Raw genomic sequence first — 461,373 nt, 5'->3', positions numbered from 1 at the left:
ACGCGAGCGACGCTACATGGCACGAGCGATTCAAGTTGTTGCACAGAAATGGGGCTCGTAATCGATACGATACAATGATGATCGGTCAAATGCGGGCGAAGTTGCTTTAGAACATCGGGCATATGCAACGGTTTCGTGCAAATAAAAACAATCGTTGCGTGTTTTACGACTTCTTCATTCGTCGGCATCACATGGATGTTTGGGTAGCGTTTTTGTATATTGTACGCTTTTTCAAGCGTGCGATTCGTAATGAATAGTTGTTCTTGTTTTACGGCTTTTCCGTTAATAAGCGATTCAATTAAAATTGTTCCCATATTTCCTGTTCCAATGAATCCTATATTCAACGGTATCCCCCCCTTATCCGTCACCACTATACGTCATATGTATGCACGAGTAATGCTTTTTATGAAAGGGTGAAAGCATGAAGTGGATAAAAACATATGAACGTTGGATATATGTAGGCTTAATTGTCATTGGAGCGGCCATTTGGATCATTCAACAACAAGAGGACACCCCCGTACAACCGCTCCCTTTAGAGCAGGTAGAACAAGAAGAACAGCAAGAACAACAAATGGAGGAACAAGCTCCCGTTATTGTCGATGTGAAAGGAGCCGTCAAACGAGCGGGAGTATATGAAGTGGCACCGGAAAGCCGCATTCACGATGTCATTCAACTGGCAGGAGGATTAACAGACGAAGCAGATGAAACGAAAGTAAATTTGGCGATGAAAGTGCATGATGAAATGGTCATTTACGTGCCGAAAAAAGGCGAAGACATCATCGTGGAAACAACGAGTCAAACGGGCAGTTCAAGTGGAAAAATCAACATTAACACAGCAACGATTGAACAGCTACAAACGTTACAAGGGATTGGACCTGCGAAAGCAGCCGCCATCATTGCATATCGTGAGGAACATGGACCGTTTCAAAAAGTCGAAGATTTGTTGAATGTGAGTGGAATCGGTTCGAAATCGCTTGAAAAAATAAAAGAACAAATTGTCGTTCGCTAAAATTGACGATAAACTAAAGGCATAATGGACAAGGGGGAGAAGTAGATGGAGCGAATTACATGGGATCAATATTTTATGGCTCAAAGCCATTTGTTAGCGTTACGTAGCACGTGCACAAGGCTAGCCGTCGGGGCAACCATTGTGCGCGATAAGCGCATCATTGCTGGGGGATATAACGGTTCGATCGCAGGTGGGGCGCATTGTATTGATGAAGGATGTTATGTCATCGACAATCATTGTGTGCGCACGATTCATGCAGAAATGAACGCTATCTTACAATGTGCAAAGTTTGGTGTGCCAACAGAAGGGGCGGAAATATACGTCACTCATTTTCCGTGTTTACAATGTTGTAAGGCGATCATTCAAAGCGGGATAAAAGCTGTTTATTATGCGAACGATTATAAAAACCACCCGTTCGCTTTGCAGTTGTTCGAACAAGCTGGCGTAACGGTCAAGCACGTCCCGTTTGATGTAAACTCGATCCCAACCTTTTTACATGCAAAGGGGAGATGACGTATCGTTTATGTGGCGATGGCGGCCGTTTTGGCCGTCTTGTCTATGCTAACAAAATCGGTTGTTTGTTTTACATTGTCATGTGTGTATAGTTTCTTTTTACTCTGGCGAAAGCGAGCGTTATTTTTCGCTTGCATGTGCTGTTATTTATTTTTCTCGTTGTGGAGCAGATGGGTAGCTGTGCATCATGTGACAACGCTTTCTGGGAATGAAACGACATTTTTTGTCCGATTCATTGCTCCGATTTATATTGACGGCGATCGAGTGAAAACGACTGTCCAATGGCAAAAAGAACGATTACAGCTCGTTTATCGTCTTCGAACAGAAGAGGAAAAACGAAAATGGGAAGAGATTCAAATAGGGACAGCATGTTTACTAAAAGGAACGCTTGAGCGCCCTTCTTTGCCGACAAATCCATATGCTTTTAATTATCGTCGCTATTTGTTTTACGAGCGCATTCATTGGATCGTTCGTCCAAATTCTCTTGAAAGTTGTACACGGACAAATGTAACATGGATAGAACGATTACAAATCATTCGCCAACAAGGCATTCGCTACATTCAACATCACTTTCCAAATGACGTAAGTGCGTTTATGCAAGCGCTCATTTATGGTGAACGAAGCGATATAGAGCCAACGGTACTCGCTAGTTATCAAAAGTTAGGGCTTATTCATCTGCTTGCGATTTCGGGCTTGCATATGACATTGCTCGTTGGTGGTTGTTTTTATTTGTTTATTCGCTTCGGTATTTCAAGAGAACGAGCGACGGTCATATTGCTTGGGTGTATCCCGCTGTATGCTGTTTTAGCCGGTGCCGCTCCGTCAGTAATGCGCGCAGCCATTATGACAAGTTGTTTTCTCCTTTTTTCTTCTCGTTTCCGCACAATTGATGCGTTAAGTATCGCTTGCCTCCTTTTATTAGGAAAAGATCCGTATACTGTATTTCATCTCGGTTTTCAACTATCTTTTCTCGTTTGTTTTGCGTTAATTATTTGCTCTTCGTTCATTCAAAACGAACGCTCTATTGTTCGCCAATTGTTCATGACATCTTTCATTGCACAAATAAGTACATTACCACTTTTGCTTTATCATTTTTACGAAGTGTCTCTTTTATCCATTCCGTTAAATATCATCTTTGTTCCACTTTATTCGTTTATCATTTTGCCGCTTTGCTTTGTAGCCCTTCTCAGCCACTTGTTTATGCCATTTGTTAGTTCTCTGATCATATATGTATTGACGGTTGTGCTTGAACATACGAACGCACTTGTTCTCTCGTTATCCGACATGTTCGTGCTCACGCTCGGTCGTCCGCCACTATTGCTGCTTGTTGCTTATATCGTCTCCGTTTTTCTCTTTTTTCTTTCTTTCGAATCGAAAAAGCGCGCGGTTATGTTTCGTTTTTCGTTTCTTTTTGTTATGATCGCGCATGTCATTTGGCCATTTTTTCGTCCGACCGGTGAAGTCGTCATGTTAGAGGTTGGACAAGGGGATAGTATATATATTGAACTGCCTTATCGAAAAGCTGTTTATATGATTGATACGGGTGGAACGATGTCATTTACTGATGAACATTGGAAAAAACGAAAGCAATCGTTTCGTGTTGGGGAAGATGTAATCGTTCCGTTTTTAAAAGCAAAAGGAGTTCGTACGCTTGATGCACTTATCGCAACACACGGTGATTTCGATCATATTGGTGATACCAACGATATATTCGATGCTGTTCGTGTACGAAAACTTATCGTTGGTATGCAACGAAATGATTTAATCGAATCGGTGATGGAGCAAGCAGTAAATAAAGGGACACGTGTGCAAATAGTGAAAAGTGGCGATCGTTGGACGGTTGGGAAAGCGCAATTTTACATTCTCTCTCCATTTGGAAATGAAGAGACAACAAACGACGGTTCGATTGTGTTGTATGCATTGATGGGAGGAGCATATTGGCTATTTACAGGTGACTTAGAAGAAAAAGGGGAACAACAAATTATGAGAACGTACCCGTCATTGCCAGTCGACATATTAAAAGTAGGGCATCATGGCAGTAAAACGTCGACGTCTGAATCGTTTTTACGACATATACGTCCAAAGTTGGCGCTTATTTCAGTTGGGCGCGGCAACCGATATGGTCATCCGCATCGGGAAGTCATCGAACGTTTACGTCACGATCACGTGCGCATATTTCGCACCGATGAACATGGTGCGGTCGTCATTCGTTTTCATAAGCGAATAAGCACCATTCAGACGTTCTTGCCATAATATACAAGAAAAAAGAGACTGCAATACGCAATCTCTTTCAGGTGTCCATTATGCACCGAAAAATTTTACAAGTGTGGCGATAATGAACATCGTGGCGAAAAAGCCGAATGATACGATGAAGCCAACAGCCGAGTCAACGGCGTCGTTGCGCGTACATTGAACGTTTTTTTCAAATTCGTTCATGACCATCCCTCCTATTTTCTCACCCATTAGTATAAGGGAAAAAAGAAAGAAAATCTACATCGTTGACAACAGTTGTCACAAATAGTTCGCGTCAGATCGGAAAAGATAAAGATACCCGTTGGATAAACGAGTTCCTAGGGCTTGTTTTCCAACGTTTAAATAAATGGGAGTTGGCGATTCTCATCTGCTAACTCCCTTGTAAAATGCTCCGAAACGTTGTATGTTCTTTAGAGAAGATGGATGAAGAATGGGGAAGAGAACATGGAACAACTATATGTCATATATGGCACGGAGCATTTTTTAATGAGACAAGCGTATGAACAAATTATTCGTCGGGCGTTGTCAGACGAAGAACGTGAATGGAATGTTAGTACATATGATTGCGAAGAAACGCCTATCGAGGTGGCACTTGAAGATGCGGAAACGCTTCCGTTTTTTGGAGAGAGGAAAATCGTCATCGTCAAGCAGCCGTATTTTTTAACAGCGGAAAAAGGAAAAGAAAAAGTAGAGCACGATGTGAAACGGTTAGAAGCCTATATTGACAAACCTGCTCCGTTCTCAAGCGTCATGTTTGTCGGTTCGTATGAAAAACTTGATGAACGAAAAAAAGTGACGAAAGCGTTATTAAAAAAAGCACATGTCATCGTTGCTAAGCCGTTGAACGAAAAAGAGTTAAAACAATGGGTGAAAGGGCAATGTCAAATTGATGATGACGCGATTGACGTGTTGCTTGCATTGGCAGGCACCGATTTAGCGACATTAGCAAACGAAATCGAGAAGTTGATGCTTTTTGCTGAGGGGCGTTCCATTACAGCTGACGATGTTCGGTTGCTTGTATCGCGTACACTTGAACAAAACGTCTTCGTTCTCGTCGAACAGATTGCCAAGCGGAACATCACAGATGCGTTGCAAACGCTTCAAGATTTATTACGTCAAAATGAAGAGCCGATTAAGCTTGTCGCATTGTTGGCTAGCCAATTTCGGCTCATTTATGAAGTGAAAGAATTGATGAAAACAGGATACGGTCAACAACAAATGGCCTCGATGTTAGGTGTCCATCCGTTTCGTGTAAAAATGGCGGCAAGTTATGCGGGCGGATTTTCGGAACAGCAGTTAATGCACATTTTATATGATTTAGCGGAAACAGATTATGCGCTAAAAAGTAGTGCAACAGACAAACAGTTGTTGTTGCAGTTGTTTTTCTTAAAGTTACAGCGGTAGAGAAACAATCTACCGCTTTTGTTGTAGCGCCTCGACATCAATGATATAGTAGCCGTCGTCATCCGTTGTTACGACGCCTTGCTGTTTCATTTGGCTGAGTACACGACTGACTGTTTCACGTGCGGTGCCGATCATATTAGCCAATTCGCGAGTTGTAAGCGTCGCTTTTAAACGATAACGGCCGTTGACATACACGCCGCTTGTTTTCGCTAATCGGATGAAAAGTCGGGCTAATTGTTCAGCTGTATTGTGAAAAACAAGTTCTTCTAACCGTGTTTGTAATTCAATAATTTTTTCTCCCATGATGCGAAACAGCTTTATGCATAGTTGTGGATGACAAATGAGTGTTTGTTCAAATTGTTCAATAGGAATGACAATAAGCGTCGTTTCATTCATCATTTCAGCGTGCGCTGGGTATGTACCACGTCGAAAAAAGCCGGTGTGCGGAAACATCTCTCCTTCGTGCAAAATAGATACAATTTGTTCTTTTCCGCTAACATCTGTTTTGTAAATTTTTACTGTACCACGGACGATGAAAAAAACACGATCGAGCGGATCTCCTTGCATAAAGACGATCGTTTTCGGTTTGCATGTGCGGACAGTTGCAATATGTACAATCGCATCTAATTCTTCATCGGATAGTTGAGAAAATAACGAAATGGTTTTTAACTGTTCTTTCACCCAATGCATATGTTCCCCTCCCAAAACGGAAAAACAGCTTGCCGGGTATGACAAGCTGTTTTTTCATTATGCTGTAATGCTGTTTAATTTTTTCGCTAAACGTGATTTATAGCGATTTGCAGCGTTTTTGTGGATTAAGCCTTTGCTAGCTGCTTTGTCGATTTTTTTCGTTGCAAATGCGAAAGCTTCTTTTGCTTTTTCCACGTCTTTTAACTCAACAAGCGCCTCAAATTTTTTGATTGCTGTGCGCATTGCTGATTTCATAGATGCGTTATGAGCGCGGCGCTTTTCGCTTGTTTTTGCACGTTTAATTGCAGATTTAATGTTTGCCATTTTTTTCACCTCCATTAACCGATCGCAAATATATACGTTCAATACGCGACAGTTCGATGAACAATAAGAACAAGTGATATTCTACCAAACTGCTCTTAATTATGCAATAGGGCAAAGACGAAAAGTACGATTGTATGAAAAAGGAGGAAAATGGATAAAACAAATGATAAAAAATACATGGAGGAAGCGGTATGATCGATTTACGACCGTATAGTGTACGAACGGATTTAGCGATTGAAGCGCATGAAATAGCGATTGAAGAACGACTACAAAACAAGCAGGAAACTTCGCTTGAGGGGGTATTGATTCGTGACTGGGAAGAAGATGGTGTTCATTTTTCATTTGTAGAAGTGACGGAAGAAGGGGCAAAAACGTTAGGAAAAAAAGCAGGAAAGTATTTAACAATTGAAGCCCAAGGCATTCGTACACAGGATACCGACTTACAGCAAAAAGTAGAAAAGCTTTTTGCTAAACATTTTTATGCTTTTTTACAGCAGCTTGGCATCCCACGAGAAGCAAGTTGTCTTGTTGTCGGATTAGGGAATGCGGAAGTAACTCCCGATGCGCTCGGTCCACTAGCTGTATCGAACTTATTAGTGACGCGGCATTTATTTCAGTTGCAACCGGAAAGTGTTCAAGACGGATTTCGCTCGGTGAGCGCGCTCGCTCCAGGAGTAATGGGGATGACCGGAATTGAAACGAGCGACGTGATTGCAGGGATTGTCGAAAAAACTCAACCAGATTTTATTATTGCGATTGATGCGTTAGCGGCGCGTTCGATCGAACGAGTCAACGCGACGATTCAAATTTCTGATACAGGCATTCATCCAGGAGCGGGTGTTGGGAATAAAAGAAAAGAGTTAAGTAAACAAACGCTAGGTATTCCCGTGATTGCGATTGGTGTACCGACGGTTGTTGATGCTGTATCGATTGCAAGCGATACGATTGATTTGTTGCTAAAGCATCTCGGTCGTGAGATGAAGGAAGGCAATCGAGCAGCTCGTGCGCTTGCGCCAGCAAGTCTCGTATTCGGAAAGAAAAAAAAGTTAACGGAAGAAGATTTACCGAGCGAGGCAGATCGTTCAGCTTTTTTAGGGATGGTCGGTCTATTGGATGACGAAGAAAAGCGACGGTTAATTTATGAAGTGCTTGCCCCGATCGGTCATAATTTAATGGTTACACCAAAAGAAGTCGACGTATTTATCGAGGAAATGGCGAACATATTGGCGAGCGGGCTGAACGCTGCTTTGCATCATCGGATTGATCAAGAAAACGTTGGGGCATATACGCATTAGTTTTTTCGTTCTATCTTTCAAAGCGTTGTCATATTGATAGAGTAGACAAGCTTTGAAAGGGTGAAGTGATGAACATGATGGTGACCGTTCACGGAACGAGTATAAAAAAGTGGCTTGTATTTATTTTGTTTACATTTATGGGAACGTTGACAGTTGTCGCCACGATGACAGCGACATCGACATATCGTCTCTCTTCTTCGTCTGTTCATGAAGTGGCGAATCAATTTTCAACGGAATCGCTCGTGCATTTGCTTTCTTTTGAAAATGTGTACTTTCGTCAAACGTTGCCGAAAGATAAACAACAATTCCCGTATTCCCAGTATTTTTTTCAAATGACGACAAGCGTTAATTTGAACGATCCACGCAGCTTGCTCGGACGAGAGCTTCCCGGTTTTTCGTTATATGATAGCGAAATTATTTTAGCTGGGGAAGGAACGGACTTTACAAACATTCCATACGAATCTCCTCCTCCTTTAGAAGTGTTGCTTGCGGAGCGTGAAGCTGCGCAAGAACAACTTCACGAGGAGGAAGCACCACCTGCTCCTGCGCCGTCGCAAACGACAGGAGGAAAGAAAGTCGTTTACATTTATCATACGCATACACAAGAATCGTATTTACCAGCATTAAAAGGGGTGACGAATCCAAACTTTGCGCATCATCCGACTGTGAATGTTACAAAAGTTGGAAAAAAATTAGGAGAAGAGCTAGAAAAGCGCGGCATTGGAACGGTTGTTGATACGACCGACTTTATAGGGAAGTTGTTGAAAAATAACATGGAATATTATCAAGCGTATGATATGTCGCGTAAAACGGTCGTTGAAGCGATGGCAAACAATCGTGACGTGCAATATTTGATTGACATTCACCGCGATTCTCGACGCCGTAACGATACGACGGTGACGATTAACGGAGTGGATTATGCGCGAGTATCGTTTATTATCGGTGGAGAGAATGCGAAGTATGAAAAAAATTTACAGTTGGTAACAAAATTGCATGAAATGCTAGAAAAAAAATATCCGGGCTTGAGTCGTGGCACGTTTGAGAAAAAAGGGGTCGGCACAAACGGAAAATTCAATCAAGATTTATCGGAAAACGCCATTTTAATTGAGTTCGGCGGTGTGGATAATACATTTCAAGAATTGTATCGAACAGCAGCAGCTGTAGCGGATGTATTTAGTGAATATTATTGGCAAGCGGAGAAGGTGAATGCGACACAACCAGCGGAGAAAAAGTAGGTGGGTAAGATGGTGAAATTTATGATGCAAAGTTTACTCATCGCCGTCATTTTTTTAGTCGGGGTATTGCTCGGCATGCAGCAAGCGAACGAAGGAATGCGAAAAATGAAAGGGTATAACGATCCTTCTCTCGAGCAAGTTGTACATGTATCAAAAGATGAAACGATCGTGCTCGGTCAATCCATCGAAGAGAAAAAAGAAAAACTGCAACAAATTGAGGCATTTAACATGTTTTCAAAAGCGGGACAAAAACTTGCGACATTCGTTCATTCGCTCGTTGAACAAATGTTCTCATTGATGCAAAAGGCGGGATAGCACTCCGCCTTTTCTTTTTTTGCGTTGAATATTGCGAACGTTGTTGCTATAATCAAAGCTAGCGTATTTCGGAAATTATAGGAGTGGAACATAGATGAATCGTGAAGAAAGACTAAAAAGACGAGATCGTATTCGCAACTTTTCCATTATTGCGCATATCGATCACGGCAAATCGACACTTGCTGACCGCATTCTCGAGAAGACAGGTGCACTATCTGAGCGCGAGATGAAAGAGCAAGCGCTCGATTCGATGGAGTTAGAGCGCGAGCGCGGCATTACGATTAAATTAAATGCCGTCCAGCTTCATTACAAAGCGAAAGATGGACAAGACTACATTTTACATCTCATTGATACGCCTGGGCACGTCGACTTTACGTACGAAGTGTCACGCAGTTTAGCGGCGTGTGAAGGGGCAATTTTAGTCGTTGACGCAGCGCAAGGCATTGAGGCGCAAACGCTTGCGAACGTATATTTGGCGATCGATAACAACTTGGAAATTTTACCTGTTATTAATAAAATTGATTTACCAAGTGCCGATCCTGAACGTGTTCGTCAAGAAATTGAAGATGTCATCGGTCTTGACGCATCCGAAGCTGTGTTGGCATCAGCCAAAGTCGGCATCGGGATCGACGAAATTTTAGAACAAATCGTTCAAAAAATTCCTGCTCCATCCGGAGATCCAGATGCACCGCTTAAAGCACTTATTTTCGACTCGCTTTACGATCCATATCGAGGGGTTGTCGCATACATTCGCGTGGTCGAAGGAACAGTAAAAGCAGGTCAAAAAATTAAAATGATGGCGACAGGAAAAGAGTTTGAAGTCGTTGAAGTGGGCGTATTTACGCCGAAAGCGAAAGTCGTTGACGAGTTGACCGTCGGTGATGTTGGATATTTAACCGCATCGATTAAAAACGTAAGCGATACGCGCGTCGGGGATACGATTACGCATGCCGACAACCCAGCAAACGAACCGCTTCCGGGGTATCGCCGTTTAAATCCGATGGTGTTTTGCGGATTATATCCAATTGATACAGCGCGTTACAACGATTTGCGTGAGGCGTTAGAAAAGCTACAATTAAACGATGCGGCGTTGCAGTTTGAGCCGGAAACGTCACAAGCGCTTGGCTTCGGTTTCCGTTGCGGTTTCTTAGGACTTTTGCATATGGAAATTATTCAAGAGCGTTTAGAACGTGAATTTAACATTGACATTATTGCAACAGCGCCAAGCGTTGTATATAAAGTATATTTGACAGATGGAACAGAGCTCGCCGTCGATAATCCATCCAACATGCCAGATCCACAAAAAATTGAACGTGTGGAAGAACCGTATGTACGTGCGACAATTATGGTGCCAAACGATTACGTCGGTCCTGTTATGGAACTATGTCAAAAGAAACGCGGTATTTTCGGTGATATGCAATATTTAGACGAGCGTCGCGTTACGTTGACGTACGAATTACCACTTGCTGAAATCGTATACGATTTCTTCGATATTTTAAAATCGAGCACAAAAGGATACGCATCGTTTGACTATGAATTGATCGGTTATAAGCCGTCTAAGCTAGTGAAGATGGATATTTTATTAAACGGTGAAAAAGTTGACGCCTTGTCGTTTATCGTTCATCGCGATTCAGCATACGACCGTGGAAAAGTGATTGTTGAAAAATTAAAAGACTTAATTCCACGCCAACAGTTTGAAGTTCCTGTTCAGGCAGCGATCGGCAATAAAATTATTGCGCGTTCAACGATTAAGGCGTTGCGTAAAAACGTATTAGCGAAATGTTACGGCGGGGACATTTCTCGTAAGCGTAAGTTGCTTGAAAAGCAAAAAGAAGGGAAAAAGCGCATGAAGCAAGTCGGCTCTGTTGAAGTGCCGCAAGAAGCATTTATGGCTGTACTAAAGATGGACGATCAAAAATAAACCGCAGAACCATTCTGCGGTTTTTTATATAGAAAAGGGTGAAACGAGTGATTCAAGCAGCATATATTCATATTCCGTTTTGTACGCACATTTGTCATTATTGTGATTTCAATAAAGTGTTTTTACATCAACAACCGGTCGATGCTTATCTTGATGCGTTGATTATCGAGATGGAGCGAACGTTTGAACGTTTTCCGACCTCGCAATTACAAACGGTGTTTATTGGTGGTGGTACACCGACGTCGCTTACTGCTAAACAACTTGATCGATTATTGAGCGCCATTCATCGCACAGTTCCGCTCGCTTCGAATGTTGAGTTTACCGTAGAGGCGAATCCGGATGGAGTAAGCGATGAACAGTTGTATGTGCTCAAGCAATGGGGAGTCAATCGCCTTAGCTTCGGGGTACAAACGTTTGATAATGAACTGCTACGACACATTGGACGTACACATACGAAGGAAACGGCAATCGAAACAATTGAACGGGCGAACGAACTCGGTTTTCATAATATAAATATCGATTTAATGTACGGATTACCGACACAAACAATCGATCAACTGAAAGAAACGTTGCACATAACGTTTTCATTACCCATTCAACACGTTTCTGCCTACTCGTTAATTATTGAGCCGAAAACGGTTTTTTATAACTTAATGAAAAAGCAGGCGTTACGATTGCCGAGTCAAGAAGAAGAAGCACAGATGTATGAAATCATTATGGAACAAATGGAACAACGCGGATATAAACAGTACGAACTAAGCAATTATGCCCAAAACGGATTTAATAGCCGCCATAATATGACATATTGGAATAACGAGTACTACTACGGATTTGGTGCGGGAGCGCATAGTTATATGAACGGCGTAAGGTACGTAAACGCCGGACCGATTAAAAAATATATCCAACTCATTGAACAAGGTCAATTTCCTTATATCAATACACATGTTGTGTCAAAAGAGGAACAAATGGAAGAGCATATGTTTCTCGGTTTACGAAAAAGCGAAGGAGTAAATAAAGATGAATTTTTTCGACGATATGGAAAAACGGTGCATGACGTCTTTGATGAAGCGATTGCTTTACAAAAACGAAACGGATTGCTTGAAGAGACAGAAGAAGCGATTGTTTTGACGCATCGTGGCAAATTGCTTGGAAACGAAGTATTTCAGTCGTTTCTCGGCGTTTCATCTTGACACGACAAGCTCAATTTGATACCTTAATAGTAGATTTAGCACTCGCTTTATTAGAGTGCTAACAGAGGTGATGAGCATTGCTATCCGATCGCCAATTGTTAATTTTAAAAATTATTGTCGATGATTTTATTCGTTCAGGGCAACCGGTTGGTTCGCGAACGTTATCGAAAAAAGAGCAAATTACGTTCAGCTCGGCGACGATTCGCAATGAAATGGCGGATTTAGAGGAGCTCGGTTTTATTGAAAAAACGCATATTTCCTCTGGTCGCGTCCCGTCTCAAAAAGGGTATCGTTATTACGTCGACCATTTGTTGCCGCCTGTTCGGTTAACACAAAAGGATGTGCAAACGATTCAGTCGATTTTTCATGAACAAATATACGAATTAGAAAAGCTTATTCAAAAGTCGGCGCAAATTTTATCAGACTTAACGAACTATACGACGGTTGTGCTCGGTCCCTCAGTAAAAGAACATAAGTTAAAAACGATTCAAATTATTCCGCTCAATGCGGAAACGGCTGTCGCGATTATTGTGACCGATACAGGTTATGTTGAAAAACATGTTGTGACGCTCCCGCCATCTATTCCGCCATCAGATGTTGAAAAGATGGTAAACATTTTAAATGAACGGTTGACGGGTGTCCCTTTAGAAGATTTGACAGATAAAATTCAAACGGAAGTTGCGCACGTTCTTCGTGAACACATCCAAAGCTACGACCACATGTTGCGCATGATTTCGTCTTCTTTGGATTTAAATGCGCCTGCACAAATGTTTTTAAGCGGAAAGATGAACATGCTTCGTCAGCCGGAATTTAGCGACATCGATAAACTTCGTGCTTTATTTAACATCATTGAACAAGAAAAAGAGTTTTATCGTTTACTAAGAAAGCATAATCAACAAGGTATCCAGGTGAAAATCGGTACCGAAAACGATGTCGAAGGGATGGAAAACTGCAGTTTAATTACAGCGACATATTCCGTCGGTGGAGAGAAACTTGGCACAATCGCTGTGCTTGGCCCAACCCGTATGGAATATTCGCGCGTCATTTCGCTGCTAAACCTTGTTGCAACGGATTTGTCGAAGGCGTTAACGATGTGGTATCAAAAAGATTAGCAATGTCAATATTATGGATGGGGAATTTCCCCATCCGCTTTTCGAGTGTTTAAGGGAGGTGAGAAGATGGAGAAAGAACAGCGTACATATGATGAAACGATTGAACAACATGAGGATGCACAAAGCGAGCAAGCATCAGAAGAGCAAGTGGAAAATGAAGCAACGCAACAAGAAGAAAAAGATGAGTTAACGCTTGCTTATGAAAAAATTGCTCAATTGGAAGCGAAGTTGGCAGAAACAGAAAATCGTTTCCTTCGTTTACATGCTGATTTTGACAATTATCGTCGCCGTGTGCGTTTAGATATGGAAGCGGCTGAAAAATATCGCGCGCAAAGCTTAGTTTCTGATTTGTTGCCGATTTTAGACAACTTTGAACGCGCATTACAAGTGCAAGTCGAAGATGAAAAAGCAAAATCGTTACTGCAAGGCATGGAAATGGTTTATCGTTCGTTAATCGAAGCGCTGAAAAAAGAAGGCGTTGAAGCGATTGAATCGGTTGGAAAACCGTTCGATCCGCATGTGCACCAAGCGGTGATGCAAGTCGACGATCAAAACTATGAACCAAACACAGTTGTGGAAGAGTTTCAAAAAGGTTACAAACTAAAAGATCGTGTCATTCGTCCGGCAATGGTCAAAGTAAATCAATAGGGAGGGATTATGGATGAGCAAAATTATCGGTATTGACTTAGGTACAACAAACTCTTGCGTCGCTGTATTAGAAGGCGGTGAACCAAAAGTTATTCCAAACCCAGAGGGAGGTCGCACGACACCATCTGTCGTTGCGTTTAAAAACGGTGAGCGTTTAGTTGGTGAAGTCGCAAAACGTCAAGCGATCACAAACCCAAATACAATCATTTCAATTAAACGCCACATGGGTACAGACTATAAAGTGCAAATCGAAGGAAAAGAATATACACCGCAACAAATTTCTGCGATGATTTTACAATACTTAAAATCATACGCAGAAGCGTATTTAGGTGAGCCTGTAACACGTGCTGTTATTACTGTTCCTGCATATTTTAACGATGCACAACGTCAAGCGACAAAGGATGCTGGCCGTATCGCTGGTTTAGAAGTTGAGCGCATCATTAACGAGCCGACAGCGGCGGCGTTAGCATACGGATTAGATAAAATGGATGAAGATCAAACGATTCTCGTATACGACCTTGGTGGCGGTACGTTTGACGTTTCCATTCTTGAGCTAGGTGACGGTGTATTCGAAGTAAAAGCTACTGCTGGTGACAACCATCTTGGTGGTGACGACTTTGACCAAGTTATCATCGATTACTTAGTCGAAGAGTTCAAAAAAGAACACGGCATTGATTTATCGAAAGACAAAATGGCATTGCAGCGCTTAAAAGATGCAGCGGAAAAAGCGAAAAAAGAACTTTCTGGCGTGATGCAAACGCAAATTTCATTGCCGTTTATTAGCGCAAACGAAAACGGTCCACTTCACTTAGAAATGACGTTAACGCGCGCAAAATTTGAAGAATTATCCGCACACTTAGTTGAACGTACGATGGGTCCTGTTCGTCAAGCGTTAAAAGATGCGGGATTAACGCCTGCGGACATCGATAAAGTTATTCTTGTCGGTGGTTCAACGCGCATTCCAGCTGTTCAAGAAGCAATTAAAAAAGAAATTGGAAAAGAACCGCATAAAGGCGTAAACCCAGATGAAGTTGTCGCAATTGGTGCAGCGATTCAAGGTGGGGTCATCGCTGGGGACGTCAAAGACGTTGTATTGTTAGACGTGACACCACTTTCACTCGGTATCGAAACGATGGGTGGCGTCTTTACAAAATTAATTGAACGTAACACGACAATTCCAACAAGCAAATCACAAATTTTCACGACGGCAGCAGACAACCAAACAGCGGTAGACATTCACGTTTTACAAGGTGAACGCCCAATGGCTGCCGACAACAAAACGCTCGGTCGCTTCCAATTGACAGACATTCCACCAGCTCCGCGCGGTGTGCCGCAAATTGAAGTAACGTTTGACATTGACGCAAACGGTATTGTGCACGTACGTGCGAAAGATTTAGGTACAAATAAAGAGCAATCGATTACAATTAAATCTTCTTCTGGTTTGTCTGAAGAAGAAATTCAACGCATGATTAAAGAAGCAGAAGAAAATGCAGAAGCAGACCGGAAGCGAAAAGAAGAAGTGGAACTTCGCAACGAAGCAGACCATCTCATTTTCACAACAGAAAAAACGTTAAAAGAATTAGAAGGAAAAGTAGACGAAGCGGATGTGAAAAAAGCGCAAGAAGCAAAAGATGCGTTAAAAGCAGCGCTTGAAGGAAAAGATATTGAAGACATTCGCACGAAGAAAAATGCGCTACAAGAAGTTGTGCAACAGCTTTCTGTTAAGCTATATGAACAAGCAGCTAAACAAGCGCAAGCACAACAAAGCGAAGGCAAAAAAGACGACAATGTCGTCGATGCGGAATTTGAAGAAGTGAAAGAAGATAAGTAAACAAACAAAAAGTCAAAGTCAGGCCTGCCTTGGCTTTGACTTTTTTGCTATGGAAACATCAAATGTATTGCGCAACAAGTTGAGACAATGATAAAATTACGTTCATGTGAACGAGTCGGGAGTGGGTGATCATGAGTAAACGAGACTATTATGAAGTGCTCGGTGTGAGTAAAAACGCGACAAAAGAAGAAATTAAAAAGGCGTATCGAAAATTATCAAAGCAGTATCATCCAGATATTAATAAAGCGCCCGATGCAGCTGAAAAGTTTAAAGAAATTAAAGAAGCATACGAAGTGTTAAGCGATGACCAAAAGCGCGCGCACTACGATCAGTTCGGTCATACCGATCCGAATCAACAGTTTGGTGGATTTGGCGGCGCTGATTTTGATTTTGGTGGATTCGGTGGATTCGGTGGATTCGAAGATATTTTTAGTAGTTTTTTTGGCGGTGGGCGTCGACGTGATCCGAACGCACCGCGTGCAGGGGCAGATTTGCAATATACGATGCGTTTAACATTTGAAGAAGCGGTTTTTGGAAAGGAAACAAATATTGAAATTCCACGTGAAGAAACGTGCGATACGTGCCACGGTTCTGGGGCGAAACCAGGAACGAAAAAAGAAACGTGCGCGTACTGTCACGGTACAGGGCAATTAACGATTGAACAAGCGACGCCGTTTGGCCGCATCGTAAATCGTCGCCCCTGTCATCATTGCGGCGGCACAGGACACTTTATTAAAGAAAAATGTTCGACATGTCATGGAACAGGTCGCGTGAAAAAACGAAAAAAAATTCACGTCAAAATTCCTGCTGGTGTCGATGACGGTCAACAATTGCGCTTAGCAGGTCAAGGTGAGCCAGGAATAAACGGTGGACCATCAGGAGACTTGTACATCGTTTTCCACGTTGAACCACATGAATTTTTCGAACGAGATGGCGATGACATTTATTGTGAAATGCCAATTACATTTACGCAAGCCGCGCTCGGTGCAGAGATTGAAGTGCCGACGCTGTATGGAAAAGTGAAGTTGAAAATTCCAGCTGGTACGCAAACAGGTACAAAATTCCGTTTGAAAGGAAAAGGAGTACCGAATGTGCATGGGTACGGAAAAGGAGATCAACATATTCGCGTTCGTGTTGTCACACCAACGAAATTAACGGAACGTCAAAAACAATTGTTGCGTGAATTTGAACAACTCAGTCAAGGGAATGGACAAGAAGACAGCTTTTTTGCAAAAGTGAAGCGAGCATTTAAAGGGGAGTAACGTGAAGGAGGAGTTGGTAGATTTATGAAATGGTCAGAAATAAGCATTCATACAACACACGAAGCGGTCGAGGCAATTTCAAATATTTTACACGAAGCAGGTGCTGGTGGTGTCGTCATTGAAGATCCGTTTGAACTAACGAAAGAACGAGAAACGACTTACGGGGAAATCTACCAACTCAATCCTGACGATTACCCCGAAGAAGGCGTCATTATTAAAGCATATTTACCGGTGAATAGTTTTTTAGGTGAAACGGTCGAAGAAATTAAACAAGCGATTAATAACTTAATGTTATATAACATCGACATTGGACGAAATAAAATTACAATTAGCGAAGTGAATGAAGAGGAATGGGCAACAGCGTGGAAAAAGTATTACAATCCGGTCAAAATTTCTGAGCGATTTACGATCGTTCCGACATGGGAAACGTATGAACCGGTTTCAAGCGATGAATTAATTATTGAATTAGATCCGGGCATGGCGTTTGGTACAGGCACGCATCCGACAACAGTCATGTGTATTCAAGCGCTCGAAAAAACAGTGAAAAAAGGGGATGTAGTGGTTGATGTCGGTACGGGATCAGGCATTTTAAGCATTGCGGCTGCGATGTTAGGGGCAAAGCGTGTCCATGCGCTCGATTTAGATCCTGTGGCAGTAGAAAGTGCAAAATTGAACGTGAAGTTGAATAAAGTGCACGATGTTGTCACCGTTTCGCAAAACAATTTACTTGATCGAATGGATGAACAAGCAGATGTCATCGTCGCAAATATTTTAGCTGAAATTATTCTTCGTTTTGTCGACGATGCGTATCGTCTGTTGCGTTCAGATGGTGTGTTTATTACATCAGGTATCATTCAAACGAAAAAACAAGAAGTGAAGGAAGGGCTTCTTCGTGCTGGTTTTACCATTGAAGAAACGTTAACGATGGAAGACTGGGTTGCGTTTATTGCGAAAAAACAATAAAAAGGGTGTTCGTGTTGCAACGATATTTTGTACGTAACGAGCAAATCGTTGGCGATCACGTCATGATTTCTGGCGATGACGTCCATCATATCGGACGGGTGATGCGCATGAATGAAGGGGATCGCCTTCTTTGTTGTAATGAACGTAGTGAAACGATGCTTTGTGAGATCGAACAAATTTCCAATGATTTTGTTCGCTGCCGTATTATACAATGGATAGAGGCAAACGTTGAACTTCCTGTACACGTATATGTCGCAAGCGGATTGCTAAAAGGAGATAAATACGAACTCGTTTTACAAAAAGGAACAGAGCTTGGAGCAAAAGGGTTTCTTCCGCTTATCACCTCTCGTTCGATCGTGAAATGGGACGAGAAGAAAGGGGATAAAAAAGTGGAACGTTGGCAAAAAATCGTGAAAGAAGCGGCTGAACAGTCGCACAGAGCTTACATGCCACCTGTTTATGCTCCGATGACGATTCGTGAACTTATTGCATGGGCGCGCGACATCAATTATAAATATATTGCGTATGAAGAAGAGGCGAAAGAAGGACGTCACCGTTCGTTTGCTCATCTTCTTCAAACGATGAACAAAGAGGACTCTCTCCTCATCGTTTTTGGACCAGAAGGAGGCCTCTCTGAACAAGAAGTGGCGTTATTAAAAGAACATGGATTCGTCGCATGCAGTCTTGGACCACGTATTTTACGGGCAGAGACAGCGCCATTATATGCATTATCCGCTGTATCTTATGAATGGGAACTTAAGTGAGGTGATCTACATGCCAACGGTTGCATTTCATACGTTAGGATGCAAAGTGAATCATTACGAAACAGAAGCGATTTGGCAGTTATTTAAACAAGCAGGATACGAGCGAAAAGAATTTGAAAGCCACGCAGATGTATACGTTATTAATACGTGTACAGTAACGAATACAGGCGATAAAAAAAGCCGTCAAGTCATTCGTCGCGCGGTGCGCCGCAATCCTGATGCAGTCGTATGCGTAACGGGCTGTTATGCGCAAACGTCTCCAGCGGAAGTTATGGCGATTCCCGGTGTCGATATTGTCATCGGGACACAAGATCGCGGCAAAATTTTAGAGTACATTGAGCAGTTTAAACAACAACGCCAGCCAATTAACGGTGTGCGCAATATTATGAAAACGCGTGTATATGAAGAGCTTGATGTGCCTGCATTTACCGATCGAACGCGGGCGTCGCTAAAAATTCAAGAAGGGTGCAATAACTTTTGTACGTTTTGCATTATTCCATGGGCGCGCGGTTTAATGCGCTCGCGCGATCCGAAAGAAGTTATTCGTCAGGCGCAACAACTCGTTGACGCGGGCTATAAAGAAATTGTATTGACGGGCATTCATACAGGTGGATATGGAGAAGATATGAAAGATTACAATTTCGCCATGTTGTTGCGCGATATTGATGAGCAAGTAAAAGGATTAAAACGTTTGCGCATTTCATCGATTGAAGCGAGCCAAATTACAGATGAAGTGATCGACGTATTGAGACAATCGGATAAAATCGTCCGTCATTTACACATTCCGTTGCAATCTGGTTCAAACGCGGTGTTAAAGCGAATGCGCCGCAAATATACAACTGAATTTTTTGCGGAGAGACTAGCTCGTTTACGTGAAGTATTTCCAGACTTAGCTGTAACATCAGATGTCATCGTCGGTTTCCCTGGGGAGACGGAAGAAGAATTTATGGAAACATATGAATTTATTCGCGAGCAACGCTTCTCCGAACTGCATGTCTTTCCATACTCAAAACGGACAGGCACACCAGCCGCAAGAATGCCAGATCAAGTCGATGAAGAAGTGAAAAACGAGCGCGTGCATCGTTTAATTGCACTTTCCGATCAGCTAGCGAAAGAGTACGCATCAAAGTTTGAAGGACAAGTGCTTGAAGTCATTCCAGAAGAGCTTTACAAAGAAGATCCAGCGAGTGGGTTATACGTCGGTTATACGGATAACTATTTAAAAGTGAAATTCCCAGCAACAGAAGAAATGGTCGGTCAACTCGTGAAAGTGAAAATTACAAAAGCAGGCTATCCATATAACGAAGGGGAATTTGTTCGTGTCATTGACGATGCTCATGAAGCCATTCGGCTAAGCTCATAAAAAGAAGTTGACTTATGAGCTTGGTTATATTATACTTTGAAAGTACATGTTTTAACATGTACCAAGGATTAGCGGTTTTGTTCGGAGGGAGGGAAGTAGGATGTCAAAAACGATCGTTCGTAAAAACGAGTCGCTTGAAGATGCTCTTCGTCGCTTCAAACGTGCGGTTTCAAAAACAGGTACGTTGCAAGAAGCAAGAAAGCGCGAATTCTATGAAAAGCCAAGCGTAAGACGTAAGAAAAAGTCTGAAGCGGCTAGAAAGCGCAAATATTAAAAGAGGGTGTATTTATGAGTCTTCTCGAACGTTTGAACAATGATATGAAGCAAGCGATGAAAAACAAAGAGAAGGACAAATTATCGGTCATTCGCATGGTGAAATCCGCTTTACAAAATGAAGCGATTAAACTTGGCAAAACGTTGACCGAGGATGAAGAATTAACCGTACTTTCTCGCGAATTAAAACAGCGTAAAGACTCCCTCCAAGAATTTGAAAAAGCTGGTCGCACAGACCTTGTTGATAAAGTCAAGGAAGAAATTACGGTTCTTGAACTTTACATGCCGAAGCAGTTGAGCGAAGAAGAGCTTGTGCAAATCGTAAAAGAAACGATTGCCGAAGTCGGTGCTTCCTCAAAAGCAGATATGGGTAAAGTGATGGGAGCGATCATGCCGAAAGTGAAAGGAAAAGCTGACGGCTCGCTCGTAAACAAACTTGTTCAACAACATTTAAGCTAAAACACCTTACGAGTTCGTAAGGTGTTTTTTCATTTTTGAAACTTTTTTTCTTTTCATCCGTACTAAAAATGAAGGGAGGAAAAAGGATGGCTAGTCTAATTGTTGCTTTCACGCATCCGTTTCTTGCTGCGCTTCTGCTCATCGCTGGTAGCGTGTTGTTTGTTTGGCAACTGTACGATGCGCGCTGGGGATGGAAAGGAACGGGAAGCCTCATTTGCTTTTTGCTTTTTTTCTCATCGCATTTAGCAGCTGGTTTAACCGGCGTTGGGGCGATGATGTTGTTTGCTATTGGTCTTATTTTGTTAGTCATTGAGTTGTTTGTGCCAGGTGGCGTCATTGGTTTTCTCGGGCTCGGTACGCTCGTGTGGAGTTTATTTTTGGCAGCAAAACATTCCCCATTTGTTACGATGTCGTTAGCAGTAGCCATTGTGGGTGCGCTTATGATGGGATTATGGCTTAGCCGAGTAAGCAAAAAGAAGATGGCGCTTTTTGAAAAAATAGTGCTGACCGACGAACAGCGGAATGAAGAAGGATATGTGTCCCATGAAGCACGTATGGATTTAGTCGGGAAACGCGGAGTGGCCATCACTGTATTGCGGCCAGCAGGAACAGCGCTCATTGATGGCGAACGTGTAGATGTTGTCACAGAAGGAGAATATATTGAACGACATCGACCAATTGAAGTTATTCATGTAGATGGGTTAAAAGTCGTCGTTCGAGAATGTAAAAAAGAGGAGGAATTTGTATGACACCTGATCAACTTTTATTTATTATTGCAATTGCGTTAGGGCTTGTGTTATTAGCTGTATTCTTTTCGTTCGTTCCAGTTATGCTTTGGATTTCCGCGCTTGCTTCTGGTGTGCCTATTAGTATTTTTACGCTTATTGGGATGCGTTTACGCCGCGTCATTCCATCACGTGTCATTAATCCACTAATTAAGGCAAAAAAAGCAGGGCTTGATGTCACGACTAACCAGTTAGAAAGCCACTATTTAGCCGGAGGAAATGTTGACCGTGTCGTTAACGCTTTAATCGCTGCACAGCGAGCGAATATTAATTTAACGTTTGAACGTTGTGCGGCAATCGATTTAGCAGGACGAAATGTATTAGAAGCGGTACAAATGAGCGTCAATCCAAAAGTCATTGAAACGCCGTTTATTTCTGGCGTGGCGATGGACGGCATTGAAGTGAAGGCGAAAGCGCGCATTACTGTAAGAGCAAATATTGATCGATTAGTTGGTGGTGCGGGAGAAGAAACGATTATTGCACGCGTAGGAGAAGGTATTGTTTCTACCATCGGCTCTCAAGACGATCATAAAAAAGTGCTTGAAAACCCAGATATGATTTCACAAACTGTTTTAGCAAAAGGGTTAGACTCAGGAACGGCGTTTGAGATTTTATCGATCGATATTGCAGATATTGATATTGGGAAAAATATTGGTGCAGAATTGCAAACAGACCAAGCGGAAGCGGACAAAAAGATTGCACAAGCGAAAGCGGAAGAGCGTCGGGCGATGGCAGTTGCACTTGAACAAGAAATGAAAGCACGCGTGCAAGAAATGCAAGCGAAAGTCGTAGAAGCCGAAGCGCAAGTGCCGCTTGCGATGGCAGAAGCACTCCGTTCGGGTAAGCTTGGTGTCATGGATTACATGAACTTAAAAAACATTATGGCGGACACGAATATGCGTGATTCGATTGGGAAACTTACACAAAACCCAGATGAAGAAAAAAGGTGAGGAATAAATGATGACGCTCATCGATTGGCTTCTTAATAACATATTTGTCGTCTTTATTTTAGGAGCGTTTATTTCTTGGATCGGAAAACGCATCAAAACTGTGGAGGAAACAGTTGAGCGAACACAACAGCAAGAACAAAAAACAACGGTCATTGCAACAGAGATGGAGCCGAAAATGACACGTCCTGTTAGGAAGGCGCAAGAACGAATGACTGTATCACGACCGGCAGAAGAGCAACATAAAAAGACGAAACAATTGCCGACACATCCGCTCGTGCAAGGTGTGATCTTTTCAGAGGTACTCGGTCCGCCGCGCGCAAAGCGTCCGTACGGTAGAAAATAAGTGCTATAACCCCCATTTCGCTCATACATATGAGATGAAAGGGGGTTTTGTTTATGATCGGAAAATGGAAAAACAAAATGCGACAATGGTTAACAAATCAAATGGAACTGCCTGCGGACGTTGTCGCTGACCTCCCCCGCATTACGATGATTGGGCATATTCATATTTACATAGAAAACCATCGCGGTTTACTTCTGTTTACAGATCGCGAATTACGCTTGTTGTTAAAAAATGGTCAGCTACTTGTTAAAGGGGAATCGTTTAGCATTAAAACGATTTTGCCAGAAGAAATTTTGCTCGAAGGGAAAATTAGTCAAGTATTATATTTAGAAGAATAGGGGGGGACGGGTGTGAAAAACGAGTGGATGTATCGAATGTCAGGCAACTTGCGCATACGTATTGTTGGAAAAGGATTAGAACGGTTATTAAATGAATTTACACGCCGAGGGATATACGTATGGAACGTGAGGCGAGAGGGAGAACATTCGCTCACGTGTTATATACTTCTTCGCGATATTCGCCACGTGCGAATAGCGATGCGTAAAAGTGGGTGTAAGCTATATGTTCTCAAACGGCGAGGGGCACCGTTTTGGTTGAAAGCGTCATGGAAAAATAGCGGTATCGTTGTCGGACTAGTTGCTTTTATATGCATCGTTTTTTTATTGTCTAATATGATTTGGCGCATTGAAATCACAGGAGCAAATCCAGAAGTAGAACATACGGTGAGGCAACAATTAAAAAAGATGGGGGTTGAACGTGGTGCGCTACAGTTTGTGATTCCGAGTCCCGAAACGATCCAGCGTACGTTAATGAATCATATGGACACGGTAACATGGATTGGTGTTGAATGGCGTGGAACAACGCTATATTGCCGAGTCGTTGAAAAAAAGCAACCGACAGAAACGAAATCGAATACCCCCCAACATCTTGTTGCAAAGAAAAAAGCGGTTATTACGTATATGTTTGTTGAGCAAGGGCAAGCAGTTGTAGAAATAAATGATCATGTCGTTCCGGGACAACTACTCGTTTCTGGATTTATTGGGAAAGAAGGACAAACAAAGATCGTGCCAGCGCGCGGTCAAATTTTAGGTGAGACGTGGTACAAGTCTACAGTCGTCGTTCCGTTAAAAACGACGTTTTATATGTTGACAGGAAAAAAACGCGAAACACATTACGTTCGTTTTTGGTCGTGGAAAATCCCGTTTTTTTGGAATCATAAAGAGAAATTTTCAACATTTGAAAAACAAGTCGATGAAAAAACGTTTCGTTTCTTGACATGGACGTTACCGATTCGCTATGAAAAAGTAGTGTGGCACGAAAAAGAAATCGCTGTTCGTGAATATTCATACGATCAAGCAAGGAAAGTGGCGAAACAAATCGCGCGTGAACAGTTAAAGCGACAGCTGCCTTCGGATGCGACCATCCAAGGTGAAAAAGTTTTGCATGAGACGAAGGAGAATGGTAAAGTAAAAGTAGAAATGCATTACCAAGTCATTGAAAACATTGCGACACCACAACCAATTATTCAAGGAGATTGAGGAATGTCGGAACAGTTTGTCACGATTTATCCTAACGTACAAAATGCAGATGAAGCGCTCGCTTTATTTGGTACGCACGATGTTCATTTAAAGCGCATTGAGCAAGAGCTCGGTGTTTCAATTGTGACGCGCGGAGAAGCGATAAGCGTGTCAGGAAGCAAGCAACATGTTGAGCTTGTTGATGAGTTGCTTCGCCATTTGTTGCTTGTTATTCGTAAAGGCATTGTGATTAGCGAACGAGATGTGCTTTATGCGCTACAAATGGCGAAAAACGGAACGATTTCTTATTTCGTTGAACTGTACAACGAAGAAATTGGAAAAAATGCGAAAGGAAAAGCGATTCGCGTCAAAACGCTCGGTCAGCGTCAATATGTATCGGCTATCCAGCGCCACGACTTAATTTTTGGTATCGGGCCAGCAGGAACAGGAAAGACGTATTTAGCGGTTGTGATGGCTGTACAGGCATTGAAAAACGGACAAGTCAAGCGGATTATTTTAACGCGTCCTGCTGTGGAAGCGGGTGAAAATTTAGGTTTTTTGCCGGGAGATTTAAAGGAGAAAGTTGATCCGTATTTACGTCCGCTTTACGATGCGCTTCATGACGTGCTCGGTCACGAACATACACAACGATTAATTGAACGCGGTGCAATTGAAATTGCCCCGCTTGCCTATATGCGCGGTAGAACGTTAGATGATGCGTTTGTCATTTTAGACGAGGCACAAAATACGACCCCTTCGCAAATGAAAATGTTTTTAACGCGCCTTGGTTTTGGCTCGAAAATGGTCATTACCGGCGATATTTCGCAAGTGGATTTACCAAAAGGTGTTCGTTCTGGACTTGCGGTTGCAAAAGATATCTTAACGAATGTAAACGGAATTTCATTCGTCTTTTTGGAGCAAGCTGATGTTGTACGCCATCCGCTTGTCGGCAAAATTATCGCCGCATATGAAGATGCAGGAATGTAAATGCGACCCGCACTCATGTGGGTCCTTTTTGCACTTTAACGGAGAGAGGGAAGAATATGTTAATTATTGACTTTATGGATGAAACGAATGAAATAACAGAACAACAAATCGAGCTTATTGAACAGTTATTACAACATGCTGCAAAGGAAGAACATGTGCCAGATGGGGCAGAAGTAAGCGTCACATTTGTGGATAATGAAAAAATTCGCGAAATTAATCGCGATTATCGTGGAAAAGATCAGCCGACCGATGTTATTTCGTTCGCCCTTGAAGAGATGGGTGAAGAAGAAATTGAAATTGTCGGTATAGATGTACCACCTGTGCTTGGAGATATTATTATTTCCGTTCCAAAAGCGCGTGAGCAGGCAGAACAATACGGTCATTCGTTTATGCGCGAACTCGGTTTTCTAGCTGTACACGGTTTTTTACATTTACTCGGTTATGATCATGAAACGGAAGAAGAAGAAAAAGTGATGTTTGCGAAACAAGAACAATTATTACAACAGTTCGGCTTAACGAGATGATCGATTGTGCGTTGGAAACGATTTGTCGCTAGCGTATGGTATGCTTTAAATGGGATTCGTCTTGCGGTTTGTTATGAGCGAAATATGCGTGTTCATCTCGTAGCCGCGATTATCGTGGTCGTCGCTGCAGCGGTATTTCGCGTTTCAAAAATGGAATGGCTTGTGTTGCTGATAACGATCGGTATCGTTATCAGCTTGGAAATTGTCAATAGCGCAATTGAACGGACGGTTGATTTAGTGACGGATGAGTATCGACCATTAGCAAAAGAAGCAAAAGACTTAGCAGCTGGTGCCGTACTTGTTTTTGCTTTTCTTTCTATCATCATTGGCATTTCCATTTTCTTGCCTTATTTGCATGTATTTTTTAAAAATTCTTTACATTTTCATAAATAGTAGTGAAATCGCGTTCATATTTTGGTAAAATAAAAATCAAGCATAACTTTATGCGATGGAGGTTTTTATGATTCAGGAAGGATATAAATCAGGATTCGTAGCAATTATCGGACGACCAAATGTAGGGAAATCTACATTTTTAAATCGCGTCATCGGGCAAAAAATTGCGATTATGAGCGATAAACCGCAAACGACGCGCAATAAAATTCAAGGTGTGTACACAACAGATGACGCACAAATCATTTTCATTGATACGCCAGGCATTCATAAGCCGAAACATAAGCTTGGCGACTTTATGGTGAAAGTAGCGCAAAGCGCGTTGCAAGAAGTTGATTTAATTTTATTTATGGTGAATGCTGTAGAAGGGCTCGGTCGCGGTGACGAGTTTATTATTGAACGTTTAAAACAAGTACAAACGCCAGTGTTTTTAGTCATTAATAAAATTGATGAAGTGCATCCTGATGATCTATTACCGCTGATTGAGCAATATCGCTCACTCCATTCGTTTGCCGAAGTCATTCCTATTTCAGCGTTGCAAGGAAATAACGTAGAAACGTTGTTGCAGCAAATTAAAAACTACTTACCTGAAGGACCGCAGTATTATCCTGCGCATCAAGTGACAGATCACCCGGAGCGATTTATTATCGCCGAATTTATTCGTGAAAAAGCGCTCCATTTAACGCGCGAAGAAGTACCACATTCCATTGCAGTTGTCATCGATTCGATTGAACGTCGGGAAAATAGCGATACTGTATATGTGGCGGCGACAATTATCGTTGAACGTGATTCGCAAAAAGGAATTATTATTGGCAAACGCGGTCAAATGTTAAAGGAAATCGGTCAACGTGCACGTGCTGATATCGAAGCGCTACTCGGTTCGAAAGTGTTTTTAGAGTTATGGGTGAAGGTACAAAAAGATTGGCGTAATAAAATGGCACAGTTGCGAGACCTTGGCTATCGTGAAGATGAATATTAATGCTGTAAAATTTTAAATAACATCATGACAGCGACAAACGGGCAAACTACAAGTGAGCTGCTCAATCACCGTCAACTAACGAGAGAAAGGTGTGGTTCGATGCTCGATTTTACCTGGAAGCTATTTAGTCAAACAGGAAATATTGACACGTATCTTTTGTTTAAGGAGCTAGAACGCGAAACGAAAGAGCAGGCGAGTGATTCCACGTATCATTTAAGTGAACGAGATTACCACGTCCTGTAACTTTGGAAGGTTATGTTATATGTTTGAAAAATGCGAAGGAATTGTCATTCGAACAATTGACTATGGAGAGACGAATAAAATCGTTACAATATTTACGCGCGAATGGGGGAAGGTTGCTGCGATGGCACGTGGAGCAAAAAAGCCGAGCAGCCGCCTTTCTTCTGTCACGCAAATATTTACATACGGTATATTTTTAATTCAAAAAAGTCGCGGGGTTGGAAGCTTGCATCAAGGAGAATTGCTTTCAACGATGCGCCATATACGTGAAGATATTTTTTTAACAGCATACGCTTCATACATTGTCGAATTGACGGATAAAGCAACGGAAGAAAGACGTCCGAATCCATATTTATTTGAACTTCTTTTACAAACGCTCACATATATGAACGAAGGACTCGATGCGGAAGTGTTGACGTATATATACGAGATGAAGCTGCTTCCGGCATTCGGGCTATATCCGAAGTTAGATGGTTGTGCTATTTGTGGGGAAAAAGAAGGGACGTTTGCTTTTTCGATTGCACAAGGAGGATTTTTGTGTCACCGCTGTTTTGAGCACGATCCACACCGCATTCCGATGACCCCATCGGTTTTAAAATTACTTCGTCTTTTTTACTACGTCGATTTGTCTCGCATCGGTCAAATCGCTGTCAAATCGGAAACGAAACAACAAATAAAAACGATTATTTCATCTTATTACGACGAATATTCGGGCCTTTCGCTGAAGACGAAACGTTTTTTACAGCAACTACATACGTTGGACGGTAAAAGCGGACAAATATAGCGTTGTCCGCTTCCCACTTTTGTTTGCAAAATACGAAGATGAATTATAATATGATGTTATAATGTAGCCTATTGTAAGGTGGTGAGCGACAATCGAACTCAATAAACGTCAAGAACAAATCTTGCAAATCGTCAAAGATCACGGCCCGATTACAGGGGAGCATATCGCTGAAAAGCTCAACTTAACACGTGCGACGTTACGTCCGGATTTAGCGATTTTAACGATGGCAGGGTATTTAGAAGCGCGACCTCGTGTTGGCTATTTTTATACAGGAAAAACAGGGACACAGTTGCTTGCTGATAAAATTAAGAAAATGAAGGTGAGCGACTATCAGTCCATTCCGGTTGTCATTCATGAAAACATGAGCGTTTATGATGCGATTGTTACGATGTTTTTAGAAGATGTCGGCACGTTGTTTGTTGTGGATGAAGAGTCGCTGCTTGTCGGTGTGCTATCCCGAAAAGATTTGCTGCGCGCCAGCATCGGAAAACAAGAGTTGACGTCTATTCCTGTCAATATCATTATGACGCGAATGCCGAATATTACATTTTGTGAAAAAGATGATTTACTGATTGATGTCGCCCAAAAACTAATTGAAAAACAAATTGATGCGATGCCAGTCGTTAAAAAAGTGGACAAAGGGTATGAAGTCATTGGACGTATTACAAAAACAAACATGACAAAGGTGCTTGTCGCGTTAGCAAAAGAAGACGTGCTTTAAAGGGGGAAGAACATGAGTCAAATCGTATACGTCGTATCCGATTCAGCGGGGGAGACGGCCGAACTCGTTGTGAAAGCAGCAGCGAGCCAGTTTCAAGGAGCGCTCGTTCAATTTCGTCGTGTTCCGTACGTAGAAGATGTTGGAACGCTATCAGAGGTTGTCGCTTTAGCAAAAATGAACCGAGGAATTATCGTCTTTACATTAGTTATACCCGAGATGCGTCAATTTTTATTAGCCGAAGCAGCGAGGGAAGGAGTTCCTGTATACGATATTATTGGACCGCTCATTGAACAAATGGAACAACTATTTCAAATGGCACCACGTTGTGAACCAGGTCCTGTTCGTGTATTAGATGAAGACTATTTCCGAAAAATTGAAGCGATCGAATTTGCGGTAAAATATGATGATGGACGTGATCCTCGTGGCATTTTGCGAGCTGATATCGTTTTAATTGGGGTATCGCGCACCTCGAAAACACCACTATCGCAATATTTAGCCCATAAACGTTTTAAAGTCGCGAACGTGCCGATCGTTCCAGAAGTCGATCCTCCTGAAGAACTATTTCAAGTTTCGCCTAAAAAATGTTTCGGTTTAAAAATTAGTCCAGAAAAGTTAAATGAAATTCGCCGAGAGCGTTTGAAATCGCTTGGATTAGATGATCGTGCCATTTACGCAAACATTGACCGAATTAAAGAAGAATTACAATATTTTGATGAAATTGTAAAGAAAATTGGTTGTGAAGTTATCGATGTAACAAACAAAGCCGTTGAAGAAACAGCGAATGTCATTATGAATATTATGCGCAAAAGAGAAAAATAAACAGGCGAAGCACAGTCACAACGTGTGATATGTGCTTTTCCTTTTTATAAAAACATTTGTATAGCCAACTAACGTTTTTTATATTATAATAAAAAATTGTGATAAAACAGGTTTAGACTGAACATAGGACGAATAAACTATTTATAGCTAATTGTCAAGTGACAATGCATCGGGATTTTCGACAATATTTTTTTCTTAAAAAGAAGGATTGTTTCGCGCGATGGAGAATAAAAACATACAAAACCGTTGGGGCAAAGCCACACGTTTTGTCGAAATATGTTTGGAGTTGTTGGAATATGGGACAACGCATTCCTGAAGAAACGGTTGAGCACATCCGTCGCTCAGTCGATATTGTAGACATCGTTCAACAGTATGTCTCACTAAAAAAGCAAGGGCGCAACTACTTTGGGTTATGTCCTTTCCACGGAGAGAAAACACCTTCTTTTTCCGTTTCACCTGAAAAGCAAATTTACCATTGTTTCGGTTGTGGGGCAGGCGGAAATGTGTTTTCATTTTTGATGGAAATTGAAGGGATTTCTTTTATCGAAGCTGTCAAACGGCTAGCACCACGAGCAAATGTTGATTTGTCGCACGTCGTTGATGATCATTTGCCAACTGAGCGAACAGAAACAGCTACGATGATTGCTGCGCACGAGTTGCTAAAAAAGTTTTATCATCATTTGCTTATGCATACAAATGAAGGAGAAGAAGCATTAAATTATTTGCTTCAAAGAGGCTTTACCCGCGAAATCATTGAACAGTTTGAGATTGGCTACGCTTTGCCAGCTTGGAATGCGGCTGTCACATTTTTAACAAATAAAGGTTTTTCGCTTCCCCTTATGGAAAGGGCAGGGTTAATTGTAAAAAAGTCAGGCGAGGACTCATACTTTGATCGTTTTCGACACCGCATTATGTTTCCGATTCACAATCATCACGGAGAGACGGTTGCTTTCTCAGGAAGGGCGATCGGAAACGAAGAACCGAAATACTTAAATAGTCCTGAAACACTTATTTTCAACAAACGCAACATCTTATATCACTTCCATGAGGCACGGTTACCGATGCGCCAAAAGCAGCAAGTGGTGTTATTTGAAGGATTTGCGGATGTCATTGCTGCTGTGCAAGCTGGCATTTCCCATGCGGTAGCAACGATGGGAACAGCCTTATCAGAAGAACAGGCACGCATGCTTCGGCGCAATGCTTCATCTGTCATTGTGTGCTACGATGGTGATCGAGCTGGAATAGATGCTGCGCTTCGGGCTTCCGAGACGCTTACGGAAGCTGGTTGTTATGTTAAGGTAGCGATGATACCAGACGGGCTCGATCCTGATGAGTACGTGCGCAAATATGGTGCTGACCGCTTTCGTCATCATGTGCTTGACGCGAGCTTATCGCTTACCGCATTTAAGCTAGAATATTTGAAGCGCGGACGTCATTTGCAAAATGAAAGCGAACGGCTTCGTTATATTGAAGAAGCAGTCAGAGAAATTAGTCGCTTATCTAATGCTATCGAAGCCGATTATTATTTGCGACAACTGGCGGATGAGTTTTCGATCTCTCTCGATGCGTTACGGGAACAAATGATGATTCACGGAAAGAAACAGCAAATAGAACGTAAACAAGAGCGCCGTGAAACAGTCATCTTACCTGCGAAGGCGAAATTGCTACCAGCTTTTCAAAAAGCGGAGCGAATGTTAATTGCCCATATGTTGCGCGACAAATCGATCGCATTTACGGTACAAGAGGCGATCGAAGGCGCGTTCAACATCGAGGAGCATCGCGCTATTGCTGCTTATGTATATGCGTTTTACGAAGAAGGACACGAACCCGATGTGAGCTCGTTGCTTGAACGCATTCATGATTCGCAGCTAAAACGCATTGTTACGGAATTGTCGATGATGCCAATTAACGAAAATATTTCATCGGCTGAGTTACAAGATTACCTCCAATGCGTGCTCAATTATCCGAAAGAGCAGTTGCTTAAACAAAAAGAAGCAGAACTGCGTGAAGCTGAACGTCAAAAAGATTATGAGCGCGCGAAACGTATTGCTAGCGAAATGATTGCGATGCGAAAGTCTTTGTATTTTGGAAGGAGGGGAATAAATGGCTGAAAAGTCAACACATTCCGATTTAACGTTAGAACAAGTAAAAGAACAATTAGTTGAACTAGGTAAAAAACGTGGTGTTCTTACCTATGAAGAAATTGCCGAGCGATTATCCCCGTTTGATCTCGATTCCGATCAAATGGATGAATATTATGAGTATTTAAATGAGCAAGGGATCGAAGTTGTCGGTGAATCTGATCTAGATGATACGGATTTAGATGACCCGGACTTCGATGATTTAAAAGACGAAGAGTTCGATTTAAACGATTTAAGCGTTCCGCCTGGTGTAAAAATTAATGACCCTGTTCGTATGTATTTAAAAGAAATTGGTCGCGTTCCGTTATTGTCGGCAGAGGAAGAAATTGAGTTAGCAAAACGCATTGAGCAAGGTGACGAAGAAGCCAAACGTCGCCTAGCTGAAGCAAACCTTCGCCTTGTTGTGAGCATTGCAAAACGTTATGTCGGTCGCGGTATGCTCTTTCTTGACTTAATTCAAGAAGGGAATATGGGCTTAATTAAAGCGGTCGAAAAATTTGATTACCGCAAAGGATATAAATTCAGCACATATGCAACATGGTGGATTCGCCAAGCAATTACGCGGGCGATTGCTGACCAAGCACGCACGATCCGTATTCCTGTTCATATGGTTGAGACAATTAATAAGCTTATTCGCGTTCAGCGCCAGCTTTTACAAGACTTAGGACGCGAGCCATCTCCAGAAGAAATTGCAGAAGAGATGGATTTAACGCCAGAAAAGGTGCGCGAGATTTTAAAAATTGCTCAAGAACCTGTGTCGCTTGAAACGCCAATTGGTGAAGAAGATGATTCACATTTAGGCGATTTTATTGAAGATCAAGATGCGACATCTCCAGCCGAACACGCCGCGTATGAACTATTGAAAGAACAGCTTGAAGACGTATTAGATACGCTAACAGATCGGGAAGAGAATGTGCTTCGTCTTCGCTTTGGCCTTGATGACGGACGTACGCGAACGCTCGAAGAAGTCGGAAAAGTGTTTGGCGTCACGCGCGAACGCATTCGTCAAATTGAAGCAAAAGCGTTGCGGAAACTGCGTCATCCAAGCCGAAGCAAACGTTTAAAAGACTTTTTAGAATAACCGTTTACAAGAAATAGTTTACTTCTTACAATGGAAGTAAGCTATTTCTTTATTTAGGAAGGAATGCGTATTCAATGGAACAAAAACGAAAAGAAATCATTATTAATGAAATTAAATATTGGAAACAAACGCGATTGCTACCGGAACAATATTGCGACTTTTTGCTTGCGTTGTATACGGAAGGGAATCGCGACGATGTTGAACAGCCAACGAAGCAAGTTCCGGCATGGGCTATTCGAGTGACGATGATAATGATCGGTGTCTTTTTGCCGTTTGCCCTTCTTGTCATTTATTTTACTGAATTGTCGTTCGTTTTGCAAACGCTCATTTTGTCACTTTTTGTCATAATTTGTTTTATGACCGTTCGTTTTTTTGTACAACATAAAATGCTCACCCATATCGCTCTCATTGTGGGTGCTTTGTCGCTTCTTCTTCTTTCGATTCGCGTATCAGATATTTTCTTTTCTGAAAGCACGAGTGCGTTAGCGATCACAGTCATATGTAATTGTTTTGTTTGGTTGTTGATCGGTTGGCGTTTTTCGCTCGTGTATTTTGTCATTTCGGGCGTTGTTGGCATCATTCTTCTTTTTTCTTCATTTTTCGTTTAAAAAAATTACATACAGGGCTTTTCCTTTATGGGAATTTAAAGTACAATAAAATTGTTTGTAACGTTTTCATTTTGAAAAACATGCTTTATTACATAAGGGAGGGTAAAGTATGAATCGTAATCCATTAATCCCATTTGTACTTATTATGGTGATGGGAATTGGACTCATTTTCTTTCTGTCTGTGAAAGGCCTCGGAGATATGAAAGAAGTTGCGAAAGAGAAAGAGGGCGGCGCAAAGACAGAAGAGACAGCTGCTGCGGGTCCAGAAGATATTTACAAAAAAAGCTGTGTAACATGTCACGGTGCTAACTATGAAGGTGGCGTTGGTCCAGCATTAAAAGGTGTCGGGGATCGTTTATCTGTTGACCAAATTAAAGAAGTCATCACAAACGGTCTCGGAAGCATGCCAGGTGGATTAGTTCCTGCAGACCAAGCGGACGCAATGGCAAAATGGCTTTCTGAATTAAAATAAACGAAGCGAAAAAGTCCCTTTACTTCGGTGAAGGGATTTTTCGTTTTTTGCAAAACATGATAAACTGAAGAAAAAAGTGTGGGTGATGTTTGTGAACGAATTACAGCTATCTAAACGGTTACAAACGGTCGCGTCATTTATTCCAAAAGGAAGCGTACTAGCAGATATTGGCTCAGACCATGCATATTTGCCGTGTTATGCGTATTTGCACGGATACATAACAAAAGCAATTGCGGGTGAAGTGGCAGATGGACCGTTTCGTTCTGCAAAGCAACAAGTCGAAAAGAGCGGGCTTTCTCACGTCATTTCCGTTCGCAAAGGAGACGGCCTACAAGTTGTAGCGCTTAATGAAGTAGATTGTATAACAATAGCCGGAATGGGAGGAACGCTCATCTCGAACATTTTAGAAAATGGAAAAGAGAAGTTAGAAGCTGTAAAACGTCTTATTTTACAGCCAAATGTCGGTGCACATATCGTAAGACAATGGCTACTAAATAACGAATGGGAATTAATTGATGAGCGCATCTTGGAAGAGGATGGGCAAATATACGAAGTGCTTGTTGCAGAACGTGGTGATCCTTATCGTCCGTACACCCAACTTCATGTGGAGCTGTTGCTCGGTCCGTTTTTATTGAAAGAGCGAAATGAAGTGTTTAGGAAAAAATGGGATATGGAAATGAAACATTGGCAGAATGTCATCGAGCAATTGAAGTATGCGAAAACGGACGAGGCGATCAAAAAGAAGCAACAATTTCTCGAAACATTGCAGATGGTAGAGGAGGCTTTAAAACGATGAAAACGCCAAACGGATATGAAATCATCCAGTTGTTTGAGCAGTTTGCTCCAAAACATTTAGCGATGGAAGGCGATAAAATCGGATTACAAATCGGTACGTTAAACAAGCCGATTCATCGTGTTATGATTACGTTAGATGTATTAGAACATGTTGTCGATGAAGCGATTGAACATGAGATCGATTTAATTATTGCGCATCATCCACCGATTTTTCGGCCGCTCAAACATATTGTGACCGATCAGCCGTATGGACGTATGATTGAAAAGTGCATTAAACATAATATTGCTATTTATGCTGCGCATACAAATTTAGATATTGCCAAAGGTGGTGTGAACGATTGGCTCGCTGAAGCATTGCAATTACAAAACGTAGATGTGCTCGTTCCAACATATGAAGAGCCGCTAAAAAAGCTCGTTGTATATGTGCCACGCACACACGCAGATGCGGTGCGCAAAGCCATTGGTGATGCCGGTGCGGGACATATCGGAAACTATAGCCATTGTACATTCAATAGCGAAGGAATGGGAACGTTTTTACCAGAAGAAGGAGCAAATCCGTTTATTGGTCAACAAGGGAAGTTAGAAACGGTAGAAGAAGTACGCATCGAAACGATTGTTCCTGCACGTTTGCAACGAAAAGTCATTCAAGCGATGTTACAAGTTCATCCGTATGAAGAAGTGGCGTACGACGTATATCCGCTTGACAATAAAGGAACGACATATGGACTTGGTCGAATTGGGACATTAAGTGAAGAGATGACGTTACAGCAATTTGCACAACATGTGAAAACATCGTTGCGCGTGCCGACAGTTCGTGTCGTTGGGGAGTTAACAAATCGCGTTCGGAAAGTAGCTGTTATCGGTGGAGACGGAAATAAATATATTCATCAAGCAAAAATGAGCGGTGCTGATGTGTATGTAACAGGTGACTTATATTATCATGTCGCACATGATGCGTTAATGCTCGGTTTAAACGTCGTTGATCCTGGGCATCACGTCGAAAAGGTGATGAAAGAAGGAGTTGCAAACGTATTAAAAACGATGTGTGCACAACAAAAGTTTGATATCGATATATACGTATCGCAAGCCAATACAGAGCCGTTTACGTTCATATAAAAAAGAGGCTTATTCGCCTCTTTTTTTCACTTTCGGTAAAATTTTTGTTAGCGGTACTTTTCGCTCGCGTTTCCATGTTTCAGGATTGTTTGGATCGAATTGCTCCAAAAAGTCGATAACTTCTTTTGTAATTGGTGTTGGTGTAGATGCTCCGGCAGTAACCGCTACTTTTTTTGCATCTTTAATCCATTCAATGTCGATTTCGGTTACATCTGCAACACGATACGCTTTCGTTCCGGCAATCTGTTCCGATACTTGTGCGAGTCGATTCGAGTTATTGCTTCTTGGGTCACCGACAACGATCGTCACATCCGCTTCTTTCGCTTGTTCAGCGACCGCCTCTTGCCGTACTTGCGTCGCTAAACAAATTTCACGATGCATCTCGACATGAGGATATTTTTCTTTTACTTTTTCCATAATATGTGCCACGTCCCATTGGCTCATTGTCGTTTGGTTTGTCACAATAATGCGTTTCGATTGAATATCCAGTTGTTCTACATCTTCAGGCGTTTCAATTAAATGGACAGCATGTGGAGCAACGCCAATTGCCCCTTCAGGCTCAGGGTGTCCCTTTTTACCGATATAAATGACTTCATACCCGTTAGCGACCTTTTCGCGAATCAAATTATGCGTCTTTGTGACATCTGGGCATGTAGCATCAATGGTGACAAGTCCTTTTTCTCTCGCTCGTTGTTTTACTTCAGGTGAAACGCCGTGGGCAGTGAAAATGACTGTGCCATGATCGATGTTTTCTAAAATTTCAAGTCGATTTGGCCCGTCAAGTGTAATAATTCCTTCTTCTTCAAACGCGTCCGTTACATGTTTATTATGAACGATCATACCTAAAATGTAGATCGGTCTTGGCAACGTCGGATCGAGCGCAGCGTTGCGGGCGATGACCATCGCATCAACGACTCCGTAACAATATCCGCGTGGCGTAATTTTAATCACTTCCATATGGATCGCTCCTTCTTGGCGTGTTTGTCGTCTTCATTATATAAAAGAAGAAGCGAACATACAAAAGTTAAATATATAGTTTTGGAACAGATTTCCCTTTTTCATCCGTTTGTTGTTGTTTTCGTTCTTTTACTGTTGGAACGGGGCGTTGTTTTCTCGTTATTTTTTGCTCCATTTGCTTCTCTGTTGTTGCTGCACTTGTTGCATTGGCTGTTTCAGTTGTTTCGTTTATGTTGTCAGATTGTTTCAATTCGCGAAAAATTCGCATCATCGATGGTACGCTTTTAATGAGTGGACCGTATTGTTGCACCATCGGGGTAATCGTTTGGACCATGTTTAACATTTTTTGTACATTTGTTAACATCGAATCAATGCTCGGTAATGCTCCTTGAGCACCGAAAGCTTGTGTAGGCAGTTGGCTGCCGAACAATCGTGAAAACATGCCTCCTTGTGCTTGCCGCATCATTGGTTGTTGCCACATAGATGGCATCGGTGGATGGGAAGGTGGAAACATAAATGGACGTCGCAATGAAGTTCCTCCTCTCTTTATGTGTTGTGCTTATTTCATCTATATTACGATATGCAAGAAAGCTCATATAGTTGAATGAACGATTGATGTTCGTATATAATATATAACTGGTCTATTTTTTTATTGAACTGAGAAAGGGGATGAGAAACGATGTTCGAGCGTTTTCCGTTTCATCCGTTTATTATAGAGGCGATTCAACATTTAAAATTCCATAAACCGACACCGATTCAAGAGCGTGTCATTCCTGCTGTGTTGCGTGGTGAAAGCGTCATCGGCCAGTCGCAGACGGGAACAGGAAAGACGCACGCTTATTTATTGCCGATCATTCAGCGCATCGATCCGCGTGTAGCAGAAGTACAGGCGGTCATTACTGCACCGACGCGTGAATTGGCAACGCAAATTTATCATGAAGTGTTAAAAATCACAAAGTTTTGTCCGAATGATCACCGCATTACAGCCCGTTGTTTTGTTGGCGGAACAGATAAGTTGCGTTCGATTGAAAAGCTGAAAACACAACCTCATCTTGTCATTGGTACACCGGGGCGCATTGATGATCTTGTTCGCGAACAAGCGTTATTTGTTCATACTGCCCGCATGCTCGTCGTTGACGAAGCAGATGTGATGCTTGATATGGGGTTTATTGTAGATGTCGATCGCATCGCGGGTCGTATGCCTGAAAATTTACAAATGCTCGTCTTTTCTGCTACTGTTCCAGAGAAGTTGAAGCCGTTTTTGAAAAAGTATATGGAGAATCCGACTCATATTCATATCACCCCAAAACAGATCGCAGCACAAACGATTGAACATATTTTAATTCCGTTGCGTCATCGCGACCGTTTACAACTTTTACATGACGTGTTAGTGAGCTACAACCCATATTTAGCGCTTGTGTTTGTCAATACAAGAAAAACAGCTGACGAGGTGGCGAACGGCTTAATTGATAAAGGATTAAAAGTAGGTGTGTTACACGGAGATTTATCACCACGTGAACGGAAAAAAATGATGAAAGCGATTCGTGATTTACAATTTCAATATATTGTTGCAACTGATTTAGCGGCGCGCGGAATTGACATTGAAGGCGTCAGTCACGTCATTAACTATGAATTGCCGTCAGACCTAGATTTTTACGTTCATCGCGCTGGGCGAACAGGACGTGCCGGTTATGAGGGGATTGCTGCAACGATTTATGAAGCATCCGATCAACATGCGTTAGTTAAGTTAGAAAAGAAAGGGATTCATTTTCTCCATCGTGATTTGCGTCAAGGTGAATGGATCGAGCTTGATGCATGGAACGGACGGAAAAAAGAGAAAAAAGTCGATGAAGTGGAACAACTCGTTGAAAAAATAGCGAAAAAACAAAAGAAAGTAAAACCAGGATATAAGAAAAAATTGCGAGAGCAGTTAAAAAAACAAAGAGCGAAAAAGAAATAAGGGAGAGAAGAACGTGTTAAAAATTGGTTCGCACGTATCAATGAGCGGAAAAGAGATGTTGCTAGCCGCGAGTAAAGAGGCGGTATCGTATGGGGCAAATACGTTTATGATTTATACCGGAGCGCCACAAAACACGAGACGGAAACCAATCGAACAGCTAAACATTGAAAAAGGACTTGCCCATATGAAAGAACATGGGATTGATGAAATTGTTGTACATGCCCCGTACATTATTAATATCGGTAATACGACTAATGCCAATACATTTTCTTTAGGTGTTTCTTTTTTACGTTCAGAAATTGAACGAACGGAAGCAATTGGCGCCAAGCAGCTTGTTCTTCATCCGGGAGCGCACGTTGGCGCAGGTATTGAAGCAGGAATTGAAAAAATTATTGAAGGATTAAACGAAGTAATTACAACTGACCAACAAGTACAAATTGCTTTAGAAACGATGGCGGGAAAAGGGTCAGAATGTGGAAGTCGTTTTGAAGAGTTAGCGAAAATCATTGACGGTGTGACACATAACGACAAATTGTCTGTCTGCTTTGACACGTGCCACACGCACGATGCCGGGTACGATATTGTTCATGATTTTGATGGAGTATTAGATGAATTCGATCGCATTATTGGGCTTGACCGTCTCAAAGTATTGCACATTAATGATAGTAAAAATGCTTGTGGAAGCCGTAAAGACCGTCATGAAAATATCGGCTTTGGTTATATCGGTTTCGATGCGCTCAATTATATAGTGCATCACCCACAGCTTACGCACGTGCCAAAAATTTTAGAAACGCCATATGTCGGTGAGAAAACGTCTGCGAAGCCGCCATATAAATTCGAAATTGCTATGTTGCGTGCACAACAATTCGATCCAAATGTTCGTGAAAAAATTGTTGAGTAGAAGGCTGTCATCGGCAGCCTTCTTACTGTATAAATTGACGAATGAACTCATTGGCTTGCTTGGCGAGTTGTGGTGATGTGCGATGGGCGAGTTCGCGAATCCAATTTTTTCTCGCTTGTTCGTTAAACACATCAATCGTTTTCTCGCGCATCATTTGAACAATCGTTTCCGCATCTTTCGGTGAAAGCGAAACGTTATATTCTTTTGCATACATCATCAACTCATTTGCGGTAATGGATTTCATTTTATGTTGGACGATTTTATGATATACATTCACGTAACATCCCTCCTTGTTTACGATATGAGCGGGAAAAGGAAGGTGTGCAATGATATAATAAAATAGATGAATGGGGAGATTTGGATGAAAAGACAACATAAAAAAGAGACGATTAGCCATTTGTTGTATCGTCTTGTGATGATGACGATTGGTGCCACGCTTGCAGCGGTATCCATCGAGCTGTTTTTAGTGCCAAATGAAGTTATTGACGGTGGGGTAATCGGTATTTCCCTTATTCTTGATCGCATTCTTCCAAATTACGCATGGTTGAACTTTGCGACACTTGTCGTTTTGTTGAATACACCATTTATGTATTTTGGTTATAAACAGATCGGAAAAACGTTCATGCTTTCCTCACTCTATTCTATCGTTGTGTTAGCTGTGATGGAACGATTGTTTCACCATGTATCTCCATTTACAATAGATTCCATTTTAGCGACAGTATTTGGCGAGCGATTCTTGGTGCGGGTGTGGGATTTGTTATTCGTCATGGAGGTTCGTTAGATGGAACAGAAATTTTAGGTATTTTAATGACGAAAAAATTGCCGTTTTCTGTCGGTGAGTTTGTTATGTTTACAAACATTTTTATTTTTACATGGGCTGCGTTTGTATTCGGACCGAAGCAAGCGATGTACTCTGTTTTAACTTATTATATCGCTTTTAAGACGATTGATACGGTTATTCAAGGGTTAGATGAAACAAAGGCAGTTTTGATCGTATCAGACCGTTATGAAGAAGTGTCGGATGCCATTTTAAATCGACTCGGACGCGGGACGACAAAGTTGATGGGAAAAGGCGGATATACGGACGAGCAAAAAGAAGTCATTTATGCGGTCGTGACACGTTTAGAAGTGACGAAGCTGAAGTCGATTGTATACGAAGTTGACGAAAATGCTTTTATTACCATTATGAACACACAAGAAGTACGTGGGGCGAAATTTAAGTCTGCTATTCATTAATGAAAATAAATGCGCTATACTATGAATCGGAATCATTTTGAATTAAGGTGGTCAAACGATGGACGATATTTTGCGTGTTGAAGATGTTTCGTTTCGGTATGATGATGAAGATGTATTGCAACATATTAATTTTCGCATTCCAAAAGGCGCGTTCGTCGGTTTAGTTGGTCCGAATGGGTCAGGGAAATCGACATTGTTAAAATGTGTTTTACGATTGTTAAAACCACAAACGGGGAGAATTTTTTTGTTCGGCACGCCGATTGAGCAGTTTAAAGATTGGCATAAAATCGGTTTTGTATCTCAAAAAGCAAACAGTTTTAATACTGGATTTCCTGCAACCGTATATGAAGTTGTTGCAAGCGGTTTAACAGGAAAGCTCGGTTTATTTCGTCGGTTAAGTAAAAACGACGAAAAAGCGATATACGAAGCGATTGATGCAGTTGGCATGAGCCCATTTATCCAGCGTAATATCGGTGAACTGTCGGGCGGTCAACAACAACGTGTATTTATCGCTCGGGCTATCGTATCGCAACCAGAGTTTTTAATTTTAGATGAACCGACTGTCGGGGTTGATGTACATCATGTGCAAAGTTTTTACGATATGCTTGCCCGATTAAATAAACAACATCATATGACGTTGCTTCTTGTTACTCACGATATCGGAACAATTACGGAAAAGGTGACGCATGTCGCATGTTTAAACAAACATTTACATTTTCATGGTAGTGTGCAACAGTTTGCACAGTTAAAAACAGAAGATGTCGCATCCTTTTATGGGCATCATCTTCATTTACTTGCTCATGACCATGCGTAGAAAGGGGGGTGTGTATGTTAGAAGCTTTATTTCAATATGAGTTTTTACAAAACGCGTTTGTTGTCGGTATATTGATCGGATTTATCGCCCCACTTTTAGGTGTGTTCATTGTCGTCAGAAGGTTATCGCTTATTGCTGATGCGTTAAGCCATGTCACACTAGCAGGAATTGCAGCAAGCTTACTTGTGCAAAAAAATTTTTTTACGTTTGCAACATTAAACCCGATTTATATTGGCATGGCATTTTCCGTTGTTGGTTCGTTATTTATTGAAAAACTGCGTACGGTATATAAACATTATCAAGAATTAGCGATTCCGATCATTTTATCAGGAGGGATCGGTTTAAGCGTTATTTTCATTTCGCTTGCGGATGGTTTTAATACTGATTTGTTTTCATATTTATTCGGAAGTGTAAGCGCAGTAAGCCGAGCGGACGTATGGACGATTAGCATCATTTTTTTCATTGTGCTTACTGTCATTTTTCTGTTTTATAAAGAATGGTTTATTTTGTCATTTGACGAAGAATATGCACAAGCATCGGGAGTAAAAGTAAAGTCGCTCCATTTTGTTTTCATTGTGCTAGTCGCTCTTGTCATTGCTGCGTCGATGCGAATTGTCGGCATTTTGCTTGTTTCGTCACTCATGACGCTTCCTGTTGCCGCAAGTATTCGAATAGCGAAAGGATTTAAACAGGCGTTATGGTTTTCCGTTTTGTTCGGTGAATTTGCGGTCATTGTTGGACTATTTCTTTCCTATTACTTAAACTTAGCTCCCGGTGGAACAATTGTTTTGCTAGCGGTTTGCATATTAATTGGATCAATCATGTGGAAAAAATGGAAGAGAGGATGAAGAAGCGTGAACGTTTCTGAAGCGCTACGATTAATGAAAGAAAAGGGATTTAAGTATACAGGGAAGCGCGAGGAAATGCTTGAATTGTTTGCGAAAACAGATAAATATTTAACTGCAAAAGATGTGCTTGATGTAATGAAAGATCGGTATCCTGGACTTAGTTTTGATACCGTTTATCGCAACCTGGCACTATTCGTTGAGCTCGGTATTTTAGAAATGACTGAGCTATCTGGAGAAAAGCATTTTCGGTTTACATGCAACATGAGCCATCACCACCACCATTTTATTTGCATGACGTGTGGCAAAACGAAAGAACTTGTCACGTGTCCGATGAATGAATTAGCGGAAGACTTGCAAGGATACGCCATTTCAGGACATAAATTTGAAGTGTACGGCACGTGTCCGATGTGTCAACAACAAGCTGACGTGTAATGTCAGCTTGTTGTTGTAAGCAATTTTTCTACTTGTTGTTTTGCTTCGTGCCAGTTGTATACACGAATGACTCCTTTTGGTAGCGGACCACGATTGTAAGGAGTATCAAATAAAATGACAGGGATCATACATTGTTCCGCAATGTCGCATGCGTTATCGTATTTATCTTCAAAAAAAATGTCGATGTTGTATTTTTTCACAGCCTCAATTTTATTGTGCGAACCGATAAGCTCAATATGATGATAATGAACGCCTTGTTGTTGAAACCATTTTTCTGTTATTTCATATAAGTGACGACCTCGTGCACTAATGTAATATAGCTCATATTCATCTTTCCAGCTATTAATGACCTCTAGTGCTCCGTTCGCAAGAGGAGCTTCGCTATAAATGATCGGCTCATATCGTTCCATCCATTCGTTCAGTTCTTCTTCTGTCGTATCTAAAAAAGGAACTAAATCGTAGTCAGTAATATCATCGAGCGTTAAATTTTTTCGGAATGATTTGTTTAAATATGGAATAAACGTACTTGGACATGTGACTGTTCCATCAATATCGATTCCAAATCGTCGCTTGATCATTGTTTGCTCATCCTTTCATGTCGGGTGCTTCTTGCCCATTATAACATTGACATAAAGTAACATCTATAATGACGTATCGCTTATTGCATAATAATAGTGCTCCTCATTTTACGAAAGCGAGGGAATTGTTATGGACAATGAGCGTCAAGCGTATGACAACGCACGAATAGATACGGTTCCAAACATTGAGCAAGATTTTATGGAAGAAACAGCAGGTGAAATTGCTGAGCCGATTCGATTTTCTGACCGAGAAGTAGAGCGTGGAGAAAACGGTCGGGGGATAGGTTGGCTTGCACTTGCTTTATCGATTGTTTCTCTTTTCCTTATGCCAGTCATTATGGGGGCGGCCGGCATTATTTTCGGATTTATCGCTCGCCGTCGAGGAGCGGAAACGTTAGGAGCGTGGGCGATTGGAATTGGTGCTGTCTCCATCATTTTAAGCTTTTTCGTCCGATTTTGGTAAATAAGAGGGGAATGTCCCCTCTTATTTTTGTTTCCCTTTCGAGGCATATTCTTCCGCCAATTTATCGATTTCTTTTTTCAGCTCTTCCACCATCGTCTCTTCAGGTACTTTACGAACGATTTTTCCGTGGCGGAACAATAATCCTTCTCCACGTGCCCCTGCGATGCCGATGTCAGCTTCGCGTGCTTCTCCGGGCCCGTTTACTGCGCAGCCGAGAACTGCTACTTTAATCGGTGCTTTAATTTGGGCAATATACTCTTCAATTTCATTTGCAATGCTAATTAAATCAATTTCGATTCGCCCGCATGTCGGACAAGAAATTAACGTTGCAGCGTTCGCCGCAAGACCGAATGCTTTCAACAACTCGCGAGCCACTTTTACTTCTTCGACAGGATCGGCGCTAAGGGATACCCGTACGGTGTTACCAATTCCTTTACTTAAAATCGCACCAAGTCCCGCAGCACTTTTTACCGTTCCTGCGAATAACGTACCCGATTCCGTAATCCCAAGGTGTAACGGATAGTCAAATGCACGAGCGGCTTTTTCGTATGCTTCAATCGCTAAACGAACGTCGGAAGCTTTTAATGACACGATAATGTCTTGAAAATCGAGGTCTTCTAAAATGCGAATATGATGCAGAGCGCTTTCGACCATCCCATCTGCAGTAGGATAGCCGTATTTTTCTAAAATGCGCTTTTCAAGTGAACCAGCGTTGACCCCGATGCGAATCGGTACGCCACGTTCTTTCGCTGCTTTAACGACCGCTTCAACTTTTTCGCGTTTCCCGATATTTCCTGGATTAATGCGAATTTTATCCGCCCCGTTTTCAATCGCTTTTAAAGCAAGGCGATAATCAAAATGAATATCGACAACGAGTGGAATATTAATGCGCTTTTTTATTTCAGCAATCGCATCTGCTGCTCTTTCATCTGGGCAAGCGACGCGAACAATTTGGCATCCAGCTTCTTCAAGTCGATGAATTTGGGCAACAGTCGCATCGACGTCATGCGTTTTTGTTGTCGTCATGCTTTGAATGACAACCTCATTATTCCCGCCAATTGTAATGTTTCCAACACGAACAGGGCGGGTTTTCGAACGATGAATGATTTCACTCACGCGTCAATCGCTCCTTTAACGTATTAATCAAATCATTTTTTATTGTAGCAATGTTTCTTATTTGTTGACAACGTTTTTGCTATTTCTGTTTATAGAGTGGAATACGATACGTTTTGCCAGCTTGAAGGGAATGCGCATTTACATGTGGATTGAGCGCTTGAAAATCAGTAATGAGTTGATCGATGGGTACGGGCAATTTACCATTCATTTCACGTTCGATAATGGAGAGGAGCGTATCGCCACGTTGGACGGTTATTTCGCGATAAGGTAATTCGTTCGTCCGCTTGTTCGTTTTTTCCGCACGAATCGTATGAATCGTTCCGTCTGTTACATCATGGTAAGCAATCGCACATATAGCAATGAAGATAAGAAGGGTAACTACTTTTTTCATCCTATTTCCCCACCTGTCGTTCTTCTTTCTTCATGCATATGGCTTGTCCTTATCATATATGCACAAAAATTACACTTCTTTTACATCACTTCACATTTGTTTAACATCCCATTCATATTTTTTTAGTATTCTTTGTCTGTATTTGTCGAAGGGGGGATGTGCCGTGCCATTGAAAAATATAAAACCGCATATAAGAATATTTCGTATTCAACCATCACCGAAAGTAAAACAATGGTTATTAAAAATGAGTTTACAAAACCGTCTATTCATTTTATTTTTTAGTGTTCTAATTACTTCGCTTAGCATTGTGGGGATGATTGCTTATCATCAGGCGAAAGAAACGACTGTAAAAGCGATCGAAAACCGCCTTGAGAGAGAAGCGACGATGATGTTTGAAGTATTACGTAATTTGCTGTATATTCATGCCGGAAATGAAAAACTGTTTGACAAAAGTTTACGTTCTGCAATTAAGCAGCAAAGAGCAGAACTGATGCAAGATGGGTTAAGTGTAGATGTTTTTTTAATAAGTGATGGAAAAGTAAAAACATTTGAGCGAAATGAACAGCTGAACGTAACAAAATCGATCAAAGAAACGATTGTGAAACGAAAAAATGGCGTTTCGCATTTGGAGTGGAACGGACGTACATATACATTTGCATATAAGACGATTCAAGAATTAAAAGGAACATATGTCGTTGCTGTGCCGGATGAACAATTTATGAAGCCGATTCAACAGCTTGCCAAGTTAACAATTGTAACGATTATGATCAGCGTTATCATTTCAACGATCATGATTAAATGGTTAGTTAGTGGATTAACGAAGCCGATTGCTCACCTTCGTCATGCAATGAGTCGATTGTCGCGTGGAGATTTAACAATCAATGAGCAGATTTATTCAACTGCGCCGGAGATTGATTCACTTGCACGTAGCTTCCAACGGATGTTGACGAGCATGAAACATGTCATTTGCGAAATGAATGAAACGACGAGGCAGTTGGCCATGACAGGAGGAGACTCAAAGCATGTGTCTGAACACGCGATTGAGTCGAACGATCAGCTCATATCAGCCATTGCAACCGTAAAGCAAGGGGCAGAAGAAACAGCAAACGCTTCAGATGAAAGCATTCATCGGGTAGCTGAGATGAAAAAACGAATGCAACATGTGCTAACAAGCGTACAAAACATTTCAACAAGTGCGTTTGATATGAATAAATCTTCGGAAAGTGGCGAAAAGCGTCTGACGCATTTAATTGCTGATATTCACTTATTTGCTCAACAATTCAAAGAAGTAAACGATACGATTCAAAGTGTGAAACATCATTCCACGTCGATTACAAAAGTTGTCGATGTCATTCGCCAAATCGCTGAGCAAACGAAGTTATTAGCACTCAATGCCACAATTGAAGCTGCCCGTGCTGGTGAAGCAGGAAAAGGGTTCGCGGTTGTCGCTACAGAAGTGAGAAAGTTAGCGGAACATGCTTCGAAAGCAACGGAAGAAATTACATCATCCATTTTTGCGATGGAAGAAGTATCGATTCATGCGACGAATCAATTTGAAGGAATGGTCGAACATTTACAACATCAACTCATGTCTGCAAACGAAGCGAAACATTCATTTGACCATTTGTTGAAAGAAATTCAACGCGTCAATCGTAACGTAGCACAAATGGAAAATGAACTAGAGCAGTTTCAACAATTATTGCCGATGATCGAGACTGTAACGATGGCGTTTGCCTCCGTTGCCCAACAAACGCTTGCAAGTGCGGAAGAAATGATGTCGTTTTCGTATGACCAAACGAAGCAGATGAATGATATGTATCGTGTTGGTGAACGATTAAATGAATTATCGCAATCGTTATCTACAATCACTTCATCATTTAAACTATAAGAAGCAGGCGGATCAGCCTGCTTCTTTCATAGAAGGGAGTTCTTTAATGGAAGCGAACAAAATCGTGACAGAAACGAACCAGTCTAAAGCAACGGCATAAGGAACAACAATTTGCAACGATTCCATTATTGTAAAAAAGATAGTTGATAATGTAATCGAATAAGCGGAGATGCTCCACATATGACGGTACGTTCCACGCTTATTTAATGTGCCGCGAAAAATGAGACCGATGAATGCAAGAACGGTCACGTAAAGAAATTTACTTGTACATGTGAAAAAGTATAAAACAAAAAACGATAGTGAAATGACGATAGGAAGTAATGATTGCAACGTGCGTGTAAATTCATATACGTCTTTGTTTGTAAAGCGATCTACTTGCATGACGGCATACGGATACGATTGAACGTGGCCATTTACAACGAGCGAAAAGTCTTCTTTTAAAAACGCTACTGCATTTGTGTAGCGCGCTACGTCATCGGTAGTTAATGTACCTGTGCTATCTAATAAAATAGTCACGTCAGGATGTATGAGCTCAATTGGTTTTTTTTCGTCCGATGTCAATATGCCATCGACGACTTCAAATGGGGGAAGCTCCTCGCTCAATAGTTCGCGCGTTGAGTCGATCGTTTTGTTTATACTTATTATAAAATAAATAGCAATCGGCAACGTCGCAATAAGCGATAAAAAGAACACGTAACTAATCGCTTTTCCGATCGGATGAAAGCGAAAGCGGGCAATATGTACAGGCGAATAAAGACTTTGTAACAACCGTTTCCACATGATCATTCACATCCTTTAGGCATCATCATTTTTCATTCTACTTCTTTTTCTATTCGCTACACAACCATTTTGTCTCGTATTGACGCCTTTCATCATTTTTGCTAAAATTACCATCGGATATGATGGACCCTTAGCTCAGCTGGTTAGAGCGGACGGCTCATAACCGTCTGGTCGCAGGTTCGAGTCCTGCAGGGTCCATTTTCCTCGCTAAGTGAATTAGCGAGTTTTTTTGCAAATAATTTGAAACATTCGTTTTATTTTGGTACTCTTAAAGTAGGTTCACTTATGAAACTTTTCTGTTTCTAAATGTGATTGAACGGTTTCATTTGTGACCAATTACATAATAAATGAGGAGGAATGAAGTATGGCATTTGAATTACCACAATTGCCTTATGCTTACGATGCGTTAGAGCCACATATTGATAAGGAAACGATGAACATTCATCACACAAAACATCATAACGCATATGTAACAAACTTAAACGCAGCGCTTGAAGGTCATCCAGAATTACAAAGCAAAACAATCGAAGAGCTAATGGCTCATTTAAACGAGGTGCCGGAAAACATCCGTACAGCTGTTCGTAACAACGGAGGAGGGCATGCAAATCATTCGCTCTTTTGGACAATTCTTTCACCAAATGGTGGCGGTGAGCCTACAGGTGAATTAGCTGAAGCAATTAACAATACATTCGGCAGCTTTGAAAAGTTTAAAGAAGAATTTTCAAAGGCGGCTGCAACACGTTTTGGGTCTGGTTGGGCATGGCTTGTTGTGCACAACGGTCAGCTTGAGGTAACAAGTACACCAAACCAAGATACGCCATTAATGGAAGGTAAAACACCAATTTTAGGATTAGATGTATGGGAGCATGCATACTACTTAAAATACCAAAACCGTCGTCCAGATTATATTTCAGCGTTTTGGAATGTTGTCAACTGGGACGAAGTTGCCAAACGTTACGCAGCAGCAAAATAATGATGAAGAGCTCGGCAAATTTTGTCGAGCTCTTTTTGCATATCGCTACAAAAGAGTAGGCAAACTACTTGTCAAGAAAGGGAGTTTGCCTATGAACAGATGGAAACGAATCATCGCGCACATTCACACACATCGCCAATTGTTTCTTTTACTAGCAATCGGCGGATTGTATTCTCTTAGCATCGCTTTGTCCAATACGTTTGTAAACGTATATGTTTGGAAAAAAGTGAACAGTTTTCATGCCCTAGGTGTGTACAATTTAGCGATTGTCACATGGCAGCCGCTTGCATTTATCGTTGCTGGGAAAATCGCCAAAAAAATTGATCGCGTCATCGTTTTACGAATGGGCGTGACGTTTTTGGCACTCTTTTTTTTAGTCGTATTATTCAGTGGAAATCAAGCGATGAATCATTTGTTTTTCCTTGGTGGTTTGCTTGGTGTTGGTTATGGCTTTTATTGGCTTGCATTTAACGTATTAACATTTGAAATTACTGAGCCAAATACGCGCGATTTATTTAACGGGTTGCTTGGAGCGATGACATCTGTGGCAGGAATGATTGGGCCACCGCTAGCAGGATGGGTTATCGCTTCGAGTGAAAAGTTTACGGGGTACATGGCGATTTTTTTAGCTTCTTTATGTTTGTTTATTGCCGCGGTGATCCTCAGCTTCTTCCTACATCGACGAGGCTCATCAGGGCGATTCGCACTTCGTTCAGCATACGATGAACGAAAGAAAAACAAAAATTGGAAAATGATTACAAACGCCCACTTTTTTCAAGGATTTCGGGAAGGAACATTTGTGTTTATCGTTTCTATTTTTTTATTTATAACAACAGGAACAGAAAAAGCGCTTGGCGTATTTGGTTTTATTAACGCAGTTGTTTCCTTCATGACGTACTCGTTTGCATCCAAATATATAAAGCAACGCTGGCGATTGCGCGCGATTTTATTTGGTGGCGTGTTATTGTATGCTTCTGTTTTTTTACTCGTTTTTGATTTGTCGTACACAAAGCTGATGATATACGGTGCGCTTATTGCTGTTGGTTATCCGATTTTGCTTGTCCCGTATTTGTCGCTTACATTTGACGTCATTGGACAAAGCAATCACGCAAAGGAGTGGCGCATTGAATATATTGTGATGCGGGAATTGTTTTTGAATGGTGGGCGTGCTACATCTGTTCTGTTGTTTTTATTAGCCATTACGCTATTTGACGCAAAAGAAGCAATTCCATCACTAATGTTAATTGTTGGAGCCGGTCATTTAATTATTTATTTTTTTGTAAGACGCATTCGACTTTCAATGTAGAAATTTGCGAGCGTTTCTTTTACAATGAGAAGGAGCAAGTAAAGGAGGTGCTCGCACGTTTTGAAACAAATACAACATGCTCAAAAAGCGAAGAAAAAGAAAAAACGAATGCAGGTGCCATTTCGGTTAAACGTGCTATTTTTTATTGTATTTTTACTCTTTTCTGCGCTTATTTTACGATTAGGTGTCATCCAAATCGTTTATGGTGAGCAATATCGAAAAGAGGTTGAGCGAACGGAAAACGTCACTGTCAATACACCGGCGCCGCGTGGCAAAATTTATGACCGTAACTACCAAGTCGTTGTCGATAACGAACCGCTTCATGCGATTACGTATACGCGCACCCAAACAACAAAACCTTCGGAAATGATTGAAGTAGCAAAAAAGTTAGCAATGTATATTGAAAAGCCGACGGATCGTGTGACAGAGCGAGATATAAAAGACTATTGGATTTTAACAAATGAGGAGAAGGCGAAAGAAAAAATTACAGAAAAAGAATGGAAACAGTTTCGCGCTAAAAAGTTGAAAGATAAAGATATTTATCGACTGCAACTTGAGCGCATTACAGAAGAAGATGTAAAAGCAATTAAAGAAAAGGAGCTTGAAGTTGTCGCTATTTTTCGGGAAATGAATAGTGGATACGCGTTGACGCCACAAATGATTAAAAATGAAGGGGTAACGAATGAAGAATATGCGGTTGTTAGCGAGCATTTAGAAGAATTGCCAGGGGTAGATGTAACGACAGATTGGAATCGTCATTATGCATTTGGTGATACGTTTCGTACAGTGCTGGGAAATATTACATCATCGGAAGAAGGGTTACCGCGTGAAAAGCTTGACTACTATTTAGCACGCGATTATAGCCGTAATGACCGTGTAGGGAAAAGTTACATTGAAGCGCAATATGAAGATGTGTTACGTGGGCAAAAGGCAAAAATTAAAAATGTGACAGATAAAGCAGGCAACATTATTGAAACGATTGAAATATCGCAAGGACAGCGCGGCAAAGATATTGTGCTAACGATCGATATGGAATTACAAAAACGTGTCGAGCAAATTATTGAAGAAGAATTGACGACAATGAAACGGCGCGGTGGAACAGAGTTGCTCGATCGTGCTTTCGTTGTCATGATGGATCCGAATACGGGAGAGATTTTATCGCTGGCTGGGAAACTGTATACACGTGATGAGAATGGGAAAGTAGTGTTCAAAGATTATGCCCTTGGAACAATCACATCAGCGTATGCGATGGGTTCAACAGTCAAGGGAGCAACCGTATTAACAGGATTTCAAACGGGTGCTATTCAACCAGGCACGGTGCTAGTTGACGAACCGCTGTATATTAAAGGAACACCGACGAAAAAATCGCATAGCGGTATTCGTCCGGGACCGATGAACGATTTAAAAGCGCTTGAAATGTCGTCAAACGTTTACATGTTTAAGACAGCAATAGCGATTGCTGGCTCTACGTACCGCCCCCATCAAGCGTTACCAATTAAAAAAGAAGCGTTTTCGATTATGAGACGATACTTTAATCAGTTCGGTTTAGGTGTGAGAACAGGGATTGATTTGCCTGGGGAAATTATCGGATGGCCTGGACAAAGTACGCTTCCAGGGCATTTACTTGACTTAGCTATTGGGCAGTTTGATGTATACACGCCAATTCAAATGGCGCAATACGTTTCAACGATCGCTAACGGTGGATATCGCATTCAACCGCACGTTGTAAAAGAAATTCGCGAACCGATTAGCGAAAAAAATGAAATGGGAAATGTCATTTATTCGTTTGAGCCGAAAGTGTTAAATCGAGTTGATATGAAAACGGAGTATATTGAGCGCGTGCGTGAAGGATTTTATCGCGTTATGCACGGTTCAAACGGAACAGCGCGTGCCTTTTTCGCAAACGCCCCTTATGATCCAGCAGGAAAAACAGGAACCGCACAGGCGTTTTATGATGGACCGATCAAGTCGAGACGGATGACGCCAACATACAATTTGACGTTAGTTGGCTTCGCTCCGTACAACAATCCGGAAGTGGCGTTTGCTGTCGTTGTGCCTTGGGTATATCAAAATCCGAGAAACCATTATCCGATCAATAACTACATTGGAAGAAAAATTTTAGATGCGTATTTTGAATTGAAAACAAAGCGCCAATTCGGAGAGCAACCCCCTACTGAACCGTTGAATAATGAGGAACAAACAATGGAAAGATAAAAGAAAGCGAATTTACAAAAGCTTAACATTTGTTTAAAACGAATTTAATACCTTTCCATTATTCTATAACTCGTGGGACAAAAACTAATGAAAAAGTAGGGGGAAATCAAAAGATGAAGAAAAACAAATGGTTTGCACTCGCAAGTGTAACAAGCGCTGTATTAGCATTTACAACAGCATGTGGTGGCGGCGCTGAGCAAGGCGGCGAAAATGGCGGAGAGCAATTAAGCGGCAACGTTGTTGTAGATGGATCGTCTACTGTTTATCCGATTGTTGAAGCTGCCGCTGAAGCGTATGCGGGTGAACAACCAGATGTCAAAGTATCTGTTGGTTTGTCCGGAACAGGTGGCGGATTTGAAAAGTTTACAAAAGGGGAAACAGACTTTTCAAACGCTTCTCGTCCAATTAAAGAAGAGGAAAAGAAAGCTGCTGAGCAAAACGGCATTCAATTTGAAGAGCTCCAAGTTGCATTCGACGGTCTTTCTGTTTTAGTAAATAAAGATAACGACTGGGTTGATTATTTAACAGTTGATGAACTAAAGAAAATTTTTACATCCGGTGCGGTAAACGGTAATGACAAAGTGAAATGGTCAGACATTCGTCCAGAATGGCCAAATGAAGAAATTAAATTGTTCTCACCAGGACACGACTCTGGTACGTTCGATTACTTCGATGAAGTCATTTTAGATGGACAACCGTTAAACAAAACAGCGCAATTATCTGAAGATGATAACGTACTTGTTCAAGGAATTGCAGGCGATAAAAATGCGCTCGGCTATTTCGGGTTCGCATACTACATTGAAAATAAAGATAAGTTGAAAGCTGTGCCAATCGATAATGGAAACGGTCCAGTAGAACCGACGCATGAAACGATCCAAAGCGGTGAATACGCACCACTTTCTCGCCCATTATTTACGTATGTAAGCGTAAAGGCGTTAAAAGAAAAGCCACAAGTATATGATTTCGCGAAATTTTTATTAGAGAACGGTGCGGAGTTTGCTGAAGAAGTTGGATATGTAGCGCTTCCACAAGAAAAATGTGATGAGCAATTGAAAAAGCTTGAAGGATTGAAATAACGAAACGTGAAGATGAGAAGCGACACCACAGTCGCTTCTCATCTCGCCATGAATTTGGAAAGGGGTTTTCACATTATGGCGATGACAGATGGGAATCGTTCATATTCCGTCCGTGAGATGATTAAAGAAAATAAGAAAAAGCAAAGCGGACAACAGTTTATGGAATGGTTCATGCCAAAATTGTTATTATTAACAGCTACCATTTCGGTTTTAACGACAATCGGCATTTTATTTACATTGTTATTTGAAACATTTATTTTCTTTGAACGAGTATCAATCGTTGAATTTTTAACGAGTAAAGAATGGCTTCCATGGGATGAAAAAACAGGTTCGTTCGGCATTGCTCCTCTTGTAACGGGAACGCTTTTAACGACAGCGATTGCGATGGTTGTAGCCATCCCAATCGGTTTAGCTTCAGCAATTTACTTGAGTGAGTATGCGTCTGAAAAGGCACGAAAAGTATTAAAACCGATATTAGAAGTGTTGGCGGGAATTCCGACAATTGTATACGGATTTTTCGCATTAACATTTGTAACACCTCTTTTGCAAAAAATCATCCCAGATTTAGGGATTTTTAACGCGTTAAGCCCGGGCATCGTCATGGGTATTATGATTATTCCGATGGTTGCTTCCTTATCTGAAGATGCGATGAGTTCTGTGCCAAACTCCATTCGTGAAGGAGCGCTTGGCCTCGGTTCAACGAAGTTAGAAGTTGCTTTAAAAGTCGTCCTTCCTGCAGCGACGTCAGGTATTGCGGCATCGTTTATGCTTGCAATTTCTCGTGCTGTTGGTGAGACGATGATTGTAGCTGTAGCAGGTGGTTCATCTCCTGTTTTCACATTTGATGTAACGAAATCGATTCAGACGCTAACTGCCTACATTGTCCAAGTAACAACAGGCGATGCCGGATACGGTACAACGGTTTATTACAGCATTTATGCGGTCGGTATGACACTGTTTGTATTTACGTTAGCCATGAACTTACTCGCGCAATACATTTCTCGTCGCTTTAGGGAGGAGTATTAATCATGGAAAAGTTAATTGATAAACAACGTGTCGTTCAACATATGAACGGTCGTCTGTTACGCAATAATGTGTTAAAATTTTTGTTTTTCTTGGCGACATTATTCGGATTGATTGTTCTCGTCGTCCTTCTATATCGGATACTCACTCAAGCACTTGGCTGGCTAAACATGGACTTTTTAAATAACTTCCCGTCTCGTCGTCCGGAAAAAGCAGGAATTAAAGCGGGATTAGTTGGTTCATTATGGTTAATGGTCATCGTTGCCCCTGTTTCGCTTATTCTTGGCGTAGGAACTGCCATTTATTTAGAGGAATATGCGAAAAAAAATCGTTTTACAGATTTTATTCAAACGAATATTTCCAACTTAGCAGGTGTTCCGTCGATCGTATTCGGTTTGCTCGGTTTAACGCTTTTCGTTCGTGAATTGAATTTAGGTCGTAGCATTCTAGCGGCTGGTTTAACGATGAGTTTGCTTGTGCTTCCTGTCATCGTCGTTGCGGCACAAGAGGCGCTTCGTGCCGTGCCGAATCAATTGCGCGAAGCATCATATGGTATGGGAGCGACGAAATGGCAAACGATTTATCGTATCGTTCTTCCAGCAGCGATCCCCGGTATTTTAACAGGTAGCATTCTAGCTTTATCACGTGCGATCGGTGAAACGGCACCGCTTGTCGTTTTAGGAATTCCGACGTTTTTAGCCTATTTACCACACGGTATTTTGGATACATTTACGGTTATGCCGATGCAAATTTACAACTGGACGTCACGTCCGCAAGCTGATTTCCAACATGTCGCGGCAGCGGGAATCGTCGTCTTGCTCGTTGTGTTAATCTTGATGAACTCAATTGCCATTTTTATTCGCAACAAGTTTCAAAAACGTTATTAATCGTGCGTTGAAAGGGGAACTTATTAATGGAATTAACAGTTGTGAAAGAACGTAATAAACAAGCTGAAGAACGAAGCGAAAAAAATGTTGTGTATCGGACGAAAAACTTAAATTTATGGTATGGAGAACATCATGCGTTAAAAAATATTGACTTAGATATTTACGAAAATGAAGTCACAGCGATTATCGGTCCGTCGGGATGTGGAAAGTCGACATACATTAAAACGTTAAACCGAATGATTGAGCTTGTGCCAAGCGTTCGCACATCCGGAGAAATTACGTATCGCGGGCGCAACATTTTTGATAAATCGTATCGTGTCGAAGAATTGCGTACGCAAGTCGGCATGGTATTCCAAAAGCCTAACCCGTTCCCGAAATCAATTTATGATAACGTGGCATACGGTCCGCGTATTCACGGTATTCGTGACAAGAAAATTTTAGATGAGATCGTTGAAAGAAGTTTACGCGGTGCGGCGATTTGGGATGAGGTAAAAGACCGTTTGCATACGAATGCATATGGACTGTCTGGTGGACAACAACAACGTCTATGTATTGCTCGCTGTTTAGCGATTGAGCCAGATGTTATTTTAATGGATGAACCGACATCTGCACTTGACCCAATTTCAACATTGAAAGTAGAAGAGCTTGTGCAAGAGCTAAAGAAAAACTACAGCATTATTATCGTTACACATAATATGCAACAGGCGGCTCGTATTTCTGATAAAACGGCGTTTTTCTTGAACGGTGAAGTGATCGAATATAGCGACACAGATAAATTATTCTCGAATCCAGACGATAAACGAACAGAAGATTACATTACAGGTCGATTTGGATAAAAAATCGTGCGGGTACGCTCGCACGATTTTTTCAAAATAAAGGGGGAGTAAGCATGTCTGTACGTGAGAAATTTGATTACGATTTGCAAACGTTGCGCGATCAATTACTACAGCTCGGAAGTCTCGCTGAAATCGCATTAACGCAGTCGTTTGAAGCGTTAAAAACAAAAAATAGCGATTTAGCATTGCAAGTGCTCGAGAACGATACAAAAATTGATCTACTTGATGAGGAAATTAACGATTTTGCGATTTTACTAATTGCAAAACAACAACCTGTTGCAATCGATTTGCGCCGCATTATTGTTGCGATTAAAATTGCAACGGACGTTGAGAGAATGGCGGATTTTGCTGTCAACATTGCGAAATCGGCTATTCGAATCGGTGAACAGCCATTTGTTATTTCATTAAATAAATTAGAAAAAATGCATGAAATCGCAGTAAATATGCTTTCGTTAACGTTAAAAGCGTATTACGAAGAAGATGTCGTTACAGCGAAAAAAGTGGCTGACATGGACGATGAAGTTGATCGTTTGTACGGCGAAACGATTCGGGAATTGCTCGAGCGCACAAAAGCACATCCAGATGCGATGTCGCAAATTACTCAGCTTTCGTTTACTGCACGTTACATTGAACGTATTGCAGATCACGCGACAAACATCGCTGAAAATGTCTTTTATTTAGTCAAGGGAAGACATTACGACTTAAACGATTAAAGCAAAAGGATGTCCAACAGCGGACATCCTTATTTTGTGATTTTTTTGGTGATTTGTTCATATGACATGTCACTTGTAACAACATACGTTCCAGGGCGTAGCGCACGCGTTAATTGGTGGGTATCGAGGTATGTTAAAAATGATTGAGCATCATCAATAATGTGCGCTTGTTCAAGTCGGTTAGCAACGTCGCGACTTGCCTCTCCTTTGGCAATCGTTAACGTATAAATGTACACTTTTTCTTTTTGAGATGGTGTTGTTTTTTCAGTTTCTTTTTTTTGTTTTTCGAGTTTTTCAGCGAGTTCATTTCGTTCAGCAACGATTTGTTCATACTGCTGTTCGCTGATGATAGTATACTGTTTGTCATTCGTGTAATGAACGATAGCAAGTATCGTTGTGGCAAACAACATTCCAACCGCAAATGCACGTGTTGTCTTTCTCATCGTTCATTCCTCGCGATCATAATATTTACTTCATCTATCGGCATGTTGAGTTTGCGGGCAATTTGTTCTTTTGTCCAACCTTGCTTATGTAGATGACATATTTGTTCTTCAGTTGAAAACAACTCCATTCCGACAAGCAGCTCTTCTTCAAGCGCTTTAACTCGCTTTTTTATTTCGTACAATTGTTGCATCGTCGATAATGTGAGTTGCTCTACTTGTTCTTCTACCTCTTTTACACGATCTTTTTGAAAGAAAGAAATAAGCAATAGTATGATTGCAAAAGAAATGAGTCCAATCAATGTATATTCGATCATGTTTGTCACCCCACTTTATTATACATAGGAATGTAGCGATCATGCATCATTTTCATGTAAAATCGACAATTTTCGTATATTGTCCGCATAGTATTGTCATGATATGATGGAAAAAAGTGTGCTTTCACTTGGGGGGGATATGTTGTGAAAGCGGTCATTATGGCAGGGGGAAGAGGAACACGGTTACGTCCGTTAACTTGTCATGTTCCGAAACCGATCGTACCAATTATGAATAAACCTGTGATGGCGTATAGTATTGAATGGTTAAAACATCACGGAATTACGGATATTGCTGTAACCGTTCAATATTTAAGTGATGAAATTATTGAATATTTTGGTGATGGACGTCGATTCGGTGTACATCTTCATTACTTTGAAGAGACGACGCCCCTTGGAACGGCAGGGAGCGTAAAACATGCTCAGTCTTTTTTAGACGATACGTTTGTTGTTATTAGTGCAGATACGTTGACGACAATTCATTTACAGCAAGCAATCAATTTCCATTTTTCCAAACAAGCATTAGTTACCGTTCTTATGCACCACGAAGCGACTCCTCTTTCATACGGTGGAATTGTGACAGATCGAAACGGAAAAGTGATTCATTTTGTAGAAAAACCAAAATGGAATGAAGTGTGCAGCGATTTAGTCAATACAGGCATTTACATTTGCGATCCAGCGATTTTTAATTATATGCCTGAACATCCACCTTACGATTTTAGTCAACATATTTTTCCACATCTCATTCAACAAGAGTACCCAATATACGGATATGAGGCGGATGGATATTGGTCTGATATTGGTGTCATCGAACAATATCATCAAACACATGTTGATTTACTAAATCAACGTCTCGTTTCTTCTCATTACAAAGAAATAGCTCCTGATGTATGGATCGGTGAGCGAGTGAACATTGCACAAGAGGTAAAATTAGAAGGACCGATTCTTATTGGGGACGATGTGCGCATTGATGCCTATGCAACACTCGGACCATATACGGTGGTTGGCTCACGTTCAGTTATTAGTAAATACGCATCGTTAAAGCGCTCGATTGTTTGGTCCAATGTTTATATTGATGAACATAGTGAATTACGGGGAGCAGTTGTAGCAAATGATGTGTATATCGGTAAAAAAAATGAAATATTTGATTATGCGGTCATTGGGGCAAAGTGCAAATTAAAAAATAAAGTGAAAGTGCAACATGCGGCTAAAATTTGGCCGAATAAAACAATTGCAGAAAAAACGAAAGTGAAAGGTTCAATTGTATGGGGTGAACAACGCCCAAACGTATTGTTTCGCCAAAATGGGATCAGCATGCGCGCTCATGTTGATGCTCATCCGATGTTTATCACACAGTTGGCTTCAGCATATAGCAGTCTACATGAAAAAGGAAGTCACATATTAATGGGCTATGACAATCACCCGTTGTCTCAGGCGCTCGGATCGTTGTTTGCTCAATGTTTGCATATGTACGGTATGTACACAAATGTATATGAGGGGGGATATTTGCCTGCTTTTCGTTATATTCTTTCTCATAAACAATATCGTGGTGGCGTATTTGTGACGGTGAACGAACATGATGAAGTAGTTATTGACATACACGATGAACAAGGATTTCCCATTGATTGCACGATGGAACGCGCGATTGAACAACGAATGAAACATGAACATCACATGTCAGTGGCTCAAATTGGCGAAGCAATGAAACAAAAAGAGAACGATGAAATGTATATTCGCGCATTGCGTCAAGCGATTTCTTTTTCTTCATCGGAGCGATGGAAAGTTGTCGTCGCTAGTTCTCCTTTATTGAAGCATACCATTGAACGCACACTTCTGTTGTTCGCGATAGAAGTTGTTTGGACAAAAGAGCGTGATGATGAACACATTCGGAAACTAATCGAGCAAGAACAAGCCCAATTTGCTATCGTGTTTGACTATTCAGGGGAACGTTTTCGAATGTTTGACGGGCAAGGAATCACATTGACGAAAGAAGAAATGATTTCGTTGCATGTGCTCACATCTCTTTTATTTAGCGAAACGAAAAAAGTAGCCGTTCCTGCTTGGGCACCGTCTGCGTTACACACATTAGCAGAACGGTTATATGGAGATATTGTTTATGTAAAAGATACGAGACGAGATTTTTTGCTTGCACATCATCATGAGCCGTTTCATTTTTATTTCGATGGATTGTATGCATGTGTACAACTATTGCACTTGTTAGCGATTGAACGTTGTTCGCTTCGTACCATTGTGTCGTCTATTCCAACTATTCATTTATCATGCCGTGATGTTCATTGCCCATGGGATGAACGGGCGGCTGTTATGCGTAAATTGTTAGAAGAATCGTATGACAAGCATGTAGATTTTACAGATGGCATGAAAGTATATCATGAAGATGGAGCATGGACACTCATTTTACCGAAAGTAGATGAACCAACGTTAACGATTTATTCACAAGCAGCAAATGCTCAAAAAGCAAAAGAATATACGAAATACTATATAAAGAAAATTCGGCAATATCAAAACGTATAAAATTCATATGGAAATTGTTTAAGAAAAATGATATGATGGAAAGGTGTGATTATAATACTTTTGTTTGGAGGGAAAGAACGATGCGTGTAAATATTACGTTAGCATGCACAGAATGCGGCGAACGCAACTATATTTCAACAAAAAATAAGCGCAATAACCCAGAGCGCCTCGAATTGAAAAAATATTGCCCACGAGACAAAAAAGCAACAGTTCATCGTGAAACGAAGTAAGCAGTAGGATTTTTTTCCTGCTGCTTATTTTTTTATGAAAGAGGGGGAAGGTTAATGAATAAGAAACAATTGCGGCAACAAATAAAACAACGTCTCTTACATATGACAAAAGAAGAACGCAAGAAAAAGGAGAACATCATTCACGATATATTATTTCACCAACATCTTTGGCAAACGGCACAAGTGATCGGTATTACGATCTCACAACAAATCGAAATCGATACAAAATGTATCATTGAACGAGCATGGCAAGAAGGGAAAAAAGTTGCCATTCCAAAATGCGATGTAACAACAAAACAAATGACGTTTCGCGAAATTCGTTCGTTTCAAGAAACGGAACGCTCTTTTTTCGATTTATATGAACCGATTGTGGAAGAAACGAGAGAAGTGCAAAAACATGAAATCGAGCTCCTATTTGTTCCAGGTCTTGCTTTTGTTCGTAAAGGATATCGCCTTGGCTATGGTGGGGGATATTATGATCGATATTTAGTTGATTTTCCAAACGATACAATTTCCCTTGCATATGATTGTCAAATCGTCTCTACGTTGCCGGTTGAACAGCATGACATCCCTGTCCAAATGATTATTACAAACGAAGGAATTGTTGTTTGTGAAAACGAATAATAAAACAGCATAAGCGCTTTCATATTGTACAGGAGAAAAAATTAACAAAATGTTAATAATTCATGCCTTATAAACTTTGTGAAACAGTGTACAATGTAAGTGTGAAACAGATAAACAACGCACAGATTGTAAAATGATATAAACGAAAGGTGGAAGAAATATGTCAAATAAAGTGAATCGTGTTGTTTTAGTTGGAACAGGTTTTGTCGGTTCAAGTTATGCGTTTGCGCTTTTAAACCAAGGAGTGACAGAAGAGCTCGTTTTGATTGATATTAATAAAGAAAAATCGGAAGGGGATGCGATGGACTTAAATCACGGCATGCCGTTTGCGCCATCCCCAACGAAAATTTGGTTTGGCAATTACGAAGATTGCAAAGATGCTGATCTCGTTGTGTTAACTGCGGGAGCCAATCAAAAACCAGGAGAAACACGATTAGATTTGGTTGAGAAAAACACGAAAATTTTCAAAAATATTATCGATCAAGTGATGGCAAGCGGATTTAACGGTATTTTTCTCGTCGCCACAAATCCGGTTGACATTTTAACATACGCTACATGGAAGTTTTCAGGATTGCCAAAAGAGCGCGTGATCGGTTCAGGAACGATTTTAGACACAGCTCGCTTCCGCTATTTGTTAGGTGAATATTTCGATGTGGATACGCGCAACGTACATGCTTATATTATTGGGGAACATGGTGATACGGAGTTGCCTGTTTGGAGCCATGCATTCATCGGTTGCCGTCCAATTGCCGATATAATGAAAGAAAAGCCACAATATAAACAAGAAGATTTAGATAACATTTTTGTGAATGTACGCGATGCAGCGTATCAAATTATTGAGCGAAAAGGTGCAACATATTACGGCATTGCCATGGGACTTGTTCGTTTAACAAAAGCGATTTTACAAAATGAAAACAGCGTTCTTACTGTTTCAGCTTACTTAGAAGGCCAATATGGCCAAAATGATATGTACATTGGCGTACCAGCGATCGTAAATCGCAACGGTATTCGTGAAGTTGTTGAACTGCAATTGAACGAAGAGGAAAAAGAAAAATTTACTCATTCTGCAACTGTATTAAAAGATGTGATGAAGCGCGTTGGATTGCAATAGGTTGTCTCATGATGAGGCAACCTTTTTATAATTTCAACACGAAAAGGGAACGGTAAATATGAGGGAGGGTGATGATATTGAATGGAAAAACGTTGATCGTTGCCGTTATGGCAGGGCTCGTTCTTTATCAGTTTCGTTATCGGTTATTGAACGAAATATTGAAACGAGAAGCGGTTCAAAAACGAGTGGTACAATGGGGAATGTCCGTTCCGTTTATTCGCCAGCGCATTGTTCCTACATTATTTTTACAAAAGTACAAATAGTTGCGCTTTGTAAGAGAGTGTGATAAAAGAAGGGTATGATAGCGAAGGGAGAGGGAAGGTTGGGCATTCGCTTTGATTTTGTATATTGGCAAATGATGTTTCAATTGTTACAGATGAACTATGAAATCGTTTATTTGTCACCTGATGAGCGGGAGGTTTGGTTGCAATCTACGAGGGAACGAAAAGCGCCGCTTGTACGCCTTGTTCGCACTGATATGGATTGGGGTGTGTCATTAAAAAATGATATGAATCGCGCGCTAGTCGCTGTTGATGAATGGCGCAAGCGACAATTTCGCCGCCAACTGCAAGTCATCAACGTTTATGTCATGATGTATCCCCCTGTTGACGATTGGGAACTGTATGTTGAGCGACCATTCACGACTGAGCGAGTGCATATGCAAACATATGTGATGCATCTTTACAATATGTATGACGTCTTGCATAAGCTAAGCACGCAGTTCCATCAATCATTAAAAGTGTACGTACCTGATGATTCTCCAATGTTGCAACAAGAATTACAAACGTTTAAACAACACGTGTTATCATTTGCAGAGCGCATGTATGAAAATGAACGGCGCATATTTGAACGTGGAAAAGCGAGATTTACATATGTGTTTATTGCTTTACAAATAGTGATGTTTTTTATTTTAGAATGGAACGGTGGAAGTACAAATACGTTGACGCTCATTCAATACGGCGCAAAGTTTAATCCGCTTATTTTGCAAGGAGAATGGTGGCGCTTTTTCACCCCTATTGTTTTGCATATCGGCTTTTTACACTTGTTCATGAATACGTTTGCGCTATATTATTTAGGCCCACTTGTTGAAAAATTGTACGGCTCGTTTCGTTTTTTATTTATTTATCTTTTCGCTGGTTTTGCAGGTTCGCTTGCTAGTTTTTTATTTTCATCATCCGTATCTGCCGGGGCGTCTGGTGCCATTTTCGGATGTTTTGGGGCTTTGTTATACTTCGGAAAAGCAAAACCGCACATATTTTTTCGAACAATTGGAATGAACGTCATCACTGTCATCGGCATCAATTTAGCGTTCGGTCTCGTCGTTCCTAATATTGATAATGCAGGTCATATTGGCGGTTTAATTGGTGGGTTTTTAGCGGCAAATATCGTTCATTTCCCAAAGGAACGTGTTCGCTTTGGACAATGGTTTGCTGCTTTGTTCACAGCGGTCGTTACGCTCATTTGCTTATATATTGGTTTTCAACGACCGCCAGCAGATCAAGCACAACTTATTCTTGCGTTGTCCAAGCAATATATTGATGAACGAGAATACGGCCAAGCAGAGCAAATGTTAACACTCATTCATGAACAAGATGCTGAAGCATATAAGGCAGATTTTTTGCGTGCCTATATTCACATACAACAAAAAGATTACGATGATGCAAAACAATATTTATATGATGCCATCGAAAAAAACAACCGTTTTCATGAAGCGTATTATTATTTAGCGTTATTATATGCGGAAGAAAAAAACTATGAAAAAGCAAAACAAGCTGCAGAGCGTGCGTTGCAGCTTGAACCAAATAATGAGCAATATCAACGATTATTGCTTGAACTCGAGCAGTTGCTTTAATATGACGAGTTCTCCGTCTGCTGTTTCTGTTACGACAAACAGTTTACTGTAATCCTTTTTGATTAAAATAAGCGGAACGGTGCTACCGATTGGAGATTCAATCGAACCGTTCTGTTTTTTTATGCCTAAAAAATAATTTTTGTACAACCCTTCCCATAAGTTTCCGATCATCGTTTCCGTTTCATTTGTTGTTAAGTCCATAAATGGTTGCTCATTATATTGAACGAGCTCCGGTAAATACAAATGGTAATAATCGTCTGCTGGCAATATATTCCCCATTTGATTAGCGGTTTTATTTACGATCGTTTGCGTTTGTTTATTTAATGTGTTTGCCCATGTTTTTTGTTCGGCTGTCGTTGGTTTACGAAACGATTGAAGTGGTGCGAAGGATGAGTCGACGACGTATAATACATCCCCACTCATTTTTTGACTGCTCCGAATATCATTGTCGCTATGCAATTCTCCTTGGTGATACGAAATGGCTTGAAACAATCGACTTCCTTTTTGTTCGATCTGTTTTTGCTGAATGAGACTTTTTCCATTTTCCTTCCATTTTGTTTGTGTAGCAACAAGCCTTCCGTTAGCAAATAACAACGAAACATCTTGCCGAAGATAAGCAGTTCGATCAAGCGATGAAGTGACGATCCAATCGACGACATAGCGTGTCTCCTTCTTTTTGGGCTGTAGTGATAATTTTGTTTCGGCAGTTGTAAAGTGAACGGTCGGATCGATCGGGAAAAACATAATCGCTTCATGCGCTGGCCGTTCAAACGCTTGTATGATGATGACAAATGACAAAAGAAATATGCATATCGATAATAAACGTTTCATCTTATTCCTCCGGTCAAGCTTACATTTATAAAAAATGTATGTGCATATGACAGGAAATATGTATGAATACATTTACATGTGTCAAAGATGAATGGTAATGAATGTAAGGTAGGTGATTGGAGTGGAACGAGTATCTTCACGTCTTTCAGAAAACGTTTCATATATGAAGGAAAAGCTTGGAGTAGGGAAAAGTTTTGACGTCATTTACTTAGACGTGCATTATGCTGGAAAAGACATGGCGTTATTTATGATTGACGGATTTGTGAAAGATGACATTCTTCATTATTTAATGAAATTATTATCTGAGCTACCAAATGGCACATTAGATGAACAACCGTTAGATAAATTATTAAAAACGCATCTTCCGTATGTAGAGTTGGATCAAACAGATGATTTCGAACGGGTAATTGATGGTGTGTTGGCAGGGCCGACCGCTTTGTTCGTTGATGGAATGGCAAAAGCGATTTTAATTGATGCACGCACATATCCTGTGCGCGGACCTCAAGAGCCAGATATGGAGCGTGTTGTTCGAGGTGCACGCGATGGATATGTGGAAACGATTGTATTTAACACAGCGCTCACAAGACGGCGCGTGCGAGATCGTTCATTACGAATGGAATATATGCAAATTGGTCGCCGTTCAAAAACGGATGTCTGTGTTTGTTATATTGAAGATATTGCGAATTCACACATTGTGGAAGAAGTGAAACAGTCATTAGCCAAAATTGATACAGACGGCTTGCCAATGGGGGAAAAAACGGTAGAAGAATTTATTTCAGGCAGGCACTTCAACCCATATCCTGTCGTTCGTTATACAGAAAGGCCAGATACGGCTGCAGCTCATTTATATGAAGGACATGTTCTCATTTTTGTCGATGGGTCTCCGAGCGTGTTAATTACACCTGCAACATTTTGGCATCATCTGCAGCATGCAGAAGAATATAGAAATAAACCAATTGTTGGTGCATATTTGCGCTTTGTTCGGTTTCTTGCGGTATGGCTATCGATTTTTTTATTACCGCTTTGGTATATGTGGATGAAAACACCAGAGCTCGTGCCACATGCATTATCGTTTGTCGCAAAATCAACGGAAGGGAATATTCCGTTGTTTGGACAAATTTTACTGATCGAATTTGGATTAGATATGTTGCGGATGGCAGCTATTCACACCCCATCTGCCTTAGCGACAGCGCTTGGACTTGTTGCAGCATTGATGATTGGTGGAATTGCGGTTGAGGTTGGCTTATTTTCTAACGAAGTCATTTTATATTTTGCGATGGCGACGATCGGGACGTTTGCGACACCGAGTTATGAGCTAGGACTAGCCAATCGGCTCGTTCGCCTTGTTTTGCTGATCGTTACAGCGTTGTTTGGTGTTATGGGCTACGTTGTTGGTATTACTGCATGGTTAGTTATGCTTGCTCGCATGCAATCGTTTGGCGTCCCATATTTATGGCCGTTTATTCCGTTTTCATATCGCGGGATGCGCGATGTGCTCATCCGTTCCCCAATTCCGTTAAAAAATCGACGACCGACTGTCTTGCATCCGAAAGATCCGGATCGATAAAATGTGAAAAATGTCGCAAAGTCATTGTTCAGTTCTTGACGCCCTTTTGTTTTCTTTATACATTTAGAATATGAAGATTGAAAACGCTTATACACGATAGGTGAAGAAAATGAAATCTGTATATGATGTACAACAATTGCTAAAAAAGTATGGAACGATTATTTACGTCGGTGACCGTCTCGCTGATTTGGAATTGATGGAAGACGAACTGAAAGAATTATTTCAAGCGCAGCTCATTGACGTAAAAGATTATCAAATGGCGCTTCTTATTTTGCGTCATGAAGCACAAATCGAACGAGAAAAAAGAGAAAAAGGGATGAAAGAACAATGGAACAATGGTTAGTTGGCGTAGATTTAGGCGGAACGACAGTCAAATTAGCATTTGTGAACATGTATGGGGAAATCATTTGTAAATGGGAGATTCCAACGGATAAATCCGAACAAGGGAAACATATTACAACACACATTGCAAAAGCGATTGATGAAAAGTTACGTGAATTAGATGAATCAAAAGAACGGTTGATCGGCATTGGCATCGGTGCACCAGGACCTGTTAATATGGCGACAGGAGATATTTATGAAGCAGTAAATTTAGGATGGAAAAACTTCCCTTTGAAAGATCGGTTGGAAATGGAAACAGGTCTTCCTGTCGTTGTTGATAACGATGCGAACATTGCCGCCATCGGAGAAATGTGGAAAGGGGCGGGCGATGGCGCGAAAAATTTAATTCTCGTCACGCTTGGCACAGGTGTTGGTGGCGGTGTGATCGTAAACGGTCAAATCGTGCATGGGACAAACGGTGCTGGTGGGGAAATTGGCCATATCACGTCCATTCCAGAAGGAGGGGCATCTTGTAATTGCGGTAAAACAGGATGTTTAGAGACGATCGCTTCAGCGACAGGTATTGCACGTATCGCGACAGAGCGTTTGCAACGAACCGATGAACCGAGCTCTTTGCGAGACGTATGGAAACAAGTAGGGGCTGTTACGGCGAAAGATGTATTTGATGCCGCGAAAGAGAATGATACGTTAGCGCTACAAATTGTTGATGAAGTGACGTTTCATCTTGGTTTAGCGCTTGCTCATTTAGCCAACGGTTTAAATCCAGAGAAAATTGTCATCGGTGGCGGTGTATCGAAAGCAGGGAGTATGTTAGCGCAAGCGGTTGCTCGTCATTTTAAACGTTTTGCGTTCCCGCGCGTCGCTGAAGCTGCTGACATTGTTATCGCTACCCTTGGAAATGATGCTGGCGTGATCGGCGGAGCATGGTTAGTGAAAACAAATATGATGTAAAAAACAGACGAAACACTCGTCTGTTTTTTTGTCGAAAATTTGTCGGTAAAAAACGTCTTGCATTTTTGTAAGAAAAGGTGTAAAACAGTCATATGTGGACGTGCGACTTGTCTATTATATCGTTTGTAGTTTAAGATAACAGTTGCTTTTTTATTAAGAAAGTATTAATATTGTCTTTGGTTAAGATAAAAAAATGTAAAAAAACGGATGTTCCTCATACAACATAGATATAGACAGATGTGGATGGGTTAAAGGAGGGAAAGCATATGAAAAATTACCGTTTCGTTTTGTTAACGGTATTGCTTTTATGGTTGAAGACGTATTTAGTCTATAAAAATAGTTTTGATATAAAAATTGAGTCATGGAAGCAGGAGTTTATTTTGTTTATTAGCCCGTTAAGCTTCCTGTTATTTATTTTTGGGCTTGCTTTATTTATGAGTGAGAAGCGACGCAATCGCTATGTTGTCATTACAAGCTTCATTATTTCATTTGTTTTGTATGCGAACGTCATGTTTTATCGCTTTTTTAGCGATTTCATTACGATTCCTGTGCTGTTCCAAACGAATAACATGGGTGATTTAGGAAATAGTGTGTTTGAATTGATGAACGTTTCGGATATTTTCTTTTTCCTTGATGTCGCATTGCTGGCTTGGATGGCGTATAAAAAAGTGTCTATTGCGCAATACGTACCAGCGACAAAACGCTTTCGCTGCACTTATTTCCTTGCAACAGTAGCCATTGCTTTATTTAACTTAGGATTAGCGGAGACGGAACGTCCAGAGCTGTTAACGCGCACGTTTGACCGCGAAATGTTAATTAAAAACTTAGGTATATACAACTACCATGTATATGATATTATTTTACAGTCGCGCTCAAAAGCGCAACGTGCATTAGCGGATAGCAGCGAATTGGCGGATATTCAAAACTACGTTAATGCAAATGAAAAAGCGCCGAATAAAGAGTTATTTGGTATTGCCAAAGGCCGTAATGTGATCATTGTTTCGATGGAGTCATTACAAAGCTTCGTTATTAACAATACGGTGAACGGACAAGAAATTACGCCGTTTTTGAATGACTTTATTAAACAAAGTTATTACTTTGATAACTTTTACCATCAAACAGGGCAAGGAAAAACATCAGATGCGGAGTTTATTATTGAAAACTCGTTATATCCTCTTGGACGCGGTGCGGTCTTTTTCACACATGCGACAAACGAGTATAACGCAACGCCAGAAATATTGAAAAACTACGGTTACTATTCAGCTGTATTCCATGCAAATAATAAAAGTTTCTGGAACCGTGATGTGATGTACCAATCGATGAAGTACGATCGTTTCTTCTCGATGACGGACTATAACATTACGGAGGAAAATTCAGTTGGTTGGGGTTTAAAAGACATTCCGTTTTTTGAGCAATCTGTGCAACATTTAAAAACGTTGCCGCAGCCATTTTATACAAAGTTTATTACATTAACGAACCACTTCCCGTTTGAATTAGGGGAAGAGGATAAAATGGTTCCAGAGTACACATCAAATAGCCGGACGTTAAACCGTTATTTCCCGACGGTTCGATATATGGATGAAGCGCTGAAAGTGTTTATTGAGCAGCTGAAAAAAGAAGGATTGTATGAAAATTCTATTATCATCCTTTACGGAGACCATTACGGTATTTCTGAAAATCATAACAAAGCGATGGCTCAATATTTAGGTAAGGATGAAATTACGCCATTTGATCACGTTCAATTGCAACGCGTTCCGTTGATCATCCATATTCCAGGCGTAACAGATAAGCATCCAAAAGTCATTTCAAAAGTATCAGGGCAAATTGATGTGAAACCGACATTGCTTCATTTGCTCGGAATTGATACACGCAACCAAATTCATTTTGGTGAAGATTTATTCTCAAAAGATAAGCTGGACTTCGTCGTTCTTCGTGATGGTAGCTTCGTGACAAAAGATTATGTATATACGAAAAACGCATGCTACGATAAGAAAACAGGGATAGAAGTCGACGCGTCTCATTGCGAACCGTATATGGAAAAAGCACGTCAGGAGCTTGATTACTCCGACAAAATTGTATATGGTGACTTATTGCGTTTCTACAATAAACAACAAGAAAACAAACGATAAGCTAGCTCTTGTGACAGAGCTAGCTTTTTTACATACATATGTACAAATGTACTGTTCATACGATGAAACAAGGGGGGAGAGCGATGTACGATTTTTCAACTTTAATGCATGATCTCGATCAATTGCGGTGTCATTCGTTCGTCCGCACGCAAGAAATTGGGCAAAGTGTGTTAAAAAAACCGATTGTTGAGTTACAAATTGGAGAAGGTGAAACATATGTGCATATGAATGCCTCGTTTCATGCGAACGAGTGGATTACTTCAGCAGTTGTGATGGCGTTTGTTCGTGAATATGTGGAAGCGCTACAGAACAAACAGCATCTTTGTGGCTATGATGTACAACAATTGTATAAAAGAACGACTTTATCCGTTGTTCCGATGGTAAATCCCGATGGAGTGGATCTTGTATTACACGGAAAAAAAGCGGCACAACATTATGAAGATGAAGTAGTACGCATAAATGGGGGAAGTGAAGATTTCTCACAATGGAAAGCAAATATTCGTGGGGTTGATTTAAACAATCAATTTCCTGCGAAATGGGAAGTAGAGAAAGAAAGAAAAATTCCAAAAGCACCTGCACCGCGTGATTTTCCTGGATTTTCTCCGTTAACCGAACCAGAAGCACAAGCGATAGCAACGTTGACAAAAGAACGTGATTTTTTTAAGGTGCTCGCATTTCATACACAAGGAAAAGAAATTTATTGGGGATATGAACGATGTGAGCCACCCGAAGCAGAAGAAGAAGTGAATGAATTTGCGAAATGGAGCGGTTATGTACCTGTTCGGTATATTGATAGCCATGCTGGATATCGCGATTGGTTTATTTTCAATTGGAAGCGATGTGGGTATACGATTGAACTTGGTGAAGGGGTAAATCCGCTCCCGTTTTCCCAGTTTCATTCTATTTACAATGAAAGCATCGGTATTTTTATGACCGCCCTTGCTCGCACGTAAAAAGACGCCACTATATTGGCGTCTTTTTAATGGGCAACTGGATATCCGTGATGAATGACAGTCATAATTGTAAACCAACCGAACACGGCAACTGTTCCTAACCCGAACAATACGCCGAGGAAATTTTTCTCGCGCAACGAACGGATTACGCCGTAAGCGGCAAGCAACGTAACTAATGTAAAGATCACAACCAAAATAACTCCTGTTGGCATAACTTCCCCTCCTTATGTACACCGATTATTCCTTTTTCATTGTAATCGTTTTTGTTACGTTTGTCGAGGTGCAAAACGTATGTTATTCATGTACAATGAGGATAGAATATATACAAAAAGTGAGGGAATGAAATGAAGTGGGAACGAATTCCTTTAGGACCGTTACAAACAAATGCGTATGTGCTTGTTCATGAAAATGGGACATGTTTAATTTTTGATCCCGGCAGCGAAGGAGAAAAACTCATTCATTATATTGAAACGAACGGCTGGACGCCGCTTGCGGTGTTGCTTACACATGCTCATTTTGATCATATTGGAGCGGTTGAAGACGTAAAAAACAAGTGGTCCATTCCTGTGTATGTACATAAAAAAGAACAACATTGGCTAACTGATCCAATGAAAAATGGTTCTTTATTATTTATGGGAGAAGCAATTACTACAAACGATGCTGACGTGTTGCTTGAGGGAGAGAAAACGTTGACGATTGGCGATTTCTCACTTCAAGTGTTCGAAACACCAGGGCATTCGCCGGGTAGTGTGTCATACTATATCGAAGATGCTCAAGCAATCGTATCAGGTGATGTGTTGTTTTCAGGGAGTATTGGTCGGACAGATTTGCCTGAAGGGAGTTACGAACAATTGTTACAAAGTATACATCGTAAGTTGCTTGTTCTTCCTGAAGAAACGATTGTGCTATGTGGACATGGACCAGAAACAACGATTGGAGCGGAAATGGATACAAACCCTTTTTTAAATGGATTTTAGACAAAAAAATTCCCTTCTCTATACAGAGAAGGGGGTTTGGGGGATGTTTTATTTCCTATAATGGGAGGGGATATAGTTAAGCTACTACATTAACAATATAACAAATTTAACACTATGTCAATAGTGAAAAAGGGTGCGAATGAAAAAATGTTAGAAAAAATGAGAAATAAACGTTTATCGTATGCACAATATATGGAATTAACATTGTATGATGAACAGTATGGATATTATATGAGAAGAAAAGAAAAAATTGGGCGCGAAGGGGATTTTATTACGACGAGTAACGTTGGGCATATCATTGGACGTGTATTTGCAGATATGTTTGTTCGCTTGATAGAAACACATCATGTTCCACCACTCATCTGTGAAATCGGTGGGGGGACAGGACGATTTGCTTATGCTGTTTTAGAACAATGGAAACGTCAATCACCTAAAACGTTTTCACAAGGACAATATATAATGATCGAAGCAAGTCCGTACCATCGGGAAAAACAAGCGGAAACGCTCGCTCCGTTTATTGATTACGTTCGTATCATCTCCAGTTTTGCTGAGCTTTCTGATTCTTTTTCTGGTATTGTATTTAGCAATGAGCTATTTGATGCGTTTCCTGTTCATGTCATTGAGAAACGAGAAGGTCACATATACGAGTGCTTTATTGAAGTAGAAAACGATCAGCTTGTTGAGAAATGTGTTCCGCTTGAAAATGAGCAAATTGCTCAATATATCGTTGAACGGAATATTCAGCTCGTTGACGGACAGCGATTTGAAATTCCGTTAGCGATGAAAAAGTTTATTTTTCAGCTCGATCAAGTAATCGATAAAGCAATCATTTTTACAGTAGATTATGGATATACGGATGAGGAATGGAAACACCCAGCGCGAAAACGTGGGAGCTTGCGCGGTTATTATCGTCATCAGCTCATCGACAATGTGCTTCGTTATCCAGGTGAGATGGATCTCACCACACACATTCAATGGGACGCGTTACGATTTTATGGAGAACAAGCAGGGTGGACATTTATTCATTTATGGCGCCAAGATGAATTTTTATTGCAGGCAGGCATTTTAAATCATTTGATTGCCCACCATGATCCAAATCCGTTTTCTGAGCAACAACGTCATAATCGTGCTATTCGCTCGCTAGTCATGAGCGATATCGGCAGGGCGTTTCATGTGATGGTGCAACAAAAAAACGTGAATATTCCTATTTTTACATAAAAAAGCGATGAGGTACACTCATCGCTTTTTATTCGCCCATACCAGGAACCATCATAAAGGTTGTCCAGTACGTAAATCCGGCAAAAAAGACCGTTAAGTACGCACCGAAAATGTAAATGTACATTCTTTCTGTTAATTTTAAGTAGCTTAACAAAAGAAAGAATCCTGTTTGGCCGAGGAACAATAATGATGTTGTATGCATATGGCCAAGATAGAACATGACAGCAAAAATTCCTGTCCAAAATGACAAGACGCGGAACATACGATCCATATGTATCCCTCCTTTTCTGACCGTTTCCCTTACTTATTATAATGTACTCGAAATGGTTGTGTAAACGTTCTATTTTTTTAGAATGGCTTGATACGTACACGAATTACAGCCTGATGGCATAATTTCTTCAGTCACAAGTTCAGCGTTTGTAAATAATACTTCTAACATTCCTTTTAAAAAGGCGTTATGCATATAACATACAGAATCTGGATGTGCAAATGCGAGTTCTTTAAACGGGCAGTTGAAAATTTCAAAGTAAATTTTCCCTTGATTTTCACTGTAATGGAATGTCGGATAAAATCCAGCGGCTTCCGCTGCTTTTTGTAAAATGTCCATTTTTTCTTCCACACTTAACTGTTCAAGTGCTTGCATCGATTGGACGTGTTGTTGTACAAGTTCTTGACCAAATAACTTTCCTGTTTCATACAACGCTTGTTTTCCTGCTTCTCCAAGTTTCATCATCGCATGGATTGCAATTTTTGATAACAGCTGGTAGTCACGAAACGGAAAATGGAGCTGAATCACATCGTCAGATAGACGGTATAATCGACTCGGTCTGCCACCTTTTCCTGTTTTTTTTGTTTCCGATACAAGCATATTTACATCTTCTAGCTTTGTTAAATGAAGACGCGCGACGTTTGGGTGAATATGAAAAGCGTCAGCAATTTCTTGAACGGTTACTTCTTGATGTTTTCTAGCGATATACTGATAAATTTCATAACGAGTCGGATCAGCAAGGACGCTTGTAATTTTCAGTACTTGGTCCATTATGTCTCACTCCTATATGTTCATTCATTTACATTATAATACATGTATTTCCACAATGGAAATGCATATATAGGTCTTTTTCCCTATCTTTTTGTAACGTTCACAAAGTTTTAAAACAAATTTATATACAAATATTAAACAAATGTTATACAATATGTATAACTAAGTGGAGAGAGGAGTGTGTTGCTATGCTGACTGTATATATGCATCCGAGTTGTACATCGTGTCGAAAAACAAAAAAGTGGTTATGTGCAAACAATATTGCCTTTCATGAGCGCCATTTATTTCGTGAAACACCGACACGTGAGGAGCTATTGCACTTGTTATCATTAACGACGGAAGGGATCGATGAAATTTTAGCTACGCGTAGTCAGTCATTTAAACAACTTGGCGAAAACGTGGAGGATTGGCCTTTATCAAAAGTTGTTGAGTTGCTTGTAAAAGAACCTCGTCTTCTTCGTCGTCCGATCGTCACAGGTGGTAAACGGCTTGTTGTCGGCTATAACCCGTCAGCATTAAAAAACATTGCGAAAAAATATCGTCGTGTTTGTGTCTCATAACGTTCACCCTATGGGTGAATATTTTTTTTGAATTTTTTGCGAATGAAGCAGGAATTTGACGAAAGATGTTGAATAATCAAGGCGAAAAATAAAGAAAGGGGGATGGCATTGCAAACAATCGAGCAATTGGCGGATCGACTTATTGAGGATGCGTATATTCTTCAAGCTTCTGACATTCATATCGTTCCGCGTAAGCAAGATGCACTTGTTCAGTTTCGATTAGGGGGTATGCTCGTTACAAAAAGTGTGTTATCAAAACAGACGTGTGAACGTTTGCTTGCTCATTTCAAGTTTCTCGCTGATATGGATATTGGTGAACGTCGCCGCCCGCAAAGCGGAGCAATGGAAATGAACGTTGCCCACACAACTGTCCATCTTCGTTTATCGACATTGCCTACGATTTATGATGAAAGCTTAGTTATCCGTCTGCTTCCGCTACACTCATTTCTTCCGCTCAAACAACTCGCGCTATTTCCTTCGACCGCAAAAAAGTTGCTCGCGCTATTAAACTATTCCCATGGGCTGATGATTTTCACAGGACCAACAGGATCCGGAAAGACAACAACGTTATACAGTTTGTTAAACGTATGTCGCCATCATTTTCAACGAAATGTCATTACGTTAGAAGATCCGGTTGAAAAGCGGGCGGAAGATGTGTTGCAAGTACAAGTAAACGAAAAAGCTGGCATTACGTATGCTGCAGGGTTAAAAGCGATTTTGCGACACGATCCAGATGTGATTATGGTAGGAGAAATTCGTGATGCCGAAACGGCACGAATAGCTGTACGCGCAGCGCTTACGGGACATCTTGTGCTAACAACGATGCATACGAAGGATGCGGTTGGAGCGATTTATCGTCTTCTTGAGTTTGGTGTACCATTTCAAGAAATGGCGCAAACGTTAGTCGCTGTGACAGCCCAACGTCTTGTGCAATTGAAATGTCCGTTTTGTGAAGCGGAGTGCTCACCTTTTTGCCGACAGTATCGACCTGTTCGTCGAGTCGGTGTTTATGAATTATTATACGGAAGTGAACTGGCACAAGCGATGCGGGCAGCGAAAGGGGAGCAAGCGACATACGTGTATACTCGGTTAAAAGATGTGATTAAAAAAGGCATTGCGCTCGGTTTTTTACACGAGCATGTCATTGAAAGTTGGTTGTTAGATGAAGCGACGTCGTAATTGGTCGTTACAAGAGCAAAGTTCGTTTTTCATCCAACTTGGAAAATTGCTCAGTAAAGGGTATTCGCTTGCTCAGGCGATTGAGTTTTTACAAATTCAGCAACCTGTAGTAAAACAAAAAGATTTAGATGATTGCATGCAAGCATTGCGAGCCGGTGTACCGATTCATGAAACTTTTTCACGCATGCAATTTCATTCTCATCTTTTAGGATATATATTTTTCGCTGAACAACACGGCCAACTTGCTCACGGGTTTATTGAAGCGGGGGAAATCGGACAAATGCGGGCACATTACGTTGAGCAAGTGAAGCGTATGTTACGCTACCCATTGTTTCTTTTTAGTTTTTGTATCGCCATGTTTTTCATATTTCAACAAGTGTTAGCTCCGCAGTTTTCTCATCTTCTTTCTTCATTTCATGCTCGTTCTGCTTTTTCTACGTTCATTTTTTCTGTTGCGGTATGGCTTCCTCGCATTTTTTCTATTGCGCTCATCGTGTTCATTTTCTTCGTATTGTTTTACTTTTTTGTCGTTCGTTCATGGCCTATTTATAGACAAATGAATCTATTTATGAACATCCCAATTGTTCGCTCGTGGATCGTTTCTTTTCATACGCAAGTATTTTCATTGCAATTAAGCCATTTGTTGAAAGGGGGACTATCGATTTATGAGGCGATCCAAATTTTTGAGCATCAATCTCACCTTCCATTGCTGAGAGAGGAAGCGAAATTGATGAAACAACAGCTATGCGCAGGTGAAAAATTAGATGAAATCATCGAACAGCGGAAATATTACGAGAAGGAACTACCTTTCGTCATTCGTCACGGTCAGTCGAATGGAGAATTAGTTCAAGAATTATTGCATTATAGTCAGTTTTCATTGCAAAAACTTGAAACCCGGTTGAAAAAATCTGTATATCTCATCCAACCCTTGTTGCTTAGTTTTATTGGTATTTTCGTTATTCTCATGTATATGGCGATGCTATGGCCCGTTTTTCAATTGTTAAATCACATATAATGGGGGATGTATATGCGAAATGAGAAAGGGTTTACATTAATTGAAATGTTAATTGTGCTTATGGTTATCACAATTTTAATTTTAATTACGATCCCAAATGTGACAAAACATAACAGCATGATTAACAACAAAGGGTGTTCGGCTTTTATAAAAATGGTTCAATCCCAAGTGAAAGCATACGAAATGGAGCACGGTACAATCCCGACTGTGCAACAATTAGTAGATGGAAAATATATTGAGAGCAACCGTTGCCCAAATGGAAAAGAGATTGTTATTACAAATGAAGGAGACGTTTTAGAAGGTGAATGAACGAGGGTTTACGCTCGTCGAAATGTTGATCGTTCTTTTTATTGTCACAACGATCATGGTTTTTACCGTTCCACCGCTTCAACAAACGTTAGCTGAGCGGCAGTTACAATATTTTTTAGAACAGTTTAGTAACGATATGTTATACGCTCAACAATATGCCATCAGCCGAAAAAAGACGGTAGCGATTATGTTTTATTTCGATACATGTCGCTATCAAGTGAAAGAAGGTGGGACGTTTGGGAAGGAATTAATCGCTCGTTCCTTCCCTTCCCCTTTTCAATTTCAAATGGCTACACTATCTCCACCGTTGTTTTATTATCCAAATGGCAATATCAATAAGGCGGGAACATTGCTTGTTGCGTATGGAAGCAAAAAATATAAAATCGTTTTTCAATTAGGGAAAGGGCGATTGTATGTACAAAAATTGTAACGGTTTTACATTTTTTGAACTGCTTATTTCGCTTAGTGTGTGGAGCGGGGTAATCGTTATGATCATCGCTCATTGGACAATCATTATGATAGAGCGAGAAAACAAAAAAGCGGAAACGATCGCCAATCAAATTTTATATGAGGTGATGATGAACGAGCAGATTGGAAACGAAACGGTCGTGGTGCGAGGTACACATACATTTTCACTGTTTATGCGTTCAAATGAGCAATGTGTGCGCTGGGAAGATAGGTTGAAACGAACAAAAGAAAGATGTGAGTCGTTAGGACAATGATTCAAAAAGAGAAAGGATTCACATTAATCGAAATACTCATGTCTCTTACCGTTTTGTTCATCATTTTATCTTTATTGACACCCGCATTTCATCTAGCAGTAAACTATACAGCGAAACGCGGAAACTTTCACTATTTTGAATGGCTTGTTTTTATTCAACAAGCAAAAATGGAACTAAGGGAATCGAAAGATGTTCGTATATACGGAACGACGATTCAATTCGATAAATGGACAGGGGAGCGCGTAACGTATGAAAAGTACGGAACGATCATTCGTCGACGTGTGAATGATACCGGTCATGAAATTATGCTTCAGTTTATTCAACAAATATCATATGAAAAAGAGGGAGCAGGCATCCGTATTCGTGTATTGACAGACAAGGGGGATGCATATGAAGCGTTCATTCCATCTTTTCGTTCGCTTGAAACATGAACGGGGAGTTGTTTTTCCCTTTACCGTCATGTGTGCGTTATTCATGAGCGCTCTTTTTTTGCATGCTGTTGCATTGTATCATACAGAAATACAATTTTTTGAAGAAGAAAAGAAATGGTACGAAGCAGATTACTTAATGAAACAAGCGCTTATTTATGTGAAACAAACGCTTGCCAGTACACCAGAAAACGTGTCATTATTAACCCAAACGGTTTCATTTGTTCATGGGCAAGCAACATATCGTGCAACACGTATTGAGCCTGATGTATGGTCTGTAACTGTATCGTGCATAACGAATGTACAATTTCGTTACGACGCCCAATTTCAATTCAATGCTTCAACAAACAACATATCAGTGTGGCGAGAAGTATACTAGAAGGGAGAGGGAACATGAAAGCGATTTATTTAACAGGATTTATGGGAGCAGGAAAGACGACAGTTGGTAGACGTTTAGGAGAAGTATTGCAATTGCCTGTGATCGACACAGATGCATATATTGAACAGCAAGTCGGAAAAACGATTACAAAGATTTTCGCAGAAGAGGGGGAAGAGACGTTTCGAGCGTATGAACGAGACGCATTAAAGAAGCTTCCAAAGGAACATGTGATTATTACAACAGGTGGCGGGATTGTCATTCAAGAAGAAAATCGTCAATTTATGCGCGAGCATGGAATCGTCATTTATTTGCATTGTGAGCTACATGAATTGTTTCGGCGTTTAGCTGATGATGAGACCCGACCGTTACTGATGGGAAATAAACAAAAGCAAATGAAACAGCTATTTGAACATCGTCTTCCGTTTTATCAAGAAGCGCATATGACCATTGATACAACAAATCGCACAATAGATGACATCGTAGAAAACATCGTCTCCTTGCTTAAAACACCTCGTTTTTGACGATACTAGCATCGAGGTGATGAACGATGGCAGGAAACGATTATGTGAAATTTATGACCGAACAAGTCGTAAAATATTTAGACCAACCGAGAGACGAACGAAAAAAACAAAGACAACAAAAAAAGGAGTTTAAAAAACAACAAAAGCAACCGTTTTTATATCGCTGGTTCGGCGTCATTCCGTATGCTGTTATCCTTTTATTCAAGCGAAAATAAGGCTTATGTCAGCCTTATTTCGCTTGCAAATAAAATAATCCGCCATTGATAATGGATATGTGAATTCTCGGTTCGTACCTTTGTCGCAATGCTTCTTTTTCTTTTTCATATTCTTCTCGTTTTTCCTCTACGCCTTCGTAAAAATGTTGCAATAATGCTAGTTCTTCTTTCCAGCGTGCTCGCGCTTCATCCGCCCAATGATGTGTTTCAGAGGAGATGAGACGCTCCACAAAAGCTTCAAGCCGGGCAAGTCCGCTCAGCGGTTTAATAAGTGGAGAAATGGTAAAACAGTAATCAGGGACTGTTGCCGCCCACTGTTTTTCTTTTAACACGTCGTAAAATGATTCAATAATCGTTCCACTAATGAGATGAATACCTAACGATAATAAACGATCTTGTTTTCGATCACACTCATAAGAGAGCAATATGTTTGTATGAAGCCACGGATGAAGCGCAACAGAACGTTCACATACTTGTTCATAAAGGCGAACGAATCGACCGTTCATTTTGGCGATTGAAAAAATTTGGTGAAGCCGCGGTGAACCGAAATGAATATATTCCCCTTCTTTTGTAGCTGATTGTCTCGTCATAAGCGATAATTGCAGTGGTTCACCTATGGCTCCGATGCGTTCAACATAATGCCAATAAAAAGGACGATTCATTAATTGTTTATCCATATCGACGGTAAGTTGAACGCGTATGTGGTCATCACTACGTTCTAAAATTGGGCAATGGGTAGCGGTAAAAAAACGTTCGAGAAAAGATTGAATGTCATGTTGCTGCATGGACACTATCCCCCATGTTCGTAAAAATTTCTACAAAATTTTGCATTTTAATTTTTAGTTCCCCTTCACTTTTGGACTGGGCGATTATACGTTCTAAATGATTTGAAAATGTAGGAGATTGTAATTTCATTAAAATATCATCTAACTCACCAACGACTCGTTCAAATAGTTGAATTTTTTCGTACAATAACGTAAACATATGTTCTTCGACCGTATTGCGCACGACAAAATTATAAATGTGGACATCTTTCGTTTGTCCGAGACGGTGGACGCGCCCGATTCGTTGTTCAAGACGCATTGGGTTCCATGGTAAGTCGTAGTTGATGACATGATTACAAAATTGTAAGTTAATTCCTTCTCCTCCTGCTTCAGTCGCGATTAACACTTGCGCGCGATGTTGAAACAACTCTTTCATCCAATCTTTTTTACTTCGTTTAAATCCACCGCGAAACGGCACAGAAGAGATGCCATGTTGTTTAAAAAACCATTGCAAGTACAACTGTGTGGCGCGGTATTCTGTAAATACAATAACTTTATCGTTTATTGTTTGAATGAGTTCTAACGCTTTTTTCGCTTTTGCGTGGTCGGTGATGTCGTTCATTGTTTGCAACAATGCCCCGATTGTCGTTTCAAGATGCGGTTTTTGTTCAAGCATGTTCTTTAGCGTGCAAAAAAGCGCTTCTTTGCTGCTACATATTTCACGCAACAATGTCATATGTGACAGCGATGTATCTGAAAAATGAGTCTTCAACTGTTGAATCGTTTCATATACATTTCGCTCCGCTTCCGAGAAATCAATAAAAAACGTTTCAACGTGCCGTTTTGTCCACTCAATACCTGTATCATGGCGACGATGACGAATCATTACTTTGCGAATGAGCTCTTTTAAATGGGCATCATCGTGTAATGTCCGCAATTTTCCATACTTTTTTTGAAATTGTTCGGCATTTCCTAAATGTCCTGGTTTCAGTAGAGAGACAAGATGAAAAATTTCCTCTACACGATTTTGAATCGGTGTTGCTGTCAATAGCAAACAAAACTTTTTTTTCAGTCCTTGAACAAATTCATAGTTTTTTGTTTTATTGTTTTTTAACTTATGTGCTTCGTCAATAATGACCATATCGTACGTTTGTCCATAAATGATGTCTCGGTGTGGTTGTTTTTTTGCCGTATCAATGGATGAAACAACAATGTCACATTGTTCCCATACGTAACTTTTCCTTTGGGCAACAGCAGGAATAAAAAATTTCTCGTTCAATTCTTGCACCCATTGTGACACGAGAGAGGCTGGAACGAGAATAAGTGCCTTCTGCACAAGTCCACGAATCATATACTCTTTTAAAATCAATCCTGCTTCAATCGTTTTCCCGAGTCCAACTTCATCAGCTAAGATGGCTTTTCCGTTCATTTGTTCAACGACTTGACGGGCAACGTCGTATTGATGGGGTAAAATGGTGACATGTGGTAAATGATTTGGCGCTTGTAGCCCATCAAATTGAGGGATAGCTAACGATTTCGTTGCTTCAAGCGCCAACTCATATAATTCCCAATTTGACCACGGGCCGTCACGTTCAATACGTTTGGCAAATTCATCTTTCCAGCTTCTCTCCCAATGCATGGTGATGTTCATCAAGCATCCCTCATTTTCCGAACATTTTTGTTTAAAACTAAATAAACTTACGTATTTTATTTATAAAAAGGTATTGCGACAAATGAGAAGTTATAAGATAATAAAAAACGTAAGAAAGTTTGTAAAATTGTTTCATTGGTGTGTTTACACGTAGTGTGGCACAAAAACGACAATTGTATACGGGCGGATGAGAACAAGGGGAGAGACTACAGCACGTAGCGCCGAAGGAGCAAGTGGCAACACGAATCTCTCAGGCAAAAGAACTCTTGTTTGACGCAGCTCTGGAGAGCGTTCACAAACGTGAACCACCCACGAGGACACCTAATTACTCTTAGGGAAACTTTCAGGTGAAAGGACAGAGACTACCATATGACAATATGGGGGTCGTCTGTCTTTTTTTATGAACAAGGAGGGAGCATATGTTACAAAGAACACCGCTATTTCCTCTGTATGCAGAGTATGGCGCAAAAACGATTGATTTTGGTGGCTGGGAGTTGCCTGTGCAATTTTCTAGCATTAAAGAAGAACATGAAGCTGTACGAACGCGTGCAGGGTTATTTGATGTGTCCCATATGGGCGAGTTTGAAGTGAAAGGAAAAGATAGTCTTGCTTTTTTACAAAAAATGATGACAAACGACGTTGCGAAGTTAACGGACGGTCGCGCCCAATACACGTTGATGTGTTATGAAGATGGGGGAACCGTTGATGATTTACTTGTTTATAAAAAAGCGGACGATCATTATCTTCTTGTCGTAAACGCTGCCAATATTGAGAAAGATTTTGCTTGGCTTTCTGAGCATGTTGTTGGGGATGTCGAACTTGTCAATATTTCAAACGATATTGCACAACTTGCGCTACAAGGCCCACTTGCAGAAAAAGTATTACAGCAATTGACGACGGTCGATTTATCTACGATGAAGTTTTTCGCTTTTGCAGATCATGTTGATGTTGCAGGAGTTCAAACGCTTGTGTCCCGAACAGGATATACAGGAGAAGACGGATTTGAGCTATATTGTCGAGCAGAAGATGCCCCAACGCTTTGGCGCACCATTTTAGAAGCAGGAAAAGAAGAAGGGGTACTTCCATGCGGGCTCGGTGCACGCGACACGCTTCGTTTTGAAGCATGCTTGCCGCTATATGGACAAGAACTGGCCAAAGATATTACCCCAATCGAAGCAGGGCTTGGATTTGCAGTAAAAACGAATAAAGATGTCGACTTTTTCGGAAAAGAAATATTGAAGAAGCAAAAAGAAGAAGGAGCGCCACGGAGACTTGTCGGAATCGAAATGATTGACAAAGGCATTGCGCGTCACGGATATGCGGTGTATGTCAACAATGAGCAAATTGGCTTCGTCACGACCGGAACACAATCGCCAACGCTTAAAAAAAATATCGGACTAGCGCTTATTTCTACTGCGTTTTCGTCACTTGGTACGGAAGTGGAAGTAGACGTTCGTGGGAAGCGGTTAAAAGCAAGAGTGGTGGCAACACCGTTTTACAAGCGTACAAAATAATGTGAGGAGAGAGAGTTATGCTTCATCGTTATTTGCCGATGACAGAAGAAGATAAGCAGCAAATGTTACAAACGATCGGGGTACAGTCCATTGATGAATTGTTTTCTGACATCCCGGAAAGCGTCCGTTTTCAAGGAGAGTACAACATTAAGCCGGCAAAATCAGAACCGGAGTTAATGAAAGAATTAATGGCATTAGCGGCAAAAAATGCGGATATGAAGACACACACGTCGTTTTTAGGGGCAGGGGTGTACGATCATTACATTCCGACGATTGTGGATCACGTCATTTCACGTTCCGAGTTTTATACGGCATATACACCGTATCAACCAGAAATTTCGCAAGGGGAATTGCAAGCCATTTTCGAGTTTCAAACGATGATTTGCGAGCTAACAGGCATGGATGTGGCAAATTCATCGATGTACGACGGTGGAACAGCGCTAGCAGAAGCAGCGTTATTAAGCGCGGCGCATACGAAAAAGAAAAAAGTGTTGTTATCAAGCGCGGTGCATCCAGAATACCGCGACGTCGTGAAAACGTATGCGAAAGGTCCTGGGCTAGAGGTAGTAGAAATACCGTACAAAAACGGTGTAACGGATATTGACGCCCTTCAAACAGAAATGAACGAAGATGTGGCATGTGTCATTGTACAATATCCGAACTTTTTCGGACAAATCGAACCGCTAAAAGAGATCGAGCCAATCGCTCATGCGCATAAAGGAATGTTCGTTGTCGCCAGCAATCCGCTTGCATTAGGGGTATTAACGCCGCCAGGCCAATTCGGGGCGGACATCGTCGTTGGCGATGCGCAGCCGTTTGGTATTCCAACGCAATTTGGTGGCCCGCATTGCGGCTATTTTGCGGTGAAATCAGCGCTCATGCGCAAAATTCCGGGACGTCTTGTCGGACAAACGACAGACGAAGAAGGTCGCCGAGGTTTCGTCTTGACATTACAAGCGCGCGAGCAACACATTCGCCGCGACAAAGCAACATCGAATATTTGCTCGAACCAAGCGTTAAACGCGCTTGCAGCGTCGGTGGCGATGACTGCGCTTGGTAAAAACGGGGTAAAAGAAATGGCAACGATGAATATTCAAAAAGCACACTATGCAAAAGAGGCGTTTGTTAATCATGGATTTGATGTCGTATTTACAGGACCGTTTTTCAACGAGTTTGTCATCCGCATGAACAAACCGATAGCAGAAGTAAATAAAAAGCTATTGGAAAAAGGAATCATTGGTGGCTATGATCTCGGGCGTGATTATCCAGAACTACAAAATTGTATGTTAATTGCAGTGACGGAACTACGCACGAAAGAAGAAATCGACACGCTTGTAAAAGAATTGGGGGATTGTCATGCATAAAGACCAACCGCTTATTTTTGAATTAAGTAAGCCAGGGCGAATTGGGTATAGCTTACCGAAGCTAGACGTGCCAGCCATCGATGTTGCGCAAGTCATTCCAACCGATTACATTCGTCAAGAAGCACCCGAGCTTCCAGAAGTGTCGGAGCTTGATATTATGCGTCATTATACAGCGTTGTCCAAGCGCAATCATGGGGTCGATTCCGGCTTTTATCCGCTTGGATCTTGTACGATGAAATACAATCCGAAAATAAACGAAAATGTTGCTCGCTTCGCTGGATTTGCTCACATCCATCCGCTTCAGCCGGAAGAAACGGTGCAAGGAGCGCTTGAATTAATGTATGACTTACAAGAGCATTTAAAAGAAATTACTGGAATGGACGCGGTAACGCTACAGCCAGCTGCAGGTGCGCATGGGGAATGGACAGGACTCATGATGATTCGCGCTTATCACGAAGCAAACGGCGACTATCACCGAACGAAAGTCATCGTTCCCGATACGGCGCACGGAACAAATCCTGCATCGGCGACGGTTGCCGGCTTTGAAACGGTGACGGTGAAATCGACCGAAGAAGGGCTTGTTGACTTAGACGATTTACGCCGCGTTGTCGGTCCAGATACCGCAGCGTTAATGCTCACCAATCCGAATACGCTCGGTCTTTTTGAAGAAAATATTTTAGAAATGGCAGAAATTGTGCATGCTGCAGGCGGAAAGCTGTATTATGACGGGGCTAACTTGAATGCGGTGTTAAGCAAAGCACGCCCTGGCGATATGGGCTTTGACGTTGTGCATTTAAACCTTCATAAAACGTTTACCGGTCCACACGGTGGCGGTGGCCCTGGCTCAGGTCCTGTCGGCGTGAAGGCGGATCTCATTCCGTTTTTACCGAAGCCAACGGTGGAAAAGGGAGAAAACGGCTACTATTTCGACTACGATAGACCACAAGCGATCGGGCGTGTGAAGCCGTTTTATGGCAACTTTGGCATTAACGTTCGTGCGTATACGTATATTCGTTCGATGGGGCCAGATGGCTTAAAAGCAGTGACAGAATATGCGGTATTAAACGCCAACTATATGATGCGCCGATTGGCTGAGTATTACGACTTGCCATACAACCGTCATTGCAAACACGAATTTGTTTTGTCAGGAAAGCGACAAAAGAAATTAGGGGTACGTACGCTTGATATTGCGAAACGTCTCCTTGATTTCGGCTACCATCCACCGACAATTTATTTCCCGCTCATCGTCGAAGAGTGCATGATGATCGAGCCGACCGAAACTGAGTCAAAAGAGACGCTTGATGCATTTATTGATGCGATGATTCAAATCGCAAAAGAAGCGGAAGAAACGCCAGAAATCGTCCAAGAAGCGCCACATACAACGGTCGTCAAACGTTTAGATGAAACGACGGCTGCTCGCAAACCAATTTTGCGTTACCAGAAGTAAAACAAAAGGTGCCAGGCGTGTAGGCTTGGCACCTTATTTTTTCTTTACTTTTCCTGTCCACATTTTAAATCCGCCTTTTAAATGGTATAAATCCCGATAGCCGTTGCGATACAACATTTGTGCCGCGCGACTGCTACGTATTCCGCTTTGGCAATATAAGTAAATTGGTTGATCTTTACGCAATTCTTTCATGCGTAAACGTAATTGAGAAAGCGGAATGTTACGAGCTCCTAAAATATGACCTGCCGCGTATTCATCGGGTTCGCGAACATCGATGAGTTGTGCTTTTCGATAGCCTGCGCGAAACTCTTCTTCCGTCAACGTTTGAACGATTCGCTTTTGGTAAAAGTATGTAATGACCGCGTACACAATAATTGCTCCGAGAATAATAAGAGCGATTGTCATGATGCCCCTCCTTTTTTTCATCGTTGCCATGTCTATTATATAAATGTTTTAGGCAAGAAGCAAAGCATTTTCCATTGACTTATTATGTTTGTTACACTATAAAATGATAGAGGAAAGGGTGGAGTAGATGGAAAAAGAAGTATGGCGTTTTATTGACTCAGGCAATTGTTCTCCAGCGTTTAATATGGCGCTTGATGAAGCGTTGTTAGAATGGCATAGCGAAGGAAAAATTCCGCCGACGATTCGGTTTTACGGTTGGAATCCACCGACGCTTTCGATTGGCTATTTTCAAAAAGTGGAAAAAGAAATTGATATGGAAGCGGTCAAAAAGTATGGTCTTGGTTTTGTTAGACGTCCAACCGGGGGACGCGGTGTGCTTCATGACCAAGAGTTGACGTATAGCGTTATCGTGTCTGAATCGCATCCAGCTATGCCACAAACGGTGACGGAAGCGTATCGTGTCATTTCACAAGGCATTTTAGAAGGATTTCGCTTTCTAGGGCTTGATGCGTATTTTGCGGTGCCAAAAACAGAAGAAGAAAAAGCAGATTTAAAAAATCCGCGCTCGGCTGTTTGTTTTGATGCACCGTCTTGGTATGAGCTCGTTGTCGAAGGAAGAAAAGTGGCAGGAAGCGCTCAAACGAGGCAAAAAGGAGTCATTTTACAACACGGATCGATTTTATTAGATTTAGACGAAGACATGCTCTTTAGTCTATTTAAGTATCCGAATGAAAGAGTGAAAGAACGATTAAGGCAAAACTTTAAAAACAAAGCAGTCGCCATTAATGAATTAACGGATCGAAACATTACGATCAATGAGGCAAAAGAAGCGTTTTTCAAAGGATTTGAAAAAGGGTTAAATGTTCAGCTTGAACGATATGAATTAACAGATGATGAGCTTTTCTACGTTCAGCAACTAGCGAAAAACAAATACGAAACAGATGAATGGAATTTTAAACGGTAAATTTTTCTCTTGACAAATAAAAAATGCTTGACTTAATTATCAATATGTAGTATGTGATTTTTAAAAAATCATACTATATATTGATTTTTTTATTGATTATTGTTGTCGATATATGGTAGTTTAATATAGTAAGATTATGTTGGTAGAGGAGAGGTAAAAAAATGACGGTTGCGTTTTCTGAAAAAATGACGGTGAATGTGGACAAGTTGAACGAAGATATTCGTCTCTTTCCACAAGTGCACCCGATTACCCCTGAGATGCACATTACATATAAGGGTGTGTCGCGTTTAGTGATGCTTGATCGCTATTCGTTTAAAGATACGGAAATGTTGACGTTAAGCGTTGGGGACTTTGTCGTTTTAACGGTAAAGGAAGATCCGAAGTTTCCAGCGCGTGGCCTTGGATTTATCGTTGAGTTGGACTGGGAAAATAAAAAAGCACACGTGCTCGTTGAAGAAGAGTATCGTCATGTGTTGGAAGGAGACGAAGCGAAAACAGGCGTTGTTGTTCGCTCGCTCGATGTCATTGAAAAGCCACTTGAAATTTTTTATGAGCAAATTGCAAAGCGGAACGCAACCGGGCTAGCCGCTGTTGAAAAAACAGAAGAAAAAAGAAAAGAGTGGTTTGAAAAGTTTTATGAACAGCTCGTCAGCCTGAATTTTGTTCCAGCTGGACGCGTACTGTACGGAGCAGGTTCTGGGACAGAAGTGACGTACTTTAACTGTTACGTCATGCCGTTTGTGAAAGACTCTCGCGAAGGCATTTCTGAACATCGAAAACAAGTGATGGAAATTATGAGCCGCGGTGGCGGTGTCGGAACGAACGGTTCGACCCTTCGTCCACGCAATACACTCGCGCGCGGAGTGAACGGAAAATCGTCCGGATCGGTGTCATGGCTAGACGACATTGCAAAACTAACCCATCTTGTCGAACAAGGTGGCTCGCGCCGTGGCGCTCAAATGATTATGCTAGCCGATTGGCACCCGGACATTATTGAATTTATTATTTCAAAAATGCAAAATCCGCGCATTTTGCGCTACTTGCTTGAAAATACAGAGGATGAAGGCATTCAAAAAGCAGCGAGAGAAAAATTAAAGTTTACGCCACTTACTGAACAAGAGCGCGCGATGTATCAAGGAATCGTCAACTATAAAAACATCCCAGGATACGGGGGTTTTAGCGAAAAAATTATTAAAGACGCGGAAGAAAAGTTGCGGACAGGCGGTACGTATAGCGTGCACAATCCGGACTTTTTAACAGGAGCGAACATTTCTGTTTGCTTAACGAAAGAGTTTATGCAGGCAGTAGAAAACGATGAAGAATACGAATTGCGCTTCCCAGATGTTGAAACGTATTCAGAAGAAGAAATGCGCATCTACAACGAAAAATGGCACGAAGTCGGCGATGTGCGCGAATGGGAGAAAATGGGCTATCGCGTTCGCGTCTATCGAAAAATTCGCGCGCGAGAGCTATGGAAGCTCATTAACATTTGCGCAACGTATTCTGCAGAACCAGGCATTTTCTTTATCGACAACGCCAACGACATGACGAATGCAAGAGCGTACGGACAAAAAGTAGTCGCAACAAATCCGTGTGGTGAACAACCACTCGCACCTTATTCTGTGTGCAATTTAGCTGCAATTAATTTGGCGAATATGGTGGATAAGGAGAAGAAAGTTGTCGATTATGAAAAATTAAAGCGGACGGTTGAAGTCGGTGTCCGTATGCAAGATAACGTTATTGATGCAACCCCATACTTCCTTGAGGAAAATAAAAAGCAAGCGCTTGGGGAGCGCCGCGTCGGTCTTGGCGTGATGGGCTTAGCTGATTTGCTCATTTATTGCGAGAAAGAGTACGGTTCGAAAGAAGGAAATCAGTTAGTTGACGAACTGTTTAAAACAATTGCGACAACGGCATACCGTGCGTCGATTGAGCTTGCGAAAGAAAAAGGAAGCTTTCCGTTTTTAGTTGGCGAAACGGAAGAAGAAACGATGAAATTGCGCGAAGCGTTTATTCACACCGGTTATATGAAAAAAATGCCGGACGATATTCGCCAAGATATTTTAAAATACGGCATTCGCAACTCGCATTTATTAACGGTTGCTCCGACTGGATCCACAGGGACAATGATCGGCGTGTCCACAGGACTTGAACCATATTTTTCCTTTTCTTATTATCGAAGCGGCCGTCTAGGCAAGTTTATTGAAGTGAAGGCGGATATCGTTCAAGAATATTTAGATAAACATCCAGAAGCGGATCCGAACAACTTGCCGCATTGGTTTGTAACCGCCATGGACTTATCGCCAGAAGCGCATGCCGATGTCCAGTGCATTATTCAACGTTGGGTGGATTCAAGTCTCTCGAAAACGGTAAATGCCCCGCGCGGCTATACGGTTGAGCAAGTACAAAAAGTGTACGAGCGGTTATGGCGAGGCGGCGCAAAAGGTGGAACAGTCTATGTCGACGGTAGCCGCGATGCGCAAGTATTAACATTAAAAGCGGAAGAACATGCGGTTGAAGAACAACTGGAGCTCCTTCCAGAAGAACCGAAAAAACGAGCTGTTGCGCTTGTTGAAACGATTCCAGATTTACGCGCAACGGACGTCACGATCGGTTCAGAAGTCGGCAACATTTGCCCGGTATGCCGTGAAGGAACGGTCGAAGAAATCGGTGGCTGCAACACGTGCACAAGTTGCGGAGCGCAATTAAAATGTGGTTTATAATGTAAAAAGGGACGGGAAAAACCCGTTCCTTATTTTATTATGAATAATAACAAAAATTGTATTTCATCACCTCATGACAATCAAACATACTAACATTGAGGTGATCGAATGAAATCATTTATTCCTCAGCTTGTTTATTTTGAGCCCGAAGCGCTTCATTATCCGCTCGGCAAAGAGTTATATGAAAAATTTAAACGTATGCATATTGACATACGCGAAACGACATCGCATAACCAAGTGCGTGGAATCCCAGGTGATACGGAACTCCAACAGTACCGAAACGCAAAATCTACGCTCGTTGTTGGTGTCAGACGTACATTAAAGTTTGATACATCTAAACCATCGGCAGAATATGCGATTCCGCTTGCGACAGGATGCATGGGGCATTGCCATTATTGTTATTTACAGACGACGCTTGGAAGCAAACCTTACATTCGTGTGTACGTCAATCTTGATGATATTTTTACCCAAGCGAAAAAATATATTGATGAACGCGCTCCAGAAATTACGCGTTTTGAGGCTGCTTGTACGTCTGATATTGTCGGCATCGACCATTTAACGCATGCGTTAAAAAAAGCGATTGAATTTATTGGTGAAACGGAATACGGACGGCTTCGCTTTGTTACAAAATATGAACATGTCGACCATTTGCTTGATGCAAAACATAACGGAAAAACACGCTTTCGTTTTAGCGTCAATTCACGGTATGTTATTGGGGACATCTTCGTTTGATGCACGGTTAGAGGCGGCACGAAAAGTGGCGCACGCCGGCTATCCGCTCGGCTTTATCGTCGCGCCAATTTACATGCATGACGGCTGGGAAGAAGGGTATTTTGAGCTATTTGAACGATTACATGCTAATTTGCGAGATGTTGACTTAACGAATTTAACGTTTGAATTAATACAACATCGCTTCACGAAACCAGCAAAAACAGTCATTCAAAAACGGTATCCGAAAACGAAGCTCGATCTAGATGAAACGAAGCGAAAATGTAAATGGGGACGATACGGAATTGGAAAATATGTGTATCAAGATGAAGAGGCGAACCAGCTGAATGCCACAATTCGCTCCTACATTGCACAATTTTTTCCCGAAGCAACGATTGAATATTTTACGTAAATAGTTGTCATGCTTGGTAAACATGTTATAATCATAATGATTACGGATGTTTGTTTAGGAGGGAAACGTATGCCAACACCAAGCATGGAAGATTATATTGAGCAAATTTATATATTGATTGAAGAAAAAGGATATGCCCGTGTATCAGATATTGCCGAGGCATTGTCCGTTCATCCCTCCTCTGTGACGAAAATGGTGCAAAAACTCGATAAAGACGAATATTTAGTATACGAAAAGTACCGTGGACTTGTCCTTACACCAAAGGGCAAAAAAATCGGCAAGCGGCTTGTGTATCGCCATGAGCTACTGGAACAATTTATGCGTCTCATTGGTGTAGATGAAGAAAATATTTATCGCGATGTTGAGGGAATTGAACATCATTTAAGTTGGAATGCGATTGATCGCATCGGTGACTTAGTACAATATTTTGAAGAAGATCGGTCACGTCTTGAAGCGCTTCGCAACATTCAAAAACAGAATGAGCAAGAACAGGCATAAACGCTTGTTCTTTTTTGTTTTTTTATGCTCAACTCTTCTCGTTGTTCATACATATATGGCGAGGAGGGAAGAGGATGGAGATTGACGGTGTATTTTCAGGCGGAGGGGTCAAAGGTTTTGCGCTCATTGGGGCATATGAGGCAATTGAAGAAAAAGGTTTTCGCTTTAAACGGCTTGCTGGTACGAGTGCAGGGGCACTCATCGCTTCATTTATTGCAGCGGGGTTTACAAGTAAAGAAATATTGAACATCATGGATGATCTCAATTTAATGGATTTTCTCGATGAGCGACGTACGATCATTCCGTATGCATGGTTAAAATGGCTCGTCCTTTATTGGAGAATGGGGCTATATAAAGGGGAAAAGCTCGAACAATGGATAGCTGAACAGCTTAACAAAAAAGGGGTGCGCACATTTGCAGATTTGCCGCACGAACGATTGCGCGTTGTTGCTTCCGATTTAACGAATGGAACGATGCTTATTTTGCCAGATGATTTACCGAAATACGGCATTGATCCGCTTCGGTTTTCAGTCGCAAAGGCAGTAAGAATGAGCGTTGGTATTCCTTATTTTTTTGAGCCTGTGAGGCTAAAGACGGATGAGGGAAGACATATCGTCGTTGATGGTGGCTTACTAAGCAATTTTCCGATTTTTTTATTTGATGAAGAACGGAAAAAGAGACCTGTTCTTGGTATCAAATTGAGTGCAAAACAGGCACAAAAAGCAAAAAAGCAAATTAATAACGCGATTGAGTTGTATGAAGCGTTGTTTCAAACGATGCGCGAGGCACACGATGAACGGTACATTTCACGCCGCCATGAAAAAAACATTGTTTTTCTTCCTGTCAAACATGTCGTTGCGACCGATTTCTCAGTGACGGACGAAGAAAAAAAGAAGCTTATTTCGTTTGGAAAGGAACGGACAGAACAATTTTTAAAAACATGGACGTATTAAAAGAAAAAAATCGGGTCAAAAAGAGGCCCGATTTTTTTTCTTTCCTTTTTTACCTTCAATGACTGTTAAATGAGTGACGTGCTTTTTCTTTAAAGCGGTTGGGCGCGTTTGTTTTTTCGACGTCGGCTTTGTTTTTTGATGGTGGAGCTTTTTCGATTGTTTTACCGCTTTTTGATATGAGTGATTAGAGCGCTGTCTTTGCATCCATTTATATATGCCGTAAAAGATAGCTACAACAAACACGATAAAAAATATTTGTTTCAACAACTGAATTGGATCGTTCCATAGTCGATAAGAAAACCCGAAAATAGCAAATACAATAAGCAACGTGATAAGCGGGAATGGGCGCCGACGCAATCGATCCACCTCCTTTATCATTACACCACTTCTTCTTGCTGTTTCGTCGCTTCTCCCTCTAACTCAAGCAACCGTTGAAATGATGCGATCGCTACTTCTACTTGATCATTAGTCGGTTCTTTCGTTGTTAATCGTTGTAACCATAAGCCAGGGTAGCCAAACCAGCGTAACATTGGAACATGTCGCACCGCGTTTGTAATTTGTAATACTTCAAACGATAGTCCTAATACAACAGGAATGAGCGCTAAGCGATTTAATACGCGCACCCAAAGCGGTTCGGTCGGGACGAACATGTAAACGAATACGCCGATGATGACAGTAAATAAAATGAAGCTGCTCCCGCAACGATAATGAAGACGAGACTGTTGTTGTACATGTTCAACCGTCAACGGCAATCCATTTTCGTAGGCATTAATTACTTTATGTTCAGCTCCATGATATTGAAACAGTCGTTTGACAAGAGGTGTGAGTGAAATAAAGTAAATATAGCCCAAAAGCAAAAGAAGTTTAAAAAAGCCTTCAACAAGTATTTGTGCCGTTTTCGAAGGGAAAATCGGTCTCGTTAATTCAGCTAAAAATACAGGAATAAGTGTGAAAATAAATTTTCCGAATAAAAACGATAATACCCCAATAAGCGCAACGCCTAAAATCATCGTCCATTTGGACGGAGCTTCAGCGTGCAATGCTTCATCCTCATTTGGATCAAGATCGTATCGTTCGCTCGAAAATTGCAAATGTTTCGAGCCGTTTGCGCTTGCCTGAATAATCGCAAAAATGCCGCGAAGAAACGGGATTTTCTTTAATGAAGCGAGCGTTTTATTTGTTTCGCGTGGAACGTGGAAATACTCAATCGTACCGTCTTTGCGACGAATGGCTGTGACAGAATGATGACGTCCAGCAAACATCACACCTTCAATGACCGCCTGCCCACCATATACGTTTTTGCTCATAAGAAGACACCAACCTATTTTCTTTTTTCTTATATTCTACAAGAAAACGATAAAAACCTCTAGGTCGATGTATCGTTTGTATTCGTATTGTTGCCAAAAATGAGAAACGATACACATGAGATGCAACATTTTGGACAAGATAAAAACGGAGGTGATTGCTGTGCAAACAAAAACGAAACAAGACGCACAACTAGAACAAAACAAAAGAGAAAAGCCAATGCCTGTTTTAGCAAAAGTTGCATTAATTGGTTTTATTGGAGGTGTGTTTTGGAGTTTCCTCGCATACTGTGCTTATTTTTTCCATTTTACAGAGGTAGCGCCAAATTTCATTTTGCAACCATGGGCAATCGGTGATTGGAAAAACGGAGCGCTCGGTCAGACGATTGCGATTTTGTTCATTGGGATTGCTTCTGTCGTTGCTGCGTTTGTATACTATGCTTTTTTAAAAAATCGCCAAGGTATTTGGCCAGGCGTCGCTTTCGGCATCGGGTTATGGGTGCTTGTTTTTTACGTATTAAATCCGATTTTTCCTCAATTAAAAGCTGTTCCACAACTTGAGCGAAATACGGTTGTTACGATGGTATGCTTTTACATTTTATATGGAATGTTTATCGGTTATTCCATTTCATTCGAAGTAGCAGAGATGAGGCGACAAAAACAGGCCGATGTGGTAAAATAACCATATGTATTTTCATCAGCAAAGGGGGGAGAGGGGGAATGGTTCGATTCCTCCTTTTAAACGGTCCGAACTTAAATCGTCTTGGTATGAGGGAGCCACACATTTATGGGCATACGACACTTGCACAACTAGAAAAACAGCTAACGGAATTTGCTAGTGAATATGAAGTAGAGTTAACGTGCTATCAAAGCAATTATGAAGGTGCGTTAATTGATCAAATTCATCGGGCGGAGTCGTTATATGACGGGATCATTTTCAATCCCGGAGCGTTTACGCATTACAGTTATGCCTTGCGTGATGCAATTGCAAGCATACAAACGCCAGTCATTGAAGTACATATTTCAAATATTCACGCAAGGGAGCCGTTTCGTCATCAATCTGTTCTTGCTCCTGTGACGGCCGGGCAAATTGTCGGTCTTGGCGTAAACGGATATCGATTGGCGATTTTAGCGTTGCTTGATATAGTTGAAGGGAAGGGGAAATAACGTTGGATAAATTACAAAAGCTTCGCGCACAATTTAATGAACATGGCATTGACGGATTTCTTATTACAAATGAATATAACCGTCGCTATATGACGAATTTTACAGGAACGGCAGGTGTTGTTTTAATTAGTGAAACAGACGCCGTATTTATTACAGATTTTCGCTACGTTGAACAAGCGACAAGACAAATTGAAGGATATGAAATTGTGCAACATACGCAGACGCTCATTGAAGAAGTGGCGAAACAAGTGGAGCGATTAGGTATTAAAAAACTCGGTTTTGAACAAGATGACATGTCGTATGCTACGTTTTCATCATATGCAAAAACAGTAAAAGCAACGCTTGTTCCTGTTTCCGGCGCGGTTGAAAAGTTACGCTTGATTAAGTCGGAAGCAGAGATTAAGATATTAAAGGAAGCAGCCGAGATTGCCGATGCCGCATTTCGCCATATTCTCGATTTTATTCGCCCAGGTGTGCGTGAAATAGATGTGGCAAATGAATTAGAGTTTTTTATGCGTAAACAAGGTGCGACAAGCTCGTCTTTTGACATGATTGTTGCTTCTGGTGTGCGTTCAGCATTGCCACATGGGGTGGCGACAGAGAAAGTCATCGAAAAAGGTGAGCTCGTCACGCTTGATTTTGGCGCATATTATAAAGGATATTGCTCTGATATTACGAGAACGGTTGCAGTTGGAGATGTAAGCGACGAGTTAAAGCGCATATATGATGTCGTGTTGCAAGCTCAGCTTCGTGGTGTTGAACATATTCGTCCAGGGATGACAGGACGAGAGGCAGATGCGCTCACACGTGATTACATTTCTGCTTGTGGATTTGGCGAATACTTTGGGCATTCTACTGGTCATGGTCTTGGCATGGAAGTGCATGAAATGCCGGCGCTTTCAATGCGTTCGGATACAGTACTACAGCCGGGAATGGTTGTGACGGTCGAACCAGGCATTTACATAGCGGGATTAGGCGGTGTTCGCATTGAAGATGACATCGTCATTACAGAAAACGGCAATGAGCGGCTCACTCTTTCACCAAAAGATCTCATTACTTTATAGACATAGGAGGAAATGAACATGATTTCAGTAAACGATTTTCGTACAGGCTTAACGATTGAAGTCGATGGTGACATTTGGCGCGTCATCGAATTCCAACATGTGAAACCAGGAAAAGGGGCGGCGTTCGTTCGCTCAAAACTTCGTAACTTGCGCACAGGTGCAATTCAAGAAAAAACGTTCCGCGCAGGTGAAAAAGTAAGCAAAGCACAAATCGACAACCGCAAAATGCAATATTTATACGCAAACGGCGATCAACATGTGTTCATGGATATGGAATCATATGAGCAAATTGAACTACCTGCGAAACAAATTGAACATGAATTAAAGTTTTTAAAAGAAAACATGGAAGTATTTATTATGATGTACCAAGGTGAAACGATCGGTGTTGAATTGCCAAACACCGTTGAGTTAAAAGTTGTTGAAACAGAGCCAGGTATTAAAGGTGATACAGCATCAGGTGGCTCTAAACCAGCAACGTTAGAGACAGGTCTTGTCGTTCAAGTACCGTTCTTCGTCAACGAAGGCGATGTATTAATTATTAACACAACAGACGGCACATACGTATCACGTGCGTAATGGAAAATTGTAAAAATTGAGAAATTCAGCTTGTTGGCTTTGTCAACAAGCTGAATTTTGTATATGGGATTTTTTAAGTTTTAGCACCATTTGAATTGTTTTTAACGTATGACCATTAAATTCCTCAACAAACTCTTTCACAACTTCAAAACCTTTAGCTTCATAAAAGGTCTTTCCGATTTGATTATCTTTTTCTACATTTACATAAATTTTATTTATACCGTCTATGTCTTGTATTCCTTTTTGCAACAAAGCTGAACCGATTCCTTTGCCTTGGTGTTCTGGATGAACATAAATAGCCCATAACTCCACATTTCCATCTTCTCTTACTGAAGAAAAGTTAGCAAACCCCACAATGTTGTTTTCTACTTCAGCTACAAAAAGAGTAGAGTATTGTAATCGTTGTTTCATGCGCTCGTCACTGTAAGCTGATTTTAAAAAATTTTCTTGCACATCCGAAGGGATAACACCCTCATATGTAGCATTCCAAGTTATTTTCGCTATATATTGAACTTGTTTTATATCTTCTCGTTTCATTTTGCGAATGACGTATGCCATCTTGATTATTCCCTTCATTTGTTATTTAGCATATCGCTTGATGCTTCACCATGAATCTTTCCAAATGGTTATGAGCAATCCCCTCTTTTTGTATAAAAATTGTATACATATCCTTCTCATCTGTAAACATCTTTCTCTATAAATTTTCCTCTCTATACTTCTGAATTGTCTCATTTCTGCATACGTTGTACTAGCACTGTTGTACAAGGAGGATGCGATGAAAACTGATGCAACGGTTTGGACGATGGCAGGGTTACGTTTTTTATCTGCAGCGATTGAGTTAAGCGCAGCGATCGTTATGTTGTCGTTCAACGACGTAAAAAAGGCGCTTGCGGTCAACACATTGCTTGCGGTTGTCGGTCCGACGATTTTTTTCGTTGTCATGATGATTGGGCTTGTGGCAGTAGCGAATGAGCTATCATTATTTAAGCTCGCATGGATCGGCGCTGGAGTTGTATGTATATTGATCGGTATTTATGTCGTGAAATGAGGGGGGAAGAGAATGCAAGCAGTGTTGAATATATTGCCTAAAACGCTTGTTGATGCCATTCAATCGTTTTCTATTTTTCCCCAGTCTACGATTGAAGAAATTCGCATTCGTATTCATCGGCCGCTGGAAGTCATTGCTGGTGGGAGGTCGTACATATGTCCGCATGTTGTACAAACGGAAGAAGGTGTCGAACTATTAAATAAACTAAGTCAATATTCTCTTTACACAATCGAGGAAGAGTTAAAAAAAGGCTACATCACCATTCAAGGTGGGCATCGCGTTGGTTTAGCCGGAAAAGTGATTGTAGAAGACGGAAAAGTAAAAGCGATTCGACATATTACGTCATTTAACATCCGAATGGCCCGTCAACAAATCGGCATAGCTGAGCCACTTCTTCCTTACTTATACGACGGACGATGGATGAATACGATCATCATTGGCGCACCGCAAACAGGAAAAACAACACTCCTTCGCGATATTGCACGCATCGTCAGTAGCGGAGTGACAGAGCAGCATATTGCTCCTCGAAAAGTTGGCATTGTCGATGAACGATCAGAAATTGCTGGGTGTGTCAAAGGCATTCCGCAATTTACATTCGGATGCCGCGTCGATGTGCTCGATGCATGCCCGAAGGCCGAAGGAATGATGATGATGATCCGTTCCATGAGCCCAGATGTTTTAATTGTTGACGAAATTGGAAGCGAAGCGGATTGTACGGCTATTTTAGAAGCGGTTCATGCAGGAGTTGGCTTATTTATGACAGCGCACGGTCGCCATCTGGACGATTTAATGAAGCGTCCATCGCTGCGTCCGATTATAGAACAAGCTGTATTTGAGCGCTTTGTTGAATTGACGAATATCGGACGTCCTGGGACGATTCAAGCCATTCGCGATTCAAGCGGTCGCGACGTATATCGAAAGATGAGTGTGATGTAAATGAAATGGATCGGAGCGGTATGCATTATATTAGCAACGACATGGTCCGGTTTTGAAGCATCGCGACTTTTACGAGAGCGTACAAAACAGTTGCGTCAGTTAAAAATGGCGTTACAGGCGCTTGAAGCAGAAATTATGTACGGGCATACACCGTTAATAGACGCCTCCCTTCGCTTATCCCAGCAACTATCGCGACCGTTATCATGGTTGTTTGAATCGTTTGCGCAAAAGTTGCAAAAAGGAACGATGAACGCTCGGCAAGCTTGGGAAGAAAGTTTGCACGAAGTATGGAAAATGACAGCTTTAAAAGAAGGAGAATTGGAAATTATGAAACAGTTTGGCGAGACGCTCGGACAATACGATCATGAAATCCAACAAAATTATATTCGTTTAACGATGGTTCATTTAGAGAGAGAAGAAGGAGATGCGATTGAACAACAACAACGCTACGAAAAAATGATGAAAAGTTTAGGCGTATTAACGGGCATTCTCATCGTGCTTTTACTCATATAGAGGAGGACATTCAAAATGGGTGTTGACGTCGATTTAATTTTCCGCATCGCTGGAGTAGGCATAGTCGTTGCGCTGTTGCATACGATTTTAGAAGGATTCGGAAAAAAGGAATATGCTCAATGGGTGACATTATTAGGTTTTATTTACATTTTGTTTTTAGTCATTTCGATCGTTCAAGATTTATTTCAAAAAATTAAATCGGTTTTTTTGTTTCAAAGTTAGGAGGGAATACCCATTGATATTTTACAAATTGTCGGGCTTGGATTAATTGCGACGTTTTTAGTAACGATTTTAAACGAACATAAATCGAACATTTCTCTTTTGTTGACCGTATTTGTCGGGACTGTTATTTTTTTATTTTTACTTGATCGCATTCAAGATATTTTTCGTATGGTTCAGACGTTAGCAAACGAAGCGCGCGTTCAAACCGTATACGTCGAGACGATTTTAAAAATTATCGGTATCGCTTACATTGCTGAATTTGGCGCACAAATTTCAAAAGATGCCGGACAAGGGGCGATTGCTGGGAAAATTGAACTTGGTGGAAAAATTTTAATTTTAGCGATGGCCATTCCGATTTTGACTGCTCTCATTGAAACGATTTTAAGTTTTCTTCCGATGAAGGGGTGATGACATGAGGCGCGCTCCAATTTTATTTTTCTTTCTCTTTTTTTTCTTGCCTTGTATTGTACAAGCATCACCAACGACGAATGAGCTAGTGAAACAACAAGCGGAACAAGCGGGCGTAGAGTCGATTAAACAATATTGGGACCATATTGTCCAACAGTATGGAGGATTGTTGCCAGAAAGTCAAAAAGGTTCTTTTTGGCAGTTTATAAATGGGGAGAAAGAGCTGTCGCTCAGCGAATGGTTGCGAGCGTTTATAAAGTTTTTATTGTATGAGCTTATGGCGAATGGAAAATTGCTAAGTATGCTTATTTTACTAACGATATTTAGCTTATTTTTACAATCGTTACAAAACGCATTTTCACATCACGCTGTGAGCAAAGTGGCGCATGCGGTTGTGTATATGGTGCTTATGATTATCGCATTAAATAGTTTTCATGTTGCGGTGACGTATGCAAAAGAAGCTATTCAGACGATGACAAGCTTTATGATTGCGCTTTTACCCATTTTACTGGCGCTTATGGCGTCATCGGGGGGAGTTGTATCTGTTGCCTTTTTCCATCCGATTGTGCTGTTTTTTATGAATATAACAGGGACGGTCGTTGAGCGTTTTTCATTGCCGCTTTTGTTTTTAGCGACAATTTTAAGCATTGTTAGCTTGTTGAGCGAACATTATAAAGTAACAAAACTAGCAAATTTGTTGCGCAACATTAGCGTCGGTTCACTCGGGATCATGTTGACGATTTTCTTCGGCGTGTTGTCTGTCAAAGGAGCGACAACCGCCATTGCCGATGGAATTGCGATACGGGCGGCTAAATTTGTCGCAGGAAACTTCATTCCCATTATTGGACGAATGTTCACTGATGCTGCTGACACCGTCGTCACTGCCTCCGTCTTATTAAAAAATACAGTTGGGTTGTTCGGAGTCGCTTTATTACTCTTAATTGCAGCGTTTCCAGCGCTCAAAATTTTAGTCATCGCGCTTATTTATCAACTAGCAGCTGCTATATTACAACCGATGGGAGGCGGCATCGTCATTTCCTGTTTAAGCATCATGGGCAAAAGCATTATGTATGTACTCGTTGCTTTGATGATTGTATCGCTTATGTTTTTTTTAAGCATGACCGTCATCATTGCAGCAGGAAATTTAACGATGATGGTTCGCTGAAAGGGGAATGGACGCTGTGGGACTCTTGACAGAATGGATTTCTCATCTCATTACATTTATTTTGCTAGCCGTTGTCATTGAACTGATTTTACCAAACGGTTCGTTTCAAAAGTATGTAAAAATGGTCGTCGGTCTATTGTTTATTTTCATTTTATTTTCTCCGCTTCTTCGTTTGTTTCACGGGAACGTAGATACGTGGTTTGCTTCAGTTCAGCGACAACAAAACGAAACGATTGAAAATGACATTGAAAGAAAGAAAAAAGAAATACAAGCCTCGCAACGTGCATATATTTTAGAACAAATGGCTGTCCAGCTAAAGAACACAGCGGCTGAGGAGTTGATGCGCACATATGGGTTAACGGTGACGGACGTTTCATTAACGATTGGGGAATCAGACCAAATCCCACCTCCGATTGAAGCAATTACGGTAGAGTTGGCAGAAGAAGCGACTTCTGTTGTCAAGCCCATTCGCATTCAATCATCACCATCAACAACGGAACAACATGACGACATTGCCCGCTTTTTAGCGCATATGTGGGAAGTGGATCCAGAGATGATTACGATTCATCTAGAAAGGAGGGAGTAGGGAGGGGTGAAACAATGGGTTGAAAAAAACGGATTGATCGTCATCCTTTTCGTTTTCGGCTTATCGTTTATGATTTTTGGCAACGTGTTCAACTTTTCTTCTTCCAAACAAGTTCAGCAAGAAGCAACTCAAGCTGTATTTCGCCAATCAGATGAAGAAAAAAAATTAAAGCAAATTGCCGACTATGAAGAACGATACGAACAACAACTAAAAGAAGCGCTTGAAGCGATTGTTGGCGTTGGTGAAGTAAAAGTGATCGTAAATGTCGATGCTACAGAACAAAATGTACTTGAAAAAAATGCAACCGTCCAAAAAAAACGAACGACGGAAGAAGATAAAGAAGGAGGAAAGCGTGAAATTCAAGATGAATCAACAGACGAAAAAATTGTGATCGTGCGCAAAGGAGACGAAGAAACACCTCTCGTTTTGCAAACGAAAAAACCGGAAATTCGTGGTGTGCTTGTTGTTGCGAAAGGAGCCGATCAAGTGCAAGTGAAAAAATGGATTGTCGAAGCAGTGACGCGAACGTTGAACGTTCCAAGCCATCGCGTTGCTGTTTTACCAAAAAAGTAAGGGGGAGAACATATGTTGAAAAAACAAACGGTTTGGTTGTTAACCATGTTTAGTTTAGTTGTCGTCTTATCGGTGTATTATGTAACAAGTCCTCAGCTTACAGAGCAAGTAGCGTTTGAACAAAAGGAAGAGGCAAACAATGAAAAAGGTTTAACACCGACGGATGAAGCGATGAAAGAAGAAGTCGCAAATGAGGAAGACGTGACTGTTGAACAAACGAATACAGGAAGCGACGATTTATTTACAGCGCTTCGACTCGAAATTGAGGATGAGCGAAGCAAGTTACGTCAAGAACTCAATGCCATTGTCGCTTCCAATAATGTATCTGCCGAAGAAAAAAGCAAGGCGATTGATCAGTTGCAACAACTATCGAACATTGCAGAAAAAGAAGCAGTGTTAGAAACGTTAATTAAATCGAAAGGATACGACGATGCCCTTGTTCGCGTTCACGAAAATCAAGTGCATATTACAGTAAAAGCAAAAGAACATTCAAAAAAAGCCGCGAATGAAATTATCCAACTCGTGCAAAGTGAACTTGGCCGCGTCCAAGACGTAGCTGTTCGTTTCCAAAAATAACCGGAAATCCGGTTATTTTTTTTCGGTTGAAAACGAAATTTATAATACTATATAATAATAATTGTTTTTATGACCAGATATAAATTTACTAACATTTTCTTATCATTTTATTGAATAATGGAAAAGGTGTGTCGTATCATGGTATTGTATAATCTTTTTCTACAAATGATGGGGTGAGGGGTGTAAGTCAATGTTGAAAATCCAAGAAATTCGCGAATTAATCCGATTAGTAAACGAGTCAAACATTGTCGAGTTTGTATATGAACACGACGGCTCAAAAATTAAAATGAAAAAAGCTGGAGCAACAGAACAAGTTGTTGTTGCCGCACCGAAAGTGGACGTGCCACAAACAGCTGTCGTTCAACAACAAACGCCGGTGACACCAGTTGTTGAAAAGGTGGAAGTGAAAGAAGAAGTGAAGCCTGAAAAACAAGTTGTTGCAACAGAAAACTTACATACGATTACGTCGCCGATGGTCGGTACGTTTTATGCAGCACCGTCACCAGATGCTGCGCCGTACGTAAAAGTTGGCGATAAAGTGAAAAAAGATACGATTGTATGTATTGTTGAAGCAATGAAATTGTTTAACGAAATCGAAGCAGAAGTCGATGGAGAAATTGTAGAAGTGCTTGTGAAAAACGGCCAGCTTGTTGAATATGGACAACCTTTATTCCTTGTGAAGCCTGAATAAAGGAGCGATCGAGATGATAAAAAAATTGTTAATCGCCAATCGTGGGGAAATTGCTGTTCGAATTATTCGGGCGTGCAAAGAACTTGGCATCGAGACGGTTGCTGTATTTTCTGAGGCGGATCGTGAAGCACTTCATGTTCAATTAGCAGACGAAGCATATTGTATCGGTCCAAAAACGTCTAAAGACAGCTATTTAAATTTCACAAACATCATGAGTGTGGCAACGTTAACCCAATGTGATGCCATTCACCCAGGATATGGTTTTTTAGCTGAAAATGCTGATTTTGCTGAGCTATGCCGTGAGTGTAACGTAACGTTTGTCGGACCAAGTCCGGAAGCGATTACAAAAATGGGAACGAAAGATGTTGCACGTGAGACGATGAGACAAGCTGGGGTTCCGATCGTTCCTGGTTCACAAGGAATTATTGAAAGCATTGACGAGGCAATTGCGCTAGCGAACGAAATCGGGTATCCTGTTATTATTAAGGCAACTGCAGGTGGCGGTGGAAAAGGCATTCGAGTCGCTCGAAATGAGCAAGAGCTCATTAAAGGAATTACGATCACACAACAAGAAGCAGCAACAGCGTTTGGAAATCCAGGGGTATATATTGAAAAATACATTGAAGATTTTCGTCATGTGGAAATTCAAGTGTTAGCCGATTCATATGGAAATGTGATTCATCTTGGTGAGCGCGATTGTACAATTCAACGTCGTTTACAAAAATTACTAGAAGAAACACCATCCCCTGTACTTGATGAAGAAATGCGTCAAAAAATGGGAGAAGCAGCTGTCAAAGCAGCGCAAGCCGTTCAATACACAGGAGCAGGAACAGTTGAATTTATTTACGACTATCGTAATCGCCAGTTTTATTTTATGGAGATGAACACGCGCATTCAAGTAGAACATCCTGTAACGGAAATGGTAACAGGTGTCGATTTAATTAAAGAGCAAATTCGCGTTGCCTCTGGTGAAAAATTAACGTTGAAACAAGAAGATGTGACGTTTAACGGTTGGTCCATCGAATGCCGTATTAACGCGGAAAACCCTGCGAAAAACTTTATGCCATCGGCTGGGAAAATTCAAATGTACTTGCCTCCAGGGGGATTTGGCGTGCGAGTGGATTCTGCTGCTTATCCAGGTTATACGATTCCGCCGTATTACGATTCGATGATTGCCAAACTGATCGTTCATGCACCGACGCGCGAAGAAGCGATCGCACGTATGAAACGCGCATTGAGTGAGTTTGTTATTGAAGGAGTTCATACAACGATTCCGTTTCATTTGAAATTGCTCGAGCATGAAAAGTTTGTCGAAGGAAACTTTAATACAAAGTTTTTAGAAACATACGATGTAATGAACTCTTAATGATAAAGGAGGGCATTTGTTATGTCTGAACACGTATTAGAAATGGAAAATGGCCATAACGGTCTAGGAAAAGTAGAAATTGCACCGGAAGTGATTGAAGTCATCGCCGGCATTGCGGCATCTGAAATTGAGGGTGTAGCACAAATGCGCGGCAACTTTGCTGCCGGTGTTGTAGAGCGATTAGGGAAAAAAAATCACGGTAAAGGTGTAAGAGTCGACTTAACAGACCGCGGCATTATCATTGATATTTATTGTGTCATGAACTTTGGTGTGTCCATTCCAACCGTCTCACAAAAAATTCAAGAAAACGTTCGTCAAGCATTGTTGACGATGACAGGGCTAGAGACAGCTGAAGTGAACGTTCATATTGTCGGCGTTCAATTCGAGTCATCGAAACCAGAATCGGAAGTCGAATAAAGAAGAGGGGGCAATCTCGTTTACGGGATCGCCCTTTTTCCATAGGTGAGTGTTTTCTTTCGTCGAAATATGTTATGATCATGATATAATTTTCGACAATATGATAGAAAGGGTTTTGGTCATGAAGCGGCATACAGCAAGAGAAAAAGCGTTACAAGCATTGTTTCAAATTGACGTAGGAGGCATTGAGCCACACGAAGCGGTTGCGAACGTCATTGAAGAAGAAACAGATCCGTTTATGGAGATGCTTGTTTTTGGCGTAGTTAAATACCAAAAAGAAATTGATGATTTATTGCGCCAACATTTAGAAAAATGGACGTTAGAGCGTGTCGCAAACGTCGATCGCTCGATTTTACGTATGGCTGTATTCGAAATGAAATATATGGATGATATCCCATTGAGTGTAAGTATGGATGAAGCTATTGAGTTAGCCAAAGTATTTGGCGATGAAAAATCAAGTCGCTTTATTAACGGCGTGCTTGCAAAAATAAAAGAAACATTGTCTTAAAAGAATAAGGGGGAGAAGGATTTATGGCAGCACAAATCATTAACGGTTTTGAATTAGCAAAAGAAAAGCGAGCGCAGTTAGCAAAAGAAGTCGAACAGTTAAAACGAGAAGGTATTGGGCCAGCGTTAGCTGTTATTCTTGTTGGAGATCATCCTGCTTCACAATCGTACGTAAAAGCGAAACAAAAGGCATGTGAAGAAATTGGAATTCGTTCTGTTTTGCTGACTTTTCCAAATGACATATCCGAATCGTTTTTGCTAGAGCAAATTGCTCGTCTAAACAAAGACCGCTCAATACACGGCATTTTAGTGCAATTGCCGTTGCCACCGCAAATTAATGAGCTACATGTGATTGAAGCGATTGCGCCCGAAAAAGATGTCGATGGTTTCCATCCGTTAAACGTCGGGCGAATGATGACGGGGCAACAAACGTTTTTGCCTTGTACACCGTATGGTATTTTGTATATGGTTCAATCTTTGCAAGTTGATATTGTAGGAAAACATGTCGTCGTCGTTGGGAGAAGTAATATCGTCGGCAAGCCGGTCGGTCAACTATTTTTGCGCGAACATGCGACAGTCACGTATTGCCATTCCCGAACAAACGATTTAGAAGCGATCACACGCCAAGCAGATATTTTAATTGTTGCGGTCGGCAAACCGAAGCTTATTACGTCTTCATATGTGAAAGAAGGAGCAATTGTAATCGACGTCGGTGTGAATCGACTAGAAAACGGAAAGTTATGTGGGGATGTCGATTTTGATGATGTAAAACAAATAGCAAGCTACATTACTCCTGTGCCAAAAGGTGTCGGACCGATGACGATTACGATGCTGTTGCACAACACGGTGCAAGCAGCGCGTGAACAACATAAATAAGCGAGGTTGTTTTTGTGACAGAGATGAGGTACGTAACGGTTGCAGCGTTAACGAAGTATATTAAGCGGAAATTTGAAGTCGATCCCCATTTGCAAGATTTATGGATTAAAGGTGAAATTTCCAACTTTACATATCATTCTCGTGGACATATGTACTTTACGTTAAAAGATGAACAAGCGCGCATTCAAGCCGTTATGTTCGCAGGGTATAATCGCCAGCTAACATTTAAACCAGAAAACGGAATGACTGTGCTTGTGCGCGGTGAAATTTCCGTATACGAGCCAAGCGGAACGTATCAAGTATACGTAAAAGAGATGCAACCGGATGGTGTCGGTGCGCTTTATTTAGCGTATGAGCAGTTAAAAAAGAAACTAGAGCAGGAAGGGCTATTTGCTAAAGAGCATAAAAAGCCGATTCCGAAATTCCCGCAACATATCGGTGTTGTAACATCGCCAACGGGGGCAGCGATTCGCGATATTTTAACGACGATTCGCCGCCGCTATCCGCTCGCAAAAGTGATCTTATTTCCGACGCTCGTTCAAGGGGAGCAAGCTCCGTTATCGATCATTCAATCGATTCAAAAAGCAAATGATATTGGATATATTGACGTGCTCATCGTCGGACGCGGTGGAGGTTCGATTGAAGAACTTTGGGCGTTTAACGAAGAAATCGTGGCGCGAGCGATTTTTGCCTCGCGCGTTCCGATTATTTCTGCCGTCGGACATGAAACAGACTATACAATCGCTGATTTTGTTGCGGATTTGCGTGCGCCGACGCCGACAGGGGCAGCGGAACTTGCTGTGCCGCATGTCGCAGATTTGCTTTCGCGTGTATCCGACCAACAAGCTCGTCTCATTCGAGCGACGAAAGAACGGTTAAATGCGGAACAAAAACGGCTTCAATCGTTGCGTTCATCGTATGCGTTTCGCTATCCGAAACGACTTTACGAACAAAAAGAGCAGCAGTTAGATATGCTTGTTGACCGATTGCAACGACAAATGAACGATATGTTAAAACAAAAAGAACATAAACTCCAACAGTTGCAACTGACATTGTTTGCACATCATCCACAATCGCGAATCGAAAAAGCGACTGATTGCATTCGTACGTTACAACAAACAATTGTTCGTAATATGAACGATGTGATCAAACAAAAAAAATGGTCGCTTGTAACAACGATGACGAAGCTCGATGCGCTCAGCCCATTAAAAATTATGGAGCGTGGCTACAGCCTTGCGTATGATGAGCAAGAAACGCTCATTAAGACAGTAAAACAATTGCAAACAGGGGATCGTGTTCATATCCGCTTTCAAGACGGGCGCGCACATTGTATTGTTTCAAATATTGAGGAGGAGAACGTATGACGTTTGAAGAAGCGATGAACAAACTTGAAGAAATTGTGCAAAAGTTAGAAGAAGGGGACGTTCCGCTTGAAGAAGCGATTCATTTTTTTCAAGAGGGCATGAAATTATCGAAGTTTTGTCACGACAAGCTACAACAAGTGGAAAAACAAATGGAATTTATTTTACGGGAAGATGGACAGCTTGAACCGTTTACAGTGCAGGAGGAATAAATGTGGAACGGTTATTGCGACAATATAAAGAGCAAATCGAACAGCAGCTACCGACGTATATTGAATCGTTGCAAGCACCTGAAACAATTAAAGAAGCGATGCTCTACTCGTTGCGAGCAGGAGGAAAACGGATTCGCCCTCTTTTGTTGCTCTCAACGTTACATGCGTTTCGTAAACCAATTGGCATCGGTATGTCTGTTGCCTGTGCGCTTGAAATGATTCATACGTATTCACTCATTCATGACGATTTGCCGAGCATGGATAACGATGATTTACGGCGGGGTAAACCGACAAATCATAAAGTGTTTGGTGAAGCGAATGCGATTTTAGCAGGCGACGCGTTACTGACATACGCTTTTCAAGTAGTTGCAGATGACAAAACCATTTCATCGGATGTAAAAGTTCGTCTTATTTCTGAATTAGCAAAAGCAGCTGGACCCGAAGGAATGGTTGGCGGACAAGTAGCCGACCTTGAAGGAGAAGGAAAAACAATTAGTTTGCAACAATTAGAATACATTCACCGCCATAAAACTGGAAAGTTGTTGCAATATAGCGTTCGAGCAGGTGCGATATTAGGTGAAGCAACAGAACAACAATTAACGTTGTTAACATTATTTGCCGATCATCTCGGTTTAGCGTTTCAAATTCGCGACGACATTTTAGACATTGAAGGAGACGAACAAAAGATCGGAAAAAAAGTAGGAAGCGATATTGAAAATGATAAATCGACATATCCTTCTCTTTTGACGCTTGATGGAGCAAAGAAAAAACTTTCCGATCATATGAAAGAAGCGCGCAAACTTCTTGATGAAGCAAAAATTGATGCATCGCTATTACATTATATTTGTGATATTGTCGAAACACGCGATCATTAATAGCGTTGAGGAAAGAAGCAACATGTGGTATAGTGGAAAAGAAATGTTAGCCGTTCACACGTTCGTGTAAGCGGCTCTTTTTTGCGTACAAACATGTTTATCTGTATAATTAAAATACATAAAATTGTATGATATCAGGTTTTAGCTTACATGAAAGAGAGTGATCGCGTTGGATGTTACAGCGATTCAAAACCCAAAATTTTTAAAGCAAATGTCAAATGAACAACTCGTTCAATTGAGCGAGCAAATTCGACAATTTTTAATTGAGAAATTATCGAAAACAGGTGGGCATATTGGTCCGAATCTCGGAGTCGTTGAATTGACGATTGCGCTTCATAAAGTGTTTGATAGCCCGAAAGATAAACTCATTTGGGATGTTGGCCATCAGTCGTATGTGCATAAAATTTTAACTGGGCGTGCTAGTCAATTTGATACGTTGCGACAATATAAAGGATTGTGCGGCTTTCCAAAACGTAGCGAAAGCGAACATGACGTATGGGAAACGGGGCATAGCTCGACATCGTTATCTGCTGCAATGGGTATGGCGATTGCGCGCGACTTAAAAGGAACGGATGAATATATCGTTCCGATCATTGGGGACGGCGCGCTCACCGGCGGAATGGCGCTAGAAGCGTTAAACCATATCGGACATGAGAAAAAAGATATGATTGTCATTTTAAACGATAACGAAATGTCGATTGCTCCAAACGTCGGGGCGCTTCATAATGTACTTGGTCGCCTGCGAACAGCAGGAAAGTATCATTGGGTAAAAGATGAATTAGAAATGTTGTTAAAGAAAATTCCAGCTGTCGGTGGAAAGCTTGCTACAACAGCCGAACGTGTCAAAGATAGCATTAAATATTTGCTCGTTTCAGGCGTATTTTTTGAAGAACTCGGCTTTACGTACTTTGGACCGGTAGATGGCCATAACTTTGAAGACTTATTTGAAAACTTACATTATGCAAAAAAGACGAAAGGGCCTGTTCTTGTTCACGTCATCACGAAAAAGGGAAAAGGATATCACCCAGCGGAAAGCGACAAAGTCGGAACGTGGCACGGAACAGGACCGTATAAAATTGAAACGGGTGATTTCATCCAATCAAAGCAATCTGCTCCATCTTGGAGTGCGCTTGTGAGTGAAACGGTGCGCAAATTAGCGCGCGAAGATCATCGCATTGTTGCCATTACGCCTGCGATGCCTGTTGGCTCAAAATTAGAAGGGTTCGCAAGCGAATTCCCTGAGCGTATGTACGACGTCGGTATTGCTGAGCAACATGCTGCCACGATGGCTGCTGGTTTAGCGACGCAAGGAATGAAACCGTTTTTAGCAATTTATTCAACATTTTTACAACGGGCGTACGACCAAGTTGTTCACGATATTTGCCGTCAAAACTTAAATGTGTTTCTTGGTATTGACCGTGCAGGTCTCGTCGGTGCGGACGGCGAAACGCATCAAGGCGTGTTTGATATCGCCTTTTTACGCCACATTCCAAACATCGTGTTAATGATGCCAAAAGATGAAAATGAGGGGCAACATATGGTATATACAGCCATTCAATACGATGACGGTCCGATTGCGATGCGTTTTCCACGTGGTAATGGTCTTGGTGTACCGATGGATAAGCAATTGAAAAAAATTCCGATCGGTACGTGGGAAGTGTTGCGTGAAGGAACAGACGCCGCCATTCTAACGTTCGGTACGACGATTCTGATGGCGCTTCAAGCAGCTGAACGTCTTGCAAATGAAGGCATTTCTGTACAAGTTGTCAACGCCCGTTTTATTAAGCCGCTTGATGAAGCGATGTTGCATACGCTACTACAACAAAACATGCCGTTACTTACGATTGAAGAAGCGGTACTTCAAGGTGGATTTGGTAGTGCTGTAATTGAATTTGCTCATGATCACGGGTATCATGGGGCGATTATTGATCGAATGGGCATTCCGGACCGTTTTATTGAACATGGCGGTGTGTCGCAACTTCTTGAAGAAATTGGACTAACGACAGAACATGTAATGGAACGAATTTGTTTATTAACTCCGAAAAAAAGAAAAAGGGCATGAGAGATGAAAGGGAAGAAAGAACGTTTAGATGTATTGCTTGTCGAACGCGGATTGGCTGAAACGCGCGAAAAGGCGAAGCGAACAATTATGGCTGGCCTTGTGTATTCAAACGAAATGCGGCTTGACAAACCAGGGGAAAAAGTTCCCGTGGACATTCCGCTAACGGTGAAAGGAAATGCGCTACCGTATGTAAGTCGCGGTGGGCTAAAACTTGAAAAAGCGTTACAAATGTTCGCGCTTGAAGTAAAAGATAAGATTATGGTTGACATTGGTGCATCGACAGGCGGATTTACGGACTGTGCGTTGCAAAATGGAGTGAAGTTGTCGTACGCTCTTGATGTGGGATACAATCAGCTCGCATGGAAACTGCGCCAAGATGAACGTGTTGTAGTCATGGAGCGGACGAACTTTCGTTATGTGACGCCGAGTGATTTTCAACACGGCTTACCAAACTTTGCAACGATCGATGTGTCGTTTATTTCATTAAAATTAATTTTACCCGTCTTAAAAACGATTTTAGTGCCGCATAGCGATATCGTTGCTTTAGTCAAACCGCAATTTGAAGCGGGAAAAGAGTTTGTCGGAAAAAAGGGGATTGTCCGCGATGCACGTGTTCATGTGCACGTACTTGAAACAATTACTGCATTTGCGCAACAAGAAGGGTACGACATTATTGGGCTAACCCACTCGCCGATTACAGGCGGTGACGGAAATATTGAATTTTTGCTTCATTTACGTTGGGAAGGCAAAGAAGAAGTAGGAGAAAATCGCTTGACTGTTTCTCCAGAAGAAGTAGTTGCCAGGGCACACGGCGAGTTGAAAGAAAATAAAGAACATGCGGGGGAATAACGATCGGTTATTCCCTCTTGTTTGCTCGTCTGTCGTTCGGTAACATAGAAGTATAAATATGCATATGTTATACACACGAAAGAGGTGTTTTCGTTGAATAAAGGACAACGTCATATTAAAATTCGTGAAATTATTTCAAATCATGATATTGAAACACAAGATGAGCTTGTTGATATGTTGCGCAAAGAAGGTTTTAACGTCACGCAAGCAACGGTGTCTCGTGACATTAAAGAACTTCATTTAGTAAAAGTGCCGATGATGGATGGGCGATATAAATATAGCTTACCTGCCGATCAACGATTTAATCCGCTCCAAAAGTTAAAACGAGCGCTCATGGATGCATTTGTAAAAATTGATGGAGCAGGTCACCTGCTCGTTATGAAAACGCTGCCGGGAAATGCGCATGCTATCGGTGTACTGCTCGATCATTTAGAATGGGATGAAATTGTTGGCACGATTTGTGGTGATGATACTTGCTTAATTATTTGCCGCACGCCAGAAGATACAGAAGTTATTTCAAAACGATTGTTGGACATGCTGTAATAAAGGTGTGAGCGTAAGATGTTAGCGGAGTTATCTATCAAAAATTTTGCCATTATTGAATCCCTTTCGCTTTCGTTTGAAAAAGGATTAACCGTTTTAACTGGAGAAACGGGAGCGGGAAAATCCATTATTATTGATGCCATTCATTTGTTAATTGGCGGACGCGGCTCAGCAGAATTTGTTCGATACGGTGAAACAAAAGCAGAAATCGAAGGTCTTTTTTTGCTTGAACAAGATGATCACCCGTGTTACAGCAAATGTGCCGAGCTTGGCATCGATATAAGCGATGGGATGATTGTGCTTCGTCGGGAGCTAACGATAAACGGAAAAAGCGTCTGTCGCGTAAACGGAAAATTAGTCACGATCGCGACATTGCGTGAAATTGGCTCCACACTTGTAGATATTCACGGACAACATGAGCATCAAGAATTGCTTGATGAAAATAAGCATTTATATTTATTAGATGAATATGGAGGCGAGCGTATTCGTGACGCATTAGAGGAATATAAAGCTTTATATGCGGCATACGAGCGAGTCAAGCGTCAACTGCAAAAGTTAAATGAAAATGAGCAACAAATGGCGCATCGTTTAGATTTATTAACTTTTCAGTTAGATGAAATTCAAAAAGCAGAGCTACAGTTAGATGAAGATGAACAGCTAATGGAAGAGCGGCGAAAAATCGTTAACTTCCAGAAAATATACGAGGCGTTACAAAGTAGCTATGAAGCGCTTTACGGGGAGCAACGCGGACTTGATTGGATTGGATTAGCGATGAATCATTTAGATCATGTGAGCGAAATCGATTCATCGTTGAAACAAGCCCAAGAAGTTGTATCGAACTGTTATTATTTGTTAGAAGAAGTGGCTCATCAACTGCGTGAGCAATTAGATCAATTAGAATACGATCCGCTTCGACTTGATGAAATTGAAAGTCGCTTAAATGAAATTAACCATTTGAAACGCAAATACGGCCAAACAGTACGTGACATCTTAGAATATGCGGCGAAAGTGGAAGAAGAAATTGAAACGATTCAACACCGCGATGATCATATTCATAAATTGCAGACCGAACTTCAATCCATTACGGCTGATTTATTAGTTGAAGCGAAACATATAAGCGAATTGCGTATGCAATATGCGAAACAACTGATCGACGACATTCATCAAGAACTAAAAGATTTATACATGGAAAAAACGACGTTTGATGTTGTTTTTCGAAAAAGGCAAGGAACGTACGATGATCCATTGCTTGACGGAACGCCTGTAAAGTTGCAAGCAGACGGAATGGACGAAGTGGAGTTTTACATTTCAACGAATCCAGGGGAACCGTTAAAACCGCTTGCCAAAGTTGCATCAGGTGGAGAATTATCGCGCATGATGCTTGCCTTAAAGAGCATTTTCTCTAAACATCAAGGTGTCACATCTATTATTTTTGATGAAGTCGATACCGGTGTAAGCGGTCGCGTCGCTCAAGCCATTGCGGAAAAAATTTATCGCGTGGCACGCCATTCGCAAGTATTATGCATTTCGCACTTACCACAAGTGGCAGCGATGGCGGATACGCATTTATTTATTGCAAAAGAAACGAAGGATGGACGGACAACAACAACGGTGGAAGCGTTAAACGAACAAGAAAAAATTAACGAAATTAGCCGTATGATTTCTGGAGTGGAGATTACAGACTTAACGAAACAGCATGCACGTGAGTTATTGCAATTAGCTAAAAAGATCAAAAACGAAACAACATAAATACCAACATTGACATTGTTTTTTTCATTTTATCCGGTTATATTTCATTCGTTTCAGGCAACATTAAATAGTGTAGGATTCGGTGTGTACGTAGGAACGAGGAGAGTGAAGACATTTGAATTTTGACAAGTTAAGAAAAGGAATAGGTGCATTTCTCCTTGTTTCTTTTATCGTTCTAAGTATGGCAACACCATTTCAAAAGTATGTAAATATTCCAAAACAAATTGTATTATTTCAAGGACAAACGGCTCATGTGCCTGTGTTCGGTTCTGCTCATGCGATAACGACAAACGCTGTTTCTGTTCGACAAAAAGAAAAATTAGCGATTAGTGGAGAACATGTTGGAGAAAGCGATGTCATTTTACAAATGGCAGGATTTCCAATTAAACAAGTAAATGTAAAAGTATTGCCAGATTTCAAAGTTGTTCCCGGTGGTCAATCGATCGGCGTGAAGTTAAATACGATTGGCGTTCTTGTCGTCGGTCACCATTTAGTGGAGACGGAACAAGGAAAACAATCTCCCGGGGAGAAGGCTGGCATTCAAATAGGGGACGCGATTACCCACATTAACGGACAAAAAATCGAAAAAATGACGGATGTTTCTCCATTCATTGAAGAGGCGGGAAGAACGGGTAAACCTTTACGATTAACCGTTGCTCGTGATCACCATACGTTTGAAACAACACTGACTCCGTTGAAAGATAAGCACGATCAGGCGTATCGTATCGGATTATACATTCGCGACTCAGCAGCAGGAATTGGAACAATGACGTTTTTCGATCCGAAATCAAACATATATGGAGCACTCGGGCATGTCATCTCCGACATGGATACGAAAAAGCCGATTGTCGTTCGGGATGGAACGATTGTTAAGTCGACAGTGACGGCGATCGATAAAGGAAGAAACGGAAGTCCTGGTGAAAAACTGGCGAGATTTTCGGCCGATAAACAAGTGATTGGTGACATTAAAACGAACAGCCCGTTCGGTATTTTTGGTAAACTCTCAAAACCGATTCAAAATGGTATTTTTGACAAACCGATGCCCATTGCTCTGTCGACAGACGTAAAAAAAGGTCCAGCAAAAATATTAACCGTCGTCGAGCAAGATCGGGTGGAAGCGTTTGATGTTGAAATCGTTAGTGTGACACCGCAAAAATTCCCAGCTACAAAAGGAATGGTCATCAAAGTAACCGATCCACGACTGTTAGAAAAAACGGGTGGAATCGTTCAAGGGATGAGTGGAAGCCCGATTATTCAAGATGGAAAACTTGTTGGGGCTGTGACACACGTGTTTGTTAACGATCCGACATCCGGCTACGGCGTGCACATTGAATGGATGTTGCATGAAGCTGGAATTAACATTTATGATCGAAACGAACAAAAAGCGAGCTGATATTAGCTTGCTTTTTGTTTTTCCACGCAATTTGTCATATTTTATCATGACACGATGTAAACATATAGTGTAAAATGAAAGAAACAGCGTGTACGAATACTTTATGAAAAATATAAATTATTTGACTAATTTTGTGAAGGAAAAAGGATTTTTGTCTATTACGTCGAATTAAGCACGTATGTGACAAAAGATCATTGCTTTAGGGAGGAAGGATTTCGTGAGTACAATCAAAGTGTGCATTGTAGATGATAATCGTGAGTTAGTGCATTTGCTTGAAGAATACATTACAAGCCAAGGGGATATGGAAGTTATTGGCGTTGCATATAACGGACAAGATTGCTTGCAGTTGCTGCGCGATCGCGATCCTGATGTCCTCGTTCTTGACATTATTATGCCGCATTTAGACGGTTTGGCTGTATTAGAAAAGCTGCGCATGATTAAACAGCCATTACCGAACGTAATCATGCTCACGGCATTTGGGCAAGAAGATGTAACGAAAAAAGCAGTTGAACTTGGCGCTTCTTACTTCATTTTAAAACCGTTTGACATTGAGCATTTAGTCAATCAAATTCGCCACGTATGTGGCAAAAAACCAGCCGTATTCAAACGACCGCTTCTTGCGCCAATTCGTGACGGAAAACCGAAAAATTTAGACGCAAGCATTACGAGCATTATTCACGAAATTGGCGTTCCTGCGCACATTAAAGGATATTTATATTTGCGTGAAGCGATTGCGATGGTATACAACGATGTTGAATTGCTTGGATCAATTACAAAAGTGCTTTACCCAGACATTGCGAAAAAATACAATACGACAGCTAGTCGCGTTGAGCGAGCGATTCGTCATGCGATCGAAGTCGCGTGGAGTCGCGGTAATTTAGAATCCATTTCCTCTTTGTTTGGTCATACTGTCAGCATGTCGAAAGCGAAACCGACAAATTCCGAATTTATTGCGATGGTCGCTGATCGGCTAAGACTTGAACATAAAGCGAGCTAATAAAAATAAGGTAGTCGAACGGCTACCTTTTTTGTTGTTCCTTTTTTTCGATTTCAAGTAACTTTTGGATTAATATGTGCTGAGGCATGTGCATAATTTGTTCTAGTGGGACATTTAATGCTTTTGCTAGCTTTTGGGCGGTTTCTAACGAAATTTGTAACGGTCGCATACATTTCACTCCTTTCATACGTTAAGTATAAAACATTTTTTAAGGTGGGAAAAGGATGACACATATTTTTGCTCATCGTGGATCAGCAGGAACGCATCCAGAAAATACGATGATTTCGTTTATGGAAGCGGCACGTGTGGAAGCGGACGGAATTGAACTTGATGTACAACTCTCGAGAGACGGTGTGGTTGTCGTCATTCATGATGAAACAGTGAATCGAACGACAGACGGAACAGGATGGGTAGGACAGATGACGTATCGGCAATTACGGAAATTAAATGCTAATTATAAATTTAAAAAATACGGCTTTTGTCCCATTCCATCGTTACAAGAAGTGCTTGAGTGGGCGAAAAACACGTCGTTACTCATCAATATTGAACTAAAAAACAACCTGATCCCTTATGAACGGTTAGAAGAAAAAGTGATTGAACTCGTTGAACGATACGATTTAGCATCGCGTGTCATTTTTTCCTCGTTCAACCACGAAAGTATGGCAACATGTCACCAATTGGCTCCCCATATTGAAACAGCGCTACTATATATGGAAAAGTTGCATCGGCCGTGGAGCTACGCTCATACGTTACAGGCGCTAGCGCTTCATCCGTATCACCCAACTGTAAATCGATCGTTTGTTGAAGCGGCTCACGCTCATCATTTGCTCGTCCGTCCTTTTACGATCAATAAAGAAGAGTTGATGAAAACGATGTTTCAATATGAAGTAGATGGTATATTTACCGATTTTCCAGAAAAAGCGCAAAACGTACGCGAAAAAACGCTTCGATCACTCTGAATCGAAGCGTTTCTTTTTTTGGAAGCGTGGTTGCACTTTATTTCGTTTTCGATCGCGATGCAAAATAAATCCTGCAATAAAGCCAAGACCGACAAGAAAACAAAATAAGCCAAGCAAAAACTGGACAATAAGTGAAGGAATAGGTGCGTGTAAAATACCGAATATTGTATCACGCATCCATTTAATTCCCAATGCTGCTATAAATCCGGGAACAAGTAAAATAAGTAGGGCGATCATTCGTTGCATAAAACAAAACCCTTTCCGTTTGTTCTGTTTTCATCATAAATGTTTTTGATGGTTTGTCAAGAAGAGAAAAACAATGTATGATGAAAGCGTCTGCAAAAAATTGCAAACGAATAGGTGATGGGAATGAAAAAAGTATTAATTGTCGGGGCAGGCAAAGGTGGAAGTGCGCTATTAAAAATGTTTCATGAAACAAAACTGATGGATGTTGTGGCGATTGTCGATCGAAACGACGATGCGCCAGGGATAAAGGCTGCGCGTGACATGGGTATTCAAACGAGCAACCATTGGCGTGATGTGTTAACGGACGACATCGACATCATTGTTGAAGTCACAGGAGACGACGAAGTGTTTACTACGTTGCGTAAAGCAAGCGCTGCGCATACGGTCGTCATTCCGGGTGATATTGCCTATATTATTGCACAACTTGTCGAAGAAAAAGAACAACTTATTGCTACGTTAAAAACAGCGACAACAAAGCACGATTTGATTTTTAACTCCACACATGATGGAATGGTTGTTATTGATGAACGTGGTTTTGTAACGCATATGAATCCAAGTGCAGAGAAGATGATTGGAAAAAGGAAAAAGGAAGTTATAGGATCACATATTTTGCATGTCATTCCAGCTAGCGGATTGCCACGCGTATTACAGACAAGAGAAGTCGAGTTGAATCAAGAATTGTTATTAGAAAACGGGAAAAAAATGATTACGACACGTATTCCGTTAATCGATGAAAACGGCAAATTGTTTGGCGCTTTTGCGGTATTTAAAGATATTACAGAAGTTGTCCATTTGGCAGAAGAAGTAACAAATTTAAAAGAAATTCGCACGATGTTAGAAGCCATTATTCATTCTTCTGAAGAAGCGATCTCCGTTGTTGATGAATATGGCAATGGTATTTTAATTAACCCAGCGTATACAAAGCTAACAGGCTTATCAGAAGAAGAAGTGATCGGAAAACCGGCGACAGCGGATATTTCAGAAGGGGAAAGCATGCATATGAAAGTGTTAAAAACGCGACGACCAGTAAGAGGTGCGCGCATGAAAGTCGGACCGAAAAAGCGAGATGTCGTCGTGAATGTAGCCCCCATTATCGTTGATGGGGTATTAAAAGGGAGCGTCGGTGTCATTCATGATGTATCTGAAATTGAACAGTTGACCTCTGAGTTACAGCGCGCTCGTCAAATTATTCGTACGCTAGAGGCGAAATATTCATTTGATGACATCGTTGGCACGTCTGAGGAAATGATGTTAGCGATTGAACAAGCGAAGTTGGCAGCGAAAACACCAGCAACCATTTTGCTTCGTGGCGAATCCGGGACAGGAAAAGAATTGTTTGCACATGCTATTCATAATGCGAGTGATCGAAAATATCACAAATTCGTTCGCGTCAATTGCGCTGCCATTTCTGAGTCACTACTTGAAAGCGAATTGTTTGGTTATGAGGAAGGGGCGTTTTCTGGTGCAAGACGCGGAGGAAAAAAGGGACTATTTGAAGAGGCAAACAACGGAAGCATTTTTTTAGATGAGATTGGCGAGTTATCCGCTAATATGCAAGCCAAACTATTACGGGTGCTGCAAGAAAAAGAAATTGTGCGCGTCGGTGGCACAAAGCCGATTCCGATTAATGTACGTGTCATTGCAGCAACAAATGTTCACCTCGAAAAAGCGATTGCCGATGGGACTTTTCGTGAAGACTTATACTATCGGTTAAATCGCATGCCGATTTACATCCCACCGCTACGTGCTCGAAAGCAAGATATTCCAGCTTTATGTGAACGACTCATACAAAAACTAAATCAAGACTATGGACGTAATGTGGAAGGGATTACAGATGATGCGCTCGCATATTTACTCTCTTACGATTGGCCAGGCAATGTGCGTGAGTTAGAAAACGTATTAGGGCGCGCCATGATTTTTATGAAATATAACGAAGTCATCATTGAGCGTAAACATATTTCATTGTTGCATAAGCCGAAGGAGCAAGAACATGTTTCATCACACGAATCATCGGCTGTGCACAAACCGTTAGCGGTGCTTGTGGAACAATATGAAGCCAAAGTGATTGAACGTGTTTTGCAATCATGTCAAGGGAATAAAACGGCAGCTGCCAAACAGCTTGGCATTTCTATTCGAAATTTATATTACAAACTTGAAAAGTATGGACTTGATAAAAAAAGCATGCAATAATGTTCATAGTATGCAAAAATCTGCAATAAAAAACAAATAAAAGTAAAGCGTTTTCAATCAAAAAGAAGTTGGCACACTTTTTGCAAGAATAAAAGGTGACGAAAAAACAAAGGGGTTGAGCAGATGAGATGAAGCTACAATCGTTGGTCACCAAAGCAACCCAATTTCCTGAAGCAACGGTAGCTGTTGCGGCAGCAGAAGACGAAGAAGTGTTAAAAGCGGTCGCACAAGCGCTACAAGCAGGATTCGGGCGATTTATCTTATATGGCGATGAATCCGTTTTATCACGCCTCGTTGCTGAACACGTCCAAGATGTCGGTCACGACGCTATCCGCATCGTTCACGCTTCGACAAACGAAGAAGCAGCCCATATGGCTGTGAAAGCGGTGCATGAAAAGGAAGCAAGTGTCTTGATGAAAGGGAACGTACCGACAGCAACGATTTTAAAGGCGGTGCTAAATAAAGAATATGGACTTCGTACAGGCCGTGTTTTATCGCATGTTGCTGTATTTGATGTGCCGCATTATGAACGTCCTATTCTTGTTACTGACGCAGCGATGAATATCGCACCTGATTTACAACAAAAAACAGAAATTATTATGAACGCAGTACAAGTGGCAAAAGCAATTGGCATCCATATGCCGAAAGTTGCACCACTCGCCGCCGTTGAAGTCGTTAATCCAGCGATGCCGGCAACGATTGATGCAGCCGCATTGTCTCTTATGAATCAACGCGGACAGTTGAAAGATTGCATCGTCGATGGACCGCTCGCTTTAGATAACGCCATTTCCGTTGAATCAGCGCAACATAAAGGCATTCAAAGTTCGGTAGCAGGACATGCGGATATTTTAGTTGTGCCGAACATTGAAACGGGAAATGTGCTATATAAATCACTCGTGTACTTTGCCCGCGCGCAAGTAGGGGCGATGATTGCTGGTGCAAAAGCACCTATTGTATTAACATCTCGCGCAGATTCAGCAGAAAGTAAATTATACTCGCTAGCACTAGCCATTTGCGCAACGAACAAATAACAAGGGGGAACGAAAGATGGAGATTTTTAAATATATGGAACAATACGACTATGAGCAATTAGTATTTTGCCAAGATAAAGAATCAGGATTAAAAGCGATCATTGCGATTCACGATACAACGCTTGGACCAGCGTTAGGCGGTACGCGCATGTGGATGTATGAATCAGAAGATGCAGCCATTGAAGATGCGCTTCGTTTAGCGCGTGGGATGACATACAAAAACGCAGCAGCTGGATTAAATCTTGGCGGTGGAAAAGCGGTTATCATTGGGGATCCGCGTAAAGATAAAAACGAAGCGATGTTCCGTGCGTTCGGTCGCTTCATTCAAGGGTTAAATGGCCGTTATATTACAGCGGAAGACGTTGGTACAACGGTTGCTGATATGGACATTATTTACGAAGAAACGGATTATGTGACAGGTATTTCACCAGCGTTTGGTTCATCTGGAAATCCTTCTCCGGTTACTGCATACGGCGTGTATCGCGGTATGAAAGCAGCGGCAAAAGAAGCATTTGGTAGCGATTCGCTTGAAGGAAAAGTGATCGCGGTACAAGGTGTTGGTAATGTTGCTTACAATTTATGCCGTCATCTTCATGAAGAAGGAGCGAAGCTGATCGTTACAGACATTAATAAAGAGGCAGTGCAACGCGTTGTTGAAGAATTTGGGGCGCAAGCGGTAGACCCGAACGATATTTATAGTGTGCAATGCGACATTTTTGCTCCATGTGCGCTTGGAGGAATTATTAACGACCAAACAATTCCGCAATTGAAAGCAAAAGTTATTGCTGGTGCTGCGAACAATCAATTGCGTGAAGCAAGACATGGAGACATCATTCATGAAATGGGTATCGTTTATGCGCCAGACTACGTCATTAACGCGGGTGGCGTCATTAACGTAGCGGATGAGTTATATGGATACAACCGCGAACGTGCGATGAAAAAAGTTGAACAAATTTATAACAATATTGAAAAAGTCATCGAAATTGCGAAACGTGACGGCATTCCAACATACCAAGCAGCCGACCGTTTAGCTGAAGAACGCATTGCGAAAATGCGTCAATCACGTAGCCAATTTTTACAAAACGGTCAACACATTTTAAGCCGTCGCCGTACGCGCTAAAAATATGCAATGAAGCGAGGACGTATGTTCTCGCTTCGTCGATGATAAAAATGGAGGGTTACACATTGCAGGAACATTCATTTCGCATCTTAGTCATTAATCCGGGATCGACGTCAACGAAAATTGGCGTCTTTGATAACGAGCGCTCCATTTTAGAAAAAACGATTCGTCATGATACAGAAGCGTTACGAGCGTACAAAAAAATTATTGACCAATACGAATTTCGCAAACAAACGATTTTAGAAACGCTTGACCATGAAGGAATTAATATTTCTAAGCTCGACGCAGTATGCGGACGCGGTGGCTTACTTCGTCCGATTGAAGGTGGCACATATGCTGTCAATGAGGCGATGCTACAAGATTTAAAGCGTGGCTATTCCGGTCAGCACGCTTCGAATCTCGGTGGAATTTTAGCGCATGAAATTGCTTCAGCATTAAACATTCCAGCGTTTATCGTCGATCCAGTCGTTGTAGATGAACTTGACCCGATTGCTCGCGTTTCTGGATTTTCATTAATTGAGCGTCGAAGCATTTTCCACGCGTTAAATCAAAAAGCAGTAGCGCGTCGTGTTGCTAAACAAATGGGAAAAACATATGAGGAGGTCAATTTCATCGTCGCGCATATGGGCGGGGGTATTACAGTTGGTGCACATCAACGCGGACGCGTTATTGATGTCAACAACGGATTGGACGGAGAAGGTCCGTTTAGCCCTGAACGTGCCGGTACTGTGCCAGCGGGTGATCTCGTTTCTCTCTGTTTCTCTGGTGAATATTATCGTGAGGAAATTATGCGCATGCTCGTTGGTGGCGGGGGGCTCGTTGGCTATTTAGGGACGAACGATGCGGTGAAAGTCGAAAAAATGATTGAAAATGGCGACGAAAAGGCGAAGCTCATTTACAGTGCGATGGCATATCAAGTAGCGAAAGAAATTGGAGCTGCAAGCGCAGTATTATCAGGAAAAGTTGATGCCATTATTTTAACGGGCGGTTTAGCATACGGAAAACAGTTTGTGAAAGAAATTGCGGATCGCGTACAATGGATTGCCGATGTTATCGTGCAACCAGGAGAGAATGAACTGCAGGCGCTTGCTGAAGGGGCGCTTCGCGTATTGCGCGGAGAAGAAGAAGCGAAACAATATCCACAAGCGGTCAAAACAACGGTTTAAGGGGATGAAACGATGGCAAAAGAATACGATGTAGTCATACTTGGGGGCGGAACGGGCGGATATGTCGCTGCGATTCGCGCTGCTCAGCTCGGTTTAAAAACAGCAGTTGTAGAAAAAGGAAAGCTTGGTGGAACGTGTTTGCATGCGGGATGTATTCCAAGCAAAGCATTATTACGGAGCGCGGAAGTGTATGCACAAACGAAAGAAAGTGAAACGTTTGGTGTACTTGCTAGCGAGGTGCGTTTAGATTTTGCTAAAGTGCAATCGCGCAAACAAGCCATTATTGATCAACTGCATAAAGGCATCCACATGTTAATGAAAAAAGGGAAAATCGATGTATATGAAGGAACGGGACGCATTCTAGGCCCATCCATTTTTTCACCAATGCCGGGAACGATTTCAGTTGAGATGAATGATGGAACGGAAAATGAAATGCTTGTGCCGAAGTATGTTGTTATTGCAACAGGTTCCCGTCCACGTACGTTGCCTGGCTTAACCATTGACGGTCAATTCGTTATGACGTCAGATGAAGCATTGCGTATGGAGACGTTGCCATCTTCGATCATTATTGTCGGTGGTGGCGTCATTGGCATCGAATGGGCATCGATGTTGAATGACTTTGGCGTGGATGTTACGGTCATTGAATATGCAGATCGTATTTTGCCAACAGAAGATCGCGATGTCTCCAAAGAAATTGAAAAAATATTAAAACAACGTGGTGTACGCATCGTTACAAAAGCAAAAGTATTGCCTGACACACTCGTTGTTGAAAATGGTGTCCGCATTCAAGCAGAAATCAACGGACAAAATGAAACGTTTACAGCAGACAAAATGCTCGTTTCCGTTGGACGTCAAGCAAATATTGAAGGTATCGGATTAGAAAATACTGACATTGTCATTGAAAAAGGCTTTATTCAAACGAATGAATACTATCAAACAAAAGAAAAACATATTTACGCCATTGGCGATGTGATCGGTGGCTTACAGCTTGCTCATGTCGCTTCACATGAAGGGATTATTGCGATTGAGCATCTTGCTGGAAAAGAAGTTCATCCGCTTGATTATGCGATGGTGCCAAAATGTATTTATAGTCGTCCGGAGGCAGCAAGTGTAGGTTTGACAGAAGAAGAGGCGAAGGCAAAAGGATATGACGTGAAAGTCGGCAAATTCCCTTTCAAAGCGATTGGAAAAGCGCTTGTATACGGAGAAGCTGAAGGGTTTGTAAAAATTGTTGCTGATGCAAAAACAGACGATTTGCTCGGCGTGCATATGGTTGGTCCGCACGTCACAGATATGATTTCCGAAGCTGGATTAGCACGTGTGCTTGATGCGACACCGTGGGAAATTGCTCACACAATTCATCCGCATCCGACGCTGTCAGAGGCGATGATGGAAGCAGCGCTTGCTGTTGATGGAAAAGCGATTCATTTTTAAAGGAGGAATGAATGATGCGTCATAAACAACTCGGTTTGAGTGATGAAACCGTTTTACAAATGTATGAAACGATGGTGTTAGCACGTAAAATTGACGAACGGATGTGGTTATTAAACCGCGCAGGTAAAATTCCATTCGTCATCTCTTGTCAAGGACAAGAAGCGGCGCAAGTAGGAGCGGCATTCGCTTTGGATCGTACGAAAGATTATGTGTTGCCATATTATCGCGATATGGGTGTCGTATTAACGTTTGGGATGACGCCGACAGAATTGATGCTTTCCGCATTTGCAAAAGCGGAAGATCCAAACTCTGGCGGTCGCCAAATGCCAGGGCATTTCGGGAAAAAGAAAAACCGCATCGTCACAGGTTCTTCTCCAGTTACAACACAAGTACCACATGCTGTTGGGATCGCTTTAGCAGCGAAAATGGAGAAAAAAGATTTCGTATCGTTCGTTACATTTGGGGAAGGGTCTTCGAACCAAGGTGACTTCCATGAAGGGGCTAACTTTGCAGGCGTTCATAAGCTGCCGGTCATTTTTATGTGCGAAAACAATAAATATGCGATCTCTGTTCCAATTGAAAAACAATTAGCATGCGAAAAAGTGTCAGATCGTGCCATCGGCTATGGCATGCCAGGGTATACAGTGGATGGTACAGATCCGCTTGAAGTATATCGCGTTGTCAAAGAAGCAGCCGATCGTGCGCGCCGTGGTGAAGGACCAACATTAATTGAAACGGTTGCTTATCGCTTAACAGCGCATTCGTCGGATGATGACGATCGTGCATATCGTACGCCAGAAGAAATTGCAGAGGCAAAGTCAAAAGATCCAATTTATTTATTTGCAAACTACTTAAAAGAAGTAGGCGTATTAACAGATGAGTTGGAAAAAGAAATTCTCGATCGCGTCATGAAACAAGTGAACGAAGCAACAGACTACGCAGAAAAAGCACCATATGCACAACCAGAACATGCGTTGAAATACGTATACGCAGAGGAGGAATAAATATGCCTGTCATTTCATATATCGATGCCGTTACGATGGCGATTCGCGAAGAAATGGAACGTGACCCACGCGTATTCGTACTCGGGGAAGACGTTGGGAAAAAGGGGGGCGTATTTAAAGCAACGCAAGGGCTTTACGATCAATTTGGTGAAGAACGCGTCATTGATACGCCGCTAGCGGAATCTGCAATTGTTGGCGTCGGCATTGGCGCCGCGATGTACGGATTGCGTCCAATTGCAGAAATTCAATTTGCGGACTTTATTATGCCTGCTGTAAACCAAATTATTTCTGAAGCAGCGCGCATTCGTTATCGCTCTAATAACGATTGGAACTGTCCGATTGTCATTCGTGCCCCATATGGCGGTGGGGTTCATGGAGCATTATACCATTCACAATCGGTCGAAGCGATTTTTGCAAATCAGCCGGGGTTAAAAATTGTTATGCCATCTACACCATACGACGTAAAAGGATTATTAAAAGCGGCCATTCGTGACGAAGACCCTGTGCTGTTCTTTGAACATAAACGAGCGTATCGTCTCATTAAAGGGGAAGTACCAACGGATGATTATGTATTACCGATTGGTAAAGCGGATGTAAAACGCGAAGGAGAAGATATTACAGTTATTACGTACGGTTTATGTGTTCATTTCGCATTACAAGCTGCTGAAAAATTAGCGCAAGAAGGCATTTCTGCTCACATTTTAGATTTACGTACTGTATATCCGCTTGATAAAGAAGCGATCATTGAAGCAGCAAGCAAAACAGGAAAAGTATTGCTTGTGACAGAAGACAATAAAGAGGGAAGCGTCATGAGCGAAGTCGCTGCCATTATTGCAGAACATTGTTTATTTGATTTAGATGCTCCAATTATGCGACTTGCTGGTCCAGACGTTCCAGCGATGCCATATGCGCCAACGATGGAAAAATTCTTTATGGTCAACCCAGATAAAGTCGAAAAGGCAATGCGCGAATTGGCGCAGTTTTAAGGAGGAGTTACGATGGCGATTGAGAAAATTACGATGCCACAGCTTGGTGAAAGCGTAACGGAAGGAACGATTAGCCAATGGCTCGTATCTGTTGGCGATCGCGTCAATAAATACGATCCGCTCGCTGAAGTGATGACAGATAAGGTGAATGCGGAAATTCCTTCTTCATTTGCAGGAGTCATTAAGGAAATTATCGCAAAAGAAGGAGAAACATTGCCTGTTGGCGCTGTCATTTGTACGATTGAAACTGAAGGAGAAGGACAAGTAGAAGAAAAACCAACGAATAACCAGAAAGAATTGACGGTAACGAACGAACAAACGAATAAACAAACGGTGAAAAAACAAACTAGTGAGCGAGGACGTTATTCTCCAGCTGTTCTTCGTCTCGCGCAAGAACATAACATTGATTTAACGCAAGTGACAGGAACGGGCATGGGCGGACGCATTACGCGCAAAGATTTACTCAAATTAATTGAGTCTGGTAACGTACCGAAAGCGGATGCGCCAAAACAAGCCGTCGAGCCGATCCAACAAGTAGAAGTATCGAAACAGGAAGTCGCACCAAAAGTGGAATTACCAAAACAGCAAGCACCGAGCGTTTCTGTGCAAGCGGGCGACATCGAAATTCCTGTCACACCAGTGCGTAAAGCCATTGCGACAAACATGCTTCGCAGTAAACATGAAGCACCGCACGCATGGACGATGGTTGAAGTCGATGTGACGAACTTAGTTGCTTATCGCGATTCGATTAAAGACGAATTTAAAAAGCGCGAAGGGTTTAACTTAACGTATTTTGCGTTTTTTGTAAAAGCGGTGGCTCAAGCGTTAAAAGAATTCCCACAAATGAACTCGATGTGGGCAGGAGACAAAATTGTTCAAAAGAAAGATATTAACATTTCAATTGCCGTAGCGACAGATGACGCGCTTTTTGTCCCAGTTATTAAACATGCGGATGAAAAATCGATTAAAGGGATTGCACGTGAGATTGCGGAATTAGCCGCAAAAGTGCGCGCAGGCAAGCTCCGTCCGGAAGATATGCAAGGTGGTACGTTTACGGTTAACAATACAGGTTCGTTTGGCTCCGTTCAATCCATGGGAATCATCAACTATCCACAAGCGGCGATTTTACAAGTGGAATCGATCGTGAAACGACCTGTTGTAAAAGACGGCATGATTGCTGTTCGCGATATGGTTAACCTTTGCTTATCGCTAGATCATCGCGTGCTCGATGGCTTAATTTGCGGCCGCTTTTTAGCGCGTGTGAAAGACATTTTAGAACATGTGACAAAAGAAAACACACCAATTTATTAATGATGATGAGGAGGGTAACGAGCTGTTATCCTCTTCTTCTTATTATGATTTCTCTTTTCTTCCTTTCATCTATGTACTACAATAAAAAATGTAACGAATATTTTCAAAAATATGAAAAGAAAGCGTTTTAACAACAAAGGGGATGAGGTGTCACGATGAAACAAATATCGTTTCCGATTCCAAGCTATGACGAATGGAAACAAGAAGTGGAGAAATCGTTAAAAGGAAAACCGTTTGATCGATTATATGCCACAACATACGAGCAAATTCAATTAAAACCGATTTATACACGCGCTGATTTAGAGGGGTTGCCTATCGAACAATATCCAGGTTTTCCTTCATATGTGCGCGGAACAGAAGTAGAAGGGTATATAAAAAAATCGTGGGAAGTCAGTCAACAGTGCGAGGCTTCGACACCTGAACGATGGAACGAGCTCATTCAAAAACAGTTAGAACGTGGACAGACGGAAATTCACGTTGTGCTACCCAAGTTGGGCTTTTTTATCGAAACGATCGAACAAATCAAAACGATGTTTTCTAACGTTTCTTTAGCCAATTACTCACTTCGTATCGATACGGGCGTAAGTTCTTTACCCTTTTTTCCTCTTTTTGTGACATACCTTGAGGAAAATGGACAGTCACTTCATGAGGTGCATGGAACGATCGGAATGGATCCGCTTGGCACTCTTACGGTAGCAGGAGAGCTCCCGCTTCCGCTTGCTACTTTATATGACGTGATGGCCGATGTGACAAAATGGGCGAAAACACATATGCCACACGTGAAAACAATAACGATACATGCCGATCCATATCATAACGGTGGAGGGCATGTCATTCAACAGCTAGCGTTTGCTTTTGCGACAGCGGTAGAGTATATAAATGAATGTCTCGAACGAGGGTTGACGATTGATGACATAGCAAAACGTATTGATTTTTCTTTTCCAGTCGGTTCACATTTCTTCATGGAAATTGCGAAGCTGCGTGCTGCGAGGCTCATTTGGACAAACATTGTGCAAGCGTACGGTGGAAGCGAACAGGCGCAAAAACTATCCATTCATGCGCGCACATCGTATTTTACGAAAACGATATATGACCCATATGTGAATATGCTTCGCGCAACGACAGAAGCGTTCGCAGCGATCGTCGGTGGGGCAAATAGCCTTCACGTTTCCCCGTTTAACGAACCGTTTGCAACTGAAGATGAATTTGCAGCGCGCATCGCTAGAAACACACAACTTATTTTGTTAGAAGAAGCCCATATCGGAAAAGTGATCGATCCAGCTGGCGGATCGTATTATGTAGAAACGTTGACAGCACAAATAGCAGAAGAAGCTTGGAAATTATTTCAACAGATCGAAGCGCAAGGCGGGATGACAAAAGCACTTCAATGTGGATTTGTGCAAAAGGAAATTGAAAACATAGCAAAACAACGCGAACAATATGTGAAAGCAAGAAAAGAAAAAATTGTTGGAACGAACGTGTATGCTAACATAGCTGAAGCGCCGGCGCCAAAGCATGTACACGCCTCTCATGGAAATCATAATATATATGTAAACGTAAAAACAATGGAAGAAGCCCTTTCGCTTGCTAAACGTCGAGCGTTCGCTCAACATGTTATACGTGAAGAAGAACGCTCGGCGATTACCGTGACACCGATCCGCCAATGGCGTCTTTCCGAGCCGTTTGAGCGGCTTCGCCAAGCTTCTGAACGTCATATGGAAACAAACGGACAACGTCCAACGGTGCATCTTGTCAATCTCGGTTCGATTTCAAAACATAAAACACGCGCTGATTTTATCACAGGCTTTTTTGAAGCGGGTGGGTTTACGGTTGTAAAAAACGATGGGTATATGACGACAGAGGAAGCTGTGAACGGCATACTTGAAACAAACGGTATACATTATATTATTTGCGGAACGGATGATGATTATATACATGCAGTCCCAGCCATTACCCATCAAGTGAAAAAAGAAAAAAGCGATATTCGCATATATGTGGCAGGTAAGCCAGCACCAGACGTGGAGGCAACGTTTATACATGCGGGCGTGGACGGATTTATTCATCTCGGTTCCAACTGTTACGATACGCTGTTGGCGTTTATGAAAGACATGGGGGTGAACGTGAATGGGGAAAATTAATTTTGCCAATCGACCGTTGCAATATGGAAAACAAGTCGATGAACGAGCATGGAAACAAGCCGTTGAACAAAAAGTGCAAGCAACATTAGATGAGCTTGTCTTCCAAACAAACGAACAAATTACGCTTAAACCACTATATACAAAAAAAGATATTGAAGGCTTTGACTTTCTTGACTATATGCCGGGTATTCCACCATATTTACGCGGACCGTACCCATCCATGTACGTCAATCGTCCATGGACGATCCGTCAATACGCTGGTTTTTCTACTGCAGAGGAAAGCAATGCGTTTTATCGCCGCAATTTAGCGATGGGACAAAAGGGCTTGTCTGTTGCGTTTGACCTTGCTACCCACCGTGGTTACGATTCAGACCATCCGCGCGTTGTTGGCGATGTTGGCAAAGCAGGGGTCGCTATCGATTCCGTCCTCGATATGAAGACGTTATTTGATGGCATTCCGCTTGATCAAATGTCGGTATCGATGACGATGAACGGAGCGGTATTGCCAATTATGGCGTTTTACATCGTAACAGCTGAAGAACAAGGGGTAAAGCAAGAGCAGTTATCTGGCACGATCCAAAACGACATTTTAAAAGAATATATGGTGCGTAATACGTACATTTATCCCCCAGATATGTCTATGCGCATCATCGCCGACATTTTTGCGTATACGTCAAAACATATGCCGAAATTCAACAGCATCAGCATTTCAGGTTATCATATGCAAGAAGCAGGAGCACCAGCGGATATTGAACTCGCTTATACACTTGCTGACGGATTAGAGTACGTGCGCACAGGTTTAAAAGCAGGCATTGACATTGATTCATTTGCTCCACGCCTATCGTTTTTCTGGGCAATCGGCATGAACTATTTTATGGAAGTAGCGAAAATGCGGGCAGCGCGCATCATTTGGGCAAAAATGATGAAGACGTTTCATCCGAAAAATCCAAAATCGCTTGCTCTTCGTACACATTCGCAAACATCAGGATGGAGCTTAACGGAACAAGATCCGTTTAACAACGTCGTACGGACATGTTTAGAAGCGCATGCTGCAGCGATGGGACATACGCAGTCGCTTCATACGAATGCACTTGATGAGGCGATTGCATTGCCGACTGACTTTTCCGCCCGCATCGCGCGCAATACACAGCTTTATTTACAAGAAGAAACAGGCATTTGCCAAGTCATTGACCCATGGGCAGGCTCGTATTATGTGGAAACGTTAACGAACGAATTAATGAAGCGTGCGTGGGCACACATCGAAGAAATCGAAAATCTTGGAGGGATGGCGAAAGCGATTGAAACAGGGTTACCAAAAATGCGCATCGAGGAAGCAGCAGCAAGACGGCAAGCCAAAATTGATTCTGGTGCGGAGACGATTATCGGTGTGAATAAATATCGTCCAGAAAAAGAAGAGCCGATCGATATTTTAGAAGTCGATAATACGGCTGTGCGCATGCGACAAATCGAAAAATTAAAACAGTTGCGTGCGTCTCGGGATGAAGCGCGTGTGCAACAAACGTTGCAAGCGATTACGAAAGCGGCAGAAACAGGCGAAGGGAACTTGCTCGAGTTAGCGGTTGAAGCCGCGCGCGCTCGTGCGACGTTAGGTGAAATTTCAGACGCCATTGAAAAAGTGGCAGGTAGACATAAAGCGGTCATTCGTTCCGTTAGCGGTGTATATAGCGCAGAGTTTACGAACGAAGAAGAAATTGTACGTGTGAAAAAAATGACGGACGAATTTTACGAGTTAGAAGGAAGGAGACCGCGCATTTTGATTGCAAAAATGGGACAAGATGGACACGACCGCGGAGCAAAAGTGATCGCCACCGCATTTGCGGATTTAGGTTTTGACGTTGATATCGGTCCGCTCTTTCAAACACCAGAAGAGACAGCGCGGCAAGCGGTTGAAAACGATGTTCACGTCGTTGGGATGAGCTCGCTCGCTGCTGGACATAAAACGTTACTGCCACAGCTTGTGGAAGAGTTACGCAAACTAGGGCGAGAAGATATTATTGTTGTCGTTGGTGGCGTCATCCCACCACAAGATTACGAATTTTTATATGAACATGGTGCAGCGGCTATTTTTGGACCAGGTACGATCATCCCGGTCGCAGCTCAAAAAGTGTTGCACGAAATTTATCGACGACTCGGTTACGAGGAAGTGAGCGAATGAGTGAGGAGCGAACATCTCGACCAGAATGGGTGGATGACCACAATATGTTTGCAACGTCGTACGTGAAAGGAAACGATCGTGTTCAGCCGACAAAAGAAAGACGATGGGTAAAAAGAAAAGAGCTTTCGATTGAAGAATATGTCGCAGGTGTATTAAATAATAATCGCACCATTTTAGCACAAGCGATTACACTTATTGAAAGCAATGCAGCAAAACATACAGAAAAGGCACAGCGCATATTGCATGAGCTCCTTCCTTATGTAGGGCGTTCGGTTCGCATTGGCATTACTGGTGTTCCAGGTGCAGGCAAAAGTACATTCATTGAAGCATTCGGACAATTTTTATGCGATAAAGGTCATCGGGTTGCGGTATTAGCGATCGATCCGAGCAGCTCGCTCACAGGTGGAAGCATTCTTGGCGATAAAACGCGCATGGAATATTTAGCTCGTCATCCGCGTGCGTTTATTCGTCCTTCTCCATCGGGTGGCACGCTCGGGGGAGTGCATCGGAAAACACGTGAGACGATGTTGCTTTGTGAAGCAGCGGGATATGATATTATTCTCGTGGAAACGGTCGGTGTTGGTCAAAGTGAAGTGGCAGTACGCGGCATGGTTGATTTTTTTCTATTGCTTGCGCTAACAGGCGCTGGTGATGAACTGCAAGGAATGAAAAAGGGGATGATGGAACTCGTCGATGCGATCGTTATTAATAAAGCAGACGGGGATAATAAACAGAAAGCAGAGTTGGCGAAAGAAGAATATAATCAAATTTTACATTATTTACGCCATGCCACGAAAGGATGGGAGACGAAAGCATATACTTGTTCTTCTCTCTATAAAGAAGGAATTGAACAAATTTGGGACGTGATCGAGCGCTTCGTCCGAACGACAAAACAATCGGGTGTATTTGAGGAGAGAAGAAGAGAACAGATGAAAGATTGGTTGCATGCGATGATTAAAGATTATTTACACATCCGCTTTTTTCATCATCCGGCTGTACAGCAACAATTGCCGAACATTGAACAACAGGTGATGGAAGGAAAACAGCCGGTCACAATGGCCGCACAGCAATTGATTCGCTTATACGAACAAACGTAAAGGTGTCCGTTATGGGCACCTTTTATTGTTGAATATGTTATAATGAGGGCGGAGTGTGATGTTTGTGTTAAAAATTGGTTATCGAACAGTGAAGACAGCCATTGGAACGGCGGGTGCCATTGCACTTGCTCAATCGTTACGTCTTGAAAATTTTGCTTCTGCTGGTATTATTACGTTACTTTGCATTCAAGTGACGAAAAAAAAGTCATTGCAAACAGCGCGCGCTCGCTTTGTTGCTGGTTTAGTTGGCTTATTGTTTTCATTTTTCTTTTTTGAAGGACTTCGCTATCATCCGCTTTCGATCGGTTTATTGCTGCTGTTTTTCATTCCAACGACTGTTGCCTTGAAAGTGACCGAAGGGATTGCGACAAGCGCAGTCATTATTTTACACGTATACATGGCGAAAGCGATGACGTGGTCTCTCGTATATAACGAAGTGATGTTAATGATCATCGGGATCGGTATCGCTTTACTTGTCAATATGTACATGCCAAGCGTGGAAAAAGATTTAAAAGAATATCAACGGATTGTAGAAGATTTATTTCGCATCATTTTTAAAGAAATTGTTCATTATTTACGGACGAACGAAAGCTTGTGGGATGGGAAAGAAATTGCGCTAGCGAGCGATACGTTAAAGCGAGCAAAAGCGCTTGCGTTACAAAACATTGAAAACCATTTTTTACGCAATGAAGATTATTATTATCGATATTTTCGTATGCGTGAACGACAATTTGAAATTATTGAACGCATGCTGCCGCTCATCAGCTCGATGACATACACAGTTGAGCAACGAAATATGATTGCCGATTTTATTGATGAATTAAGCGATGCGATTCACCCGGGAAATACAGCAGACCGTTTTATTCGACAACTTGAGGAGATGAAAAAGCAGTTCCAACAAATGCCTTTGCCAAAAACGCGCGAGGAATTTGAAGAGCGAGCTGCTCTTTTGCATTTTGTAAAAGAGATGGAGCAATATTTAATCATTAAAAGTCAGTTATAACGGTATGATCGCTCTTTTTTGATGCACAATAATGAAAAAAAGGGTGAGATCATGCCGCTTTTGTTTGCTTTCTTTCTTTTTCTTTCACCGCTTTGGCCGCTTGGAGATAATCCGCGCGTGGGCGATCCGATGATTATTGTCAATAAACAAACGAACCAACTTGCTTTTATTCGCCATGGGAAAATTGAACGCATATATCGAGTGGCGACAGGAAAGATGAATGCGCTCACACCAGAAGGATTATTTACGGTTACGGTAAAGGCGGTAAATCCGTACTATCGAAAAAAAAACATTCCAGGAGGGGCACCGAATAACCCGCTTGGTACGAGATGGATCGGATTTGATGCACGTGGAACGGACGGTCGAACGTACGGCATTCATGGAACGAATCGACCCGAATCGATTGGACGTTATATAACAGAAGGATGCGTACGCATGCATAATCGCGATGTCGAAGCGCTATATCCGAACGTGCCATTAGGAACGAAAGTAGCGATCGTAAAAACGAACGAATCATTTCATCAGCTCGGGAAAAAGTACGGGGCGCTTAAATAGAACAAGCTGGCCGAATACGGTCAGCTTGTTCTATATCCACATGCTTAATCCAGCAAGCAAAGATGTTAACAGCATCGAACCGAGCATTAAATAAACAACAATTTTTTGCACTTTTTTTGAATGCATCATCTTCACCTCTTCTTCCTATTGTACAAACATGCTGTTCGGCAAACAAGCAGGAAAAATGCAAAAAAAGAAGGAAAAAAGAAAAAAGGTGTCGAAATACATACACGGTTTGCAGCCGAGAACAACAAAGGGGTTGGGGTAATGGAAGTAAAAAAAGTCGATCATATTGGTATTGCTGTGAAATCATTAGATGAGGCGCTTCCGTTTTATACGGATACGCTCGGCTTATCGTGCGTTGGCATTGAAACGGTCGAATCAGAGCAGGTGAGGGTAGCATTTTTAAAAGTCGGCGATGTAAAAATTGAACTGCTTGAGCCGCTTTCTGAACATAGCCCAATTGCTTCTTTTATTGAAAAAAGAGGCGAAGGGATTCATCATGTCGCGCTTGGCGTAGATGATATTGAACTGCGCATTCAGGAGTTAAAAAATAATGGTGTTCGTATGATTCATGAGCAACCGAAACGCGGTGCAGGCGGTGCACGGATCGCTTTTATGCATCCGAAATCAGCGCACGGCGTGTTGTATGAGCTTTGTGAACGGGGCGGTGGGCAATGATGGATATGTACGATAAAATTAACGAGTTATATGACCGCCGACGCGAAACTGAATTAGGTGGCGGTGACGATAAAATTGCTAAACAACATGAAAAAGGGAAATTAACAGCGAGGGAGCGTATTGATCTTTTATTGGATGAAGGGACGTTCGTCGAGTTAAACCCGTTTATTGAACATCGTTGCACCGATTTTGGATTAGCAGGGAAAAAAGGTCCGGGTGACGGAGTTGTCACAGGATACGGGAAAATCGACGGTCGAACAGTGTTCGTATTTTCACAAGATTTTACTGTATTCGGTGGCGCGCTTGGGGAAATGCACGCGAAAAAAATTGCGAATATTATGGACTTAGCAGCAAAAACAGGTGTACCAATCGTTGGTTTAAATGATTCCGGTGGTGCCCGCATTCAAGAAGGAGTATTGTCCCTCGATGGCTACGGCCATATTTTTTACCGTAATTCCATCTATTCTGGCGTCATTCCGCAAATTTCAGTCATTATGGGCCCATGTGCGGGTGGTGCTGTCTATTCACCTGCCATTACCGATTTTGTTTTTATGGTCGAAAAAACGAGCCAAATGTTTATTACTGGACCGAAAGTGATTGAAACGGTGACAGGAGAAAAAATTAGTGCGGAAGATTTAGGTGGTGCCCGCGTTCATAACACAATTAGCGGAAACGCTCATTTTTCAGGAGCGACAGAAGAAGACGTGCTTGCCCAAGTACGACGGCTGTTAAGCTATTTGCCAGCAAACTGCCAAGAAAAGCCACCGATCAAGCCTGTTGCCAATGAAGATGACTACCGTCCTGATTTAGCGGATGCGATTCCAATTGACGCGGTCAGACCGTACGATGTGCGCAACGTTGTGCTACAAGTCGTTGACGAAGGATCGTTTATGGAAGTGCAAAAGGATTTTGCGAAAAACATTGTCATTGGCTTTGCTCGCATCAAAGGAGAAGTTGTCGGACTTGTATGCAACCAGCCGAAGTTTATGGCGGGAGGACTAGATATTGACTCATCGGATAAAGCAGCCCGCTTTATTCGTTTTTGCGACTCGTTTAACATTCCGATTATTACGTTTGAAGACGTGACAGGCTTTTTCCCGGGAGTCAAACAAGAGCATGGGGGTATCATTCGCCATGGGGCGAAAATTTTATATGCGTATTCGGAAGCGACCGTGCCGAAAATAACGGTCATTTTACGGAAAGCATACGGTGGGGCATATGTTGCATTAAACAGTAAATCGATCGGAGCGGATGTCGTATACGCATGGCCAAATGCAGAAATTGCTGTTATGGGACCACAAGGGGCAGCGAACATTATTTTTGCAGGCGAAATCGAAAATAGCCCGAATCCAGAAGAAACAAGAGCGCAAAAAATTGAAGAATATCGCGATAAATTCGCCAACCCTTATGTTGCAGCGAAATACGGCATGGTTGATGATGTTATCGACCCACGTGACACGAGAATCAAGCTTATTCAAGCACTCGACATGCTTCGTCATAAGCAGGAAGAACGCCCGAAAAAGAAACATGGGAATATTCCGTTGTAAGTATATACCGCCAGTTGTTTGGCGGTATATGTTTTTCGAAAAATAATCGTACGATTTCGCAAACGATGTAAAAATCCGTTATACTTAAAGATGAGTACATACATAGGAGGAAGTATGATGGTCAATAAGCAGCGTCTAGTTGAAGAATTTTTAGAACTTGTACAAATTGATTCGGAAACGAAATATGAGCGCAACATTGCAAATGTGTTGAAAGCGAAATTTGAAGCGCTCGGTTTACACGTCATTGAGGATGATACGACAGCACAAACAGGGCATGGAGCAGGAAATTTAATTTGCACATTGCCTGCGACAAAGGAAGGGGTCGATCCGATTTACTTTACATCACACATGGATACGGTTGTGCCAGGCAAAGGGGTCAAGCCGTCGATTCAAGATGGATATATTGTGACAGATGGGACAACGATTTTAGGAGCGGACGATAAAGCAGGGCTTGCCGCCATGTTTGAAGCGATCCGAGTGTTAAAAGAAAAACAAATCGCGCATGGGACGATTCAATTTATTATTACTGTCGGTGAAGAATCGGGGCTCGTTGGAGCGAAGGCGCTCGATCCATCGCTCATTCAAGCGAAATTTGGATATGCGTTAGATAGTGATGGAAAAGTTGGACAAATTATCGTTGCTGCTCCGACGCAAGCAAAGTTGAAAGTGACTGTTCACGGAAAGACGGCTCATGCGGGTGTCGCTCCAGAGCGTGGTGTATCAGCCATTACGATCGCCGCAAAAGCAATTGCGCAAATGCCGCTTGGGCGCATTGACGAAGAAACAACCGCAAACATCGGCCGTTTTGAAGGGGGAACGCAGACGAATATCGTTTGCGATCGCGTCGATATTTTAGCGGAGGCACGTTCCCTTGTGCCAGAAAAAATGGAAGCACAAGTCGCAAAAATGAAAGAAGCGTTTGAGCGTGTGGCAGAACAAATGGGTGGTCGTGCAGATGTTCATGTGGAAGTGATGTATCCAGGATTTAAATTTGGTGACGGAGATCATGTTGTTGAAGTGGCAAAACGAGCGGCTGAAAAAATTGGGCGTCCACATGAGTTGTTGCGCAGCGGCGGCGGTAGCGATGCGAACGTCATTGCAGGATTCGGCATTCCAACGGTCAATTTAGCGATCGGTTATGAAGATATTCATACAACAAATGAACGGATGCCAATTGAAGAACTTGTTAAAACAACGGAAATGGTCATTGCGATTATTGAGGAAGTGGCTGCAAGGGGGTGAAACGATGCATAAAGTCGTCGTTTTTCAACTATGTAATGAGCAATACGCCATTCCGGTTGAACATGTTGTTTCCATCGAAAAAATGAGCCATCCGACGCTCATCCCGAGCATGCCTTCGTATATGCTTGGCGTTGTGCGCATTCGCGGTGAACTTGTTCCCGTGCTTGATACGTCGCAAATTTTATATCGCCGTCCGTATGCAGAAACAGAAAAAACGCGGCTTGTCGTCGTACATACGGGCGATTTACATGTCGCGTTCATCGTAGACGATGCAAAAGAGATTATTGATATTCCACCACATATGATGAAGCAAGTGAATATGCTTGCTTATCAACAGACGCCATATTTCATCGGGATTGCCAACTTGCCTGATCGGCTCATTACTGTTATCGATCCGACGATATTGTTTGACAATTTAGAAGGAGCAAGCTCAATTAAAGAACATATGAGGAATGAGAAACAGAACACTTGAACGAGAAAAGAAGATTATGGTATGTTCTTTGTTGAACAAACAAAAATAGAAAGGAACGTTTACTATGGCGAAACAACAAATTGGTGTGATCGGTTTAGCGGTCATGGGAAAAAACTTGGCGCTTAATATTGAGAGCCGCGGATATTCGGTAGCCGTATATAACCGTTCGCGTGAAAAAACAGACGAGTTTTTACAAGAAGCGGAAGGAAAAAACATCGTCGGTACATATAGCATCGAACAGTTTGTTAACGCACTTGAAAAACCGCGCAAAATTTTATTAATGGTAAAAGCAGGAGCGGCAACAGACGCAACGATTGAACAATTAAAGCCGTATTTAGAAAAAGGCGATATCGTCATCGATGGCGGCAATACGTATTTTAAAGATACACAACGTCGCAATAAAGAACTTGCGGAACTCGGCATTCATTTTATCGGGACAGGCGTTTCCGGCGGAGAAGAAGGGGCGCTGAAAGGTCCTTCCATCATGCCGGGCGGACAAAAAGAAGCGCACGAACTCGTTCGTCCGATTTTTGAAGCGATCGCGGCAAAAGTCGATGGAGAGCCGTGCACGACGTACATCGGTCCAGACGGTGCGGGCCATTACGTAAAAATGGTGCATAACGGCATCGAATACGGCGATATGCAATTAATTGCCGAAGCGTACTTTTTATTAAAACATGTGCTCGGCTTAAACGCACAAGAGCTTCATGAAGTGTTTGCCGAGTGGAATAAAGGGGAATTAGACAGCTATTTAATCGAAATTACGGCAGATATTTTCACGAAAATTGATGAAGAAACAGGCAAGCCGCTTGTCGATGTCATTTTAGACAAAGCAGGGCAAAAAGGAACAGGGAAATGGACGAGCCAAAACGCGCTCGATTTAGGCGTTCCGCTTCCGATTATTACGGAATCGGTATTTGCTCGCTTCATTTCGGCAATGAAAGAAGAGCGCGTCAAAGCAAGCAAGCTATTAGCTGGTCCTGCCGTGAAACCGTATGAAGGAGATCGTGCGCACTTTATTGAAGCGGTACGACGCGCGCTTTACATGAGCAAAATTTGCTCGTACGCCCAAGGCTTTGCGCAAATGAAAGCCGCATCTGAAGAGTACAACTGGAATTTGCAATACGGTAATATCGCGATGATTTTCCGCGGCGGCTGCATTATTCGTGCACAATTTTTACAAAAAATTAAAGAAGCGTACGACCGTGATCCAGCGTTGCCAAACTTATTGCTTGACCCATACTTTAAAGACATCGTCGAAAACTATCAACAATCGCTCCGTGAAATCGTCGCAACAGCAGCGATGCGCGGCATCCCGGTTCCGGCATTTGCCAGCGCTTTAGCATACTACGACAGCTACCGGATGGAAACATTGCCAGCGAACCTTATCCAAGCACAGCGCGACTACTTCGGTGCGCACACATACGAACGCATCGACAAAGAAGGCATTTTCCATACGGAATGGTTGAAATAAACGAACCCCCTAGGGCAAATGGCTCTAGGGGGATTGTTTATTGTTCAAACAACAATACACGCGCTGGAGCAGCGTCGGTGCCGACGAGTTTAAGCGGAGCGGCAACCATCCAATATTCGCCTGCTGGAACGTCTTTTAGCCGAAGTCCTTCGATCACGATAATACCGTGACCGAACAACGTTTTATGCGTTGGGTGTCCCGCTTGGTTGCGTTCGACACCGAGGGCATCAATGCCGACGCCGCGAATGCGTTTTTCTGCTAAATATGCCGCTGCATCTTCAGCAACGTAAATAAATTCAAAGTTAAAAGCGTCGTCGAACGAGTTTTTCGTTTTGAATAAGATAAAATCGTTCTCTTGAATGTCAAAATGAATGAGATCTTCTTTTGTAATTCGATCATCGACGTTTGTGACGTCTAATACTTTGCAGTAGCCGACAAGTTTTTCAAGCGGGATCGTTTCGAACGTTTCACCGTCTTTTACCATATGAAGCGGTGCGTCAATATGCGTACCTGTATGCACATCCATATCAATACGCGATTCGGTGACGTAATCGTTCGTGACGGTTGTTAGTTTCGGTTGTTTTTCCGGTTTATTTTTATACACAGGCATCCCTTCAAAAATTGGAGCGGTGACATCGTACATTTTCATGTTTCGTTCCTCCTTATATTGTTCCATTTAATGGCCACCAGTGGAAGCCGTCTTTTTGCAATAGTTCATCCGCTTTTTTCGGCCCCATCGATCCAGCTTCATAGTTCGGGAAGTCCACCGCTTTCGTATTTGCCCATACTTCAGAAATTGGGTCGACAAAGCTCCAAGAAGCAGCGACTTCGTCCCAGTGTGTAAAGTTTGTCGCATCGCCGCGCATGCAGTCGTATAACAATTTCTCATACGCTTCCGGCGTGTTAATGCCGTCGATGCAGTTGTTGCAGTAATCGAGCTTAATTGGTGTCGTTTTCATGCTTTCGCCGCTTTTTTTCGCGTTCAAGTGAAGGGTGATGCCTTCATCAGGTTGAATATGAATAACAAGTAAATTTGGATGAACGTGCTCGCTTGTGCGATAATATAAATTCATCGGCACATCTTTAAATTGCACAACAATTTTTGTTGATTTTTCTGTCATTCGTTTTCCTGTTCGTATGTAAAACGGCACACCTGCCCAGCGGAAGTTGTCGATCATTAGTTTCCCTGCAACAAATGTTTCCGTATTGGAGTTTGGATCGACACTATGTTCTTCACGATACCCGACGACCTGTTGTCCGCGCACGATACCACGCCCGTATTGTCCACGCACGAAATATGTTTCTACGTCATCGTGCGTCATCGGACGAAGCGCACGAAGCACTTTTACTTTTTCGCTACGAATATCGTCTGTCGTTAGCTTAATTGGCGGTTCCATCGCCAAAAGGGCAACCATTTGCAACATATGGTTTTGTACCATATCGCGAAGCGCGCCGGAATGGTCGTAGTAACGACCGCGATCTTCCACTCCAAGCGTTTCGCTTGATGTAATTTGAATATTAGCAATAAAGCGGTTGTTCCAAAGCGGCTCGAAAATGGCGTTCGCAAAGCGAATGACTTCGATGTTTTGCACCATTTCTTTGCCGAGATAATGGTCAATTCGGAAAATTTGCTCCTCCGAAAACGATTGGCGAATTTCTTCATTTAATCTTTGTGCACTTTGTAAATCGTGACCGAACGGTTTTTCAATGACTAATCGCGTCCATCCGTTTGTGGCCGTCAGCCCCTCGGATTTCAAGTGCGATGTAATCGTTCCGAAAAACTCAGGCGCCATCGCCAAGTAAAAAATGCGGTTGCCTGGAATATGAAATTGTTCTTCCACACGAGTTAATAATTCATTTAATTGTTCATATGATTGCGTATTTGTTGCATCTAATGAATGATAGTAAAAATGAGAAATAAATTTGTCATCGATCAGTTCTTGTTTCGTTGCTTCCTCAATCGTTTCTCTTACATAGGAACGAAATGACTCGTCAGTATGTGGACGGCGGGCAACACCAACAACCGCAAACTGTTCAGCAAGCTTTCCTTTTTGATAAAGTTTATAAATAGATGGGAATAGTTTACGTTTTGCTAAGTCGCCAGTCGCACCAAAGATGACGATTGTCGCTTTTGGTTGTACGTCGTTCACGGACCATATACCTCACTTTTATTCATTTTTTGAAAGGTTCATGATAATGTAATTTTAGAGGTTTATTGTGGTAAACGCAAATGTTTTATCTAAATGAAAAAAAGAGAGGAGATTGTTGTGTGGAATTATTGTTTTTAGGGACGGGTTCTGGTGTCCCATCAAAAGGTAGAAACGTATCAGCCATTGCCCTTCAGTTGTTAGAAGAAAGAGGAGCGACGTGGCTATTTGATTGTGGAGAAGCAACACAGCATCAAATTTTACATACGTCTATCCGTCCAAGGCGCATTGAGCGCATTTTTATTACGCACTTACACGGCGATCATATTTTTGGTTTGCCGGGGTTGCTTGGAAGTCGCTCATTTCAAGGTGGAGAGACTCCTCTTTTTGTTTACGGTCCGGCTGGTATTCGTTCGTTTATCGAAACATCACTAACGGTAAGCGGTACGCGACTGAAATATGAGTTGTATATTGAAGAGTTTACAGAAGGAGTCATATTTGAAGATGAGCAGTTTATTGTTACAGCGAAATTGCTTGATCATGGTTTACCTTCATACGGTTTCCGAATTGTTGAAAAAGATTTACCGGGTACGTTGCTCGTTGACGAGTTGCGTGCCCTCGGGGTGAAGCCAGGTCCCATTTATCAACAAATTAAACGCGGAGAGCTTGTTACGTTAGACGATGGAACGGTGATTGATGGACGCAAATTTGTTGCCCCGCCAAAAAAAGGACGTATGATTGCGATTATGGGAGATACGCGTTATTGTGAGGCAAGTGTGGAACTTGCCGAAGGAGTGGACGTGCTCGTACATGAAGCAACGTTTAGTGCAAACGAAGCCCATTTAGCGCGAGATTACTATCATTCCACAACGGTGCAGGCGGCTGAGGTGGCGAAGCGGGCTGGGGCGAAGCAGCTTATTTTGACACATATTAGCTCGCGTTATCAAGGAAATATGTGTGATCAGCTCGTTGAAGAAGCGAAAACGATTTTTCCGAATGTCGCGCTTGCCTCTGATTTTTCATCATTTCCGATTATAAGAAAAGGGAATGATGAGAGATGATCGAAGTAAAAGGAAGCGTCATCGACAAACAGACGAGATGCGTACATTACCATAGTGAACGTGATGTCATTGCGATTAAGTTTTATTGTTGTCAAACGTATTTCCCGTGCGTGTACTGTCATGAAGAACATGGTTGTGGCAAGCATGCGGTATGGCCGAAAGAGCGTTTTTATGAAAAAGCGGTTTTATGTGGTGTTTGTCAAACGGAGCTGACGATTGAACAATATATGACAAGCAATTACCATTGCCCACATTGCAACGCGGCGTTTAATCCGGGATGTCAACTCCACGCACATTATTATTTTGAAGTATAAAAAGGATGTCCACGATGTGACATCCTTTTTCGTGTTTTACCATCCTCTTACATATGGTTTCGGTGCTTCAAGCTGAATGCCAAGTTCGTTTGCGGCTGTTTTTGGCCAATATGGGTTGCGAAGAAGTTCGCGCCCGATGAAAATCAAATCGGCGCGGCCGTTGCGCAAAATTTCTTCCGCTTGCCGTCCGGAAGTAATAAGTCCAACAGCACCAGTTGCGACATTTGCTTCACGGCGAATCGTTTCGGCAAACGGCACTTGATAACCTGGATATACGTCAATTTTCGCTGGAACGACGGCGCCAGAGCTGACGTCAATGAGGTCAACGCCTTGTGCTTTCATACGTTTGGCATATTCGACGTAGTCGTTCACCGTTAAACCGTCTGGGTGATAGTCAGAAGCAGAAATACGAACAAACAACGGTCCGCTCCATACTTCTTTTACCGCTTCAATCACTTCACTTAAAAAGCGGTAGCGATTTTCCCCGTATTCATCTGTTCGTTTGTTTGTAAGAGGCGATAAAAACTCGTTAATGAGATAGCCGTGAGCAGCATGAATTTCAATGACATCAAATCCTGCTTCCTTGGCGCGACGTGCACCTTGTTGAAACGCATGAATCGTTTCTTCAATGTCCGCTTTTGTCATCTCTTTTGGCGTGCGCATCGTTTCATCAAATGGAAGTGGTGATGGCGCGATGATTTCTCCGGCAACCATCGCTTTTCGTCCGGCATGGGCAAGTTGGATGCCGATTTTGGCGCCTTGTTCGCGAACAAGTGAGGTAAGTGTACGTAATCCGTCAATATGGTCATCATTCCAAATGCCTAAATCGCGAGCTGAAATTCTTCCTTGTGGTGTCACGGCTGTCGCTTCGACAATAATAAGCCCGACTTGCCCGACAGCACGAGATGCATAATGAATAAGATGCCAATTGTGCACCGTTCCGTCTTCGCGATCGCACGCATACATACACATCGGCGACATAACAATGCGGTTTTTAAAGGTAACATCTCGAATCGTATATGGTGAAAATAACATGGCTAATCCCTCCCACAGTATGTTTCATAACAAATGATACCATGGGTATTTGGAAAAGAAAAACAACTTGCACTATTGAACGGAGGAAAGCAGTGCCTCACCGAGTTCTTTTGAACGTTCAGTTGCTCGTTTAATGCAGGCAATCATCGCTTCTTGATAGCGATAACGTTCAAGTACGCCAATGCCTGCTTCTGTCGTTCCGCCTGGACTTGTCACTTCTTTGCGTAGGATGGAAGGATGCTTATTTGTTGCTTTTAACATATGGGCCGCGCCGATAATCGTTTGTAAAATAAGCTCTTTGGCAATATCACGCTCAAGCCCAATTTCATCCGCTGCTTTTTCCATCGCTTCAACTAAATAGTAAACGTACGCTGGTCCGCTGCCGGATAATCCTGTCACTGCGTGTAAATGCTGCTCATCAACAATCGTAACGATCCCGACTGTTTCAAATAGCTCTTTTGCCATGTGTAAATGTTCAGCTGTTGCATAGGTACCTTTTGCTAGCGCTGTGGCGGATTGCCCGATCGCCGCTGATGTGTTTGGCATGGCGCGAATGACAGGCATTTGTTTTCCAATGAGCGATGCAATTGTATCGGTCGTTACTCCCGCAAGCAATGAAATAATAAGTTGCTGTTCGTTAAATGCATGTTTGATCGACGTCAAGCTATCCGCAACGTCTTTTGGCTTCATCGCTAAAATCACGATATGAGCTTCTTTCACTGCTTTTGCTTTATCTGTGTCGATTCGTACCCCGTATGTTTGTTGCATATATGTCAGTCGTTCCATTCGAGAGCGATTCGTTACGATCATTTGCTCTGGCTTATATAACGTTTGTGTCACCCCAGAAATAAGTGCTTCTGCCATCGATCCTGCACCGAGAAACGTGATTGTCATACTTTCTCCTCCTCGTCTCCAAAATAAAAAAGACCTTTCGTCCGATAAAGGACGGAAAGGTCTTTATTTCCGCGGTACCACCTTTGTTGGCACAATGTGCCCACCTCTTATGCCGGTATCGTCGGCAAGACGGTTAGGTTTGCCTAACAGCTCATAGGGTAGGTTCCATGATAAAGAGGGTAATGAAACCTTTCAGCCAATGGGTTTCACTCTCTTTTACCGTTTATCATGTACTGGCCCTAGTCATCGCTTCGTACATATATGATTTGTTTGCAATTATGCATGAAAAACAAGCGTGTTGTCAATAGGTTTCACGGTTTTATTTTCTGAATTTTTTTAATAAATAAATAAAAATAAATGACAAACAGAGAAAATAAGTGTAAACTGATAAACAGACGAAACGGAAAATTATGATGATATAATGAAGGAGTCAGAAAAATGGAACAGTTACATCGCATTGTCGTTCCCACGCCATTTGCTGTTGGGGATGTGAACATGTATATTATCGAAGGGGATCGTTTAACGCTCATCGATGCGGGTGTAAAAACGGAAGAAGCATGGCATGTGTTCGTTCGTGAATTGCGCGAACTCGGCTATAAACCGGAACATATTGAACAAGTGATCATTACACATCACCATCCGGATCATGTTGGATTACTTGATTATTTACCTTCGACCATTCCCGTCATCGGTCATCGGAAAGCCGCCCCTTGGATTGCAAAAGATGCTGCCTTTTTTGCATGGCATCAACAATATTTTGAGCAGTTTTTAATGGAATGTGGAATTGGTGAAGAAGGAATAGCGAAACTTGGAAACTTCCGACGCTCCCTTCGTTTTTCGTGCGAGCGCTCGCTCACACAAGAAGTGAAAGAAGGGGATGTGATCGAAGGATGGATGGTTATCGAAACGCCAGGTCATGCGCAAAGTCATATTGTATTATATCGTGAATCGGACGGTCTGATGATCGGAGGAGATCATTTGTTAGCGACCATTTCATCGAATCCGTTGTTAGAGCCGCCTGCGATCGGTGAACAAGAGCGCCCAAAACCACTTTTGCAATATAACGATTCATTGAAAAAGTTGTTGAATTATGACATTACAACAATTGTTACAGGACACGGGGAAAATGTGACAGATGTTGCACCACTTGTCGAAAAGAGGTTAGAAAAACAAAAAGAGCGTGCCGAACACGTATGGAAATTGTTGAGTGAAAAACCGATGACAGCATTTGACGTATGCCGTGCGCTCTTCCCAACCGTATATGAACGGGAATTTTTATTGACGATGTCTGAAGCGATTGGTCAACTTGATTATTTAGAAGCGATCGGAGCGGTGAAAAAACAAAAAGATGGTCAAATATATATGTACGAAGTGGTGAGATCATGAAGTTAGCAGGGAAATACGTCGTCATTACAGGAGCATCGAGCGGTATTGGCGAACAAATCGCATACGAAGTAGCGAAGCGCGGGGGAATACCGATATTGCTCGCTCGTTCAAAAGAAAAGTTGGCGCAAATTGCGCAACATATTGAACAAACGTACAACATCCCCTGCGTATATGAATCGCTAGATGTTAGTAATCAAGAAGAAGTAGATGCTGTATTTGATCGATTACTTGCGTCCGTCGATATCGATATTCTCGTCAATAATGCGGGGTTCGGTGTGTTTCGGTATGTCGAGCATATCGATCTCTCAGAAGCGAAGCAAATGTTTGATGTCAATGTGCTCGGATTGATCGCGTGTACAAAAAAAGTGTACACACATATGATGAAGAAGCGGTCCGGCCACATTATTAATGTCGCATCTCAAGCAGGAAAAATCGCAACGCCAAAATCGAGCGTATATGCCGCAACAAAACATGCTGTCCTTGGATTTACAAATAGCTTGCGAATGGAAGCGTCCATGTATGGCATTTTTGTCACTGCTGTGAACCCAGGACCGATCAAAACAAACTTTTTTACTGTCGCTGATACGTCCGGAGAATATGTGAAAAACGTGAAACGATGGATGCTTCGTCCGGAATTTGTCGCCAAGCGCGTCGTTGATGCGATGCTTACTCCAACGCGTGAAGTGAATTTTCCGTTTTGGATGCATATAGGAAGTCGCGTGTATCAATTATTTCCATCGGTCGTCGAAAAAATGGGAAAACGGGCATTTTTAAAAAAGTAAGCGAGGTGTAAATGGTGAAAATTACGATCACGGAACGAGCGATCGAACAACTTCGTCGTGTTCGTGGAAACAAGCACGTCAAGCTTACATATGATACAGATGATTGTGGTTGTGCTGTCAATGGAGTGCCTATGTTACTGCTTGTCGAGCAATTAGACGAACATGATGTAGCGATTGAAACAAACGATATGCCGATTTGGATGGAAAAACATCGGCTCATTTTCTTTGATGAACAAATGACGATTGATGTTGTCGATGGGGCAGGATGTTTTCAATTAAAAAGCCCCAATCAAATATTGAATCCGCGCATGTCGCTGATGGAGCGCTAACAAAGTAAAAAGCCCGGAATAAAAGCCGGGCTTATTCGTTTTTTGGTGCGCGAACGACGGATTGAAATTTTCCTTTATGAGATGCATCACAAAATGGCATATTTTGTGAGAGCCCGCAACGACAGAGAGAAAACGTTTCTTTTGTTTCAAACTTGTTTCCTTCCATATCAATTAATTCAACATCTCCGGTCACACGAAATGAACCGTTATCCATCACTTTAATTTGCACTTTCGCCATATATTCCACCTCCTTGTATACCTTATATCGTATATACTATCTATTTTATATTAGAAATGCAAGGACGTGCATATTTGTCAGAACAGTGACAAGATAAATGGATGTGATTTTTTGTGATCAATGTCACATGATATAAATATTCCTTCTTGTACAATGAGAAGTAGTGAGCGAATCGGAGGGATGAAATATGCGTGATTTTCAACAAAATCCGTTTATTGTTATATGGGAGTTAACACGGGCATGTCAGCTCAATTGTCTTCATTGTCGGGCCGAAGCACAGTATCACCGTGATCCGCGTGAATTAACGTTTGAAGAAGGGAAGCGATTAATTGATGATATTTATGAAATGGATCAGCCTCTTCTCGTGTTTACAGGTGGAGATCCGCTTATGCGTCCAGATGTGTACGATATTGCTAAATATGCGATTGATAAAGGACTTCGTGTATCGATGACCCCAAGTGCAACACCAAACGTGACAAAAGAAGCGATCCGAAAAGCAAAAGAAGTAGGCCTTGCTCGTTGGGCGTTTAGTTTAGATGGACCAAACGCTCAAATTCACGATCACTTTCGTGGAACATCTGGCTCGTTCGACTTAACAATGAAAGCGATTCAATATTTACACGAACTCGACATTCCCATTCAAATAAATACAGTCATCTCTCGTTATAACGTTCATGTGCTTGACGAGATGGTGCAACTTGTTGAAAAGCTCGGCTGCGTGCTTTGGAGTGTATTTTTTCTCGTACCGACGGGCAGGGGAAAAAAGACAGATATGATTTCGCCTGTTGAGCATGAAAAAGTGTTTCGTTGGCTTTACGAAACGAGCAAACGTGTACCGTTTGATATAAAAACAACAGCAGGACAACATTATCGTCGCGTTGTTTTACAACAAAAAATGCGAGAACGTCAAATTCACGGTGACATTCGTTATGAAGATGTGCTAATGAAAGGATTAACTGGACAAGTAGACGGACTAGGGCGTGCCCCAAAAGGAGTAAACGATGGAAACGGTTTTGTATTTATTTCGCATATTGGTGACGTATATCCAAGTGGACTATTGCCTGTAAAAGCAGGGAATGTACGTGAACAACCGTTATCCCATATTTATCGCCATTCTCCAATTTTCAAACAGTTAAGAAATCCAGACGGATATAAAGGAAAATGTGGCGTATGTGAATTTCGTTACGTTTGTGGTGGATCGCGTTCAAGAGCATATGCGGTTACAGGCGACTACTTAGCAAGCGAACCGTACTGCATCTACATCCCAAAAGCATGGCGTCAAAAAGAAAAGGTCGGCGAATAGCCGGCTTTTTTCTATTCATCCATACAGGCGATAAGTTCCTTATTTGTGTAAATTGGGAACTTGTCTTTTTTCTACAAACATTTTATTCATATGAAAGAACGTATGAAAGTTTTGTGAACATAACAAAAATTGTGAACAATATAACAGTACTGATCGATAAATTTTTTTACGATAAAATTGTCAAACGATAAAGCGAGGGGGGGAATAAAGATGGAACGATTAAAACAATTTCTTCGAGTTGGTCATTTACCGACACTTCTTTCGTCTTTTTTGTACTTTGATATTAGTTTTATGATCTGGGTGATTCTTGGGGCAACAGGAACGTTTATTGTGGAAGATTTAAGATTGACCCCTGCACAAAAAGGAATGATGGTAGGAATCCCTGTATTAGGAGGAGCGTTGCTTCGTATTCCAATGGGACTATTAGCAGACCGATTCGGTGGTAAGAAAATGGGAATGATCGGAATGGTTTTGACATCCGTGCCTCTTTTATGGGGTTGGTTGTTTGCTGATACATTGACACAAATTTATGCGCTTGGATTGTTATTAGGAGTAGCAGGAGCTAGTTTTGCCGTCGCTCTTCCTTTAGCAAGCCGTTGGTATCCGAAAGAACATCAAGGTTTGGCGATGGGAATTGCAGGTGCGGGAAATAGCGGAACGGTTTTAGCAATGTTGTTTGGTCCTCGTATCGCAGAAGAGTATGGTTGGAATAGTGTATTTGGATTAGCGCTCGTTCCTCTCTTTGTTGCTTTTATTGTATTTATCATCTTCGCAAAAGAATGCCCGACTGCGGTAAAACCAGCAAAAATATCGGAATATATGCGCGTGATGAAAATGAAGGAAACGTGGTTGTTTAGCTTTTTTTATAGCTTATCTTTTGGTGGATTTGTCGGAATGACGAGCTATTTAACACTATTCTTTTTCGATCAATACGGAGTAGATAAAGTGACGGCAGGAGATTTTGTGACGCTTGTCGTATTTGCGGGAAGCTTTGTTCGGCCAATTGGTGGCTATTTAGCTGATAAATATGGTGGAATGAAATTGCTCGTTTGGCTGTTTACAGGCGCTACTGTTACATTGGTGATTGTCGGTATGCTTCCGTCTGTTTATGTTGCATTAGCTCTTTTGTTTACCACACTTATTTTTTTCGGTACAGCGAATGGGGCACTATTTCAAGTCATTCCAAATGTATTCCCGAAAGAAGTCGGATTATTGACAGGTTTTGTCGGTGCAGCAGGTGGATTAGGAGGGTTCTTTTTACCTAATATTTTAGGTTTATTTAAACAATGGACGAATTCATATTCGTATGGCTTTTGGTGGGTAGCAGCAACTATGTTTGTTGCAATGCTTATTATGAGACGATTGCGAAAAACGATCGCTTAAATATCATTTTTTAACATTGTATGAACGTTTCTGAATATGTGATGCACATCACATTCTTATTTATGTGGTTTCTTTATGATGAAAGTACAACAATCATTTTTATAAATCATACTTCAAAATTTTTATAAATCATACTTCAAAAAGGAGAGATAACGTTATGAGTCAACCATTGAAAACGGCTTCAGAAAACGGTGAACGGACAAGTCGAATTGGTTCTTATTGGAACCCAGAAGATCCATTATTTTGGGAAAAAGAAGGAAAAAAACATGCTCGTCGAAATCTGTGGATCTCTGTTCCAACGTTAATGTTGGCATTTATCGTTTGGCAAATTTGGTCTATTACTGCAGCACGTTTGAATGACATTGGATTCCAGTTGACGCAAAGTCAATTATTTACGTTAGCCGCTGTTCCGGGGTTAGTAGGTGCAACATTTCGTTTTGTTTACACGTTTGCTGTTGGGAAATTTGGCGGAAGAAACTGGACTGTTTTTTCGACAGGAATACTACTTGTTCCCGCAATCGGTGTAGGATTAGCCGTACAAAATCCCAATACACCGTATTGGCTCATGTTGCTGTTAGCGGCATTCTGTGGACTTGGTGGTGCAAATTTTTCCTCAGCATTAGCGAATATTAGCTTTTTCTTCCCGAAAAAAGAAAAAGGGACAGCACTTGGTATCAACGGCGGTCTTGGAAACATGGGAGTGTCTGTCGTTCAATTTGTGACACCCCTAATCGTAACTATTGGTGTATTTGGAGCGATCGGTGGTGAACCACAAGTACTCGCAGACGGCTCAAAAGTTTGGTTACAAAACGCTGCATTTATTTGGGTCATTCCGATTGTGTTTTTTACGATTTTAGCATATTTCGGTATGGATAACTTACCAAACGCAAAGCAATCTGTATCGGAGCAGTTTGTCATCGTCAAACGAAAACATACGTGGGTAATGACATGGCTATATACAGCGACATTCGGTTCGTTTATCGGGTATGCAGCGGCCTTTCCACTTTTATTAAAATCACAATTCCCAGAACACGTATCACTTGCCTTTTTAGGAGCATTTTTAGCGGCGGCATTCCGTCCGGTTGGGGGATGGTTATCTGATAAATTGGGTGGAGCACGTGTAACAAACTATGTCTTAATTATCATGGGTCTTGGTGCTGCAGCAGTCATGTATTTTACAACGGAAAAACACTTTATCGGATTTATCGTATCTTTCTTGATCTTATTTATTGCTGCAGGGATGGGATCTGGATCGACATTCCAAATGATTCCAATCATCTTCCCGCCAAAAGAAGCGGCACCTGTTCTCGGTTTTACAGCCGCATTTGCAGCGTATGGTTCATTCTTTATTCCGAAATTATTCGGTTGGGCAGCTCAAAATACTGGCACACCAATTACAGCATTTTACTTCTTTATCGCATTTTATGTTGTATCAATTGCATTAAACTGGTATTATTATGCTAGAAAAAATGCGGAAGTGAAATGTTAGAAGAATAAAAGGGGATATCTGTAATAGATATTCCCTTTTGATATATGGAGGGACTAAAGTGAGAAAAATGTGTTTTTTTATTATGATTTTGTTATTAGTGGCATGTAATCCTCACGCCGCTCAACCAAATGCGACACCATCCATTAAAGTTGCGGCAGCTGCAGATTTAACCCATGCATTTAAAGAAGTTGGGGAGCAGTTTAAAAAAGAAACGGGAATAGACGTTACATTTATTTTCGGTTCGAGTGGTCAGCTAGCAGAACAAATTAAGCAAGGGGCTCCATTTGACATGTTTGCTTCAGCGAATGTAGCGTATGTCGATGAACTTATTCGTGACCGTGTTGCTCTTGAACAAACAAAAAACATATACGCCTTTGGGCGCATTGGGCTTGCCGTAAAAGAAGGAGTAGCTGTAACGTCATTACAAGATTTACTGAAACAAGAGGTAAAAAAAGTGGCAATCGCTAATCCAGATCATGCACCATATGGATTAGCAGCAAAACAAGCGTTAATAAAATCTGATATTTGGGAGCAAGTAAAACCGAAGCTTGTTTATGGCAAAAATATTGCTGATACACTTGCTTATGTGGAATCGGGCAACGTTGAAGTGGCGATCGTGGCACTTGCACTAATGAAGGATCATCATCTTCCATTCTACCTTATTGATGAACATATGCACGAACCGATTCGCCAAGCTGTCGTCGTCGTAAAAACGACGAAACATGAAAAAGAAGCGCGCGAATTTCTCACATTTTTAAAAGGACCAATCGGTACAAGCATCATGAAAAAGTATGGTTTTATCATTCCTGAGGAGGAATAATTGTGGAGGCGGTCAATCTTTTTCCGCTCTTTCTGTCATTAAAAGTAGCAACAATAGCAACGGTTTGTGCGCTTGTTGTCGGATTGCCCATTTCTTACTATTTAAGTCGTTCTAACGATAAAATAAGTGATATACTTGATTCTTTATTTACGTTGCCAATCGTATTGCCCCCAACCGTTCTCGGTTACTATTTACTTGTACTACTTGGTCGCTCAAGTCCAATTGGTCGTTGGTTGGAAGAAGCATTTGGGATTTTGATTGTATTTACACCGACAGGAGCGGTTGTTGCCGCTTTTGTTGTCGCTTTGCCGTTTTTTGTAAAAACGGCACGGGCAGCATTTGCAAGTATTGACGAGCAATTGTTGAATGCGGCGCGCGTACTTGGACGATCGGAGTGGGATATTTTTTTTACTGTCGTCATTCCGCTTTCTTGGCGAAATATCGCATCAGCGACTACGCTTGTTTTTGCGCGTGCGCTTGGGGATTTTGGTACGACGCTTATGGTTGCAGGAAGCATTCCGAATGAAACGATGACGATGTCGATCGCTATTTACGATGCATTGCTTGCAGGAAATAAAAAAATGGCAAATATACTTGTCATCATCATGACGAGTGTATCTGTTGTTTTATTGTATACGATGAAACGATTAGAGAAGCGAATGATGCGAGGGGAAAACGATGCTTTACGTCGCCATTAAAAAAACATTTTCGCATTTTCAGTTAGATGTAAATTTTACAATACACAAAGGGGTCATTGGTATTTTAGGACCATCAGGATGTGGAAAAAGTTTAACGTTACAAAGTATTGCGGGGCTGCAACGGCCAGATGAAGGCGTTATTCAATTGAATAATCATTTGTTTTTTCATTCGGACAACCGAATTCACGTCCCCACCCGTCATCGAAATGTCGGGTATATGTTTCAACATTATGCCCTTTTTCCCCATTTGACCGTTTACGAGAATATTGCGTTTGGCTTAAAAAAATGGCCAAGAAAGCAAGTGCAACATACGGTTATGAACATGATTGAAAATATCGGATTAAAAGGGTATGAGAATCATTACCCCCACCAATTATCCGGAGGACAGCAACAACGAGTGGCACTTGCACGAACGCTTGTTACAAAACCGAGTATATTATTGCTTGATGAGCCGTTCTCAGCGTTAGATCACCATACAAAACGAGCGATGGAACAACAATTTTTTTCTTATTTACAACAACATTTTTCAGGAATCGTTCTTTTTGTGACACACCATTTAGAAGAAGCCTATCGGTTATGCGACGAGCTTATGTTGTATGATCGTGGTCGCATCATACAACAAGGAAAAAAAGAACGTGTATTTCATGAACCAGAAAATGTACAAGCAGCAAAAATTGTTGGATGTAAAAATATATTTCCTTGTACGTTTGTTGAAAAGGGAGACGAGGTGATTGGTTATGTCAACGGTGCACAATTAATCGTCCCTGCACATAAAAAAAAGAGCGGGGCGACATATGTTGGTGTTCATTCGCACCATATTCGCTTTGTTGATGATGCGATATGCAACGCATTTCCTTTTCGTATCATTCGTGTTGCTTCACATGTATATACGTATGATGTGACGATACAAACAGATCATTTTATATTGCAAGCTAGTGTGAGTGAAGAAGAGTGGCGACATATGCATAATAAAAAAGTATATTTACCGCCTGAGCATTTGTTTTTTTTGAGAGAAGGAGGTTGACTCCAAAAGTCCGTTTTTTAGCGTACTTTTGGAGTTAGCCTCTTTTCTTTCCCTCGGCTCTTCTCAACAAGTTGAAGCTATAGGTATGCATAGGGAAAATAGATGGTACGAAAATAGGAATGTTCTTGTATGTTGAGGGTGCTAAACCATCGGAGGAAAATTCCCATGTATGCTTAGTTTATCGAAGAACTCATTGGTATGCAGATATTTTGATCTAAAAAGTACAAAAAGAAGAATGTTTGATTTTTGAAATTTCTCTGCTCGAATAATACCTGTTGCACAATCAAATTGACCCTCGGAGCGCAGACATCACACGACATGGCACTTATCCAGCAATATCCCCTCGAAGTGTGGCAACGGATGATTTTCAACAATGGATCGTGCAATATTGCATCGGAACATCCATTCAGTCAGTAGCTTGAATCTCAAGCTTCCTTACAGAACAAACTACATGGGAAATTTTTCTCATTTTGATGAAGTGTTAGGGATACGGAAATATCCAACGTTTTGCATTGTGGCTTCGGCTAAAAACAGCTAACATACCTTGATGACCAGATACAAGTACATCTTTTTTGATGAACATATTTTATAAAAAACGGGACTGTTACAAAACACATTAACGTCCTGAGACAGTTTTTTAGGCGAATTTTATGTCATGTTTTATTACATTATCGATGTTTATTTTTTATTTATGTAATAAAATGTGATGTGATGATATATGGAAAGGGGAAGGTGTATGGGGAAAGTATATCTGGTTGGTGCTGGACCGGGTGATCCGGGGTTAATTACGTTAAAAGGGATTCGTTGTATTCGTGAAGCAGATGTGATTTTGTATGATCGGCTCGTCAGTCCACAACTTTTGGTGGAAGCAAAAAGAGAGGCTGAGATTATCTATTGCGGAAAAGGTCCCGATTGTCATTTCATGAATCAGAATGAGATAAACAGTTTGCTTACTCGATATGCCCGTGAAGGAAAAATTGTTACGAGATTGAAAGGTGGGGATCCGTTTGTCTATGGAAGAGGAGGTGAGGAAGCAGAAGTGTTAGCCAAGAACCATATAGCATTCGAGATTGTTCCTGGTGTTACGTCAGGGGTGGGGGCTTGTGCTTACGCTGGCATTCCTTTAACGCATCGTTATATTAGTTCTACAGTAGTTTTTGTAACAGGACATTATTGCGATGAGAAAAAGATAAGGTGGGACAATATTGCTAGTATAGAGACGGTTGTTATTTATATGGGTATTAATCAGGCTGTGTATATTGAACAACAAATGATATCAAATGGTCGCTCGCCAAATACACCAATTTGCATTATACAAGAAGGGACAACGAGTCGACAACGAGTGCTTACAGGGGAATTGAAAGATTTATCTCTAATTATTGAAAAACATCGTGTTAAAAGTCCAGGGTTGATCGTCATCGGAGAAGTCGTTCGTATGAGATCTATCATTTCCTGGTTTATGTAAAAAATATGTTATTTTTTATTACAAAACATGTGACATTATATAACCAACTAGTATAATGTTAAATAAAAAAGGAGAAGGATAGAATGAATAAAAAAAACAGAAAAATCGGAACATTAACATTGATTGTTTTAATATGTAAATTTTGGTTTAGGTAAAAACTTATTTGTACTTCATTGATAAACAAAATATGAATTCAAAACTTATACTGAATGGAGGTTGAAGATAAATGAGAAAAAGAAAGCTTGTATTGATCGGCAACGGGATGGCTGGAGTGCGTTGTGTTGAGGAAATTTTAAAGATTGATGGTGATGCATTTGATATTACGATCTTTGGAAGTGAGCCTTATCCAAACTACAATCGTATTTTATTATCAACTGTGTTGCAAGGAGACATGTCAATCGATAGCATTACGATGAACGATTGGGAATGGTATCGAAAAAATAACATCCGACTTTTCGTTGGTGAAACGGTTATAAACATCGACACAGAGAAGCGGTTTGTACGGACAGACAAAGGGCGAACTGTTCAATATGACAAATTAATCATCGCCACAGGCTCTAAGCCTTTCATTCTTCCGATACCAGGAGCGAATAAAAAAGGGGTCACCGCGTTTCGCGATATTAAAGACTGCGAAATGATGATGGAATATGCAAAAACGTATAAAAAAGCCGCAGTGATTGGCGGTGGATTGTTAGGTTTAGAGGCTGCGAGGGGTCTTTTAAATTTAGGGATGGAAGTTGATGTCATTCATATTTTTGACTATTTAATGGAACGCCAATTAGACCCAATTGCGTCGAAACTGTTGCAGTGTGAATTAGAAAAACAAGGAATGAATTTCCTGCTTAAAAAGGAAACAGCAGAGATTTTTGGAGATGGCCGAGTCGAAGGCGTTCGCTTTAAAGACGGAACAGAAATTGCAGCAGATTTAGTCGTCATGGCTGTAGGGATTCGTCCGAATGTTGATTTAGCGCGGGAAAGCGGAATCGCGGTAAACAGAGGGATTGTCGTGAATGATTACTTAGAAACGAGCGTTCCTCATATTTATGCGGTCGGTGAATGTGCGGAACATCGGGGAATTGTGTATGGTCTTGTAGCGCCGCTTTACGAACAAGGAAAAGTATTAGCCGAAGCGGTTTGCGGCATCAAGGGGCGTCCATACGAAGGATCGGTTGTTTCTACGCAATTAAAAGTTTCTGGCGTCGATTTGTTTTCTGCCGGAGAATTTATGGATGGGGAAGGAACGGCATCGATTAAAGTATATGACGAATTCCGTGGAATTTATAAAAAAGTTGTCATTCTCGACGGAAAAGTCGTTGGTGCGGTTTTGTTTGGCGACACAAGCGAAGGACGGAAACTACTGGATATGATTAATAAAAATGAAAATATTTCTAACTCGTTCCAATTATCGTTTTTCCAATCAACTGCGAATTCATCCAATAAAAGCATGGTGGCTGCAATGGGAGATACGGATGTCGTTTGTGGTTGTAATGGGGTAACGAAAGGAACGATTTGTAAGGCAATTGCGGAGCATGGGTTAAAAACTGTTGAAGAAGTGCGTGATTGTACGAACGCTTCACGTTCCTGCGGAGGATGCAAAGGGTTAGTAGCGGAGTTATTAGAGTATACACTTGGTGGGGAATTTGATAAATATGCGATGAAAGAAACGATTTGTGGATGTACAACATTAAGTCGTGAAGAAGTGATTGATGAAATTAAAGCGAAAAATTTGAAGTATGTGAAAGAAGTGATGAACGTCCTTGGTTGGAAAAATGAAGAAGGTTGTTCGAAATGCCGCCCGGCGTTGAACTATTATTTAAGCATGTTGTATCCAAGTGAATACGTCGATGAAGCGGAGTCGCGTTTCGTGAATGAACGGCTTCACGCGAATATTCAAGCAGATGGAACGTATTCGGTTGTTCCGAGAATGTATGGAGGGATCACAACGGCAGAGCAATTGCGGAAAATTGCTGATGTCGCTGAAAAGTACAACGTGCCAATGATTAAGTTAACAGGTGGACAACGCATTGATTTATTAGGAGTGAAAAAAGAAGATTTGCCACGCATTTGGGCCGAATTAGACATGCCATCTGGATATGCATACGCAAAAGCGCTGCGCACAGTCAAAACGTGTGTTGGTAAGCAATTTTGCCGTTTCGGTACACAAGACTCTACAAAACTGGGGATTGATATGGAAAAGAAATTTGAACGGTTGAATACGCCGCATAAAGTAAAAATGGCTGTTTCTGCTTGTCCGCGCAACTGTGCAGAATCAGGAATTAAAGACGTCGGCATCGTCGGTGTCGATGGCGGCTGGGAAATTTACGTCGGCGGAAATGGTGGTACGCATTTGCGCGCGGGAGATTTGCTATGCACTGTAAGGACAGAAGAAGAAGTGATTGAAATGACAGGGGCGTTTCTCCAATATTACCGTGAGTCTGCTAACTATTTAGAACGCACATCCAAATGGGTCGAGAGAGTCGGGCTTGAGCATATTCGCGAAGTGATTTTTGATCAGGAAACTCGCCGGCAATTGCTGGATCGTTTGGAGGAAGCGCTAGCAGCCACGAAAGATCCATGGAAAGAGATAGTTGAAAATAAAGAGATGCAAGAAAAGTTGTTCACAAGTCTACAAGTCAAAGTGCCAGTGAATAGGTAGGAGGAGAGTTAGATGACACGAATGGAGATCGGAACAGTACAACGCCTTTCTGAAAGATTAGGAAAATGCGTAAAAGTGGGACAAATGGAGCTGGCGTTATTTCGGTTGTCAGACGGCCGTATTTATGCGCTTGAAAACCGCTGTCCGCACAAAGGAGGAGATTTGTCTCAAGGAATTGTCAGCGGGGAGTTTGTGTTTTGTCCTCTTCATGATTGGAAAATTTCCATAAAAGATGGGAAAGTGCAAGCACCTGATCACGGTTGTGTGAAAACATATAAGGTAGAAATTGAAAATGGAAAAATATATATACAACTGTAAATAAGGTGAATGAATATGACAAAAGAATTGTTGCGTTATTTTCGGCACAAGCAAAAAGATCATGCGTCGGAAACGTTATTTGATACACAATGCCCGTTTTGTAGCGTTCAATGTGCGATGCAGTTCGTTGAAGAACGCGTGGTTGGAAGAAATTGTTATAAAGTGATTCCGAAAGACAATTCTACTTCAAACGGACGGCTTTGCATCAAAGGGCTTCATGCGCATCAGCACGCATTGCATACCGAGCGATTGCAATTTCCGCTGCTGAAAAGAAATGGTCGGTTTGTCCGAGTGAGCTGGGAGGAGGCGCTCTCTTTTATACAAATAAATTTCAAGAATATTCAAAAAGAATTCGGAAATGATGCTATTGGAGTATATGGAGGCGGCTCGCTAACGAACGAAGAGGCGTATTTATTAGGAAAATTTGCTCGCGTTGCTTTGAAAACGAAATATATCGATTATAACGGTCGCTACTGCATGTCCGCTGCAGCGGCGGCGATGAATGCTACATTTGGCCTTGATCGCGGGTTGACGAATAAACTTTCAGAAATCCCTCATGCTCGCTGCATCATATTAGCAGGTACGAATGTTGCGGAATGTCAGCCGACGATTATGCCATATTTTCATCAAGCAAAGAAAAATGGGACGTTTTTCATTGTCATTGATCCGCGGGAAACGGCTACATGCGGGCTAGCTGATTTGCATATTAAAATCAAACCGGGGACAGATGTGGCATTTGTGAACGGCATGCTGAAAGTCATTTTTGCTGAAGGGTATGTTGATGAACAATTTGTTAAAGAAAGAACAGAAGGATACGACGAGTTAAAGAAACATATTGAGCAAATTCAGCTAGATGAAATGGCGGAGATGACAGGAATTGCTCCGGAAGTGATTCAGTTTGCGGCAAGGCAGTATGCCACGGCACCAACCGGTATGATCTTTACCGCAAGAGGCGTTGAGCAGCAAACAAACGGATATATGACTGTCCGTAATTTTCTAAATTTGGCGCTTGTAACAGGAAAAATTGGGAAAATTGGCTGCGGCTATGGGGCGATTACTGGGCAAGGCAACGGACAGGGGGGACGGGAACACGGGCAAAAGGCTGACCAGCTTCCTGGCTACCGTTCGATCGAAAATCCGGAGCACAGGAAATATATTGCAAGCGTTTGGGGAGTTCCTGAAGAAGAACTGCCGAGAAAGGGGGTTTCCGCCTATGAAATGATACAAAAAATAGATGAAGGGGAAATTAAGGGCTTGTTTGTGATGGGTTCCAACCCCGTTGTATCCAGTCCGAACGCTCGCTTTGTAAAAAGAGCGTTAAAAAAATTGCAATGTTTAGTCGTCGTCGATCTATTTTTATCGGAAACAGCGGAACTCGCTGATTTAGTATTGCCAACCTCGTCTTATTTAGAAGATGAAGGAACGATGACGAACCTAGAGGGCCGCGTGACGTGGCGTCCGGCTTCGCGGAAACGTCCGGGGGAGGTGAAGCATGACTGGGAGATTCTTTGTGAGATTGCCCGAGTGCTAGGAAAAGGCGACTATTTCCGTTTTTCGTCAGCGGAAGAGATTTTTCATGAACTGCGAGTTGCCAGCCGCGGCGGTTTGGCAGATTATTATGGCATTACGTACGAACGTTTGCGAAACGAGCGTGTGTATTGGCCTTGTCCTTCGCCCGACCATCCCGGCACCGCAAGACTGTTTGAACAATCGTTTGCTCACCCAGACGGCAAAGCACGTTTAGCGGTTGTAGACAATGAATATCAAAAAAAACAAACGACGGAACAATATCCGATTTATGTGACGACAGGACGAGTGTTGTCTCACTATTTAAGCGGAACGCAGACGAGAAGAAGCCCAGCGCTTGCGTCTCGACAAATTGAAGCATTTATGGAAATTCACCCAAATACAGCAAAAAAATATAAAATCGAAAACAACGCATTAGTAAAACTTGAAACAAAACGAGGATATGCCATTGTAAGAAGCAAGTACTCCTATAAAATTCGGGAAGATACTGTATTTGTTCCATTTCATTGGAGTGGGTTTCAAAATATTAATCAGATTACAGATGATGAATTGGATCCATACTGCAAGATGCCTGGATTTAAGCGATGTGCTGCAAGAATTATTCCTGTTGTTGATCTAGAAAGAAACTAAAACATTCTATGATAAAAGGAGAGAGATGTTGATGGGAATAAAAGGATTTTTAAAGAGTGGTCATACTCCGACTCTGTTTAGTGCATTTTTGTATTTTGATGTTAGTTTTATGATATGGGTGTTACTTGGACCACTATCGGTCGTGATTATGAATGATTTTCAAATGAATGAGGCACAAAAAGCTAGTTTGGTTTCACTACCTATTTTAGGTGGAGCTATTTTACGTCTTATTCTCGGTTGGTTGGCCGATTATATTGGACCAAAAAAAACCGCTCAATTAGGTATGCTCGTTACCGTAATCCCACTCGTCTGGGGATGGTTATTTGCTAATCATTTGTCAGAGCTTTATATTGTGGCACTATTGCTTGGAGTATCTGGAGCTAGTTTTGCCGCAGCACTCCCTCTCGCAAGCCGTTGGTATCCACCACAATATCAAGGATTAGCTATGGGGATTGCTGGCGCTGGAAATAGTGGAACAGTCTTTACTACTTTATTTGCTAATCGTATTGCCCAGTACTATGGTGATTGGAGTATTGTTTTTGGATTTGCCCTTATTCCGCTTGTAATTACATTCATTGTGTTTACATTGTTTGCAAAAGATAGTCCGAATCAACCAGATCCAAAAACATTTATTGATTACAAAAATGTACTTAAACAGAGAGATACATGGTTGTTTTGTGTTTTCTATAGTGTAACTTTCGGAGGATTTGTAGGTATGTCAAGTTATCTGACTATTTTTTTCTTTACTCAATACGGACTTGATCCGGTAAGGGCCGCAGATTTTACAACTATTTGTGTCATTGCTGGGAGTTTTTTTAGACCCATTGGTGGATGGTTAGCGGATCGATTCGGTGGTGTGCGTATGCTACTCTGTTTATATACGATCATAGGGTTCATGTTTGCTGCGATTTCCTTCCTCCCGAGTTTAGATAAAGTGATTATATTATTATTCATTGTAATGATGAGTCTTGGAATGGGAAACGGTTCTGTATTTCAATTAGTTCCACAAAGGTTTAAAGAAGAAATAGGAATGATTACAGGAATTGTTGGAGCGGCAGGAGGAATTGGTGGGTATTTTCTTCCTAAGGTGTTGGGGAACTTAAAGTTAGTAACTGGTTCTTTCTCATCAGGATTTCTTGCATTAAGTACAGTTTCATTTCTATGTATGTTGTTATTAGTCGTTGCGCAAAAACAGTGGAAAAAATCGTGGATGATTAGTGAAAGAAGGGAACAAACATTATATAATCCAAATCATATGTCTAAAACTAGACGATTTGTAGAGTGAAAGTTCATACGTACAACGTACCTTTTTCTATACAAGAATGTGAGAAGATCAAATAGAGTTTGTTACAAAAAACATCCATGAGCGAGTTTTGCTCACCATCCACGCATGAAAATAACCGCTCATGGATACGTTATTTTCACAGAAAATTAAGTGCAAACCTACAGTGAAGAAGTAGAGTAACGTAGAAGTCGGACTTTATGGATTGCAACTGAAGTGTCTTTAAGAGGATTAAGGTCCTATGGAAGCATATAAAAATTTACGAATTTTATATGAACATATATGTTTGTGTGACGTACGTCACATTTGTTTACTAGTAAATTTAGTAACATGGACATAGAACCTCGGTAAATGAAATGAGGGATTGAAGATGGTGTATGACGTATATGAACGTCCATTATTAGACTTACGTATGTCGGTAACGGATCGATGTAATTTTCGCTGTACGTATTGTATGCCTAATATAGAGGGACAAACTTATTGTTTCATGAATCGGGAACAACTGATGACATTTGAAGAAATGGAACGTTTTGCTCGATTATTTGTAAAACTTGGCGTAAGAAAAATCCGTTTAACGGGCGGAGAGCCGTTACTAAGAAAAAATATCGATGTGCTTGTGGCGATGTTGACGAACATTGACGGTGTTCACGACGTATCGTTAACGACAAATGGATTTTTTTTAAAAAAGTATGCGCAAAAATTGAAAGATGCAGGGATGAAGCGAGTGAATGTGAGTTTAGATGCACTCGATAATACCATTTTTACAAAAATGAATGGAGTTGGCGTACGTTCTGAGCACATTTTAGAAGGAATTGATGCAGCGCTTGCAGAAGGGCTCCATGTGAAAGTAAATATGGTTGTCAAAAAAGGGCTAAACGATCATGAAATTTTACCGATGGCTTACTTTTTCAAAAAGAAAGGTGTAACGCTTCGTTTTATTGAATTTATGGATGTCGGTTCTTTAAATGGATGGAAATTAGACGACGTTGTGACGAGTAAACAAATTTATAACATCATTTCTGAACATATGCCGCTTGAGCCGATTGCTCCTAGCCATGTTGGTGAGGTAGCCAAACGTTATCGTTACGTAGGAACGAATGTGGAAGTTGGCTTTATTTCTTCTGTATCAGCCGCCTTTTGCTCAGACTGTACACGTAGCCGATTATCTGCTGATGGAAAGTTATATACATGTTTATTCGCGACAAACGGAACAGATTTATTAAGTATGATGCGAGCAGGAGCGAGCGATGAACAGCTCATTTCATGCATTGAATGTGTTTGGCGAAAGCGAGTCGATCGTTATTCAGAAGAGCGCGGAAAACAAACAACGTGGAATGGGAAACGAATTGAAATGTCATATATTGGAGGGTGACGATATGGGCGTTCATGATCATAAAAAGCAAGCGACACTCCCTGTCCGATGTAAAATTGTGACCGTTTCTGATACGCGCACATATGAAACAGATACGAGTGGACAATGGATACGTGATCAATTAGAGCAATCAAACATAGTTGTTGTTGCATATGAAATTGTGAAAGATGATGTATTTGCCATTCGACAAGCCGTTCAAACAGCTGAACAAATAGACGTTATTTTAATCAATGGGGGAACGGGATTTACAAAACGTGATGTGACGATTGAAGCCATTCAGCCGTTACTTGAAAAAGAAATGGTTGGCTTTGGTGAGCTGTTCCGCTTTTTGAGTTATGAGCAAATTGGGAGTGCAGCCATGTTAAGTCGTGCGCTTGCTGGTTCGATGAACGGTACAATCATTTTTTGTATGCCCGGATCGACAAACGCTGTTCGCTTAGCAATGGAAAAGTTAATTTTGCCGGAAATTCGTCATCTCGTCTGGGAGCTTCGTCGCCAATGAAAACGATTGGTATCGTTTTAGCAGGAGGGCAGTCGAAACGTTTTGGAGAACCAAAAGCGCTTGCATTGCGACGTGGAAAACCTTTTCTTTTGTATAGTGTAGAAGCGTTGCATCCGATTGTTGATGAGATCGTTATTGTTGCACAGCGATGCATTCAAAAAAAATTACCGCTTCAAGATGTATTATGGATAGAGGATGAGCCACAGTACAAAGGAAAAGGACCATTAGCGGGAATTTATTCCGCTATCGTACATCATGAAGCGACATGGTATATTGTATTGCCGTGTGATACCCCATTTATTCATAAGAAGATCATAAACAAGCTTAAGGAGCAAGCAGATGACTCATTTGACGTCATTGTGCCACGTGTGAACGGAAGGTTGCAACCGCTCATTGCCATGTATCACTATCGAGTAAAATCACTTATATACAATTGCCTTCAACGAGAAGAGTATCGCATGCATACACTTCTTTCTGCTTGTCGAGCAAAGCATATAGAAATGACAGAAGAGCTACCGTTTATGAATATTAATACAAAAGAACAATTCCATAAGTGGATTGGCTAGAGGCAATACGCCTCTTTTTTTATCAATATTTATGAAAAAAATGTGAACCTCGTCACAACATATCGCATTTTTGTGACATACATCACACGATTTTATAATTAAAAAGCGATATAGTAAAAGTAGGGATAGATTGTTTAAGAAAGGATGAACATATATGCGCAAGCCCATTCCTGTTGATGAAGCAATCGAACGAGTCATGGCTTGGTGTCGTGAGGGGGAAAAAGAATATATTTCGTTAGAACAATGTGATGGGCGCATTTTAGCGGAACATATCGAGGCAACGATGCCAATTCCTTGGTTCGACCGTTCACCATATGACGGTTATGCTCTCTCAGCTGAAGCGACAACAGAAGCATCATCCGATCACCCTATATTATTAGAAGTCGTTGCCACAGTTGGCGCTGGAACTGTTTGGGATGGTTTATTGACGCCAAAGCAAGCGGTAAAAATTATGACCGGTGCAGCCATTCCAGATGGTGCAAATGCTGTCATCATGGTTGAATTGACGAAGGAAATTGAAAAAGAAGGGAAACGTTTTGTACAAATAAGAAGAAAAGTGGATGAAGGTGAAAATATTTCGCGTGTTGGCGAGGATATGAAACAAGGTGAAATTGTTGTTGAAAAAGGAACGATGATTCATCCGGGTATCGTCGCTGTTTTAGCGACATTTGGATATGATCGCGTACCTGTGATGAAAAAACCGAAAGTCGCCATTATTTCAACTGGAAGTGAACTTCTTCATGTTTATGAGCCGCTTGAAAAAGGGAAAATCCGAAACAGCAACGCTTACATGCTTCAAGCACAAATTCGACGCGCCGGTGGGGAGCCGATTTTGTTCGGAAAAGTAGCAGATACATTTGAACATACGTTACAAGTCATACAAAAGGCATTGCGAGAAGCGGATGTTGTCATCACAACAGGTGGGGTATCTGTTGGGGATTTCGATTATATGCCTCACGTATATGAACACCTTGGTGCTCAATTGTTATTCAATAAAGTAGCGATGCGACCAGGAAGTGTAACGTCCGCGGCAGTATTTGAAAAGAAAATGTTGTTTGGGTTATCGGGAAATCCATCGGCTTGCTATGTTGGTTTTGAGCTATTTGCACGCCCGTTTATAAAGGCGATGTTAGGGCAGTCGAAACGCTATTTAACAAGAGCGCAAGCGGTTTTACAAAAAGACTTTTTGAAACCAAATCCGTTTACCCGTTTTGTTCGTGCAAGCGTATCTCATCAAGATGGGATGTTACACGTGGAACCTGTTGGAAAAGATAAATCAAATATTGTTTCATCTCTTGCGCAGGCGAACGCTCTTCTCGTTTTACCGGGAGGAACGCGTGGATTTCAAGCAGGTAGTCGCGTCGATGTTCTTTTACTTCATGATGAGGGAGATTGTGTTTGGTCATGATCATTTTGCAAGTCGTGGGTTATCAAAATAGCGGAAAAACAACGCTTATTGAAAAAATAATTAAACGGTTATGTATAAATGGGTATCGTGTCGGAACGTTAAAGCACCATGGACATGGCGGAAAAGTGGCGTTACCGGAAGAAAAAGATACGACACGTCATGCGGAAGCTGGTGCTGTTGTATGTGCAGTTGAGGGGGATGGCACGTTTCTTCTTCATGCGAAAGGACATTGGGAACTTGATGAGCTACTATCCGTATATGAACGATTTCCGCTTGATGTGCTGCTTATTGAAGGCTTTAAACACGCACCTTATCCGAAAATTGTTTGTTTGCGCAGTCGAGAAGATGAGCATTTATTACACTTAAAAAATGTGCTTATTTCAATCAGTTGGCAACGTACGGACGGATCTTTTTTTATTGAAGATGAACAAGCGTATATGGAGCGCATTATTGCTTATGTAAAGGGGGAACAACATGTTTGCGATCGTTCGTGAGCCCATTCATGTAGGAAGTGTTATTGAGGCGGTCGTTGATCGTAACGCTGGTGCAATTGTGACGTTTTTGGGGACAGTGAGAGAATTGACGAACGGAAAAAAGACTGTATATTTGCAATATGAAGCGTATGAGTCGATGGCGCAAAAAAAGTTACAACAAATTGGTCGCGAAATTGTTGCGCGCTTTCCACACGCAAAAGTAGCGATTGTACATCGCGTTGGACGGCTCGACATTACTGATATTGCAGTCGCCATTGCTGTTTCAACCCCTCATCGCGCAGATGCATATGAAGCGAATCGCTATGCCATTGAACGAATAAAAGAGATCGTTCCAATTTGGAAAAAAGAATATTGGGAAGATGGAGAAATGTGGGTTGGTGATCAGAAAGAAACCGTTCGCTACGATGGGGGCGCGCCGAGGGAGGAAGAGGTATGATTCGTGTATTATTGTTTGCATATATAAAGGAGCGGCTCGGTACAGAGGAAGTGGTGCTTCATGAGCAACAAATGACTGTTCGACAGCTTCGCGAACGGCTACAACATGAATATGATTTACAAACAGCTTCGTCGCTCATGATTGCGATTAACGAAGAATTCGCAACAAATGATGATATCATACATGCCGGTGACGTTGTTGCGCTCATTCCACCGGTAAGTGGAGGGTGATCACATGGGAACGTTTACACATTTCAATGAACAAGGTCGTGCGAAAATGGTTGATATTTCTGAAAAAGGAGAAACGGTTCGAACCGCCTGTGCTCTGTCTCACGTGATCGTATCAAAAGAGGTGTACGAAAAAATTGTGCGCTCGGAAGTGAAAAAAGGAGACGTATTAGCCGTCGCTCAAGTGGCTGGCATTATGGCAGCGAAACGCACAGCCGATTTGATTCCGATGTGTCATCCTCTTTCGTTAACGGGAGTAGACATTTCGTTTACGTGGCAAACGAAAGAAACAAATTATGAGTTGAAAATTGAAGCGTTTGTCAAAACAAAAGGAAGTACAGGAGTAGAAATGGAGGCGCTAACAGCTGCTTCAGTTTGTGCTTTAACCGTTTATGATATGTGTAAAGCAATGGATAAAGGGATTGTCATTGGTCCAACGTATTTAGTAGAGAAAACGGGTGGAAAAAGTGGAAATTTCAAAAGACAAGAGGGATAATCATGGAGCGATATTCACGGCAAATATTATTTTCACCGATTGGCGAAAAAGGACAACGAACTCTTCAATATAAACATGCTCTCATCGTAGGTGCAGGAGCGCTCGGTTCAGCGAATGCAGATATGTTGACGCGAGCAGGCGTCGGTCGACTGACAATCGTGGATCGCGATTATGTTGATTGGACGAATTTACAGCGTCAAACGTTATATAGTGAAGAGGATGCTGAAAAAGGGTGGCCAAAAGCTGTTGCTGCCAAACGCCGTCTTACTGCTGTGAATCGTGACGTTCATGTTGAAGCGCTTGTCATGGATGTGCAAGATGAATCGTTCACTTCGCTTTTTGAGCAACAAATTGACATCATGATTGATGGAACAGATAATTTCGAAACGCGTTTTCTACTAAATGATTTATCACAAAAATATCGAATTCCATGGATATACGGTGCTTGTGTAGGAAGTTATGGTCTTTCTTTTACGATCATTCCCGAAGAAACGCCATGTTTTCGCTGTTTCGTCAATCATTTGCCTTCTTATCATTTGACTTGCGATAACGTTGGTATTATTTCTTCTGTTGTACAAATGGTTGCTGCGTATCAAACAACGGAAGCGTTAAAAATATTAGTGGGAGATGTTGCAAAGATCCGACGTTCGCTCGTTATGTTTGATGTTTGGCAAAACGAACATCGGTTTTTACGAGTTGATAAACTAAAAAACGAACATTGTCCGTCTTGCGGGAGAGATCGCACATATCCAGCTTTGCACAGGGAAAAAGCGAAGATGTCCGTCTTATGTGGACGAGATACAGTACAAATTCGTCATGGTCATCCATTTCGTATAACTGAAATGATGGAACACATGAAAACAAGCGGTCAACAAGTACACGGGAACGAATATTTGTTGATGACCCAACTCGAAGGACATCGTGTCGTTTTATTTGCTGACGGTCGCATGCTTGTGCACGGTACAAAAGATGTTACATTTGCTCGTTCGTTATATCAGAAATATTTTTCATGAAAAGGAGGCATACGTATGTCTCAGTTTATTAGCAAAAAAAATTTTGAACAATTAAAAAAGTTAGCGTATAAAACGCTGAAAGTGAAAAAAGGAATGTTTTTATTTCAGGAAGGGCAAATGGGCCAAAACTTTTTTGTCGTCTTATCTGGCAAATTTCAAATTAGTAAATTTTCTGGTGATGGAAAAGAGTTATGTTTGCGGTTATGTGGGCCGAGTGCTGTCATCGGTGAGTTGATGATTTTTTCAGATAATGGGAGATATTTATTTAACGGTCGTGCGCTCGAGGATAGTGAAGTACTTGTAATTAAAAATGAAGATATTGAAAAAGAGTTGCTTGCCAACTCAGAGTTTGCTGTTGAGTTTTTGAAAATGATGACCGATCATTTCCGCAAACAACATACGAAATTTCGTGATCTCGTCTTATACGGCAAAAAGGGAGCTTTATATTCTACACTCATTCGTATGGCTAATAGTTATGGTATTCAGACGAAAGATGGCATTTTATTAGATGTTCCTGTTACACATCAAGATTTAGCGAATTTTAGTTCTACATCGCGTGAAAGTGTAAATCGTGAATTAAATACATTAAAAAGTAAAGGTATCATTTCTTTCAAGGGAAGAAAAATTATCATTCATAGCTTAGACTATTTAAAAAAGCAAATTAATTGTGAAGGTTGTCCATCGTCATATTGCAACATTGAATAGTCAATAAACGTTCATTTTTTAGACAAAAGGTGTGACGTGCATCACACGAAAAATCGTTTTCCTTCTATACAATAAATGTGTAAGCACATGAAGAAAAGAGGGATGACGATGGATTTTTCACCTTGCAGTCTCATTGGGCATGAACCCGTTTCATTATGTCCGCCATTGCAACGATTAAAAGACGAACACGGTCCATTAAATGAAGAAAAATATGCTCTTTTTGTTGCAGCGAAAGGCATTTACGATGGTAAAGAGGAAGATGTTGTTCAAGCACTTATTCGTTTACGTGAAAAAGTACAGCAATTTTTGCAACATTTAGATCCTCACTCTCGTCGCGAAGAAGATGTATTATTTCCGATGATGGAACGCTATATCGGCAAACAGTTCGGTCCCATTGCAGTTATGGAATACGAACATCAAGAAGCGAAACAAAATATTGCAACATTTTTACAAAAGACAGAAACGATTCGTTCAGAAGAAGCGAAACAATTAGCTTCATATGTAATGAACGCGTATATGATTTTAACTGATCACTTTGCGAAAGAAGAGCAAGTGCTTTTCCCGATGGCTGAAAAGTTACTATCAGCCGAAGAAAAAGAACAATTAGCAAAAAGAATAGATGAGATTAAAGGCTAATCCGTTAAGGGTTAGTCTTTTTTTATATAATATTTCGACATATTTGTGACAATTAAAAAACATGTGAGGTACCTCACATTTATTTATCACGTCCCGTTTTATAGTGAAGATAGAAGGATTTCATACAAAGAGGAGTGAGCGATATGAAAAAAAAATCACCGCTGTTCAAGCGGTTGAACTACGTGAAGCCGATTGAACGGCAAGCGGATGGGCATAGTGAAGTCACATATCAAGATCGCGATTGGGAACAAATATATCGCAGAAGATGGCAACATGACAAAGTTGTCCGTTCAACACATGGTGTCAACTGTACGGGTTCATGTAGTTGGAATATTTACGTGAAAGACGGCATCGTCACATGGGAAGGTCAAAAACTTGACTACCCAACAACAGGACCGGATATGCCTGATTTTGAACCGCGAGGCTGTCCGCGTGGGGCAAGCTTTTCATGGTATATTTATAGTCCGCTTCGTGTCAAATACCCATACGTTCGTGGCGTGTTGTTAAATATGTGGCGCGAAGCGTTGCAACAACATGCAAATCCGCTTGATGCTTGGAAAAGCATTGTTGAAAATCCAGAAAAGGCAAAGCGTTATAAACAAGCACGTGGCAAAGGTGGATTTGTTCGTGCAGAGTGGGACGAAGTATTAAAGCTTGTTGCCACTTCCTTACTTTACACAGTAATCAAGTATGGACCGGATCGGAATGTCGGCTTCTCACCAATTCCAGCGATGTCAATGGTAAGTCATGCGGCTGGGGCACGCTTTATGTCGCTTATGGGTGGACCGATTTTAAGCTTTTATGATTGGTATGCCGATTTACCTCCGGCTTCGCCGCAAATTTGGGGAGATCAAACGGACGTTCCGGAAAGTAGTGACTGGTACAATGCCGGTTACATTATGACGTGGGGATCAAATGTTCCGATGACGCGTACACCAGACGCGCACTTTTTGGCAGAAGTGCGATATAAAGGAACGAAAGTCGTTTCCATTAGCCCAGATTTTGCTGAATCGACAAAGCTAGCAGATGAATGGCTAAGCGTGAAACAAGGAACAGACGGTGCTTTAGCGATGGCGATGGGGCACGTCATTTTAAAAGAGTTTTATGTCGACCGTCAAGTTCCATACTTTACGAATTATGCGAAACAATACACCGATTTTCCGTTTTTAATTACGCTCAAAGAGAGAGAAAACGGACAATTTGTTGCTGATCGTTTTTTACACGCATCTGATATTGGTCGAAATACGACAAACGGGGAATGGAAGCCAGCGCTTTGGAATGAACGAACAAACGATTTTGCGATTCCAAATGGAACGATTGGTTCGCGTTGGGAAAATAAAGGGAAATGGAATTTGAACATGGTGGATGAAGAAACGGAAGAAGCAATTGAACCACGTTTGACGATGTTAGGGATAGAAGACGAAATTGCAACGGTTCAAATTCCATACTTTTCAAATGATGGAAATCGTATTTTAAAACGTGCTGTGCCTGTGAAGCGAATACAAACAAAACATGAGGAGTTGTATGTTACAACCGTATATGATTTAGTTCTTGCTAACTATGGAGTGGATCGTGGCATTGGTGGGGAAGTGGCGAAAACGTACGATGATCTCGTACCGTTTACACCAGCATGGCAAGAAAACATCACAGGTGTAAAGCGGGATCTTGTCATTCAAATTGCGCGTGAGTTTGCGCAAAATGCGATCGATACAAAAGGTCGTTCCATGATTATTGTCGGTGCAGGAATTAATCATTGGTTTAACTCTGATACAATTTATCGAGCTGTTTTAAACCTTGTTTTATTCGTTGGAGCGCAAGGGGTGAACGGTGGAGGATGGGCGCATTATGTTGGTCAAGAAAAATTGCGTCCGGTAGAAGGATGGCAAACGATTGCCATGGCGCGTGACTGGCAGGCGCCACCGAAATTACAAAACGGAACATCATTTTACTATTTTGTGACAGACCAATGGCGTTATGAAGATACACCAGTTGGACAGCTCGTATCACCGCTTGCCAAAGAAGCACGTTATCAACATTATGCTGATTACAATGTTCTTGCGGTACGTTTAGGTTGGTTGCCTTCCTATCCAACTTTCGAAAAAAACGGAATCGATCTTTACAACGAAGCGGTCGCATCAGGGGCAAAAACAGTCGAAGACATTGGAGCATATATAGCGAAGCAGTTAAAAGAGAAAACGCTACGCTTTGCGATTGAAGATCCAGATAACGAGAAAAACTTTCCTCGCAATTTAATCGTGTGGCGTGCGAACTTAATTTCAAGTTCAGGAAAAGGACATGAATACTTTTTAAAACATTTGCTTGGTACATCGCACGGATTAATGAACGATGACAAAGATAGCCTTCGTCCGCAAGAAATAACGTGGCGTGAGGAAGCACCAGAAGGAAAATTAGATTTGCTCATTAACCTCGATTTTCGGATGGCTGGAACAGCTTTATATTCTGATGTGGTATTACCTGCAGCAACATGGTATGAGAAACATGATTTAAGTAGCACAGATATGCATCCATTTATTCATCCATTTAATCCTGCGATTGCGGTACCTTGGGAAGCGCGATCGGATTGGGAAATTTTCAAATCACTTGCGAAAGCCGTGTCACAAGTAGCGGAAGAAGTAGGAATGGCGCCGGTGAAAGAAGTTGTAGCGACACCGATTCTTCACGATACGCCACAAGAGTTAGCGCAACCGTTTGGAAAAATTAAAGATTGGAGTAAAGGGGAATGTGAACCGATTCCAGGAAAAACGATGCCGCAAATTCATGTTGTTGAGCGTGACTATACAAAAATATTTGAAAAAATGACAGCGCTCGGTCCAAACGTTGTCAAAGCACCTTTTGGCGTAAAAGGCATGACGTGGTCGGTAGAAGAAGAATATGAAAAATTAAAACATGTGTTAGGAACGGTTCGAGGCGCCACTGTTGCGAACGGCTGTCCAGATATAAGCGATGCGAAAAAAGTAGCTGAAGCCATTTTAACGCTTTCATCAACAACAAATGGGCATGTGGCGGTAAAAGCATGGGAATCTCTTGAGAAGAAAACGAACTTACAACTAAAAGATTTAGCAGAAGAACGGGAAGAAGAATGTTTCACATTTGAACAAATTACAGCGCAACCAAAAACAGTTATTACATCGCCGGCATTTAGCGGGTCCGAAAAAGGAGGACGTCGTTACTCGCCATTTACGACAAATGTTGAGCGACTCATTCCTTGGCGGACGTTAACAGGGCGTCAATCGTTTTATGTTGATCATGAGTTAATGCAAGAGTTTGGTGAAACGATGGCAACGTTTAAGCCAATTTTGCAACATAAACCGTTCCAAAAAAATCGTCCGGATGTAGAAGGAAAAGAGATTACGCTCAATTATTTAACGCCGCACAATAAATGGTCTGTCCATAGTATGTATTTCGATTCACAACCGATGTTAACACTATTCCGAGGCGGTCCAACGATTTGGTTAAGTAAAGAAGATGCAGAAGAAGCAGGAATCAAAGACAATGACTGGATCGAATGTTTTAACCGAAATGGTGTTGTTGTTGCGCGTGCAGTCGTTTCGCACCGTCTTCCAAGAGGAATTGCATTTATGCATCATGCACAAGATCGCCACATTAACGTGCCAGGGTCGAAGTTAACGAACAACCGGGGCGGTACGCACAACAGCCCGACGCGTATTCACGTCAAACCGACACATATGATCGGTGGTTATGCGCAATTAAGCTATGGATTTAACTATTACGGACCGACAGGAAATCAACGCGACTTGAACGTCATTATTCGCAAGTTGAAGGAGGTTGATTGGCTTGAAGATTAAAGCGCAAATTGGCATGGTAATGAATTTAGACAAATGTATTGGCTGCCATACGTGCAGCGTCACATGCAAAAACACCTGGACGAATCGTCCAGGTGCCGAATATATGTATTTTAACAACGTAGAAACAAAACCTGGCATCGGTTATCCGAAAAAATGGGAAGATCAAGAGAAATACAAAGGCGGTTGGGAGTTGAAAAACGGGGAGCTTCAACTAAAGTCCGGCTCGAAAGTAAACCGATTACTCAACTTATTTTACAATCCGAACTTGCCAACGATTGATGATTATTATGAACCGTGGAATTACGATTATGAAACGCTAACAAATAGCCCTGAAAAGAAACATCAGCCAGTCGCTCGACCAAAATCCGCATTAACCGGCGAGTTTATGGAGTTAAAATGGGGTCCAAACTGGGAAGATGATTTAGCTGGAGCGCACATTACAGCGCTCGAAGATCCAAACGTAGTAAAAATGGAACAATCGATTCAAGCAGAATTTGAACAAGTGTTTATGATGTATTTGCCGCGTATTTGTGAGCATTGTGTGAATCCCCCTTGCGTATCAAGCTGTCCATCTGGGGCGATGTATAAACGCGAAGAGGATGGTGTCGTTCTCGTTGACCAAAACGCTTGCCGTGCTTGGCGATATTGTGTATCAAGCTGCCCGTACAAAAAAGTATATTTTAACTGGCAAACAAGTAAAGCAGAAAAATGTACATTATGTTTCCCACGATTAGAAGCTGGATTGCCAACAATTTGTTCTGAAACGTGCGTAGGACGGGTGCGTTACCTTGGCGTTATGTTATATGACGCAGATCGAGTAAAGGAAGCGGCGAGCGTCACGAATGAAAAAGATTTATATGAAGCACAGCTATCGATTTTCTTAAATCCGCATGATCCAGAAGTAATTGCGAAAGCGAAAGAAGAAGGCATTCCGCAAGCGTGGATTGAGGCGGCACAACAATCACCAATTTATAAAATGATCGTTGATTGGAAAATCGCATTACCGTTACATCCGGAATATCGAACATTGCCAATGGTATGGTATATTCCGCCATTAAGCCCAATTACAAATATGATTGAAGGAAAAGGAAGCAGAGCAAGTGAATACGACATTTTCCCAGCGATTGATGAGATGCGCATTCCGATCGAATATTTAGCTCATTTATTAATGGCTGGTGATCAAGCACATATTCGTATAGTGCTGAAAAAAATGGCAGCGATGCGTTTATATATGCGTGCGCTACAAACAAATAAACAACCGAATGAACAAATGGTTCAGTCGTTAGGATTAACCGGAGAAGATATTGAAGAAATGTACCGTTTATTAGCGATTGCTAAATACAACGACCGTTTCGTCATTCCAGCATCGCATCGCGAACAAGTCGCTGAACTATATGCAGAACAAGGCACGTGTGGATTATCGTTTATGGGGGGGCCAGGTTCATGCGGCACTATTTCATCATAAAGGGGGAGAATTTGAATGGATTATGCTCATGTACAAACGGTGTTTGAAATCGTTTCGTATTTGTTATCGTACCCAGATCGACAATGGCGTGACCAACTTGATGATTGTGCAATGTTTAGTCAACAAATTCCGCATCGCCCTATTGTGCAAAACATACAAAAATTTATTGATTATGTAAAACAAACGGATGAAACGTCATGGATTGAAACATATGTGTATACGTTTGATTTTGGCAAAAAAACAAATTTATACGTCACATATATGAGCACGGGCGAACAAAGAGAACGTGGAATCGAATTGTTACAATTGAAGCAACTGTACAAATCCGCGGGTTTTGACATAACAGAGAGGGAATTGCCGGACTACTTGCCACTTATGCTTGAATTTGCGTCTCAAGCTGAACGTGTTCATGTTCAGTCGCTCATGCAAAAATATTTCAATCATATATCTCACATTCGTGAACAGCTCATTGCAGCTGAAAGTTATTACGCCATTTTATTCGATGTGTTACTTATGGCACTTGAAGAAATCGGTGTGCGTAAACTTGCGGAAGGGAGCGTGTCGTAATTGCTCGAACAATTCCTTTGGGGATACTTCCCTTACATCGTTTTGACGATTTTTATTGGCGGACATATTTATCGCTATCAGCACGATCAGTTTGGTTGGACGACAAAATCGAGCGAGTTTCTTGAAAAAAAATCGTTGCGACTCGGAAGTATTTTATTTCATTGGGGAATCGTCTTCGTTTTTATCGGTCATGTGATGGGTATTCTTATTCCAAAATCGGTCTATGATGCAATTGGCATTTCTGAACATACGTATCATACGATGGCGATTGCGTTCGGGCTTCCGGCAGGGATTGTTTCTATTGTTGGTTTAGCGATTCTTATTCAACGTCGTTTAACCGTTAAACGCATTCGCCTAACAAGCAGTAAAGCAGATTGGCTCGTTCTCATTTTGTTAGCGATCGTCATGTTAACGGGTTTTGCTTCTACATCGCTGAACGTCAATGCTAATGAATTTGATTATCGCACAACGATCAGCCCTTGGTTTCGCACCGTTTTAACGTTTCGTGCTGATCCAACGTATATGGAAAGCGTACCGATTTGGTTTAAAATTCATATCGTCTCCGCTTTATGTATTTTCGTTGTTTGGCCATTTACGCGATTAGTTCATATATTTAGTATGCCGTTTCGTTATTTAAGCCGAAGTTACGTTGTTTATCGTCGTCGAATGCCGAAACAACAATGAAAGAAGCGATAATGAAAAGAGGTCTCTTTTGCGAGAGCTCTTTTCTTATTTTCCGACATTGAGTTAAAATAAGGATGTATATGTAAATGACATAGAAAGAGTGATAGTTGTGAACGATCAAGTAAATCGTCTCCGAAAAATCGTAAAAGAAAAAACATGGGTGTCGTTTTTGTACAACAACCATCCGTATAGTTTACTTCATTGGTCCGTTGCAGGATTTTCAAACGACGAACGCGACGTTTGGCTTTTGCAAGATGAAATGACGTTCGAAACACAGTCGTTCGTTCAACTAGATGAAGCGCTTGCATGGATTGAGCAACATATGCCACATATTACAGATATTTTATAGGGGGACGAATCCCCCTTCTTATTGTGGAGAGTTTTGCCGTTTCGTCGGATGAATTGCTTTTTCTAATTCTTCCTTTGCGATCACAGGACGAACGGTATCGGCTGTTGGTTTTCCTTTTTGGCTTTTATTTGTTGCCATGAGAGCTCACTCCTTTATAGTTGTTCACAGTTAGTTTGAAAAAAGAAGGGGATGTTTATGCTAAAAGATCGATTAAATGAGCAATTGATCGAACAGCTAAAACAAAAACAAAAGCAACTACAAGAAAAAGAACAAAAGCGAAAAGAAGAAGAGGAAGCAAAGCGTAAAGAAGAAGCTCGTAAACGTGAAAAAAATAAAACGTTTGCCGAATGGTTAGAAGAAAGTGACTTAGATTGGCGAAAATTCAAATAACCGAGGGCGCCCCCCTCGGTTACCGATGATCGGTGAATATCGTTTGTTTTGTTAGCTGTTTTAATAAAGCCACTTGTTCATCGCTCAATGTGACTGATTGAGCAGCGACGTTTTCGATGAGCTGTGTCAATCGGCTTGCGCCTGGAACAACTGTTGCGACGACTTCGTGCGCTAAACAAAAACGAAGAGCAATCGCCGTTAGGGTTTCATTTGGAGCAACGGCTTTTAGTTTTGGAATAAGTGTGACTAATTCATCGAATAAATAATCGACATAGCCGTTTTGTTTTATTTCTTCGCTTGCTTGGTCAAGTGGACGTTCAGTCAATAATCCTTTCGCTAGCGGCCCGCGTGCAATGACGCTAATGTGATGTTGTTTCAAAAGCGGAAACCATTCTTCAGCACGGCGATCGAGCAAACTATATGGCATCATAACAGAAACGATGCGCGAGCGTTTGACGTATTCGCGAATGACGTTTGGGCGCATGGAGGAAATGCCGTAATAACGAATCACGCCTTCTTGTTGCAATTCCTCAAACGCCTCAATTGTTTCATCAATCGGATCATCAATTGTCCCACCATGTAATTGATATACATCAATATAATCGGTTTGTAATCGTCGCAAGCTATGTTTCACAGCTTCTTTTATGTATGCTTTTGACGGGTCCCACGTCCAACGGCTTCCTTGTTCTGTCCAACGATTTCCTACTTTTGTTGCAATGATGACATCGTGGCGCTTTCCTTTTAACGCTTTTCCAACGATTTCTTCATTCACTCCACGATCATATAAATCGGCTGTATCGAAGTAGTTGACCCCTTTGTCGATCGCTTCATGAATGATGCGAATCGCTTCGCCCTCCGAAGTTCCAAGCGACATGCAACCGAAGCCAATTTCACTTACATATAAGTTCGAATGTCCGAGTTTCCGTTTTTTCATGTGCTCCCTCCTTTTTTAACATTATAACGAATAAGTTTTCCATTTGTCTTCGTAGATGTAGTACAATCGATATGAAACGATGACATGGTGGTGAAATAATGGATCATTTATATGAAAAAACGATGAATCAACAGCGTATTTTTTCCGGAAAAGTGATTGATGTGTATGTTGAAGATGTATTATTGCCAAATGGAGAAACGAGCAAGCGTGAAATTGTCAAGCATCCTGGAGCAGTTGCGGTACTTGCGATAACGGAAGAAAATAAAATCGTGCTCGTTCGTCAATATCGAAAAGCGCTAGAGCGGGTGCTGGTGGAAATTCCAGCAGGGAAGCTCGAGAAAGGGGAGGCACCGCTTGAAACGGCCAAGCGTGAGCTAGAAGAAGAAACAGGATATGTATGTGAAAAAATGGAGCCGCTTCACTCTTTTTACACATCGCCTGGGTTTGCAGATGAGTTAGTACATATATTCCTTGCGAAAGGACTGACGAAAAAAAGCGAAAAGCAAATGCTCGATGACGACGAGTTTGTGGATGTACTCGAAGTCACGTTAGAAGAAGCGTTGAAAATGGTTGAAGACAAACAAATTTACGATGCAAAAACGATTTACGCTCTTTTATATTGGCAATTGCATATGTAAAGCGGTCATCGCGACCGCTTTTTGTCATATCACGCCCCTTTTCCCATACAATGTAGTAACAGAGCGTGTAGGGGGATGGGGCGATGAGAAAACGATCATGGACGACAACATGGGGGCAACACGTACAAGAACATTATACGACATATGTATTCACCGTCGTTCTTTTTGTGATGGGCATTATTTTTGGTGCTATTGTCGTCAATAGCTTAAGCTTTAGCCAAAAAGAAGATTTATATTATTATTTAACGAATTTTTTTGGACAAGTTTCTGCAGGAAACATGGCGAGTGCACATGATGTATGGAAAGAAAGTTTTTTGCAAAATTTGAAATATATCGGCTTGATGTGGATTTTAGCTATGTCGCTTGTGGGGCTACCACTTATTTTAATTTTATTATTTTTAAAAGGCCTCGTTGTTGGATTTACAGTTGGGTTTTTAGTCAGCCAAATGGGTTGGAACGGATTTTTGCTAGCTTTCGTATCTGTCGTTCCGCAAAATATCATTCTCGTTCCGATCTTTATTGTGATGGCGGCTGTATCCATTTCATTTTCTTTAAAAATGATTCGTCACCAATTTGTGAAGCGAACACATGAACCAATTTTTCGTGCGATGCTTCGCTATACGTTTGTTATGTTATCGTTTAGTATCGCTTTAGCGTTAGCCTCTTCTCTTGAGGCATATGTATCCCCGTTGCTCATGAAAGAAGTTGTGCAATGGATAGAAAAATAATTATTATTTAATAATCATTTTATTTATCAATTTGTAATCATTTTATTTTGACACGTTCCTTTCTTTTGTTATAATGAGAATGAGTAACGAGGGAGGGAAAGGAAATGGAAAGTCGGCTTGACCGAATAAAAAAACAACTGCATGCAGCAAGCTATAAATTAACGCCGCAACGTGAAGCGACAGTACGGGTGTTGCTCGAACATGAAGAAGATCATTTAAGCGCGGAAGATGTTTACCTCCTCGTGAAAGAAAAAGCGCCTGAGATTGGGTTAGCTACTGTATATCGCACGTTGGAGTTATTAACAGAGTTGAAAATTGTCGATAAAATTAACTTCGGGGATGGCGTTTCCCGCTACGATCTTCGTAAAGAAGGTGCGGCGCACTTTCACCATCATTTAGTGTGCATTGAATGTGGCGCGGTCGATGAAATTCAAGAAGATTTATTAGAAGATGTCGAGGCGATTGTGGAACGAGATTGGAATTTTAAAATTAAAGATCACCGCTTGACGTTTCACGGCATCTGTCATCGTTGTCAAGATAAGCATGAGGAGCAGTAAAACCTTTTCGGCTATGAAAAGGTTTTTTCACTTATGTATAAAATGCAATGAAACAGGCATATCCTCTTACTATATGACAGTTAACGGAGGTATGCCATGAGAACAATCGTGGATGTATTAAAGGTTTTTCTTTTATTTACGGGATGTACGATTTTATTTTATTATAGTATTGTATGGATGAGTGAAGAATATAACTATTATCGTCGCTACGATGAGCCGATGGGATCAGCAGTGAAAGTATCGACAATGGAGCAGCAAGAAACACATTGGCTCGATCGGCTATTGCTTTTCTATCAAAACGGGGAGTAGGGTGCGCGTGGAAGATCAAGTAAAAGATTTTATTCACTATTTAATTGTTGAGCGCAATTTAGCACATAACACGATCGTATCATATGAGCGTGACTTAAAAAAATACGTTCAATATTTACAAAAAGTCGAACAACTATGTCATTGGAACGATGTAACCCGTTTTCATATTATGCAATTTTTAAAGTTTTTAAAAGAAAAAGGAAGCTCGCCGAAAACGATTGCCCGTCATCTAGCATCTGTTCGATCGTTTCATCAATTTTTATTGCGTGAAAAAGCGGTTGATCAAGATCCGACCGTTCATATCGAGACGCCGCAACTGCCACGAAAATTGCCTAACGTGTTATCGATGGCGGAAGTTGAGGCTTTACTCGAGGCACCGAAACAAAACACACCGTTTAGCATTCGCGATAAGGCGATGTTAGAACTTTTATATGCGACAGGTATTCGTGTAAGCGAGCTCATTCAATTGAACATATCTGACGTTCATTTGACGATGGGATTCATTCGTTGTTACGGAAAAGGTCGAAAAGAGCGCATCGTTCCAATCGGGAAAATGGCGACAGAAGCATTAAAGCGGTATATAGAGCAAGGTCGACCAGAACTGTTACAAAGAAAAAAGGGCACGACAGACGCGTTGTTTTTAAATCATCATGGTGAGCGTTTAACACGACAAGGATGCTGGAAAATTTTAAAGCGACTCGCTCAAGAAGCGAACATTCAAAAACAATTAACTCCTCATACGTTGCGCCATTCGTTTGCGACTCATTTATTAGAAAATGGGGCCGATTTGCGCGCCGTACAAGAAATGCTCGGACATGCGGATATTTCTACAACGCAAATTTATACGCACGTAACGAAAACGCGTTTAAAAGATGTATACAAACAGTTTCATCCACGAGCGTAACTGTGACGATAATTTGTCACAGTTTTTTTATTGCAATTCATTATGAAAACGTTTTATAATTTAGTTGTCAGACTTCTGACAAATAGGAACAATGCGTGATTTTGTTTCATAGTGAGCATGCTATGAAATGAGTGAAGCGATTGAGGAGGTAAAACGGTGAAACCTACATATAAACGTGTATTTTTAATTGTGATGGATTCAGTTGGAATTGGCGAAGCGCCAGATGCTGAAAAATATAACGATAAAGGCGCGGATACGCTTGGGCATATTGCACAACATCGCGGAGGTTTGCATATGCCGAACATGGCGAAGTTAGGCTTAAGCAACATTCGCGAAATCGAAGGGATTCCAAAAGCAGAGAAGCCGCTCGCGTATTTTACGAAAATGCAAGAAGCGTCCGCGGGAAAAGATACGATGACAGGTCATTGGGAGTTAATGGGTCTTCGTATCGATACACCGTTTCAAGTATTTCCTGACGGATTTCCAAACGAGTTAATTGAGGAATTAGAAAAACGAACAGGAAGAAAAGTGATCGGCAATAAACCAGCAAGTGGCACAGCGATTATTGATGAGCTCGGCCCTGAACATATGGAAACAGGTGCGCTTATTGTATATACGTCAGCTGATTCAGTGTTACAAATTGCAGCGCATGAAGAAGTCATTCCATTAGAAGAACTATATCGCATTTGTAAAATTGCGCGTGAATTGACGCTTGATGAAAAATATATGGTCGGTCGCGTCATTGCTCGTCCATTTATCGGGAAGCCAGGAAGCTTCCAACGGACAGCGAATCGTCACGATTATGCGTTAAAACCGTTCGGACGGACAGTGATGAACGAACTGCAAGATGCTGGGTACGATGTCATTGCGATCGGAAAAATTGCTGACATTTACGATAACGAAGGTGTGACACAAACGTTGCGCACAAAATCAAACATGGACGGAATGGACAAATTAGTTGATACGTTACAAATGAACTTTACAGGACTCAGCTTTTTGAATCTTGTTGATTTTGATGCACTATACGGTCACCGTCGCGACCCGAAGGGATATGGTGATGCGTTAGAAGAGTTCGATGCACGTTTGCCGGAAGTGTTTGAACGTTTAAAAGAAGACGATTTATTAATCATTACAGCAGACCATGGAAACGACCCTGTTCATCACGGCACAGATCATACGCGCGAATACGTACCGCTTCTTGTGTATAGCCCAAGCATGAACGGAGGTAAACAACTTCCATTGCGTGAAACGTTTGCAGATGTAGGTGCAACGATTGCAGAAAACTTCGGTGTGAAGATGCCAAAATACGGAACAAGTTTTTTACAAGAGTTGAAATAAGGAGCGTGAACAAATGAATCGAGCAGCTATTGAACAAGCGGCACAATTTTTAAAAGAAAAGTTTCCAACTTCACCGCAAATCGGCTTAATTCTTGGCTCTGGCTTAGGTGTGTTGGCCGATGAGATTGAACAAGCCATTAAAATTCCGTACAGCGACATTCCGAATTTCCCTGTATCGACGGTTGAAGGGCATGCCGGTCAGCTCGTATACGGTCAGTTAGAAGGGGCAACAGTTGTCGTTATGCAAGGGCGCTTCCATTATTACGAAGGATACAGCTTTGATAAAGTCACGTTTCCGGTCCGTGTCATGAAGGCACTCGGCGTCGAACAGCTCGTTGTTACGAACGCGGCAGGTGGTGTAAATGAATCGTTTGAACCGGGCGATTTAATGATTATTTCAGATCATATTAATAACATGGGCGGCAATCCGCTTATCGGTCCGAATGATTCTGCACTTGGGGTGCGCTTCCCAGACATGTCGGAAGCATATAGTAAACGACTTCGTCAACTTGCCAAAGATGTAGCAAACGACATCGGTTTACGTGTGCGCGAAGGTGTGTATGTCGCCAATACGGGTCCAGCGTATGAAACGCCGGCAGAAATTCGTATGATTCGTGTCATGGGTGGCGATGCTGTTGGTATGTCAACGGTGCCTGAAGTGATCGTTGCTCGCCATGCTGGAATGGAAGTGCTCGGTATTTCGTGTATTTCGAATATGGCTGCAGGTATTTTAGATCAGCCACTCACACATGATGAAGTAATCGAAACGACGGAAAAAGTAAAAGCCGACTTTTTACGATTTGTGAAGGCGATCGTACGCAACATGGCGAAAAATTAAACGAGAAGGTGAACGACGATGAGAATGGTCGATTTAATTGAGAAAAAACGTGATGGTCATGCGTTAACGAAAGAAGAAATTCAGTTTATTATTGAAGGTTACACAAAAGGCGATATTCCTGATTATCAAATGAGCGCATTAGCGATGGCGATTTTTTTCCGCGGCATGAATGAAGAAGAGACAGCGGAATTGACGATGGCGATGGTGCATTCGGGCGATACGATTGATCTTTCGAAAATCGAAGGGATTAAAGTTGATAAACATTCAACAGGTGGGGTAGGCGATACGACGACTCTCGTTTTAGGTCCGCTTGTTGCTTCTGTCGGTGTTCCGGTTGCGAAAATGTCGGGGCGCGGCCTTGGACATACGGGTGGAACGATCGATAAACTAGAATCGGTGCCAGGTTTTCACGTTGAAATTACGAACGATGAATTTATCGATCTTGTGAATAAAAATAAAATTGCCGTTGTCGGTCAGTCTGGTAATTTGACGCCAGCGGACAAAAAGTTGTATGCGCTTCGTGATGTGACGGCAACGGTCAATAGCATTCCGTTAATTGCCTCATCGATTATGAGCAAAAAAATTGCCGCAGGGGCAGATGCGATCGTACTTGACGTAAAAACAGGTGCGGGCGCGTTTATGAAAGATTTAAACGATGCAAAAGCATTAGCGAAAGCGATGGTCGATATCGGAAATCGGGTTGGGCGTAAAACGATGGCAATTATTTCTGATATGAGCCAGCCGCTCGGTTATGCGATCGGAAATGCGCTTGAAGTGAAAGAAGCGATTGATACGTTAAAAGGAGAAGGTCCAGAAGATTTACAAGAGCTGTGCTTAGTGCTTGGTAGCCACATGGTATATTTAGCGGAAAAAGCATCTTCGCTTGAAGAAGCTCGTCATATGTTAGAAAAAGCGATGAAAGACGGTTCAGCCCTTCAAACATTTAAAACGTTCTTAGCTGCACAAGGTGGCGATGCATCTGTTGTCGATGACCCAAGCAAATTGCCGCAAGCAAAATATATTATTGAACTAGAAGCGAAAGAAGATGGATACGTATCCGAAATTGTCGCGGATGCGGTCGGAACGGCGGCGATGTGGCTTGGTGCAGGGCGAGCGACGAAAGAATCAACGATCGATTTAGCTGTCGGTCTCGTGCTTCGCAAAAAAGTCGGCGATGCGGTGAAAAAAGGTGAGTCGCTCGTTACAATTTACAGCAACCGTGAACAAGTGGATGATGTAAAACAAAAACTATATGAAAACATTCGCATTTCAGCAACTCCTGTGCAAGCACCAACATTAATTTACGATAAAATTTCGTAACCTGAAGGATTCATTCCTTCAGGTTTTTTTATGTATAAAAAAATAAAAAATGGAAAGGATGGCAAGTATAAAGAAATGGAGGGTTGGAGATGAAGCGATTTTTTTGCATGTTTGCTATCGCGTTTCTTTTTCTTCCAAGCGTCGTTGTGCGCGCGGAACAGCCGAAAATTGAATTAGCACCTGAGGCGCGATCAGCAATTTTAATTGAGAGAGACACAGGGGCTGTTTTGTATGAAAAAAATGCCCATGAGCCGCTTCCACCAGCGAGCATGACGAAAATTATGACAATGCTTCTCATTATGGAAGCGATTGATCAAGGAAAGTTGAAGATAGACGAGCGAGTGCGGGCAAGTGAATACGCTGCATCGATGGGTGGTTCGCAAATTTTTCTTGAACCAGGAGAAGAAATGACGGTTGACGATTTGTTAAAAGGTATTGCGATCGGATCGGGCAATGATGCGTCCGTTGCGTTAGCGGAACGAATTGCAGGATCAGAAGAAGCGTTCGTCCATATGATGAACGAAAAAGCAAGGCAACTTGGTTTAAAACATACGGCATTTGAAAATACGACAGGTTTACCAGCGAAAAATCATTATAGCACTGCGTACGATATGGCGGTGATGGCAAAGGAACTATTGAAATATGATTTAATTACAAAATACACAGGTACGTATGAAGATTATTTACGAGAAAATACGGACAAAAAGTTTTGGCTTGTCAATACAAATCGCCTTGTGAAATTTTATCCGGGTGTTGACGGATTAAAAACAGGTTATACGAGCGAAGCGAAATATTGTTTAACTGCAACAGCGAAAAGAGGGAATATGCGCGTTATTGCTGTTGTGTTTGGAGCGCCAACACCAAAGGCAAGAAACGCACAAATTACGAAAATGTTAGATTATGCGTTTAGTCATTACGAAACGAAACCGCTTTATAAAAAAGGCGAAACGATCACCATGCTTCCTGTCAGTAAAGGAAAGAAAAAGTCGGTCGCCGTTGTGACGTCTGAGCCCATTTCTGTTTTGTTGAAAAAAGGGGAAAAATCTGAAGCAGTAAAAACGACATGGAAGTTGAATAAAAAAGCGAAAGCTCCCGTAAAAAAAGGAGATGTGCTCGGTACGCTCGTTGTGAAAAAAGATGGAGCGGTGATTGCCAAAAGTCCTTTAGTAGCAAAAGAGCAAGTGGAAGAAGCAAATATGTGGGAGTTGTTTAAACGAATGTTTAACTCATTCTCGCGCACATCTTGACGAAACAGGGCGAATGGCGACTAGTTTTGTCGGGAAGAAGGATTGACGCATAAACAAATCGAATTCTTCCTTAACCCAAGAGGATAAGGAGGAAATGATCGTGAGTTTATCGATTCAATTAGAAGTGAAACAACATGTATTGCTCGTACGATTAGCTGGAGAGCTCGATCATCATACAGCAGAACAGTTGCGTGCAGAAATTACGGATGTATTAGAACGAGAACGAATAAAAGCAATCGTTTTAAACTTAAATGAGTTAACGTTTATGGATAGTTCAGGATTAGGTGTTATTTTAGGAAGATATAAACAAATACAACGCATGGGTGGGGAGATGGTTGTTTGTTCCGTTTCTCCTTCCATTAAGCGTTTATTTGATATGTCAGGGCTGTTTAAAATTATTCGTTTAGAAGTGAATGAACAGTACGCATTACAAACGTTGGGGGTGGCGTAAATGAGAAATGAAATGCACCTTCAGTTTTCCGCCCTCAGCCAAAATGAATCGTTTGCTCGTGTGACGGTTGCAGCGTTTGTTGCGCAACTCGATCCGACGCTCGATGAGTTAACCGAAATTAAAACAGTCGTATCCGAAGCTGTAACAAATGCGATTATTCACGGCTACGAAAATGATCCAAGCGGCGTTGTCTACATTTCTGTCATCATTGAAGGACATACGGTTCATTTAACGATTCGCGACCACGGAAAAGGGATTGAAAATGTGGAAGAAGCGCGACAGCCGTTATTTACGGCAAAGCCAGAGCTCGAGCGTTCTGGCATGGGGTTTACGATTATGGAAAATTTCATGGATGAAGTAAACATTTACTCAAAAGTGAATGAAGGAACAACGGTGGAGCTGATTAAGCATTTAACGAAAAGCAAAGCGCTATGTAATTAAGGGAGACGTGCCTATGGATGTCGAGGTACAAGCTGTCAAAGACCATGAGATCAAAGAATTGATTCGGAGGAGCCAGCAAGGTGACCAGCAAGCGCGCGATGAGATTATTGAAAAAAATATGCGGCTTGTTTGGTCGGTTGTGCAGCGGTTTTTAAACCGCGGATACGAGCCTGAAGATTTGTTTCAAATCGGTTGCATCGGTTTAATGAAATCGGTCGATAAATTTGATTTATCTTACGACGTCAAATTTTCAACGTATGCGGTACCGATGATTCTTGGGGAAATTCAACGATTCATTCGCGATGATGGGTCCGTCAAAGTGAGCCGTTCATTAAAAGAAATTGGCAATAAAATTAGAAAGGCAAAAGACGAATTGTCGAAACAAAACGGTCGCGTCCCAACGGTGAATGAAATTGCACAGTTTTTGCAAATTTCACCCGAGGATGTTGTGCTAGCTCAAGAAGCTGTTCGTTCACCGACGTCCATTCATGAAACGGTGTACGAAAACGACGGTGATCCGATTACGTTGCTTGATCAAATTGCGGACGAGCAAGACGTTTGGTTTGACAAAATCGCATTAAAAAAGGCAATGGAAGAGCTAGATGAACGAGAGCGACTCATCGTCTACTTGCGCTATTATAAAGACCAAACCCAATCAGAAGTGGCAGCTAGATTAGGCATCTCTCAAGTACAAGTGTCTCGTTTAGAGAAGAAAATATTGCAACAAATGAAAGCCCGAATGGATGAATAAGTCCGTTCGGGCTTTCATGCATATACATAACGATCATATCTCATACTACTAGTACAACGATGGAGGCAAGGTGTCAGTATGAAAGAAACGATTTTTTTGAAAATGCGTCATCGTATTCAAGTGAAGCCGAATGCAACGATTCGGGTAGGGGATGTGGCACAAGTTGTCGCAACAAAACGAATCGATGATATTGTACAAACTCCTATTTATACGGTGCAGAAAAAAGATCGCAACATTGTCATTATCGATGTGATGCATGTGATGAAAGCGTTAATGAACGTTGTTCCTCAAGACGATATTCAATCACTTGGACCGTCGCAAACGATCGTTGAAGTCGTTTGTGAGAAAAAGCGATGGGGGTATTTGTACGTCCCGATCGTATGGCTTCTTCTATTCATTGGCTCCGGTCTTGCGATTATGAACTTTCACGAAGATGTGAGCATGCAGCAAGTACAACAACGGCTGTATCGGGTAATTACAGGGAAAGAAGTAGAAAAACCGTTATGGTTTCAAATTCCGTATTCGCTCGGGCTTGGACTTGGCATGATTTTATTTTTTAATCACTTTTTTAAAAAGCGAATTAACGAAGAACCGAGCCCGCTTGAAGTTGAGATGTTTCAATACCAACAATCGCTCGATCAATATGTCATTATGCATGAAAATAAAGAGGCGATGAGGCGAATGGATGATGATTCGTGAGTTTGTTGTAGCTTTTGTTGGATTGGCAGGAGGGCTAGCTGTCGGTTCTGGTTTTGTTGCATTTTTAACTGTTCTCGGTGTTATTCCACGCTTGACCCAACTCACAAAAACGATGAAATGGATTGCGACGTATGAATGGGGTGTTGTACTTGGTGCGGTTGTAAGTAGCTGGGTTAGCTTGCGCGATCCGTTGCTTTCTTTTCCGCCAATTGTGACAAGTGTCATTGGTTTATTGAGCGGTGTGTTCGTCGGTATGCTTGCTGCGGCATTAACGGAAGTGTTAAATGTGTTTCCGATTTTAGCAAAACGGCTTGGTATCGATGAACAAATTGTCATGTTACTCATGGCGATGGTGTTTGGTAAAGTCGCAGGATCTCTTTTCCATTGGATATATTTCGTTGATCGCTAGGAGGAGGCGTATGTTGAAAGCTTTTTTAGTCGGTGGATTCATTGCGGTCGTTGCCCAAGCGCTTCGCGATATGTACATCATATTGTTTCATATGGGTGAAGCGGAAGCCGTTCGCTGGATGAACGGGACGTTGATGGTATGTGCTGCGATATTTACGCCAATCCGATTTTATCGCCGATTGACACAATTTGCAGGGGCGGGAATGATTGTACCGATGATGAGTCTAGCAAACATATGGAGTGCTAGCGCTCTTGAGTATCGCAATGAGGGAGTAGCAGAACATATGCTTTCTGTTGGCGGGAGTGTCCTTGTCACATTAGTTGTCGCATCATACGTTGCAGCGTTGTTTTTGTAAGGGGGGGGTTCGATGAAAAAAATAGGAGAGCAAACGATTGTATTTGAGAAAAACATTTACATCGAATCGAGCGGTACCGTCGTTGGACCGAAAGAGCGCGAAGGTCCGCTCGGCTCATCATTTGATCGTGCTTACGACGATTTATATTGCGGTGAACAAAGTTGGGAGCTCGCGGAACGGCGACTTATGAAAGAAGCGATTATGATTTGTTTAACGAAAGGAAAAGTACAAGCGCACGATGTCGATTTATTTATCGCAGGGGATTTACTGAATCAAACGGTCACCGCGAATTATGTTGCAAGTGAATTACATATTCCATTTTTAGGAGTATTTAGCGCTTGTTCAACGATGACGGAAGCCATGCTTGTGGCTAGTACGTTCATTGATGGTGCATTTGCCCATCGTGTGCTAGTTGCAACAAGCAGTCACTATGGTGCAGCGGAACGTCAATTTCGTTTCCCGACGACAATTGGCGTTCAAAAGGGGGAAAGCGCATCGTGGACTGTAACAGGAGGAGCAGCAGCGCTATTAAGTACGACACGTTCGCCATTTCGGATTCGCACGGCAACGATCGGACGCGTGATCGATAGCGGTGTGACGGATCCGCTCGATATGGGACGAGCGATGGCACCAGCAGCATTTGCAACGATTAGGCAACATTTGATAGACTGTGGGCTTTCGATCGAAGCGTATGATGTGATTATCACAGGGGATTTAGGAAAAGTTGGGAGTAGTGAATTAAAGTCGTTATGCTATGATGCAGGCATGAACTTAAGTGAGAGATACGATGACTGTGGTGTGCTTATTTACGATACGGAACAACAAGCATTTGCAGGTGGAAGCGGATGTGCATGTTGTGCTGTTGTAACGTACAGTTATTTTCTTGAGAAAATGAGAGAGAGAAAAATAAAGACGATGCTCGTTGTTGCGACAGGAGCATTATTTAATAGTACGATGATGAAGCAAAATCAAACGATTCCGGCGATCGCTCATGCGATTGCGATTGAAGCGGTGACGTGAAGATGGAGTACGTATACGCATTTATCATTGGCGGTATGTTATCGCTTATCGGGCAATTATTGCTTATAAAATGGTCACTCACTCGCCTAGTGACAATATTTTTGCTTATTGGCGTGGCGCTCGAAGCAACAAGTTTATACGACCCTATGCAATCACTGGCGCATGCGGGGATCGAGATGACGCTTGTTCACGTTGGTGCTTCTTGTATACAAGCGGTGAAAACAGGGGACTTTACAAATATCGTTTTTTTTCTTTCTTTTCCGATCGCTATAGCTTGGGTGACCGCTGTTGTTTGTAAGCCGAGAGGACGGATGAAATGAAAAAAAGGAAAGTTATTTTAGTGACAGACGGAGATCAACATGTGCAACGTGCCCTTGAATGGTTAGCGAAAAAACTTGGTGCTCGTTGCATTAGCCAATCGCAAGGCAACCCATCGCGGTTGACAGGAAAACAGCTTGTTGAACTTATTTTGCAGACGCCGTATGACCCTGTTTTTGTTATGTTTGATGATAGTGGCATTATCGGTGAAGGGGCGGGAGAACAAGCGCTTCGCTATGTTGCAACACATGAACAAATTGATGTGCTCGGAGCGATAGCGGTGGCGTCTGATACGAACAATCAAGAGTGGACGAAAGTAAATATTTGCATCGATTATGATGGGAACTTCACAACATACGGTGTCGATAAAGAAGGAATTGCTGAGTGGGAATTCGGTCGAGTGAATGGTGATACAGTATATTGTTTAGATGAATTATCTATCCCGATTGTTGTCGGAATTGGAGATATTGGAAAAATGAGACGTCGTGATGATATTCGCCACGGTTGCCCGATTACACGCAAAGCGATTGAATATATTCTTGAAAGGAGTAAACGTGATGAAACCAGAAAGTTACACACCGATTTCCCCGAAGTTGAATGAAAACGAGCAATTTTTCAAAGATGCGATCGGGGTTGGCACGAGCTTCGATTTAGGTGTCCGTAAACTAAACATTTTAAAAACAGATGTTCATTTATATTATTGTAACGGTCTTTGTGATACACAATATATTATCGAGTTACTTGAAATGCTTGTTCAAGTGAACGATCACGAGAGACAATCAGTAAAGTTGCCTGAAATTATTGAAAACCGTCTCGTTCATCAACAAGTGAATCCAGTAAAAAGTTTAGATGAGGCGGTCGACTTTTTGTTGACGGGTTTAATTTTATTGTTTATTGATGGAGAGACGAAAGCGTTTGCTGTTGATGTCCGCAGTTATCCAGGACGTTCGCCTGAGGAACCAGATACAGAAAAAGTGGTGCGCGGGGCGCGCGATGGGTATGTAGAAAATATTGTCGTCAATACAGCACTCACTCGCCGACGCATTCGTGATGAACGGCTTCGCTTTGAGATGATGCAAGTGGGTGAGCGTTCAAAAACGGACATTTGTATCGCCTATATTCAAGATGTCGCCGATCCGGGGCTTGTTGAACTCATTAAGAAGGAATTAAACGAAATTAAAATTGATGGGTTAACGATGGCAGATAAAACAATTGAAGAATTTTTAGTGAAACAAGGATACAACCCGTATCCGCTCGTTCGTTATACAGAAAGACCTGACGTCGCAGCGACTCATTTGTTAGAAGGGCATGTGATTATTATGGTTGATACGTCGCCAAGCGTTATTATTACACCAACGACGTATTTCCATCACGTTCAACATGCGGAAGAATATCGGCAATCGCCAGCTGTAGGAACGTTTGTACGATGGGTGCGGTTTTTAGGCATCTTTGCTTCACTTTTCTTACTCCCGCTTTGGTTTGTATTTGTCCTTGACCCTTCGTTATTGCCAGAAAAATTATCATATATCGGTCCGAATGAAAAAACAAATATCTCGATTTTTGTGCAACTTCTCATTGCTGATATTGGTATTGAGTTTTTGCGTATGGCTGCAATCCATACGCCAACACCACTATCGACAGCGATGGGCTTAATTGCGGCGGCGTTAATTGGACAAATCGCTATTGACGTCGGGCTGTTTGTGCCGGAAGTGATTTTATATGTGTCTATTGCTGCGATCGGTTCTTTTGCGACACCGAGCTATGAACTAAGCATTGCAAATAAAATTTTCCGTCTTTTATTTTTAGTGGTCATTGCGTTGTTTGGCGTCCCAGGATTTATGATTGGCGTTACGGGGTTTTTACTTTTCCTTGCGAACATTCGCTCGTTGAATACTCCATATTTATGGCCGTTTATTCCCTTTGATCCCGGGGCATTTATGCAAATTATTGTACGACGATCTGTGGCTGGTTCATCGATTCGCCCAAGCATCGTACATCCGCAAAATAAACAAAAACAATCGACATAAAAAGGTTGAAACGTACCAAAATTTATGGTACGTTTTCTTTAATTATTTCGGAATCATCAGGAGGATGTATAATTATGCACGGAACGATGGGAATAAACGAACGGGGTCATTTAGAAATTGGCGGCGTAGATACGATTGACTTAGCTCATCTATACGGAACCCCACTCTACATTTATGATGTTGCCCTTATTCGCGAGCGTGCTCGGGCGTTTAAGCGTATGTTTGATAAACATCGTGTACGTGCGCAAGTCGCGTATGCAAGCAAAGCGTTTTCGACAATAGCGATCGTGCAATTAATGGAACAAGAAGGATTATCTCTCGATGTCGTCTCGGGCGGTGAGCTGTACACCGCGTTAGCTGCTGGATTTCCGGTCGAACGCATTCATTTTCACGGCAACAATAAAAGCGAAGAAGAGTTACAAATGGCGATTGAAGCAAAAATCGGTTGTGTTGTCGTCGATAATTTTTATGAGTTAGAGATGTTGCAACAACTTTGTCGCACTCATAAATATACGATGCCGATTTTATTACGTGTCACACCAGGCATTGAGGCCCATACGCACGACTATATTTTAACAGGGCAAGAAGATTCAAAATTTGGATTTGATTTGCATAACGGACAAGCAGATGAAGCGTTACAGCGTGCGCTCGCTTCTTCCTATATTCATGTGCTTGGCATTCATTGTCATATCGGTTCGCAAATTTTTGATGCGACAGGTTTTGTTCTTGCGACGAAAAAATTATTTGAAAAGCTTGCTATATGGCGTGATACGCATCATTTCACTGCGCAAGTTGTCAATCTTGGCGGCGGTTTTGGCATTCGGTACACGAAAGAAGATGATCCGCTCGCACCGGAACAGTACGTCGAACAAATTATTGAAGAAGTGAAACGGAACGTAGCCTCATTTCATTTACCATTCCCAGAAATTTGGATTGAGCCGGGGCGTTCGCTTGTCGGTGATGCTGGAACAACGATTTATACGATTGGCTCGCGTAAAGAGGTGCCAAACGTTCGTCAATATGTTGCGGTAGATGGGGGAATGAGCGACAACATTCGACCTGCGCTATATGAAGCGAAATATGAAGCAGTGCTAGCGAATCGGATGCATGACCATTGTGAAGAAGTCGTGGCGATTGCAGGGAAATGTTGTGAGTCAGGCGATATGCTCATTTGGGATTTACCGCTTCCGAAAGCGCAACCGGGCGATTATTTAGCTGTTTTTTGTACGGGAGCTTACGGCTATGCGATGGCAAATAACTACAATCGCATTCCGCGTCCGGCGGTCGTATTTGTTGAAGACGGTGAAGCACAGCTTGTTGTGAAGCGTGAAACGTATGAAGATTTAATTAGACTCGATTTGCCACTTAAGACGAAAGTAAAAAAATAACCGAGGTCTTCACCTCGGTTATTGCTCGTTTATGCATAGGTAGGCGTTATGCTCCAAATGCTCCGCGAAGGGCATTCCATATTTCTCGTAAAATATCAACAATGCGCTGAATAAACGTTCGACCTTCTTCTGTTTGTAAAAAAGCAGATAGCTTGTCTTTCGCTTGAGCAAGCTGTTCGTTCACTTGATTCCAGTCGATGTTCACATTTTTCATTTTGTTAAATAAAGAAAGTAAACTGTTTATCTCGTCTTCTGTTAACGTAATGCCAAGCTCTTGGGCGATCCGCTCAATGAGCGTACGCATATCTGCATCTGTTTGCGGTGGATTTTTCGCTATTTCTTCTTTAATTTTCGCCAGCAACGCGACCGCTTTATCGTTTCCGATTGATTCGCCAAGCTGTGCTGTTTTCACCATTTCCTCGTTCGCTACTTTTTTCACTTCATCCGGGATCGCCTCATTTGATGAAAGTTCGTACGCTTTCATTAACCCTGTTAACGCAGCTGTCCCTGATACAGGAAACGGTGCAGTAATGTAAATGACTGCATCTTTTACTCCAGCAGTAATGAGCGCATTCATATACATTTCTTTGGTTACCCAGTTAATGTTATTCGTTTCGACTTGCAACCCCGAACCAGGTGCCCCAATCGTAATTTTTGAGGATGAAATAGCCTTCGTCCCAATTTGTCCTTTTGGAATAATGCCGCCGAGATATTTATGCTCTTCTGCATTTGTAACCGTAATGATTTCAGCGTTGTCTGGCGCATTCATTTCTTTTAATATTTGTTGTTTTTGCTGTTCTGTTAAATTTTCCCCGAGCGTAATAATGACGTCCCCTTCAATCGCATCAGCGAAACTAACCGATGGGATCATAAACAACAATAAAATAAATATCGTAAACCACTTCTTCATTTCATAACCTCCTTCAACATCTTCCATACTATTGTACAAACATTTGCGTGAACATAGAAGTGAAATATAGTAAAATGAAGTTACGTTTGTTTTTACGATAGAAAGGTGGAAAAGTTTCATGAAGAAAAAAGGATATATCTTAACGGAAAACGGCGGAAAAGTGGAGTTTGAACTATTCCCAAATGAAGCGCCAATAACGGTTGCGAATTTTGAAAAACTAGCGAATGAAGGATTTTATAACGGGCTGACGTTTCATCGCGTCATTAAGCGATTTGTAAGTCAAGGTGGCTGCCCGATTGGAAACGGAACAGGCGATGCAGGTTATACGATTCCGTGTGAAACAGATAACAATCCGCATAAACATATCGAAGGTGCGATATCGATGGCGCATCGCGGACGTGATACAGGAAGTTGCCAGTTTTTCATTTGCCATGAGCCGCAGCCGCATTTAGATGGTGTGCATACCGTATTCGGTCAAGTCACCGCTGGAATGGATGTTGTAAAGGCGATGAAAAATGGTGATGTCATGAAAGAAGTAAAGGTGTGGGACGAACAATAAAAGGGACGATGAAGCGATGAAAAAAAACTGGGTATTATTTTTCATCCTTTTACTCGTTAGTTTCGTTTGGGGAGCAATGTATTGGCTGTTTATTGCAAAGTAATAGACATTTCGTTTTATTGTGCTATAATGAATAAAAATGGAATAAACGCATCCTTCGGGGCAGGGTGAAATTCCCGACCGGCGGTAATGAAACAGATGTTTCTCAGCCCGCGAGCCGTTAAGGCATGATCCGGTGCGATTCCGGAGCCGACAGTATAGTCTGGATGGGAGAAGGATTGCCAAAACTCACGTCACTTATTGAAAAAATAAGCTTGGCGATGGGTTATTTTTGCTATGCAAAAAAGGCGATCTTTACATACATCTTGCCCTAGGACGTCGTTCCTAGGGTTTTTATCTTTTATAAAGAAAGGTGGTGCGAGATGGACGAACAATATATGCGTTTCGCATTACAATTAGCGCAATCAGCTCGCGGACAAACGTCACCGAACCCGCTTGTTGGGGCTGTTGTTGTAAAACATGGTGAAATTGTCGGCTTTGGTGCACACTTAAAAGCAGGAGAGCCACATGCAGAAGTACACGCTTTGCGCATGGCGGGCGAGAAAGCGGAAGGAGCAACCGTTTATGTGACGCTTGAACCATGCAGCCATTACGGAAAAACGCCCCCTTGTGCTGATTTGTTAATTGAAAAAAAGGTGAAGCGCGTCGTTGTGGCGACGACGGACCCAAATCCGCTCGTGGCAGGAAAAGGCATTGAAAAATTAAAGCGAGCAGGAATTGACGTCACCGTCGGAGTGTTGAAAGAAGAGGCGGATGCGTTAAACGAAATGTTTTTTCATTATATTTCAACAAAAACGCCGTATGTGACGTTAAAGTATGCGATGAGCTTAGATGGGAAAATTGCAACAAAAACGGGCGAAAGCAAGTGGATTACGTCGGAAGATGCGCGGCGTGACGTGCATCGAGAGCGACGTATGCACGATGCGATCGTTGTTGGTGTCGGCACAATTTTAGCAGATGATCCAAGTTTAACCGTTCGTTTTGGGTATGAAGGAAAGCAACCAATTCGAATCGTTCTCGATACACATTTACGTACACCGCTTCACGCGAATGTCGTCACAGATCAAAAGGCGCCAACATGGATCGTCGTCGGCCAACATGTGACAGAGGAGCAAATGAAGCCATACGAACATGCCGGCGTACACATCATTCGTATGAATGAAAATAAAATTGATATTCCATCACTTTTACATGAACTTGGCAAACGGAACGTCATGTCCATATTTGTTGAAGGTGGAGCGCATGTGCATGGTAGTTTTCTACATTCTCATTCCGTTCAACAAGTGATTGCGTATATCGCACCGATGTTGATTGGGGGGAATGAAGCTCCTTCTGCCATTGGTGGAGAAGGGTTTGGACGAATGATGGATGCGCTTCGTTTACAAGTGAAACATGTCGAAAGGATCGGACCAGATATAAAAATCGTTGCTAAAGGATGATCGCGATGTTTACAGGAATTATTGAAGAAATCGGCACGATTCAACAAATGAAACAAACAGGGGAAGCGATCGTCTTCACGATCGGGGCACAAAAAGTGTTACAAGACGTGCAGCTCGGTGACAGCATTGCTGTCAATGGCGTTTGTTTAACTGTGACGTCATTTACAGATCGCTTGTTTACTGTCGATGTCATGCCTGAAACGGTGCGAGCAACATCGCTTCGAACGCTTACAGTAGGAGCGAAAGTCAATTTAGAGCGCGCAATGGCAGCAAACGGTCGTTTTGGTGGGCACTTCGTTTCGGGGCATGTTGATGGCATTGGACGCATCGTTCGTAAACAGCCTGTCGCAAACGCTGTTTATTATGATATTGAGGTGCCAAGCCATTTACGTAAATATATGATTTTAAAAGGATCAGTTGCTGTCGATGGCACAAGCTTAACGATTTTCGGTTTAACGGACCGAACGTTTACAATTTCGCTCATTCCCCATACGCGTGAAGCGACGATTTTAGGAGCAAAAAAAGTTGGCGATATTGTCAATATTGAATGTGACATCATTGGAAAATATGTTGAACAGTTCGTTGGTGGAAAGCGTGAAGGATTGACGATGCAATTTTTACAAGAGCACGGATATAAGGAGTGAGCGCCATGTTTCATACGATTGAAGAAGCGATTTACGATTTAATGCAAGGAAAAATTATTATCGTTTGCGATGATGAAGATCGTGAAAATGAAGGGGATTTTGTAGCGCTTGCGGAAAAAGCAACGCCGGAAGTCATTAACTTTATGATTACACACGGGCGCGGTCTTGTGTGCGTGCCCATCACGGAAGAGTTGGCTGATCGGCTCGATTTAGCGCCGATGGTTAATCATAATACAGATGCGCATGGCACAGCGTTTACCGTCAGCATTGACCATAAAGCGACAACAACAGGCATTAGCGCATTTGAACGCTCGTTGACTATTCAAGAAATGCTCAACCCTGAAGCGAAAGCAAGCGATTTTAAACGACCAGGTCATATTTTCCCGCTTGTTGCGAAAAAAGGTGGGGTATTGCGTCGCGCCGGACATACGGAAGCTGCGGTCGATTTAGCCCGTCTTTGCGGGGCAAAGCCAGCAGGCGTTATTTGCGAAATTATAAAAGATGACGGAACAATGGCGCGCGTGCCTGATTTAAAGAAAATCGCGGAACAATTCGATATGAAAATGATTACGATTAAAGATTTAATCGCTTATCGCAATCGAAAAGAAAAGCTCGTCAAACGCGAAGTGGAAATTACGTTGCCAACGGACTTTGGTGAATTTAAAGTGATCGGATATTCAAATACGTTAGATGGGAAAGAACATATTGCCATCGTGAAAGGGGAAATCATCCCAGATGAACCTGTGCTCGTACGTGTCCACTCCGAATGTTTAACAGGTGACGTGTTCGGCTCTCATCGTTGCGATTGCGGTCCGCAACTTCATGCAGCGCTCGCACAAATTGAAGAAGAAGGTCGAGGGGTATTGTTATATATGCGTCAAGAAGGACGCGGCATCGGCTTGTTAAATAAATTGCGTGCCTATAAACTGCAAGAACAAGGATACGATACGGTGGAAGCGAACGAAAAATTAGGTTTTGCGCCAGACTTGCGCGACTATGGCATTGGGGCGCAAATTTTAAAAGATTTAGGTGTGACAAAAATGCGTTTGTTGACGAACAATCCGCGGAAAATTACCGGATTGAAAGGATACGGCTTAGAAGTGGTAGAGCGTGTGCCGCTACAAATGCCAGCCAAACGCCATAATGAGCGCTATTTGCGCACAAAATACGAAAAACTAGGACATATGTTGCATTTTTAAGGAGGAGAAAAAATGAACGTATATGAAGGAAATTTAGTCGGAACAGGATTAAAAATAGGCATTGTTGTTGCGCGATTTAACGAATTTATTACAAGCAAATTGCTTAGTGGAGCGCTTGATGGATTAAAACGGCACGGAGTAGAGGAGCAACATATTGATGTCGCGTGGGTGCCAGGTGCATTTGAAATTCCGCTTGTCGCAAAAAAAATGGCGGAGTCGAAAAAATACGATGCGGTCATTACCCTCGGTGCCGTGATTCGTGGAGCAACGAGCCATTACGATTACGTATGCAATGAAGTAGCGAAAGGAACATCGCACGCCGCTCTTTCTTCAGGTGTTCCGGTTATTTTTGGCGTGTTGACGACAGATACGATTGAGCAAGCGATTGAACGCGCTGGGACAAAAGCAGGAAATAAAGGATGGGAAGCAGCGCTCAGCGCCATTGAAATGGCGAATGTCATGCGCACATTTTCTTAAAAAATGTTTAAAAAAGCGACAAGACCGTTTATAATAGCAATAGCGAGTAAACAATAAGTCTTGTCGATAATGAGGGATTCATATGCTAGTTCGCTATCGAAAAAACTATGAGAAAATTGCGATGGGTCTTTTGTCGTTTATGCCAAATGAAAAAGACTTAAAGCAGTTGCAACAAACGATGAAAAACTATGAAACGAACGACGATTGGCAACTGTTTTTATGGAAGGAAGAAGAAGATTTTATTGGCATTATCGGCGCCATTGTGCGTGAACATGCGGTTGAAGTGCAACATATTAGCGTCAATCCGTCCCATCGTCATCAAGGGATTGGAAAGCAAATGGTGAAAGCGTTAAAAGAATTGTATCCAAACAAGTCGTTATGTGCCAATGACATGACCGCTCCATTTTTGGATAAATGCGAACAATGACAGGGATCAACGTCCCTGTCTTTTTTGCTTTTGTCGCTCACGTTCAGCAACGACATCACTTCGATCACGCAACTTATGTTTATGAATCGTATATTCGTTTGTCATATCGCTTTTTTCCCCCCATACAAGCCCTTTTTGATCGCACTGTTGTTGACATATATGCAACAAGGAAGCATCAATGATCGGCAAGCAAGTGCTTTCATACGGTTGTCCATGATTGATTCGCTCTACATATGTATGAATAAGCGCAATGAGTTGTTCTACATGTATGCCTAGCGCTTCATATGCTTGCTTTTCTCTTTCGCATGCGTTTAATGCTTTTGTAAACATTCGTTTTGCTCCGATCATATTTCCTCGGCGATAATGATACATCCCGACAGCGAGCTGAATGAAGCCGAGCCATACATGTTCGCCTGTTTGTTTCCAATGTTCTTCTAGCACTTCATGGCATTCAAAATAGTCGCGCGTGGCGTGAAAGTGAAGTAAATATTCGATATATGCCCTTGGATACAAGCGAAAGCCCCCTTTTTTCATATGCTTACCTGTATTATACTATTACTTATGAATAAAGGTGGGATCAATGTGCATTATCATGTGAAATTAGATCAATTTGAAGGGCCGCTTGATTTATTGCTACATTTAATTCATCGCTATGAAATTGATATTTATGATATTCCTGTGGCACAAATTACAGAGCAATATATGGCTTACATTCACGCGATGAAACAATTGCAACTTGATGTCGCAAGCGAATATTTAGTAATGGCGGCAACGCTTATTGAAATGAAAAGTAAAATGTTGTTGCCTAAGCATGAAGAAACATTGGAGGACGATGAATTATTTATTGAAGAAGATCCGCGTGAGCAACTCATGCAGCAGTTAATCGAGTATAAAAAGTTTAAAGAAGCTGCCAAACAGTTGCGCGAGCGTGAAGAAGAACGAGCGCTTTTATTTACGAAGCCGCCGAGCGATTTAACGGCTTATGCGTCAAACGGTGCACCGCTTGCGCTCGATGTTGATTTGTATGATATGCTTGGGGCGCTCGCGAAATTGTTAAGGCGGAAAAAACTACAAAAACCGCTTCATACGAAAGTAGCGCGTCAAGAAATTCCGATCGGACGACGGATGGAAGAAATTTTACACATATTAAAACATGGAGAGCGAATGAACTTTTACGATTTATTTCCGTATGACGATCGCGAGCAAATTGTCGTGACGTTTTTAGCTTTGCTTGAATTAATTAAGCGAGATGAAATTATTGTTGAGCAAGAAAATAATTTTGCTGATTTATATATTCGACGAAAAGGTGATCGATATGAATGAACTAGCGATAATGGAAGCGCTATTGTTTGCTGCCGGAGAAGAAGGATTAACATACAAGCAACTGGCTGATGTGCTTGATATTCAAGAAGAACGTGTATATGAACTTGTGCAGCAATTAAAGCATATGTATGACGTAGCGGAGCGTGGCATTATGGTCGTCGAGATGGCAGGAACGCTTCAACTTGTGACGAAAAAACAATGTGCTCCATATTTGCAAAAACTTGTTGAGTCACCAACGACGTCATCGTTGTCACAAGCCGCGCTTGAAACGTTAGCGATCATCGCCTATCGCCAACCGATTACCCGCGCAGAAATTGAACAAATTCGCGGTGTTAAAAGCGATAAACCGCTTCAAACCCTATTAGGAAAAGCGTTAATTAAAGAAGTCGGTCGTGCAGAAGGAACAGGTCGTCCTATCTTATACGGGACAACAAAAGAGTTTTTAGACTACTTTGGTTTAAAAACGTTAGACGAGCTTCCTCCTCTTCCAGAATGGGACGAACAAGAAGAAGAGCGCGAAGCCGACTTATTTTTCGAACGCCTTAACGAACAACTGCAAGAAGCGAGCGAACAACGATGAGTTTTCGTTTTTTCTTTGGGCTTCTTTTTATTTTTGTTTTTGGGAGAATGGTTGAATACTATGTAGAGACGTATATTTTACATCCAATTTTGCAAAGTGCCATTCTCGCTGTTTTTGTTGCTGTTGTGTTTATATTAAGTGGGAAGGTGAGCAAGTGTTACGATTTTTTGGATAAAAAAGTGAAGATGCACATCTGGCTCCCAAGCTTGATCGGTGCGTTATGTTTAGCAATCTTTTTATACGAAATCGGCATATACAGGTGCTTTTATGCGCCTGTTTTTTCTTTTTATAGTAATGATAAAATTTTTCGCACGATTCGTAATTTATGGTAAAATAAATGTAGCTTCGTTGTTGAAAAAGGGGTGTATCGTTTGTGAAAATTATTTCTTGTCATGGCTATGAACTGCAAAAAGCACAGCCGAATACGTCGGAAGATTTTTTTAACCGTTCGGAAGTGACGTTTGTTGACGACGATGGAACAGAGCGAACGTTGCATGTGTTATATGTTCGATATTTCGATGAGCGTTTTTCACAATGGACGCCGTATGAACAAGATCCTGTATTTCAAGCAGGTGGGAAAGACGTATATTTTAAAGACATTGTCGCGCTCGTTTGTTTGCTCGCCGATCCATCACTTCGGACGCGAAAACGTGTATATATAAGTGAGGAAGAAGAGCTTCGTCGCTATTTTTCATCGATCGACTTTGCGAAATTGCCCGAAGTATTTGAGTCGCTTGCGAAACAACAAGCGTACGATGTGAAATCACCGCTTTTATTTATTGCGCAACCGTAAAGGAGGATGGAGATGGGGAATACTGTTGTTTTTAACCAAACGAAGCAAGTCGAGCAGTTGCTAAGCGGCATTGTAGAACAAATTACTCGTTATTTAAACGAAACGACGATTGAGCAAATGCAAGAAGAATGCGCAGGAGACCGCCATTATTATGAAGGGGTGCTTGCGGACTTACGCCGTTTAGCTGTATATGGTGAAGAAGGGATTGATGCATGTCGCATCGTCCTTCAAGAAGAACCGTTTCGGAAAGCCGCAGCAGAACAGGCGTTATATAAAATTTATCATTCATGTGTGGCGGAATTTTTTACACCAAAGCGCGATTTATGGTATGAAGATAGCCGTTCAGCGTATACAGGAAGACATTCAATTAAATTGAGACAACCTGCTCCTCCATCGTTACAACAATTGCTCCATGCGATTGAGGCTGATTTTCAAACGATGCGGGAAGAACTCGAATTTTATGAAACAGACTACCGAACAAAAATGATTCAATCGCAATAAGAAGCTGCGTGTGTCAGCTTCTTTTTTTGTTGCATATGATGCCGAAGGAGGTGGGAGTATGCAACAATATATTCATAACGTGCAAGCGTGGCTTGAGCGTGTAAAGTCATTTGTAGATGAAGAGGCGCTTGAGCGATTAAACATGGAGCTTGAACGTGGAGATGTCGCGCGCATTCATAAACAAGTGACAAATATATATGAACAAATACAACGTAAGCGCGTACCGATTGGAGGACATACGCTACCGAAGATACCGTATGCGTACAATGCATTAGAGCCGTATATCGCTGAAGAGATTATGCGTTTGCATCATGAAAAACATCATCAAAGCTACGTCGACGGATTGAACCGCGCGGAGAAAATGATGCAACAAGCGCGTGATAAAAATGATTATGCGTTATTAAAACATTGGGAGCGCGAAGCTGCGTTTCATGGATCGGGGCATTATTTACACACAATGTTTTGGAACAATATGAAACCGCGTGGCGGTGGGCGTCCGGCTGGGGAGTTACTTCGACAAATCGAGCGCGATTTTGGCAGCTTCGAAGCGTTTCAACGACATTTTACTGAAGCGGCGAAGCAAGTGGAAGGAAGCGGATGGGCGCTTCTCGTTTGGTCACCGTTTGCAGGGAGGTTAGAAATTTTACAGACGGAAAAACATCAAAACGGCACACAATGGACGACTGTTCCGATCCTTGTGTTAGATGTGTGGGAGCATGCATATTATTTGCAATATAAAAACGATCGCGCAACGTACGTTCAACAATGGTGGAACGTTGTCAATTGGGATGACGTTCAACAGCGATTTATAAACGCAAAAGGCCGCGTCATGTAGCGGTCTTTTTGTCATACATCATGTACTTATGCATACACTTGTACAAAACGGACAAAGGGATGAGGGTGTATGCGACGGCAATGGCTTGTATGGGTGATCGTGCTTTGTTTTTTTTGTTCGCTTTTTCCGAATGAAGCGAAGGCGATGTCGGTGAGTGCCAAAAGCGCGATTTTAATGGAACAGACGACAGGACGGGTACTATTTGAAAAAGATGCGCATACAAAGCGGCGTATTGCGAGCATTACAAAAATTATGACCGCCATTTTAGCGATTGAATCAGGAAAATGGGAAGAGATTGTGACAGTAAGTGAACGGGCGGTTCGGACAGAAGGATCTTCGATTTATTTAAAACCAGGCGAAAAAATTGCGCTCAAACATTTAGTATATGGATTGATGCTTCGTTCTGGAAACGATGCGGCGGTGGCGATCGCTGAGCATGTTGGCGGTAGCGTCGAAGGCTTCGTTTTTTTAATGAACAAAAAGGCTGCAGAAATCGGCATGACAAATACGGAATTTGCGAATCCTCATGGGTTAGATGATGCGGAAAATCATTATTCCACCGCATATGACATGGCGTTACTGATGCGATATGCGATGCAAAATGAACAATTTCGTGAGGTGTCGGGAACGAAATTGTATCGCGCGCCAAATCCGACAGAAGATTGGGACCGCGTTTGGCGTAATAAAAATAAACTGTTGACGCATTTGTATGAATATTGTACAGGGGGGAAAACAGGATATACGAAGCGAGCGAAGCGAACATTAGTGACAACCGCTTCAAAAGATGGGCTCGACCTCATTGCAGTGACGATTGACGCAGGCGATGATTGGAACGACCACATTGCAATGTATGAACATGGATTTGCGCACTATGAACTAGTGACCGTAAAAGCCGATGAAATCGTAGGACAGATCGAAAACCCATTTTATGATAATCATCTATTTGTTGCACGTGATTTTATATATCCAGTTACAAAAAAAGAAGAGGCGCTTATTCGTTTAGAGCGAAAATTACTTCGCCCGCAAGAACGATGGAAAGAAACAGGGGTGCCAGCGATTGTTGGAAAGGCTGAACTGTATATCGGAAACAAAAAGGTCGATGAAACGCCTATTTTTTATAAGCAACAAAAGAAAACACGTTCTTTTTTTGACTGGTTGTTAGGGGTGGGGAGCGATGGTTAATCTTATTTGGGTGGCGCTTTTGCTTATTGGACTTCTGTTTGCGGGAATAAACGGAACGATGAAAGATGTGAACGAGGCGATGTTTCAAGGGGCGAAAGAGGCGGTGACGATTAGCATTGGCTTAATTAGCGTCCTCGTTTTTTGGCTCGGTTTAATGAAAATTGCTGAACAGTCTGGGCTACTTTCGTTTTTTGCCCATTTGTTCCGCCCAATTGCAAAAAAAATTTTCCCGGAAGTGCCGCCTGACCATCCCGCGCTTGGGTATATATTATCAAATATGGTGGCAAACATGTTCGGGTTAGGGAATGCTGCGACACCACTTGGCATTAAAGCGATGGAGCAATTAAAGCAACTAAACGGTCAAAAAGATGAACCGAGCCGTTCGATGATTACGTTTGTCGCTTTAAATACCGCAAGCGTTACGCTTATTCCCGCGACGGTCATATCGATTCGCATGACATATCAATCAGCTTCACCTGGAGAAATTATTGGCACGACATTTGTCGCTTCCCTTATTGCCACGATATCAGCGATTATGATTGACCGCGCGTTTTACATACGGAGGCGGAAAAAAGGAGGACTGTGATGCACGTTATTCAATTTTTATCGCTTTGGCTTATTCCTATTTTAATCGCTTGCATTTTGTTGCATGGAACGTACAAGCGTGTGCCGACGTATGAGGCGTTTGTTGAAGGGGGAAAAGAGGGAATTCAAATCGCTTTTTCTCTCATTCCGTATTTAGTTGGTATGCTCGTTGCTGTCTCCGTTTTTCGCGCTTCCGGTGCGCTTGATTTTTTTATTTCATATATAAAACCGTTCATCGTCCCGCTCGGACTGCCGTCTGAAGTCGTTCCGCTTGCGATCATCCGTCCGATTTCAGGAACGGCATCGCTCGGCATTGTGACGGACTTAATCGCAACATACGGACCAGATTCATTTATCGGGCGGTTAGCCTCCACGATCCAAGGAAGTACAGAAACGACGTTATACGTGCTGACCGTTTATTTTGGTGCTGTCGGCATTCGCAAAATGGGCGATGCTCTAAAAGTTGGCTTACTTGCCGATCTCGTTAGCTTTATCGTATCATTTCTTATTGTGTTATGGATGTTTGGAAAATGAAGCGGTCGATATGATCGCTTTTTCTTATTTTTGAACTCCTGTACTGAATGTGGTAAAACTATATAGTGAGGTGAATGAAATGGAACGATTACAAAAAGTAATTGCTCATGCCGGTGTGGCATCACGAAGAAAGGCAGAGCAATTAATCGTCGAAGGAAAAGTGAAAGTAAATGGAAAAGTCGTAACAGAACTTGGGGTGAAAGTAAGCCCACAAGATCGCATTGAAGTAGACGGCATTCCGCTTGAGCGTGAAGAGCCGGTATATTATTTGTTGTACAAGCCACGTGGCGTCATTTCGAGCGTAAAAGATGAAAAGGGCAGAAAAGTAGTGACCGACTTTTTCAAACATGTCAACAAACGCATTTATCCGATCGGACGTCTAGATTACGATACGTCGGGGTTATTGTTGTTAACAAACGATGGTGAGTTTGCAAATTTATTAATGCATCCGCGTTATGAAATTGAAAAAGTGTATATCGCAAAAGTAAAAGGAATACCTGCACGCGAAAAAATAAAACAGCTTGAAAAAGGTGTGATGTTAGAAGATGGGATAACGGCACCAGCGAAAGCGAAAGTGTTATCGATCGATAAACGAAAACAAACAGCGATTGTTGAACTGCACATTCATGAAGGACGCAATCGTCAAGTGCGTCGCATGTTTGAAGCCATCGGTCATCCTGTATTGAAATTAAAACGAGAACGCTACGCTTTTTTAGATTTAAAAGGGCTCAATCCTGGAGACTATCGCGAGCTATCACCGCATGAAGTGAAACGATTGCGCACGTTAGCGCTAGCTGGTTCGCCTTTTCCATCATAATTTTGTCACAATTTGTTCAAATCATTTTCATTATTTGTATAGTAGTAACTTGTATAATGAGATTGATGAAAACGGTTTATAGGAGAGTTGGCGATGAAAGAAAAGCGATTTTGGCTTCGAACGATCATTTTAGCCATGATGCTTGTAGCTATTGGCTATACGATTTATTCCAATGTATTTGTTGACAAAAAGGCGATCCAAGTTGGTGATTCAGCGCCGGATTTCGTACTAACGGATTTAAACGGCAACAAAGTTCAACTATCTGATTACCGAGGAAAAGGTGTGTTTTTAAATTTTTGGGGAACTTGGTGTAAACCGTGTGAAAAAGAAATGCCATACATTAATAGACAATACGACGTATATAAAAATGAGGGAGTAGAAGTGATTGCGGTCAATGTTGGTGAGGCGAAAGTGACGGTACAAACATTCGTTGATCGCTTTCAGCTTACGTTCCCAATTGTGATTGATCAACAAGATCAAGTGATGAATGCATACGATATTAATCCATTGCCAACGACATTTTTAATCGACAAAGATGGAAAAGTTGTAGATATCATCACAGGAACGATGACGGAAGAAGATGTGAAAAAACATATGGAGCGAATTAAGCCGTAAGGGGTTTTCAACATGGAACAAGTAAAATGTGAATGCGGACATGTTAATCCGATCGGAACGGTGCTTTGTGAAGCGTGTGGCAAGCCGCTTGAAGAAGTGCCAACATTATTAGATATGCGCTATGAAGGGAGCGCACGCCGTTCGCAAACGTACAACAAAACGATCATCGATAAAATTTGGAATTTTTTTTCATCTGTCAAAGTTGGGGTTTGGCTCATTGTAATTACGCTAATTGCCTCCGCGATTGGCACGATTTATCCGCAACAAATGTATATTCCGCCAACAGTATCTCCAGCTGAATATTATGAACAACAATACGGTTGGCTCGGAAAATGGTATTATGCGCTCGGCTTCCATGACTTGTATAGTTCATGGTGGTATATGCTGCTTATTGCACTCATTGGTGTATCGCTTGTCATTTGTAGTTTAGACCGTGTCGTGCCACTGTATCGTGCGTTAAACAATCAACGGGTGACGCGCAATGAACAATTTTTGCAACGCCAACGGCTATTTAGTCGCTCACAAGTAACGAATTATGAAGAGGCATTGCCAAGCGTCATGGACAAGCTAACAAAACGAGGGTATCGTGTTCGTGAAGAAAACGGAAACATTTTAGCAGAAAAAGGGCGTTTTTCCCGTTGGGGACCGTATGTGAATCATATAGGACTTATCATTTTTCTCATCGGTGCGATGCTTCGCTTCGTTCCGGGCATGTACGTCGATGAAAATATGTGGATTCGTGAAGGAGAAATAAAAGAAATTCCGGGAACGAACGGAAAATATTTTTTAGAAAATAAAAAGTTTATTTTTGAAGTGTATGAGAAAGGAAAAGAGAAAGAAGCGTTTCAAGCGGCGATTGATCGCGTCGGTAACGGAATGATGGCGAAAAACTATCAAACGGACGTCGTATTGTACGAGCGTATCGGTCCTGTCATTTCGGGCGAAGAGCCGAAGCTTAAAAAAATAAAAAGTTTTTCGATTCGTGTCAACGAACCGTTAAAACATGATCATTACGCGTTATATCAAGTTGATTTTAAGCTAGATGAATTAAAAAGCATGTCGTTTCATTTGACAGATAAACAAACGAACAAATCGTTTGGCACGATTACGATTGATTTAATTCAACCTGAAAAAGAATATGATCTTGGTAATGGGTATAAAGTTCAACTATTAAGCTATTTTCCAGATTTTTATTTTGATGAAAACGGCAATCCAAATACGCGTTCGAAAGTACCGAACAATCCAGCGTTCGTATTTAAAATGTTTGCCCCAGACCGTCCAAAAGGGGAAGTGAGCTTTACTGCCATTCGTCAAACGATTGAACCGCTCGGCGACAACAAGTATAAAATGGCGTTTGCAGAAATTGAAACGCGAAACGTATCAGCATTAACGGTGCGACGCGATTTTACACTCTGGATTTTAGGCGTTGGTGGCGCGATTTTTATGATCGGCCTTATTCAAGGAATGTATTGGAATCATCGTCGCGTATGGATTCGCCGAATGAATGAAGAAGTGCTTATTGCTGCGCATACGAATAAAAACTGGTTTGGACTGAAAAAAGAGCTTGAAAGCATATTTCATGATACGCCGTTTGTCATGCCGATCGATCAAACGGACAAGCGGTCATAAGGGGATTTTTGACTGTTCATGATAAATGTATAAATATTTATAAAAATCTGGTGATCATTTTATGTAAAAAAGTCAAAAAGGGCTGGGAGAAGATGATTCGCACGTACAAAGTCATGCTTCTGCCCAACAATAAGCAAAAAGCGAGGACTATTGCGAAAGTACGAAAAGAATAAAGTTGAAACAGAGGGAGGTGAATACCGTTACAGAAAAACGGAAAACATCAAGAAACTTGACTTCGGGGCGCCAAAGAAACGAGAGTAGCTTTTCGCGAGATCGGGCGCGATGAACAAGGAAGGAAACAGTCTTGTAAGTTTTCTGTAACGGGAAGAATGTGGTTCAACTAAGTAGTACATTACTATATATAGCATTTGTTCTTTATTTAATTGCGACACTTTTCTTTGGTGGCGCGATTCGTGTCAAAAAGAAAGAGGGACTTGATCGTTGGGCGACGCTTGGTATTGTGGTTACGATCATCGGTTTTGTTGCCCAGCTCGGTTATTTTATTACACGCTGGATCGCCGCTGGCCATGCGCCTGTCAGCAATTTGTTTGAATTTACAACGTTTTTTGGCATGATGCTCGTTGGCGCTTTTATCGTCATTTATTTTATTTACAGAACAAGCTTACTCGGTTTATTTACTTTACCGATTGCGATTTTAGTCATTGCTTATGCGAGCATGTTTCCGCGTGAAATTTCTCCACTCATTCCAGCTTTGCAAAGCGATTGGTTGCATATTCATGTGACGACAGCAGCAGCTGGAGAAGCGATTTTAGCGATTAGTTTTGCTACGGGACTCATTTATTTAATTCGCGTTGTCGATCAATCAAAGCCGAGTAAGCGCACGTTTTGGCTTGAATTCGTATTATTTTTCTTAATTAGTACGCTTGGTTTTGTTATCGTGACAACGTCGTTTCGCGTGGCGGGCTATGAAGCAACGTTTGAATGGATCGATAAAAACGGAAAGCAAGATGAAATGGTATATCATATGCCTGCGCTTGTCGGTCCGCATGAAGGCGTGTTAAAAACGGATGGGCGCATGACACCGCTTGTTGACACGCCGGCTATCATTAATGCGCGCAAGTTAAATACGGTCATTTGGTCTTTATTTTCTGGTCTTGCGTTATATGGCTTGCTTCGTCTTGTTTTACGCAAACGTATCGCAGCCGCATTACAACCACTTGTGAAAAATGTCAATTTAGATGTAGTTGATGAAATCGGCTATCGTTCCGTAGCGATCGGTTTTCCAGTGTTTACGCTCGGTGCGCTTATTTTTGCAATGATTTGGGCGCAAATTGCATGGACGCGTTTTTGGGGATGGGATCCGAAAGAAGTATGGGCGCTCATTACATGGTTGTTTTATGCGGCGTTTTTACATTTGCGTTTATCGAAAGGATGGCATGGTGAACGTTCCGCATGGCTTGCGGTCATCGGTTTTGCGATCATTATGTTTAACTTAGTAGTCGTTAACTTAGTCATTGCTGGCTTACACTCATATGCTGGATCTTAAAAACGCCTTCATTGCGAAGGCGCTTTTCTTATGAGAAGTAGAAAAAAGTTTGGCGGTTTTGTACAATAGTGATTGAGGAGGTATGACATCATGGAGAAGGAAGTTAAAATTTTAGTTGTTGATGATGAAGAACGAATTCGCCGCTTGCTTCGCATGTATTTAGAACGTGAGCAATACGTCATTGATGAGGCGGAAAATGGCGAGGAGGCGCTAGCGTTAGCGCTTGAAAATGATTATGACTTAATTTTGCTTGACTTGATGTTACCAGGAAAAGATGGTATTGAAGTATGTAAACAATTGCGTGAGAAAAAAGCGACGCCAGTCATTATGTTGACGGCAAAAGGAGAAGAAGCGAACCGCGTGCAGGGATTTGAAGCAGGAACGGACGATTATATCGTCAAGCCGTTCAGTCCACGTGAAGTCGTGCTTCGTGTGAAAGCGTTGCTTCGTCGCACAGCCAACTCTCCATATGTACCGACGGATACGACCGCGCGGGATGTGCTTGTTTTTCCACATTTAACGATTGATCATGATGCGCATCGCGTAACAGCGGATGGACATGAAGTCAGTTTAACTCCGAAAGAGTATGAGTTGCTTCACTTTTTAGCGAAATCGCCAGATAAAGTGTTTGATCGCGAGCAGTTGTTAAAAGAAGTGTGGCATTATGAATTTTTTGGCGACTTGCGCACGGTTGATACACATGTCAAACGGTTGCGTGAAAAACTAAATAAAGTGTCGCCAGCTGCCGCGAAAATGATCGTCACCGTTTGGGGTGTCGGGTATAAATTTGAGGTCGTGAATGAATGATGGCGCTATGGCGTAGTGTCGTTGGTAAGCTATGGCTGACGATTTTGTTGCTCGTTGCTTTTGTTCTTTTTATTTTAACGGTTTTGTTACTCGGTTTTTTTGAAAAATATTATTTAGAAAAGACAGGAGATCAGCTGACCCAACAAGCAATGAAAGTGGCGCGTGTCGTGGCAGAACATGATGAACAATTTGCACGCTCGATTGCGTGGACGATGGTTGATGACGTATCGAAGCTCATGATTATTATCGACGATCGTCATTATTGGTACTCACCGAATGAGAAGCTTGCCGACTTGCCGCTTTCATTTGTACAACAAGATCAACAGTTATCGCGCGTTTTTGATGGAAAAAAGGTAGTGAAACGAACATTAATGCCAAATCAAACGATGCGAAACAATGAATATAACGAGCTGTTTATTGTCGGTGTCCCGCTTCATATATCTGATGGAAACGGTGCTGTATTCGTGTATCAATCGTTGAAAGCGGTGGAAGAAACGACAAAACAAACGACGAAATTTATTTTTCTTGCAGCATTTATCGCGATTGTACTAACGACGGTATTCGCCTTTTTCTTGTCCACACGCATTACAGCTCCGCTCCGAAAAATGAGACAAGTGGCATTTGAAATTGCCCGTGGAAAGTTTGACTCAAAAGTGCCGATTGTTACTCATGATGAAATTGGGGAGCTGGCAATGGCATTTAATCAAATGGGGCGGCAACTGCAATTTCACATTAATGCGTTAAACCAAGAAAAAGAGCAATTGGCAAGCATTTTAAGCAGCATGGCGGATGGCGTCATTACGCTCAATCGAAATGGCGAAGTGCTTATTACAAACCCACCTGCCGACCGATTTTTACAAGCATGGTACTACGAACAAGGGCAGCGCGACGATTTATTACCCCTTCCTCCGCAAGTAAATGAATTGTTCAAAAAAGCGGTAACGGAAGAAAAGGAACAAGCTGCCGAAATCGCTTTACAAGGTCGCAATTGGGTCATTGTTATGACTCCGCTATACAATGGTAAAGTTATTCGTGGAGCTGTTGCGGTGCTTCGTGACATGACAGAAGAACGACGATTAGATAAGTTACGTAAGGATTTTATCGCAAACGTCTCGCATGAGTTGCGCACGCCGATTGCGATGTTGCAAGGATATAGCGAAGCGATCGTCGATGATATTGCGGCAACAGATGAAGAGAAAAAAGAACTAGCAAAAGTCATTTATGATGAATCGTTGCGCATGGGACGCCTTGTCAATGATTTGCTTGATTTAGCGCGCATGGAAGCGGGTCATTTAACGCTTCATCACGAACAAGTACCGCTCAAACCATATATAGAGCGCATTATTCATAAGTTTCAAGCGTTAGCGAAAGAAAAAGGAGTTCATTTGCTTGTTGAAATGAACGATGAGCTCATCGTTTCATTCGACCCTGATCGCATTGAACAAGTGTTGACGAACTTAATTGATAACGCTCTTCGTCATACAGATGAAGGCGGGGAAGTGCGCGTCATTGTCGATGCGGACGAAGAAGTAGTACGCATTTCTGTACAAGATTCTGGTTCAGGCATTCCAGAAGAAGATTTGCCGTTTGTGTTTGAACGTTTTTATAAAGCGGATAAAGCACGCACGCGCGGCCGATCGGGTACGGGATTAGGTCTTGCGATTGCGAAAAACATCGTCGAAGCGCATAAAGGAACAATTACTGTTCATAGCAAACTCGGAGAAGGAACGACATTTACATTTACATTGCCATTAAAATAGAAAAAATTTGTTGCTATTAACGATATTTTTCGCTATGATAGAAACGTAAAAATTGTTCGACAATTATATATGTCTGTTGCAAAAAGGTGTCGAACGGGCAACCTAGTAGACTTAATAGGGAATCTGGTGCAAGTCCAGAACTGTCCCCGCAACTGTAAATGCTGACGAAATGAAACGTGCCACTGTACAATTTGTACGGGAAGGCTTCAAAGTAGGATGACGCATAAGTCAGTAGACCTGCCTTTTTGCTTCGTCATTCGCGTCTTCGGGGAGTGAGACGACGAAACGACAAGAGGAGTAATTATCTTTTGTTGTTTCCAGCTCATTCCGTTTGGGGTGAGCTTTTTATTTTTATACATAAAAAAGGGGGAAAAATGATGAAATGGAAACATTACGTATGGCTTCTTGCGCTTTTGTTGACGCTCGGATTAGCGGCATGCAACAATAACGCAGAGCCAGCAAAAGAGACGAAGCAAGAAGCGAAAACGGAACAAGCCGCATTTCCAGTCACCATAAAAGATGCGGTTGGTGATGTCACGATTGAAAAAGAACCGAAAAAAATTGTTTCGCTTATTCCGAGTAATACAGAAATTGCGTACGCATTAGGACTTGGTGACAAAATTGTTGGTGTCAGCGACTTTGATAACTATCCAGAAGATGTGAAAAACAAAGAAAAAATTGGTGGTATGGAGTTTAATGTAGAAAAAATTATTTCGCTTCAACCAGACGTTGTGCTTGCGCATGCATCGAGTGCTCATAACTCTGAAGAAGGATTAAAGCAATTAAAAGATGCAGGCATTACAGTTGTTGTTGTACCAAACGCAACGTCGCTCAACGACGTATATGCATCGATTGAACTCATCGGAAAAGCGACAGGAAAAGTGAAAGAAGCGACAGATGTTGTACAACAAATGAAACAAAAAATTGATGCCATCGCTGAAAAGGCGAAAGAAGTGAAAGAAGAAGCGACCGTTTGGGTAGAAGTTTCTCCTGCTCCAGAAATTTATACAGCTGGAAAAGGAACTTTTATGGATGAGATGTTAACGATCATTCATGCGAAAAACGCAGCCGGCGACCAAGAAGGATGGCCGATGTTTACTGAAGAAGATGCGGTGGCGTTAAATCCAGACGTCATTATTACGACGTACGGTTACTATACACCGAACGCTGTCGAGCAAGTGCTCGCTCGCCCAGCTTGGAAAGAAGTTCCTGCGATTAAAAATAAACGCGTATACGATGTTAATTCCGATTTAGTTTCTCGTCCAGGACCACGTTTAGCTGAAGGGGTCGAAGAAATTGCCAAAGTCGTTTATCCAGACATTTTTAAATAACTATATGACTGCATCCATCATTGCGATCGTTGCACTATTATTAGGGATATCGATTGGATCACAATCGATTCCCTTTTCTTCTATATGGGACACGTTGTCGCATCATTTGTTTCATACACCGATGGACGTTCCCGCCACCATTTCGCAAATTATTATTGCGATTCGTGTGCCGAGAGTGGTGCTCGCCTTTTTGATTGGGGCGTCCTTAGCACTTGCTGGTGTAGCGTTCCAAGGGCTTTTAAAAAACGTTTTAGCTGATCCGTATACGATTGGAGTATCATCTGGCGCTGCTGTCGGAGCGGTACTCGTCTTCTTTTTTCAACTTCATTTGTCGTTTCTCGGACGCTTTACGTTACCGATCGTGAGCATTATGTGTGCGCTCGTGACATTATTGTTTGTTTTATTATTTGCTCGACTTGCAGAACGCAATATGGGAATTGAAACGATCGTTTTAATCGGCATTATCATGAATGCGTTTTTCGGCTCGGTTATTTCACTTATGGTTGCCCTTAGTGGTGAGGAATTGCGTCAAGTCATTAGCTGGCTCATGGGAAGCGTCGCGATGCGCGGTTGGTCATATGTTTCTTTATTTGTACCGTTTTTTATCATCGGTTCTCTCGGCTTATTTACACATATTCGCGAGTTAAACGCTTTTTCATTTGGCGAGCGAACAGCAGCAAACATTGGCGTACATGTGTTGCGAAAAAAGTTATGGATTTTACTTAGCGCTTCCTTGCTTACAGGCGCAGCGGTAGCTGTATCGGGCACGATCGGCTTTGTTGGGCTTGTCATTCCGCATATGACGCGTTTGATTTGTGGGGCAAATCACCGGAAATTATTGCCACTTTCTTTTTTGTACGGTGGCACGTTTTTAGTGTTAGCAGATGTTGTGGCACGAACGATTGTTTCACCGAGGGAATTGCCGATCGGAGTCATTACATCGTTCATCGGGGCTCCGTTATTTGCCATATTGTTATTTAAAAGTTTAAAACGGAAGACGGGATCAGTATGATTGATGTCAAACACATTTCGTATCAATATGGAGAAAAACAAGTATTACAAAACGTTTCGTTTACTGTTTATGAAGGTGAGTTTTTCGGTATTTTAGGTCCGAACGGGTCAGGAAAAACAACGTTAATGAAACTGTTAAGCCGAGATCTTTCTTTACAAGAGGGGGCCATTTTTATTTGCGGGCAGCATATTGAAACGTATAAACCGAAACAATATGCCAAACTCGTTGCGACGTTGCCACAACATACAGATGTTTCATTTGGATATACAGTGAAAGAGATGGTGGAACTTGGACGATATCCTTATCAGTCATCTCTCTTTCCGCAATGGACAGAGAAAGACGAACAAGTGGTCAACGAGGCACTTCATTGTGTGACGTTAGCACATAAACAGCATGTCTTATTAGAACAATTAAGCGGGGGAGAACGTCAGCGAGCAGCGCTTGCACGCGCGCTTGCGCAACAACCGCGCGTGTTGTTGTTAGATGAACCGACGAACCATATGGATGTGGCTCAGCAGTTTAAGTTGTTGAATTTATTAAAACAGTCGAAACTGACGGTCATTGCTATTTTTCATGATATAAACATCGCATCGCTCTATTGCGATCGTCTTCTTTTTTTGCGAGATGGAAAGGTAGTGGCGTGTGGCACACCGAAAGAGTTGTTGAATGAATCGATGATTGCATCTGTGTTTGAGACGAAGATGAAGCGTTACGAGCACCCGGTATTGCCAAAACCGCTTGTGACGTTTGTTCCATTTTCAGAACAACGAATTGATGACGTGTTATGGCACGTGAGGCAGGACGAAAAGCTGCTTGTCGTTGAAACGATAAAACCTTTTAAAGTGATTTCATCGGCTCTTGTTGGCGGCGGTATGCGTTGGGCAACAACGTTTGTGAATCGGCACGTTTCGCTTGATTATTATTGTGATGATGCTGAACGAGAGATGATTCAATTTTTGCGCCAAAGAGGATTTGATGAGCAATGGACCGTAGGAATGATGACAGCGGTCGATGTAAACGATGTCGCATTTGCATCTGTTCATGAAGATGTTCGTCTTTTTGTTGCAGTAACTGCTGGGGTGGGGAATGCCGTTGATAGTGCAAATGCGTGGCGTCGTACAGATACGGTTATTTCTCCTGGAACGATTAATACGTTTGTTTTCATTGATGGCCATTTGTCAGAAGCTGCATTTGTGCAAGCGCTAATGACTGTAACAGAAGCAAAAGCAAAGGCGTTGTATGATAAACAAGTCGTCGATCCACAAACGAATACAATCGCTACAGGCACGTCAACCGATTGTACGGCCATCGCCGCGTCTCAACAAGGAACATATTATGAATACGCAGGAACAATTACAACGATTGGTAAACAGCTAGCTCGTCTCGTATATGAAGCGACGCAAACAGCCATTGATCGTTATCGAAAACGAAAGGGTGAAAGTTGATGACGCATATATGGGCGGTATGGTTGGCACTTTTGCTCGATCGTCTACTCGCCGATCCCCGCCGCTTCCATCCCGTTTGTTGGATTGGACAAATGATTGCGTATATGGATCGTCGTTTCAATAAAGGAAGATGGCGAAAAGGAAAAGGAGTGTTCACTCTTTTTGTCGTCTGTACGTTCACATTTGTAATGGGTTACGCATTGATTGCAAGCGCATATCGACTTTCTCTTATAGTGGGGGTTTTCGTTGAAGCGATTATCATTTTTACTTCGATTGCGCCAACATCATTAGCAAAAGCCGCATACGATGTACTTGATCCGCTAAAAAGAGGTAACATCGATGAAGCGAGAAAAAACGTGGCGATGATCGTTGGACGTGACACAGAGAAGTTACAAGAAGATGGAATTGTGCGTGCGTGTGTGGAAACGGTAGCGGAAAATACGAGCGATGGAGTAACGGCGCCCCTTTTTTATGCTTTTCTTGGCGGGGGAGCGTTAGCCATGTTGTATCGCGCCGTGAATACGTGCGATTCGATGCTCGGCTATAAGAACGAACGATATGCTCAATTTGGCTGGGCGTCCGCTCGTTTCGATGATGTGCTTAATTACGTTCCCGCCCGAATGACAGCGCTTGCTATGCTCTTTGTCCATCGTGCCAACAGACGAGCATGGAAACTATTATTTCGTGATGCACGCAATCATCCGAGCCCAAATAGCGGATGGTGCGAAGCGGCGATGGCGGCGTTATTAGATGTTCAGCTTGGGGGAGTGAATACATATCAAGGAGTTGTATCTGTTCGTCCGACGATTGGCGATGCGTCCGTTCCGCTCACGTCTATGCATATCAAACAAGCTGTGGCGGTGATGAAACGAACGACCATTGCATTTACGATAGGGGGGAGTTTGCTTGCGCTTACCTGCACATGGGGCTAATCCGCAACGGTTATACGAAGCGATGCAAATGGAAGCCCCGCGTTCATATATTGATTTTAGCGTCAATGTAAATCCGCTTCAGCACGAACATGTGACAATAGAACAACAGTGGTTGCGTTGGATGAGTGAATATCCAGAAGAGCGAAGTGAGACGCTTCGTACGATCATTGCTGAACGAGAACATGTCATGCCGTCAAACGTCTTTGTTGGAAATGGTGCTGCTGAGTGCATTTATTTGCTTGCTGAACAATTTGCAGGAAAACATATTGGCATCATTGAGCCAACGTTTTCAGAATATCGTCAGGCATGTGAAGCTTACGGTTGTACCGTTCACTCGTTTATGCTAGATGAACATTGGCAACCACCGCTCGACCAAATGGTTGCGAACTTGCCGTCTTTACACGCGCTATTCGTTTGTCATCCGAACAATCCGACCGGTACCGTATGGTCAGAAGAAACGATGCATACGTTGTTAAATGCAGCGCATGATGAAGGAGTATATGTTGTCGTTGACGAAGCATTTTATGACTTCTGGATTGACGGTTATTCCGTTTCTTCTTTTTTACGTACGTTTGATCGTTTAATTGTGTTGCGGTCGTTAACGAAAATGTATCGACTGGCAGGTGTACGGCTCGGCTATGTGCTCGCACACGAACACGTCGTAAAAAAGTTAATGAAAAAACAGCCACCGTGGAGCGTCAATACGATTGCTCAACAAATAGCGAAACAATTATTAAAAGACGATGCATTTGTGGAGCGAACGAAAGTGTACATTGCATCGGAGCGAAAACGAGTATTTGAACAATTGAATGAACTTGGCTACAAATATTCACCGTCTGTCGTCAATTTTTATATGTTATACGACGAAACGATCACGCTTTTTCCTTTTCTTTTACAACATGGTATTGTCGCGCGGCATACGTTTAATTTTCGAGGGCTGGACGGAAAATATGTCCGTTTTGCGGTTCGAACGAAAGAGGAAAACGATCACCTCCTCTTTTATTTAAGAAGGTGGAAGCAATGATTGTATTTATTAGCGGAGGGGTGCGTAGCGGAAAGTCTTCATTCGCAGAACGATGCGCGAAAATGATCGCCGAACCGACTGATTCCCTTCATTATATTGCCACGGCGCTGCGGACAGATGAAGAAATGGAAGCGCGCATTGCTCACCACCAAGCACAACGGAAACATGACGGATGGCAAACGTGGGAACAACCGTATGATCTCGATTGTATCATGCCGATGTTTGGTGGGTGTGATGTTGTTTTACTTGATTGTTTAACCAACTTATGGGCTAATGAGCTGTTTCGCGATTATATATGGGATGTGAAGGAAAAAGTACCACGTATCGTGCAACAAATTAAGCAATTAGGGAACAAAGCAAAAGGGCTTGTGATTGTAAGTAACGAAATATTTTATGACGGTATACCAAACGAACGAGGAACGTATACGTATATGCACGGTCTCGGTTTATTGCATCAACAGATTGTTGCGTGTAGCGATGTAGCCATTTTGATGCGTTACGGCTTGCCCATTGTGAAGAAAGGAAGATGGCCATGTGGCACGGAGTGGTCTTAGCGATACAGTTTTTAACGATCATCCCCATTCGTATGCAAGTGGATTGGAATGAACGAACAGCGCGTGTGGCTGTCCTTTCGTTTCCTTTCGTCGGTGCAATCATCGGACTTTTTCTTGTTGCCATACATGTGGTACTGTCCGATCACATTTCTTCGCTTGTTTTGTCGTTTTTATTATTATTTTCCTCTATCTTTCTTTCAGGAGGATTGCACGCGGACGGATGGATGGATTGTAGCGATGCATATTTTTCGTATCGTGATCGACAGCGACGTCTCGATATTATGAGCGACTCTCGTGTCGGAGCATTTGCGGTGTTATCCATTTTATTTTTGCTCGGTTTTCGTTTCATTTTTATGTTTGAAACGGTTTCTCATATGTCGTTGTTTTCCCTTTTTTGTATTCCGTTATTTTCTCGCTTTGGAATGACGTTGCTTTTATTGACAACACCACTTGCGAAACAAACCGGGATGGCGGCAGCCTTCCGCCAACATATCGATCATCGGTATGCGCCATTTCTCGTTGTATACGGCCTGATTGCTTTGTTATCGTTTGAAACGATCGTATTATTCTTATCATTAATGTTGTATTATGTTGTCGCGCGTGTGTTTGCGATAAAGCAGTTTGGTGGGATGACAGGAGATGTGCTAGGTGCGTTTATTGAAGGGAGTGAAACATGTTTGTGGCTTGTCATTTGGCTATTACATATATTCGCCATTTTGTAACGAAAGAAAACGAGGAGAAACAATATATCGGTTGGACGAATGTACCTATTGTAAAGCAACCGCGTGTGTCGCATCAGCTTGAAGCGGATATTGTCATGACAAGCGACTTGTTCCGTTGTCGGCAAACGGCGTATGTTTTGTTTCCAAATCACGTCATTGAATGTTCCTATCGTTGGCGTGAACTCCATTTTGGCGATTTTGAAGGAAAAACGTATGAGCAATTGCAAGCAGTTGAAGCGTATCGCCATTGGCTCGATGATCCGGTTCGTTATGCACCTCCGAACGGAGAGACGTTGACCGAGTTTGAGACACGTGTGGAACAAGCGATTGATGATGTTGTTTATCGGTCGGTATCGCATGTTGTTGTTGTCACGCACGGTGGAGTGATTCGTTATATATTATCAAAGTACGCGTCAGACGTACGCCCGTTTTGGAAATGGCATGTCCCATTTGGTGAAGGAGTGACGCTTTATAATACGAGAGAACGTTGGAGGGAGAGAAAGCGATGCATTTCGTTAGCGGCGGTGCGTTTCAAGGAAAGCGAAAATGGGTAAACGCATATTACGCATTAACGCATACACCACATGTTTGGCATTGTGCGTATGAAAAGGCACTCCCACTCCCAAACAAATATAAAACTGTACCCGTCGTCGTCCTTGAAGGAATTGAACAATGGATTCGCGAATATTTTCTTCCTTATACAACACGTGAAAAAGAAAACATCCTGTCGTATATGAATGCATGGGAGCGATGGGAAAAAGAGAAAGAACGGACGGTCGTTTGGATTGGTTGCGATATGAATCAAGGGATCGTACCAATCGATGCACATGAACGAGCGTGGCGAGACGCAGTTGGTTGGACGTATCAACAACTTGCGCACATATGTAGTCGTGTAGATTATGTATGGTGCGGCATAAATGAACAAATAAAATAGGGGTGATTCGGATGAAGTTGTACACAAAAACAGGTGACAAAGGACAAACGAGTTTAGTTGGAGGACGAGTTGATAAAAACGATGTGCGCGTAGAAGCGTACGGAACGATTGATGAAGCAAATTCGATGATCGGCTGGGCAATGACGTTATTGCAAGACGAAAAGTTTCGTGATATTTATCAAGAACTGCAACGTATTCAACATGAACTTTTTGATTGCGGTGGTGATTTAGCCATTGTCGGTGAAAAAATACCATATAAAGTAAAAGTGGAAATGGTGACGTTTTTAGAAGAACGCATTGATGCATATATTCAACAAGCGCCGCCGCTTGAACGGTTTATTTTGCCAGGGGGGTCTCCACAAGCTGCTGCGTTACATATGGCACGGACGGTGACACGAAGAGCAGAACGTTGTGTTGTAGCGTTAATGAAGCAACAACAAACGAATGAAGTCGTTTTACAATATATGAATCGTTTATCAGACTATTTATTTGCCGTTGCGCGCGTCGTCAACGCTCGCTTGCAAGTAAAAGATGTAGAATATGAACGAAGCGCGATTGTGTTTCGTGATAAAAATGAAAAAAAAGGTGAATCGGAATGAGGCGTTTCACGTTGCTTGTTATGTTTATTAGTCTATCTGTCATCGGCTCGCTTATCAAAATCCCATTTACAATCGGAAGTATTGCGCTCGATAGCGCACCTGCGGTTGTAGCAGCTGTTTTGCTCGGGCCAACAGCTGCTGCGGTTGTGTCAAGTGTTGGACATGTTGTATCTGCTTTATTTGGCGGATTTCCGCTTGGTCCATTTCATATACTTGTGGCTATTGAAATGGCCGCTCTTTTATACATTGTCGGTTTGTTGATAAGACGAGGATGGTTCATTTTTAGTTATGTATGTTTTTTTATCGGTAATGCACTACTTGCACCGTTACCTTTTGCATGGATCATGAGCCCGGCGTTTGTACTTTCTATCATTCCGTCTCTTGCATTAGCTACGGGCGTCAATTTAGCGATTGCTGTTGTCGTGTCGAAAGCGTTGCAACGCGCGTGGGGGAAGCAGCATGCGTGACGTATTATGCGTGCCATTTGATGAACAACACGAGCTCGTTTTTGCCGCTGACTGTTCAGGTGGAATTGGCTTAAAGCAATATGATGTTGTTCAAGCGCCATATGATGTTGTTAGTTACTATGGAGCTCGCGTTTCGCTTATGGAACTGATGAGCATTGGAGCAACGCCAAAAGCTTTTGTACTACAAAACTTTGTCGATGATCGTTCATGGGATGCACTTGTTACAGGCGTCCAACAAACGATGGTGGAGTTACAGTTGTCGCTTCCTATAACAGGAAGTAGCGAATCAAATATGCCGCTTATGCAATCAGCTGTTGGAGTTGTTGCTGTCGGAACGGTACGGAAAGAGGAAAAGAGAATAAATATTACACCAATGGATGCACGTTGGGCTGTCATCGGAGAACCACTCGTTGGTGAAGCGGTCATACGTAAGAAAGATCGAATCATTCCGCTTTCTTTATTTCGCATGTTGCTGCAGGTAGATGGAGTGTATGAAATAATCCCAGTTGGTTCAAAAGGGATATCGCATGAGTGGAAGCTTATGCACGGGGAACGCCCACTTCGTTGTTCCCTTCCGTCACATGCTTCTGCTGGCCCAGCGACATGTGTGCTTGTAAGTTATCATCAAAAGCAAGAGCCGTTATTGCAGTCACTTGCTGGAACGCTTTTTTATCCGATTGTAAATGAATTGTAAAATGTCATGTTTTATCGTTCTAACCGTTCGTATTTTTGCATACAACATATATGGTTATCGCGAACGGGAGGGAATAAACGATGGAAGATATGATGAAACGAGTGCTCGTTGTTGTTGGGATGGCTGCATGCATTCATTTACTGTTTCTTGTTGGATTAAACAACTAGAAAAAGAGAACGTTGTGCTATATAATGTAAAACAATACGAGAGAGGGGGAGAGAATGATGTTAACAGATTACCATAATCATTTAGAACGTGGGACGTTAACGCTTGATTATTTAAAGCAATTTACGGACGAAGCTGCGCGGAAAGGCATTGAACATTTCGGTATTTCCGAGCATGCGTATCATTTTTATCAAACAAAAAATATTTTATCGAATCCATGGATTGAAGCGCGTCGCTACTATGATATGGCCGATTACGTTCGTTTGTTTCACGAAGCGTGGGATGCCGGAATTGATGTGAAAATGTCGATCGAAATGGATTACACGCCAGGCAAACATGAAGAAATGGCGCAGTTTATTCGCGCTTACGATTTTGATTATGTCATTGGCTCGATTCATTGGGTTGATGATTTTGGTATCGATTTAGCTGAGTTTCGGAAAGAGTGGGATCGTCGCGATCTATACGATACATATCGAAAATATTTCGATCAAGTGGTGACGCTAGCTGAGTCGAACTTATTTGACATTATCGGTCATTTAGATTTAGTGAAAATTTTTAAATACGTGCCAGAAGATGAGGAATTTTTGTTAGAACAGTACGATCGTGCCACGACGGCACTAGCCAACTCGAAAACGTGCGTTGAAATTAGTACAGCAGGTTTGCGTAAACCTGTTGGGGAACTATATCCTGATCCTCGTCTATTACAAATGTGCTACGACAAAGGCATTCCAATTGTGTTATCGTCTGATGCACACGTGCCGCAAGATGTTGGGGCGGATTATGATCGAGCGATCGCTCTCGCTACAACAGTCGGTTACAAGGAAGTTATGACGTTTTGTAAAGGGGAACGAAAAGCGGTTCCACTTGGATAAAAAAAGGTTCAGCTGCGCGGCTGAACCTTTTATACTTCTAATCTTTTGACAACATCAATATCGCTAATTTGTTCGAGCGTTTCAACGAGTGCGTCATCAAGTGGTTTATCGAGTGAAAGCATCATAATCGCTTTTCCACCCGCTTCTTGGCGACCAACTTGCATCGTTGCGATGTTTACTTGATGGTCACCTAAAATGTTACCGACTTTTCCGATCATTCCCGGTTTATCATGATGTTGAATGTACAACAAATGCCCTTCTGGAGCAAAATCGATCGCAAAGCCATTAAAATGAACGATCCGGTCACCGTAGTGGGCAATATGGGTACCTTTCAACGTAAATGTTTTGTTTTCGCCATATACAGTTAACGTAATGCTGTTGTTGTAGTCGTTTCCGTTTGCTGAAAATTTTTCACTAAAGGCGATGCCGCGTTCTTTGGCGATCATTGCTGCGTTTACTTCGTTGACAGTTGAAGCAACGCGAGGTTTTAAAAATCCAGCAAGCAAACTACGCGTAATGAATGTCGTTTCTAAATCAGCAACAGATCCTGAATACGTAATCGCAATTTCTTGAACCGGCTCGCTCATATATTGCGAAGCTAAAATACCCATTTTTCGAGCCAATGTATAAAAAGCTTGAATTTTTTCGTATACATCTTTTGAAAGTGTCGGCAAGTTAATCGACGATGTGACCGGTTTTCCTTGTAAAAATGTTAATACTTCTTCAGCGACTTGTGTCGCTACGTTCACTTGCGCTTCGACTGTCGATGCCCCAAGATGTGGAGTGACAACGACGTTATCAAAAGAGAGAAGCGGATGGTCTCCCGGTGGCTCTTGTTCAAATACATCGAGCGCAACGCCTGCCACATGTCCGTTTTCTAAAAACGGAATGAGCGCTTGCTCGTCGATGATGCCACCGCGCGCGCAGTTAATTAAATATACACCTTTTTTCGTTTTTGCTAAGTTTTTTGGACCGAGAAGCCCTTTCGTTTCTTTTGTTAGCGGTGTATGTACAGTAATGATATCTGCTTGTGCAAGCAACGCATCAAGCGTGCAAACATCGACACCAATTTTTTCTGCTCGTACTTTCGTTAAAAATGGATCGTATACGTGAACGTGCATACCGAATGCGCGCGCCCGTTTCGCTACTTCAGAACCGATGCGACCAAATCCAATAATCCCTAAATGTTTTCCGAATAACTCGACACCGACGAAAGCGGAACGATTCCATTCACGTGATTTGACTGAAATGTGCGCTTGTGGAATACGGCGCACTAATGAAGCCATCATCGCAAATGTATGTTCCGCTGTCGAAATTGTATTGCCGTTTGGAGCGTTAATGACGACGACACCGTATCGTGTAGCTGCATCGACATCAATATTGTCCACCCCGACGCCAGCGCGTCCTACAATTTTTAAATTCGTCATTTTTTGCAGTAATTGTTCAGTCACTTTTGTCGCGCTACGAACGAGCAGCGCATCGAACTGATCAAGTTCGTCCTCCACCTCGCTTACCTTTTTTTGCACGACTTCGATCGTTGGATCAGCAAGGAGTGGGGCAAGTCCTTCTTCGCTCATTGCATCAGCTACTAAAATGCGAATCACAAACATTCGCTCCTTTCAATTAATAAGTTTTTAAATTTCTGATAATTTAACATACCCGTATGCACGTGTCAATAACTTTCGGAAAGGTCATACAAATGAAAGCGTTTTTATATATGAATGTTCGGAAAAAAGACAAAAAGCTGGCCAAAAGCCAGCTTAACGCATGAAGTGTATTTATTTTTGTTCGTTGTAACGAGCGATGCATTCGTCAATGAGTTTTGCAGCCGCTTCTGGGCCTTCCCATGTACCGATTTCTGTTTTCTTTCCTTCTAGATCTTTATAACGTTCAAAGAAATGAGCGATTTCTTTTAATTTATGTTGTGGAAGATCTTCAAGGCTACGCACATCAGCAAAGCGAGGATCGTCAACAGGCACACCAATTAATTTTGCATCTTCTTCGCCACCGTCTACCATGTTTAAGTAGCCAAGGACACGTGTTTCAATGACGCAACCAGGGAATGTCGGATTTGTCACGATAACTAAAATATCGAGCGGATCGCCATCTAATGCAAGTGTATTTTCTAAATAGCCGTATTCCGCAGGATAAAACATTGGTGAATATAAGACGCGATCGAGTTTAAATACGCCACGCTCTTTGTCATATTCATATTTGTTTTGGCTACCTGTTGGAATTTCAATAAACGCTTCAACAACCTTGTTTTCAAACGCCATGCCAAATTCCTCCTTTTTGTTATGTATACTTTTTTATTATAGTCGATTGGACAAGTGGTGACAATGACTGAACGAAAGAAAAGGGCAAGCTTCACGTGAAGTTTGCCCTTAGTTGTTCTTATTCAAATTTGTTTGGATCGCCATCAAATGGCTCGTCCGCGACTTTGATCGAGTCTGTTGGACAGCCTTCAAACGCATCCATCATATCGTCAATCAATACGTCTGGTATTTCGACAATACCTTGGTTGTCGTCCAATGTCACGTAAGCGATACCTTCATCATCGTAATCGTAAATATCAGGTGCAGCTGCTCCACATGCACCACAGGCAATACATGTTTCTTTGTCAACAATCGTGTACTTTGGCATACAATGACCCTCCTTAATTATATGGAACCAATCGTTTCATATGAAACGTTGGAAACGTATTCCTCACACTTTTATAATAAATGTGTTGCGGTAACTTTTCAATAAAAAACTCCAATGAAAATGCTTATCAGTATACAGTTTTCCCTCACATTGCTTCGCTTAATCTGGTAAAATGAAAGGGAAAATGGAGTGAATGTCGCATGTTACAACACATCGTTTTATTTTGTATCGACCGATTTCGGGGAGAACGGTCGCTCGCTGCGATCGATCATTTACTGAATGGCAAAAAAACAGCACAAACGTTACAAGATAGTAAATGGTATGATGTTAGTCGTCTATTTGGGACGGTACCAATTGACCGTACTCGTTTATTTGACGTCACACGAGCATTAGAGATGGATGGACTGATTTTCCAAGTGGACGAACACATATATTGCACAACCGCAAGTGGAAAAGAGAAAATCCGACATTTTATACTTCCTCCTTACATTGATGGATGGAAATATATGAATGAGGCTTCTTTGTTTTGGAAAAGGTTGTCTTTACTTATCCAAACGCTCGCAAACATCATTCATCGCACATCATTTGAGCCTGTACATCGCGATGAACACATTCAATCGTTCGTGAAGCGGTGGCTGTTTCAACATAAGCATATACAAGCGCTCGCTCGTTTATTATATGAAGAAATGTACGAGCTACTTCGTTGTGTAGAGGAAAAAGATGCTAACATTTTCGTTTGGCGGTTGACAAGCCATGAGCGTATCGGATGGACGAACGAACAAATTGCCTATGCCATAAAGGAGGAAGATGTAGCGGTTTTGTTATCGTTTCAAAATGTTCTTCATTTTATGCTTGAAATGACAGAAAAAGAAAAGGAAAAATTTCCGCTTCTTTTTTCACTGCGGGAACAAAAACGTTTCCTATTAACGAGTTCCGCTCAAAAAACATGGGAATTGCTAAAGGAAGGGTATTCACTCGAACAAATTGCCGAGTTGCGTGGATTGAAAAAAGGAACGATTGAAGATCATATTGTCGAAATCGCCACATATATTCCAACGTTTGTGACGACGCCATTTTTAGAGGAGAATAAACGCAAGCGCATTATTCAACAAGCACAAAAATTACAAACGAAAAAATTACGGGCGATAAAAGAAGTGTTACAAGACGTTTCTTATTTTGAAATTCGGCTTGCGTTGGCAAGATGGGAGAGGGAAGATGCTTAACATATTAAAGGAACGATTTGGTTACGATTCGTTTCGCATGGGGCAAAGAGAAATTATTGAAGATGTGCTGAATGGACGAAATTGTGTTGCTATGCTTCCGACCGGTGGCGGAAAGTCGCTTTGTTATCAGCTCCCGGGTTATATATTAAACGGCAGTGTGTTAATTATTTCCCCACTCGTTTCGCTTATGGAAGATCAAGTACAGCAGCTTAGAAATCGTGGTGAAAAACGTGTTGTAGCGCTCAATCGTTTTCTGTCTTATCGCGAAAAACGAGATGTGTTGCGTGAGTTAGCGTCGTATCGTTTTATTTATGCTTCGCCTGAAATTTTACAATCCCCTTTACTTATCGAAGCGTTAACACGCATAAACATTTCTTTGTTTGTTGTAGATGAAGCACATTGTATTTCACAATGGGGACATGATTTTCGCCCTGACTTTTTAAAGCTCGGTCTTCTTCGCCAAACGCTCGGCAATCCGCCATGTTTAGCGTTAACGGCTACAGCTACACGTCAAGTTATTGCTGATATTGTAACGACGCTTAAACTCGATGACGTTAAACAACATATATACCCGCTCGATCGCCCAAATATTTGTTTATACGTGCAATATGTTCAAACGGTAGAAGAAAAAATCAAGGCGTTAAAACAGCTTGTCTCCACGTTACCTAAACCGGGAATTGTGTATGTAGCTAGTCGACAATGGGCAGAAACATTAGCAGAAGTGCTTCGTGAGGATCATCGCGTAAGCTATTATCATGGAGGTATGGATGGTGAACAGCGACTTCTTATTCAACAACAGTTCGTTTATGATCAGTTAGACGTCATTTGTTGTACAAATGCGTTTGGAATGGGTGTTGATAAACCGAATGTTCGCTTTGTTATCCATTTTCACTTGCCGACACAACCAGAAGCATATTGGCAAGAAGTTGGGCGCGCTGGGCGCGATGGAAACGAAAGTATTGCCATATTATTGTATGCCTCAGGCGATGAACAAATGGGACAATTGATGATCGATATGGAATTTCCGACAAAAGAACAAATTGTCTATGCATTGGACGCTCTACGCCATGGGCGGAAGGAAATGGGGTTAACAGACGTGCAACAACGTCTTTTATTGTATTGGCTAGAACAAATGAATATGCAAGAAGATATACACACTTTAGCTAATCAACTATACGCCCATATAGAACAAAGAAAACAAGAAAAAATAAAAAAATGGGTATTTATGCAACGATGGATAAACGAACAAACTTGTCGTCGGCGTACGATGCTTTCATATTTTGAGCAACAACCACTTCCGAATGAGCGTTGCTGTGACCGGTGTGGCGCTGATATATACGTAAACGCCCCTGTAAAACATATTCAACAAATACATTTGCGCCCGTGGCAGGAAGAGCTCTGTTTCATGTTTGCAATAAAGGTGAGGACAAATGATTAAAAAACAAATGGAGATAGCTAGTCAAATGAACGATGAAGAAATCGTTTATCATCTATATGTAACACAAGCGCTTATTTTTCTTATTGCGCTCATTTTAAGTGTATTTTTATTTACGCCTGCGACCTTCTTTTCGATGTGGCAGTGGGATATACGGGAAATACTATTGTACGGTAGCGGTTGTGCGGCGCTTGTTCTTTTTGTCGATTTTTTACTTATTCAGTATGCACCTGAACAATGGTATGATGATGGTGGAATCAATGAAAAATTATTTCGTTCACGTTCGGTACCGCACATTTTTATCATGACTATGGTCATTGCATTTTGTGAAGAGCTATTGTTTCGTGGTGTCATTCAGACGCATGTCGGCCTATTTTTCGCAAGCATCATTTTCGCTTTATTGCATATTCGTTATTGGCGAAAATGGCTCCTTCTTTTGGCTGTCGTTAGTTTAAGCTTTTGGATTGGACTTATCTATGAATGGACAAGCAATTTATGGGTCACGATTTTTGCCCACTTTCTCATTGATTTTATTTTAGCGTTACACATCCGGTATCGTACAAAAGAGGTGACAAACGATGCGTAAAGACCAAGCGGAAAATTTGCGTAAAAAAATGGAGAATATTAGTAAGCAACAAGAAGACGATGAGCTTCAGTTGCCACCGCGCAGCGAAGTGCATAAAAAGAAAAAAACGAAATGGAAAGTTAAACATCCACTCGTTCGCATTCTTGCGCTCTTTTTCGTTTTATTGCCGATTTCCATTTACAGCATATATCACTTAGTTGAGAAGCGTCCCGTCCAAGTCGTGACGATTGATGATGAAAGCTATGAGACTGTTGATGTCGATCAACAAAAAGGGCATAAGCCACAACAAAAACCGCTTGAAAACGAAGCAAAAGAAGAGGAACAAGAATCGAATGAAACAGAATCATCTTTTATTTATCATACCGTACAAGAAAATGAAACGTTATATAGCATTGCGATGAAATATTACGGAAATGAAAAAGGAATGGACCTCATTAAAGAATGGAATCATTTAACGAGCATGAAACTACAAAAAGGACAAGTGTTAAAAATTCCAAATATGAATGGAAAATAAGGTATACCACTTTGTCGATGGACATACAATCGTAGTAAAACACGATCGGCAGGGGTGGCTATGATTTTCCCAATTGAATTAGATGAAGTGACAAAGGCGATTTTACAACGAATGATAACGCATAAAAGAGAATGGGAAGACATGAAAAAAAGAATGAAGTGGTCGTTCATTTTGTTTTTGTTTTCACTCGCTTTATTTGGATTGTATATATACCAAACGGTTGTTATTCCAAATCATTCGTCCACAGAACGAATGATTGTAGCAGCGATTGATAATGAACGCATTTTTTGGTTTACTGCATTCGTTGGATCGCTTGGTTGGTTTGTTTCATTTTGTAAAAAGAAAAGTGATAAAGCGGAGCAAGATTTCCATGCACTCCGCTGTGAGTTCATTCAAAAAAGTAGCGAATTACTTGAAAAACGAACGTGGGAAAAAAGGCACGTTCTTTACGAATGGATGAAAGAAACATATGATATCACGCTTTATCATGAAAATAAGTGACCACACACTCTCTCGCTTCATATGTTGAAAAAGGGAGGGAGCAACATGTGGTTTCTTTTTATTGTTGGATTGTTATGTGGCTATTTTATGATCGCTTGGACGCCAACGGTCGAGCCGTTCGTGTTTGAAGTGTTTTTGACCGACATCATTTTTGACCCAATGAAAACATTTTTTGCGCTTGTTAGTTTCTTTATCGGTTTCATTTCCAATGCGATCCTCATTCGCGCAGCGACTTGGCATACGTTACAAGCGTGGCGAAAGGAACCGACGAATCGAAAAGAGCAATTTCTTTCGTATAGCGTATTACTGACGTTTTTTATATTGGCGATGATTGATGTAAAAAAGACGACGATTTTTTTTCTCTTTTCTCTCATATATGGTATGATGTCAATGAGTGTATACAAAGAGAGGGAAAATTGAAATGGTGTATATTGTAGCAATATTTGTAGCACTTATGTTATACATGTGGATCGAAGCACATCGGAATCGCGTTATTTTTCATTCATTGCCATTTTCAACGTTTCCAGAAAGCTTTTCTCGCCTTCGTATTTTTTTTATTTCAGATATTCATCGTCGACGTGTATCGAAAACGTTAATTGGCTCATTAAAAGGAAAAGTCGATCTTGTTATTATCGGCGGCGATTTAACAGAAAAAGGGGTTCCGTTTTCGCGTGTTAAACGAAATATTGAGTTGTTGAAACAGCTCGGTCCCGTTTATTTTGTTTGGGGAAATAACGATTACGAAGTAGATTACCATGAGTTAGATGCACTATTGCTTGAAAATGGCGTGAAAATATTAGACAATACGGCAGTTACATTTGAAAGTGAGCAAGGTGATCGCATCGCTTTGCTCGGTGTCGATGATATGAACAAAAGGCGAGATCGGCTCGAGCTTGCGTTGAGCGATGCCGAACAGACAACGTTTCGCATCCTTGTTAGCCACGATCCGCGCATCATTGAAAAAATTAAGCCACAACATGAAATTGCGCTCGTTTTAAGCGGACATACGCATGGCGGACAAATTCGTCTCGGACCGTTTGGGCTATATGAAAAAGGATGTTTGCGAAATATAAATGGGACGATGCTACTTGTGAGCAACGGATACGGGACAACGACGCTTCCATTTCGTTTCGGTGCACGTGCGGAAACGCATCTGATCGAGTTAAAACATAAGAAAAGTTAAGCAAAACTTATACAAAATTTACACACCTCCGTCATGTTCGCTATAATGTTGACAGAATGATGCGAAAGATGGAGGATTTTATATGTCGACGCAAGAAGGAAAATATAATGTGAAAGCAGTGTCAAACATGTTAGGTATTCAGCCTGGGACGTTGCGGGCGTGGGAGCGCCGTTATCAAATTATCGCCCCACCGCGCAATGAAGCGGGACATCGTCTATATACAGAGGAACAAGTGCAAATATTGAAATGGCTCGTTGATAAAGTGAATCAAGGATTCACGATTAGTCAAGCTATTTCACTGTTAGAACAGCGACCGTCAGAGGTGCGTATACAAGCAGAAGATCATGTCACTACGCTTCGAGAACGATTGTTGCGAGCTCTTTTATCATTTGAAGAGTGGACAGCACATGAATTGCTAAATGAGGCGTTCAGTTTATATACAGTTGAGAAAGTTGCACTCGATATTCTAAGCCCATTACTCGTAAAAATCGGGGACTTATGGGAAAATGAAAAAATTACGAGCGCGCATGAACATTTCGCTTCTGCCTTTTTACGGTCACGACTTGGCATGGCGTTTTCTATGATTCCTGTAAATCGCTTGCTTCCAAAAACGATTTCCGTTTGCGGACCAAATGAATGGCATGAACTTGGGTTACTTATTTTTACTTTATATTTGCGCAGAAGGGGTTACGAAACGATTTATTTAGGGGCAAGCATCCAGCAACAAGATTTATCAATTGTCATTCAGGAAGTAAAGCCATCATACGTCTTTTTATCTTGCACGTTACAACAAAATGTACAAGCGACGCTAAAACTCGTCGATCAATTGAAACAAACATACCCACATATTCGTATTGGAATTGGGGGACGGGCGTTCGATAAAGTTGATGAACAAGTAAAAGACAAGTACGGTGATTATTTTCTCGGACAATCAAAAGAGCAATGGGACGAGTGGTTAAAATCGAATGAAAAATACTTGTCTAAAAGGGAGAAAAAGATGTAAACTCATTAGTAATATGACGAACATTTTTACACGTTCGTCATATGCTAACAGTAAAGTCTGTGTAGGTAAGGAGGGATGTTTATGCGGCTTGAACGCTTAAACTACAATAAAATTAAAATATTCCTCACATTTGACGATCTAGTCGAGCGCGGGTTAACGAAAGAAGATTTATGGAAAGATACGTTTAAAGTGCATGAACTATTTCGTGATATGATTGAGGAAGCAAGTGAGGAGCTCGGCTTTGAAATTAACGGGTCGGTCGCTGTTGAAGTGTACTCTTTACCGGCACAGGGCATGGTCGTGATCGTAACGAGCGAAGGTGAGATGACAGATGAGGAAGACGAGTTTAGCGACGATTATATTGAAATGCAAGTCACGCTAGATGAAAGCGATGATATATTTTTCGAATTTCAAACGTTTGAAGATGTCATTCAATTAGCGACGCGTCTTTATTCGCTCGGTTGTCATGGCGGCTCGCTTTACAGTTATGAAGGACGCTTTTATTTACATTTTGCAGAATCTGTCATTCCAACAGATGATTTTGTTGCTATTTTAGCTGAATATGGAAGCCCATCGACATTGACGATTTATCGTGTCGAAGAGTACGGCAAAAAATTGATCGCCAACGAAGCGATTGACCAACTATATAAATACTTTGTAAAAAAATAACCTTCGCTTATTGCGAAGGTTATTTTTTAAAATGGGTAAGGTGGTTCATCTTCTTTTGCCCATGCACGTATAAAGTATTCCTTATTTTGAAATTTATGAAATGAGTCATGATGGACAGCTGGAAACACACGTTCAACGGATAAATGTTGTGTACGATGGGCAAGTAAAGCTTTGCGCACTTTTTTTGCTTCTTCATCTGTGAATGTGAAGACGATATCGATGTTTTCGATTGGGTCACCGTAACGATCCGGGCGACCAACGACAGTTACATAATACAACTGCTCTACAATATGATCCATCGACGTTACTGCTTGATACGTGGATCGTTGAATCGCTTGATGGTCTCGATGTCCCGAAATACCATGCGGTGGGAACGTCACGACAACGGTCGGCTTATATTGTTCAATAATATGACGAATGGAATCGACGAGCTGTTCTTCATGTTCGGGTAGCTTTCCATCGGGATATGTATCGGTAATGACATGATCAACACCTAAAATAGCCGCTGCTTGCTCCAATTCCTTTTTACGTACGTGTGGGAGCTCTTCTTTCGTACAAACCGGAGGATTTCCACACTTTCCGGCATCGCCAAGCGTTGCGCTATATACGATCGTTTCGACATCCTCACGCTTCGCTAATGTGGCAAGCAATCCTCCGACCGTAAACGTCTCATCATCAGGATGTGCAAAACAAAATAAAATTCGCTTTTTCATCTTTTTCGCCCCTTTCTACCGTACGTTCATTATATCGCTTTCGTATTGTGATGTGAATGATCGTTTTTTTTTGAAAACGATTACAAAAAATCAATAAAAACTTCTTTGCATATGCGCATAGAAGGTGTATACTATGACATGAAAGGCGGACAATATTTTACAAAAGGTCATGGGAGGTTTACAAATGGTAGCCGAAAAGCATACCAACGAAGAAAAACATGATGTCCTACGAGCAACACAAATCGTCATACATAGAGCGCTCGAAAAGCTCGGATATCCTGAAGAGGTGTATGAGCTATTAAAAGAGCCGTTGCGCATGTTAACGGTGAAAATTCCGGTGCGCATGGATGATGGCTCAGTAAAAGTGTTTACTGGCTACCGTGCACAGCATAACGATGCGGTCGGTCCAACTAAAGGGGGTATTCGCTTTCACCCGAACGTGACAGAACGAGAAGTGAAAGCACTTTCCATTTGGATGAGTTTAAAATGTGGGATTGTTGATTTACCGTATGGCGGTGGAAAAGGTGGAATTGTATGCGATCCGCGTACCATGTCATTCCGTGAATTAGAGCGATTAAGTCGCGGTTACGTTCGCGCCATTAGCCAAATCGTCGGCCCAACGAAAGATATTCCTGCGCCTGATGTGTTTACAAATTCACAAATTATGGCGTGGATGATGGATGAATATAGCCGAATTGACGAATTTAACTCGCCGGGATTCATTACAGGAAAACCTCTTGTACTCGGTGGTTCACACGGTCGTGAAACGGCAACAGCAAAAGGGGTTACTATTTGCATTCGTGAAGCGGCGAAAAAGCGCGGCATCGACTTAAAAGGCGCGCGTGTTGTTGTGCAAGGATTCGGTAACGCAGGAAGCTATTTAGCGAAATTTATGCACGATGCCGGAGCGAAAGTGATCGGCATTTCTGATGCATACGGCGGTTTGTACGATCCGAACGGTCTTGACATTGATTACTTATTAGATCGTCGCGACAGCTTTGGTACGGTAACAAAGTTGTTTAAAAATACAATTACAAACAAAGAATTGCTTGAACTAGAGTGCGACATTTTAGTGCCAGCTGCGATCGAGAACCAAATTACAGAAGAAAATGCCCACAACATTAAAGCGAAAATCGTCGTCGAAGCGGCAAACGGTCCGACGACGTTAGAAGCGACAGAAATTTTAACGGAGCGCGGCATTTTAATCGTTCCTGATGTTTTAGCAAGCGCTGGTGGGGTAACAGTTTCTTACTTCGAGTGGGTGCAAAACAATCAAGGATATTACTGGACAGAAGAAGAAGTGGAAGAAAAGCTGGAAAAAGTGATGGTGAAAGCGTTTAATAACGTATATGAAACTTCACAAACGCGTCGCGTCGATATGCGCTTAGCGGCATATATGGTCGGTGTACGTAAGATGGCGGAAGCATGCCGTTTCCGTGGTTGGATTTAATATTTGCATGAATACAAAAAATCTCCTATCATTGTATGATAGGAGATTTTTTAATTGGGGTGAGCGTCAAGTGAAAAAAGAACAAATTATTATTGTCGGTGGAGGACCATGTGGGTTAGCAGCTGCGATTGCTTTACAAAACGCAAACTTTTCCCCGCTTGTCATTGAAAAAGGAAACATCGTCAATTCACTATATCATTATCCGACACATCAAACATTTTTTAGCTCGAGCGACCGCTTGGAAATTGGTGGTGTTCCGTTTATTACTGAAAATCGAAAGCCGAAGCGCAATCAAGCGCTCACTTATTACCGAGAAGTTGTCACTCGAAAAAACATTCGCGTTCATGCATTTGAAAAAGTCGAACGCGTAACGAAGCAAGCGAATGGCTCGTTTATTGTTGAAACGAGCAAAGGTACGTATGAAGCAACATACGTCATTATTGCGACGGGATATTACGACAACCCAAATTATATGAACGTGCCTGGCGAACATTTGCCGAAAGTGACGCATTATTTTAAAGAAGCCCATCCGTACTACAACACAGATTGCGTTGTCATCGGAGGAAAAAATTCAAGCGTTGATGCAGCATTAGAACTCGTGAAAGCGGGGGCGCGCGTCACCGTTTTATATCGCGGTTCCCAATATTCTTCAAGCATTAAACCATGGATTTTGCCTGAATTTGACTCCCTTGTGCGCCAAGGGGTCATCACGATGGAATTCAATGCACATGTGAAAGAAATTACAGAAGACGCCGTCATTTATACAGTAAATGGTGAAGAAAAGAAAATAAAAAACGATTTCGTGTTTGCGATGACAGGATATCATCCTGACCATGATTTTTTAAAGAAAATGGGCGTTTATATTGACGCTGAAACAGGCCGGCCAACGTACAATCCAGAAACGATGGAAACAAATGTGGAAGGTATTTTTATTGCAGGCGTCATTGCGGCTGGAAATAACGCAAATGAAATTTTTATTGAAAACGGTCGTTTTCACGGTGACTTGATTGCTGCATGCATTGCTAAAAGAGAGAAGAAGGTGTCCGAATAAAATTCGGGCGCTTTTTTTTATTGTTTTATATTGTTAACTGTAATAAAATATAGGTTGACAAATAAGGGGGGAGAGGAGCATAATGAAAGGTTTTTTTATTACAGGGACAGATACAGACGTAGGAAAAACATTTGTCACTGCTTGTATGTTGCGCACGCTTGTTGACAAGCGTATACGTGTGATAGCTTATAAGCCTGTGCAAAGTGGAGCGCAATGGCAAGACGGGAAGTGGATCGCGCCTGATGTCGACGTGTACCGAAAAGTGATTGATGTGACTGATGAAGATGGATGTACATACTTACTACAAACTCCTTGTTCGCCGCATCTTGCTGCAAAAATCGACGGAGTGACAATCGAGCCTGATCACATTGTGGCACACGTCCATCAACTGCAACAAACTTATGATTTCGTGCTTGTTGAAGGAGCAGGAGGAATTGCGGTTCCACTCGTTGATAAGTCGTTTCTCATTGCCCATTTAGCTCAACTGCTACATCTTCCGTTAATCATCGTCGCGCGAGCAAGCGTTGGAACGATCAATCATACGGTGCTGACAGTGGAATATGCGAAAGCATTTGGTTTACAAATAGCTGGCATTATTATGAACGGCTTTTCTACACCAAAAAATGAAATTGAACAAGAAAACATACGAATGATTGAAGCGATGACACATGTTCCGGTGATCGGCGAAATTCCGCATATGACAAACTTTTCACATCAACAAATTGTATGGAGAAAGGAATGGTGGCAATGAACGAGTGGATTGAAAAAAGTAAAACATATTTATGGTTGCCGTTTACACAAATGAAAGATTATGAACAACATCCGCTCGTTATCGAAAGCGGGGAAGGCATTTTTTTGACGGATGTAAACGGAAAAACATATTATGACGGATATTCATCTCTTTGGTTAAACGTTCATGGACATCGAAAAAAAGAAATTGATGATGCCATTCGTGCTCAGCTTGAACGTATTGCTCATTCAACGCTGTTAGGGGCAGCGAATATTCCTGCCATTGCATTAGCCGAAAAGCTAATCGAATGGACGCCAAGTCATTTAACGCGCGTATTTTATTCAGACAGTGGAGCAGAAGCTGTAGAAATTGCGCTCAAAATTGCCTTTCAATATTGGCGAAACATCGGAGAACATAAAAAACAAAAATTTGTCACATTAACAAATGGGTACCACGGAGATACAGTCGGCGCCATTAGCGTCGGAGCGATTGATCTTTTTCATACCGTATATGAACCGCTTATGTTTACGAGCTATAAAGCACCGTTTCCGCTCGTCTATCGCCATCCAAGCAACGATCCGAACGTTGTGCGTGATGAGGCGTTAGGTGCATTAGAAGCGTTATTTGCTGAACATCATGAAGAAATTGCCGCCATGATTGTTGAAGGAATGATTCAAGGGGCAGGTGGTATGCATGTCATGCCAAAAGGATATTTAAAAGGGGTAGAACAATTATGTCGGCAATATAACATTTTATTCATTGTCGATGAAGTAGCTACCGGTTTTGGCCGAACAGGAAAACGATTTGCGATCGAGCATGAAGATGTGCAACCTGACATCATGACGGTGGCAAAAGGCATTACGGGCGGTTATTTGCCGATTGCTGCTACATTGACGACCGAAGCGATTTATGAAGCATTTTATGGCGACTATACAGAGTTTAAAACGTTTTTCCATGGACATTCTTACACAGGAAACCAGCTCGGTTGTGCCGCTGCTTTAGCAAATATACAAATTTTTGAACGTGAGCGACTGATAGAACAAATAGAACAAAAAGCCACATTTGTCGCTGAACAGCTTGCATCGTTTAATGAACTTAATCATGTCGGTGATGTACGTCAGCTTGGACTCATGTGTGGCATCGAACTTGTGCGTGATCGCCGTACACACGAACCGTATCCGTGGACGGAACGGATGGGGTATAGAACGACATTAACGATGAGAGAAAAAGGGATGTTAACACGCCCGCTCGGCGATGTGATCGTTTTTATGCCACCGTTAGCTAGTACGTTTGAGCAACTAGGGGCGATGATCGCTATTATGAAAGAGGCGATTATTGAAACAACAGAAAAAAGGGGCTAATTGTCAGCCCCTTATATTTCACCGTATATCGGTTCAGGATTTTGAAGTTTTTCTACCTTTTCTTCAATTCCATTTTGCGCATTAATAAAAATGCGATATGTGTCATCTCCGAGCGTTCCTAAAAATTCATAGCAAAGCACTTCTTCATTCATATTGTTCATAATAATCGCCTTTCTTTCTTCCATAATGGTAACATTCGGATTCATTTTTTTGCGCGCTTGCTCAATTGAAATTGCTGGTTTTGGAATCGTTCGTTCACGTTTTGACGATAAGTAATCGCGAGCGGAAAAGCCGATAATGTTTCCATCATCTAGTGCGATTTTCATTTTAATCGATTCAGGATAAATACGAACGCCATCTTTTGCTGTGACGAACGTGAGCATAGCAACGTGATCGTATTGAGTGCTTTCGTACAATTCAAAGTTGTTAAATTTATGTTGCTTTAAAAACTGAAGCCCGCGCATCGTCGCTTCGTTTAAACTGATGTTTTGTTTATTAACAGGACGATTTTCAATGACCCAAATTGGATATCCTCCTCTTTCGGTAATATCCATATACGTTTCACTCTTCGTTTTCGGATTTTTAATCGTCACACTATAAAATGCATCACTTGCACCTTTTCCGCTATGAACGACTTCAATTTTTTCATTCCCTTTTAAACCGAGAAACGTTTTTGCGATTTGTTTTGCTTCTGCTTCCGTAATCTTTTTTCCAGAAATATGTTCAAATCCTTTTTCTCTTTTTTCTACGCTTGTGAACGAAGGACCGAAATCAGTTTCATTATAAGATTGAACATTTTTCTCTACCGTTTTAAATCCATCTATAATGGTGTTGTCGTTTGGACGATTGTTTGTCGCAAGTGCCAACTCGACATCCATCCAGCGCAAGTTGTTTTCTAATACAAGATGCTGGACGTTTCGTAACTCTTGTTGAATATCAGCAGATTTTTTGTATAGTTGTTGCAATGTTTTATATTCCTCTGCATTTAACGGTTGTTTATCTAAATCGCGAATGGCGGCACGATAGCTAAATGAACCAATATTCGATAAAAATTCTTCTGTTTTATTAAACGGCAAAAGAGAAAGTGGTAATTGCCCAACAGTTGCGTGCGCTTCGGAAGCGAGGCGCCATACTTCTGCAAGCGCAGGTGATAGCGATTGTCGGGAGTTCATCGCTAATGTTGTTCCGATTTGATCGTGCAGTAAGTCGATTTGATAAGTTAAATCATGAAAAGCTCGTTGATAATTGTTTTCTGCGTGAATTAAAATCGCATTTTTTTGTTGGTGTTCCCGATATCCCCAATATGCTGTTCCGGCGATGCCAATAGATAGTGCTGCAATAAGTAAAATACGTAGCAAAAAACTCCCCTCCTATTTACAGAAAATGTGTCTTCCAATTCGTTTAATTTGTGGACGGCTCCATATCCAACCGTTTGTCGCTGTATTTGGATTAAAATAATATAACGCTCCGCCCGACGGATCCCAGCCGTTTAACGCATCAAGTACCGCCTTGCGAGACGTTTCGTTTGGGGTGAGCCAAATTTGCCCGTCTGCAACAGCTGTAAACGCCCCCGGTTCAAAAATGACACCGGCGACAGTATTCGGAAACGAAGGGCTATTTATGCGGTTTAAAATAACTGCTGCAACAGCTACTTGTCCGATGTACGGTTCACCGCGAGCCTCTCCGTGTACAGCATTGGCCATCAATTGTATATCATTTTGGGAAAACCCGTTTGGCACATTTACCGCAGCTGCTTTGACACGTTTTACGGCTGTTTGTTTAGAGTTGCTACGTGTATTTGTCGTTTTTTTCGCAGTTGTTTGATTTTTGGCTTTTGTTTGCCGTACTTTTACTTGTTTGCTTAGCGGAACGCCACCGTAATGAGTAAATGTATTTCCTTTTCGCAAATTGTTATGAACAAATGATTTGTAATATTTTGAAGCTCGCACTAATTTTTTCTTTGTCGTTTCTCCGGCTAAACCATCTACGGGCAATTTAAATTTGTATTGAAAGTTTCGTAACGCCCAATACGTTCGCCAACCAAATACTCCATCAATTTTCCCTCGATAAAAGCCGAGATATTGCAATCTTGCTTGTAGTTCGATGACATCGTCACCGACAGCTCCGCGCTGGATAACTTGTTTAGAAAACGCGTGCACTTGCGATGTATAACTGAACGAAAAGATTAAAAACAAACAAATGAACCATTTGCGCATTGTGACTCCTCCCTTGATGTGTAAACAATACCTTTTGACGATATTTTTTGTCACAATGACGTTTTTATACATAACAAAACATAATAAAAAGCCAAGCGTTACGCCTGGCTTGATGATTGAGGGATCTCTATCGACATTCCTCTTGCAAGTTTTACTTTTCGTAAAGCGAGCCACCATAAAAAAATCATAAATGGAAGCATGTAATAAATCCAGTGTTCTTGTGTCAATAAAATGTAGTCGTATATGCCGTGAAATAAAAATGGGAGAAGGAAAGACAACCATATATAATTTTTTTCTTTCTTCGGCAAACTAAATTTTGCTCTTCCTAAATAAAAACCCATAATGACGCCGAATAGCGCATGGCTCGATACAGGTAAAAGCGCGCGGGTTACTGCAAATTCAACGCCGTTGGCAAATAAATATAAAATGTTTTCAAGCGTAGCAAACCCGAGCGATACACTTACTCCATACACAATGCCATCATACGGTTCATTAAATTCCCGATGATCATAAATGGCATAGTAAAACACAAACCATTTAAAAAATTCTTCCAATAAACCCGTTGATAAAAACGCTTCAACAAAATGGTTGGGCAACATATGCTCAACTTTTAAAACGTGTTGAATAAACATAAGTGGAAAAACTAAAAATGCACCGTATAAAAACATGCGTAAAACAAGTGATAACGGTTCGGTTTCGTATTCGTCCTTCAAATAAAAATAACTGAGCAACGCTAATCCGGGGGCAATCCCCGCAGAAATAATAGCCCACATAATTTCTTCCTCGTTCCCAATTCTTTTCTTTTCATTTTGATGGTATCATGTTATTGTCAAATTGAAAATGCTATGAGGTGTATTTTTCATATAACGGAAATGTTTTAGTGAGGGGGATTTACACATTGATTAAAATTGGGGTGCCGTTAACGCTTGAACTAAAATATAGCGAACATATGGAAAAGTATAAGTGTAAAGTGGCTGAAATAGAAGATGGGAAAATTTACATTGATTATCCAATTGATATGAGCACAAATCGTACAGCATTTTTGTTAGACGGAACGCAGCTAAAGGTCAGTTTTGTCGGAGAAGATGAAGCAGTATATGCGTTTGAAGCGGAAGTGCTAGGTCGCACAAAACGAAACATTCCGTTGCTCATTTTATCATATCCTGGAGACAATCAACTTCTTCGTATTCAACGTCGTCAGTTCGTGCGTGTCGATGCGATTGTTGATGTAGCGATTCATCCGTTACAAGATGAGTTTGTCCCATTTACGACCGTCACAAGCGACATAAGTGCAGGTGGGGCAGCAATTGTATTACCCCATAGAGAAACAGGAATCAAACACGGGATGACCATTGAAATTTGGCTTGTGCTACATATGCGTTCAGGGGATTATCATTATTTACATTTTCCTGCCCGTGTTGTGCGTATATTTGAGGAAAACGTCGTAAAAGCATCCTTGCAGTTTTTGGAAGTGAACGATGTTGATCGTCTCACATTAATTCGTTACAGCTTTGAAAAACAACTTGAACTAAGAAAAAAGGAGCAACTTGACGCATAAACGCGCACTCCTTCTCCCATAATAAGAATAAAATGGTGCGGAGGGAAAGAAGTGAAGCGCGTTGAACGTATGTTATGGAAATTAGCAATCATTCAATTTATTTTTTTACTCCTTGCTCAATTTATTGTTTCTCATTCATCGTTGGCTCCTTATATTGTAAAAGTCGTTCATTACGAAGGTGTCATAAAAAATTCTGAAACAAAAACGATTGAAACATTCGACCAAAGATAAGCGGTATGGTACAATGTAAAAGGCAGGAGCGTTCCTGCTTTTTATATTGAAAACAAAATGTTTTACAGGAGGCATTATGGAAAAGAAAATTTCGATCGCGATTGACGGACCGGCGGCTGCTGGAAAAAGCACGGTCGCGAAACGATTAGCAGAAGCTTTATCTTATGTCTATATTGATACAGGAGCGATGTATCGCGCCTTAACATATTGCGCGCTTCAGCGCGGTGTAGATGTTCATAACGAAAAACAATTAATGAATGTACTTCATGATACATATATTGAATTAAAGCCGTCACCGAGTGGACAACTCGTATTTGCAAATGGTGAAAATGTGACCGAAGCCATTCGAACAAATGACGTCACAAACAACGTATCGTATGTGGCAAAACACCCATCTGTCCGCGAAGAAATGGTAAAACGCCAGCGGGAGTTAGGGCAACATGGCGGTGTCGTCATGGACGGCCGCGATATCGGTACGCACGTGTTGCCACATGCTGAAGTGAAAATTTTTTTACTTGCCTCTGTTGAAGAACGCGCGAAACGTCGGCATGAAGAAAACGTCTTAAGAGGCATTCCGTCTGACTTCGAGCAGCTGAAAGAAGAAATTGCTCGGCGTGATCAAATCGATTCTGAGCGTGCAGTTGCTCCGCTAAAAAAAGCAGAAGACGCGATTGAAATTGATACGACATCGTTATCGATCGATGAAGTGGTTGATCGTATTATGCGCATTGTTCGAGAAAGGGTGGAAGGGTAGTGAGTTTTTACACGTTTGCCCGCACAATTGTGAAACAAGTGCTGACTCCGCTTTACCGAATTGAAGTAAGCGGAGTGGAACATATTCCAAAAGAAGGTGCTGTCATTATTTGCGCCAATCACATTAGCAACCTAGATCCACCGATCGTCGGTATTACATGTCCGCGCCCTGTTCATTTTATGGCAAAAGAGGAACTGTTTCGCACACCGGTTGTAAAACAACTCGTTTCACGCCTTCGTGCGTTTCCTGTTCGTCGTGGAATGGGGGATCGTGAAGCGCTTAGAACAGGCTTAGCTTTACTGAAGGAGAAAAAAGTACTTGGATTATTTCCTGAGGGAACACGAAGCAAAGACGGGAAATTAAAAAAAGGGTTAGCAGGAGCAGGTTTTTTTGCGTTGCGTAGCGAAGCGGTTGTTGTACCATGCGCTATTATCGGTCCTTATCGTGTTGGGAAAAAGTTAAAGGTCGTATACGGTGCGCCCATTGATTTTACGTCATGGCGGGAAAGAAGAGCGAGCGCCGATGAAGTAACGGCAGTTATTATGGAACATATTCAACAACTTTTAAATGAACATCAATAGTTATGACTTGACAAAACGACTGTTTTAATACAGATTAGTAAAAAAGGAAGTTTTTTCTTCGTGTCGAATGGACGAGCATACTGATGTTCGCCCATTGAACATATATTTCTGTCGTTGAGCAGGTGTGGAGTGTAAGGAGGTATTCACTATGGAAGAGATGAATCAAGTCGATGTGCGTGTCTATGAAGTAGGTGACACAGTGAAAGGTCAAGTAACAAAAGTAGAAGACAAGCAAGTGCTTGTCGATGTCGAAGGAAGCAAGCTAGTTGGTATTATCCCAATTAGTGAGCTATCAAGCCTTCATATCGAGAAAGCGAGCGATGTACTATCAATTGGGGATACGGTCATCGCAAAAGTAAAAAAAGTAGAAGATGAAGCGCTTATTTTATCGAAAAAAGCTGCAGATGCCGAAAAAGCATGGGAAGAGTTAGAGAGAAAACTTGCAAATGGCGACACGTTTGACGTAGTGGTGAAAGATATTGTAAAAGGTGGACTTGTAGCGGATGTTGGTGTCCGTGCATTTATTCCGGCATCGCTTGTTGAAAAAGATTTTGTTGAAGATTTTACAGACTACAAAGGACGTACATTAACGGTAAAAGTCGTTGAGCTTGACCGCGAAAAAAATCGCGTTGTCTTATCACATCGCGCGGTTGTAGAAGAAGAGGAGTCGTCCAAAAAGAAAGCTGCATTACAGTCGCTTCAAGTCGGTCAAGTGCTTGAAGGAACGGTAGTACGCATGGCCAACTTCGGTGTGTTCGTCAATATTGGCGACATTGATGGTCTTGTACATATTTCTCAACTTGCTCATACACGTGTAGATCATCCGTCAGATGTTGTAAAAGAAGGCGATGTTGTAAAAGTGAAAGTGCTTGCAATTGATGAAGAAAGCGGACGCGTTTCTTTATCAATGAAAGCTGCGCTTCCAGCGCCTTGGGACGGCATTGAACAAAAAATAAAAGAAGGTGACGTACTCGAAGGCACAGTCAAACGTTTAGCTCCATTTGGAGCGTTTGTCGAAGTGTTCCCAGGCGTCGAAGGTCTTGTTCATATTTCTCACATTGCAACGAAACATATTGGTACGCCGCATGAAGTGTTGAAAGAAGGCGACGTCGTAAAAGTAAAAGTGCTTGCCGTAAACGAACAAGAGAAACGTTTGTCGTTAAGCATTCGTGAGTTGCTTGAAGATGACGTACAAGAAGACTATCGTGAATATACAACTTTAACAGAAACGACAGGATTCCAAATTGGCGAAGTGATTGGAGAGCAGTTAAAAAAATTAAAATAACATGGTGATCGCAGTGGAACGTGCAAAACGAAAATTACAACATATTGAATACGCGCTCGCAACAGGACAACGTCGCTTGCACGGATTTGAAGATGTGACATTTGTGCACAATAGCTTGCCGAATATATCCACTGCTCATATCGATTTGCAAACAAAAATCGGCGAACTTTCTTTACGTTCGCCGATTTTTATTAATGCGATGACGGGCGGTGGAGGTGCGGAGACGACAAAAATTAATGAACAGCTTGCTTATGTCGCAAATGAATATGGCTTAGCCATGGCCGTTGGTTCGCAGATGGCAGCTTTAAAAGATGAGCGAGAGCAACAGTCGTTTACCATTATTCGTCAAGTCAATAAGCATGGTATTGTATTCGCCAATTTAGGTAGCGAGGCAACGGTTGACGAGGCGAAACGTGCAATCGATATGATCGAGGCGAATGCGCTTCAAATTCATTTAAATGTCGTTCAAGAGTTAGTGATGCCTGAAGGAGATCGCAATTTTTGCGGGGCGCTTTCACGCATTGAACAAATTGTCTCTGCTGTTGATGTGCCTGTGATCGTAAAAGAAGTCGGATTTGGAATGAGCAAAGAGACGGCACGGAAGTTAGAGGATATAGGTGTATGTGCTGTTGATGTCGGAGGCTTTGGGGGGACAAATTTTGCGCAAATCGAGAATAAGCGACGTGAAAACCAACTTGATTACTTTAACGAATGGGGAATAACAACGACAGCATCGATTGCGGAAGTGGCGTCCGAAGTCCAGCGTATAAGCATTATCGGAAGCGGAGGAGTACAACATGCACTCGATGTGGCCAAGTGTATTGCTCTTGGTGCTTCTGCGGTAGGCATGGCGGGCTATATGTTGCGTCTCTTGATTGAAAAAGGAGTGGACGCGCTTATGGCAGACATCAATCAGTTGCACGAAGATTTAACGGTCATTATGACCGCACTAGGTACTCGAACGATTTTTGACTTACAAAAAGTTCCTGTCGTCATTACAGGAAAAACGCATCATTGGTTGCACGAACGCGGCATCGACACGACGCGTTACAGCCAGCGCCCATGAAAAAAGGTGTCCCGAAAAAAGCGGGGCACCTTTTGTTGTGTAGATCGTTATTTTTCTGTTTTTGTGCTTCCTTTAAAATTTTTCGCTGGATCGCGATCAGATTCGACGCGACGCGACTGTTTCAACTTCTTTTCTTGACGATCTTTCCCCATCTTGATCCCTCCTTGCTTATTTTATTTTGCCCGCTCTCTTTTTTCACATACAGAGATTAAATTTTTAAAAATAAGACATAATGGAAAGTGGAGGTGTTATGGTGGAAGGAAGTTATTTTTATTGGCTTCTTTGGTTTTTATGGATTGTTTACACGTTTTTTGCTCCGAAAAACCGCACTCGTCTATTGATCTGTCTATATGTTTTATTGTTAATTACGCTATCTATTCATGAGATAACGGTGTATTCGTTCTCTGTTTCACTTGCTTACATTCTCATGCTCATCGTTAGTTATTTTTTTGTAATGAGGCAAAGGGGAAAAGCGTTCATTTATTTTGCGTTCGCTAGTGCCAGTTTGACTATGTTGTATGCCGCATTTCATTTTTTATTGTTATTTGATCCGGTTTGGGTGTTTACTGAAGCAACATGGTTGCTGGCGTTAGCACTTTTATTTGCATCGTTTGCGTTATATCGGTCATTTTATGATCGCTTACTTGTGTTAACGGTTGGTTGTTGTCAAGGTGATTTCTTATACGCATTTGTGTTAAAGCAATTTTCCTTTCCCCATTTGATCGGTTCTCTTTCTTTTTTAGATGGATGGGCGTTAGCGAGCGCTTGTTTATTTGGATGGCAATGGCTTGAACAGTTACCGATATACATTGATGCACGATTTCAAAAACGAGCAAGGGAGGTTAAGACGTGAACGAATATACGTACCCGATTTTATTTGGCGTAACCGTCGGTGTGTTAACGCGTCTATATTTATTAAAAACGGACTATCGTCAATATCCGACGTATTTGCATGGGAAAATTATTCATATTGCACTTGGTTTTATTGCTGCTGGACTTGGAACGATTGCGGTACCCGCCATTATGGAGAAAGAGTTTGCAGCTATCACATTTTTAGCATTAGCTGCTTCGCAGTTTCGTGATGTGCGCAACATGGAACGGAATACGTTAAATGAGCTTGACCAATACGAGCTTGTTCCGCGCGGCAAGACGTACATTGAAGGGATTGCGATTGTTTTTGAAGGGAGAAACTATTTGGTTATTTTTGCGTCATTTTTAAGCACGTTTGCTTATTTAGTTTGGAATATATGGCTTGGAATTGTTGCGGCTGCCATTTCATTTATTTTTGCTCGCAAATTCATGTCCGGCAGTCGGATTGGTGATATTGTCGAAGTGGAATATGTAAAACCACACTTTAAAGGGGCGGGGTTGTATGTTGATAATATTTACATCATGAATATCGGGTTAGAAGCACGTCGCGAAGAAATTTTACGGTATGGCATGGGCTTTATTTTAAAGCCGAAAAACTTTAACGCTCGCTCTACAATTGCAAATCTTGGTCAACGCCAAGCAATTTTACATGATATTTCAACAGCATTAGGCGTGTATCGCGACTCGGGCACGCCAGCGCTTGTGCCGCTTGCGAAGCGTGATTTAGATGATGGTCGAGTAGGCATTTTTATTTTACCGCAAGAAAAAGATATCGAAAAAGCAAAAGCGATCATTCGTAACGTACCGACGTTAGAAAATGCGATTCGCATGCCGACGAAGTCTGAAACGAATCAAGCAGGGAAGGTGTTAAAATGACCGTAGAAAAAATGATTTTAGCTGTCATTACGACGTCACCACATAAAGTGGCGGGCGGGGTGACGTTCGTTTGTGAAACCGATGAAGAAATGCAGCGCATCGCAGCCAATTTAGAGGCGATTTTAGACGGCATTGCCCACGCCTTAAGCGATGATTTGCTCATTATTGTGAAACATTGATTTTTTTGATAAAATGGGAAAGCTAGCCCCTTCAATGGAAGGGCTTCTTTTTTGTTCCGGTTTCGAATTTTAGTGAAGGAGTGTGAGAATATGTCGAAACCAGTTGTAGCGATCGTTGGTCGTCCGAATGTCGGAAAGTCAACGATTTTTAACCGTATTGTGGGGGAACGTATTTCCATTGTAGAAGATGTACCAGGAGTAACGCGTGATCGAATTTATAGTAGTGCGGAGTGGTTAAATACAACGTTTAACATTATTGATACAGGTGGGATTGATATTGGCGATGAGCCGTTATTAACACAAATTCGCCAACAGGCAGAAATTGCGATCGACGAAGCGGACGTCATCATTTTTATGACAAACGGTCGAGATGGCGTCACAGCAGCAGACGAAGAAGTAGCGAAAATTTTATATCGTTCTAACAAACCGGTCGTTCTAGCCGTAAACAAAATTGACAATCCAGACATGCGTGAAAACATTTATGACTTTTATACGCTCGGATTCGGAGAGCCGATTCCGATTTCTGGCACGCACGGACTAGGCATCGGAGATTTGCTCGATGCGGTCGTTGCTCATTTTCCTAAGCGTGAAACGAAAGAATACGATGCGGATGTTATAAAGTTTTGTTTAATCGGTCGTCCGAACGTTGGAAAATCATCACTTGTTAACGCTATTTTAGGGGAAGAACGGGTCATTGTGAGCGATATCGCAGGAACGACGCGCGATGCGATCGATACGACGTTTAAGAGAGATGGACAAGAATATGTCATTATTGATACAGCAGGGATGCGCAAAAGAGGAAAAGTGTATGAAAGCACCGAAAAATATAGTGTATTGCGAGCGCTAAAAGCGATCGAGCGTTCCGATGTGGTGCTTGTCGTCATTAACGCTGAAGAAGGGATTATTGAGCAAGATAAAAAAATCGCTGGGTATGCGCATGAAGCTGGCCGTGGTGTCGTGATCGTTGTGAACAAGTGGGATGCGATCGAAAAAGACGAAAAGACGATGAATGAGTTTGAGAAAAATATTCGTGACCATTTTCAATTTCTTGATTATGCCCCGATTGTATTCGTTTCTGCAAAAACGAAACAACGGTTGCATAAGTTGCTTCCTGTTATTCAAATGGTAAGCGAAAATCATGCGATGCGTGTCCAAACAAATGTATTAAATGAAGTGCTTATGGATGCGATTGCGATGAATCCGACACCGACACATAATGGCCAACGATTAAAAATTTACTATATGACGCAAGTTGCAGTAAAACCACCGACGTTCGTTGTATTTGTCAACGATCCTGAACTCATGCATTTTTCGTATGAGCGCTTTTTAGAAAACCGTATTCGTGATACGTTCGGATTTGAAGGAACACCGATCAAAATCATTGCACGCCCACGAAATTAAGGGGGGATAACATGGTTACTGTATTAGGTGCAGGTAGTTGGGGCACAGCTTTAGCGATCGTTCTTGCTGATAATGGACATGACGTTCGGCTTTGGGGTCAGCGCCAAGAACAAATCGACGAAATTAACGAAAAACATACGAATGAAAAATATTTACCAAACATTCATCTTCCTGAGGCGATTGTTGGTTATACCGATCTTGCCCAAGCGCTTGAAGGGATTGAAACGGTTATATTAGCTGTTCCGACAAAAGCGATTCGTGAAGTGTTGCAGCGCGTTCGTCCGTGCTTGAAACAGCCCATTACGATCGTTTCGGTTAGCAAAGGTATTGAGCCAGACACAAATAAGCGCATTTCAGAAATTATCGAAGAAGAAATGGGCGAACATTTGCAAGATGTTGTCGTTTTATCGGGCCCAAGTCACGCCGAGGAAGTCAGTTTACGTCACCCAACAACGGTGACGGTGTCATCGAAAAACATGGAAGCGGCTGAACGCATTCAAGATTTATTTATGAATCATCAATATTTTCGCGTATATACAAACCCAGATTTAATCGGAGTAGAAATTGGTGGGGCGTTAAAAAACATTATTGCGCTAGCTGCTGGCATTACGGATGGGCTTGGTTATGGGGATAATGCCAAAGCGGCGCTTATGACGCGCGGGCTTGCGGAAATGGCTCGTCTCGGTAGCCGTCTCGGTGCCAATCCGCTAACATTTGCAGGATTGACGGGGATCGGTGATTTAATTGTGACGTGCACAAGCATTCATTCGCGCAACTGGCGTGCGGGCAATTTGCTTGGCAAAGGATATGCGCTTGATGACGTGCTAGCGAATATGGGAATGGTTGTCGAAGGGGTGCGAACGACTAAAGCTGCCTATCAGTTAGCGAAAAAAATGAACGTCGATATGCCAATTACAAATGCGCTTTACGATGTGTTGTTTAACGGAAAAGATGTAAAAAGTGCAGTAGATTCGTTGATGGCGCGTGGAAAAACGTCAGAACTTGAAGATTTGGCAAACATTTCGCTATAATTTTCTTTGAAATAGGCATGTGAAGAGCGCTTTGTTATAGATATTGCATACAATGCTATGAAAACATTCTCAGACTTGAATGGATGGTGCATGTTTAGTCATCGTCTGAAGTAAAGACGCCCCGCTTTACTTCAGCTTTTTTATGTAACGACGGGATCAAAGAAAGAGAGGGAGAGCGATGTCACCAGGTCTTTTAAAAATGTGGATTTCATTAACAGGAATCGGGTTAATGTTTGTTGCCGTATTTTCGATTTATTTTAGTCGATATAAGGTAAAAAACAAGATTATCAAAATCATTTTAGCGACGATTGCATACATAAGTATGATCATCGCTGGCCTTATTATCGTATTTGTCGTATTTAGCGGGCCGGTTCAAGAATAAAAGGATGGATGAAAGATGAAAAAGTGGCTATATTCTATAATGATTGCTATTTTATCGGTCTTATTATCTGGATGTTTATATCCGCAAGAACGATTAGCACAAAACGAAATCCCGTATAAAGAACAAGTTGATCGTGTGCAACAAGCTGTAAATGAGTATCGACAGGCGACAGGTGGATTACTACCAATTAAAACACGTGATATGTCTACACCCATTTATCAAAAATATCCGATTGATTTCAATTTGCTTGTGCCGCGATATATGGCTGAACCGCCAGGAAACGCATTTGAAAGCGGCGGGGTGTATCAATATGTTCTTGTTGATGTAGAAACAAATCCGACAGTAAAATTACTAGACTTAAGAGCGGCAGAAGCGATTCGCGATTTAAAATTGCGCATTCGTATGTATCAAGACGCTCATGGTTACCCGCCATTTAAAGAGATGTTAGCGAAAGGGGTATTTACGCTCGATTACAAAAAACTTCGTTTAGATGCACCTCCTCATGTCGTCAGCCCATATTCAGGAAAAAATCTTCCGCTCATTATTGACGGCAAAGGAGAAATTTATATCGACTACCGCATGGATTTGTACGAAAAACTGCAGACAGAGGCGCATAACTATCGATACGGGGACGATATTCGCGATTTGCTTGTCAAGCATTCGCTTTTCGTGCCTGCATATTCCCTTCCTTATACGATTGATGAAAAGAAAAAAGAGCCAATTTTTCTTGTGAAATAAGTCATGATCCCTTCTCTAAATAAATACATTTTAGAGAAGGGATTTTTTTAGTCATAAACAAATAGGACAACAACATATGCATATAATGTCCTCATATGTTTTAAATATAAGGGAGGGAAGGCAGTTGGAAAAGGTCGATCTTTTTAAAGATATTGCTGAACGAACAGGCGGAGATATTTATTTAGGAGTTGTCGGTGCTGTTCGAACAGGAAAATCGACATTTATTAAAAAGTTTATGGAACTTGTTGTCATTCCGAATATTCAAAATGAAGCAGATAAAGCTCGGGCACAAGACGAACTGCCACAAAGTGCGGCGGGAAAAACGATTATGACGACAGAACCGAAATTTGTTCCAAACCAAGCGGTAAAAGTAAAAGTAGACGATGGACTTGAAGTGAACATTCGTCTTGTCGATTGTGTCGGTTATACTGTACAAGGCGCAAAAGGGTTTGAAGATGAAAACGGGCCGCGCATGATTCATACACCATGGTATGAAGAACCAATTCCGTTTCAAGAAGCGGCAGAAATCGGTACACGAAAAGTTATTCAAGAACATTCGACGATTGGTGTTGTCATTACAACCGATGGCTCGATTGGAGAAATTCCGCGCGAAAATTATGTCGAAGCGGAAGAACGTGTCGTCAACGAATTAAAGGAAGTTGGTAAGCCGTTTATTATGATTATCAATACAGTACGTCCACAACATCCAGAAACAGAAACGCTAAAACAGCAATTAAGCGAAAAATACGACATTCCAGTGCTAGCCTTGAGTGTGGAAGGAATGCGGGAAGCCGATGTGTATCAAGTGCTCCGTGAAGCATTATATGAATTTCCAGTATTAGAGGTGAACGTCAATTTACCAAACTGGGTAATGGTATTGCGCGAAAACCATTGGTTGCGTGAGAGCTATCAAGATGCGGTGCGTGATACTGTGAAAGATATTAAGCGATTGCGCGATGTCGACCGCGTTGTGCAGCAATTTAGCGAATATGACTTTATTGACGAAGCACGTTTAGCTGGCATTGAAATGGGGCAAGGCATTGCCGAAATTGATTTATATGCTCCAGATGAGTTGTACGATCAAATTTTAAAAGAAGTTGTCGGTGTTGAAATTCGCGGGAAAGATCATTTGTTGCAATTAATGCAAGATTTTGCTTATGCGAAAGCGGAATACGATCAAATTGCCGATGCGCTTCGCATGGTGAAACAAACAGGTTATGGCATTGCTGCTCCGTCGCTTTCTGATATGAGCTTAGATGAACCGGAAATTATTCGTCAAGGATCTCGCTTTGGCGTGCGGCTAAAAGCTGTGGCACCGTCCATTCATATGATTAAAGTGGATGTGGAATCGGAATTTGCACCGATTATCGGAACAGAAAAACAAAGCGAAGAGCTCGTCCGTTACTTAATGCAAGATTTTGAGGACGATCCGCTTTCCATTTGGAACTCTGATATTTTTGGTCGTTCGCTCAGCTCCATTGTTCGCGAGGGCATTCAAGCGAAACTAGCACTTATGCCTGAAAATGCCCGTTATAAATTAAAAGAAACGTTAGAGCGTATCATTAACGAAGGCTCCGGTGGACTAATTGCGATCATTTTATAAAAAGACTCCGTTTGGGGTCTTTTTTGCTTTGAAACAAAAATTTTCTCTTGCAGTAAAAAAGCGCGATATGATAATCTTTATTCAGAAAATGTTAGGTTCGTTGGAGAATAATAGGCAAATTGCATGATTTTACTCGAAAAATGTTGAATTATGAACAAGAATCAGTTAATATAAGGCATGTTAATGTATAGAAACAATAGAAAGTGTAAACAACTGAAAGTAATGTATGATACATATGCTTTGGGAGGAGGTGAATGGCATGAACAAAACGGAATTAATCAACGCGGTAGCTGAAGCAAGCGGACTTTCTAAAAAAGATGCATCTAAAGCGGTTGATGCTGTTTTTGACGCAATTACAGAAGCGCTTAAAAACGGCGATAAAGTGCAATTAATCGGTTTTGGTAACTTCGAAGTACGTGAGCGTGCGGCGCGCAAGGGACGCAACCCGCAAACAGGAGAAGAAATCGAGATTGCTGCAAGCAAAGTTCCTGCTTTCAAACCTGGGAAAGCGTTAAAAGATGCTGTAAAGTAAGAAATTACATACAGCCAAAAGAGGTAGCCGGTTGCGAGCTGCCTCTTCTTTTTTGCCTTTTTTCATCTTTATATGCTAGAATCGGATTACGTGAAGTTGAATGGTAGGAGGATGCAACAAATGAATGTACAACAAATTGAACAAGCGGTTCGCTTAATTTTAGAAGCGATTGGCGAAGATCCAAATCGTGAAGGGTTGCTCGATACACCGAAGCGGGTAGCAAAAATGTATGCGGAAGTGTTTTCTGGTTTAACCGAAGATCCGAAAGTGCACTTGCAAACGGTATTTAGTGAAGACCATGAAGAACTTGTCCTCGTCAAAGACATTCCGTTTTACTCAATGTGTGAACATCATCTCGTTCCGTTTTTTGGTGTGGCCCACGTCGCATACATTCCACGTGGCGGAAAAGTGACGGGATTGAGCAAACTAGCACGAACGGTTGAAACTGTTGCGCGACGACCGCAATTACAAGAACGAATTACAGCAACGGTAGCCGATGCCATTATGGAGACACTCGAACCGCATGGGGTGATGGTTGTTGTTGAGGCTGAACATATGTGTATGACGATGCGTGGTGTGAAAAAGCCAGGAGCGAAAACAGTTACAACTGCGGTACGTGGAACGTTTGCAACAGATGACAAAGCTCGTTCCGAAATATTAGCGCTGATTAAATAGGAGGGATTGTATGATGCAAGGTGATTATGTGGTGATTAAAGCGTTAGAAGACGGAGTGAATGTCATCGGGTTAACGCGTGGTTCAGATACGCGCTTCCATCATTCTGAAAAGCTTGATCAAGGGGAAGTGCTCATTGCGCAATTTACAGAGCATACATCAGCGATTAAAGTGCGCGGAAAAGCACTTATTCAAACGCAACATGGCGAAATCCAATCTGATGCGAAAAATCATCGTTAACGTGAAGAAGGTTTATGATATAATAAAGTTTGAGTTTTTGGGAAGCAAGGGTGATGAGTCATGAATATGCAACAGCAAATCGAACAAGTACGAACGCGCATTCAACGGGCAATCGCCCATTCGTATGTAGATCGCTATATACAACCACGCATGATCGATGAGGATCGTATATCGTTTGCTCTTTCTATGTTACGTTCGGCTCAAGTGGAAGAAAACATCGCGCTCGATTATGTGTTTGCTATGATGTTAATTCAACTCGCCCTTGACACCCATGATGAAGTAGATGAGCAACAAATTTCACAACAAAAGCAGTTGACTGTACTTGCGGGAGATTTATATAGCGGATTGTACTACGACTTTTTAGCGCGACGACACGACATTTCACTCATTCGTCGTTTTGCCGAAGCGATTAAAGAGATCAATATACAAAAAATTCGCTTGCAGCAATTGTCGTCAAATGATCTTGAGCGCTTTCATTGCATCGCTGTCATTGAATCTGCGTTGCTTCGGCAGCTTGCAGAACATGTTCATGCTCATGAGTGGGGGGAAGTGGCGTATTACTTATTTGCGCTAAAACGTGTTTATCGTGAGAGAGCGAAGTTGGAGGCCTTGAATTACATCGATCACTGCAAGCGAAAATTACAAGATCTTCTCCCGTTTCATGTACACAAAGAAGTAAAAGAGCAATTCTCTCATCTCCTCGTTTGATTTCAGTTGAAAGAAGGGGATTTTATGCAACAATCAAAAGAAGAACGTGTGCATCGCGTGTTCGAAAAAATTTCTGATCATTACGATCGGATGAATTCTGTTATTAGCTTTAAACGTCATGTCGCATGGCGGAAAGATACGATGAAACGAATGAACGTACAAAAAGGAACGAAAGCGCTCGATGTATGTTGTGGAACGGCAGATTGGACGATCGCGTTAGCCGAAGCCGTTGGACCTAACGGTGAAGTGTATGGACTCGATTTTAGTCGTAATATGCTAAAGGTTGGGGAGGAAAAAGTAAAAGAACGCGGTTTTCAGCACGTGACACTCGTACATGGCAATGCGATGAGCTTGCCGTTTCCTGATAACACGTTCGATTATGTCACAATCGGTTTCGGATTGCGAAACGTTCCTGATTATATGACAGTGTTAAAAGAAATGTATCGCGTCGTAAAACCAGGCGGAAAAGTTGTTTGTTTAGAAACATCACAACCGACGCTCATCGGTTTTCGACAGCTGTACTATGCGTATTTTCGTTATATCATGCCTTTTTTTGGGAAAATTTTCGCGAAAAGTTACGAAGAATACTCGTGGTTGCAAGAGTCAGCACGTGAATTTCCAGGAATGGACGAGCTAGCGGATATGTTTCGGCAGGCTGGTTTTGTAAACGTACAAGTGAAACCGTATACGTTTGGAGTGGCAGCGATGCATCTCGGACATAAACCTGATGGACGTTAAGGTGAATTATAATGAAGCTAAAAGCGATGTATTCGTTTTTGAACGGGGATTTAAACAAAATTGAAGAACAATTAAAGTTGACCGTGCAAGCGTCTGATCCGCTCGTCAATGAAGCATCGTTACATTTGCTTGAGGCGGGTGGAAAGCGCATTCGACCGGTGTTTGTTTTGCTCGGTGGACAATTTGGTACATATCATTTTGAGAAGATGAAGCGAGTAGCTGTCGCGCTCGAGCTCATTCATATGGCATCTCTTGTCCATGACGATGTGATTGACGGGGCGATGTTACGACGCGGAAAAGAGACGATTCAAGCGAAATGGGGCGATCGGTTCGCGATGTATGTTGGTGACTATTTGTTCGCTCGGGCGCTTGAGCAAATGTGCGAAATTGATGATCCAGTTGCCCACCGCATTTTAGCTAACACCATTGTGGAAGTATGTCGAGGGGAAATTGAGCAAATTAGTGATAAATATCGATTCGATCAAAATTTACGTCGCTATTTGCAACGAATTAAAAGAAAAACGGCGTTGCTCATTGCGGCAAGTTGTCAACTTGGCGCGGTCGTAGCAGGAGCGCCAGAAGCTGTGCATAAAACATTGTATTGGTTTGGTTATTACGTCGGTATGTCGTTTCAAATTACAGACGACATTCTTGATTTCATTGGAACAGAAAAACAACTCGGCAAACCGGCAGGAAGCGACTTATCACAAGGGCATGTGACGCTCCCTGTTTTATATGCAATGAAAGAGCGGACGGTAAAAGAACAAATTATGAAAGTAAACGAACATACGACAAATCGTGAAATGGCGGATGTCATTGATGGGATTAAGCGAACAAATGCGATTGAAAAATCGTATGAGCTTGGGGATCGCTATTTGCAAAAAGCACTCGATACGTTACAAAAACTGCCACGCAACCGTGCTTGGACCGCGCTTTATAACATTGCAAAGTATATTGGTAAGCGAAAATATTAAAAAATTAAATCGTTTTCATGGCGAATATTGCTAATTTGCGTACGAAATGATATAATTGCAAGGGAGTCAGTTCCAATACATAACGTATCAGGGGTGGAGAATTCGTCATGGAAAGAACATTTCTAATGGTCAAACCAGATGGGGTACAACGCGGTGTTATCGGTGACATCGTTGCTCGTTTTGAGCGCAAAGGTTTTCAGCTTGTTGGTGCAAAGTTGATGCAAGTATCGCGTGAACTTGCTGAACAACATTATGCGGAGCATAAAGAGCGTCCGTTTTTCGGTGAGCTCGTTGAATTTATTACGTCCGGTCCAGTATTTGCGATGGTATGGGAAGGCGAAAATGTTATCGCAACAGCTCGTCAAATGATGGGGAAAACGAACCCACAAGAAGCGTTGCCAGGCACAATTCGCGGTGATTTCGGCTTAACGGTCGGAAAAAATATTATTCACGGCTCTGACTCGAAAGAGAGCGCGGCGCGCGAAATTCAACTATTTTTCAAAGAAGAAGAACTCGTTTCCTACAGCAAGCTAATGAACGAGTGGGTATATTAAAAAAGGTAGGCACATGCCTATCTTTATTTTTTTATTTCTGTTTTTTCACATTTTCGTTATACTGTATGTATGAAAGAAAAGGAAGAGGAGTTTTTTGTATGAGTGATTATCAACAATTTATTGCAAACGTGAAACGAAAAACAGGCATCGATTTAGCACTATACAAAGAAGCGCAAATGAAACGGCGATTAACTTCTCTCTATGAAAAGAAAGGATTTAAAAATTTTGATGAATTTTTTCGGGCGATGAATCATGACCAAGCGTTGTATCATGAGTTTTTAGACCGCATGACGATTAACGTATCTGAATTTTTCCGCAATGCAAAACGATGGGAAGTGTTGGAGAAAAAAATTATTCCGAAACTTCTTGAAAAAAACAAACGGTTAAAAGTATGGAGCGCTGCCTGCTCAACTGGAGAAGAACCGTATACATTGGCCATTATTTTATCTAAGTTCATGCCATTATCGCAAGTATCTGTATTAGCTACTGACATTGATGATAACGCCATGGCTCGTGCGAAGCTTGGTATTTATATGGAGCGTTCCCTTCAAGAAGTGCCAGAGGACGTGAAGAAAAAATTTTTTGTCAAAGAAGGATCTCACTATAAAATTATCGATGACATTAAACGAACAGTGACGTTTAAAAAACATAATTTGCTTGCCGATCCATTTGATACAGGTTTTGACTTAATCGTTTGCCGCAACGTACTTATTTACTTTACGGAAGAAGCAAAACATGAATTGTACTTAAAGTTTAATCGCGCTCTTCGCCCTGGGGGAATTTTTTTCGTTGGTAGTACGGAACAAATTTTTAATCCGACGGCATACGGTTTTGAAGTAGAAGATACGTTTTTTTATCGAAAAATGTAGTTGCGGCCGAATTCGGTCGCTTTCTGTGCAATTAAGGGGTTACGTCCGCGGGAAAAATGTGCTATATTCATACATAATCGCTTTAAAGAGATGAAGGGAGAGAGAGAATTGCGGTACTTAACAGCTGGTGAATCACATGGTCCACAGTTAACAACCATTATTGAAGGCGTCCCTGCAGGATTGACGCTTTTAGCGGAACATATTAACGAAGATTTGGCGCGCCGACAAAAAGGATATGGTCGCGGGCGACGCATGCAAATTGAAAAAGATGAAGTAAAAATTTTAAGCGGTGTCCGTCATGGAAAAACGCTCGGTTCTCCGATTACACTCGTCGTTGAAAATCGCGATTGGAAACATTGGACGAACATTATGGGTATCGAACCGCTTACTGATGATACAGAAGAAGTGAAACGAAAAGTAACACGCCCACGTCCGGGACATGCGGACTTAAATGGAGCAATAAAGTATGGTCATCGCGATATGCGCAATGTGCTAGAGCGCTCTTCTGCACGTGAGACAACGGTGCGGGTGGCAGCAGGAGCGGTAGCGAAGCGTATTTTAGCAGAATTAGGTATTCGTATCGCCAGTCACGTCGTTGAAATTGGTGGGGTAAAGGCGGAACATACCGCATACACATCGCTTGAGGAATTACAACAAGTGACAGAACAATCTCCTGTTCGCTGTTTTGATGCAGAAGCGGAAAAAAAGATGATGGCGGCCATTGATGAAGCGAAAGAAAAAGGCGATTCGATTGGTGGAATTGTCGAAGTCATTGTTGAAGGTGTTCCAGTTGGTGTCGGGAGCTATGTGCATTACGACCGAAAGTTAGATGCAAAAATTGCCGCGGCGATCGTGAGCATTAACGCATTTAAAGGCGTTGAGTTCGGTATCGGATTTGAAGCGGCACGTCGCTTTGGAAGCGAAGTGCACGACGAAATTATATGGAACGAAGAAACGGGATATACGCGCAAAACGAACCGACTTGGCGGATTTGAAGGCGGGATGACGACGGGTATGCCGATCGTTGTACGCGGAGTGATGAAGCCGATTCCGACGTTATATAAGCCGCTTATGAGTGTCGATATTGAGACAAAAGAACCGTTTGCGGCAAGCATCGAACGCTCTGATAGTTGCGCAGTCCCAGCAGCAAGCGTCGTGGCTGAAGCTGTTGTAGCATGGGAAATTGCGAATGCTATTGTCGAACAATTTGGACAAGATCGCATCGATTTGATCATCGAAAATGTCGAAGCGATGCGCCGGTACGCAAAGGAGTTTTAATGATGAAACGCATTCACATTGATACGCCATCAAAACGGTACGAAGTCGTCATTGGAAATGAAGTGCTGCATATGATCGATCGCGTGATCGATCGTGTTTGTCCGCATGTAACAGCTGTGCTCATTATTACAGATGAAACCGTTGCTTCGCTTTACTTAGATGACGTGAAGAAAACGCTCCATCAAACGTATGATCGTGTGTACACGCATATTATTCCGAGTGGAGAAGAAGCGAAGTCATTTGAACAATTTTATGCATGCCATACGGCAGCGTTAACAAATCATCTCGATCGTCATTCGTTAATTGTTGCGCTCGGGGGAGGGGTCGTCGGAGATTTAGCCGGTTTTGTTGCAGCGACATATATGCGCGGCATTCGTTTCATTCAAGTACCGACAACGCTACTTGCGCACGATAGTGCTGTTGGAGGAAAAACGGCTATCAATCATCCGCTTGGAAAAAATATGATCGGAGCTTTTTACCAGCCTGAACTCGTTTTTTACGATATTTCCTTACTCCATACGCTTCCTGAACGAGAAATGAGATCAGGTTTCGCAGAAATTATGAAACACTCCTTAATTTATGATCGCGCTTTTTTCGGCTGGTTACAAGCGAACGTGCAACAGCTAGATGATTTACGTGGCGATCGTTTGCAATATGCGATTCAAAGAGGGATTGAAATTAAAGCAGCTATTGTCGCCAAAGATGAAAAAGAGCAAGGGGTTCGCGCTTATTTAAACTTTGGTCATACGCTCGGTCATGCTTTAGAAAGTGAACTCGGCTATGGGGTAATGACGCATGGAGATGCGGTTGCCCTCGGCATGTTATTTGCTATTTTTGTGAGCGAGCGTTTTTACAATCAACCGCTTTTTTATTCGTCATTTCGGACGTTATTCCATCGTTACGGTTTTCCGACATCCCTTCCGTCACACGTATCGCCTGAACGTTTGCTCGACAAAATGAAAAAAGATAAGAAAGCGAAAGATAAAACGGTGCGTATGGTGCTAATGAAAGAGATCGGAACCGTATGTGTTGAACAAATAAGCGATGAACAACTATTGCGATGGTTATACGCGTTTGCCGAAGAAGGGAGAGGAAAGTGTGATTCGAGCGATTCGCGGGGCAACGACGGTAAATGATAACGATGAACGAGAAATTATAGACGAGACGAAGCGATTGCTGACAGAAATGATTCGTCAAAACGATGTACATGCAGAAGATGTTGTATCCATTCTTATTTCGATGACAGATGATTTAAACGCCACGTTTCCAGCTAAGGCATTGCGTCATTTCGATGGTTGGACGTATGTTCCTGTTATGTGTATGCGAGAAATTAACGTTCCTCATGCATTGCCGAAATGTATTCGCGTCATGATGACTGTACATACGAAGCGCTCACAGCAAGATATTCACCACATATATTTACGTGATGCCGTCCAGCTTCGGCCAGACTTACAGTTGACAAAAAAGTCAGACATATAATATGATGATTTATGAGCTAGTTGAGTAGAGTAAGAGTTGAGTAGAGAATGAGTGAGAGCGGAGCAGAGGATCATTAGGATACGTACGCCTAAAGACTGCCCGTCTTTAGGCTTTTTTGTTTCCCCCTTCGTTTCCTCTCATGTTCATTCTCCAAGAAAGGAGAACGATCATGGATATAGCTACATTTTTACAAACAGCTTCCCAGTTTCGAACGATTCCGATTGTACGCCGTTTTTTTGCAGATACGTTTCAACCGATTCAGCTATTGATGGCGTTACGCGATGAGGCAGCGTTTTTGCTTGAAAGCAAGGACGATATGTCCCCTTGGTCGCGCTATTCATTCATCGGCATTCACCCGTTTGTATCGATTGAAAGCGATGACGGCAAACAATTTTTTGTGAAAGAGCAACAGCAAGTGCTCGCGTGTACAGCAACAATACAAGAAGCATTTGCAATGATGCAACGTCATTTAAACGTTCAACTGTTATCATTAGACGTCCCATTTCGTGGAGGAGCTGTCGGTTATATTAGCTACGATTTTATTTCTTCCATTGAGAAAGTCCCATATCATGCGTATAACGATTTGCAAATGAAAATTGTCCATTTTGTCGTTTGTGAATCACTTTTCGCCTTCGATCATGTAAAAAAAGAGCTATTACTTATTCATTACGTTCGTTTAACAGAAATGGATGATGAAGTAAAACAAGCCGAGAAATACGAGGCTGCTTGTCGAAAAATAGATGAGCTGGCACGCAAAATCGTTCACGGTTATGATGAGCAAGCGCACATGATGGTTGATCCGAATATACCGGTTTCGTTTGAGCGTGTGTATTCAAATATGGACAAACAAATGTTTTATAAAGCGGTTCAAAACATTCAAACGTACATTGCAAGTGGAGACATTTTTCAAGCCGTTTTGTCGCAACGATTTGCGATCGAAACGCCCATTGATGGAATCGAGCTATATCGCTTGTTGCGTCTATTAAATCCATCGCCATATTTATTTTATTTAAAACTTAGTGAAGAACATATTGTTGGCAGTTCCCCAGAAAAACTGATCCAAGTACGAAACAGAGAGCTTGAAATTGATCCAATTGCAGGGACGCGGCGTCGCGGTAAAAATGAGCACGAAGATGCGGCGCTTATGAACGAGTTACTTCATGACCCAAAAGAGCGAGCGGAACATTACATGCTTGTCGACTTAGCTCGCAACGACATCGGTCGCGTTGCAAAATATGGAACGGTGCGCACCCCACAATTGATGCAAATCGGGAAGTTTTCGCACGTTATGCATTTAATTTCAAAAGTAACGGGAACGCTTCGCGATGACGTTCACCCGCTTGACGCGCTCCTTGCGGCTTTTCCTGCCGGGACGGTGAGCGGAGCACCAAAAATTCGGGCGATGCAAATTATTCAAGAGTTAGAGCCGACCGCCCGCAACGTATATGCGGGAACGATTGCATATATCGGCTTCGATGGCAACATTGATTCGTGCATAGCAATTCGCACAGCAGTATTAAAAAATAAAGTGGCATATGTGCAGGCTGGTGCTGGAGTTGTTGCCGATTCATCGCCTGCACTGGAGTGGAAAGAAACGAGAAATAAGGCGAGCGCCTTAATTCATGCCATTCAGCTTGCAGAACGCGTATTTAAAGGAGGGGAACAACATGTTTGAACGATTTTTGCATAAATGTGCCGCCCAACAAACGTTAACGGAACAAGAGGCGTATGAGGCGATGCATGCGATGATGAGCGGGGAAGTGGACGAAAAACAAGTAGCTGCTTTTTTAGTTTTGTTGCGTTTTCGCGGTGAAACGGTCGATGAGCTTGTTGGTTTTATTCGGGCGATGCGTGAACGAATGCGAACGGTTTCGTTCGACGAACCGGTCATTGATACGTGTGGAACAGGTGGAGACGGAAAAGGGACGTTCAATATTTCGACAGCGGTGGCCTTGCTTGTCGCATCGCTCGATATCCCTGTTGCGAAGCATGGCAATCGTGCCGTCTCATCGACAAGCGGAAGCGCCAATGTGATCGAGCATTTCCTTATTCCGATGCCAAAGACAGAAGAAGAAGCAAAGCAAGCATTGCGTACACATCGGCTCGTTTTTTTATTCGCTCCCTTTTATCACGAGGCGATGAAACATGTTGCACCTGTTCGCCAAAGCTTAAAAATGCGCACAGTATTTAATTTGCTCGGTCCGCTTGTCAACCCAGCTCTCCCAAAAAGGCAAATTATTGGCGTACCTAATGAAAAAGATGCACGAAACATGGCGGAAGCACTACAACAAATCGGAACAGAACATACGGTGTTTGTCACAAGCAGTGATGGGTTAGATGAATGTAGCATCGCCGCAGAAACGCAATTGATTGAACTAAAAGACGGTCATATGACTCAACACATCATCACACCAGAAGACGTAGGATTACCGCGCGACTGTTTATCTGACATATGCGTTCGTAGCGTAAGCGAGAGCGCCAACCTTATTGAACGTGTATTTGCTCAACGTGCAAATGAAAGTGCGACAAATATCGTTTTACTAAATGCCGGCGTTGCTTTATACGTTGCTGGTGCAGCATCGGATATTGCTGATGGAGTCGATATGGCGAAGCGAGCCATTGAAACCGGTCGTGCTTATGCGTATTTACAACGATTGCGAGGTGTGATGTATGCTTGAGGCAATTTTGCAAACAAAGAGAGAAGAAGTGGCATCGTTACAATTGCCTGAAATGTACGAACAACTTCCACGCCGTTCGTTTTACGATGCTTTAGCAAAACCGCATCGTGTTTTAGGACTGATTGCAGAGGTGAAAAAAGCATCACCATCGAAAGGAATCATTCGACAACATGTGAATGTTGTTGATATTGCCCGCTCATACGAACAGGCAGGTGCGGATGCCGTGTCTGTTTTAACAGATGAACGATATTTCGCTGGCCATCGTTCGTATGTGACGCAAGTGAAACGACACGTGCAAATCCCAATTTTACGTAAAGACTTTATTATTGATCGCAAACAACTTATCGAAAGTGTGCGTATTGGGGCAGATGCGATTTTACTCATTGGTGAAGCGCTTGATCCGAGTTTTTTGCATGAACTATATGAAGAAGCGCACGAAATGGGATTGCAATGTTTAGTAGAAGTGCACGCTCCAAAAACAGTTGAAGCGATTTTAAAACGTTTCACACCGAAAGTGATTGGTATTAACAATCGTGATTTAACGACGTTTCACACATCGCTTCATGTCACAAAACAAATTGTTCCGCTTTTGCCTCCGTGCATCATTGTGAGTGAAAGTGGCATTCACACATACGATGACATGCAGACGGTACAGCAAGTTGGTGCGCACGCGATGCTTGTTGGCGAAGCATTGATGCGGAAGCCAGCTGTCGATGTAGCCATTTATGAATTATTTGGGGAGCGTGAAATATGACCGTTTTAAAATATTGTGGCAATCGTTCGTTGCAAGATGTGCAACGTGTTGCCAAAAGCCAAGCAGATTATATCGGGTTTGTTTTTGCTGAAAGCAAGCGGAAAGTCGAACCGGAAAATGTGAGACGATGGCTATCTGGCGTTGAACTTGGCGAGAAAAAAATCGTTGGCGTTTTCGTTCATCCAACGATCGTGTCTGTCGCGTCTGTTGTTGAACACGTTCCTTTATCGATCATTCAATGTCATGGAATGGAGACGATGCAAACGGTAAAGCAACTAAAAGAAACGTTTCAACTTCCTGTTTGGAAAGTCATTCATCATGCCCCAGAGGCGTGGACATATATGCGCGCTTGGAAAGGAATCGCGGACGGCTTTGTTATTGATAGCGGTCGGAAAGGAGCGTGGGGCGGAACAGGCATCTCGTTTGATTGGAGCGTTGTTCCGTATTACATGGAAGAAGCGACTCGCCAAGGTGTTCCATGCTTCATTGCTGGAGGCATTACGCCGAACAATGTTGAGCAATTGTTAGTCTATAAACCGTTTGGTATAGACATTAGTAGCGGAATTGAAGAAAACGAGCATAAAAGTGAACAAAAAATAAAACAAATTGAACAGAAGGTGAAAATATGTTGACATTGCCAAATGAACGTGGTCGCTTTGGTATGTTTGGTGGAAAGTTTGTTCCAGAAACATTAATGCGTCCGTTAGCTGATATAGAGCGCCAATTGCATGAAGCATTGGCTGATCCTTCGTTCCATGCGGAATATATGCATCATTTGTATGAATATTCAGGTCGTCCGACCGCCTTAACATTTGCAAAAAACTTGACAGAACGATTAGGCGGGGCGAAAATGTACTTTAAACGTGAAGACTTAAACCATACAGGTGCCCATAAAATAAACAACGCGATCGGGCAAGCGTTGTTAGCAAAACGAATGGGAAAACGAAAAATTATCGCTGAAACAGGTGCAGGACAGCACGGCGTAGCCGCAGCGACCGTCGCCGCTCGTTTTGGGATGGAATGCAAAGTATTTATGGGTGAGGAAGATGTGAAACGGCAATCATTAAACGTATTTCGTATGAAACTACTTGGTGCACAAGTCATTCCAGTAACAAGCGGCAATCGTACATTAAAAGACGCAACAAATGAAGCGATTCGTTATTGGGTGGAGCATTGTGACGATCATTTTTACATGATTGGTTCCGTCGTTGGTCCGCACCCATATCCAATGATGGTGCGTGAATTTCAACGTATTATCGGCGAAGAAGCGCGCGAACAAATGTTAAAAGCAGAAGGAAAACTGCCGAACACAATCATTGCTTGTGTTGGCGGTGGAAGTAATGCGATCGGAATGTTCCATCCATTTTTAGATGATGATGTTGAATGTATTGGCGTTGAGGCAGCTGGAAAAGGTGTGCATACGACGGAGCATGCCGCAACGATAACAAAAGGAACAAAAGGTGTCATTCATGGTTCCCTCACATACGTATTGCAAGATGAGCACGGTCAAATTGCGGAGCCGTATTCGATTTCGGCTGGTTTAGATTATCCAGGTGTTGGACCAGAGCATGCATATTTAGCACATATTGGACGCGTTCGTTATGAGAGTGTAACGGACGAGGAAGCGATTGCAGCACTTCAAATGACTGCAGAAACAGAGGGAATCATTCCAGCAATCGAATCTGCGCATGCGCTCGCCAAAGCGTTTCAAATCGCCCCCCTTCGTTCAAAACATGAAACGATTCTCGTTTGTTTATCAGGAAGAGGCGATAAAGATGTACAAACGGTGATGAACTATTTGGAAGGGGATGAACGGAAATGAAACATTTTATTCCATTTATCGTGGCGGGCGATCCGTGTGAAGAGGTGACGATCGATTTAGCTATTGCTCTTGAACAGGCAGGTGCAACGATATTAGAACTCGGTGTACCGTACTCCGATCCGCTTGCAGATGGGCCGATTATTCAACGGGCAGCGAGTCGAGCTCTAAAAAATGGAATGACCTTAACAAGAGCGCTTGAACTCATCGGGCGAATGAGAAAAAAAGGTGTAAAAATTCCGATTATTGTCTTTACGTATTACAATCCTGTGTTACAATTAGGAGAAGAACGCTTTTTTGCTTTAGCGCAACAAAATGGTGCGAGCGGCGTACTCATTCCAGATTTACCGTTTGAAGAAAGCGAGCATATGAGAACATTAGGCGACACATATGACATTCCTTATATTTCACTTGTCGCTCCAACGTCTCATGAGCGCATCGCGATGATTGCATCGCAAGCCCAATCGTTTTTATATTGCGTGTCATCATTAGGTGTGACGGGCATTCGGGATTCATTGCCGAAGCAATTGCACGAATTTTTGCAACAAGTAAAATCATATAGCCGTGTTCCTATCGTCGTTGGATTTGGTATTTCTACGGCTGAACAAGTAGAGCGACTTCAACATATATGTGATGGTGTCGTTATCGGTAGCGCCATCGTAAAAAAGATTGAACAGCTTCAAGACGAATTGAACGATGCGCATACGCGTTCAAATGCGCTCATCGCTTTTTCCCAATATGTCGCTTCGCTCATTGAACCATTGAAAAGGGTGAGGAAAAATGAAAGTGAAACAACAACTGAAACAACTAAAACCGTATCAACCGGGCAAACCGATTGAAGAAGTAAAACGCGAATATCAGTTAGAAAAGGTAATGAAACTTGCATCAAACGAAAATCCGTACGGATGTTCACCGCTTGTTCGACAAGCTGTGATGAAAGAGCTCGATGATTTAGCGTTGTATCCTGATGGATACAGTCGCACGTTGCGCGAGGCGCTCGCAGCGCACATTGGTATTAGTGAAAAACAACTTATTTTCGGAAATGGCTCTGATGAAGTCGTTCAAATCATTTGTCGGGCATTTTTACAAAAAGGAACGAACACGGTAATGGCTACGCCGACGTTTCCACAATATCGTCATAATGCGATCATCGAAGGCGCGGAAGTGCGCGAAATTCCGCTTCAAGACGGACATCATCATTTAGAAGCGATGCTTGAAGCGATCGATGATAATACGCGCGTCGTTTGGATTTGCAGTCCAAACAACCCGACAGGGACGTATGTTAATGACGCATCTTTACGCGCTTTTTTAAACAAAGTGCCACAACATGTGCTCGTTGTTGTCGATGAGGCGTATTATGAGTACGTGCAAGCGGAAGATTATCCGAATACGGTTTCTTTGCTTCAACAATATGAAAATATGATGATTTTACGCACGTTTTCTAAAGCGTACGGGTTAGCCGCACTTCGTATCGGATATGGCATTGCACATGAACATCTTCTGCAAGCGATTGAGCCAGCGCGTGAACCGTTCAATACGTCTCGTCTTGCTCAAGCCGCTGCGTTCGCTGCATTAAAAGACCAAACATTTATTCAACAATGTGCACAAAAAAATAAACAAGGTTTAGAGCAATTTTACTCATTTTGTGAGGAGCATAGTTTGCGCTATTACAAGTCGGAAGGGAATTTTATTTTAATTGATTTCGGCTTTAGTGGTGACGAAGTATTTACGTATTTACTCCAGCGCGGGATCATCGTTCGTTCAGGATGCGCCCTCGGCTTTCCGACAGCTGTGCGCATTACAGTCGGATCGGCAGAACAAAACGAAACAATCATTCGTGCGTTAACACACATGTTGAAAGAAAGAAGGGACTCATTTTGCAAGGAAACGTTTTAGTTGCCGGTCTCGGCTTAATTGGCGGTTCAATTGCGCTTGCGATCAAGCGAGCGCATTCGGACGCGACAATCATTGGATATGACGTATCAGATGAATCGATGCGCCTAGCGCGTTCGCTCGGTGTCATTGACGAAGCGGTACCGTCGTTTGCTCATGGTGCATGTGAAGCGGATGTCATTGTGCTTGCTGTACCTGTTGTTCAAACAGAGCAATTGCTTCGAGAATTAGCTCATCTTCCGTTACGATCGCACGTCATTGTAACCGATGTTGGAAGCACAAAAGAGCGCATTGTCGAACAAGCGTTGCCACTATTAGAAAAAGGGGTAGCGTTTATCGGTGGACATCCGATGGCTGGCTCGCATAAAAGCGGTGTTGTTGCTGCGCGTGCCCATTTATTTGAAAATGCTTTTTACATTTTAACACCAACAGAACATGTGAAAGAAGAAGATGTCATACGACTAAAACATTGGCTTGAAGGAACGAAAGCCCACTTTGTTATGTTAACGCCGAGGGAGCACGACCGCATCGCCGGTGTTATTAGCCACTTTCCGCATATCATTGCTGCAAGCCTCGTTCATCAGGCACAACAATATGAGCGAGAAGATGAACTGGTAAGCCGATTAGCCGCGGGTGGCTTTCGTGATATTACGCGCATCGCTTCAAGTAATCCGGAAATGTGGCGCGATATTTTTATACATAATAAAGAGGAATTGTTGCAACTGTTTGATCGCTGGATCGAGGAAATGAAAAAAATTCGTACGTATGTTGCTGATGGGGATAGTGAGCGCATTTATCACTATTTTCATGAAGCAAAACAGTTTCGTGACGGGTTGCCTGTTCGAACGAAAGGGGCGATCCCTTCCTTTTACGATTTATACGTCGATGTGCCAGACTACCCGGGGGTTATTTCAGAAATTACAGGTTATTTAGCAAAAGAGCGCATTAGCATTACAAATATTCGCATTATCGAAACGCGTGAAGATATTTACGGTGTGCTTCGTTTAAGTTTTCAAACAGAAGATGACCGTCAACGAGCGAAACGTTGCATTGAAGCGAATACGAACTATGAAACGTACGTTGTGTAAAAGAGGGTGGAATAAATAATGGAGTTAAAAACAAATATCCACGCATTGCGAGGAGAAATTGCTGTTCCGGGAGATAAATCGATTTCTCATCGCGCCGTGATGTTTGGTGCATTAGCGAACGGAACGACGCGAATAACAAATTTTTTAACAGGTGAAGACTGTTTAAGTACAATTGATTGTTTTCGCAAAATGGGTGTAGTCATCACACAACAAGGCAATGAAGTCATCGTTGAAGGAAAAGGGATTGATGGATTAATAGAGCCTACACATATATTAAACGTCGGCAACTCAGGTACGACGACACGTTTATTGTTAGGTATTTTAGCCGCTTGCCCGTTTCATGCTTGTTTAATCGGGGATGATTCGATCGCAAAACGGCCAATGGATCGCGTGACAAAACCGCTTAAACAAATGGGGGCGCACATTGACGGGAGAGAGGAAGGACGCTACACGCCGTTAGCGATTCGAGGCGGACAACTCCAGCCAATCACATATCATTCCCCTGTTGCAAGTGCGCAAGTCAAATCAGCCATTTTGCTTGCTGGTTTGCATGCGGAAGGGACAACAACGGTTATTGAACCACATCAATCGCGCGATCATACCGAGCGTATGTTGCGAGCATTCGGTGCAGACGTGCGCGTTGATGGATTAAGTGTTTCTGTTACAGGGAGACAAACGCTTCAGGCGATTGATATAGAAGTGCCGGGCGATATTTCTTCTGCTGCTTTCTTTTTAGTCGCTGGTGCGATCGTCCCGAACAGCGAAATTACGTTAAAACATGTCGGAATCAATCCGACGCGTACAGGTATTATTGATGTATTAAAGAACATGGGGGCAAATATTTCGATTAAAAATGTTCGCCATGAAGAAAGTGAACCTGTTGCGGATATTACTGTTCGCACATCGACATTGAAGGCGACGCACATCGGTGGCGATATCATCCCACGATTAATTGATGAAATTCCGATTATTGCTCTTTTAGCGACGCAAGCCGAAGGGACAACAATCATTACAGACGCAAGCGAATTGAAAGTCAAAGAGACGGACCGCATCGCAACAGTTGTGTCCGAATTGCGGAAGCTTGGCGCCGATATCGAAGCGACAGAAGACGGAATGATTATTCATGGAAAAACACCGCTTTATGCAGAAAATACGGTTGTCGATAGCTACGGTGATCATCGCATCGGCATGATGTTAGCGATCGCAGCGTGCATCACAAAAGGAAGTGTCACCCTTCAGCATTCTGAAGCAATTGCAGTATCATATCCGACGTTTTTTGATCATCTTCGCATGTTACAAAGCTGATTCCATGACGGATCAGCTTCTTTTTTTGCATGCTTATTTGTTCGATGGTATGATAAAGCGTGACGATACGAATGATGAGGGTGAGATTGATGGGAAAATTAGATCAAATCGTGCAACTCGTTGAACAAGGAGATGTGGAGCGCGCATTAGCGCTTGCGGAACAAATAAAACAAAACGGAAGCGATGAAGAGCGATATACGTTAGCTGACCAACTATTTTCGTGGGGATTGTTAGAAGAAGCGGAATCGCTCGTTCGTATGTTGCTTACACGTTATCCAGACGAACGTGAACTACAACTTTTTTTAGCAGAAATATATACAGAAATGGATAAAGAGGAAGAAGCGCTCGAGTTGTTGATCGATATAGAAGAAGACGATCCGTATTATGTGCGCGCATGTTTGTTAATGGCCGACCTTTATCAAATGCAAGGATTAGAAGAAGTAAGTGAACAAAAACTATTAAAAGCGTATGAAAAAATGCCGAACGAACCGCTTGTTCAATTTGCGTTAGCGGAGTTATATTTTACGAACGGTCAATATCAAAAAAGTTTGCTATATTATGAACAAATCATCACGAAAACGAAAACGATTGCAGGTACTGTCATCGCCCAGCGCATAGCGGAAGCGTACAGCTTGCTTGGTGAATTTGAACAGGCGCTATCGTACTATGAGCAAGCATTAAATGAACGTTTCGATGCGCATACGTTATTTCAATACGGATTTACTGCCTATCAAGCTGAAGCGTATAAAACAGCTATTGCAAAATTAAGCGAGTTAAAGGCGCTTGATCGTGAGTATGTACCTCTTTATTTATTTTTAGCGAAATCGTATGAACAAGAAGGAGATATACAACAAAGTTACGAAATAGCAAAAGAAGGATTAACAATAGATGAATGGAATAAACAATTGCTTGTATATGCGGGAAAAATTGCATTAAAAATCGGAAAACGAGAGGAAGCGCTAACGTACATTGAAAAAGCGCTTGACATTGATCCAGGTTATTTAGAAGCGTTGTTTATACAGACGAGTTTACTATTTCATGAGGAGCGGTACGAAGACGTTGTACATGTCATTCAACAAGCGATCGCCCAAGGTGAATACGACCCTCAATTTGAGTGGGAGCTTGCGAAGGCGAAGCAAAAGCTTGAAATATATGATCAGGCATTAAATCATTATGAAGAGGCATATACTTTTTTTAAAGATGATCCAAACTTTTTATATGATTTTGGCTATTTTTTATTTGAGGAGGGAAGAAGAGAGAAAGCAAAAGATATATTTGAACAACTATTGCGTATCGATCCGACAAACGAAGAGGTTGCCCATATGATGTTGCAGTTTGAATGAAGCTGTCATTCGGATGCAAGGGGGGAAGGGAATGGTTTCCGTTCGGGAGAAGAAAGAGTTTGTTCGTTGGTTTTTAAACAATTATCAATTAAAACGTCGTGAATGTGTGTGGATTTTAAACTACTTACTTAGTCATGATACGCTTATGGAAAAAGTGCACTTTGTTGAACATGCAGAATATTGTCCGCGCGGCATGATGATGTCAACACATTGTGTCGACGATGTGCCATTTCGATTTTATAAGCAAAACGTCGTTACGACAGATGCAGAAAAATCGTTTCACGACATTCGTTTAAATCGTGATGAAGATATTTACATTCAGCTGAATTTTCGCGGTGCTTTCCATTCGCCACAATATGTGGCGGTACTCGAAGAAAATCCATATATGCCAAAAAGAACGAACAAGCAAGATGAACAACTCGTTGAAACAATCGTTCATCAATCGATTCAACATTTTCAACGCCAAAAAATTATGCGGTTAATTGATGAGGCGCTAGATCAGCAAGATGAACAAAAATTTCGCGAGCTGACCGAACAATTAAAAGCGTTGCGTTAACCCCGTGGTTTCGCAACGCTTTTTACGATGTATATATTTGTCACAAAATGTTCAAAAAAATACATATAAGTTTCGTGTAAGATGGAAACATAAGGAGTGATTTGAATGAAATGGACAGCAAAAGATGTGGACATGTATCAACAAGCGAAAGAATATGTTGACACAGCGCTCGTTCCGTGCATACCGATAGGGAGCACAAATATGAAAGCGTTTGCTGAAATGAGCGAGCATACGTTGCTCGTTACAAACGAAGTGGAGCGACAGTTTAAAGGGAGGGTGATGTTATTTCCACCATTGACATATTTCGTACAAGAGCAAATACAAGCGCGTGTGCAAGAATGGACAAACATGTTGAAACAAGCAGGATTTCAACACGTATGTTTCATCACTTCCCATGCGGATATCGCAGATGAAACGTTTGTTTATGTGCCAGCGCTTCCGCTTGAACATGCAGATGACACATATAAGCAAAAAGTCGTGCGCCAACAAGTCGAGCAAGTGATGGATGCGTTAGTGGCAAAATGGACGTTAAAAAATTAGATAGCGTTTACACTATCATTATATTGACCTTGGTGGAAACATGATATATCATTAGGTTGTCCTAGTTTTATATATGTGTTATAACAATTCGTCCGGATGGACTTAACTTCGTATAGAGGGGGGAAAAAGATGAGCGAGAAAAAGCATCGCGTGTCAAGACGGCAATTTTTAAACTACACGTTAACAGGTGTAGGCGGATTTATGGCAGCGGGCATTTTATCACCGATGGTGCGCTTTGCCTTAGATCCGATCTTAAAAGAAGAAGCTGGGCAAGATATGGTTGCGGTTGCTCAAGTGAAAGACATTACAACAGAGCCACAGCGTTTTGACTTTAAAGTAAAAGTAAAAGACGCGTGGTACGAATCGGAAGAGCCAAGATCAGCTTGGGTGTTTAAAGATGAAAATGGGGATATCGTTGCCCTATCACCTATTTGTACCCATCTTGGCTGTACGGTGAACTGGAACGTCGACAAAAACAATCCAAACCGTTTCTTTTGTCCTTGTCACTATGGGTTATATGAGAAGGATGGAACGAACGTACCAAATACGCCACCGACATCTCCATTGCACCGTTATGAATACGAAATAAAAGACGGTACGTTATATTTAGGCAAAGCGAAACCACGAGGGGAGGCGTAATACATGCTTAACAAGATTTATGATTGGATTGACGAGCGTTTAGATATTACGCCTTTGTGGCGCGATATCGCAGATCACGAAGTACCTGAGCACGTAAACCCTGCGCACCACTTTTCAGCGTTTGTTTATTGCTTTGGTGGATTAACATTTTTTGTCACAGTCATTCAAATTTTATCTGGTATGTTTTTGACGATGTATTACGTACCAGACATTAAAAACGCTTGGGAATCTGTGTATTATTTACAAAACGAAGTAGCGTTTGGACAAATTGTACGCGGCATGCATCACTGGGGAGCTAGTCTCGTCATCGTGATGATGTTTTTACATACGTTGCGTGTATTTTTCCAAGGTGCTTACAAAAAACCACGTGAATTAAACTGGATCGTTGGTGTTCTTATTTTCATGGTCATGATGGGACTTGGCTTCACAGGTTATTTATTACCATGGGACATGAAAGCTCTTTTTGCTACAAAAGTAGGATTGCAAATTGCTGAAGCAACACCAATCATTGGTCCGGCAATTAAAACGTTGTTAGCAGGTCATCCTGAAATTGTCGGTGCTCAAACGTTAACGCGTTTCTTTGCTATTCACGTATTTTTCTTGCCAGCAGCATTATTGGGATTAATGGCAGCCCACTTCTTAATGATTCGGAAACAAGGTATTTCTGGTCCACTGTAAAATTTAGTATAAAGGAGGGAATGCTATGCATCGCGGAAAAGGAATGAAATTTGTTGGTGACTCGCGCGTGCCAGCTGTGCGTAAGCCGAACATCCCGAAAGACTATTCTGAATATCCCGGAAAAACAGAAGCGTTTTGGCCAAACTTCTTATTAAAAGAATGGATGGTCGGTGCTGTCTTTTTGATCGGTTTTTTATGTTTAACTGTTGCGCATCCTTCACCGCTTGAGCGGGTTGCAGATCCGACAGATACAAGCTATATTCCGCTTCCAGACTGGTACTTTTTATTTCTATACCAGCTGTTGAAGTATTCGTTCGCATCTGGACCTTATACTGTTATCGGAGCTATTATCATTCCTGGACTTGCATTTGGAGCGTTATTACTTGCACCATTTTTAGATCGCGGTCCGGAGCGTCGTCCGTCGAAGCGCCCAGTTGCTGTCGGTATGATGTTGCTTACACTTGCTTCAATCATTTTCCTAACATGGGAATCAGTTGTTACACATGACTGGGAGGCAGCAGCTGAACAAGGAAAAATTCGTGCGGAAGTAGAGATTGATACGAATGCAGAAGGGTATAAGATTTTAGAAGCGAACACATGTTTAACATGTCACGGTGAAAATTTACAAGGCGGTCCAGCTGCACCATCGCTTGTTGGCACAGGCTTATCTCCTGAAGAAGTTGCTAATATTGCGAAAAACGGTGTAGGAAGTATGCCAGGAGGCATTTTCAAAGGTACAGATGAAGAATTGCAAAAACTTGCAGAGTTCGTTGCAGGTTTAAAAGCAGAATAATTTGTAAAAGCTGACTGAACATCAGTCAGCTTTTTTGTACATATGGGAGGTCAATATATGTTACACATACGTGATTGGTTGATGCATCGCTCTTTTCTTATACTATTATTGATCGTCAATGTCATTGGGACAATTTACGGATACATATGGTATGGACCACAACTATCCGAAACGCCGCCCATTTTTCTTCCGTTTGTGCCGGATAGTCCAACCGCGAGCTTATTTTTTGTTTTTGTTTTAATCGCATGGCTTCGTCATACAAATTGGCCGTTTATCGAAGCGTTGGCGGTTGTTACACTTGTGAAATACGGCATTTGGGCTGTTGTCATGAATATGCTCGTGTTGGTCGTCACAGGACAGCTTGGCTTTGCGGGGTGGATGCTTGTGATATCGCACGGAGCGATGGCCGTGCAAGCGTTGTTGTATGCTCCTTATTATCGGATGTCCTTCATTCATGTTGTTGTGGCAGCCATTTGGACGTTGCATAACGATGTTATTGATTATGTGTTTGGGATGATGCCACAATATCAAATGTTGGCGCAATATACGCCACAAATCGGCTATTTTACATTTTGGTTAAGCATTGCTTCGATTGCGGTGGCGTACATTTTTTCACGTCGGCGATAAATCGAGGTCTATGTCTCTTTTTGCGATCATATATTCAATAGTAAGATCGTAAGGAGGGACAAGGAGATGCGCATTCGACTCATCGCGATGTTTATCATGATTTGTTTATTTCCGTATACAGTATATGCAAACGGACATGAGTGGGACAAACTCGATCAAATTTCTGACGAAGCGCTTCAGTTAACAAAAAATGATCGCTTGCAAGAAGCGAAACAGCTATTGGAATATTTCGAAAAACAATTCGCATTATTTCGTGAAGATATTCATTCGATGGATGTCATATATGTATTAACGGCTACGCACGAAGAAGCGTTGAGAGCGGTCACAGCGTCGAGTGTGCCAACGGAACAACGAATTAACCAATTGACGCAATTTCGGCTCGCTGTTGATGCCGTTCATTCGAAACATCAGCCGCTCTGGAAAGAAATGAAATACGCTGTCATGTCTGCATTTGACAAGATGAAACAAGCGATGGAGCAAGAAGACGAACAATCGTTTCAACAAGCGTTTCATCAATTTTTACAACGGTATGAACTTATTGAACCGAGCGTAAAAATTAACGCTGATCGTGAACAAGTGCAACGTGTATCTGCCCATATTTCGCTTTTAGAAGCCCCTGCTTTTCGCCAATTGCATGCAACAGAGCGGATGAAAGAGTTGCGACAAATGGAAGAAGATTTACAAGCGTTGTTTGCTGACGGAAAAAAAGAGACGACGCTTCCGTCGCTATGGTGGGTTATGACGTCCATTGGTGGCATGATTATTATGACGTTAACGTACGTTGGATGGCGAAAATATCGTGGGGAAAAAGAGGGGAAAATGGTGAGGGATAAACAATAAAAGCGTCCATCGTCGGACGCTTTTACTCATGTAACGGTTGTTTATTTTCGTCTAACGTAAATCCTTCCCCATGCACATCGTGCACATCGCTAATTGCAACAAACGCATGTGGATCAACAGACGTGATGATTGATTTTAAACGTGACAATTCGTTTTTGGCAACGACGCAATATAAAACATCTCGTTCGCGTTTCGTATATGACCCTATTCCTTTTAAAATCGTAACGCCACGTTCCATTTCCGTCATAATTTTCTCGGAAATTAAATCGCTTTTTTCAGAAATAATGGTTGCCCCTTTTGCTGCATATGCCCCTTCTTGTAAAAAGTCGATGACGCGTGCCCCGACGAATACGGCGACGAGTGTATACATCCCTTCACGGTACGGTAAATATGTGAGCAAAGAAAGGAAAATGACGCACGAGTCAAAGAGAAACATCGTTTTTCCCATGCTGACACCTTTATATTTGTAGACGAGGCGAGCGATAATATCGACACCACCTGTTGTTCCTCCGTATCGAAAAATAATACCGAGACCGACTCCGATAAAAACCCCCGCAAATAATGCAGCTAACGTTAAGTCGTTATTGAGCGGAATGTGAAACCCGTACCGTTGAAAAATCCAAAGAAATATAGATAAACTAACCGTTCCGACAATCGTATAAACAAACGTCGTCCGCCCGAGCAACTTCCAGCCGATAAAAAAGAGCGGAATGTTCAGTACTAAGTTTGAAATGGAAGGATCGATACCGAACAAAAAGTATAAAAGAAGTGTAATCCCCGTAAAACCGCCTTCTGCGAGTTTATTTTCCATATTAAAATGGACAAGTCCAAACGCAAAAATAGCCGAACCTAACAAAATGAATGCGATATTTTTCAGCTTCATTATCTTCACCCCTTGAGTATGACTGCGTTTTTTATTATAGAGGAACGTCATCATACCCGTCAAAAACATTTGTCAAATGTCCCACTTTTAGCTAACATGAATGTAAGAGGTGAGAATAATGGAAAAAACGATGCGGCAACTGCAACAAGAAGTCGACGAATACATCGGGCAGTTTAAGGAAGGATATTTCAGTCCGCTTGCCATGCTGGCCCGTTTAACAGAAGAATTAGGTGAGCTCGCTCGTGAAGTAAATCATTATTATGGTGAAAAACCGAAAAAGAAAACGGAACAAGAAAAAACGATTCAAGAAGAATTAGGCGATTTATTATTTGTACTTATATGTATGGCGAATTCGTTACATATCGATTTACAAGAAGCGCATGATGCAGTCATGCATAAATTTCAAACACGAGATCGTGATCGTTGGACGAGAAAGGAAGAGGAACGATGATTCGAATTGTCATTGCAGGACCACGTGGGAGAATGGGACGAGAAGCTGTTTCCCTCGTTCATCAAACAAAACATTTTGAGCTTGTAGCTGTCATCGACCGAATGAACGAAGGAAAAACGTTGGCGGAACTCGACGGTTTTCCAGCCATTGAAGCTCCAATTTTTACAGATTTGGAGCGTTGCTTACAAACAGTCCAAGCGGACGTATTGATCGATTTAACAACGCCAGAAGTTGGAAAACGGCATACAGAGATTGCGTTGCAATACGGTGTTCGACCGGTCGTTGGTACGACAGGATTTACAGAAGACGATTTGGCGCGTTTAACACAAATAGCGGAAGAGAAAAAAATTGGTGCGATTATTGCACCGAACTTTGCAATTGGTGCCATTTTAATGATGAAATTTGCGCAAATGGCGGCTAAATATTTTCCACATGTAGAAATCATTGAGCTTCATCACGATCAAAAGCTTGATGCGCCGTCTGGTACAGCGTTAAAAACAGCTCAGCTCATTCAACAAGTGCGCCCTTCCTTTACCCAAGGGCATGAAGCTGAAAAAGAAACGATGGAAGGGGCACGTGGGGCATTATATGACGGCATGCGCATTCATAGCGTTCGACTGCCGGGGCTTGTCGCGCATCAAGAAGTCATTTTTGGTGGCGATGGACAAACATTGACGATTCGGCACGATTCGTTTAACCGTGCATCATTTATGTCCGGTGTTCGCTTTTCTGTTGAAACGGTGATGAAGTTAGAAACGCTCGTATACGGATTAGAACATTTAATTGAATAAGGGGCGATAAACTTGAAAATTGCATTAATTGCACACGATAAAAAGAAGGAAGATATGGTTCAGTTTGTTACAGCTTATCAACATATTTTAGCTGAACACGAATTATATGCAACAGGGACGACAGGATTGCGCATTCAAGGGGCAACCGGTCTTTCTGTGCACCGTTTTCAATCTGGGCCACTTGGAGGCGATCAACAAATTGGTGCGATGATTGCAAATAACGATATGGATATGGTCATTTTTTTCCGAGATCCATTAACCGCTCAACCACACGAGCCGGATGTTAGTGCCCTTATTCGTCTTTGTGACGTATATGCCATTCCGTTAGCGACAAACATGGGAACAGCTGAAGTGCTTATACACGGTTTAGAACGTGGCGATTTTGCATGGCGAAATATTGTGAAGCGAGGAAAAGAATGATGCATATATTAGCATTTGGGGCTCATCCAGATGATGTCGAAATTGGCATGGGCGGAACGATTGCGAAATACGCGCAACAAGGGTACGACATCGGCATATGCGATTTGACGTTAGCAGAATTATCATCAAACGGAACGGTACATACTCGACAACAAGAAGCGAAGCGGGCAGCTGACATTCTCGGTGTTCGCACACGCATACAGCTCAAACTTCCTGATCGTGGACTTGTCGTACAAAAAGAGCATATTGATCCGATCGTGACAGTCATTCGGACATATCGACCGAAAATTGTATTTGCACCGTACTGGGAAGATCGCCATCCGGATCATGGGCAATGCGCGAAATTAGTGGAAGAAGCGGTATTTTCCGCTGCCATTCGCCGTTATGGAGAACTCCCTCCTCATCGCGTACATGCCGTTTATTTTTATATGATCAACGGTTTTCATCGCCCTCATTTTGTTGTCGACATTAGTGGTACAATCGATAAAAAATTAGCAAGTTTGCGGGCGTACGAAAGTCAATTCGAGCGAACGAGCGGTTCAGTTGACACGCCGTTAACGAACGGATATATTGAAACCGTTGAAAGCCGCGAGCGATTGTTCGGAAAAGAAGTCGGTGTTTCGTTCGCGGAAGGATTTATATCAAAAAAACCAGTGATACTTGCACATGATTTGTTAGGGGAAGAAAGATGAAACTAAAAATAGGAATCGTTTGCTATCCGTCAGTTGGCGGATCTGGAGTGGTTGCGACGGAATTAGGGAAAATGCTTGCTGAACGCGGGCATGACATTCATTTTATTTCGTCAAGCATTCCATTTCGACTAAACAAAGTATATCCAAATATTTACTATCATGAGGTAACAGTCAACCCATATTCTGTATTTCAATATCCCCCATACGACTTAGCGTTGGCGAGTAAAATTGCAGAAGTTGCGAAGCGAGAAGAGCTCGACATCATTCATGCGCACTATGCTGTTCCGCACGCTCTTTGCGCCTTTTTAGCGAAACAAATGGTTGGTGACCATTTGAAAATTGTGACGACGTTGCACGGTACAGACATTACCGTCCTCGGATACGACCCGTCATTAAGCGATTTAATTAAATTTGGCATCGAGCAATCCGATGTCGTCACAGCAGTATCGAATGCGTTAGCGGTTCAAACATATGAATTGCTTGACGTGCAAAAGCCGATTCAAACGGTATACAACTTTGTTGATGAACGTATATACAGCAGACGACGAAATGATGAGCTCCGTCGTCAATACGGTATCGCACCGCACGAAAAAGTAGTTATTCACGTGTCGAACTTTCGGAAAGTGAAGCGGGTATGTGATGTCGTTCGTACGTTTGCGCTCGTCGTCAAACAAGTACCTGCAAAATTGCTTCTTGTCGGTGATGGGCCAGAAATGACGGTCGTTTGTCGCCTTGTAAAAGAATTAAATTTATGCGATCACGTTCGTTTTCTAGGAAAGCAAGAAAATTTAGCGGAATTGTATTCCATTAGTGACGTGAAATTATTATTGTCAGAAAAAGAAAGTTTCGGTCTCGTTTTACTGGAAGCGATGGCGTGTCGAGTTCCATGCGTCGGAACAGCGATCGGTGGCATTCCTGAAGTAATTGAAGATGGCAAAAACGGCTTTTTATGTGCGCTCGGTGATATAAACGATGCGGCGCGTCAAACGCTTCGTTTACTGACGGATGAAACACTTCGCGAGACAATGGGGAAAAACGCATATGAAACGGTATACGAAAAATTTTATTCTGAGCGAATTGTGGCACAATATGAACATATTTATTTTCAACTTAAAGGGGAAGAACGATGAACGAACAGTTTCGGCAGGCGCTCTCTGTCATTGAAACGTTAAAACGCCATGGACATGAAGCGTATTTTGTCGGTGGTGCGGTGCGCGACTATTTATTACAAAGACCGATTGGAGACATTGATATTGCGACATCGGCCCACCCACAAGAAGTGATGGCCATTTTTCCTAGAACGGTTCCTGTTGGTATTGCGCATGGCACAGTAATGGTCATTGAACGTGGCATTTCATATGAAGTGACGACATTTCGAAAGGAAGGGCGGTATGAAGATTACCGAAGACCGAAAGATGTCACGTTCGTTCGTTCTCTTAACGAAGATTTGCAACGGCGCGATTTTACGATGAATGCGATCGCGATGAACGAGTACGGTGAGATCATCGATCCGTTTGGAGGAGTGGAAGCATTAAAGCAGCGCATCATTGAAACAGTTGGAGATGCTGCTGAACGCTTTAACGAAGATGCGTTGCGGATAATGCGAGCGCTTCGATTTGTCAGTCAACTCGGTTTTTCTTTATCATCAAAGACGAAACAAGCGATCATACAATACGGCCATTTATTACAACATATCGCCGTTGAGCGCATTGCTGTTGAATTTGAGAAATTGTTGCTCGGTCCATTTGTATCGAAAGCGATCGCACTTTTAGTGGAGACGAATTTATTTGCTTACTTGCCTGAGCTTGCAACAAAAAAACAAGAGCTGATCAAGCTAAGTAGTTATTCTTTAGTACCAGTCGATCGCATTGAAGCGTGGGCACGATTTGCATTTGTCGTTCACTTTCATCGTGAACAATTAAAAAATTGGAAATTGTCGAATCATCTCATTCGTGACATTTTGATTTGTTTAAAGGCGCTTGAACATATTCGCTCACTTACGGACTGGACAATCGATGCATTATACGAGTATGGACCGTACATTCCGCACATTGAACGTATACGTGCAGCTGTTTATGACGACAAACCGTCTGTTCACTCGTTATTGAAACAATGGGAAATGCTGCCGATTCGCAATCGAAAAGAGTTGGCGATCAACGGTCATGATTTGCTCGTTTTATTTAAGAAAAAAGGCGGTCCTTGGTTATCGGAAATGATTGAAAACATCGAGCGTGCCGTATTGCATCGTCAAGTAGAAAATGAGAAAGAGAAGTTAAAGGAGTGGGCGATGTGCAATCAGAAACGAGAAAACAATTGTTAAAACTATTTACAGAAGCAGGCGAAACATTTTTGTCCGGGCAAAAAATTAGCGAGCAGCTCGGTTGCTCACGAACAGCTATTTGGAAACATATCGAAGACTTAAGAAAAGAAGGATTTGAAGTTGAAGCGGTTCGCAAGCTCGGCTATCGCTTAAAAAAAATGCCAGATAAACTAAACGCTAATGAACTACAACTCGGATTAAAAACGAAACGTTTTGGCTGGAGTGTATACGATCAAGAAAGCGTGCCGTCAACACAACAATTGGCTCATCAACTTGCCCATGAAGGTGCTGAAGAAGGGACGGTTGTCATTGCCGAAGAACAAACGGCAGGAAGAGGCCGTTTAAATCGGTCATGGCATTCACCGAAAGGAACAGGAATTTGGATGAGCATCATTTTACGTCCGTCCATTCCGCTACAGCAAGCTCCTCAATTAACTCTTTTAGTGGCTGTTGCGGTCGCTCAAACAATCCAAGAAATAACAAATATCGTACCGGACATTAAATGGCCAAATGATATATTAATCAATGGTAAAAAAGTCGTTGGCATTTTAACGGAATTACAAGCCGATCCCGATCAAGTGCGAGCAGTCATCGTCGGCATCGGCATGAACGTCAATCAAAAACAGTTTCCAAACGATATTGCTCCAATTGCGACATCACTCGCGATTGAAACGGGACGAACGTTCCATCGGCCGAAAATTGTTCAAACGTTATTGCAAAAATTAGAACAGTTATACGAACAATATTTACAACATGGTTTTTTACCGATTAAACTGTTGTGGGAAGGCTATTCGGTAACGATCGGTCAACAAATTGTAGCGCGTACATTAAACGGAGCCATTCGTGGTGTAGCACTTGGCATTACAGATTCGGGCACGTTAAAAGTGCAAACAGAAGACGGAGCCGTTCATTACATTTATTCTGCAGATATTGAAATAAAAAAACAGTAGGAAAATTCCGAAATATTTGTTAAAATGAAAGCGGTTGATATTGGGCAGTATCTTTGTAAGAACTGCACCACGCGCGCACGCATACAACGTATTTATGATCATTTCTGCCTTGATCCGATGAAACGGACGGGGACAGAGGGATGGAGCAGAACAAAAGTCCTTCTTTCTCATTCTGGCAGAAAGAAGGCTTTTTTTATCCATTTCCTCTGCATATGAGAGGAGGATATTAATGAAAACAAAATTGGATTTTCTCAACATGAAAAAAAATCATGAGCCAATCGTTATGCTGACAGCTTACGATTACCCGTCAGCAAAACTAGCTGAGGCGGCCGGTGTTGACATGATTTTAGTTGGCGATTCACTTGGCATGGTCGTATTAGGATACGACTCAACGATTCCTGTGACGGTTGCAGATATGATTCATCATACGAAAGCCGTTCGCCGTGGCGCGCCACATACGTTTATCGTGACAGATATGCCTTTTATGTCTTACAGTACGGTGAACGATGCGTTACAACATGCAAAAGCGATCATGCAACAATCAGGGGCCAACGCTGTCAAAGTTGAAGGAGCAGGTTCTGTATTGCAAGTCATTTCTTCTTTAACACAATCAGGTGTACCTGTTGTTGCTCATCTCGGCTTAACGCCACAATCGGTCGGGGTGTTAGGTGGATATAAAGTACAAGGAAAAGATGCTGAAAGTGCTCGACGTCTTCTAGAGGAAGCAAAAGCGTGCGAGCAAGCAGGGGCGATCGCGCTCGTTTTAGAATGTGTGCCGAAGCAACTTGGCGAAGCGATTACGAAACAACTAGCCATCCCGACAATTGGTATTGGAGCGGGAGTTGGTACGGATGGACAAGTGCTTGTTTATCACGATGTACTCGGATATGGTGTAGAACGTGTACCGAAATTTGTTAAACAATATGCGAACGTTCAGCAAACGATGCAGCAAGCGCTAGCCGAGTATGTGGCTGACGTCAAAACACGCCAATTCCCAAGCGATGAGCAATCATTTACGATGAACGAACAACAATGGCTAGCGTTATACGGAGGGAAGTAATTGTGATTACAATCGAAAAAATCGAACAGATGCAAGCCTGTATAATGGCTGAGCGTCAAAAAGGAAAAACGATCGGCTTTGTGCCAACGATGGGATACTTGCATGAAGGTCATGTGGCGTTGTTGGAACGGGCACGCAAGGAAAATGACATCGTTGTTTTAAGCATTTTTGTTAACCCGCTTCAATTTGGACCAAACGAAGATTTCGATCGTTATCCACGTGATTTTGAGCGCGATTATAAAATGGCTGAACGAGCAGGTGTGGACATTATATTTTATCCTTCTGTGCCAGAAATGTATCCGCATGAACCGTCGGTCACAGTGAAAGTGCATGAACGAGTGGATGTGCTTTGTGGAAAGTCCCGCCCTGGTCATTTTGACGGTGTCGCAACGGTTGTGACGAAGCTGTTTCATATCGTCATGCCACATCGCGCATATTTCGGGCTGAAAGATGCGCAACAAGTGGCGGTCATCGACGGACTTATCCGCGATTTCCATTTTCCGATCGAACTCGTTGCTGTTCCGACAGTACGTGAAGACGATGGCCTTGCAAAAAGCTCACGCAACGTGTATTTAAGCGAGCAAGAACGGCAAGAAGCTCCGGCGTTATATGCTGCTTTACAAAAAGGAAAAGCGCTCATTGAAGCAGGAGAACGTGACGTGGAGACCGTACGAAAAGCGATTGTGCACCATATTGAGCAACATACAACCGGTGTCATCGATTACGTTGAAGTTTATTCGTATCCAGAGTTAAAGCCACTCGAGACGTTACAAGGAAAGATCATCCTTGCGCTCGCTGTGCGGTTTACAAATGCGCGTTTGATTGATAATATCGTTATGAACGTACAATAAGGGGGAAACATGATGTTTCGCACATTAATGAACGCTAAAATTCATCGTGCTCGTGTGACGGAAGCGAATTTAAATTATGTCGGTAGCATTACGATCGATGAAGATATTTTAGATGCAGTCGGCATGGTTCCAAATGAGAAAGTACAAATTGTAAATAATAACAATGGAGCACGATTTGAAACGTATATTATTCCTGGTGAAAGAGGAAGCGGTGTGTTTTGTTTAAACGGAGCAGCAGCCCGTCTCGTGCAAAAAGATGATATTATCATCGTCATTTCATATGTACTCGTACCAGAAGAAAAATTAACATCACACCGTCCGAAAATTGCGATTATGGACGAGCATAACCGCATTAAAGAACTCATTGTCCAAGAGCCGGCGGCGACCGTTTTATAACGGGCGCCATGCCGCCTCTTTTTATTTGTCACATACATGCGAGGTGGAAAATAGATGAATGATCGCTTTGTCGTCGTCGATATTGAAACGACAGGAAATGCCCCGAAAAAAGAAGATCGCATCATCCAAATCGGTTTTGTCGTCATCGAGGGCGGCAAAGTTAAAGAACGTTTTTCAACATTTGTTCAGCCAGAGCGGGATATTCCGCTGTTTATTCAACAACTAACAGGCATTGATCATACAATGGTTCATGATGCGCCGCCGTTCCAACATATTGCTGCGATGCTTGTTGAACAATGGGAAGGAGCTTATTTTGTCGCGCATAACGTTCAGTTCGACTGGGCATTTTTACAAGAGGAATTTATTCGTAGCGGAATACAACCACCGACATGTCGACTTTTAGATACGGTAGAACTCGCCCGTTTTCTTATGCCGACACAATCAAGCTATAAACTGAATCACTTAGCCGAAGCGTTATCGCTTGCGCATGATCGTCCGCACCAAGCAGATTACGACGCAGAAGCAACGGCGCAACTGCTTCTTTTTTTACTGCACAAGCTATCTCGTTTACCGCTTGTGACATTAAAACAATTACGCCGCCATAGTCAACCGTTAAAAAGCGATTTGACCGCTCTATTAGATCAATTCATTGCCAAAAAAGAACGCTCGCTTCAAACGAATGAATCCGTCGTTGAATATGAAGGCATTGCTTTAAAAGCATGGGATTCGCCAAAACGAGTTGATCGTCATGAGCATCTTCCATCTTTTTTACAATGGCTTGCAACAAATCCATTTGTTGCGCCGTTTGAATATCGAGAAGGACAAAAACAAATGATGGACGACGTTAACTATGCGCTACAAACGTGCCAGCATGCGTTAATTGAAGCGGGAACGGGCGTCGGAAAGACGATGGCGTACTTGCTTCCGGCCGTCTTTTATGCGGTGAAGCAACAGCAACCAATCGTCGTTAGCACCTATACGCTCCAGCTACAAAAACAAATGATTGAAAAAGAGTTGCCGCGCGTTGCACAGCTCGTCCCTTTCCCATTTACGACCGCTGTTTTAAAAGGGAAGCGAAACTATATGAGCGTGCGAAAATTCGCCCGCACGTTAAAACATATCGATACAAACTACGATATTGCGTTAACGAAATGTCAATTGCTTGTTTGGTTAACAGAAACAGAGACAGGGGATGTTGATGAACTAAACTTAACGGCAGGTGGCGCGCTATTTTGGGAAGATGTACATAGCGATGATACGAATGAAGAATACGATTTTTTCGTTCGCGCGAAAGAAAAAGCGAAACATGCACATGTCATTATTACAAACCATTCATTTGTTATGCACGATTTAACAGCGGATGAAAAATTTTTGCCACCGTATGAACAACTCATTATTGATGAAGCGCATCATTTAGAAGATGTAGCTGCCCACTTTTTCGGAAGGCACGTTTCATACGAATACATTCGTTTATTGTGGACACGAATGAACGACATCGCTATGATACACAAAATGGGGGCGCTTCGCTCGCTTTTAGGAGATCTTGAATACGAACTCAATCAACTATTTCAATCTCTGCGTCATTATGTGTTGCGTCGTCAAAAAGGAGATGGACGTATGCGTTACCGTTTCGTCCCGTGGAAAGAATACGGAAAAGAGTGGAGCGGAACGATCGAGTTGCTTATGCGCATAATGAATGACGTGCAACAGTTATCACAAATGATAAACGATATTCCAAAAGAAGATGTGAAGCCTTTTACGACGTTTATTGATACTTTATGTACGCTGCAACATTTATTAACGAGCGATGATGATGATATTGTTCGTTGGCTCGAAGTAGATGCAAAAGCCGCAGTGAATGCAGTCACAGTTATTTCACAACCGCTCGATTTAGCTCATTTTTTTGCTGATCAATTATTTTCACGGAAGCGGAGCGTCATTTTAACTTCGGCTACGTTAACGACAAATGCTCGTTTTTCATTTATCATTTCGCGTCTTGGTCTTGACGATTTTTATCCATTCACACGCATCATTCCGTCTCCGTTTTCGTATGAAAAACAAGCTGCCCTTATGGTGCCAACAGACTTACCGACGTTTCCTTCGGTTACAGTTGAGCAATATGCGGAGCATGCAGCCCAACAAGTGATACGCATCGCCCGACATACAAAGGGACGAATGCTCGTATTATTCACATCGTATGAATTGTTAAAACAAACGTATGCGTATGCGAAACAATTTAACGATGATCAGTTTGTATTGCTTGCTCAAGGAGTGAGCGGAGGCAATGCAGCGAAATTAACACGCCATTTTCAACAGTTTGAGCAAGCGATTTTATTTGGCACAAGTAGTTTTTGGGAAGGAATCGACCTTCCAGGAAGCGAAGTGACATGCGTTGTCATTGTTCGATTGCCATTTGCGCCGCCAGATGATCCGGTCATGGAAGCGAAAAGCGATTATATTCGCGCAAAAGGAGGCAATCCATTTTACGATTTATCGTTGCCGCAAGCAATTTTACGCTTTAAGCAAGGATTTGGACGATTAATTCGGACAAAAGAAGATCGTGGAATTATTTTCGTCTTCGACCAACGATTGTTAACAGCATCATATAGCAAATATTTTTTACAGTCGTTGCCACCTATTCATGTATATCATGCGCCGCTTTCGGAGCTTTTACAACATGTAAACGAATGGCTATAAAATTCCCTTCATCGGTAAAAGATAAAAGATGTAGATGAAGGGAGTGGACGTTTTGCAATGGGTGTTATTATTTTTGATATGCAATAGTTTAATGCATCCTTCAACATCAGCGGAGCATATTCAAAAAATCGATATGATGCTCGAAGAAGAAGAAATGGCGATTATTTTTTTGCCGCTTAGCGATGGAGAAGCGACGTTATTCAAACACGCAAGCGGAAAAACGGTATTGTTAAATACAGGGGCGCCGCATACAGAACGCGAACTAAAAAGATGGTTTGAACATTTCCATATTACCGAAATCGATGAACTTTTGTTAACGAGCGATGATCGGGAATATATCGGCAATGTGAAATGGATTGAACAAACGTACGGTCCGAAAGTGGTGAGCGAATGGAAAGAACAAAAGGTGTATGAACCGTTTCCCCATTTTCGGATGCAGCCGCTCTATATTGACAATGGAGATGTAACAATGTCGATTCAGTACGGGCGTCTTCGCCTTTTATATATGGCGCATGCGAGCGAAGATGTGGAACAAAAGTTGATGACGATGCCGCTTAGTGATGTAAACATATTAAAAATTGCCCATTTCGGCGTTAATGACTACCCACGTACATCGTTTTTAAAACATGTCGATCCACAAGTAGCAATCATTTTTAAGAAACATGGCAACTGGCCGAATGAACGGTTGCTTGAGCGGCTGTACGCTGCCTGGATTGATTGTTATGAGACAAATCGTTTTGGTGTCATTGTAGTGAAATGCAACTTAGAGGAATACGACGTCATGACATTTTAAAAAAGGGCCAACGTTCGGCCCGCGGTGTGTACGATAGGAATTTTTTTAATTCAAATTGACCAATGTAGGAAATCGTTGCTACAATGAAGATGTTTATACACCGAAATCGGTGTGTAATTGTATTGTTTCCGTTCGCAATAAACGATATAAGTAACAAAATTTGTACACATGGAGGATCGGGTCGTGGAAAGTAAAATCGAAGTATTAGCAACTGTAAAAGTTGAATACTCATCAGACTTATATAAAATTGTTGATTGTTTAAACCGGACGTTAAAAGAAAAAGACTTAATGTTTGGACTAGCGCTTGATGAAGAAAATAAAGAAAAGGCTGTATTTACGATTTATCGAACGTAAGAAGGGATGAAAATGAAGAAGGTTTTGATTGCCTTCGTATGCTTGTTGTTTACGGCGTTATTTTTATATATCGACGCATATAGTGATGCGGTATCATCTAAAAACGAAAGTGAACAACGTGCGATGAAACAGGCAGAGAAACAAGGGATCATCCATATCGATGACGTATATACGTACCGAGGTAGCGATGTATACGTGATCGTCATAGGAAAAAATGACGAAGGTGAACAAATGATTGCATGGGTGACAGAAAAAGGGAAAATTGTCGATGTTCGAAAGGCTTCGGAAGGTATTACGAAACAACAAGCGCAATCGTCCATTAAAACGTATCATCCGAAAGAAGTCGTATCAGTGAAATTAGGAATGGAAAAAGGGATCCCGCTATGGGAAATTACATATATTGACGAACGAGACCGTTATTCGTTTTATTACGTTCGTTTTGAAGACGGGGCCTTTTTGAAAAGATATCATTTTGCGAGGGGGAAGGATTCATGAAGTTAGCGAAGCGCGTCGCATCATTAACGCCATCATCAACGCTTGCCATTACAGCGAAAGCGAAAGAATTAAAAGCAGCAGGGTACGATGTCATCGGGCTTGGCGCTGGCGAACCAGATTTTAATACGCCGCAACATATTATGGAAGCGGCTGTGAAAGCGATGTATGATGGGCATACGAAATATACGCCATCTGGTGGATTAGCGACACTCAAGCAAGAAATTATTAAAAAATTTCAACAAGACCAGCAACTCGACTATAAACCGTCAGAAATTATTGTATGTGTCGGAGCGAAACATGCGCTTTATACGCTATTTCAAGTCATTTTAGACGAAGGTGATGAAGTCATTATCCCAACGCCATATTGGGTGAGTTATCCTGAACAAGTAAAACTAGCAGGTGGCATCCCTGTTTACGTGGAAGGGCTCGAAGAAAACGAATTCAAAATCACGCCGGAGCAATTAAAACAGGCGATTACAAATCGAACGAAAGCGGTCATTATTAACTCGCCAAGCAATCCGACGGGCGTCATTTATACGAAAGAAGAGTTGCAGGCGCTCGGTGAAGTATGTGTAGCCCACGATGTTCTTATCGTTTCTGATGAAATTTATGAAAAGCTCGTTTATGGCGGACATGAGCACGTTTCGATTGCCCAACTTTCACCGGAATTGAAAAAACAAACGATCATTATTAACGGCGTGTCGAAATCGCATTCGATGACGGGATGGCGCATTGGTTACGCAGCAGGAGATGCCGAGATTATTGGCGCTATGACCGATTTGGCAAGCCATAGCACATCGAATCCAACATCGATTGCTCAATACGCCGCAATTGCTGCATATAGCGGGCCGCAAGAGCCAGTTGAACAAATGCGTCAAGCGTTTGAACAACGTTTAAATATTATTTACGAGCGTTTAATTCAAATTCCAGGGTTTTCATGCGTGAAACCACAAGGTGCATTTTATTTGTTCCCAAATGCAAAAGAAGCAGCAACAATGACTGGATACGAACATGTCGATGCGTTTGTCGAAGCGTTGCTTGAAGAAGCGAAAGTCGCACTCGTTCCAGGTTCAGGATTTGGTGCGCCAAACAATGTGCGTTTATCCTATGCAACATCACTTGATTTGTTAGAAAAAGCAATCCAACGAATAGAATGGTTTATTAGTGAGAAAGTAAGATAATCAAACGAAAGGGAGGAAAGTATCCTCCCTTTTCGAGTTTATGGCTTTGTTAGTTTTACTCTCTCAAATAAAGCAAGCAACCATGATCTTTTTCTCTCATGAGTGGTTTCGCTTTCAGTGTTTATGTTTTCACTTTCTTCGTTTAGCTGTAATAGCGTTTGAGAAGAGTTTTTTTTATCTAACATATTTTTTAAGTCCGTTTTTTCAAAAGTATAATCCGTTCTAGGAATAGTTAGATTTAGGATAGGTTCTTCGGACACAGTATCAAAGGGGGGTTCGAAGATAAATTCGATAGTATCTTCTGAATTCTTTGATAATGAGTTGAGCACATCAGAAGAAGATACATTTCTCACGTAATATTCAGTAGTTGGCAACGTTAAATTAGATAATTGTTCGTCGTCGTCCTCTTTGTTTTTAGACCGAATATGTGTTATATTGCTCTTATCGGTATTTTTAGGTTTTATTTGGTTTAGTTTCGACGGAGATGGTTGATTTTTTTTTTGTATGGGTGAAACGACAATCGGTTGGTTTGTTTCATTGCTGAACTGTTGAAGCTTCAAAAAACTGTTCGTAGGTGGAGTTGTTTTTGCCTCAGAAAAACCAGTCGTATCTTTTTCTCGCTCTGTTTTTTCTGTATTTGATCCTTTTTTTTGTTTGGAGAGCAGTTGAATGACATGCATTAACATCTCTTTCATCTCATTTATATCTGGGGTTGTATGTTCCTCTTTTTTCTTTTCAGCGCACTCAGTTAATTGTTTTAATTCAGAGATTTGATGTGCAATTTTTTCAATACCAGTAGAAAAATGAGCTGTTTTTTCAAAAAGGTTTTCAATTTCAATATGTTGGTGTGAAACTTTTTGCTTTAAATTGATAATATCATTTTGATTTTTTTGTTGCTCTTTGTCTAACCCGTTTAACATCGTTTCGAAGGTAGATATTTTATCTGCTAATGATTGCATTGCTTCTTTTAAAAGTTCAGTTTCTTCTTTTTGATTTGATAATTTTTTACTTATTTCTTCAACATGCCCTAATATTTTTTCGCCGCTTTTTTTAGAGAAATCATGTTCTTTTTCCATACTGTTAATCCTCTCCATGAACGATATAATAATTGATCGCAAAGAATGATGGTCTGCTAATTGGTTCTGATACTCATCTATTTCTTTCCTTAATGTGTGTGCTTGCTCCGTAATAATCTGCTTTTCATTTTCAAATTGATAATAAGTATCAAAAAAAAGTTGAATGCTTTCCTCAATTTTATCTAAATATCCCTTTAAATCTGAATAATATTCTTTTGTACTACTTTGTAATTGGGAATAACTATCCTTTATTTGTTGCACTTCGTTAATTAATTGTTTCATCTCATGTTTTTGGTTTGTAATTAGTTCGTTGGATTTTTTAAAAATATTTTTTAAGTTATTATTATCCGTTTTTAATTGATCGATTTGTTTATTTATATCAGCGAATTGTTGTTCAATTTGCATGGAAGCGATAATGGTTTTATATTTTTCTAATTCAGACTTTAAGTGAATGATTTTTTGTTCGAGCTGAATAGACTTGCTTTCTTTGTTCATGTTCTCACCACCTTTATCATTCATTCGTTAAAATTGTATGCATAGGGAATTTAAAGTTTGACTGCGTGATAAAAATAATTTGGTTAAATAAAATGCATCTACAACTGAAAATAGGCGTTTGTTTTGGCACGCCTTTAAGTAAATGGCATAGTATAGAGTAGTCTTAAAAAATGATGAAAGGAGATTACGCTAATGCCGATTAATTTAGAACAGTTTGCCCAAGAATTTAGCCCTGAGTGTATTCAAGTATGTAAAGTTTATGATTGGACAACAAACGTTATATCACTTACTCAAGAACTCACATTTACTTTTCCTGAAGGATCTCTTCCGCTAACAATTTCTCAAGTTAATTGTGCAACTACTCTTTTAGAATGTGTAGAAGATGGGCCAAGACGAGATATTGAGTGTGTGGTTGGAGATGAACGTGTAACATTACAAGTTGTTACATTAAGTAAGACGATTCAAGTTATTTTAGAGGTGACAGGGACAACAACAACAGGTACGCAAACAACGGTAACGAGTAATCCAACATTAATTACAACGAGTGAAGAAGTCATTCTTTGTGCACCTGAAGGAACAACAGTATGTTGTAATGCTACACAAAATACGTTCAATACTTGTCGTGTTGGCTCTTTTACAAGAAATGGCAATACAATAACAGCTACAGTACTCATTCGTGTATGCCAAAATATCGTTGTAACGTTTGAAGTTATTTTGGAAGTAGCAGCTAAGTTTTGTCAACCTCGTCCGAAAATTGTTTGTGAAGAAGAGTGTTCAGTTGATGTATTTCCACCACAATGTCCATCCATTTTTCCAATGTGATAAAGCATGAAAACAATTAGAAAAGGGGATTTTTCTCCCCTTTTCTTCATACATATGGGAGAGAAACATATTTTTATGTTGTAGGGGAGAGAGGAAGAATGAAACATTTATTTGAGGACATTGAAAAAAAAATGCGCGTATTGGAACAAGAGTTTCAATTGGTCAATAAATTATTGTACGAAATGAAAAAAGAAAAGAATAACAATTATCCCTCATCTATTCAAGCGATTTCGTACTTTACTTATTCATTTATGTTACCAAGAAGAGAAAGCAAAGATGGTATGGTAATAGGGAATTTTATTATCCGTAATATGGGGTCTATCCCTCTCGATAATCCAGTCATTTGTTTGAAAATGATTCCAAAAGAGTATACAGGATTAACAGCAAAATTAGGGGAGCATGTTTCATACGATCGTCGAATAAATCCCTTAGTAATGGAGGCTTGGCAATACATTGATGAAAATGCAGAACGTATTGCTGAAGAAAATGGAGAGTTTTGGATAAAACCTATTCAAATTCGTCAGATTAAAGAAGGGGAGCAACTCGCATTTGCTAATTTCCAAATTAAGTTAAGGTTTTCAGATGAAATCAATGCTTACAAAATATATGGTTTTTTTTATTGCACACAATTTCCAAAAGGAATAAAATCGCTTAATGATATTATTATTCATGGATAATAAAATCGGCTGACTCGTACATGAGCCAGCCGATTTTTATTACGCTTCTCGAACGACAAGAGCATTTAAGGCGCGAGTTTCTGCGGCAATAGCAGTTGCAACACCAGCTATAGCTGTTCCATCAGTTTCAATTACGATACGATAAATGTGTGTTCCAACGCCTGGTACGTCTACCCAAGTAAGGTTCGGGTATACAGTTTCGCTAGTGGCAACATCTATGATAGGGATTGCTAATTCGATATCAAGTGATGCAAGTGTTGTAAATGCTCCTCCATTTGTCGAGCGTTCTAGACGATAAGTAATACCAGTTAATGTAGTAGCTGCGGCGGCTATGGCTATTGTGATATCTAGTTCAACCATGGAATCTAATTTTACTTCATCTCCGCTAAGCGTAGTGATTGGCTCAAGGCGAAGCACTTCAGTTGGGGTAATAGTTGCTACGATAGGAACGTCTAAATCTGTTGTAGATTGTGTCCAAAACAAACGAGGAAATAATCCTCCATTACATAAGCAAGCCATAATATTACCTTCCTTTCAAATGTTTTATGCTTTCGCATCTATTTATAGTAAATGATATATATAGGAAAAATGTTTCGGTCAAATAACTATTGAATCACACATTTTTTGATTTTATATAAATTTTTAGGTTATCTATTCCTTGTTGGTTTAACTAAGTCGCCTCCGCTTTTCGGATTGTCTAGCTCGGCTCGCAACGCCTTCTGGAAAATAACCTTCCTCCGTCGAAATGCAAGCATTTCTCGTCGGAAGAACATTTTCCTTCGGCGTTAGACGCTCGCCTCCGCTTTTCGTTCTTGCTTGATTTTTTGTCGAAAGGTATAATAAGAACTATGTACATAGCATAGTTTTCGAAGATTTGTTGGAGGGACTTGTACGTGAAAACAACAATTGCTGAAGTAAGTAAATATGTAGGACAAGAAGTAACGATTGGTGCATGGCTTGCGAACAAACGGTCAAGTGGAAAAATCGCTTTTTTACAATTGCGTGATGGCACAGGCTTTATTCAAGGAGTTGTGGAAAAAGCGCAAGTGAGCGAAGGTGTATTTCAGGCGGCAAAAAGCATCACGCAAGAAAGTTCACTCTATGTCACAGGTGTAGTGCGTGAAGATGCACGTTCACCGTTTGGATACGAGCTTTCCGTCACAAACATTGAACTCATTCACATGGCTGTTGATTACCCAATTACACCAAAAGAGCATGGCGTTGAATTTTTAATGGATCATCGTCATTTATGGTTGCGTTCGAAACGTCAACATGCGATTATGAAAATCCGCAACGAAGTCATTCGTGCGACGTATGAATTTTTCAATGAAAACGGCTTTGTCAAAGTCGATCCACCAATTTTAACAGGAAGTGCGCCAGAAGGAACGACGGAATTATTCCATACAAAATATTTTGATGAAGATGCATACCTTTCTCAAAGCGGCCAGCTATATATGGAAGCGGCAGCGATGGCGCTCGGGAAAGTATTTTCATTCGGTCCAACGTTTCGTGCTGAAAAATCAAAAACGCGCCGCCATTTAATTGAGTTTTGGATGATCGAGCCGGAAATGGCGTTTTATCAATTTGAAGATAACTTACAAGTCCAAGAACAATACGTATCCCATATTGTGCAATCGGTATTAAAAAATTGTCAGCTCGAGCTGAAAACGCTCGGACGCGATACGTCTAAATTAGAAAACGTAAAACCGCCATTTGCGCGCATCACATACGATGAGGCGATCCAACTTCTTCATGAGAAAGGATTTGACGACATTCAATGGGGCGATGACTTCGGTGCGCCACATGAAACAGCCATTGCGGAAAGCTTTGACAAACCAGTATTTATTACACATTATCCAACGACATTAAAGCCGTTTTATATGCAGCCAGATCCAAACCGTCCAGAAGTTGTTCTTTGCGCGGATTTAATCGCTCCAGAAGGATATGGTGAAATTATTGGCGGTTCAGAGCGTATTCACGACTATAATTTATTAAAACAACGGTTAGAAGAACATCAGTTATCGCTCGATGCGTATAAATGGTATTTAGAACTTCGTCAATACGGCTCTGTGCCACATTCAGGTTTTGGACTAGGACTTGAACGAACAATTGCTTGGATTTGTGGCGTTGAACATGTTCGGGAAACGATTCCGTTTCCGCGTTTACTCAATCGTTTATACCCATAATGATGAAATCCCCCGTGCTCACATGGGGGATTTGTTTTATGATATAATAGGGCGTGAGGTGTTTGACATGGATAATGAAATGATTCGTTTTTTTCGTGAAGGAAGTGTGGCAATTCCAAGGTTATTGTTAACGAGCTATAAAACGCTTGGGTTAAATGAAACAGAGTTTATGTTACTGTTACACATTCATTCGTTTCTTGAACAAGGCATTTCATTTCCAACCCCAGATGAAATCGCTGCACGCATGACCATTTCATCTGAAATGTGCATGCAACAATTGCGCAAGCTTGTGCAAAAAGGATTTTTAGCCATTGAAGAACGAATGGATGATAACATTCGTAGTGAATGCTATTCACTCGATCCGCTTTGGGAAAAACTTATTCGTGCTGTTTTTCAAGAACAAAAACAAGAAGAAGAGCAAGAAGAACAATTGTACACCGTTTTTGAACATGAATTTGGCCGTCCACTTTCCCCGATGGAATGCGAGACGTTAGCGATGTGGATGGATCAAGATGAACACGATCCGATCATCATTAAAGCGGCGTTACGTGAAGCTGTACTATCAGGAAAACTAAATTTCCGTTACATTGATCGCATTTTATTCGAATGGAAAAAGAACGGAATTAAAACGATCGAGCAAGCGCAACAACATGCGAAAAAGTTTCGAAAAAACCAGGTGAAACAAGATCAACCGTATAAACCAACCGTTCCGATTTATAATTGGCTTGAACAGTCGTAGAAAGGATGGTTACATGTTAACGAAGCAACAAATTCGCTACTGTTTAGATGAAATTGCAAACATGTTCCCAAACGCGCATTGTGAGCTCGTTCACCGCAATCCGTTTGAGCTATTGATCGCTGTTGTATTATCGGCGCAATGTACTGATGCGCTCGTTAATAAAGTGACGAAGCAACTATTTGAAAAATATAAAACACCAGAAGATTACGTCTCTGTTCCGCTAGAAGAGCTTCAACAAGATATACGTTCGATCGGACTATATCGGAATAAAGCGAAAAATATTCAACAACTATGTCGTATATTAATTGAACAATATAGCGGAGAAGTGCCAAAAAATCGCGATGAATTAATGAAGCTTCCAGGCGTCGGACGGAAAACAGCGAACGTCGTCGTATCGGTTGCATTCGGTGTTCCTGCGATTGCTGTTGATACGCATGTCGAACGTGTCAGCAAACGACTTGGCATTTGTCGTTGGAAAGATTCTGTGCTAGAAGTAGAAGAAACGCTAATGAAAAAAATTCCGAAAGAAGAATGGTCGGTGACCCATCATCGCCTTATTTTTTTTGGGCGCTATCATTGTAAAGCGCAATCACCAAAATGTGACGTTTGTCCATTGCTTCATCTTTGTCGCGAAGGAAAAAAACGGATGAAAGGGAAGAGGTAAATGATCGTTCCAAAATTGTTTCAACATCCGCTCTTTTTTTCGGCCGATTTCATTGATGATATCCATACGTTTCAACCGTTCCCGATGATGATGAAGCACGTGCCATTTTATTACGATATAACGCAAAAAGAAGAGCCTTGGCAACAAAAAGAGCAGTCGCTTCCTGCCATATTTCAACTTTGGGAAGAAGAAAAGCGTGAACTCGCCCCATTGTTTGCAGCGCGTCAAGCGAACGAAGCAAAAGAGGGGATCGTTCGGGGAATAAGCTACTTTTTATGTGCGTTACATTGGCTCAATGAACGAGCAGTAAGCAACGTATACGAATGGGAAAAGGAAGTTCAGTCGCTCCCGCTTCGTCCGTTAAATGTTGTGGATCGGCTTTCGTTTATTTTCGTCCGTCCTACTCTTCACCATTCTTTCGTCCAATTAGATGAACTATTTACCGAGCTTATGAAGCTATTTTATAAACAAATGGCTCAACAAAAAAGAGACTGAGCGCGTTCTCAGTCTCTTTTCTTACTTATTGATTATTCGTTGTTCCACCGCTATTTCCATTTCGTTGTTGATTGTTCGTTCCCGACGAGTTTGTTGATGAATTGTTATTCGGATTTGTTGGATTTGTCGGGTTTGTTGGTGTTCCCGGATCGCTCGGATTTGTTGGCGTCTCTGGATTGCTTGGGTTTGGCTCGGTCGGGTTTGTTGGCGTCTCCGGGCTTTCTCCGTTTCCCGGTTGTTCCGGTGATTCATTTTCACTCGGTTGTTCCGGTTCTTCTTTCGGAATTTGCACAAGTGCTGTAGCAGGTGCGCTTTGTGTGCCATCTGCTGTGACGACGTATACTTCAAATAAGTACACCGAACCTTCTTTTGCCTCAACGGTTAGTTGTGAATCTTTTGTTGTTGCAATAACGGTCGGTTTACGACCATCTACTGTCTGTCTTACTTCAAACGACACATCTTTTTCAGGATCGATCGTGTATGACCACGATAACGAAATCGTTTGTGTCGCTGGATCGTATTGTGCTCGTAAGTCTTTTACCGGTTCGACGACTTCTGGCTTATCTTCAGCTACTTCTGTCGGTTCTTCATAACCGCGCACGAAATATTCGTACGTAATTTCATTTTCTGGCGTATATTCATTTGCTAGTTTCGGCGGATTCGTTCCTTTTTTCACCGCCAGTTTCACGACGCTTTTCGGTTGTTTAAAATCGCCACCACTGCCGTCATCGACGTGGGAAATGACGCGTTTAAACAACTGCTTCGCATATTGTTGTTCAGGTCTAGATAAATATGCTTCGCTACTTTTTTTACTAAATCCTGTCCAAATGGCAGCCGTATAGTTTGGCGTATAGCCAACAAACCAGCTATCAGGTACAGCGCCTCTTGCAAGACCGTATTTGCGCCGATCTTTTTCATCGTAGTTCGTCGTTCCTGTTTTTCCGGCAATATGAAGTCCTGGCACGTTTGCTGCTGTCCCTGTTCCAGATTGAACGACCGTTTTTAACATATCGGTAATCATAAACGCCGTATAGTCTTTCATCGCCACCTTTGGTTCTGGACGAAGATCCATCTCCGTTCCGTCTGGAAACACAACTTTTTTTACGGCATGTGGTTCAATGTAAATGCCACCGTTTCCGAATGCGCTATATGCACCGGCCATTTGGAGTGGAGAGACGCCTTTGCCGACGCCACCAACCGCATATGCTTCATGCATTTCTTCAAAGCCCATGCCAAGCTTGTTCGCAAACTGTTTTGCTCGCTCTAAACCGACTTCTTGAAGCGCTTTTAAGGCAGGGATGTTTCGGGAACGAGCAAGTGCTGTTCGCATCGACATTTGTCCTTCATATTTGCCGTCCCAGTTTTTAATCGGTGTTCCATCAGAATATTGATACGGTTCATCTTTTAGTTGATGATACGTTGACCATTTTAAATATTCGATTGCAGGACCGTAGTCAACAATTGGTTTAATTGTCGAACCAGGCTGTTTTCGTGTATCCGTTGCATAGTTAAATCCGAACGTGACACCTTCTTCTTTTTTCCGACCGCCGCCAAGCGCCCGAATTTCGCCTGTTTTCGTATCTACGACCGCAATACCAGCTTGAAAATCAGCTTTATTTGTACGAATGACTTCATCGGAATTCAATAAATTCTCTACATATGATTGAGCGTTCGGATCTAACGTTGTATAAATGTGCAATCCAGCCGTAAACACATCAAGCCCTGTTTTTTCTGTTACTTCATCGATCACTTGATCAACAAAAGAGTCATACGGAATATCGCTTTGTTGTTTATTTTCTGTTAATAGCGATTGTACAGGCACTTTTTTTGCTTCTTCTGCTTCTTCTTTCGAAATAAACCCATGTTTCGCCATTAGCGATAGCACCGTATTGCGACGCTTTTCGGCCGCTTCTGGATGCGTAAACGGATTGTAGTTGTTCGGGCTTTGCGGAATGCCGGCGAGCAATGCCGCTTCAGGAAGCGTTAATTGCGATAAATCGCTTTTTCCGAAGTACGTCTCTGCCGCTTTAGCAACACCGTATGATCGGCTCGAGTAATAAATTTTGTTTAAATACATTTCTAAAATTTCATGCTTTGAATATTTTTGCTCTAACCGAATCGCAAGCCATAATTCTTGCACTTTCCGTTTTAACGTTTTTTCAGGTGTTAAAAAGGAAAGTTTGACAACTTGTTGCGTAATTGTACTTCCACCTTCAGCACCAAATCCTTCACGAATGTTCGCTAACACTGCACCGAAAAAGCGCACAACATCAAACCCGTGATGTTCATAAAAGCGGGCGTCTTCTGTTGCAAGCACCGCTTCCTCGAGCACTTTTGGAATATCGTTATACGATATATAAATGCGCTTTTGTTGACCGAGTTCTACTACTTTTTGCCCGTTGACGTCGTAAACAATCGAAGCCAAAGGATCTCGCAACAACGTTTCATCAAGTGGCGGTGCATCTTTAATCATCCATGCAAATGTAACGACGCCTGAAAACATTCCGATTGTCATTATGAGCAACATAATAAGCACAATTTTTTTCATCATCGAACGCCCTCGTTCACGCGGACGTTGTTTCTTTTGTTCCGCTTGTTTTCGTTCTGTTCGTGAACGATAATTCGCCATATCGTTCCTCCTATTCTAAAAATATAGTTTGTCTACAATTTGAATATAATCGATTCGTGGGTGATAGCCAAGTGGAATGAGATGCCCATGTCGTTCCACTTCCGCTTTTGTCATCGACTTGCGCCCCCCTTGTTGCTTGCGCTCCCAATATTCAAGAAGGTGATGTGCATCGAACAAATATGTTTCATCGAATGTCGTGAAACGCAAAATCACGAAGCAAATCGCTCCGTGGGCTAACACTTGTTTCATATGTTCGATTTGATGTTCATGAAAATTTTGAAGCGGAAACGATGTACGATTTCGTGTTTCCTTCGCTTCAAAGTCAATGTATTTCCCACGGTATATGCCATTATAGTCCGTCGTGGACGGTTGTTTAAAGTACGCTTCTTTAATGACAGCAGCGCTCCGTTTCGGATAATCGACGCGTACAATTTGTATTGGCGTTGGCTTTTTATGAATGACGGCAATACCTTGAGCTAAGTAGTAGGCGTTTGTTTCATTTAAATCCGCCTCTAGCGTCATTCCGCGATTCCCATACGTATCAGAAGCAGAGGCGTGCAACGTCTGTTCATTTTCTTTTTTTTCATACGCTCGCCCATTCGGATATTTAAACATATCATCCCCCCTTGAATGTTCAACATTATACCATATGTTTCGTCCGTTCGTCATTTTCATGAAAATTAGAAAAAGAAAGAGGCTTTGACAAGAAGGTGAGAAAGTGATATAAATATTTCGTATATATGTATATTCAAAAATTTGAATATATAAAGAGGGTGATTTTTTGGAGCGGTTTCATGGATACACCATGGCTCATTTTCAAAAAGATTTATTATCAGGATGTATTGTAGGTGTTATTGCTTTACCCCTTGGGATGGCGTTTGCGATTGCTTCAGGTGTAAAACCAGAATATGGAATTTATACAACTATTGTTGCAGGGATTCTTATTTCTCTTTTCGGTGGATCCAAGTACCAAATTGGAGGACCGACTGGGGCATTTATTCCTATTTTATTAGGTATTGTATTAACATACGGATATGAAAATTTACTTGTTGCTGGTTTTTTATCAGGCATTATGCTTGTATTATTTGGGGTTTTTCGTCTAGGCTCATTGATTAAGTTTATTCCGCGCCCTGTGACGATCGGCTTTACAGCGGGAATTGCCGTTATTATTTTTACCGGACAAATTCCTAATTTTTTAGGATTAAATGTAAAAAAACATGAAGCGTTTGTCGACAATATGAAGGAAATATGGATGCATCTTAATGATGTAAATATATATAGCGTCATTATCGCATCCATCGGGCTTGTCGTTCTTTTATTTGCACCAAAAGTTGCACCGAAAATTCCAAGCCCATTATTAAGTTTAGTTGTTTCAAGTTTATTTGCTTTTTTCTTATTCGAAAATAAAGTCGCAACCATCGGCTCTGTTTATGGGGAAATTCCGAATACACTTCCGCATATTTCGGTTCCTCATTTCACACTAGAGAACATATATGAAATGATCAGACCAGCTTTTGTTATTGCGATGCTTGGTGCGATTGAATCTTTGTTATCGGCGGTCGTTGCTGATGGAATGACAGGAGAAAAGCATCATAGCAATCGTGAATTAATCGGTCAAGGAATAGCTAATATAGTCACTCCTTTTTTTGGTGGAATTCCTGCAACGGGTGCAATTGCACGAACAGCAACGAATATTAAAAGCGGAGCAACATCACCATTGTCCGGTGTGATTCATGGTATTGTCGTCCTTATTATTTTACTTATTTTTTCTCCGTATGCCTCACATATTCCGTTAGCGAGTATGGCGCCGATTTTAATGATTGTCGCTTGGAATATGAGTGAACGTAAAGAGTTTATGCATGTACTAAAAATGAAATCAGCCGATTCCATTGTACTTGTCATTACATTTATTTTAACCATTTTTGTAAATTTGACTATTGCGGTGGAGGTAGGACTTATTTTAGCCGTACTGTTGTTCGCGAAAAGGATGACAGATGTATTTCGCGTACTAAAAGTATTACCAGATGAGCGAAAGAAAAAAGTAAGTCCAACTATGGTTGAACAAGGGAGAGATTGTCCACAAATTAGTATATATACAATTGATGGCCCGTTGTTTTTCGGTGTGGCTCAAATGTTTGAACAATCGATTATGGCGACAATACACCACACGCCACGCGTTCTTGTTTTACGTATGGGTAAAGTGCCATATATAGATCAAACAGGAGAAGCGAATTTAGCAAGTTTAATTAAACCTTTCCAAGCAAAAGGCGGAGTTGTTTTTATCTCTGGTATACAACAACAACCGAAAGAGATGTTAAAAAGATCTGGATTATATGATACAATTGGCGCAGAAAACTTTTTTGAACATACAGGTGAGGCACTTCAAGCAGCTTTCTCACACATTAATCGAACGCAATGTTTCGGTTGTAAACATTATGCATTTTCAGAGTGCCGTCAGTTATGCCATATGTCAGAAGAACAGATGGTCAACCATTTCAAAACCGAATATGTTGGAGGAAGCAAATGAACCTAGAATTACAGCAATTTAAGGCAGAGTTTTTTAAGGCTTTAGCTCATCCATTGCGCATTCGTATTTTAGAACTATTAGCGGAAGGGGATAAAAACGTTAACGAACTACAAACGTTGATCGGGGCAGAAGGATCTGCCGTATCCCAACAACTGAGCGTATTACGTTCAAAAAACATTGTGTATGGAACGAAAGATGGTAATCGAGTCATTTATTCATTGCGCGATCCAATGATTGTCGATTTGTTACACATTGCAAAACAAATTTTTAATAACCATTTAATTGATGCGATCTCTATGTTAGATAAAATGAATGAAGAGAAAGAGACAGGGGGAGTGTAATCCCCTGTCTCTTTTATGTAGAAGGACGGTCCGGGCCTTCTAGCTTTTTGTCGCCGAAGCCTGTCGTTTCTTCTTGCTTCGGTTTTTGCTTTTTCTTTTTCTCTTTTTTCGCCATCGCCATGCCTCCTTTCGCTTTTTTATTTTGACCGCTCATGTCAAAAACATGCGCATCGATTTGTCGAATTTTGTACACACAACACTTTGTTTGCCGAATTTCTTCTAGTTTTGTCAAGTGAGAAGGGAAGAGGTAGTGGATGGAGAATATGTATGGCAAAGGACGAAAGGGGAGTTGGAGGATGGAGCATATTCAAATGCAACTACAACAGTTGTTTGATGAAATTGAACAGTTAGAAAATAAATTAAAAGAGCGTACGGCAGAACAAATGGCTACGCATTACGATATGCAACAAGATCGTTTACAACATATCGAACGCCAACTCGACAACATCGAACAGCAAATTGAAAAAAAAGAAACGTATACGTTCGCTCCGGCAATATAAAAGAGGTGGCAAATGGTGCCACCTTTATTCTTTCACACGCTCAATTGTAACTGGACGATGCTCTCCATTTCCTACGGTGTCAATGGCATAGTCGACTACTTCACGTTGCTTCGATGGTGCCGATTCGCCATGTTTTGGCTTCTCGCTTTCATGCCCTTTTTTCTTATGATGAAAATGAACACCTCGACCCATTTTCACAGATGCCTCCTTTGTCATGCTAACGTCTTACTTAGCATGGCACAAAAGGGAACTAATCATTCAATGCTTCCTGAATATTGCTCGACTCGCTCATCATCGGGTTTGTATGCTCCAAGCGCCTCTAAATCGCGAACAAGATGGCGGTATGCGCCGAGTGGCAATTCGTTGCGCAAGTAAAGTTGACGCGCAAAATCAAGCAGTTCGTTCGCATCGATCGGTTCATATTGCTTTGTCGCAATAAATTTGTTTTTTAATTCAATGATTGTCATAATTATTCCCTCCCCCTTTTCCATTTATCATAACATAAAAAAAGACGACATGCTAAATTCAAAAAATTGAGAATTCCGACATCGATTGACATGATTAGTCACGAACCATTTTACCTCAAGCGAATACGATGTAATGAAAGGAGATGAAAACATATGTATCAATCGTGGCCTACGATGCAAATGCCACATATTCCACCAGTGAACTATTATCCATACTATTCTCAACCGGTGTCGTTTCCAACTCAGCCAGTCGTTCCCCCTGTTGCACCATCGATGTCTCCATTCGCTCCGCCAGCGGCTTCTCCTTTTGTACCGCCGATGTCTCCATTCGTTCCTGCCCCGAAACCGCCAAGCTTGCTTGAGCAGTTTAAAACAAAAGAGGGAACGTATGACATCACAAAAATGATGAATACGATGGGGCAGGTGGTGCAAGTGATGAACCAGATGAGCGGTCTTGTAAAAGGATTAACGCAAACGTTTAAATTGTAACGTTTGCGTTTTTTCGTGCATTTATTCGATGGGGATAAATGTTTTTCTCTGTGGAAGACGAATGATCAGTTTGCCATCTTGAAATGATGCTTGAATGTCTGATTCACTTACAGGATAAGGAAGAAAAATCGATTTTGTCGCTCGTTCATACGTGCGTTTGCGCTGAACGAATTTCTTTTCATCATCAATCGTTTCTATTTGCTCATCATAAATAACCGACAACAATAGACGTGTATTGTCTATAAACTGCAGATGGACGCTATCGCGTGTCGCATTCGGAAGATGGGCGATAATGACGTATTCTTCATTCGTTTCACGTACATCGATCGGGATATAGATCGGTGAAAATGTACGATGCACATATTCATCAAGCGTGTGCAACAGTTTTTTCAATGATCGATCATCAAAAAATGAATCAAGTATATGAGACAAATCTTTTTTCATCAATATCACTCCTTATGACATACGTTTGTTCGTAATATATGCAGGAAAAAATAAATTGTTCGCGAAACCTTTTATGTTGTGGTTCGTAAATATGTAAAAGAGATGAGAAAGGAAGAGAGCGTGTGCAAAGAAAACGAAAGAAAAATGAACGACCAAATGTGAAAAAAATCGTCAACAAATATAAAGAAAGAGGAATGAATATTAGCTTATGTAAACCACGTTCAGCCATCAAATGGCTTTTTGTGCAAAACAGTTGCCTTTTTCCACACATATGATACAATGAAACTAAAGTTCATACATGTCAAGAGACGAAGAGAGACCATACATGCATAATGAGTAAAACTTATTGTGCTTGTTTTGGTCTCTTTTTGTTTTTACAAGGGGGAATGATGATGTTTTCAGCAAAAAGACGACTGCAAATGATAGAAGAAATGAGCCAAACGACGTACGATGTGCTGATTATTGGCGGGGGAATTACCGGCTGTGGCATTGCGCTCGATGCAGCGACGCGCGGCATGAAAACAGCATTGATTGAGATGCAAGATTTCGCCGCTGGAACATCGAGTCGTTCAACGAAGCTCGTTCACGGGGGCTTACGTTACTTAAAACAGTTTGAAGTGAAAATGGTTGCAGAAGTCGGGAAAGAGCGAGCCATCGTATATGAAAACGGTCCTCATGTGACGACGCCGGAATGGATGTTATTGCCGATTCATCGCGGCGGCACGTTCGGGAAATGGAGCACGTCGATTGGATTATGGGTATATGATCATTTAGCACGCGTTAAAAAAGAAGAGCGGCGAACGATGTTATCCGCGCATGAAACGTTACAAAAAGAACCATTAATTAAACAAGATGGACTGCTCGGTGGCGGGTATTATGTTGAGTATCGCACAGATGATGCACGTTTGACGATTGAAGTTATTAAAAAAGCAGTAGAATGCGGGGCGCATGCTGTCAACTACGTGAAGGCGGAGTCGTTTTTGTACGATAAAAACGGGCGCATCCATGGCGTGATGTGTCGCGAGCAAACGACAGGAAAAACATTTACGATCTATGCGAAAAAAATAGTGAATGCAGCAGGTCCATGGGTGGATGTACTGCGTGAAAAAGACGGCTCACATGTCGGAAAAAAATTGCGTTTAACAAAAGGCGTACACATCGTCATCGACCAAGCACATTTTCCGCTTAAGCAAGCGGTATATTTTGATACGCCTGACGGTCGGATGGTATTTGCCATTCCGCGTGAAGGAAAAACGTACGTGGGAACAACAGATACGTTTTACGAAGGAGACCGCGCTCATCCGAAAATGACGCGTGAAGATCGCGACTATTTATTACGTGCCATTCATTACATGTTTCCGTCCGTTCATTTGACGGAACAACAAATTGAATCAAGCTGGGCTGGAATTCGTCCGCTCATTTATGAAGAAGGGAAAGATCCGTCTGAAATTTCCCGCAAAGACGAAGTTTGGCAATCCCCGTCTGGTCTCATTACGATTGCAGGAGGAAAGTTAACTGGCTATCGCAAAATGGCGGAAACGGTTGTTGACCTTATTGCTAAACAGTTAGATGGGGCGTATCCGCCTTGCCAAACGAAACATTTACCAATTTCTGGTGGAGACATCGGTGGTGCGAGCCGATGGCATACGTTTCTATCCGAAAAAGTAACTGAAGGGCTTGCTTACGGGTTTACAGAAAAAGAAGCAAAACAGCTCGTGCAGCGATACGGTACGAATGCCGATCGTTTATTTGCATTAGCTCGTACGTATGATCCTAATAACGTATCGCTACCGCTCGATTGGTATGTGATGTGCATCTATGCGCTCGAACACGAAATGACCGTTACGCCGCTTGACTTTTTCATTCGACGTACCGGGGCGCTCTTTTTCGGCATTCATACGGTTCGCGAAATAAAAGATGCCGTCATTGCACTTATGCAGTCATATTTTCATTGGACAGAAGAAGAACGAAACCGATATGAACAACAAGTAAACATGGCGCTTCATGATGCCGTCATTCCTTGCGATGAAGCGTAACGTTAGGCGGGGGCTCCCGCCTTTTCTATTTCTTCCAACCTTTCTATAATGCGTCGTTTACGATAAAACATTGCACCTGCTTCAGCAATGTCGTGAATCATCGTTTGATTTGTCCATGCTCCAAATAACATTCCTACAATCGGAACGGATTGAAACAACTTTTTCCAACCGTACTGGTCGCGAAACGCCCAAACGATTTCGCGCCATCCTTGTAATTGTGACATCGTTTGTCGTTCATTTTTTGCTGTCCATTCATTTAATATCGCTTGCTTGCCAACGACGTCAGCAAGCGCAAATTGTAAACATTTGACGATAAACAATCGTTCTTCTTTTTCATGTGGATCAAATCCGTATACGATCGCAATTTCTTGCAACGTTTTTAAAGCGGTGCCTAAAACGACAGCAACATCGAGAAGCAACGTAAACGCCCCACCCAATCCTGTCGTTGCCCCTTGATACATCGCAAACGTTTTACGTTTCGCAATTAATGTTTCACACGCTTCATTCATCCGTTGTAAAGGAATCGAACGAACAGCGTGTAGCGTTGGCACTCCATAAAACGTTGATAAAACGGTTTCTTTATTTACTAAATATTGTCCGCCTGTTTGAATATATTGGCCAAGCTCATCAAGCAATTGCGCCATTTTTTTATGTATCCACGCCGGGGTCAATCGATCAAGTAAAACAAAAGGCAAACGGCTTATTTTTTCCCAAAACCAAATGCGCTTTTGTTCTTTTTCCCATTGTTCAATAAGATGAAGTTGCTCGATTAAAAACGATTTGTCATCCATTTCTTTCACCTCATGCATACATACGTGTGAACCGCATAAAAGTTTCAAAAAAACACCGGCGATCGTGCCGGTGTCAATGAAATTGTACGTCAATTCGTTTTTTTCCATCAGCCTGCGCTTTCGGAATACGAATTTCAAGCACACCATTTTTATATGATGCTTGTACATGTTCATGTGCGGCAGGGGAGGGAAGGGGAATGGTACGATGAAATCGCCCATAAAACCGCTCTTGCCGATGCATATGTTCATCGTGTACGTCGTGTTGTCGGCGCACGTGTCCGCTAATCGATAACGTTTGATGATCGATATGAATATCGACGTCTTCTTTTCGCTCTAACCCCGGAATGTCGCACGTCACAATCATTTCTTTTTCATTTTCATGCACATCGACGCGAGGCATACGAAACACATCATCTACGTGCGAAAAAAGGGAAGGAAAGCTAGAAAACATACGTTCTATATCTCGTCGCATCACATCTAATGAACGAAACGGATCCATCGAAAAACCTCCTCGTATTATATTCGCTACGTATTTTGTGCAAATGACGAGATGTTATACAAAAAAACTTGCCTTAGCGGGAAGGCAAGTTTTCAAGCTGTTGTACGTATAAACGGACGAGTTCGTATTGTTGTTTCGCATCGAGCGATGATGACGCAATGCGCTTGAGCGCCAATGAAAATTTTTCGTAAGGCGATTTTCTCAAACGAGGATGTGTCATTTCATCTAATAAATCGCGGCGAATCGCATCGTATAGGACAGTTTCTGCATTGTTTTCTGTGGCAGGCAACGAACGGTTTGACCATAATGATCGATATGCTTCTAATAGCTCCATGAAAACCCTCCTCAGTCAATACGTTTAATCGTTTCTGCCATTTGCAAAAACGGGTCTAACCCATCAGCTTGCTGAACGAAAATGGTGAGTCGCATCGGCGTTCCGCTCTTTACAACAAATACATATACTTCTCCATCTGTAATGGCACTTTTATATACGTCCGCTCCGTTTAAAAGCGTTCCTTTTGTCCACGTTACTTTTTCGACTGTGCCGTCTTTACTGCTTGCCTTTACGTACTGTTCTGCTTGTTCCTCGATTAACGACCAGTCCGCACCATCATCAATAAGTTCTACTGTCATCGATGCTTTTTCTTCGTCGAGAAAAATCATATCTTTGCCCGGTTCGACCGCTTCGGCTTGATAACCGTTTAAAATGTTTGCTTGAAACGGCTGATTGCTACTTTTGTATGTGAAAAATGATTCGTTCGGTTGTTCACTCGTTTCCGTTTCGGTCTGTTGAATCGTTTTTGCCATCGTCATAAAGCGGTCAAGCCAATTATCTTCTTTTTTCGTAAACACCGTTAAAAACATCGGTGCATCTTCTGTTACGCCAATAATATATACGACACTATTATCGACAGATGCTTCGTATACAATAGCATCTTCAAACGGCAATGTCCCTTCAAACGGAGTAGCTTCCTCAGAGACAGCCATAGCCCGTTCTTTTGCGTACGTTTCCATTTGCTCTTTCGCCTCTTTTGGCAAAAGTTCAATGCGCATCCATTGCTCTTGCTCACTTTCATGCATGACGACATCTTTTCCTGGCTCTTCTGCCTCTAAACTAAACTTCGGTAATAATGAAATCGTAAACGGTTGATTTGTACTTTCAACAGGTGTCAATTCAAGCGGTGCTTGTTTTTTTTGTTGCTCTTCATTTGCAACAGGCTGTTTTGCTGGCGCAGTTGTTTGTTCGTTGCAAGCGGAAAGCAATGTAACAGCCGCAACGATGCTAATAAGTAACTTCGACCGTTGTTTCATATTTGTCGCTCCTTTAATTGTTTTTACTTTTATTGTCGTATAGTTTTACGTTTCATGCAAGTATTCCTTTTTATATACAACGGTGCGATTTCGTCCTTGTTGTTTCGCTTCGTATAAAGCGATATCTGCTTGCTTAAACAGCTCTGATTCATTTGTTGCAAGCATTGGAAAAACAGAAATACCGATGGAAATCGTAATATGCACTGTCTGTTGTTGCACGAAAAACGAATGTTGTTCAATCGTTGTTCGAATATGTTCAGCAAACGTCATCGCTTCACGCTCACAAGTTGGAAGTAAAATTGAAAATTCTTCTCCGCCGTTGCGAAACGCGAAACCGTTTTTTGGGACGAGCGAGCGAATGAGTTCCCCGAGATGACGTAAAATAACATCTCCGCCATCGTGTCCATACGAGTCATTAATGTATTTAAAGCGGTCAATATCAAATAAAATAAGCGCCAAACAGCTTTGTTGTTCGTTTGCTTTTGCGATGTTTTCGCGCAATAACGTATGAAACTGCCGCACGTTATAAAGCCCGGTTAAAAAATCAGTCGTTGCCCATGCTTTATAATGTTGCAACATTTCTTTTGATTGGCGAATATCTTTACAAATATTAGAAGTGACATATGTCGCAATAATGGAGATAGGCCAAAAAGTGAATAACGTTTGCGTGTAAATATCGTGATCTGGGATATTAACAAACAAAGCAAATGAAATGAGTGCCATGCTGTAGGTGTTCATCCAAAAAGTTGTTGTTATGATATGCCGTTTCATCCAGCGACTTATGAATCCACAACCGATCGCAATCGCAACAGAAATAAAAAAAGAAACGATTGACGCGGACATATTTCCGAATAAAAATCGTCCTGCCCCCATGATGATACCTGCCGCTAGAGCGCTCGGCATGCCACCATAGTAGCTAATGACAACGAGCGGAACGTGGCGCAAGTCTGCAATGACTCCATGTCCAAGCGGAATGGAAAAAAACATAAGCACGATGCTTAATAAACCGCAACAAGCGCCTGCAAGTAGACGCATATAAACAGAGGATTGTTTATGAATCGTTGAGGGGAAAAATTTGCTAATTAAATAAAAACCAGCAATAAGTATGCCGCTATTGGCAATAAATTGTTTTATCATCGTCCGCTCCTCCTCTCTTTGCCAATATATGCGAACGAAAAAAATGTTGCGGACAAACGCCGCAACATTTTTAAATCGAAATGACCCATTCACCGTTTCGCATAATCGGTTCGCGCACACCGTCTTTTGTAACCCCATCGACGTTTAATTCATGCGAACCGATCATAAAATCTTCATGCACTAAACTATCGTTCGCACCACGTGCAAGCAACTCCTCCGTGCGCATATTCGTTCCGCCTTCAATATTTGTCGGATATGCTTTGCCGAGCGCTAAATGCGAGGCAGCATTTTCATCAAATAACGTATTATAAAAAACAAGATTCGATTGAGAAATCGGGGAGCGATGCGGGACGAGCGCAATTTCTCCTAGTCGGCGTGCGCCTTCGTCTGTATCGAGCAAATGTTTCAATGTATCGTAACCGACTTCCGCTGTAAAATCAACGACTTTGCCATCTTTAAATGTCAGCGTAAAGCCATCAATAATATTTCCACCGTAGTTAAGCGGTTTTGTATTGCGCACAACGCCGTTCGTTCCATCTTTATGTGGCATTGTAAACACTTCTTCTGTCGGCATATTTGGGTTAAATACGATGCCGTCTGTACTTTTTGCAGCGCCACCAGCCCAAACATGACCATCTGGCAACTCGACGGTTAAATTCGTTCCAGGTCCGTCATAAATGAGTTGTTTATATTGTTTGTTATTTAAATAATCAACGATGCGAGCTAATTTTTCGTTATGCGTTTTCCATGCCGCAATCGGGTCATCTTGATCTACGCGTGTCACTTGGAAAATGACGTCCCATAATTTTGCGATCGCTTCGTCTTCATTCATATTCGGAAATACTTTTTTCGCCCATGCTGGCGTCGGCACAGCAATTAAAGACCAACAGTTATGATCGGCCATTAGGCGACTACGGTAATGTTGCAGCGCCATGCTTGCCGCTTTCGTCGCCGCAGCAACGCGCGCAGGATCAATATCTTTTAATAAGTCTGGATTCGGTGCATAAATACTTAAAAACGCTCCACCTTTTTCAGCGACTTCCTCGCGTCCTTTCGCAAGCCAAGACGGGTATTCATGAAGCGCTTCTTCTGGTGCGTGTTTAAATTTTATGTACGTGATTTCTTCATCGCTCCACTCGACATGCACATGTTTTGCCCCCGCTTCGTACGCTTTTTTAGCAATTTCGCGCACAAGTGGGGCAGACGGTAACGGAGCGTTAATAAACAACGTTTGTCCAGGTTGAATGTTAACCCCAACACGTACAGCGAGTTCAGCATATTTTTGTAACTTTTTTTCTAACATAACAACTCCTCCTCGTTGTAAAGCATACTCTCATTTTAACAAAACGAAGGATGTTGTGAAAACATTTTCGCCTGTATTATGATTAAGGAAGGAACATAACGAGAAAGGGAATGACCTATGGAATGTGGTGACCAACAATTATTTTATATTGAAGGACTATTTATTTGTGCTTATGAACGAACAGTTGATGTGCAAGTGAAAGGGGAGACGCTTACGTTTACAACGAACGAGCCGATTATTGGCTTTTGTGCAGGGGATGATGTTGGCGTCGCTTTTTATGAAATAGATGGGGAGAAAAAGCTTATTTCGCTTGAAAGAAAAGACGGCTCACCACTTTCGTATGTAAATGGGGAATGGTTTGCGGAAATTGTATTTATCGATTCGGTTGATGAGACAACGTTTTTATTTGATTTGTATCGTTCACCTTATCGCGATTATGAACGAATGGTAACAAGCGCGCCGTTTTCGCGCGAACGTGGAACGATCATGACCGTTTTGTTTGCTCGACAAGACGGAAAAAATAGATTAAAAAAGGTTGTGAGCGGATGAATGTTGTTCTTGCGCCAGATTCGTTTAAAGGAAGTTTATTAGCGAACGAAGTATGCACAATTATAAAAGAAGCGTTTCAACATGAGTACCCAGAAGCGACTGTCATTACGGTTCCGATGGCAGATGGGGGAGAAGGAACGATGGGAGCGATCGTTTCTGCAACGAACGGTTCTGTTCGGTATGTGACAGCCCATGGTCCTCTTTTTGAAACGCGACAAACGGCATATGGTGTTGTTCACGATACAGCTGTCATTGAAGTGGCCCAAGTAATCGGCTTGCCACTCGTTCCGAATGAAAAGCGAAACCCACTTCATACGACCACGTATGGTGTGGGCGAAGTGATCGCGGCAGCACTTGATGCGGGGTATCGCCGTTTCGTCATCGGACTTGGCGGAAGTAGTACAAATGACGGTGGTTTCGGCATGTTATGTGCGCTTGGAGCAACGTTTACGAATGAGAAAGGGGAACATTTGCCCCCCATACCGTCTTCTTTGCCCCATATTGCCTATGTCGATATGACATCCGTTGATCGACGTGTATACGAAAGCGAGTTTCTTGTTGCATGTGATGTCGATAACCCGCTTTATGGAGAGCGCGGAGCATCTTACATATTCGGACCGCAAAAAGGAGCGGATCGTGAAACGGTTCGTCTGTTAGATACATGGCTATATACGTATGCAAAAACAATCGAACAGCAAATCGGTCGTTCATATGCACATATGCCAGGAGCGGGAGCAGCAGGCGGCTTAGGTTTTGCCTTTTTATTGCTTGGAGGGACATTCATTTCTGGAGCAAAACTTGTTGGGGAAATGGTGCAACTGCCAGAAAAAATAAAACGAGCGCACATCGTTATTACAGGCGAAGGACAAAGTGATGCACAAACGCTATATGGAAAAGTTCCGTTTTATGTTGGGCAATTGGCCAAACAATATGATGTTCCTGCTTTTTTATTGTCCGGTAGCCTCGGTAACGGGTTTGAAAAACTATATGAATATTTCGTTACTTGTGATGCGATTGCAACCAAACCGATGACAGTAGAACAATGTATGCAATTAGCACATGCTCTTTTATATACGAAAGCCCGCAATCTTGCGCGCATATTGAAGCGGTTTTCCTAGTCGAAAACCGCTTGATTTATGCTCTCTTTATTTTTATTAAACAATGTTCTAAATGAACAATAAAAAGAAAAACAATTTTACAAGACAGATAGTTGTCCTAGTCGTTTCTTTATTTCATGCATATGATGGGGGGGGAAGGAGGGAGATACGTGCAGTGGGTTGTTTTCGTCTACGTGATGATGTATTACGTAGCACTATTCGTTATGTTTGGGAAAATAGAAGTGGTGGTTGGTTCGTTCTTTTCATTAGGTGGTATACTTTTTGCGATCATTTTGTTATGGAGAGCTTCTATTCGTATGAAAACAAATGAACGTACATTTTGGAAATGGATGACCATTGGTTCGATTTGTTATTTTATCGCTGAAATGATTTATCGCATATATGAATGGATGTTTCAAACAGAACCGCCTTTTCCGAGTTTCGCAGATGTGTTTTATCTTTTGTATTCGTTCGCGTATATCATCGCGTTGCTATATGTCATCATGCAGCAACGTAAATTAGTTGTCGTATGGCAGTCATTGTTAGATGTTACGATCGTAATGTGTGTCATGATGGCATATAGTTGGATCTATATCGTTGAGCCAATGATTCGTTTAGAAGAGAGCATTTTATACATTTCCGTTTTAGTTGCCTATCCGCTTTTAGACCTTGTTATGTTGTTTTTGCTTCTCCATCTTTTTTTTGTGACCAATGTTCGTCGCATTTGGCTATGGAATATGGTCGGTGTCGGATTGTTTGTGTTTACAGATACAGTTTATTTCATACAAATGGTGCAATTCAATTATGAATCGAATTCATGGCTAGATCCGTTATGGATTTTCAGTTTGCTTATGATTGGACTGTCAGGTTACTATGCAAAAGATGGGCATTTGACGTTTCAAAAAAGCGAACAACCTTCCGCCATCAAAATTATGTTCCCATATGTATGTTTTCTTCTTTTACTATGTGCCCCTTTTATTTATCCGAATGACCGCATTGTCATAACATGTCTTGTTTTTGCGGTCGGATGTATTTTTCTGCGTCAATGGATGATGTTAAAAGAGAACCGACAGCTATTACAACAACTTCAAACATTAAACGACAATTTAGAACAAAAGATAGCGAAACGCACAAGTGAGCTAATGAAGTTAAACGAACAGCTCACTTATGAAGCTAATCATGATTTTTTAACAGGGCTTTTCAATCGCCGAGCATTTGTGGTGAAGCTTGAGCAAGAATTAATTCGCGCAAAACAACAACATTATTTTGCCGTTATTTTTATCGACATTGATCGTTTTAAACAAATTAATGACTATTTCGGACATCAAATTGGGGATGAATTAATTGTCCAAGTTGGACGATTGTTAAAAGAAACCGTTCGCCCAACCGATTTCATTGCTCGACAAGGTGGGGACGAATTTACAATTATTTTTACTCCGTTTAAACATGTAGATGAACTCCGTCATTTTGTTCATCGCCTCGTCTCGATTAGTCAACAACCTGTCGCTATTCGACATTTAGATATACGTATTTCGCTTAGTGTCGGTGTGGCAGTATATCCGTACGATGGGGAAACAGTGGATACGCTAATGAAACATGCTGATATTGCGCTGTATCGTGCGAAAGAGCAAGGGAAAAATCAATATCAATTTTTTAACGGTGAAATGGATCGCGTCGTGTTACAAAAAACGATGATTGAAACTGCGCTTCATGAGGCGATCGACAACAAGCAATTCACATTATTTTATCAACCGCAATTTGATGTACAAACAGGAGAGTTAATCGGAATGGAGGCGCTTATTCGTTGGATTCACCCAAAGCTTGGCGTGATTTCGCCAGCTATGTTCATTCCGATTGCAGAAGAAACGGGACAAATTATCGCGATAGGTGAATGGGTGATTGAAGAAGCATGTCGACAAATACAAATATGGAACGAACGACATGGACGATCGTTGCGTATGAGCGTAAATATTTCCCCAAAACAATTTTTAAAAGAAAATTTTGTCGAACATATTCGTGCTGTTTTACAACAAACACAATTGCTACCAGATCAGCTCGATTTAGAAATTACAGAAGGAGTTGCTGTATTTAATGAGCAGTATACGATTCAAAAATTACAACAATTGAAACAACTCGGTGTTCACATTTCAATTGACGATTTCGGTACAGGGTATTCGTCGCTTAGTTACTTGCGTAAATTTCCGATTGATCGGTTAAAAATTGCAAAACCATTTATCGATGGCATAACAGAAGAAAAAGAAGACGTCGCTGTTGTTAAAGCGATTATCGTTCTTGCGAAAAACTTAAAACTACGTGTTATTGCTGAAGGGGTAGAGACGTTGCAACAACTTAACATTCTTCGCTCGTTACAATGCGATGAAATTCAAGGATACGTCCTCGGTAAGCCTGTGCCTGCCGATCTTTTTACAACATTATATATCGAAAACCAACTTCCGCACGATTGAAGTTGGTTCTTTTATAAAAAATCATTGACAATGATAATCAATTCATGTAAATTACAATGTGTATTGATATTAATTCTCAATACCGATTAGTTGACTACATGTTCGAGGGGGTAAACATATGTCGCGGTTGTATACAGAGCAACTTTCGATCGGATATGGAGAACGCGTCATTGTTGATCGGTTAACTGTACATATTCCAGATGAAAAAATAACGACGATTATCGGACCAAACGGTTGCGGGAAATCGACGTTGTTAAAAGCGATGACACGCATCATTCGCCATCAAGAAGGAGCGGTCATTTTAGATGGAAAACAAATTTCGCAAGAGCATACGAAATTGTTAGCACAAAAAATGGCCATTTTACCGCAAACGCCAGAAAGTCCGGGGGGATTGACGGTTGGTGAGCTCGTTTCTTACGGACGGTTCCCATACCAAAAAGGATTCGGTCGGCTAACGAAGCGCGACTATGAAGTCATCGATTGGGCGCTTGAAGTGACCGGAACGATCGAATTTAAACATCGCTCCGTTGACTCGCTATCAGGTGGTCAAAGACAACGCGTCTGGATTGCGATGGCGCTTGCGCAAGAGACCGATATCATTTTTTTAGATGAACCGACAACATATTTAGATATGGCGCATCAATTAGAAGTGCTCGAATTGTTGCAACGTTTAAACCGCGAACAAAAGCGCACGATCATTATGGTGTTGCATGATTTAAATCAAGCAGCACGCTTTGCAGATTATATGATCGCGATGAAAGACGGAAAAATCGTTCAAGCAGGAACGTGCGAACAAGTGATGACGCGCGACGTATTACGAAAAGTGTTTCATATCGACGCAGAAATTGGCCGTGACCCTCGAACAAACAAACCGATGTGTATCACATACCATTTAATAAAAGGAGATGCAGAACATGTTGAAGAAGCGAATGATGTCCATTCTACTTTTGTTCGTGCTCATCTTGAGTGCGTGCGGTAATCAAGCAGCTGAAAAAGAACAAGAAAAGGAAGCAAAAGAAGCAAACGAGCCAAAAACAATGACATATCAATCTGAAACAGGTCCAGTCGAAGTGCCTACGAATCCGAAGCGCGTTGTCGTTTTATCTTCCTTTTTAGCAGGTAGTGTCATGGCGCTCGATGTACCGATTGTTGGGGTTGACTCTTGGGCGAAAATGAACCCTCGTTATGAGCCGTATTTGAAAGATGCAAAGGAAGTAACAGATGAAAGTTTGGAACAAATTATCGAGCTTGAGCCAGATTTAATTATTGCAGCGTCAACAAATAAAAACTTAGATAAATTAAAAGAAATTGCCCCAACCGTCACGTACACGTACGGAAAAGTGGATTACTTAACACAACATTTGGAAATTGGAAAACTATTAAATAAAGAAGAAGAAGCGAAACAATGGATCGATGACTTTAAAAAGCGCGCTCAACAAGCCGGCGAAGAAATTCGTGCGAAAATTGGTGAAAATGCAACCGTTTCGGTCATTGAAAACTTCGATAAGCAATTGTACGTATTCGGCAATAACTGGGGTCGTGGTACAGAAATTTTATATCAAGAAATGAAATTAAAAATGCCGAAAGCAGTTGAAGAACATGCATTGAAAGACGGATACTATGCGATTTCCCTTGAAGTGCTTCCGCAATTTGCTGGAGACTATGTCATCTTCAGCAAAAACGCAGATGGTGACCTTTCATTTACAGAAACAGAAACATATAAAAACATTCCGGCTGTAAAAAATAATCGTGTTTTTGAAGCGAATGCGAAAGAATTTTACTTTAACGACCCAATTACATTAGAATATCAGCTTGAATTTTTCAAAAAGCACTTTTTAGGTGAGTAATATAAAGAAAGAGGAGTTCGTCGTGAATTCCTCTTTCTTTATGTAAATAGAAAAGAGAGGATGCGTATGCTGAAAAAATTTGTACTTGCTTTCACTTTATTGATTACGACATTCGTTTGTGCCATTGTGATCGGAGCGGCGGATACGACAATAAAAGACGTCTGGCTAGCGATCACAGCGCCAGAAACAAACAAAATAGCAACGATGATTCACGAAGTGCGCCTGCCGCGTGAAGTAGCCGCGGTTGTTGTCGGTGCAGCGTTAGCCGTTGCTGGAGCCATTATGCAAGGGATGACGCGCAACCCACTTGCAGATCCGGGACTTATTGGACTAACGGCAGGAGCGAATGCGGCTTTAGCGATCGTGTTTGCTTTTTTTCCTTCTACAAACTATATACAAACGGTGCTCGCTTGTTTTGCTGGTGCTGCGTTCGGAGGCTTGCTCGTTTTTAGCGCGGGCGGTAAACAATTTTCACCGTTTCGGATCGTCCTAGCTGGTGCAGCCATTTCTACTTTTTTATACGCCGTCGCAGAAGGGATCGGACTTCTGTATAAAGTATCGAAAGACGTATCGATGTGGACAGCTGGCGGTATGATGGGAACGACATGGCACGAATTAAAAATCGTTACCCCTTTTATTTGTTTGGCTATGCTTATCGCTTTTTGGCAAAGTCGTCAATTAACAATTTTAAGTATGAGCGAAGAAGTAGCAGTCGGGCTTGGCCAACAACTGACGCGCGTCAAAGCAATTCTCTTTTTCGTCGTCATCGTTTTAGCTGGTGCGTCTGTTGCGCTCGTTGGCAATTTAGCATTTGTCGGTTTAATGATTCCACATCTTGTCCGTTCGTTTGTTGGAACGGATTATCGATTTATTTTGCCAATGAGTGCGATCGGAGGTGCGACATTTATGTTATTTGCCGATACGATTGCACGAATGATTCACGCACCATATGAAACACCCGTCGTCGCGGTTGTGGCTGTCATGGGGCTTCCATTTTTTCTTTTCATCGTGCGTAAGGGGGAAAAAGGATTATGATTGCACCGCTACGAAAAAAACAGCGTATAATTTTGCTCGTTCTTTTCATATTCATCTGCTTCATAACGATCATCAGCATGGGAACAGGCTATTCTTCTTTATCTTTCGACCGTCTCATTCCGGTGCTTTTAGGTGACGGGACGTTTAAAGAGCAATTCATTTTGTTTTCGATTCGTTTGCCACGCATCGTTATTACGTTGCTTGCAGGTGTGGCATTAGCATTGTCTGGTGCCATTTTACAAGTTGTGATGCGCAATGACTTAGCCGATCCAGGTGTTATCGGTATAAATGCGGGCGCAGGTGTTGGTGTCGCCTTGTTCTTTTTATTTGTTCCGATTCAAGCACAATCATTTGCTTACCTTATTCCGCTCGTCGCTTTTTGCAGCGCGCTACTTACAGCGATTCTCATCTATACGTTGTCGTACAATAAACAAATAGGACTTCAACCGATTCGGCTCGTGTTAATTGGAATCGGTTTTGCTACGGCGTTTTCGGGATTGATGATCGTTCTTATTTCAGGAGCCGATCGTACGAGAGTCGATTTTATTGCAAAATGGTTAGCCGGAGGTATTTGGGGGCTCGATTGGGCGTTCGTTCTCGCATTGTTGCCGTGGCTCATCATTCTCGTTCCGTTCGTTTTATATAAAGCTCATCGCTTGAATGCTTTGCAATTGAATGATCCTGTGGCCATTGGCATCGGCGTATCGCTCGATCGTGAACGACTCGTTTTACTATTGACGGCGGTGGCGCTTGCCGCATCGGCCGTTTCCGTCACCGGCGGTATCGCATTTGTCGGTTTAATGGCCCCACATATTGCTCGGGCGCTTGTTGGTCCTCGAAACGAGTTAAGTTTACCTGTGACGATGCTGATGGGTGGTGCGTTATTGTTGCTTGCTGATACGATTGGGCGCAATTTAATTGAACCAGATGGCCTCCCTGCTGGTGTCATCGTGTCGATCATCGGTGCTCCTTATTTTGTTTATTTATTATGGAAAAAGAAATAAACGTATGATACGATAAATGTAAACTTTTATTTTTTATAGGTTTACAAAAAGGGGAGAGGTATGTTGTGGGAGGAATTGCAAATACATATCGAACAACTTGCGGAAAAAGCGCAAAAACGAACGTTGATTCAGGCAGAAAGCGACGGATGTTTTATACATATCGATGGCCGTCACTTATTTAATTTTTCATCGAATAACTATTTAGGTTTTGCACATGACGAACGGCTTATTCACGCTAGCATGGAAGCCACAAGACGATACGGTGTAGGAGCAACGGCTTCACGCCTTGTTGTTGGCAACCATCCGCTATATGAACAAGCAGAAGATGCGCTCGTTCGTTGGAAAGGGTGTGAAGCTGCACTCATCGTCAATAGCGGATACACAGCAAACGTCGGCATTCTTTCTTCCCTAGCAGGACGGGATGCGGTCATTTTTAGCGATAAATGGAACCATGCCAGCATTGTAGATGGTGCGATTTTAAGCCGAGCGGAAGTGAAACGCTATCGCCATGCGGACGTGGATCATTTAGAAACGCTATTAAAAAAAGCCGAAAGACATAAACGAAAAATTATTGTGACGGACACGATTTTCAGCATGGACGGGGACGTTGCCCCGCTACGCGAACTCGTCGCGTTAAAAGAAACATACGGTGCGATGCTTGTCGTTGATGAAGCACATGCGAGCGGTATATATGGAGAAAAAGGGCAAGGAATGGCTCACGAACACGAGATTGCTGAACAGATTGACGTACATATGGGAACGTTCAGTAAAGCGCTCGGCGCATACGGGGCATATGTGGCGGGAAAGCGAGTCGTTATTGATTATTTCATTAATACGATGCGTCCATTTATTTTCACAACCGCATTACCTCCAAGCGTGCTCGGCACCATTTGTACAGCTATTGAGATCGTACAACAAGAACGATCATTGCGCCATCATTTACATGCGTTAAGTGATTATTTTCGCACGCATCTGCAACAGGCGGGATTCGATATTGGTCAAAGCACGACGCATATTGTGCCAATTATCGTTGGCGATAACGAACGAGCGCTTGCTTTTAGCGTCCGCTTGCGTGAACGTGGCATTGTTGCGGTTGCGATTCGTCCACCAACGGTACCAGACGGCACGGCGCGCCTTCGTTTCTCACTTATGGCGACGATGACAAAAGAGCAACTCGATTGGGCGCTTGCTGAAATTACCGCAGTCGGAAAAGAAATGGGGCTGATCGTATGAACATATTGTTATTGCCGGGATGGGGAATGAAAGGAGAAGTGTTTACCCCGCTTATTCAAGCTCTTCAGCCAAGCCATGTTACCGTCGTCGCATGGGAGCATATGCATGATGTTAATCATTTTTTAGCGAAAGCAAAAGACGCTTTAACCGTCCCGTCGATTGTGATCGGTTGGTCGCTTGGCTCGCTCGTTGCTTTACAGCTCGCTATGCATGAACATGTGCAAGCGCTCGTATGCATCGGAGGGACGAGCCGGTTTACGATGACAGACGATTATCCGATCGGCTGGCATGCACGCGTTGTGGAACGAATGAAGACACAATTAATGCGCCAACCGGAAAAAACAATACAATCATTTATTGATATGTTATGGGGCGAGGAAGAAGCGCAACCGTTCCGTTATATGCATCATCATATCCCAGACTTGTTGCTAGGATTAGATTACTTATTAACGATAGACGTACGGGATCAGTTACAACAAATCGATGTACCACTCCTACTCATTCATGGAGAGCGTGATCGCATTTGTCCACCGCAAGCCGCTCAATATGTATATGAACGAACCAATCATTGTACGTTCATGCTTATGCCAAATGTCGGGCACGCCCCGCACGTCACACAGCCAAGCACGTGTGCCCATTACATTCAAACGTGGTTAGGCGGTGGAAAAAATGATTGATAAACAATTGATGCAAAAACGATTTAGCGAACGAGCAACGACATACGATCAGTTTGCGAACGTCCAAAAAAAGATGGCCCATGAATTAATAAAACGCATCGATCATCCACCTAAAACGATTTTAGAAATTGGCTGTGGTACGGGATATTTAACGAAACTGTTACATGACGCTTATCCGCAGGCAAAACTTACAGCAGTTGATATCGCTCCAGGCATGATTGAAAAAGCGAAACAAAGGCTAAATGATGCACCAATTACATGGCTGTGCGCAGACATTGAAGAAGCTGAGTTACATGAAACGTACGATCTCATTATTTCTAACGCGACGTTTCAATGGCTTATGACTCCAAAACAAACGATCGCCAAACTCGCCAAACAACGAAACGAAAGAGGACAACTTCTTTTTTCAACATTTGGCGACCGAACGTTTCACGAGTTGCACACCTCATTTGCGTATGCGCTCGCCATTCAACAAATTGACGAGCCGCTTCGCATCGGCCCATCGTTTCCGACGTTTTCCGAGTGGCTCGCTATGCATATTCGAGCGCGTGGACACGAACAGTTTGAAGTTGAATATTTTCCATCTGTACGTGACTTCTTCTTATCACTTCGTCACATCGGTGCAACAAATAGCACGTCGGGTCGCTATTGCCAACGACCATCTGTATTCAAAACAATGATGCATGAATATGAACAACGTTTTTCGGAACAAGGACTGATTCGCGCAACATATCATTGCATTTTTATTGACATCACTTAGGTGGTGTCATATTTTTTCCGTAAAAAATTTCATCCATTTCGATGCGCAATTTTTGTGTAATGGTTTCTATTTCTTCTTTAGTCAGTTGATCTTTTGACAGCTCAAACAAATAGCTATCTAAATCAAACTCACGCAATTTGCACTTCGTATGGAAAATATGTTCTTGATACACGTTTACATCAATCATGTCGTATTGTTTGCGAATGTCGTTAGGAATGTAGTTTTGAATCGATGTAATATCGTGATCAATAAATAACTTTTTCCCAGAAATATCGCGTGTAAATCCGCGCACACGATAGTCGATAATCATAATATCGGTTTCAAATGAACGAATTAAATAATCAAGCGCCTTTAACGGTGAAATTTCTCCACACGTGGCGACATCGATATCAGCCCGAAACGTGCTAATTCCATCGTTCGGATGATATTCGGGATATGTATGTACTGTAATATGGCTTTTGTCGAGCGCACAAACGACCGCTTGTGGTACAGGCGGTTGTTCTTTTGGTACTTCAATCGGTCCTTCTGAAATAAGCATCGTTACACTTGCCCCTTGAGGCACGTAATCTTGTTTGGCGACATTTAAAATATGCGCCCCGATCATATCGGCTACATTTTTTAAAATACTCGTCAATCGATCGGCATTATACACTTCGTCAATGTATGCAATATATGCTTCCTGCTCGCTTGCGCTTGTCGTGTAACAAATATCGTACATATTAAAGCTAAGCGATTTCGTTAAGTTGTTAAATCCGTGAAGTTTCATCATACATCTTCCTTTCTTTTTTCTTATCTTGCCCCGTTTATGCGAAAAAATTGTAACTTTGCTCACAAACTTATATAATGGGTGAAAAGATTGGAAGGGGGAATGAAGGATGCATGCATCGCTTTCATCATTAGTTATCGTTCTTGTTGCCGCTTTCCTTACGCCACTTTTATTGCACCGTTTTCGCCTGCACATGATTCCTGTCGTTGTGGCGGAAATTATTGTAGGGATTATCATCGGAAAAACGGGATTCAATATTGTTGAACAAGATATGTGGTTAGAGACGTTATCGACATTAGGATTTTTGTTTTTAATGTTTTTAAGTGGGTTAGAAATCGATTTTTCTGCCTTTGCGAACAAAAAGAAGGGGAAGGAAGAAAAAGAGCCAAATGCGTTTTTCGTCGCTTCTATTGTATTTTTCGGCATTTTTCTCGTTTCGCTCGCTCTTTCGTACATGTTCGTTTGGCTCGGTTATATCGATAACGCCTTTTTAATGACGCTTATTATTTCAACGATCTCGCTTGGTGTCGTCGTTCCAACATTGAAAGATGCCCAACTCATGAAAACAACGATTGGACAAACGATTTTATTAATTGCGGTTATTGCGGACTTAGTAACAATGGTTCTTTTAGCTGTATTTGTATCGATGCATGATCCGAGTCACGGAAATGTATGGTTGTTGCTTGGATTGTTTCTTGTTGGTGTTATTTTTTACTTTGCAGGTAAATATTTTAAAAAGCGTTCGTTTATCGAAACGATGGCAAAAGGGACGATTCAAATTGGCACGCGCGCTGTATTTGCGTTGATTATCGTTCTCGTCGCGCTATCGGAAACGCTTGGTGCGGAAAATATTTTAGGTGCGTTTCTTGCCGGTGTTCTCGTTTCTTTACTGGCGCCAAATCAAGATTTCGTTCATAAGCTCGATTCGTTCGGTTACGGCTTTTTTATCCCGATTTTCTTTGTAATGGTCGGTGTCAATTTAGATCTTCGGCCATTGTTTACGCAATTCGATATTTTATTGCTTATTCCACTTTTATTTGTTGCACTTGTCATTTCTAAAGTCGTTCCGGTGTACATATTGCGCATTTGGTATGATCGCAATACAACGCTTGCGGCAGGGTTTCTACTCGTTTCTACTTTGTCGCTTGTTATCGCAGCGGCAACGATCGCAGAGCGAATGGGGATGATTGACGAAAATATGAAAGGCGCCTTGATTTTAGTCGCTGTGCTCACGAGCGTCGTTTCACCGATTATGTTTAAAAAGCTGTATCGCGTGGAAAAAGAAGAACGAAAAAAGATGGTCAAATTGATTGGTACAAATCAATTTACGCTTGCAGCTGTTCGTGATTTGTCTCCGGATGAATATGAAACAACGCTATACCATATTCGCCAAGATAAAATTGAACAAACGGAACACATTTTCCCAATTGTCGATATCGATGATTATTCATTCGAAACGTTACAAGCACATGAGGCACTAACAGCTGACGTTGTCGTCGTTTTAACAGGTAACGAACAGACGAACGCCCAAATCGCAACGTGGGCAAAAGAGCAAGGAACCCCGCGCGTCATCGCCTTCGCAGAGTCACCATCGGTTGTTCAACAACTAAAAAGCATAGACGTCGAAACGATTTCCCTCGCCCTCTCAGCAGGAGCGATGTTAAAAGCGTTTATCGAATCACCAAACGTCGTCCATATGTTAACACAACGAGATATCGCACTTCACGAAATCGAAATGAACAACTTGGCTTATCACGGTGTGCTTCTCCGCCAATTCCCATTTCTAGGCGATTGCATCATCGTCCGCATTTTCCGCGGGCACGAATCGATCGTTCCACACGGCGACACCGAAATGCGCATCGGCGACCGCATGATCATCACCGGATCAGAGGAATATGTGAAAGAATTGCGGGAGTTGTTAGAGGGGGAGTATTGAAAACCGAGGGAGAAATCCTCGGTTTTTCCTTTTTTATGATGATTCTTTTATATATGAAAAAATTCTAGTAAAATATGTAACAGATGAAGAAAAAGTAGAGGAGAGGATACGATGCCTGTTTATAATAAATTGGTTCGAGATTTGATTCCTAAAATTATTGAAGAAGCAGGGAAGACATTTACAACGCGAACATTAAGTGATGAGGAATATCGCCAAGAACTGCGAAAAAAAGCGTTTGAGGAATTAGAGGAATATATGAATGCATCAGATGATGTTACAGCGGTGGAAGAGCTAGCTGATTTATTGGAAATTATTCATGCGCTTGCTGAATGTCACGGGGCAACGATGGAACAAGTCGAAGCCATTCGTGCATCGAAAGCGGAACAACGAGGAGGGTTTAAAGAGAAAATTTTCTTAATTGAGGTACACGATGAGTAAAGTCGAGTTTATTAAACGTCATTTGATCGAAAAGCTAAACGAGTATATCGAAACATCTTCAACAATTTATATTTTAACGTCGTTTGTGATGAAGTCGGGCGTGGAGGTCATAAAAGAACCGCTCCAACGTGCAGCGGAGCGGGGAGCCGATATTAAAATTTGTGCGGGCGATTATTTATATGTCACACAACCCGAGGCTCTGCGCGAGCTTATCACGATCCATCCAAACATTGAAGTGCGGTTATGGAAAAGTGACGGCGTTTCTTTCCATCCGAAAGCATATTTGTTTGAGAATGAAGATGATGGGTATTTTATTATTGGTTCGTCCAATTTATCTCGTTCAGCGTTAACGAGCGGTGTAGAATGGAATATCGGCGTGCATAAATGCGTGGAAGAAAACGTCTTTGCCGAAGTAATGAATGAATTTTTAACGCTTTTTTACGCCGAACAAACGGTGCAAGTGAATGCCGAAACATTACAACAGTATGAAGAACAATATGCTATTTATCATCAACGTCATACGAACCTCGTGCGACAATGGACGAAGCTAGAGGAAGTAGAATTGACGATTCCTATTGCAATGACAGAAAAGATGGAAGTCATTCATGATGAACAAGCATCATACGGAGTCATTCAACCACGTTTTGCGCAAGTGGAAGCACTCGCCCAGCTAGAAGCAACGTATGCGGAAGGATACGATCGCGCGATGGTCGTTATGGCAACAGGGCTAGGTAAAACGTATTTAGCTGCTTTTTTCGCCCGAAAGTTTCAAAGAGTGCTATTTGTAGCGCACCGCGAAGAAATTTTACATCAAGCGAAGCGGTCGTTTGCGCAAGTGCTTTCCGATAAGACGTTTGGCATTTACGACGGCAAAATAAAAGAAAGGCAAGCCGATGTCGTCTTTGCGTCGATTTTTACGCTAAGCATGAAAAAACATTTAGAAATATTTGCGGAAAACGCGTTTGATCTCATTGTCATTGACGAATTTCATCATGCCGCGGCGAAGTCATATGAACGAGTGCTTGCGTATTTCCATCCGAAATTTTTACTCGGCATTACCGCAACCCCTGATCGCAACGACTATAAAGACGTATATGCGCTCTGTGACGGGAATGTGGCGTACCGTATTGATTTTATCGAAGCAGTACAGCGCGGCTGGCTTGCGCCGTTTCGGTATTATGGCGTGTATGATGACACCGACTATACGAAAATCGCCTGGCGCGGCAACCGCTACGATGAAGAACAATTGTTACAGGCGCAGTTGCGCACAGAAATGGCAGAAAATATTTTGCGAGCTTGGGAGAAATATAAGCAAACGAAAACGCTCGTGTTTTGTTCTTCCATTCGCCAAGCGGATTTTTTGGCCAATTATTTTAACGAACACGGCTACCGTACGGTGAGTTTGCATTCAAAACAAGTACATATTACGCGCACGAAAGCGATTGAACTACTCGAAAAAGGCGAATTAGACGCGATTTTCACCGTCGATTTATTTAACGAAGGCGTCGATATTCCAGCGGTTGATACGCTATTATTCGTTCGTCCGACCGAGTCATTAACGATTTTCACTCAACAAGTTGGGCGTGGCTTGCGTCTCCATCCAGCCAAACAGTATTGTGTCATTATCGATTTAATCGGAAACTATCGCAACGCCGATGTGAAACTCGCCTTATTCGATACGCAAAAAGAAGAGAGAAAAAAACGAAAATCTATGGTTCCTGTTGTTCCAGACGGATGTGTCGTCGACTTTGATGTTCGCGTCGTTCATTTATTAGAAGAAATGCGCAGAAAACGCCAACCACGCAAAGAAAAATTATTAGTAGACTATTACGACGTAAAACAACAGCTCGGCCGCCGTCCGACATATCTTGAACTTCATTTGCATGGACGAAGTGAAGCAAAAGAATACAGGGACGAATTCAAATCGTACGTCGGCTTTCTTTACTGGGCGGACGAATTGTCCGAGCGGGAAAAAGAAGTGTTTTTAAAGTACGAATCATGGCTTATCGAAGTCGAGCGAACAGTGATGACAAAAAGCTACAAAATGGTCGTCTTGCAGGCGATGCTAAACCGCGGGCCGTCGCACTGGCATTTGCCAATCACGCCAACCGAAGCCGCCCCATTTTTCCATCAATATTTGACGGAAAAAGAATACCGAAAACGCATCGACTTCTCCGACGGGGAAACGAAGCGCTTATGGCAATACGACGAGCAAAAGGTCGCCAAACTCATCGCCAAAATGCCGATGACGAAATGGAGCGGCAGTTCCAACGGGCTTGTTTCGTTTGCGAATAACATCTTCTCGCTCAACTTCTCCATCGCGCCAGAAGACGAACACATGCTATACGAATGGACGCAACAGATTTGCGAGTATCGGTTGCATGTGTACTTTGAGAGGAGGGGTGGGGGGAAGTAGGGGGACGGTGCTGCTAGCGCTGTCCCATTATTATTTATAATGAGTAATTTAATTACTAAAAAAGTATTGACTACTTATTCTTTGTTGATGTATATTTTGTATAGAGTTTATTTTAATAGAAGTTATCCACAAAAGATAATTGAGTTACTAACTAAAAATAATTGCGAGGTGTCTTTTTTGTGAACTACGAACAGGAATTATTTTCATTGTTTGAGATGCTGCGGGAAGAGGCGACTGTCAGTGATTCACTCCAAATAATTACATCCGCAGCAAGCGTCAAATTTCTAGAACTGCATAAAGAGCAGTACAACCTGCCTACTACCCTTACTTTAGAGTTTCTTTTAAAAGAAGGTGCGTTTTTAGCGGAAAAGTTAAAAGCAATGTTAACGGAATTGGAAGAGCGAATTCCTTTTTTGAAAGGCGTCTATGAACCACTTTATTCTTCCATTTCGTTCAGCGATAGCACGTTGTATCGTCTGTTTTCTCGCGTTCATTCGCTCGCCTTATCGAAAGAGCAATGGACGGAATTTGTGGAGGTGTTGTTCGCGCGTGTCAGTCATATGGATACATATGCAACAGGCATCGTTTCCACACCTAGCAGCGTCAATGAACTTGGCATCCGAATGTTGCAGATGCAAAGCGGAAGTTTTTATGACGGGACGTTTGGATTGGCTGGAACATTATGTGCCGCCCACCACTACGCCTTGCGAAACGATCTAGACATTTCGTTATATGGCCAGGAAATGCATCCGCAAGCGTGGGCGCTTGGGAAATTACGCTTACTATTTCACGGTCGCACGGACGCTCAGTTAGCGCAAGGAGATACATTGACACAACCGGCGTTTGTCGAAGGGAACAAGCTGAAAAAATTTGATTATGTGATGATGGACTTCCCGTTTGGGGTGAAAATGACGAACTATGAAGCGATTATCCATGATCCGTTCCATCGCTTTGTATACGGGAAGTTGCCGCGAACAAGTGCCGACATGGCGTTTGTGTTACACGCCTTATCTTCGTTAAATGAAACGGGAAAAGCCGTTCTTGTTGTCCCGAATGGAACGCTGTTTAGAGGCGGCCCTGAAGCGGTGATACGAGAACATTTATTAGCTGCGGACGTCATTGAAGCAGTCATTGCCTTGCCAGTACCGCTGGACAACACAGCTGTTCAAACGAATTTACTTGTGTTAAATAAAAACAAAGCCGCCGAAAGAAAAGGCAAGGTGTTGTTTATTAACGCAGAAAACGAGTACGCAGAAGGAGGGAGAAGAAGAAAGTATCTCGGGGAAGAGCACGTTCGTAAGATTGCGGAAATCTACCATAACGGGCTAGAAATCGAGGAAATAAGCCAATTTGTTATGGTGCAAGACATTCAAGAAACGAATTTACTAAGTAGCCGGTATTTGCAAAGCAGCGAATTGGAAATCGAGCCGTATGGGAAAGTCAAATTCCATCTTGAGCGAATCAAACAATCGACGCAAGTACAGCCGTTAAAGCAGCTTGGTACGTTTTACCGTGGCATCAACATTTCCGCCAAAGATGCGGAAACGGAAAATGGGGAATATAAAGTCATTAAATTATCGGATGTCCAAAACGGCGAGCTATTAATCGAGCAACTCGCCTCCTACGAAATTAAAAACAATGCAAAAATCGAATCATATCTCGTTCAAGAAGGCGATGTCATTATTTCCAGCCGCGGCATGGGAATAAAAGTAGCGGTCATCCCACCGCATGAAGGAAAAGTGTTGATTTCTCATAACTTTATCGGCATTCGCTTAAACAAAACGATCGATCCGCTTTATTTAAAAACGTTTTTAGAAAGTCCGGTCGGGCAATATTTGTTGCTAAGCAAGCAAGTAGGAACGAACGTATCGATTTTAAGCATAAAAGACTTAGAAGACATTCCGGTTCCAATGCTACCTTTAAGCGAGCAACAGGAGATGATGAAATCCTATCTCCAAGAGCAAGAGCGGCTTGACCAACAAATCAAACAACTACAGCAACAACAACACGAAACCAAACTAAAACTGTACGAAAAAATGGGCATTCGTTCGGCGTTTGAGGTGGTTGGGGCGAAGATATAAAGTGATAGATAGCATTTTTGATCATATATCGACGACATTCGACACCGTTATATTTGGGAGTTTGATATAATTTCAATGGTATTTTGAGTATGTATTTGATAATTTAATTTTGAGCCACTCCGATTATATAATGGTGAGCTACTCTAAAATTGGTTAGTGGAAAATTCGGGATGTCTTGACATGGAGCCTTCAGAGGTATGATTTCACTCGAAAGGAGCCATAACAAAGTTTTTCGAGGGGTATTGAGCCTATCATGCCTCTTCCTCCATATCAAGGCGGTGTTCAAACTGTACTTCCATTAGATAAAAAAACGGTGGGATGCATATGCAGGATATAGTAAAAAAAGAACAAAAACGTCTAGATTGGACTATTTCGGTTATTGAAGAGCTAATTGTGGATAAAAAACAGAAAGCTAAATCAATAGCTAATGATGTTGTTGAGGCGCAACTTATAGAGTATGCCAAAAAGGAAGTAAAAAAGCTTAAGGATATACAACAAAATCCTTATTTTGGTCGTTTAGATTTTGAGGACGAATTTGGTGCAGAGACGATTTATATTGGGAAAAAGGGAGTCGAAAGGGACGGGGAACTTGTTGTCGTGGACTGGCGTACCGATTTAGGAAGGCTTTACAACGCCTATCAAGGAGTTCAGAAGACATTTCGTATAGGTAAAGACAACCGCCCAGTTACTATCAACGGAAAACGAGGAATCATAATCGAAGATGGTAAAGTGATGAAAGTCACGGAAATTGGCCAAACAGTCATTGTTGAAAATGAACAGGGCGAAAAAGTAAAATACATGGATGATTATTTAAAAGAGATCCTAACAAATACTGAAGAAGCCCATAGATTGCGTGATATTATTGCTAGTATTCAAGCGGAACAGGACGAGATTATCCGTTTGCCGCTTAAGGATACGGTTATTGTTCAAGGATCGGCAGGAAGTGGAAAATCGACGATCGCTCTACACCGCATTTCATATTTGTTGTATCAATATCATGAGCAAGTAAAGCCAAGGGATATCTTGATTTTAGCACCGAACGAAATTTTCTTATCATATATCAAAGATATTGTTCCAGAAATTGAAATAGAAGGGATTGAGCAACGTACATTCTATGAATGGGCTTCTACTTATTTCACAGATGTCAACAGTATCCCTGACTTACATGAACAATATATACAAGTGTATAGCTCAACTGAAAAAGATAACTTAATAAAAATTGCAAAATACAAAGGTTCTCTTCGATTTAAAAAATTGTTGGACGATTTTGTTGAATATATTGGAAATACGATGATCCCACATGGAGATCTCATTATTGAAAGTGGGGTCATACTTGCGAAAGAAGAGATTCACCGGTTCTATAAATCAAAAGAGCATTTGCCTTTGAATGCTCGGATGAAAGAAGTAAAAGATTTTATTATGAGCTGGAGTAATGGGCAAATTAAGAAATGGAAGGCACAAATTGAGGAAGAGTTTGAAGAGGCGTACCGAAAATGGGTGGTTACTTTGCCTGAAGGTGAAGAGCGGAAAACCATATATAAAGCGTTAGAAAACGCTAAAGAATTAAGAATGAAAATATTCATCGAAAAAATGCAGCATGAAATTTCTCTCGTTGTCAAAAAGATGGAGAATATTCCTGCCTTGTTAATGTATAAGTCTGTCTTTCAGAAAAAAGTGTTTGATAAGTTTCAACCGGATATTGATGAGGAGTTACTGAGCCTTTTATTGAAGAACGGCAGAGACATTAAGCAAGAAAAATTCATGTACGAAGACATTGCACCGCTCATTTATTTAGATGCTAAAATTAACGGAAAAAAACTACAATATGAGCACATTTTTATTGATGAAGCACAAGATTATAGCCCGTTTCAGCTTGCAATTATGAAAGATTATGCAAAATCGATGACGATTTTGGGGGATATCGGTCAAGGGATTTTCTCCTTTTACGGGATTGACCGTTGGGAAGAAATCGAATCCTATGTGTTTAAGGAAAAGGAATATAAAAGGCTTCATTTGCAAACAAGCTATCGTTCAACAAAGCAAATTATGGATATGGCAAACAGAGTGTTGTTAAACAGCAATTATGATTTTCCACTTGTTATCCCAGTGAACCGACCTGGGGATATACCTTCTATAAAAAAGGTGGGGAGTATCGGTGAACTTTATGACGAGATAGTAAACTCGATTCGACTATTTGAAGAAAAAGGATACAAAAAAATCGCCATTTTAACGATGACGAAACAAGGGACTGTCGATACGTTCGATCAGTTGAAACGTCGAAACGTTACACAAATAGAGGCGATTACAGAAGGTCATCAAGAGTTGAAAGAAAAAATTGTAATCATCCCTTTCTATTTAGTAAAGGGGCTTGAATTTGATGCGGTTATCATTGAAGATGTTAGCGAAGAAACGTTCAAAGATGATACACAACACGCGAAAATTCTTTATATGTCTATTACGCGTGCCCATCACGATTTGCATATGTTTTATCGTGGAGATCTGTCGCCATTGTTGGAGGATCGAGATCCAAACGAGCCACCGAAACCGCGAAAATCGTTCGCTGATTGGTTAATTACAGATATTACCGATCCTTATACAGAGCCGAGAGTAGAAGCGATGAAAATGGTTAAAAATGAGGATACACTTCGCTTGTTTGATGATGAGGAAGAAGAATTTGTTAAGGAATCATTTGAAGATGATCGTGAACGGTATTATGATTTTCATGCATGGTTAAAAGTATGGCGTCGTTGGGCAGAACTAAGAAAAAAATTAGAACAAAAGTAGAAAAAGGCTGGGATGTAGTTTTGAAGATATACTCTGGAGGATTTACAGCAGAACACTTATATCGTAATGAAATGAAAATCGTGGTGGACTTGCAATTGCAAGGTCTGTCTCGCGAAGAAATTAAAGCAAAAATTTTTGAGGAAAACTTATTTCATTGCCGCAGTGAAGCTGCAATGAAAGACCTTTTTCCTCGTGTATACCGAAGGACGGAATTCTTCGATCGGCAGTTAAAATTTTTTTTGCTGAACGGCTCGCGTTCAGATCAAAATGCTCTTTTATTGTACGGATTTTTAAAGTATTTTAAGTTCCCACGCGATTTTGTTCTTGAAGTAGTTCATTATCATATGAAAAAATTTAAAACGACGGTGACAGAAGGAAATATTCATACATTTTTTGAAGAAAAAGAACAGCAATACGAACAAGTTCGAAATTGGACCGATAAAACAAAGTATAAGCTTAAACAAGTTATGTTGAAAATACTAGTGGATGCGGAGCTTTTAGCTAAAAACGGGGATGAATATGAAATCAAACCGATTCCTTTGAGTAAAGAATTACGTGAGTATGCGGAACGAAACGAATCATATCGAGATTTATTGCTGCTGACATTAAATGAGTAACGGAGGTTTGAAGTGGAAATTCAAAAAAAGTTAGATCGGTTTTTTGAGGAAATTCAAAAGGAAGATTTCTTGCAAATGCGAGGACTTGGAAATGAAGTACCTTACTTCATTTTTGATTACGAACCTGAACATGAGTTAATCGTTCGTAAATCGGTTCGTTACTTTGCGGAGCGGGTTCATTTGAATATCAAGGTATTGAACTTGTTTGAAATGGTGATTGGTTTATTTGAAGACATCGGTTTAGATGGGTTGAAACAGTTTGAGGAAGAGCAAGGCACAGAAGAGCTGTTCGATGCCTTACGTCCGACTTTAGAAGAAGAACAGTTAGTTGATAAAATTGCCGAAGAAGCAGAAGAGACACAAATTATCTTCATTACAGGAATCGGCAGTGTGTTTAAGTTGATACGTGCTCATGAGCTATTAAATCAATTGCATGCCAAAGTAACAAACATACCTATTGTCATCTTTTATCCAGGGAAGTATACAGGACAAGGACTAAGCCTATTTAATCGCTTTGAGTCAAATGGATATTATCGAGCATTTTCAATCTAAAGGAAGAAGGAGAGGTTCAACTGTGTTACAAGACACATATACGATTCAAGAACTTTTTAAAAAGCCAATTGATCGTGAAATCAATGGTGTTGTTCAAGCTGGACAATACGATGAAAAAATTGTTCATGACGAGCTTGAAGAGTACGTTATGACAAAAGAAATAAGTGAAAATATGAAGTATTTCTTCAAAAACTACTCATACAGTTTTGATCACCCTACCACGAAAATGGGTGTATGGATTTCTGGTTTCTTTGGCTCTGGTAAATCACACTTTCTAAAAATCTTATCCTATTTACTAAACAATGAAACAGTATATGGGAAAAGAGCAGTAGACTTCTTTAAAGATAAGACAGATGACCAGGAACTATTGGGAATGATGCAGCGTTCTGCTACTTTTGATAGCCATGCGATTTTATTTAATGTGGATTCAAAATCTGCAGGCGGTAAAAAAGAAAAAGCAACGATTGTGGAAGTATTTTTAAAAGTATTTAATCAATACCTTGGTTATTCACCCACTCTTTGGATCGCGAATATCGAGCGTCAGTTAGCGGATGAAGGAATTTATGATGAATTTGTGAAACACTTTGAAGAAATTGAAGGAAAACCTTGGGCGGAAGAACGTGCTCGAATTCTACTTAAACGCAAGTCTTTTATTGAAGCATTAGCAAGATTAGGATATGACGAAGAAACATCAGCTGGATTTTTAGCGGCAGCGAATAAAAATTTCGAAATCAGCTCAGAAGAATTTGCAAAAATCGTTGCAAAGCATGTCCAAGAGAAAGGAGACAATTACCGCCTCACTTTCCTTGTCGATGAAATTGGACAGTACATCGGAGACGATATTAATCTCATGTTGAATTTACAAACGGTTGTCGAAGACTTAGGAAACTATTGCCAGGGAAAAGTATGGGTGATTGTCACTTCACAAGAGCAAATCGATGCGGTTACAAAAGTAAAAGGCTCTGACAACTTTTCAAAAATTCAAGGACGCTTTGCGACGAGAATTCATTTAACAAGTTCAAATACAGACGAAGTCATTAAACGTCGTCTTCTCGAAAAAAGACCAGCAGCAGCTGACCATTTGAAAAGTGAATTCGAACAAATCGGACAAAGTTTAAATAATACGCTAACATTTGAAAAAGATAAATGCGTGTTTCAAAGCGGTTTCAAAAACGAAGAGGAATATGCAGCGATTTATCCGTTCGTTCCATATCAAGTAGAACTCTTGCAACGCGTCTTTAACAAAGTGCGCCGCCAAGGAGAAGCTGGGGCACATTTAGCACATGGAGAACGCTCTTTATTAAATGCTTTCCAAGAGGTAGCTTTGCAATTAAAAGATGAAGATACGAACCAATTAGCTCGTTTTTCACAATTCTACGAAACGGTAAAACGATTTTTAAGTACGTCTGTTTCAGCAACCATTACAGCAGCAGCGAAACGCGAAGGCATTACAGAGTTTGATGTCGAAGTGTTAAAAGTCTTGTTTATGATCAAAGGAATTGATGAAATCAAGGCTACTGTTGAGAATATTACAACCCTTCTTGTAGACAGTGTAGATTGTATTAAAAACCAACTAGAAAAAGAGGTTCGTCATTCGTTAAATCGGCTTCGCCAAAACATGTTAATTGCCGAAAATGCCGATAAAACGTTTGTTTTCTTAAGCGATGATGAGCAGGAAATGAACCGCGAAATTCAAAATGAATATGTCAACGAAGCGAACGTAATCGATGCGTTAGGAAAAATGTTTTTTGAAGATATTGTTCAAATGAAATCATATCGTTATCAAAAAACACATGATTTTGAATTTAATAAAATCTTCGATACGTATACTCGCGGTGGGCGGACAAACGAGTTAACACTTCAAGTGTATACGGGTGATATTACTGAAGAACAAGTACGGGCAGAGGCTAACTCTGGAACGCTGGTCATGTATATTCCACAAGAATATGCAGAAAAGTTTTTTGAACCGATGGAATATGCCCAAAAAATTCAATCTTATGCAAACAAAAAAATTTCAACAAGTTTGACAGAACAACAACGAAAAATATTGGACGAAAAACGGCAACAAATTAGTGAGTTTGAAAAAAAAGCGCAAGAGGCATTGGCGGAAGCGGCTTTACATGCGACTTACTTTGTACAAGGACAAGAATATCGATTTAACGGTAGCTTAGAAAATCAACTTCAAAGTGCTTTTGAAATTCTTGTTCGTAATACGTACAGCTACCTTAGTTACATCGAAGAACCGGTGCCTGTGAAAAACGCTAATGATACTATTTATAAATGGGCAACAGAAGGTCTCCCAGCAACAATAGAAGGAACTTTTGCAAACCATCTCGCTTATGATGTTGTTCTTCGCTATCTAGAAGAAAGCCGCAATCGTCAAATAGTGACGATGAAAGTGCTCGTTGATAAGTTTAAAAGCGCTCCATATGGTTGGAGTGAAAACGACATTGCTGGATTGGTAGCTGCTTTAGTTCATGATGGAAAAATTAAGCTCTCTTATTTGAATGAAACTTTCGATGCCACTCATTCACAATTTATTGCTCGCATCACAAAAGCGTCTGAACGAGAAAAAGTAATTGTGGAAGCTCAACTGGCTATTCCAAGCCATAAACGCAAAATTGTCGTAGAAATCATGCGTGAGTTGTTTAACTTCTATGATGTAGGCGAAACGTATGATGATATTGCGAAAAACATTCGCGCACAGCTTCATAAACATTTCCTTGAACCAATTACGGAAATGTTAAAGACGAAAGAATATGAAGATAAACAATATCCATATCCAGGCGGTATTCAACTGGCGAAATTAAAGAATAGTATTGAAGAATTGTTGTCCCATTCAAAGAGTGAGAATTTTGTCGATGAGTTTATTGAGTTAGATGAAGACTTAGAGGAATGGCTCGAGGACGTTCAAACTTTATCTTCTTTTTATAAAGGACATGCGATTCGCCATTTTGATGAAAGTGTCCGTCTATTAAAAGAGCGTGCGGATGATTTAGACATCGCCAAAAATCAAATGGAAGTACAAAAAATTAAAAATCAAATTGTTTCCATTTTAACAATGGATCGTCCTTATCGAGAAATTCCTAAATTACCACTTTTAAATGAAGAATTAAGAAAAGAACTTACGAATTTTGTAAAGAAAGAGTTAGGCGCCCAGCTCGAACAAATGGAAGAAATTCGCCGAAAGATGGAAATTCTTAAAGAACAATATGACGTTGAAGAGATTAAAGCTATTGTTCAGAACGAGTTGGCGGAATTGCAAGCACGTATTGAACAACTAAAGGATATGGAAAGTATTTCTCGCGTATACTCATATACACAAATGGCGACAAACGATTTGCGTCGTTTAGAAGAAAAAGTTCATGAAATGTATCTTGAATATATAGGGGGAACTGGTGGTGAAGATGACCATAAGGTTGAAGTGCCAGTTTCTCGATTGTTACCTTTTGATAAAGTAGAAATTCGCAACGAGGATGACGTGCATCGTTTATTAGAAAAAATGAAAGAAGAATTACTGAAAGAGGTTCAAAGTGGAAAGGTCATTGTAATAAAAAAATAGAAGGAGACGGAATGCGATGAACAAACGAGCGTTAAAAGAATTTGCGGTTTATGCCCGCAATGAGCTTCGCAGCCAAATCGCATTACGAGCACAATCCTTTGGGATTACTCCTAAAGGCTCTCCTGTGCTTGGAATAGGTGCTGATTATGTTGAAATTAACGGCAAAAAACTGCCGTTATCTTATAAAAACGGTCTACAAAAACTGTTAAAAGAAATTGAAACAAAAGGCTATGACCAAGTGATTGAAGAAGTCGCGTACACATGGTTTAACCGCTTAATCGCGATTCGCTATATGGAAGTGCATAACTATTTGCCGTCAAAAATTCGCGTTTTATCAAGCGAAACGAAAGGAAAAGTGGATCCGGATGTTTTAACCGATTATCAATATGCGGACTTGCCAGTAGATAAAGAAGAGATTGCATCTCTTTTACAACAAGGAAAGCGGGAAGAAGCGTATCGGAAATTATTAATCGCCCAATGTAATGAATTGCATGAAATCATGCCGTTCTTATTTGAAAAGTTAGCGGATTATACGGAACTGCTGTTGCCGGAGTCGTTGCTACATGCGGATTCGCTGATTAACAAACTAGGCAAAGAATTAGAAGACGAAAACTTCGAGCATGTAGAAGTCATTGGTTGGTTGTATCAATACTATATTTCCGAGAAAAAAGATGAGGTATTTGCGGGATTAAAGAAAAACAAAAAAATTACAAAAGAAAACATCCCAGCTGCGACGCAGTTATTTACACCACACTGGATTGTCCGCTATATGGTAGAAAACTCGCTTGGTCATATGTGGCTCGAGTCTCATCCAGAATCCAACTTGAAAGCAGAAATGAAATATTATGTAGAGCCAGTGGAACAAGAGCCAGAGGTACAAGCGAAATTAGAAGAACTACGTAACCCAAATCTTTCACCGGAAGACATCACCATTTTAGATCCTGCGTGCGGATCGGGACATATTCTTGTATATGCGTTCGACTTACTTTATAAAATTTACGAAGAGCGAGGCTATCCAACCCGTGAAATTCCATTTCTCATTTTAGAGAAAAACTTATACGGAATCGACATCGATGACCGTGCGGCACAGTTGGCGGCATTTGCGTTAATGATGAAAGCGCGTGAGAAGACGAAAAAGATTTTCCGAAATCCGCCTAAGTTGAATATTATTTCAATTCAAGAATCAAATACGCTTGATATTGATAAAATTGTAAATTTATTAGTCGGAAATGAAAAGAAAGAAGCTGAGCAATTAAGAGAGATGTTCAATATATTTAGGGATGCGAAGAATTATGGTTCAATTTTGCAACCTAAACAAATGGATTATTCCTCTGTTATTCAGAAAGTAAAGGAACTGAAGGAAAAAGGAGCCGATTCACTATTTGAAATAGAAATAATAGAACAATTACCACTAGTAGAGAAGCTATTAAGACAAGGAGAAATGTTATCGCTTCAATATGATGTTGTTATTACGAACCCACCTTATATGGGTGCAAAGAAAATGAATGTGAGTTTAAGCAGCTATATCCAAGAGTATTACGACGAATCAAAAGCAGACTTGTTTTCAGTATTTATAGAAAGATGTAATATCTTTACTAAAAAACACGGTTTTCATGCTGAGATTAACCAGCAGTCCTGGATGTTTTTAAGTAGTTTTGAGAAATTGCGTAAAAAGATATTAGGTCAATGGACCATTCAATCTATGTTACACTTAGGTTCTGGTGTTTTTGAAGAGATTAATGGTGAGGTAGTTCAGAGCACAGTATTTATAATGAGGAAAATATTAATTGAACAATTTTATGCTAAGTATTATAGGTTAATTCAATATTCAAACATATCTGCCAAGCTTGAAGCCTTTAAAAATCAGGAATCTGAATATATATCAAAACAAACTACATTCGATTCTATTCCAGGCTCCCCTTTTGCCTACTGGGCTACTGATACTGTAAGAAAGATTTTTAAAGAGAACAAGAGCTTGGGAGATATAGCTAATCCTAGACAGGGAATGGCTTCCTCTAACGATAAAGAGTTTGTAAGACATTGGTATGAAGTGAATTTTAATAAGCTAGGATTTAATATGAAATCCCTTAAAGAGGCCAAGGAGAGCGGAAAAAAATGGTTTCCTTATAATAAAGGAGGTAAGTTTCGGAGATGGTATGGTAACATACTATCTGTGATTAATTGGGAGAATGATGGTTTTGAGGTTAAGAACTATGCCTTGAAATTCGATAAAAACTATACTAGAAGAATAACAAGTATTGAATATTATTTCCGAGAAGGTATTACCTGGACAGCTATAACAAGTAGTGATTTATCTCTTAGATACTTTGGCAATGGATTTATTTTTTCGAATGCAGGGATGGCAGTATTTGATAAACATGAAAACCTAATTTATTTATTAGCGTTACTCAACACAAAAGTCGCTAAACATTTAATTGCAAACTTAAGCCCGACGTTGAACTACAATCAAGGGGATATTAAACGAGTACCTGTTATTTTCTCTAATGAAATAAAGTACATTAATGATCTGGCTAGTAATTGTGTAGCCATATCACGGAGAGACTGGGATTCCTTCGAAACATCCTGGGATTTCAAACAGCACCCATTTCTCACATACCGAGGAGAAGCAAAAACATTACACGAATGCTACGCAAACTGGGCAGACTATGCGGAAAAACAATTCCGCCAGTTACAGAAAAATGAAGAAGAGTTGAATCGTATTTTTATTGAATTGTACGGTTTACAGGATGAACTAACACCAGAGGTACCAGATGAAGAAATAACCGTTCGCCGTGCTGATCGTGTCCGTGATGCGAAGTCGTTCTTGTCTTACTGTATTGGTCTTATGATGGGGCGCTATTCGTTAGATGTCGAAGGTCTTGCGTATGCAGGTGGTGAATGGGATGCTTCGAAGTATAAAACATTCCAGCCTGATAAAGATGGCATCATTCCGTTGACAGAAACAGCGTACTTTGAAGACGATGTCATTACCCGCTTGCAAGAGCTATTAATTTTAATGTTCGGCGAAGGCACGTTAGCGGAAAATCTTCGTTGGTTAGCGGAGTCATTGACGATGAAAAATAATGAAACACCGACAGAACGTTTACGTCGCTATTTCTTTGATGAGTTTTATGCGGACCATTGCAAGATTTATCAAAAGCGTCCGATTTATTGGATGGCGGAGTCTGGTTCGAAGAAAGGTTTTCGTGCGTTATTCTACCTACATCGTTATACGCCAGAAACATTAGCGACGATGCGCTTTACGTATGTACAAAACTTGCAAGAGAAACTTCGTCAAGAGCAAAAACGTCTCGAGCAAGACCTTATCAACCCGGATTTATCTGCTGCGATGAAGAAGCGTTATGAGAAGCAATTGAACCAAATTAAAGCCCAGCAAGAAGAACTTGTTGAATTTGATAAAAAATTAGCGGAACTTGCTAACCAGCGCATTGTCTTAGATTTAGACGATGGCGTCGTTGTGAACTACGAGAAATTAAAAACGATTCTTGCAAAAATCAAATAAGCAAAACAGAATGGATAGGGTCTTTTCCTATCCATTTCTCTTGCTTCGTGAGGTTTACAAATGGTTGAATCTTTTTTATCTTAGATAATATGAGTAAAGATTTACTGAGAGTTGGTGCAAGATGAATATAACAGAAGAGTTATTACGATTGTTCCAAGAACAACTGGCTGAAAATAACGGTGCTGATCGTGCTATTGTGTTTTGGTATGATCCACAAGGTGCTGAACGCGATTTATCAGAAATTGAACAAGTATTGAATCGTGAAGGAATCAAAGTTTGGAGATTAAATAATCATAATGCCTTCCAGACAAAAGTATTGTTGGAGCTTGAAGATACGGAAAGTTCTTATTTAATTTATGCTCCTTTTGCCAAACCAAAAGATGAAGATAACTTTTTACTAGATATCCTTCTTTACAGCGGCAAACATGGAGAGTTTCAGGCGGATGAAATTGCGATTATGATGAAGGAACTCCGTATCGATCATTTAGCCATCCGGCCGTTTATGGAGAATCATTGGGCATTTTTTAAAAATAAGCAGCGCGTTGCGAAGTTTAAAAAATTGCTTCCAAACAGCCCAAATGTGAATGATGTGAAACAAGCGATGATGGCGGTGTTATGCGATGCGAAAAGCATCCATCCTCAAGAACTATTAAAAAGTGTCATCGCAAACGGTGGGATTAATGATTCAAATGAAGCGTTGCTGAAGGTGGAGAAATACTTAGATGTGAATCTTTTTTACGAGTTAATAGAAGATTATTTCGGCGTTTCCAAAAGAGAAGAAAATCGTTTATCTCATATCATGGAGACCATTGTCTTTCAGCATTTTGCCGTGAATGTAGATGAGAATTTGTTGAATATTCATTATCATTCCAATGTCCCAAATATTTGTAAGGTATTTTTGGATGATTGGTTAAAATCAGATGAACGGGAAGTATTAGAAAACATTTTAGATGAACTTGAACGAAAATGGAATATTGCACAGCTAGTAGATCAACATACGTATCAAGCATTCATTCGTTGCCATACGTTCTCAGTTATTGAACGAAAAGTGTTGGACGCATTGCATGAATTGTTGTTAAGCGAAACGGTTCTTGTAAATGAGTGGAAGAGTATTTTGGCAGAACGAAGAAAAAGCTACTGGTATAAAACTCGTTTCCACCAAGAGTATCAATTATTAGAGAAAGTGCTGCATTTTTATGAATGGAAAGCGATCTTTGAACGTGATGACGTACCAAAAAATGAACAAGAATGGTTTATGTTTTATGTCGAAAAGTATTACAACATTGATCAATTTTATCGTCATATCCGCCTTAACTATATGAGTGGGACAAACTTAGAGCGATACGAAGAGTTGATGGAGAGAGTTACCTTTTGGTATGAAAATAAGTTTTTAGCAACGTTAGGAACTTATACGGATGCAATGTTAGAAACAAAACTCCGTGAACATTGGAGCATTCAAGGTGTAATGCAACAAAAGAATTTTTATCCACATTTTATACGACCGTTAATAGAAGCAACGAGAGAGCGCGTCTTTGTCATTATCTCTGATGCGCTTCGTTATGAAATAGGAATGGAGTTATTAGAGAACTTTAAGCAACGTTTAAACACAGAAGTGAAACTTATTCCAATGCAAACAACGCTTCCAACCTATACGCAACTTGGAATGGCTTCGTTGTTGCCAGGAAAGATTACGGCTATTAAAGAAGATGGAACGATATATGTGAATGACATTTCTACAAAAGGATTGCAAAATCGTAATAAAATTTTGCAAATGCACGAGCCTGATTCCATAGCGTTTAAAATGGAAGAGTTTATTCAGTTAAGTAAAGACGAGGGGCAGGAATATATCCGTGGAAAACGTGTTGTCTATTTATATCATGACGGTATTGATGCCATTGGCGATTCTAGTAAGACGGAAGGATATACGTACGAAGCGGTAGAAAATGCGATGGAGCGTATAAAAGCAGCCGTTCGAAAACTAACAGGTACGTATGAGGCGGTTCGTATTTATATTACGAGTGATCACGGCTTCTTATATCAAACATCTCAAGTAGAACGATATCAAAAGGCGGAAAGTATTAAAGGCGATATTTATGACGGAAATCGCCGTTTTGCCATTGGTAAAAATTTATCGGTTCCAGATGGGGCAATCAAAGTTTCGCTTGACTATTTAGGATTAGACTGTGAAGCGGTTATTGCAAAAGGGTTAAATCGCTTTACTGCCGGTGGGGGATTACGATTTGTTCACGGCGGAGCAATGCCACAAGAAAGTATTGTACCATTAATTGAGTACCGTCAAATAAAAGGAAAAGCACGTAAATCAGAAGAGGAACGAGTGAACGTACGCGTTGCCTCGATTCAGAAAGTCATTACAAGTTATCGATTTGTCGTTCCATTTTTCCAAGAAGAGAAAGTGTCGAATGAATTATATCCAAGAACATTGCGTGCAGCGTTCTACCGCAACAACGAACGAATTTCCAATGAGGTTACGATTACTTTTGATTCAAGCGGAGACGTTTCCGAACGGCAAACAGAGGTTGTGTTCCATCTTTTTGAAGATCGTTATCGAACGGGAGAAATATGTATTTTACGTTTAGAGGATGTGTCAGGACGTACAACAGAATTGTATGTAGAAGAAGAATTTGAGTTGAAGTTATACAGTATTGATTAAAAAACAATGATTGTTAGGAACAAGCCTTTCTGGTCGTATATGGTCAGAAAGGCTGTCTTTTTTTGTTATAATAAATGATGGAATTGACAAATATAGGAGGAGCAATATGTTGCAAGCTGGCGACATTGTAAGAGGTCCTTTATGGCCGGAAGTAGTGGAAATTAAAAAATGTGAGGTCATTCAAGAACATTTTTATCGTGTAGAAGCGTATGGAAAGGATACAAGTAAATATTATCAAGTGATTATTCTTCCAGAACAACTTTCAAGCATTGAAGTTATTAGTGCAAGTAATCATAAAAGAACATTTTCTCCAGAGGACTTACGACAATATTTACTTTATTGGGAATTCATTGTTGATAAGAAGTTTTCAAAAGTACGGGCATTAGGAAATAAAAATTTAATTCCTTTACCGCATCAGATTGAAGCAGTATACGGCAGAATGCTTCAAGTACCAACCGTAAGATTTTTACTAGCAGATGATCCTGGTGCAGGTAAAACGATTATGGCTGGGATGTTAATTCGGGAGTTAAAAGCGAGACAAGGTGCGAATCGAATTTTAATACTCGTTCCGCCACTAGTGTTAAAACAATGGCAGCAAGAACTGCAGGAGAAGTTTAACGAAGATTTTATCATTGTCACCCGTTCCACATTAAAAGAGTACAGTGGAAAAAACCCATTTGTTGAGAATGATTGCGTTATCACGTCGCTCTATTGGGCAGCACGGGATGATGTAAGAAGTCTTGTGATTGAAGCAGATTTTGATTTAATTATTGTAGATGAAGCGCATAAGATGGCTGCATATACAACAGGTGGCAAGAAAAAGAAAACAAAACGAACGAAAATTTATCAACTCGGAGAAATGATTTTACGCCATAGCGAGCATTGCCTGTTGTTAACAGCCACTCCTCATAAAGGTGATGTAGAAAATTTCCGTCATTTAATGAGATTGATTGACCCTGATATTTTTTCGTCGGTTGGAATTAAAGAAACATTGCGTGATAAAACAAATCCATTTATTATTCGGCGCTTAAAAGAAAATTTAAAGTATTTTGATGGAACCCCTTTATTTCCAAAACGAACAACAAAGACAATTACATACAACTTGTCTGATAAAGAATTAGAGCTTTATGAAGCGGTTACACAATATGTGAAAGAGCATTTTAATCGTGCTATTAATCGGGGAAATAACAGTACTGCGTTTGCGATGATGCTGTTGCAAAGACGGTTAAGTTCTTCCATTGAGGCGATTCATTTATCGTTAGAACGTCGTTATCATCGTCTCACTAAGCTTCTTGAGGAAGTAAAACAACAACAAACGATTCAATTACAAGAATTGTCTATCGATGAATATGAAGAGGCGACATTAGAAGAGCAAGAGCTATTAGAATTAGAAAGCGAAGTATTGGTAGATGCAATTGACCCGATGGAGCTTGAATTAGAGATTGAAGAATTAAAAAAGTTAATTGCTTATTCTAGTCATATTAGGGAAAACTATGTTGAACGTAAATTCATAGAATTAGAGAATACGTTATTTGGCGCAGGAGGCTTATTGCAAAAAGGGGAAAAAATTCTCATTTTTACCGAGTCGACAGATACATTGCATTATTTGGAAAAGAAACTTCAAGCCCATGGATTAAAAATTGCAAAGATTATTGGAAAGTATTCGATGGAAGAAAGGAGAAAGCAAGTTGAGAGATTTAAAAATGAATGTCCTATTATGTTAGCGACAGATGCCGGTGGTGAATCGATTAATTTACAGTTTTGTAACCAAATGATTAACTATGATATCCCATGGAATCCGAATAAGTTAGAACAGCGGATGGGACGCATTCATCGAATTGGTCAGAAAAACGAAGTATTTATATTTAACTTAGTAGCGGGAAACACCCGTGAAGGGGACGTATTGCTGACATTAATGAAAAAAATGGAGCAAATGAGAAAAGATTTAGGACATGATTTAGTTTACGACTTTATCGGCGATCGACTGGAAGATAAAGTTGCCGATTTACCGACATTAATGCAACAAGCAATCTTAAACCGTGAACGGCTGGAAGATATTAAGAAAGATATAGAGGGAGTATTGTCTCAAGAATACGCGGAATTATTGAGAATTGCTAGAGAAGAACGTCTAGCCGTTGATACGATTGATTTACCAGGGATGAAACGTGAACAGTATGATATTGCTATTCAAAAGATTCCTACTCGCGTGTATGCCGAGTTTGCAGTAAATACGTTAAGTCGAAATCGGGTAAAGGTATATCCTTCCCAAAATGATCATGTATATCGTATTGATCGCATTCCGAAGTCCATACGAGAATTTGCAAGAAAACATCGTATTCCTTTAAAAGGAAAAGAAGAGTCGTATCGCTTTACAGATGCGAACGAGTATATGGATGAGGAAGTTTCAATCATGCTCAATGACCATCCATTATTTTCTTTATCATTACAATTGATGAAAGAAGAGATAGAAGGACTCGTATTACCTCATTTTGAAGTTAAATTTCCAATCAATGAAGAATTGCTAATGGAAGGTTACGAAATCAGTCTTACAGACGGTACAGGACGTGAATTATTTCGCGATGTTGTCTATTTTGCGAAGCGTAAAACAGGTGAAGTAATTGAGGTAGACTCCTATTGGCTATATGGTTACTCGTTTGAGCAGCCATTCATACATGAAAGCCAAAAAAACGAGCCCCAATTATTTATGCATGCAATGAACAAAGTTATACAAAAACGTGAAGAGTTGGTTCTATCAAATGAATCACAATTAAACAAAAAAATACAGTTTCTCCGTCGAGCATTTGACCATCAATACCAAGAAACCGTATTAAGACTTGAAAAGTACCGTAACGAAAACGAAGAAAACCGAAATTCAGCACTAATCAACCAAATGAAAGCAAAATTAATTGATATCGAAGATCGCCGTAAAGCTCGTTTGGAGGAAGTAGAACGTGAACGAAATGTAAATATCATTCCACCAAATAGACTCGTTCAATTCACGCTGTTGCCAGATGAGGAAAAAAGCTATCGCCTTCTCTCGATTGACTACAAAGAGTTAATTGAGCAATATGAACAAGCAAACGGCCGAAAAAACGTAAAAATGTACCCTGCTTTATCTCTTGTCGATTTCATGAGTGAAGATGAACAGGGGAATCCGCGATTCATTATTCTAACAAACAATCAAACGATGACTTTACCTAAACATCATTTAAAAGACTTATCAGAACTACGAGGATGTATTTATATATATTTAATTGAAAATGGAAAAGTGACGGCAGAAAAATTGGTTGAATAGTACGATGAATGGTGTCGCCTAAATATAGAAGGCGGCACATTTTTGTTTAGTAGCAGGGGAGCATTTCTGTAGTGGGGAAGAGAAAAAGAGTTTACCTGATATTATGTAGGTGTCATACCCGGTTGTACGTCCTAACTAAAAAACGAGCAGGAACCGATACGAATCATAATAGATTTTTTCATTATAGGTTTCGATATTACAAAACATAGATATGAGAATTGGATACAGTAATCGTGTGGAAATTTTGATTGGTTGCAATCGATTAAAAGATTTTAAAAACAACTCGCAAAAATTTATCGAAGAAGTAACAAAAATTATTCAACGCGAAATAAAGCTGCTTTTAAAAGACGGTGTAAAATATTATAAAATCGGCGAGTATGCGTATTACGCGGTTGAGCTGTTCCAAAACGAAGAGCTGCTTGCCTATTCAAACGACAACACCATCCGAAGCGAAAAGTCACCGTTTGATCATGTCTTTTATGATTCGGATATTGAAGCAAGTTTTGCGAAACGGTTCGAAAATGACGAAAACGTGAAAGTATATGTTAAACTGCCAAGATGGTTTAGAATTGATACACCGATTAGCTCTTACAACTCATACTGGGCGCTTGTCATTGACAAAAATGGTGAAGAAAAACTATAATTCGTCCTAGAAACGAAGGGTACGAATATTGAATTTATCGGACCGGAGAATGACGTTAATCAGTTTATGCTGCGGGCACTAAACCGTTATAATTCATTTACGACAGAAGCTGTAGTGCGTCTGTCTTTTTTTGATTTTTATGACATAATTCGACATGATTTTTTGTTAAATTTAGATATTATATCCATTGTGATGATAATAAGGTATTTTATCTGGATAGTAGTTAACCAAGAAGCGAAAAAAGGTTAAAAACACGATATTTACTACGATTTCTTTACTGGTAGAACGCCAAACTATGTCTTAAATAAATTGCGACGTTCGCCTTATGAGTAATTAATTAGTAACTATTCAAATAAATCACAAGGATCTTTAACTGTATACCATATTGGAAGGGACTCGTCATATGGCGTGGAAACCTCGCGTGGTGAAGACGATGGCGGTCTGAACACACCTTCATTTTACATTTATGCTAGTTGATATCGGTGAACAGAGACTGAAGTTCGAACACGTGTCAGATTTTGTGACGAATGGTCGTAACATGTTCGGGAATTTCCAACTTGCTAGTATATTTGGACACGTGATAGGGGCTCTCTACTTTTTGTAACTCCCGGATGACCGATTTGTTCCACTAGTTGGAAATCTTTTTTGAAAGGGCGTCAGTGGGCAGAACAGGTCTAAATAATTTGTAAATATTTGGGGTATGGTAAAAAAGTATGTGGAAAGGTTTATTTAAAAGAGGGATGACAATTGAGAACTATCGCAATATCTGAAGAAAATAAAAATTTACTAGATGAATTCAAAAAAGTTCTGGATAATAAAGAAATGTCTGACGCAGATATAGTGGATCGATACATATTGTTTGGAACTCCTTTTGTATTTAAAAATAATGAGGATAAATATTATTTTTTGAAAAGAGAAATAGCAAATTTTTTTGGGACTAGTACTTCAAATGTTATAATGGTTGGCTCGGCTAAATTAGGTTTTAGTATTGCACCACAAAAATTATGGAAATTATTAGACGATGATTCAGACATAGATATGGTTATAATATCTGAAGAATTATTTGATGACTATTGGAAACAGCTTTTTGAATTTAATATAAACCTAACATATAGAAATGAAAAAGAAGACGAATTATATAGGGATTTTTTAGAGTATTTTTTTAAGGGATGGATTAGACCTGACAAATTTCCATTTAAGTTCGATAATAAGCGAAAATGGTTTGAATTTTTTAATAAAATTTCTTACGGAGAGTATGATAAACGCAAAATTACTGGAGCTATTTATAGAAATGAATATTTTTTTAGAAAATATCACGAACAAAATATTCGTAGACTAAGATTAGGAGGAAAATAAAATGCAGAAGAATATAGGGATTGGAACTAATAAAAAAATTATTGAAATTTATAATATGATGAGGGAAGGAACATTAATTCTTAAACCGAGTTTTCAAAGAAATTTAGTATGGAATAACAAGCATAAAGAACATTTTATAGAAACTATTTTATTAGGGTATCCTTTCCCAGAATTATATTTTGCTGATGGTGAAATAGATTTAGTCATGCAAAAATCTCAAACATTAGTAGTAGATGGTCAGCAGAGACTAAATACTATTTATGAATATATTACCGATTCACCAAAACTTATTTTAAAAAAAGTGAAACGGTTTCCTGAGTTAACAAATGAAGAGCAAAGAGCCTTTTTCGATTATCCTGTTGTTGTAAGAGACCTTGGTCGTTTAGATATGAAACAGATAAAGGAAATTTTTAATCGAATTAATTCAGTACAGTATGCTCTTAATGCGATGGAAATAAATAATGCACTATATGAAGGTGAATTTATTAGTACAGCTAAAGAAATTATTGATACTGGGTACTTAAATGATTTGAATATATTTGGAGAATCAGAGGCATCTCGAATGATAGATTTACAATATATAGTTTTAATAATGACAACGATAGAAATAGGAGGATATTTTACAAGTGATAATGAGGTAGAAGAATTAATCAAGCTTTATGATGATGAGTATCCTAATAAAGAACTAATGAAAGATGATTTAATAACTGCTTTAAGAATAATCAAAAATTTAAATTTACCTGTTGATTCAATATGGTATAGAAAGTCAAGTTTATTTTCATTAATTGTTGAATTAGTTTTTGTAAAAAGACGGAAAGGGCATTTTCCAGAAGAAGAAAAGTTACGTGAAACACTTATAAAATTAGAAGAAAGAATTTTAAAGAACAAAGGAAAAAATAAATCGGAAAATAAATATGCAAGATTTTATAATTACATATATCAAAGTACGGCAAGTAGATCTGGAAGAATTGCACGTGGTGAGTTACTAGAAGAGTATTTAAACAGTTTATTTTAATATCTTATTGTTTTATTTAAAAAAGTACCTGCTATTACCCGGGTTTTATAGTAGCTCACTTGTCAGTAGCTCACTTGTCGTTTGAGAGGTCACAGGTAATTCTCTCTTAAGAAAGTAACATTGATTGAAGACGAATACCAGATTGTCATAGATTTACGAACAATTTTTTTAAGACAAAGAACTATATTTACTACCAAACAAACGAGAGAACGTGATATCGGTATTTTAAAGAAGAAAGTTTTTATCTAGATTTTATTATAAGGATGCTGTACAATAACAAGAAATATTTTAGATTTACCAATCTGAAAGGAATAAAGTATCATTCCATAACTGACGGTAAAAACTTTTAAACAAATATAGTTATACATCTGATACGGCAAAACTAGTAAGCAAAACAGTTATGAATCAAATTGAGCTCATGTGCAAAATAAAACAACAATGATTGTTGAAGATAATGAGCGTCATTTGTAAACAACCAAAATAAAACAACTTTGAGAGAGCAGAAGTGTTAAATGTCAAGAGCACTTCTGCTTTTTTAGCATAATAAAAGTTTGTGTTAGGAGAATAGCAATGGAATTGCAGGATAAAAAAAATCGGATTAAGAAGCTAAGAAAAAAGGCGGAACTTTCTAGAAATGCTCATTTTATGATTGCAAACCGCTTGAAGCTATACAGTAATTGTTTACATTCTTTTGTTTTAATAGGTTCTACTGTAACTGCTATTTTAACTTTTGCAAATTATGATGCTTTTTTACCTATTTTTAAAAATTTAAATGATAAAGTCTATAAATTAACTATTGGACTGATTGCATCCCTAGTTTTTATCGTTACGGTTATAGAAGAATTTTTAAAACTGGAGAAAAGAGCCTCAGAACATGAAGGTGCTGGAAAGCAATTAACTACATTTATAAGGAACGCAGATTTAATTGAGAAAAGTACATCAATTAATGAAGGCGATATTCTACAACTCACCCAGAGCTATACAACGATATGCGAAAACTCTCCAGTTATACCTGATAAAGTTTTCTTTAAAGCAAAAAAGCATCTTTATGAAAAAATTGCTATTAGTAAAGAATTGGAAATAAATCCGTTTATGAATATTTATTTTTTTAAATTGATGATGAGATTAAAGCAGTTTAAAAGTATAACAGCTAATGAAGGAGCTGAAGGGGAAATTGATAAAAAGGAGAGAGGGTAACAGTGTTTTAATATTGTTAAGTGGGGGACTGGATTCTTGTGCTCTAGTCCATTATTATCTTTCTAAACATTATAAAGTGAAAGCTTTACATTTTGATTATGGTCAGCCAAGTAAATCTAGAGAGCGGCAAGCAGTTGAATTAATTGCCAAATATTATAAAATTGATGTACAAATAGCAACTTTAGGATTCCCATTAAATGAAAGAAAAGGAGAGTATGTAGGAAGAAATGCCTTGTTTTTATTAGCTGCTGCAAATCTGTTGCCTGTTGATGTTTCAAAGATATCCCTTGGGATACATTCTGGTACACCATATTATGATTGCTCCCATATATTTATAGAGGATTGTACAAAGATATTGGATGGATATTTTGCCGGTTCGGTTACATTAGAAGCTCCGTTTATTGATTTTACAAAAGCCCAAATTTACGAGTACTGTGTAAGGGAGAGAGTGCCGATATATTTAACTTACAGCTGTGAAAGAGGATACAAGGAACCATGTGGTGAATGCTTATCATGTATAGATAGGAGTGTATTAATTGGATTTTAATTATTGTATGAGAAGGAAAATTGAGAATGTTAATGTTATGACTCCTATTTTAGTTCCTTCATTTTCAAGTAAAGGAATAAAGCATTTTAAAATGATGTATAATTTTCTAGTAAACCGCTTAACTGAAGCCTCCTTAGTTAGTGCGTATGATTTGTACTATAAATTTATTGATGCTGAGAAAATTTACGAAACGGAAATAGTGTTTATTGATAGTGGGGGCTACGAAGCAATAGCTGAACATGATTGTTCTGACATCTATGGAAATGAGTACTCACCTAATGAGTGGAAATTAGACTTTTATCTGGAACAAGTAAATAAGATAGAGCCCTTAACGAACATAGTCCTTGTTAACTATGATTCTCAAGGAATGTCAACATTGGAACAAATAGAGAAGGCTAAGGATATATTCAGTATGTTTCCTCACTATACGTCTGATTTTCTTTATAAGCCCATTAAAGATAATGGCTTATTGAATATTAATGAGTATTTAGAGCACATAGAGTTAGTTTCTCCTTTCTCTATTCTGGGATTTACAGAAAAGGAATTAGGACAGTCAGTCTTGGAAAGATGTCGTAATATATATAGAATTAGAGAAGCTTTGGAAGGTGCGGGATTAGATAAACCTATACACATTTTTGGTTGCCTTGATCCATTAAATATTATTGTTTACTTTTTGTGCGGAGCTGATATATTTGATGGTTTGTCTTGGCTTAGATTTTCCTTCTACAATAACAATCCAACATACTTTAATAGTTATTCTATTTCAAGGGGTTTTTGGCATTTATCAGATGTTGAAGTTAAATTATTATCGTGTTCAGAAAATCTAATCACACTTAATGAGCTAAAGAAAAAAATGAACCATTTTACTAAGATTAAAGATTTGACTTTATTTAACTTGGATAAAAAAACAAATAACGAAATCTTGAAATTGGTTGAAAAAGTGTACAAGGGGGAATGATTATGGGGAATAATGGAAGTTGGTATTATCCCAGAAAAAGTCTTAATGATTTATTAGAGGAACAATCAGTGAAAGAGAAAAAGCAAGAAAATGAAAGAGCAGTAAACGATTTTTTGCAAGAACTAGCTTCTAAACTAAGCCACAGAGATGTAGAAAAAATTCGTGTTCACTTAGAAACTTTAAAAAAAGCCTTAGAAAAAGAAATAGATGGGACAGTTGAATTAAATTTTGGGGGCTCTGTAAGTAAGCATACATATGCTAAGGGTTTAAGCGATATTGATATGTTGGTTAGAATTAACAATAGTCTACTGTCAAATGCTAAGCCTCAAGAGGTTTTAGATGTCTTTGCTAAGGCCATTAAACAAAGATTACCCAAGACTGAAGTGAAAAAGGGAGATTTAGCTGTTACCGTTAAATTCAGCAGTGGACATGAAATACAATTATTACCTAGCATAAAAACGGCAACAGGATATAAAATTGCCAATCCAGGAACTAATGAATGGAGTAATGTGATAAAGCCCAGAAAGTTTGCTGAAAAATTAACTAGCGTAAACCAAGCCAGTGGCGGCAAAATTATTCCAATGATAAAAATTTTTAAAAGTATAAACGCTCAGCTACCTAAAAATTCTCAATTATCTGGTTACCATATTGAATCGTTAGCTATCGACGCATTTAAGAATCAATCATCTTATCCTAAAACTTATAAAGGGCTATTGCAATATTTTTGCGAACATGCCTCAAAGGCAGTATTGCATCCAATAAAAGATAGTACAGGGCAATCGATTCATGTTGATGATTATTTAGGTAAGAGTAACAGTTTAGAGAGAAAGAGAATTAGCAATAGCCTAAGAATTTTGCATAAGAGGATGAGTCAGGCGGCTTCAGTTGAAGATTGGAGAGATATTATAGGTGAATAGCACTAATATATATAGTGCCTTTATAACTTAAATAAAGTGTATGATACTGCTTAGAGCTTGTTGAAGTTATTGTTGTGCATGCGAAACGAACACTTATTGCCCCCTGGTATCCGAGATTAGGTACTCTTCACTGGCCGTGATAGAGAAGAAAAACATATTTTGTATTTAACCCATGGTGCTAGTTGAACTCTATTGTTCAACTAGCTCAAGGACAACAAGCGTGTAAGCCAATAAAATGCCATCTAGTGCTGTTTCAAACCCATCGACGCTATTAGCACGGATGGCAGTAAGACGAAATAGATCGGCAAGAACAGAAAAAGTGGTTTCCACGATTTTACGTTTTCGACGCATCCACTGTGCCCACTTTTTCGGCGAAACCGTGCGTTGATTTTTGCGAGATTGAAACGGTGCCAGGCAAGTTCTTGTTGTATTGAAACGGTGCCAGGCAAGTTCTTGTTGTATTGAAACGGTGCCAGGCACTGTTCGGGGCTTGTAAAAAAATCGATTGTCGTTTCTGGGGATCCGAAACAGCGTATTTACAAGCGTAGCCCATTTTCATACCGTGAGTTAGGTTTGTACATTGAAGGGCGGAAGACACGGAATTTGCGGACAAACTATCGCTCGACAAAAGAAATTATGAAGCTGGCGAGCAGTTTGCAATTTTTAGATGAAGAAAACGATCGCTTCGATGATCAACGATTTGTGCGGGAAGGGAAGAAACCTAGTATTTATTACTTCCCGTATGCGAGCGAATTGAGTCGTCATCTCAGACGTTCCGCAGCATTTCACCGTTTGTGCGCGATTTTTACCAAGCGGATTATGACGCCTTTGGCTTTGATTCAGCGATTTATTCGAAGTAGAGGTGAGGTTCTATGACTAAAATTCAGTTTGACATTAAACAAAAGATTGCCGTCCTGTCGGAATCAGGGAAGGGATGGAGCAAGGAGCTTAATCTCATTAGCTGGAACGGCTATCCGGCGAAATTTGATATACGGGATTGGGATGTAGCTCATGAGAAAATGGGAAAAGGGGTTACGTTAACAGAGGCAGAGCTGAAGGCGTTGTACCACGCTTTGCAGCGCTGGTTTGAAGAAGAAGGAAATGAGGGGAAAGATGTTTCGTGGAACGGTTTATTAGAGCGATGGACACAGCGTTCCCCCTTGTTTATTCAGCAGTTGAAAAATATTTTATTATATTTGCAAGAGCGCCAATACCCGCTGGAGAAGCAAAGACAGCTGCTGTACGCCACCGTTTTTCCTGAGTTTGAAGAGGCGCTCCGTTATGAAATAGAAACTATTCGTAGCATACACGAAGTCGAGTATGCCGAATTTGTCCAATTGCTTCGAACATTAAAACCGGAACAGGTGGAGCAGTTTTTTATGACATTGAAACAGTAAGTGTATCAAGAAAATGGGTTCAAACACTGTTTTCTGAGTTCTTAACAATGAGGTGTATATACGATGACACATGGAAAAATAGATGCCGATAAAAGAGTACTACAGAAAATTTTTTCGCCGGATTTTTGGTTTGTTATACCAGAATACCAACGTTCCTATGTTTGGCAATCGGAAAATATACAGGATTTAATTGACGATTTGTATTACGCATTTATGAATAAACGCGATAGCGAGTATTTCCTTGGTTCACTCGTTTTAAAGCGAACAAAAAATAAAGATTTTGCAGAATATGAAGTGTTAGATGGGCAGCAGCGGTTAACCACATTCTTTTTAATGTTTGCTGTTTTAAGAGATTTGCTAGAAGAACGAGCGTTTAAAAATAACCTTCAGCAGAAAATTTATCAAGAAGCTGATGAACTTGATATGGTACCTGAAAGGCAACGTATTACCTACCAGATTAGGGATCAAGTAGAAGATTTTATAAAGAAATATGTTGTTGCTTTAGATGGAACTACGTTAATTGATGAATTGAAAGTAGAAAAGGAAAAAGATAATGTATCAATTTCCAATATGGCTAATGCGATACTTGTATTAAGAGAGCAGCTAGAAGATAAAGAAGAACTAGGAGAATTTGTTAAATTTATTTTTAATAAAGCGCTGGTTATTTATGTATCAACGGATAATACGGAAGATGCGTTTAGGATGTTTACAATATTAAATGATAGAGGTATCCCTTTAACGAGCGCAGATATTCTTAAATCAATGAACATCGGGCAATTGCATAATGAAAAAGAAATAAAAAAGTATGCGAAATATTGGGAAGAGATCGAGGGGCGTTTTGGAGAGGGATTTGATCGTTTTCTAAACTTCGTCAGAACAATTATCGTAAAAGAGAAAGCGAGAACAAATTTATTGGAAGAATTTGAGGAAAAGATTTATAAAGCTGGTAAGCTGACGCAAGGAAAAGAAACGCTAGATTTTATTAAACGGTATGATGAAGTGTACGAAAATGTCATCGAATTAGCTGATAATGAGTTGAGTAACGCATTTAAAAATCTCATTACTATTATGAAGATAGGATTCCGTTCAGAGGACTGGATACCTCCTGTCATGTATTATTACGCTAAGTTTAAAACAAATAAGATAGATGAATTTTTACAGAAGTTGGAATTTAAATTTGCTGGTGATTGGATTTCTGGGGTAAATTCAACTCCGAGATTAGAAGCAATGAATAATATTTTAAAAGCCATTGAACAAACGGATGCGTCTAATGTGAATGATTTAATAAATAACGATGACATTTTTTCAGTGGATGTGGAGGAGTTTAAGCGGCAGATTAGCGGTAACGTGTACAAAAAACAATATGCAAAGTATTTGTTGTTAAAGATGGAGTATTTATTGGGGGATAACACCGTTCATTTATCTGGTTATAAAAACATAAGCGTGGAGCATATTTTGCCACAAAATCCGGATAAGAATAGTCAATGGGTACAAGATTTCACGGAGGACGAGAGAGCGTATTGGACAGATAAAATTGCTAACCTTGTCCTCATTAGCAAGAGAAAAAATAGTTCGTTAAGTAACTTAGATTTTAAGCAGAAAAAGGAACGTTACTTAAAAGGACATATGGACGTTTTCAAAGGAAGCAAAGTATTTATTGACCAGAAAGATGAGTGGACACCAAAGGTTTTAGAAGAACGACAGCGACAAATGATCGATTTGTTGGCAAGACGCCCATAAAAAACGAACCATCGGATGATAATCAATGGCCGTATATCAATTTTACGCACTCATTCAAAAGGACGAAGAGGACGATGGCCATATCGTCACTTTTCCAGATTTGGACAACTGCTTTACTTACGGAGAAACGTTGGTGGAGGCAGTAGAGATGGCAGAGGATGTATTGTTGACAATGCTCGACTATATGGAAGAAATAGGGGAGGACATTCCTGTTGCTTCTTCTGTCGAAAAATTAAAGGAACTGTTGCCTAGCGGAGCCAGCCTTGTAAATATTGAGATTGATACAGATATACTAACAAACGTGGGCTAGTTTCCGTGATTTTAGCGAGAAAGCTCCTGTCTTTAGGCATAGGAGTGGAATCACATTTCATCGTCTTGAATCGGACGCACAGGGCGCAAGGCACCATCGAGTAGGGTCTTGCGGAACAAAGGCGGGTTCTGCACGTAGGTGTACGGAAAAACCTTTTGTACGCAAGAACCCCGCGAATTTAGTCGTTGGGAGATTCAGAGATTGGCTACCGTAGGCAACGGTACGAGCGACTAATAGATGAAGGGGCATTTTTATGAGAAGATTATCACGAATGACCATAGATGAATTATATGATCGTGAGGAACAACTTCTTGAAGAGTTAAATAGCGATGAGGCAAAAGATTGGATTTATCATGAAATTGTAGGTGTGTATGAAGAAATATGCCGTCGCTTATCGAGATGTTCGATAGAAGAGAGAAAAGAACACGGGTTTGAATATGTGAAAAAACAGCTAGTCAAATATTTGATTCGTTACGGGACGTATTTGAAAACGCAGCTGAAAAAAGATGAGCGTATGGCGAAAACAGCGTTTCAAAAAGCGTTGAGATATGATTCGGAAAATCCGATTGCCCATTATCGTCTCGGATTTTTAGCGTATAAGGAGAAAGAGTACGCAACGGCGCAGCGTTACTTTGAAAAAGCGCTTGAATATCAAAAGGGATATTCGAATCCGGAGTTTTGCTTAAATGAACGACAGCTATATTATGCTCATCTGTATTTGGCGAATAGCGCCTTGTTTGTGGCAGAAAAAACGTATCAATCGCTTGAGAAATTTCCTGATTACATAAGCGATCAAGAGAAACCTGCGGAACTTTCATTTTTGCATGAATGGTTGCAGCAAAATGAAAACATTTTAACGATGCAAGCATTTACGAAATGGACGTCGAGCGGAAAAGAGTATTGTTCAAAAGAACAATGTGAAGAAATCATGATGGATCCTCCTAAAAATACAGTCGTTCTTTATTTTTCCGATCATGAAAACGTTGTATCTTATCACGATAGGAAAGTATGTTTGCCACGCGATCCTGCGGAGATGCTTTGTTATTTTTTAGTGAAAACAAATCAAGAGCGTCCGGCAACGAAATATGATATGGAGGCATTTTTTCAATTGAGACGGGATGGGGACATTCCTACAAATACGTTCGTTCAAAAAATAAGGCGTCTTCGGGAAAGGCTGCGATATGTTCAAGTGCCTGCTCTGATCGACTCATGTCAGTTTCGAGGGGAAACCGCCTACTATTATAACGGCACTGTCGATTATATCGTCATGTATCGCAGTGACTATACGTTTTTGTTTCGTGATGAATTGTGATGACATGTGTGTCATCGCTCTTTTTTTATACTAAGTTTGTAAATAATGAAAAGGAGCGATGATGAGATGAAAACATGGAATCAATTATTTACTCGCCAAGGGTTTGTGGTAGAGGAAAAAAGTCCAAATGAGTTTATTTGCACGAATGAGAGAAAAGAAAACATTGAGTTTTTATTAGAAAGCTTGGATAAAGCGAATGTGAAGTATTTGTTTTTTGCTGATGTATTAACGATTGATAGCCCGCCGATTAGCGAAAAACAATGGCTACAAGTAGTCGATTTTCCAAAACATGGAGTTTGGGAAGCAATCGGGGTAGAAGAACCAAAAGTATTTGAGTTAGATACGTATATGAGCGGTGTCATTCGTGAGTTGAATCTTCTTGGATTGCGTACAGTGTATTGTTGTGATGGTCACGGTCAACATCGTCCTTATGTATCTTTCGGTGAGCAGACGAATATGGAAAAAGTGATGCAGTTGTTCCATGCATTGCAAGTCGATGTGAATTTGCGGCCGTCTCGTTTTCCTAGGGTCGTGTTTTCCGTAAAAAGAGAACGACTCCTTGATCTTGCTGAACAAATGCGGAAAGTACAAATCGATTGGTTAGAACAAGGGGAAGCCTATATCCGCAAAATGCTATTTCTTCATGAGCTTGAAGAATTGCTTAGCGTTTCAGGGGAAAGTGGAAATGAACATAATATTCGCTCTGTCGTATATGAAAAACTTGCGCCACATGTCGATCGCATCACAATCGATCGCTACGGAAATTTGCTGGCGCAAAAGAAATGCAAAACAGGACATGGGCCAACGATTTTGTTGAATGCGCATTTAGATACGGTAGAATCCTTCGTACTAGGAAGAACGATTGTGAAACAAGGAGCGATTTGGTCGAGCAGCGAAGGGATTTTAGGAGCGGATGATCGCGCTGGGGTGGCTGTGTTGCTTGAAATAGCGAAATGGCTTGACACCTCTTCATTTAACGGAACAATAAAATTTGTTTTTACCGTAGAAGAAGAGTGCGGACTTGTTGGAGCGCGGAAGCTAGAGAAATATTTTCTATGGGATGTAGATGCGGCGATTGTCGTTGATCGGCGGGGAACAGGGGATATCGTCACATCATGTGGTACCACTCAGCCGTTTTGCGATATTCGCTACGGACAGTTTTTTGAACAAGTAGCGTACGATGCGGGGTTAACTGGTTGGAAATGTACTGCTGGTGGAAGCAGCGATACGAGAATTTGGGCAGAACAGGGCATTCAAAGTGTAAACTTATCTGCAGGATACGAGTGGGAACATACGAACGACGAAACATTAGATACGGATGCTTGTTACGGAACGGTGCAACTCATTCAAGCGGTGCTTAATCAATGGCAAGACTTTTCAAGAATGTTGCGAGATGTGCGTATGGCTAATCGAGAACGTGTAACAGTGATGCGGATGCAAGGTGGAAAAAGGGACGTCATTTAGGCGTCCTTTTTGTGATTTCATACGAAAATGAGGAGAGGATGTTGTATAATGAAAAAAGGAAGGTGAGATACACGTACATAAACAACGCATTTGCACTAATTGTATTTAGCATAGCCTTTTATCTTTCTTGCTTGGGATTAGCGGTATTTTTAGACTAAGTGATCCGATGGACTCATTTGACCTAGTACTCGGATTCGTTCTCGTTGTATTAGGCTTTCCAGGTGCTTTTCTAGGTATAGAGACGTGGTGGGGAGATCGGAAGCTAAGAAAAAAGCAGAAGAGATAGTACACGATAATAAAAATACGCGGAAAGGGGTGTATATATGTGAGCCATTCATTGGAGAACTACAAAGAATCGATTGTTTTATCCTATCAATATGCGTTTCGCTTATTGCTTCATTTGAAAAATGTTATTGCTGCCTCTAAGCAAATTCCAGCGGAAGATGAGTTAATGAAAGAAGTATATCGGGACTCAATCGTAAAGAAATATGAAATTCTCGAAGATCAACTTTGGAAGTTGTTGTCGAAAATTTTTAAAGCGTCTGGGTTAGAATTACACAGTCCGAGGGCGTGCTATCGGCAAGCTTTTAAAGAAGGGTGGATTGAACATATTGACATATGGAACGATATGTTAAGTTCGCGTAATGCAACGGCACATGTATATAATGAAGAAGATTATGAACAAATTAAGCAAAAAATTGTTGATAAATATGTCCAGGCAATCGAGGCGTTGTTGCAAAAAATAAAAGAAGAAGTGATTGATCGTGAAAACATATGGAATTAACCAAACCGTATTTGAACGCTTAATGGCATATTTTCAAAGTGAAGAAGAGATCCGACGAGTTATTTTATTCGGTTCGCGGGCGAAAGGAACGGCGCGTTACAACTCCGATATTGACTTGTGCATCGATTATATAGGAAAGCAAAAGTGGAAAGTCATCGATGCGATTGATGAAATCGTTGGCATTTATTCGTTTGATGTGTTGTTTGCTGACTCGTTGAACAAAGAAATCGCACAGCAAATTAAGCGTGACGGAGTCGTTATTTATGAGAAATAAAAAAGCAGGGGACAATCGTCCGCCTGCTTTTTCGTTTACACTGTAACGGATGCTTTTGTTTTTTTCCGCAGGTCAAAGCGGTCAGCGTTCATCACTTTTACCCAAGCCTTGATAAAGTCGTGGACGAATTTTTCTTTGTTGTCGTCTTGGGCGTAAAATTCGGCGTACGAACGGAGGATCGAGTTCGAACCGAACACTAAGTCGACACGTGTGGCAGTCCAACGAACTTCTCCTGTTTTCCGGTTGCGAATGTCGTACAAGCCATCTTCTTTTGGTACCCATTCATAGCTCATATCGACGAGGTGGACGAAGAAATCGTTCGTTAGCACGCCGATACGATCCGTAAATACACCGTGAGGAAGGTCGCGATACGTTGCCCCTAACACGCGCAATCCACCAACTAATACAGTCATTTCTGGAGCGGTTAAGCCAAGCAACTGCGCTTTGTCGACAAGCAGCTCCTCAGGCGTGACGCTGTATGCTTTCTTTTGGTAGTTACGGAATCCGTCCGCAACCGGTTCTAATACAGCAAAGCTTTCGACATCTGTTTGTTCTTCGGTTGCGTCGCCGCGCCCAGGCATAAACGGTACACGAACGTCAAAACCAGCGTCGCGTGCAGCTTTCTCGACAGCGGCGCTACCGCCAAGTACGATTAAATCGGCAAGGCTCACTTTTTTCGGAAGCTCACGTTGAATATCTTCGTAAACGGAAAGCACTTTGGCAAGTCGCTCTGGTTCGTTTACTTCCCAATCTTTTTGCGGAGCGAGTCGAATACGCGCACCGTTTGCTCCGCCGCGCTTATCGGAGTTGCGGAATGTGCTAGCGGACGCCCAAGCTGTTTTTACAAGCTCGCTCACTGTTAGTCCTGATTGCAAAATGCGCGTTTTGATGTCTTCGATTTCTGCATCAGTTAATTCCACGTCAACTGCTGGAATCGGGTCTTGCCAAATGAAATCTTCTTTCGGTACTTCTGGACCGAGATATCTCGTTTTCGGCCCCATGTCACGATGAATAAGTTTAAACCATGCGCGTGCAAACGCATCAGCAAATTCTTCAGGATGTTCATAAAAGCGGCGAGCAATTTTTTCATATGCTGGGTCGAACCGTAACGCTAAATCGGTCGTCAGCATCATCGGTGGCACTTTCTTGTTCGCATCTTCGACATCTGGAGCGAGATGTTCTTCTTTTAAGTTCACTGCTTCCCACTGATACGCACCAGCTGGACTTTTTGTTAGCTTCCATTCGTATTCAAAAAGCAATTGTAAATAGCTGTTATCCCATTTTGTAGGTGTTGGTGTCCAAGCGCCTTCTAGGCCACTTGTAATCGTATCGCGTCCTTTTCCTTTTCCGTATGAGCTGATCCAACCTAATCCTTGTGCTTCGATTGGAGCGGCTTCTGGCTCAGGACCGACATGCGATGCATCGCCAGCTCCGTGCGCTTTACCAAACGTATGACCGCCTGCGATCAGCGCCACCGTTTCTTCATCGTTCATGCCCATTCGTTTAAACGTCTCACGAATGTCACGTGCGGCTGCGAGCGGATCTGGATTACCGTCCGGACCTTCTGGATTGACGTAAATGAGTCCCATTTGCACAGCAGCAAGCGGATTTTCTAACTCACGATCGCCTGTATAACGTTCCGAAGCGAGCCATTCTTTTTCCGCACCCCAATAAATGTCTTCCTCTGGATGCCATACGTCTTCACGACCAGCGCCAAACCCGATCGTTTTTCCACCCATCGACTCAATGGCTACGTTGCCAGCTAATACGATTAAGTCCGCCCACGAAATTTTATTGCCATACTTCTGTTTAATCGGCCACAGCAGGCGACGTGCTTTATCTAAATTCGCATTGTCCGGCCAGCTGTTCAACGGGGCAAAACGTTGCGTGCCTGTTGATGCTCCACCTCGTCCGTCACCGATGCGATACGTTCCTGCCGAATGCCAAGCCATGCGGATAAATAGCGGTCCGTAATGGCCGTAGTCGGCAGGCCACCAATCTTGGCTTGTCGTCATCAGTTTGCGCAAATCTTCTTTTAACGCCCAATAGTCAAGTTTTTGAAACTCTTCCGTATAATCGAACGTTTCGTCATGTGGGTTCGTTTTTCGGTCATGTTGATGAAGGATGTTTAAGTTTAGTTGATTTGGCCACCAGTCTTTGTTTGTTGTTTTGTTTGAAGCATGACTTGTCACGCTCCCATGGAATGGGCATTTGGATACGTGTTCGTTTTTGTTTTCCATTCTTTTATTCCCCTTTCTAGCATATGAATAAAATGAATTGTCTCTCAGTTGTATACACAATGAAGTGATAATGATTAGTACATTAGAATTATACTAAATTAATATTTAATAGTAAAGTATAAAAAATATTTTTATCAAAAAATTATAAAAATCCCCCATTTCATTCTGTTTACAGAATAAAATGGGGGATTTATACGTTTACATCCGTATCTCCGTTCATCGTTTCACTCCAATCTTTAACTCTGGATCATATGTTGGACTTGTTCAGTTGTCAAATTGCGAATAAATTCGATTAAATCAATTGCTTCAATGCCGAACTCACGACATTTTTCAACGTATCTTTGGTAAGCTTTCGTATACATATCCATAAACAAAACCCCTTTCGCACGTTTCTTTTGTTAGTTACATTGTATTATAACAGATTTAAAAAATCAATAACTGTTATATAATTATTTTTTATATTCAGGCAATAGTTGCTTTCAATATATTTTCGTAACAATATAGTCAAATGTTCTTGAACATAATGTGAAATGTTGAGCAAAAACAATTTTCGTAATTAAAAAAGTGGTATGATAAAGATGTAATAAAAATAATAAATAAGGAGAGATGAAACATGGTAGTAAAATGGTTACGTGAGCATGTAAGCGCAGCGGCCGTTTTGACAGTGTTTCGTTTGTATCTCGGTTATGAATGGTTTATGGCAGGATGGCATAAGGTAACAGGGGGATTTGATGCGACAGGATTTTTAAAAGGAGCGCTTGGTAAAGCAACAGGGGAGCATCCAGCAGTACAAGGATGGTGGGCATCCTTTATTGAACATGTAGCGTTGCCAAACGTTGGATTTTTTAACTTTCTCGTACCATGGGGAGAGGTGCTTGTCGGCATTGCGTTACTTTTAGGTGTGTTTACAACATTTGCTGCTCTGATGGGAGCTGTAATGAATTTCGCATTTATGTTTTCAGGTACAACAAGTACAAACCCACAAATGGTTTTATTAACATTTTTCATTCTTGTTGCAGGAGCGAATGCAGGAAAGTTTGGGATTGATCGATGGGTAATTCCGTATCTTCGCAGATATGTGAGTGAATATCAGAATAAACGAAAAATAGCATCGACTTCTTAAAAGACGGCCATACGCACCTTTGTGCGTGGCCGTTTTTTTCTTGTTTTAAGTAATTTTCGCATGTAAGTGGTACAATGAAAATGTTTGTAGTACAATAGAGTAGGCGCCTGTAAGGGATTATACATATTTAACCAAACAAGAAAGGATGGACATACATGCATATCATAGAGCTAATTAAAGCGCTCATTTTAGGGCTAGTGGAAGGAGCGACAGAGTTTGCACCTGTTTCATCGACAGGCCATATGATTATTGTTGATGACATGTGGCTAAAATCGAGCGAGTTTTTAGGAAAGTATGGGGCGAATACGTTTAAAGTCGTCATCCAGCTCGGTTCAGTTTTAGCTGCGGTTGTTGTGTTTAAAGATAAATTTTTTGAGTTGCTTTATTTACGAAAAGGTGAAGTGAGAAAAGGACCACGCTTGACGCTGATGCACATTTTCGTTGGTCTTTTGCCTGCTGGAGTGTTGGGGGTTTTATTTGAAGACTATATTGATGAACATTTATTTTCCACAAAAACGGTGCTCATTGGGCTCGTGCTTGGAGCTTTGTTGATGATCGCAGCGGATCGTTTCGGAAAACGAACAGTAGCACAAACTGTAGATGACATTACGTATAAGCAGGCGTTTATTGTCGGTCTTGTTCAATGTTTATCGCTTTGGCCTGGTTTTTCGCGTTCAGGTTCGACCATTTCAGGTGGCGTACTTGTTGGCATGAGCCATCGTGCTGCAGCTGATTTTACATTTATTATGGCGGTGCCAATTATGGCAGGAGCAAGCGCCATTTCGTTGTTGAAGAACTGGCAGTACATCACGTTTGATGCGTTACCATTTTTCGTTGTTGGTTTTATTAGTGCTTTTGTTTTTGCATTGTTAGCTATTCGCTTTTTCTTACGTTTAATTAACCGCGTGCGTCTCGTTCCGTTCGCGATTTATCGCATCGTACTTGCGGCGGTCATTTATGTCGTTTATTTTGCATAAATAAAAGGCTCCTTTTCACGGGAGCCTTTTATTCGTTCAGTTTTTTAATAATTTTTGCCGGATTGCCTCCGACGACTACGTGATCAGGAACATCTTTTGTGACAACAGCTCCTGAAGCGATGACAACGTTATTTCCAATGTTTACGCCCGGATTAATGATTGCTCCGCCACCAATCCACACATGATCGCCGATCGTTACTGGTTTTCCGTATTCTAAACCGGACGCTCTTTCGATTGGATCAATGGGGTGCGTTGCCGTATAAATATGAACGCCGGGGCCAATGAGACAGTTGTCCCCGATACGAATGTCACATACATCTAAAAAAACGCAATTAAAATTCGCAAAAAAGTTTTCCCCGACATGAATGTTGTATCCGTAATCGCAATAAAAAGGGGGTTCAACATATACGTTTTGACCTGTTGAGCCAAATAGTTCTTTTAATAAAGAAATGCGTCGTTCATGTTCTGTTTCTAACGTTTGATTAAATAGCCTTGTTAAGCGACGAGCATGTTCTCGTTCTTTCACTAACTCCGGATCGGTAGCTCGATACAATTGACCACTTACCATTTTTTCTTTTTCTGATTTCATCTTTTTTCAACTCCTTTATTTTCCTGTTTTCATTGTACCATAGCAAAGCGCTATGTTTAAAAAAATCGTCAAAAACGCGTGAGTGCATGATGCAATACGAAGTCTATAATGAATGTGAACAATAACACAAAAAGTTGGTGATGAGAGATGCATAAACATGCGCGTGCGATCGATTATAACGAAAATCCGTTTATTGTCATTTGGGAAGTGACGAGAGCGTGTCAGTTAAAATGTGTCCATTGTCGTGCCGATGCTCAACCGTTCCCCGATCCGCGCGAGCTAACATATGAAGAAGGGCTTCGATTAATTGATGACATATATGACATGAACAATCCGATGCTTGTGTTTACGGGCGGGGACTGTATGATGCGCGAAGATTTGTTTGATCTTGCTGAGTATGCGATAAAAAAAGGAATGCGTGTTTCCATTACACCAAGCGCAACCCCGAATGTAACGAAAGAAAAAATGAAAAAAGCAAAAGAGATCGGATTGTCGCGCTGGGCGTTTAGTTTAGATGGACCGACGGCCGACATCCATGACCGATTTCGTGGTACACCGGGTTCGTTTGATTTAACAATTGAAAATATTCGTTATTTGAACGAGTTACATATGCCACTGCAAATCAACACGGTCATTTCGCGTTATAACTACGATCATTTAGAACAAATGGCGAAATTAGTTGCGGAGTTAAAGGCGGTGATGTGGTATATCTTTTTACTCGTACCAACTGGTCGTGGGCAAATGAATGATTGCATTACTCCAGCCGAGCATGAAGAAGTGTTTCGTTGGTTGTATGAATTGAGTAAAACAGCACCGTATGATATTAAAACGACAGCGGCGCAACATTATCGTCGTGTTGTCATTCAACAAAAAATGCGTGAAAAATGCATTGATGCAGGGGATATTCGTTATGAGCATGCGATTACGACTGACCATGCTTCGATGATTGATGGATTAAAACGAGCGCCAAAAGGTGTCAATGACGGCAACGGTTTCGTTTTCGTCTCCCATACAGGAGATGTCATGCCAAGTGGTTTACTTCCGATCGTATGCGGCAATGTGCGCGAGCAACCGTTATCGCACATTTATCGCGAATCGGAAGTGATGAAACAGTTGCGCCAGCCAGATTTATATAAAGGGAAATGTGGCATTTGTGAATTTCGTTACGTTTGTGGCGGATCGCGTGCTCGGGCATATGCGATCACGGGAGATTATATGGAAAGTGAACCGTTTTGTGTATACGTTCCTTTAGGGATGAGAAGAGAAAAAACCCGAACGGTGTTCGCTTAATGCGGACGCTGTTCGGGTTTTTTATGTTGGTTCTTTTTTCGAAACAGGTGAAGGCATGTGTTAAATATCCATAGACTGATAAGAGAGAACAAAACGGCTAGTTCAATTGGTTCCATTACTTGAAAAGGATTGAAAATGTCAAGCCAAGCTTGATGAATGCTCATTCCTAGCAATAAATTCATACTAATCGCTATACTGCCTAACAACATAGAAATAACGATACAAACCACGACAGTTTTCATCATTTCATCTCCATGGATGCACTTTTTATTTAGCATCTGACCTTTTTGTACGTTTATTCCTTTTGCATAATATACGCATTGTATGCTTATTCTAACTATCAAGGAGACAATGGATGGAGGAGGAAAGATGTGGACACGATCGAAAGGTAAGAAAGAAAAGCATACGCATGCATATGGGTTGTTGGCACAAAAGGGCATATACGGGACGATTGAGCAGAATTTACATGCGAATATAGAAAAAGTGAGAGATATTACTGGAAATAGTGCAGATATCATCATCCGCCGTTTTTTACTTGGAAAGGAGGACGATTTGCCTGCTGCACTTTGTTTTGTGAGCGGAATGGTTGATGAACATATTGTTCAGCAATTGTTGCTTGAAATAAGTGTACAATTATCACTTCCTTCAAGTAGTTGCAATCTAGACTATATTGAACAAAAAATAGCTACAGCTAATACAACACGGCGCATTCAGCAATGGCACGACATATTTTCCTCGCTTATGTCTGGGGAAGTCATTTTATTTATTGATGGGATGCTAGAAGCAGTTGGTGTATCAGTAAAAGGTGGTGAGTATCGTGCGATTACAGAACCGAGTACACAACTATCTATTCGAGGGCCACGTGAGGGTTTTACGGAATCGTTGGCAACAAATGTTGCTATGGTCCGCCGACGAATTCAAAATCCACATGTGTGGGTAGAAGGCATTACATTAGGTGAAGTGACACAAACAAATGTCCGTATCATGTATATTAAAGGAATTGCAAATGACAAAATTGTTGAAGAAGTGCGTAGTCGATTGCGACGCATTTGTATAGATGGCGTTCTTGAATCTGGATATATTGAACAATTGATTGAAGATGAATCATTTACAACGTTTCCAACTGTTTATCATACGGAAAGACCAGATAGTGTTGCGGCTAATTTGTTGGAAGGAAGAATCGCTATTTTTGTAGAGGGGACGCCATTTGTCCTTATTGTCCCAACTGTATTTATACAATTTTTTCAAGCTGTAGAAGATTATTATGCACGCTTTGATATTGCGACAGCGTTGCGTTTTTTACGTGTGCTCGTTTTTTTTATTTCCCTTGTTGCACCGTCTGTGTATATTGCACTGACGACATTTCATCAAGAAATGATTCCTACTTCCCTTGTCATTGCAATTGCTGCACAACGTGAATCGGTTCCTTTTCCCGCTTTTATTGAAGCATTGCTCATGGAGGTGACGTTTGAAATTTTGCGTGAAGCTGGAGTGCGCTTGCCAAGGGCTGTTGGACAGGCTGTATCGATTGTTGGAGCGCTCGTCATCGGACAAGCTGCTGTAGAAGCAGGTTTTGTTTCGTCAGCCATGGTTATCGTTGTGTCCATCACGGCAATTGCTAGCTTTGCGACACCATCGTTTGCAATTGCTATCTCCGCACGTTTAATTCGTTTTGCCCTAATGGTACTAGCTGCTTTATTTGGTTTTTATGGCATTTTGATTGGCATGATTTTAATGACTATTCATTTATGTAGTCTTCGGTCATTTGGAGTGCCATACATGGCACCACTTGCTCCCCTTATTTTAGAAAATATAGGTGATACATTTATACGTTTTCCGTTATGGGGATTAAAAGAGAGACCTCGCTTGATCATGAATACAGACACGGTTCGTCAAAAGGGGGGGCAACGTCCAAAGCCGCCTCAACAAACAGAGAAAGAAGGGGATTCAAATTAAACGATATCTTTTCCTCATCTTTGTCCTGTTATTTACGTGTATTATTTACGGTTGTTGGAGCAAAAGAGAGCTGACAGACTTAGCATTCATTATTGCAGTTGGTATAGATAAAAGGGATGGAAAATATATGTCGACATTTCAAATTGTCAATCCTGGAAACGTAGCAGGGGCGACTCAAAGAGGGGGAGGGAGCGCAGGGCTTCCCGTTGCCTTGTATACATCAACTGGCGATACGTTAGTTGAGGCAAGTCGGAAGGCATCAAAACAAATATCACGCATTCCATATTATTCTCATACAAACCTTGTTGTCATTGGGGAGGAGCTTGCGAAAGAAGGAATTCAGCAAATTCTTGATGCTGTTGAGCGCAATCCCCAGTTTCGACCTGCAGCGAATATTATTATTGCGCGTAAACAAACAGCGAAACAATTATTATCTGTACTTACGCCGATCGATAAAATTCCTGCAAATCAAATAATTAAAACATTGCAATTTACAAAAGATTTGTTAGGAGAAAACGTTGATACTCGCATAAGGGAAATCATCGAAAATTTTTCGCTTGATGGAAAAGAAGTTGTCATAAGTAGTTTTCGTATTGTCGGTGATTGGCAGAAGGGAGACGAACAAGATAATGTTCGTACTATTGAACCTTCGGCACGTCTTCGCGCTGCTGAACTAGCTGTTTTTAAGAATGGGAAGCTTGTTGGCTGGATGAAGAATGAAGAGGCTCGTGGGGTTTTGTGGGTACTTAATAAAGTGAAACAAACAAGTGTAAATATTGATTGGGGTGAATCTAAGGAAGGATTGTCCTATAAGGTGATGCGTGCGCAAGCAAAGGTAACAGCAAAACTAAAAGACGGGAATCCAATAATATCGGTTTTTATTAAAACAGAGGGAGATATTAGCGAAACATTTGTTTCTATTGACTTCACAGATCCAAAGCAAATAATAGAGCTCGAAAAAAAAATACAACAGGAGATAAAAAAAGAGGTGAAAGAAGCAGTACATACTGCTCAAAAGAAGAAAAGCGACATTTTTGGATTTGGAGAGGTGGTTCATCGAACGTATCCAGAGGAATGGAAAGAAATGAAAAAATTATGGCATAACAAATATTTTCCTAAATTAGAAATTCACGTGAAAGTTGATTCATTTATTCGAAGAACAGGATTGAGAACTCGCTCATACATTCAGTGAAAAGGCGGTGAGATGCGGTGGAACGAGCGTGTATAAGTGCGCGGCAATTATTTATGCTTGCCATTTTATTTGAACACGGTAGTGCCATGGTTATTCCACTTGGAGTAGATGCGAAACAAGACGTTTGGCTTGCTATTTTATGTGGCATGGTTTTAGGAGGAGGATTGCTGTTCGTTTATTACCGCCTTTTTACATATTATCCAAGACTACCTCTTACATCATATAGTCAGCGCATTGTTGGTTCTTTTTTTGGAAGGGTACTGGGGCTTATATACGTACTTTATTTTTTATACATTGCGGCTCGAGTGTTACGCGATTTCGGTGAGCTGCTATTGGCGTTTGCGTATTCTGAAACCCCTTTGTTTATTTTAAATGCTGTCATGATGCTAACAGTAATGTATGCTGTTTATAAAGGAATTGAAGTCATTGCGCGAGCGAGTCAATTATTTTTCTTTTCACTTTACTGGATACTTATATTAGGATTTGTACTGATCATCATTACAGGAGCAGTTGATCTTCATCGTTTACAGCCGATATTAGAAGAAGGATGGGGACCCATTTTTCATGTTGTATTTACACAAACACTATATGTTCCATTTGGCGAAATGATTGTCTTTACGATGATTTTTCCTTATTTGCAAAAACAAGAAAAAGTAATGAAGGCAGGGTTTCTCGCGTTGTTTTTAAGTGGCATCAATTTAGCAATCATCATGGCAATGAATATAGCCGTATTGGGGGCGGATATAGTTTCGCGTTCCACCTTTCCCTTGTTGAACACGATTCAAGAAATTCGTGTAGCAAATTTTTTAGAGCGATTAGATGTGTTATTTATGATTGCACTCATTGTCGGAGGATTTTTCAAAGTCGGTGTCTTTTTTTATGCAGGAGTAATCGGAGCGGCAGATTTATTTCAAATCAAAGAATATCAACGTCTTGTTTATCCGCTAGGTATTTCTGTTTTGTTTTTGTCCATTGCAATCGCCAGCAATTTTGCTGAGCATATTAAAGAGGGGCTACAAATCGTTACAATTTATATGCATATTCCACTTCAAATTGTGATCCCAGTTCTTCTTCTTTTAATTGCTATGTTGAGACATCAAAAAACAGATAAAGAAAATAAGGGACGATAAGTCGCCCCTTTTTAAAAATCAAAGTTATCCGGATCTGGACCGATGCGGTGGTTTTCGTTTAGCGCGTCAATCGCATCCATTTCTTCTTTTGTTAAAGTAAAGTCAAAAATGTTTGCGTTTTGCGCGATGCGTTCAGGTGTGACAGACTTCGGAATGGTGACGACTTCGTGTTGTAAGTCCCAACGTAAAATAACTTGAGCCGATGTTTTGCCATATTTTTGCGCAATGTTGACAAGCGTTGGCTCGTTCAACAAATCGCCGCCACGCATAAGTGGTGACCACGCCTCGAGTTGGATGTCGTGTTGTTTACAAAAGGAAAGAAGTGGCTTTTGTGTTAAACGTGGATGAAACTCCACTTGATTAACCATCGGTTTAATCTCGCAATCGGCAAGGATGTCTTCTAAATGATGAATTTGGAAGTTGCTCACTCCGATCGCGCGCACAAAACCGTCTTTATATAACTTTTCAAGCGCTTTGTACGTTTCTTTATATTTTCCTTTAACAGGCCAATGCACTAAATACAAATCGATATAATCGAACCCGAGCTTTTTTAAACTTGTATCAAACGCTTTTAACGTTGATTCGTATCCTTGATCGGAGTTCCATACTTTTGTTGTGACAAAAATTTCGTCGCGAGGAATACCTGATTCGCGAATCGCTTGACCGACACCTTCTTCGTTCTGGTAAAATGCAGCGGTATCAATGTGGCGATAACCGACTTCAAGCGCTGTGCGAACAGAGCGAATGACTTCGTCGCCTTCTTGCACTTTATAGACCCCTAAACCAAGCCAAGGCATACGGACACCGTTATGTAACATCGCGGCATCTTGTAAACTGTTCATCTCCATGCTCCTTTCCAATATTTGTCCCTTTTATTATGAGATGGATTGTCTACAAATGCAAAACATATGGCTCATATGGAAGGAGCTACAAATTCAAATCGCGATAGTTTGGATGGTGTTTTAACAGCTCGGAAACAGTAACAAATATATATCCTTTTTCTTTTAAAATCGGTAAAATTTCTTTTAATGCTTGAACAGTTTGTTTTCTGCTACCGCTTCCATGGTCATGAAATAAAATAATTTGCCCGGGCTCGATGTGTTCAACGACACGGCGGACAATTCGTCTTGTTCCAGGATTTTGCCAGTCATACGTATCTTGATGTTTTGACCACATCACAACGGTATATCCCTGTTGTTTGGCGGTGTCAATGATCTGCTTATTGTAGTAGCCGAACGGGGGACGAAATAACGTCGGGCGTTTTCCGGTAATGTGATACAGTACATCGCCTCCTTTTTTTATTTCTTCCTCAATCGTTTGTTTTGATTTTCCACGAAAATCGATATGTTTATATGTATGATTGGCGATCTCATGCCCTTCGTTCATTTGACGTTTAATCATGTCAGGATACTTTTCCGCGCGAAATCCGACGACGAAAAAAGTCGCTTTCGCATCATATTGTTTTAAAATCGCTAAAATGTCAGGAGTGTATAGTATGTCTGGTCCATCGTCAAATGTAATGGCAACCATTTTTTCATTTGTCGGAACGCTCCAAACGATATCATCATTCGTTCGATGTACAGGTGTTGATGCAGTAAGTAAGAAAGATAAAAATAAGAAAAGTACGTTCATTTTTCATCCCCACTTTTTTATATATGATGTGAAAAAAGTTGTTGTGTCATTCTCTTTTCTACGCAAAACATAGTAAAATAAAAATAGTCGATATGCGGGAAGGGATGTAAATTGAGAAAAGTAGTTGGTATCATCACATTTTTAATTGTACTCGTTGCAGGAGGAGTATGTTTGTTCGCACAAGAAAAACAACTAGTGTGCGCAACATGGCTTTGGAATCCATGGTTGCTTGTGGAAAATGAAGATCGTGTCTTGTCATTTTTAGAAAAAAAGCAAATAAGCGATGTATACGTCCAAATCGATGTTGAGGTCCCCGTCGATACGTATCGCCAATTTGTCCGTCGGGCAACTGAAAAAGGAATTCGTGTGTATGCGCTCGATGGCGCCCCAAATTGGATTGAAAACGGAGAAGAACTAGAACGTTTATTTCGATGGTTTGACCAATATGAAAGCGTTGCCGAGAAGAATGAAAAGTTTTTCGGTGTACACTTAGATGTTGAGCCGTATTTGCACGCATGGTGGCGAACGAATGAAAAAGAGGCGGTCGCTTCATATCAAACGTTGTTACAACGAGCACATGAACTTGCGAAAGAACGATCGTTACGTTTTGAAGTCGATATTCCGTTTTGGTTTGATGAAGTATCATACGGCAGTACGAACTTAGCGGAATGGGTGATTGCACATGCGGACGGTGTGACGATCATGGCGTATCGCGATGAAGCGGAGAAAATCATTAACATTGTAAAAAAAGAAATGCAAATAGCTAAAAAGTACGAAAAACAAATTGTTGTAGGTGTTGAAACAGGACAAGTTGACGAAGGGGATAGCGTTTCGTTTTTTGAAGAAGACGAGGCGTACATGAACGAGCAATTGGCGATTGTTCAGAAGTACTACGCACGAACAAAAAGCTTTGCTGGCATCGCTGTGCATCATGTCGAGCAATGGATGAATAGGAACGGAAAAACAAGTGAAGGTGAGATGGATGAGTGAGCGTGAAGAAAAACAGCTGTATACGCTTGCGGAGTTTTTTGAGCTTGTCGGAGAACGACGAATGGAGTTGTACGAAGGTGTTCCTGTGCTCATGGCTCCAGCCTCATACGAGCATGAGGGGGTTGTAGCGAATGTAATTGGGGAAATCACATTCGCGTTAAAAGGTAGCCCTTGTTTTGTGTTTGGAAGCAATTTGCAAGTTGTGTTTCTTTTCCAAGATGAGCAAAAAGGAAAAGAAAATGTCACGGTGTTACCGGACATCTCAGTTGTTTGTGAGAAAGAGAAACTGCGCAATAAGCGTTGTTATGGCGCCCCAGACCTTGTTGTCGAAGTTCTTTCTCCAAGCACTGCAAGAAATGACCGATTATTAAAGCGTTATTACTATGAAAAAGCAGGGGTAAAGGAATATTGGATTGTTGATTATCAGCATCAGACGATTGAAAAATATGTCCTTTATAACGATTGTTTGCAACTAGAAGAAGTATATGATGCGCAAAACGATCATTTTGTCTCAACTTTGTTTCCAAATATACAGTTCTCTACACATGATATTTTTTCATTTCTTGATATATAAACAAAGAGGAGGGGGAAAATGTATGTCTAAACATACGAAACTTATAAACGAAGCAGAAACAAGAGTACAGCGTGCAAAAGAAAAAATGGACGGCACATATCGCCTTGCTTATCACATTATGACGCCGATAAACTGGATGAATGACCCGAATGGGCTCATTCACTGGAACGGGGAATATCATGTGTTTTATCAATTTCATCCCGACAGTCCAAAGTGGGGGCCGATGCATTGGGGGCATGTGAAAAGTAAAGACCTTGTGCATTGGGAGCGTGCACCGATTGCGCTTGCACCGAGTGAGTGGTACGACGAAGGCGGTTGTTTCTCTGGAAGCGCAGTCAATAATAATGGTGTCCTGACACTCATTTACACAGGAAACGTTTGGCTAAATGAAGAACAAACGGAACTGAAACAATATCAATGTATTGCAACAAGCAAAGATGGCATCCATTTTGAAAAAGACCCGAAAAATCCGGTGCTTTCTGAGCCACCATTTGACTGCCAAGGGCATATTCGCGATCCGAAAGTGTGGAAACGTGGCGACGACTGGTATATGGTGCTTGGGACAAGAGAGGGGAATAACGGAAAAGTCGTTTTATACAAGTCGAAAGATTTACGCCATTGGGAATATGTAAACATTCTTGCGGAGAGCGATGGTCGTTTAGGCTATATGTGGGAGTGCCCAGACGTCTTTCATTTGAACGGCAAAGATATTTTGTTGTTCTCACCGCAAGGAATCGAACCAGAAGGCGATCGCTTTCAAAACCTTCATCAAACAGGTTATGTTGTTGGTACGCTTGATTATGAAACGGGAAAACTAGCGCACGGAGCGTTTGAAGAACTCGACAAAGGGTTTGATTTTTATGCCGCGCAAACGTTTGAAGATGAACCAGGGCGACGTATTTTGTTCGGCTGGATGGATATGTGGGAGTCACAAATGCCGACGCAACAACACGGATGGGCCGGAGCGTTAACCATTCCGCGTCTTTTGGAATTAGCGGATGATGAGAAGCTGTTGATGAAGCCAGTGCCGGAATTACAATTATTGCGCGAAGAACATATGCGTCTGGAATCGATTTCAGTAAATGAGGGAACATATGCGTTGCCGATGAAAGGTGACCGACTTGAGTTGCTTGTTCGTTTTTCCTTAGGTGATTTTCATGGGAACGCATTTGGTGTCAAAGTGCGTTGTTCAGAAGACGGAAGCGAAGAAACGATGTTCCGCTATGATGTGAAAGACTCCATCGTGACGTTTGACCGAAACCGTTCCGGAAAAGGAGAGGGCGGCACTCGTCGCGCTGTATTGGATAAGAAAGGAGACGTCGTCACGTTTCATTTCTTCATTGACCGTTCTTCTGTTGAACTATTTGTCAACGATGGTCGACTTGTCATGACGGGAAGAATATATCCTTCTGAAACGAGCCAAGGCATCGAACTGTTTGCAGAAGGCGGGGATATTACGGTTTGTTCTATCGATGCATGGGAATTGAAAGATATTTGGGATGAACGGTAAGAGGCGGTTTTCTCCGCCTCTTTTTATCACGAACGGTGATTGTCCTCACATGAAAGGAATAATATAAAGTATAGCAAAAAAGCGAGCTGGAGGATAGCGATGGGGAGATTGATCGGTTATATCGTAGCGTATATCGTTATGGTTTTTGTAAATGTTTTAGCTGAGTGGCTTCCTTTGAACGGACAGACGACAGGAGAGATATCGCGAAAAGTAAATGTGGTATTTACACCGGCAGGGTATGTATTTTCGATTTGGGGTTTTATTTATACGTTGTTAGCCATTTGGATTTTGCGACAAATTCCTTCTTCACGGCGTCATCTATCCATTTACCGTCAAGCATTCGTTCCGTTTGTCATTAGTTGTATGTTCAATGCGTTATGGATTGTTGTATGGCATTATGAATATTTTGTTTTATCTGTTGTTGTTATGCTTGCTCTCCTTTTTACACTCATTTCTTTATATATATCGGTCAAACAAACGAAACCAGCTTTTTTCGATCTGTTGCCATTTTCATTTTATTTAGGTTGGATTAGTGTCGCGACGATTGTTAATGTGTCATTTGTTTTAGCTTACGAGGGATGGGATGGATTTGGTTTGCCGCATGCTTTTTGGGCGATAATGATGTTATTTGCAGCAGCTACTTTAGCGTTTGTTTTTGCGAGTCGCGAGCACGATTACATATATCCGCTTGTTTTTGTGTGGGCGTTTATCGGTATCGGGGTGAAAAATCAAGGAACTGAGCCTCTCGTTGCTTATGTTTCCTTTTTACTCGCAGGTGTTATACTCATTAGTACAACTACCTTATACAAAGGAAAGCGATGACACGCTATTTGTCAATCACAAGGATCAGGGGTTATTCTCTGATTTTTTTACGTGACGTGAGATATCCCTCCACATTTTCTCCATATTTTTTCTGTTATAATGAAGAAAAAAATAAGTGAGGAAGGAATATTTGTGCGAAAAATTTCGCTTAAATTAGGGCTGTTGTTTTTTGTTTTTGTGTTTGCCATTGAAATGAGCTTATTTACTGCGTTATATGTAACGCTTGTCGACGCAAAAATCCACGAAGAATTTGAACATTTATTAGCGCGAGGCAATAATCACCGTGCAGTATTGGAAAGTCATTATGATGAAATAACGTTGCAACATGTCGTCATGATGGAATCTGAGGCGGAGACGGATGTTGCGATTACAAATGAAAAAGGCGATATATTATATTTTTCAGATCATATTTTCCAAATAGCAAAGCGATGGATTGATCAGACGAAGTTGAACGATATTCCATACGATGGAAAAGTCATTCAAGACAATTGGAAAAACGAGCGATATATTGCTACAGCCAGTCCAATTCGGATTAATGGAAAAATTACTGGTTATGTGTATATGTTTCAAAAAACTTCTTCCATTCAACGCATGATTAATCAGCTGAAGCATCATTTTATCATTGCGGGCATGCTTTCTGTCGGTTTAACGATTATCACCATTTTCTTCTTATCAAGAGCCATTACGATTCCGCTCATTCGTATGAAGCGAGCGACTGAAAAGCTAAGCAAGGGCGATTTCTCCGTTCGTCTGCAAGTAAAAGGAAAAGACGAGCTGGCACAGCTAGGTAAAGCGATTCAAACGTTGGCAAAGGATTTAGAATACTTAAAAAAAGAAAGAAACGAATTTCTCGCCAGTATTTCTCACGAACTTCGTACTCCGTTGACGTACGTCAAAGGATATGCGGACATTGCAAGAAGGCCAACGCTTGAGGAGGAAGAAAGAGCAAAATATTTGTCCATTATTTATGAGGAAGCAGAGCATATGCAAAAATTAGTGAAAGACTTGTTTGAGCTTGCGAAAATGGATCAACATTCGTTTCAAATCGAGAAAGAGCCAACCCCGCTTTGCCTTTTTTTAAAAAAAGTATACGAGAAAATGTATCCCGCGTTTCAGGCGAAAAATATGGCGCTTGTCTACCGCTGTGTTGAAGACATTACTGTCCATATTGATCGGCAGCGTTTTGAACAAGTGATGATCAACCTTTTAGACAATGCGTTAAAATATTCGCATCAAGGCTCTACCGTTTCCATTGATGGGAGAATGGAGAAAAATAATGTGATGATCGCTATTTCCGATGAAGGAATAGGAATTCCTGAAGCGGATTTGCCTTATGTTTTTGAACGATTTTATCGGGTCGACAAGTCAAGATCGAGAACAAGTGGAGGGACAGGATTAGGATTGGCGATTGTGAAAGAAATTGTCGAAGCGCACGGCGGTTCGATTTTCGCCACGAGCCAATTCGGAAAAGGGACGACGATGATCATTACGTTACCGAAGGGAGATGAACATGTATACGATATTACTAGTTGATGACGAAAAACGAATGTTGGATTTACTAGAGTTGTATTTGATCCCAAACGTGTATCGTTGTGTGAAATGCGAGTCAGGAATAGCGGCGATCCGCTATTTAGAAAATAATAAAGCGGATCTCGTTTTGCTTGATGTGATGATGCCAGAGATGGACGGGTGGGAAACGTGCAAACAAATACGAGAGTTTTCGGACGTTCCGATTATTATGGTCACCGCAAGAGGGGAAACGACAGACGTTGTCCAAGGACTAAAGATCGGTGCAGATGATTATATTACAAAACCGTTTGACGAGTCCGAATTGCTTGCTCGGATCGAGGCGGTATTGCGCCGTTCGGTCGGAAAACAAACGAAACTGGAGTTTCATGGCTTAGTTTGGGATGAGGGGCAGCATAAAGTTCAATACGCTGGGCACGATATTTTTCTCACGCCAAAAGAGTTTGCGATTTTAGGACTTTTTCTCAAAAATCCAAATCGCGTATTTAGTCGAGAGCAACTGATCGTGACATTATGGGGATATAACGCCAATACGGAAGAACGAACTGTCGATTCACATGTGAAAAATATTCGCGAAAAGCTCCGTCAAGCTGGTTTTCCAATCGATGAATGTTTGCAGACCGTTTGGGGTGTAGGATATAAATGGAAGAGCAAGTAATTGCTTTATTTCATACGTATCCATCGATCGCTTTTCTCATCAGCATCGCAATCAATATCGTGATTAGTATTTTAGGCGTTGTTCCGAGCGTTTTTCTCACTGCTGCTAACTTGGCGGTATTTGGCTTTTGGAAAGGTACCTTTTTATCGTTTGTGGGGGAAGCGGTTGGCGCAATTGTTTCGTTTCTGTTGTATAGAAAAGGTTTTCGGAAACTTTCGGAAACGAAATGGCTTTCCTATCCGAAAGTCAAACGTTTGCTTGAGGCAGAAGGGGTAGAAGCCTTTTCGCTTGTTTTGTCTTTGCGTCTTCTTCCTTTTGTTCCGTCAGGACTTGTGACGTTTGTGGCAGCGATCGGGCGCATGTCGCTCCTTCTTTTTACAGTCGCTAGCTCGCTTGGAAAGCTCCCAGCCCTTTTGTTAGAAGCATACTCGGTGTATCAAGTGATGAATTGGACATGGCAAGGGAAAGTGATATCGACTGTTTTTGCTGTTTTTTTATTTCTGTTTACTTGGAAAAAAGTTGTTCAGAACAAGACGTAAACGCCCCATTACATCTTGCATATGCAAACTCTACGTTCATACAAAGGAGAATCAATCATGACAAAAATGACGAAAGCGATCATCATGACATCAGCCATTTTTCTTCTAAGCGCTTGTTCATCATCCAACGAAAAAGAGCAAGCCTTTATTACAAGTAAAGAACAAGCAAAATCGAATGTATCTGTTACCAATAATCCTTTCTTTAAAGAAAAAAAAGAAGGAAAGATCGAACATTTACACGGAATCGGTTACGCCGGTAACCAACATGCGGTTTACTTTGCTACACATGCAGGGTTACTCGTTTACCAAAATAATAAGTGGTATGAAACGATTTCGAATAAACACGATTATATGGGCTTTTCAGCTACAGACGACGGCTTTTACTCATCAGGGCATCCGGAAGAAGGTTCATCTTTAGGAAATCCACTTGGTCTTGTAAAAAGTCTTGATCATGGACAAACGTTGATGAACTTAGGGTTTTATAAAGAATCTGATTTTCATTATATGGCAGTAGGCTATAAAAGCCATACGATTTATGTCGTGAACCAAGAAGAAAACAAAACGCTCGGACAAGGGCTATTTTACAGTAAAGACGACGGCAAAACGTGGTCGCAAAGTCAATTAAACGGCCTACCGCAAACTGCTGCAGGAACGATTGCTGCCCACCCAACGGATGAAAATATGGTTGGAATTAGTACATCGGAAGGAATTTTTGTTTCAAGAGATAATGGGAATACGTTTGAACGGTTCACTCGAAAAATCAATACGACGACGTTTGCGTTCCAAGAAAAATCCATTGTATTTTCAGCTGTAGAGAACGATAAGCCTATCCTAATCAAACAATCACTAGACACAAAACAAGAAGAAGTTCTTTCCGTTCCTGCATTGGATGAAAAAGATCATATCATGTATATCACTTCTAATCCAGAAAATGACAACGAAATAGTGATTGCGACGATGAATGGGGATATTTTCATGACAAAAAATAACGGTGCAAGCTGGACAAAACTAGCATCGAAAGGGAAAATATAAAAAGACATGCGGGTGCATGTCTTTTTGCTTACTGAAAATATATCGCTCCACAATTTCTACAAAATTCACTGCTACAATGTATACATCAGATAAAGAAGAAGGTGAGAAGAAGGGTGTATTCGTTCTTGAGTCAAATCAGTAACTTTCTAAGTCAACCGCTTCTTAATATGGCAAATAGCATGACAGCGATTCCTATTTTGTCAGCCTTTCTCCTTGGTATCGTGGGAGCGATGGCTCCGTGCCAACTCACCAGTAATTTAGGAGTGATCACGTTATACAGTAATCAGTCTTTGCAAAAAGGAATGGCTTGGAAAGAGTTGCTTTTATTTATTTTCGGTAAAATCGTTGCTTTTTCCGGTTTAGGCTTGATTGTCTGGCTCATGGGGAAAGAGATTCAAAGTACGCTAACATTGTATTTTCCGTGGTTAAGAAAGCTCGTTGGTCCCATTCTCATTCTTGTAGGCTTATATTTGTTTGGGCTTTTTAAAATGTATTGGAACGTTACTTTGTTCAAAGTGCCTGAGAGATGGCGAAAAGGAAAAATCGGTTCGTTTTTCATGGGATTTGGCTTTTCGTTAGCTTTTTGTCCAACGATGTTTGTGCTGTTTTTTGTCACTCTCATGCCTCTCGTCTATTCAACGTCTTATGGGGTGCTATTACCGAGCATCTTTGCCGTTGGAACTTCTGTACCTGTTATTTTCTTTATCTTTATCCTTTGGTACTTAGGATTTAGCGGCACTCTGATGAAAAAAGGAAGGCAAGTAGGGGGGATTGTTCAAAAGGCAGTCGGAATCGTGATGGTTTTACTTGGTATATTAGATACGATCACTTATTGGTTTTAAAGTTAGGAAAAGGTGGGGAAATTCAATGATGTTTGGCGGTTCTTTCATGATGGTTGGGATGATGTTATTTTGGGTTGTATTAATCGCCGTTGGTTTTTATCTCTTATATCGTTTTATCAATGGTCGTAAAGAAGAACTCTCTCCGATGGAAATCTTGAAAATACGATTAGCCAAAGGAGAGATTTCTTTAGAGGAGTTTGAACGGCTGTCGAAAAAATGTGAATAAATGATGAAAAATTGTTGACGATAACGATGTGTCAACAATCTCTTTTGTTGTGTTGTATACCCATTACCGGTATAATGTAATCAGAGAGGTGATATTTCATGAACCATTGTGAAGATCATAATATGGATAAAAAAATGGTTCCACGAACGGAACAGGAAATCGAAAGCATTATGAAGCGCTTGAAGCGTATTGAAGGACAAGTGCGCGGGGTGCAAAAAATGGTCGAAGACAATCGGTATTGCATCGATATTTTAGTGCAAATTTCTGCGATTACGGCCGCGTTAAATAAAGTCGGATTGAATTTGTTAGAACGCCATGTCAGCCATTGCGTTTCCAAGGCGATCCGTGAAGGAAGCGGAGAAGAATCCATTCGTGAATTAATGGATGTCATTAAGCAATTTTCAAAGTAAGGGAGGGAAAGGTGGATGGATGAACAAAGAACCGTAACACTGAAGGTAACCGGCATGACATGTGCCGCGTGTGCCAATCGGATTGAGAAAGTACTAAATAAGATGGATGGAGTAGAAGCCAATGTCAATTTGGCGATGGAAAAAGCGACGATTCAATACGATCCATCGAAACAAACAATCGCCGATATCGAAACGAAAATTGAGAATCTGGGGTATGGCGTTGCGACAGAAAAAGTGACGCTCGATATTGAAGGGATGACATGCGCGGCATGTGCGTCACGGATTGAAAAAGGATTAAATCGTATGGAAGGTGTGACAAGCGCCGCTGTAAACTTGGCGACAAACAGTGCTGTTGTCGAATACAAGGAAGGCGTTACATCTGTCGAAGACATTTTAGAAAAAATCAAAAAGCTTGGGTACAAGGGGCAGATCCGAAACGGAGAACAAGATGATGCTAGTCGGAAAGAAGAGCGGTTGAAACAAAAACAACGCCAACTCGCAATTTCCATCATTTTATCGTTGCCACTGCTTTATACGATGATTGCCCATATGCCGTTTCATATCGGCTTGCCGATGCCGAAACTGTTGATGAACCCGTGGTTCCAGCTTCTTTTAGCTACACCCGTTCAGTTTTACATCGGCGGTCCTTTCTATGTCGGGGCGTACCGAGCGTTGCGAAACAAGAGCGCAAACATGGACGTCCTCGTGGCGCTTGGAACATCAGCCGCATACTTTTACAGCTTGTATGAAGCTTTTCGAACGATTGGGAATCATGAATATATGCCAAGATTATATTTTGAAACGAGTGCCGTCTTGATTACGCTTGTGCTTGTCGGCAAATACTTTGAGACTCTTGCGAAAGGGCGAACAACAGAAGCTATCTCTAAGCTGTTGAGCCTTCAGGCAAAGGAAGCGACTGTCATCCGTAACGGGGAGGAAAGAAAGGTTCCGCTCGAGGAAGTGGTGATCGGCGATACGATTCTTGTCAAGCCAGGAGAAAAAATCCCGGTAGACGGTACGGTCATCGCCGGGGCATCTTCCGTAGATGAATCGATGATTACTGGTGAATCGATTCCAGTTGATAAGAAGGAAGGCGACTATGTGATCGGATCAACCATGAATACAAATGGGGTACTGACCATTCGCGCAGAAAAAGTAGGGAAAGATACAGCACTTGCCAATATTATTAAAATCGTTGAGGAGGCGCAAGGATCGAAAGCACCGATTCAGCGGATGGCGGACACGATCTCTGGCATTTTCGTCCCAATCGTTGTCGGCATTGCTGTCGTTGCATTCATTATATGGTACTTCTTTGTTGCGCCGGGGGATTTGGTAAAAGCGCTTGAGGTGGCTATCGCCGTTCTCGTCATTGCGTGTCCTTGTGCGCTCGGTCTTGCAACGCCGACATCGATTATGGTCGGTACAGGTAAAGGGGCAGAACAAGGGATTCTCTTTAAAGGAGGTGAGTACCTAGAGGGAACGCATAAAATCAATGCCGTATTACTGGATAAAACAGGAACAGTGACAAAAGGAAAACCGGAAGTGACAGATGTATTGTCATTCCAAGAAAACATGATCGATTATGCTGTTTCGGCCGAGAGCGCTTCAGAACATCCATTGGCACAAGCGATTGTGGCTTACGGAAAAGAAAACGGAATTATCGCGCAACCGTTGACACATTTCTCTGCGCTTGTTGGGCATGGAATTGAAGCAGTGGTGAACGGGAAACACGTGCTCATCGGCACGCGCAAGTTAATGAACGAACGTGCAGTCAATATTGCCGAACATGAGGAGCGAATGATAAAGCTTGAAAGCGAAGGAAAGACGGTCATGCTCATTGCGATCGATGGACAGCTTGCTGGAATGATCGCTGTTGCCGATACGATCAAGGAGACATCAAAGCAAGCGATTGCGACATTAAAACAAATGGGCATCGATGTATATATGGTGACAGGTGACAATAAACGAACAGCTGAAGCTATCGCCAAGCAAGTAGGTATTGAATATGTGTATGCGGAAGTGCTTCCAGAACAGAAAGCAGCGATCGTTGAACAGTTGCAAAAGCAAGGGAAACGAGTGGCGATGGTCGGTGATGGAATTAATGACGCACCAGCTCTTGCGAAAGCGGATATTGGGATGGCGATTGGCACAGGTGCAGATGTCGCAATTGAAACGGCAGATGTAACGCTCGTTGGTGGTGACTTGATGCATATTCCACAAGCGATTGAACTGAGCCGACAAACGATGCGCAACATTCGACAAAACTTATTTTGGGCATTATTTTATAATAGCGTTGGCATTCCAGTCGCTGCAGCTGGGTTATTACAACCATGGATCGCTGGGGCAGCGATGGCATTTAGCTCTGTATCGGTTGTGACAAACGCGCTTCGTTTGAAACGCGTGAAAATATAAACATTTAAGGAGGAATAGATGATGACGATTACATTACAAGTACAAGGAATGACATGCGGACATTGCAAAGCAGCGGTGACAAATGCCCTTCAAGAGCTAGATGGCGTCAGCCGTGTCGAAGTACATTTGCAAGAAGGTACGGTCGATGTCGAGTATGATGAAACAAAGGTCAGCGTAGAAAAACTGAAAGAAGCGATTGAAGAGCAAGGATATGATGTGAAATAACTGTATTTGCTAATTGAATTTTGAGCCACTCCGATTACATCCTTGTGAGCCACTTAAAAATTGATAAATGGTAAATCTGTGGCGTCTTGACATGGAGCCTCTAGAGGCATGATTTCACTCGAAAGGCGACACATCAAGGTGTTTCGATAGGCAACAAGCCTATCATGCCTCTCACTCCATATCAAGACGGTGTTTTCGATGGAAATGGAGTGGCTCACGTTTTTACGAGCGAAGTGGCTCAATTTTATGTTAGCAAAAACAATAACATACGGAAGGTGTCCCGAAGTGATGACGGGGCACTTTTTTACCGCCTAAGCGAGTTCTCGGCTGGGGAAAGTTTTTTCTTCTTGAAGCATATCGGGAAAGCGGGATGTTATAATGAAAATAACAGGCGCGGAAAAAAGGGGGGATTTATTTGCTATCGCAGCAAGACATCCTTAATGAAATGTCGAAATGTTTAGATTTATGGAAGAAAAAGTATGGTGTGAAGCGAATCGGGTTATTTGGCTCGTACAGTCGGGGAGAACAAAGGGAATCGAGTGACATTGATGTGTTAGTAGAATTTATGGATGATGCAATGACGTTTGATCATTATATGGGGTTGAAACTGAGTTTGGAAGATCATTTTCAAAAAACAGTGGATTTAGTGATTGTAGATGATATTAAGCCGGCATTAAAGCCAATTATTTTAAGAGGTGCTAAGTATGCAGAGGGATCCTAGCGTCTTTTTGCAAGATATTTTGGTCGCTGCAGAAAAAATTGAGAAGTACACCCAAGGGCTTTCTTATGATGACTTTCTAGATAATGATTTAATATCAGATGCGGTCATTAAAAACATATTAGTAATCGGAGAAGTAGCAAAAAACATTCCAGACGAAATTAGACAGGCATCCCCACATATCGAGTGGAGAAAGATGGCTGGCATGAGGGATATGATGATCCATGGTTATTTCTCCATTAATTACCGAATTGTTTGGGATGTTGTTCGAAATAAGATTCCTGTATTAAAACAGCACGTTGAACGATTGCTAAATGAAAGTTAGATTTCAATTCAAACCATATGCGCTGTTTGGGAATAGCTTGTTATTCAAAAGGTGCTGATCCCAAGACGCATTCGCGTTTTTGATCAGCACCTTCAGCTTTTTTATTCCCCTTTATTCGTTGTGTCATTCGGATCTGGGGTATAGTCCGATTTGTAATCGGTATATTTTACTTCTGTGACCATTCCCGCTGAAGCATGATGCAAGTCATGGCAATGGAACATCCAATTTCCAGGATTATCCGCTTTAAACGCGACGACATATTCTTCACCAGGGTTTACATTTAACGAATCCTTAATCAATGGAGCGCCTGTGACTGGCTTGCCGTTTTTGCTTAATACTTCGAAGAAATGTCCGTGTAAATGCATCGGATGTACATCTTTTGGTGAATTGTTCACAATTCTGACTTTTACTAAATCTCCTGTCTTCACATTAATAGGCGCTGTGTCAGGATACGTTTTACCATTAATCGTGAAAATCATGCCATTTTTGCCCATAGCGGTTCCTAAATCCATTGTGTACTCTACATCATATTTTTCGTCTAACGTAAATGGACCTGTTTCATATTTTCCGTATGTTGTCATATCCACGACAGGAAGGTTTTCTTTTGCGTTCGCTTTGTCCGTGTTGCTTGCTTGTCCTTCGTATTGAATTTTCACTTTCATGCCATCGGTACCTTTCATATTCCCGTGACATTCTAGTAACCATTCACCCGGGTTATTGGCGATAAACTCAATGTCGTAGCGCTCACCGGGAGCGATATTCAACAGTTCATCTTTGATTGGTTGCGGGTTCTTTAACGGTTGGCCGTCTGTTGCGACAATTTTAAACTCATGTCCATGTAGGTGGAGTTTATGGGACAGATATCCTGCATTGACAAGACGAAGTCGCACTTTTTCGCCTTTTTTCACTTTTAACGGTTGGACAGCAGTCCCGCTTTTTCCGTTAATCGTGAAAATATCGTACATATTCATGTTATGTCCCATGCTGTTCATATCCATTTGTTGGCCATCGGAACTATTTCCATGTCCCATATTACTATGATCCATGCCACTCATATTCATGTTCATATTGCTTTCAGCGTTCGGGTCGCTCATCCATTCATCGAATACAAGCGTGTAATCGCGATCGACTTTTTCTTCCTCTTTCGGTTCTACGATTAATGTACCGTATAATCCTTTGTCTACTTGCTCGGCGCTTTTTTGATGGGAATGATACCAATACGTTCCCGGCACGGTTGCGGTAAATTCATACGTAAACGTTTCCCCTGGTTGAATGGCGTTCATCGTGACACCCGGTACTCCATCTTGGTTATTTGGAACAGGATAGCCATGCCAATGAATGGCTGTTGGTTCAGGAAGCTTGTTTGTAAAGACAATTTTTACGTGATCGCCTTGTTTTACGCGAATTTGCGCACCAGGTACAGAACCATTATACGTGTATACCGGAAGTTTGATTTGATCGTTGATTTGTAATAACGCTTCCTTTGCAGTAAGGTGAATCTCTTTCCCAGATAACACTTCTGTATCGGTTACCAAAGGCAATTTCTCTTTATTGGAATTTGTTTCTTTTTTCGTATGCATGTTGGACATATCATGTCCTGGCATCGAATTAGAGCAAGCTGCACTCAGCGCAATGACTCCTACCAATACGGTTCCTAACCATAATTTCTTCATCGCTTTCCCTCCATAAACTTGTATCGTAACATCATCATAAAAAAGAAATGTGCAAAATGTATGGAGAAAAGCTTATAAAGACAGTGGTCAAAATTTATGGTATAGTCTTTTATGTGAATGAGAGTTTTTGTTCATCATTTCTCCACATTTTATTGTTTAAATAAAATAGCAAAAACGAAACAGCAAGTTTAATCATTCTCATGTGCAAAATGACGACTAGATGGAGGAAACTGTAGGATGTGTGGTTTTGTTGGCTATATCTCTGATGTTCCGAAAGAGATAAATAGTAACTGGAAAGAAACGTTCCAAAACATGAACGATCTGATCACTCATCGTGGTCCGGATGATTATGGCTATTTTTTTGATGAGCATGTAAGTTTTGGATTTCGACGTTTAAGTATTATTGACCTTGAAAGTGGACATCAGCCACTATGTTATGAAAATGAGAGATATTGGATTATATTTAACGGGGAAATTTACAACTACGTCGAGTTGCGTGACGAATTAATCAAGAAAGGGTGTTCGTTTTCTACCCATTCTGATACAGAAGTGATCGTTGCTTTATATAGTATTGAAAAAGAAAACGTGGTAAATAAACTTCGTGGCATGTTTGCATTTGTGATTTGGGATAAACAAGAGAAAGAAATTTTTGCAGCACGTGACCCGTTCGGAATTAAACCTTTTTTTTATGTAGAAAAAGACGATCATCTGTTTGTCGCTTCTGAAAAGAAAAGCATTTTATATGCTCTTGAACACGACGAACTAAATCATGAAGCTTTGCAACATTATTTAACCTTTCAATATGTTCCAGAGCCATTGACAATGTCTGCTCACATTCGTAAGCTAGAACCTGGACATTATATGAAGAAAAAAATAGGAGAAAAATTAAATATCCAGCGCTATTGGAAGGCTACATTTCATCCAATTAATCAATCGGAAAGTGAACTCGTCAAAGAAATTCGACAAGTGTTGTTTGATTCGGTAAGTATTCATATGCGTAGCGATGTTCCGGTCGGCTCATTTTTGTCAGGAGGAATTGATTCTTCGCTTATTGTAGCTATTGCAAAACAATTTCATCCGCATATCAAAACATTTTCAGTTGGATTTGCGAGAGAAGGATTTAATGAAATTGATGTAGCAAAAGAAACGGCAGAAAAGTTAGGAGTTGAAAACATCAGTTACATCATTTCTCCAGACGAATATGTGGAGGAATTGCCGAAAATTATATGGCACATGGACGATCCATTAGCAGATCCTGCAGCCGTCCCTCTTTATTTCGTAGCAAGAGAGGCTAGAAAACATGTAACCGTTGTTCTTTCTGGTGAAGGGGCGGATGAGTTGTTCGGGGGATATAACATTTATCACGAACCAAAATCTTTACAAATATTCGAGAAAATCCCGAGTTTCATACGATCTATTTTAGCGATGATCGCAAAAGTATTGCCAGACGGGGTAAAGGGGAAAAGTTTTATTGAACGTGGGATCACTCCAATCGAACAACGTTACATTGGCAATGCAAAGATGTATAGTGAGCGGGAAAAGAGAGAATTGTTGAAAGTATATGATCCAAATGTATCATACACCAACATTACCGCACCGTTTTATCACGAAACAGAAGGATATCCTCCGATCAACCGAATGCAACATATTGATATTCATACATGGTTGCGAGGCGATATTTTGTTGAAGGCAGATAAAATGACAATGGCTCATTCTTTAGAACTGCGCGTCCCTTTTCTTGATAAAAAAGTATTCGAAGTAGCCACGAAAATCGCCCCAGAAATGAAAGTCAAAAATAAAACAACCAAGTATATTTTGCGAAAAGCAGCAGAAGGAATTGTTCCGGATCATGTTTTACATCGCAAAAAGCTAGGCTTTCCTGTTCCTATTCGGCATTGGTTAAAAGATGAAATATATGACTGGGCGAAACGTACGATAAAAGAAAGTGAAACAGATCATCTATTTCATAAAGATGTATTGTATCGTCTGCTAGAGGAACATTGTCAAAACAAAGCGGATCATAGTCGGAAAGTATGGACAGTACTCACTTTCATGGTTTGGCATCAAGTGTATGTCGAGAAAAAATATCACTTTATGAATGAAGAAGAAAAAATAAAACTGTTCGTGTAAATGGTTAGTTATGTTCGGAGCTTCTTTTTATCTAGGAGCTCCTTTTTTATTGCGTTTTATGCATACAATAATATAAAAAAGGGGAATACGAAAATGAAAAAATGGATGATTGTGGTTATGAGTTTTTTTCTTTCTGCTTGTCATGTATCGAAAGCAGAAAAACAAGAGGCGTATAAAGAAGGAGATCACATCGCATACGAAGTGATTACAGTTGAACAGCTTCCACAGCATATGAAAGCATTGTATGAAAAACAGCATAAACAATTTCAAACGTACACCGTTAAACAAGATGATGTCACGTATGCGATTATTCATCTCGGGGAAAGAAAAACAGGTGGATATGGGGTTGAAGTGATTGAGGTCCGATATAAAAAAGGCAAAGCAATTGTCTATTATAAAGAACAAAAGCCAGCACCAGATGCAATCGTCACACAAGCGTTAACGTATCCGAAAGTCGCTATCAAAATAAAAACAGCGATTCCGATTGAAATAAAGAAAAAATAGCTCTATGTTTCGTGCATAGAGCTATTTGTCTGCGGTAATCGCATCCGCTACAATCCATCCTGATAATGCGCAACCGAGCGAGCCTGCACCTGGAAATACAGTATCGCCGCAAAGCCAAAGTCCTTCGACATTCGTTTGCGGTGCATACGTAGACAATAAACTGAAGACACCGTTTGGAATATATCCTCCTACCTTTCCGAACGCCCGGTGTGTAAAGCGAGCAAATGTCACAGGGGTACCAATCAGTTGGATATGCACATTTGTCAAAGGGAATGTTTTGCTGACACGTTGCAATATTTGTTCTGTAAGCATCTTTTTCTGTTCATCATACGCATGACGATTCCACCAATGAAGTGGTTCTGTATGGGTAGAAATAGTTATAGAACGTTTCCCAACAGGTGCCATTTGTTGATCGAACGGTGCGGAAGCGGACAATAGAAATTGATTTCCTTCACTCATCGGTTTTGTTCGATCGACGATAAATTGGTGGTATAAGCTATCTGTCTGAAAGCTGTCGTCTACTCCCATGTAAATTGTAAACGCTCCCCAAGCCGGGCGCTTTTTTTCTTTTTCTTCACGAATCGAAAATGTACATTTAATAGAATCATCTAAAATGGCAAAAATACTATGGACAGAGCCGTTAAATACAACATGTTTCGCTTCATATGTTTGTTTTCGGTTTGTCGTCACGAGCCAATGGCGCTCTTTGCGAATAGAAATGACTTTTTCACGCATCCGTAGCTCTCCGCCAAGTTGCTTGTAACGTTCTGCAAGTGCATCAACAACAGTAGCAAGCCCTCCCTCCACGTAAAACGCTCCACGATGAAAGATGCTTAAGGCAACGGCACCAAGCAAAGCGGGACAACGTTCAACCGTTGTTTGTACACTATCAACGAGTTGGCCGTTTAAAAAGGCAATGAATGTCTCGTCACGAATGCCATAATGTTCGAGGCGTTTCGCAATCGATTGAAATAAAAATGGTGTGGCGCGCAATAATTTTCGATCAGCTTTTTGTAGCGCTTCGAATATATGTTTCATTGTTTTTGGTGGGATCATCGGTCGTTCGTATACAAAAGAAAGTAGTGCGTCCGCCAGAGAAAACATTTCTTCAAAAAAGTGGACGATGGCTGCGCTATCTTTTGGGAATTGTTGTGCAATTTCTTCAAACCAACGTTCTTTTTGCTGGTAATAACGAATCGTCCGATCGGGAAAATGTACGTCCATAATTGTATCTAATAAATGAACAGGAAGAGGAGATATGTCGAGTTCATGAAACAACTTTGAAAACACACCGTTTTCTTCAAAGCCCATCCCAAGCGTTGCTCCTGCTTGAAAACAAAACGACTGTCGTTCAAATTTTCCTGCACATCCGCCGAGTTCGTTTGCAGCTTCAAATGTCAAGGTGTGATATCCTTTTTTCGCAAGAAGCGCACTTGCTGTTATTCCTCCAAATCCTGTTCCAATGATAATGACATCGTACAATATAGTCACCTTCTTTTTTTATTTTTATTTTATTATACAATTATTAAACAAATGTTGTACAATAAGAACGTGTAAAAGATGAAAGGATGGGATATATGCATACAGCAGTTGTTTGGTTTCGCCGAGATTTTCGTCTGCACGATCATACAGCGCTCGTTCATGCGCTTCATTGGGCGAAAGAAAGACAAGGAAAGCTTCTTTTTTTCTTTCACTTCGATTCTCATTCCGCAAAAGAACGAACGTACCATCATGAATATTTTTTCAAACCGTTGAGCAATTTCGGCAAATGTTGCGTCATCTATATGGGATACATGTGCACATTTTGCATGGAGATATTGACGATGTGTTTGTTCGACTAATCAGCCGTACACACATGAACGCCATCTTTTTTAATAAAGACGAGGTTGGGCGTGGGAAAGAGCGGGATGATTATGTCCGCACGTTTTTGCAGAAATATGGGGTTGACGTATATGCATATGATGATGCACATTTGCACGGGGCATTTGAGGTACTAAAAGCAGATGGAACGCCTTATAAAGTATATACACCATATTACCGCGCATGGCGAAAACGTCCGAAGCGGTTTCCGAGTTCCGTTGACATGGCGCTACTACGTGAACATATGTTGCATATGACACCGATTTCTGAAGATGACGAGCGGGCGTTTACGATGTGGCTTTCGCAATGTACAAAACGTTGGGAACGTACGAGCGAACAAGATGCTTTACATGTTTTACAGCAGTTTATCGATACGGCACTCCCATATTATCATCGGAAACGAGATATTCCGAGCGTTACAGGGACAAGTCGTTTATCTCCGCATATCAAAACAGGGACGATTTCGATTCGCACCGTGTTTCATGCGGTTGCGCAACAATTTGGAAACGGCCATGATGAAGCGGTAGAAACGTACATAAAAGAGCTAGCGTGGCGCGATTTTTATCATATGATTTATGCACATTTTCCTTTTACAAAAACGGAAGCGTTTATTGAAAAGTATCGTCATCTTCCTTGGTCGCGTGATGATGAACGATTCGAAGCTTGGAAAGAAGGAAAAACAGGTTTTCCACTCGTTGATGCAGGAATGCGTCAATTAAAAGAAGAAGGGTGGATGCACAATCGTCTTCGCATGATTGCGGCATCGTTTTTAACAAAAGATTATTTGATCGATTGGCGCATGGGCGAGCAATATTTTCAGCACATGTTAATCGACTATGATGAAGCATCAAATATTGGGGGATGGCAATGGGCAGCTTCAGTCGGGGCGGATGCTGTGCTATATTTTCGTGTCTTTAACCCGATTGAACAATCAAAAAAGTTTGATCCTGATGGCACGTATATTCGCACGTATGTACAAGAACTTGCGTCTTTCCCTTCGCTGTATATTCATGAGCCATGGAAAAGCAATATCAAAACCGATTACCCTGCGCCAACTGTCGATCATCAACTGCAACGTCAACGTGCGATTGCGTTGTTTCGGATGAATGAGTGAGTATAAAAGCCTGCTTGATGAAGTGGGCTTTTATCTTTTTCGTCATTAGTCAATCAATTTTGTGAAGGATTATAAAACAAGAAAAAAGAATAGAAATAACTATCATCGATGTCGGACGTATGTCATCAAAAGGAATGGAGGAAAATGGGATGAGAACAGCAATCGAAAGAAAGAAGTTTTATATTAACGGCGAATGGGTCGAAGCAAAGATGTACACTAAGCTTTTATCCCCGTATTCTAGTGAAGTGTTAGCGGAGATTCCGCTTGCGACAGAACGTGATGTCAAGCAGGCGATTGCGGCTGCGTATGAAGCGCGGCAAGTGATGGCGAAAATGCCGGCACACGAGCGGGCGGCGATTTTAGAGAAAGTGGTAGCTTTATTGCAACAACGCGCAAACGAAGCGGCTACGATCATTGCGAAAGAAGCTGCAAAACCGATCACGACCGCTAAAGCGGAAGTAGCTCGGACAATTCAAACGTATAAATTTGCGGCGGAAGAGGCGAAGCGAATTCATGGGGAGACGATTCCGCTCGATGCTGCGCCGGGCGGGGAACATCGTGTCGCTTTTACGGTCAGAGAACCGATTGGGGTGATTGGGGCGATTACGCCGTTTAATTTTCCGATGAATTTAGTAGCACATAAACTAGGTCCTGCGATTGCAGCAGGAAACACCGTTGTATTGAAACCTGCGAGCCAAACGCCGCTTTCTGCCTACTTTATTGCCGAATTATTTGAGCAGGCAGGACTGCCAAACGGGGCGCTTAATGTCGTGACCGGAAGCGGAAAAACAGTTGGCGATCAAATTGTGACAGATTCACGTGTTCGCATGATCACATTTACAGGAAGTCCAGAAGTAGGGATTGCTATTCGTAACAAAGCTGGCTTAAAACGCGTCACGCTAGAGTTAGGGTCAAACTCAGCGGTTATTATCGATGAACAAGTCGATATCGAACGAATCATTCCGCGGTGCGTTGTCGGTGCTTTCTCGTTCCAAGGGCAAGTGTGCATTTCGTTGCAACGTATTTACGTGCATGAAAAACGGTATAAAGAATTCGTCGAAAAGTTTGTGGCAGCGGTGAAGCAGTTGAAACTTGGTGACCCGCTTGATCCGAAGACAGACATTTCGGCTCTTATTTCTGAAAAAGATGTCGAGCGTTCGCTAGAGTGGATTGAAGAAGCGAAACGAGGTGGTGCTGTTGTTGCCATTGGTGGGGAGAGACAAGGAAATATTTTGTTGCCAACGGTCATTTTAGATGCGGCGCCAACGATGAAAGTATCGTGCCAAGAAGTATTTGCGCCAATTGTTTTGATTAATCAAGTGTCTTCCGTCGACGAAGCGATTGATCTTGTCAACGATTCACGCTACGGGTTACAAGCCGGCATCTATACAGACAACGTTCATACTGCTTGGGAAGCAGCGGAGAAACTGCATGTCGGAGGGGTGATTATTAACGATATTCCAACGTTTCGTGTCGATCATATGCCGTATGGTGGGGTAAAAGAAAGCGGATTTGGGCGCGAAGGTATTCGATATGCAATCGAAGAAATGACAGAATTAAAGCTGATTATCTTTAATCGGAATCGGTAATGTTTTACCCGTACTATCAGATGGTGGTACGGGGTTTCCCGTCGAAAAGGGGTGTTTTTCTTGACCATTTTCATCCACATAGTTGTTGACGTCATTTTACCGTTGTTTTTGTTGATTGGCGCAGGGGCGTATTTGCATCGGTTATTTCATTTTGATATGAATACGTTGTCAAAAATAACGACATATTTTTTGCTTCCGGCAGTTGGATTCGTAAACGTTTATGAGAGCGACATAACAAGTGATGTGTTGTTGAACATCCTCTTTTTTCTCGTTCTACAAAATGGGACGCTTATTATGCTTAGTGCGATGATGGCAAGATGGCTAAAGCTTGATCGAAGTTTGGGGGCAACGTTTCAAAATACAATCGTTCTTAACAATTCTGGTAATTTTGGTATCCCAGTCAGTCAACTTATTTTTCGCCAAGAGCCGCTAGGTTTGTCGATCCAAATAGTCGTAACGATTTTTCAAAACTTTTTAACGAACACGTATGGATTGTTTCAGTTTATTTCGGCAAGTAAACATAAAGGGAAAATGACTCGTGAATTTTTAAAAAATCCAATTATTTACGCACTTATTCTCGGTGTGATGTTTCGATTCGCTCATATTCCAATACCATCGTTTATTTGGCAGCCGCTCGAACGTGTAGCCGATGCCTTTTTGGCGATTGCTTTGCTGACGTTAGGTGCTCAACTCGCCTATATGAATATGAAGCGGCTTCCTCGTCTTATGTTTATAACGATTGGTAGTCGTCTCATTTTATCTCCTTTGATCGCTTTTTTAATCGTTTCACTTTTACATATCAAAGGGACGACAGCTCAAGCACTACTCATCGCTAGTGCATATCCTTGTTCACGAAACACAGCGTTGTACGCATTAGAATATAATCATCATCCAGAGTATGCTGCTCAAGCTGTATTTTTATCTACGTTACTCAGTCCACTGACGGTATCGGGTGTCATCGGGCTTGCCCGTGTTTGTTTTTAACTTGCATGCCAAAGGAGTGCTCTGCTCCCGCTCCTTTGGCTATGTTTGTTCGGTTATTTACGTATAACAGGAACCCATAATTCATTTTCAGGAAGATGATCCGGTGCATAATAACATTCAATACACGGAGCATCAGCAAGTTCATATTGAGAAAAAGGAAGCCATTCATATAATTGATTCCACGCCTCAGTTACGTTTGAAATCACCACCCACGTGTCATGTTTGATCGTCATATATTGCATATCGCTCGGAACTTCCCCATCATAACGTATTCCCATAAAATAAGTAAACTGTTCGTCTGTTATTTTAGCTTCTTCCCCACAAACACCCAACAGCCCTTCAAGTGTGCATTTTGGATGCTCCCATGAGAGATCGATCAGTTTTTGCATAAATCCATCTTGTTCGGCATGAGCCCAAAGCGAAGGAATCATTTGGAATGCTTCGTCTGTTTTCACGCGGTACCCTTTTCCTACAATGGTTAATTCAAATGGAATCGTCTCAATTTTGTGCTCCATGTTTGATAGCTCCTTTTATTGATATGGATATTTTTGTATGAGTTGAAATTCCTCACCTTTTTATATTAACATAAAAATCCAATATGAATTTGTAAATTTTTTAAGAAGGTGTTGCATGACATTGAATAACATCGTTACGTTGTTTCGTTTTATTGTTGTTGGAGTGAGTAATACATTTGTGGATTTTTTGTTATTTTTCTCCCTCATAGCACTTCATGTGCCATATATGTGGGCACAAATGTTTGGCTATAGTGCAGGTGTGATCAATAGCTACATATGGAATCGGGCGTGGACGTTTCGATCAGTAGGAGGGGGGAAAAAACAATTCGTTCGTTTTCTTGCCGTAAACCTTTGTTCTCTCATCGTGACGATCATGATGCTACACGGTTTCAGAGAAATGTTTCCGATTGTTTTAAACAAAATGATAGCGACGATAAGCGGAATGGCGATCAACTGGATCGGAAGTCGTATGTGGGTGTTTTCTGAAAAAATGTGTTGTAAAGAAAAGTGATATATATTTTTAAATATTAAGAAAAAATGTTTGTTTTATTCACTTTTTATGTTATATTTATGTTATTAAATATAACATAAGGGGCGTGTGTATGTTTTTGTTAAAGAAGAGGTTGAATGTACAAGAATCTAGTGGAGAGAAGTCGAGTGGGATACTAAGTCAAATTGAAGTGGCGGCTGACCAACTAAAAGCAGTTGTAGAGCAAATGAAATTAGCTGCCGATTCACTTAATCGAACATCGAGTGCTACACAACAAAGCACTGTACAGCTGATCGATCGTTTAGAAAAAACAGTAATTTATACGATGCAAGTAGAAGAAAAGACGAAGATGATTGAACAGTCGGCGTTGAAAATTTCAGATGTTTCCCAGCGTATTCATGCAGACAGCGAAGCATCTTGCAATGAACTTATTCGGTCATTACGTTCATTAGAAAATCTTCAACGTGAAATGAACGATCTGCGGGCAGGGCATTATGCATTACTTCGTCAAATGGAAATGTTAGTAGAGCGTTCACAGGAAATTCATCACATTCTTTCAACGATCGCCTCTATTTCGCAACGGACGAGTATTTTAGCATTAAATGCAAATATTGAATCAGCGCGTGCAGGTGAACATGGGAAGGGATTTTCTGTTGTCGCCAATGAAGTTGGAAAATTAGCTAATCAAACATCGGTTGCTGTGGAACAAACTCGTGACATTTTGTCGTCGATTCAATCAGAGATTGCATCGACAATGCACATGGTGAAAACAGAGACAGAACAAATTGAAAACGGATCAAGCGAAATGAATAACGTCCTTTCTCTTCTGACTGATTTTAAAGAAAGGCTTCATCATATGACGGCTATGGCGTATGATTCATCGCAATCAGTCGAAGAACAAACGGGAAGCATGCAAGAAATTTCCGCTTTGCTTGCATATATTTCTTCACTCGCGTTAGAAAATAAAGACCACGCGCATGAGGTTGCGAAACATATGGAAATACAGCATGGAAATGTCGAGCAAATGTTACGGGTTAACGAAGCGATTGAAAAAACATCAAACGAGTTACAAACAATTATAAAAAAAGATGAACAAGAGCAAATGTTTTCTGTGGATTTACATGTGATTGAACGGATGAAAGGAAAACTCACATCATTTTTACATGCTTATCCACTCGACTGTTTAGATGTGAGAGAACATGAGAAATGTTTAAATGAGTTTTTGCGGACGAATGACAATGTGGAAGCTGTTTGGTCAAATCGCATTGATGGGACGTTCATTTACTCAAATCCTCCAGCCGGTCTTGTCAATGCGAAAGCGAGACCGTGGTTCGTTGAGGCCGCTAAAGGTAATGTGTACGTTTCCTCTATATATACATCAGCGTTGACAAAGCGTCCATGTTTGACCATTTCAGCGCCAATTGTCCAAAAAGGTCAAGTAGTTGGAGTTGTCGGCATCGATTTGTCTATGTAGTCACACAGTAAGCCAGTTGCGCTTATCAGCTGGCTTACTGGTATTGATTTAACGTAGCAAAAAATTGTTTTACGAACTGATAAAATACGTTGACAGAAGGTGCAAGATCACATTTTGGTAAAATGATTCCGACGTTGCGACGAACGAGCGGAAATTCGATCGGGACTTTCGCTGTATAACGAAGTGTCGTTCCGTAAAATGTACTTTCAGGGAGCAAAGTCACTCCGATTCCTGCTGAGACGAGTCCCTTAATTGCATCTAAATCTTCTCCTTCTGATGAAATGATCGGAGAAAAGCCGGCTTGCTTGCAAGCATCTTCTACTATTTTTCGTAAAATAAATCCTTCTGGAAACATGACAAACGGCTCATGTCGTAATTCACTTAAAGTGATGCTTCGGTTTTGACTAAGTGGGTGATCTGTCGGAATGAGTGCGGCGAACGACTCGGTAAATAAAATATCCCCTTGAATGCCCTTTTCTTCAGTTGGTACGGGACCTAAGAAAGCCACATCAATTTCTCGCCTTTTCACTGCATCAATCAAAAACTTATATGACCCTTGACGCAAATGGAAAGAAATGTGCGGATGTTTTTGTTTAAATGTGGAAATGACCATTGGCATCGTATAGCTTGCGAGACTTGTTGGAAAACCAATTTTAATTGTTCCGCGCTCTGGATCTAAATATTCTTCAATTTGTTGCTTCGCATAGTCAATCGCTTTTAATGCCGATTCAATATGTTGTAAAAAGTGGCGGCCGATCGGTGTTAATTTTACGTTTCTTCCTTCACGTTCGAATAGCTTGACCCCGAGTTCATCCTCTAAATTTGCAATTTGACGACTAACAGCAGATTGAGCGACATGCAACGCTTCAGCAGCTTCTGACACATGTTCCCGTTTGGCAACTTCTGTGAAATAAACTAATTGTCTTAATTCCATTTTTTCCACCTCTTTCTATCGTTCTCGAAATGAGATGAATATTATCTAAATTATATATTGTTTATATAATTATTGAAACCTACAATTATACATACAAGATAACGGAATGGGGGATTCACATGAGAGGACTACCAAAGGCGCAAGGGTTGTACTGTCCACAATTTGAACATGATGCATGTGGGATCGGGTTATACGCCCACTTAAAAGGGGAAGCGTCTCATCATATTGTCAAGCAAGGTCTTCATATGTTGCGTCAATTAGAGCATCGCGGAGGTCAAGGGAGCGACCCGCAAACAGGTGACGGTGCTGGAATCATGGTGCAAATTCCTGATGATTATTTTCGATCCGTTTGTTCGTTTTCACTTCCTGCAAAAGGGCGTTACGGAGTCGGGATGGTCTTCTTTTTTGAGCATGACGAACAAAAGAGGGGCATTTTAGAACAGAAAATCAATGACATCATCTGCGAGGAAGGACAAACGTTGCTCGGATGGCGAGATGTACCTGTTAATGCCGGAAAACTCGGAACATTGGCTAAAAAAAGTCGTCCGTTTATTCGTCAGCTTTTTATCGCAGCGAGCGACGATATAACAGATGAACAACATTTTGAGCGAAAGTTATATGTCATTCGTAAACGAGCAGAAAAGTTAGTAAAAAACAATGAGTACTATTTTGCGAGTTTATCCAGTCGAACGATCGTTTACAAAGGGCTAGTCACCCCTGAGCAACTGGATGCTTTTTATATTGATTTACAAGATGAACGATTTCGCTCCGCGTTTGCGCTCGTTCACTCGCGTTTTAGCACAAACACGTTTCCGAGCTGGGAGCGGGCACATCCGAATCGTTATTTAATTCATAATGGGGAAATTAATACGCTACGAGGCAATATTCATTGGATGATGGCGCGAGAAAAACAATTTTCATCGCCTATGTTTGGTGATGATTTACAAAAAGTACTTCCGATTTTAGATACGAACGGAAGCGATTCTTCCATGCTTGATAATGCGTTTGAGTTTTTTGTGCTAGCTGGAAGGTCGCTCGCTGAAACGGCAATGATGCTCATTCCAGAGCCATGGTATTGGGATGAAGAGATGGATGATGATAAAAAAGCGTTTTATGAATATTATAGTTGTCTTATGGAGCCGTGGGACGGACCAACGGCCATCGTGTTCACGAATGGAAAACAAATTGGAGGGATTTTAGATCGCAATGGCCTTCGTCCAGCACGTTACTATGTGACAAAAGACGACTATATTATTTTTTCATCAGAAGTAGGTGTGATCGATGTAGAGCCGAACAATATTTTATACAAAGAACGATTAAGTCCTGGAAAAATGCTTTTTATTGATTTTGAACAAGGACGCATCGTTTCTGATGAAGAAATAAAAAAACAAATTGCCAATGAACGACCATATCGTCAATGGGTGAATGAACAAATGATTTCTATTGACGAATATGCCGAAGATGAGCAGGAACAACCGTTTAACAACCTTTTGACGTGGCAAAAAGCGTTTGGATATACGTATGAAGACGTGGAAAAAACAATCATTCCGATGGCAACGGAAGGAAAAGATCCAACAGGGGCGATGGGAAACGATACACCTTTAGCCGTCTTATCAGATCGACCGCAAAGTTTATTCAATTATTTTAAGCAGCTATTTGCACAAGTAACAAATCCACCGATCGATGCGATTCGTGAATACATCGTCACATCAACAGTGACGTTGCTTGGAAAAGAAGGAGATTTGTTGAATCCGGATGCATCTTGTGCTCGTCGCATTCGATTAGAGTCACCAATAATCACGAACAAACAATTAAACGCCATTCGAATGAGTCCGTATCGTGAATTTGCTAGTGTGACATTGTCAACAGTTTTTACACATAACTTAAAAGAAGCGTTAGATGAATTATGTCAAGCGGCGGATGAAGCGATTGCTTCTGGTGCAACGCTACTTATTTTATCTGACCGTTGCATAAACGAACAACGTGTAGCGATTCCGACACTTCTTGCGGTTAGCGCGGTACATCAACATCTTGTTCGAAAAGGGACACGTACGAAAGTCAGTTTAATTGTGGAAAGTGGAGAAGCGCGTGAGGTGCATCATTTCGCAGCGTTAATCGGATATGGAGCGGATGCAGTCAATCCGTATTTGGCATTTGCGACCATTCGAGAAGCGATTGAAAAAGGAGTGCTTCAATCGACATACGAAAAAGCAGTCGAAACATATAAAAAAGCGGCGACAGATGGCGTTGTGAAAGTGATGTCAAAAATGGGTATTTCAACCGTGCAAAGTTATCGTGGCGCGCAAATTTTTGAAGCGATCGGCATCGGGGATGATGTTATCGATCAATATTTCACCGGAACAGCGTCGCAAATTGGCGGAATCGGTTTGAATGAAATTGCCCAAGAAGCAAAAATGCGCCATATGCAAGCGTTTTTCACGTCTTATGATGAAACATTAGATTCTGGAAGTGAATTGCAATGGCGGAAAAACGGGGAACATCATGCGTTTAATCCGAAAACGATTCATACGTTACAATGGGCATGTCGAAAAAATGACTATGCGCTGTTTAAACAATATTCTGCGATGGCGAATGAAGAGCAGCTTACATTTTTACGTAATTTATTTGAGTTTGACGACACACGTACACCTATTCCGATTGAAGAAGTTGAACCGATAGAGGCGATTGTTCGTCGCTTTAAAACGGGGGCGATGTCGTACGGTTCATTGAGCCAAGAAGCACATGAAGCGCTTGCGATTGCGATGAATCGCATCGGTGGAAAAAGTAATAGTGGAGAAGGTGGTGAAGATCCTAGTCGCTATACAAGAGATGAAAATGGCGATTTCCGTCGCAGTGCAATTAAGCAAATCGCATCTGGCCGTTTCGGAGTGAAAAGCCATTATTTAGTTCATGCCGATGAGCTACAAATTAAAATGGCGCAAGGAGCAAAGCCTGGAGAAGGTGGTCAACTGCCTGCGAATAAAGTATATCCGTGGATCGGAAAAGTGCGTGGGTCTACGCCAGGTGTGGAACTTATTTCGCCACCACCGCATCATGACATTTATTCCATTGAAGATTTAGCACAGCTTATTTATGATTTGAAAAATGCAAATCGCGATGCGCGCATTAGTGTAAAACTCGTTGCAAAATCTGGTGTTGGCACGATCGCTGCAGGTGTGGCTAAAGGCGGGGCAGATGTGATCGTCATTAGCGGATATGACGGAGGGACAGGTGCTTCACCAAAAACAAGCATTAAACATGCGGGGCTTCCGTGGGAACTTGGTTTAGCTGAAACGCATCAAACGCTTATGTTAAATGGGTTGCGTGATCGCGTTGTATTAGAAACAGACGGAAAATTGATGACTGGTCGCGATGTCGTCATGGCGGCGTTATTTGGCGCTGAGGAATTTGGTTTTGCGACCGCTCCACTTGTCGTTTTAGGTTGCGTGATGATGCGCGTTTGCCATTTAGACACATGTCCGGTCGGTGTAGCAACACAAAATCCAAAATTGCGGGCAAAATTTACTGGAAAGCCAGAACATATCGTTAATTTCATGTATTTTATTGCTCAAGAGGTGCGTGAAATCATGGCGCAACTTGGCTTCCGTACGATCGAGGAAATGGTCGGACGCGTGGACGTATTAAAAATAAGTGAACGGGTAAAACGACATTGGAAAGCGAAACATTTAGATTTGTCGCGTTTATTGTATCAAGTGGAAGGAGCGCGAACGTTTTCTAAACCACAAAATCATCATCTTGATCGAACGCTTGATGATACGGTCATTTTGCCAGCGGTCAAGCGAGCAATTGAACAAAAAGAGCCGGTACAATTGCAAGTTGCCATCCAAAACGTTCATCGTACAGTTGGCACGATTGTCGGCAGCGAAATATCGAAACGGTACGGTGAAGAAGGGCTTGCAGAAGATACGATTCAGTTATGTTTTCACGGTTCCGCTGGGCAAAGTTTTGCGGCGTTCGTACCAAAAGGAATGACGATGACATTAATTGGCGATGCGAATGATTATGTCGGAAAAGGTTTATCGGGGGGGAAAGTTATTATTCGTCCGCCGCACGAGGCAACGTTTGCATGTAGCGATCAAGTGATTATCGGAAACGTGGCTTTTTATGGAGCGACGAACGGTGAAGCGTATATTCGCGGTCGCGCCGGCGAGCGTTTTTGTGTTCGAAATAGCGGCGTGCATGCGGTCGTTGAAGGAGTAGGGGATCATGGTTGTGAGTATATGACCGGAGGGCGCGTCGTTATTCTCGGATCAGTTGGAAAAAATTTTGCTGCTGGAATGTCTGGTGGTGTAGCTTACGTATTCGCTTACGATGATACGTGGCAAAAAAACGCGAACTGTGAACTCGTTTTATTTGAGTCCTTAGTCGATGAAAAAGAAAGAAGCGATGTGCGCGAAATGATTGTGAAACATTACAAATATACAGAAAGTCCAAAGGCAGCATATGTGCTTGCGAATTGGGACGATGTAGTCAAACGGATCGTCAAAGTGATCCCGAAAAACTATAAATTGATGATTGAAACAATCGAGGCGATGAAGCAGCGTGGTTTATCACACGATGAAGCGGTATTTGAGGCGTTTGAAACGGTTGTAAACAAAAAAGGTGTGAAAGTGGTGGAAGCGGTCGCGAAATAGGCGAACGCTTCCGAATAGGTGAAAGGGGGAGAATGATGGGGAAAGCAACGGGATTTATGGAATATGTACGGGAGGAAGAAAAAAAGCGCGATCCGCTTTCCCGTTTACATGATTGGAATGAATATACGTTTCCATTTTCAACCGACACGTTAGCGAGACAAGGTGCGCGATGTATGGATTGCGGTACGCCGTTTTGTCATATGGGCATAGAGCTTCAAGGCTTGACATCTGGCTGTCCGATTCATAATCTCATCCCAGAATGGAACGACCTTGTGTATCGTGGAAGATGGAAAGAGGCGTTTGAACGGTTAGTGAAGACAAATAATTTCCCGGAATTTACAGGACGCGTTTGCCCAGCGCCGTGCGAAGGATCGTGTACAGTAGCGATTTCTGATCCGGCAGTAGCGATTAAAGGAATTGAACGAGCGATTATTGACAAAGCGTTTGAGGAAGGGTGGGTTCAACCGCGCATTCCGAAAAAGAGAACCGGAAAAAAGGTGGCCGTCATTGGCTCTGGTCCTGCAGGCTTAGCTTGTGCAGATGAACTAAATCAAGCTGGTCATTTTGTCACTGTGTATGAGCGCGCGGATCGAATTGGTGGTTTGTTGATGTACGGCATTCCGAATATGAAACTTGGAAAAGACGTTGTTGAGAGACGTGTACGCTTGCTTGAAAAAGAAGGAATTACGTTTGTTACAAACATAGAAGTCGGAAAAGATTTGACGATGGATGAATTGCGCAAACAATATGATGCGGTTGTGCTTTGTATTGGAGCACAAAAGCAACGCGATCTTATGATCGAAGGACGCGAGCTTGATGGCGTTCATTTTGCGATGGACTACTTGACAATGACGACAAAATGGCTACTTACCGGCGAAAAAGATGAAACGTTTATTGATGCCAAATATAAACATGTCATCGTAATCGGTGGTGGCGATACAGGGGCTGACTGTGTCGCGACGGCATTGCGGCAACAATGTAAAAGCGTTGTGCAATTCGGCAAACATCCGGCATTGCCAAAAGAGCGTACAAACGATAATCCATGGCCGCAATACCCGCTTGTATTTACAGTTGACTATGCATATGAAGAAGCGGAAGCGAAGTTCGGCAATGACCCGCGTCAATATTGTATTCAAACGAAAAAAATCGTTGGTGATGAGAGAGGGAGAGTAAAAGAACTGCATACGATCCAAATGGAAAAAATAATAGATGATCAAGGGCGTGCTGTATTTAAAGAAATTCCAGGTACAGAGAAAATATGGCCGTGTGATCTCGTATTGATCGCTATTGGTTTTGAAAGACCAGAACCGCAACTTTTACAACAGTTTGGAATCGAGACAATTAGTAAAGCATACAAGACGAATGTCGAAGGTGTATTTGTCGCAGGTGATGCAAGACGTGGACAAAGCCTTGTTGTTTGGGCGATTCATGAAGGACGCGAAGCAGCGAAAGAAATGAATCATTTTCTTATGGGGGATTGAGAGGGGGACATCTGCGAAAGTGCATATTTGAAAAACTCTTTTTCTGCGTTTTTTGTAGAAAAAGAGTTTTTTATTTTTAGAATTGTTTTTTTATTTTTAGAATTGTTTTTTTATTTTTAGAATTGTTTTTTTATTTTAAAAAATGTTACAATGTTTTTTAACAAGTTCAGAAAAGATGGAGGGATTTGTTTTGCGTAGCGATATGATTAAAAAAGGATTCGATCGCGCACCACATCGTAGTTTATTGCGCGCAGCAGGAGTAAAAGAAGAAGATTTCAATAAACCGTTTATTGCGGTTGTCAACTCGTATATTGATATTATCCCAGGACATGTTCATTTACAAGAGTTTGGAAAAATTGTCAAAGAAGCGATTCGAGAAGCAGGCGGAGTACCATTTGAAATGAATACAATCGGAGTAGACGATGGCATTGCAATGGGACATATTGGTATGCGCTATTCATTGCCGAGCCGCGAAATTATAGCAGACTCTGTCGAAACAGTCGTTTCTGCACACTGGTTTGACGGGATGGTATGTATTCCAAACTGCGATAAAATTACCCCTGGTATGATGATGGCAGCAATGCGTTTAAACATCCCAACCATTTTTGTTAGCGGCGGACCGATGAAGGCGGGTGTCACAAGCGATGGAAAAAAAATCTCGCTTTCCTCTGTATTTGAAGGCGTTGGTGCATATCAGGCAGGGAAAATCGACGAAAAAGGACTACAAGAGCTTGAGCAGTACGGTTGCCCGACATGCGGTTCTTGTTCAGGAATGTTTACAGCAAATTCGATGAACTGTTTAGCCGAAGCGCTTGGCTTAGCTCTTCCGGGTAACGGTACGATTTTAGCGATTGATCCGGCACGAAAAGAATTTGTACGACGTTCAGCTCAGCAGTTAATGTATCTAATCGAGCATGATATTAAACCGCGCGACATCGTCACCGAAAAAGCAATTGACAATGCATTCGCACTTGATATGGCGCTCGGTGGTTCGACGAACACAGTACTACATACGTTAGCGATTGCGAATGAAGCAGGCATTAACTATCCGCTTGAGCGTATTAACGAGGTCGCATCTCGCGTGCCGCATCTAGCAAAATTGGCACCAGCATCAGATATGCATATTGAAGATTTGCACGAAGCGGGTGGTGTATCTGCAGTATTGCACGAACTGTCGAAAAAAGAAGGCACCCTTCATTTAGATGCATTGACGGTGTCAGGCAAAACACTTGGTGAAAACATTGCAGGATGCGAAGTAAAAAACTATGAAGTCATTCGTCCAATTGACAATCCGTACTCAGAAACAGGTGGACTGGCTGTACTGTTCGGTAATTTAGCGCCAGATGGTGCCATTATTAAAACAGGTGGCATTCAAGGTGGCATTACACGCCATGAAGGACCGGCGATCGTATTTGATTCTCAAGAAGAGGCGCTTGAAGGCATTGCGGCAGGAAAAGTACAACCTGGGCATGTCGTCATCATTCGTTACGAAGGACCAAAAGGTGGGCCAGGTATGCCAGAAATGTTAGCCCCGACATCGCAAATTGTTGGGATGGGATTGGGTACGAAAGTAGCGCTCATTACAGACGGTCGTTTCTCTGGCGCTTCTCGCGGCTTATCGATCGGACACGTATCGCCAGAGGCAGCTGAAGGGGGGCCGATCGCTTTTGTGCAAAATGGGGACCATATTGTTATTGACGTTGTGAAACGAACGATTGATGTTCACGTTCCAGAAGAAGAATGGGAAAAACGAAAAGCAAACTGGAAAGGATTCGAACCAAAAGTGAAGACAGGTTATTTAGCTCGCTATTCAAAACTTGTCACATCGGCAAGTACCGGCGGAATTATGAAAATTTAAAAAATTTGTCGAAAGGTTGTTCATAAATCCAAAACAAGCTTCCGTTATAATGAAAGAAGTAAAGCGATAATGGGAGTGAGGGAGATGAATACGCAATTTATTGCCGGTCATGCGCGATTGCCTTCAGGAATGGCGGCAAAAAGCGTATTTGATACGTTGACGATTACGGCAGAAGTAGATAAAAAGTACGGCGTCATCGTTGATGCTTCTTGTACGTTAGCAACAGAGCACGGTCGTGATTATGTGGCACGGTTGTTAAAAGGTCATTCATTAAAAGACGGAATCGACGAACCGCTTGCTCAATTACATGAAGGATATTTAGGAAAGGCAAATCAAGCTTTATGTGCAGCATTAAAAGATTTGTATAAACAATATTGTAAACTCGAAGAAAAAATGCATGCAGAAAAATAGAAGGTGACACGAGCCACCTTCTATTTTTCTTCCCAAGCTGGAAGCATTTTTCGGAGCGGTTTGTCTTGACGATAGCCAAGGACGTACTCTGCTTGCATAATTGTATGGATTTCACGCGTTCCTTCGTAAATAACTGGGGCTTTAGAGTTACGTAAATATCGTTCGACTGGATATTCATTTGAATAACCGTATGCCCCGTGAATTTGTACGGCATCATCAGCCGCTTTGTTGGCAAAGTCGCACGCCATCCATTTCGCTAGCGATGTTTCACGTGTATTTCGTCTTCCTTTATTTTTTAAAAAGCCGGCTTTATATACGAGCAAGCGGCTCATTTGTAAGCCTGCCTCCATATTTGCGATCATTTGTTGTACAAGTTGATGACGACCGATTTCTTTTCCGAACGTTTTTCGTTCGTGACAATATTTCACGCTTGCTTCTAAGCAAGCCATAATTAAACCGCATGCTCCAGCAGCAACAGTAAATCGTCCGTTATCGAGTGCGGACATCGCAATTTTAAATCCTTCTCCTTCTTCTCCAAGTAAATTTTCTTTCGGGACGCGCACGTTGTCGAAAAACAGCTCACCTGTATTGCCTGCGCGAATGCCGAGTTTTCCTTTAATGGCGCGCGATGAAAAACCGGGCATCGTCCGTTCAACAATAAAAGCAGAAATACCACGATGTTTTTTCGATTTGTCTGTATAAGCAAAAACGATGAAATGGTCAGCGATGTCGCAAAGAGAAATCCACGTTTTTTGTCCGTTTAAAATGTAGTCATCCCCGTCGCGTACAGCTGTTGTAGAAATAGCAGCAACATCTGAGCCAGCGTTTGGTTCTGTAAGTCCGAACGCACCAATTTTTTCTCCTTTTGCTTGTGGTACGAGATATTTTTGTTTTTGTTCCTCTGTTCCCCATTGAAGAAGTGTTAAACTATTAAGTCCGATATGGACAGAAACAGCGGTGCGAAACGCTGTATCCCCACGTTCTAATTCTTCACAAACAATAGCTAATGAATTATAATCCATTCCCATTCCGCCGTATTGTTCTGGGATACATACACCCATTAAATTTAATTCCGCTAAGCGCTTCAAAATGTTTGGATCAAAATAGCCTCGTTCATCCCATTCTTTTATGTGAGGTAAAATTTCTTTATCGACAAATTTTCTTACCGTTTGTCGCAACATGTCTTGTTCTTGCGTGAAATCAAAGTTCATCATGTTTATTTCCTCCTTCAAATAAGTAGTTGTGTTCTCCTGCGAGCGGGGGTGCCAATCGATATGTGACCGGTGTATGTGAAAACTTTAGCGGTGTTCCGACAAGTTTCAACTCACCGACACCTGGGTGACCCATGCGAATAATCATATTTCGTGCGAGCGTTTGTGGATGCTGAAACACTTGATCGAGCGTATGCACAGGACCACAAGGAATGCCTTTTTGTTCAAATAATCGTTGCCATTCTGCACGCGATTTCTTTTTTAATTCATCGTTTAGTCGTTGATTGAGTTCATGACGATAGGTGACTCGACCGGCATTTGTTTGAAACCGTTCATCCGCACCGATCGTTTGATCTTCTAATAGTTCACAAAGTGCTTGAAATTGTCGGTCGTTTCCGACAGCAACAACAAACAAACCATCGCTTGCTTCATACGTTGAATATGGAACGATGTTCGGATGATCGTTTCCCAACGGTTTTGGCACTTCGCCAGATATTAAATAATTTGAAGCGACGTTCACAAGGGCGCTAATGGCACAGTCAAATAAACTTAAATCAATTTTTTGACCGCTTCCTGTTTTTTCTCGGGCAATAAGCGCTGCTTGCACGGCAATGGCGGCATATAAACCTGTAAAAATATCTGTGACAGCGACACCGACTTTTAATGGTCCAGATTGTTCCGTACCGTTAATACTCATCCAACCGCTCATTGCTTGAATAATATAATCGTAGCCAGCTAAATGGCGATACGGTCCCGTTTCACCAAATCCGGTAATGGAACAGTAAATGAGTTTCGGATTGATGGCAGAAAGATCATCATATCCAAGCCCGAGCCGTTCCATTGTCCCGGTTTTAAAATTGTGTATAATGACGTCGGCTGTTTTAACGAGTTGACGAATCGTTTCTTTTCCGCTTTCTTCTTTTAAGTTGACAGTCATGCTCCGCTTATTTCGATTGACCGCTGCATAGTAAGCGCTCATGCCGTTTTGGAACGGTGGTCCCCAAAATCGTGTATCATCCGATCCGCCAGGTGCTTCAATTTTCATGACATCCGCTCCAAGATCACCCAAAATCATCGTGGCGTACGGACCGGCAAGAACGCGTGTAAGGTCGACAACTCGAATACCATTTAGAGCCCCTACCATTTGTTCACCTCCATATTTTTGTAATAAAAAAGCCAGTCCCTCCCTCAAACGTACAGGAAAGGAACTGGCATAAACGATCCGAGCGTGCCTTTCGAAAAGAAAGTCGGTCGAATCGGAACAGTTCTTTAAGAAGTCGTTACGTTGCTACCCGAAGCCAAACGATTCGTTGTTTAGTGGGGTAGCTACTTTTAGTATAAAACAACACATTATTTTTGTAAATATTTTTTATTTTAAAAATAGTTTGACAAAACAAAAAAGATTGTCTTAAAATAAAAGCAAATAAGCAAAAACTGTGGAGCTTATTTTACTCGTCTGATCGGCGAGCAACGCATAAGCACCAGCCAGTTTAGTCATTGTGCCATCACGATGATTAAACTGGCTTTTTATTTGTCGAAGGAGGAGAGATGATGTCGAATTGGATGGAACGAAGAAAAGAAGCGGTTGCAAGAGCGCCGTACAACGTGACAGAAATTTTTATTAAAGAAGCAAAAGGAGCGATCATTCGAGATATAAATGATCGCGAATATATCGACTTTGCCGGAGGAATTGGTGTACAAAACGTTGGACACTGTCATCCGAAAGTCGTCGCTGCCATTCAGCAACAAGCAGCAACATTTATTCATCCTTGTTTTCATGTGACACCTTATGAATCGTATGTGTTATTAGCAGAAAAATTAAATGAGTTAACACCGGGTGATTTTCCGAAAAAAACGATCTTTTTAAATAGTGGCGCAGAAGCAGTTGAAAATGCGGTGAAAATTGCAAGAAAGTACACCGGTCGTCCTGCGATTGTGTCGTTTACAGGGGGGTATCACGGTCGAACGTTATTGACGATGTCGCTGACAAGCAAAGTCATGCCATATAAAAAAGGATTTGGTCCGTTTGCTCCTGAAGTGTATAAATTTCCGTATCCATACTATTACCGTGCAAACGAGCAAACTATAGATGAAGTAGATAACCAACTCATTGAATCATTGAAACAGTTTTTCGTTGCGGAAGTAGCCCCTGATCACGTAGCAGCAATCATAATTGAACCAGTACAAGGAGAAGGGGGATTTGTCGTTCCGTCGGCGAAATTTATGCAAGCGATTCGTCGCATTTGTGATGAATACGGCATCGTCATGATTGCTGATGAAATTCAAACAGGTTTTGCGCGAACAGGACGCCTGTTTGCGATGGAGCACTTTGGTGTAGCGCCTGATTTGATGACGTTATCAAAGTCGATGGGAGCGGGGGTGCCAATTAGTGCAGTCGTCGGTCGACGCGAAATGATGGATGCACCAGAAGTCGGCCAGCTTGGCGGTACGTTCTCTGGAAGTCCGCTTGCATGTGCAGCTGCTTTAGCTGTTTTAGATGTGATCGAAGAAGAACAATTAGTTGTGCGTGCGCGTCATTTAGGTGAAAAAATGATGACACTTTTAACCGAAATGAAGCAACAGTTTGACATTATCGGTGACGTACGTGGGCTCGGAGCGATGTGCGCGATTGAGCTTGTGACAGATCGCGAGAAAAAAACGCCGGCGAAAGAACAAACGGCATATATTGTTTCTAATGCGTGGAAACGTGGAGCCATCTTTTTAAGCGCAGGACTGTACAGTAATGTTGTACGCTTTTTACCGCCACTTGTGATGACCGATGAACAACTAGAGCGCGGATTTTCAGTTTTGCGTGACTTACTAGCAGAAGTACAACAAAAGGTGGTGAAATGATGCGTGAAGTGAAAAATTATATTGGTGGCGAGTGGATCCAAGGGAAACATGAAACGATTGAACGTTACAACCCAGCCGATCAAAAAGAACTTGTCGCGGTCGTTGCTGGTTCATCTGTTCATGATGTAGATGAGGCGGTGTTTGCGGCGGTGAAAGCAAAGAAAAAATGGGCACAAACGGCCGCCCCAGAGCGTGGTGCGTATTTACAAAAAGTAGCTTATTTATTTGAGAAATATGCGGATGAGTTGGCAGAATTGGCTACGAAGGAAATGGGGAAACGTTTTGCTGAAACGAGAGGGGAGGTACATCGTAGCGCAGCCATTTTACGTTACTATGCGGGCGAAGGATTGCGAAAAATTGGTGAAGTACTACCGTCGTTTGATTCGAAAAACTTATTTTTTACAAAACGTGTTCCAGTTGGTGTCGTGGCAGTGATCGCTCCATGGAACTTCCCGCTCGCTATTCCGATATGGAAAATCGCACCCGCTCTCGTTTACGGCAATACGGTCGTATTTAAGCCCGCGTTAGAGGCAAGTGCTACGGGTGCGCGCATCGTTGAACTGTTTGTTGAAGCGGGGCTACCTCCAGGTGTTTTGAACTTAGTTGTTGGTCGTGGGAGTACGATTGGCGACGCCATTGTTGAACACAATAAAGTCGATGCCATTACATTTACTGGTTCGAATGCGATTGGTAGTGGAATTGCGAAAAAAGCAGCGGCTCGTGGAGCAAAATATCAACTTGAGCTCGGCGGAAAAAATCCAGCGATCGTTTTAAGTGACGCCGATGTCGATTTTGCTGCTCGACTTGTTGTAGAAGGAGCGATGAAGCAAACGGGACAACGTTGTACAGCAACGAGTCGTGTATTCGTTGAAAAAGAAGTCATGGACGTATTTCGAGAACGTGTCACTGAACATGTGAAGCGCATTCGTGTCGGCAATGGAATGGATGAACAAGTGACGATGGGGCCGGTTGTGTCAAAAGGGCAATTTGAAACGGTCCAACGCTATATCCATATTGGAAAACAAGAAGGGCGACTAATTGTTGGGGGAGGTGCTAGTAGTGATGTGGGGTGGTATATTGAACCGACGGTATTTGACTCTGTTTCCCATCAAGCTGTTATTGCTAGGGAAGAAATATTTGGGCCTGTGCTATCGATAATTGAAGCTGCATCTATTGATGAAGCGATTGAAATGGCAAACGACAGCATTTATGGCTTAAGTGCGTCATTGTTTACAAACAACTTATCGAAAGCACTTTACTTTATTGAACATATCGAAGCAGGCATGGTGCAAGTAAACAGTGAAACAGGTGGGGCAGAACCACAAGCACCTTTTGGCGGGATGAAGCAATCAAGTTCAGGTACGCGCGAACAAGGGCAAGCGGCCATTGAGTTTTTTACAGCATATCAAACGATTTCTATTCGACCACATCCAAATATGTGAGGGGATATGTGATGGATCAACAGTTTCATAAAGTACTAACGAAACTCGATGTGTTGTTATTAGCATTTGGTGCGATGATCGGTTGGGGATGGGTTGTACTCTCAGGTACGTGGATCACAAGTGCAGGGGCGTTTGGTGCAATCATCGCCTTTTTAATTGGAGGAATTCTTGTTATTTTTGTCGGTTTAACGTATGCGGAGTTGTCATCAGCCATGCCGAAAGTAGGAGGGGAACATTATTTCGTTTTACGTGCCCTCGGACCAAAGGCTTCATTTATCGCTGCTTGGGCAATAGCCCTTGGTTATTTATCGGTTGTTGCGTTTGAAGCTGTTGCGCTTCCAACCGTCATTGAGTATTTATTTCCAACATTTAAATTTGGTTATCTTTGGACGATTGTCGGGTGGGATGTAAACGCTTCCTGGGTAATGATTGGTATGCTCGGTTCCATCATCATTACGTGGATTAACTATCGTGGCGTAAAAAGTGCCGCCTTTCTACAAGTTGTATTAACGTTTGTCATTTTTCTTGTCGGCATGGCACTTTTAGGTGGTTCGCTTGTAAACGGAGAAGTAGCAAATTTACAGCCATTATTTAAAGATGGTTCAGCTGGTTTGCTCGCTGTACTAGTCATGACGCCGTTTATGTTCGTTGGTTTTGACGTCATTCCTCAAACGGCAGAGGAAATGAAAATCCCGCAACGTTCTATTGGAAAAATTCTTATTTTATCTGTCGCTCTAGCTGTTTTGTTTTATGTCGCCGTTGTGTTTGCGGTATCTTACATTTTACCAGACGATGTGTTAACAAACTCATCGCTTCCAACAGCAGATGCGATGGCTGCTGCGTTAGGCAGTTCATTTTTTTCGAAAGTGCTTATTATCGGGGGATTAGCTGGTATTTTAACAAGTTGGAACGCATTTATTATCGGAGGTAGCCGCGTACTCTATGCGATGGCGAAAGAGGAGTTTCTGCCACAATGGTTTGCCCACATCCATCCTGTATACAAAACACCATCAAACGCGATTTTATTTATTGGAACGCTCGCCACATTCGCTCCTCTACTAGGCAGACCAATGCTCGTTTGGCTTGTCGATGCAGGAGGGTTCTCCATCATTATCGCTTATTTCCTTGTTGCTTGGTCATTTATTGCATTACGCAAAAAAGAACCGAATATGCCAAGACCGTTTCAAGTCGGTCAATCATCAGCTGTTGGTTGGATTGCTCTTGTGTTGTCGATTGGATTTATTTTGTTATACATGCCAGGCATGCCATCACAGCTCGTTTGGCCGTATGAGTGGCTCATATTTATTGGATGGTGGGTCATTGGTGCATTTTTTATCGGGCGAATAAAGAAAAAAACGATGGAACAAACAGAACATGTACATCGAATGTAGGGGGGCAATACGCTCCTCTTTATTATTTTATAAGGTCATAAAACGATTTCATTTGTGTATACATGATACAAAAAGAAAGGAGGGCTTGTAGTGAATGCAGCAGAGGCGATCGTTCAATGTTTAAAAAGTGAGGACATTTCTCACGTTTTTTGTGTACCAGGGGAAAGTTATTTACCTATCCTTGATGCCCTTTTTTCTGAGAAGACGATCCAGCTCATTTCCGCTCGCCACGAAGGTGGAGCTGTCTTCATGGCAGAAGGGTATGCGAAGGCAAGCGGAAAAGTTGGTGTTGTGATGGCAACAAGAGCAGTAGGAGCTACAAACGCTGCTATCGGTATTCATACAGCTAAGCAAGATTCAACACCGATGGTTGTATTGTTAGGACAAGTTGCGCGAACATTTCGGGGACGTGAAGGATTTCAAGAGGTAGATGTTGAGGCATTTTTTCGTCCGCTCGCGAAATGGGCGATAGAAATTGATGACGCAAAAAGGTTACCAGAATTGCTAACGAGGGCGTTTCGAATTGCACAAACGGGAAGACCTGGTCCAGTTGTCGTTTCGCTTCCGGAAGATGTTCTTCATGAACAGATCGATCACGTAATCTTTTCGAAAACAATTGTTCCAAAACCAGCACCAAGCGAAGAAGACATCCAGCGTATCGAGCAATTGTTACAGTCAGCGAACCGTCCAGTCATTATTGCTGGCGGAGGGGTTATACGTTCAAAAGCTACCGATGTTCTTCGGCTATTTGCGGAAAAATGGTCGCTTCCTGTCATGGCATCTTTTCGTCGACATGACGTATTTCCAAACGATCATCAGCTCTATGTTGGTCATCTCGGTTTAGGCACACAACGAGCAATTATTGAAACAGTTGAACAAGCAGATGTGGTGTTAGCGATCGGCACCCGTTTGTCAGAAGTGACGACGCAAGATTATAAGCTATTATCAACGCAACAGCTCATTCATATCGATATTGATTATGATGTGATCGGCGTGACATACTCCCCCCATATCGGTGTTGTTGCTGATGCGAAAGAGGCGTTAAAGAGACTACTTGCTATTGAACTTCAACCAACATGGACGGCGTGGACAAAAAAACGGCGGGAAGCGTATGAGCAAGCATCATCCCTACCGCCTGTGAAACGGAACATCAATGAGATTGTCATCGACACCCTTCAACACCTTCTTCCTCCAGAATCGATCATTACAAATGATGCTGGGAATTTTGCAAGTTGGCTTCATTCATTTTTTCGATTTCAGCAACATACATATATTGGGCCAACGTCAGGAGCGATGGGGTATGGGCTACCCGCGGCTATTGGGGCAAAATTGGCTCATCCGCATCGTTCGGTCGTTTCATTAAGTGGAGACGGTGGGTTTATGATGACGATGCAAGAACTCGAAACGGCAGTTCGTTACAAAATTCCAATCATTAGTATTGTGTTTAACAATCAAATGTACGGAACGATTCGCATGTACCAAGAGCTTCGCTATCCAAAACGCGTCATCGGGACCGACTTAAGCGATATATCATTCGCACACATGGCGCATAGTCTTGGGGCCGACGGTGTGCGTGTAGAGACAGAAAAACAATTTTCACATGCGTTCACCGCCGCACTTCAAAACAATAAGCCGACTGTCATTGAAGTGATGACGGATCCGCATGTATTATCTCCGTTTTTAACAGTTGAACAAGCGAGAGGAGGAAAACAATGAAAGTATTAAACTATATCGATGGACGATGGATGCCGTCCGTAAGCGAGCAATTTGTTCCGATTATTAACCCAGCGAACGGTCAAAGTATCGGAGAAGTGACCGTATCGAATGAACAAGATGTAGAACAGGCGGTATCGGCGGCAAAACGAGCGCAAAAAGCATGGGCGCTCGTCCCTGCACCGAAACGCGCTGAAGTACTTTATAAAGTTGGCATGTTGTTGCAAGAGCGAAAAGAACAAATCGCACGCCTATTGACGATGGAAATGGGAAAGGTCATTGAAGAAGCGCGTGGTGAAGTGCAAGAAGGAATCGATATGGCATTTTACATGGCAGGAGAAGGAAGACGCTTATTTGGAGATACGACTCCGTCAGAGTTACCGAATAAATTTGCGATGAGCGTTCGGGCGCCAATTGGTGTCGTCGGCTTAATTACTCCATGGAACTTTCCGATTGCGATTGCTACGTGGAAATCATTCCCTGCGATCGTTGCTGGCAATGCGGTCGTTTGGAAACCTGCGCTCGAAACACCGATTATGGCACAGCAACTCGCGCAAATATTCGAGCAGGCCGGATTGCCAAACGGTGTATTTAACGTTGTACATGGACGCGGCTCTGTTGTTGGTGAATCGTTTGTTGAACATCGTGATGTAAAAGTTATTTCGTTCACGGGATCTAATGAGGTCGGAAGACGAATTGCGGAAACGTGCGGTCGTCATTTGAAAAAAGTATCGCTTGAAATGGGGGGAAAAAATGCCATTATCGTCATGGATGATGCGGATATCGACCTTGCTGTGGAAGCGATCATCTGGAGCGCTTTTGGTACATCTGGACAACGTTGTACGGCATGCAGCCGAATTATCGTTCATGAACGTGTGAGACAACAGCTGGAAGAACGTTTACTTGCAGCGATGAACACATTAACGGTGGGAAATGGGCTAGAGGAAGGAGTGAAAGTTGGACCAGTCATTAATCAAGGAGCGTTACAAAAAATTCATCATTACGTTCAAATCGGGAAAAACGAAGGAGCTACACTACTTGCAGGCGGATATATGTTGCAAGATGAGCAATACAAAGGCGGATTTTATTATGCCCCAACATTGTTTACAAACGTTACGCCAGAAATGACCATTGCACGTGAAGAAATTTTCGGTCCAGTCACATCGATTATATCTGTTCACAGTTTAGAAGAAGCGATTGAAGTAAATAACAGCGTCGATTACGGGCTTTCTAGCGCCATTTTCACACACGATATTCACCGAGCGTTTACAGCCATGCGTGATTTGGACACAGGAATTGTATATATTAACGCTGGAACGACAGGGGCGGAAATTCATTTGCCTTTTGGTGGAACGAAAGGAACAGGAAACGGACATCGTGATTCAGGTGTAGCGGCACTTGATGTGTTTACAGAATGGAAAAGTATTTATGTTGACTATAGCGGTAAATTACAACGTGCACAAATTGACGTGTGAGGGGGATGAGAGATGAATGTCATTGTACTTGGCGCAGGTTTAATGGGGAAAGAAGCTGTGCGTGACTTAATTGAACAACAAGCGGTATTATCGGTGACGCTCGCTGATGTCGATGAAGAAAAAGCAAAGGCGGTTCAACGTTCGTTGCCATCAGAAAAGATCAAAGTGAAGCGAGTAAATGCAACAAATGATCAAGAACTACAGGCTGTTATGCGAGGACATGATGTAGCCATTAATGCTCTCTTTTATACATTTAACGAAAACGTAGCGAAAGCGGCTATTGAAACGGGTGTACACGCTGTAGATTTAGGTGGACATATCGGACATGTGACGGATCGAGTTCTTGCTTTACATGAACAAGCAAAACGAGCGGGAGTGACATTAATTCCAGATTTAGGCGTTGCTCCGGGGATGATTAACATTTTAACAGGGTACGGGGCAAGTCAACTTGATCGCGTTCATACCATTAAATTATATGTCGGTGGCATTCCGCTTCGTCCAGAGCCACCACTTGAATACAATCACGTCTTTTCTCTTGAAGGCTTACTCGATCATTACACCGATCCTTCGTTTATTATTCGCGATGGGCAAAAACAACAAGTCCCATCTTTATCTGAAATTGAAACGATTTATTTTGAACGTTTCGGGCCGCTTGAAGCGTTTCATACATCCGGAGGAACATCAACATTGCCGCGTTCTTATCCGAATGTAAAATGTTTGGAATATAAAACTATTCGCTATCCGGGGCATGCGGAAAAATTTCAGCTTCTTGTCGATTTACAATTGACGCGTCGAGACTATGAAGTAGAAGTCAACGGGGTAGCCGTACGGCCGCGTGATGTTTTGTTAAAAGTGCTAACTCCTCTTTTAGAGTTAAAAGAAAAGGACGATGTTGTGTTATTACGTGTCATTGTAGCGGGAGAAAAGGATGGAAAAGAAAGAACGTACGAATATGAAATGGTAACACATAAAGATCGCCAAAAAAATGTGACAGCGATGGCACGTTCTACCGCATATACCGTTTCTGTCGTTGCACAAATGATTGGTGACGGAACGATTCAAAAGCGTGGGGCGTATCCGCCCGAACAAATTGTACCGGGTGATCGCTATATTGAAGAAATGATTCGCCGTGGTGTCGTTATTCGAGCGACTATGCATTAAAATTGTGAACAAAACGGTAAATTTTCTGATTGTTATGACGAGTGATTTGTTCATTATGCTAAAATATGTATACATCGAATAGATTTGGAGGTGAACATATGCTACATATTGTAGCCTGTATTAAGCAAGTGCCAGATACAAAAATTATTAAAATGAATCCGAAAACGAATACGATGGACCGTGCAAGTGCCCCGGCGATTTTAAACCCGTACGATGCTCATGCGGTTGAAGAAGCTGTACGGTTGAAAAAGAAATACGGTGGTACTGTATCGGTTTTAACGATGGGTCCTCCACCAGCAGTAAAAGCGATCAAAAAATGTATAGAGCTTGGAGCAGATGAAGGGTATATGATTTCAGACCGAGCATTTGCCGGAGCTGACACGCTTGCGACAAGTTATGCACTTACAAAAGCGCTTGAAAAAATCGCTAAACAGCGCCCGATTGACCTTATCATTTGTGGAAAAATGACGATTGACGGGGATACGGGGCAAGTCGGACCAGGTATTGCACGACGTTTAAACATTCCTCCTCTCACTGGCATAAACAAAGTTGTTGAAGTAAATAAAGAAAAAGGGTATGCGATCGTTCATCGCAAATTAGAAGATGGATATGAAGTAGTGAAATCGCAATTGCCCTGCTTGTTCACCGTTGAGAAAGACATCAATGACATCTCCTTTGCACCTTTGCCAAACATGATTAAAGCCGCACGATACCAGCCAACCATTTGGACAGCAGACGACTTAGAAAATGTAGACCGCAAACAGCTAGGACTAAAAGGATCTCCAACGATTGTATCCAAAGTATGGGCGCCGCCCAAGCCAGAAGGTGGAAAAATACTGACAGGAACAAAAGAACAACAAGTGGACGAACTTTTATCTATTTTACTTGAGAAAAAAGAGCTTTTTTCATAGGGGGAGTAGCAATGAATTTCGATGATTATCGGGGGATATGGATATATGTTGAAGTGAAAGACGGGCAAGTCGCCCCTGTGTCGTTAGAATTATTGGGGGCAGGGCGTGCACTTGCGGATAAACGGAAAACTGAACTTGCCGGCGTTTTAATTGGTAGCGGTGTAAAAACAGTTGCACCAACGCTTTTTCAATACGGTGCGGATGTTGTATATGTATACGACGATCCGATTTTTGAACATTATCGAACAGAGCCATATATGCGTGCCTTATTAGATTGCTGTCATAAACATAAACCTGAAGTTATTTTATATGGAGCAACACCGTCTGGAAAAGACTTAGCAAGTGCCATCGCCACTGATTTACCGACAGGATTAACAGCCGATACAACGATCCTCGATATTGAAGAAGATACCGGATTGTTATTGGCGAGCCGTCCTGCGTTTGGTGGAAATATTATGGCGACGATTTTATGTAAAAAATATCGTCCACAAATGGCAACGGTGCGTCCAAAAGTGATGAAAGCGCTACCTCCAGATCCGTCGCGCACAGGTCGCGTGGTCGAGGAACATATTGAATTACACGAAGAAGAAATGCGGACGAAAGTGTTAGAGATTGTCAGAGAAACGACAAAAAAAGTGCGCATTGATGAAGCAGATATTGTTGTTGCTGGCGGAAAAGGCATGGGCAGTAAAGAAGGGTTCCAACTCATTCATCAACTAGCCGAAGTGCTTGGCGGTGCGGTTGGGGCGAGCCGTGATGTCGTCGAAGCAGGATGGATTGACCATCATCACCAAGTCGGACAAACGGGTGTGACGGTGACGCCAAAAATTTATTTTGCGATCGGCATTTCTGGCGCGATCCAGCACGTCGTCGGCATGCAAAACTCTGAACTCATTATTGCGATCAATAAAGACCCGAACGCACCGATTTTCCAATCATGCCACTACGGCATTGTCGGCGATGCATTTGAAATTGTTCCACTTTTAATTGAACGGTTCAAAGAAGAAATTCCGAAGCTAAAAGCAGCTGCCGATGTGAAGGAGGAGATTCGCCATGCCTGAAAAATTTGACTGTATTGTCGTTGGCGCAGGTCCAGCTGGAACGGCCTGTGCGTATGAACTAGCAAAAGCAGGGGTCAACGTGCTGCTTTTAGAGCGCGGTGAATATCCAGGGGCGAAAAACGTTATGGGCGGCGTATTGTACCGTAAAATGATGGAAGACATCATTCCGAAATTTTATAAAGAAGCACCGCTAGAACGTCCAATCGTCGAGCAACGGTTTATGATGATGGATAAAGAATCGGCTGTCACGTTTAGCTATAAAGGGTTAGAGTGGGGACGTGAGCCGTACAACAATTTTACCGTATTGCGTGCGAAATTTGACCAATGGTTTGCCGAAAAAGCAGTGGAACAAGGGGCGCTTCTCGTTTGTGAGACCGTAGCAGTCGAATGTATTGTCGAAAACGGGCGCGTCGTTGGCGTACGGACGGATCGGCCAGATGGAGACATTTATGCCGATGTCGTCGTATTGGCTGATGGCGTCAACTCCCTTTTAGCAAAACAGCTCGGCTTCCATCGTGAATGGCGGCCAGATGAAGTCGCTTTGGCAACGATGGAAATTTTAAAACTAGATAAAAGCATTATTGAAGACCGCTTTAATCTCGAGCAAAACCAAGGCTGTACGATCGAGATTTTTGGCGATGCGACGAAAGGAATTGTTGGTACGGGCTTTTTATATACGAATAAAGATACGCTTAGCATTGGTGTCGGAACGCTGTTATCCGGGCTGATTAAGCATAAAATGAAACCGTATGATTTGCTTGAATATGTGAAAAATCATCCGATGATTCGTCCATACATTCAAGGGAGTGAACCTGTCGAATATTTAGCGCACTTGATCCCAGAAGGCGGCTATCATTCGATTCCGAAAGTCGCAGGTCACGGAGTGCTTGTCGTTGGCGATGCAGCGCAACTTGTCAATGCGATTCATCGCGAAGGTTCCAATATGGCGATGACATCTGGCCGACTAGCAGCAGAAACCATTATCATGGCAAAAGAGCAAAACGACTTTTCCGAAAGCATGCTTGACCAGTACCGGATGAAACTGATGGAAAGCTTTATCGGGCAAGATTTGAAAAAATATAAAGATGCGACGCATCATTTTGAGCGATTCCCACAATATTTTGAGCAATATATCCCAATGATGAACCGCGCCGCAAGCCAAATGTTTACCGTCGACGGCGCATCGAAATGGGAAAAACAGAAAAAAATTTGGCGTGACCTCGGCTCGGCGAAACAGAAGTTTAAGCTGGCACGCGATATGATGAAAGCATGGAAGGTGATGAAATAATGAAAGCGCAAACGATTGAAGAAAAGCAATATTTAGTCCGCTTTAATGCGGATACGAAATCGCATCTTCACGTGCTTGATGACAACATTTGTTTAACGAAATGCCCCGATAAAATTTGCACAATTTTTTGCCCAGCGTCTGTCTATAAATGGGAAGATATTCGCATGCACGTCGGCTATGAAGGGTGTCATGAGTGCGGCAGCTGTCGCATCGGCTGTCCGCACGAAAATATTCGCTGGGAATATCCACGCGGCGGTTATGGCATCGTCTTCCGTTTAGGGTGATCGCCATGTTTCACATCGGAGATTGCGTCGTCTATACGGATGGAACGAGAGGAATTGTGTTAGAAGTGACTGCCGATCGTTGCCGCGTCTTATGGGAAGACTACTTCGTCAGCTGGGAGAAAAAAGAACTGTTAAAAGTCGATGAAGAGCTAACAAAAAAACAAACAATTCGCGTTTCTTCTCATGTGAGCCACCCTTTATCGTAGGGTGGTTTTTATATACAATTTATTTTAGAAAATAGCTGTATGGAAGGAACATATGGGTTTATAATTGGAATTAGAAAGCGGTAAAGATAAGAATAAGGTGGATTTTATGTTCTTTCAACTGTTATGCTCACTTATTATTACGTTTTTGTTGTATGTGCTTATTGAACGAAAAGGAAAACCGCGAGAAAAAATACTGTTTTACACGTGTATTTTCATTTTTCTTTTTCTTTTATCCCGATTGTGAAGATAGTATAAAAGATTTTGTAGAAGGTATTTCTATCAACTGAGGGGTCTTTGCGTTCCTTTCATTCTTTACTTCATGGGCTTTTGCATTTTCTGTTTTTCCGTCTTCGTTGTTGCTTATTTTGCTTGTTTGTGCGGTGGTGGGATAAAAATGATGTTAGTCTAGATTATAGACACAACGAATAGGGAGAAGTTTAGTTTAGTTTTGTGTTGTGTTGTCTTTTTCGATAAATGTAATATTATAAAAAATTATTTTTCATACAAAGGAATGCAATTCGAATGATTAGAACTGTTGTTTTCGTCTTGGTTAGTTTACTCTTGAGTGGTTGCACAGGAACAAAGTCTTTTGAAGGGATGCTTTATAGTATTGGAGAAGATTATTTTGTCGTGGACTGTTCCCATGAAGTGAAGAAAAGGAAAAATAATGTAGAGGATATAAGCTATCCTTGTACAGTCCGAATCACAGATCAAACAAAATTTAGTGATGAAGATGGCAACAAATTAAGTGTTGACGACTTTACGGAAGAAGTAACTGTGAAAGTCATTCTTGCCACTCCTCAGACTATGAGTCAAAGTAAAGAAAGCAGAGACATTGAGGCTAGGGAGATTATATTGCTTAATCGATAGAATCTGATCCTTCAAGTGAAAAAACTGCCCGTTCGGTCGCAGAAATTGATAGGTTGGTCATCTGGATTCTGGCGCTTTTAGGGCTGTTGTTTGTAAATGTATTGGTAACATATAGAATCTGATCTTGGATTAAAAAGGGAATACTCTAAAGCTTCATCATTTCCACCATCCCATATGGGGTGGTTTTTTGTTATACTTGTTGCATCGATACATAGAAAGGACAACGAAGATGGAACGAGGACATTTGTTATTAATTGATGGAATGGCGTTATTGTTTCGGTCGTTTTATGCGACAGCACCACGTTGGATGATGAATAGCCGTGGGGTGCCGACGAATGCGGTATATGGGGTAGTGAAACAAATCGAAGCGGCGACAAATGTACTTCAACCAACGCATGTCGTTTGTTGTTGGGATATGGGAAGTACGACGTTTCGCACCGAATGGTTTCCGGGCTATAAGGCGAATCGTGGCGAGCCGCCGCATGAATTAATTCCGCAGTTTGATTTAGCGAAAGAAGTGGTTGCGATGCTTGGCATTCCGAATATCGGTGTGCTCGGTGCGGAGGCGGACGATTGCATCGGTTCGCTCGTCAAGCAATATCGCGAACATATGCAAATTTCTATTATGACAGGAGACCGCGATTTATTTCAGCTTCTTTCAGAACATGTCACTGTTTATTTGTTGGCAAAAGGCATTGGCAACTATGAGGCGTATACGCTCGAACGCTTTACTCAAGAAAAAGGGATTCAGCCTCATCAGCTTATTGATGTGAAGGCGCTTATGGGCGATGCAAGCGACAATTACCCAGGCGTGCGCGGCATCGGCGAAAAACAAGCGTTTAAACTTATTCAACAGTACGGTTCGATTGAAGGAATCTTGGAAAACTTAGCGAACTTAACAAATGCACAGCAACAAAAAATAACCGAACATCTCGACTTGCTTCATTTGTCGCGCAAACTGGCAGCCATTCATTGCGATATCCCAATTTCGTTGCGATTGGAAGAAGCAAAGTGGGATGGCGGGCGCAAGCGGTTTGCAGAAGTATTAGAAGCGATTCGGTAAGAGGTGAATACGTTTGAAAACATTAAAAGGAAAAAAGGCGGTAATAACAGGAGTAAGCCGGCAAAACGGAATCGGTGCGGCAATTTGCGAGGCGCTAGCCGAAGCAGGGGCAGATATTTTTTTCACGTACTGGAGCGCATATGACCGTACGATGCCGTGGGGGATGGAGCAAGACGAACCGCTTCGCATTCAACGAAAGCTAGAAGCGCTTGGTGTCGTGTGCCATTCCTTGGAATTCGATTTATCTAAAGAAGAATCCCCGCAAATATTGCTTGATAAGGTGTGCGAGTCATTTGGTGTACCGGACATTTTAGTAAACAACGCGTGCTATTCTGTTTCGCTTCCTTATTCAGCGTTAACAAGCGAAATGTTAGATCGCCACTATTTTGTTAATGTCAGAGCGCCGATCATGTTAAGTGTGGCATTTGCCAATATGTTTGAAAAACCACAAGGCGGACGGATTATCATGATGACATCGGGGCAGTCGCTTGGGCCGATGCCGGGAGAAAGCGCATATGCAGCGACAAAAGGGGCGCTCGATGCGTTTGTGAAAACGTTCGCTGTCGAAGTAGCCGAGAAAAAGATCACCGTAAACGCCATCAACCCAGGACCTACCGATACAGGATGGATGGACGAAGAACTAAAGCAGTACCTTCTTCCGAAATTTCCGTTCGGTCGAATTGGCACACCAAACGATGCCGCGCGCCTCGTTCGCTTTTTAGCAAGCGACGAAGCCGAATGGATTACCGGGCAAGTCATTCATTCCGAAGGCGGATTTTTGCGGAGATAGGGGGATGGTCACATAAATGCATAACAAAAAAGCATTGTTATTCGCTTTTTTTCTTATTCCCGTACCATTTATTTTCCATTTTTATGAGTACGGACGCTATATGGAAAGGAAAGGAGCACCATTTTTACTGTTTGGATTTTTACTTGCTATTTTGCTAGGTGGCGTCATTGCAGTAAAGATAAATATATTGCTCGTTAGTTTGCTGAATAGCATCAATTTAGTGCTCTCTCTAGTTTTAGCTACTGTTTTTATACCAGATAATCCTAGTTGGTTTACCGTAGTAGGGAGGAACGGGGCCGTCGTTTTTATTTGGAGCATTTACTTAGCTGGACAAATGTTTATCAAGGGGATATTGCATGTTGTGCGGCAATAAAAACAGCCCCACGTGGAGGCTGGTTTTTATATGTTTTATTGATTTAGGAAATATTTTTCAATATCGTCAAGCATATAGTTAGCTGCAAGTACACCGCCAGCTGTATTCCAAATGGCATCGCTAACTTTGTACACTTTTCCTTGTTTTGCTACGTTTAAATTTTTGAAAAGTGGATCGTTAATCCATTCATCTTCTACTTTTGTAGCCGCTCCGTCTCCTTCTTCATATGTGAAATAAAAGAGGATGTCGCCGTCCATTGCTGGAATCCGTTCTTTTGTTACCCCTTTTTCTGCAAAATCGTTGACATTTTGTGATTCAGGGCGTGCGAATCCTAGTTGATCTAAAATAACACCAGAGAAGGAGTCTTTGTGATAGATGCGTACATCACCGGCTAAGAAACGAACAATGGAAACTTTCATCTGTAGCTTGTCGCCTAACTTCGCCTTCAAATCTTCAATGCGTTGATCATACGCTGCCATGATTTCTTTTCCTTTTTCTTCTTTGTTTACTGCTTTTGCATAGAGCATGAAGTTTTCTTTCCAGTTTCCTTTTAACGTTTCAGAAAAAACAGTTGGAGCGATCGCATTTAATTGCTCGTAAATTTTTTCTTGACGTAATTTGTTCCCAATAATTAGGTCTGGTTTTAATGAAGCGATTGCTTCTAAACTTGGCTCACTTTCTGTTCCAATCTCTTTTACGCCATCCATTTGATCTTTAATATGATCGTACCAAGGATCTCCAAGCCACGATCGAACGGCACCAACTGGCTTTACCCCTAACGCCAATAATGCTTCTGTTCCTTCGTTCGTTAAAATAACAACACGCTTAGGTGTACCTTTTATTTCAGCTGTACCCATAGCATGCTCGACTGTATAAGTTACAGGTTTTTCTTCATCTTGCTTTGTCGTTGTTTCTTCGTTCGAACCGTTGCAAGCGCTAAGAACAAAAAGAAGAACAACCATCATTGCTAGCATAAAAGAAAATTTTTTCATATGTACGCCTCCTGTATGAAAATGATTTTCGTTAACGAATAAAATAATAATATGAATGATAATCATTGTCAATCAAATTATATAATTGAATTTATAATTGACTTGTCGAGATTTCAAATAATATATAAATTTATTGACACTGATATTCGATATCAAATAGACTTTATGTGAGGATACAAATCATAGTAAGGGGATTATCTACAATGTTAGAAAACAGTACAAAACGGTTTGTTGGACTGCTTTTATTTGTGCTTATATTTTTTACTAGTATGTGGATGAGCATCATTTATGGTTACACGGATACTAGTTATCAAGCGGCCATTGAGGCACTGACAAATAAAGGGGATTCAAATGAGCATCTTGTTATTAATACAGTCCGTTTGCCACGTGCGCTGATTGGCGCTGCTGTTGGGGCAAGCTTGGCCATGGCAGGCGCACTTATGCAAGCGTTAACGAAAAACCCACTTGCTTCCCCTGGAATTTTTGGAATTAATGCCGGGGCAGGGTTTTTGATTGTGCTATGCGTAACTTTTTTTCAAGTTAGTTCGCTTCGTATGTTTTCCTTGCTCGCTTTAATCGGTGCTGCACTTGCAGCGATCATTGTATTTGTCATTAGTTCGGTTGGAAAAGAGGGAATGACACCGATTAAATTAACGTTAGCAGGTACAGCTGTAGCAACCCTTTTTACTTCTCTAACACAAGGACTATTAGTTGCAAACGAAAAAGCATTAGAAGAAGTGCTGTTTTGGCTGGCTGGCTCTGTTTCAGGACGAAAATTAGAGATGTTAACTTCTGTTCTTCCTTACTTTCTAATTGCGTGGATTGGGTCTCTTTTATTGGCGTCAAAGATCAATATTATCATGCTAGGAGATGATGTGGCAAAAGGATTGGGACAACGTACGAATTTGGTGAAGTTAACCATAGCTATTTTCATTGTTTTATTAGCAGGAAGTTCTGTGGCAGTAGCGGGACCGATAGGTTTTATAGGAATTATTGTTCCTCATATTGCTCGTGCATTTGTCGGGAATGACCATCGATGGTTACTGCCATATTGTGCGTTCATTGGGGGAAGTCTATTAAACTTTGCAGACATCGGGGCTCGCTATATATTAATGCCACAAGAAGTGCCTGTCGGAATTATGACTGCCTTTATTGGAGTTCCGTTTTTTATTTATGTTGCCCGTAGGGGGATTTTAAAATGAGAAAGTACATACCATTTCGAATGGGAAAATACATTTCCTTTTTAATGGACAAAAGAGCGATTGTTACTTGTGTAATGCTGGTAATCATTTCTGTTTTTTTGTTTCTTCTTAGCACAGGTATTGGAGAAATGTATATTTCCCCAGCAAATGTGATTAAAACGCTATTAGGTAGTGGGAGTGAAATGGACGAGATTGTCGTTTATTCATTTCGTCTTCCTCGAATGATTATCGCATTTTTTGCGGGAATGTCATTAGCAGTAGCTGGCGCTATTCTTCAGGGGATGATACGTAACCCACTCGCTTCTCCAGATGTACTCGGGATGACTAGTGGTGCAGCTGTAGCGGTTGTTTTATTTTTGACCGTATTTAGTGATAAAAATGGATCACTTATCGTTAGTATTCACTGGTTACCTTTAGGTGCTTTTATAGGGGCGACGATCGCGGTGTTTCTTGTGTATATGCTAGCTTGGAAAAACGGTGTCTCTCCGATTCGCCTTGTCTTGATCGGGATAGGAATCGCTGCGCTCATGCAAGCTTTTACCACTTTATTCATGCTTATTGGGACGATTTATCGAGCGAGTCAAGCAAACATTTGGATTACTGGAAGTGTATATGGCGCCTCTTGGAAACAAGTTGTTATTTTTGTACCTTGGGCTCTTCTCGCCGTATTTATTAGTTTTATCTCCGTTCGACAAATCAACATTCAAGAATTGGGTGAAGAGCTCGCGGTTAGCGCAGGTGTTTCTTTGCAAAAACAGCGCTTGTTTCTTCTCTTATTAAGTACAGCGCTAACCGGAGGAGCTGTAGCATTTGCTGGAGGTATTGGCTTTGTCGGCTTGATGGCTCCGCATATGGCGAGAAGATTAGTAGGTTCTTCTTTTGGGGGGATGTTGCCGACAGCTGCTTTGTTAGGTGGTATTCTCGTGTTACTTGCGGATTTATTGGGACGGACACTGTTTGCTCCCTTAGAAATTCCAGCGGGTGTATTCACCGCGGCAATTGGAGCTCCTTATTTTATTTATTTATTGTATAAAAATCGAAATGCGTAGCGAGGTGAAAATATGAGTATTTTACAAACAAAGTCACTTACACTGTCTTATGGAAATTCAATCGTCATTGATGAGCTAAATATGGGCATTCCAAAAGGTGAAATTACTGTTTTCATTGGTGCGAATGGGTGTGGAAAATCAACCTTATTGCGCTCGCTTGCTCGGTTATTAAAGCCGATCGGTGGAACGGTACTGCTTGAGGGAAAAGAAATCGCAACAATGCCAACAAAAGAAGTGGCGAAAAAGATGGCAATTTTGCCCCAGTCACCAACTGTACCAGAAGGGTTGACCGTTTTGCAGCTTGTCAAACAAGGGCGTTATCCGCACCAAACATGGTTAAAACAATGGTCAAAAGAGGATGAAGAAACGGTGCAGCGTGCACTTGAGTCGACTAGCATGGTAGAGTTGGCAGAGCGTTCGGTTGACTCTCTCTCCGGAGGACAGCGTCAACGTGCATGGATTGCGATGACATTGGCACAAGATACAGAAGTCATTTTACTTGATGAACCGACAACTTATTTAGATATGGCACATCAAATCGAAATTCTTGACTTATTGTTTACATTACATGAACAAGAAAAGCGAACGATTGTCATGGTGCTTCATGATTTAAATTTGGCGTGCCGTTATGCTCATCATATCGTTGCCATTCGTGACAAAACTGTATATGCACAAGGGAAACCAGAGAAAATTATTTCACGTGAACTTGTCAAAGATGTTTTCCAGCTCGACTGTGAAGTAATTTACGATCCTTTATTCGGAACACCTCTATGTATTCCATATGGAAGAGGTAGATATCTTTTGGATAGGGAAGGAGTATCATGATGAATCTTTCTGAAGATGAGATAAAACAGCTAGAGAGATTTCGTTTTTCAAACAAACGCACGATGTCTCCTTTATCTATTCGGCTTGATCGACTGCATGATGAAAGGGAGCTTGCGATATACTTACAACGTGTACAACAAAAAATTGGAGCCCGAAATCAAGTCGTTTCCGCCTCGATATTGATGAAAAGATATAGCTTTTTTATCGCCATCGTGTTATATGCAATGTCTGTATGGAATAAACGTCTTCCGTTGTCTTTTCGACAAATATGGATGGAAACGGACAATGAACTAACACCATGGATCCCTACCTTTTGTTTTGAGTCGCTTACATATACAACATTTAGTGAAAATCGCGACAAATGGCGTACGCAAATCATTGAACAGCTTTTTGCAGAACACCTTGCTTTATTCATTGGGCAATTGCGGAAAATCACGAACATTTCACCATTAATCTTGTGGGAGAATGTCTCGATTTATGTCATTTGGTTATACGAAACGTTACTAGAAGAAAATCAGGTTTGTGATGTACGTCGGCAAATTTATGACGATTTTCTGTTTATTGTGCAAAAAGCAGACGGAAAGTTGTTCGGACCATATTCCGAAAATCCATTATATCGTTTTTGGAAGGGAGAAAGTCGTACTCGAAGAACAACGTGTTGTCTTTTTTATCAAACAGCTAAGCAAGCACACTGTAAAACATGTCCCATTAGATATATGAAATAGAGAGCCAGCCCCATATAGAGGCTGGTTTTTATGTCCGCACTTGCCCGTTCCCGTACACGAGCGTTTTTGTTGTCGTGATGGCGCGTAAGCCCATTGGACCGCGGGCGTGCAGTTTTTGCGTGCTAATGCCGATTTCCGCGCCGTATCCGAACTGTTCGCCATCGGTGAAGCGGGTAGAGGCGTTATGATACAATACAGCGGCATCGACGCGAGCGAAAAATTGCTCCACGTGTTCCTTACATTCAGAAATAATTGCTTCGGAATGTTTTGTGCCGTAGCGCTCAATATGCTCTATCGCTTCATCGACTGTTTCAACGAGCTTCACCGCTAGAATCGGGGCTAAAAATTCGGTTGCCCAATCTTCTTCTGTCGCTTCACGGACGAACGGATATGTAGCCGCAAGCTGTTTGTCGGCACGCAATTCGATCCCTTTTTCGTGCAACGTTTCAAGCAACTCGTTTATATATGGCCATTTTTGATGAATGATGACCGTTTCAACTGCATTGCAAACGGACGGGCGCTGCAGTTTGGCGTTTATGACAATATCAATCGCCATTTCTTTTTCGGCAGAGTCGTCAATGAAAATATGGCAATTGCCGACACCTGTTTCTAACACAGGAATCGTGGCGTTTTCGACGACCGATTGAATAAGGCCAGCGCCGCCGCGCGGGATGAGTACGTCTACATATTCCTTTAAACGAAACATATGTTGTGCCGTTTCGCGACTCGTATCTTCTAGTAGTTGAATCGTATCGGTTGGAACCGACGAACGTTTTAGCGCCTCTTGCATGACCGAAACGAGCGCTTTGTTTGAGTAAATGGCGGAAGAACTGCCGCGCAACAAGACAGCATTTCCTGTTTTTAAGCAAAGGCTAGCCGCATCGACGGTGACATTTGGTCGTGCTTCATACACCATGCCGACGACGCCAAGCGGCACACGAATTTGTTTTAAGAATAGCCCATTTGGTCGCGTCCATTGTTCGATCGTTTCGCCAATCGGATCTGGTAGGTCGATGACTTGTTGGACGCCATTGGCGATTTGCTTGATGCGTTCTTCTGTTAATTGCAAACGATCAAGTAGGGAAGGGGAGAGACCGTTTTCTTTCCCGTTCGCCATATCTTTTTCATTTTCTTGTAAAAGATATGGCATTTGCGCAATTAACGCTTCTGCGATCATCGAAAGCGCCTCATTTTTTTCTTCTGTTGACAATATCCCTAATTGCTTGGCAGCTTGCTTTAATTTTTTCGCTTTGGCGATTAGTTCGCTCATTCCTTTTCGCTCCTTTCGTTTTCAACAAACAGATATCCTTTTTAAACATACTAAGTTGTCGCGATGAATGACTTCTGGACGATGATGGAAAGAGTATCGTTTTGCTTTTTCACTTGAAAGCCCTTTTACCTTCGCTAAATCGCTTGCCGCATAATATACTTGCCCTCTAGCGATCACATCGCCTTTTTGATTGACGACATTGACGACATCTAGCGCTTGAAACGAACCGAATACATTCGTCACACCAGCAGGTAATAAACTTTTTCCTTTATGCAAAATGGCTGTTTCTGCTCCTTCATCGATTTCGATTGCTCCGGTGACTTCGGAATGGTATGCAATCCATTGTTTGCGCATTTGCATATGTTCTTGAAAAGGGGAGCCGATATACGTCCCATCGCCTTTTCCTTCTAAAATATGCTTCAGTTTTTCTTTTCCTGTTCCTGTACCGATAAAGACGCTGACACCGAAGGAAAGCGCCTTTTGCGCGGCAAGTAGCTTCGATTTCATACCTCCTGTGCCAACCGTTGATCCGCTTCCGCCTGCTTGTTCCATCAGTTCGTCAGTAATTTCCGAAAGAAAATGATATTTTTTTGCTTCAGGGTGATTTGGATGTTTGTCATATAGCCCATTAATGTCCGTTAAAATAATAAGAGCATCAGCATGCAAAAAACCGGCTACAAGCGCGGACAATAAATCGTTATCTCCGAACGTCAACTCTTCCACTGAAATTGAGTCGTTTTCATTAATAATTGGAAGAACGCCACGTTCTAACAATGTAGAAATTGTCGCAAATAAGTTACGAAACCGCTCGCGATCGTAAAAATCTGCGCGTGTTAACAACAATTGCCCGGTAACGATACCAAACGAACGAAAAGCAGAAATGTAGCTTTGCATGAGCACCCCTTGCCCGACTGCGGCAGCTGCTTGTTTTCCTGCGATTGTTTTTGGTCGCGAGCGATACCCGAGCAATCCAAACCCAGCGGCGACCGCTCCAGAAGAAATGAGAATGACATCGTGTCCAAGTTGTTTCATATACGCCAGTGCTTCGACATGTTCACGAATCTTTTGCTCCGAGAGTGTGCCGTTTGTTTCTGTTAATGAGCTACTGCCAATTTTTATAACGATTCGTTTTTTTTTCACTATTTCACTCCTTTACTACAAAATAAAAAACGCTCCTCCGCCCTTGTTGAAAAGGACGGAAAAGCGTCGTTTCCGCGGTACCACCTTTTTTGGCGCAAATCGCGCCCACCTCTTGCCCTGTAACGTAGGAGAAAACGGCTTATGTTTGCATAAGCGGCCGTATAGGGTAGGTTCAACCGACTTCCCGTGAGGAACCTTCCAGCCTATGGGTTCCACTCTCTTGCACGTTCCATCGGTTTACTCGTCCCGTGCCTTTTTCACTTATTATATTTTTTAGAATTATGAAACAAAAAAGCGAAGATGTCAATGGATTTTACGATTGTTTGGATAAAAGACGAAGTTTTCGCTCATGTTGGAGTGTTTTGGAAGAAAGCAGATCAACGGTTTCTTGCGTGTCGGTTAATTCATCGCGTAGTAGATCAACTTTTTCGTTTAGCTGCTCGAACTGTTTGTCCATTTCTTGTTTAAGAGCGTCAATTCTCGTTTCTAATTTGCTTTCTACACCTCGAATTTCCGAGCGAAGCTGTTGCCCCATTTCTTGCATTTCCGAACGAAGCTGTTGTCCCATTTCTTGCATTTCCGAGCGAAGCTGTTGTCCCATTTCTTGCATTTCCGAACGAAGCTGGTTGCCCATCTCTTGCATTTCCGTCCGGAGCTGATTGTTCATTTCCTTCATTTCGTAATGAATTTTGTTTGAGAATAGTTCGAGCGCTTTCACAATTTCTTTTACAATTGTTTCCCTGTCCACTTTGATTCACCCCCCTTTTATTTTTCATTATAAATGAATGACGGACAAGAAAGAAGTATGTTTCTCATCATTTTCCGATCATAAAAAGTAAATAGATGAAACTTTTACCTAACATCATACGTTATAATGGAATAAAAGGGAAAGGAGTGGAAAACATGGGATTAGTGTTGCAACATGTAACAAAACAGTTTGGCTCGTTTACAGCAGTAGATGATGTGACGTTGTCTATTCCGGAAAAGGGTATATTTGGATTTCTGGGGGCGAACGGAGCAGGAAAAACGACAACATTTCGAATGATCTTAGGATTGCTTGAGCCAACGAAAGGGGAGATTACATGGAACGGTGAGCATATTACGTATAAACATAGTCATCTCATCGGATATTTGCCGGAAGAAAGAGGATTGTATCCAAAGTTAAAAGTAAAAGAACAACTCATTTATTTAGGAAGATTGCGAGGATTACATAAAGAAGAAATTGTGAAAGAAATGCACAATTGGCTGGAGCGTTTTAAAATCCCGCAATATGAAAATCAAAAAGTAGAACAGTTATCGAAAGGTAATCAACAAAAAATTCAATTTATCGCTGCGGTGTTACATCGTCCGCAATTGCTGATTTTAGATGAACCATTCAGCGGATTAGATCCGGTAAATGTTGAAATGTTGAAAAAGGCAGTAATAGATTTACAACAACAAGGAACAACGATTGTCTTTTCAAGTCATCGGATGGAACATGTTGAACAATTATGTGAACATATATGCATTATGCATAAAGGAAGACCTATTGTTCATGGATCAATTAAAGAAATTAAGCAATCTTTCGGCAAGAAAAATGTCATTATTCACGGAGAACTTCCGTTTGAAACATTAACAAACGTTCCTGGCGTATTAAAAATGGAGAAAACGGTTGAAGGAGTTCGCTTACAAATAGCAGATGAAAGTGTATCCCAGCGCATTCTTGAACATATTTATGCAAAAGGATTTATTCGTACGTTTTCGCTAGAAGAACCATCGCTCAATGACATTTTTATCGAGAAAGTAGGTGCAGCGTATGAACAATAAGTTTTGGATCGTTTTTCTTCACACGTACGTAACGAAATTAAAATCAAAGTCTTTTTTCATTTCAACGATCATTACTGCTTTTATTGTATTTGGTATTAGTCAGTTAGATCGTATCATTGAAGCGTTTAGCGATAATGGTCAAAAAACAATTGGTGTTATTGATGAAACAAATGGGTGGTACGAAGCATTGCAATCGCAATTGCAATCGAATAAAGAAATAAAACTTGTTCGCCATGATAAAAGTGAGGAACAGGCAAAAGAACTTGTCCAAACAGAAAAGTGGTATGCGTATATTGTACTTGATGTACAAAACGGTCAGCCGAAAGTGACATATTATGCAAAAAATATTGCAGATAGTGATGTCATTCATGGCATTGAGCAAGCGTTGCAACAAGTTAAAATTGCGATGATGGCAAAACAAATTGGATTAACGTATGAACAAATAAACGCATTATATGCTCCAATTGCCATAGAAAAAGTAGCGCTTGAAGAACATGCAAAAACAGAAGAACAATTAAATCAAGCAAGAGCGATCGTATATGTGCTATTGTTTGCGATGTATATGTTCGTGTTAATGTACGGAAGTATGATTATGATGGAAGTAGCAACGGAAAAATCATCACGTATTATGGAAATTTTAATTTCAAGTATCTCACCTGTTCAACAATTGTTCGGAAAAATTTTAGGAGTTGCTTTGTTAAGTTTGACGCAGTTTATGTTTATTTTTTCAGTTGGCTATGTCTCGATGAAACAAAGCGATATATTGCGTCAGTTGCTTGGTATGAATGAACTCCCGCTTTCTTTAATTACGTACGGCATTATCTTTTTCTTGCTCGGTTATTTGTTGTACGCGATGTTATTTGCGGTACTTGGCTCGATTGTCAGTCGAGTAGAAGAAGTGCAACAAATGGCTGGACCTGTCACAATGTTAGTTGTCGCTGCGTTTATTATGGCGATGTTTGGCTTGAATGCACCGGAATCTCCGTTTATTGCAGCAATGTCGTTTGTTCCATTTTTTGCTCCAATGATTATGTTTTTACGAATCGGAATGCTAAACGTTCCAGTTTGGGAAATCGCTCTTAGCATTGCTTTGCTCATTGGGACAATCGCTTTTTTATTTGTGTTTGGTTCAAAAATATATCGCGGGGGCGTGCTCATGTACAATCAAGCGTCTTCATGGAAAGATCTCAAACGGGCATGGCAATTAACGAAAAAATGAAAAACCGAGCAAACAGCTCGGTTTTTACATCGGCTTTGTCGGTGTCGGCTTCGCATAGCCTTCTTTATATGTTTCATCAATAAGGTGACGAATATCTTTGATCGACATTCCTTTTTCATATTGTTCAATAGAAATAGCGGCGATCTCTAAACAAACTCCGCATTTTGTTGCATGATCGTCCCAAACGATTGCACCGTTGTTTTTATTTTCATGTACAAAACAATCATAATTGTTCTCATGACCGACTGATTCACCGCAACCACAATAACAAGGTATGTTTTCTAACAACTTTTGATGTGTCGCAGCCTGTTCATATAAATGAGACATCGATTCATTATAGGAAGCCAAAAATGATGGGAGATCGCGAATCGAGTTTGTTTCTTCCCGTATATCACCCGTTTCGTGTTCTGCAGTATGTTTTTCTTCTTGTTGTACACAACCACTAAGCAATAAACTAGTAGAGATCATTGCGTTAAGCATCAATCGTTTTCTCATCTCAACCATCCTTTTTCTAAAATGATAAAGGGTTCCGACTTTTTTCACTATTTCTTTTATCTCTTTACTATTATAATAAAAACAATAGTAAATGGTAAGGAAAAAGGCGGGGGAAAAATGGATTGCATCGAAGTAAAAGGAAAAACGGTGGAAGAAGCGATTGAAGAGGGGCTCAAACAGCTTCAAGCAACGCGCGAAGAAGTAATCATCGAAGTTGTGCAACAAGAGCGCAAAAAGTTGTTTGGAGTCGTCTCGCAACCTGCCGTTGTTCGACTAACGAAGAAACAGCAAGCAAACCAAATGATTCAACAAGTTGAAGGAAAAGCATGGATTCAAGATGGTACGTTGTATTACGAATGTTTGGACGTAAGCCCAACGATCGTAATCGGTGAAGGTGTCATCTGTTTACATAATGGTCAACAAGTCGAAGGAAGCATCACGTTACAAGAAGGCGACGACGTCCGCATTTATCCAAAAGAAGAAAGCATCGCTCAATCCGTTTGGAGAATTGATGTAGATGTTAGAAAGTTAGAAGCAACATTAACGTTCGCCCCTGGGGTGCGACGTCGATATATATTGGAAGATAAACAACCATCTAGTAAATTGTATATACATGCAAAAATGGAGACAGAGCTTATTTATGATGTGTCATACGAGCAAGTGATGACGAAACTGCAAGAATTAGGGATTGTGTATGGAGTGAATGAGGAAGCGATTCGTGAAGCACTGCATTCCGAGAAAAAAGTAACCGTCGTCATCGCAAAAGGAATTGAGCCAACAGAAGGAAAGGACGGATGGGTAGAGGTAAAAGTAGGCGAGGGGAAAAGAACACCGAAAGTTCGTGAAGACGGAACCGTTGATTATCGTGAAATGGAAATGATTGCGACAGTTGGTGAAGGAGACTTGATTGCGATTGTTCATCCACCACTGCCAGGCAAACCAGGATTAACCATCACAAATGACGTGATACCTGTACGTGAAGTACATCCGGTGATGATTAAACTTGGTAAGGGAGTAACGATGGATGGAAACCGCATTTTAGCAACAACAGGTGGGCGACCGCAAATTGCGAAAAAGGGAAAGACGGTTGTCGTCTCCATCCTTCCAAAGCTTGTTCATCAAGGGGATGTCGATTTATCAGTAGGAAACATTCATTTTAAAGGTGATGTTGAAATTACAGGAAACGTCCAAGATGAAATGGTTGTGGAAGCGCTCGGTAGCATTATGATTTTACAAAATGTCAATCGCGCAAAAATTCGTGCGCAACAATCGATTTTTATTCAACAAAACGTCATTAGTGGTACGGTGACATCAGGAGAAAACAAAATGATTGTGACTCAACTGATTGGTTTATTACAACAAATTCGCCACTCACTTGAGCGAATGATTGTTGTGATTCAACAACTAATGGTCATGTCTAAAATTCGCGAACAAGATATTTATCCGGTGGCGAAGAGATTGCTTGAAAGTAAGTTTCAAACGATGATGGAAGCGATGAAACAGTATAAAACGATGTGCGAACAAAAGCGTGAACAAATTGGTGAACAGTGGTTCGATATTGGTTCGCAGTTAGATAGTTGTTTGCTTGCTGATCGTCCTAACCATTTTCATTGTTTAGAGGGTATGGCAAACTTGCTTCGTGAACTTAATACATTTATTGGGCAATATGATCGCGAAGAAAACGATGTGATTGAACTTTCTTATGCTTTAAATAGCGTCATTCACGGAAGTGGAGATGTCGTTGTAACGGGAAAAGGGTGTTACAATTGTAACATTTATGCTGGAGGCACATTGACTGTTCACGGAGTGTTACGCGGTGGTGAAGCGTATGCGCAAAAAGGGATGAAAATTAAAGAAGTTGGCTCTTCGCTCGGGATTAAGACTGTATTAGCTGTTCCAAAAGGGGAGACGATCTATATTGAACACGCATGGGAAGGAACAGTTGTACAATTTGGTAAAAAGACGTATACATTTTATGAAGAGAAAAAACACGTTGAAATGAAATGGGACGACGAACGTCAAGAAATTGTATTTGGATAAAAAAGACGCATGGCCAACAAAGCCGATGCGTCTTTTTGTATATTTTTCGGATAATCATATAGTATAATGTAAATGTTCTTAATTTTCTTTCTTTTTGAAGAAGGGGGCTAGAAAATGAAAGCGATTACGGATGGGGATATTTTATGGACGCCAACGAAAGAACAAATCGAACAATCAAGCGTGAAAAAGTATATGAATTGGCTAGAAGCAAAAAAAGGGCTTACGTTTGATTCGCATGCGGCGTTATGGAAATGGTCGGTCGAGAATCTTGAGCAATTTTGGGAAACGGTGTGGGAATATTGCAGCGTTCAGTCGTCTGCACCGTATACCAGTGTGTTAGAAGAACGAAAAATGCCACGGGCAAACTGGTTTCCAGGGGCACGGCTAAACTATGTGGAACATATTTTTCGCAACATGCAGGAGAAGCCAGCGCTTTTGTTCCGTTCCGAACACGTTTCGGTGCGTGAAGTGACGTGGAAAGAGTTAAAACAACAAACGGCAGCCGTCGCTTCGGCGCTGAAAAAACTGGGGGTCAAGCAAGGAGATCGCGTCGTTGCTTATATGCCAAACATTCCGGAAACCGTCGTTGCGTTTTTGGCGTGCGCGAGCATTGGCGCGATCTGGTCTAGTTGTTCTCCCGATTTTGGCGCCAACAGCGTCATCGACCGCTTCCAACAAATTGAGCCGACGGTGTTGTTTGCGGTAGATGGTTGTCAATATAACGGGAAAACGTTTGATAAAGTACCAGTTGTGAAAGAACTGCAAGAAAAACTTCCGTCGCTAAAAAAGACGATTGTCGTTCCGTATTTACGTGACGATGTACGCGCATGGGACGATTCCGTTTTATTATGGACGGATCTCGTGAAAGAACGAAGTGAACTTTATTATGAACAAGTTCCGTTCGATCATCCGTTATGGATTTTATATTCTTCTGGAACGACCGGATTGCCAAAGCCAATTGTACAAGGGCATGGGGGCATTTTATTAGAGCATTTAAAAATTTTATCGATTGAATGCAATATTGCGCGTGATAGCACATTTTTCTGGTTTACGACGACGGGTTGGATGATGTGGAACTTTTTAATTGGTGGGCTGTTAGTTGGGGCAACAGTTGTGTTATATGACGGAAGCCCAACGTTTCCAGATGCGAACGTCTTATGGGAGCTTGCCGAAAAAGCAAAAATTACGCATTTTGGCACAAGCGCAGCGTTTATTAACGTTTGTATGAAACAAGGCATTCGTCCGAAAGACACTTACGATTTTTCACACTTGCAAGCGGTTCTCTCGACAGGATCCCCACTGACGACCGAAGGGTTTCTTTGGGTGTATGAACATGTGAAAGACGTTTGGCTCGTCTCATGCAGTGGCGGAACGGATGTATGCACCGCGTTTGTCGGCGGGTCGCCCATTTTGCCGGTTCGTGCAGGCATGCTGCAATGCCGTTCGCTCGGGGCAAACGTACAGGCATTTGATGAACATGGACATTCGCTGATCAATGAAGTCGGGGAATTAGTCATCACGGAACCGATGCCGTCGATGCCACTCTTTTTCTGGAACGATGAAAACGACCGTCGCTACCTCGAAAGCTATTTTGATACGTATCCAGGCGTGTGGAAACATGGGGATTGGATTAAAATTGATGCCGAAGGAAGCTGCGTCATTTACGGTCGTTCGGATTCGACGATTAACCGCGCGGGCGTGCGCATGGGCACGAGCGAAATTTATCGGGCGGTGGAAACAGTCGATGGCATTCTCGACAGTTTAGTCATTGACTTAGAAGTGATGGGAAGAAAATCGTTTATGCCGCTGTTTGTCGTTCTTCAGCCAGGGGTAGAGCTAGATGACGTATTAAAACAACGAGTGAAAGATGCCATTAAAGCGCACGTATCGCCACGCTTTATTCCGGATGCGATTTACCAAGTCGACCAAATCCCAAAAACGTTAAACGGAAAGAAAATGGAAATCCCGATTCGTAAACTTTTATTAGGCTTCCCGCTCGAAAAAGCGGTAAACGTTGGCTCGATGGCGAACCCTGAATCGCTTTCCTTCTTTATTGAGCTGGCGAAACAATGGGAGCATTCGAATGTATAAGCAAGGCTGTTGCCGTTTGGTAACAGCCTTAGTGGTGTGCGCTGCTTTTCTTATTGACTTTTACGTAAACGTAAACTAAAATAAAATTCAGAAAATTAAAAATAAAGGTGGAAGCAATGAATTACTATACAATCTCCCAACTGGCCGAGCAGTTTGATATTAGCACGCGAACGATTCGCTATTATGAGGAACGCGGGCTCATTTCACCCATTCGCACCGAGTCAGGCCAGCGGCTGTATACGAAAAAAGATCGAGCGGTGTTAAAACTCATTTTGCGCGGGAAACGATTCGGTTTTTCGTTAGAAGAAATTCACGAAATGATTAGCTTGTTTGACAACGATCGCACTGGCCGAAAACAACTGGAAAAAACAATCGCATACGGCGAACAAAAATTAAAGGAGGTGACGGAGCGGATTGAGGATTTAATGCAGTTAAAACAAGAGATGGAGTCGATTTTAGCAGATTTTCGCGAACGATTACAAAAGTTGGAGGGGATCGAATGAACATTTCCGAGTTGTTAGCGCGCAATGCGCGAAAGTTTCCGAACAAAATAGCACTCATTGATGGCGACGTGTCGCTTTCTTATCGAGAAGTAGATGATACGGTCAATCGGCTCGCTTCTTCGCTTGCTTCGCTCGGCATCAAACGAGGCGATAAAGTCGTGTTGTATATGCCAAATGTGAAAGAATTTGTATATGCGTATTTTGCCGTCTTGCGTCTTGGTGCCATCATCGTACCAATTAACGCGCGGCTAACTGCCCAAGAAGTGCAATACATTATTGACCATAGCGAAGCAAAAGCGGTCATCGCACATGATTGGATTTATCAAGAACTTGCCTCGCTTGTTCATAAGGTTGACGTCATTTGGGTGAAAACAGGGGAAGCAATAGAAGGTTGGCGTTCGTTATCGCAGCTCATTGCTAGCGGCGATTCTTCCCCAATTGTTTGTCCGCTGAGCGAAGAGGACGAAACGACGATTTTATACACATCTGGAACGACTGGTAAACCAAAAGGAGTATTGTTTACAGCGCGCAATATTTTCGCTGTCGCAACGATGATGGCGCTAGAGACGAAAATGGATAAACATAGCCGCCTGTTGCATATGATGCCGCTTAGCCATTCCGCACCGCTTCATTTATTTTTTGTCGGCGGGATGTACGTCGGGGCCACCCATGTGTTATCACCAACGTTTTCCCCAGAAGCATTGTTAGAACTTGTCACAAAACATCAAATTACCCACTTTTTCGGAGCACCAGTCGCCTATTTACTCACGGCAAAACACCCACGCCTTCACGAATACGATTTATCGTCTGTCCAATATTGGACGTATGGGGGAGCACCGTTATTGGCAAATGAAGTGCAATTTGTCGCCAAACAGTTTCGCACGAATCGGCTCATGTGTTTGTACGGACTAACGGAAGCTGGACCAAACGGAACGTATTTATCACCGGAAGAACATGCGACAAAGGCAGGGAGCGTTGGCAAAGATGCCGCCCTTCATTGCGAAGTAAAAATCGTCGATGAACGCGGCAATGACGTTCCACCAGGTGAAATTGGTGAAATCATCTTAGCTGGTGAAGGCACAATGAAAGGTTATTACAAAGACGAGAAAAAAACAGCGGAAACGGTGAAAAACGGTTGGCTATATACAGGTGATTTAGCGCGCCGTGATGAAGATGGCTACATTTGGATTGTCGATCGAAAAAAAGATATGATCATCTCTGGGGGAGTGAACGTTTACCCGAAAGAAGTGGAAGACGCGCTAAAGTTGCACCCAGCGATTGTTGATGTGGCGGTTGTTGGCGTGCCGCATCCAGAATGGGGAGAAACGGTGAAAGCGTTTGTTGTCACAAAAGAACCGATCGAGCAGCTTGCGGAAGAATGTAAACGTTTTCTTTCGGATAAACTTGCAGACTATAAAATTCCAAAGCTATATGAAGCCATTCCTGAACTACCGCGCAACGCAACAGGAAAAATATTAAAACAGGTGTTGAGGGGGATACACAATGAAACAGCTACGCGAAGTTGATCCGAACTTATTTGCCAATTTAAAAAAATATTTAGACGAAGAGTTTTATGCGTACGCCGAAGAAGAGTTAGAGAAGTTTTGGAAGCTTTGCATGACCGATATCGACCGGCGCGCGGTACATACAGACCGCGAAGGACAGCCGCGACTCCTCAAATATGACCGTTTTGGCAATGATGTTTCTGAAATATGGGTGAACGAAGGATATAAACAAACAGTGAAGGAAACGTATGAAACAGGAATTGTCGGTTATGTCCATAAACCGATTCCTGCGCTTGGTCGTGTTGGCAATTACGTCTATTCGTACGCGCAAGGATATTTGTTATCACAAGTCGAGCCAGGGTTTTATTGCCCGGTGACGCTCACGATGGCAACGGCGTACGTATTAGAGCATTTTGCTGACGAAAAAATTAAAGCGAAATATTTGCCGCACGTCATTTCGACGGGCGAAGTCGAGCTGTATGAAGGCGCGACGTTTTTAACCGAGCGGCAAGGCGGTTCGGACGTCGGTGCCAATGAAGTGCGCGCTGTTTTATGCGGGGATCATTATGAAATTTACGGAGAAAAATATTTTGCGAGCAACGCTGGCATGTGCGGAGTTGCTTTAGTGCTTGCGCGCATCGACGGAAGCGAGGCGGGGACGAAAGGGCTTAGTTTATTTTTAGTGCCGTGGCGCAATGAGGACGGGGCATTAAACGGCATTCACATTCGGCGTTTAAAAGATAAACTTGGTGTTCGCGCTGTGCCGTCAGCGGAAGTCGTATTTGAAGGGGCAAAAGCTTATTTAATTGGCGATGCGAAAAAAGGGTTTTACTATATGATGGAAGCGCTCAATTTATCGCGCGTCTGCAACGCCGTCGCTTCGATTGGCATTATGAAACGGGCGCTAGAAGAGGCAAAGCAATACGCAGTCAATCGTCAAGCGTTTGGACATACACTTACATCATATCCGATGGTGAAAGAAACGTTAGCCAACTTAACGGCGCGTCAAGAAGTGCAAACGAGCGCTTGTTTTGAGCTCATTTCCTTTTTTGACCGTGTGATGCGCACGCCGGACCAAGCGTCTGAGCAAGAAAAAGCGTGGAATCGCTTATTAATTGCGCTTTTAAAAATGCGAACAGCCGAAGAAGCGATTGCATTTGCCCATGAAGCGATTGAAATGCATGGCGGCAACGGCTACATCGAAGATTTCGTCACCCCGCGCTTGCTTCGCGATGCCCAAGTATTGACCGTATGGGAAGGAACAGCAAACATTTTAGGACTTGAGGTGTTGCGCCTCATCCGTAAATATCGCGTCCATGAAACGTTTATTCAAACAATAAACGAACAACTAGCTGCACTTCCTGTGGGAATACGCGCATTTGCTAAACCGGTCGAAAGCGGGTTGCATGAACTCATACAGTCTCTAAAACAACTTCACGGACAGCCAGAAGACGTGCAAACGTATCACGCCAAAAAAATCGCCAATCGCCTTTGCGACTTGTATTTGAGCGTCATAGCGTTAAAAGAAGCGGAAGAAAACGAACGAAAACAAATTATCGCCCGCCTTTTCTTACAGCATATTTGGGGATGCGATTTATTCGATGCCGAGATGTTATCGGTTCGTCATTTTGATTTAGTGATGAATGAAACGAAAGAGGTAGAAGTATAAGAAGGCAAGGGACCAAGTCGGTTCCTTGCCTTATAGTAAAACAAACACCGCCAAAAAATGAGCCACAGACCCGCCTAATACAAACAAGTGCCAGACGGCATGATGAAATTTAAAGCCGCGCCATACGTAAAAAACAGCGCCGACTGTGTACAAAATTCCGCCGATGACTAAATATAACACACCGTTTGGCGAAAGGCTGGAAACGAGCGGTTTCCATGCAAATACAATCAACCAGCCCATGATGATATATATAATCGTCGATGTATATAAAAACCGATCGACGAAAAAGCATTTAAATACGGTACCGAAGAGTGCAAGCCCCCAGACGATGCCAAACAATGTCCAACCGATCGCTCCTCTCACCGCTAAAAACAGAAACGGCGTATACGTGCCTGCAATAAAAAAGTAAATCGCCGAATGGTCGAAAATTTCAAACAATCGCTTCCAGCGCCCTTCCGGCAACGCGTGCACAATCGTTGATGACAAATACAAAATAAGCATCGTGCTTCCAAACAACGTAAAACTAACAACGTGCCATGCATTTCCGTACATCGCAGCCATGACCGTCAAAATAACGAGCGCCGCGATACTAAACACCGCACCGATGCCATGAGTAATCGCATGCACGATTTCTTCTTCTTTCGTAAACGTATGGGTAAAAGCCAATAGTCTCATTCCTTTCATTGAAAGACATTTTGTTTATTGTACCACATCGATATACATTTTTGTGCATTGTTGTTTTCGTTCGCGACATAATGGAAAAAAGAGAGGTGAGGACGATGCAAATACAGGTAGAAAGGCAACGAAAGACAAAAAAATGGCTTGTACCATCGTTTATTGGTGTGTTGTTACTTGCGGCGATTGCGTGTGTCGCCATTTCCATTTACGTCGGTTGGAATTTGACACATAAAGAGCGAAAAGCAGTCGTCGAAACGCCGAAGGCTTATGAAATGGCTTATCAAGATGTGACATTTACAAGTAAAGACGGCGGACTAAAGCTGAAAGGGTGGGTGATTGAGCCAACGAAACAAGCGAAAATGACCGTTATTTTTTCGCATGGATATGGCGGCAATCGCTACGAACCAAACGTCCCGTTTTTGCCAATTGCTAAAGCACTAACAGACGAAGGATATCGCGTCATTATGTTTGATTTTCGCGCAAGCGGCGAATCGGAAGGAGACATGACAACGATTGGCGCAAAAGAAAAATATGATTTGCTTGGTGTCATTGATTATGCAAAACAACATTATGCCGAACCGATTGTTCTGTATGGAGTATCGATGGGAGCAGCAACGTCGATTTTAGCAGCAGGAATGGATAAAGAGGTGAAAGCGGTTATTGCTGACAGCCCGTTTAGCGATTTAGAAGGATATTTGCGCACATATATGCCTGTATGGACGCATTTACCGAATGTTCCGTTTACGTATTTAATCATTACCCTTATTCCGATGATTACTGATTTAGATCCAGCCGAGTCGGTGCCGATCAAAGCGGTTGATGCAATTGCTCCACGGCCGATTTTATTTATTCATAGCAAAGCCGATCCATCTATTCCATATGAAGAAAGTGTGGGGATGTACAACAAACATCCAGAAGTGTTTGAACTTTGGCTCACGGACAAAGCCAAACATGTGAAAAGTTTTGCGATGTATGAAGAGGAATATATTAAGCATATGTTAGCATTTCTAGAAAAAGTGCAAAAATAAAAGACAAACCGTCGTTCCAAGAGGGGAGCGACGGCTTTGTTTTTAGTTTGCTTTTTTGAGCATGTACAACTCTTCCTCTGCGCGTGCAATACGGCCGAGCTGATAGTCAAGTCGTTCGTGGATATAGGCAATGTCCTGCTTTGTAGCCATTTCCTCACGAATGTGGGCAATTTCATGACGCATAGCATCTTGAAGGCTACGTTGTTCTAATTGATTGTCTCGAATAGCCTTGATCATTGCTGTATTTTCTTTCATTTGCTCTTTTAACCAATGAATATCTTCTTCCTGCTTATGCACTTTTGTTTTTAATTCATGCATTTCTTGCTTCATTGTTTGCATTTCTTGCTTCATTGTTTGCATTTCTTGCTTCATTGTTTGTATTTCTTGCTTCATTGTTTGTATTTCTTGCTTCATTGTTTGTATTTCTTGCTTCATCCATTGCATGTCTTCGGATAAGTTTTGGACGAGGTTAACGAGCTGGAGGAGAAGTTGTTCTTGCACGCCTGATTCACCTACCTTTCATCCTAAAGGTATACGGCATTTCTAGTGGGAAATATGAAGAGGAGTTTGATGAAATGCCTTCGCTGTCATCTTATCATAATTTGTCGAAATGGACAAACTATTTTTATATATATGTTTGAATCGCTTATTTTGTCGTATGTGTAGCATACATGCGTTCTTTCGCCACTTGTAATAACTGTTGTAATTGTTCCCCTTCGACTGGATATGTCGCATAGCCGACGAGAAAAGATATCGGGCTATTTTGTTTAATTCTCTCAATCAGTGTCGAAGGTTTTGCGTTATTTTCGACAGCGATAATTAAATACTGGTCATTTGACCATTTGGCTACGATATCACTTTTTCGCGTTGTCTCGACTAACAGCTGTTCGAAGGCAGTTTGTTGTTGGGGATGACTGTCTTTTTTCGTTTGGAGCAAATAGATTGTTAAACGACTATCTGGGTCGCGATCAACGAGCGCTGCGATTTTTTCGAATGTACTCGCAGCAAAGTCTTTGCTTTTTAGCTGATATATTAGATCTTTTACACAAGCTTTTCGATCATATCGATTACCAAAATAAATGCCGATAATCGTCTGAAACACGTAAAAACCAATGACAACATATAATTCTGTTCCATGGAGTTGTGTTAAATCAATTGTACCGTTCATAGCCATTATTTCTGGTAACAATACAAGTTGGCTAACGAATAGCCGATTGTTTTTCCGATATGTTGTTTAAGCATATACGTCACCTCTCTTCATACTATGAATCAAACGCGCCATTGGGATGGACAAATAAAAGTGAAATAAAAAAAGGGCGAGATGACTGCCCTTTTGCGTTAAAAAATGAAATGTGCAATAAAAACGATAATTGGTAACGTAATAAATGTGCGAAGAAGGAAAATGACAACGAGATCCTTAAACGTAATTGGTAGTTTTGACGCAAGTAGCAATCCGCCTACTTCGGACATGTAAATCAATTGTGTTACAGAAACACAAGCGATAACAAAGCGAGTAAATTCGCTTTCAATGCCGCTACCGATAATGGCAGGTAAAAACATGTCCGCAAAGCCGACAACCATCGTTTGTGCAGCGGCTGACGCTTCTGGCACTTGTAGGAGCGTCAAGATCGGTACAAACGGTTTACCGAGCCATTCAAATACCGGTGTTGTTTCGGCGATAATTAATGCGACCGTTCCAATGGCCATAACGACAGGTAATACGCCTAACCACATATCGATCACGGTTTGTACACCGTTTTTCAATAATTTCCCCATGTCGCTATTGCGCTGTGCCACTTCTGTTGCCTGTTTTAATCCCCATTGAAAAGGAGTATAGCCAGCTGGTACTGTTTCATCAACGGGAGCGTGATGTTCATGATAATATGTGTCTGGCTTTTTTGATAATGGAGGGATACGCGGCATAATGATCGCGGCTACAAGACCAGCAACGACGATCGTAAAATAGTATGCGCCAAACATATGTTCAAGTTTCATATACGTGATGACAACGATGCTAAATGTAATCGATACAACGGAAAAAGTTGTTCCAATCACCGCTGCTTCTCGCTTCGTATAAAAGCCGTCTTCATATTGTTTATTTGTTAACAATACGCCGATCGTTCCGTCCCCTAACCAAGAAGCAATACAGTCAATGGACGAGCGCCCAGGTAATTTAAATACCGGACGCATAATCTTTGTTAAAAGTGCGCCACATAATTCAAGTAATCCGAAATCTAATAGTAAAGGTAAAAACAAGCCTGCAAATAAAAAGACGGAAAACAAAATGGGAATGAGACTATACAACAGCAAAGCACCTGTATTTTCTGACCATACCCATTCCGGACCGATTTTCCACAACGTCATCGCTCCTAAAATTGTTCCAACGATGCGCGCAACGACGAACAAACCATTCACATCGAATAAACGCCGAAGAAATGAGCTGTTCATGATGAAAGAAGGATAAGCAATTTTTGCAACGATTGTGCCAACCGTAGCGATAAACATAAATAAAACAGAAATTGTCGGAATGACTGAAGAAAAGTTTCCTTCGACCCATTTAGCTAAAATAGCTACAGGGATCGTCATCTCACCTTTATAAGGAACAGGGATCATAAATAAAAATACCCCAACAAGCGAAGGAATAAGAAATTTCAGTATGTCAGAGAGATGATGCGATTGTGTATGTTTTTCTTTTTGTACGACATTCATTTTCTAAAACCACCTTCCATTTTATGTTTTGAAAACGGATACATAACATTACTACTATCGTAATATAAAAATGAAAATAGTCAATATAGCAAAATGATTCAGAAATATAAATGAGCGATAAGGACTGCATAAATATGAAAGTATAAAATTATACAAATACACAAATACGAATAAATAATAATTAAGTTATAGTAAAATAGGCAACATAAAGCATAATAAAACAAAGTGACGATATAATCAATCATTTTTTTGTATAAACGTTCAAATTCAAAATTTTTTGTTTTTTTCAACACATTGATGCGTGTATTTTTTCTGTTTATGCGATATGATAAGCGAAAATATGTGTGAAAGGGGTACGAGTAGTGTGGCATTATGCAAAACCAATCGTTGTTGTAAGTGAATGTCTCGGTTTTTCCCCGTGTCGTTATAACGGTGATCAACTAAACGATGAAGTCGTACATAAGCTAGCGCCGTTCGTGCAATTTATCCCGATTTGCCCAGAAATGCGCATTGGTCTCGGTACACCGCGTGAGACGATTCGGCTGGTCAAAGAAGATGAACATGTTCGGCTTGTTCAGCCATCAACCGAAATGGACATCACCGAGCAAATGAATGAGTTTTCTGTTTCATTTTTAAAACAACTATTAGAGGTAGATGGCTTTATTTTAAAAAGTCGGTCACCTTCATGTGGGATAAAAGACGTCAAAATATACAGCAGTAAGAAAAAAGGACCTGCGCTAGGCAAGGGAACTGGTATGTTTGCAGAACATGTATTGCGAATGTTTGCACATAAAGCTGTGGAAGAAGAGGGACGATTAACGAATTTCGTTATTCGAGAGCATTTTTTGACGAAGTTATTTACACTTGCCTTATTTCGAGAGGTAAAACAGACAAATTCGCACCATCGACTTGTTGAATTTCATGCGGAGCATAAATATTTATTTATGGCTTATCATCAACAGAAATTGAAGCAATTAGGAAATATTGTTGCAAATCGTGTTCGTTTGCCGATTGAAGAAGTATTTTTGCGATATGAACAAACATTATATGAGTTGTCTGCACGACGATCCCGTCGAAATTCGAACATTAATGTTTGTCAACATATGATCGGTTATTTTAAACATGAGTTGAGTGGTGAGGAAAAACGGTATGTCCATGAGCTGTTAGAAAAATATCGGGCAGGCAAGCTGCCGCTAAGTAGTGTAACAGCCGTCATTCGTTCATGGGCCATTCGCTATCAAAACGAATATTTGTTGAAACAACGATATTTTCAACCTTATCCAGAACCGTTACTTGACGTGACGGATTCAGGAAAAGGAAGAGATTATTAAAAGAAGCGACAAAGGGTTATCCTTGTCGCTTTTTTGTAACGATATAATACACCGGAATGCCAGATATCGTCACAACAATCGATAAAAATGTATCGAGCGGTGCATGGAGTGCCGTACTTATAATAATATATGCTGTGCCAACAATAGCAACAATCGGGGTGAAAGGATAAAATGGCACTCGATATAATTGTTCGTTAGATGGTAATGATTTTCGTAATAAAAATACCGCATAAAAAGCAAAGCCGTAAAATAAAAAGACACTAAAAATAGCAATATCCGTTAAGCGATCTGCATTACCAAGTAACATCATGATAATTGCAATAGTAATTTGCATGAACGTTGCTAATACAGGTGTGCGCCACTTTGGATGGATGCGAGAAAAATAACGAGCAAGTGGAAATAGCCCATCTATTGCCATTGCCAATGGCATGCGAGGGAATGTGAGTACTTTTCCATTTAAACAACCAAAAATAGAAATTAAAATGCCAATAGCGATCAATTTTCCACCAAATGATCCGAATAAAATGGTTGCAGCTTCACTCGCTGCATTCGGACCGAGTGCAACAATGTCATCAGCGCGAAGCACGTGAAGTAATGCTACATTCACAGCTACATAGGCAAACATGACAATAAGAATACCGGTGATAATCGCTTTTGGTAACGTCTTTGCCGGATTTTTCATCTCACCAGCAACAAACCCAACGTTCATCCATCCATCGTACGCCCACAATGTTGCTAAAACTGCCGCCCCGAAGTTTATTGCTTGACTAGAGCCGCTATCCATGCCGAAAATCGGTACATTTCCTTTCACTACACCAAAGACAATAATAAGAAAAATAGGCAATAGTTTTGCTGCCGTTAACACACTTTGAACGATTCCACCAAACTGAGAACCAAGCATATTTACAACGGACAAAAACAAGACTGCCATGATCCCGATCCAAAGTTCGCTTTCTTTTGGTAGAGAAAAAATACCTGCAAACAGTGTACCAAAATACAGCCCTAGTGCACCGATGACGGCAGGCCCATAAATGATGGTTTGTACCCATCCGCATAAAAAGCCCCAAAACTTCCCGTAAACTTTTTCAATATATACGTACAATCCACCTGTTTCAGGAATTTTTGAGCTCACTTCTGCAATCGTTAACCCACTAGCTAACGTAATGATTCCCCCGATAATCCAAGCGAGAAGAGCAAATGTTGAATTTCCAGTTGCTTCAATGACAACAGCGGGTTTCATAAAGATACCGGATCCTATCACAGTACCAACGACGATGGCTGTTGCTGTAATAAAGCCGATGCTTTGTTTCAATTCTGTTTTCGTCATGTTGTTCACCTCTAAAAAACAGTTGTTTTTTTGTGTCGGACAATCGATATTATAGCATGAGATGAATGAAAACTTCTTTTTTTGAAAATTAAAATATTGACAGGGAGAAAAGAAAAGAATAAGATAAAATTAAATTTGGTCTAAAGAAACTTTTTTAACCTTAATCATTATTGTTTGCTTGTTCCACATGTCACACGTTTTTTGTTCATGCATATAATGGGCGGCAAACAAATTTTTTTGGCTTTATGTTGCATTGAGGAAACTTTTATATCCTTATACAACTTTTGAAGGAGGATGCATATGAAAAAATGGTTGGTTGTATGGACCGTTTTATTATTGTTGTTCGGTTGTGAAACGAAAGCACCTAAAAAAGACGTTATTTACGTTGTCGCTACAACGGGGCAAATTGCAGATTTAGTTGAACATGTCGGGGGAGAGTATGTTCATGTGGAAGCGTTGATGGGGCCAGGGGTAGATCCGCATTTGTATAAAGCGACACAAGGTGACATTCAGAAGTTAAGTCAAGCAGACATCATCTTTTACAACGGGCTTCATTTAGAAGGAAAACTCGGAGAAATATTCACAAAAATGTCAAAAACGAAAAAAGTCGTCGCAGTAAGTGAAACGATTCCGAAAGAGAAGTTAATTGAAATAGACGGAGTATATGATCCGCACATATGGTTTGATCTTGATTTGTGGAGATATGCAACGCAAAAGGTAAGAGACGAATTAAGTGTAGTGGATCCGAAACATAAACAAATATATCAAAAACGAGCAGAAGCATATGAATCTCAACTCATGCAGTTAAAAGAGGAAGCCAAAAAAGAGATGAACGCCATTCTAAAAAAACAGCGTGTTTTAATTACAGCCCATGATGCTTTTCATTATTTCGGTCGTGCGTATGATATCGAAGTAGTTGGCCTACAAGGGTTAAGTACAGATGCAGAATACGGATTGAAAGATATTCAAGAACTTGTTGATATGATTGTTGACCGAAATATTCAAGCTGTATTTGTGGAAAGCAGTGTATCGAAAAAGGCAATTGAAGCGGTTGTTGAAGGAGCAAAACAGCGTGGCCATCACGTTTCGATTGGTGGAGAACTATTTTCAGATGCGCTCGGAAAAAAGGGGACTGAAGAAGGGACGTTCATTGGTATGTATCGTTACAATGTTAAAACGATTGCACAAGCATTGAAGGGGGAAGGACGATGAATCCGCTAGTTGTTGACCAAATGACAGTTGCGTATGATCGGCAACTTGTATTAGAAGATGTATCATTTTCTGTTCCAGAAGGAAAGTTAGTAGGGATTATCGGTCCAAACGGAGCAGGAAAATCAACATTAATGAAGGCGATGTTAAATTTTATTCCGCGTATGCACGGGAATGTTTTCGTATATGGTCAACCGTATGAGAAGCAAAGACATCTTGTCGGATACGTTCCGCAACGAAATTCTGTTGATTGGGATTTTCCAACGAATGCGCTTGATGTTGTATTAATGGGGAGATATGGTCATATCGGACTATGGAAACGACCACGAAAAGAAGACGTAGAGATTGCAATGCAATGTTTAGATAAAGTCGGCATGTTGCCTTATGCGAAACGGCAAATTAGCCAACTATCTGGTGGACAGCAGCAGCGTGTGTTTTTAGCGCGTGCACTCGCACAAGATGCTTCTATTTATCTTATGGATGAACCGTTTGTTGGAGTGGATGCCGCAACAGAAAAAGCGATTATTCAACTGTTAAATGAACTAAAAACGCGTGGAAAAACGGTATTGGTTGTCCATCATGATTTGCAAACGGTGCGAGATTATTTCGATTATGTTTTATTGTTAAATAAATGTGTCATAGCGTTTGGTGAAACAGAACGCACATTCACGTATGATCATATTCAAAACACGTATGGTGGAAAAGTGACTTTTCTCTCTACCACACATATTGTGGGGTGAACGAAATGGATGTTAATGTTCAATGGGTATTTACAAGCATGGCTTTGCTCGGATTGGCGAGTGGGATGATTGGCACGTTTGCCTTGCTGAAGAAACAAAGTTTAATAGGGGATGCAATGGCACATGCCGCGTTACCAGGCATTTGTATCGCTTTTCTCTTCTATGGACAAAAATCGCTTCTCGTTTTTTTAATTGGTGCTGCTTGTTCAGGTTATATGGCAACAGTATTTATTCAGTTTATTGTAAAACATACGCGCATTAAAGAAGATGCTGCCATTGGCATCGTATTGTCTGTATTTTTTGGTTTAGGCATTGTGCTATTAACATGGATTAATCAACATGAAGGTGGAAATCAGAGCGGGATCAATGACTTTTTGTTCGGAAAAGCAGCATCGTTAACTGGAAATGATGTGAACGTTTTAACCATAACGGCTGTACTAATGGTTATAACGATCCTCTTTTTTTTCAAAGAGTTCAAAATCATTACATTTGATCGAGCATTTGCGCAAGGAATCGGTATACCTGTGTCGTTGTTGAATGGTGTGCTTATGTTTTTAATCGTTTCGGTTGTTGTGATTGGTTTACAGGCTGTGGGCGTTGTGTTAATGTCTGCGCTACTCATTACGCCGGCGTTAGCTGCAAGATATTGGACTGAAAGACTCGGATGGATGACATTGTTAGCTGGCGTATTTGGTGCTTTATCTGGAGTTGCTGGAGCATATGTGAGTTTGATTGCTTATGTGCCTACCGGTCCACTCGTTATTATTTTTGCGACGGCTCTGTTTCTTTTCTCGTTTTTATTCGCCCCGAAACGTGGTTTATGTAGCAAAATCATTCGTCGACATGTAGAAAGAAAAAAATTGCGCGTGAAACAACTAATGTATGAGCGAGGGGAGCAGTTATGAGTTATACGATTTGGATTTTGCTTACTGCAACTCTTGTCGGGATTAACTGTGGATTAGTCGGTACATTTCTTGTATTACGGAAAATGTCGATGCTTTCTGATGCGATCAGTCATAGCGTATTGCTAGGAATTGTGGGGGCGTATATGGTAAGCCATCAACTGCAAGGGGTGTCTATGCTCATCGGCGCTTTGCTTGTCGGATTGCTAACAACATTTCTCGTCCAATTGTTGCATCAAAAGGGGGTGCAAAGTGACGCAGCCATCGGGGTTGTGTTTACATGCTTGTTTGCGATCGGGGTTGCCCTCATTTCCTTATTCGCAGATCGTGTTCATTTAGATGTCGAACATGCGCTGATGGGTGAAATTGCATTTGTGCCGTGGGATGTGCTGGAAGTTGGCGGACGAAGTATTGGACCGAAAGCCGTTTGGTTGCTTGGATTTGTTTTAGCGATCAATATATTCGTTATTGTTTTTGCTTACAAAGAATTAAAAATTAGCTCATTTGATAGTGAAATGGCAATTACGCTTGGAATTCCGGTCGTGCTGATTCACTACGTATTAATGGGGATGTTGTCGTTAACGACTGTTGCCTCATTTGATAGTGTTGGTGCCATTTTAGTTGTAGCGATGCTTATTGTACCGAGTGCAACAGCTTATTTATGGACGGATCGACTTAGCACGATGCTTATATGTAGTGCTTTTATCGGTGTATTGGCATCGGTGATCGGCTACGTGGGAGCGACAGCATTCAACGTCTCTATTTCTGGAGCAATTGCTGTATCAACCGGTGTCATCTTCTTTGTTTCATTATGGATCGCTCCAAAACATGGGTTATTGCGGAAATGGCTGAAAAAATCTCCTGCCTAGGCAGGAGATTTAGTCTTTTATTGCGGAAAGAAACGAATCAATAATACTTACATCATTTGTAACTAGAAAAGCAGGAAGTAATGCAATAATGGTCACAACCGTCGCGTATGAAACGATAACATTTTTCACTATTTTCACAGTGCTCACTTCCTTTTGAATTTATTTTTTTACTTTTCTGTATTTTTGTCAATCTTTTTATTAGCGAAATTTTTGTGCGAAAATGGTATAATAACAAAATAATTGTTTGGGAGGGGGGATACGATGCGAATACGAGATTGGGATCGAAACTTACGTATTCGTTTAATTGGGGAATCACTCGTTGGAGTTACTTTTTGGATGATATTTCCTTTTATCGCTATTTATTTTTCTGGCATATTCGGTCGAGAAAAAACAGGTGTATTGCTTGTTATTTCGCAATTATTTTCGGTAATTGCTAATTTACTTGGAGGGTATTTTGCTGATCGATTTGGAAGAAAGAAGATGATGGTGCTTGCAGCGTGTGGACAAGCGCTTGCTTTTTTCTTATTTGCACTATCCAATTCTCCGTTATTCTCATCACCGTTGATGAGTTTTATTTGTTTTGCCCTCGTAGGCGTATGCGGCTCACTTTATTGGCCTGCAAGTCAGGCGATGGTTGCAGATGTTGTTTCAGAAAAAGATCAAAGTCGCGTGTTTGCTGTATTTTATACGATGAATAACATCATGGTTGTCATCGGTCCACTCCTTGGAGGAGTATTTTATCCTGAACACCAGTTTTTCTTACTTCTCATCGCAGGGACGTTTTGTGCGATCGTTGCGATTGTTCTTTTTATTTATTTAGATGAAACAGCACCGATATGGAGAAAAACAACAGGAACATGGTATATGTTTTTTATTGAGCAGTTAAACAATTATCGCCTCATCGTAAAAGATCGTACGTTTCTTTTATTTATTGTTGCTGGTATTCTTGTGGCACAAACGTTTATGCAACTCGACATTTTACTTCCTGTTTACATAAAGGAAGTCGTTTCAAAACAAACGTTATTTTCTGTCGGACATTGGTCGCTTTCGTTGAGCGGGGAGAAGGCGTTTAGTGTTCTGATTGCGGAAAACGGATTGCTTGTTGCTTTATTTACGGTAGCTGTGACGAAGTGGATGGAAAACTATAAAGAAAAATGGGTGTTTGTCTTTTCTTCACTTTTTTACGGAATCGCCATTTTTCTTTTTGGTCAAACCACATCTCTATGGATGATGATCTTTTTAATTGCTTTATTTACGCTAGCAGAACTGATGACAGTCGGTTTACAACAAACGTTTGTTGCTAAATTGGCACCCGAGCATATGCGTGGACAATATTTTGCTGCAGCGAGCCTACGTTTTACGCTTGGGCGCATGATGGCTCCACTCGCTTTGACGCTTCCTTTTGCGTATCATTGGACGTTTTTTATTTTAATGTTACTTGCCGTATGTAGCGCATGGTTGTATGCTGTTATGTTTCAAATGATGGAGGGAAAGCGTGCATGATTATTCTCATTCGGCATGGAAAGCCTGTTTGTAAAAGAGGCGGATGGATGACGAGAGAACAATTAATCAATTGGTTAAAAGCATACGATGAGGCGATCGTTTATGACGAGCCTCTATCGTATGCGGAAGCAAAAGAAAGAATAAAATGCGCATCTGTCGTCCTTGTTAGTTCGCTTGCTCGCGCTCGTCATTCAGTGTCTTTATTGGAACCAGTAAGTCCAATTGAGGAGCACAAATGGCTAAATGAAGCCCCACTCCCTCAACCGCCAAAGTGGATGAAAGGTGTATATCCGCTATGGATGTGGCTTATTTTGTTGCGCTTGTTATGGTTTTGTGGATATGGAGAGGAGCCTTATACCAAAACAAAGCAGCGAGCGATGAAAGCGGCACAACAGCTCGTCCGCTATGCTCGAACGGGCACCGTTGTCGTCATTGGACATGGTTGGTTTCATTTGCTTGTTAGTTGGCAACTCCGCCGATATGGTTGGTTTGCAAAAAAGAAAAAATGGGCATATTGGGAAGTTGTGACGTTGTCGTTGACAAGGCGCACACCGTGATGTACATATATGGTGTGTAGCCCCTTCTTTTTCTCATATTTTCCCTTTTCTTCTCATACATATGATGATGTAAATATGAGAAAAGAGGGGAAATACGTGTGAATGAAAAAGGGGGATTACAAAAAGAAGCGATGACACGAAGCGAACGACGAAAACAAAAACGACCATTTGTTTTTGTATGTTTATTATTCGTTGTAAGCGCGTGTGTCGTCGGTGCATGGGGAGTAGCGAAACAAGAGACGAGTGAACAGAAAGTAATTGAGCAATTCATCGCCGCGTTACGTCAAGAAGATATGCATGCGTTGAAACAGTTCATTGATGCTCCATTAGAAAAAGAGGTGTCACTTTCACCACTTTTTGCATATTTACGTAAACATCCAGAGGGTTATGACCAAATAAAGAAAGAGTTAGCGCAACAGAAAGATGATCGAGTTTACATAAAAGGATTAACGTCAACTCCACCGATTTTTTTAATGAAATTGTCGCAAGGAATATACAAATTTGAGCCCGCGTTATACCATGTATATGTGCAAACGAATGAGCAAGGGGCTCGTATTTTGATTAACGACACATACGTCGGTGAAACGAATGCATCGTTAGTGAAAGTAGGAGAGTATGTTCCAGGCTTATATGAAGTGAAAATGGTGACAGATGAACGAGAACAAACGAAGCAAATATCGCTCTTTGGAGGAGAGCGGATTCGTATCGTTCGTTTCGATTCGAACTAAAAGATGCAACGACATGTTGCGTCTTTTTTTGTCAAAGTCGAAACATATCTTCTCGTTCGTACGTAATATAGTCATCATTTTCATTTCATAAAAAATCATAGTAAAATAAAGGATCATAGACGATTGGAGGCTTTTGACTGTTCATGATAAATGTATAAATATTTATAAAAATTTTATAAAAATCTGATGATCATTTTATGTGAAAAAAGTCAAAAAGGAGCTGGGAGAAGATGATTCGCACG

476 protein-coding genes, 1 tRNA gene, 6 pseudogenes and 3 riboswitches (1 of these 486 running past the window's edge) are annotated in these 461,373 nt (G+C 41.4%); of the genes and pseudogenes, 402 read left to right on the top strand and 81 right to left on the bottom strand.

Features of this window, described 5'->3' with window-relative positions; all coding sequences use genetic code 11:
• Positions 1 to 344 carry the start of a late competence protein ComER gene (gene comER, locus BO219_RS06300; RefSeq protein ID WP_077428834.1) on the bottom strand. Its footprint begins 487 nt before the window's first position, so 344 of the gene's 831 nt are visible here — the first part of the coding sequence; it begins with the start codon at positions 342 to 344; the stop codon falls past the left edge of the window.
• 77 nt (positions 345 to 421) lie between these two features.
• Between comER and BO219_RS06295 the strand changes: the two genes are divergently transcribed.
• From BO219_RS06295 to BO219_RS06285, 3 genes are read left to right on the top strand one after another with little or no spacing between them, the layout of a single operon-like run.
• Complete coding sequence (locus BO219_RS06295) at positions 422 to 1,009, top strand: helix-hairpin-helix domain-containing protein (protein ID WP_064221257.1); 588 nt, start codon at positions 422 to 424, stop codon at positions 1,007 to 1,009.
• A gap of 45 nt (positions 1,010 to 1,054) precedes the next feature.
• Entirely contained in the window at positions 1,055 to 1,522 is a 468-nt protein-coding gene (locus tag BO219_RS06290) for a ComE operon protein 2 (protein ID WP_006317820.1), read from the top strand.
• Positions 1,523 to 1,540: 18 nt separating this feature from the next.
• Positions 1,541 to 3,775 (top strand): DNA internalization-related competence protein ComEC/Rec2, encoded by a 2,235-nt coding sequence (locus tag BO219_RS06285; RefSeq protein WP_077428944.1) that lies wholly within the window; start codon positions 1,541 to 1,543, stop codon positions 3,773 to 3,775.
• Between the two features lie 48 nt (positions 3,776 to 3,823).
• Here BO219_RS06285 and BO219_RS06280 read toward each other — a convergent pair whose 3' ends face one another.
• Entirely contained in the window at positions 3,824 to 3,958 is a 135-nt protein-coding gene (locus BO219_RS06280) for a YqzM family protein (protein WP_003393868.1), read from the bottom strand.
• Positions 3,959 to 4,198: 240 nt separating this feature from the next.
• Here BO219_RS06280 and holA point away from each other — a divergent pair, with 240 nt between their 5' ends.
• Positions 4,199 to 5,179: a DNA polymerase III subunit delta gene (gene holA / locus BO219_RS06275; protein ID WP_077428832.1), complete on the top strand. Its 981-nt coding sequence runs from the start codon at positions 4,199 to 4,201 to the stop codon at positions 5,177 to 5,179.
• Between the two features lie 9 nt (positions 5,180 to 5,188).
• On the opposite strand, the gene BO219_RS06270 is transcribed toward holA, so the two are convergent.
• Positions 5,189 to 5,869 (bottom strand): Crp/Fnr family transcriptional regulator, encoded by a 681-nt coding sequence (locus BO219_RS06270; RefSeq protein WP_077428830.1) that lies wholly within the window; start codon positions 5,867 to 5,869, stop codon positions 5,189 to 5,191.
• 57 nt (positions 5,870 to 5,926) lie between these two features.
• Positions 5,927 to 6,193, bottom strand: a complete 267-nt coding sequence (rpsT, locus tag BO219_RS06265) for a 30S ribosomal protein S20 (protein WP_004889444.1) — start codon at positions 6,191 to 6,193, stop codon at positions 5,927 to 5,929.
• A gap of 191 nt (positions 6,194 to 6,384) precedes the next feature.
• On the opposite strand from rpsT, the gene gpr reads away from it, so the two are divergent.
• The 33 genes from gpr (at position 6,385) to BO219_RS06100 (ending at position 36,076) form a co-directional block, all read left to right on the top strand.
• Positions 6,385 to 7,488 carry a GPR endopeptidase gene (gpr, locus tag BO219_RS06260; RefSeq protein WP_077428828.1) on the top strand — a complete coding sequence of 368 codons (1,104 nt, stop codon included), beginning with the start codon at positions 6,385 to 6,387 and terminating at the stop codon, positions 7,486 to 7,488.
• 65 nt (positions 7,489 to 7,553) lie between these two features.
• On the top strand, positions 7,554 to 8,723 hold the full coding sequence (spoIIP, locus tag BO219_RS06255) for a stage II sporulation protein P (protein ID WP_129000590.1): 1,170 nt from the start codon (positions 7,554 to 7,556) through the stop codon (positions 8,721 to 8,723).
• 9 nt (positions 8,724 to 8,732) lie between these two features.
• Entirely contained in the window at positions 8,733 to 9,038 is a 306-nt protein-coding gene (locus tag BO219_RS06250) for a YqxA family protein (RefSeq protein ID WP_077428824.1), read from the top strand.
• 94 nt (positions 9,039 to 9,132) lie between these two features.
• A complete protein-coding gene (gene lepA, locus BO219_RS06245) occupies positions 9,133 to 10,959 on the top strand; it encodes a translation elongation factor 4 (protein ID WP_006317830.1) in 1,827 nt (608 codons plus the stop codon).
• A gap of 47 nt (positions 10,960 to 11,006) precedes the next feature.
• Positions 11,007 to 12,149: a radical SAM family heme chaperone HemW gene (hemW, locus tag BO219_RS06240; protein ID WP_198936654.1), complete on the top strand. Its 1,143-nt coding sequence runs from the start codon at positions 11,007 to 11,009 to the stop codon at positions 12,147 to 12,149.
• Positions 12,150 to 12,226: 77 nt separating this feature from the next.
• Complete coding sequence (hrcA, locus tag BO219_RS06235; RefSeq protein ID WP_006317832.1) at positions 12,227 to 13,261, top strand: heat-inducible transcriptional repressor HrcA; 1,035 nt, start codon at positions 12,227 to 12,229, stop codon at positions 13,259 to 13,261.
• A gap of 66 nt (positions 13,262 to 13,327) precedes the next feature.
• A complete protein-coding gene (grpE, locus tag BO219_RS06230) occupies positions 13,328 to 13,909 on the top strand; it encodes a nucleotide exchange factor GrpE (RefSeq protein WP_077428820.1) in 582 nt (193 codons plus the stop codon).
• Between the two features lie 13 nt (positions 13,910 to 13,922).
• A complete protein-coding gene (dnaK, locus tag BO219_RS06225; protein ID WP_077428818.1) occupies positions 13,923 to 15,740 on the top strand; it encodes a molecular chaperone DnaK in 1,818 nt (605 codons plus the stop codon).
• 131 nt (positions 15,741 to 15,871) lie between these two features.
• On the top strand, positions 15,872 to 17,002 hold the full coding sequence (gene dnaJ, locus BO219_RS06220) for a molecular chaperone DnaJ (RefSeq protein WP_077428943.1): 1,131 nt from the start codon (positions 15,872 to 15,874) through the stop codon (positions 17,000 to 17,002).
• A 24-nt stretch (positions 17,003 to 17,026) separates the two neighbouring features.
• A complete protein-coding gene (gene prmA, locus BO219_RS06215; RefSeq protein WP_006317836.1) occupies positions 17,027 to 17,965 on the top strand; it encodes a 50S ribosomal protein L11 methyltransferase in 939 nt (312 codons plus the stop codon).
• Between the two features lie 14 nt (positions 17,966 to 17,979).
• Positions 17,980 to 18,729, top strand: a complete 750-nt coding sequence (locus BO219_RS06210; RefSeq protein WP_077428816.1) for a 16S rRNA (uracil(1498)-N(3))-methyltransferase — start codon at positions 17,980 to 17,982, stop codon at positions 18,727 to 18,729.
• 10 nt (positions 18,730 to 18,739) lie between these two features.
• Complete coding sequence (mtaB, locus tag BO219_RS06205) at positions 18,740 to 20,092, top strand: tRNA (N(6)-L-threonylcarbamoyladenosine(37)-C(2))-methylthiotransferase MtaB (protein WP_077428814.1); 1,353 nt, start codon at positions 18,740 to 18,742, stop codon at positions 20,090 to 20,092.
• A 100-nt stretch (positions 20,093 to 20,192) separates the two neighbouring features.
• The gene (gene rpsU, locus BO219_RS06200; protein WP_003393897.1) at positions 20,193 to 20,366 is read left to right on the top strand and encodes a 30S ribosomal protein S21; all 174 of its coding nucleotides are present in this window, start codon (positions 20,193 to 20,195) and stop codon (positions 20,364 to 20,366) included.
• A 14-nt stretch (positions 20,367 to 20,380) separates the two neighbouring features.
• Positions 20,381 to 20,824 (top strand): GatB/YqeY domain-containing protein, encoded by a 444-nt coding sequence (locus BO219_RS06195; RefSeq protein ID WP_003393899.1) that lies wholly within the window; start codon positions 20,381 to 20,383, stop codon positions 20,822 to 20,824.
• A gap of 86 nt (positions 20,825 to 20,910) precedes the next feature.
• Entirely contained in the window at positions 20,911 to 21,573 is a 663-nt protein-coding gene (locus BO219_RS06190) for an NfeD family protein (RefSeq protein WP_077428812.1), read from the top strand.
• Entirely contained in the window at positions 21,570 to 22,559 is a 990-nt protein-coding gene (gene floA, locus BO219_RS06185) for a flotillin-like protein FloA (protein WP_012574511.1), read from the top strand. The genes BO219_RS06190 and floA overlap by 4 nt, the downstream gene beginning before the upstream one ends.
• 7 nt (positions 22,560 to 22,566) lie before the next feature.
• Entirely contained in the window at positions 22,567 to 22,902 is a 336-nt protein-coding gene (locus BO219_RS06180; RefSeq protein WP_077428810.1) for a hypothetical protein, read from the top strand.
• A 53-nt stretch (positions 22,903 to 22,955) separates the two neighbouring features.
• Entirely contained in the window at positions 22,956 to 23,240 is a 285-nt protein-coding gene (gene yqfC, locus BO219_RS06175; RefSeq protein WP_004889469.1) for a sporulation protein YqfC, read from the top strand.
• A gap of 12 nt (positions 23,241 to 23,252) precedes the next feature.
• Positions 23,253 to 24,440, top strand: coding sequence for a sporulation protein YqfD (yqfD, locus tag BO219_RS06170; RefSeq protein ID WP_077428808.1), 1,188 nt, complete (start codon positions 23,253 to 23,255; stop codon positions 24,438 to 24,440).
• Between the two features lie 3 nt (positions 24,441 to 24,443).
• Positions 24,444 to 25,406 carry a PhoH family protein gene (locus BO219_RS06165; RefSeq protein ID WP_077428806.1) on the top strand — a complete coding sequence of 321 codons (963 nt, stop codon included), beginning with the start codon at positions 24,444 to 24,446 and terminating at the stop codon, positions 25,404 to 25,406.
• A gap of 56 nt (positions 25,407 to 25,462) precedes the next feature.
• On the top strand, positions 25,463 to 25,930 hold the full coding sequence (gene ybeY / locus BO219_RS06160; RefSeq protein WP_004889474.1) for an rRNA maturation RNase YbeY: 468 nt from the start codon (positions 25,463 to 25,465) through the stop codon (positions 25,928 to 25,930).
• Between the two features lie 6 nt (positions 25,931 to 25,936).
• A complete protein-coding gene (locus BO219_RS06155; protein WP_077428805.1) occupies positions 25,937 to 26,323 on the top strand; it encodes a diacylglycerol kinase family protein in 387 nt (128 codons plus the stop codon).
• Between the two features lie 67 nt (positions 26,324 to 26,390).
• On the top strand, positions 26,391 to 27,299 hold the full coding sequence (gene era / locus BO219_RS06150) for a GTPase Era (RefSeq protein ID WP_077428803.1): 909 nt from the start codon (positions 26,391 to 26,393) through the stop codon (positions 27,297 to 27,299).
• 99 nt (positions 27,300 to 27,398) lie between these two features.
• Positions 27,399 to 27,542, top strand: coding sequence for a YqzL family protein (locus tag BO219_RS06145; RefSeq protein ID WP_004889477.1), 144 nt, complete (start codon positions 27,399 to 27,401; stop codon positions 27,540 to 27,542).
• A gap of 19 nt (positions 27,543 to 27,561) precedes the next feature.
• Entirely contained in the window at positions 27,562 to 28,323 is a 762-nt protein-coding gene (recO, locus tag BO219_RS06140; protein WP_077428801.1) for a DNA repair protein RecO, read from the top strand.
• A gap of 91 nt (positions 28,324 to 28,414) precedes the next feature.
• On the top strand, positions 28,415 to 29,044 hold the full coding sequence (ccpN, locus tag BO219_RS06135; protein WP_171699729.1) for a transcriptional regulator CcpN: 630 nt from the start codon (positions 28,415 to 28,417) through the stop codon (positions 29,042 to 29,044).
• 12 nt (positions 29,045 to 29,056) lie between these two features.
• Positions 29,057 to 29,863, top strand: a complete 807-nt coding sequence (locus BO219_RS06130) for a pyruvate, water dikinase regulatory protein (protein WP_077428800.1) — start codon at positions 29,057 to 29,059, stop codon at positions 29,861 to 29,863.
• Positions 29,864 to 30,159: 296 nt separating this feature from the next.
• Positions 30,160 to 31,974, top strand: coding sequence for a DNA primase (dnaG, locus tag BO219_RS06125; RefSeq protein WP_077428799.1), 1,815 nt, complete (start codon positions 30,160 to 30,162; stop codon positions 31,972 to 31,974).
• Positions 31,967 to 33,085: an RNA polymerase sigma factor RpoD gene (gene rpoD, locus BO219_RS06120; protein ID WP_077428797.1), complete on the top strand. Its 1,119-nt coding sequence runs from the start codon at positions 31,967 to 31,969 to the stop codon at positions 33,083 to 33,085. The genes dnaG and rpoD overlap by 8 nt, the downstream gene beginning before the upstream one ends.
• A 74-nt stretch (positions 33,086 to 33,159) precedes the next feature.
• Positions 33,160 to 33,693, top strand: a complete 534-nt coding sequence (locus tag BO219_RS06115; RefSeq protein ID WP_077428795.1) for a hypothetical protein — start codon at positions 33,160 to 33,162, stop codon at positions 33,691 to 33,693.
• A 109-nt stretch (positions 33,694 to 33,802) separates the two neighbouring features.
• Entirely contained in the window at positions 33,803 to 34,165 is a 363-nt protein-coding gene (gene cccA / locus BO219_RS06110; protein WP_077428793.1) for a cytochrome c550, read from the top strand.
• A 91-nt stretch (positions 34,166 to 34,256) separates the two neighbouring features.
• Positions 34,257 to 34,961: a tRNA (adenine(22)-N(1))-methyltransferase gene (locus BO219_RS06105; protein WP_077428942.1), complete on the top strand. Its 705-nt coding sequence runs from the start codon at positions 34,257 to 34,259 to the stop codon at positions 34,959 to 34,961.
• Positions 34,958 to 36,076 (top strand): Nif3-like dinuclear metal center hexameric protein, encoded by a 1,119-nt coding sequence (locus BO219_RS06100; RefSeq protein WP_077428792.1) that lies wholly within the window; start codon positions 34,958 to 34,960, stop codon positions 36,074 to 36,076. The genes BO219_RS06105 and BO219_RS06100 overlap by 4 nt, the downstream gene beginning before the upstream one ends.
• 9 nt (positions 36,077 to 36,085) lie before the next feature.
• Here BO219_RS06100 and BO219_RS06095 read toward each other — a convergent pair whose 3' ends face one another.
• Both BO219_RS06095 and vrrA read right to left on the bottom strand, forming a co-directional pair.
• Positions 36,086 to 37,033, bottom strand: coding sequence for a 4-hydroxy-3-methylbut-2-enyl diphosphate reductase (locus BO219_RS06095; protein WP_004889489.1), 948 nt, complete (start codon positions 37,031 to 37,033; stop codon positions 36,086 to 36,088).
• 67 nt (positions 37,034 to 37,100) lie between these two features.
• A complete protein-coding gene (gene vrrA / locus BO219_RS06090) occupies positions 37,101 to 37,562 on the bottom strand; it encodes a VrrA/YqfQ family protein (RefSeq protein WP_077428790.1) in 462 nt (153 codons plus the stop codon).
• A gap of 150 nt (positions 37,563 to 37,712) precedes the next feature.
• Here vrrA and BO219_RS06085 point away from each other — a divergent pair, with 150 nt between their 5' ends.
• Both BO219_RS06085 and BO219_RS06080 read left to right on the top strand, forming a co-directional pair.
• Complete coding sequence (locus BO219_RS06085; RefSeq protein ID WP_077428788.1) at positions 37,713 to 38,993, top strand: DEAD/DEAH box helicase; 1,281 nt, start codon at positions 37,713 to 37,715, stop codon at positions 38,991 to 38,993.
• A 13-nt stretch (positions 38,994 to 39,006) separates the two neighbouring features.
• On the top strand, positions 39,007 to 39,894 hold the full coding sequence (locus BO219_RS06080) for a deoxyribonuclease IV (RefSeq protein WP_077428786.1): 888 nt from the start codon (positions 39,007 to 39,009) through the stop codon (positions 39,892 to 39,894).
• Positions 39,895 to 39,916: 22 nt separating this feature from the next.
• Here BO219_RS06080 and BO219_RS06075 read toward each other — a convergent pair whose 3' ends face one another.
• A complete protein-coding gene (locus BO219_RS06075) occupies positions 39,917 to 40,171 on the bottom strand; it encodes a DUF2624 domain-containing protein (RefSeq protein ID WP_004889494.1) in 255 nt (84 codons plus the stop codon).
• A gap of 84 nt (positions 40,172 to 40,255) precedes the next feature.
• Here BO219_RS06075 and BO219_RS06070 point away from each other — a divergent pair.
• From BO219_RS06070 to BO219_RS06055, 4 genes and pseudogenes are all read left to right on the top strand, one after another.
• Positions 40,256 to 41,130, top strand: a pseudogene (locus BO219_RS06070) (YitT family protein).
• A 58-nt stretch (positions 41,131 to 41,188) separates the two neighbouring features.
• Positions 41,189 to 41,944 carry a metal ABC transporter ATP-binding protein gene (locus BO219_RS06065; protein ID WP_077428785.1) on the top strand — a complete coding sequence of 252 codons (756 nt, stop codon included), beginning with the start codon at positions 41,189 to 41,191 and terminating at the stop codon, positions 41,942 to 41,944.
• 14 nt (positions 41,945 to 41,958) lie between these two features.
• The gene (locus BO219_RS06060; protein ID WP_077428784.1) at positions 41,959 to 42,792 is read left to right on the top strand and encodes a metal ABC transporter permease; all 834 of its coding nucleotides are present in this window, start codon (positions 41,959 to 41,961) and stop codon (positions 42,790 to 42,792) included.
• Positions 42,793 to 42,798: 6 nt separating this feature from the next.
• Positions 42,799 to 43,224 carry a Fur family transcriptional regulator gene (locus tag BO219_RS06055; RefSeq protein ID WP_006317883.1) on the top strand — a complete coding sequence of 142 codons (426 nt, stop codon included), beginning with the start codon at positions 42,799 to 42,801 and terminating at the stop codon, positions 43,222 to 43,224.
• 2 nt (positions 43,225 to 43,226) lie between these two features.
• On the opposite strand, the gene BO219_RS06050 is transcribed toward BO219_RS06055, so the two are convergent.
• Positions 43,227 to 43,802 (bottom strand): 5' nucleotidase, NT5C type, encoded by a 576-nt coding sequence (locus BO219_RS06050; protein ID WP_077428783.1) that lies wholly within the window; start codon positions 43,800 to 43,802, stop codon positions 43,227 to 43,229.
• A gap of 130 nt (positions 43,803 to 43,932) precedes the next feature.
• Between BO219_RS06050 and BO219_RS06045 the strand changes: the two genes are divergently transcribed.
• Positions 43,933 to 44,265, top strand: a complete 333-nt coding sequence (locus BO219_RS06045; protein ID WP_077428782.1) for a hypothetical protein — start codon at positions 43,933 to 43,935, stop codon at positions 44,263 to 44,265.
• A gap of 21 nt (positions 44,266 to 44,286) precedes the next feature.
• Here the strand turns inward: BO219_RS06045 and ispG are convergent, their stop codons facing one another.
• Complete coding sequence (gene ispG, locus BO219_RS06040) at positions 44,287 to 45,381, bottom strand: flavodoxin-dependent (E)-4-hydroxy-3-methylbut-2-enyl-diphosphate synthase (protein ID WP_004889502.1); 1,095 nt, start codon at positions 45,379 to 45,381, stop codon at positions 44,287 to 44,289.
• 79 nt (positions 45,382 to 45,460) lie between these two features.
• Complete coding sequence (locus BO219_RS06035) at positions 45,461 to 45,772, bottom strand: type IV pilus assembly protein FimV (protein ID WP_004889503.1); 312 nt, start codon at positions 45,770 to 45,772, stop codon at positions 45,461 to 45,463.
• A gap of 163 nt (positions 45,773 to 45,935) precedes the next feature.
• On the opposite strand from BO219_RS06035, the gene BO219_RS06030 reads away from it, so the two are divergent.
• The gene (locus tag BO219_RS06030) at positions 45,936 to 47,660 is read left to right on the top strand and encodes a methyl-accepting chemotaxis protein (RefSeq protein WP_077428781.1); all 1,725 of its coding nucleotides are present in this window, start codon (positions 45,936 to 45,938) and stop codon (positions 47,658 to 47,660) included.
• A 12-nt stretch (positions 47,661 to 47,672) separates the two neighbouring features.
• Here the strand turns inward: BO219_RS06030 and BO219_RS06025 are convergent, their stop codons facing one another.
• On the bottom strand, positions 47,673 to 48,446 hold the full coding sequence (locus BO219_RS06025; protein WP_077428780.1) for a DUF1189 domain-containing protein: 774 nt from the start codon (positions 48,444 to 48,446) through the stop codon (positions 47,673 to 47,675).
• Between the two features lie 118 nt (positions 48,447 to 48,564).
• On the opposite strand from BO219_RS06025, the gene BO219_RS06020 reads away from it, so the two are divergent.
• The 9 genes from BO219_RS06020 (at position 48,565) to phoU (ending at position 57,468) form a co-directional block, all read left to right on the top strand.
• Positions 48,565 to 48,638, top strand: a tRNA-Ile gene (locus BO219_RS06020).
• 166 nt (positions 48,639 to 48,804) lie between these two features.
• Entirely contained in the window at positions 48,805 to 49,413 is a 609-nt protein-coding gene (gene sodA, locus BO219_RS06015) for a superoxide dismutase SodA (RefSeq protein WP_012574541.1), read from the top strand.
• Positions 49,414 to 49,504: 91 nt separating this feature from the next.
• Positions 49,505 to 50,719 carry an MFS transporter gene (locus tag BO219_RS06010; RefSeq protein WP_077428779.1) on the top strand — a complete coding sequence of 405 codons (1,215 nt, stop codon included), beginning with the start codon at positions 49,505 to 49,507 and terminating at the stop codon, positions 50,717 to 50,719.
• Between the two features lie 60 nt (positions 50,720 to 50,779).
• A complete protein-coding gene (locus BO219_RS06005; RefSeq protein WP_077428778.1) occupies positions 50,780 to 52,933 on the top strand; it encodes a peptidoglycan D,D-transpeptidase FtsI family protein in 2,154 nt (717 codons plus the stop codon).
• A 113-nt stretch (positions 52,934 to 53,046) separates the two neighbouring features.
• The gene (locus tag BO219_RS06000) at positions 53,047 to 54,009 is read left to right on the top strand and encodes a PstS family phosphate ABC transporter substrate-binding protein (protein WP_077428777.1); all 963 of its coding nucleotides are present in this window, start codon (positions 53,047 to 53,049) and stop codon (positions 54,007 to 54,009) included.
• Positions 54,010 to 54,084: 75 nt separating this feature from the next.
• On the top strand, positions 54,085 to 55,035 hold the full coding sequence (pstC, locus tag BO219_RS05995) for a phosphate ABC transporter permease subunit PstC (protein WP_077428776.1): 951 nt from the start codon (positions 54,085 to 54,087) through the stop codon (positions 55,033 to 55,035).
• 2 nt (positions 55,036 to 55,037) lie between these two features.
• Positions 55,038 to 55,919, top strand: a complete 882-nt coding sequence (gene pstA / locus BO219_RS05990; RefSeq protein WP_077428775.1) for a phosphate ABC transporter permease PstA — start codon at positions 55,038 to 55,040, stop codon at positions 55,917 to 55,919.
• Between the two features lie 26 nt (positions 55,920 to 55,945).
• On the top strand, positions 55,946 to 56,755 hold the full coding sequence (gene pstB, locus BO219_RS05985) for a phosphate ABC transporter ATP-binding protein PstB (protein WP_077428774.1): 810 nt from the start codon (positions 55,946 to 55,948) through the stop codon (positions 56,753 to 56,755).
• Positions 56,756 to 56,808: 53 nt separating this feature from the next.
• Positions 56,809 to 57,468 carry a phosphate signaling complex protein PhoU gene (gene phoU, locus BO219_RS05980; protein WP_006317904.1) on the top strand — a complete coding sequence of 220 codons (660 nt, stop codon included), beginning with the start codon at positions 56,809 to 56,811 and terminating at the stop codon, positions 57,466 to 57,468.
• A 29-nt stretch (positions 57,469 to 57,497) separates the two neighbouring features.
• Here phoU and BO219_RS05975 read toward each other — a convergent pair whose 3' ends face one another.
• Together BO219_RS05975 and BO219_RS05970 are read right to left on the bottom strand one after the other, a co-directional pair.
• The gene (locus BO219_RS05975) at positions 57,498 to 57,911 is read right to left on the bottom strand and encodes an endolytic transglycosylase MltG (RefSeq protein ID WP_077428773.1); all 414 of its coding nucleotides are present in this window, start codon (positions 57,909 to 57,911) and stop codon (positions 57,498 to 57,500) included.
• The gene (locus BO219_RS05970; protein WP_216366003.1) at positions 57,908 to 58,225 is read right to left on the bottom strand and encodes a hypothetical protein; all 318 of its coding nucleotides are present in this window, start codon (positions 58,223 to 58,225) and stop codon (positions 57,908 to 57,910) included. Before BO219_RS05970 ends, BO219_RS05975 begins: the two co-directional genes overlap by 4 nt.
• Before the next feature lie 144 nt (positions 58,226 to 58,369).
• Here BO219_RS05970 and BO219_RS05965 point away from each other — a divergent pair, with 144 nt between their 5' ends.
• The 6 genes from BO219_RS05965 to BO219_RS05940 all read left to right on the top strand — a co-directional run bounded on the left by BO219_RS05965 (position 58,370) and on the right by BO219_RS05940 (position 64,571).
• A complete protein-coding gene (locus BO219_RS05965) occupies positions 58,370 to 60,754 on the top strand; it encodes a sugar phosphate nucleotidyltransferase (protein WP_077428771.1) in 2,385 nt (794 codons plus the stop codon).
• A gap of 80 nt (positions 60,755 to 60,834) precedes the next feature.
• Positions 60,835 to 60,984 (top strand): 50S ribosomal protein L33, encoded by a 150-nt coding sequence (gene rpmG / locus BO219_RS05960; protein ID WP_004889517.1) that lies wholly within the window; start codon positions 60,835 to 60,837, stop codon positions 60,982 to 60,984.
• Positions 60,985 to 61,038: 54 nt separating this feature from the next.
• Positions 61,039 to 61,608 carry a 5-formyltetrahydrofolate cyclo-ligase gene (locus BO219_RS05955; protein WP_077428770.1) on the top strand — a complete coding sequence of 190 codons (570 nt, stop codon included), beginning with the start codon at positions 61,039 to 61,041 and terminating at the stop codon, positions 61,606 to 61,608.
• A 160-nt stretch (positions 61,609 to 61,768) separates the two neighbouring features.
• Positions 61,769 to 62,719 carry an L-lactate dehydrogenase gene (locus tag BO219_RS05950; protein ID WP_077428769.1) on the top strand — a complete coding sequence of 317 codons (951 nt, stop codon included), beginning with the start codon at positions 61,769 to 61,771 and terminating at the stop codon, positions 62,717 to 62,719.
• Between the two features lie 71 nt (positions 62,720 to 62,790).
• Positions 62,791 to 62,982, top strand: coding sequence for a hypothetical protein (locus tag BO219_RS05945; RefSeq protein ID WP_171699728.1), 192 nt, complete (start codon positions 62,791 to 62,793; stop codon positions 62,980 to 62,982).
• Positions 62,983 to 63,017: 35 nt separating this feature from the next.
• On the top strand, positions 63,018 to 64,571 hold the full coding sequence (locus BO219_RS05940) for a rhomboid family intramembrane serine protease (RefSeq protein ID WP_077428767.1): 1,554 nt from the start codon (positions 63,018 to 63,020) through the stop codon (positions 64,569 to 64,571).
• Here BO219_RS05940 and BO219_RS05935 read toward each other — a convergent pair.
• The gene (locus BO219_RS05935) at positions 64,542 to 65,402 is read right to left on the bottom strand and encodes a hypothetical protein (protein WP_077428766.1); all 861 of its coding nucleotides are present in this window, start codon (positions 65,400 to 65,402) and stop codon (positions 64,542 to 64,544) included. The two genes, BO219_RS05940 and BO219_RS05935, sit on opposite strands and share 30 nt — an antisense overlap.
• A 163-nt stretch (positions 65,403 to 65,565) precedes the next feature.
• Here BO219_RS05935 and BO219_RS05930 point away from each other — a divergent pair, with 163 nt between their 5' ends.
• The 5 genes from BO219_RS05930 to BO219_RS05910 all read left to right on the top strand — a co-directional run bounded on the left by BO219_RS05930 (position 65,566) and on the right by BO219_RS05910 (position 71,344).
• Positions 65,566 to 66,969, top strand: coding sequence for a spore germination protein (locus BO219_RS05930; RefSeq protein WP_226373780.1), 1,404 nt, complete (start codon positions 65,566 to 65,568; stop codon positions 66,967 to 66,969).
• A gap of 109 nt (positions 66,970 to 67,078) precedes the next feature.
• A complete protein-coding gene (locus BO219_RS05925; RefSeq protein ID WP_006317940.1) occupies positions 67,079 to 67,312 on the top strand; it encodes a YqgQ family protein in 234 nt (77 codons plus the stop codon).
• Entirely contained in the window at positions 67,297 to 68,262 is a 966-nt protein-coding gene (locus BO219_RS05920) for an ROK family glucokinase (protein ID WP_077428764.1), read from the top strand. The genes BO219_RS05925 and BO219_RS05920 overlap by 16 nt, the downstream gene beginning before the upstream one ends.
• Before the next feature lie 266 nt (positions 68,263 to 68,528).
• Positions 68,529 to 70,391, top strand: coding sequence for an LTA synthase family protein (locus tag BO219_RS05915; RefSeq protein ID WP_077428763.1), 1,863 nt, complete (start codon positions 68,529 to 68,531; stop codon positions 70,389 to 70,391).
• An 83-nt stretch (positions 70,392 to 70,474) separates the two neighbouring features.
• Positions 70,475 to 71,344: a M14 family metallopeptidase gene (locus tag BO219_RS05910; protein ID WP_226373766.1), complete on the top strand. Its 870-nt coding sequence runs from the start codon at positions 70,475 to 70,477 to the stop codon at positions 71,342 to 71,344.
• Positions 71,345 to 71,370: 26 nt separating this feature from the next.
• Here BO219_RS05910 and BO219_RS05905 read toward each other — a convergent pair whose 3' ends face one another.
• Positions 71,371 to 71,556 (bottom strand): DUF2759 domain-containing protein, encoded by a 186-nt coding sequence (locus BO219_RS05905; RefSeq protein ID WP_006317944.1) that lies wholly within the window; start codon positions 71,554 to 71,556, stop codon positions 71,371 to 71,373.
• 132 nt (positions 71,557 to 71,688) lie between these two features.
• Between BO219_RS05905 and BO219_RS05900 the strand changes: the two genes are divergently transcribed.
• The gene (locus tag BO219_RS05900) at positions 71,689 to 72,321 is read left to right on the top strand and encodes an MBL fold metallo-hydrolase (protein WP_077428761.1); all 633 of its coding nucleotides are present in this window, start codon (positions 71,689 to 71,691) and stop codon (positions 72,319 to 72,321) included.
• Between the two features lie 114 nt (positions 72,322 to 72,435).
• A complete protein-coding gene (locus tag BO219_RS05895; RefSeq protein WP_077428760.1) occupies positions 72,436 to 73,539 on the top strand; it encodes a class I SAM-dependent methyltransferase in 1,104 nt (367 codons plus the stop codon).
• Between the two features lie 28 nt (positions 73,540 to 73,567).
• Here the strand turns inward: BO219_RS05895 and BO219_RS05890 are convergent, their stop codons facing one another.
• Complete coding sequence (locus BO219_RS05890; RefSeq protein ID WP_004889537.1) at positions 73,568 to 73,810, bottom strand: DUF2626 domain-containing protein; 243 nt, start codon at positions 73,808 to 73,810, stop codon at positions 73,568 to 73,570.
• A 69-nt stretch (positions 73,811 to 73,879) separates the two neighbouring features.
• Positions 73,880 to 74,578, bottom strand: a complete 699-nt coding sequence (locus BO219_RS05885) for a helix-turn-helix transcriptional regulator (RefSeq protein ID WP_077428759.1) — start codon at positions 74,576 to 74,578, stop codon at positions 73,880 to 73,882.
• A gap of 188 nt (positions 74,579 to 74,766) precedes the next feature.
• Here BO219_RS05885 and BO219_RS05880 point away from each other — a divergent pair, with 188 nt between their 5' ends.
• The 10 genes from BO219_RS05880 (at position 74,767) to BO219_RS05835 (ending at position 79,906) form a co-directional block, all read left to right on the top strand.
• On the top strand, positions 74,767 to 75,138 hold the full coding sequence (locus BO219_RS05880) for a Spx/MgsR family RNA polymerase-binding regulatory protein (protein WP_077428758.1): 372 nt from the start codon (positions 74,767 to 74,769) through the stop codon (positions 75,136 to 75,138).
• A gap of 108 nt (positions 75,139 to 75,246) precedes the next feature.
• Entirely contained in the window at positions 75,247 to 76,317 is a 1,071-nt protein-coding gene (comGA, locus tag BO219_RS05875; protein ID WP_077428941.1) for a competence type IV pilus ATPase ComGA, read from the top strand.
• The gene (gene comGB / locus BO219_RS05870; RefSeq protein ID WP_077428757.1) at positions 76,301 to 77,332 is read left to right on the top strand and encodes a competence type IV pilus assembly protein ComGB; all 1,032 of its coding nucleotides are present in this window, start codon (positions 76,301 to 76,303) and stop codon (positions 77,330 to 77,332) included. Before comGA ends, comGB begins: the two co-directional genes overlap by 17 nt.
• Positions 77,333 to 77,344: 12 nt before the next feature.
• Positions 77,345 to 77,641, top strand: coding sequence for a competence type IV pilus major pilin ComGC (gene comGC / locus BO219_RS05865; protein WP_006317959.1), 297 nt, complete (start codon positions 77,345 to 77,347; stop codon positions 77,639 to 77,641).
• Positions 77,634 to 78,071, top strand: a complete 438-nt coding sequence (comGD, locus tag BO219_RS05860) for a competence type IV pilus minor pilin ComGD (RefSeq protein WP_077428756.1) — start codon at positions 77,634 to 77,636, stop codon at positions 78,069 to 78,071. The genes comGC and comGD overlap by 8 nt, the downstream gene beginning before the upstream one ends.
• Entirely contained in the window at positions 78,055 to 78,363 is a 309-nt protein-coding gene (gene comGE / locus BO219_RS05855; protein ID WP_077428755.1) for a competence type IV pilus minor pilin ComGE, read from the top strand. The genes comGD and comGE overlap by 17 nt, the downstream gene beginning before the upstream one ends.
• Positions 78,360 to 78,794, top strand: a complete 435-nt coding sequence (gene comGF, locus BO219_RS05850) for a competence type IV pilus minor pilin ComGF (protein ID WP_077428754.1) — start codon at positions 78,360 to 78,362, stop codon at positions 78,792 to 78,794. The genes comGE and comGF overlap by 4 nt, the downstream gene beginning before the upstream one ends.
• Entirely contained in the window at positions 78,754 to 79,170 is a 417-nt protein-coding gene (comGG, locus tag BO219_RS05845) for a competence type IV pilus minor pilin ComGG (protein ID WP_077428753.1), read from the top strand. Before comGF ends, comGG begins: the two co-directional genes overlap by 41 nt.
• 14 nt (positions 79,171 to 79,184) lie before the next feature.
• The gene (locus tag BO219_RS05840; RefSeq protein ID WP_077428752.1) at positions 79,185 to 79,691 is read left to right on the top strand and encodes a shikimate kinase; all 507 of its coding nucleotides are present in this window, start codon (positions 79,185 to 79,187) and stop codon (positions 79,689 to 79,691) included.
• Positions 79,692 to 79,717: 26 nt separating this feature from the next.
• Complete coding sequence (locus tag BO219_RS05835; RefSeq protein WP_004889551.1) at positions 79,718 to 79,906, top strand: YqzE family protein; 189 nt, start codon at positions 79,718 to 79,720, stop codon at positions 79,904 to 79,906.
• Between the two features lie 14 nt (positions 79,907 to 79,920).
• Here BO219_RS05835 and BO219_RS05830 read toward each other — a convergent pair whose 3' ends face one another.
• Positions 79,921 to 80,691 (bottom strand): YqhG family protein, encoded by a 771-nt coding sequence (locus BO219_RS05830; protein WP_077428751.1) that lies wholly within the window; start codon positions 80,689 to 80,691, stop codon positions 79,921 to 79,923.
• Positions 80,678 to 82,321: a DEAD/DEAH box helicase gene (locus BO219_RS05825; protein WP_077428750.1), complete on the bottom strand. Its 1,644-nt coding sequence runs from the start codon at positions 82,319 to 82,321 to the stop codon at positions 80,678 to 80,680. The genes BO219_RS05830 and BO219_RS05825 overlap by 14 nt, the downstream gene beginning before the upstream one ends.
• A gap of 187 nt (positions 82,322 to 82,508) precedes the next feature.
• A riboswitch (glycine riboswitch) is annotated at positions 82,509 to 82,597 on the top strand.
• Positions 82,598 to 82,740: 143 nt separating this feature from the next.
• Between BO219_RS05825 and gcvT the strand changes: the two genes are divergently transcribed.
• The 3 genes from gcvT to gcvPB are packed head-to-tail and all read left to right on the top strand — an operon-like array spanning position 82,741 to position 86,646.
• The gene (gcvT, locus tag BO219_RS05820; RefSeq protein ID WP_077428749.1) at positions 82,741 to 83,835 is read left to right on the top strand and encodes a glycine cleavage system aminomethyltransferase GcvT; all 1,095 of its coding nucleotides are present in this window, start codon (positions 82,741 to 82,743) and stop codon (positions 83,833 to 83,835) included.
• A gap of 17 nt (positions 83,836 to 83,852) precedes the next feature.
• Positions 83,853 to 85,199, top strand: coding sequence for an aminomethyl-transferring glycine dehydrogenase subunit GcvPA (gene gcvPA, locus BO219_RS05815; protein ID WP_077428748.1), 1,347 nt, complete (start codon positions 83,853 to 83,855; stop codon positions 85,197 to 85,199).
• The gene (gene gcvPB, locus BO219_RS05810; protein ID WP_077428747.1) at positions 85,192 to 86,646 is read left to right on the top strand and encodes an aminomethyl-transferring glycine dehydrogenase subunit GcvPB; all 1,455 of its coding nucleotides are present in this window, start codon (positions 85,192 to 85,194) and stop codon (positions 86,644 to 86,646) included. The genes gcvPA and gcvPB overlap by 8 nt, the downstream gene beginning before the upstream one ends.
• 33 nt (positions 86,647 to 86,679) lie before the next feature.
• On the opposite strand, the gene BO219_RS05805 is transcribed toward gcvPB, so the two are convergent.
• The gene (locus BO219_RS05805) at positions 86,680 to 87,051 is read right to left on the bottom strand and encodes a rhodanese-like domain-containing protein (RefSeq protein WP_035019487.1); all 372 of its coding nucleotides are present in this window, start codon (positions 87,049 to 87,051) and stop codon (positions 86,680 to 86,682) included.
• 127 nt (positions 87,052 to 87,178) lie between these two features.
• Between BO219_RS05805 and BO219_RS05800 the strand changes: the two genes are divergently transcribed.
• From BO219_RS05800 to BO219_RS05780, 5 genes and pseudogenes are all read left to right on the top strand, one after another.
• Entirely contained in the window at positions 87,179 to 88,015 is an 837-nt protein-coding gene (locus tag BO219_RS05800) for a lipoate--protein ligase family protein (protein ID WP_006317987.1), read from the top strand.
• 161 nt (positions 88,016 to 88,176) lie between these two features.
• Positions 88,177 to 90,738: a vitamin B12-dependent ribonucleotide reductase gene (locus BO219_RS05795; RefSeq protein WP_077428746.1), complete on the top strand. Its 2,562-nt coding sequence runs from the start codon at positions 88,177 to 88,179 to the stop codon at positions 90,736 to 90,738.
• Positions 90,739 to 90,846: 108 nt separating this feature from the next.
• Positions 90,847 to 91,858, top strand: a pseudogene (gene splB / locus BO219_RS05790) (spore photoproduct lyase).
• A gap of 69 nt (positions 91,859 to 91,927) precedes the next feature.
• Positions 91,928 to 92,356, top strand: a complete 429-nt coding sequence (gene mntR / locus BO219_RS05785; RefSeq protein ID WP_009373920.1) for a transcriptional regulator MntR — start codon at positions 91,928 to 91,930, stop codon at positions 92,354 to 92,356.
• Positions 92,357 to 92,430: 74 nt separating this feature from the next.
• Positions 92,431 to 93,309 carry a patatin-like phospholipase family protein gene (locus tag BO219_RS05780; protein ID WP_077428745.1) on the top strand — a complete coding sequence of 293 codons (879 nt, stop codon included), beginning with the start codon at positions 92,431 to 92,433 and terminating at the stop codon, positions 93,307 to 93,309.
• A gap of 15 nt (positions 93,310 to 93,324) precedes the next feature.
• Here the strand turns inward: BO219_RS05780 and BO219_RS05775 are convergent, their stop codons facing one another.
• On the bottom strand, positions 93,325 to 93,666 hold the full coding sequence (locus BO219_RS05775) for an SA1362 family protein (RefSeq protein ID WP_077428744.1): 342 nt from the start codon (positions 93,664 to 93,666) through the stop codon (positions 93,325 to 93,327).
• A gap of 20 nt (positions 93,667 to 93,686) precedes the next feature.
• The gene (locus BO219_RS05770) at positions 93,687 to 94,616 is read right to left on the bottom strand and encodes a DUF1385 domain-containing protein (RefSeq protein ID WP_077428743.1); all 930 of its coding nucleotides are present in this window, start codon (positions 94,614 to 94,616) and stop codon (positions 93,687 to 93,689) included.
• A gap of 115 nt (positions 94,617 to 94,731) precedes the next feature.
• Here BO219_RS05770 and BO219_RS05765 point away from each other — a divergent pair, with 115 nt between their 5' ends.
• The 4 genes from BO219_RS05765 to efp are packed head-to-tail and all read left to right on the top strand — an operon-like array spanning position 94,732 to position 97,420.
• Positions 94,732 to 95,295, top strand: coding sequence for a YqhR family membrane protein (locus BO219_RS05765; RefSeq protein ID WP_077428742.1), 564 nt, complete (start codon positions 94,732 to 94,734; stop codon positions 95,293 to 95,295).
• 38 nt (positions 95,296 to 95,333) lie between these two features.
• Positions 95,334 to 95,780, top strand: a complete 447-nt coding sequence (aroQ, locus tag BO219_RS05760; RefSeq protein WP_004889580.1) for a type II 3-dehydroquinate dehydratase — start codon at positions 95,334 to 95,336, stop codon at positions 95,778 to 95,780.
• Between the two features lie 2 nt (positions 95,781 to 95,782).
• Positions 95,783 to 96,844: a M24 family metallopeptidase gene (locus tag BO219_RS05755; RefSeq protein WP_077428741.1), complete on the top strand. Its 1,062-nt coding sequence runs from the start codon at positions 95,783 to 95,785 to the stop codon at positions 96,842 to 96,844.
• Between the two features lie 18 nt (positions 96,845 to 96,862).
• Positions 96,863 to 97,420, top strand: coding sequence for an elongation factor P (efp, locus tag BO219_RS05750; protein ID WP_003394108.1), 558 nt, complete (start codon positions 96,863 to 96,865; stop codon positions 97,418 to 97,420).
• A 42-nt stretch (positions 97,421 to 97,462) separates the two neighbouring features.
• Here efp and BO219_RS05745 read toward each other — a convergent pair whose 3' ends face one another.
• Positions 97,463 to 97,978, bottom strand: coding sequence for a GNAT family N-acetyltransferase (locus BO219_RS05745; RefSeq protein WP_077428740.1), 516 nt, complete (start codon positions 97,976 to 97,978; stop codon positions 97,463 to 97,465).
• Between the two features lie 217 nt (positions 97,979 to 98,195).
• Here BO219_RS05745 and BO219_RS05740 point away from each other — a divergent pair, with 217 nt between their 5' ends.
• The 23 genes from BO219_RS05740 to spo0A all read left to right on the top strand — a co-directional run bounded on the left by BO219_RS05740 (position 98,196) and on the right by spo0A (position 117,345).
• Positions 98,196 to 98,468 carry a YqhV family protein gene (locus tag BO219_RS05740; protein ID WP_004889585.1) on the top strand — a complete coding sequence of 91 codons (273 nt, stop codon included), beginning with the start codon at positions 98,196 to 98,198 and terminating at the stop codon, positions 98,466 to 98,468.
• Positions 98,469 to 98,480: 12 nt separating this feature from the next.
• Complete coding sequence (gene spoIIIAA / locus BO219_RS05735; RefSeq protein WP_077428739.1) at positions 98,481 to 99,404, top strand: stage III sporulation protein AA; 924 nt, start codon at positions 98,481 to 98,483, stop codon at positions 99,402 to 99,404.
• Positions 99,405 to 99,917: a stage III sporulation protein SpoIIIAB gene (spoIIIAB, locus tag BO219_RS05730; RefSeq protein WP_077428738.1), complete on the top strand. Its 513-nt coding sequence runs from the start codon at positions 99,405 to 99,407 to the stop codon at positions 99,915 to 99,917.
• A gap of 15 nt (positions 99,918 to 99,932) precedes the next feature.
• Positions 99,933 to 100,139: a stage III sporulation protein AC gene (spoIIIAC, locus tag BO219_RS05725; RefSeq protein ID WP_003394116.1), complete on the top strand. Its 207-nt coding sequence runs from the start codon at positions 99,933 to 99,935 to the stop codon at positions 100,137 to 100,139.
• Positions 100,140 to 100,145: 6 nt separating this feature from the next.
• Positions 100,146 to 100,547, top strand: a complete 402-nt coding sequence (spoIIIAD, locus tag BO219_RS05720; RefSeq protein ID WP_171335196.1) for a stage III sporulation protein AD — start codon at positions 100,146 to 100,148, stop codon at positions 100,545 to 100,547.
• A gap of 4 nt (positions 100,548 to 100,551) precedes the next feature.
• On the top strand, positions 100,552 to 101,712 hold the full coding sequence (spoIIIAE, locus tag BO219_RS05715) for a stage III sporulation protein AE (RefSeq protein ID WP_077428737.1): 1,161 nt from the start codon (positions 100,552 to 100,554) through the stop codon (positions 101,710 to 101,712).
• 7 nt (positions 101,713 to 101,719) lie between these two features.
• Positions 101,720 to 102,298 carry a stage III sporulation protein AF gene (gene spoIIIAF / locus BO219_RS05710; RefSeq protein WP_077428736.1) on the top strand — a complete coding sequence of 193 codons (579 nt, stop codon included), beginning with the start codon at positions 101,720 to 101,722 and terminating at the stop codon, positions 102,296 to 102,298.
• A gap of 6 nt (positions 102,299 to 102,304) precedes the next feature.
• Positions 102,305 to 102,871: a stage III sporulation protein AG gene (spoIIIAG, locus tag BO219_RS05705; protein WP_006318011.1), complete on the top strand. Its 567-nt coding sequence runs from the start codon at positions 102,305 to 102,307 to the stop codon at positions 102,869 to 102,871.
• Between the two features lie 12 nt (positions 102,872 to 102,883).
• Positions 102,884 to 103,447, top strand: coding sequence for a SpoIIIAH-like family protein (locus tag BO219_RS05700; RefSeq protein WP_004889595.1), 564 nt, complete (start codon positions 102,884 to 102,886; stop codon positions 103,445 to 103,447).
• A gap of 190 nt (positions 103,448 to 103,637) precedes the next feature.
• A complete protein-coding gene (gene accB / locus BO219_RS05695; protein ID WP_077428735.1) occupies positions 103,638 to 104,138 on the top strand; it encodes an acetyl-CoA carboxylase biotin carboxyl carrier protein in 501 nt (166 codons plus the stop codon).
• A 13-nt stretch (positions 104,139 to 104,151) separates the two neighbouring features.
• Positions 104,152 to 105,504 (top strand): acetyl-CoA carboxylase biotin carboxylase subunit, encoded by a 1,353-nt coding sequence (gene accC, locus BO219_RS05690; RefSeq protein ID WP_006318014.1) that lies wholly within the window; start codon positions 104,152 to 104,154, stop codon positions 105,502 to 105,504.
• 21 nt (positions 105,505 to 105,525) lie between these two features.
• Entirely contained in the window at positions 105,526 to 105,921 is a 396-nt protein-coding gene (locus BO219_RS05685) for an Asp23/Gls24 family envelope stress response protein (protein ID WP_077428734.1), read from the top strand.
• A 121-nt stretch (positions 105,922 to 106,042) separates the two neighbouring features.
• Positions 106,043 to 106,429 carry a transcription antitermination factor NusB gene (nusB, locus tag BO219_RS05680; RefSeq protein WP_004889599.1) on the top strand — a complete coding sequence of 129 codons (387 nt, stop codon included), beginning with the start codon at positions 106,043 to 106,045 and terminating at the stop codon, positions 106,427 to 106,429.
• A 23-nt stretch (positions 106,430 to 106,452) separates the two neighbouring features.
• Positions 106,453 to 107,304: a bifunctional methylenetetrahydrofolate dehydrogenase/methenyltetrahydrofolate cyclohydrolase FolD gene (folD, locus tag BO219_RS05675; RefSeq protein ID WP_077428733.1), complete on the top strand. Its 852-nt coding sequence runs from the start codon at positions 106,453 to 106,455 to the stop codon at positions 107,302 to 107,304.
• 23 nt (positions 107,305 to 107,327) lie between these two features.
• A complete protein-coding gene (gene xseA, locus BO219_RS05670) occupies positions 107,328 to 108,668 on the top strand; it encodes an exodeoxyribonuclease VII large subunit (protein WP_198936661.1) in 1,341 nt (446 codons plus the stop codon).
• The gene (locus BO219_RS05665) at positions 108,665 to 108,877 is read left to right on the top strand and encodes an exodeoxyribonuclease VII small subunit (protein ID WP_004889602.1); all 213 of its coding nucleotides are present in this window, start codon (positions 108,665 to 108,667) and stop codon (positions 108,875 to 108,877) included. Before xseA ends, BO219_RS05665 begins: the two co-directional genes overlap by 4 nt.
• A gap of 2 nt (positions 108,878 to 108,879) precedes the next feature.
• Positions 108,880 to 109,752, top strand: coding sequence for a polyprenyl synthetase family protein (locus BO219_RS05660; RefSeq protein ID WP_077428731.1), 873 nt, complete (start codon positions 108,880 to 108,882; stop codon positions 109,750 to 109,752).
• Positions 109,753 to 109,921: 169 nt separating this feature from the next.
• The gene (gene dxs / locus BO219_RS05655) at positions 109,922 to 111,814 is read left to right on the top strand and encodes a 1-deoxy-D-xylulose-5-phosphate synthase (RefSeq protein ID WP_077428730.1); all 1,893 of its coding nucleotides are present in this window, start codon (positions 109,922 to 109,924) and stop codon (positions 111,812 to 111,814) included.
• 3 nt (positions 111,815 to 111,817) lie between these two features.
• The gene (locus BO219_RS05650; RefSeq protein WP_004889606.1) at positions 111,818 to 112,663 is read left to right on the top strand and encodes a TlyA family RNA methyltransferase; all 846 of its coding nucleotides are present in this window, start codon (positions 111,818 to 111,820) and stop codon (positions 112,661 to 112,663) included.
• A gap of 93 nt (positions 112,664 to 112,756) precedes the next feature.
• Positions 112,757 to 113,206, top strand: a complete 450-nt coding sequence (ahrC, locus tag BO219_RS05645; RefSeq protein WP_004889608.1) for a transcriptional regulator AhrC/ArgR — start codon at positions 112,757 to 112,759, stop codon at positions 113,204 to 113,206.
• Between the two features lie 18 nt (positions 113,207 to 113,224).
• Positions 113,225 to 114,955: a DNA repair protein RecN gene (gene recN / locus BO219_RS05640; RefSeq protein WP_077428729.1), complete on the top strand. Its 1,731-nt coding sequence runs from the start codon at positions 113,225 to 113,227 to the stop codon at positions 114,953 to 114,955.
• A gap of 115 nt (positions 114,956 to 115,070) precedes the next feature.
• On the top strand, positions 115,071 to 116,348 hold the full coding sequence (gene spoIVB / locus BO219_RS05635) for a SpoIVB peptidase (RefSeq protein ID WP_077428728.1): 1,278 nt from the start codon (positions 115,071 to 115,073) through the stop codon (positions 116,346 to 116,348).
• 217 nt (positions 116,349 to 116,565) lie between these two features.
• A complete protein-coding gene (spo0A, locus tag BO219_RS05630; protein ID WP_077428727.1) occupies positions 116,566 to 117,345 on the top strand; it encodes a sporulation transcription factor Spo0A in 780 nt (259 codons plus the stop codon).
• 22 nt (positions 117,346 to 117,367) lie between these two features.
• Here the strand turns inward: spo0A and BO219_RS05625 are convergent, their stop codons facing one another.
• Positions 117,368 to 117,514, bottom strand: a complete 147-nt coding sequence (locus BO219_RS05625) for a YycC family protein (protein ID WP_064498956.1) — start codon at positions 117,512 to 117,514, stop codon at positions 117,368 to 117,370.
• A gap of 55 nt (positions 117,515 to 117,569) precedes the next feature.
• Between BO219_RS05625 and BO219_RS05620 the strand changes: the two genes are divergently transcribed.
• The gene (locus BO219_RS05620; RefSeq protein ID WP_077428726.1) at positions 117,570 to 118,304 is read left to right on the top strand and encodes a glycerophosphodiester phosphodiesterase; all 735 of its coding nucleotides are present in this window, start codon (positions 117,570 to 117,572) and stop codon (positions 118,302 to 118,304) included.
• Here BO219_RS05620 and BO219_RS05615 read toward each other — a convergent pair.
• Positions 118,296 to 118,550: a DUF2627 domain-containing protein gene (locus tag BO219_RS05615; RefSeq protein ID WP_077428725.1), complete on the bottom strand. Its 255-nt coding sequence runs from the start codon at positions 118,548 to 118,550 to the stop codon at positions 118,296 to 118,298. The genes BO219_RS05620 and BO219_RS05615 overlap by 9 nt on opposite strands.
• A 123-nt stretch (positions 118,551 to 118,673) precedes the next feature.
• Between BO219_RS05615 and BO219_RS05610 the strand changes: the two genes are divergently transcribed.
• The 13 genes from BO219_RS05610 to BO219_RS05550 all read left to right on the top strand — a co-directional run bounded on the left by BO219_RS05610 (position 118,674) and on the right by BO219_RS05550 (position 135,761).
• Complete coding sequence (locus tag BO219_RS05610; RefSeq protein WP_077428724.1) at positions 118,674 to 120,740, top strand: sigma 54-interacting transcriptional regulator; 2,067 nt, start codon at positions 118,674 to 118,676, stop codon at positions 120,738 to 120,740.
• Between the two features lie 128 nt (positions 120,741 to 120,868).
• A complete protein-coding gene (gene yqiS / locus BO219_RS05605; RefSeq protein WP_077428723.1) occupies positions 120,869 to 121,771 on the top strand; it encodes a phosphate butyryltransferase in 903 nt (300 codons plus the stop codon).
• Positions 121,772 to 121,787: 16 nt separating this feature from the next.
• Positions 121,788 to 122,891 carry a branched-chain amino acid dehydrogenase gene (bcd, locus tag BO219_RS05600; protein WP_012574611.1) on the top strand — a complete coding sequence of 368 codons (1,104 nt, stop codon included), beginning with the start codon at positions 121,788 to 121,790 and terminating at the stop codon, positions 122,889 to 122,891.
• A 65-nt stretch (positions 122,892 to 122,956) separates the two neighbouring features.
• Positions 122,957 to 124,057, top strand: coding sequence for a butyrate kinase (buk, locus tag BO219_RS05595; RefSeq protein WP_035019500.1), 1,101 nt, complete (start codon positions 122,957 to 122,959; stop codon positions 124,055 to 124,057).
• A 12-nt stretch (positions 124,058 to 124,069) separates the two neighbouring features.
• Positions 124,070 to 125,491, top strand: coding sequence for a dihydrolipoyl dehydrogenase (gene lpdA, locus BO219_RS05590; RefSeq protein WP_077428722.1), 1,422 nt, complete (start codon positions 124,070 to 124,072; stop codon positions 125,489 to 125,491).
• Positions 125,492 to 125,502: 11 nt separating this feature from the next.
• A complete protein-coding gene (locus BO219_RS05585; protein ID WP_006318044.1) occupies positions 125,503 to 126,495 on the top strand; it encodes a thiamine pyrophosphate-dependent dehydrogenase E1 component subunit alpha in 993 nt (330 codons plus the stop codon).
• A gap of 2 nt (positions 126,496 to 126,497) precedes the next feature.
• Positions 126,498 to 127,481, top strand: coding sequence for an alpha-ketoacid dehydrogenase subunit beta (locus BO219_RS05580; RefSeq protein ID WP_003394199.1), 984 nt, complete (start codon positions 126,498 to 126,500; stop codon positions 127,479 to 127,481).
• A 12-nt stretch (positions 127,482 to 127,493) separates the two neighbouring features.
• Positions 127,494 to 128,792 (top strand): dihydrolipoamide acetyltransferase family protein, encoded by a 1,299-nt coding sequence (locus tag BO219_RS05575; RefSeq protein ID WP_077428721.1) that lies wholly within the window; start codon positions 127,494 to 127,496, stop codon positions 128,790 to 128,792.
• Between the two features lie 155 nt (positions 128,793 to 128,947).
• Positions 128,948 to 130,930, top strand: coding sequence for a methylmalonyl-CoA mutase family protein (locus tag BO219_RS05570; RefSeq protein WP_077428720.1), 1,983 nt, complete (start codon positions 128,948 to 128,950; stop codon positions 130,928 to 130,930).
• Positions 130,917 to 133,106, top strand: a complete 2,190-nt coding sequence (scpA, locus tag BO219_RS05565) for a methylmalonyl-CoA mutase (protein WP_077428719.1) — start codon at positions 130,917 to 130,919, stop codon at positions 133,104 to 133,106. Before BO219_RS05570 ends, scpA begins: the two co-directional genes overlap by 14 nt.
• On the top strand, positions 133,103 to 134,203 hold the full coding sequence (gene meaB / locus BO219_RS05560; RefSeq protein ID WP_077428718.1) for a methylmalonyl Co-A mutase-associated GTPase MeaB: 1,101 nt from the start codon (positions 133,103 to 133,105) through the stop codon (positions 134,201 to 134,203). The genes scpA and meaB overlap by 4 nt, the downstream gene beginning before the upstream one ends.
• Positions 134,204 to 134,261: 58 nt before the next feature.
• Positions 134,262 to 135,206 carry an aromatic acid exporter family protein gene (locus BO219_RS05555; protein WP_226373779.1) on the top strand — a complete coding sequence of 315 codons (945 nt, stop codon included), beginning with the start codon at positions 134,262 to 134,264 and terminating at the stop codon, positions 135,204 to 135,206.
• Positions 135,207 to 135,257: 51 nt separating this feature from the next.
• Positions 135,258 to 135,761 (top strand): L,D-transpeptidase, encoded by a 504-nt coding sequence (locus BO219_RS05550; protein WP_077428717.1) that lies wholly within the window; start codon positions 135,258 to 135,260, stop codon positions 135,759 to 135,761.
• Between the two features lie 30 nt (positions 135,762 to 135,791).
• On the opposite strand, the gene prli42 is transcribed toward BO219_RS05550, so the two are convergent.
• The gene (prli42, locus tag BO219_RS14545) at positions 135,792 to 135,887 is read right to left on the bottom strand and encodes a stressosome-associated protein Prli42 (RefSeq protein ID WP_009373849.1); all 96 of its coding nucleotides are present in this window, start codon (positions 135,885 to 135,887) and stop codon (positions 135,792 to 135,794) included.
• A gap of 141 nt (positions 135,888 to 136,028) precedes the next feature.
• Here prli42 and mce point away from each other — a divergent pair, with 141 nt between their 5' ends.
• The 5 genes from mce (at position 136,029) to gndA (ending at position 141,177) form a co-directional block, all read left to right on the top strand.
• The gene (gene mce, locus BO219_RS05545; protein WP_077428716.1) at positions 136,029 to 136,442 is read left to right on the top strand and encodes a methylmalonyl-CoA epimerase; all 414 of its coding nucleotides are present in this window, start codon (positions 136,029 to 136,031) and stop codon (positions 136,440 to 136,442) included.
• Complete coding sequence (locus BO219_RS05540) at positions 136,439 to 137,989, top strand: acyl-CoA carboxylase subunit beta (protein ID WP_077428715.1); 1,551 nt, start codon at positions 136,439 to 136,441, stop codon at positions 137,987 to 137,989. The genes mce and BO219_RS05540 overlap by 4 nt, the downstream gene beginning before the upstream one ends.
• Positions 137,990 to 138,106: 117 nt before the next feature.
• Positions 138,107 to 139,231 (top strand): tripeptidase T, encoded by a 1,125-nt coding sequence (locus BO219_RS05535; protein WP_077428714.1) that lies wholly within the window; start codon positions 138,107 to 138,109, stop codon positions 139,229 to 139,231.
• Positions 139,232 to 139,235: 4 nt separating this feature from the next.
• Entirely contained in the window at positions 139,236 to 139,703 is a 468-nt protein-coding gene (locus BO219_RS05530) for a chemotaxis protein CheW (RefSeq protein WP_077428713.1), read from the top strand.
• Between the two features lie 64 nt (positions 139,704 to 139,767).
• On the top strand, positions 139,768 to 141,177 hold the full coding sequence (gndA, locus tag BO219_RS05525; RefSeq protein ID WP_077428712.1) for an NADP-dependent phosphogluconate dehydrogenase: 1,410 nt from the start codon (positions 139,768 to 139,770) through the stop codon (positions 141,175 to 141,177).
• A gap of 37 nt (positions 141,178 to 141,214) precedes the next feature.
• On the opposite strand, the gene BO219_RS05520 is transcribed toward gndA, so the two are convergent.
• On the bottom strand, positions 141,215 to 141,826 hold the full coding sequence (locus BO219_RS05520; protein WP_077428711.1) for a cyclase family protein: 612 nt from the start codon (positions 141,824 to 141,826) through the stop codon (positions 141,215 to 141,217).
• Positions 141,827 to 141,839: 13 nt separating this feature from the next.
• Entirely contained in the window at positions 141,840 to 143,327 is a 1,488-nt protein-coding gene (gene zwf, locus BO219_RS05515; RefSeq protein WP_077428710.1) for a glucose-6-phosphate dehydrogenase, read from the bottom strand.
• 119 nt (positions 143,328 to 143,446) lie between these two features.
• Between zwf and rnz the strand changes: the two genes are divergently transcribed.
• Positions 143,447 to 144,385: a ribonuclease Z gene (gene rnz / locus BO219_RS05510; RefSeq protein WP_077428709.1), complete on the top strand. Its 939-nt coding sequence runs from the start codon at positions 143,447 to 143,449 to the stop codon at positions 144,383 to 144,385.
• A complete protein-coding gene (locus tag BO219_RS05505) occupies positions 144,382 to 144,699 on the top strand; it encodes a CHY zinc finger protein (protein WP_077428708.1) in 318 nt (105 codons plus the stop codon). Before rnz ends, BO219_RS05505 begins: the two co-directional genes overlap by 4 nt.
• A gap of 36 nt (positions 144,700 to 144,735) precedes the next feature.
• On the opposite strand, the gene namA is transcribed toward BO219_RS05505, so the two are convergent.
• Together namA and proI are read right to left on the bottom strand one after the other, a co-directional pair.
• Positions 144,736 to 145,734 (bottom strand): NADPH dehydrogenase NamA, encoded by a 999-nt coding sequence (gene namA, locus BO219_RS05500; RefSeq protein WP_077428707.1) that lies wholly within the window; start codon positions 145,732 to 145,734, stop codon positions 144,736 to 144,738.
• Between the two features lie 72 nt (positions 145,735 to 145,806).
• Positions 145,807 to 146,628, bottom strand: a complete 822-nt coding sequence (gene proI, locus BO219_RS05495; RefSeq protein ID WP_077428706.1) for a pyrroline-5-carboxylate reductase ProI — start codon at positions 146,626 to 146,628, stop codon at positions 145,807 to 145,809.
• Between the two features lie 438 nt (positions 146,629 to 147,066).
• On the opposite strand from proI, the gene BO219_RS05490 reads away from it, so the two are divergent.
• From BO219_RS05490 to BO219_RS05480, 3 genes are read left to right on the top strand one after another with little or no spacing between them, the layout of a single operon-like run.
• Positions 147,067 to 148,014: an MBL fold metallo-hydrolase gene (locus BO219_RS05490; protein WP_077428705.1), complete on the top strand. Its 948-nt coding sequence runs from the start codon at positions 147,067 to 147,069 to the stop codon at positions 148,012 to 148,014.
• The gene (locus tag BO219_RS05485; RefSeq protein ID WP_077428704.1) at positions 148,011 to 148,796 is read left to right on the top strand and encodes an SDR family NAD(P)-dependent oxidoreductase; all 786 of its coding nucleotides are present in this window, start codon (positions 148,011 to 148,013) and stop codon (positions 148,794 to 148,796) included. The genes BO219_RS05490 and BO219_RS05485 overlap by 4 nt, the downstream gene beginning before the upstream one ends.
• A gap of 11 nt (positions 148,797 to 148,807) precedes the next feature.
• Positions 148,808 to 149,125 carry an iron-sulfur cluster biosynthesis family protein gene (locus BO219_RS05480; protein WP_077428703.1) on the top strand — a complete coding sequence of 106 codons (318 nt, stop codon included), beginning with the start codon at positions 148,808 to 148,810 and terminating at the stop codon, positions 149,123 to 149,125.
• Between the two features lie 31 nt (positions 149,126 to 149,156).
• On the opposite strand, the gene BO219_RS05475 is transcribed toward BO219_RS05480, so the two are convergent.
• On the bottom strand, positions 149,157 to 149,363 hold the full coding sequence (locus tag BO219_RS05475; RefSeq protein WP_077428702.1) for a CDGSH iron-sulfur domain-containing protein: 207 nt from the start codon (positions 149,361 to 149,363) through the stop codon (positions 149,157 to 149,159).
• 187 nt (positions 149,364 to 149,550) lie between these two features.
• On the opposite strand from BO219_RS05475, the gene BO219_RS05470 reads away from it, so the two are divergent.
• The 29 genes and pseudogenes from BO219_RS05470 (at position 149,551) to BO219_RS05330 (ending at position 179,095) form a co-directional block, all read left to right on the top strand.
• Positions 149,551 to 150,666 carry a TIGR04053 family radical SAM/SPASM domain-containing protein gene (locus BO219_RS05470; protein WP_077428701.1) on the top strand — a complete coding sequence of 372 codons (1,116 nt, stop codon included), beginning with the start codon at positions 149,551 to 149,553 and terminating at the stop codon, positions 150,664 to 150,666.
• Positions 150,667 to 150,876: 210 nt separating this feature from the next.
• A complete protein-coding gene (locus BO219_RS05465) occupies positions 150,877 to 152,049 on the top strand; it encodes a nitrate/nitrite transporter (protein ID WP_077428700.1) in 1,173 nt (390 codons plus the stop codon).
• A gap of 157 nt (positions 152,050 to 152,206) precedes the next feature.
• Positions 152,207 to 153,538 (top strand): NarK family nitrate/nitrite MFS transporter, encoded by a 1,332-nt coding sequence (locus BO219_RS05460; protein ID WP_077428699.1) that lies wholly within the window; start codon positions 152,207 to 152,209, stop codon positions 153,536 to 153,538.
• A 67-nt stretch (positions 153,539 to 153,605) separates the two neighbouring features.
• The gene (gene modA / locus BO219_RS05455) at positions 153,606 to 154,358 is read left to right on the top strand and encodes a molybdate ABC transporter substrate-binding protein (protein WP_226373778.1); all 753 of its coding nucleotides are present in this window, start codon (positions 153,606 to 153,608) and stop codon (positions 154,356 to 154,358) included.
• 2 nt (positions 154,359 to 154,360) lie between these two features.
• A complete protein-coding gene (modB, locus tag BO219_RS05450; protein ID WP_077428697.1) occupies positions 154,361 to 155,056 on the top strand; it encodes a molybdate ABC transporter permease subunit in 696 nt (231 codons plus the stop codon).
• The gene (locus tag BO219_RS05445) at positions 155,037 to 156,080 is read left to right on the top strand and encodes a sulfate/molybdate ABC transporter ATP-binding protein (RefSeq protein WP_077428696.1); all 1,044 of its coding nucleotides are present in this window, start codon (positions 155,037 to 155,039) and stop codon (positions 156,078 to 156,080) included. The genes modB and BO219_RS05445 overlap by 20 nt, the downstream gene beginning before the upstream one ends.
• Positions 156,081 to 156,403: 323 nt before the next feature.
• Positions 156,404 to 156,549: pseudogene (locus BO219_RS15095) on the top strand (transposase family protein); the annotation flags it as partial.
• Positions 156,550 to 156,816: 267 nt separating this feature from the next.
• Positions 156,817 to 157,545, top strand: coding sequence for a uroporphyrinogen-III C-methyltransferase (gene cobA / locus BO219_RS05435; RefSeq protein ID WP_035019519.1), 729 nt, complete (start codon positions 156,817 to 156,819; stop codon positions 157,543 to 157,545).
• A 226-nt stretch (positions 157,546 to 157,771) separates the two neighbouring features.
• Positions 157,772 to 160,201, top strand: a complete 2,430-nt coding sequence (nirB, locus tag BO219_RS05430; protein WP_077428695.1) for a nitrite reductase large subunit NirB — start codon at positions 157,772 to 157,774, stop codon at positions 160,199 to 160,201.
• A 12-nt stretch (positions 160,202 to 160,213) separates the two neighbouring features.
• Positions 160,214 to 160,519: a nitrite reductase small subunit NirD gene (gene nirD, locus BO219_RS05425; RefSeq protein WP_035019520.1), complete on the top strand. Its 306-nt coding sequence runs from the start codon at positions 160,214 to 160,216 to the stop codon at positions 160,517 to 160,519.
• A gap of 15 nt (positions 160,520 to 160,534) precedes the next feature.
• Entirely contained in the window at positions 160,535 to 162,676 is a 2,142-nt protein-coding gene (nasC, locus tag BO219_RS05420) for an assimilatory nitrate reductase catalytic subunit NasC (RefSeq protein WP_143271271.1), read from the top strand.
• 31 nt (positions 162,677 to 162,707) lie between these two features.
• Positions 162,708 to 163,961 (top strand): nitrate/nitrite transporter, encoded by a 1,254-nt coding sequence (locus BO219_RS05415; RefSeq protein ID WP_077428693.1) that lies wholly within the window; start codon positions 162,708 to 162,710, stop codon positions 163,959 to 163,961.
• Between the two features lie 367 nt (positions 163,962 to 164,328).
• On the top strand, positions 164,329 to 165,330 hold the full coding sequence (moaA, locus tag BO219_RS05410) for a GTP 3',8-cyclase MoaA (RefSeq protein WP_077428692.1): 1,002 nt from the start codon (positions 164,329 to 164,331) through the stop codon (positions 165,328 to 165,330).
• Between the two features lie 4 nt (positions 165,331 to 165,334).
• A complete protein-coding gene (locus BO219_RS05405; protein ID WP_006318146.1) occupies positions 165,335 to 165,832 on the top strand; it encodes a MogA/MoaB family molybdenum cofactor biosynthesis protein in 498 nt (165 codons plus the stop codon).
• On the top strand, positions 165,829 to 166,398 hold the full coding sequence (gene mobA, locus BO219_RS05400; RefSeq protein ID WP_077428691.1) for a molybdenum cofactor guanylyltransferase: 570 nt from the start codon (positions 165,829 to 165,831) through the stop codon (positions 166,396 to 166,398). The genes BO219_RS05405 and mobA overlap by 4 nt, the downstream gene beginning before the upstream one ends.
• A gap of 154 nt (positions 166,399 to 166,552) precedes the next feature.
• Entirely contained in the window at positions 166,553 to 167,806 is a 1,254-nt protein-coding gene (locus tag BO219_RS05395; protein WP_077428690.1) for a molybdopterin molybdotransferase MoeA, read from the top strand.
• A complete protein-coding gene (gene mobB, locus BO219_RS05390) occupies positions 167,797 to 168,300 on the top strand; it encodes a molybdopterin-guanine dinucleotide biosynthesis protein B (protein WP_077428689.1) in 504 nt (167 codons plus the stop codon). Before BO219_RS05395 ends, mobB begins: the two co-directional genes overlap by 10 nt.
• On the top strand, positions 168,281 to 168,736 hold the full coding sequence (locus BO219_RS05385) for a molybdenum cofactor biosynthesis protein MoaE (protein WP_077428688.1): 456 nt from the start codon (positions 168,281 to 168,283) through the stop codon (positions 168,734 to 168,736). Before mobB ends, BO219_RS05385 begins: the two co-directional genes overlap by 20 nt.
• Positions 168,733 to 168,966, top strand: coding sequence for a molybdopterin converting factor subunit 1 (gene moaD / locus BO219_RS05380; RefSeq protein ID WP_077428687.1), 234 nt, complete (start codon positions 168,733 to 168,735; stop codon positions 168,964 to 168,966). The genes BO219_RS05385 and moaD overlap by 4 nt, the downstream gene beginning before the upstream one ends.
• A gap of 4 nt (positions 168,967 to 168,970) precedes the next feature.
• Positions 168,971 to 169,459, top strand: coding sequence for a cyclic pyranopterin monophosphate synthase MoaC (gene moaC / locus BO219_RS05375; protein WP_077428686.1), 489 nt, complete (start codon positions 168,971 to 168,973; stop codon positions 169,457 to 169,459).
• The gene (locus BO219_RS05370) at positions 169,459 to 170,472 is read left to right on the top strand and encodes a ThiF family adenylyltransferase (protein WP_198936659.1); all 1,014 of its coding nucleotides are present in this window, start codon (positions 169,459 to 169,461) and stop codon (positions 170,470 to 170,472) included. Before moaC ends, BO219_RS05370 begins: the two co-directional genes overlap by 1 nt.
• 15 nt (positions 170,473 to 170,487) lie before the next feature.
• Positions 170,488 to 171,177, top strand: coding sequence for a Crp/Fnr family transcriptional regulator (locus tag BO219_RS05365; protein ID WP_077428684.1), 690 nt, complete (start codon positions 170,488 to 170,490; stop codon positions 171,175 to 171,177).
• A gap of 108 nt (positions 171,178 to 171,285) precedes the next feature.
• Complete coding sequence (locus tag BO219_RS05360; protein ID WP_077428683.1) at positions 171,286 to 171,813, top strand: hemerythrin domain-containing protein; 528 nt, start codon at positions 171,286 to 171,288, stop codon at positions 171,811 to 171,813.
• Positions 171,814 to 171,956: 143 nt separating this feature from the next.
• Positions 171,957 to 175,640 (top strand): nitrate reductase subunit alpha, encoded by a 3,684-nt coding sequence (locus BO219_RS05355; RefSeq protein WP_077428682.1) that lies wholly within the window; start codon positions 171,957 to 171,959, stop codon positions 175,638 to 175,640.
• Positions 175,630 to 177,105 (top strand): nitrate reductase subunit beta, encoded by a 1,476-nt coding sequence (gene narH / locus BO219_RS05350; protein WP_077428681.1) that lies wholly within the window; start codon positions 175,630 to 175,632, stop codon positions 177,103 to 177,105. Before BO219_RS05355 ends, narH begins: the two co-directional genes overlap by 11 nt.
• A gap of 15 nt (positions 177,106 to 177,120) precedes the next feature.
• On the top strand, positions 177,121 to 177,672 hold the full coding sequence (gene narJ / locus BO219_RS05345; RefSeq protein WP_077428680.1) for a nitrate reductase molybdenum cofactor assembly chaperone: 552 nt from the start codon (positions 177,121 to 177,123) through the stop codon (positions 177,670 to 177,672).
• Positions 177,673 to 178,356, top strand: a complete 684-nt coding sequence (gene narI, locus BO219_RS05340; RefSeq protein ID WP_077428679.1) for a respiratory nitrate reductase subunit gamma — start codon at positions 177,673 to 177,675, stop codon at positions 178,354 to 178,356.
• Between the two features lie 109 nt (positions 178,357 to 178,465).
• On the top strand, positions 178,466 to 178,705 hold the full coding sequence (locus tag BO219_RS05335) for a YqkC family protein (protein ID WP_009373834.1): 240 nt from the start codon (positions 178,466 to 178,468) through the stop codon (positions 178,703 to 178,705).
• Between the two features lie 189 nt (positions 178,706 to 178,894).
• Positions 178,895 to 179,095 (top strand): DUF3886 domain-containing protein, encoded by a 201-nt coding sequence (locus BO219_RS05330; RefSeq protein ID WP_006318172.1) that lies wholly within the window; start codon positions 178,895 to 178,897, stop codon positions 179,093 to 179,095.
• Positions 179,096 to 179,114: 19 nt separating this feature from the next.
• Here the strand turns inward: BO219_RS05330 and BO219_RS05325 are convergent, their stop codons facing one another.
• Positions 179,115 to 180,029, bottom strand: a complete 915-nt coding sequence (locus BO219_RS05325) for an aldo/keto reductase (protein WP_077428678.1) — start codon at positions 180,027 to 180,029, stop codon at positions 179,115 to 179,117.
• A 98-nt stretch (positions 180,030 to 180,127) separates the two neighbouring features.
• Between BO219_RS05325 and BO219_RS05320 the strand changes: the two genes are divergently transcribed.
• The 20 genes from BO219_RS05320 to lysA all read left to right on the top strand — a co-directional run bounded on the left by BO219_RS05320 (position 180,128) and on the right by lysA (position 195,767).
• Positions 180,128 to 180,667 carry an NUDIX hydrolase gene (locus BO219_RS05320; protein ID WP_006318175.1) on the top strand — a complete coding sequence of 180 codons (540 nt, stop codon included), beginning with the start codon at positions 180,128 to 180,130 and terminating at the stop codon, positions 180,665 to 180,667.
• Between the two features lie 83 nt (positions 180,668 to 180,750).
• The gene (spoIIM, locus tag BO219_RS05315; protein WP_004889696.1) at positions 180,751 to 181,395 is read left to right on the top strand and encodes a stage II sporulation protein M; all 645 of its coding nucleotides are present in this window, start codon (positions 180,751 to 180,753) and stop codon (positions 181,393 to 181,395) included.
• 104 nt (positions 181,396 to 181,499) lie between these two features.
• On the top strand, positions 181,500 to 181,952 hold the full coding sequence (fur, locus tag BO219_RS05310) for a ferric iron uptake transcriptional regulator (RefSeq protein ID WP_004889697.1): 453 nt from the start codon (positions 181,500 to 181,502) through the stop codon (positions 181,950 to 181,952).
• Between the two features lie 96 nt (positions 181,953 to 182,048).
• Positions 182,049 to 182,261, top strand: coding sequence for a YqzK family protein (locus BO219_RS05305; protein ID WP_077428677.1), 213 nt, complete (start codon positions 182,049 to 182,051; stop codon positions 182,259 to 182,261).
• Between the two features lie 7 nt (positions 182,262 to 182,268).
• Complete coding sequence (gene xerD, locus BO219_RS05300; protein WP_004889699.1) at positions 182,269 to 183,165, top strand: site-specific tyrosine recombinase XerD; 897 nt, start codon at positions 182,269 to 182,271, stop codon at positions 183,163 to 183,165.
• A gap of 156 nt (positions 183,166 to 183,321) precedes the next feature.
• Positions 183,322 to 184,503: a phosphopentomutase gene (deoB, locus tag BO219_RS05295; protein ID WP_077428676.1), complete on the top strand. Its 1,182-nt coding sequence runs from the start codon at positions 183,322 to 183,324 to the stop codon at positions 184,501 to 184,503.
• A 13-nt stretch (positions 184,504 to 184,516) separates the two neighbouring features.
• Complete coding sequence (locus BO219_RS05290; protein WP_077428675.1) at positions 184,517 to 185,341, top strand: purine-nucleoside phosphorylase; 825 nt, start codon at positions 184,517 to 184,519, stop codon at positions 185,339 to 185,341.
• Positions 185,342 to 185,359: 18 nt separating this feature from the next.
• A complete protein-coding gene (locus tag BO219_RS05285; protein ID WP_077428674.1) occupies positions 185,360 to 186,661 on the top strand; it encodes a pyrimidine-nucleoside phosphorylase in 1,302 nt (433 codons plus the stop codon).
• Between the two features lie 89 nt (positions 186,662 to 186,750).
• Entirely contained in the window at positions 186,751 to 187,908 is a 1,158-nt protein-coding gene (locus BO219_RS05280) for a D-alanyl-D-alanine carboxypeptidase family protein (RefSeq protein WP_077428673.1), read from the top strand.
• Positions 187,909 to 188,008: 100 nt separating this feature from the next.
• Entirely contained in the window at positions 188,009 to 188,359 is a 351-nt protein-coding gene (gene spoIIAA / locus BO219_RS05275) for an anti-sigma F factor antagonist (RefSeq protein WP_035018571.1), read from the top strand.
• Positions 188,360 to 188,800 carry an anti-sigma F factor gene (gene spoIIAB / locus BO219_RS05270; RefSeq protein WP_077428672.1) on the top strand — a complete coding sequence of 147 codons (441 nt, stop codon included), beginning with the start codon at positions 188,360 to 188,362 and terminating at the stop codon, positions 188,798 to 188,800. It abuts the gene before it with no gap.
• 13 nt (positions 188,801 to 188,813) lie between these two features.
• Entirely contained in the window at positions 188,814 to 189,551 is a 738-nt protein-coding gene (gene sigF / locus BO219_RS05265) for an RNA polymerase sporulation sigma factor SigF (RefSeq protein WP_004889712.1), read from the top strand.
• Positions 189,552 to 189,629: 78 nt separating this feature from the next.
• Positions 189,630 to 190,250: a stage V sporulation protein AA gene (locus tag BO219_RS05260; protein WP_077428671.1), complete on the top strand. Its 621-nt coding sequence runs from the start codon at positions 189,630 to 189,632 to the stop codon at positions 190,248 to 190,250.
• Positions 190,240 to 190,659, top strand: a complete 420-nt coding sequence (locus BO219_RS05255) for a stage V sporulation protein AB (RefSeq protein WP_041638177.1) — start codon at positions 190,240 to 190,242, stop codon at positions 190,657 to 190,659. Before BO219_RS05260 ends, BO219_RS05255 begins: the two co-directional genes overlap by 11 nt.
• A gap of 10 nt (positions 190,660 to 190,669) precedes the next feature.
• Entirely contained in the window at positions 190,670 to 191,014 is a 345-nt protein-coding gene (locus BO219_RS05250; RefSeq protein ID WP_077428670.1) for a SpoVA/SpoVAEb family sporulation membrane protein, read from the top strand.
• Positions 191,015 to 191,026: 12 nt separating this feature from the next.
• Positions 191,027 to 192,034 carry a stage V sporulation protein AD gene (gene spoVAD, locus BO219_RS05245; RefSeq protein WP_077428669.1) on the top strand — a complete coding sequence of 336 codons (1,008 nt, stop codon included), beginning with the start codon at positions 191,027 to 191,029 and terminating at the stop codon, positions 192,032 to 192,034.
• 2 nt (positions 192,035 to 192,036) lie between these two features.
• Complete coding sequence (locus tag BO219_RS05240; RefSeq protein WP_035019535.1) at positions 192,037 to 192,354, top strand: SpoVA/SpoVAEb family sporulation membrane protein; 318 nt, start codon at positions 192,037 to 192,039, stop codon at positions 192,352 to 192,354.
• Positions 192,351 to 192,953, top strand: coding sequence for a stage V sporulation protein SpoVABEA (gene spoVAEA / locus BO219_RS05235; protein WP_077428668.1), 603 nt, complete (start codon positions 192,351 to 192,353; stop codon positions 192,951 to 192,953). Before BO219_RS05240 ends, spoVAEA begins: the two co-directional genes overlap by 4 nt.
• Positions 192,910 to 194,379 carry a spore germination protein gene (locus tag BO219_RS05230; protein WP_077428667.1) on the top strand — a complete coding sequence of 490 codons (1,470 nt, stop codon included), beginning with the start codon at positions 192,910 to 192,912 and terminating at the stop codon, positions 194,377 to 194,379. Before spoVAEA ends, BO219_RS05230 begins: the two co-directional genes overlap by 44 nt.
• A gap of 68 nt (positions 194,380 to 194,447) precedes the next feature.
• Positions 194,448 to 195,767, top strand: coding sequence for a diaminopimelate decarboxylase (gene lysA, locus BO219_RS05225; protein WP_129000975.1), 1,320 nt, complete (start codon positions 194,448 to 194,450; stop codon positions 195,765 to 195,767).
• A gap of 46 nt (positions 195,768 to 195,813) precedes the next feature.
• On the opposite strand, the gene BO219_RS05220 is transcribed toward lysA, so the two are convergent.
• Positions 195,814 to 196,677, bottom strand: a complete 864-nt coding sequence (locus BO219_RS05220) for a DUF1002 domain-containing protein (protein ID WP_077428665.1) — start codon at positions 196,675 to 196,677, stop codon at positions 195,814 to 195,816.
• A gap of 118 nt (positions 196,678 to 196,795) precedes the next feature.
• On the opposite strand from BO219_RS05220, the gene BO219_RS05215 reads away from it, so the two are divergent.
• From BO219_RS05215 to BO219_RS05190, 6 genes are all read left to right on the top strand, one after another.
• A complete protein-coding gene (locus tag BO219_RS05215; protein ID WP_077428664.1) occupies positions 196,796 to 197,236 on the top strand; it encodes a peptidylprolyl isomerase in 441 nt (146 codons plus the stop codon).
• A 149-nt stretch (positions 197,237 to 197,385) separates the two neighbouring features.
• Positions 197,386 to 197,518, top strand: a riboswitch (FMN riboswitch).
• Positions 197,519 to 197,658: 140 nt separating this feature from the next.
• The gene (ribD, locus tag BO219_RS05210) at positions 197,659 to 198,735 is read left to right on the top strand and encodes a bifunctional diaminohydroxyphosphoribosylaminopyrimidine deaminase/5-amino-6-(5-phosphoribosylamino)uracil reductase RibD (protein WP_077428663.1); all 1,077 of its coding nucleotides are present in this window, start codon (positions 197,659 to 197,661) and stop codon (positions 198,733 to 198,735) included.
• Positions 198,736 to 198,740: 5 nt separating this feature from the next.
• Positions 198,741 to 199,379, top strand: coding sequence for a riboflavin synthase (gene ribE / locus BO219_RS05205; protein WP_035019552.1), 639 nt, complete (start codon positions 198,741 to 198,743; stop codon positions 199,377 to 199,379).
• Positions 199,380 to 199,384: 5 nt separating this feature from the next.
• Positions 199,385 to 200,578, top strand: coding sequence for a bifunctional 3,4-dihydroxy-2-butanone-4-phosphate synthase/GTP cyclohydrolase II (locus BO219_RS05200; protein WP_004889735.1), 1,194 nt, complete (start codon positions 199,385 to 199,387; stop codon positions 200,576 to 200,578).
• A gap of 12 nt (positions 200,579 to 200,590) precedes the next feature.
• Positions 200,591 to 201,055 (top strand): 6,7-dimethyl-8-ribityllumazine synthase, encoded by a 465-nt coding sequence (gene ribH, locus BO219_RS05195; protein WP_006318211.1) that lies wholly within the window; start codon positions 200,591 to 200,593, stop codon positions 201,053 to 201,055.
• Between the two features lie 82 nt (positions 201,056 to 201,137).
• Positions 201,138 to 201,482: a GNAT family N-acetyltransferase gene (locus tag BO219_RS05190; RefSeq protein ID WP_006318213.1), complete on the top strand. Its 345-nt coding sequence runs from the start codon at positions 201,138 to 201,140 to the stop codon at positions 201,480 to 201,482.
• A gap of 6 nt (positions 201,483 to 201,488) precedes the next feature.
• Here the strand turns inward: BO219_RS05190 and BO219_RS05185 are convergent, their stop codons facing one another.
• Positions 201,489 to 202,016: a DUF309 domain-containing protein gene (locus BO219_RS05185; protein ID WP_077428662.1), complete on the bottom strand. Its 528-nt coding sequence runs from the start codon at positions 202,014 to 202,016 to the stop codon at positions 201,489 to 201,491.
• A gap of 27 nt (positions 202,017 to 202,043) precedes the next feature.
• Here BO219_RS05185 and BO219_RS05180 point away from each other — a divergent pair, with 27 nt between their 5' ends.
• From BO219_RS05180 to BO219_RS05040, 27 genes are all read left to right on the top strand, one after another.
• Positions 202,044 to 202,805, top strand: coding sequence for a segregation/condensation protein A (locus BO219_RS05180; RefSeq protein ID WP_006318215.1), 762 nt, complete (start codon positions 202,044 to 202,046; stop codon positions 202,803 to 202,805).
• Positions 202,798 to 203,385 carry an SMC-Scp complex subunit ScpB gene (scpB, locus tag BO219_RS05175; protein WP_077428661.1) on the top strand — a complete coding sequence of 196 codons (588 nt, stop codon included), beginning with the start codon at positions 202,798 to 202,800 and terminating at the stop codon, positions 203,383 to 203,385. Before BO219_RS05180 ends, scpB begins: the two co-directional genes overlap by 8 nt.
• Positions 203,386 to 203,758: 373 nt before the next feature.
• Positions 203,759 to 204,178 (top strand): hypothetical protein, encoded by a 420-nt coding sequence (locus BO219_RS05165; RefSeq protein ID WP_006318246.1) that lies wholly within the window; start codon positions 203,759 to 203,761, stop codon positions 204,176 to 204,178.
• A gap of 12 nt (positions 204,179 to 204,190) precedes the next feature.
• On the top strand, positions 204,191 to 204,679 hold the full coding sequence (locus BO219_RS05160; RefSeq protein ID WP_171700292.1) for a YpuI family protein: 489 nt from the start codon (positions 204,191 to 204,193) through the stop codon (positions 204,677 to 204,679).
• A 58-nt stretch (positions 204,680 to 204,737) separates the two neighbouring features.
• A complete protein-coding gene (locus BO219_RS05155; protein WP_077428660.1) occupies positions 204,738 to 205,514 on the top strand; it encodes a superoxide dismutase in 777 nt (258 codons plus the stop codon).
• A gap of 69 nt (positions 205,515 to 205,583) precedes the next feature.
• Entirely contained in the window at positions 205,584 to 206,696 is a 1,113-nt protein-coding gene (locus BO219_RS05150; protein WP_077428659.1) for a D-alanyl-D-alanine carboxypeptidase family protein, read from the top strand.
• Positions 206,689 to 207,282 (top strand): nucleoside recognition domain-containing protein, encoded by a 594-nt coding sequence (locus tag BO219_RS05145; RefSeq protein ID WP_077428658.1) that lies wholly within the window; start codon positions 206,689 to 206,691, stop codon positions 207,280 to 207,282. The genes BO219_RS05150 and BO219_RS05145 overlap by 8 nt, the downstream gene beginning before the upstream one ends.
• Positions 207,282 to 207,815: a spore maturation protein gene (locus tag BO219_RS05140; protein ID WP_006318252.1), complete on the top strand. Its 534-nt coding sequence runs from the start codon at positions 207,282 to 207,284 to the stop codon at positions 207,813 to 207,815. Before BO219_RS05145 ends, BO219_RS05140 begins: the two co-directional genes overlap by 1 nt.
• A gap of 79 nt (positions 207,816 to 207,894) precedes the next feature.
• Complete coding sequence (rluB, locus tag BO219_RS05135; RefSeq protein ID WP_077428657.1) at positions 207,895 to 208,632, top strand: 23S rRNA pseudouridine(2605) synthase RluB; 738 nt, start codon at positions 207,895 to 207,897, stop codon at positions 208,630 to 208,632.
• A gap of 93 nt (positions 208,633 to 208,725) precedes the next feature.
• Complete coding sequence (gene resA / locus BO219_RS05130; RefSeq protein ID WP_077428656.1) at positions 208,726 to 209,247, top strand: thiol-disulfide oxidoreductase ResA; 522 nt, start codon at positions 208,726 to 208,728, stop codon at positions 209,245 to 209,247.
• Positions 209,248 to 209,259: 12 nt separating this feature from the next.
• Positions 209,260 to 210,876 (top strand): cytochrome c biogenesis protein ResB, encoded by a 1,617-nt coding sequence (gene resB, locus BO219_RS05125; protein ID WP_077428655.1) that lies wholly within the window; start codon positions 209,260 to 209,262, stop codon positions 210,874 to 210,876.
• Between the two features lie 331 nt (positions 210,877 to 211,207).
• Positions 211,208 to 212,383, top strand: coding sequence for a c-type cytochrome biogenesis protein CcsB (gene ccsB / locus BO219_RS05120; protein WP_077428654.1), 1,176 nt, complete (start codon positions 211,208 to 211,210; stop codon positions 212,381 to 212,383).
• 90 nt (positions 212,384 to 212,473) lie between these two features.
• On the top strand, positions 212,474 to 213,190 hold the full coding sequence (locus BO219_RS05115; protein ID WP_041638194.1) for a response regulator transcription factor: 717 nt from the start codon (positions 212,474 to 212,476) through the stop codon (positions 213,188 to 213,190).
• Positions 213,187 to 214,950, top strand: coding sequence for an ATP-binding protein (locus BO219_RS05110; protein WP_077428653.1), 1,764 nt, complete (start codon positions 213,187 to 213,189; stop codon positions 214,948 to 214,950). Before BO219_RS05115 ends, BO219_RS05110 begins: the two co-directional genes overlap by 4 nt.
• 67 nt (positions 214,951 to 215,017) lie before the next feature.
• A riboswitch (cobalamin riboswitch) is annotated at positions 215,018 to 215,209 on the top strand.
• A gap of 115 nt (positions 215,210 to 215,324) precedes the next feature.
• Positions 215,325 to 216,281, top strand: a complete 957-nt coding sequence (locus BO219_RS05105) for an ABC transporter substrate-binding protein (protein WP_077428938.1) — start codon at positions 215,325 to 215,327, stop codon at positions 216,279 to 216,281.
• Positions 216,247 to 217,293: a FecCD family ABC transporter permease gene (locus BO219_RS05100; RefSeq protein WP_077428652.1), complete on the top strand. Its 1,047-nt coding sequence runs from the start codon at positions 216,247 to 216,249 to the stop codon at positions 217,291 to 217,293. The genes BO219_RS05105 and BO219_RS05100 overlap by 35 nt, the downstream gene beginning before the upstream one ends.
• A complete protein-coding gene (locus tag BO219_RS05095; RefSeq protein ID WP_077428651.1) occupies positions 217,290 to 218,738 on the top strand; it encodes an adenosylcobinamide amidohydrolase in 1,449 nt (482 codons plus the stop codon). Before BO219_RS05100 ends, BO219_RS05095 begins: the two co-directional genes overlap by 4 nt.
• The gene (gene cbiB, locus BO219_RS05090; RefSeq protein ID WP_077428650.1) at positions 218,738 to 219,670 is read left to right on the top strand and encodes an adenosylcobinamide-phosphate synthase CbiB; all 933 of its coding nucleotides are present in this window, start codon (positions 218,738 to 218,740) and stop codon (positions 219,668 to 219,670) included. Before BO219_RS05095 ends, cbiB begins: the two co-directional genes overlap by 1 nt.
• Positions 219,645 to 220,694, top strand: coding sequence for a threonine-phosphate decarboxylase CobD (cobD, locus tag BO219_RS05085; RefSeq protein ID WP_077428649.1), 1,050 nt, complete (start codon positions 219,645 to 219,647; stop codon positions 220,692 to 220,694). The genes cbiB and cobD overlap by 26 nt, the downstream gene beginning before the upstream one ends.
• Complete coding sequence (locus tag BO219_RS05080; protein ID WP_077428648.1) at positions 220,691 to 221,248, top strand: bifunctional adenosylcobinamide kinase/adenosylcobinamide-phosphate guanylyltransferase; 558 nt, start codon at positions 220,691 to 220,693, stop codon at positions 221,246 to 221,248. The genes cobD and BO219_RS05080 overlap by 4 nt, the downstream gene beginning before the upstream one ends.
• Positions 221,221 to 221,970 (top strand): adenosylcobinamide-GDP ribazoletransferase, encoded by a 750-nt coding sequence (locus BO219_RS05075; RefSeq protein ID WP_077428647.1) that lies wholly within the window; start codon positions 221,221 to 221,223, stop codon positions 221,968 to 221,970. Before BO219_RS05080 ends, BO219_RS05075 begins: the two co-directional genes overlap by 28 nt.
• Positions 221,928 to 222,524: a histidine phosphatase family protein gene (locus BO219_RS05070; protein ID WP_077428939.1), complete on the top strand. Its 597-nt coding sequence runs from the start codon at positions 221,928 to 221,930 to the stop codon at positions 222,522 to 222,524. The genes BO219_RS05075 and BO219_RS05070 overlap by 43 nt, the downstream gene beginning before the upstream one ends.
• Positions 222,476 to 222,904, top strand: a complete 429-nt coding sequence (locus BO219_RS05065; protein WP_077428646.1) for a bifunctional adenosylcobinamide kinase/adenosylcobinamide-phosphate guanylyltransferase — start codon at positions 222,476 to 222,478, stop codon at positions 222,902 to 222,904. Before BO219_RS05070 ends, BO219_RS05065 begins: the two co-directional genes overlap by 49 nt.
• A gap of 11 nt (positions 222,905 to 222,915) precedes the next feature.
• Positions 222,916 to 223,503: a cob(I)yrinic acid a,c-diamide adenosyltransferase gene (locus BO219_RS05060; RefSeq protein WP_077428645.1), complete on the top strand. Its 588-nt coding sequence runs from the start codon at positions 222,916 to 222,918 to the stop codon at positions 223,501 to 223,503.
• Positions 223,500 to 223,970: an ECF transporter S component gene (locus BO219_RS05055; protein ID WP_077428644.1), complete on the top strand. Its 471-nt coding sequence runs from the start codon at positions 223,500 to 223,502 to the stop codon at positions 223,968 to 223,970. Before BO219_RS05060 ends, BO219_RS05055 begins: the two co-directional genes overlap by 4 nt.
• Positions 223,963 to 224,664 (top strand): ATPase, encoded by a 702-nt coding sequence (locus tag BO219_RS05050; protein ID WP_077428643.1) that lies wholly within the window; start codon positions 223,963 to 223,965, stop codon positions 224,662 to 224,664. Before BO219_RS05055 ends, BO219_RS05050 begins: the two co-directional genes overlap by 8 nt.
• 224 nt (positions 224,665 to 224,888) lie before the next feature.
• On the top strand, positions 224,889 to 225,701 hold the full coding sequence (locus tag BO219_RS05040) for a histidinol-phosphatase (RefSeq protein WP_077428641.1): 813 nt from the start codon (positions 224,889 to 224,891) through the stop codon (positions 225,699 to 225,701).
• 29 nt (positions 225,702 to 225,730) lie between these two features.
• On the opposite strand, the gene serA is transcribed toward BO219_RS05040, so the two are convergent.
• From serA to BO219_RS05025, 3 genes are all read right to left on the bottom strand, one after another.
• Complete coding sequence (serA, locus tag BO219_RS05035; protein WP_077428640.1) at positions 225,731 to 227,305, bottom strand: phosphoglycerate dehydrogenase; 1,575 nt, start codon at positions 227,303 to 227,305, stop codon at positions 225,731 to 225,733.
• A gap of 174 nt (positions 227,306 to 227,479) precedes the next feature.
• Positions 227,480 to 227,977, bottom strand: coding sequence for an inorganic diphosphatase (locus tag BO219_RS05030; protein ID WP_006319351.1), 498 nt, complete (start codon positions 227,975 to 227,977; stop codon positions 227,480 to 227,482).
• Between the two features lie 118 nt (positions 227,978 to 228,095).
• Positions 228,096 to 228,344, bottom strand: coding sequence for a ferredoxin (locus tag BO219_RS05025; RefSeq protein WP_066325905.1), 249 nt, complete (start codon positions 228,342 to 228,344; stop codon positions 228,096 to 228,098).
• A 200-nt stretch (positions 228,345 to 228,544) separates the two neighbouring features.
• Between BO219_RS05025 and BO219_RS05020 the strand changes: the two genes are divergently transcribed.
• The 9 genes from BO219_RS05020 to BO219_RS04980 all read left to right on the top strand — a co-directional run bounded on the left by BO219_RS05020 (position 228,545) and on the right by BO219_RS04980 (position 235,458).
• The gene (locus BO219_RS05020; protein WP_077428639.1) at positions 228,545 to 229,567 is read left to right on the top strand and encodes a YpbB family protein; all 1,023 of its coding nucleotides are present in this window, start codon (positions 228,545 to 228,547) and stop codon (positions 229,565 to 229,567) included.
• Positions 229,560 to 231,005, top strand: a complete 1,446-nt coding sequence (locus BO219_RS05015; protein WP_077428638.1) for a RecQ family ATP-dependent DNA helicase — start codon at positions 229,560 to 229,562, stop codon at positions 231,003 to 231,005. Before BO219_RS05020 ends, BO219_RS05015 begins: the two co-directional genes overlap by 8 nt.
• A complete protein-coding gene (locus BO219_RS05010) occupies positions 230,998 to 231,588 on the top strand; it encodes a CPBP family intramembrane glutamic endopeptidase (RefSeq protein ID WP_006319361.1) in 591 nt (196 codons plus the stop codon). Before BO219_RS05015 ends, BO219_RS05010 begins: the two co-directional genes overlap by 8 nt.
• Complete coding sequence (locus tag BO219_RS05005; RefSeq protein ID WP_006319362.1) at positions 231,581 to 232,102, top strand: LysM peptidoglycan-binding domain-containing protein; 522 nt, start codon at positions 231,581 to 231,583, stop codon at positions 232,100 to 232,102. Before BO219_RS05010 ends, BO219_RS05005 begins: the two co-directional genes overlap by 8 nt.
• A gap of 60 nt (positions 232,103 to 232,162) precedes the next feature.
• On the top strand, positions 232,163 to 232,603 hold the full coding sequence (locus BO219_RS05000) for a YpbF family protein (RefSeq protein ID WP_077428637.1): 441 nt from the start codon (positions 232,163 to 232,165) through the stop codon (positions 232,601 to 232,603).
• Between the two features lie 45 nt (positions 232,604 to 232,648).
• The gene (locus tag BO219_RS04995) at positions 232,649 to 233,023 is read left to right on the top strand and encodes a hypothetical protein (protein WP_077428636.1); all 375 of its coding nucleotides are present in this window, start codon (positions 232,649 to 232,651) and stop codon (positions 233,021 to 233,023) included.
• Position 233,024: 1 nt separating this feature from the next.
• Positions 233,025 to 233,786, top strand: coding sequence for a metallophosphoesterase (locus BO219_RS04990; protein WP_077428635.1), 762 nt, complete (start codon positions 233,025 to 233,027; stop codon positions 233,784 to 233,786).
• An 82-nt stretch (positions 233,787 to 233,868) separates the two neighbouring features.
• On the top strand, positions 233,869 to 234,789 hold the full coding sequence (locus BO219_RS04985) for a MerR family transcriptional regulator (RefSeq protein ID WP_077428634.1): 921 nt from the start codon (positions 233,869 to 233,871) through the stop codon (positions 234,787 to 234,789).
• Positions 234,790 to 234,870: 81 nt separating this feature from the next.
• On the top strand, positions 234,871 to 235,458 hold the full coding sequence (locus BO219_RS04980) for a genetic competence negative regulator (protein ID WP_035019793.1): 588 nt from the start codon (positions 234,871 to 234,873) through the stop codon (positions 235,456 to 235,458).
• A gap of 26 nt (positions 235,459 to 235,484) precedes the next feature.
• Here the strand turns inward: BO219_RS04980 and BO219_RS04975 are convergent, their stop codons facing one another.
• A complete protein-coding gene (locus BO219_RS04975; RefSeq protein ID WP_077428633.1) occupies positions 235,485 to 236,171 on the bottom strand; it encodes a PIG-L deacetylase family protein in 687 nt (228 codons plus the stop codon).
• A gap of 184 nt (positions 236,172 to 236,355) precedes the next feature.
• Between BO219_RS04975 and BO219_RS04970 the strand changes: the two genes are divergently transcribed.
• From BO219_RS04970 to bioA, 4 genes are all read left to right on the top strand, one after another.
• Positions 236,356 to 237,621, top strand: coding sequence for a Glu/Leu/Phe/Val family dehydrogenase (locus tag BO219_RS04970; RefSeq protein ID WP_077428632.1), 1,266 nt, complete (start codon positions 236,356 to 236,358; stop codon positions 237,619 to 237,621).
• 70 nt (positions 237,622 to 237,691) lie between these two features.
• Positions 237,692 to 238,672 carry a YpdA family putative bacillithiol disulfide reductase gene (locus BO219_RS04965; RefSeq protein ID WP_077428631.1) on the top strand — a complete coding sequence of 327 codons (981 nt, stop codon included), beginning with the start codon at positions 237,692 to 237,694 and terminating at the stop codon, positions 238,670 to 238,672.
• A gap of 82 nt (positions 238,673 to 238,754) precedes the next feature.
• Positions 238,755 to 239,423 carry a dethiobiotin synthase gene (bioD, locus tag BO219_RS04960; protein WP_077428630.1) on the top strand — a complete coding sequence of 223 codons (669 nt, stop codon included), beginning with the start codon at positions 238,755 to 238,757 and terminating at the stop codon, positions 239,421 to 239,423.
• Positions 239,399 to 240,763, top strand: a complete 1,365-nt coding sequence (gene bioA / locus BO219_RS04955) for an adenosylmethionine--8-amino-7-oxononanoate transaminase (protein ID WP_077428629.1) — start codon at positions 239,399 to 239,401, stop codon at positions 240,761 to 240,763. The genes bioD and bioA overlap by 25 nt, the downstream gene beginning before the upstream one ends.
• A gap of 11 nt (positions 240,764 to 240,774) precedes the next feature.
• Here the strand turns inward: bioA and ypeB are convergent, their stop codons facing one another.
• From ypeB to prsW, 3 genes are all read right to left on the bottom strand, one after another.
• On the bottom strand, positions 240,775 to 242,121 hold the full coding sequence (gene ypeB / locus BO219_RS04950; RefSeq protein ID WP_077428628.1) for a germination protein YpeB: 1,347 nt from the start codon (positions 242,119 to 242,121) through the stop codon (positions 240,775 to 240,777).
• Positions 242,122 to 242,133: 12 nt separating this feature from the next.
• Positions 242,134 to 242,979, bottom strand: a complete 846-nt coding sequence (sleB, locus tag BO219_RS04945; RefSeq protein WP_226373765.1) for a spore cortex-lytic enzyme — start codon at positions 242,977 to 242,979, stop codon at positions 242,134 to 242,136.
• 98 nt (positions 242,980 to 243,077) lie between these two features.
• Positions 243,078 to 243,752 carry a glutamic-type intramembrane protease PrsW gene (prsW, locus tag BO219_RS04940; protein WP_077428626.1) on the bottom strand — a complete coding sequence of 225 codons (675 nt, stop codon included), beginning with the start codon at positions 243,750 to 243,752 and terminating at the stop codon, positions 243,078 to 243,080.
• Between the two features lie 125 nt (positions 243,753 to 243,877).
• Between prsW and BO219_RS04935 the strand changes: the two genes are divergently transcribed.
• The 6 genes from BO219_RS04935 to fni all read left to right on the top strand — a co-directional run bounded on the left by BO219_RS04935 (position 243,878) and on the right by fni (position 248,454).
• On the top strand, positions 243,878 to 244,537 hold the full coding sequence (locus BO219_RS04935; protein WP_077428625.1) for a flagellar brake protein: 660 nt from the start codon (positions 243,878 to 243,880) through the stop codon (positions 244,535 to 244,537).
• A gap of 51 nt (positions 244,538 to 244,588) precedes the next feature.
• Positions 244,589 to 244,768 (top strand): YpfB family protein, encoded by a 180-nt coding sequence (locus tag BO219_RS04930; RefSeq protein WP_006319402.1) that lies wholly within the window; start codon positions 244,589 to 244,591, stop codon positions 244,766 to 244,768.
• A gap of 76 nt (positions 244,769 to 244,844) precedes the next feature.
• Positions 244,845 to 245,522, top strand: coding sequence for a (d)CMP kinase (gene cmk, locus BO219_RS04925; protein WP_077428624.1), 678 nt, complete (start codon positions 244,845 to 244,847; stop codon positions 245,520 to 245,522).
• Positions 245,522 to 246,103: a lysophospholipid acyltransferase family protein gene (locus BO219_RS04920; RefSeq protein WP_077428623.1), complete on the top strand. Its 582-nt coding sequence runs from the start codon at positions 245,522 to 245,524 to the stop codon at positions 246,101 to 246,103. The genes cmk and BO219_RS04920 overlap by 1 nt, the downstream gene beginning before the upstream one ends.
• A 148-nt stretch (positions 246,104 to 246,251) precedes the next feature.
• On the top strand, positions 246,252 to 247,388 hold the full coding sequence (rpsA, locus tag BO219_RS04915) for a 30S ribosomal protein S1 (RefSeq protein WP_077428622.1): 1,137 nt from the start codon (positions 246,252 to 246,254) through the stop codon (positions 247,386 to 247,388).
• Between the two features lie 13 nt (positions 247,389 to 247,401).
• The gene (fni, locus tag BO219_RS04910; RefSeq protein WP_077428621.1) at positions 247,402 to 248,454 is read left to right on the top strand and encodes a type 2 isopentenyl-diphosphate Delta-isomerase; all 1,053 of its coding nucleotides are present in this window, start codon (positions 247,402 to 247,404) and stop codon (positions 248,452 to 248,454) included.
• A gap of 47 nt (positions 248,455 to 248,501) precedes the next feature.
• Here fni and BO219_RS14415 read toward each other — a convergent pair whose 3' ends face one another.
• Positions 248,502 to 248,606 (bottom strand): YpzI family protein, encoded by a 105-nt coding sequence (locus BO219_RS14415; protein ID WP_091700416.1) that lies wholly within the window; start codon positions 248,604 to 248,606, stop codon positions 248,502 to 248,504.
• Positions 248,607 to 248,707: 101 nt separating this feature from the next.
• On the opposite strand from BO219_RS14415, the gene BO219_RS04905 reads away from it, so the two are divergent.
• From BO219_RS04905 to ypjB, 36 genes are all read left to right on the top strand, one after another.
• On the top strand, positions 248,708 to 249,307 hold the full coding sequence (locus tag BO219_RS04905; RefSeq protein WP_077428937.1) for a YphA family membrane protein: 600 nt from the start codon (positions 248,708 to 248,710) through the stop codon (positions 249,305 to 249,307).
• Entirely contained in the window at positions 249,304 to 250,200 is an 897-nt protein-coding gene (locus BO219_RS04900) for a YIEGIA family protein (protein ID WP_077428620.1), read from the top strand. The genes BO219_RS04905 and BO219_RS04900 overlap by 4 nt, the downstream gene beginning before the upstream one ends.
• Positions 250,197 to 250,379 (top strand): capping complex subunit for YIEGIA, encoded by a 183-nt coding sequence (locus tag BO219_RS04895; protein WP_004889819.1) that lies wholly within the window; start codon positions 250,197 to 250,199, stop codon positions 250,377 to 250,379. Before BO219_RS04900 ends, BO219_RS04895 begins: the two co-directional genes overlap by 4 nt.
• A 90-nt stretch (positions 250,380 to 250,469) precedes the next feature.
• Positions 250,470 to 251,780: a ribosome biogenesis GTPase Der gene (gene der / locus BO219_RS04890; protein WP_006319424.1), complete on the top strand. Its 1,311-nt coding sequence runs from the start codon at positions 250,470 to 250,472 to the stop codon at positions 251,778 to 251,780.
• 11 nt (positions 251,781 to 251,791) lie between these two features.
• Positions 251,792 to 252,811 (top strand): NAD(P)H-dependent glycerol-3-phosphate dehydrogenase, encoded by a 1,020-nt coding sequence (locus BO219_RS04885; protein WP_077428619.1) that lies wholly within the window; start codon positions 251,792 to 251,794, stop codon positions 252,809 to 252,811.
• A gap of 178 nt (positions 252,812 to 252,989) precedes the next feature.
• Complete coding sequence (locus BO219_RS04880; RefSeq protein ID WP_004889822.1) at positions 252,990 to 253,193, top strand: DUF2768 domain-containing protein; 204 nt, start codon at positions 252,990 to 252,992, stop codon at positions 253,191 to 253,193.
• 15 nt (positions 253,194 to 253,208) lie between these two features.
• Positions 253,209 to 253,931, top strand: coding sequence for a hypothetical protein (locus BO219_RS04875; protein WP_077428618.1), 723 nt, complete (start codon positions 253,209 to 253,211; stop codon positions 253,929 to 253,931).
• A gap of 124 nt (positions 253,932 to 254,055) precedes the next feature.
• Positions 254,056 to 255,534, top strand: a complete 1,479-nt coding sequence (gene spoIVA / locus BO219_RS04870) for a stage IV sporulation protein A (protein ID WP_006319427.1) — start codon at positions 254,056 to 254,058, stop codon at positions 255,532 to 255,534.
• 259 nt (positions 255,535 to 255,793) lie between these two features.
• Positions 255,794 to 256,066, top strand: a complete 273-nt coding sequence (locus tag BO219_RS04865) for an HU family DNA-binding protein (protein WP_003394524.1) — start codon at positions 255,794 to 255,796, stop codon at positions 256,064 to 256,066.
• 111 nt (positions 256,067 to 256,177) lie between these two features.
• The gene (gene folE, locus BO219_RS04860) at positions 256,178 to 256,741 is read left to right on the top strand and encodes a GTP cyclohydrolase I FolE (protein ID WP_077428617.1); all 564 of its coding nucleotides are present in this window, start codon (positions 256,178 to 256,180) and stop codon (positions 256,739 to 256,741) included.
• Positions 256,742 to 256,751: 10 nt separating this feature from the next.
• Positions 256,752 to 256,979 carry a trp RNA-binding attenuation protein MtrB gene (gene mtrB / locus BO219_RS04855; protein ID WP_004889838.1) on the top strand — a complete coding sequence of 76 codons (228 nt, stop codon included), beginning with the start codon at positions 256,752 to 256,754 and terminating at the stop codon, positions 256,977 to 256,979.
• A 60-nt stretch (positions 256,980 to 257,039) separates the two neighbouring features.
• Positions 257,040 to 257,687, top strand: a complete 648-nt coding sequence (locus BO219_RS04850; RefSeq protein WP_077428616.1) for a heptaprenyl diphosphate synthase component 1 — start codon at positions 257,040 to 257,042, stop codon at positions 257,685 to 257,687.
• 24 nt (positions 257,688 to 257,711) lie between these two features.
• A complete protein-coding gene (locus tag BO219_RS04845; RefSeq protein ID WP_077428615.1) occupies positions 257,712 to 258,425 on the top strand; it encodes a demethylmenaquinone methyltransferase in 714 nt (237 codons plus the stop codon).
• Between the two features lie 11 nt (positions 258,426 to 258,436).
• Positions 258,437 to 259,399 carry a heptaprenyl diphosphate synthase component II gene (gene hepT / locus BO219_RS04840; protein ID WP_077428614.1) on the top strand — a complete coding sequence of 321 codons (963 nt, stop codon included), beginning with the start codon at positions 258,437 to 258,439 and terminating at the stop codon, positions 259,397 to 259,399.
• A 107-nt stretch (positions 259,400 to 259,506) separates the two neighbouring features.
• A complete protein-coding gene (gene ndk / locus BO219_RS04835) occupies positions 259,507 to 259,953 on the top strand; it encodes a nucleoside-diphosphate kinase (protein ID WP_004889845.1) in 447 nt (148 codons plus the stop codon).
• A gap of 98 nt (positions 259,954 to 260,051) precedes the next feature.
• Complete coding sequence (locus BO219_RS04830; protein WP_077428613.1) at positions 260,052 to 260,822, top strand: CheR family methyltransferase; 771 nt, start codon at positions 260,052 to 260,054, stop codon at positions 260,820 to 260,822.
• A gap of 108 nt (positions 260,823 to 260,930) precedes the next feature.
• Positions 260,931 to 262,100 carry a chorismate synthase gene (gene aroC, locus BO219_RS04825; protein ID WP_077428612.1) on the top strand — a complete coding sequence of 390 codons (1,170 nt, stop codon included), beginning with the start codon at positions 260,931 to 260,933 and terminating at the stop codon, positions 262,098 to 262,100.
• Positions 262,100 to 263,236, top strand: coding sequence for a 3-dehydroquinate synthase (aroB, locus tag BO219_RS04820; RefSeq protein ID WP_077428611.1), 1,137 nt, complete (start codon positions 262,100 to 262,102; stop codon positions 263,234 to 263,236). The genes aroC and aroB overlap by 1 nt, the downstream gene beginning before the upstream one ends.
• Entirely contained in the window at positions 263,199 to 263,579 is a 381-nt protein-coding gene (gene aroH / locus BO219_RS04815) for a chorismate mutase (RefSeq protein ID WP_004889854.1), read from the top strand. Before aroB ends, aroH begins: the two co-directional genes overlap by 38 nt.
• A gap of 169 nt (positions 263,580 to 263,748) precedes the next feature.
• Complete coding sequence (trpE, locus tag BO219_RS04810) at positions 263,749 to 265,254, top strand: anthranilate synthase component I (RefSeq protein WP_077428610.1); 1,506 nt, start codon at positions 263,749 to 263,751, stop codon at positions 265,252 to 265,254.
• On the top strand, positions 265,247 to 266,257 hold the full coding sequence (trpD, locus tag BO219_RS04805; protein WP_077428609.1) for an anthranilate phosphoribosyltransferase: 1,011 nt from the start codon (positions 265,247 to 265,249) through the stop codon (positions 266,255 to 266,257). The genes trpE and trpD overlap by 8 nt, the downstream gene beginning before the upstream one ends.
• On the top strand, positions 266,250 to 267,011 hold the full coding sequence (gene trpC, locus BO219_RS04800) for an indole-3-glycerol phosphate synthase TrpC (RefSeq protein WP_077428608.1): 762 nt from the start codon (positions 266,250 to 266,252) through the stop codon (positions 267,009 to 267,011). The genes trpD and trpC overlap by 8 nt, the downstream gene beginning before the upstream one ends.
• Positions 267,008 to 267,643: a phosphoribosylanthranilate isomerase gene (locus tag BO219_RS04795; RefSeq protein WP_077428607.1), complete on the top strand. Its 636-nt coding sequence runs from the start codon at positions 267,008 to 267,010 to the stop codon at positions 267,641 to 267,643. Before trpC ends, BO219_RS04795 begins: the two co-directional genes overlap by 4 nt.
• Complete coding sequence (gene trpB / locus BO219_RS04790) at positions 267,637 to 268,833, top strand: tryptophan synthase subunit beta (protein ID WP_006319457.1); 1,197 nt, start codon at positions 267,637 to 267,639, stop codon at positions 268,831 to 268,833. The genes BO219_RS04795 and trpB overlap by 7 nt, the downstream gene beginning before the upstream one ends.
• Positions 268,830 to 269,669: a tryptophan synthase subunit alpha gene (gene trpA, locus BO219_RS04785; RefSeq protein WP_006319458.1), complete on the top strand. Its 840-nt coding sequence runs from the start codon at positions 268,830 to 268,832 to the stop codon at positions 269,667 to 269,669. Before trpB ends, trpA begins: the two co-directional genes overlap by 4 nt.
• Positions 269,611 to 270,726, top strand: coding sequence for a histidinol-phosphate transaminase (gene hisC / locus BO219_RS04780; RefSeq protein WP_077428606.1), 1,116 nt, complete (start codon positions 269,611 to 269,613; stop codon positions 270,724 to 270,726). Before trpA ends, hisC begins: the two co-directional genes overlap by 59 nt.
• Entirely contained in the window at positions 270,708 to 271,811 is a 1,104-nt protein-coding gene (locus BO219_RS04775) for a prephenate dehydrogenase (protein WP_006319460.1), read from the top strand. Before hisC ends, BO219_RS04775 begins: the two co-directional genes overlap by 19 nt.
• Before the next feature lie 18 nt (positions 271,812 to 271,829).
• Entirely contained in the window at positions 271,830 to 273,116 is a 1,287-nt protein-coding gene (aroA, locus tag BO219_RS04770) for a 3-phosphoshikimate 1-carboxyvinyltransferase (protein WP_077428605.1), read from the top strand.
• 89 nt (positions 273,117 to 273,205) lie between these two features.
• Positions 273,206 to 274,459 carry a tetratricopeptide repeat protein gene (locus tag BO219_RS04765; protein WP_077428604.1) on the top strand — a complete coding sequence of 418 codons (1,254 nt, stop codon included), beginning with the start codon at positions 273,206 to 273,208 and terminating at the stop codon, positions 274,457 to 274,459.
• A 31-nt stretch (positions 274,460 to 274,490) separates the two neighbouring features.
• On the top strand, positions 274,491 to 275,015 hold the full coding sequence (locus tag BO219_RS04760) for a ReoY family proteolytic degradation factor (protein WP_004889884.1): 525 nt from the start codon (positions 274,491 to 274,493) through the stop codon (positions 275,013 to 275,015).
• Between the two features lie 105 nt (positions 275,016 to 275,120).
• On the top strand, positions 275,121 to 275,555 hold the full coding sequence (locus BO219_RS04755; RefSeq protein ID WP_006319465.1) for a YpiF family protein: 435 nt from the start codon (positions 275,121 to 275,123) through the stop codon (positions 275,553 to 275,555).
• Between the two features lie 129 nt (positions 275,556 to 275,684).
• On the top strand, positions 275,685 to 276,194 hold the full coding sequence (locus BO219_RS04750; protein WP_077428603.1) for a Rieske (2Fe-2S) protein: 510 nt from the start codon (positions 275,685 to 275,687) through the stop codon (positions 276,192 to 276,194).
• A gap of 3 nt (positions 276,195 to 276,197) precedes the next feature.
• On the top strand, positions 276,198 to 276,872 hold the full coding sequence (gene qcrB, locus BO219_RS04745) for a menaquinol-cytochrome c reductase cytochrome b subunit (RefSeq protein WP_077428602.1): 675 nt from the start codon (positions 276,198 to 276,200) through the stop codon (positions 276,870 to 276,872).
• Positions 276,873 to 276,897: 25 nt separating this feature from the next.
• Positions 276,898 to 277,665 carry a menaquinol-cytochrome c reductase cytochrome b/c subunit gene (locus BO219_RS04740; RefSeq protein WP_077428601.1) on the top strand — a complete coding sequence of 256 codons (768 nt, stop codon included), beginning with the start codon at positions 276,898 to 276,900 and terminating at the stop codon, positions 277,663 to 277,665.
• Between the two features lie 57 nt (positions 277,666 to 277,722).
• Positions 277,723 to 278,292, top strand: a complete 570-nt coding sequence (gene lhaT, locus BO219_RS04735; protein ID WP_077428600.1) for a lipoprotein heptaprenylglyceryl N-acetyltransferase LhaT — start codon at positions 277,723 to 277,725, stop codon at positions 278,290 to 278,292.
• 66 nt (positions 278,293 to 278,358) lie between these two features.
• The gene (gene ypjB, locus BO219_RS04730; RefSeq protein WP_077428599.1) at positions 278,359 to 279,132 is read left to right on the top strand and encodes a sporulation protein YpjB; all 774 of its coding nucleotides are present in this window, start codon (positions 278,359 to 278,361) and stop codon (positions 279,130 to 279,132) included.
• 22 nt (positions 279,133 to 279,154) lie between these two features.
• On the opposite strand, the gene BO219_RS04725 is transcribed toward ypjB, so the two are convergent.
• Positions 279,155 to 280,015: a YitT family protein gene (locus tag BO219_RS04725; protein ID WP_226373763.1), complete on the bottom strand. Its 861-nt coding sequence runs from the start codon at positions 280,013 to 280,015 to the stop codon at positions 279,155 to 279,157.
• A 118-nt stretch (positions 280,016 to 280,133) separates the two neighbouring features.
• Here BO219_RS04725 and BO219_RS04720 point away from each other — a divergent pair, with 118 nt between their 5' ends.
• The 15 genes from BO219_RS04720 to BO219_RS04650 all read left to right on the top strand — a co-directional run bounded on the left by BO219_RS04720 (position 280,134) and on the right by BO219_RS04650 (position 293,466).
• Positions 280,134 to 280,466: a nucleotide pyrophosphohydrolase gene (locus BO219_RS04720; RefSeq protein WP_026011653.1), complete on the top strand. Its 333-nt coding sequence runs from the start codon at positions 280,134 to 280,136 to the stop codon at positions 280,464 to 280,466.
• Positions 280,463 to 281,257 (top strand): 4-hydroxy-tetrahydrodipicolinate reductase, encoded by a 795-nt coding sequence (gene dapB / locus BO219_RS04715; protein ID WP_077428598.1) that lies wholly within the window; start codon positions 280,463 to 280,465, stop codon positions 281,255 to 281,257. Before BO219_RS04720 ends, dapB begins: the two co-directional genes overlap by 4 nt.
• Positions 281,258 to 281,269: 12 nt before the next feature.
• Positions 281,270 to 281,677, top strand: coding sequence for a methylglyoxal synthase (gene mgsA, locus BO219_RS04710; protein WP_077428597.1), 408 nt, complete (start codon positions 281,270 to 281,272; stop codon positions 281,675 to 281,677).
• Entirely contained in the window at positions 281,677 to 282,369 is a 693-nt protein-coding gene (bshB1, locus tag BO219_RS04705) for a bacillithiol biosynthesis deacetylase BshB1 (RefSeq protein ID WP_077428596.1), read from the top strand. Before mgsA ends, bshB1 begins: the two co-directional genes overlap by 1 nt.
• Positions 282,366 to 283,499 (top strand): N-acetyl-alpha-D-glucosaminyl L-malate synthase BshA, encoded by a 1,134-nt coding sequence (bshA, locus tag BO219_RS04700; RefSeq protein ID WP_077428595.1) that lies wholly within the window; start codon positions 282,366 to 282,368, stop codon positions 283,497 to 283,499. The genes bshB1 and bshA overlap by 4 nt, the downstream gene beginning before the upstream one ends.
• Complete coding sequence (locus BO219_RS04695; RefSeq protein ID WP_077428594.1) at positions 283,496 to 284,689, top strand: CCA tRNA nucleotidyltransferase; 1,194 nt, start codon at positions 283,496 to 283,498, stop codon at positions 284,687 to 284,689. Before bshA ends, BO219_RS04695 begins: the two co-directional genes overlap by 4 nt.
• The gene (locus tag BO219_RS04690) at positions 284,659 to 285,639 is read left to right on the top strand and encodes a biotin--[acetyl-CoA-carboxylase] ligase (protein WP_164970118.1); all 981 of its coding nucleotides are present in this window, start codon (positions 284,659 to 284,661) and stop codon (positions 285,637 to 285,639) included. The genes BO219_RS04695 and BO219_RS04690 overlap by 31 nt, the downstream gene beginning before the upstream one ends.
• Positions 285,640 to 285,868: 229 nt before the next feature.
• A complete protein-coding gene (gene panB / locus BO219_RS04685) occupies positions 285,869 to 286,699 on the top strand; it encodes a 3-methyl-2-oxobutanoate hydroxymethyltransferase (protein ID WP_006319500.1) in 831 nt (276 codons plus the stop codon).
• A gap of 2 nt (positions 286,700 to 286,701) precedes the next feature.
• On the top strand, positions 286,702 to 287,550 hold the full coding sequence (gene panC, locus BO219_RS04680; RefSeq protein WP_077428592.1) for a pantoate--beta-alanine ligase: 849 nt from the start codon (positions 286,702 to 286,704) through the stop codon (positions 287,548 to 287,550).
• 12 nt (positions 287,551 to 287,562) lie between these two features.
• Positions 287,563 to 287,946 carry an aspartate 1-decarboxylase gene (panD, locus tag BO219_RS04675; protein ID WP_012574757.1) on the top strand — a complete coding sequence of 128 codons (384 nt, stop codon included), beginning with the start codon at positions 287,563 to 287,565 and terminating at the stop codon, positions 287,944 to 287,946.
• Positions 287,947 to 288,000: 54 nt separating this feature from the next.
• Positions 288,001 to 290,643, top strand: a complete 2,643-nt coding sequence (gene dinG / locus BO219_RS04670; RefSeq protein ID WP_077428591.1) for an ATP-dependent DNA helicase DinG — start codon at positions 288,001 to 288,003, stop codon at positions 290,641 to 290,643.
• Positions 290,644 to 290,677: 34 nt separating this feature from the next.
• Positions 290,678 to 291,436, top strand: coding sequence for a ComEC/Rec2 family competence protein (locus tag BO219_RS04665; protein WP_077428590.1), 759 nt, complete (start codon positions 290,678 to 290,680; stop codon positions 291,434 to 291,436).
• Between the two features lie 183 nt (positions 291,437 to 291,619).
• Positions 291,620 to 291,790: a YpmA family protein gene (locus BO219_RS04660; protein ID WP_006319505.1), complete on the top strand. Its 171-nt coding sequence runs from the start codon at positions 291,620 to 291,622 to the stop codon at positions 291,788 to 291,790.
• Between the two features lie 12 nt (positions 291,791 to 291,802).
• Complete coding sequence (locus BO219_RS04655) at positions 291,803 to 292,285, top strand: cell wall elongation regulator TseB-like domain-containing protein (RefSeq protein WP_226373761.1); 483 nt, start codon at positions 291,803 to 291,805, stop codon at positions 292,283 to 292,285.
• Positions 292,282 to 293,466 (top strand): pyridoxal phosphate-dependent aminotransferase, encoded by a 1,185-nt coding sequence (locus BO219_RS04650; protein ID WP_077428588.1) that lies wholly within the window; start codon positions 292,282 to 292,284, stop codon positions 293,464 to 293,466. Before BO219_RS04655 ends, BO219_RS04650 begins: the two co-directional genes overlap by 4 nt.
• Positions 293,467 to 293,504: 38 nt before the next feature.
• On the opposite strand, the gene BO219_RS04645 is transcribed toward BO219_RS04650, so the two are convergent.
• Complete coding sequence (locus BO219_RS04645) at positions 293,505 to 295,037, bottom strand: coiled-coil domain-containing protein (protein ID WP_077428587.1); 1,533 nt, start codon at positions 295,035 to 295,037, stop codon at positions 293,505 to 293,507.
• 192 nt (positions 295,038 to 295,229) lie between these two features.
• Between BO219_RS04645 and BO219_RS04640 the strand changes: the two genes are divergently transcribed.
• Positions 295,230 to 295,859, top strand: a complete 630-nt coding sequence (locus tag BO219_RS04640; RefSeq protein ID WP_077428586.1) for a BMQ_0737 family morphogenetic spore coat protein — start codon at positions 295,230 to 295,232, stop codon at positions 295,857 to 295,859.
• Between the two features lie 98 nt (positions 295,860 to 295,957).
• Positions 295,958 to 296,536, top strand: coding sequence for a hypothetical protein (locus BO219_RS04635; protein ID WP_019417589.1), 579 nt, complete (start codon positions 295,958 to 295,960; stop codon positions 296,534 to 296,536).
• A 39-nt stretch (positions 296,537 to 296,575) separates the two neighbouring features.
• Here BO219_RS04635 and BO219_RS04630 read toward each other — a convergent pair whose 3' ends face one another.
• Entirely contained in the window at positions 296,576 to 297,055 is a 480-nt protein-coding gene (locus tag BO219_RS04630; protein WP_077428585.1) for a hypothetical protein, read from the bottom strand.
• Positions 297,056 to 297,429: 374 nt separating this feature from the next.
• On the opposite strand from BO219_RS04630, the gene asnS reads away from it, so the two are divergent.
• The 4 genes from asnS to BO219_RS04610 all read left to right on the top strand — a co-directional run bounded on the left by asnS (position 297,430) and on the right by BO219_RS04610 (position 300,620).
• Positions 297,430 to 298,722, top strand: a complete 1,293-nt coding sequence (asnS, locus tag BO219_RS04625) for an asparagine--tRNA ligase (RefSeq protein ID WP_077428584.1) — start codon at positions 297,430 to 297,432, stop codon at positions 298,720 to 298,722.
• 67 nt (positions 298,723 to 298,789) lie between these two features.
• Positions 298,790 to 299,461 carry a DnaD domain-containing protein gene (locus tag BO219_RS04620; RefSeq protein ID WP_077428583.1) on the top strand — a complete coding sequence of 224 codons (672 nt, stop codon included), beginning with the start codon at positions 298,790 to 298,792 and terminating at the stop codon, positions 299,459 to 299,461.
• A 13-nt stretch (positions 299,462 to 299,474) separates the two neighbouring features.
• Positions 299,475 to 300,125 carry an endonuclease III gene (nth, locus tag BO219_RS04615; RefSeq protein ID WP_006319512.1) on the top strand — a complete coding sequence of 217 codons (651 nt, stop codon included), beginning with the start codon at positions 299,475 to 299,477 and terminating at the stop codon, positions 300,123 to 300,125.
• Positions 300,126 to 300,620, top strand: coding sequence for a YpoC family protein (locus BO219_RS04610; protein WP_006319513.1), 495 nt, complete (start codon positions 300,126 to 300,128; stop codon positions 300,618 to 300,620).
• A 25-nt stretch (positions 300,621 to 300,645) separates the two neighbouring features.
• Here BO219_RS04610 and BO219_RS04605 read toward each other — a convergent pair whose 3' ends face one another.
• Both BO219_RS04605 and recU read right to left on the bottom strand, forming a co-directional pair.
• Positions 300,646 to 303,249 carry a penicillin-binding protein 1A gene (locus BO219_RS04605; RefSeq protein ID WP_077428582.1) on the bottom strand — a complete coding sequence of 868 codons (2,604 nt, stop codon included), beginning with the start codon at positions 303,247 to 303,249 and terminating at the stop codon, positions 300,646 to 300,648.
• A 15-nt stretch (positions 303,250 to 303,264) separates the two neighbouring features.
• On the bottom strand, positions 303,265 to 303,864 hold the full coding sequence (gene recU, locus BO219_RS04600) for a Holliday junction resolvase RecU (RefSeq protein ID WP_077428581.1): 600 nt from the start codon (positions 303,862 to 303,864) through the stop codon (positions 303,265 to 303,267).
• Between the two features lie 166 nt (positions 303,865 to 304,030).
• Between recU and BO219_RS04595 the strand changes: the two genes are divergently transcribed.
• The 3 genes from BO219_RS04595 to BO219_RS04580 all read left to right on the top strand — a co-directional run bounded on the left by BO219_RS04595 (position 304,031) and on the right by BO219_RS04580 (position 306,617).
• The gene (locus BO219_RS04595) at positions 304,031 to 305,776 is read left to right on the top strand and encodes a SulP family inorganic anion transporter (RefSeq protein WP_077428580.1); all 1,746 of its coding nucleotides are present in this window, start codon (positions 304,031 to 304,033) and stop codon (positions 305,774 to 305,776) included.
• A complete protein-coding gene (locus BO219_RS04590; RefSeq protein WP_077428579.1) occupies positions 305,773 to 306,117 on the top strand; it encodes an ArsR/SmtB family transcription factor in 345 nt (114 codons plus the stop codon). The genes BO219_RS04595 and BO219_RS04590 overlap by 4 nt, the downstream gene beginning before the upstream one ends.
• A gap of 296 nt (positions 306,118 to 306,413) precedes the next feature.
• Complete coding sequence (locus BO219_RS04580; RefSeq protein WP_006319523.1) at positions 306,414 to 306,617, top strand: hypothetical protein; 204 nt, start codon at positions 306,414 to 306,416, stop codon at positions 306,615 to 306,617.
• A 24-nt stretch (positions 306,618 to 306,641) separates the two neighbouring features.
• Here the strand turns inward: BO219_RS04580 and BO219_RS14540 are convergent, their stop codons facing one another.
• Both BO219_RS14540 and BO219_RS04575 read right to left on the bottom strand, forming a co-directional pair.
• Complete coding sequence (locus BO219_RS14540) at positions 306,642 to 306,815, bottom strand: hypothetical protein (RefSeq protein ID WP_158074588.1); 174 nt, start codon at positions 306,813 to 306,815, stop codon at positions 306,642 to 306,644.
• 56 nt (positions 306,816 to 306,871) lie between these two features.
• Positions 306,872 to 307,084 carry a YppF family protein gene (locus BO219_RS04575; RefSeq protein WP_012574773.1) on the bottom strand — a complete coding sequence of 71 codons (213 nt, stop codon included), beginning with the start codon at positions 307,082 to 307,084 and terminating at the stop codon, positions 306,872 to 306,874.
• A gap of 153 nt (positions 307,085 to 307,237) precedes the next feature.
• Here BO219_RS04575 and BO219_RS04570 point away from each other — a divergent pair, with 153 nt between their 5' ends.
• Complete coding sequence (locus BO219_RS04570) at positions 307,238 to 307,573, top strand: YppG family protein (protein WP_077428578.1); 336 nt, start codon at positions 307,238 to 307,240, stop codon at positions 307,571 to 307,573.
• A gap of 21 nt (positions 307,574 to 307,594) precedes the next feature.
• Here BO219_RS04570 and BO219_RS04565 read toward each other — a convergent pair whose 3' ends face one another.
• Positions 307,595 to 308,017 carry an Hsp20/alpha crystallin family protein gene (locus BO219_RS04565; RefSeq protein WP_077428577.1) on the bottom strand — a complete coding sequence of 141 codons (423 nt, stop codon included), beginning with the start codon at positions 308,015 to 308,017 and terminating at the stop codon, positions 307,595 to 307,597.
• 389 nt (positions 308,018 to 308,406) lie between these two features.
• Between BO219_RS04565 and BO219_RS04560 the strand changes: the two genes are divergently transcribed.
• Positions 308,407 to 310,053, top strand: coding sequence for a glycerol-3-phosphate dehydrogenase/oxidase (locus BO219_RS04560; RefSeq protein ID WP_143271269.1), 1,647 nt, complete (start codon positions 308,407 to 308,409; stop codon positions 310,051 to 310,053).
• Between the two features lie 2 nt (positions 310,054 to 310,055).
• On the opposite strand, the gene BO219_RS04555 is transcribed toward BO219_RS04560, so the two are convergent.
• The 6 genes from BO219_RS04555 to BO219_RS04530 form a co-directional block, all read right to left on the bottom strand.
• The gene (locus BO219_RS04555; protein WP_077428935.1) at positions 310,056 to 310,844 is read right to left on the bottom strand and encodes an EcsC family protein; all 789 of its coding nucleotides are present in this window, start codon (positions 310,842 to 310,844) and stop codon (positions 310,056 to 310,058) included.
• A 73-nt stretch (positions 310,845 to 310,917) separates the two neighbouring features.
• The gene (locus BO219_RS04550; RefSeq protein ID WP_077428575.1) at positions 310,918 to 311,343 is read right to left on the bottom strand and encodes an Hsp20/alpha crystallin family protein; all 426 of its coding nucleotides are present in this window, start codon (positions 311,341 to 311,343) and stop codon (positions 310,918 to 310,920) included.
• A 73-nt stretch (positions 311,344 to 311,416) separates the two neighbouring features.
• On the bottom strand, positions 311,417 to 311,677 hold the full coding sequence (locus BO219_RS04545; protein ID WP_012574780.1) for a hypothetical protein: 261 nt from the start codon (positions 311,675 to 311,677) through the stop codon (positions 311,417 to 311,419).
• An 11-nt stretch (positions 311,678 to 311,688) separates the two neighbouring features.
• On the bottom strand, positions 311,689 to 312,654 hold the full coding sequence (locus BO219_RS04540) for a hypothetical protein (protein ID WP_077428574.1): 966 nt from the start codon (positions 312,652 to 312,654) through the stop codon (positions 311,689 to 311,691).
• A gap of 45 nt (positions 312,655 to 312,699) precedes the next feature.
• Positions 312,700 to 313,791: a diguanylate cyclase gene (locus BO219_RS04535; protein ID WP_077428573.1), complete on the bottom strand. Its 1,092-nt coding sequence runs from the start codon at positions 313,789 to 313,791 to the stop codon at positions 312,700 to 312,702.
• A 70-nt stretch (positions 313,792 to 313,861) separates the two neighbouring features.
• The gene (locus BO219_RS04530; protein ID WP_077428572.1) at positions 313,862 to 315,094 is read right to left on the bottom strand and encodes an aminopeptidase; all 1,233 of its coding nucleotides are present in this window, start codon (positions 315,092 to 315,094) and stop codon (positions 313,862 to 313,864) included.
• Between the two features lie 117 nt (positions 315,095 to 315,211).
• Here BO219_RS04530 and BO219_RS04525 point away from each other — a divergent pair, with 117 nt between their 5' ends.
• The 10 genes from BO219_RS04525 (at position 315,212) to bioC (ending at position 325,761) form a co-directional block, all read left to right on the top strand.
• Positions 315,212 to 315,643 (top strand): hypothetical protein, encoded by a 432-nt coding sequence (locus BO219_RS04525; RefSeq protein WP_077428571.1) that lies wholly within the window; start codon positions 315,212 to 315,214, stop codon positions 315,641 to 315,643.
• Positions 315,640 to 316,761: a glycerate kinase gene (locus BO219_RS04520; RefSeq protein ID WP_077428570.1), complete on the top strand. Its 1,122-nt coding sequence runs from the start codon at positions 315,640 to 315,642 to the stop codon at positions 316,759 to 316,761. The genes BO219_RS04525 and BO219_RS04520 overlap by 4 nt, the downstream gene beginning before the upstream one ends.
• A gap of 149 nt (positions 316,762 to 316,910) precedes the next feature.
• A complete protein-coding gene (locus BO219_RS04515; RefSeq protein ID WP_077428569.1) occupies positions 316,911 to 319,205 on the top strand; it encodes a putative bifunctional diguanylate cyclase/phosphodiesterase in 2,295 nt (764 codons plus the stop codon).
• 118 nt (positions 319,206 to 319,323) lie between these two features.
• Positions 319,324 to 320,184, top strand: a complete 861-nt coding sequence (locus BO219_RS04510) for an ABC transporter ATP-binding protein (protein WP_006319574.1) — start codon at positions 319,324 to 319,326, stop codon at positions 320,182 to 320,184.
• Complete coding sequence (locus tag BO219_RS04505) at positions 320,120 to 321,052, top strand: iron-hydroxamate ABC transporter substrate-binding protein (RefSeq protein ID WP_375153712.1); 933 nt, start codon at positions 320,120 to 320,122, stop codon at positions 321,050 to 321,052. Before BO219_RS04510 ends, BO219_RS04505 begins: the two co-directional genes overlap by 65 nt.
• 60 nt (positions 321,053 to 321,112) lie before the next feature.
• Entirely contained in the window at positions 321,113 to 322,087 is a 975-nt protein-coding gene (locus BO219_RS04500; protein ID WP_077428568.1) for a FecCD family ABC transporter permease, read from the top strand.
• Positions 322,084 to 323,091: a FecCD family ABC transporter permease gene (locus BO219_RS04495; protein WP_004889976.1), complete on the top strand. Its 1,008-nt coding sequence runs from the start codon at positions 322,084 to 322,086 to the stop codon at positions 323,089 to 323,091. The genes BO219_RS04500 and BO219_RS04495 overlap by 4 nt, the downstream gene beginning before the upstream one ends.
• Positions 323,092 to 323,151: 60 nt before the next feature.
• A complete protein-coding gene (gene bioF, locus BO219_RS04490; RefSeq protein ID WP_064214298.1) occupies positions 323,152 to 324,324 on the top strand; it encodes an 8-amino-7-oxononanoate synthase in 1,173 nt (390 codons plus the stop codon).
• Positions 324,321 to 325,001 (top strand): alpha/beta fold hydrolase, encoded by a 681-nt coding sequence (locus BO219_RS04485; RefSeq protein ID WP_077428567.1) that lies wholly within the window; start codon positions 324,321 to 324,323, stop codon positions 324,999 to 325,001. The genes bioF and BO219_RS04485 overlap by 4 nt, the downstream gene beginning before the upstream one ends.
• Positions 324,994 to 325,761 carry a malonyl-ACP O-methyltransferase BioC gene (gene bioC, locus BO219_RS04480; RefSeq protein WP_004889989.1) on the top strand — a complete coding sequence of 256 codons (768 nt, stop codon included), beginning with the start codon at positions 324,994 to 324,996 and terminating at the stop codon, positions 325,759 to 325,761. The genes BO219_RS04485 and bioC overlap by 8 nt, the downstream gene beginning before the upstream one ends.
• On the opposite strand, the gene speD is transcribed toward bioC, so the two are convergent.
• On the bottom strand, positions 325,754 to 326,527 hold the full coding sequence (gene speD, locus BO219_RS04475) for an adenosylmethionine decarboxylase (protein ID WP_077428566.1): 774 nt from the start codon (positions 326,525 to 326,527) through the stop codon (positions 325,754 to 325,756). The genes bioC and speD overlap by 8 nt on opposite strands.
• A gap of 109 nt (positions 326,528 to 326,636) precedes the next feature.
• Between speD and BO219_RS04470 the strand changes: the two genes are divergently transcribed.
• The 18 genes and pseudogenes from BO219_RS04470 to BO219_RS04385 all read left to right on the top strand — a co-directional run bounded on the left by BO219_RS04470 (position 326,637) and on the right by BO219_RS04385 (position 357,035).
• Positions 326,637 to 328,463, top strand: coding sequence for a monovalent cation:proton antiporter family protein (locus BO219_RS04470; protein ID WP_077428565.1), 1,827 nt, complete (start codon positions 326,637 to 326,639; stop codon positions 328,461 to 328,463).
• A gap of 111 nt (positions 328,464 to 328,574) precedes the next feature.
• On the top strand, positions 328,575 to 328,901 hold the full coding sequence (locus BO219_RS04465) for a nucleoside triphosphate pyrophosphohydrolase (RefSeq protein WP_077428564.1): 327 nt from the start codon (positions 328,575 to 328,577) through the stop codon (positions 328,899 to 328,901).
• Positions 328,894 to 331,317 (top strand): DEAD/DEAH box helicase family protein, encoded by a 2,424-nt coding sequence (locus BO219_RS04460; RefSeq protein ID WP_077428563.1) that lies wholly within the window; start codon positions 328,894 to 328,896, stop codon positions 331,315 to 331,317. The genes BO219_RS04465 and BO219_RS04460 overlap by 8 nt, the downstream gene beginning before the upstream one ends.
• A gap of 179 nt (positions 331,318 to 331,496) precedes the next feature.
• Positions 331,497 to 333,398 carry an N-6 DNA methylase gene (locus tag BO219_RS04455; protein WP_077428562.1) on the top strand — a complete coding sequence of 634 codons (1,902 nt, stop codon included), beginning with the start codon at positions 331,497 to 331,499 and terminating at the stop codon, positions 333,396 to 333,398.
• A gap of 324 nt (positions 333,399 to 333,722) precedes the next feature.
• Positions 333,723 to 336,182 carry a HelD family protein gene (locus BO219_RS04450; protein WP_158074587.1) on the top strand — a complete coding sequence of 820 codons (2,460 nt, stop codon included), beginning with the start codon at positions 333,723 to 333,725 and terminating at the stop codon, positions 336,180 to 336,182.
• Complete coding sequence (locus BO219_RS04445; protein WP_226373759.1) at positions 336,125 to 336,799, top strand: DUF1819 family protein; 675 nt, start codon at positions 336,125 to 336,127, stop codon at positions 336,797 to 336,799. The genes BO219_RS04450 and BO219_RS04445 overlap by 58 nt, the downstream gene beginning before the upstream one ends.
• A 12-nt stretch (positions 336,800 to 336,811) precedes the next feature.
• Positions 336,812 to 337,351 carry a DUF1788 domain-containing protein gene (locus tag BO219_RS04440; protein ID WP_077428559.1) on the top strand — a complete coding sequence of 180 codons (540 nt, stop codon included), beginning with the start codon at positions 336,812 to 336,814 and terminating at the stop codon, positions 337,349 to 337,351.
• 22 nt (positions 337,352 to 337,373) lie between these two features.
• Positions 337,374 to 340,913 (top strand): BREX system P-loop protein BrxC, encoded by a 3,540-nt coding sequence (brxC, locus tag BO219_RS04435; protein WP_077428558.1) that lies wholly within the window; start codon positions 337,374 to 337,376, stop codon positions 340,911 to 340,913.
• Between the two features lie 16 nt (positions 340,914 to 340,929).
• Positions 340,930 to 344,436, top strand: a complete 3,507-nt coding sequence (gene pglX / locus BO219_RS04430; RefSeq protein ID WP_077428557.1) for a BREX-1 system adenine-specific DNA-methyltransferase PglX — start codon at positions 340,930 to 340,932, stop codon at positions 344,434 to 344,436.
• Between the two features lie 121 nt (positions 344,437 to 344,557).
• Entirely contained in the window at positions 344,558 to 347,107 is a 2,550-nt protein-coding gene (pglZ, locus tag BO219_RS04425; RefSeq protein WP_077428556.1) for a BREX-1 system phosphatase PglZ type A, read from the top strand.
• A gap of 106 nt (positions 347,108 to 347,213) precedes the next feature.
• Entirely contained in the window at positions 347,214 to 350,402 is a 3,189-nt protein-coding gene (locus BO219_RS04420; protein WP_077428555.1) for a DEAD/DEAH box helicase, read from the top strand.
• Positions 350,403 to 350,637: 235 nt separating this feature from the next.
• Positions 350,638 to 351,132 (top strand): annotated as a pseudogene (locus BO219_RS04415) (restriction endonuclease); the annotation flags it as partial.
• Positions 351,133 to 351,792: 660 nt separating this feature from the next.
• Positions 351,793 to 352,401, top strand: coding sequence for a hypothetical protein (locus BO219_RS04410; protein ID WP_077428554.1), 609 nt, complete (start codon positions 351,793 to 351,795; stop codon positions 352,399 to 352,401).
• 1 nt (position 352,402) lies between these two features.
• A complete protein-coding gene (locus BO219_RS04405; RefSeq protein WP_077428553.1) occupies positions 352,403 to 353,416 on the top strand; it encodes a DUF262 domain-containing protein in 1,014 nt (337 codons plus the stop codon).
• A gap of 570 nt (positions 353,417 to 353,986) precedes the next feature.
• Entirely contained in the window at positions 353,987 to 354,613 is a 627-nt protein-coding gene (locus tag BO219_RS04400) for an SLATT domain-containing protein (protein ID WP_077428552.1), read from the top strand.
• Positions 354,591 to 355,160: a 7-cyano-7-deazaguanine synthase gene (locus BO219_RS04395; protein ID WP_198936652.1), complete on the top strand. Its 570-nt coding sequence runs from the start codon at positions 354,591 to 354,593 to the stop codon at positions 355,158 to 355,160. Before BO219_RS04400 ends, BO219_RS04395 begins: the two co-directional genes overlap by 23 nt.
• Entirely contained in the window at positions 355,150 to 356,118 is a 969-nt protein-coding gene (locus tag BO219_RS04390) for a hypothetical protein (RefSeq protein ID WP_077428550.1), read from the top strand. The genes BO219_RS04395 and BO219_RS04390 overlap by 11 nt, the downstream gene beginning before the upstream one ends.
• Before the next feature lie 2 nt (positions 356,119 to 356,120).
• Positions 356,121 to 357,035, top strand: a complete 915-nt coding sequence (locus BO219_RS04385) for a CBASS oligonucleotide cyclase (protein WP_077428549.1) — start codon at positions 356,121 to 356,123, stop codon at positions 357,033 to 357,035.
• Between the two features lie 189 nt (positions 357,036 to 357,224).
• Here the strand turns inward: BO219_RS04385 and BO219_RS04380 are convergent.
• A pseudogene (locus BO219_RS04380) lies at positions 357,225 to 357,434 on the bottom strand (transposase); the annotation flags it as partial.
• A gap of 473 nt (positions 357,435 to 357,907) precedes the next feature.
• Here BO219_RS04380 and BO219_RS14745 point away from each other — a divergent pair.
• From BO219_RS14745 to BO219_RS04335, 7 genes and pseudogenes are all read left to right on the top strand, one after another.
• A pseudogene (locus BO219_RS14745) lies at positions 357,908 to 358,114 on the top strand (YdbC family protein); the annotation flags it as partial.
• Between the two features lie 381 nt (positions 358,115 to 358,495).
• The gene (locus BO219_RS04365; protein WP_077428547.1) at positions 358,496 to 360,172 is read left to right on the top strand and encodes a DUF262 domain-containing protein; all 1,677 of its coding nucleotides are present in this window, start codon (positions 358,496 to 358,498) and stop codon (positions 360,170 to 360,172) included.
• 25 nt (positions 360,173 to 360,197) lie between these two features.
• Positions 360,198 to 360,482 (top strand): type II toxin-antitoxin system HicB family antitoxin, encoded by a 285-nt coding sequence (locus BO219_RS04360; RefSeq protein WP_077428546.1) that lies wholly within the window; start codon positions 360,198 to 360,200, stop codon positions 360,480 to 360,482.
• A gap of 253 nt (positions 360,483 to 360,735) precedes the next feature.
• A complete protein-coding gene (locus tag BO219_RS04355) occupies positions 360,736 to 361,794 on the top strand; it encodes a tetratricopeptide repeat protein (RefSeq protein ID WP_077428545.1) in 1,059 nt (352 codons plus the stop codon).
• Between the two features lie 66 nt (positions 361,795 to 361,860).
• Positions 361,861 to 363,258, top strand: coding sequence for a M20/M25/M40 family metallo-hydrolase (locus BO219_RS04350; RefSeq protein WP_198936651.1), 1,398 nt, complete (start codon positions 361,861 to 361,863; stop codon positions 363,256 to 363,258).
• Positions 363,259 to 363,583: 325 nt separating this feature from the next.
• Complete coding sequence (locus BO219_RS04340; RefSeq protein ID WP_077428543.1) at positions 363,584 to 364,042, top strand: HI0074 family nucleotidyltransferase substrate-binding subunit; 459 nt, start codon at positions 363,584 to 363,586, stop codon at positions 364,040 to 364,042.
• Positions 364,023 to 364,316, top strand: a complete 294-nt coding sequence (locus BO219_RS04335) for a nucleotidyltransferase family protein (RefSeq protein ID WP_077428542.1) — start codon at positions 364,023 to 364,025, stop codon at positions 364,314 to 364,316. The genes BO219_RS04340 and BO219_RS04335 overlap by 20 nt, the downstream gene beginning before the upstream one ends.
• Before the next feature lie 35 nt (positions 364,317 to 364,351).
• On the opposite strand, the gene katG is transcribed toward BO219_RS04335, so the two are convergent.
• Positions 364,352 to 366,556 carry a catalase/peroxidase HPI gene (gene katG, locus BO219_RS04330; protein ID WP_077428541.1) on the bottom strand — a complete coding sequence of 735 codons (2,205 nt, stop codon included), beginning with the start codon at positions 366,554 to 366,556 and terminating at the stop codon, positions 364,352 to 364,354.
• A 236-nt stretch (positions 366,557 to 366,792) separates the two neighbouring features.
• Positions 366,793 to 366,924 (bottom strand): hypothetical protein, encoded by a 132-nt coding sequence (locus tag BO219_RS15015; RefSeq protein WP_006319602.1) that lies wholly within the window; start codon positions 366,922 to 366,924, stop codon positions 366,793 to 366,795.
• A gap of 245 nt (positions 366,925 to 367,169) precedes the next feature.
• Here BO219_RS15015 and BO219_RS04325 point away from each other — a divergent pair, with 245 nt between their 5' ends.
• Positions 367,170 to 367,679, top strand: a complete 510-nt coding sequence (locus tag BO219_RS04325; RefSeq protein ID WP_077428540.1) for a DoxX family protein — start codon at positions 367,170 to 367,172, stop codon at positions 367,677 to 367,679.
• Between the two features lie 155 nt (positions 367,680 to 367,834).
• Entirely contained in the window at positions 367,835 to 368,656 is an 822-nt protein-coding gene (locus BO219_RS04320) for an undecaprenyl-diphosphate phosphatase (RefSeq protein ID WP_012574827.1), read from the top strand.
• 28 nt (positions 368,657 to 368,684) lie between these two features.
• On the opposite strand, the gene BO219_RS04315 is transcribed toward BO219_RS04320, so the two are convergent.
• Positions 368,685 to 369,245: a sugar O-acetyltransferase gene (locus tag BO219_RS04315; protein WP_012574828.1), complete on the bottom strand. Its 561-nt coding sequence runs from the start codon at positions 369,243 to 369,245 to the stop codon at positions 368,685 to 368,687.
• Positions 369,246 to 369,392: 147 nt separating this feature from the next.
• On the opposite strand from BO219_RS04315, the gene BO219_RS04310 reads away from it, so the two are divergent.
• Entirely contained in the window at positions 369,393 to 370,535 is a 1,143-nt protein-coding gene (locus BO219_RS04310; protein ID WP_077428539.1) for a TIGR04053 family radical SAM/SPASM domain-containing protein, read from the top strand.
• On the opposite strand, the gene BO219_RS14640 is transcribed toward BO219_RS04310, so the two are convergent.
• Positions 370,532 to 370,777 (bottom strand): YczF family membrane protein, encoded by a 246-nt coding sequence (locus tag BO219_RS14640; RefSeq protein ID WP_077428538.1) that lies wholly within the window; start codon positions 370,775 to 370,777, stop codon positions 370,532 to 370,534. The genes BO219_RS04310 and BO219_RS14640 overlap by 4 nt on opposite strands.
• Positions 370,778 to 370,904: 127 nt before the next feature.
• Here BO219_RS14640 and BO219_RS04300 point away from each other — a divergent pair, with 127 nt between their 5' ends.
• From BO219_RS04300 to BO219_RS04290, 3 genes are read left to right on the top strand one after another with little or no spacing between them, the layout of a single operon-like run.
• Entirely contained in the window at positions 370,905 to 372,491 is a 1,587-nt protein-coding gene (locus BO219_RS04300) for a spore germination protein (protein ID WP_198936650.1), read from the top strand.
• On the top strand, positions 372,481 to 373,683 hold the full coding sequence (locus BO219_RS04295) for a Ger(x)C family spore germination protein (RefSeq protein WP_476692362.1): 1,203 nt from the start codon (positions 372,481 to 372,483) through the stop codon (positions 373,681 to 373,683). The genes BO219_RS04300 and BO219_RS04295 overlap by 11 nt, the downstream gene beginning before the upstream one ends.
• A gap of 17 nt (positions 373,684 to 373,700) precedes the next feature.
• Positions 373,701 to 374,813 (top strand): GerAB/ArcD/ProY family transporter, encoded by a 1,113-nt coding sequence (locus tag BO219_RS04290; protein WP_077428536.1) that lies wholly within the window; start codon positions 373,701 to 373,703, stop codon positions 374,811 to 374,813.
• Between the two features lie 11 nt (positions 374,814 to 374,824).
• On the opposite strand, the gene BO219_RS04285 is transcribed toward BO219_RS04290, so the two are convergent.
• A complete protein-coding gene (locus tag BO219_RS04285) occupies positions 374,825 to 375,655 on the bottom strand; it encodes an aldo/keto reductase (protein WP_077428535.1) in 831 nt (276 codons plus the stop codon).
• 85 nt (positions 375,656 to 375,740) lie between these two features.
• Positions 375,741 to 376,445: a polysaccharide deacetylase family protein gene (locus BO219_RS04280; RefSeq protein ID WP_077428534.1), complete on the bottom strand. Its 705-nt coding sequence runs from the start codon at positions 376,443 to 376,445 to the stop codon at positions 375,741 to 375,743.
• A 111-nt stretch (positions 376,446 to 376,556) separates the two neighbouring features.
• Here BO219_RS04280 and BO219_RS04275 point away from each other — a divergent pair, with 111 nt between their 5' ends.
• From BO219_RS04275 to BO219_RS04205, 15 genes are all read left to right on the top strand, one after another.
• Positions 376,557 to 377,435 carry an amidase gene (locus tag BO219_RS04275; RefSeq protein WP_077428533.1) on the top strand — a complete coding sequence of 293 codons (879 nt, stop codon included), beginning with the start codon at positions 376,557 to 376,559 and terminating at the stop codon, positions 377,433 to 377,435.
• Positions 377,428 to 378,009 carry a Uma2 family endonuclease gene (locus tag BO219_RS04270; protein ID WP_077428532.1) on the top strand — a complete coding sequence of 194 codons (582 nt, stop codon included), beginning with the start codon at positions 377,428 to 377,430 and terminating at the stop codon, positions 378,007 to 378,009. The genes BO219_RS04275 and BO219_RS04270 overlap by 8 nt, the downstream gene beginning before the upstream one ends.
• 22 nt (positions 378,010 to 378,031) lie before the next feature.
• Positions 378,032 to 379,519: a glycoside hydrolase family 32 protein gene (locus BO219_RS04265; protein ID WP_077428531.1), complete on the top strand. Its 1,488-nt coding sequence runs from the start codon at positions 378,032 to 378,034 to the stop codon at positions 379,517 to 379,519.
• A 99-nt stretch (positions 379,520 to 379,618) separates the two neighbouring features.
• Positions 379,619 to 380,341: a TspO/MBR family protein gene (locus tag BO219_RS04260; protein WP_077428530.1), complete on the top strand. Its 723-nt coding sequence runs from the start codon at positions 379,619 to 379,621 to the stop codon at positions 380,339 to 380,341.
• A gap of 132 nt (positions 380,342 to 380,473) precedes the next feature.
• Positions 380,474 to 381,874, top strand: a complete 1,401-nt coding sequence (locus tag BO219_RS04255) for a sensor histidine kinase (protein ID WP_077428529.1) — start codon at positions 380,474 to 380,476, stop codon at positions 381,872 to 381,874.
• Entirely contained in the window at positions 381,852 to 382,526 is a 675-nt protein-coding gene (locus BO219_RS04250) for a response regulator transcription factor (RefSeq protein ID WP_077428528.1), read from the top strand. The genes BO219_RS04255 and BO219_RS04250 overlap by 23 nt, the downstream gene beginning before the upstream one ends.
• On the top strand, positions 382,511 to 383,065 hold the full coding sequence (locus tag BO219_RS04245) for a TVP38/TMEM64 family protein (RefSeq protein ID WP_077428527.1): 555 nt from the start codon (positions 382,511 to 382,513) through the stop codon (positions 383,063 to 383,065). Before BO219_RS04250 ends, BO219_RS04245 begins: the two co-directional genes overlap by 16 nt.
• A gap of 57 nt (positions 383,066 to 383,122) precedes the next feature.
• Positions 383,123 to 384,097 carry a F510_1955 family glycosylhydrolase gene (locus BO219_RS04240; RefSeq protein WP_077428526.1) on the top strand — a complete coding sequence of 325 codons (975 nt, stop codon included), beginning with the start codon at positions 383,123 to 383,125 and terminating at the stop codon, positions 384,095 to 384,097.
• Between the two features lie 113 nt (positions 384,098 to 384,210).
• Positions 384,211 to 384,939, top strand: a complete 729-nt coding sequence (locus BO219_RS04235) for an urease accessory protein UreH domain-containing protein (RefSeq protein WP_077428525.1) — start codon at positions 384,211 to 384,213, stop codon at positions 384,937 to 384,939.
• Between the two features lie 25 nt (positions 384,940 to 384,964).
• On the top strand, positions 384,965 to 385,165 hold the full coding sequence (locus tag BO219_RS04230; RefSeq protein ID WP_077428524.1) for an SHOCT domain-containing protein: 201 nt from the start codon (positions 384,965 to 384,967) through the stop codon (positions 385,163 to 385,165).
• A 98-nt stretch (positions 385,166 to 385,263) separates the two neighbouring features.
• On the top strand, positions 385,264 to 385,575 hold the full coding sequence (locus BO219_RS04225) for a metal-sensing transcriptional repressor (protein ID WP_077428523.1): 312 nt from the start codon (positions 385,264 to 385,266) through the stop codon (positions 385,573 to 385,575).
• A 15-nt stretch (positions 385,576 to 385,590) separates the two neighbouring features.
• On the top strand, positions 385,591 to 387,987 hold the full coding sequence (locus tag BO219_RS04220) for a heavy metal translocating P-type ATPase (protein WP_077428522.1): 2,397 nt from the start codon (positions 385,591 to 385,593) through the stop codon (positions 387,985 to 387,987).
• Positions 387,988 to 388,008: 21 nt separating this feature from the next.
• Positions 388,009 to 388,212: a copper chaperone CopZ gene (gene copZ, locus BO219_RS04215; protein WP_077428934.1), complete on the top strand. Its 204-nt coding sequence runs from the start codon at positions 388,009 to 388,011 to the stop codon at positions 388,210 to 388,212.
• 445 nt (positions 388,213 to 388,657) lie between these two features.
• Positions 388,658 to 388,933, top strand: a complete 276-nt coding sequence (locus tag BO219_RS04210) for a nucleotidyltransferase family protein (protein ID WP_077428933.1) — start codon at positions 388,658 to 388,660, stop codon at positions 388,931 to 388,933.
• Positions 388,917 to 389,255 carry a HepT-like ribonuclease domain-containing protein gene (locus BO219_RS04205; RefSeq protein ID WP_077428521.1) on the top strand — a complete coding sequence of 113 codons (339 nt, stop codon included), beginning with the start codon at positions 388,917 to 388,919 and terminating at the stop codon, positions 389,253 to 389,255. Before BO219_RS04210 ends, BO219_RS04205 begins: the two co-directional genes overlap by 17 nt.
• Before the next feature lie 101 nt (positions 389,256 to 389,356).
• Here BO219_RS04205 and BO219_RS04200 read toward each other — a convergent pair whose 3' ends face one another.
• Positions 389,357 to 390,928, bottom strand: coding sequence for a multicopper oxidase family protein (locus BO219_RS04200; protein WP_077428520.1), 1,572 nt, complete (start codon positions 390,926 to 390,928; stop codon positions 389,357 to 389,359).
• Positions 390,929 to 391,165: 237 nt separating this feature from the next.
• Between BO219_RS04200 and asnB the strand changes: the two genes are divergently transcribed.
• Positions 391,166 to 393,058: an asparagine synthase (glutamine-hydrolyzing) gene (asnB, locus tag BO219_RS04195; protein ID WP_077428519.1), complete on the top strand. Its 1,893-nt coding sequence runs from the start codon at positions 391,166 to 391,168 to the stop codon at positions 393,056 to 393,058.
• Positions 393,059 to 393,151: 93 nt separating this feature from the next.
• Positions 393,152 to 393,562, top strand: a complete 411-nt coding sequence (locus BO219_RS04190; RefSeq protein WP_077428518.1) for a protease complex subunit PrcB family protein — start codon at positions 393,152 to 393,154, stop codon at positions 393,560 to 393,562.
• Positions 393,563 to 393,583: 21 nt separating this feature from the next.
• On the opposite strand, the gene BO219_RS04185 is transcribed toward BO219_RS04190, so the two are convergent.
• The gene (locus tag BO219_RS04185) at positions 393,584 to 395,053 is read right to left on the bottom strand and encodes a phytoene desaturase family protein (RefSeq protein WP_226373757.1); all 1,470 of its coding nucleotides are present in this window, start codon (positions 395,051 to 395,053) and stop codon (positions 393,584 to 393,586) included.
• Between the two features lie 86 nt (positions 395,054 to 395,139).
• Between BO219_RS04185 and BO219_RS15010 the strand changes: the two genes are divergently transcribed.
• The 4 genes from BO219_RS15010 (at position 395,140) to BO219_RS04170 (ending at position 399,109) form a co-directional block, all read left to right on the top strand.
• A complete protein-coding gene (locus BO219_RS15010) occupies positions 395,140 to 395,403 on the top strand; it encodes a deoxyribodipyrimidine photo-lyase (protein ID WP_268915857.1) in 264 nt (87 codons plus the stop codon).
• Positions 395,358 to 396,536 carry a cryptochrome/photolyase family protein gene (locus BO219_RS15005; protein ID WP_268915856.1) on the top strand — a complete coding sequence of 393 codons (1,179 nt, stop codon included), beginning with the start codon at positions 395,358 to 395,360 and terminating at the stop codon, positions 396,534 to 396,536. Before BO219_RS15010 ends, BO219_RS15005 begins: the two co-directional genes overlap by 46 nt.
• Before the next feature lie 149 nt (positions 396,537 to 396,685).
• The gene (locus BO219_RS04175) at positions 396,686 to 398,125 is read left to right on the top strand and encodes an aldehyde dehydrogenase family protein (RefSeq protein ID WP_077428516.1); all 1,440 of its coding nucleotides are present in this window, start codon (positions 396,686 to 396,688) and stop codon (positions 398,123 to 398,125) included.
• Positions 398,126 to 398,185: 60 nt separating this feature from the next.
• Positions 398,186 to 399,109 (top strand): AEC family transporter, encoded by a 924-nt coding sequence (locus BO219_RS04170; RefSeq protein ID WP_077428515.1) that lies wholly within the window; start codon positions 398,186 to 398,188, stop codon positions 399,107 to 399,109.
• A gap of 53 nt (positions 399,110 to 399,162) precedes the next feature.
• Here BO219_RS04170 and BO219_RS04165 read toward each other — a convergent pair whose 3' ends face one another.
• Positions 399,163 to 399,624 carry a GyrI-like domain-containing protein gene (locus BO219_RS04165; protein ID WP_077428514.1) on the bottom strand — a complete coding sequence of 154 codons (462 nt, stop codon included), beginning with the start codon at positions 399,622 to 399,624 and terminating at the stop codon, positions 399,163 to 399,165.
• Positions 399,625 to 399,739: 115 nt separating this feature from the next.
• On the opposite strand from BO219_RS04165, the gene BO219_RS04160 reads away from it, so the two are divergent.
• Positions 399,740 to 400,135: a GtrA family protein gene (locus BO219_RS04160; RefSeq protein ID WP_077428513.1), complete on the top strand. Its 396-nt coding sequence runs from the start codon at positions 399,740 to 399,742 to the stop codon at positions 400,133 to 400,135.
• A gap of 91 nt (positions 400,136 to 400,226) precedes the next feature.
• On the top strand, positions 400,227 to 401,588 hold the full coding sequence (locus tag BO219_RS04155; RefSeq protein ID WP_077428512.1) for a methyl-accepting chemotaxis protein: 1,362 nt from the start codon (positions 400,227 to 400,229) through the stop codon (positions 401,586 to 401,588).
• Positions 401,589 to 401,622: 34 nt separating this feature from the next.
• Here BO219_RS04155 and gltC read toward each other — a convergent pair whose 3' ends face one another.
• Positions 401,623 to 402,522 (bottom strand): glutamate biosynthesis transcriptional regulator GltC, encoded by a 900-nt coding sequence (gene gltC, locus BO219_RS04150; RefSeq protein ID WP_077428511.1) that lies wholly within the window; start codon positions 402,520 to 402,522, stop codon positions 401,623 to 401,625.
• Between the two features lie 119 nt (positions 402,523 to 402,641).
• On the opposite strand from gltC, the gene gltB reads away from it, so the two are divergent.
• From gltB to BO219_RS04130, 4 genes are all read left to right on the top strand, one after another.
• On the top strand, positions 402,642 to 407,177 hold the full coding sequence (gltB, locus tag BO219_RS04145) for a glutamate synthase large subunit (RefSeq protein ID WP_077428510.1): 4,536 nt from the start codon (positions 402,642 to 402,644) through the stop codon (positions 407,175 to 407,177).
• 35 nt (positions 407,178 to 407,212) lie between these two features.
• Positions 407,213 to 408,658 (top strand): glutamate synthase subunit beta, encoded by a 1,446-nt coding sequence (locus BO219_RS04140; RefSeq protein ID WP_077428509.1) that lies wholly within the window; start codon positions 407,213 to 407,215, stop codon positions 408,656 to 408,658.
• Between the two features lie 142 nt (positions 408,659 to 408,800).
• Positions 408,801 to 410,516 carry a dihydroxy-acid dehydratase gene (gene ilvD / locus BO219_RS04135; RefSeq protein ID WP_077428508.1) on the top strand — a complete coding sequence of 572 codons (1,716 nt, stop codon included), beginning with the start codon at positions 408,801 to 408,803 and terminating at the stop codon, positions 410,514 to 410,516.
• An 84-nt stretch (positions 410,517 to 410,600) separates the two neighbouring features.
• Positions 410,601 to 410,927, top strand: coding sequence for a DUF3870 domain-containing protein (locus BO219_RS04130; protein WP_003395822.1), 327 nt, complete (start codon positions 410,601 to 410,603; stop codon positions 410,925 to 410,927).
• Positions 410,928 to 410,947: 20 nt separating this feature from the next.
• Here the strand turns inward: BO219_RS04130 and BO219_RS04125 are convergent, their stop codons facing one another.
• Both BO219_RS04125 and BO219_RS04120 read right to left on the bottom strand, forming a co-directional pair.
• Positions 410,948 to 412,141: an acyl-CoA dehydrogenase family protein gene (locus BO219_RS04125; protein WP_171700015.1), complete on the bottom strand. Its 1,194-nt coding sequence runs from the start codon at positions 412,139 to 412,141 to the stop codon at positions 410,948 to 410,950.
• On the bottom strand, positions 412,128 to 413,282 hold the full coding sequence (locus tag BO219_RS04120) for a CaiB/BaiF CoA transferase family protein (protein WP_077428507.1): 1,155 nt from the start codon (positions 413,280 to 413,282) through the stop codon (positions 412,128 to 412,130). The genes BO219_RS04125 and BO219_RS04120 overlap by 14 nt, the downstream gene beginning before the upstream one ends.
• A 407-nt stretch (positions 413,283 to 413,689) precedes the next feature.
• Between BO219_RS04120 and gabT the strand changes: the two genes are divergently transcribed.
• From gabT to BO219_RS04045, 15 genes are all read left to right on the top strand, one after another.
• Positions 413,690 to 414,991, top strand: a complete 1,302-nt coding sequence (gabT, locus tag BO219_RS04115) for a 4-aminobutyrate--2-oxoglutarate transaminase (RefSeq protein ID WP_077428506.1) — start codon at positions 413,690 to 413,692, stop codon at positions 414,989 to 414,991.
• A complete protein-coding gene (locus BO219_RS04110) occupies positions 414,991 to 416,433 on the top strand; it encodes an aldehyde dehydrogenase family protein (protein ID WP_171700014.1) in 1,443 nt (480 codons plus the stop codon). The genes gabT and BO219_RS04110 overlap by 1 nt, the downstream gene beginning before the upstream one ends.
• A gap of 11 nt (positions 416,434 to 416,444) precedes the next feature.
• A complete protein-coding gene (locus BO219_RS04105; RefSeq protein WP_077428504.1) occupies positions 416,445 to 417,824 on the top strand; it encodes an APC family permease in 1,380 nt (459 codons plus the stop codon).
• Between the two features lie 90 nt (positions 417,825 to 417,914).
• On the top strand, positions 417,915 to 419,540 hold the full coding sequence (locus BO219_RS04100) for a thiamine pyrophosphate-binding protein (RefSeq protein ID WP_077428503.1): 1,626 nt from the start codon (positions 417,915 to 417,917) through the stop codon (positions 419,538 to 419,540).
• Positions 419,537 to 421,012, top strand: coding sequence for an aldehyde dehydrogenase family protein (locus BO219_RS04095; protein WP_077428502.1), 1,476 nt, complete (start codon positions 419,537 to 419,539; stop codon positions 421,010 to 421,012). Before BO219_RS04100 ends, BO219_RS04095 begins: the two co-directional genes overlap by 4 nt.
• A 12-nt stretch (positions 421,013 to 421,024) precedes the next feature.
• On the top strand, positions 421,025 to 422,173 hold the full coding sequence (locus tag BO219_RS04090) for a saccharopine dehydrogenase family protein (protein ID WP_077428501.1): 1,149 nt from the start codon (positions 421,025 to 421,027) through the stop codon (positions 422,171 to 422,173).
• Between the two features lie 98 nt (positions 422,174 to 422,271).
• Positions 422,272 to 423,084, top strand: coding sequence for an electron transfer flavoprotein subunit beta/FixA family protein (locus tag BO219_RS04085; RefSeq protein ID WP_077428500.1), 813 nt, complete (start codon positions 422,272 to 422,274; stop codon positions 423,082 to 423,084).
• Between the two features lie 11 nt (positions 423,085 to 423,095).
• Positions 423,096 to 424,145, top strand: a complete 1,050-nt coding sequence (locus BO219_RS04080; RefSeq protein WP_077428499.1) for an electron transfer flavoprotein subunit alpha/FixB family protein — start codon at positions 423,096 to 423,098, stop codon at positions 424,143 to 424,145.
• The gene (locus tag BO219_RS04075; protein ID WP_077428498.1) at positions 424,138 to 425,433 is read left to right on the top strand and encodes an FAD-dependent oxidoreductase; all 1,296 of its coding nucleotides are present in this window, start codon (positions 424,138 to 424,140) and stop codon (positions 425,431 to 425,433) included. Before BO219_RS04080 ends, BO219_RS04075 begins: the two co-directional genes overlap by 8 nt.
• Entirely contained in the window at positions 425,415 to 425,717 is a 303-nt protein-coding gene (locus BO219_RS04070; protein ID WP_077428497.1) for a ferredoxin family protein, read from the top strand. The genes BO219_RS04075 and BO219_RS04070 overlap by 19 nt, the downstream gene beginning before the upstream one ends.
• Before the next feature lie 5 nt (positions 425,718 to 425,722).
• A complete protein-coding gene (locus BO219_RS04065; protein WP_077428496.1) occupies positions 425,723 to 425,923 on the top strand; it encodes a hypothetical protein in 201 nt (66 codons plus the stop codon).
• 522 nt (positions 425,924 to 426,445) lie between these two features.
• Entirely contained in the window at positions 426,446 to 426,793 is a 348-nt protein-coding gene (locus BO219_RS04060) for a hypothetical protein (protein ID WP_077428495.1), read from the top strand.
• 229 nt (positions 426,794 to 427,022) lie between these two features.
• Positions 427,023 to 427,856 carry a 5'-3' exonuclease gene (locus BO219_RS04055; RefSeq protein ID WP_077428494.1) on the top strand — a complete coding sequence of 278 codons (834 nt, stop codon included), beginning with the start codon at positions 427,023 to 427,025 and terminating at the stop codon, positions 427,854 to 427,856.
• A gap of 13 nt (positions 427,857 to 427,869) precedes the next feature.
• Complete coding sequence (locus tag BO219_RS04050; protein ID WP_077428493.1) at positions 427,870 to 428,646, top strand: SDR family oxidoreductase; 777 nt, start codon at positions 427,870 to 427,872, stop codon at positions 428,644 to 428,646.
• Positions 428,647 to 428,662: 16 nt separating this feature from the next.
• Positions 428,663 to 429,019, top strand: a complete 357-nt coding sequence (locus BO219_RS04045; RefSeq protein WP_077428492.1) for a hypothetical protein — start codon at positions 428,663 to 428,665, stop codon at positions 429,017 to 429,019.
• 35 nt (positions 429,020 to 429,054) lie between these two features.
• Here BO219_RS04045 and BO219_RS04040 read toward each other — a convergent pair whose 3' ends face one another.
• Positions 429,055 to 429,993 (bottom strand): ABC transporter substrate-binding protein, encoded by a 939-nt coding sequence (locus BO219_RS04040; RefSeq protein ID WP_420807097.1) that lies wholly within the window; start codon positions 429,991 to 429,993, stop codon positions 429,055 to 429,057.
• A 221-nt stretch (positions 429,994 to 430,214) separates the two neighbouring features.
• Here BO219_RS04040 and BO219_RS04035 point away from each other — a divergent pair, with 221 nt between their 5' ends.
• The 4 genes from BO219_RS04035 to BO219_RS04020 are packed head-to-tail and all read left to right on the top strand — an operon-like array spanning position 430,215 to position 433,812.
• On the top strand, positions 430,215 to 431,213 hold the full coding sequence (locus BO219_RS04035) for a FecCD family ABC transporter permease (protein WP_077428491.1): 999 nt from the start codon (positions 430,215 to 430,217) through the stop codon (positions 431,211 to 431,213).
• On the top strand, positions 431,210 to 432,262 hold the full coding sequence (locus tag BO219_RS04030) for a FecCD family ABC transporter permease (RefSeq protein WP_077428490.1): 1,053 nt from the start codon (positions 431,210 to 431,212) through the stop codon (positions 432,260 to 432,262). The genes BO219_RS04035 and BO219_RS04030 overlap by 4 nt, the downstream gene beginning before the upstream one ends.
• 12 nt (positions 432,263 to 432,274) lie before the next feature.
• Positions 432,275 to 433,087 carry an ABC transporter ATP-binding protein gene (locus tag BO219_RS04025; RefSeq protein WP_077428489.1) on the top strand — a complete coding sequence of 271 codons (813 nt, stop codon included), beginning with the start codon at positions 432,275 to 432,277 and terminating at the stop codon, positions 433,085 to 433,087.
• Complete coding sequence (locus BO219_RS04020) at positions 433,087 to 433,812, top strand: IucA/IucC family C-terminal-domain containing protein (protein ID WP_077428488.1); 726 nt, start codon at positions 433,087 to 433,089, stop codon at positions 433,810 to 433,812. The genes BO219_RS04025 and BO219_RS04020 overlap by 1 nt, the downstream gene beginning before the upstream one ends.
• Before the next feature lie 28 nt (positions 433,813 to 433,840).
• Here BO219_RS04020 and BO219_RS04015 read toward each other — a convergent pair whose 3' ends face one another.
• The 3 genes from BO219_RS04015 to BO219_RS04005 all read right to left on the bottom strand — a co-directional run bounded on the left by BO219_RS04015 (position 433,841) and on the right by BO219_RS04005 (position 436,970).
• The gene (locus tag BO219_RS04015) at positions 433,841 to 435,082 is read right to left on the bottom strand and encodes a glutamate-5-semialdehyde dehydrogenase (RefSeq protein WP_077428487.1); all 1,242 of its coding nucleotides are present in this window, start codon (positions 435,080 to 435,082) and stop codon (positions 433,841 to 433,843) included.
• A 21-nt stretch (positions 435,083 to 435,103) separates the two neighbouring features.
• Positions 435,104 to 436,222, bottom strand: coding sequence for a glutamate 5-kinase (gene proB / locus BO219_RS04010; RefSeq protein ID WP_077428486.1), 1,119 nt, complete (start codon positions 436,220 to 436,222; stop codon positions 435,104 to 435,106).
• Between the two features lie 313 nt (positions 436,223 to 436,535).
• A complete protein-coding gene (locus tag BO219_RS04005) occupies positions 436,536 to 436,970 on the bottom strand; it encodes a DUF1640 domain-containing protein (RefSeq protein ID WP_077428485.1) in 435 nt (144 codons plus the stop codon).
• 155 nt (positions 436,971 to 437,125) lie between these two features.
• On the opposite strand from BO219_RS04005, the gene BO219_RS04000 reads away from it, so the two are divergent.
• Both BO219_RS04000 and BO219_RS03995 read left to right on the top strand, forming a co-directional pair.
• Positions 437,126 to 438,028 (top strand): ABC transporter ATP-binding protein, encoded by a 903-nt coding sequence (locus tag BO219_RS04000; protein ID WP_004890140.1) that lies wholly within the window; start codon positions 437,126 to 437,128, stop codon positions 438,026 to 438,028.
• Complete coding sequence (locus BO219_RS03995; protein ID WP_077428484.1) at positions 438,018 to 439,247, top strand: ABC transporter permease; 1,230 nt, start codon at positions 438,018 to 438,020, stop codon at positions 439,245 to 439,247. Before BO219_RS04000 ends, BO219_RS03995 begins: the two co-directional genes overlap by 11 nt.
• 24 nt (positions 439,248 to 439,271) lie before the next feature.
• On the opposite strand, the gene BO219_RS03990 is transcribed toward BO219_RS03995, so the two are convergent.
• On the bottom strand, positions 439,272 to 439,742 hold the full coding sequence (locus tag BO219_RS03990; RefSeq protein WP_077428483.1) for a PCYCGC motif-containing (lipo)protein: 471 nt from the start codon (positions 439,740 to 439,742) through the stop codon (positions 439,272 to 439,274).
• Positions 439,743 to 439,859: 117 nt separating this feature from the next.
• Here BO219_RS03990 and BO219_RS03985 point away from each other — a divergent pair, with 117 nt between their 5' ends.
• From BO219_RS03985 to BO219_RS03965, 5 genes are all read left to right on the top strand, one after another.
• Positions 439,860 to 441,782, top strand: coding sequence for a FapA family protein (locus BO219_RS03985; protein WP_077428482.1), 1,923 nt, complete (start codon positions 439,860 to 439,862; stop codon positions 441,780 to 441,782).
• 114 nt (positions 441,783 to 441,896) lie between these two features.
• Positions 441,897 to 443,873 (top strand): acetoacetate--CoA ligase, encoded by a 1,977-nt coding sequence (locus BO219_RS03980; protein ID WP_077428481.1) that lies wholly within the window; start codon positions 441,897 to 441,899, stop codon positions 443,871 to 443,873.
• A gap of 116 nt (positions 443,874 to 443,989) precedes the next feature.
• Positions 443,990 to 444,376, top strand: coding sequence for a MerR family transcriptional regulator (locus tag BO219_RS03975; protein WP_041638323.1), 387 nt, complete (start codon positions 443,990 to 443,992; stop codon positions 444,374 to 444,376).
• Positions 444,373 to 445,902: a class I adenylate-forming enzyme family protein gene (locus BO219_RS03970; RefSeq protein ID WP_077428480.1), complete on the top strand. Its 1,530-nt coding sequence runs from the start codon at positions 444,373 to 444,375 to the stop codon at positions 445,900 to 445,902. Before BO219_RS03975 ends, BO219_RS03970 begins: the two co-directional genes overlap by 4 nt.
• Positions 445,880 to 447,550, top strand: a complete 1,671-nt coding sequence (locus BO219_RS03965; RefSeq protein ID WP_077428479.1) for an acyl-CoA dehydrogenase family protein — start codon at positions 445,880 to 445,882, stop codon at positions 447,548 to 447,550. The genes BO219_RS03970 and BO219_RS03965 overlap by 23 nt, the downstream gene beginning before the upstream one ends.
• 30 nt (positions 447,551 to 447,580) lie before the next feature.
• Here BO219_RS03965 and trhA read toward each other — a convergent pair whose 3' ends face one another.
• Entirely contained in the window at positions 447,581 to 448,234 is a 654-nt protein-coding gene (trhA, locus tag BO219_RS03960) for a PAQR family membrane homeostasis protein TrhA (RefSeq protein WP_035018625.1), read from the bottom strand.
• Between the two features lie 95 nt (positions 448,235 to 448,329).
• Between trhA and BO219_RS03955 the strand changes: the two genes are divergently transcribed.
• Positions 448,330 to 449,256 carry an alpha/beta hydrolase gene (locus BO219_RS03955; protein ID WP_077428478.1) on the top strand — a complete coding sequence of 309 codons (927 nt, stop codon included), beginning with the start codon at positions 448,330 to 448,332 and terminating at the stop codon, positions 449,254 to 449,256.
• Between the two features lie 42 nt (positions 449,257 to 449,298).
• On the opposite strand, the gene BO219_RS03950 is transcribed toward BO219_RS03955, so the two are convergent.
• From BO219_RS03950 to BO219_RS03940, 3 genes are all read right to left on the bottom strand, one after another.
• Positions 449,299 to 449,757 (bottom strand): hypothetical protein, encoded by a 459-nt coding sequence (locus BO219_RS03950; RefSeq protein ID WP_077428477.1) that lies wholly within the window; start codon positions 449,755 to 449,757, stop codon positions 449,299 to 449,301.
• A gap of 145 nt (positions 449,758 to 449,902) precedes the next feature.
• Entirely contained in the window at positions 449,903 to 450,424 is a 522-nt protein-coding gene (locus BO219_RS03945; RefSeq protein ID WP_226373756.1) for a nucleotidyl cyclase domain-containing protein, read from the bottom strand.
• A 170-nt stretch (positions 450,425 to 450,594) separates the two neighbouring features.
• Positions 450,595 to 451,965 (bottom strand): YjiH family protein, encoded by a 1,371-nt coding sequence (locus BO219_RS03940; protein WP_006323198.1) that lies wholly within the window; start codon positions 451,963 to 451,965, stop codon positions 450,595 to 450,597.
• A gap of 362 nt (positions 451,966 to 452,327) precedes the next feature.
• On the opposite strand from BO219_RS03940, the gene BO219_RS03935 reads away from it, so the two are divergent.
• Positions 452,328 to 453,296, top strand: coding sequence for a DUF523 and DUF1722 domain-containing protein (locus tag BO219_RS03935; RefSeq protein WP_077428476.1), 969 nt, complete (start codon positions 452,328 to 452,330; stop codon positions 453,294 to 453,296).
• 16 nt (positions 453,297 to 453,312) lie between these two features.
• On the opposite strand, the gene BO219_RS03930 is transcribed toward BO219_RS03935, so the two are convergent.
• Positions 453,313 to 454,623, bottom strand: a complete 1,311-nt coding sequence (locus BO219_RS03930; RefSeq protein WP_077428475.1) for an APC family permease — start codon at positions 454,621 to 454,623, stop codon at positions 453,313 to 453,315.
• Positions 454,624 to 454,923: 300 nt separating this feature from the next.
• Between BO219_RS03930 and BO219_RS03925 the strand changes: the two genes are divergently transcribed.
• From BO219_RS03925 to BO219_RS03910, 4 genes are read left to right on the top strand one after another with little or no spacing between them, the layout of a single operon-like run.
• The gene (locus BO219_RS03925) at positions 454,924 to 455,835 is read left to right on the top strand and encodes a metal ABC transporter solute-binding protein, Zn/Mn family (RefSeq protein WP_077428474.1); all 912 of its coding nucleotides are present in this window, start codon (positions 454,924 to 454,926) and stop codon (positions 455,833 to 455,835) included.
• Positions 455,832 to 456,572 (top strand): metal ABC transporter ATP-binding protein, encoded by a 741-nt coding sequence (locus BO219_RS03920; protein ID WP_064221370.1) that lies wholly within the window; start codon positions 455,832 to 455,834, stop codon positions 456,570 to 456,572. The genes BO219_RS03925 and BO219_RS03920 overlap by 4 nt, the downstream gene beginning before the upstream one ends.
• Positions 456,573 to 456,577: 5 nt before the next feature.
• Positions 456,578 to 457,477, top strand: coding sequence for a metal ABC transporter permease (locus BO219_RS03915; RefSeq protein WP_064221371.1), 900 nt, complete (start codon positions 456,578 to 456,580; stop codon positions 457,475 to 457,477).
• A complete protein-coding gene (locus tag BO219_RS03910) occupies positions 457,474 to 458,343 on the top strand; it encodes a metal ABC transporter permease (RefSeq protein ID WP_077428473.1) in 870 nt (289 codons plus the stop codon). The genes BO219_RS03915 and BO219_RS03910 overlap by 4 nt, the downstream gene beginning before the upstream one ends.
• A 9-nt stretch (positions 458,344 to 458,352) precedes the next feature.
• Here the strand turns inward: BO219_RS03910 and BO219_RS15000 are convergent, their stop codons facing one another.
• Entirely contained in the window at positions 458,353 to 458,481 is a 129-nt protein-coding gene (locus tag BO219_RS15000) for a hypothetical protein (protein WP_006323191.1), read from the bottom strand.
• A 123-nt stretch (positions 458,482 to 458,604) separates the two neighbouring features.
• Between BO219_RS15000 and BO219_RS03905 the strand changes: the two genes are divergently transcribed.
• From BO219_RS03905 to BO219_RS03895, 3 genes are all read left to right on the top strand, one after another.
• A complete protein-coding gene (locus BO219_RS03905) occupies positions 458,605 to 459,846 on the top strand; it encodes an MDR family MFS transporter (RefSeq protein ID WP_077428472.1) in 1,242 nt (413 codons plus the stop codon).
• Positions 459,843 to 460,403, top strand: a complete 561-nt coding sequence (locus BO219_RS03900) for a histidine phosphatase family protein (RefSeq protein WP_077428471.1) — start codon at positions 459,843 to 459,845, stop codon at positions 460,401 to 460,403. The genes BO219_RS03905 and BO219_RS03900 overlap by 4 nt, the downstream gene beginning before the upstream one ends.
• 98 nt (positions 460,404 to 460,501) lie before the next feature.
• A complete protein-coding gene (locus tag BO219_RS03895; protein ID WP_077428470.1) occupies positions 460,502 to 461,131 on the top strand; it encodes a PEGA domain-containing protein in 630 nt (209 codons plus the stop codon).
• The last annotated feature ends 242 nt before the right edge of the window (positions 461,132 to 461,373 follow it).

The organism is Anoxybacillus kestanbolensis, assembly GCF_001996285.1.
Classification (GTDB): domain Bacteria; phylum Bacillota; class Bacilli; order Bacillales; family Anoxybacillaceae; genus Anoxybacillus; species Anoxybacillus kestanbolensis_A.
This window is presented reverse-complemented; position numbering and strand designations above follow the sequence as displayed.

Excerpts from the sequence above, each read along its gene's own strand:
- BO219_RS06295 (WP_064221257.1), top strand. The coding sequence starts at position 422 with ATGAAGTGGATAAAAACATATGAACGTTGGATATATGTAGGCTTAATT.
- BO219_RS06290 (WP_006317820.1), top strand. The coding sequence starts at position 1,055 with ATGGAGCGAATTACATGGGATCAATATTTTATGGCTCAAAGCCATTTG.
- BO219_RS06285 (WP_077428944.1), top strand. The coding sequence starts at position 1,541 with ATGGCGGCCGTTTTGGCCGTCTTGTCTATGCTAACAAAATCGGTTGTT.
- BO219_RS06280 (WP_003393868.1), bottom strand. The coding sequence starts at position 3,958 with ATGAACGAATTTGAAAAAAACGTTCAATGTACGCGCAACGACGCCGTT.
- holA (WP_077428832.1), top strand. The coding sequence starts at position 4,199 with ATGAAGAATGGGGAAGAGAACATGGAACAACTATATGTCATATATGGC.
- BO219_RS06270 (WP_077428830.1), bottom strand. The coding sequence starts at position 5,869 with ATGCATTGGGTGAAAGAACAGTTAAAAACCATTTCGTTATTTTCTCAA.
- rpsT (WP_004889444.1), bottom strand. The coding sequence starts at position 6,193 with ATGGCAAACATTAAATCTGCAATTAAACGTGCAAAAACAAGCGAAAAG.
- gpr (WP_077428828.1), top strand. The coding sequence starts at position 6,385 with ATGATCGATTTACGACCGTATAGTGTACGAACGGATTTAGCGATTGAA.
- BO219_RS06250 (WP_077428824.1), top strand. The coding sequence starts at position 8,733 with ATGGTGAAATTTATGATGCAAAGTTTACTCATCGCCGTCATTTTTTTA.
- lepA (WP_006317830.1), top strand. The coding sequence starts at position 9,133 with ATGAATCGTGAAGAAAGACTAAAAAGACGAGATCGTATTCGCAACTTT.
- grpE (WP_077428820.1), top strand. The coding sequence starts at position 13,328 with ATGGAGAAAGAACAGCGTACATATGATGAAACGATTGAACAACATGAG.
- dnaK (WP_077428818.1), top strand. The coding sequence starts at position 13,923 with ATGAGCAAAATTATCGGTATTGACTTAGGTACAACAAACTCTTGCGTC.
- dnaJ (WP_077428943.1), top strand. The coding sequence starts at position 15,872 with ATGAGTAAACGAGACTATTATGAAGTGCTCGGTGTGAGTAAAAACGCG.
- prmA (WP_006317836.1), top strand. The coding sequence starts at position 17,027 with ATGAAATGGTCAGAAATAAGCATTCATACAACACACGAAGCGGTCGAG.
- mtaB (WP_077428814.1), top strand. The coding sequence starts at position 18,740 with ATGCCAACGGTTGCATTTCATACGTTAGGATGCAAAGTGAATCATTAC.
- rpsU (WP_003393897.1), top strand. The coding sequence starts at position 20,193 with ATGTCAAAAACGATCGTTCGTAAAAACGAGTCGCTTGAAGATGCTCTT.
- BO219_RS06195 (WP_003393899.1), top strand. The coding sequence starts at position 20,381 with ATGAGTCTTCTCGAACGTTTGAACAATGATATGAAGCAAGCGATGAAA.
- BO219_RS06190 (WP_077428812.1), top strand. The coding sequence starts at position 20,911 with ATGGCTAGTCTAATTGTTGCTTTCACGCATCCGTTTCTTGCTGCGCTT.
- floA (WP_012574511.1), top strand. The coding sequence starts at position 21,570 with ATGACACCTGATCAACTTTTATTTATTATTGCAATTGCGTTAGGGCTT.
- BO219_RS06180 (WP_077428810.1), top strand. The coding sequence starts at position 22,567 with ATGATGACGCTCATCGATTGGCTTCTTAATAACATATTTGTCGTCTTT.
- yqfC (WP_004889469.1), top strand. The coding sequence starts at position 22,956 with ATGATCGGAAAATGGAAAAACAAAATGCGACAATGGTTAACAAATCAA.
- BO219_RS06165 (WP_077428806.1), top strand. The coding sequence starts at position 24,444 with ATGTCGGAACAGTTTGTCACGATTTATCCTAACGTACAAAATGCAGAT.
- ybeY (WP_004889474.1), top strand. The coding sequence starts at position 25,463 with ATGTTAATTATTGACTTTATGGATGAAACGAATGAAATAACAGAACAA.
- era (WP_077428803.1), top strand. The coding sequence starts at position 26,391 with ATGATTCAGGAAGGATATAAATCAGGATTCGTAGCAATTATCGGACGA.
- BO219_RS06145 (WP_004889477.1), top strand. The coding sequence starts at position 27,399 with ATGCTCGATTTTACCTGGAAGCTATTTAGTCAAACAGGAAATATTGAC.
- recO (WP_077428801.1), top strand. The coding sequence starts at position 27,562 with ATGTTTGAAAAATGCGAAGGAATTGTCATTCGAACAATTGACTATGGA.
- BO219_RS06130 (WP_077428800.1), top strand. The coding sequence starts at position 29,057 with ATGAGTCAAATCGTATACGTCGTATCCGATTCAGCGGGGGAGACGGCC.
- dnaG (WP_077428799.1), top strand. The coding sequence starts at position 30,160 with ATGGGACAACGCATTCCTGAAGAAACGGTTGAGCACATCCGTCGCTCA.
- rpoD (WP_077428797.1), top strand. The coding sequence starts at position 31,967 with ATGGCTGAAAAGTCAACACATTCCGATTTAACGTTAGAACAAGTAAAA.
- BO219_RS06115 (WP_077428795.1), top strand. The coding sequence starts at position 33,160 with ATGGAACAAAAACGAAAAGAAATCATTATTAATGAAATTAAATATTGG.
- cccA (WP_077428793.1), top strand. The coding sequence starts at position 33,803 with ATGAATCGTAATCCATTAATCCCATTTGTACTTATTATGGTGATGGGA.
- BO219_RS06100 (WP_077428792.1), top strand. The coding sequence starts at position 34,958 with ATGAAAACGCCAAACGGATATGAAATCATCCAGTTGTTTGAGCAGTTT.
- BO219_RS06095 (WP_004889489.1), bottom strand. The coding sequence starts at position 37,033 with ATGGAAGTGATTAAAATTACGCCACGCGGATATTGTTACGGAGTCGTT.
- BO219_RS06085 (WP_077428788.1), top strand. The coding sequence starts at position 37,713 with ATGTTCGAGCGTTTTCCGTTTCATCCGTTTATTATAGAGGCGATTCAA.
- BO219_RS06065 (WP_077428785.1), top strand. The coding sequence starts at position 41,189 with ATGGACGATATTTTGCGTGTTGAAGATGTTTCGTTTCGGTATGATGAT.
- BO219_RS06060 (WP_077428784.1), top strand. The coding sequence starts at position 41,959 with ATGTTAGAAGCTTTATTTCAATATGAGTTTTTACAAAACGCGTTTGTT.
- BO219_RS06050 (WP_077428783.1), bottom strand. The coding sequence starts at position 43,802 with ATGATCAAGCGACGATTTGGAATCGATATTGATGGAACAGTCACATGT.
- BO219_RS06045 (WP_077428782.1), top strand. The coding sequence starts at position 43,933 with ATGGACAATGAGCGTCAAGCGTATGACAACGCACGAATAGATACGGTT.
- BO219_RS06035 (WP_004889503.1), bottom strand. The coding sequence starts at position 45,772 with ATGAAAAAAGTAGTTACCCTTCTTATCTTCATTGCTATATGTGCGATT.
- BO219_RS06025 (WP_077428780.1), bottom strand. The coding sequence starts at position 48,446 with ATGATCATGTGGAAACGGTTGTTACAAAGTCTTTATTCGCCTGTACAT.
- sodA (WP_012574541.1), top strand. The coding sequence starts at position 48,805 with ATGGCATTTGAATTACCACAATTGCCTTATGCTTACGATGCGTTAGAG.
- BO219_RS06010 (WP_077428779.1), top strand. The coding sequence starts at position 49,505 with ATGAACAGATGGAAACGAATCATCGCGCACATTCACACACATCGCCAA.
- BO219_RS06000 (WP_077428777.1), top strand. The coding sequence starts at position 53,047 with ATGAAGAAAAACAAATGGTTTGCACTCGCAAGTGTAACAAGCGCTGTA.
- pstC (WP_077428776.1), top strand. The coding sequence starts at position 54,085 with ATGGCGATGACAGATGGGAATCGTTCATATTCCGTCCGTGAGATGATT.
- pstA (WP_077428775.1), top strand. The coding sequence starts at position 55,038 with ATGGAAAAGTTAATTGATAAACAACGTGTCGTTCAACATATGAACGGT.
- pstB (WP_077428774.1), top strand. The coding sequence starts at position 55,946 with ATGGAATTAACAGTTGTGAAAGAACGTAATAAACAAGCTGAAGAACGA.
- phoU (WP_006317904.1), top strand. The coding sequence starts at position 56,809 with ATGTCTGTACGTGAGAAATTTGATTACGATTTGCAAACGTTGCGCGAT.
- BO219_RS05975 (WP_077428773.1), bottom strand. The coding sequence starts at position 57,911 with ATGAGAAAGACAACACGTGCATTTGCGGTTGGAATGTTGTTTGCCACA.
- BO219_RS05970 (WP_216366003.1), bottom strand. The coding sequence starts at position 58,225 with ATGATCGAATATACATTGATTGGACTCATTTCTTTTGCAATCATACTA.
- rpmG (WP_004889517.1), top strand. The coding sequence starts at position 60,835 with ATGCGTGTAAATATTACGTTAGCATGCACAGAATGCGGCGAACGCAAC.
- BO219_RS05955 (WP_077428770.1), top strand. The coding sequence starts at position 61,039 with ATGAATAAGAAACAATTGCGGCAACAAATAAAACAACGTCTCTTACAT.
- BO219_RS05950 (WP_077428769.1), top strand. The coding sequence starts at position 61,769 with ATGTCAAATAAAGTGAATCGTGTTGTTTTAGTTGGAACAGGTTTTGTC.
- BO219_RS05945 (WP_171699728.1), top strand. The coding sequence starts at position 62,791 with ATGATATTGAATGGAAAAACGTTGATCGTTGCCGTTATGGCAGGGCTC.
- BO219_RS05940 (WP_077428767.1), top strand. The coding sequence starts at position 63,018 with ATGATAGCGAAGGGAGAGGGAAGGTTGGGCATTCGCTTTGATTTTGTA.
- BO219_RS05935 (WP_077428766.1), bottom strand. The coding sequence starts at position 65,402 with ATGAAACGTTTATTATCGATATGCATATTTCTTTTGTCATTTGTCATC.
- BO219_RS05930 (WP_226373780.1), top strand. The coding sequence starts at position 65,566 with ATGAAGGAAAAGCTTGGAGTAGGGAAAAGTTTTGACGTCATTTACTTA.
- BO219_RS05925 (WP_006317940.1), top strand. The coding sequence starts at position 67,079 with ATGAAATCTGTATATGATGTACAACAATTGCTAAAAAAGTATGGAACG.
- BO219_RS05920 (WP_077428764.1), top strand. The coding sequence starts at position 67,297 with ATGGAACAATGGTTAGTTGGCGTAGATTTAGGCGGAACGACAGTCAAA.
- BO219_RS05915 (WP_077428763.1), top strand. The coding sequence starts at position 68,529 with ATGAAAAATTACCGTTTCGTTTTGTTAACGGTATTGCTTTTATGGTTG.
- BO219_RS05910 (WP_226373766.1), top strand. The coding sequence starts at position 70,475 with ATGTACGATTTTTCAACTTTAATGCATGATCTCGATCAATTGCGGTGT.
- BO219_RS05905 (WP_006317944.1), bottom strand. The coding sequence starts at position 71,556 with ATGCCAACAGGAGTTATTTTGGTTGTGATCTTTACATTAGTTACGTTG.
- BO219_RS05900 (WP_077428761.1), top strand. The coding sequence starts at position 71,689 with ATGAAGTGGGAACGAATTCCTTTAGGACCGTTACAAACAAATGCGTAT.
- BO219_RS05895 (WP_077428760.1), top strand. The coding sequence starts at position 72,436 with ATGTCAATAGTGAAAAAGGGTGCGAATGAAAAAATGTTAGAAAAAATG.
- BO219_RS05890 (WP_004889537.1), bottom strand. The coding sequence starts at position 73,810 with ATGGATCGTATGTTCCGCGTCTTGTCATTTTGGACAGGAATTTTTGCT.
- BO219_RS05885 (WP_077428759.1), bottom strand. The coding sequence starts at position 74,578 with ATGGACCAAGTACTGAAAATTACAAGCGTCCTTGCTGATCCGACTCGT.
- BO219_RS05880 (WP_077428758.1), top strand. The coding sequence starts at position 74,767 with ATGCTGACTGTATATATGCATCCGAGTTGTACATCGTGTCGAAAAACA.
- comGB (WP_077428757.1), top strand. The coding sequence starts at position 76,301 with ATGAAGCGACGTCGTAATTGGTCGTTACAAGAGCAAAGTTCGTTTTTC.
- comGC (WP_006317959.1), top strand. The coding sequence starts at position 77,345 with ATGCGAAATGAGAAAGGGTTTACATTAATTGAAATGTTAATTGTGCTT.
- comGE (WP_077428755.1), top strand. The coding sequence starts at position 78,055 with ATGTACAAAAATTGTAACGGTTTTACATTTTTTGAACTGCTTATTTCG.
- comGF (WP_077428754.1), top strand. The coding sequence starts at position 78,360 with ATGATTCAAAAAGAGAAAGGATTCACATTAATCGAAATACTCATGTCT.
- comGG (WP_077428753.1), top strand. The coding sequence starts at position 78,754 with ATGAAGCGTTCATTCCATCTTTTCGTTCGCTTGAAACATGAACGGGGA.
- BO219_RS05840 (WP_077428752.1), top strand. The coding sequence starts at position 79,185 with ATGAAAGCGATTTATTTAACAGGATTTATGGGAGCAGGAAAGACGACA.
- BO219_RS05835 (WP_004889551.1), top strand. The coding sequence starts at position 79,718 with ATGGCAGGAAACGATTATGTGAAATTTATGACCGAACAAGTCGTAAAA.
- BO219_RS05830 (WP_077428751.1), bottom strand. The coding sequence starts at position 80,691 with ATGCAGCAACATGACATTCAATCTTTTCTCGAACGTTTTTTTACCGCT.
- BO219_RS05825 (WP_077428750.1), bottom strand. The coding sequence starts at position 82,321 with ATGAACATCACCATGCATTGGGAGAGAAGCTGGAAAGATGAATTTGCC.
- gcvT (WP_077428749.1), top strand. The coding sequence starts at position 82,741 with ATGTTACAAAGAACACCGCTATTTCCTCTGTATGCAGAGTATGGCGCA.
- gcvPA (WP_077428748.1), top strand. The coding sequence starts at position 83,853 with ATGCTTCATCGTTATTTGCCGATGACAGAAGAAGATAAGCAGCAAATG.
- gcvPB (WP_077428747.1), top strand. The coding sequence starts at position 85,192 with ATGCATAAAGACCAACCGCTTATTTTTGAATTAAGTAAGCCAGGGCGA.
- BO219_RS05805 (WP_035019487.1), bottom strand. The coding sequence starts at position 87,051 with ATGACAATCGCTCTTATTATTCTCGGAGCAATTATTGTGTACGCGGTC.
- BO219_RS05800 (WP_006317987.1), top strand. The coding sequence starts at position 87,179 with ATGGAAAAAGAAGTATGGCGTTTTATTGACTCAGGCAATTGTTCTCCA.
- BO219_RS05795 (WP_077428746.1), top strand. The coding sequence starts at position 88,177 with ATGACGGTTGCGTTTTCTGAAAAAATGACGGTGAATGTGGACAAGTTG.
- mntR (WP_009373920.1), top strand. The coding sequence starts at position 91,928 with ATGCCAACACCAAGCATGGAAGATTATATTGAGCAAATTTATATATTG.
- BO219_RS05780 (WP_077428745.1), top strand. The coding sequence starts at position 92,431 with ATGGAGATTGACGGTGTATTTTCAGGCGGAGGGGTCAAAGGTTTTGCG.
- BO219_RS05770 (WP_077428743.1), bottom strand. The coding sequence starts at position 94,616 with ATGAGCAAAAACGTATATGGTGGGCAGGCGGTCATTGAAGGTGTGATG.
- BO219_RS05765 (WP_077428742.1), top strand. The coding sequence starts at position 94,732 with ATGAGATGCAACATTTTGGACAAGATAAAAACGGAGGTGATTGCTGTG.
- aroQ (WP_004889580.1), top strand. The coding sequence starts at position 95,334 with ATGGTTCGATTCCTCCTTTTAAACGGTCCGAACTTAAATCGTCTTGGT.
- efp (WP_003394108.1), top strand. The coding sequence starts at position 96,863 with ATGATTTCAGTAAACGATTTTCGTACAGGCTTAACGATTGAAGTCGAT.
- BO219_RS05745 (WP_077428740.1), bottom strand. The coding sequence starts at position 97,978 with ATGGCATACGTCATTCGCAAAATGAAACGAGAAGATATAAAACAAGTT.
- BO219_RS05740 (WP_004889585.1), top strand. The coding sequence starts at position 98,196 with ATGAAAACTGATGCAACGGTTTGGACGATGGCAGGGTTACGTTTTTTA.
- spoIIIAA (WP_077428739.1), top strand. The coding sequence starts at position 98,481 with ATGCAAGCAGTGTTGAATATATTGCCTAAAACGCTTGTTGATGCCATT.
- spoIIIAB (WP_077428738.1), top strand. The coding sequence starts at position 99,405 with ATGAAATGGATCGGAGCGGTATGCATTATATTAGCAACGACATGGTCC.
- spoIIIAC (WP_003394116.1), top strand. The coding sequence starts at position 99,933 with ATGGGTGTTGACGTCGATTTAATTTTCCGCATCGCTGGAGTAGGCATA.
- spoIIIAE (WP_077428737.1), top strand. The coding sequence starts at position 100,552 with ATGAGGCGCGCTCCAATTTTATTTTTCTTTCTCTTTTTTTTCTTGCCT.
- spoIIIAF (WP_077428736.1), top strand. The coding sequence starts at position 101,720 with ATGGACGCTGTGGGACTCTTGACAGAATGGATTTCTCATCTCATTACA.
- BO219_RS05700 (WP_004889595.1), top strand. The coding sequence starts at position 102,884 with ATGTTGAAAAAACAAACGGTTTGGTTGTTAACCATGTTTAGTTTAGTT.
- accB (WP_077428735.1), top strand. The coding sequence starts at position 103,638 with ATGTTGAAAATCCAAGAAATTCGCGAATTAATCCGATTAGTAAACGAG.
- accC (WP_006318014.1), top strand. The coding sequence starts at position 104,152 with ATGATAAAAAAATTGTTAATCGCCAATCGTGGGGAAATTGCTGTTCGA.
- BO219_RS05685 (WP_077428734.1), top strand. The coding sequence starts at position 105,526 with ATGTCTGAACACGTATTAGAAATGGAAAATGGCCATAACGGTCTAGGA.
- nusB (WP_004889599.1), top strand. The coding sequence starts at position 106,043 with ATGAAGCGGCATACAGCAAGAGAAAAAGCGTTACAAGCATTGTTTCAA.
- folD (WP_077428733.1), top strand. The coding sequence starts at position 106,453 with ATGGCAGCACAAATCATTAACGGTTTTGAATTAGCAAAAGAAAAGCGA.
- xseA (WP_198936661.1), top strand. The coding sequence starts at position 107,328 with ATGAGGTACGTAACGGTTGCAGCGTTAACGAAGTATATTAAGCGGAAA.
- BO219_RS05665 (WP_004889602.1), top strand. The coding sequence starts at position 108,665 with ATGACGTTTGAAGAAGCGATGAACAAACTTGAAGAAATTGTGCAAAAG.
- BO219_RS05650 (WP_004889606.1), top strand. The coding sequence starts at position 111,818 with ATGAAAGGGAAGAAAGAACGTTTAGATGTATTGCTTGTCGAACGCGGA.
- recN (WP_077428729.1), top strand. The coding sequence starts at position 113,225 with ATGTTAGCGGAGTTATCTATCAAAAATTTTGCCATTATTGAATCCCTT.
- BO219_RS05625 (WP_064498956.1), bottom strand. The coding sequence starts at position 117,514 with ATGCGACCGTTACAAATTTCGTTAGAAACCGCCCAAAAGCTAGCAAAA.
- BO219_RS05620 (WP_077428726.1), top strand. The coding sequence starts at position 117,570 with ATGACACATATTTTTGCTCATCGTGGATCAGCAGGAACGCATCCAGAA.
- BO219_RS05615 (WP_077428725.1), bottom strand. The coding sequence starts at position 118,550 with ATGCAACGAATGATCGCCCTACTTATTTTACTTGTTCCCGGATTTATA.
- BO219_RS05610 (WP_077428724.1), top strand. The coding sequence starts at position 118,674 with ATGAAAAAAGTATTAATTGTCGGGGCAGGCAAAGGTGGAAGTGCGCTA.
- yqiS (WP_077428723.1), top strand. The coding sequence starts at position 120,869 with ATGAAGCTACAATCGTTGGTCACCAAAGCAACCCAATTTCCTGAAGCA.
- bcd (WP_012574611.1), top strand. The coding sequence starts at position 121,788 with ATGGAGATTTTTAAATATATGGAACAATACGACTATGAGCAATTAGTA.
- lpdA (WP_077428722.1), top strand. The coding sequence starts at position 124,070 with ATGGCAAAAGAATACGATGTAGTCATACTTGGGGGCGGAACGGGCGGA.
- BO219_RS05585 (WP_006318044.1), top strand. The coding sequence starts at position 125,503 with ATGATGCGTCATAAACAACTCGGTTTGAGTGATGAAACCGTTTTACAA.
- BO219_RS05580 (WP_003394199.1), top strand. The coding sequence starts at position 126,498 with ATGCCTGTCATTTCATATATCGATGCCGTTACGATGGCGATTCGCGAA.
- BO219_RS05575 (WP_077428721.1), top strand. The coding sequence starts at position 127,494 with ATGGCGATTGAGAAAATTACGATGCCACAGCTTGGTGAAAGCGTAACG.
- BO219_RS05570 (WP_077428720.1), top strand. The coding sequence starts at position 128,948 with ATGAAACAAATATCGTTTCCGATTCCAAGCTATGACGAATGGAAACAA.
- scpA (WP_077428719.1), top strand. The coding sequence starts at position 130,917 with ATGGGGAAAATTAATTTTGCCAATCGACCGTTGCAATATGGAAAACAA.
- meaB (WP_077428718.1), top strand. The coding sequence starts at position 133,103 with ATGAGTGAGGAGCGAACATCTCGACCAGAATGGGTGGATGACCACAAT.
- BO219_RS05555 (WP_226373779.1), top strand. The coding sequence starts at position 134,262 with ATGTTTGTGTTAAAAATTGGTTATCGAACAGTGAAGACAGCCATTGGA.
- BO219_RS05550 (WP_077428717.1), top strand. The coding sequence starts at position 135,258 with ATGCCGCTTTTGTTTGCTTTCTTTCTTTTTCTTTCACCGCTTTGGCCG.
- prli42 (WP_009373849.1), bottom strand. The coding sequence starts at position 135,887 with ATGCATTCAAAAAAAGTGCAAAAAATTGTTGTTTATTTAATGCTCGGT.
- mce (WP_077428716.1), top strand. The coding sequence starts at position 136,029 with ATGGAAGTAAAAAAAGTCGATCATATTGGTATTGCTGTGAAATCATTA.
- BO219_RS05540 (WP_077428715.1), top strand. The coding sequence starts at position 136,439 with ATGATGGATATGTACGATAAAATTAACGAGTTATATGACCGCCGACGC.
- BO219_RS05535 (WP_077428714.1), top strand. The coding sequence starts at position 138,107 with ATGGTCAATAAGCAGCGTCTAGTTGAAGAATTTTTAGAACTTGTACAA.
- BO219_RS05530 (WP_077428713.1), top strand. The coding sequence starts at position 139,236 with ATGCATAAAGTCGTCGTTTTTCAACTATGTAATGAGCAATACGCCATT.
- gndA (WP_077428712.1), top strand. The coding sequence starts at position 139,768 with ATGGCGAAACAACAAATTGGTGTGATCGGTTTAGCGGTCATGGGAAAA.
- BO219_RS05520 (WP_077428711.1), bottom strand. The coding sequence starts at position 141,826 with ATGAAAATGTACGATGTCACCGCTCCAATTTTTGAAGGGATGCCTGTG.
- BO219_RS05505 (WP_077428708.1), top strand. The coding sequence starts at position 144,382 with ATGATCGAAGTAAAAGGAAGCGTCATCGACAAACAGACGAGATGCGTA.
- namA (WP_077428707.1), bottom strand. The coding sequence starts at position 145,734 with ATGTTATTTTCACCATATACGATTCGAGATGTTACCTTTAAAAACCGC.
- proI (WP_077428706.1), bottom strand. The coding sequence starts at position 146,628 with ATGACAATCACGTTTCTCGGTGCAGGATCGATGGCAGAAGCACTTATT.
- BO219_RS05490 (WP_077428705.1), top strand. The coding sequence starts at position 147,067 with ATGGAACAGTTACATCGCATTGTCGTTCCCACGCCATTTGCTGTTGGG.
- BO219_RS05485 (WP_077428704.1), top strand. The coding sequence starts at position 148,011 with ATGAAGTTAGCAGGGAAATACGTCGTCATTACAGGAGCATCGAGCGGT.
- BO219_RS05480 (WP_077428703.1), top strand. The coding sequence starts at position 148,808 with ATGGTGAAAATTACGATCACGGAACGAGCGATCGAACAACTTCGTCGT.
- BO219_RS05475 (WP_077428702.1), bottom strand. The coding sequence starts at position 149,363 with ATGGCGAAAGTGCAAATTAAAGTGATGGATAACGGTTCATTTCGTGTG.
- BO219_RS05470 (WP_077428701.1), top strand. The coding sequence starts at position 149,551 with ATGCGTGATTTTCAACAAAATCCGTTTATTGTTATATGGGAGTTAACA.
- BO219_RS05465 (WP_077428700.1), top strand. The coding sequence starts at position 150,877 with ATGGAACGATTAAAACAATTTCTTCGAGTTGGTCATTTACCGACACTT.
- BO219_RS05460 (WP_077428699.1), top strand. The coding sequence starts at position 152,207 with ATGAGTCAACCATTGAAAACGGCTTCAGAAAACGGTGAACGGACAAGT.
- modA (WP_226373778.1), top strand. The coding sequence starts at position 153,606 with ATGTGTTTTTTTATTATGATTTTGTTATTAGTGGCATGTAATCCTCAC.
- BO219_RS05445 (WP_077428696.1), top strand. The coding sequence starts at position 155,037 with ATGCTTTACGTCGCCATTAAAAAAACATTTTCGCATTTTCAGTTAGAT.
- cobA (WP_035019519.1), top strand. The coding sequence starts at position 156,817 with ATGGGGAAAGTATATCTGGTTGGTGCTGGACCGGGTGATCCGGGGTTA.
- nirB (WP_077428695.1), top strand. The coding sequence starts at position 157,772 with ATGAGAAAAAGAAAGCTTGTATTGATCGGCAACGGGATGGCTGGAGTG.
- nirD (WP_035019520.1), top strand. The coding sequence starts at position 160,214 with ATGACACGAATGGAGATCGGAACAGTACAACGCCTTTCTGAAAGATTA.
- nasC (WP_143271271.1), top strand. The coding sequence starts at position 160,535 with ATGACAAAAGAATTGTTGCGTTATTTTCGGCACAAGCAAAAAGATCAT.
- BO219_RS05415 (WP_077428693.1), top strand. The coding sequence starts at position 162,708 with ATGGGAATAAAAGGATTTTTAAAGAGTGGTCATACTCCGACTCTGTTT.
- moaA (WP_077428692.1), top strand. The coding sequence starts at position 164,329 with ATGGTGTATGACGTATATGAACGTCCATTATTAGACTTACGTATGTCG.
- BO219_RS05405 (WP_006318146.1), top strand. The coding sequence starts at position 165,335 with ATGGGCGTTCATGATCATAAAAAGCAAGCGACACTCCCTGTCCGATGT.
- mobA (WP_077428691.1), top strand. The coding sequence starts at position 165,829 with ATGAAAACGATTGGTATCGTTTTAGCAGGAGGGCAGTCGAAACGTTTT.
- BO219_RS05395 (WP_077428690.1), top strand. The coding sequence starts at position 166,553 with ATGCGCAAGCCCATTCCTGTTGATGAAGCAATCGAACGAGTCATGGCT.
- BO219_RS05385 (WP_077428688.1), top strand. The coding sequence starts at position 168,281 with ATGTTTGCGATCGTTCGTGAGCCCATTCATGTAGGAAGTGTTATTGAG.
- moaD (WP_077428687.1), top strand. The coding sequence starts at position 168,733 with ATGATTCGTGTATTATTGTTTGCATATATAAAGGAGCGGCTCGGTACA.
- moaC (WP_077428686.1), top strand. The coding sequence starts at position 168,971 with ATGGGAACGTTTACACATTTCAATGAACAAGGTCGTGCGAAAATGGTT.
- BO219_RS05365 (WP_077428684.1), top strand. The coding sequence starts at position 170,488 with ATGTCTCAGTTTATTAGCAAAAAAAATTTTGAACAATTAAAAAAGTTA.
- BO219_RS05360 (WP_077428683.1), top strand. The coding sequence starts at position 171,286 with ATGGATTTTTCACCTTGCAGTCTCATTGGGCATGAACCCGTTTCATTA.
- BO219_RS05355 (WP_077428682.1), top strand. The coding sequence starts at position 171,957 with ATGAAAAAAAAATCACCGCTGTTCAAGCGGTTGAACTACGTGAAGCCG.
- narJ (WP_077428680.1), top strand. The coding sequence starts at position 177,121 with ATGGATTATGCTCATGTACAAACGGTGTTTGAAATCGTTTCGTATTTG.
- BO219_RS05330 (WP_006318172.1), top strand. The coding sequence starts at position 178,895 with ATGTTTATGCTAAAAGATCGATTAAATGAGCAATTGATCGAACAGCTA.
- BO219_RS05325 (WP_077428678.1), bottom strand. The coding sequence starts at position 180,029 with ATGAAAAAACGGAAACTCGGACATTCGAACTTATATGTAAGTGAAATT.
- BO219_RS05320 (WP_006318175.1), top strand. The coding sequence starts at position 180,128 with ATGGATCATTTATATGAAAAAACGATGAATCAACAGCGTATTTTTTCC.
- spoIIM (WP_004889696.1), top strand. The coding sequence starts at position 180,751 with ATGAGAAAACGATCATGGACGACAACATGGGGGCAACACGTACAAGAA.
- fur (WP_004889697.1), top strand. The coding sequence starts at position 181,500 with ATGGAAAGTCGGCTTGACCGAATAAAAAAACAACTGCATGCAGCAAGC.
- BO219_RS05305 (WP_077428677.1), top strand. The coding sequence starts at position 182,049 with ATGAGAACAATCGTGGATGTATTAAAGGTTTTTCTTTTATTTACGGGA.
- BO219_RS05290 (WP_077428675.1), top strand. The coding sequence starts at position 184,517 with ATGAATCGAGCAGCTATTGAACAAGCGGCACAATTTTTAAAAGAAAAG.
- BO219_RS05285 (WP_077428674.1), top strand. The coding sequence starts at position 185,360 with ATGAGAATGGTCGATTTAATTGAGAAAAAACGTGATGGTCATGCGTTA.
- BO219_RS05280 (WP_077428673.1), top strand. The coding sequence starts at position 186,751 with ATGAAGCGATTTTTTTGCATGTTTGCTATCGCGTTTCTTTTTCTTCCA.
- spoIIAB (WP_077428672.1), top strand. The coding sequence starts at position 188,360 with ATGAGAAATGAAATGCACCTTCAGTTTTCCGCCCTCAGCCAAAATGAA.
- sigF (WP_004889712.1), top strand. The coding sequence starts at position 188,814 with ATGGATGTCGAGGTACAAGCTGTCAAAGACCATGAGATCAAAGAATTG.
- BO219_RS05260 (WP_077428671.1), top strand. The coding sequence starts at position 189,630 with ATGAAAGAAACGATTTTTTTGAAAATGCGTCATCGTATTCAAGTGAAG.
- BO219_RS05255 (WP_041638177.1), top strand. The coding sequence starts at position 190,240 with ATGATTCGTGAGTTTGTTGTAGCTTTTGTTGGATTGGCAGGAGGGCTA.
- BO219_RS05250 (WP_077428670.1), top strand. The coding sequence starts at position 190,670 with ATGTTGAAAGCTTTTTTAGTCGGTGGATTCATTGCGGTCGTTGCCCAA.
- spoVAD (WP_077428669.1), top strand. The coding sequence starts at position 191,027 with ATGAAAAAAATAGGAGAGCAAACGATTGTATTTGAGAAAAACATTTAC.
- BO219_RS05240 (WP_035019535.1), top strand. The coding sequence starts at position 192,037 with ATGGAGTACGTATACGCATTTATCATTGGCGGTATGTTATCGCTTATC.
- spoVAEA (WP_077428668.1), top strand. The coding sequence starts at position 192,351 with ATGAAAAAAAGGAAAGTTATTTTAGTGACAGACGGAGATCAACATGTG.
- BO219_RS05230 (WP_077428667.1), top strand. The coding sequence starts at position 192,910 with ATGAAACCAGAAAGTTACACACCGATTTCCCCGAAGTTGAATGAAAAC.
- BO219_RS05220 (WP_077428665.1), bottom strand. The coding sequence starts at position 196,677 with ATGAAGAAGTGGTTTACGATATTTATTTTATTGTTGTTTATGATCCCA.
- BO219_RS05215 (WP_077428664.1), top strand. The coding sequence starts at position 196,796 with ATGAAGAAAAAAGGATATATCTTAACGGAAAACGGCGGAAAAGTGGAG.
- ribD (WP_077428663.1), top strand. The coding sequence starts at position 197,659 with ATGGACGAACAATATATGCGTTTCGCATTACAATTAGCGCAATCAGCT.
- ribE (WP_035019552.1), top strand. The coding sequence starts at position 198,741 with ATGTTTACAGGAATTATTGAAGAAATCGGCACGATTCAACAAATGAAA.
- BO219_RS05200 (WP_004889735.1), top strand. The coding sequence starts at position 199,385 with ATGTTTCATACGATTGAAGAAGCGATTTACGATTTAATGCAAGGAAAA.
- ribH (WP_006318211.1), top strand. The coding sequence starts at position 200,591 with ATGAACGTATATGAAGGAAATTTAGTCGGAACAGGATTAAAAATAGGC.
- BO219_RS05190 (WP_006318213.1), top strand. The coding sequence starts at position 201,138 with ATGCTAGTTCGCTATCGAAAAAACTATGAGAAAATTGCGATGGGTCTT.
- BO219_RS05185 (WP_077428662.1), bottom strand. The coding sequence starts at position 202,016 with ATGAAAAAAGGGGGCTTTCGCTTGTATCCAAGGGCATATATCGAATAT.
- BO219_RS05180 (WP_006318215.1), top strand. The coding sequence starts at position 202,044 with ATGAATAAAGGTGGGATCAATGTGCATTATCATGTGAAATTAGATCAA.
- scpB (WP_077428661.1), top strand. The coding sequence starts at position 202,798 with ATGAATGAACTAGCGATAATGGAAGCGCTATTGTTTGCTGCCGGAGAA.
- BO219_RS05160 (WP_171700292.1), top strand. The coding sequence starts at position 204,191 with ATGGGGAATACTGTTGTTTTTAACCAAACGAAGCAAGTCGAGCAGTTG.
- BO219_RS05155 (WP_077428660.1), top strand. The coding sequence starts at position 204,738 with ATGCAACAATATATTCATAACGTGCAAGCGTGGCTTGAGCGTGTAAAG.
- BO219_RS05150 (WP_077428659.1), top strand. The coding sequence starts at position 205,584 with ATGCGACGGCAATGGCTTGTATGGGTGATCGTGCTTTGTTTTTTTTGT.
- BO219_RS05145 (WP_077428658.1), top strand. The coding sequence starts at position 206,689 with ATGGTTAATCTTATTTGGGTGGCGCTTTTGCTTATTGGACTTCTGTTT.
- BO219_RS05140 (WP_006318252.1), top strand. The coding sequence starts at position 207,282 with ATGCACGTTATTCAATTTTTATCGCTTTGGCTTATTCCTATTTTAATC.
- rluB (WP_077428657.1), top strand. The coding sequence starts at position 207,895 with ATGGAACGATTACAAAAAGTAATTGCTCATGCCGGTGTGGCATCACGA.
- resA (WP_077428656.1), top strand. The coding sequence starts at position 208,726 with ATGAAAGAAAAGCGATTTTGGCTTCGAACGATCATTTTAGCCATGATG.
- resB (WP_077428655.1), top strand. The coding sequence starts at position 209,260 with ATGGAACAAGTAAAATGTGAATGCGGACATGTTAATCCGATCGGAACG.
- BO219_RS05115 (WP_041638194.1), top strand. The coding sequence starts at position 212,474 with ATGGAGAAGGAAGTTAAAATTTTAGTTGTTGATGATGAAGAACGAATT.
- BO219_RS05110 (WP_077428653.1), top strand. The coding sequence starts at position 213,187 with ATGATGGCGCTATGGCGTAGTGTCGTTGGTAAGCTATGGCTGACGATT.
- BO219_RS05105 (WP_077428938.1), top strand. The coding sequence starts at position 215,325 with ATGATGAAATGGAAACATTACGTATGGCTTCTTGCGCTTTTGTTGACG.
- BO219_RS05095 (WP_077428651.1), top strand. The coding sequence starts at position 217,290 with ATGATTGATGTCAAACACATTTCGTATCAATATGGAGAAAAACAAGTA.
- cbiB (WP_077428650.1), top strand. The coding sequence starts at position 218,738 with ATGACGCATATATGGGCGGTATGGTTGGCACTTTTGCTCGATCGTCTA.
- BO219_RS05080 (WP_077428648.1), top strand. The coding sequence starts at position 220,691 with ATGATTGTATTTATTAGCGGAGGGGTGCGTAGCGGAAAGTCTTCATTC.
- BO219_RS05075 (WP_077428647.1), top strand. The coding sequence starts at position 221,221 with ATGGCCATGTGGCACGGAGTGGTCTTAGCGATACAGTTTTTAACGATC.
- BO219_RS05065 (WP_077428646.1), top strand. The coding sequence starts at position 222,476 with ATGCATTTCGTTAGCGGCGGTGCGTTTCAAGGAAAGCGAAAATGGGTA.
- BO219_RS05060 (WP_077428645.1), top strand. The coding sequence starts at position 222,916 with ATGAAGTTGTACACAAAAACAGGTGACAAAGGACAAACGAGTTTAGTT.
- BO219_RS05055 (WP_077428644.1), top strand. The coding sequence starts at position 223,500 with ATGAGGCGTTTCACGTTGCTTGTTATGTTTATTAGTCTATCTGTCATC.
- BO219_RS05050 (WP_077428643.1), top strand. The coding sequence starts at position 223,963 with ATGCGTGACGTATTATGCGTGCCATTTGATGAACAACACGAGCTCGTT.
- BO219_RS05040 (WP_077428641.1), top strand. The coding sequence starts at position 224,889 with ATGTTAACAGATTACCATAATCATTTAGAACGTGGGACGTTAACGCTT.
- BO219_RS05030 (WP_006319351.1), bottom strand. The coding sequence starts at position 227,977 with ATGGCGTTTGAAAACAAGGTTGTTGAAGCGTTTATTGAAATTCCAACA.
- BO219_RS05025 (WP_066325905.1), bottom strand. The coding sequence starts at position 228,344 with ATGCCAAAGTACACGATTGTTGACAAAGAAACATGTATTGCCTGTGGT.
- BO219_RS05020 (WP_077428639.1), top strand. The coding sequence starts at position 228,545 with ATGTTACAACACATCGTTTTATTTTGTATCGACCGATTTCGGGGAGAA.
- BO219_RS05015 (WP_077428638.1), top strand. The coding sequence starts at position 229,560 with ATGCTTAACATATTAAAGGAACGATTTGGTTACGATTCGTTTCGCATG.
- BO219_RS05010 (WP_006319361.1), top strand. The coding sequence starts at position 230,998 with ATGATTAAAAAACAAATGGAGATAGCTAGTCAAATGAACGATGAAGAA.
- BO219_RS05005 (WP_006319362.1), top strand. The coding sequence starts at position 231,581 with ATGCGTAAAGACCAAGCGGAAAATTTGCGTAAAAAAATGGAGAATATT.
- BO219_RS05000 (WP_077428637.1), top strand. The coding sequence starts at position 232,163 with ATGATTTTCCCAATTGAATTAGATGAAGTGACAAAGGCGATTTTACAA.
- BO219_RS04995 (WP_077428636.1), top strand. The coding sequence starts at position 232,649 with ATGTGGTTTCTTTTTATTGTTGGATTGTTATGTGGCTATTTTATGATC.
- BO219_RS04990 (WP_077428635.1), top strand. The coding sequence starts at position 233,025 with ATGGTGTATATTGTAGCAATATTTGTAGCACTTATGTTATACATGTGG.
- BO219_RS04985 (WP_077428634.1), top strand. The coding sequence starts at position 233,869 with ATGTCGACGCAAGAAGGAAAATATAATGTGAAAGCAGTGTCAAACATG.
- BO219_RS04980 (WP_035019793.1), top strand. The coding sequence starts at position 234,871 with ATGCGGCTTGAACGCTTAAACTACAATAAAATTAAAATATTCCTCACA.
- BO219_RS04975 (WP_077428633.1), bottom strand. The coding sequence starts at position 236,171 with ATGAAAAAGCGAATTTTATTTTGTTTTGCACATCCTGATGATGAGACG.
- BO219_RS04970 (WP_077428632.1), top strand. The coding sequence starts at position 236,356 with ATGGTAGCCGAAAAGCATACCAACGAAGAAAAACATGATGTCCTACGA.
- bioD (WP_077428630.1), top strand. The coding sequence starts at position 238,755 with ATGAAAGGTTTTTTTATTACAGGGACAGATACAGACGTAGGAAAAACA.
- bioA (WP_077428629.1), top strand. The coding sequence starts at position 239,399 with ATGGAGAAAGGAATGGTGGCAATGAACGAGTGGATTGAAAAAAGTAAA.
- sleB (WP_226373765.1), bottom strand. The coding sequence starts at position 242,979 with ATGCGCAAATGGTTCATTTGTTTGTTTTTAATCTTTTCGTTCAGTTAT.
- prsW (WP_077428626.1), bottom strand. The coding sequence starts at position 243,752 with ATGTGGGCTATTATTTCTGCGGGGATTGCCCCCGGATTAGCGTTGCTC.
- cmk (WP_077428624.1), top strand. The coding sequence starts at position 244,845 with ATGGAAAAGAAAATTTCGATCGCGATTGACGGACCGGCGGCTGCTGGA.
- rpsA (WP_077428622.1), top strand. The coding sequence starts at position 246,252 with ATGGAAGAGATGAATCAAGTCGATGTGCGTGTCTATGAAGTAGGTGAC.
- BO219_RS14415 (WP_091700416.1), bottom strand. The coding sequence starts at position 248,606 with ATGGGGAAAGATCGTCAAGAAAAGAAGTTGAAACAGTCGCGTCGCGTC.
- BO219_RS04895 (WP_004889819.1), top strand. The coding sequence starts at position 250,197 with ATGACCGTAGAAAAAATGATTTTAGCTGTCATTACGACGTCACCACAT.
- der (WP_006319424.1), top strand. The coding sequence starts at position 250,470 with ATGTCGAAACCAGTTGTAGCGATCGTTGGTCGTCCGAATGTCGGAAAG.
- BO219_RS04885 (WP_077428619.1), top strand. The coding sequence starts at position 251,792 with ATGGTTACTGTATTAGGTGCAGGTAGTTGGGGCACAGCTTTAGCGATC.
- BO219_RS04880 (WP_004889822.1), top strand. The coding sequence starts at position 252,990 with ATGTCACCAGGTCTTTTAAAAATGTGGATTTCATTAACAGGAATCGGG.
- BO219_RS04875 (WP_077428618.1), top strand. The coding sequence starts at position 253,209 with ATGAAAAAGTGGCTATATTCTATAATGATTGCTATTTTATCGGTCTTA.
- BO219_RS04865 (WP_003394524.1), top strand. The coding sequence starts at position 255,794 with ATGAACAAAACGGAATTAATCAACGCGGTAGCTGAAGCAAGCGGACTT.
- folE (WP_077428617.1), top strand. The coding sequence starts at position 256,178 with ATGCAACAAATGAATGTACAACAAATTGAACAAGCGGTTCGCTTAATT.
- mtrB (WP_004889838.1), top strand. The coding sequence starts at position 256,752 with ATGATGCAAGGTGATTATGTGGTGATTAAAGCGTTAGAAGACGGAGTG.
- BO219_RS04850 (WP_077428616.1), top strand. The coding sequence starts at position 257,040 with ATGAATATGCAACAGCAAATCGAACAAGTACGAACGCGCATTCAACGG.
- BO219_RS04845 (WP_077428615.1), top strand. The coding sequence starts at position 257,712 with ATGCAACAATCAAAAGAAGAACGTGTGCATCGCGTGTTCGAAAAAATT.
- hepT (WP_077428614.1), top strand. The coding sequence starts at position 258,437 with ATGAAGCTAAAAGCGATGTATTCGTTTTTGAACGGGGATTTAAACAAA.
- ndk (WP_004889845.1), top strand. The coding sequence starts at position 259,507 with ATGGAAAGAACATTTCTAATGGTCAAACCAGATGGGGTACAACGCGGT.
- BO219_RS04830 (WP_077428613.1), top strand. The coding sequence starts at position 260,052 with ATGAGTGATTATCAACAATTTATTGCAAACGTGAAACGAAAAACAGGC.
- aroB (WP_077428611.1), top strand. The coding sequence starts at position 262,100 with ATGATGAAACGCATTCACATTGATACGCCATCAAAACGGTACGAAGTC.
- trpE (WP_077428610.1), top strand. The coding sequence starts at position 263,749 with ATGGATATAGCTACATTTTTACAAACAGCTTCCCAGTTTCGAACGATT.
- trpD (WP_077428609.1), top strand. The coding sequence starts at position 265,247 with ATGTTTGAACGATTTTTGCATAAATGTGCCGCCCAACAAACGTTAACG.
- trpC (WP_077428608.1), top strand. The coding sequence starts at position 266,250 with ATGCTTGAGGCAATTTTGCAAACAAAGAGAGAAGAAGTGGCATCGTTA.
- BO219_RS04795 (WP_077428607.1), top strand. The coding sequence starts at position 267,008 with ATGACCGTTTTAAAATATTGTGGCAATCGTTCGTTGCAAGATGTGCAA.
- trpB (WP_006319457.1), top strand. The coding sequence starts at position 267,637 with ATGTTGACATTGCCAAATGAACGTGGTCGCTTTGGTATGTTTGGTGGA.
- trpA (WP_006319458.1), top strand. The coding sequence starts at position 268,830 with ATGAAACATTTTATTCCATTTATCGTGGCGGGCGATCCGTGTGAAGAG.
- hisC (WP_077428606.1), top strand. The coding sequence starts at position 269,611 with ATGAAAGTGAAACAACAACTGAAACAACTAAAACCGTATCAACCGGGC.
- aroA (WP_077428605.1), top strand. The coding sequence starts at position 271,830 with ATGGAGTTAAAAACAAATATCCACGCATTGCGAGGAGAAATTGCTGTT.
- BO219_RS04765 (WP_077428604.1), top strand. The coding sequence starts at position 273,206 with ATGGGAAAATTAGATCAAATCGTGCAACTCGTTGAACAAGGAGATGTG.
- BO219_RS04760 (WP_004889884.1), top strand. The coding sequence starts at position 274,491 with ATGGTTTCCGTTCGGGAGAAGAAAGAGTTTGTTCGTTGGTTTTTAAAC.
- BO219_RS04755 (WP_006319465.1), top strand. The coding sequence starts at position 275,121 with ATGAAATGGACAGCAAAAGATGTGGACATGTATCAACAAGCGAAAGAA.
- BO219_RS04750 (WP_077428603.1), top strand. The coding sequence starts at position 275,685 with ATGAGCGAGAAAAAGCATCGCGTGTCAAGACGGCAATTTTTAAACTAC.
- qcrB (WP_077428602.1), top strand. The coding sequence starts at position 276,198 with ATGCTTAACAAGATTTATGATTGGATTGACGAGCGTTTAGATATTACG.
- BO219_RS04740 (WP_077428601.1), top strand. The coding sequence starts at position 276,898 with ATGCATCGCGGAAAAGGAATGAAATTTGTTGGTGACTCGCGCGTGCCA.
- lhaT (WP_077428600.1), top strand. The coding sequence starts at position 277,723 with ATGTTACACATACGTGATTGGTTGATGCATCGCTCTTTTCTTATACTA.
- ypjB (WP_077428599.1), top strand. The coding sequence starts at position 278,359 with ATGCGCATTCGACTCATCGCGATGTTTATCATGATTTGTTTATTTCCG.
- BO219_RS04725 (WP_226373763.1), bottom strand. The coding sequence starts at position 280,015 with ATGAAGCTGAAAAATATCGCATTCATTTTGTTAGGTTCGGCTATTTTT.
- BO219_RS04720 (WP_026011653.1), top strand. The coding sequence starts at position 280,134 with ATGGAAAAAACGATGCGGCAACTGCAACAAGAAGTCGACGAATACATC.
- dapB (WP_077428598.1), top strand. The coding sequence starts at position 280,463 with ATGATTCGAATTGTCATTGCAGGACCACGTGGGAGAATGGGACGAGAA.
- bshB1 (WP_077428596.1), top strand. The coding sequence starts at position 281,677 with ATGCATATATTAGCATTTGGGGCTCATCCAGATGATGTCGAAATTGGC.
- bshA (WP_077428595.1), top strand. The coding sequence starts at position 282,366 with ATGAAACTAAAAATAGGAATCGTTTGCTATCCGTCAGTTGGCGGATCT.
- BO219_RS04695 (WP_077428594.1), top strand. The coding sequence starts at position 283,496 with ATGAACGAACAGTTTCGGCAGGCGCTCTCTGTCATTGAAACGTTAAAA.
- panB (WP_006319500.1), top strand. The coding sequence starts at position 285,869 with ATGAAAACAAAATTGGATTTTCTCAACATGAAAAAAAATCATGAGCCA.
- panD (WP_012574757.1), top strand. The coding sequence starts at position 287,563 with ATGTTTCGCACATTAATGAACGCTAAAATTCATCGTGCTCGTGTGACG.
- dinG (WP_077428591.1), top strand. The coding sequence starts at position 288,001 with ATGAATGATCGCTTTGTCGTCGTCGATATTGAAACGACAGGAAATGCC.
- BO219_RS04665 (WP_077428590.1), top strand. The coding sequence starts at position 290,678 with ATGAAGGGAGTGGACGTTTTGCAATGGGTGTTATTATTTTTGATATGC.
- BO219_RS04655 (WP_226373761.1), top strand. The coding sequence starts at position 291,803 with ATGAAGAAGGTTTTGATTGCCTTCGTATGCTTGTTGTTTACGGCGTTA.
- BO219_RS04650 (WP_077428588.1), top strand. The coding sequence starts at position 292,282 with ATGAAGTTAGCGAAGCGCGTCGCATCATTAACGCCATCATCAACGCTT.
- BO219_RS04645 (WP_077428587.1), bottom strand. The coding sequence starts at position 295,037 with ATGAACAAAGAAAGCAAGTCTATTCAGCTCGAACAAAAAATCATTCAC.
- BO219_RS04640 (WP_077428586.1), top strand. The coding sequence starts at position 295,230 with ATGCCGATTAATTTAGAACAGTTTGCCCAAGAATTTAGCCCTGAGTGT.
- BO219_RS04635 (WP_019417589.1), top strand. The coding sequence starts at position 295,958 with ATGAAACATTTATTTGAGGACATTGAAAAAAAAATGCGCGTATTGGAA.
- BO219_RS04630 (WP_077428585.1), bottom strand. The coding sequence starts at position 297,055 with ATGGCTTGCTTATGTAATGGAGGATTATTTCCTCGTTTGTTTTGGACA.
- BO219_RS04620 (WP_077428583.1), top strand. The coding sequence starts at position 298,790 with ATGGATAATGAAATGATTCGTTTTTTTCGTGAAGGAAGTGTGGCAATT.
- nth (WP_006319512.1), top strand. The coding sequence starts at position 299,475 with ATGTTAACGAAGCAACAAATTCGCTACTGTTTAGATGAAATTGCAAAC.
- BO219_RS04610 (WP_006319513.1), top strand. The coding sequence starts at position 300,126 with ATGATCGTTCCAAAATTGTTTCAACATCCGCTCTTTTTTTCGGCCGAT.
- BO219_RS04605 (WP_077428582.1), bottom strand. The coding sequence starts at position 303,249 with ATGGCGAATTATCGTTCACGAACAGAACGAAAACAAGCGGAACAAAAG.
- recU (WP_077428581.1), bottom strand. The coding sequence starts at position 303,864 with ATGTTTAAATATCCGAATGGGCGAGCGTATGAAAAAAAAGAAAATGAA.
- BO219_RS04590 (WP_077428579.1), top strand. The coding sequence starts at position 305,773 with ATGAACCTAGAATTACAGCAATTTAAGGCAGAGTTTTTTAAGGCTTTA.
- BO219_RS04580 (WP_006319523.1), top strand. The coding sequence starts at position 306,414 with ATGGAGCATATTCAAATGCAACTACAACAGTTGTTTGATGAAATTGAA.
- BO219_RS04575 (WP_012574773.1), bottom strand. The coding sequence starts at position 307,084 with ATGACAATCATTGAATTAAAAAACAAATTTATTGCGACAAAGCAATAT.
- BO219_RS04570 (WP_077428578.1), top strand. The coding sequence starts at position 307,238 with ATGTATCAATCGTGGCCTACGATGCAAATGCCACATATTCCACCAGTG.
- BO219_RS04565 (WP_077428577.1), bottom strand. The coding sequence starts at position 308,017 with ATGAAAAAAGATTTGTCTCATATACTTGATTCATTTTTTGATGATCGA.
- BO219_RS04560 (WP_143271269.1), top strand. The coding sequence starts at position 308,407 with ATGATGTTTTCAGCAAAAAGACGACTGCAAATGATAGAAGAAATGAGC.
- BO219_RS04555 (WP_077428935.1), bottom strand. The coding sequence starts at position 310,844 with ATGGATGACAAATCGTTTTTAATCGAGCAACTTCATCTTATTGAACAA.
- BO219_RS04550 (WP_077428575.1), bottom strand. The coding sequence starts at position 311,343 with ATGGATCCGTTTCGTTCATTAGATGTGATGCGACGAGATATAGAACGT.
- BO219_RS04545 (WP_012574780.1), bottom strand. The coding sequence starts at position 311,677 with ATGGAGCTATTAGAAGCATATCGATCATTATGGTCAAACCGTTCGTTG.
- BO219_RS04540 (WP_077428574.1), bottom strand. The coding sequence starts at position 312,654 with ATGAAACAACGGTCGAAGTTACTTATTAGCATCGTTGCGGCTGTTACA.
- BO219_RS04535 (WP_077428573.1), bottom strand. The coding sequence starts at position 313,791 with ATGATAAAACAATTTATTGCCAATAGCGGCATACTTATTGCTGGTTTT.
- BO219_RS04530 (WP_077428572.1), bottom strand. The coding sequence starts at position 315,094 with ATGTTAGAAAAAAAGTTACAAAAATATGCTGAACTCGCTGTACGTGTT.
- BO219_RS04525 (WP_077428571.1), top strand. The coding sequence starts at position 315,212 with ATGGAATGTGGTGACCAACAATTATTTTATATTGAAGGACTATTTATT.
- BO219_RS04520 (WP_077428570.1), top strand. The coding sequence starts at position 315,640 with ATGAATGTTGTTCTTGCGCCAGATTCGTTTAAAGGAAGTTTATTAGCG.
- BO219_RS04510 (WP_006319574.1), top strand. The coding sequence starts at position 319,324 with ATGTCGCGGTTGTATACAGAGCAACTTTCGATCGGATATGGAGAACGC.
- BO219_RS04505 (WP_375153712.1), top strand. The coding sequence starts at position 320,120 with ATGTTGAAGAAGCGAATGATGTCCATTCTACTTTTGTTCGTGCTCATC.
- BO219_RS04500 (WP_077428568.1), top strand. The coding sequence starts at position 321,113 with ATGCGTATGCTGAAAAAATTTGTACTTGCTTTCACTTTATTGATTACG.
- BO219_RS04495 (WP_004889976.1), top strand. The coding sequence starts at position 322,084 with ATGATTGCACCGCTACGAAAAAAACAGCGTATAATTTTGCTCGTTCTT.
- bioF (WP_064214298.1), top strand. The coding sequence starts at position 323,152 with ATGTTGTGGGAGGAATTGCAAATACATATCGAACAACTTGCGGAAAAA.
- BO219_RS04485 (WP_077428567.1), top strand. The coding sequence starts at position 324,321 with ATGAACATATTGTTATTGCCGGGATGGGGAATGAAAGGAGAAGTGTTT.
- bioC (WP_004889989.1), top strand. The coding sequence starts at position 324,994 with ATGATTGATAAACAATTGATGCAAAAACGATTTAGCGAACGAGCAACG.
- speD (WP_077428566.1), bottom strand. The coding sequence starts at position 326,527 with ATGAAACTTCACGGATTTAACAACTTAACGAAATCGCTTAGCTTTAAT.
- BO219_RS04470 (WP_077428565.1), top strand. The coding sequence starts at position 326,637 with ATGCATGCATCGCTTTCATCATTAGTTATCGTTCTTGTTGCCGCTTTC.
- BO219_RS04465 (WP_077428564.1), top strand. The coding sequence starts at position 328,575 with ATGCCTGTTTATAATAAATTGGTTCGAGATTTGATTCCTAAAATTATT.
- BO219_RS04460 (WP_077428563.1), top strand. The coding sequence starts at position 328,894 with ATGAGTAAAGTCGAGTTTATTAAACGTCATTTGATCGAAAAGCTAAAC.
- BO219_RS04450 (WP_158074587.1), top strand. The coding sequence starts at position 333,723 with ATGCAGGATATAGTAAAAAAAGAACAAAAACGTCTAGATTGGACTATT.
- BO219_RS04445 (WP_226373759.1), top strand. The coding sequence starts at position 336,125 with ATGGTTAAAAGTATGGCGTCGTTGGGCAGAACTAAGAAAAAAATTAGA.
- pglX (WP_077428557.1), top strand. The coding sequence starts at position 340,930 with ATGAACAAACGAGCGTTAAAAGAATTTGCGGTTTATGCCCGCAATGAG.
- pglZ (WP_077428556.1), top strand. The coding sequence starts at position 344,558 with ATGAATATAACAGAAGAGTTATTACGATTGTTCCAAGAACAACTGGCT.
- BO219_RS04420 (WP_077428555.1), top strand. The coding sequence starts at position 347,214 with ATGTTGCAAGCTGGCGACATTGTAAGAGGTCCTTTATGGCCGGAAGTA.
- BO219_RS04405 (WP_077428553.1), top strand. The coding sequence starts at position 352,403 with ATGCAGAAGAATATAGGGATTGGAACTAATAAAAAAATTATTGAAATT.
- BO219_RS04400 (WP_077428552.1), top strand. The coding sequence starts at position 353,987 with ATGGAATTGCAGGATAAAAAAAATCGGATTAAGAAGCTAAGAAAAAAG.
- BO219_RS04385 (WP_077428549.1), top strand. The coding sequence starts at position 356,121 with ATGGGGAATAATGGAAGTTGGTATTATCCCAGAAAAAGTCTTAATGAT.
- BO219_RS04365 (WP_077428547.1), top strand. The coding sequence starts at position 358,496 with ATGACACATGGAAAAATAGATGCCGATAAAAGAGTACTACAGAAAATT.
- BO219_RS04360 (WP_077428546.1), top strand. The coding sequence starts at position 360,198 with ATGGCCGTATATCAATTTTACGCACTCATTCAAAAGGACGAAGAGGAC.
- BO219_RS04355 (WP_077428545.1), top strand. The coding sequence starts at position 360,736 with ATGAGAAGATTATCACGAATGACCATAGATGAATTATATGATCGTGAG.
- BO219_RS04350 (WP_198936651.1), top strand. The coding sequence starts at position 361,861 with ATGAAAACATGGAATCAATTATTTACTCGCCAAGGGTTTGTGGTAGAG.
- katG (WP_077428541.1), bottom strand. The coding sequence starts at position 366,556 with ATGGAAAACAAAAACGAACACGTATCCAAATGCCCATTCCATGGGAGC.
- BO219_RS15015 (WP_006319602.1), bottom strand. The coding sequence starts at position 366,924 with ATGGATATGTATACGAAAGCTTACCAAAGATACGTTGAAAAATGTCGT.
- BO219_RS04325 (WP_077428540.1), top strand. The coding sequence starts at position 367,170 with ATGGTAGTAAAATGGTTACGTGAGCATGTAAGCGCAGCGGCCGTTTTG.
- BO219_RS04320 (WP_012574827.1), top strand. The coding sequence starts at position 367,835 with ATGCATATCATAGAGCTAATTAAAGCGCTCATTTTAGGGCTAGTGGAA.
- BO219_RS04315 (WP_012574828.1), bottom strand. The coding sequence starts at position 369,245 with ATGAAATCAGAAAAAGAAAAAATGGTAAGTGGTCAATTGTATCGAGCT.
- BO219_RS04310 (WP_077428539.1), top strand. The coding sequence starts at position 369,393 with ATGCATAAACATGCGCGTGCGATCGATTATAACGAAAATCCGTTTATT.
- BO219_RS14640 (WP_077428538.1), bottom strand. The coding sequence starts at position 370,777 with ATGAAAACTGTCGTGGTTTGTATCGTTATTTCTATGTTGTTAGGCAGT.
- BO219_RS04300 (WP_198936650.1), top strand. The coding sequence starts at position 370,905 with ATGTGGACACGATCGAAAGGTAAGAAAGAAAAGCATACGCATGCATAT.
- BO219_RS04285 (WP_077428535.1), bottom strand. The coding sequence starts at position 375,655 with ATGAACAGTTTACAAGATGCCGCGATGTTACATAACGGTGTCCGTATG.
- BO219_RS04280 (WP_077428534.1), bottom strand. The coding sequence starts at position 376,445 with ATGAACGTACTTTTCTTATTTTTATCTTTCTTACTTACTGCATCAACA.
- BO219_RS04270 (WP_077428532.1), top strand. The coding sequence starts at position 377,428 with ATGAGTGAGCGTGAAGAAAAACAGCTGTATACGCTTGCGGAGTTTTTT.
- BO219_RS04265 (WP_077428531.1), top strand. The coding sequence starts at position 378,032 with ATGTCTAAACATACGAAACTTATAAACGAAGCAGAAACAAGAGTACAG.
- BO219_RS04260 (WP_077428530.1), top strand. The coding sequence starts at position 379,619 with ATGGGGAGATTGATCGGTTATATCGTAGCGTATATCGTTATGGTTTTT.
- BO219_RS04250 (WP_077428528.1), top strand. The coding sequence starts at position 381,852 with ATGTATACGATATTACTAGTTGATGACGAAAAACGAATGTTGGATTTA.
- BO219_RS04245 (WP_077428527.1), top strand. The coding sequence starts at position 382,511 with ATGGAAGAGCAAGTAATTGCTTTATTTCATACGTATCCATCGATCGCT.
- BO219_RS04240 (WP_077428526.1), top strand. The coding sequence starts at position 383,123 with ATGACAAAAATGACGAAAGCGATCATCATGACATCAGCCATTTTTCTT.
- BO219_RS04230 (WP_077428524.1), top strand. The coding sequence starts at position 384,965 with ATGATGTTTGGCGGTTCTTTCATGATGGTTGGGATGATGTTATTTTGG.
- BO219_RS04225 (WP_077428523.1), top strand. The coding sequence starts at position 385,264 with ATGAACCATTGTGAAGATCATAATATGGATAAAAAAATGGTTCCACGA.
- BO219_RS04220 (WP_077428522.1), top strand. The coding sequence starts at position 385,591 with ATGGATGAACAAAGAACCGTAACACTGAAGGTAACCGGCATGACATGT.
- copZ (WP_077428934.1), top strand. The coding sequence starts at position 388,009 with ATGACGATTACATTACAAGTACAAGGAATGACATGCGGACATTGCAAA.
- BO219_RS04210 (WP_077428933.1), top strand. The coding sequence starts at position 388,658 with ATGTCGAAATGTTTAGATTTATGGAAGAAAAAGTATGGTGTGAAGCGA.
- BO219_RS04205 (WP_077428521.1), top strand. The coding sequence starts at position 388,917 with ATGCAGAGGGATCCTAGCGTCTTTTTGCAAGATATTTTGGTCGCTGCA.
- BO219_RS04200 (WP_077428520.1), bottom strand. The coding sequence starts at position 390,928 with ATGAAGAAATTATGGTTAGGAACCGTATTGGTAGGAGTCATTGCGCTG.
- asnB (WP_077428519.1), top strand. The coding sequence starts at position 391,166 with ATGTGTGGTTTTGTTGGCTATATCTCTGATGTTCCGAAAGAGATAAAT.
- BO219_RS04190 (WP_077428518.1), top strand. The coding sequence starts at position 393,152 with ATGAAAAAATGGATGATTGTGGTTATGAGTTTTTTTCTTTCTGCTTGT.
- BO219_RS15010 (WP_268915857.1), top strand. The coding sequence starts at position 395,140 with ATGCATACAGCAGTTGTTTGGTTTCGCCGAGATTTTCGTCTGCACGAT.
- BO219_RS04175 (WP_077428516.1), top strand. The coding sequence starts at position 396,686 with ATGAGAACAGCAATCGAAAGAAAGAAGTTTTATATTAACGGCGAATGG.
- BO219_RS04165 (WP_077428514.1), bottom strand. The coding sequence starts at position 399,624 with ATGGAGCACAAAATTGAGACGATTCCATTTGAATTAACCATTGTAGGA.
- BO219_RS04160 (WP_077428513.1), top strand. The coding sequence starts at position 399,740 with ATGACATTGAATAACATCGTTACGTTGTTTCGTTTTATTGTTGTTGGA.
- BO219_RS04155 (WP_077428512.1), top strand. The coding sequence starts at position 400,227 with ATGTTTTTGTTAAAGAAGAGGTTGAATGTACAAGAATCTAGTGGAGAG.
- gltC (WP_077428511.1), bottom strand. The coding sequence starts at position 402,522 with ATGGAATTAAGACAATTAGTTTATTTCACAGAAGTTGCCAAACGGGAA.
- gltB (WP_077428510.1), top strand. The coding sequence starts at position 402,642 with ATGAGAGGACTACCAAAGGCGCAAGGGTTGTACTGTCCACAATTTGAA.
- BO219_RS04140 (WP_077428509.1), top strand. The coding sequence starts at position 407,213 with ATGGGGAAAGCAACGGGATTTATGGAATATGTACGGGAGGAAGAAAAA.
- ilvD (WP_077428508.1), top strand. The coding sequence starts at position 408,801 with ATGTTACAATGTTTTTTAACAAGTTCAGAAAAGATGGAGGGATTTGTT.
- BO219_RS04130 (WP_003395822.1), top strand. The coding sequence starts at position 410,601 with ATGAATACGCAATTTATTGCCGGTCATGCGCGATTGCCTTCAGGAATG.
- BO219_RS04125 (WP_171700015.1), bottom strand. The coding sequence starts at position 412,141 with ATGATGAACTTTGATTTCACGCAAGAACAAGACATGTTGCGACAAACG.
- BO219_RS04120 (WP_077428507.1), bottom strand. The coding sequence starts at position 413,282 with ATGGTAGGGGCTCTAAATGGTATTCGAGTTGTCGACCTTACACGCGTT.
- gabT (WP_077428506.1), top strand. The coding sequence starts at position 413,690 with ATGTCGAATTGGATGGAACGAAGAAAAGAAGCGGTTGCAAGAGCGCCG.
- BO219_RS04110 (WP_171700014.1), top strand. The coding sequence starts at position 414,991 with ATGCGTGAAGTGAAAAATTATATTGGTGGCGAGTGGATCCAAGGGAAA.
- BO219_RS04105 (WP_077428504.1), top strand. The coding sequence starts at position 416,445 with ATGGATCAACAGTTTCATAAAGTACTAACGAAACTCGATGTGTTGTTA.
- BO219_RS04095 (WP_077428502.1), top strand. The coding sequence starts at position 419,537 with ATGAAAGTATTAAACTATATCGATGGACGATGGATGCCGTCCGTAAGC.
- BO219_RS04090 (WP_077428501.1), top strand. The coding sequence starts at position 421,025 with ATGAATGTCATTGTACTTGGCGCAGGTTTAATGGGGAAAGAAGCTGTG.
- BO219_RS04085 (WP_077428500.1), top strand. The coding sequence starts at position 422,272 with ATGCTACATATTGTAGCCTGTATTAAGCAAGTGCCAGATACAAAAATT.
- BO219_RS04080 (WP_077428499.1), top strand. The coding sequence starts at position 423,096 with ATGAATTTCGATGATTATCGGGGGATATGGATATATGTTGAAGTGAAA.
- BO219_RS04075 (WP_077428498.1), top strand. The coding sequence starts at position 424,138 with ATGCCTGAAAAATTTGACTGTATTGTCGTTGGCGCAGGTCCAGCTGGA.
- BO219_RS04070 (WP_077428497.1), top strand. The coding sequence starts at position 425,415 with ATGGAAGGTGATGAAATAATGAAAGCGCAAACGATTGAAGAAAAGCAA.
- BO219_RS04065 (WP_077428496.1), top strand. The coding sequence starts at position 425,723 with ATGTTTCACATCGGAGATTGCGTCGTCTATACGGATGGAACGAGAGGA.
- BO219_RS04060 (WP_077428495.1), top strand. The coding sequence starts at position 426,446 with ATGATTAGAACTGTTGTTTTCGTCTTGGTTAGTTTACTCTTGAGTGGT.
- BO219_RS04055 (WP_077428494.1), top strand. The coding sequence starts at position 427,023 with ATGGAACGAGGACATTTGTTATTAATTGATGGAATGGCGTTATTGTTT.
- BO219_RS04045 (WP_077428492.1), top strand. The coding sequence starts at position 428,663 with ATGCATAACAAAAAAGCATTGTTATTCGCTTTTTTTCTTATTCCCGTA.
- BO219_RS04040 (WP_420807097.1), bottom strand. The coding sequence starts at position 429,993 with ATGCTAGCAATGATGGTTGTTCTTCTTTTTGTTCTTAGCGCTTGCAAC.
- BO219_RS04035 (WP_077428491.1), top strand. The coding sequence starts at position 430,215 with ATGTTAGAAAACAGTACAAAACGGTTTGTTGGACTGCTTTTATTTGTG.
- BO219_RS04030 (WP_077428490.1), top strand. The coding sequence starts at position 431,210 with ATGAGAAAGTACATACCATTTCGAATGGGAAAATACATTTCCTTTTTA.
- BO219_RS04025 (WP_077428489.1), top strand. The coding sequence starts at position 432,275 with ATGAGTATTTTACAAACAAAGTCACTTACACTGTCTTATGGAAATTCA.
- BO219_RS04020 (WP_077428488.1), top strand. The coding sequence starts at position 433,087 with ATGAATCTTTCTGAAGATGAGATAAAACAGCTAGAGAGATTTCGTTTT.
- BO219_RS04015 (WP_077428487.1), bottom strand. The coding sequence starts at position 435,082 with ATGAGCGAACTAATCGCCAAAGCGAAAAAATTAAAGCAAGCTGCCAAG.
- BO219_RS04000 (WP_004890140.1), top strand. The coding sequence starts at position 437,126 with ATGGGATTAGTGTTGCAACATGTAACAAAACAGTTTGGCTCGTTTACA.
- BO219_RS03995 (WP_077428484.1), top strand. The coding sequence starts at position 438,018 with ATGAACAATAAGTTTTGGATCGTTTTTCTTCACACGTACGTAACGAAA.
- BO219_RS03990 (WP_077428483.1), bottom strand. The coding sequence starts at position 439,742 with ATGAGAAAACGATTGATGCTTAACGCAATGATCTCTACTAGTTTATTG.
- BO219_RS03985 (WP_077428482.1), top strand. The coding sequence starts at position 439,860 with ATGGATTGCATCGAAGTAAAAGGAAAAACGGTGGAAGAAGCGATTGAA.
- BO219_RS03980 (WP_077428481.1), top strand. The coding sequence starts at position 441,897 with ATGAAAGCGATTACGGATGGGGATATTTTATGGACGCCAACGAAAGAA.
- BO219_RS03975 (WP_041638323.1), top strand. The coding sequence starts at position 443,990 with ATGAATTACTATACAATCTCCCAACTGGCCGAGCAGTTTGATATTAGC.
- BO219_RS03970 (WP_077428480.1), top strand. The coding sequence starts at position 444,373 with ATGAACATTTCCGAGTTGTTAGCGCGCAATGCGCGAAAGTTTCCGAAC.
- BO219_RS03965 (WP_077428479.1), top strand. The coding sequence starts at position 445,880 with ATGAAACAGCTACGCGAAGTTGATCCGAACTTATTTGCCAATTTAAAA.
- trhA (WP_035018625.1), bottom strand. The coding sequence starts at position 448,234 with ATGAAAGGAATGAGACTATTGGCTTTTACCCATACGTTTACGAAAGAA.
- BO219_RS03955 (WP_077428478.1), top strand. The coding sequence starts at position 448,330 with ATGCAAATACAGGTAGAAAGGCAACGAAAGACAAAAAAATGGCTTGTA.
- BO219_RS03945 (WP_226373756.1), bottom strand. The coding sequence starts at position 450,424 with ATGAACGGTACAATTGATTTAACACAACTCCATGGAACAGAATTATAT.
- BO219_RS03940 (WP_006323198.1), bottom strand. The coding sequence starts at position 451,965 with ATGAATGTCGTACAAAAAGAAAAACATACACAATCGCATCATCTCTCT.
- BO219_RS03930 (WP_077428475.1), bottom strand. The coding sequence starts at position 454,623 with ATGACGAAAACAGAATTGAAACAAAGCATCGGCTTTATTACAGCAACA.
- BO219_RS03925 (WP_077428474.1), top strand. The coding sequence starts at position 454,924 with ATGAAAAAATGGTTGGTTGTATGGACCGTTTTATTATTGTTGTTCGGT.
- BO219_RS03920 (WP_064221370.1), top strand. The coding sequence starts at position 455,832 with ATGAATCCGCTAGTTGTTGACCAAATGACAGTTGCGTATGATCGGCAA.
- BO219_RS03915 (WP_064221371.1), top strand. The coding sequence starts at position 456,578 with ATGGATGTTAATGTTCAATGGGTATTTACAAGCATGGCTTTGCTCGGA.
- BO219_RS03910 (WP_077428473.1), top strand. The coding sequence starts at position 457,474 with ATGAGTTATACGATTTGGATTTTGCTTACTGCAACTCTTGTCGGGATT.
- BO219_RS03905 (WP_077428472.1), top strand. The coding sequence starts at position 458,605 with ATGCGAATACGAGATTGGGATCGAAACTTACGTATTCGTTTAATTGGG.
- BO219_RS03900 (WP_077428471.1), top strand. The coding sequence starts at position 459,843 with ATGATTATTCTCATTCGGCATGGAAAGCCTGTTTGTAAAAGAGGCGGA.